This window comes from Pseudomonas sp. R4-39-08 (assembly GCF_003852275.1).
Lineage (GTDB): Bacteria > Pseudomonadota > Gammaproteobacteria > Pseudomonadales > Pseudomonadaceae > Aquipseudomonas.
The window spans coordinates 1,373,569-1,821,918 of sequence record NZ_CP027733.1; the positions used below are offsets into that span (position 1 = coordinate 1,373,569).

Annotated in this window: 436 protein-coding genes, 2 tRNA genes, 1 other RNA gene and 8 pseudogenes (2 of these 447 cut by a window edge); 274 read left to right on the plus strand and 173 right to left on the minus strand. The window is 59.7% G+C overall.

Going from position 1 to position 448,350, the window contains the following annotated elements; all coding sequences use genetic code 11:
• The 21 genes from pyrH to ispD all read left to right on the plus strand — a co-directional run.
• Window positions 1-195, plus strand: partial view of a UMP kinase gene (gene pyrH / locus C4J88_RS06090; protein ID WP_003172271.1) — the final stretch only. It extends 549 nt beyond the left edge of the window; only the last 195 of its 744 coding nucleotides appear in the window; its start codon lies beyond the left edge, outside the window; its stop codon occupies window positions 193-195.
• Window positions 192-749: a ribosome recycling factor gene (gene frr, locus C4J88_RS06095; protein ID WP_065886088.1), complete on the plus strand. Its 558-nt coding sequence runs from the start codon at window positions 192-194 to the stop codon at window positions 747-749. The genes pyrH and frr overlap by 4 nt, the downstream gene beginning before the upstream one ends.
• Window positions 750-766: 17 nt before the next feature.
• Window positions 767-1,522: a polyprenyl diphosphate synthase gene (gene uppS, locus C4J88_RS06100; protein WP_057723202.1), complete on the plus strand. Its 756-nt coding sequence runs from the start codon at window positions 767-769 to the stop codon at window positions 1,520-1,522.
• Entirely contained in the window at window positions 1,523-2,329 is an 807-nt protein-coding gene (locus tag C4J88_RS06105) for a phosphatidate cytidylyltransferase (RefSeq protein ID WP_124406461.1), read from the plus strand.
• Complete coding sequence (gene ispC / locus C4J88_RS06110; protein WP_124366115.1) at window positions 2,326-3,531, plus strand: 1-deoxy-D-xylulose-5-phosphate reductoisomerase; 1,206 nt, start codon at window positions 2,326-2,328, stop codon at window positions 3,529-3,531. Before C4J88_RS06105 ends, ispC begins: the two co-directional genes overlap by 4 nt.
• A gap of 38 nt (window positions 3,532-3,569) precedes the next feature.
• A complete protein-coding gene (rseP, locus tag C4J88_RS06115) occupies window positions 3,570-4,922 on the plus strand; it encodes a sigma E protease regulator RseP (protein WP_124406462.1) in 1,353 nt (450 codons plus the stop codon).
• Window positions 4,923-4,996: 74 nt separating this feature from the next.
• Window positions 4,997-7,384, plus strand: coding sequence for an outer membrane protein assembly factor BamA (bamA, locus tag C4J88_RS06120; protein WP_124406463.1), 2,388 nt, complete (start codon window positions 4,997-4,999; stop codon window positions 7,382-7,384).
• Window positions 7,385-7,429: 45 nt separating this feature from the next.
• On the plus strand, window positions 7,430-7,933 hold the full coding sequence (locus tag C4J88_RS06125) for an OmpH family outer membrane protein (protein WP_003172279.1): 504 nt from the start codon (window positions 7,430-7,432) through the stop codon (window positions 7,931-7,933).
• A 3-nt stretch (window positions 7,934-7,936) separates the two neighbouring features.
• The gene (lpxD, locus tag C4J88_RS06130) at window positions 7,937-8,992 is read left to right on the plus strand and encodes a UDP-3-O-(3-hydroxymyristoyl)glucosamine N-acyltransferase (protein WP_124406464.1); all 1,056 of its coding nucleotides are present in this window, start codon (window positions 7,937-7,939) and stop codon (window positions 8,990-8,992) included.
• 111 nt (window positions 8,993-9,103) lie between these two features.
• The gene (fabZ, locus tag C4J88_RS06135; RefSeq protein ID WP_003172281.1) at window positions 9,104-9,544 is read left to right on the plus strand and encodes a 3-hydroxyacyl-ACP dehydratase FabZ; all 441 of its coding nucleotides are present in this window, start codon (window positions 9,104-9,106) and stop codon (window positions 9,542-9,544) included.
• Complete coding sequence (gene lpxA, locus C4J88_RS06140) at window positions 9,541-10,317, plus strand: acyl-ACP--UDP-N-acetylglucosamine O-acyltransferase (protein WP_124361615.1); 777 nt, start codon at window positions 9,541-9,543, stop codon at window positions 10,315-10,317. The genes fabZ and lpxA overlap by 4 nt, the downstream gene beginning before the upstream one ends.
• Window positions 10,318-10,319: 2 nt before the next feature.
• Complete coding sequence (lpxB, locus tag C4J88_RS06145) at window positions 10,320-11,459, plus strand: lipid-A-disaccharide synthase (RefSeq protein WP_124366118.1); 1,140 nt, start codon at window positions 10,320-10,322, stop codon at window positions 11,457-11,459.
• A complete protein-coding gene (gene rnhB / locus C4J88_RS06150; RefSeq protein ID WP_124366119.1) occupies window positions 11,456-12,088 on the plus strand; it encodes a ribonuclease HII in 633 nt (210 codons plus the stop codon). The genes lpxB and rnhB overlap by 4 nt, the downstream gene beginning before the upstream one ends.
• Before the next feature lie 77 nt (window positions 12,089-12,165).
• Window positions 12,166-15,687, plus strand: a complete 3,522-nt coding sequence (gene dnaE / locus C4J88_RS06155) for a DNA polymerase III subunit alpha (RefSeq protein ID WP_124403311.1) — start codon at window positions 12,166-12,168, stop codon at window positions 15,685-15,687.
• 152 nt (window positions 15,688-15,839) lie between these two features.
• Window positions 15,840-16,787: an acetyl-CoA carboxylase carboxyltransferase subunit alpha gene (locus C4J88_RS06160; RefSeq protein ID WP_016976871.1), complete on the plus strand. Its 948-nt coding sequence runs from the start codon at window positions 15,840-15,842 to the stop codon at window positions 16,785-16,787.
• A 162-nt stretch (window positions 16,788-16,949) separates the two neighbouring features.
• Window positions 16,950-18,260: a tRNA lysidine(34) synthetase TilS gene (gene tilS, locus C4J88_RS06165; protein ID WP_124406465.1), complete on the plus strand. Its 1,311-nt coding sequence runs from the start codon at window positions 16,950-16,952 to the stop codon at window positions 18,258-18,260.
• Window positions 18,261-18,533: 273 nt separating this feature from the next.
• Window positions 18,534-20,165 carry a CTP synthase gene (locus C4J88_RS06170; RefSeq protein WP_124361620.1) on the plus strand — a complete coding sequence of 544 codons (1,632 nt, stop codon included), beginning with the start codon at window positions 18,534-18,536 and terminating at the stop codon, window positions 20,163-20,165.
• Between the two features lie 5 nt (window positions 20,166-20,170).
• On the plus strand, window positions 20,171-21,016 hold the full coding sequence (gene kdsA / locus C4J88_RS06175) for a 3-deoxy-8-phosphooctulonate synthase (RefSeq protein WP_124366122.1): 846 nt from the start codon (window positions 20,171-20,173) through the stop codon (window positions 21,014-21,016).
• Window positions 21,017-21,172: 156 nt separating this feature from the next.
• Entirely contained in the window at window positions 21,173-22,462 is a 1,290-nt protein-coding gene (gene eno, locus C4J88_RS06180; RefSeq protein WP_124366123.1) for a phosphopyruvate hydratase, read from the plus strand.
• 171 nt (window positions 22,463-22,633) lie between these two features.
• The gene (gene ftsB, locus C4J88_RS06185) at window positions 22,634-22,912 is read left to right on the plus strand and encodes a cell division protein FtsB (protein WP_057723188.1); all 279 of its coding nucleotides are present in this window, start codon (window positions 22,634-22,636) and stop codon (window positions 22,910-22,912) included.
• On the plus strand, window positions 22,909-23,619 hold the full coding sequence (gene ispD, locus C4J88_RS06190) for a 2-C-methyl-D-erythritol 4-phosphate cytidylyltransferase (protein WP_124406466.1): 711 nt from the start codon (window positions 22,909-22,911) through the stop codon (window positions 23,617-23,619). The genes ftsB and ispD overlap by 4 nt, the downstream gene beginning before the upstream one ends.
• 104 nt (window positions 23,620-23,723) lie before the next feature.
• On the opposite strand, the gene C4J88_RS06195 is transcribed toward ispD, so the two are convergent.
• A complete protein-coding gene (locus C4J88_RS06195) occupies window positions 23,724-24,626 on the minus strand; it encodes a LysR substrate-binding domain-containing protein (protein ID WP_124406467.1) in 903 nt (300 codons plus the stop codon).
• A 108-nt stretch (window positions 24,627-24,734) separates the two neighbouring features.
• Here C4J88_RS06195 and C4J88_RS06200 point away from each other — a divergent pair, with 108 nt between their 5' ends.
• From C4J88_RS06200 to rpoS, 8 genes are all read left to right on the plus strand, one after another.
• Window positions 24,735-25,847, plus strand: coding sequence for an S-(hydroxymethyl)glutathione dehydrogenase/class III alcohol dehydrogenase (locus C4J88_RS06200; RefSeq protein WP_065880066.1), 1,113 nt, complete (start codon window positions 24,735-24,737; stop codon window positions 25,845-25,847).
• Between the two features lie 8 nt (window positions 25,848-25,855).
• On the plus strand, window positions 25,856-26,701 hold the full coding sequence (fghA, locus tag C4J88_RS06205; RefSeq protein ID WP_124406468.1) for an S-formylglutathione hydrolase: 846 nt from the start codon (window positions 25,856-25,858) through the stop codon (window positions 26,699-26,701).
• A gap of 54 nt (window positions 26,702-26,755) precedes the next feature.
• Window positions 26,756-27,229, plus strand: a complete 474-nt coding sequence (gene ispF, locus C4J88_RS06210; RefSeq protein WP_012722614.1) for a 2-C-methyl-D-erythritol 2,4-cyclodiphosphate synthase — start codon at window positions 26,756-26,758, stop codon at window positions 27,227-27,229.
• The gene (gene truD / locus C4J88_RS06215; RefSeq protein WP_124406469.1) at window positions 27,226-28,284 is read left to right on the plus strand and encodes a tRNA pseudouridine(13) synthase TruD; all 1,059 of its coding nucleotides are present in this window, start codon (window positions 27,226-27,228) and stop codon (window positions 28,282-28,284) included. Before ispF ends, truD begins: the two co-directional genes overlap by 4 nt.
• Window positions 28,272-29,021: a 5'/3'-nucleotidase SurE gene (surE, locus tag C4J88_RS06220; RefSeq protein WP_124369892.1), complete on the plus strand. Its 750-nt coding sequence runs from the start codon at window positions 28,272-28,274 to the stop codon at window positions 29,019-29,021. The genes truD and surE overlap by 13 nt, the downstream gene beginning before the upstream one ends.
• A gap of 41 nt (window positions 29,022-29,062) precedes the next feature.
• On the plus strand, window positions 29,063-29,698 hold the full coding sequence (locus tag C4J88_RS06225; RefSeq protein ID WP_170827533.1) for a protein-L-isoaspartate(D-aspartate) O-methyltransferase: 636 nt from the start codon (window positions 29,063-29,065) through the stop codon (window positions 29,696-29,698).
• Between the two features lie 209 nt (window positions 29,699-29,907).
• Window positions 29,908-30,744 carry a peptidoglycan DD-metalloendopeptidase family protein gene (locus C4J88_RS06230; RefSeq protein ID WP_124406470.1) on the plus strand — a complete coding sequence of 279 codons (837 nt, stop codon included), beginning with the start codon at window positions 29,908-29,910 and terminating at the stop codon, window positions 30,742-30,744.
• A gap of 105 nt (window positions 30,745-30,849) precedes the next feature.
• The gene (gene rpoS, locus C4J88_RS06235) at window positions 30,850-31,857 is read left to right on the plus strand and encodes an RNA polymerase sigma factor RpoS (protein WP_124361628.1); all 1,008 of its coding nucleotides are present in this window, start codon (window positions 30,850-30,852) and stop codon (window positions 31,855-31,857) included.
• 238 nt (window positions 31,858-32,095) lie between these two features.
• Here rpoS and C4J88_RS06240 read toward each other — a convergent pair whose 3' ends face one another.
• Window positions 32,096-32,305, minus strand: coding sequence for a cold-shock protein (locus tag C4J88_RS06240; protein ID WP_002554837.1), 210 nt, complete (start codon window positions 32,303-32,305; stop codon window positions 32,096-32,098).
• A 387-nt stretch (window positions 32,306-32,692) separates the two neighbouring features.
• Here C4J88_RS06240 and dcd point away from each other — a divergent pair, with 387 nt between their 5' ends.
• Both dcd and C4J88_RS06250 read left to right on the plus strand, forming a co-directional pair.
• The gene (gene dcd / locus C4J88_RS06245; protein WP_048719838.1) at window positions 32,693-33,259 is read left to right on the plus strand and encodes a dCTP deaminase; all 567 of its coding nucleotides are present in this window, start codon (window positions 32,693-32,695) and stop codon (window positions 33,257-33,259) included.
• A 108-nt stretch (window positions 33,260-33,367) separates the two neighbouring features.
• Window positions 33,368-33,565 carry a hypothetical protein gene (locus C4J88_RS06250; RefSeq protein WP_065886112.1) on the plus strand — a complete coding sequence of 66 codons (198 nt, stop codon included), beginning with the start codon at window positions 33,368-33,370 and terminating at the stop codon, window positions 33,563-33,565.
• Between the two features lie 21 nt (window positions 33,566-33,586).
• Here the strand turns inward: C4J88_RS06250 and pdeM are convergent, their stop codons facing one another.
• The 14 genes from pdeM to C4J88_RS06320 form a co-directional block, all read right to left on the minus strand.
• Window positions 33,587-34,237, minus strand: coding sequence for a ligase-associated DNA damage response endonuclease PdeM (gene pdeM / locus C4J88_RS06255; RefSeq protein WP_124406471.1), 651 nt, complete (start codon window positions 34,235-34,237; stop codon window positions 33,587-33,589).
• Entirely contained in the window at window positions 34,237-36,717 is a 2,481-nt protein-coding gene (locus C4J88_RS06260) for a ligase-associated DNA damage response DEXH box helicase (RefSeq protein WP_124406472.1), read from the minus strand. Before C4J88_RS06260 ends, pdeM begins: the two co-directional genes overlap by 1 nt.
• Before the next feature lie 57 nt (window positions 36,718-36,774).
• Window positions 36,775-37,539, minus strand: coding sequence for an ABC transporter ATP-binding protein (locus tag C4J88_RS06265; RefSeq protein ID WP_065951958.1), 765 nt, complete (start codon window positions 37,537-37,539; stop codon window positions 36,775-36,777).
• A 13-nt stretch (window positions 37,540-37,552) separates the two neighbouring features.
• Window positions 37,553-38,671, minus strand: coding sequence for a succinylglutamate desuccinylase/aspartoacylase family protein (locus C4J88_RS06270; RefSeq protein WP_124406473.1), 1,119 nt, complete (start codon window positions 38,669-38,671; stop codon window positions 37,553-37,555).
• 9 nt (window positions 38,672-38,680) lie between these two features.
• On the minus strand, window positions 38,681-39,391 hold the full coding sequence (locus C4J88_RS06275; RefSeq protein WP_124361632.1) for an ABC transporter permease: 711 nt from the start codon (window positions 39,389-39,391) through the stop codon (window positions 38,681-38,683).
• Window positions 39,388-40,116, minus strand: coding sequence for an ABC transporter permease (locus C4J88_RS06280; RefSeq protein WP_124361633.1), 729 nt, complete (start codon window positions 40,114-40,116; stop codon window positions 39,388-39,390). The genes C4J88_RS06275 and C4J88_RS06280 overlap by 4 nt, the downstream gene beginning before the upstream one ends.
• 57 nt (window positions 40,117-40,173) lie before the next feature.
• Entirely contained in the window at window positions 40,174-40,953 is a 780-nt protein-coding gene (locus C4J88_RS06285) for a transporter substrate-binding domain-containing protein (RefSeq protein WP_122683522.1), read from the minus strand.
• Window positions 40,954-41,263: 310 nt separating this feature from the next.
• Window positions 41,264-42,898, minus strand: coding sequence for an ATP-dependent DNA ligase (locus C4J88_RS06290; protein ID WP_124406474.1), 1,635 nt, complete (start codon window positions 42,896-42,898; stop codon window positions 41,264-41,266).
• Complete coding sequence (locus tag C4J88_RS06295; protein ID WP_124366136.1) at window positions 42,895-43,899, minus strand: ligase-associated DNA damage response exonuclease; 1,005 nt, start codon at window positions 43,897-43,899, stop codon at window positions 42,895-42,897. The genes C4J88_RS06290 and C4J88_RS06295 overlap by 4 nt, the downstream gene beginning before the upstream one ends.
• Before the next feature lie 299 nt (window positions 43,900-44,198).
• Window positions 44,199-46,640 (minus strand): penicillin acylase family protein, encoded by a 2,442-nt coding sequence (locus C4J88_RS06300; RefSeq protein ID WP_124406475.1) that lies wholly within the window; start codon window positions 46,638-46,640, stop codon window positions 44,199-44,201.
• Between the two features lie 208 nt (window positions 46,641-46,848).
• The gene (locus C4J88_RS06305) at window positions 46,849-47,067 is read right to left on the minus strand and encodes an SEC-C metal-binding domain-containing protein (RefSeq protein ID WP_124369900.1); all 219 of its coding nucleotides are present in this window, start codon (window positions 47,065-47,067) and stop codon (window positions 46,849-46,851) included.
• Window positions 47,064-47,546 carry an LEA type 2 family protein gene (locus C4J88_RS06310; protein WP_124406476.1) on the minus strand — a complete coding sequence of 161 codons (483 nt, stop codon included), beginning with the start codon at window positions 47,544-47,546 and terminating at the stop codon, window positions 47,064-47,066. The genes C4J88_RS06305 and C4J88_RS06310 overlap by 4 nt, the downstream gene beginning before the upstream one ends.
• A gap of 22 nt (window positions 47,547-47,568) precedes the next feature.
• Window positions 47,569-48,039 (minus strand): YchJ family protein, encoded by a 471-nt coding sequence (locus C4J88_RS06315; RefSeq protein ID WP_124406477.1) that lies wholly within the window; start codon window positions 48,037-48,039, stop codon window positions 47,569-47,571.
• Between the two features lie 4 nt (window positions 48,040-48,043).
• A complete protein-coding gene (locus C4J88_RS06320; RefSeq protein WP_124406478.1) occupies window positions 48,044-48,541 on the minus strand; it encodes a DUF6231 family protein in 498 nt (165 codons plus the stop codon).
• A gap of 187 nt (window positions 48,542-48,728) precedes the next feature.
• Between C4J88_RS06320 and C4J88_RS06325 the strand changes: the two genes are divergently transcribed.
• Window positions 48,729-49,487, plus strand: a complete 759-nt coding sequence (locus C4J88_RS06325; RefSeq protein WP_124406479.1) for a collagen-like protein — start codon at window positions 48,729-48,731, stop codon at window positions 49,485-49,487.
• Window positions 49,488-49,603: 116 nt separating this feature from the next.
• Here C4J88_RS06325 and C4J88_RS06330 read toward each other — a convergent pair whose 3' ends face one another.
• Complete coding sequence (locus tag C4J88_RS06330; protein WP_124406480.1) at window positions 49,604-50,068, minus strand: CopD family protein; 465 nt, start codon at window positions 50,066-50,068, stop codon at window positions 49,604-49,606.
• A gap of 99 nt (window positions 50,069-50,167) precedes the next feature.
• Between C4J88_RS06330 and dinG the strand changes: the two genes are divergently transcribed.
• The 6 genes from dinG to C4J88_RS06360 all read left to right on the plus strand — a co-directional run bounded on the left by dinG (window position 50,168) and on the right by C4J88_RS06360 (window position 58,633).
• Complete coding sequence (dinG, locus tag C4J88_RS06335) at window positions 50,168-52,312, plus strand: ATP-dependent DNA helicase DinG (protein ID WP_124366142.1); 2,145 nt, start codon at window positions 50,168-50,170, stop codon at window positions 52,310-52,312.
• Window positions 52,313-52,401: 89 nt separating this feature from the next.
• Window positions 52,402-54,711 carry a beta-galactosidase gene (locus C4J88_RS06340; protein WP_124406481.1) on the plus strand — a complete coding sequence of 770 codons (2,310 nt, stop codon included), beginning with the start codon at window positions 52,402-52,404 and terminating at the stop codon, window positions 54,709-54,711.
• Between the two features lie 82 nt (window positions 54,712-54,793).
• Complete coding sequence (locus C4J88_RS06345; RefSeq protein WP_124408597.1) at window positions 54,794-55,939, plus strand: serine hydrolase domain-containing protein; 1,146 nt, start codon at window positions 54,794-54,796, stop codon at window positions 55,937-55,939.
• 143 nt (window positions 55,940-56,082) lie between these two features.
• On the plus strand, window positions 56,083-57,237 hold the full coding sequence (locus tag C4J88_RS06350; RefSeq protein ID WP_124406482.1) for an OmpA family protein: 1,155 nt from the start codon (window positions 56,083-56,085) through the stop codon (window positions 57,235-57,237).
• Between the two features lie 27 nt (window positions 57,238-57,264).
• Window positions 57,265-57,912, plus strand: a complete 648-nt coding sequence (gene pdxH / locus C4J88_RS06355) for a pyridoxamine 5'-phosphate oxidase (RefSeq protein ID WP_124361646.1) — start codon at window positions 57,265-57,267, stop codon at window positions 57,910-57,912.
• Between the two features lie 256 nt (window positions 57,913-58,168).
• Window positions 58,169-58,633, plus strand: a complete 465-nt coding sequence (locus C4J88_RS06360) for a glycine zipper 2TM domain-containing protein (protein ID WP_065886131.1) — start codon at window positions 58,169-58,171, stop codon at window positions 58,631-58,633.
• 481 nt (window positions 58,634-59,114) lie between these two features.
• On the opposite strand, the gene nhaA is transcribed toward C4J88_RS06360, so the two are convergent.
• Complete coding sequence (gene nhaA / locus C4J88_RS06365; protein WP_124406483.1) at window positions 59,115-60,299, minus strand: Na+/H+ antiporter NhaA; 1,185 nt, start codon at window positions 60,297-60,299, stop codon at window positions 59,115-59,117.
• A 217-nt stretch (window positions 60,300-60,516) separates the two neighbouring features.
• Between nhaA and C4J88_RS06370 the strand changes: the two genes are divergently transcribed.
• Window positions 60,517-61,611 carry a PLP-dependent cysteine synthase family protein gene (locus C4J88_RS06370; protein WP_124366146.1) on the plus strand — a complete coding sequence of 365 codons (1,095 nt, stop codon included), beginning with the start codon at window positions 60,517-60,519 and terminating at the stop codon, window positions 61,609-61,611.
• 109 nt (window positions 61,612-61,720) lie between these two features.
• Here the strand turns inward: C4J88_RS06370 and C4J88_RS06375 are convergent, their stop codons facing one another.
• The 3 genes from C4J88_RS06375 to C4J88_RS06385 form a co-directional block, all read right to left on the minus strand.
• Entirely contained in the window at window positions 61,721-63,334 is a 1,614-nt protein-coding gene (locus C4J88_RS06375; RefSeq protein WP_124366147.1) for an NAD(P)/FAD-dependent oxidoreductase, read from the minus strand.
• 108 nt (window positions 63,335-63,442) lie between these two features.
• Window positions 63,443-64,114: a COG3650 family protein gene (locus C4J88_RS06380; protein ID WP_124361650.1), complete on the minus strand. Its 672-nt coding sequence runs from the start codon at window positions 64,112-64,114 to the stop codon at window positions 63,443-63,445.
• Between the two features lie 95 nt (window positions 64,115-64,209).
• Complete coding sequence (locus C4J88_RS06385; RefSeq protein WP_124406484.1) at window positions 64,210-64,809, minus strand: short chain dehydrogenase; 600 nt, start codon at window positions 64,807-64,809, stop codon at window positions 64,210-64,212.
• A gap of 104 nt (window positions 64,810-64,913) precedes the next feature.
• Between C4J88_RS06385 and C4J88_RS06390 the strand changes: the two genes are divergently transcribed.
• Window positions 64,914-65,831 carry a LysR family transcriptional regulator gene (locus C4J88_RS06390; protein ID WP_124406485.1) on the plus strand — a complete coding sequence of 306 codons (918 nt, stop codon included), beginning with the start codon at window positions 64,914-64,916 and terminating at the stop codon, window positions 65,829-65,831.
• On the opposite strand, the gene C4J88_RS06395 is transcribed toward C4J88_RS06390, so the two are convergent.
• From C4J88_RS06395 to C4J88_RS06435, 9 genes are all read right to left on the minus strand, one after another.
• Window positions 65,819-66,304, minus strand: a complete 486-nt coding sequence (locus C4J88_RS06395; RefSeq protein WP_124406486.1) for a DoxX family protein — start codon at window positions 66,302-66,304, stop codon at window positions 65,819-65,821. The genes C4J88_RS06390 and C4J88_RS06395 overlap by 13 nt on opposite strands.
• Complete coding sequence (locus C4J88_RS06400; RefSeq protein WP_124366150.1) at window positions 66,301-67,077, minus strand: DUF2063 domain-containing protein; 777 nt, start codon at window positions 67,075-67,077, stop codon at window positions 66,301-66,303. Before C4J88_RS06400 ends, C4J88_RS06395 begins: the two co-directional genes overlap by 4 nt.
• The gene (locus C4J88_RS06405; protein ID WP_124406487.1) at window positions 67,074-67,952 is read right to left on the minus strand and encodes a DUF692 domain-containing protein; all 879 of its coding nucleotides are present in this window, start codon (window positions 67,950-67,952) and stop codon (window positions 67,074-67,076) included. The genes C4J88_RS06400 and C4J88_RS06405 overlap by 4 nt, the downstream gene beginning before the upstream one ends.
• Before the next feature lie 23 nt (window positions 67,953-67,975).
• On the minus strand, window positions 67,976-68,272 hold the full coding sequence (locus tag C4J88_RS06410; protein WP_124366152.1) for a DUF2282 domain-containing protein: 297 nt from the start codon (window positions 68,270-68,272) through the stop codon (window positions 67,976-67,978).
• A 173-nt stretch (window positions 68,273-68,445) separates the two neighbouring features.
• The gene (locus C4J88_RS06415; protein ID WP_065932826.1) at window positions 68,446-69,147 is read right to left on the minus strand and encodes an ABC transporter ATP-binding protein; all 702 of its coding nucleotides are present in this window, start codon (window positions 69,145-69,147) and stop codon (window positions 68,446-68,448) included.
• 1 nt (window position 69,148) lies between these two features.
• Window positions 69,149-69,916, minus strand: coding sequence for a high-affinity branched-chain amino acid ABC transporter ATP-binding protein LivG (gene livG / locus C4J88_RS06420; RefSeq protein WP_012722652.1), 768 nt, complete (start codon window positions 69,914-69,916; stop codon window positions 69,149-69,151).
• Window positions 69,913-71,166, minus strand: coding sequence for a high-affinity branched-chain amino acid ABC transporter permease LivM (locus tag C4J88_RS06425; protein WP_124361657.1), 1,254 nt, complete (start codon window positions 71,164-71,166; stop codon window positions 69,913-69,915). The genes livG and C4J88_RS06425 overlap by 4 nt, the downstream gene beginning before the upstream one ends.
• Window positions 71,163-72,086 carry a high-affinity branched-chain amino acid ABC transporter permease LivH gene (gene livH / locus C4J88_RS06430; protein WP_003231100.1) on the minus strand — a complete coding sequence of 308 codons (924 nt, stop codon included), beginning with the start codon at window positions 72,084-72,086 and terminating at the stop codon, window positions 71,163-71,165. Before livH ends, C4J88_RS06425 begins: the two co-directional genes overlap by 4 nt.
• 229 nt (window positions 72,087-72,315) lie before the next feature.
• The gene (locus tag C4J88_RS06435; protein WP_027604422.1) at window positions 72,316-73,443 is read right to left on the minus strand and encodes a branched-chain amino acid ABC transporter substrate-binding protein; all 1,128 of its coding nucleotides are present in this window, start codon (window positions 73,441-73,443) and stop codon (window positions 72,316-72,318) included.
• Between the two features lie 339 nt (window positions 73,444-73,782).
• Between C4J88_RS06435 and C4J88_RS06445 the strand changes: the two genes are divergently transcribed.
• Complete coding sequence (locus tag C4J88_RS06445; protein WP_124366153.1) at window positions 73,783-74,085, plus strand: DUF2288 domain-containing protein; 303 nt, start codon at window positions 73,783-73,785, stop codon at window positions 74,083-74,085.
• Window positions 74,086-74,289: 204 nt separating this feature from the next.
• Here C4J88_RS06445 and C4J88_RS06450 read toward each other — a convergent pair whose 3' ends face one another.
• Together C4J88_RS06450 and C4J88_RS06455 are read right to left on the minus strand one after the other, a co-directional pair.
• Window positions 74,290-76,554: a bifunctional diguanylate cyclase/phosphodiesterase gene (locus tag C4J88_RS06450; protein ID WP_124406488.1), complete on the minus strand. Its 2,265-nt coding sequence runs from the start codon at window positions 76,552-76,554 to the stop codon at window positions 74,290-74,292.
• A gap of 137 nt (window positions 76,555-76,691) precedes the next feature.
• On the minus strand, window positions 76,692-77,060 hold the full coding sequence (locus tag C4J88_RS06455) for a YkgJ family cysteine cluster protein (protein WP_124406489.1): 369 nt from the start codon (window positions 77,058-77,060) through the stop codon (window positions 76,692-76,694).
• A 252-nt stretch (window positions 77,061-77,312) separates the two neighbouring features.
• Here C4J88_RS06455 and C4J88_RS06460 point away from each other — a divergent pair, with 252 nt between their 5' ends.
• The gene (locus tag C4J88_RS06460) at window positions 77,313-78,659 is read left to right on the plus strand and encodes an MFS transporter (protein WP_124406490.1); all 1,347 of its coding nucleotides are present in this window, start codon (window positions 77,313-77,315) and stop codon (window positions 78,657-78,659) included.
• A gap of 179 nt (window positions 78,660-78,838) precedes the next feature.
• Here the strand turns inward: C4J88_RS06460 and rapA are convergent, their stop codons facing one another.
• Window positions 78,839-81,685 carry an RNA polymerase-associated protein RapA gene (gene rapA / locus C4J88_RS06465; RefSeq protein WP_124366157.1) on the minus strand — a complete coding sequence of 949 codons (2,847 nt, stop codon included), beginning with the start codon at window positions 81,683-81,685 and terminating at the stop codon, window positions 78,839-78,841.
• Window positions 81,686-81,934: 249 nt separating this feature from the next.
• On the opposite strand from rapA, the gene C4J88_RS06470 reads away from it, so the two are divergent.
• The 3 genes from C4J88_RS06470 (at window position 81,935) to ccoM (ending at window position 82,771) form a co-directional block, all read left to right on the plus strand.
• Window positions 81,935-82,276 carry an aspartate-semialdehyde dehydrogenase gene (locus tag C4J88_RS06470; protein WP_124361664.1) on the plus strand — a complete coding sequence of 114 codons (342 nt, stop codon included), beginning with the start codon at window positions 81,935-81,937 and terminating at the stop codon, window positions 82,274-82,276.
• Between the two features lie 73 nt (window positions 82,277-82,349).
• Entirely contained in the window at window positions 82,350-82,511 is a 162-nt protein-coding gene (locus tag C4J88_RS27365; protein WP_090408332.1) for a hypothetical protein, read from the plus strand.
• Window positions 82,512-82,654: 143 nt separating this feature from the next.
• Window positions 82,655-82,771: a cytochrome c oxidase subunit CcoM gene (ccoM, locus tag C4J88_RS27930; RefSeq protein WP_034096309.1), complete on the plus strand. Its 117-nt coding sequence runs from the start codon at window positions 82,655-82,657 to the stop codon at window positions 82,769-82,771.
• A 249-nt stretch (window positions 82,772-83,020) separates the two neighbouring features.
• On the opposite strand, the gene C4J88_RS06475 is transcribed toward ccoM, so the two are convergent.
• Together C4J88_RS06475 and C4J88_RS06480 are read right to left on the minus strand one after the other, a co-directional pair.
• Complete coding sequence (locus C4J88_RS06475) at window positions 83,021-84,496, minus strand: inorganic phosphate transporter (protein ID WP_124361665.1); 1,476 nt, start codon at window positions 84,494-84,496, stop codon at window positions 83,021-83,023.
• Between the two features lie 333 nt (window positions 84,497-84,829).
• Window positions 84,830-85,030, minus strand: coding sequence for a hypothetical protein (locus C4J88_RS06480; RefSeq protein WP_003189295.1), 201 nt, complete (start codon window positions 85,028-85,030; stop codon window positions 84,830-84,832).
• 513 nt (window positions 85,031-85,543) lie between these two features.
• Here C4J88_RS06480 and pcaR point away from each other — a divergent pair.
• The 11 genes from pcaR (at window position 85,544) to pcaC (ending at window position 96,327) form a co-directional block, all read left to right on the plus strand.
• On the plus strand, window positions 85,544-86,386 hold the full coding sequence (gene pcaR, locus C4J88_RS06485) for a pca regulon transcriptional regulator PcaR (protein ID WP_124361666.1): 843 nt from the start codon (window positions 85,544-85,546) through the stop codon (window positions 86,384-86,386).
• Between the two features lie 141 nt (window positions 86,387-86,527).
• Window positions 86,528-87,868, plus strand: coding sequence for an MFS transporter (locus C4J88_RS06490; protein ID WP_124406491.1), 1,341 nt, complete (start codon window positions 86,528-86,530; stop codon window positions 87,866-87,868).
• A 267-nt stretch (window positions 87,869-88,135) separates the two neighbouring features.
• Window positions 88,136-88,993: a CoA transferase subunit A gene (locus C4J88_RS06495; protein ID WP_124406492.1), complete on the plus strand. Its 858-nt coding sequence runs from the start codon at window positions 88,136-88,138 to the stop codon at window positions 88,991-88,993.
• Entirely contained in the window at window positions 88,990-89,772 is a 783-nt protein-coding gene (locus tag C4J88_RS06500) for a CoA-transferase subunit beta (RefSeq protein WP_177412742.1), read from the plus strand. The genes C4J88_RS06495 and C4J88_RS06500 overlap by 4 nt, the downstream gene beginning before the upstream one ends.
• Window positions 89,769-90,971 carry a 3-oxoadipyl-CoA thiolase gene (gene pcaF, locus C4J88_RS06505; protein WP_177412940.1) on the plus strand — a complete coding sequence of 401 codons (1,203 nt, stop codon included), beginning with the start codon at window positions 89,769-89,771 and terminating at the stop codon, window positions 90,969-90,971. Before C4J88_RS06500 ends, pcaF begins: the two co-directional genes overlap by 4 nt.
• Before the next feature lie 17 nt (window positions 90,972-90,988).
• The gene (pcaH, locus tag C4J88_RS06510) at window positions 90,989-91,693 is read left to right on the plus strand and encodes a protocatechuate 3,4-dioxygenase subunit beta (RefSeq protein ID WP_124361671.1); all 705 of its coding nucleotides are present in this window, start codon (window positions 90,989-90,991) and stop codon (window positions 91,691-91,693) included.
• Window position 91,694: 1 nt separating this feature from the next.
• A complete protein-coding gene (gene pcaG / locus C4J88_RS06515) occupies window positions 91,695-92,261 on the plus strand; it encodes a protocatechuate 3,4-dioxygenase subunit alpha (RefSeq protein ID WP_124406494.1) in 567 nt (188 codons plus the stop codon).
• A 187-nt stretch (window positions 92,262-92,448) separates the two neighbouring features.
• Window positions 92,449-93,744 carry an MFS family transporter gene (locus C4J88_RS06520; RefSeq protein WP_124406495.1) on the plus strand — a complete coding sequence of 432 codons (1,296 nt, stop codon included), beginning with the start codon at window positions 92,449-92,451 and terminating at the stop codon, window positions 93,742-93,744.
• A gap of 10 nt (window positions 93,745-93,754) precedes the next feature.
• The gene (locus C4J88_RS06525; protein ID WP_124406496.1) at window positions 93,755-95,119 is read left to right on the plus strand and encodes a 3-carboxy-cis,cis-muconate cycloisomerase; all 1,365 of its coding nucleotides are present in this window, start codon (window positions 93,755-93,757) and stop codon (window positions 95,117-95,119) included.
• A gap of 10 nt (window positions 95,120-95,129) precedes the next feature.
• On the plus strand, window positions 95,130-95,921 hold the full coding sequence (gene pcaD, locus C4J88_RS06530; RefSeq protein WP_124406497.1) for a 3-oxoadipate enol-lactonase: 792 nt from the start codon (window positions 95,130-95,132) through the stop codon (window positions 95,919-95,921).
• A gap of 10 nt (window positions 95,922-95,931) precedes the next feature.
• Window positions 95,932-96,327 carry a 4-carboxymuconolactone decarboxylase gene (pcaC, locus tag C4J88_RS06535; RefSeq protein WP_124366168.1) on the plus strand — a complete coding sequence of 132 codons (396 nt, stop codon included), beginning with the start codon at window positions 95,932-95,934 and terminating at the stop codon, window positions 96,325-96,327.
• 139 nt (window positions 96,328-96,466) lie between these two features.
• Here pcaC and C4J88_RS06540 read toward each other — a convergent pair whose 3' ends face one another.
• The 5 genes from C4J88_RS06540 to C4J88_RS06560 all read right to left on the minus strand — a co-directional run bounded on the left by C4J88_RS06540 (window position 96,467) and on the right by C4J88_RS06560 (window position 104,649).
• Complete coding sequence (locus C4J88_RS06540) at window positions 96,467-97,366, minus strand: polysaccharide deacetylase family protein (protein WP_124366169.1); 900 nt, start codon at window positions 97,364-97,366, stop codon at window positions 96,467-96,469.
• An 84-nt stretch (window positions 97,367-97,450) separates the two neighbouring features.
• The gene (locus tag C4J88_RS06545; RefSeq protein ID WP_124406498.1) at window positions 97,451-98,701 is read right to left on the minus strand and encodes an OprD family porin; all 1,251 of its coding nucleotides are present in this window, start codon (window positions 98,699-98,701) and stop codon (window positions 97,451-97,453) included.
• Between the two features lie 180 nt (window positions 98,702-98,881).
• The gene (adeC, locus tag C4J88_RS06550; protein ID WP_124406499.1) at window positions 98,882-100,339 is read right to left on the minus strand and encodes an AdeC/AdeK/OprM family multidrug efflux complex outer membrane factor; all 1,458 of its coding nucleotides are present in this window, start codon (window positions 100,337-100,339) and stop codon (window positions 98,882-98,884) included.
• A complete protein-coding gene (locus tag C4J88_RS06555; RefSeq protein WP_124406500.1) occupies window positions 100,336-103,497 on the minus strand; it encodes an efflux RND transporter permease subunit in 3,162 nt (1,053 codons plus the stop codon). The genes adeC and C4J88_RS06555 overlap by 4 nt, the downstream gene beginning before the upstream one ends.
• Window positions 103,498-103,500: 3 nt before the next feature.
• Entirely contained in the window at window positions 103,501-104,649 is a 1,149-nt protein-coding gene (locus C4J88_RS06560) for an efflux RND transporter periplasmic adaptor subunit (protein ID WP_124361682.1), read from the minus strand.
• Window positions 104,650-104,935: 286 nt separating this feature from the next.
• Here C4J88_RS06560 and C4J88_RS06565 point away from each other — a divergent pair, with 286 nt between their 5' ends.
• Window positions 104,936-105,568, plus strand: coding sequence for a TetR family transcriptional regulator (locus C4J88_RS06565; RefSeq protein ID WP_124406501.1), 633 nt, complete (start codon window positions 104,936-104,938; stop codon window positions 105,566-105,568).
• Between the two features lie 302 nt (window positions 105,569-105,870).
• On the opposite strand, the gene C4J88_RS06570 is transcribed toward C4J88_RS06565, so the two are convergent.
• Both C4J88_RS06570 and C4J88_RS06575 read right to left on the minus strand, forming a co-directional pair.
• Window positions 105,871-106,917 (minus strand): alkene reductase, encoded by a 1,047-nt coding sequence (locus tag C4J88_RS06570; RefSeq protein ID WP_124406502.1) that lies wholly within the window; start codon window positions 106,915-106,917, stop codon window positions 105,871-105,873.
• Window positions 106,918-106,943: 26 nt separating this feature from the next.
• A complete protein-coding gene (locus tag C4J88_RS06575) occupies window positions 106,944-107,285 on the minus strand; it encodes a helix-turn-helix transcriptional regulator (protein ID WP_124361685.1) in 342 nt (113 codons plus the stop codon).
• Window positions 107,286-107,439: 154 nt separating this feature from the next.
• On the opposite strand from C4J88_RS06575, the gene C4J88_RS06580 reads away from it, so the two are divergent.
• Window positions 107,440-108,024, plus strand: a complete 585-nt coding sequence (locus C4J88_RS06580) for an ACP phosphodiesterase (RefSeq protein WP_124406503.1) — start codon at window positions 107,440-107,442, stop codon at window positions 108,022-108,024.
• Between the two features lie 44 nt (window positions 108,025-108,068).
• Here C4J88_RS06580 and C4J88_RS06585 read toward each other — a convergent pair whose 3' ends face one another.
• Both C4J88_RS06585 and olsB read right to left on the minus strand, forming a co-directional pair.
• Complete coding sequence (locus C4J88_RS06585; RefSeq protein ID WP_124406504.1) at window positions 108,069-108,860, minus strand: 1-acyl-sn-glycerol-3-phosphate acyltransferase; 792 nt, start codon at window positions 108,858-108,860, stop codon at window positions 108,069-108,071.
• Window positions 108,860-109,615 (minus strand): L-ornithine N(alpha)-acyltransferase, encoded by a 756-nt coding sequence (olsB, locus tag C4J88_RS06590; RefSeq protein ID WP_124406505.1) that lies wholly within the window; start codon window positions 109,613-109,615, stop codon window positions 108,860-108,862. The genes C4J88_RS06585 and olsB overlap by 1 nt, the downstream gene beginning before the upstream one ends.
• Before the next feature lie 185 nt (window positions 109,616-109,800).
• On the opposite strand from olsB, the gene C4J88_RS06595 reads away from it, so the two are divergent.
• From C4J88_RS06595 to C4J88_RS06610, 4 genes are all read left to right on the plus strand, one after another.
• On the plus strand, window positions 109,801-110,874 hold the full coding sequence (locus C4J88_RS06595; RefSeq protein ID WP_124406506.1) for a serine hydrolase: 1,074 nt from the start codon (window positions 109,801-109,803) through the stop codon (window positions 110,872-110,874).
• Window positions 110,871-111,185 (plus strand): amidase, encoded by a 315-nt coding sequence (locus C4J88_RS06600; protein ID WP_124406507.1) that lies wholly within the window; start codon window positions 110,871-110,873, stop codon window positions 111,183-111,185. Before C4J88_RS06595 ends, C4J88_RS06600 begins: the two co-directional genes overlap by 4 nt.
• A 171-nt stretch (window positions 111,186-111,356) precedes the next feature.
• Window positions 111,357-111,938: a YceI family protein gene (locus C4J88_RS06605; RefSeq protein ID WP_124369929.1), complete on the plus strand. Its 582-nt coding sequence runs from the start codon at window positions 111,357-111,359 to the stop codon at window positions 111,936-111,938.
• 1 nt (window position 111,939) lies between these two features.
• The gene (locus C4J88_RS06610; RefSeq protein WP_124406508.1) at window positions 111,940-113,097 is read left to right on the plus strand and encodes a phosphatidylserine/phosphatidylglycerophosphate/cardiolipin synthase family protein; all 1,158 of its coding nucleotides are present in this window, start codon (window positions 111,940-111,942) and stop codon (window positions 113,095-113,097) included.
• Between the two features lie 127 nt (window positions 113,098-113,224).
• Here the strand turns inward: C4J88_RS06610 and bglX are convergent, their stop codons facing one another.
• A complete protein-coding gene (bglX, locus tag C4J88_RS06615) occupies window positions 113,225-115,516 on the minus strand; it encodes a beta-glucosidase BglX (protein ID WP_124406509.1) in 2,292 nt (763 codons plus the stop codon).
• Window positions 115,517-115,753: 237 nt separating this feature from the next.
• On the opposite strand from bglX, the gene C4J88_RS06620 reads away from it, so the two are divergent.
• The 4 genes from C4J88_RS06620 (at window position 115,754) to C4J88_RS06635 (ending at window position 119,154) form a co-directional block, all read left to right on the plus strand.
• A complete protein-coding gene (locus C4J88_RS06620) occupies window positions 115,754-116,365 on the plus strand; it encodes a LemA family protein (RefSeq protein WP_124361693.1) in 612 nt (203 codons plus the stop codon).
• Window positions 116,366-116,383: 18 nt separating this feature from the next.
• The gene (locus C4J88_RS27935; RefSeq protein WP_124406510.1) at window positions 116,384-117,112 is read left to right on the plus strand and encodes a YgcG family protein; all 729 of its coding nucleotides are present in this window, start codon (window positions 116,384-116,386) and stop codon (window positions 117,110-117,112) included.
• A gap of 31 nt (window positions 117,113-117,143) precedes the next feature.
• A complete protein-coding gene (locus C4J88_RS06630; protein WP_124366185.1) occupies window positions 117,144-117,761 on the plus strand; it encodes a TPM domain-containing protein in 618 nt (205 codons plus the stop codon).
• Window positions 117,762-117,936: 175 nt separating this feature from the next.
• Window positions 117,937-119,154, plus strand: coding sequence for an SAM-dependent methyltransferase (locus tag C4J88_RS06635; RefSeq protein WP_124406511.1), 1,218 nt, complete (start codon window positions 117,937-117,939; stop codon window positions 119,152-119,154).
• Window positions 119,155-119,278: 124 nt separating this feature from the next.
• Here the strand turns inward: C4J88_RS06635 and C4J88_RS06640 are convergent, their stop codons facing one another.
• Complete coding sequence (locus C4J88_RS06640) at window positions 119,279-120,295, minus strand: DUF4917 family protein (RefSeq protein ID WP_124406512.1); 1,017 nt, start codon at window positions 120,293-120,295, stop codon at window positions 119,279-119,281.
• Window positions 120,296-120,418: 123 nt separating this feature from the next.
• Here C4J88_RS06640 and yiaY point away from each other — a divergent pair, with 123 nt between their 5' ends.
• The gene (gene yiaY / locus C4J88_RS06645) at window positions 120,419-121,567 is read left to right on the plus strand and encodes an L-threonine dehydrogenase (RefSeq protein WP_124406513.1); all 1,149 of its coding nucleotides are present in this window, start codon (window positions 120,419-120,421) and stop codon (window positions 121,565-121,567) included.
• Here yiaY and C4J88_RS06650 read toward each other — a convergent pair.
• A complete protein-coding gene (locus tag C4J88_RS06650) occupies window positions 121,534-122,721 on the minus strand; it encodes an MFS transporter (protein ID WP_124406514.1) in 1,188 nt (395 codons plus the stop codon). The two genes, yiaY and C4J88_RS06650, sit on opposite strands and share 34 nt — an antisense overlap.
• Window positions 122,722-122,825: 104 nt before the next feature.
• Window positions 122,826-123,632, minus strand: coding sequence for an aminotransferase class I/II-fold pyridoxal phosphate-dependent enzyme (locus C4J88_RS06655; protein ID WP_124366191.1), 807 nt, complete (start codon window positions 123,630-123,632; stop codon window positions 122,826-122,828).
• A 352-nt stretch (window positions 123,633-123,984) separates the two neighbouring features.
• Between C4J88_RS06655 and C4J88_RS06660 the strand changes: the two genes are divergently transcribed.
• Entirely contained in the window at window positions 123,985-124,659 is a 675-nt protein-coding gene (locus C4J88_RS06660; RefSeq protein WP_124406515.1) for an NAD-dependent epimerase/dehydratase family protein, read from the plus strand.
• Window positions 124,660-124,751: 92 nt separating this feature from the next.
• Window positions 124,752-125,945, plus strand: a complete 1,194-nt coding sequence (locus tag C4J88_RS06665) for a CaiB/BaiF CoA-transferase family protein (protein WP_124406516.1) — start codon at window positions 124,752-124,754, stop codon at window positions 125,943-125,945.
• An 86-nt stretch (window positions 125,946-126,031) separates the two neighbouring features.
• Here the strand turns inward: C4J88_RS06665 and C4J88_RS06670 are convergent, their stop codons facing one another.
• Window positions 126,032-126,520: a DMT family transporter gene (locus tag C4J88_RS06670; RefSeq protein WP_124369938.1), complete on the minus strand. Its 489-nt coding sequence runs from the start codon at window positions 126,518-126,520 to the stop codon at window positions 126,032-126,034.
• Between the two features lie 77 nt (window positions 126,521-126,597).
• On the opposite strand from C4J88_RS06670, the gene C4J88_RS06675 reads away from it, so the two are divergent.
• The gene (locus C4J88_RS06675; RefSeq protein ID WP_177412903.1) at window positions 126,598-127,506 is read left to right on the plus strand and encodes a LysR family transcriptional regulator; all 909 of its coding nucleotides are present in this window, start codon (window positions 126,598-126,600) and stop codon (window positions 127,504-127,506) included.
• 7 nt (window positions 127,507-127,513) lie between these two features.
• Here the strand turns inward: C4J88_RS06675 and C4J88_RS06680 are convergent, their stop codons facing one another.
• Window positions 127,514-127,798 carry a type II toxin-antitoxin system RelE/ParE family toxin gene (locus C4J88_RS06680; protein ID WP_124361707.1) on the minus strand — a complete coding sequence of 95 codons (285 nt, stop codon included), beginning with the start codon at window positions 127,796-127,798 and terminating at the stop codon, window positions 127,514-127,516.
• A complete protein-coding gene (locus tag C4J88_RS06685; protein WP_124361708.1) occupies window positions 127,788-128,027 on the minus strand; it encodes a CopG family ribbon-helix-helix protein in 240 nt (79 codons plus the stop codon). The genes C4J88_RS06680 and C4J88_RS06685 overlap by 11 nt, the downstream gene beginning before the upstream one ends.
• Before the next feature lie 100 nt (window positions 128,028-128,127).
• On the opposite strand from C4J88_RS06685, the gene fos reads away from it, so the two are divergent.
• Entirely contained in the window at window positions 128,128-128,538 is a 411-nt protein-coding gene (gene fos / locus C4J88_RS06690) for a fosfomycin resistance glutathione transferase (protein WP_124406518.1), read from the plus strand.
• Window positions 128,539-128,707: 169 nt separating this feature from the next.
• A complete protein-coding gene (locus tag C4J88_RS06695; protein WP_057723086.1) occupies window positions 128,708-129,235 on the plus strand; it encodes a DUF4142 domain-containing protein in 528 nt (175 codons plus the stop codon).
• Window positions 129,236-129,287: 52 nt separating this feature from the next.
• Here the strand turns inward: C4J88_RS06695 and C4J88_RS06700 are convergent, their stop codons facing one another.
• Window positions 129,288-129,710, minus strand: coding sequence for a low affinity iron permease family protein (locus tag C4J88_RS06700; RefSeq protein ID WP_124406519.1), 423 nt, complete (start codon window positions 129,708-129,710; stop codon window positions 129,288-129,290).
• A gap of 218 nt (window positions 129,711-129,928) precedes the next feature.
• On the opposite strand from C4J88_RS06700, the gene C4J88_RS06705 reads away from it, so the two are divergent.
• Window positions 129,929-130,669, plus strand: coding sequence for a GNAT family N-acetyltransferase (locus tag C4J88_RS06705; RefSeq protein WP_305955152.1), 741 nt, complete (start codon window positions 129,929-129,931; stop codon window positions 130,667-130,669).
• On the opposite strand, the gene C4J88_RS06710 is transcribed toward C4J88_RS06705, so the two are convergent.
• From C4J88_RS06710 to C4J88_RS06735, 6 genes are all read right to left on the minus strand, one after another.
• Window positions 130,670-131,170 carry a methylated-DNA--[protein]-cysteine S-methyltransferase gene (locus C4J88_RS06710; RefSeq protein ID WP_124361714.1) on the minus strand — a complete coding sequence of 167 codons (501 nt, stop codon included), beginning with the start codon at window positions 131,168-131,170 and terminating at the stop codon, window positions 130,670-130,672.
• Between the two features lie 99 nt (window positions 131,171-131,269).
• A complete protein-coding gene (locus C4J88_RS06715) occupies window positions 131,270-131,602 on the minus strand; it encodes a hypothetical protein (protein WP_124406521.1) in 333 nt (110 codons plus the stop codon).
• A gap of 196 nt (window positions 131,603-131,798) precedes the next feature.
• Window positions 131,799-131,872 (minus strand) — tRNA-Gly (locus C4J88_RS06720).
• A 134-nt stretch (window positions 131,873-132,006) separates the two neighbouring features.
• Window positions 132,007-132,891 (minus strand): alpha/beta fold hydrolase, encoded by an 885-nt coding sequence (locus C4J88_RS06725; protein ID WP_124406522.1) that lies wholly within the window; start codon window positions 132,889-132,891, stop codon window positions 132,007-132,009.
• Between the two features lie 304 nt (window positions 132,892-133,195).
• The gene (locus tag C4J88_RS06730; RefSeq protein WP_124406523.1) at window positions 133,196-133,888 is read right to left on the minus strand and encodes a pseudouridine synthase; all 693 of its coding nucleotides are present in this window, start codon (window positions 133,886-133,888) and stop codon (window positions 133,196-133,198) included.
• Window positions 133,878-134,090, minus strand: coding sequence for a cysteine-rich CWC family protein (locus C4J88_RS06735; RefSeq protein WP_124406524.1), 213 nt, complete (start codon window positions 134,088-134,090; stop codon window positions 133,878-133,880). Before C4J88_RS06735 ends, C4J88_RS06730 begins: the two co-directional genes overlap by 11 nt.
• Window positions 134,091-134,381: 291 nt before the next feature.
• On the opposite strand from C4J88_RS06735, the gene C4J88_RS27635 reads away from it, so the two are divergent.
• Both C4J88_RS27635 and C4J88_RS06745 read left to right on the plus strand, forming a co-directional pair.
• Window positions 134,382-134,735: a hypothetical protein gene (locus C4J88_RS27635; protein ID WP_124406525.1), complete on the plus strand. Its 354-nt coding sequence runs from the start codon at window positions 134,382-134,384 to the stop codon at window positions 134,733-134,735.
• Window positions 134,736-134,880: 145 nt separating this feature from the next.
• Window positions 134,881-135,315: a DUF3757 domain-containing protein gene (locus C4J88_RS06745; protein ID WP_124406526.1), complete on the plus strand. Its 435-nt coding sequence runs from the start codon at window positions 134,881-134,883 to the stop codon at window positions 135,313-135,315.
• A 4-nt stretch (window positions 135,316-135,319) separates the two neighbouring features.
• Here the strand turns inward: C4J88_RS06745 and C4J88_RS06750 are convergent, their stop codons facing one another.
• Entirely contained in the window at window positions 135,320-136,432 is a 1,113-nt protein-coding gene (locus C4J88_RS06750) for an enoyl-CoA hydratase/isomerase family protein (protein ID WP_124406527.1), read from the minus strand.
• A gap of 136 nt (window positions 136,433-136,568) precedes the next feature.
• Here C4J88_RS06750 and ung point away from each other — a divergent pair, with 136 nt between their 5' ends.
• Window positions 136,569-137,261: a uracil-DNA glycosylase gene (gene ung, locus C4J88_RS06755; RefSeq protein WP_124369947.1), complete on the plus strand. Its 693-nt coding sequence runs from the start codon at window positions 136,569-136,571 to the stop codon at window positions 137,259-137,261.
• 14 nt (window positions 137,262-137,275) lie between these two features.
• Here ung and C4J88_RS06760 read toward each other — a convergent pair whose 3' ends face one another.
• From C4J88_RS06760 to C4J88_RS06775, 4 genes are read right to left on the minus strand one after another with little or no spacing between them, the layout of a single operon-like run.
• Complete coding sequence (locus C4J88_RS06760) at window positions 137,276-138,313, minus strand: AbrB family transcriptional regulator (RefSeq protein ID WP_124406528.1); 1,038 nt, start codon at window positions 138,311-138,313, stop codon at window positions 137,276-137,278.
• Complete coding sequence (locus C4J88_RS06765) at window positions 138,306-139,820, minus strand: tripartite tricarboxylate transporter permease (RefSeq protein ID WP_124366208.1); 1,515 nt, start codon at window positions 139,818-139,820, stop codon at window positions 138,306-138,308. The genes C4J88_RS06760 and C4J88_RS06765 overlap by 8 nt, the downstream gene beginning before the upstream one ends.
• A gap of 1 nt (window position 139,821) precedes the next feature.
• Window positions 139,822-140,280 (minus strand): tripartite tricarboxylate transporter TctB family protein, encoded by a 459-nt coding sequence (locus C4J88_RS06770; protein ID WP_124361725.1) that lies wholly within the window; start codon window positions 140,278-140,280, stop codon window positions 139,822-139,824.
• A gap of 60 nt (window positions 140,281-140,340) precedes the next feature.
• Window positions 140,341-141,330: a tripartite tricarboxylate transporter substrate binding protein gene (locus C4J88_RS06775; protein WP_164484579.1), complete on the minus strand. Its 990-nt coding sequence runs from the start codon at window positions 141,328-141,330 to the stop codon at window positions 140,341-140,343.
• 393 nt (window positions 141,331-141,723) lie between these two features.
• Here C4J88_RS06775 and C4J88_RS06780 point away from each other — a divergent pair, with 393 nt between their 5' ends.
• The gene (locus tag C4J88_RS06780; protein WP_124366210.1) at window positions 141,724-142,395 is read left to right on the plus strand and encodes a response regulator; all 672 of its coding nucleotides are present in this window, start codon (window positions 141,724-141,726) and stop codon (window positions 142,393-142,395) included.
• Complete coding sequence (locus C4J88_RS06785; protein WP_124406529.1) at window positions 142,388-143,779, plus strand: sensor histidine kinase; 1,392 nt, start codon at window positions 142,388-142,390, stop codon at window positions 143,777-143,779. The genes C4J88_RS06780 and C4J88_RS06785 overlap by 8 nt, the downstream gene beginning before the upstream one ends.
• Here C4J88_RS06785 and C4J88_RS06790 read toward each other — a convergent pair.
• Together C4J88_RS06790 and C4J88_RS06795 are read right to left on the minus strand one after the other, a co-directional pair.
• Entirely contained in the window at window positions 143,773-144,594 is an 822-nt protein-coding gene (locus tag C4J88_RS06790; RefSeq protein ID WP_124366212.1) for an HDOD domain-containing protein, read from the minus strand. The two genes, C4J88_RS06785 and C4J88_RS06790, sit on opposite strands and share 7 nt — an antisense overlap.
• Window positions 144,595-144,631: 37 nt before the next feature.
• A complete protein-coding gene (locus tag C4J88_RS06795; protein ID WP_124406530.1) occupies window positions 144,632-145,573 on the minus strand; it encodes a folate-binding protein YgfZ in 942 nt (313 codons plus the stop codon).
• A 140-nt stretch (window positions 145,574-145,713) separates the two neighbouring features.
• Between C4J88_RS06795 and C4J88_RS06800 the strand changes: the two genes are divergently transcribed.
• The gene (locus tag C4J88_RS06800) at window positions 145,714-145,968 is read left to right on the plus strand and encodes a succinate dehydrogenase assembly factor 2 (RefSeq protein WP_124406531.1); all 255 of its coding nucleotides are present in this window, start codon (window positions 145,714-145,716) and stop codon (window positions 145,966-145,968) included.
• On the plus strand, window positions 145,952-146,398 hold the full coding sequence (locus tag C4J88_RS06805) for a protein YgfX (protein ID WP_124406532.1): 447 nt from the start codon (window positions 145,952-145,954) through the stop codon (window positions 146,396-146,398). The genes C4J88_RS06800 and C4J88_RS06805 overlap by 17 nt, the downstream gene beginning before the upstream one ends.
• Here C4J88_RS06805 and nadB read toward each other — a convergent pair.
• Complete coding sequence (gene nadB, locus C4J88_RS06810) at window positions 146,367-147,983, minus strand: L-aspartate oxidase (RefSeq protein WP_124361732.1); 1,617 nt, start codon at window positions 147,981-147,983, stop codon at window positions 146,367-146,369. The genes C4J88_RS06805 and nadB overlap by 32 nt on opposite strands.
• Before the next feature lie 464 nt (window positions 147,984-148,447).
• Here nadB and rpoE point away from each other — a divergent pair, with 464 nt between their 5' ends.
• The 4 genes from rpoE (at window position 148,448) to C4J88_RS06830 (ending at window position 152,300) form a co-directional block, all read left to right on the plus strand.
• Window positions 148,448-149,029, plus strand: a complete 582-nt coding sequence (gene rpoE / locus C4J88_RS06815; protein WP_003172477.1) for an RNA polymerase sigma factor RpoE — start codon at window positions 148,448-148,450, stop codon at window positions 149,027-149,029.
• A gap of 32 nt (window positions 149,030-149,061) precedes the next feature.
• Window positions 149,062-149,649, plus strand: a complete 588-nt coding sequence (locus tag C4J88_RS06820) for a sigma-E factor negative regulatory protein (RefSeq protein WP_057723059.1) — start codon at window positions 149,062-149,064, stop codon at window positions 149,647-149,649.
• Window positions 149,650-149,665: 16 nt separating this feature from the next.
• Complete coding sequence (locus C4J88_RS06825; RefSeq protein WP_124366215.1) at window positions 149,666-150,625, plus strand: MucB/RseB C-terminal domain-containing protein; 960 nt, start codon at window positions 149,666-149,668, stop codon at window positions 150,623-150,625.
• Window positions 150,626-150,860: 235 nt separating this feature from the next.
• The gene (locus tag C4J88_RS06830) at window positions 150,861-152,300 is read left to right on the plus strand and encodes a DegQ family serine endoprotease (RefSeq protein ID WP_124366216.1); all 1,440 of its coding nucleotides are present in this window, start codon (window positions 150,861-150,863) and stop codon (window positions 152,298-152,300) included.
• Between the two features lie 67 nt (window positions 152,301-152,367).
• On the opposite strand, the gene C4J88_RS06835 is transcribed toward C4J88_RS06830, so the two are convergent.
• Complete coding sequence (locus tag C4J88_RS06835; RefSeq protein WP_124369958.1) at window positions 152,368-153,801, minus strand: M48 family metalloprotease; 1,434 nt, start codon at window positions 153,799-153,801, stop codon at window positions 152,368-152,370.
• A gap of 95 nt (window positions 153,802-153,896) precedes the next feature.
• Here C4J88_RS06835 and C4J88_RS06840 point away from each other — a divergent pair, with 95 nt between their 5' ends.
• The gene (locus tag C4J88_RS06840) at window positions 153,897-154,136 is read left to right on the plus strand and encodes a sulfurtransferase TusA family protein (RefSeq protein ID WP_124406533.1); all 240 of its coding nucleotides are present in this window, start codon (window positions 153,897-153,899) and stop codon (window positions 154,134-154,136) included.
• Between the two features lie 19 nt (window positions 154,137-154,155).
• Here the strand turns inward: C4J88_RS06840 and C4J88_RS06845 are convergent, their stop codons facing one another.
• Together C4J88_RS06845 and C4J88_RS06850 are read right to left on the minus strand one after the other, a co-directional pair.
• Window positions 154,156-154,629, minus strand: a complete 474-nt coding sequence (locus C4J88_RS06845) for a peroxiredoxin (RefSeq protein ID WP_124366219.1) — start codon at window positions 154,627-154,629, stop codon at window positions 154,156-154,158.
• Between the two features lie 10 nt (window positions 154,630-154,639).
• Window positions 154,640-155,200, minus strand: a complete 561-nt coding sequence (locus C4J88_RS06850) for a glycine cleavage system protein R (RefSeq protein WP_003189463.1) — start codon at window positions 155,198-155,200, stop codon at window positions 154,640-154,642.
• A gap of 262 nt (window positions 155,201-155,462) precedes the next feature.
• Here C4J88_RS06850 and dapA point away from each other — a divergent pair, with 262 nt between their 5' ends.
• The 5 genes from dapA to C4J88_RS06875 all read left to right on the plus strand — a co-directional run bounded on the left by dapA (window position 155,463) and on the right by C4J88_RS06875 (window position 159,151).
• Window positions 155,463-156,341, plus strand: a complete 879-nt coding sequence (gene dapA / locus C4J88_RS06855; RefSeq protein WP_124406534.1) for a 4-hydroxy-tetrahydrodipicolinate synthase — start codon at window positions 155,463-155,465, stop codon at window positions 156,339-156,341.
• Window positions 156,342-156,358: 17 nt separating this feature from the next.
• Complete coding sequence (bamC, locus tag C4J88_RS06860) at window positions 156,359-157,474, plus strand: outer membrane protein assembly factor BamC (protein ID WP_124361739.1); 1,116 nt, start codon at window positions 156,359-156,361, stop codon at window positions 157,472-157,474.
• 4 nt (window positions 157,475-157,478) lie between these two features.
• Complete coding sequence (locus C4J88_RS06865; RefSeq protein ID WP_124369961.1) at window positions 157,479-158,237, plus strand: MBL fold metallo-hydrolase; 759 nt, start codon at window positions 157,479-157,481, stop codon at window positions 158,235-158,237.
• A 27-nt stretch (window positions 158,238-158,264) separates the two neighbouring features.
• Entirely contained in the window at window positions 158,265-158,978 is a 714-nt protein-coding gene (gene purC / locus C4J88_RS06870) for a phosphoribosylaminoimidazolesuccinocarboxamide synthase (RefSeq protein WP_048726015.1), read from the plus strand.
• Between the two features lie 83 nt (window positions 158,979-159,061).
• A tRNA-Ser gene (locus C4J88_RS06875) sits at window positions 159,062-159,151 on the plus strand.
• A gap of 95 nt (window positions 159,152-159,246) precedes the next feature.
• Here C4J88_RS06875 and C4J88_RS06880 read toward each other — a convergent pair.
• The 5 genes from C4J88_RS06880 to C4J88_RS06905 form a co-directional block, all read right to left on the minus strand.
• Complete coding sequence (locus C4J88_RS06880; protein ID WP_124366221.1) at window positions 159,247-159,540, minus strand: type II toxin-antitoxin system RelE/ParE family toxin; 294 nt, start codon at window positions 159,538-159,540, stop codon at window positions 159,247-159,249.
• A complete protein-coding gene (locus C4J88_RS06885) occupies window positions 159,530-159,769 on the minus strand; it encodes a type II toxin-antitoxin system RelB/DinJ family antitoxin (protein WP_124366222.1) in 240 nt (79 codons plus the stop codon). The genes C4J88_RS06880 and C4J88_RS06885 overlap by 11 nt, the downstream gene beginning before the upstream one ends.
• Window positions 159,770-160,235: 466 nt before the next feature.
• Complete coding sequence (locus C4J88_RS06895; RefSeq protein WP_124406535.1) at window positions 160,236-161,462, minus strand: MFS transporter; 1,227 nt, start codon at window positions 161,460-161,462, stop codon at window positions 160,236-160,238.
• 219 nt (window positions 161,463-161,681) lie between these two features.
• Window positions 161,682-161,999: a type II toxin-antitoxin system RelE/ParE family toxin gene (locus C4J88_RS06900; RefSeq protein ID WP_124406536.1), complete on the minus strand. Its 318-nt coding sequence runs from the start codon at window positions 161,997-161,999 to the stop codon at window positions 161,682-161,684.
• Window positions 161,996-162,277: a type II toxin-antitoxin system ParD family antitoxin gene (locus tag C4J88_RS06905; RefSeq protein WP_177412808.1), complete on the minus strand. Its 282-nt coding sequence runs from the start codon at window positions 162,275-162,277 to the stop codon at window positions 161,996-161,998. The genes C4J88_RS06900 and C4J88_RS06905 overlap by 4 nt, the downstream gene beginning before the upstream one ends.
• 332 nt (window positions 162,278-162,609) lie before the next feature.
• On the opposite strand from C4J88_RS06905, the gene C4J88_RS06910 reads away from it, so the two are divergent.
• Window positions 162,610-163,512, plus strand: a complete 903-nt coding sequence (locus C4J88_RS06910; protein ID WP_065886461.1) for a LysR family transcriptional regulator — start codon at window positions 162,610-162,612, stop codon at window positions 163,510-163,512.
• Here C4J88_RS06910 and C4J88_RS06915 read toward each other — a convergent pair.
• Both C4J88_RS06915 and C4J88_RS06920 read right to left on the minus strand, forming a co-directional pair.
• Complete coding sequence (locus C4J88_RS06915) at window positions 163,504-164,262, minus strand: substrate-binding domain-containing protein (RefSeq protein WP_124406537.1); 759 nt, start codon at window positions 164,260-164,262, stop codon at window positions 163,504-163,506. The genes C4J88_RS06910 and C4J88_RS06915 overlap by 9 nt on opposite strands.
• Entirely contained in the window at window positions 164,259-165,566 is a 1,308-nt protein-coding gene (locus C4J88_RS06920; RefSeq protein ID WP_124366228.1) for an MFS transporter, read from the minus strand. Before C4J88_RS06920 ends, C4J88_RS06915 begins: the two co-directional genes overlap by 4 nt.
• Window positions 165,567-166,643: 1,077 nt before the next feature.
• On the opposite strand from C4J88_RS06920, the gene C4J88_RS06925 reads away from it, so the two are divergent.
• Window positions 166,644-167,567 (plus strand): LysR substrate-binding domain-containing protein, encoded by a 924-nt coding sequence (locus C4J88_RS06925; RefSeq protein WP_124361748.1) that lies wholly within the window; start codon window positions 166,644-166,646, stop codon window positions 167,565-167,567.
• An 82-nt stretch (window positions 167,568-167,649) separates the two neighbouring features.
• Here the strand turns inward: C4J88_RS06925 and C4J88_RS06930 are convergent, their stop codons facing one another.
• From C4J88_RS06930 to C4J88_RS06945, 4 genes are all read right to left on the minus strand, one after another.
• Window positions 167,650-168,591 (minus strand): LysR family transcriptional regulator, encoded by a 942-nt coding sequence (locus tag C4J88_RS06930; RefSeq protein ID WP_124406538.1) that lies wholly within the window; start codon window positions 168,589-168,591, stop codon window positions 167,650-167,652.
• Window positions 168,592-168,729: 138 nt separating this feature from the next.
• Window positions 168,730-169,917, minus strand: a complete 1,188-nt coding sequence (locus tag C4J88_RS06935) for a cyanate transporter (protein WP_124406539.1) — start codon at window positions 169,915-169,917, stop codon at window positions 168,730-168,732.
• Window positions 169,918-170,160: 243 nt separating this feature from the next.
• Entirely contained in the window at window positions 170,161-170,775 is a 615-nt protein-coding gene (locus tag C4J88_RS06940) for an NAD(P)-dependent oxidoreductase (RefSeq protein WP_124370003.1), read from the minus strand.
• 34 nt (window positions 170,776-170,809) lie between these two features.
• Window positions 170,810-171,676 carry an MBL fold metallo-hydrolase gene (locus tag C4J88_RS06945; protein ID WP_124406540.1) on the minus strand — a complete coding sequence of 289 codons (867 nt, stop codon included), beginning with the start codon at window positions 171,674-171,676 and terminating at the stop codon, window positions 170,810-170,812.
• A 106-nt stretch (window positions 171,677-171,782) separates the two neighbouring features.
• Here C4J88_RS06945 and C4J88_RS06950 point away from each other — a divergent pair, with 106 nt between their 5' ends.
• Both C4J88_RS06950 and C4J88_RS27370 read left to right on the plus strand, forming a co-directional pair.
• Window positions 171,783-172,688: a LysR family transcriptional regulator gene (locus tag C4J88_RS06950; RefSeq protein ID WP_124406541.1), complete on the plus strand. Its 906-nt coding sequence runs from the start codon at window positions 171,783-171,785 to the stop codon at window positions 172,686-172,688.
• 98 nt (window positions 172,689-172,786) lie between these two features.
• On the plus strand, window positions 172,787-172,963 hold the full coding sequence (locus C4J88_RS27370; RefSeq protein WP_164484515.1) for a hypothetical protein: 177 nt from the start codon (window positions 172,787-172,789) through the stop codon (window positions 172,961-172,963).
• Between the two features lie 28 nt (window positions 172,964-172,991).
• Here C4J88_RS27370 and C4J88_RS06955 read toward each other — a convergent pair whose 3' ends face one another.
• Window positions 172,992-173,870 (minus strand): helix-turn-helix domain-containing protein, encoded by an 879-nt coding sequence (locus C4J88_RS06955; protein ID WP_124366234.1) that lies wholly within the window; start codon window positions 173,868-173,870, stop codon window positions 172,992-172,994.
• 187 nt (window positions 173,871-174,057) lie between these two features.
• Between C4J88_RS06955 and pobA the strand changes: the two genes are divergently transcribed.
• A complete protein-coding gene (gene pobA / locus C4J88_RS06960) occupies window positions 174,058-175,242 on the plus strand; it encodes a 4-hydroxybenzoate 3-monooxygenase (protein ID WP_177412941.1) in 1,185 nt (394 codons plus the stop codon).
• 66 nt (window positions 175,243-175,308) lie between these two features.
• Window positions 175,309-176,823 carry an MDR family MFS transporter gene (locus C4J88_RS06965; protein WP_256659094.1) on the plus strand — a complete coding sequence of 505 codons (1,515 nt, stop codon included), beginning with the start codon at window positions 175,309-175,311 and terminating at the stop codon, window positions 176,821-176,823.
• 133 nt (window positions 176,824-176,956) lie between these two features.
• Here the strand turns inward: C4J88_RS06965 and C4J88_RS06970 are convergent.
• Both C4J88_RS06970 and C4J88_RS06980 read right to left on the minus strand, forming a co-directional pair.
• Window positions 176,957-178,320 (minus strand): IS3 family transposase gene (locus C4J88_RS06970; protein WP_124406544.1). Its coding sequence is split into 2 segments (ribosomal slippage): window positions 176,957-177,855 and window positions 177,855-178,320, totalling 1,365 coding nucleotides; the frame shifts between segments, so codons are not numbered across the junction.
• Window positions 178,321-178,956: 636 nt separating this feature from the next.
• Complete coding sequence (locus tag C4J88_RS06980) at window positions 178,957-179,613, minus strand: helix-turn-helix transcriptional regulator (RefSeq protein ID WP_104911950.1); 657 nt, start codon at window positions 179,611-179,613, stop codon at window positions 178,957-178,959.
• Between the two features lie 241 nt (window positions 179,614-179,854).
• On the opposite strand from C4J88_RS06980, the gene C4J88_RS06985 reads away from it, so the two are divergent.
• The 25 genes from C4J88_RS06985 to C4J88_RS07105 all read left to right on the plus strand — a co-directional run bounded on the left by C4J88_RS06985 (window position 179,855) and on the right by C4J88_RS07105 (window position 194,372).
• On the plus strand, window positions 179,855-180,193 hold the full coding sequence (locus tag C4J88_RS06985) for a helix-turn-helix domain-containing protein (protein ID WP_104911949.1): 339 nt from the start codon (window positions 179,855-179,857) through the stop codon (window positions 180,191-180,193).
• A 2-nt stretch (window positions 180,194-180,195) separates the two neighbouring features.
• Window positions 180,196-180,636 (plus strand): hypothetical protein, encoded by a 441-nt coding sequence (locus C4J88_RS06990; RefSeq protein WP_096144719.1) that lies wholly within the window; start codon window positions 180,196-180,198, stop codon window positions 180,634-180,636.
• Window positions 180,629-182,662: a DNA-binding protein gene (locus C4J88_RS06995; RefSeq protein WP_124406545.1), complete on the plus strand. Its 2,034-nt coding sequence runs from the start codon at window positions 180,629-180,631 to the stop codon at window positions 182,660-182,662. The genes C4J88_RS06990 and C4J88_RS06995 overlap by 8 nt, the downstream gene beginning before the upstream one ends.
• Window positions 182,663-182,686: 24 nt before the next feature.
• Window positions 182,687-183,406, plus strand: a complete 720-nt coding sequence (locus C4J88_RS07000; protein WP_124406546.1) for an AAA family ATPase — start codon at window positions 182,687-182,689, stop codon at window positions 183,404-183,406.
• A gap of 3 nt (window positions 183,407-183,409) precedes the next feature.
• Window positions 183,410-184,021 (plus strand): hypothetical protein, encoded by a 612-nt coding sequence (locus C4J88_RS07005; RefSeq protein WP_256659095.1) that lies wholly within the window; start codon window positions 183,410-183,412, stop codon window positions 184,019-184,021.
• Complete coding sequence (locus tag C4J88_RS07010) at window positions 184,018-184,398, plus strand: hypothetical protein (RefSeq protein ID WP_069557251.1); 381 nt, start codon at window positions 184,018-184,020, stop codon at window positions 184,396-184,398. The genes C4J88_RS07005 and C4J88_RS07010 overlap by 4 nt, the downstream gene beginning before the upstream one ends.
• Entirely contained in the window at window positions 184,382-184,705 is a 324-nt protein-coding gene (locus C4J88_RS07015) for a hypothetical protein (protein WP_124406547.1), read from the plus strand. Before C4J88_RS07010 ends, C4J88_RS07015 begins: the two co-directional genes overlap by 17 nt.
• A gap of 11 nt (window positions 184,706-184,716) precedes the next feature.
• On the plus strand, window positions 184,717-185,337 hold the full coding sequence (locus C4J88_RS07020) for a DUF3164 family protein (RefSeq protein ID WP_124406548.1): 621 nt from the start codon (window positions 184,717-184,719) through the stop codon (window positions 185,335-185,337).
• A gap of 1 nt (window position 185,338) precedes the next feature.
• Window positions 185,339-185,617 carry a host nuclease inhibitor protein gene (locus tag C4J88_RS07025; protein ID WP_096144725.1) on the plus strand — a complete coding sequence of 93 codons (279 nt, stop codon included), beginning with the start codon at window positions 185,339-185,341 and terminating at the stop codon, window positions 185,615-185,617.
• A gap of 2 nt (window positions 185,618-185,619) precedes the next feature.
• On the plus strand, window positions 185,620-186,018 hold the full coding sequence (locus C4J88_RS07030) for a hypothetical protein (RefSeq protein WP_124406549.1): 399 nt from the start codon (window positions 185,620-185,622) through the stop codon (window positions 186,016-186,018).
• Between the two features lie 8 nt (window positions 186,019-186,026).
• Complete coding sequence (locus C4J88_RS07035; protein ID WP_124406550.1) at window positions 186,027-186,248, plus strand: hypothetical protein; 222 nt, start codon at window positions 186,027-186,029, stop codon at window positions 186,246-186,248.
• Window positions 186,247-186,317: hammerhead ribozyme type II (locus C4J88_RS07040), an RNA gene on the plus strand. Before C4J88_RS07035 ends, C4J88_RS07040 begins: the two co-directional genes overlap by 2 nt.
• Window positions 186,318-186,596: a hypothetical protein gene (locus tag C4J88_RS07045; RefSeq protein WP_124406551.1), complete on the plus strand. Its 279-nt coding sequence runs from the start codon at window positions 186,318-186,320 to the stop codon at window positions 186,594-186,596.
• Window positions 186,593-187,009, plus strand: coding sequence for a gp16 family protein (locus C4J88_RS07050; protein ID WP_124406552.1), 417 nt, complete (start codon window positions 186,593-186,595; stop codon window positions 187,007-187,009). Before C4J88_RS07045 ends, C4J88_RS07050 begins: the two co-directional genes overlap by 4 nt.
• On the plus strand, window positions 187,006-187,443 hold the full coding sequence (locus C4J88_RS07055; protein ID WP_096144731.1) for a Mor transcription activator family protein: 438 nt from the start codon (window positions 187,006-187,008) through the stop codon (window positions 187,441-187,443). Before C4J88_RS07050 ends, C4J88_RS07055 begins: the two co-directional genes overlap by 4 nt.
• Window positions 187,443-187,913 (plus strand): hypothetical protein, encoded by a 471-nt coding sequence (locus C4J88_RS07060; protein WP_124406553.1) that lies wholly within the window; start codon window positions 187,443-187,445, stop codon window positions 187,911-187,913. The genes C4J88_RS07055 and C4J88_RS07060 overlap by 1 nt, the downstream gene beginning before the upstream one ends.
• Window positions 187,914-188,374: 461 nt before the next feature.
• Window positions 188,375-188,668, plus strand: a complete 294-nt coding sequence (locus tag C4J88_RS07065; RefSeq protein WP_256659096.1) for a putative holin — start codon at window positions 188,375-188,377, stop codon at window positions 188,666-188,668.
• Between the two features lies 1 nt (window position 188,669).
• Window positions 188,670-189,308, plus strand: a complete 639-nt coding sequence (locus C4J88_RS07070; RefSeq protein ID WP_164487709.1) for a transglycosylase SLT domain-containing protein — start codon at window positions 188,670-188,672, stop codon at window positions 189,306-189,308.
• Window positions 189,305-189,925 (plus strand): DNA-packaging protein, encoded by a 621-nt coding sequence (locus tag C4J88_RS07075; RefSeq protein WP_124406555.1) that lies wholly within the window; start codon window positions 189,305-189,307, stop codon window positions 189,923-189,925. The genes C4J88_RS07070 and C4J88_RS07075 overlap by 4 nt, the downstream gene beginning before the upstream one ends.
• Entirely contained in the window at window positions 189,912-190,130 is a 219-nt protein-coding gene (locus C4J88_RS07080) for a TraR/DksA C4-type zinc finger protein (RefSeq protein ID WP_124406556.1), read from the plus strand. Before C4J88_RS07075 ends, C4J88_RS07080 begins: the two co-directional genes overlap by 14 nt.
• Complete coding sequence (locus tag C4J88_RS07085; RefSeq protein ID WP_124406557.1) at window positions 190,130-190,441, plus strand: hypothetical protein; 312 nt, start codon at window positions 190,130-190,132, stop codon at window positions 190,439-190,441. The genes C4J88_RS07080 and C4J88_RS07085 overlap by 1 nt, the downstream gene beginning before the upstream one ends.
• Window positions 190,438-190,749: a hypothetical protein gene (locus C4J88_RS07090; protein ID WP_124406558.1), complete on the plus strand. Its 312-nt coding sequence runs from the start codon at window positions 190,438-190,440 to the stop codon at window positions 190,747-190,749. The genes C4J88_RS07085 and C4J88_RS07090 overlap by 4 nt, the downstream gene beginning before the upstream one ends.
• 4 nt (window positions 190,750-190,753) lie before the next feature.
• Window positions 190,754-191,266, plus strand: a complete 513-nt coding sequence (locus tag C4J88_RS07095; RefSeq protein ID WP_124406559.1) for a DUF3486 family protein — start codon at window positions 190,754-190,756, stop codon at window positions 191,264-191,266.
• A complete protein-coding gene (locus tag C4J88_RS07100) occupies window positions 191,263-192,816 on the plus strand; it encodes a hypothetical protein (protein WP_124406560.1) in 1,554 nt (517 codons plus the stop codon). The genes C4J88_RS07095 and C4J88_RS07100 overlap by 4 nt, the downstream gene beginning before the upstream one ends.
• Window positions 192,816-194,372, plus strand: coding sequence for a DUF935 domain-containing protein (locus tag C4J88_RS07105; protein WP_124406561.1), 1,557 nt, complete (start codon window positions 192,816-192,818; stop codon window positions 194,370-194,372). The genes C4J88_RS07100 and C4J88_RS07105 overlap by 1 nt, the downstream gene beginning before the upstream one ends.
• 3 nt (window positions 194,373-194,375) lie before the next feature.
• Here the strand turns inward: C4J88_RS07105 and C4J88_RS07110 are convergent, their stop codons facing one another.
• Window positions 194,376-194,579, minus strand: coding sequence for a hypothetical protein (locus C4J88_RS07110; RefSeq protein ID WP_124406562.1), 204 nt, complete (start codon window positions 194,577-194,579; stop codon window positions 194,376-194,378).
• Window positions 194,580-194,672: 93 nt separating this feature from the next.
• On the opposite strand from C4J88_RS07110, the gene C4J88_RS07115 reads away from it, so the two are divergent.
• From C4J88_RS07115 to C4J88_RS07215, 21 genes are all read left to right on the plus strand, one after another.
• Window positions 194,673-195,950, plus strand: a complete 1,278-nt coding sequence (locus C4J88_RS07115; protein WP_124406563.1) for a PBECR2 nuclease fold domain-containing protein — start codon at window positions 194,673-194,675, stop codon at window positions 195,948-195,950.
• Window positions 195,951-195,959: 9 nt separating this feature from the next.
• Entirely contained in the window at window positions 195,960-196,442 is a 483-nt protein-coding gene (locus C4J88_RS07120; protein ID WP_124406564.1) for a phage virion morphogenesis protein, read from the plus strand.
• A gap of 153 nt (window positions 196,443-196,595) precedes the next feature.
• A complete protein-coding gene (locus C4J88_RS07125) occupies window positions 196,596-197,630 on the plus strand; it encodes a DUF4062 domain-containing protein (protein ID WP_124406565.1) in 1,035 nt (344 codons plus the stop codon).
• 143 nt (window positions 197,631-197,773) lie between these two features.
• Complete coding sequence (locus C4J88_RS07130) at window positions 197,774-198,676, plus strand: phage protease (protein WP_256659097.1); 903 nt, start codon at window positions 197,774-197,776, stop codon at window positions 198,674-198,676.
• Between the two features lie 26 nt (window positions 198,677-198,702).
• Entirely contained in the window at window positions 198,703-199,596 is an 894-nt protein-coding gene (locus C4J88_RS07135; RefSeq protein ID WP_124406566.1) for a Mu-like prophage major head subunit gpT family protein, read from the plus strand.
• A gap of 9 nt (window positions 199,597-199,605) precedes the next feature.
• The gene (locus C4J88_RS07140) at window positions 199,606-200,091 is read left to right on the plus strand and encodes an HI1506-related protein (RefSeq protein WP_124406567.1); all 486 of its coding nucleotides are present in this window, start codon (window positions 199,606-199,608) and stop codon (window positions 200,089-200,091) included.
• The gene (locus tag C4J88_RS07145; protein ID WP_124406568.1) at window positions 200,088-200,579 is read left to right on the plus strand and encodes a phage protein Gp36 family protein; all 492 of its coding nucleotides are present in this window, start codon (window positions 200,088-200,090) and stop codon (window positions 200,577-200,579) included. Before C4J88_RS07140 ends, C4J88_RS07145 begins: the two co-directional genes overlap by 4 nt.
• Window positions 200,579-201,145, plus strand: coding sequence for a phage protein Gp37 (locus tag C4J88_RS07150; protein WP_124406569.1), 567 nt, complete (start codon window positions 200,579-200,581; stop codon window positions 201,143-201,145). Before C4J88_RS07145 ends, C4J88_RS07150 begins: the two co-directional genes overlap by 1 nt.
• Window positions 201,145-201,336 (plus strand): DUF2635 domain-containing protein, encoded by a 192-nt coding sequence (locus tag C4J88_RS07155; protein ID WP_124406570.1) that lies wholly within the window; start codon window positions 201,145-201,147, stop codon window positions 201,334-201,336. The genes C4J88_RS07150 and C4J88_RS07155 overlap by 1 nt, the downstream gene beginning before the upstream one ends.
• On the plus strand, window positions 201,333-202,433 hold the full coding sequence (locus C4J88_RS07160) for a phage tail sheath C-terminal domain-containing protein (protein WP_124406571.1): 1,101 nt from the start codon (window positions 201,333-201,335) through the stop codon (window positions 202,431-202,433). Before C4J88_RS07155 ends, C4J88_RS07160 begins: the two co-directional genes overlap by 4 nt.
• Window positions 202,434-202,446: 13 nt before the next feature.
• On the plus strand, window positions 202,447-202,818 hold the full coding sequence (locus C4J88_RS07165) for a phage tail protein (protein ID WP_124406572.1): 372 nt from the start codon (window positions 202,447-202,449) through the stop codon (window positions 202,816-202,818).
• A 4-nt stretch (window positions 202,819-202,822) separates the two neighbouring features.
• Complete coding sequence (locus C4J88_RS07170; RefSeq protein WP_124406573.1) at window positions 202,823-203,209, plus strand: hypothetical protein; 387 nt, start codon at window positions 202,823-202,825, stop codon at window positions 203,207-203,209.
• A gap of 176 nt (window positions 203,210-203,385) precedes the next feature.
• The gene (locus C4J88_RS07175; protein WP_124406574.1) at window positions 203,386-205,800 is read left to right on the plus strand and encodes a phage tail tape measure protein; all 2,415 of its coding nucleotides are present in this window, start codon (window positions 203,386-203,388) and stop codon (window positions 205,798-205,800) included.
• Window positions 205,797-207,167 (plus strand): DNA circularization protein, encoded by a 1,371-nt coding sequence (locus C4J88_RS07180; RefSeq protein WP_124406575.1) that lies wholly within the window; start codon window positions 205,797-205,799, stop codon window positions 207,165-207,167. Before C4J88_RS07175 ends, C4J88_RS07180 begins: the two co-directional genes overlap by 4 nt.
• On the plus strand, window positions 207,151-208,290 hold the full coding sequence (locus C4J88_RS07185; RefSeq protein ID WP_256659098.1) for a phage baseplate assembly protein: 1,140 nt from the start codon (window positions 207,151-207,153) through the stop codon (window positions 208,288-208,290). Before C4J88_RS07180 ends, C4J88_RS07185 begins: the two co-directional genes overlap by 17 nt.
• Entirely contained in the window at window positions 208,291-208,833 is a 543-nt protein-coding gene (locus C4J88_RS07190; protein WP_124406576.1) for a phage baseplate assembly protein, read from the plus strand.
• Between the two features lie 81 nt (window positions 208,834-208,914).
• On the plus strand, window positions 208,915-209,265 hold the full coding sequence (locus C4J88_RS07195; RefSeq protein ID WP_124406577.1) for a phage GP46 family protein: 351 nt from the start codon (window positions 208,915-208,917) through the stop codon (window positions 209,263-209,265).
• 1 nt (window position 209,266) lies between these two features.
• Complete coding sequence (locus C4J88_RS07200) at window positions 209,267-210,337, plus strand: baseplate J/gp47 family protein (protein WP_124406578.1); 1,071 nt, start codon at window positions 209,267-209,269, stop codon at window positions 210,335-210,337.
• Window positions 210,334-210,909 carry a YmfQ family protein gene (locus C4J88_RS07205; protein ID WP_124406579.1) on the plus strand — a complete coding sequence of 192 codons (576 nt, stop codon included), beginning with the start codon at window positions 210,334-210,336 and terminating at the stop codon, window positions 210,907-210,909. The genes C4J88_RS07200 and C4J88_RS07205 overlap by 4 nt, the downstream gene beginning before the upstream one ends.
• Window positions 210,909-212,051 (plus strand): hypothetical protein, encoded by a 1,143-nt coding sequence (locus C4J88_RS07210; RefSeq protein WP_124406580.1) that lies wholly within the window; start codon window positions 210,909-210,911, stop codon window positions 212,049-212,051. Before C4J88_RS07205 ends, C4J88_RS07210 begins: the two co-directional genes overlap by 1 nt.
• A 19-nt stretch (window positions 212,052-212,070) precedes the next feature.
• On the plus strand, window positions 212,071-212,490 hold the full coding sequence (locus tag C4J88_RS07215; RefSeq protein WP_124406581.1) for a tail fiber assembly protein: 420 nt from the start codon (window positions 212,071-212,073) through the stop codon (window positions 212,488-212,490).
• Window positions 212,491-212,905: 415 nt separating this feature from the next.
• Here the strand turns inward: C4J88_RS07215 and C4J88_RS07220 are convergent, their stop codons facing one another.
• Both C4J88_RS07220 and C4J88_RS07225 read right to left on the minus strand, forming a co-directional pair.
• Complete coding sequence (locus C4J88_RS07220) at window positions 212,906-213,745, minus strand: cache domain-containing protein (protein ID WP_124406582.1); 840 nt, start codon at window positions 213,743-213,745, stop codon at window positions 212,906-212,908.
• Between the two features lie 72 nt (window positions 213,746-213,817).
• On the minus strand, window positions 213,818-214,591 hold the full coding sequence (locus C4J88_RS07225; protein ID WP_124406583.1) for a transporter substrate-binding domain-containing protein: 774 nt from the start codon (window positions 214,589-214,591) through the stop codon (window positions 213,818-213,820).
• A gap of 207 nt (window positions 214,592-214,798) precedes the next feature.
• Between C4J88_RS07225 and C4J88_RS07230 the strand changes: the two genes are divergently transcribed.
• The 4 genes from C4J88_RS07230 (at window position 214,799) to C4J88_RS07245 (ending at window position 217,985) form a co-directional block, all read left to right on the plus strand.
• The gene (locus C4J88_RS07230) at window positions 214,799-215,398 is read left to right on the plus strand and encodes a class I SAM-dependent methyltransferase (protein WP_124406584.1); all 600 of its coding nucleotides are present in this window, start codon (window positions 214,799-214,801) and stop codon (window positions 215,396-215,398) included.
• A 122-nt stretch (window positions 215,399-215,520) separates the two neighbouring features.
• Complete coding sequence (rnd, locus tag C4J88_RS07235; RefSeq protein WP_124406585.1) at window positions 215,521-216,654, plus strand: ribonuclease D; 1,134 nt, start codon at window positions 215,521-215,523, stop codon at window positions 216,652-216,654.
• A complete protein-coding gene (locus tag C4J88_RS07240; RefSeq protein ID WP_124361763.1) occupies window positions 216,651-216,944 on the plus strand; it encodes a YcgL domain-containing protein in 294 nt (97 codons plus the stop codon). The genes rnd and C4J88_RS07240 overlap by 4 nt, the downstream gene beginning before the upstream one ends.
• Before the next feature lie 108 nt (window positions 216,945-217,052).
• Window positions 217,053-217,985 (plus strand): D-2-hydroxyacid dehydrogenase, encoded by a 933-nt coding sequence (locus C4J88_RS07245; RefSeq protein ID WP_124366242.1) that lies wholly within the window; start codon window positions 217,053-217,055, stop codon window positions 217,983-217,985.
• 180 nt (window positions 217,986-218,165) lie between these two features.
• Here C4J88_RS07245 and C4J88_RS07250 read toward each other — a convergent pair whose 3' ends face one another.
• A complete protein-coding gene (locus tag C4J88_RS07250; protein ID WP_124406586.1) occupies window positions 218,166-218,750 on the minus strand; it encodes a nitroreductase family protein in 585 nt (194 codons plus the stop codon).
• Between the two features lie 153 nt (window positions 218,751-218,903).
• Between C4J88_RS07250 and C4J88_RS07255 the strand changes: the two genes are divergently transcribed.
• Entirely contained in the window at window positions 218,904-219,353 is a 450-nt protein-coding gene (locus C4J88_RS07255; protein ID WP_049709459.1) for a YcgN family cysteine cluster protein, read from the plus strand.
• 13 nt (window positions 219,354-219,366) lie between these two features.
• Complete coding sequence (locus tag C4J88_RS07260; RefSeq protein WP_124406587.1) at window positions 219,367-220,587, plus strand: hypothetical protein; 1,221 nt, start codon at window positions 219,367-219,369, stop codon at window positions 220,585-220,587.
• Window positions 220,588-220,731: 144 nt separating this feature from the next.
• Here the strand turns inward: C4J88_RS07260 and C4J88_RS07265 are convergent, their stop codons facing one another.
• The 4 genes from C4J88_RS07265 to C4J88_RS07280 form a co-directional block, all read right to left on the minus strand.
• Entirely contained in the window at window positions 220,732-221,082 is a 351-nt protein-coding gene (locus C4J88_RS07265) for a DUF2892 domain-containing protein (RefSeq protein WP_124366245.1), read from the minus strand.
• Window positions 221,083-221,149: 67 nt separating this feature from the next.
• Window positions 221,150-221,617, minus strand: a complete 468-nt coding sequence (locus tag C4J88_RS07270; protein ID WP_053136646.1) for an RNA methyltransferase — start codon at window positions 221,615-221,617, stop codon at window positions 221,150-221,152.
• 167 nt (window positions 221,618-221,784) lie between these two features.
• Window positions 221,785-222,159: a YajD family HNH nuclease gene (locus tag C4J88_RS07275; RefSeq protein ID WP_003210675.1), complete on the minus strand. Its 375-nt coding sequence runs from the start codon at window positions 222,157-222,159 to the stop codon at window positions 221,785-221,787.
• Window positions 222,160-222,218: 59 nt separating this feature from the next.
• The gene (locus C4J88_RS07280) at window positions 222,219-222,905 is read right to left on the minus strand and encodes a spermidine synthase (protein ID WP_058419598.1); all 687 of its coding nucleotides are present in this window, start codon (window positions 222,903-222,905) and stop codon (window positions 222,219-222,221) included.
• Between the two features lie 78 nt (window positions 222,906-222,983).
• Between C4J88_RS07280 and C4J88_RS07285 the strand changes: the two genes are divergently transcribed.
• The gene (locus C4J88_RS07285; RefSeq protein WP_124366248.1) at window positions 222,984-223,262 is read left to right on the plus strand and encodes a hypothetical protein; all 279 of its coding nucleotides are present in this window, start codon (window positions 222,984-222,986) and stop codon (window positions 223,260-223,262) included.
• Here the strand turns inward: C4J88_RS07285 and C4J88_RS07290 are convergent.
• On the minus strand, window positions 223,259-223,732 hold the full coding sequence (locus C4J88_RS07290; protein WP_124361771.1) for a cyclic nucleotide-binding domain-containing protein: 474 nt from the start codon (window positions 223,730-223,732) through the stop codon (window positions 223,259-223,261). The two genes, C4J88_RS07285 and C4J88_RS07290, sit on opposite strands and share 4 nt — an antisense overlap.
• Before the next feature lie 68 nt (window positions 223,733-223,800).
• Window positions 223,801-225,843: a S9 family peptidase gene (locus C4J88_RS07295; protein ID WP_124406588.1), complete on the minus strand. Its 2,043-nt coding sequence runs from the start codon at window positions 225,841-225,843 to the stop codon at window positions 223,801-223,803.
• A gap of 24 nt (window positions 225,844-225,867) precedes the next feature.
• On the opposite strand from C4J88_RS07295, the gene C4J88_RS07300 reads away from it, so the two are divergent.
• The 3 genes from C4J88_RS07300 to C4J88_RS07310 are packed head-to-tail and all read left to right on the plus strand — an operon-like array spanning window position 225,868 to window position 227,755.
• Complete coding sequence (locus C4J88_RS07300; protein ID WP_124366250.1) at window positions 225,868-226,395, plus strand: MFS transporter; 528 nt, start codon at window positions 225,868-225,870, stop codon at window positions 226,393-226,395.
• A gap of 30 nt (window positions 226,396-226,425) precedes the next feature.
• Window positions 226,426-227,202: a class II glutamine amidotransferase gene (locus C4J88_RS07305; RefSeq protein WP_124361774.1), complete on the plus strand. Its 777-nt coding sequence runs from the start codon at window positions 226,426-226,428 to the stop codon at window positions 227,200-227,202.
• 10 nt (window positions 227,203-227,212) lie between these two features.
• A complete protein-coding gene (locus C4J88_RS07310) occupies window positions 227,213-227,755 on the plus strand; it encodes a DUF2937 family protein (protein WP_005786113.1) in 543 nt (180 codons plus the stop codon).
• A gap of 107 nt (window positions 227,756-227,862) precedes the next feature.
• Here C4J88_RS07310 and C4J88_RS07315 read toward each other — a convergent pair.
• Window positions 227,863-228,776: pseudogene (locus tag C4J88_RS07315) on the minus strand (LysR family transcriptional regulator).
• 177 nt (window positions 228,777-228,953) lie between these two features.
• Here C4J88_RS07315 and C4J88_RS07320 point away from each other — a divergent pair.
• Genes C4J88_RS07320 through C4J88_RS07330 form a run of 3 tightly spaced genes read left to right on the plus strand, consistent with a single transcriptional unit; the run spans window position 228,954 to window position 231,300 of the window.
• The gene (locus C4J88_RS07320; RefSeq protein ID WP_124406589.1) at window positions 228,954-229,694 is read left to right on the plus strand and encodes a 5-oxoprolinase subunit PxpA; all 741 of its coding nucleotides are present in this window, start codon (window positions 228,954-228,956) and stop codon (window positions 229,692-229,694) included.
• Window positions 229,691-230,395, plus strand: coding sequence for a 5-oxoprolinase subunit PxpB (gene pxpB, locus C4J88_RS07325; RefSeq protein ID WP_124406590.1), 705 nt, complete (start codon window positions 229,691-229,693; stop codon window positions 230,393-230,395). The genes C4J88_RS07320 and pxpB overlap by 4 nt, the downstream gene beginning before the upstream one ends.
• On the plus strand, window positions 230,392-231,300 hold the full coding sequence (locus C4J88_RS07330; RefSeq protein WP_124406591.1) for a biotin-dependent carboxyltransferase family protein: 909 nt from the start codon (window positions 230,392-230,394) through the stop codon (window positions 231,298-231,300). The genes pxpB and C4J88_RS07330 overlap by 4 nt, the downstream gene beginning before the upstream one ends.
• 125 nt (window positions 231,301-231,425) lie before the next feature.
• On the opposite strand, the gene C4J88_RS07335 is transcribed toward C4J88_RS07330, so the two are convergent.
• The 3 genes from C4J88_RS07335 to C4J88_RS07345 all read right to left on the minus strand — a co-directional run bounded on the left by C4J88_RS07335 (window position 231,426) and on the right by C4J88_RS07345 (window position 234,624).
• Window positions 231,426-232,604, minus strand: a complete 1,179-nt coding sequence (locus C4J88_RS07335; RefSeq protein ID WP_032892863.1) for a VWA domain-containing protein — start codon at window positions 232,602-232,604, stop codon at window positions 231,426-231,428.
• Window positions 232,604-233,449 (minus strand): MoxR family ATPase, encoded by an 846-nt coding sequence (locus tag C4J88_RS07340; protein ID WP_003189627.1) that lies wholly within the window; start codon window positions 233,447-233,449, stop codon window positions 232,604-232,606. Before C4J88_RS07340 ends, C4J88_RS07335 begins: the two co-directional genes overlap by 1 nt.
• A gap of 98 nt (window positions 233,450-233,547) precedes the next feature.
• Window positions 233,548-234,624 (minus strand): DUF748 domain-containing protein, encoded by a 1,077-nt coding sequence (locus C4J88_RS07345; RefSeq protein ID WP_124366254.1) that lies wholly within the window; start codon window positions 234,622-234,624, stop codon window positions 233,548-233,550.
• Window positions 234,625-234,750: 126 nt separating this feature from the next.
• Here C4J88_RS07345 and cysK point away from each other — a divergent pair, with 126 nt between their 5' ends.
• On the plus strand, window positions 234,751-235,725 hold the full coding sequence (gene cysK / locus C4J88_RS07350; protein ID WP_124406592.1) for a cysteine synthase A: 975 nt from the start codon (window positions 234,751-234,753) through the stop codon (window positions 235,723-235,725).
• 139 nt (window positions 235,726-235,864) lie between these two features.
• A complete protein-coding gene (locus C4J88_RS07355; RefSeq protein WP_124370023.1) occupies window positions 235,865-236,800 on the plus strand; it encodes an aspartyl/asparaginyl beta-hydroxylase domain-containing protein in 936 nt (311 codons plus the stop codon).
• A gap of 125 nt (window positions 236,801-236,925) precedes the next feature.
• Here C4J88_RS07355 and acnA read toward each other — a convergent pair whose 3' ends face one another.
• Window positions 236,926-239,667 (minus strand): aconitate hydratase AcnA, encoded by a 2,742-nt coding sequence (gene acnA, locus C4J88_RS07360; protein WP_124406593.1) that lies wholly within the window; start codon window positions 239,665-239,667, stop codon window positions 236,926-236,928.
• A gap of 191 nt (window positions 239,668-239,858) precedes the next feature.
• Here acnA and rlmM point away from each other — a divergent pair, with 191 nt between their 5' ends.
• Both rlmM and tusA read left to right on the plus strand, forming a co-directional pair.
• Window positions 239,859-240,935, plus strand: a complete 1,077-nt coding sequence (rlmM, locus tag C4J88_RS07365; protein WP_124406594.1) for a 23S rRNA (cytidine(2498)-2'-O)-methyltransferase RlmM — start codon at window positions 239,859-239,861, stop codon at window positions 240,933-240,935.
• Between the two features lie 21 nt (window positions 240,936-240,956).
• Window positions 240,957-241,202, plus strand: coding sequence for a sulfurtransferase TusA (tusA, locus tag C4J88_RS07370; RefSeq protein ID WP_124406595.1), 246 nt, complete (start codon window positions 240,957-240,959; stop codon window positions 241,200-241,202).
• A gap of 107 nt (window positions 241,203-241,309) precedes the next feature.
• Here the strand turns inward: tusA and C4J88_RS07375 are convergent, their stop codons facing one another.
• On the minus strand, window positions 241,310-242,713 hold the full coding sequence (locus C4J88_RS07375) for an MATE family efflux transporter (protein ID WP_124406596.1): 1,404 nt from the start codon (window positions 242,711-242,713) through the stop codon (window positions 241,310-241,312).
• 259 nt (window positions 242,714-242,972) lie between these two features.
• Between C4J88_RS07375 and pdxB the strand changes: the two genes are divergently transcribed.
• Complete coding sequence (gene pdxB, locus C4J88_RS07380) at window positions 242,973-244,115, plus strand: 4-phosphoerythronate dehydrogenase PdxB (protein WP_124406597.1); 1,143 nt, start codon at window positions 242,973-242,975, stop codon at window positions 244,113-244,115.
• A 54-nt stretch (window positions 244,116-244,169) separates the two neighbouring features.
• On the opposite strand, the gene C4J88_RS27375 is transcribed toward pdxB, so the two are convergent.
• Entirely contained in the window at window positions 244,170-244,343 is a 174-nt protein-coding gene (locus C4J88_RS27375; protein ID WP_164485237.1) for a PA1571 family protein, read from the minus strand.
• A gap of 245 nt (window positions 244,344-244,588) precedes the next feature.
• On the opposite strand from C4J88_RS27375, the gene C4J88_RS07385 reads away from it, so the two are divergent.
• Window positions 244,589-246,355 (plus strand): ABC transporter transmembrane domain-containing protein, encoded by a 1,767-nt coding sequence (locus tag C4J88_RS07385; RefSeq protein WP_124406598.1) that lies wholly within the window; start codon window positions 244,589-244,591, stop codon window positions 246,353-246,355.
• A gap of 63 nt (window positions 246,356-246,418) precedes the next feature.
• Window positions 246,419-247,174: pseudogene (locus C4J88_RS07390) on the plus strand (Fic family protein); the annotation flags it as partial.
• A gap of 81 nt (window positions 247,175-247,255) precedes the next feature.
• Here the strand turns inward: C4J88_RS07390 and C4J88_RS07395 are convergent.
• Window positions 247,256-249,184: a transglycosylase SLT domain-containing protein gene (locus C4J88_RS07395; protein ID WP_124406599.1), complete on the minus strand. Its 1,929-nt coding sequence runs from the start codon at window positions 249,182-249,184 to the stop codon at window positions 247,256-247,258.
• A gap of 213 nt (window positions 249,185-249,397) precedes the next feature.
• Between C4J88_RS07395 and C4J88_RS07400 the strand changes: the two genes are divergently transcribed.
• Window positions 249,398-251,317: an ATP-binding cassette domain-containing protein gene (locus C4J88_RS07400; protein ID WP_124406600.1), complete on the plus strand. Its 1,920-nt coding sequence runs from the start codon at window positions 249,398-249,400 to the stop codon at window positions 251,315-251,317.
• Window positions 251,318-251,500: 183 nt separating this feature from the next.
• Here the strand turns inward: C4J88_RS07400 and C4J88_RS07405 are convergent, their stop codons facing one another.
• Window positions 251,501-251,941 carry a universal stress protein gene (locus tag C4J88_RS07405; RefSeq protein ID WP_057704695.1) on the minus strand — a complete coding sequence of 147 codons (441 nt, stop codon included), beginning with the start codon at window positions 251,939-251,941 and terminating at the stop codon, window positions 251,501-251,503.
• 105 nt (window positions 251,942-252,046) lie between these two features.
• Between C4J88_RS07405 and C4J88_RS07410 the strand changes: the two genes are divergently transcribed.
• The 7 genes from C4J88_RS07410 to C4J88_RS07440 all read left to right on the plus strand — a co-directional run bounded on the left by C4J88_RS07410 (window position 252,047) and on the right by C4J88_RS07440 (window position 260,432).
• Window positions 252,047-252,484 carry a hypothetical protein gene (locus C4J88_RS07410; protein WP_124370031.1) on the plus strand — a complete coding sequence of 146 codons (438 nt, stop codon included), beginning with the start codon at window positions 252,047-252,049 and terminating at the stop codon, window positions 252,482-252,484.
• Window positions 252,485-252,957: 473 nt separating this feature from the next.
• Window positions 252,958-255,105 (plus strand): fatty acid oxidation complex subunit alpha FadB, encoded by a 2,148-nt coding sequence (gene fadB / locus C4J88_RS07415; protein ID WP_124370032.1) that lies wholly within the window; start codon window positions 252,958-252,960, stop codon window positions 255,103-255,105.
• A gap of 29 nt (window positions 255,106-255,134) precedes the next feature.
• A complete protein-coding gene (fadA, locus tag C4J88_RS07420; RefSeq protein ID WP_124361793.1) occupies window positions 255,135-256,310 on the plus strand; it encodes an acetyl-CoA C-acyltransferase FadA in 1,176 nt (391 codons plus the stop codon).
• A gap of 95 nt (window positions 256,311-256,405) precedes the next feature.
• Window positions 256,406-256,642: a DUF1653 domain-containing protein gene (locus C4J88_RS07425; RefSeq protein ID WP_124366268.1), complete on the plus strand. Its 237-nt coding sequence runs from the start codon at window positions 256,406-256,408 to the stop codon at window positions 256,640-256,642.
• 114 nt (window positions 256,643-256,756) lie between these two features.
• Entirely contained in the window at window positions 256,757-259,378 is a 2,622-nt protein-coding gene (gene topA, locus C4J88_RS07430) for a type I DNA topoisomerase (RefSeq protein WP_124366269.1), read from the plus strand.
• 235 nt (window positions 259,379-259,613) lie between these two features.
• The gene (locus C4J88_RS07435) at window positions 259,614-260,135 is read left to right on the plus strand and encodes a DUF6586 family protein (RefSeq protein ID WP_124361796.1); all 522 of its coding nucleotides are present in this window, start codon (window positions 259,614-259,616) and stop codon (window positions 260,133-260,135) included.
• A gap of 63 nt (window positions 260,136-260,198) precedes the next feature.
• On the plus strand, window positions 260,199-260,432 hold the full coding sequence (locus C4J88_RS07440; protein WP_124361797.1) for a hypothetical protein: 234 nt from the start codon (window positions 260,199-260,201) through the stop codon (window positions 260,430-260,432).
• Window positions 260,433-260,455: 23 nt separating this feature from the next.
• Here C4J88_RS07440 and sulA read toward each other — a convergent pair whose 3' ends face one another.
• Both sulA and lexA read right to left on the minus strand, forming a co-directional pair.
• Entirely contained in the window at window positions 260,456-260,929 is a 474-nt protein-coding gene (sulA, locus tag C4J88_RS07445) for an SOS-induced cell division inhibitor SulA (protein ID WP_124366271.1), read from the minus strand.
• 10 nt (window positions 260,930-260,939) lie between these two features.
• A complete protein-coding gene (lexA, locus tag C4J88_RS07450; RefSeq protein ID WP_003172575.1) occupies window positions 260,940-261,548 on the minus strand; it encodes a transcriptional repressor LexA in 609 nt (202 codons plus the stop codon).
• Window positions 261,549-261,811: 263 nt separating this feature from the next.
• On the opposite strand from lexA, the gene C4J88_RS07455 reads away from it, so the two are divergent.
• The 3 genes from C4J88_RS07455 to C4J88_RS07465 all read left to right on the plus strand — a co-directional run bounded on the left by C4J88_RS07455 (window position 261,812) and on the right by C4J88_RS07465 (window position 267,080).
• Complete coding sequence (locus C4J88_RS07455; protein WP_124370034.1) at window positions 261,812-262,519, plus strand: TetR/AcrR family transcriptional regulator; 708 nt, start codon at window positions 261,812-261,814, stop codon at window positions 262,517-262,519.
• 135 nt (window positions 262,520-262,654) lie between these two features.
• The gene (gene nagZ / locus C4J88_RS07460) at window positions 262,655-263,665 is read left to right on the plus strand and encodes a beta-N-acetylhexosaminidase (RefSeq protein WP_124406601.1); all 1,011 of its coding nucleotides are present in this window, start codon (window positions 262,655-262,657) and stop codon (window positions 263,663-263,665) included.
• A 109-nt stretch (window positions 263,666-263,774) separates the two neighbouring features.
• Window positions 263,775-267,080 (plus strand): DEAD/DEAH box helicase, encoded by a 3,306-nt coding sequence (locus C4J88_RS07465; protein WP_124406602.1) that lies wholly within the window; start codon window positions 263,775-263,777, stop codon window positions 267,078-267,080.
• 211 nt (window positions 267,081-267,291) lie between these two features.
• On the opposite strand, the gene C4J88_RS07470 is transcribed toward C4J88_RS07465, so the two are convergent.
• The 3 genes from C4J88_RS07470 to mfd are packed head-to-tail and all read right to left on the minus strand — an operon-like array spanning window position 267,292 to window position 274,019.
• A complete protein-coding gene (locus tag C4J88_RS07470; RefSeq protein ID WP_124406603.1) occupies window positions 267,292-269,982 on the minus strand; it encodes a DEAD/DEAH box helicase in 2,691 nt (896 codons plus the stop codon).
• Window positions 269,983-269,991: 9 nt separating this feature from the next.
• On the minus strand, window positions 269,992-270,558 hold the full coding sequence (locus C4J88_RS07475; RefSeq protein ID WP_124366276.1) for a CsiV family protein: 567 nt from the start codon (window positions 270,556-270,558) through the stop codon (window positions 269,992-269,994).
• Between the two features lie 11 nt (window positions 270,559-270,569).
• On the minus strand, window positions 270,570-274,019 hold the full coding sequence (gene mfd / locus C4J88_RS07480; protein WP_124406604.1) for a transcription-repair coupling factor: 3,450 nt from the start codon (window positions 274,017-274,019) through the stop codon (window positions 270,570-270,572).
• Between the two features lie 340 nt (window positions 274,020-274,359).
• Here mfd and C4J88_RS07485 point away from each other — a divergent pair, with 340 nt between their 5' ends.
• Both C4J88_RS07485 and sthA read left to right on the plus strand, forming a co-directional pair.
• Complete coding sequence (locus C4J88_RS07485; RefSeq protein ID WP_124361805.1) at window positions 274,360-275,823, plus strand: glyceraldehyde-3-phosphate dehydrogenase; 1,464 nt, start codon at window positions 274,360-274,362, stop codon at window positions 275,821-275,823.
• Between the two features lie 538 nt (window positions 275,824-276,361).
• A complete protein-coding gene (gene sthA, locus C4J88_RS07490; RefSeq protein WP_003189670.1) occupies window positions 276,362-277,756 on the plus strand; it encodes a Si-specific NAD(P)(+) transhydrogenase in 1,395 nt (464 codons plus the stop codon).
• A gap of 42 nt (window positions 277,757-277,798) precedes the next feature.
• Here sthA and C4J88_RS07495 read toward each other — a convergent pair whose 3' ends face one another.
• Together C4J88_RS07495 and C4J88_RS07500 are read right to left on the minus strand one after the other, a co-directional pair.
• Window positions 277,799-278,521 (minus strand): glycerophosphodiester phosphodiesterase family protein, encoded by a 723-nt coding sequence (locus tag C4J88_RS07495; RefSeq protein ID WP_124361806.1) that lies wholly within the window; start codon window positions 278,519-278,521, stop codon window positions 277,799-277,801.
• Between the two features lie 44 nt (window positions 278,522-278,565).
• Window positions 278,566-279,144: a PilZ domain-containing protein gene (locus C4J88_RS07500; RefSeq protein WP_124361807.1), complete on the minus strand. Its 579-nt coding sequence runs from the start codon at window positions 279,142-279,144 to the stop codon at window positions 278,566-278,568.
• A gap of 94 nt (window positions 279,145-279,238) precedes the next feature.
• On the opposite strand from C4J88_RS07500, the gene C4J88_RS07505 reads away from it, so the two are divergent.
• From C4J88_RS07505 to C4J88_RS07515, 3 genes are read left to right on the plus strand one after another with little or no spacing between them, the layout of a single operon-like run.
• Window positions 279,239-280,489, plus strand: a complete 1,251-nt coding sequence (locus C4J88_RS07505) for a lipoprotein-releasing ABC transporter permease subunit (RefSeq protein WP_124366280.1) — start codon at window positions 279,239-279,241, stop codon at window positions 280,487-280,489.
• Between the two features lie 7 nt (window positions 280,490-280,496).
• Window positions 280,497-281,180, plus strand: a complete 684-nt coding sequence (gene lolD, locus C4J88_RS07510) for a lipoprotein-releasing ABC transporter ATP-binding protein LolD (protein ID WP_164484517.1) — start codon at window positions 280,497-280,499, stop codon at window positions 281,178-281,180.
• A gap of 60 nt (window positions 281,181-281,240) precedes the next feature.
• On the plus strand, window positions 281,241-282,485 hold the full coding sequence (locus C4J88_RS07515; RefSeq protein WP_124406605.1) for a lipoprotein-releasing ABC transporter permease subunit: 1,245 nt from the start codon (window positions 281,241-281,243) through the stop codon (window positions 282,483-282,485).
• Between the two features lie 115 nt (window positions 282,486-282,600).
• Here C4J88_RS07515 and C4J88_RS07520 read toward each other — a convergent pair whose 3' ends face one another.
• On the minus strand, window positions 282,601-283,947 hold the full coding sequence (locus tag C4J88_RS07520; RefSeq protein WP_124406606.1) for a heavy metal sensor histidine kinase: 1,347 nt from the start codon (window positions 283,945-283,947) through the stop codon (window positions 282,601-282,603).
• The gene (locus tag C4J88_RS07525) at window positions 283,944-284,624 is read right to left on the minus strand and encodes a heavy metal response regulator transcription factor (protein WP_124366284.1); all 681 of its coding nucleotides are present in this window, start codon (window positions 284,622-284,624) and stop codon (window positions 283,944-283,946) included. Before C4J88_RS07525 ends, C4J88_RS07520 begins: the two co-directional genes overlap by 4 nt.
• A 269-nt stretch (window positions 284,625-284,893) precedes the next feature.
• Here C4J88_RS07525 and C4J88_RS07530 point away from each other — a divergent pair, with 269 nt between their 5' ends.
• On the plus strand, window positions 284,894-285,406 hold the full coding sequence (locus C4J88_RS07530) for a plastocyanin/azurin family copper-binding protein (protein WP_124406607.1): 513 nt from the start codon (window positions 284,894-284,896) through the stop codon (window positions 285,404-285,406).
• A gap of 66 nt (window positions 285,407-285,472) precedes the next feature.
• Window positions 285,473-286,303: an NADPH-dependent 7-cyano-7-deazaguanine reductase QueF gene (gene queF, locus C4J88_RS07535; RefSeq protein ID WP_124406608.1), complete on the plus strand. Its 831-nt coding sequence runs from the start codon at window positions 285,473-285,475 to the stop codon at window positions 286,301-286,303.
• Window positions 286,304-286,439: 136 nt separating this feature from the next.
• Here queF and C4J88_RS07540 read toward each other — a convergent pair whose 3' ends face one another.
• Window positions 286,440-286,706 (minus strand): DUF4404 family protein, encoded by a 267-nt coding sequence (locus C4J88_RS07540; RefSeq protein WP_124406609.1) that lies wholly within the window; start codon window positions 286,704-286,706, stop codon window positions 286,440-286,442.
• 111 nt (window positions 286,707-286,817) lie between these two features.
• Window positions 286,818-287,426 (minus strand): HAD family phosphatase, encoded by a 609-nt coding sequence (locus C4J88_RS07545; RefSeq protein ID WP_124366287.1) that lies wholly within the window; start codon window positions 287,424-287,426, stop codon window positions 286,818-286,820.
• A gap of 196 nt (window positions 287,427-287,622) precedes the next feature.
• On the opposite strand from C4J88_RS07545, the gene C4J88_RS07550 reads away from it, so the two are divergent.
• Window positions 287,623-288,312, plus strand: coding sequence for a VacJ family lipoprotein (locus C4J88_RS07550; protein ID WP_057722960.1), 690 nt, complete (start codon window positions 287,623-287,625; stop codon window positions 288,310-288,312).
• A 62-nt stretch (window positions 288,313-288,374) separates the two neighbouring features.
• On the opposite strand, the gene C4J88_RS07555 is transcribed toward C4J88_RS07550, so the two are convergent.
• Window positions 288,375-288,671: a PilZ domain-containing protein gene (locus C4J88_RS07555; RefSeq protein WP_124403432.1), complete on the minus strand. Its 297-nt coding sequence runs from the start codon at window positions 288,669-288,671 to the stop codon at window positions 288,375-288,377.
• A gap of 276 nt (window positions 288,672-288,947) precedes the next feature.
• Between C4J88_RS07555 and rssB the strand changes: the two genes are divergently transcribed.
• Together rssB and rssC are read left to right on the plus strand one after the other, a co-directional pair.
• The gene (gene rssB / locus C4J88_RS07565; RefSeq protein ID WP_124361818.1) at window positions 288,948-290,129 is read left to right on the plus strand and encodes a two-component system response regulator RssB; all 1,182 of its coding nucleotides are present in this window, start codon (window positions 288,948-288,950) and stop codon (window positions 290,127-290,129) included.
• On the plus strand, window positions 290,129-290,611 hold the full coding sequence (rssC, locus tag C4J88_RS07570; RefSeq protein WP_003172602.1) for an anti-sigma factor antagonist RssC: 483 nt from the start codon (window positions 290,129-290,131) through the stop codon (window positions 290,609-290,611). The genes rssB and rssC overlap by 1 nt, the downstream gene beginning before the upstream one ends.
• Window positions 290,612-290,807: 196 nt before the next feature.
• Here the strand turns inward: rssC and tal are convergent, their stop codons facing one another.
• Complete coding sequence (gene tal / locus C4J88_RS07575; protein ID WP_124406610.1) at window positions 290,808-291,734, minus strand: transaldolase; 927 nt, start codon at window positions 291,732-291,734, stop codon at window positions 290,808-290,810.
• 331 nt (window positions 291,735-292,065) lie between these two features.
• The gene (gene dusA / locus C4J88_RS07580; RefSeq protein WP_124406611.1) at window positions 292,066-293,052 is read right to left on the minus strand and encodes a tRNA dihydrouridine(20/20a) synthase DusA; all 987 of its coding nucleotides are present in this window, start codon (window positions 293,050-293,052) and stop codon (window positions 292,066-292,068) included.
• Between the two features lie 279 nt (window positions 293,053-293,331).
• Between dusA and C4J88_RS27995 the strand changes: the two are divergent.
• The 3 genes and pseudogenes from C4J88_RS27995 to C4J88_RS27640 form a co-directional block, all read left to right on the plus strand.
• Window positions 293,332-293,469: pseudogene (locus C4J88_RS27995) on the plus strand (BrnT family toxin); the annotation flags it as partial.
• A 1-nt stretch (window position 293,470) separates the two neighbouring features.
• Window positions 293,471-293,698 carry a BrnA antitoxin family protein gene (locus tag C4J88_RS07590; protein WP_256659124.1) on the plus strand — a complete coding sequence of 76 codons (228 nt, stop codon included), beginning with the start codon at window positions 293,471-293,473 and terminating at the stop codon, window positions 293,696-293,698.
• Window positions 293,689-293,772: pseudogene (locus C4J88_RS27640) on the plus strand (hypothetical protein); the annotation flags it as partial. The gene C4J88_RS07590 and the pseudogene C4J88_RS27640, both read left to right, overlap by 10 nt.
• Window positions 293,773-293,897: 125 nt before the next feature.
• Here C4J88_RS27640 and C4J88_RS07595 read toward each other — a convergent pair.
• From C4J88_RS07595 to C4J88_RS07605, 3 genes and pseudogenes are all read right to left on the minus strand, one after another.
• On the minus strand, window positions 293,898-296,294 hold the full coding sequence (locus C4J88_RS07595; RefSeq protein WP_164487710.1) for a nuclease-related domain-containing DEAD/DEAH box helicase: 2,397 nt from the start codon (window positions 296,292-296,294) through the stop codon (window positions 293,898-293,900).
• Window positions 296,295-296,847: 553 nt separating this feature from the next.
• Window positions 296,848-296,941 (minus strand): annotated as a pseudogene (locus tag C4J88_RS27940) (type II toxin-antitoxin system RelE/ParE family toxin); the annotation flags it as partial.
• A 25-nt stretch (window positions 296,942-296,966) separates the two neighbouring features.
• A complete protein-coding gene (locus C4J88_RS07605; protein ID WP_124406613.1) occupies window positions 296,967-297,209 on the minus strand; it encodes a CopG family ribbon-helix-helix protein in 243 nt (80 codons plus the stop codon).
• Window positions 297,210-297,400: 191 nt separating this feature from the next.
• Here C4J88_RS07605 and C4J88_RS07610 point away from each other — a divergent pair, with 191 nt between their 5' ends.
• The 3 genes from C4J88_RS07610 to C4J88_RS07620 all read left to right on the plus strand — a co-directional run bounded on the left by C4J88_RS07610 (window position 297,401) and on the right by C4J88_RS07620 (window position 299,225).
• Window positions 297,401-298,318: a hypothetical protein gene (locus tag C4J88_RS07610; RefSeq protein ID WP_124406614.1), complete on the plus strand. Its 918-nt coding sequence runs from the start codon at window positions 297,401-297,403 to the stop codon at window positions 298,316-298,318.
• 176 nt (window positions 298,319-298,494) lie between these two features.
• Window positions 298,495-298,860, plus strand: a complete 366-nt coding sequence (locus C4J88_RS07615; RefSeq protein WP_124406615.1) for a DUF6124 family protein — start codon at window positions 298,495-298,497, stop codon at window positions 298,858-298,860.
• Between the two features lie 146 nt (window positions 298,861-299,006).
• The gene (locus C4J88_RS07620; protein ID WP_124406616.1) at window positions 299,007-299,225 is read left to right on the plus strand and encodes a hypothetical protein; all 219 of its coding nucleotides are present in this window, start codon (window positions 299,007-299,009) and stop codon (window positions 299,223-299,225) included.
• 100 nt (window positions 299,226-299,325) lie between these two features.
• Here C4J88_RS07620 and C4J88_RS07625 read toward each other — a convergent pair whose 3' ends face one another.
• On the minus strand, window positions 299,326-300,513 hold the full coding sequence (locus C4J88_RS07625) for an MFS transporter (protein WP_124406617.1): 1,188 nt from the start codon (window positions 300,511-300,513) through the stop codon (window positions 299,326-299,328).
• Window positions 300,514-300,995: 482 nt separating this feature from the next.
• Here C4J88_RS07625 and mqo point away from each other — a divergent pair, with 482 nt between their 5' ends.
• Entirely contained in the window at window positions 300,996-302,642 is a 1,647-nt protein-coding gene (mqo, locus tag C4J88_RS07630; protein ID WP_124366300.1) for a malate dehydrogenase (quinone), read from the plus strand.
• A gap of 63 nt (window positions 302,643-302,705) precedes the next feature.
• Here mqo and C4J88_RS07635 read toward each other — a convergent pair whose 3' ends face one another.
• Window positions 302,706-303,542, minus strand: a complete 837-nt coding sequence (locus tag C4J88_RS07635; RefSeq protein WP_124361827.1) for a LysR family transcriptional regulator — start codon at window positions 303,540-303,542, stop codon at window positions 302,706-302,708.
• A 97-nt stretch (window positions 303,543-303,639) separates the two neighbouring features.
• On the opposite strand from C4J88_RS07635, the gene C4J88_RS07640 reads away from it, so the two are divergent.
• On the plus strand, window positions 303,640-304,539 hold the full coding sequence (locus C4J88_RS07640; protein ID WP_124406618.1) for a DMT family transporter: 900 nt from the start codon (window positions 303,640-303,642) through the stop codon (window positions 304,537-304,539).
• Window positions 304,540-304,671: 132 nt separating this feature from the next.
• A complete protein-coding gene (locus tag C4J88_RS07645; protein ID WP_124366303.1) occupies window positions 304,672-305,001 on the plus strand; it encodes a YXWGXW repeat-containing protein in 330 nt (109 codons plus the stop codon).
• Between the two features lie 27 nt (window positions 305,002-305,028).
• Here the strand turns inward: C4J88_RS07645 and C4J88_RS07650 are convergent, their stop codons facing one another.
• From C4J88_RS07650 to C4J88_RS07665, 4 genes are all read right to left on the minus strand, one after another.
• Window positions 305,029-305,424 (minus strand): PIN domain-containing protein, encoded by a 396-nt coding sequence (locus tag C4J88_RS07650; protein ID WP_124361830.1) that lies wholly within the window; start codon window positions 305,422-305,424, stop codon window positions 305,029-305,031.
• Window positions 305,421-305,678 (minus strand): AbrB/MazE/SpoVT family DNA-binding domain-containing protein, encoded by a 258-nt coding sequence (locus tag C4J88_RS07655; protein ID WP_124361831.1) that lies wholly within the window; start codon window positions 305,676-305,678, stop codon window positions 305,421-305,423. Before C4J88_RS07655 ends, C4J88_RS07650 begins: the two co-directional genes overlap by 4 nt.
• Before the next feature lie 170 nt (window positions 305,679-305,848).
• Window positions 305,849-307,222, minus strand: a complete 1,374-nt coding sequence (ppnN, locus tag C4J88_RS07660) for a nucleotide 5'-monophosphate nucleosidase PpnN (RefSeq protein ID WP_124361832.1) — start codon at window positions 307,220-307,222, stop codon at window positions 305,849-305,851.
• A gap of 149 nt (window positions 307,223-307,371) precedes the next feature.
• Complete coding sequence (locus tag C4J88_RS07665; RefSeq protein ID WP_124406619.1) at window positions 307,372-308,196, minus strand: aspartyl/asparaginyl beta-hydroxylase domain-containing protein; 825 nt, start codon at window positions 308,194-308,196, stop codon at window positions 307,372-307,374.
• A gap of 274 nt (window positions 308,197-308,470) precedes the next feature.
• Here C4J88_RS07665 and fabV point away from each other — a divergent pair, with 274 nt between their 5' ends.
• Complete coding sequence (fabV, locus tag C4J88_RS07670) at window positions 308,471-309,664, plus strand: enoyl-ACP reductase FabV (RefSeq protein WP_124361834.1); 1,194 nt, start codon at window positions 308,471-308,473, stop codon at window positions 309,662-309,664.
• Between the two features lie 60 nt (window positions 309,665-309,724).
• On the opposite strand, the gene C4J88_RS07675 is transcribed toward fabV, so the two are convergent.
• A complete protein-coding gene (locus C4J88_RS07675; RefSeq protein WP_124406620.1) occupies window positions 309,725-310,927 on the minus strand; it encodes an anthrax toxin-like adenylyl cyclase domain-containing protein in 1,203 nt (400 codons plus the stop codon).
• 209 nt (window positions 310,928-311,136) lie between these two features.
• On the opposite strand from C4J88_RS07675, the gene C4J88_RS07680 reads away from it, so the two are divergent.
• Complete coding sequence (locus tag C4J88_RS07680; RefSeq protein ID WP_124406621.1) at window positions 311,137-311,760, plus strand: HAD family phosphatase; 624 nt, start codon at window positions 311,137-311,139, stop codon at window positions 311,758-311,760.
• Here C4J88_RS07680 and C4J88_RS07685 read toward each other — a convergent pair.
• The gene (locus C4J88_RS07685) at window positions 311,757-312,662 is read right to left on the minus strand and encodes a LysR family transcriptional regulator (protein WP_124408601.1); all 906 of its coding nucleotides are present in this window, start codon (window positions 312,660-312,662) and stop codon (window positions 311,757-311,759) included. The genes C4J88_RS07680 and C4J88_RS07685 overlap by 4 nt on opposite strands.
• 103 nt (window positions 312,663-312,765) lie before the next feature.
• Between C4J88_RS07685 and C4J88_RS07690 the strand changes: the two genes are divergently transcribed.
• On the plus strand, window positions 312,766-313,935 hold the full coding sequence (locus tag C4J88_RS07690) for an aspartate aminotransferase family protein (RefSeq protein WP_124406622.1): 1,170 nt from the start codon (window positions 312,766-312,768) through the stop codon (window positions 313,933-313,935).
• A gap of 819 nt (window positions 313,936-314,754) precedes the next feature.
• On the opposite strand, the gene punR is transcribed toward C4J88_RS07690, so the two are convergent.
• A complete protein-coding gene (gene punR, locus C4J88_RS07700) occupies window positions 314,755-315,669 on the minus strand; it encodes a DNA-binding transcriptional activator PunR (protein ID WP_124366310.1) in 915 nt (304 codons plus the stop codon).
• A 122-nt stretch (window positions 315,670-315,791) separates the two neighbouring features.
• Between punR and punC the strand changes: the two genes are divergently transcribed.
• A complete protein-coding gene (gene punC / locus C4J88_RS07705) occupies window positions 315,792-316,970 on the plus strand; it encodes a purine nucleoside transporter PunC (RefSeq protein WP_124406624.1) in 1,179 nt (392 codons plus the stop codon).
• A gap of 128 nt (window positions 316,971-317,098) precedes the next feature.
• Here punC and C4J88_RS07710 read toward each other — a convergent pair whose 3' ends face one another.
• Window positions 317,099-317,932 (minus strand): nucleoside-binding protein, encoded by an 834-nt coding sequence (locus tag C4J88_RS07710; protein ID WP_124406625.1) that lies wholly within the window; start codon window positions 317,930-317,932, stop codon window positions 317,099-317,101.
• A 157-nt stretch (window positions 317,933-318,089) separates the two neighbouring features.
• Here C4J88_RS07710 and C4J88_RS07715 point away from each other — a divergent pair, with 157 nt between their 5' ends.
• Window positions 318,090-319,592 carry a nucleobase:cation symporter-2 family protein gene (locus C4J88_RS07715; protein ID WP_124406626.1) on the plus strand — a complete coding sequence of 501 codons (1,503 nt, stop codon included), beginning with the start codon at window positions 318,090-318,092 and terminating at the stop codon, window positions 319,590-319,592.
• Between the two features lie 167 nt (window positions 319,593-319,759).
• Here C4J88_RS07715 and C4J88_RS07720 read toward each other — a convergent pair whose 3' ends face one another.
• Together C4J88_RS07720 and C4J88_RS07725 are read right to left on the minus strand one after the other, a co-directional pair.
• Entirely contained in the window at window positions 319,760-320,692 is a 933-nt protein-coding gene (locus C4J88_RS07720) for a proline iminopeptidase-family hydrolase (RefSeq protein ID WP_124366314.1), read from the minus strand.
• A 92-nt stretch (window positions 320,693-320,784) separates the two neighbouring features.
• A complete protein-coding gene (locus C4J88_RS07725) occupies window positions 320,785-321,549 on the minus strand; it encodes a LuxR family transcriptional regulator (RefSeq protein WP_124370070.1) in 765 nt (254 codons plus the stop codon).
• 183 nt (window positions 321,550-321,732) lie between these two features.
• Between C4J88_RS07725 and C4J88_RS07730 the strand changes: the two genes are divergently transcribed.
• The 6 genes from C4J88_RS07730 to C4J88_RS07755 are packed head-to-tail and all read left to right on the plus strand — an operon-like array spanning window position 321,733 to window position 327,884.
• A complete protein-coding gene (locus tag C4J88_RS07730) occupies window positions 321,733-322,620 on the plus strand; it encodes a proline iminopeptidase-family hydrolase (RefSeq protein WP_124406627.1) in 888 nt (295 codons plus the stop codon).
• 3 nt (window positions 322,621-322,623) lie between these two features.
• Window positions 322,624-323,571, plus strand: coding sequence for an ABC transporter permease (locus C4J88_RS07735; protein WP_124406628.1), 948 nt, complete (start codon window positions 322,624-322,626; stop codon window positions 323,569-323,571).
• A complete protein-coding gene (locus C4J88_RS07740; protein WP_124406629.1) occupies window positions 323,568-324,419 on the plus strand; it encodes an ABC transporter permease in 852 nt (283 codons plus the stop codon). Before C4J88_RS07735 ends, C4J88_RS07740 begins: the two co-directional genes overlap by 4 nt.
• A complete protein-coding gene (locus tag C4J88_RS07745) occupies window positions 324,416-325,372 on the plus strand; it encodes an ABC transporter ATP-binding protein (protein ID WP_124406630.1) in 957 nt (318 codons plus the stop codon). The genes C4J88_RS07740 and C4J88_RS07745 overlap by 4 nt, the downstream gene beginning before the upstream one ends.
• Window positions 325,369-326,388: an ABC transporter ATP-binding protein gene (locus tag C4J88_RS07750; RefSeq protein ID WP_124406631.1), complete on the plus strand. Its 1,020-nt coding sequence runs from the start codon at window positions 325,369-325,371 to the stop codon at window positions 326,386-326,388. The genes C4J88_RS07745 and C4J88_RS07750 overlap by 4 nt, the downstream gene beginning before the upstream one ends.
• Entirely contained in the window at window positions 326,370-327,884 is a 1,515-nt protein-coding gene (locus C4J88_RS07755; protein WP_124406632.1) for an ABC transporter substrate-binding protein, read from the plus strand. Before C4J88_RS07750 ends, C4J88_RS07755 begins: the two co-directional genes overlap by 19 nt.
• A gap of 132 nt (window positions 327,885-328,016) precedes the next feature.
• On the opposite strand, the gene C4J88_RS07760 is transcribed toward C4J88_RS07755, so the two are convergent.
• From C4J88_RS07760 to C4J88_RS07775, 4 genes are all read right to left on the minus strand, one after another.
• Complete coding sequence (locus tag C4J88_RS07760) at window positions 328,017-328,757, minus strand: YciK family oxidoreductase (RefSeq protein WP_124406633.1); 741 nt, start codon at window positions 328,755-328,757, stop codon at window positions 328,017-328,019.
• A 198-nt stretch (window positions 328,758-328,955) separates the two neighbouring features.
• Entirely contained in the window at window positions 328,956-329,627 is a 672-nt protein-coding gene (gene mupP / locus C4J88_RS07765) for an N-acetylmuramic acid 6-phosphate phosphatase MupP (RefSeq protein WP_124406634.1), read from the minus strand.
• Window positions 329,628-329,631: 4 nt separating this feature from the next.
• Window positions 329,632-330,330 (minus strand): bifunctional 2-polyprenyl-6-hydroxyphenol methylase/3-demethylubiquinol 3-O-methyltransferase UbiG, encoded by a 699-nt coding sequence (gene ubiG / locus C4J88_RS07770; RefSeq protein WP_124361853.1) that lies wholly within the window; start codon window positions 330,328-330,330, stop codon window positions 329,632-329,634.
• A 29-nt stretch (window positions 330,331-330,359) separates the two neighbouring features.
• Window positions 330,360-331,691, minus strand: coding sequence for a TRZ/ATZ family hydrolase (locus tag C4J88_RS07775; RefSeq protein WP_124406635.1), 1,332 nt, complete (start codon window positions 331,689-331,691; stop codon window positions 330,360-330,362).
• 109 nt (window positions 331,692-331,800) lie between these two features.
• Here C4J88_RS07775 and mtnA point away from each other — a divergent pair, with 109 nt between their 5' ends.
• The 31 genes and pseudogenes from mtnA (at window position 331,801) to C4J88_RS07935 (ending at window position 369,997) form a co-directional block, all read left to right on the plus strand.
• The gene (mtnA, locus tag C4J88_RS07780) at window positions 331,801-332,871 is read left to right on the plus strand and encodes an S-methyl-5-thioribose-1-phosphate isomerase (RefSeq protein WP_124406636.1); all 1,071 of its coding nucleotides are present in this window, start codon (window positions 331,801-331,803) and stop codon (window positions 332,869-332,871) included.
• Window positions 332,872-333,295: 424 nt separating this feature from the next.
• Complete coding sequence (gene gyrA / locus C4J88_RS07785; RefSeq protein ID WP_124406637.1) at window positions 333,296-335,950, plus strand: DNA gyrase subunit A; 2,655 nt, start codon at window positions 333,296-333,298, stop codon at window positions 335,948-335,950.
• A gap of 211 nt (window positions 335,951-336,161) precedes the next feature.
• Window positions 336,162-337,247, plus strand: a complete 1,086-nt coding sequence (gene serC / locus C4J88_RS07790) for a 3-phosphoserine/phosphohydroxythreonine transaminase (RefSeq protein WP_124406638.1) — start codon at window positions 336,162-336,164, stop codon at window positions 337,245-337,247.
• Window positions 337,247-338,341, plus strand: a complete 1,095-nt coding sequence (pheA, locus tag C4J88_RS07795; protein ID WP_094952927.1) for a prephenate dehydratase — start codon at window positions 337,247-337,249, stop codon at window positions 338,339-338,341. The genes serC and pheA overlap by 1 nt, the downstream gene beginning before the upstream one ends.
• A 9-nt stretch (window positions 338,342-338,350) precedes the next feature.
• Window positions 338,351-339,463, plus strand: a complete 1,113-nt coding sequence (gene hisC, locus C4J88_RS07800) for a histidinol-phosphate transaminase (protein WP_124406639.1) — start codon at window positions 338,351-338,353, stop codon at window positions 339,461-339,463.
• A 28-nt stretch (window positions 339,464-339,491) separates the two neighbouring features.
• Window positions 339,492-341,702 carry a bifunctional prephenate dehydrogenase/3-phosphoshikimate 1-carboxyvinyltransferase gene (locus C4J88_RS07805; protein WP_256659126.1) on the plus strand — a complete coding sequence of 737 codons (2,211 nt, stop codon included), beginning with the start codon at window positions 339,492-339,494 and terminating at the stop codon, window positions 341,700-341,702.
• Window positions 341,699-342,388, plus strand: coding sequence for a (d)CMP kinase (cmk, locus tag C4J88_RS07810; RefSeq protein ID WP_124403470.1), 690 nt, complete (start codon window positions 341,699-341,701; stop codon window positions 342,386-342,388). The genes C4J88_RS07805 and cmk overlap by 4 nt, the downstream gene beginning before the upstream one ends.
• Window positions 342,389-342,507: 119 nt before the next feature.
• Entirely contained in the window at window positions 342,508-344,193 is a 1,686-nt protein-coding gene (gene rpsA, locus C4J88_RS07815; protein WP_124361860.1) for a 30S ribosomal protein S1, read from the plus strand.
• 158 nt (window positions 344,194-344,351) lie between these two features.
• Window positions 344,352-344,636: a hypothetical protein gene (locus C4J88_RS07820; protein WP_124361861.1), complete on the plus strand. Its 285-nt coding sequence runs from the start codon at window positions 344,352-344,354 to the stop codon at window positions 344,634-344,636.
• Window positions 344,637-344,768: 132 nt separating this feature from the next.
• Window positions 344,769-345,065 (plus strand): integration host factor subunit beta, encoded by a 297-nt coding sequence (gene ihfB, locus C4J88_RS07825; protein WP_003189779.1) that lies wholly within the window; start codon window positions 344,769-344,771, stop codon window positions 345,063-345,065.
• Window positions 345,066-345,089: 24 nt separating this feature from the next.
• A complete protein-coding gene (locus C4J88_RS07830) occupies window positions 345,090-345,332 on the plus strand; it encodes a lipopolysaccharide assembly protein LapA domain-containing protein (protein ID WP_124406641.1) in 243 nt (80 codons plus the stop codon).
• A 420-nt stretch (window positions 345,333-345,752) separates the two neighbouring features.
• Window positions 345,753-347,098, plus strand: a pseudogene (locus C4J88_RS07835) (Wzz/FepE/Etk N-terminal domain-containing protein).
• A 570-nt stretch (window positions 347,099-347,668) separates the two neighbouring features.
• Window positions 347,669-348,946, plus strand: coding sequence for a Vi polysaccharide biosynthesis UDP-N-acetylglucosamine C-6 dehydrogenase TviB (tviB, locus tag C4J88_RS07840; protein WP_124406643.1), 1,278 nt, complete (start codon window positions 347,669-347,671; stop codon window positions 348,944-348,946).
• 53 nt (window positions 348,947-348,999) lie between these two features.
• Complete coding sequence (locus C4J88_RS07845; RefSeq protein WP_124406644.1) at window positions 349,000-350,025, plus strand: NAD-dependent epimerase/dehydratase family protein; 1,026 nt, start codon at window positions 349,000-349,002, stop codon at window positions 350,023-350,025.
• A gap of 173 nt (window positions 350,026-350,198) precedes the next feature.
• Complete coding sequence (gene asnB, locus C4J88_RS07850; RefSeq protein ID WP_124406645.1) at window positions 350,199-352,160, plus strand: asparagine synthase (glutamine-hydrolyzing); 1,962 nt, start codon at window positions 350,199-350,201, stop codon at window positions 352,158-352,160.
• Window positions 352,157-353,287, plus strand: coding sequence for a glycosyltransferase family 4 protein (locus tag C4J88_RS07855; protein WP_124406646.1), 1,131 nt, complete (start codon window positions 352,157-352,159; stop codon window positions 353,285-353,287). Before asnB ends, C4J88_RS07855 begins: the two co-directional genes overlap by 4 nt.
• Window positions 353,284-354,258: an SDR family oxidoreductase gene (locus tag C4J88_RS07860; protein ID WP_124406647.1), complete on the plus strand. Its 975-nt coding sequence runs from the start codon at window positions 353,284-353,286 to the stop codon at window positions 354,256-354,258. Before C4J88_RS07855 ends, C4J88_RS07860 begins: the two co-directional genes overlap by 4 nt.
• Before the next feature lie 31 nt (window positions 354,259-354,289).
• Window positions 354,290-355,312, plus strand: coding sequence for a glycosyltransferase family 4 protein (locus C4J88_RS07865; protein WP_124406648.1), 1,023 nt, complete (start codon window positions 354,290-354,292; stop codon window positions 355,310-355,312).
• An 89-nt stretch (window positions 355,313-355,401) separates the two neighbouring features.
• Window positions 355,402-357,396, plus strand: a complete 1,995-nt coding sequence (locus C4J88_RS07870; RefSeq protein ID WP_124408602.1) for a nucleoside-diphosphate sugar epimerase/dehydratase — start codon at window positions 355,402-355,404, stop codon at window positions 357,394-357,396.
• 485 nt (window positions 357,397-357,881) lie between these two features.
• Window positions 357,882-359,216 (plus strand): annotated as a pseudogene (locus tag C4J88_RS07880) (group II intron reverse transcriptase/maturase).
• A 357-nt stretch (window positions 359,217-359,573) separates the two neighbouring features.
• Entirely contained in the window at window positions 359,574-361,151 is a 1,578-nt protein-coding gene (locus tag C4J88_RS07885; protein ID WP_124406650.1) for a hypothetical protein, read from the plus strand.
• Between the two features lie 576 nt (window positions 361,152-361,727).
• Window positions 361,728-362,129, plus strand: coding sequence for an FdtA/QdtA family cupin domain-containing protein (locus tag C4J88_RS07890; protein WP_124406651.1), 402 nt, complete (start codon window positions 361,728-361,730; stop codon window positions 362,127-362,129).
• Between the two features lie 4 nt (window positions 362,130-362,133).
• Complete coding sequence (locus tag C4J88_RS07895; protein WP_124406652.1) at window positions 362,134-362,598, plus strand: GNAT family N-acetyltransferase; 465 nt, start codon at window positions 362,134-362,136, stop codon at window positions 362,596-362,598.
• On the plus strand, window positions 362,591-363,523 hold the full coding sequence (locus C4J88_RS07900; protein ID WP_124406653.1) for a GNAT family N-acetyltransferase: 933 nt from the start codon (window positions 362,591-362,593) through the stop codon (window positions 363,521-363,523). Before C4J88_RS07895 ends, C4J88_RS07900 begins: the two co-directional genes overlap by 8 nt.
• On the plus strand, window positions 363,524-364,651 hold the full coding sequence (locus C4J88_RS07905; protein ID WP_124406654.1) for a DegT/DnrJ/EryC1/StrS aminotransferase family protein: 1,128 nt from the start codon (window positions 363,524-363,526) through the stop codon (window positions 364,649-364,651).
• A 1-nt stretch (window position 364,652) separates the two neighbouring features.
• A complete protein-coding gene (locus C4J88_RS07910) occupies window positions 364,653-365,915 on the plus strand; it encodes an O-antigen translocase (RefSeq protein ID WP_124406655.1) in 1,263 nt (420 codons plus the stop codon).
• The gene (locus tag C4J88_RS07915) at window positions 365,905-366,798 is read left to right on the plus strand and encodes a glycosyltransferase family 2 protein (RefSeq protein ID WP_124406656.1); all 894 of its coding nucleotides are present in this window, start codon (window positions 365,905-365,907) and stop codon (window positions 366,796-366,798) included. Before C4J88_RS07910 ends, C4J88_RS07915 begins: the two co-directional genes overlap by 11 nt.
• Window positions 366,799-366,839: 41 nt before the next feature.
• Complete coding sequence (locus tag C4J88_RS07920) at window positions 366,840-367,871, plus strand: EpsG family protein (RefSeq protein WP_124406657.1); 1,032 nt, start codon at window positions 366,840-366,842, stop codon at window positions 367,869-367,871.
• A gap of 147 nt (window positions 367,872-368,018) precedes the next feature.
• Window positions 368,019-368,351, plus strand: coding sequence for a ComEA family DNA-binding protein (locus C4J88_RS07925; RefSeq protein ID WP_124406658.1), 333 nt, complete (start codon window positions 368,019-368,021; stop codon window positions 368,349-368,351).
• 138 nt (window positions 368,352-368,489) lie between these two features.
• Complete coding sequence (locus tag C4J88_RS07930; protein ID WP_124406659.1) at window positions 368,490-369,134, plus strand: GntR family transcriptional regulator; 645 nt, start codon at window positions 368,490-368,492, stop codon at window positions 369,132-369,134.
• Window positions 369,135-369,148: 14 nt separating this feature from the next.
• On the plus strand, window positions 369,149-369,997 hold the full coding sequence (locus tag C4J88_RS07935; protein WP_124406660.1) for a DUF1989 domain-containing protein: 849 nt from the start codon (window positions 369,149-369,151) through the stop codon (window positions 369,995-369,997).
• Between the two features lie 36 nt (window positions 369,998-370,033).
• Here the strand turns inward: C4J88_RS07935 and C4J88_RS07940 are convergent, their stop codons facing one another.
• Entirely contained in the window at window positions 370,034-370,201 is a 168-nt protein-coding gene (locus C4J88_RS07940) for a DUF2897 family protein (protein ID WP_124406661.1), read from the minus strand.
• A gap of 111 nt (window positions 370,202-370,312) precedes the next feature.
• A complete protein-coding gene (gene eat / locus C4J88_RS07945; protein WP_124366347.1) occupies window positions 370,313-371,677 on the minus strand; it encodes an ethanolamine permease in 1,365 nt (454 codons plus the stop codon).
• A 410-nt stretch (window positions 371,678-372,087) separates the two neighbouring features.
• Here eat and kdpF point away from each other — a divergent pair, with 410 nt between their 5' ends.
• From kdpF to C4J88_RS07975, 6 genes are all read left to right on the plus strand, one after another.
• A complete protein-coding gene (kdpF, locus tag C4J88_RS07950) occupies window positions 372,088-372,177 on the plus strand; it encodes a K(+)-transporting ATPase subunit F (RefSeq protein ID WP_003218754.1) in 90 nt (29 codons plus the stop codon).
• A gap of 9 nt (window positions 372,178-372,186) precedes the next feature.
• Complete coding sequence (gene kdpA / locus C4J88_RS07955; RefSeq protein ID WP_124406662.1) at window positions 372,187-373,881, plus strand: potassium-transporting ATPase subunit KdpA; 1,695 nt, start codon at window positions 372,187-372,189, stop codon at window positions 373,879-373,881.
• Between the two features lie 21 nt (window positions 373,882-373,902).
• Window positions 373,903-375,954 carry a potassium-transporting ATPase subunit KdpB gene (gene kdpB / locus C4J88_RS07960; RefSeq protein WP_372238011.1) on the plus strand — a complete coding sequence of 684 codons (2,052 nt, stop codon included), beginning with the start codon at window positions 373,903-373,905 and terminating at the stop codon, window positions 375,952-375,954.
• Between the two features lie 43 nt (window positions 375,955-375,997).
• Window positions 375,998-376,543: a potassium-transporting ATPase subunit KdpC gene (gene kdpC, locus C4J88_RS07965; protein WP_124406664.1), complete on the plus strand. Its 546-nt coding sequence runs from the start codon at window positions 375,998-376,000 to the stop codon at window positions 376,541-376,543.
• A gap of 84 nt (window positions 376,544-376,627) precedes the next feature.
• Complete coding sequence (locus C4J88_RS07970; protein ID WP_124406665.1) at window positions 376,628-379,279, plus strand: sensor histidine kinase KdpD; 2,652 nt, start codon at window positions 376,628-376,630, stop codon at window positions 379,277-379,279.
• Between the two features lie 192 nt (window positions 379,280-379,471).
• Window positions 379,472-380,161 (plus strand): response regulator, encoded by a 690-nt coding sequence (locus tag C4J88_RS07975; RefSeq protein WP_124406666.1) that lies wholly within the window; start codon window positions 379,472-379,474, stop codon window positions 380,159-380,161.
• A 140-nt stretch (window positions 380,162-380,301) separates the two neighbouring features.
• Here C4J88_RS07975 and C4J88_RS07980 read toward each other — a convergent pair whose 3' ends face one another.
• The gene (locus C4J88_RS07980; protein ID WP_124361881.1) at window positions 380,302-381,339 is read right to left on the minus strand and encodes a patatin-like phospholipase family protein; all 1,038 of its coding nucleotides are present in this window, start codon (window positions 381,337-381,339) and stop codon (window positions 380,302-380,304) included.
• Window positions 381,340-381,556: 217 nt separating this feature from the next.
• Between C4J88_RS07980 and C4J88_RS07985 the strand changes: the two genes are divergently transcribed.
• From C4J88_RS07985 to C4J88_RS07995, 3 genes are all read left to right on the plus strand, one after another.
• Complete coding sequence (locus C4J88_RS07985) at window positions 381,557-381,835, plus strand: hypothetical protein (protein WP_003238638.1); 279 nt, start codon at window positions 381,557-381,559, stop codon at window positions 381,833-381,835.
• Between the two features lie 45 nt (window positions 381,836-381,880).
• The gene (locus tag C4J88_RS07990) at window positions 381,881-382,642 is read left to right on the plus strand and encodes a CHAD domain-containing protein (protein ID WP_124406667.1); all 762 of its coding nucleotides are present in this window, start codon (window positions 381,881-381,883) and stop codon (window positions 382,640-382,642) included.
• Window positions 382,643-382,732: 90 nt separating this feature from the next.
• Window positions 382,733-383,530 carry an acyl-CoA thioesterase II gene (locus tag C4J88_RS07995; RefSeq protein WP_124406668.1) on the plus strand — a complete coding sequence of 266 codons (798 nt, stop codon included), beginning with the start codon at window positions 382,733-382,735 and terminating at the stop codon, window positions 383,528-383,530.
• Window positions 383,531-383,533: 3 nt separating this feature from the next.
• Here the strand turns inward: C4J88_RS07995 and C4J88_RS08000 are convergent, their stop codons facing one another.
• The 5 genes from C4J88_RS08000 to C4J88_RS08020 all read right to left on the minus strand — a co-directional run bounded on the left by C4J88_RS08000 (window position 383,534) and on the right by C4J88_RS08020 (window position 391,782).
• On the minus strand, window positions 383,534-383,896 hold the full coding sequence (locus C4J88_RS08000; protein ID WP_124361884.1) for an Mpo1-like protein: 363 nt from the start codon (window positions 383,894-383,896) through the stop codon (window positions 383,534-383,536).
• 183 nt (window positions 383,897-384,079) lie between these two features.
• Window positions 384,080-384,487: an Imm50 family immunity protein gene (locus C4J88_RS08005; protein ID WP_124406669.1), complete on the minus strand. Its 408-nt coding sequence runs from the start codon at window positions 384,485-384,487 to the stop codon at window positions 384,080-384,082.
• Between the two features lie 2 nt (window positions 384,488-384,489).
• Window positions 384,490-389,199, minus strand: coding sequence for an RHS repeat-associated core domain-containing protein (locus tag C4J88_RS08010; protein ID WP_124406670.1), 4,710 nt, complete (start codon window positions 389,197-389,199; stop codon window positions 384,490-384,492).
• A 198-nt stretch (window positions 389,200-389,397) separates the two neighbouring features.
• Entirely contained in the window at window positions 389,398-390,879 is a 1,482-nt protein-coding gene (locus C4J88_RS08015) for a methyl-accepting chemotaxis protein (protein WP_124406671.1), read from the minus strand.
• Window positions 390,880-390,975: 96 nt separating this feature from the next.
• Window positions 390,976-391,782 (minus strand): TatD family hydrolase, encoded by an 807-nt coding sequence (locus C4J88_RS08020; RefSeq protein ID WP_124406672.1) that lies wholly within the window; start codon window positions 391,780-391,782, stop codon window positions 390,976-390,978.
• Between the two features lie 236 nt (window positions 391,783-392,018).
• Here C4J88_RS08020 and C4J88_RS08025 point away from each other — a divergent pair, with 236 nt between their 5' ends.
• The 3 genes from C4J88_RS08025 to C4J88_RS08035 all read left to right on the plus strand — a co-directional run bounded on the left by C4J88_RS08025 (window position 392,019) and on the right by C4J88_RS08035 (window position 394,544).
• The gene (locus C4J88_RS08025) at window positions 392,019-393,440 is read left to right on the plus strand and encodes a transglycosylase SLT domain-containing protein (RefSeq protein ID WP_124406673.1); all 1,422 of its coding nucleotides are present in this window, start codon (window positions 392,019-392,021) and stop codon (window positions 393,438-393,440) included.
• Window positions 393,441-393,543: 103 nt separating this feature from the next.
• Window positions 393,544-393,978: a DoxX family protein gene (locus C4J88_RS08030; RefSeq protein WP_124357637.1), complete on the plus strand. Its 435-nt coding sequence runs from the start codon at window positions 393,544-393,546 to the stop codon at window positions 393,976-393,978.
• A gap of 257 nt (window positions 393,979-394,235) precedes the next feature.
• Entirely contained in the window at window positions 394,236-394,544 is a 309-nt protein-coding gene (locus C4J88_RS08035; protein WP_124366363.1) for a class I SAM-dependent methyltransferase, read from the plus strand.
• 17 nt (window positions 394,545-394,561) lie between these two features.
• Here the strand turns inward: C4J88_RS08035 and C4J88_RS08040 are convergent, their stop codons facing one another.
• The 3 genes from C4J88_RS08040 to C4J88_RS08050 are packed head-to-tail and all read right to left on the minus strand — an operon-like array spanning window position 394,562 to window position 397,965.
• Window positions 394,562-396,301, minus strand: a complete 1,740-nt coding sequence (locus C4J88_RS08040; protein WP_124406674.1) for a Gldg family protein — start codon at window positions 396,299-396,301, stop codon at window positions 394,562-394,564.
• A 15-nt stretch (window positions 396,302-396,316) separates the two neighbouring features.
• On the minus strand, window positions 396,317-397,042 hold the full coding sequence (locus C4J88_RS08045; RefSeq protein WP_124406675.1) for an ABC transporter permease: 726 nt from the start codon (window positions 397,040-397,042) through the stop codon (window positions 396,317-396,319).
• Window positions 397,039-397,965: an ABC transporter ATP-binding protein gene (locus tag C4J88_RS08050; protein ID WP_124406676.1), complete on the minus strand. Its 927-nt coding sequence runs from the start codon at window positions 397,963-397,965 to the stop codon at window positions 397,039-397,041. Before C4J88_RS08050 ends, C4J88_RS08045 begins: the two co-directional genes overlap by 4 nt.
• Window positions 397,966-398,204: 239 nt before the next feature.
• On the opposite strand from C4J88_RS08050, the gene C4J88_RS08055 reads away from it, so the two are divergent.
• The gene (locus C4J88_RS08055; protein ID WP_124406677.1) at window positions 398,205-399,218 is read left to right on the plus strand and encodes a hypothetical protein; all 1,014 of its coding nucleotides are present in this window, start codon (window positions 398,205-398,207) and stop codon (window positions 399,216-399,218) included.
• A 125-nt stretch (window positions 399,219-399,343) separates the two neighbouring features.
• Window positions 399,344-399,817 carry a transcription elongation factor GreB gene (greB, locus tag C4J88_RS08060; RefSeq protein ID WP_124406678.1) on the plus strand — a complete coding sequence of 158 codons (474 nt, stop codon included), beginning with the start codon at window positions 399,344-399,346 and terminating at the stop codon, window positions 399,815-399,817.
• Between the two features lie 45 nt (window positions 399,818-399,862).
• Here greB and C4J88_RS08065 read toward each other — a convergent pair whose 3' ends face one another.
• Together C4J88_RS08065 and C4J88_RS08070 are read right to left on the minus strand one after the other, a co-directional pair.
• A complete protein-coding gene (locus C4J88_RS08065; RefSeq protein ID WP_124406679.1) occupies window positions 399,863-402,373 on the minus strand; it encodes an ABC transporter permease in 2,511 nt (836 codons plus the stop codon).
• Window positions 402,373-403,056 (minus strand): ABC transporter ATP-binding protein, encoded by a 684-nt coding sequence (locus C4J88_RS08070; protein ID WP_124406680.1) that lies wholly within the window; start codon window positions 403,054-403,056, stop codon window positions 402,373-402,375. Before C4J88_RS08070 ends, C4J88_RS08065 begins: the two co-directional genes overlap by 1 nt.
• 10 nt (window positions 403,057-403,066) lie before the next feature.
• On the opposite strand from C4J88_RS08070, the gene C4J88_RS08075 reads away from it, so the two are divergent.
• From C4J88_RS08075 to C4J88_RS08085, 3 genes are all read left to right on the plus strand, one after another.
• Complete coding sequence (locus C4J88_RS08075; RefSeq protein ID WP_124406681.1) at window positions 403,067-403,672, plus strand: arylesterase; 606 nt, start codon at window positions 403,067-403,069, stop codon at window positions 403,670-403,672.
• 58 nt (window positions 403,673-403,730) lie between these two features.
• On the plus strand, window positions 403,731-404,024 hold the full coding sequence (locus tag C4J88_RS08080; RefSeq protein ID WP_057722836.1) for a hypothetical protein: 294 nt from the start codon (window positions 403,731-403,733) through the stop codon (window positions 404,022-404,024).
• 80 nt (window positions 404,025-404,104) lie between these two features.
• Complete coding sequence (locus C4J88_RS08085) at window positions 404,105-405,070, plus strand: L,D-transpeptidase family protein (protein WP_124406682.1); 966 nt, start codon at window positions 404,105-404,107, stop codon at window positions 405,068-405,070.
• 262 nt (window positions 405,071-405,332) lie between these two features.
• Here C4J88_RS08085 and oprI read toward each other — a convergent pair whose 3' ends face one another.
• On the minus strand, window positions 405,333-405,584 hold the full coding sequence (oprI, locus tag C4J88_RS08090; protein ID WP_003172710.1) for an outer membrane lipoprotei OprI: 252 nt from the start codon (window positions 405,582-405,584) through the stop codon (window positions 405,333-405,335).
• 612 nt (window positions 405,585-406,196) lie between these two features.
• Here oprI and C4J88_RS08095 point away from each other — a divergent pair.
• Window positions 406,197-406,478 (plus strand): GNAT family N-acetyltransferase, encoded by a 282-nt coding sequence (locus C4J88_RS08095; protein ID WP_124406683.1) that lies wholly within the window; start codon window positions 406,197-406,199, stop codon window positions 406,476-406,478.
• Window positions 406,479-406,541: 63 nt separating this feature from the next.
• On the opposite strand, the gene C4J88_RS08100 is transcribed toward C4J88_RS08095, so the two are convergent.
• Window positions 406,542-407,618 (minus strand): 3-deoxy-7-phosphoheptulonate synthase, encoded by a 1,077-nt coding sequence (locus tag C4J88_RS08100; RefSeq protein ID WP_124361897.1) that lies wholly within the window; start codon window positions 407,616-407,618, stop codon window positions 406,542-406,544.
• Between the two features lie 131 nt (window positions 407,619-407,749).
• Window positions 407,750-408,184, minus strand: a complete 435-nt coding sequence (locus tag C4J88_RS08105) for a PilZ domain-containing protein (RefSeq protein WP_124370119.1) — start codon at window positions 408,182-408,184, stop codon at window positions 407,750-407,752.
• On the opposite strand from C4J88_RS08105, the gene C4J88_RS08110 reads away from it, so the two are divergent.
• The 5 genes from C4J88_RS08110 (at window position 408,183) to cysB (ending at window position 412,106) form a co-directional block, all read left to right on the plus strand.
• The gene (locus C4J88_RS08110) at window positions 408,183-408,569 is read left to right on the plus strand and encodes a thioredoxin (protein ID WP_124406684.1); all 387 of its coding nucleotides are present in this window, start codon (window positions 408,183-408,185) and stop codon (window positions 408,567-408,569) included. The two genes, C4J88_RS08105 and C4J88_RS08110, sit on opposite strands and share 2 nt — an antisense overlap.
• Window positions 408,566-409,528: a putative 2-dehydropantoate 2-reductase gene (locus C4J88_RS08115; RefSeq protein ID WP_124406685.1), complete on the plus strand. Its 963-nt coding sequence runs from the start codon at window positions 408,566-408,568 to the stop codon at window positions 409,526-409,528. The genes C4J88_RS08110 and C4J88_RS08115 overlap by 4 nt, the downstream gene beginning before the upstream one ends.
• A 15-nt stretch (window positions 409,529-409,543) precedes the next feature.
• Window positions 409,544-410,461, plus strand: a complete 918-nt coding sequence (locus tag C4J88_RS08120) for a 5'-nucleotidase (RefSeq protein ID WP_124406686.1) — start codon at window positions 409,544-409,546, stop codon at window positions 410,459-410,461.
• 65 nt (window positions 410,462-410,526) lie between these two features.
• Entirely contained in the window at window positions 410,527-411,033 is a 507-nt protein-coding gene (locus C4J88_RS08125) for a universal stress protein (protein WP_124403512.1), read from the plus strand.
• Between the two features lie 98 nt (window positions 411,034-411,131).
• Window positions 411,132-412,106, plus strand: coding sequence for an HTH-type transcriptional regulator CysB (gene cysB, locus C4J88_RS08130; RefSeq protein ID WP_124370121.1), 975 nt, complete (start codon window positions 411,132-411,134; stop codon window positions 412,104-412,106).
• Between the two features lie 39 nt (window positions 412,107-412,145).
• Here cysB and C4J88_RS08135 read toward each other — a convergent pair whose 3' ends face one another.
• Window positions 412,146-412,628, minus strand: a complete 483-nt coding sequence (locus C4J88_RS08135) for a GreA/GreB family elongation factor (protein WP_124406687.1) — start codon at window positions 412,626-412,628, stop codon at window positions 412,146-412,148.
• Window positions 412,629-412,633: 5 nt separating this feature from the next.
• Window positions 412,634-413,002, minus strand: a complete 369-nt coding sequence (locus C4J88_RS08140; RefSeq protein ID WP_124366375.1) for a hypothetical protein — start codon at window positions 413,000-413,002, stop codon at window positions 412,634-412,636.
• Window positions 413,003-413,134: 132 nt separating this feature from the next.
• Here C4J88_RS08140 and earP point away from each other — a divergent pair, with 132 nt between their 5' ends.
• Window positions 413,135-414,268 (plus strand): elongation factor P maturation arginine rhamnosyltransferase EarP, encoded by a 1,134-nt coding sequence (gene earP / locus C4J88_RS08145; RefSeq protein ID WP_124406688.1) that lies wholly within the window; start codon window positions 413,135-413,137, stop codon window positions 414,266-414,268.
• A gap of 49 nt (window positions 414,269-414,317) precedes the next feature.
• Window positions 414,318-414,890 (plus strand): elongation factor P, encoded by a 573-nt coding sequence (locus tag C4J88_RS08150; protein WP_003172723.1) that lies wholly within the window; start codon window positions 414,318-414,320, stop codon window positions 414,888-414,890.
• Window positions 414,891-414,955: 65 nt separating this feature from the next.
• On the opposite strand, the gene C4J88_RS08155 is transcribed toward C4J88_RS08150, so the two are convergent.
• The 4 genes from C4J88_RS08155 to C4J88_RS08170 all read right to left on the minus strand — a co-directional run bounded on the left by C4J88_RS08155 (window position 414,956) and on the right by C4J88_RS08170 (window position 418,132).
• Complete coding sequence (locus C4J88_RS08155; RefSeq protein WP_124406689.1) at window positions 414,956-415,972, minus strand: alpha/beta hydrolase; 1,017 nt, start codon at window positions 415,970-415,972, stop codon at window positions 414,956-414,958.
• A gap of 25 nt (window positions 415,973-415,997) precedes the next feature.
• The gene (locus C4J88_RS08160; RefSeq protein WP_124406690.1) at window positions 415,998-416,417 is read right to left on the minus strand and encodes an organic hydroperoxide resistance protein; all 420 of its coding nucleotides are present in this window, start codon (window positions 416,415-416,417) and stop codon (window positions 415,998-416,000) included.
• A gap of 230 nt (window positions 416,418-416,647) precedes the next feature.
• Window positions 416,648-417,100 (minus strand): MarR family winged helix-turn-helix transcriptional regulator, encoded by a 453-nt coding sequence (locus C4J88_RS08165; RefSeq protein WP_124406691.1) that lies wholly within the window; start codon window positions 417,098-417,100, stop codon window positions 416,648-416,650.
• 81 nt (window positions 417,101-417,181) lie between these two features.
• Complete coding sequence (locus tag C4J88_RS08170) at window positions 417,182-418,132, minus strand: LysR family transcriptional regulator (protein ID WP_124406692.1); 951 nt, start codon at window positions 418,130-418,132, stop codon at window positions 417,182-417,184.
• 108 nt (window positions 418,133-418,240) lie between these two features.
• On the opposite strand from C4J88_RS08170, the gene C4J88_RS08175 reads away from it, so the two are divergent.
• Window positions 418,241-418,990, plus strand: coding sequence for a sulfite exporter TauE/SafE family protein (locus C4J88_RS08175; protein WP_124403519.1), 750 nt, complete (start codon window positions 418,241-418,243; stop codon window positions 418,988-418,990).
• On the opposite strand, the gene C4J88_RS08180 is transcribed toward C4J88_RS08175, so the two are convergent.
• Entirely contained in the window at window positions 418,980-419,861 is an 882-nt protein-coding gene (locus C4J88_RS08180; RefSeq protein WP_124366381.1) for a LysR family transcriptional regulator, read from the minus strand. The two genes, C4J88_RS08175 and C4J88_RS08180, sit on opposite strands and share 11 nt — an antisense overlap.
• A gap of 70 nt (window positions 419,862-419,931) precedes the next feature.
• On the opposite strand from C4J88_RS08180, the gene C4J88_RS08185 reads away from it, so the two are divergent.
• Together C4J88_RS08185 and C4J88_RS08190 are read left to right on the plus strand one after the other, a co-directional pair.
• Complete coding sequence (locus C4J88_RS08185) at window positions 419,932-420,138, plus strand: DUF1127 domain-containing protein (RefSeq protein ID WP_256657887.1); 207 nt, start codon at window positions 419,932-419,934, stop codon at window positions 420,136-420,138.
• A 45-nt stretch (window positions 420,139-420,183) separates the two neighbouring features.
• Window positions 420,184-421,413, plus strand: a complete 1,230-nt coding sequence (locus C4J88_RS08190) for a winged helix-turn-helix domain-containing protein (protein WP_124406694.1) — start codon at window positions 420,184-420,186, stop codon at window positions 421,411-421,413.
• Window positions 421,414-421,512: 99 nt separating this feature from the next.
• Here the strand turns inward: C4J88_RS08190 and C4J88_RS08195 are convergent, their stop codons facing one another.
• Complete coding sequence (locus C4J88_RS08195) at window positions 421,513-422,859, minus strand: class II 3-deoxy-7-phosphoheptulonate synthase (RefSeq protein WP_124406695.1); 1,347 nt, start codon at window positions 422,857-422,859, stop codon at window positions 421,513-421,515.
• A 125-nt stretch (window positions 422,860-422,984) separates the two neighbouring features.
• Between C4J88_RS08195 and C4J88_RS08200 the strand changes: the two genes are divergently transcribed.
• Window positions 422,985-423,740, plus strand: a complete 756-nt coding sequence (locus tag C4J88_RS08200; RefSeq protein WP_124366385.1) for a spermidine synthase — start codon at window positions 422,985-422,987, stop codon at window positions 423,738-423,740.
• 278 nt (window positions 423,741-424,018) lie between these two features.
• Here the strand turns inward: C4J88_RS08200 and C4J88_RS08205 are convergent, their stop codons facing one another.
• Complete coding sequence (locus C4J88_RS08205; RefSeq protein ID WP_124406696.1) at window positions 424,019-424,810, minus strand: crotonase/enoyl-CoA hydratase family protein; 792 nt, start codon at window positions 424,808-424,810, stop codon at window positions 424,019-424,021.
• 423 nt (window positions 424,811-425,233) lie between these two features.
• Between C4J88_RS08205 and C4J88_RS08215 the strand changes: the two genes are divergently transcribed.
• Window positions 425,234-426,907 (plus strand): DEAD/DEAH box helicase, encoded by a 1,674-nt coding sequence (locus C4J88_RS08215; protein ID WP_124366387.1) that lies wholly within the window; start codon window positions 425,234-425,236, stop codon window positions 426,905-426,907.
• Between the two features lie 89 nt (window positions 426,908-426,996).
• Here C4J88_RS08215 and C4J88_RS08220 read toward each other — a convergent pair whose 3' ends face one another.
• Entirely contained in the window at window positions 426,997-427,764 is a 768-nt protein-coding gene (locus C4J88_RS08220) for a class III extradiol ring-cleavage dioxygenase (protein ID WP_124406697.1), read from the minus strand.
• 103 nt (window positions 427,765-427,867) lie between these two features.
• Between C4J88_RS08220 and C4J88_RS08225 the strand changes: the two genes are divergently transcribed.
• A complete protein-coding gene (locus C4J88_RS08225; protein ID WP_124406698.1) occupies window positions 427,868-428,524 on the plus strand; it encodes a thiopurine S-methyltransferase in 657 nt (218 codons plus the stop codon).
• A gap of 56 nt (window positions 428,525-428,580) precedes the next feature.
• On the opposite strand, the gene htpX is transcribed toward C4J88_RS08225, so the two are convergent.
• A complete protein-coding gene (htpX, locus tag C4J88_RS08230; protein WP_124361920.1) occupies window positions 428,581-429,468 on the minus strand; it encodes a protease HtpX in 888 nt (295 codons plus the stop codon).
• Window positions 429,469-429,772: 304 nt separating this feature from the next.
• Window positions 429,773-430,984: a pyridoxal phosphate-dependent aminotransferase gene (locus C4J88_RS08235; RefSeq protein ID WP_065885153.1), complete on the minus strand. Its 1,212-nt coding sequence runs from the start codon at window positions 430,982-430,984 to the stop codon at window positions 429,773-429,775.
• A 202-nt stretch (window positions 430,985-431,186) separates the two neighbouring features.
• On the opposite strand from C4J88_RS08235, the gene msrB reads away from it, so the two are divergent.
• Together msrB and C4J88_RS08245 are read left to right on the plus strand one after the other, a co-directional pair.
• Complete coding sequence (gene msrB, locus C4J88_RS08240; protein WP_124366390.1) at window positions 431,187-431,579, plus strand: peptide-methionine (R)-S-oxide reductase MsrB; 393 nt, start codon at window positions 431,187-431,189, stop codon at window positions 431,577-431,579.
• Window positions 431,580-431,730: 151 nt separating this feature from the next.
• The gene (locus C4J88_RS08245; protein ID WP_124406699.1) at window positions 431,731-432,216 is read left to right on the plus strand and encodes a glutathione peroxidase; all 486 of its coding nucleotides are present in this window, start codon (window positions 431,731-431,733) and stop codon (window positions 432,214-432,216) included.
• Here the strand turns inward: C4J88_RS08245 and C4J88_RS08250 are convergent.
• On the minus strand, window positions 432,209-434,521 hold the full coding sequence (locus C4J88_RS08250; RefSeq protein WP_124366392.1) for a response regulator: 2,313 nt from the start codon (window positions 434,519-434,521) through the stop codon (window positions 432,209-432,211). The genes C4J88_RS08245 and C4J88_RS08250 overlap by 8 nt on opposite strands.
• A 167-nt stretch (window positions 434,522-434,688) precedes the next feature.
• Here C4J88_RS08250 and C4J88_RS08255 point away from each other — a divergent pair, with 167 nt between their 5' ends.
• Both C4J88_RS08255 and C4J88_RS08260 read left to right on the plus strand, forming a co-directional pair.
• Entirely contained in the window at window positions 434,689-435,579 is an 891-nt protein-coding gene (locus C4J88_RS08255) for an ATP-binding protein (protein WP_124366393.1), read from the plus strand.
• A complete protein-coding gene (locus C4J88_RS08260; RefSeq protein ID WP_124406700.1) occupies window positions 435,576-436,058 on the plus strand; it encodes a GAF domain-containing protein in 483 nt (160 codons plus the stop codon). The genes C4J88_RS08255 and C4J88_RS08260 overlap by 4 nt, the downstream gene beginning before the upstream one ends.
• A 208-nt stretch (window positions 436,059-436,266) precedes the next feature.
• Here the strand turns inward: C4J88_RS08260 and C4J88_RS08265 are convergent, their stop codons facing one another.
• From C4J88_RS08265 to C4J88_RS08295, 7 genes are all read right to left on the minus strand, one after another.
• A complete protein-coding gene (locus C4J88_RS08265) occupies window positions 436,267-439,902 on the minus strand; it encodes a transporter substrate-binding domain-containing protein (RefSeq protein WP_124406701.1) in 3,636 nt (1,211 codons plus the stop codon).
• 8 nt (window positions 439,903-439,910) lie between these two features.
• Window positions 439,911-440,537, minus strand: a complete 627-nt coding sequence (locus C4J88_RS08270) for a response regulator transcription factor (protein ID WP_124366395.1) — start codon at window positions 440,535-440,537, stop codon at window positions 439,911-439,913.
• Window positions 440,538-440,792: 255 nt separating this feature from the next.
• Window positions 440,793-441,188, minus strand: coding sequence for a response regulator (locus tag C4J88_RS08275; protein ID WP_124406702.1), 396 nt, complete (start codon window positions 441,186-441,188; stop codon window positions 440,793-440,795).
• A 167-nt stretch (window positions 441,189-441,355) separates the two neighbouring features.
• Window positions 441,356-442,687 carry a deoxyguanosinetriphosphate triphosphohydrolase gene (locus tag C4J88_RS08280; protein ID WP_124361928.1) on the minus strand — a complete coding sequence of 444 codons (1,332 nt, stop codon included), beginning with the start codon at window positions 442,685-442,687 and terminating at the stop codon, window positions 441,356-441,358.
• Window positions 442,688-442,848: 161 nt separating this feature from the next.
• A complete protein-coding gene (locus C4J88_RS08285) occupies window positions 442,849-443,190 on the minus strand; it encodes a hypothetical protein (RefSeq protein ID WP_124361929.1) in 342 nt (113 codons plus the stop codon).
• Window positions 443,187-443,576 carry a phage holin family protein gene (locus tag C4J88_RS08290; RefSeq protein ID WP_124366397.1) on the minus strand — a complete coding sequence of 130 codons (390 nt, stop codon included), beginning with the start codon at window positions 443,574-443,576 and terminating at the stop codon, window positions 443,187-443,189. The genes C4J88_RS08285 and C4J88_RS08290 overlap by 4 nt, the downstream gene beginning before the upstream one ends.
• Before the next feature lie 4 nt (window positions 443,577-443,580).
• Window positions 443,581-443,895: a YqjD family protein gene (locus C4J88_RS08295; RefSeq protein WP_124361931.1), complete on the minus strand. Its 315-nt coding sequence runs from the start codon at window positions 443,893-443,895 to the stop codon at window positions 443,581-443,583.
• Window positions 443,896-444,240: 345 nt separating this feature from the next.
• Here C4J88_RS08295 and C4J88_RS08300 point away from each other — a divergent pair.
• The 4 genes and pseudogenes from C4J88_RS08300 to C4J88_RS08315 all read left to right on the plus strand — a co-directional run bounded on the left by C4J88_RS08300 (window position 444,241) and on the right by C4J88_RS08315 (window position 447,127).
• Window positions 444,241-445,448 (plus strand): annotated as a pseudogene (locus C4J88_RS08300) (ammonium transporter).
• A 67-nt stretch (window positions 445,449-445,515) separates the two neighbouring features.
• A complete protein-coding gene (locus C4J88_RS08305; protein ID WP_124366398.1) occupies window positions 445,516-445,752 on the plus strand; it encodes a glutaredoxin family protein in 237 nt (78 codons plus the stop codon).
• 75 nt (window positions 445,753-445,827) lie between these two features.
• Complete coding sequence (locus C4J88_RS08310) at window positions 445,828-446,163, plus strand: transcriptional regulator (RefSeq protein WP_124370143.1); 336 nt, start codon at window positions 445,828-445,830, stop codon at window positions 446,161-446,163.
• 73 nt (window positions 446,164-446,236) lie between these two features.
• Window positions 446,237-447,127: a pseudouridine synthase gene (locus C4J88_RS08315; RefSeq protein WP_124370144.1), complete on the plus strand. Its 891-nt coding sequence runs from the start codon at window positions 446,237-446,239 to the stop codon at window positions 447,125-447,127.
• A 53-nt stretch (window positions 447,128-447,180) separates the two neighbouring features.
• On the opposite strand, the gene C4J88_RS08320 is transcribed toward C4J88_RS08315, so the two are convergent.
• Together C4J88_RS08320 and mobA are read right to left on the minus strand one after the other, a co-directional pair.
• Window positions 447,181-447,402, minus strand: coding sequence for a YgdI/YgdR family lipoprotein (locus tag C4J88_RS08320; protein ID WP_003189935.1), 222 nt, complete (start codon window positions 447,400-447,402; stop codon window positions 447,181-447,183).
• 79 nt (window positions 447,403-447,481) lie between these two features.
• The gene (gene mobA / locus C4J88_RS08325; protein ID WP_124366401.1) at window positions 447,482-448,084 is read right to left on the minus strand and encodes a molybdenum cofactor guanylyltransferase MobA; all 603 of its coding nucleotides are present in this window, start codon (window positions 448,082-448,084) and stop codon (window positions 447,482-447,484) included.
• Window positions 448,085-448,160: 76 nt separating this feature from the next.
• Between mobA and moaB the strand changes: the two genes are divergently transcribed.
• On the plus strand, window positions 448,161-448,350 hold the beginning of the coding sequence (gene moaB, locus C4J88_RS08330; protein ID WP_048729884.1) for a molybdenum cofactor biosynthesis protein B. It continues 350 nt past the right edge of the window; the window shows 190 of its 540 coding nt (coding positions 1-190); its start codon is at window positions 448,161-448,163; the stop codon falls past the right edge of the window.

Sequence of the window (448,350 nt, forward strand, 5' to 3'; positions counted from 1 at the left end):
GCCGAGAAGTTCGATCATCTGACCTACGATGAAGTGCTGGATCGCAAGCTGGGTGTGATGGACCTGACGGCTATCTGTCTGTGCCGCGACCACAAGATGCCGCTGCGCGTATTTAACATGAACAAACCCGGCGCCCTGCTGAACATCGTACACGGCGGCGCAGAAGGGACTCTGATCGAGGAAGGCCAACAATGATCAACGAAATCAAGAAAGACGCTCAAGAGCGTATGCACAAATCCCTGGAATCGCTGAACCATGCATTTGGTCAGATTCGCACGGGCAAGGCTCACCCAAGCATCCTGGGCAGCGTGATGGTGCCCTACTACGGTACGGACACCTCCATTACCCAGGTGGCCAACATCACCGTAAAAGACTCGCGCACCCTGCAGGTCGTGGCCTTCGAGCGCAACATGCTCGGGGCGGTCGACAAAGCTATCCAGAGTGCCGGCTTGAACCTCAACCCGACCAACCTGGGCGAGTTGTTGTTGATTTCCATGCCTGCCCTGACCGAAGAGACCCGCAAGGGCTTCACCAAGCAGGCGCGCAGCGCGGCAGAAGATGCACGGGTTGCCGTGCGCAACATCCGTCGCGATGCCTTGGGTGACCTGAAGAAGCTGGTCAAGGACAAGGAAATCAGCGAAGACGAAGAGCGCCGTGCCGTTGCCGATATCGATAAGTTGACCAAGGATGCGGAGGCCCAGATCACCAAGGCCACCGAAGAAAAAGAAAAGGACCTGATGGCCGTATAAGGGGTCAGGACGCCTTCATGGAAAAGACCAAGCAGACTGTGCCCTCTGTGGTGCCGCGCCATGTCGCGATCATCATGGATGGGAATAATCGCTGGGCGAAAAAACGCTTTATGCCCGGTGTTGCCGGGCATAAAGCGGGTGTCGATGCGGTGCGCGCTGTCATCGAAGTGTGCGCCGAGGCCAAGGTCGAAGTGCTGACGCTGTTTGCCTTTTCCAGCGAGAACTGGCAGCGGCCCGCCGAAGAAGTGAGTGCCTTGATGGACCTGTTCTTCAAGGCGCTGCGGCGCGAGGCCAAGCGCCTCAATGACAACGGCATCAGCCTGCGCATCATCGGTGACCGTTCCCGGTTCCACCCGGAGCTACAGGCAGCCATGCGTGAAGCCGAGGCTATCACGGCCGGCAGCAACCGTTTCGTGCTGCAAATCGCGGCCAACTACGGCGGCCAATGGGATATCGCCCAGGCTGCGCAGCGACTGGCCCGCGAAGTGCAGGCCGGTCATTTGCGGCCCGACGACATCACGCCCGAACTGCTGCAAACCTGCCTGGTGACCGGCGACCTGCCGTTGCCGGACTTGTGCATCCGTACCGGTGGTGAGCACCGCATCAGCAATTTCCTGCTGTGGCAGCTAGCCTATACCGAGTTGTATTTCTCCGACCTGTTCTGGCCGGACTTCAAACACGATGCCATGCGCAATGCGCTGGCCGATTTCGCTTCCCGTCAGCGTCGCTTCGGTAAAACGAGCGAGCAGATCGAAGCTGGAGCCCGGGTTTAAATGCTTAAACAACGAATCATCACAGCACTGATCCTGCTGCCGATTGCCTTGTGTGGTTTTTTCCTGCTCGAGGGTTCCGGCTTTGCACTGTTCATCGGCCTGGTGGTAACCCTCGGCGCATGGGAATGGGCGCGTCTGGCGGGCTTCAGCGCCCAATTGCCACGCGTGGTGTACGCCGCGGTCGTCGCGCTGTTGCTGTTCCTGATGTACATCCTGCCCGATATCGCGCCCTGGGTGCTGGGGGCGTCGGTATTGTGGTGGGCATTGGCAACGTTCCTGGTGCTGACCTATCCGCGCACCAGCGGTCAGTGGTCCAGTGTGGCCTGCAAGTTGGTGATTGGCTTGCTGATCCTGCTGCCGGCCTGGCAAGGCTTGGTGGAAATCAAGCGTTTCCCGAATGGCAACGAATTGATCCTGGCGGTCATGGTGCTGGTATGGGGCGCTGACATTGGTGCCTACTTTTCAGGCCGTGCCTTCGGCAAGCGTAAGCTGGCGCCGGCCGTCAGCCCAGGCAAGAGCTGGGAAGGCGTATACGGCGGGCTGGCCTTGACGCTGCTGATTGCGCTGGCGGTCGGTGTGTGGCGCGACTGGTCGGTAAAAGAGATTTTCCTGGCCCTCTTGGGGACTGCCGTCGTGGTATTCATTTCGGTGGTGGGCGACCTCACCGAGAGCATGTTCAAGCGCCAGGCCGGGATCAAGGACAGCAGCAACCTGCTGCCAGGTCACGGTGGTGTGCTGGACCGTATCGACAGCCTCACCGCCGCGTTGCCGATCTTTGCCGTGTTGCTGTGGATGATCGCTTCGTGAGCCGTCTGCAGCAGGTCACCGTGCTCGGAGCAACGGGCTCGGTCGGGCTGAGCAGCCTGGATGTCATCGCCCGTCATCCCGATCGTTACCAGGTTTTCGCCCTGACCGGCTTTACGCGCATGAATGAACTGCTGGCGTTATGCGTGCGTCATTCGCCGCGCTTTGCCGTGGTGCCGCAGGCCGCTGCTGCGCGAAGCTTGCAGGATGATCTGCGGGCCGCCGGCCTTGCCACCCAGGTGCTGGTGGGCGAGGAGGGGCTGTGCCAGGTGTCCGCGGACGCCGAAGTGGATACGGTCGTGGCAGCTATTGTCGGTGCGGCAGGTTTGCGCCCGACACTGGCTGCCGTCGATGCGGGCAAGAAAATCCTGCTGGCCAATAAAGAAGCGCTGGTCATGTCCGGCGCGCTCTTTATGCAGGCCGTGCGCAGGAGCGGGGCGGTCCTGTTGCCCCTGGACAGCGAGCACAACGCGATCTTCCAGTGCATGCCCGCTGATTTTGCTCGCGGCCTGGGCCAGGTCGGCGTGCGCCGGATTTTGCTGACGGCGTCCGGTGGTCCCTTCCGGCAGACTCCGGTGGATGAGCTGGAGCATGTGTCGCCCGACCAGGCGTGCGCGCACCCGAACTGGTCCATGGGGCGCAAAATCTCCGTGGATTCGGCGAGCATGATGAACAAAGGGCTGGAGCTGATCGAAGCGTGCTGGTTGTTCGATGCGCGGCCTGATCAGGTGGAGGTGGTGATTCACCCGCAAAGTGTGATTCATTCCCTGGTGGATTACGTGGACGGCTCGGTACTGGCGCAATTGGGCAACCCGGATATGCGCACGCCGATCGCCAATGCCTTGGCTTGGCCGGAGCGGATTGATTCCGGTGTGGCGCCATTGGACCTGTTTGCCATCGCGCGCCTGGATTTCCAGGCGCCGGACGAACAGCGCTTCCCGTGCCTGCGTCTGGCCCGGCAAGCAGCTGAGGCGGGCAACAGTGCGCCAGCCATGCTCAATGCAGCCAATGAAGTGGCCGTGGCGGCGTTTCTCGAACGGCGCATCCGCTTTCCGCAGATCGCGAGTATCATCGAGGACGTTCTGGATTCTGAGCCGGTTGTGGCTGTGGATGACCTGGGGGCCGTGTTCGAGGCCGATACAAAGGCTCGGGCCCTGGCCGAGCAATGGCTGGACCGCAACGCGCGTCAGGCTGTAGGCGGGTAAGCGCCTTCAGGCATTGGATTGAAATGCGGAGAAATTAGATGAGTGCGCTCTACATGATTGTCGGCACCCTGGTTGCTCTGGGTGTGCTGGTTACCTTCCACGAATTCGGCCACTTCTGGGTGGCGCGTCGTTGCGGCGTCAAGGTATTGCGTTTTTCCGTCGGTTTCGGCATGCCGCTGGTTCGCTGGCATGACCGTCATGGCACCGAGTTCGTGATTGCAGCCATCCCGCTGGGTGGCTATGTGAAAATGCTCGATGAGCGCGAAGGCGAAGTGCCTGCGGACCAGTTGGATCAATCCTTCAACCGCAAGACCGTTCGTCAGCGCATCGCCATCGTCGCTGCCGGCCCGATTGCCAATTTCCTGTTGGCAATGGTGTTCTTCTGGGTCCTTGCCATGCTGGGCAGCCAGCAAGTGCGTCCGGTCATCGGTGCGGTCGAGACGGGCAGTATGGCGGCCAAGGCCGGGCTGGTGGCAGGGCAGGAAATTGTTTCGATTGATGGCGAGCCCACCACGGGTTGGGGCGCGGTCAATTTGCAGTTGGTGCGGCGCCTGGGTGAGAGCGGCACTGTCAATGTGGTGGTGCGTGAGCCGGATTCCAGTGCCGAAAGCCCGCGTGAGCTGGCCTTGGACCATTGGCTTCAAGGCGCTGACGAGCCGGATCCGATCAAGTCCCTGGGCATCCGTCCGTGGCGTCCGGCGTTGCCGCCGGTACTCGCCGAGCTGGACCCTAAAGGCCCGGCCCAGGCCGCAGGCCTGAAAACCGGCGACCGGCTGTTGGCCCTTGACGGCCAGGCGCTGGGCGATTGGCAGCAAGTGGTTGACCTGGTACGTGTACGCCCTGATACGAAAATTGTGCTGAAAGTTGAGCGCGAAGGTGCTCAAATCGACGTCCCTGTAACTTTGTCGGTGCGTGGTGAGGCCAAGGCTGCCGGGGGTTACCTGGGTGCCGGGGTCAAAGGTGTCGAGTGGCCGCCATCGATGGTGCGAGAGATCAGCTTCGGGCCGTTGGCAGCGATTGGCGAGGGTGCTAAACGCACTTGGACCATGAGCGTGCTGACCCTCGAATCCCTGAAGAAAATGTTGTTCGGCGAGCTCTCGGTAAAAAACTTGAGTGGACCGATAACCATTGCTAAAGTGGCGGGCGCTTCTGCCCAGTCGGGTGTCGCGGATTTCTTGAATTTCCTGGCTTATCTGAGTATCAGCCTTGGAGTTCTGAATTTGCTGCCCATTCCAGTGTTGGATGGGGGGCATCTGCTGTTTTATCTGGTCGAGTGGGTGCGTGGTCGCCCCTTGTCGGATCGGGTGCAGGGTTGGGGGATACAGATCGGTATCAGTTTGGTGGTCGGAGTGATGTTGTTAGCTCTGGTCAACGATCTGGGACGACTGTAACGCTTCGCTGAATTGCGAATCTGCCGCATTTTGCGGCAGTTTGTTTATTGCCAGTTGGAATAAGAAAGGACTTCATGAAACGTCTGCTGCTAACTGCGGTTCTCACCGTATTGATGATCGCCGAAGTTCACGCCGAGTCCTTCACCATCTCCGATATTCGCGTCAACGGCCTCCAGCGGGTTTCCGCGGGTAGCGTCTTTGGCGCCTTGCCGTTGAACGTCGGGGAACAGGCTGATGATCGTCGCCTGGTGGAATCCACTCGTGCGCTGTTCAAAACCGGGTTCTTTCAAGATATCCAACTGGGTCGCGAAGGCAACGTCCTGGTCATCACCGTCGTCGAGCGGCCTTCCGTCGCGAGCATCACGATCGAAGGTAACAAGGCCATCTCCACTGAAGACCTGATGAAAGGGTTGAAGCAGTCGGGCCTGGCCGAGGGCGAAATCTTCCAGCGCGCCACCCTCGAAGGTGTGCGTAACGAGCTGCAACGCCAGTACGTAGCCCAGGGCCGCTACTCGGCAAGCGTGGAGACGGAAGTCATCCCGCAGCCGCGTAACCGGGTAGGCCTGAAGGTCAATATCAACGAAGGCACCGTGGCGGCCATCCAGCACATCAACGTGGTGGGCAACACCAAGTTCGCGGACGAAGACCTGATCGACCTGTTCGAACTCAAGACCACCAACTGGTTGTCGTTCTTCAAGAACGATGACAAGTACGCCCGTGAAAAACTGTCCGGTGACCTGGAACGCCTGCGCTCCTACTATCTGGACCGTGGCTACATCAACATGGACATCGCTTCGACCCAGGTGTCCATCACCCCGGACAAGAAGCACGTCTACATTACCGTCAACGTCAACGAAGGCGAGAAGTACAAGGTTCGTGACGTCAAGCTCAGCGGTGACTTGAAAGTGCCTGAAGACCAGGTCAAGTCCCTGTTGCTGGTCCAGAAAGACCAGGTGTTCTCGCGCAAGCTGATGACCACCACCTCCGAGCTGATCACCCGTCGCCTGGGTAACGAAGGCTATACCTTCGCCAACGTCAACGGCGTGCCGACCCCGAACGATGAAGACCACACTGTGGACATCACCTTCGTTGTCGACCCGGGCAAGCGTGCCTACGTCAACCGCATCAACTTCCGTGGCAACACCAAGTCCTCGGACGAAGTGCTGCGTCGTGAAATGCGCCAGATGGAAGGCGGTTGGGCGTCGACTTACCTGATCGACCAATCCAAGACCCGTCTTGAGCGCCTGGGCTTCTTCAAGGAAGTCAACGTCGAAACCCCGGCCGTACCGGGTGTGGATGACCAGGTCGACGTGAACTACGCCGTTGAAGAGCAAGCGTCGGGCTCGATCACCGCCAGCGTCGGTTTCGCACAGAGCGCGGGTTTGATCCTCGGTGGTTCCATCACCCAGAACAACTTCCTCGGTACCGGTAACCGTGTGTCCATCGGCCTGACCCGAAGCGAATACCAGAGCCGATACAACTTCGGTTACACCGACCCCTACTGGACTGCAGATGGTGTGAGCCTGGGCTACAACGCCTTCTACCGCACCACCGACTACAAAGACCTCGACGTCGACGTTGCAAGCTATGCGATCGACAGCCTCGGTGCTGGCGTCAACGTGGGTTATCCGATCAGTGAGACCTCGCGCCTGACTTTCGGCCTGACCGCGCAGCAGGATGAGATCAAGACCGGTGTCTACACCGTGGATGAGATTTTCGACTTCACCCGTCGTGAAGGCGACAAGTTCCTGAACTTCAAGGCGTCTGCCGGCTGGTCCGAGTCGACCCTGAACAAAGGCGTTCTGGCGACCCGTGGTCATTCCCAGAGCCTGACTGCCGAAGTCACCACGCCGGGCAGCGACCTGTCGTTCTTCAAGCTCGACTACCGTGGCCAGTTGTTCCAGCCGTTGAGCGATAACTACACCATGCGCCTGCACACCGAGCTGGGCTATGGCGACGGTTATGGTTCGACCAATGGCTTGCCGTTCTATGAGAACTACTACGCGGGTGGTTTCAACTCGGTACGTGGTTTCAAGGACAGCACCTTGGGTCCTCGTGGTACGCCGAGCCGTGGTGTTGATAAAACGGGCAACCAGGGCACGGAACCTGACTCGGACAACGACCCGCTTCCATTCGGTGGTAACGTGCTGATCCAGGGTGGTGCGGAGATTCTGTTCCCGCTGCCGTTCGTCAAGGACCAGCGTTCCCTGCGCACCTCGGTCTTCTGGGACGTGGGTAACGTGTTCGACTCCAAGTGCGAGCAGATCAAGAACCCAAGTGGCTTGAAGTCCAACACCCAGTGCAACGATGTGAGCCTGAGCAATATGGCCAGCTCCGTCGGTGTGGGTGTGACCTGGGTGACTGCGTTGGGCCCGTTGAGCTTTGCTCTGGCCATGCCGATCAAGAAACCGGATAACGCTGAAACCCAGATTTTCCAATTCTCCCTTGGCCAGACGTTCTAAGCGTCTGACCTAAGATAACGACAACGGATTCTGTAGGAGTACATCGTGCGTAAGTTGACTCAATTGGTCCTGCTGGCCACTGTGCTGGTAACCACCCCGGCCTTCGCCGAAATGAAAATCGCCGTGCTGAACTATCAGATGGCCCTGCTGGAATCTGACGCGGCCAAGAAGTACGCCGTGGATGCAGAGAAGAAATTCGGTCCGCAATTGACCAAGCTTAAAACCCTGGAAAGCAGCGCCAAAGGCATCCAGGACCGTCTGGTTGCCGGTGGTGACAAGATGCAGCAAGGCGAGCGCGAGCGTTTGGAGCTTGAATTCAAGCAAAAGGCCCGTGACTACCAGTTCCAATCCAAGGAACTGAACGAAGCCAAGGCTGTTGCCGACCGCGAAATGCTCAAGCAGCTCAAGCCGAAACTCGACAGCGCCGTGGAAGAAGTCATCAAGAAGGGTGCCTTTGACCTGGTGTTCGAGCGTGGCGCAGTGATTGACGTCAAGCCTCAATACGACATCACCCGCCAGGTGATCGAGCGCATGAACCAGCTGAAGTAAACCATGACCGCGACCATCAAGCTCGGCGAGTTGGCCGAGTTCCTGGGAGCCACCTTGCGTGGTTCCCCGGAGAAAGACATCACTGGGCTAGCCACCTTGCAGGAGGCTGGCCCAGCTCAGTTGAGCTTCCTCGCAAATCCTCAATACCGTAAATACCTGGTCGATTGCCAAGCCGCAGCCGTGTTGCTGAAGGCTGCTGACGCCGAGGGGTTCATCGGGGATGCGCTGGTAGTGGACGACCCCTACCTGTGCTACGCGAAAGCATCGCACCTGTTCGATCCCAAGCCTGAGGCGGCTGGCGGTATTCACCCGTCAGCAGTGATCGCCGAGGATGCCCAGGTCGACCCGGCGGCCAGCATTGGCGCCTTTGCCGTGATCGAGAGTGGCGCCCATATTGGTGCTGGCGTCACCGTCGGCGCGCATTGCTTTATTGGCGCGCGTTGCGTAATCGGTGCCGATGGCTGGCTGGCGCCTCGCGTTACCCTGTACCACGATGTGCGTATTGGGCAGCGGGTGGTCATTCAGTCGGGCGCGGTAATTGGCGGTGAAGGCTTCGGCTTTGCCAACGCCAAGGGTGTCTGGCACAAGATCGCCCAGGTGGGCGGGGTATTGATCGGCGACGACGTAGAGATCGGTGTCAACACTGCTGTCGATCGCGGGGCCCTGGCCGATACCGTGATTGGCAACGGCGTGAAGCTCGACAACCAGATTCAGATCGCCCACAACGTGCAGATTGGCGATCACACCGCCATGGCTGCCTGCGTGGGGATTTCCGGCAGCACCAAAATCGGCAAGCATTGCATGCTCGCCGGTGGCGTGGGGCTGGTGGGGCATATCGATATTTGCGACAACGTCTTCATCACCGGCATGACCATGGTCACTCACTCGATTACCGAGCCAGGGGCTTATTCATCCGGTACCGCCATGCAGCCAGCGGCTGAATGGCGCAAGAGCGCAGCACGTCTGAGGCAGCTCGACGACATGGCGCGGCGTCTCAAACAGCTGGAAAAGCGTGTTGCAGACGTGACCCCTGGCGGTAATGCTTCATCAGAAGGCTGATACCATTTCCATATCAAGTGTGCACAGCCGCTAGACTGCCTCCTTGATTTGCTAGCGGGGCGTGCTTTTAGTCCGCCCGCCCCCAATCTTTATTACAGGCTTCCCCCCGAAATGATGGACATCAACGAGATTCGCGAATACCTGCCTCACCGTTACCCGTTCCTGCTGGTGGACCGAGTAGTGGACCTCAATGTTGAGGAAAAGCGCATTCGTGCCTACAAGAATGTCAGCATCAACGAACCGTTTTTCAATGGTCACTTTCCTGCGCATCCCATCATGCCGGGCGTGTTGATCATCGAAGCAATGGCCCAGGCTGCCGGTATCCTTGGTTTCAAAATGCTCGACCTCAAGCCTGCCGACGGCACGCTTTACTATTTCGTGGGCTCCGACAAGTTGCGTTTTCGCAATCCGGTCACCCCGGGTGACCAGTTGATCCTGGAAGCCAAGTTCATCAGCTGCAAGCGCCAGATCTGGAAGTTCGAATGCCAGGCCTCGGTGGATGGCAAGCCGGTGTGCTCTGCCGAGATCATCTGCGCGGAACGCAAACTATGAGTTTGATTGACCCTCGCGCAATCATCGATCCGTCGGCCGTACTGGCCGCCGACGTTGAGGTCGGCCCTTGGTCGATCGTCGGCGCAGGTGTGGAAATCGGCGAGGGGACTGTCATCGGGCCGCACGTGATCCTCAAGGGTCCGACCCGCATTGGCAAACACAATCGCATCTACCAGTTTTCCTCGGTAGGCGAAGACACCCCGGACATGAAGTACAAGGGTGAAGAAACGCGCCTGGTAATCGGTGACCACAACATCATCCGTGAAGGCGTGACCATTCACCGTGGCACCGTGCAGGATCGGGCAGAGACCACGCTGGGGGATCACAACCTGGTGATGGCCTATGCGCATATCGGCCACGACAGCGTGATCGGCAACCACTGCATCCTGGTCAACAACACCGCCTTGGCCGGGCATGTGCATGTGGACGACTGGGCGATCCTGTCCGGTTTCACCCTGGTGCACCAATATTGCCATATCGGCGCCCACAGCTTTTCCGGCATGGGCACCGCCATCGGCAAGGATGTCCCTGCATTCGTCACGGTGTTCGGCAACCCCGCTGAAGCCCGCAGCATGAATTTTGAAGGGATGCGCCGTCGCGGCTTCAGCGACGACGCGATCCAAGCCCTGCGCCGCGCCTACAAGACGGTTTACCGTCAAGGGCTGACGGTTGAGCAGGCCCTGACCGAACTGGCCGAGCCGGCAGCGTCGTTCCCGGAAGTCGCGGTGTTTCGCGACTCGATCCAGGCGTCGACTCGCGGCATCACCCGCTGACCATGGCCAAGTTGCGTATCGCACTGGTCGCCGGCGAAGCTTCCGGCGATATTCTCGGTGCCGGCCTGATGCGGGCCCTCAAGGTCCAGCACCCGACCATCGAATTTATTGGCGTCGGTGGCCCGCTGATGCAGGCCGAAGGCCTCACCTCCTACTTTCCGATGGAGCGCCTGTCGGTCATGGGTTTGGTAGAAGTACTGGGGCGCCTGCGTGAGTTGCTCGCGCGTCGCAAGCTACTGATCAAGACGTTGATCGAAGAAAAGCCCGACGTCTTTATCGGTATCGATGCCCCGGACTTCACTCTCAACATTGAACTCAAGTTGCGCCAGGCCGGGATCAAGACGGTTCACTATGTCAGCCCGTCCGTGTGGGCGTGGCGGCAAAAGCGCGTGCTGAAGATTCGTGAAGGCTGCGACTTGATGCTGACCCTGCTGCCGTTCGAAGCGCGGTTCTACGAAGAGAAGGGCGTGCCGGTGCGGTTTGTCGGGCATACCCTGGCCGATGCCATTCCTTTGCAGGCCGACCGTGCCGCAGCGCGTACCGAACTGGGGTTGCCCGATGGCCCGCTGGTCGCACTGATGCCGGGTAGCCGGGGCGGTGAAGTTGGACGCCTGGGCGGCCTGTTTTTTGATGCCGCTGAACGTCTGCAAGCGCTCAAGCCGGGGATTCGTTTTGTACTGCCGTGCGCCAGCCCGCAGCGTCGCGCACAAATCGAAACACTGCTTGAAGGGCGCAACCTGCCGTTGACCCTGCTCGACGGTCAGTCGCACCTGGCCCTGGCCGCCTGCGATGCCGTACTGATCGCCTCAGGCACCGCCACCCTGGAAGCCTTGTTGTACAAGCGCCCCATGGTTGTGGCCTATCGCCTGGCGCCGCTGACCTTCTGGATTCTCAAGCGGATGGTCAAGAGCCCGTATATTTCCTTGCCCAATCTGCTGGCCCAACGGTTGTTGGTGCCGGAGTTGTTGCAGGACGATGCTACGCCCCAGGCACTTGCACAAACGCTGCTACCCTTGATTGACGGCGGCGAAGAGCAGACCCGTGGTTTCGATGCGATTCACCGCACCCTGCGGCGTGATGCCTCGAACCAGGCGGCTGACGCTGTGTTGAACTTGATCGGCCATAGACAGGAAGCCTTATGAGTACGCAGATGGGCCTGGATTTCAGCCTGGTTGCACAGGCCCACGAACTGGTCGCCGGTGTCGACGAAGTCGGGCGCGGCCCGCTGTGCGGTGCGGTCGTAACGGCGGCGGTGATTCTCGACCCGAACCGTCCGATCCTTGGCCTCAATGACTCGAAAAAGCTCACCGAAGCCCGCCGTGAAAAGCTCTATGACGAGATCTGCGAAAAAGCCCTGAGTTGGCATATCGCTCGAGCGGAAGTGGAAGAAATCGATGAACTGAACATCCTGCACGCCACCATGCTTGCCATGCAGCGTGCGGTTGAAGGGCTGCATATCACGCCCAGGCTGGCGATGATCGACGGCAATCGTTGCCCCCAGCTGGCGATGCGCGCTGAAGCCGTGGTCCAGGGTGACAGCAAGGTGCCGGCCATTGCGGCGGCGTCGATTTTGGCCAAGGTCAGCCGCGACCGCGAAATGGCGGCGTTCGACTTGATTTACCCCGGCTACGGCATGGGCGGCCACAAGGGCTACCCGACGCCCGTTCATCTGGAAGCCTTGGCGCGACTCGGCCCTACGCCGATCCATCGCCGCTCGTTCGCCCCGGTGCGCCAGGCTTACGAGCTGCGCGAGAGCCTCAGCGAGGTGTAGTCGCAAGGCTGATGTTTTGCTCAAGGCCCGGTACAATCCCGGGCCTTGTTGTTTCCACGTTACTGCACAGGATCACTATGCCGGCTTCATTCGTTCATCTACGCCTGCACACTGAATACTCCCTGGTCGACGGCCTCGTACGGATCAAACCGCTGGTCAAGACCCTGGTGGGCATGAACATGCCAGCGGTAGCGGTTACCGACCAGAACAACATGTGTTCCCTGGTCAAATTCTACAAAAACGCCATGGGCGCAGGTATCAAGCCGATCTGCGGCGCCGACCTGTGGCTGTCCAACAAGGATCCGGATAACCCCCTGAGCCGCATCAGCCTGCTGGCGATGAACGGCGTGGGTTATCGCAACCTGACCGAACTGATTTCCCGTGGCTTCATCGATGGTCAGCGCAACGGCTCGATCATCATCGAGCGCGAGTGGGTCGCACAAGCCAGCGAAGGCTTGATCATGCTCTCGGCCGCCAAAGAGGGCGAGATCGGTATCGCGCTGCTCGGCGGCAACCCGCAGGAAGCCGAAGTGCTCGCCCGCGAGTGGATGCAGGTGTTCCCTGACCGCTTCTACCTGGAAGTGCAGCGCACCAATCGCCCCAACGATGAAGAGCACCTGCACGCCGCCGTGGCCCTGGCCGACAAGCTGGGCGCGCCGCTGGTGGCAACCAACGATGTGCGTTTTATCAAGAAGGAAGATTTCGAGGCCCACGAGACCCGCGTGTGCATCGGCGAGGGCCGGGCCCTGGATGACCCGCGTCGCTCCAAGAACTACAGCGAAGAGCAGTACCTCAAAAGCGCCGAGGAAATGGCCGAGCTGTTCAGCGACTTGCCCGAGGCCTTGGAAAACTCCGTCGAGATTGCCAAGCGCTGCAATATCGAAGTGAAGCTGGGCAAGCACTTCCTGCCCAACTTCCCGATTCCCGATGGCATGACCATTGACGAATACTTCCGCAAGGTCTCGTTCGACGGCCTGGAAGAGCGGCTCAGCGTGCTGCTGCCCAGGGACACCACCGAAGACTACGAAGCCAAGCGCCAGGTCTACGTCGACCGGCTGAATTTCGAGCTGGATATCATCATCCAGATGGGGTTCCCCGGTTACTTCCTGATCGTGATGGACTTTATCCAGTGGGCCAAGAGCAACGGCGTACCGGTCGGTCCGGGCCGGGGGTCAGGTGCTGGCTCGCTGGTGGCCTACGTGCAGAAGATCACCGACCTCGACCCGTTGGAATATGACCTGCTGTTCGAACGTTTCCTCAACCCGGAACGGGTTTCCATGCCCGACTTCGACGTCGACTTCTGCATGGACGGTCGCGACCGCGTGATCGAGTACGTGGCCGAGAAATACGGTCGCAATGCGGTCAGCCAGATCATCACCTTCGGTTCCATGGCGGCCAAGGCGGTTATCCGCGACGTGGCACGGGTGCAGGGCAAATCCTACGGCCTGGCCGACCGCCTGTCGAAGATGATCCCGTTCGAAGTGGGCATGACCCTGGAAAAAGCCTACGAACAGGAAGAGATTCTGCGCGACTTTATCAAGGTCGATGAAGAAGCCGCCGAAATCTGGGACATGGCGCGCAAGCTCGAAGGTGTGGTGCGTAACGTCGGTAAACACGCCGGTGGCGTGGTGATCGCGCCCACCAAGCTGACCGACTTCTCGCCGATCTACTGCGATGAAGAGGGCGGCGGCCTGGTGACCCAGTTCGACAAGGATGACGTGGAGGCGGCCGGCCTGGTGAAGTTCGACTTCCTCGGCCTGCGCACCCTGACGATCATCGACTGGGCGCTCAAGACCATCAACCGCGACCGCGCCAAGGTCGGCGAGGCACCGCTGGATATCGCCTTTATCCCGCTGGACGACAAACCGACCTACAGCCTGCTGCAAAAAGCCGAAACCACTGCGGTGTTCCAGCTTGAGTCGCGCGGCATGAAGGAGCTGATCAAAAAGCTCAAGCCCGACTGCCTGGAAGACTTGATCGCATTGGTGGCCCTGTTCCGTCCGGGGCCGCTGCAATCGGGCATGGTTGATGACTTTATCAACCGTAAGCACGGCCGCGCCGAACTGGCGTACCCGCACTCCGACTATCAGTACGAAGGCCTCAAGCCGGTACTGGCGCCAACCTACGGCATCATCCTGTATCAGGAACAGGTGATGCAGATCGCCCAGGTGATGGCGGGTTACACCCTCGGCGGTGCGGACATGCTGCGTCGCGCCATGGGTAAAAAGAAACCCGAAGAAATGGCCAAGCAACGCGGCGGTTTCATCGAGGGCTGCGCCACCAACAATATTGACGCGGACCTGGCCGGTAACATCTTCGACCTGGTAGAGAAATTCGCCGGTTACGGCTTCAACAAATCCCACTCCGCTGCGTACGGCCTGGTGTCGTACCAGACCGCCTGGTTGAAAGCCCACTATCCGGCGCCGTTCATGGCCGCGGTACTCTCGGCGGATATGCACAACACCGACAAGGTCGTGACCTTGATCGAGGAAGTGCGCACCATGAAGCTGCGCCTCGACGCGCCGGACGTGAACGCCTCGGAGTTCAAGTTCACGGTAAACGACGAGGGCCGCATCATTTATGGCCTCGGCGCGATCAAAGGCGTGGGTGAGGGGCCGGTGGAAGCCATTACCGAGGCGCGTCAGGACGGGCCTTTCAAGGATCTGTTCGACTTCTGCGCGCGGGTTGACCTCAAGCGTATCAACAAACGCACCCTCGATGGCCTGATCCGTAGCGGTGCGCTGGACCGTCTCGGCCCGTATTTCCATGATGAGCCGAAGGCTTACCAGGCCAATATCGACCGCAACCGCGCGGTGCTGCTCACCGCCATGGAAGAAGCGATCAAGGCCGCCGAACAGACTGCCCGTACCCATGACAGTGGCCACGCCGACCTGTTTGGCGGGTTGTTCGTCGAAGAAGATGCGGATGTGTATGCCAACCACCGCAAGGCCAAGGAGCTGACCCTCAAGGAGCGTCTCAAGGGTGAGAAAGACACCTTGGGCCTCTACCTCACGGGTCACCCGATTGACGAGTACGAAGGCGAGATTCGCCGGTTCGCCCGTCAGCGCATCATCGACCTGAAGCCGGCCCGGGATACCCAGACGGTTGCCGGTATGATCATCGCCCTGCGGGTGATGAAGAATAAGAAGGGCGACAAGATGGGTTTCATCACCCTCGACGACCGCTCGGGCCGGATCGAAGCGTCACTGTTTGCCGACGCGTTCCACTCCGCCCAGTCGCTGCTGCAGACCGACGCCATGGTGGTGGTGGAAGGGGAGGTCAGCAACGACGACTTCTCCGGCGGCCTGCGCCTGCGAATCAAGCGCGTGATGAGCATGGAAGATGCGCGTACCAACCTGGCCGAAAGCCTGCGCCTGAAGGTCAAGACCGAGGCGCTCAAGGGCGATCAGCTACGCTGGTTGGGTGACCTGCTCAAGCGTCACCGTGGTGCGTGCCCGGTGACCATGGAGTACACCGGCAACGACGCCAAGGCCATGTTGCAGTTTGGCGAGACCTGGCGAATCGATCCCGCTGACGGCTTGATTCAAGCATTGCGTGACCAGTTCGGCCGTGACAACGTCTTTCTCCAATACCGCTGATGGCCAGGCGCTTGCTTTTCCCTGAAGAGTATTCGCCTGATCTCGGCCAAACATTTAATCTCGACCTAAACGCGCCTCTCCCTTAAGGTAGGGCGCGAATAGACAACCGGCTGGCCAGGCACCCCTTGGCCGTCGACCCAAGACGGACGCTTATGAACCCGAATTTTCTTGATTTCGAACAGCCGATCGCTGACCTGCAAGCCAAGATCGAAGAGCTGCGCCTGGTCGGCAATGACAATTCGCTGAATATCGGCGATGAGATCGCCCGCCTGCAAGACAAGAGCAGTACGCTCACCGAAGACATTTTCGGCAAGCTGACCAGCTGGCAGATCGCGCGCCTGGCTCGCCACCCGCGCCGTCCGTACACCCTGGACTACATTCAGCACATCTTCACCGAGTTCGACGAGCTGCATGGCGACCGCCATTTCTCCGACGACGCGGCCATCGTGGGCGGTATCGCTCGACTGGACGACCAGCCAGTGATGGTGATCGGCCATCAGAAAGGCCGTGAAGTGCGCGAAAAAGTGCGTCGCAACTTCGGCATGCCGCGTCCGGAAGGCTACCGCAAGGCTTGCCGCCTGATGGAAATGGCCGAACGCTTCAAGATGCCGATCCTGACCTTCATCGACACCCCGGGTGCCTACCCAGGTATCGATGCCGAAGAGCGCAACCAGAGCGAAGCGATTGCCTGGAACCTGCGCGTCATGGCGCGCCTCAAGACGCCAATCATCGCCACCGTGATCGGTGAGGGTGGTTCCGGCGGAGCACTGGCCATTGGCGTCTGCGATCAACTGAACATGTTGCAATATTCGACCTACGCGGTGATTTCGCCGGAAGGTTGCGCCTCGATTCTGTGGAAAACCGCCGAAAAGGCGCCGGACGCTGCTGAGGCCATGGGCATCACCGCTGATCGCCTCAAGGGCCTGGGGATCGTTGATAAAGTCATCGCCGAGCCACTGGGCGGCGCGCATCGTGATCCGGCTGCGGCTGCCGCGACTATCCGTGCCGAACTGGGCTCGCAACTGGCGATGCTCAAGAAGCTGGATAACGAAGCGCTGCTGGCCCGTCGTTACGAGCGTCTGATGAGCTACGGTCTCTAAGCCGACGCGGTAACTCCATGTGGGAGGGTTCTACACCCCGATAGCGGTGGACCCGTCACGAGATTCGGTGACTGACACTCAGCAATCGGGGGCAAGCCCCCTCCCACATTTGCTTTGTGTATGCTTGGCCAACGTATTCCAGGGTTGCGGCGGTACTATCTGATGAAGCCACTTTTATCCGCCACACTCCTGAAAACCCTGGCCCCCTGGCGCAACGCCCCGGCCTGGCATGTCGCTTTTTCGGGTGGCCTCGATTCCACCGTCCTGTTGCATCTGCTGGCTTCTCTGGCAAACATTCCTCCTCTGCGTGCTGTGCATGTTCACCATGGCCTGCAAACTGCCGCTGACGCCTGGCCCGGCCATTGTCAGCGAGTGTGTGAAGGCTTAAACGTGCCCTTGCGGGTGGTGCGCGTGCAGGTACAGCCCGGCGCCAGCCTTGAGCGCGCGGCCCGTGACGCGCGTTATCTGGCCTTTGCCGAGGTGACCGGGGCAGGGGAGGTGCTGCTCACCGGCCAGCATCGCGACGATCAGGCTGAAACCCTGTTGTTCCGCCTGCTGCGCGGAGCCGGGGTGCGTGGGCTTGCGGCAATGCCCGCGCATCGCGCTTTGGCGCAAGGTCATCTGGTGCGCCCGCTGCTGGACGTCACGCGTGTCGAGCTGGAAGCCTACGCCCAGGCCCATCATTTACAGTGGATCGAAGACCCTTCGAACGCTGACCCACGTTTCTCCCGTAATTATCTGCGGCACCGCGTCTTCCCGGTGCTGGCGCAGCGCTGGCCTCAAGTGGTGTCAAGCCTGGCCCGCACGGCTGAACATCTGGAGCAAGCCCAAGGCTTGCTCGATGAGCTGGCCGCCATGGACCTGCAGCGCGCCGATCACCCCTCGCTGTTTCCCTGGTTGCCTTTGCGCTCCCTGGCCCTTGCGCCCTTGCGCGAGCTTTCCGATGCACGCCAGCGCAATGCACTGCGCCATTGGCTGGCTTCACTCACCCGCCTGCCCGACAGCGACCACTGGGCCGGCTGGCATTCCATGCGCGATGCCAAGAATGATGCGCAGCCCCTATGGCGTCTGGCTGACGGCGAATTGCACCGCAGCGGCGAGCGCATCTGGTGGCTGCCCTCTACATGGTCGGAATTTTCCGACGCATCGGTGAGCTGGTCCGATCCGCAAAAACCATTGGAGTTACCCGGCAATGGTCAGTTGAAACTGATTGGCGAGGCGCCTGAAGGTCCGCTGGAAATCCGCTACCGCCAGGGCGGTGAAGTCATCGAAGTGCCAGGCCGTGGCCGGCGCGACCTCAAACGCCTGCTCAATGAGTGCGGCATGCCCGGGTTTGTCCGTGGCAGATTGCCGCTGCTGTATCGGGGCGAGCGATTGCTGGCTGTCCCAACCCTTGCGGGGCTATGGACCGGCACGCCGAACGACTGGCAATTGCATTGGTTGCCACAGACCTGCGATCAAGGTTTGAGCTGATAGAGCCTTTCCGGTAGACTACGCTCCCTTCTTGATACAACTTCTGTGGATTCGCCTGAATCGCAGCAGTTGCCGATTACCAAGCAGTCTTTGCTGGGCGATTTCAAAAAATGTGTAGCGATCAACGTACCGGTGTTCCATTGCTGGTCTGTCACAACGCGGCGGTTTTTTTGAAAGGTGCACTGTGATTAATGCAGGTGATCGGGGGCTTCGGCCTCTCTTCGCTTTCCCCGGCGGCTCGTACCGCTTTAACGCAGACTTCTAGGGTTTTTCATGACGCGCTACATATTCGTCACGGGCGGTGTTGTTTCTTCATTGGGGAAAGGCATTGCCTCCGCTTCATTGGCGGCCATCCTGGAGGCGCGGGGGCTTAAAGTCACCATGCTCAAGCTGGACCCCTACATCAACGTCGACCCGGGCACCATGAGCCCGTTCCAGCACGGTGAAGTGTTCGTCACCCATGACGGCGCCGAGACCGACCTGGACCTGGGCCACTACGAGCGGTTTATCCGCACGACCATGACCCAGAACAACAACTTCACCACCGGCCGTGTCTACGAGCACGTGCTGCGCAAGGAGCGCCGTGGTGACTACCTGGGTGCAACCATTCAGGTGATCCCGCACATCACCGACGAAATCAAGCGCCGCATCATCAAAGGCGCAGGCGATGCCGACGTGGCGATGGTCGAGATCGGTGGCACCGTGGGTGACATTGAATCCCAACCGTTCCTCGAAGCCATTCGCCAGTTGCGTTTCGAAGTCGGCGCCAAGCGCGCGATGCTGATGCACCTCACCCTGGTGCCGTACATCGCCACCGCCGGCGAAACCAAAACCAAGCCAACCCAGCACTCGGTCAAGGAACTGCGTTCCATCGGCCTGCAGCCGGACGTGCTGGTCTGCCGCTCCGATCACCCGATCGATATTTCCTCGCGTCGCAAGATCGCGCAGTTCACCAACGTTGAAGAACGTGCGGTGATTGCCCTGGAAGACGCCGACACCATCTACAAGATCCCGGGCATCCTGCATTCCCAGGGCCTGGATGATTTTGTGGTCGAGCGTTTCGGCCTGCAGTGCAACGGCGCGGACCTGTCCGAATGGGAAGCCGTGGTCGACGCCAAGCTCAACCCTGAGCATGAAGTCACCATCGCCATGGTCGGCAAGTACATGGAGCTGCTCGACGCGTACAAGTCCCTGATCGAAGCGATGAGTCACGCCGGCATCAGCAACCGTACCAAGGTCAACCTGCGCTACATCGATTCCGAAGACATCGAGAACCAGGGCACCGCGCTGCTTGAAGGCGTGGACGCGATCCTCGTTCCTGGCGGTTTCGGCCTGCGTGGCGTGGAAGGCAAGATCACCGCCGTGCAATACGCTCGCGAGAACAAGGTGCCGTACCTGGGTATCTGCCTGGGCATGCAAGTGGCCGTCATCGAGTTCGCCCGTAACGTGCTGGGCTGGAAAGACGCCAACTCCACCGAGTTCGATCACACCAGCGGCCATCCGGTCGTCGGCCTGATCACCGAGTGGGAAGACGCCACCGGTGCCGTAGAGACCCGTACCGAAGCTTCCGACCTGGGCGGCACCATGCGCCTGGGCGCACAGGACTGCCTGCTGGAAGCCGGTTCGCTGGTACACGACTGCTACGGCAAGGACGTGATCGTCGAGCGTCACCGTCACCGCTACGAAGTGAACAACAACCTGCTGCCGCAGATCAAGGAAGCGGGCCTGAAGATTTCCGGCCGCTCCGGCGACGGCAAGCTGGTTGAAGTGGTCGAGGCACCGGATCATCCGTGGTTCGTGGCCTGTCAGTTCCACCCTGAGTTCACCTCGACGCCGCGCGACGGTCACCCGCTGTTCAGCGGTTTCGTCAAAGCGGCACTGACGCAACATCAGAAGAAGGCATAACCCTGATGGCCCAGAAGATCATTCGCGTAGGCGACATCGAAATTGCCAACGACAAGCCCATGGTGCTGTTCGGCGGCATGAACGTACTGGAAAGCCGCGACATGGCGATGCAGGTCTGTGAAGAGTACGTGCGGGTTACCCAGAAGTTGGGTATCCCCTATGTATTCAAGGCCAGCTTCGACAAGGCCAACCGTTCGTCCGTGACCTCCTATCGCGGCCCGGGCCTTGAAGAAGGCATGCGGATCTTCCAGGACATCAAGCAAGCCTTCGGCGTGCCGATCATCACTGACGTCCACGAGCCCGAGCAGGCTGCCGTGGTCGCCGAGGTGTGCGACATCATCCAGTTGCCGGCCTTCCTGTCGCGCCAGACCGACCTGGTGGTCGCCATGGCCAAGACTGGCGCGGTGATCAATATCAAGAAAGCCCAGTTCCTCGCGCCCCAGGAAATGAAACATATCCTGAGCAAATGCGTGGAAGCGGGTAACGACCAGTTGATCCTGTGCGAGCGTGGTTCGAGCTTCGGCTATAACAACCTCGTGGTGGACATGCTCGGTTTCGGCATCATGAAACAGTTCGAATACCCGGTGTTCTTCGACGTGACCCACGCGCTGCAAATGCCCGGTGGTCGCGCCGATTCCGCCGGCGGTCGCCGTGCCCAGGTGCTGGACCTGGCCAAGGCGGGCATCAGCCAGTCCCTGGCCGGCCTGTTCCTGGAAGCCCACCCGGACCCGGACAACGCCAAGTGCGACGGCCCCTGTGCCCTGCGCCTGGACAAGCTGGAGCCGTTCCTGGCCCAGCTCAAGCAGTTGGACGAACTGGTCAAGAGTTTTCCGACGGTAGAGACCGCGTAAGCGGCGTTTCTCCGGTAGAATTTCCCACGCTTTATGCTCAGGCCCCAGGCCTGAGCCTTGTCGTCTGCAAGCCTGCCCTGTTGTTCCACCCTTGCGGTCGGTCAAAAGATTTCCTTCAGCTGCGTCGTTTTCGTCAACTTTGGAGTGTTTACAACAATGGCAAAAATCGTCGACATCAAAGGTCGTGAAGTTCTCGACTCCCGTGGCAACCCCACCGTCGAAGCCGACGTGCTTCTCGATAACGGCATCATCGGCAGCGCCTGCGCGCCGTCCGGTGCTTCCACAGGTTCGCGCGAAGCGCTGGAACTGCGTGATGGCGACAAGAGCCGTTACCTGGGCAAGGGTGTACTCAAGGCGGTAGCCAACATCAACGGCCCGATCCGTGACCTGTTGCTGGGCAAGGACCCGCTGGACCAGAAAGCCCTGGACCACGCGATGATCAAGCTCGACGGCACCGAAAACAAAGGCAGCCTGGGCGCCAACGCGATCCTCGCCGTGTCCCTGGCCGCCGCCAAGGCCGCCGCCCAGGACCAGGACCTGCCGCTGTACGCGCACATCGCCAACCTGAACGGTACGCCGGGCGTGTACTCGATGCCGGTGCCGATGATGAACATCATCAACGGTGGCGAGCACGCCGATAACAACGTCGACATCCAGGAATTCATGGTGCAGCCGGTTGGCGCCAAGACCTTCTCCGAAGGCCTGCGCATGGGCACCGAGATTTTCCATCACCTCAAGGCTGTGCTGAAGGCCCGTGGCCTGAGCACTGCAGTGGGTGACGAAGGTGGTTTTGCGCCGAACCTGGCGTCCAACGAAGATGCACTGAAAGTGATCTCCGAAGCTGTGGCCAACGCCGGCTACACACTGGGCACCGACGTGACCCTGGCCCTGGACTGCGCTGCCAGCGAATTCTTTGAGGACGGCAAGTACAACCTGTCCGGCGAAGGCCAGGTGTTCAACTCCGAAGGCTTTGCCGAATACCTGAAGGGCCTGACCCAGCGCTACCCGATCATTTCGATCGAAGACGGCCTGGATGAGTCCGACTGGGACGGCTGGAAAATTCTCACCGACAAGATCGGTGAAAAAATCCAGTTGGTGGGCGACGACCTGTTCGTGACCAACACCAAGATCCTGAAAGAAGGCATCGACAAGAAGATCGCCAACTCGATCCTGATCAAGTTCAACCAGATCGGCACCCTGACCGAAACCCTGGAAGCCATCCAGATGGCCAAGGCTGCGGGCTACACCGCCGTGATCTCGCACCGCTCCGGCGAAACCGAGGATTCGACCATTGCCGACCTGGCCGTGGGTACCTCGGCGGGCCAGATCAAGACCGGTTCCCTGTGCCGTTCCGACCGCGTGTCCAAGTACAACCAATTGCTGCGCATCGAAGAGCAATTGGCGGGTAAAGCCAAGTACAACGGTCGCAGCGAGTTTCGCGGCTGAGCAGTAAATGGTAAAAAGTCGGCCGATTGCGTCGGAAATCTCACGACAGTGGGCATTTCGGCGCTAATCTGCTGACTGACAAGCACAAGCCTGGTTTATCCAGGCTTCGTGCTATCAGTTGCTGCAAAAGGTTTGCATGACTGTCTTTTTTCACTGGATACCCGGATTTCGATGCGCAGTCCCAATTGGTTGTTCCTCGTCTTGCTCTTGTTGCTGGCTGGCCTGCAGTACCGCCTATGGGTCGGTAACGGCAGCTTTGCGCAGGTGGAAGAGCTGACCCAGCAAATTGCCGACCAGCACGCCGAAAACGAACGTCTGCTGGAGCGCAACCGCGTGCTTGATGCCGAAGTGCTTGAGCTGAAAAAAGGCACGGAGACCGTCGAAGAGCGGGCGCGTCATGAACTGGGCATGGTCAAGGAGGGCGAAACCCTCTACCAGTTGGCCCAATGAACACCGAGTTACCGGCCTTCTGGGCCGTGATTCCGGCCGCGGGTGTTGGTGCCCGTATGGCCGCCGACCGTCCCAAGCAGTATCTGCAACTGGGCGGGCGCACCATTCTCGAACACAGCCTTGGCTGTTTCCTTGACCACCCTGCGTTGCAAGGGCTGGTGGTCAGTCTTGCGGCTGATGACCCCTACTGGCCCACCCTGGCGTGTGCCGCCGACCCGCGTATTCAGCGTGCGGATGGCGGATCGGAGCGCTCAGGTTCCGTGCTCAATGCGCTGCTGCAGCTCAATGCTCTGGGCGCCCGTGATGAAGATTGGGTGCTGGTGCACGATGCAGCGCGGCCCAATCTGAGCCGTGATGATCTCGACAAGCTATTGGGTGAACTGGCTGACGATCCCGTGGGTGGCCTGCTGGCCGTGCCGGCCCGTGACACCCTCAAGCGCGTCGACAAACACGGCCGTGTCGTCGAGACCGTTGATCGTAGCCTGATCTGGCAGGCCTTTACGCCCCAGATGTTCCGCCTGGGCGCCTTGCACCGCGCCTTGGCGGACAGCCTGGTGGCCGATGCGGTGATCACCGATGAAGCCTCGGCCATGGAATGGTCCGGCCAGGCACCACGCCTGATCGAAGGGCGTTCGGACAACATCAAGGTGACGCGGCCGGAAGATCTTGAGTGGCTGCGGTTGCGCTGGGCTAACCGCTCTCTGTAGGAGCGAGCTTGCTCGCGAAAATCGCCAACGATAACGCGGGTTTCCTGGCTAGACGCGGCGCTCTCAGGTTTTTCGCGAGCAAGGGCTAGCCGCCCGCCTCGCTCCTACAACGTCTGGCCATACTCCGGCCTCCCAGCCAACCCCTCCTTCAAGAAATCCACCAACTTCCTGACCTTCGGCGATAAATGCCGCTGCTGCGGATACAACGCCCACACCGCCGTATTCGGCGGCTGATGCGCCTCCAGCAGCGAGACCAGTGCGCCACTGTGCAAGTGCTCCAGCACGTAATAGTCCGGCAACTGGCACAGCCCCATGCCTTGCAGCGCAGCGTCCAGCACCGCCTGCCCACTGTTGCAGCGCCAGTTGCCCTGCACCCGCTGGGAAAATTCGCGGCCGTCCTGGGCCAGTTGCCAGATATCCGAACTGCCGATCAGGCAGTTGTGCCGACTCAATTCCGACAAACTGTGTGGTCGACCATACCGGGCCAGGTAGGAAGGTGACGCACCCAAATACATGCGTCGCGCTGCCAGGCGGCTGGCAACCATGCGCGAGTCTTGCAGGCGCCCGAGGCGAATCGCCAGGTCGAGCCCCTCGTGCACCAGGTCCAGCGGGCGGTTGCTCAGCTCGATATCGACGCGCAACTGTGGATAGAGCGCCATGAACGCTGTCACCAGCGGCACGATAAAGCGTTCGCCATAGGCCACGGCGCAGGTCATGCGCAACATGCCTTTGGGTTCGCTGGTCAGGTCGCCCACGGCGCGCAGGGCCTCTTCGCGACCGTCCTGCAAGCGCTGGCAATGTTGCAGGAACGTCTGGCCCGCTTCGGTCAGCGTCACCTTGCGTGTACTGCGATACAACAGGCGGGTTTGCAGGCGTTCTTCCAGGCGCGCCACCTGGCGGCTGATATGGGACGACGATACCCCCAGGCGCTCGGCCGCAGCCGTGAATTGGCTGCACTCGGCCACGGCGACAAACTCATCGATGCCTTCCCAACGATTCTCCAGCATGAACATTGTCCCCATACAGCAATAATGTTTTGCTTTTGCCTGGATTATTAATCAATCAGCCATGTTTTACACTGGTCCAATCAACTTTTACTCCATGGAGAACCCCGGATGATCAAGTCCCGCGCCGCCGTAGCCTTCGAAGCCAAGAAACCCCTTGAGATTGTGGAAGTCGATGTCGCCATGCCCAAGGCGGGCGAAGTGCTGTTGCGCGTGGTCGCGTCCGGCGTATGCCATACCGATGCCTACACGCTTTCAGGCGCAGACCCGGAAGGGATCTTCCCGTCGATCCTTGGCCATGAAGGCGGTGCCGTGGTCGAGGCCATTGGCGAAGGCGTAACCTCGGTGGCCGTCGGCGACCATGTGATCCCGCTGTACACCCCGGAATGCGGTCAATGCAAATTCTGCCTGTCCGGCAAGACCAACCTGTGCCAGGCCATCCGTTCCACCCAGGGCAAGGGCTTGATGCCTGACGGCACTACGCGTTTCTCCTACAAGGGCCAGCCGATTTTCCACTACATGGGTACCTCGACCTTCTCCGAGTACACCGTGCTGCCGGAAATCTCCGTCGCCAAGATTCCTAAAGAAGCGCCGCTGGAAAAGGTCTGCCTGCTGGGCTGTGGCGTTACCACCGGTATCGGCGCGGTGATCAACACCGCCAAGGTCAAGCCGGGTGACACCGTGGCCATCTTCGGTCTGGGCGGTATCGGTCTGTCGGCGGTGATTGGCGCAGTGAAAGCCAAGGCCGGCCGCATCATTGCCATCGACATCAACCCGGCCAAGTTCGAAATCGCCAAGCAACTGGGCGCTACCGACTGCATCAACCCGAAAGACTATGACCGCCCGATCCAGGACGTGATTGTCGATTTGACTGATGGCGGCGTGGACTTTTCCTTCGAGTGCATCGGCAATGTCCAACTGATGCGTGCGGCCCTGGAGTGCTGCCATAAAGGCTGGGGCGAGTCGGTGATCATTGGCGTGGCCGGTGCCGGCCAGGAAATCGCCACCCGTCCGTTCCAACTGGTGACCGGTCGCGTCTGGCGCGGGTCGGCCTTCGGCGGCGTACGCGGGCGTACCGAATTGCCAAGCTACGTGGAAATGGCCCAGACCGGCGAGATCCCGCTGGATACCTTCATCACCCACACCATGGGCCTGGAAGACATCAACAAAGCGTTTGACCTGATGCATGAAGGCAAAAGCATTCGTACCGTCATCCATTTCTGAGGTCGGCCATGAGTCTGGAAAACCTGTCCTGCCAGAAAAGCTTCGGCGGCTGGCATAAACGCTATAAGCATCACTCCGCTGTGCTTGATTGCGACATGACCTTCGCCGTCTACCTGCCGCCGCAGGCGGAGCAGGGCGGCAAGCTACCGGTGTTGTATTGGCTGTCCGGGCTGACCTGCACCGACGAGAACTTCATGCAAAAGGCCGGTGCCCATCGCATGGCCGCCGAGCTGGGCTTGATCATCGTGGCGCCGGATACCAGCCCGCGCGGCCCCGGTGTGCCGGATGACCCGGATAGCGCCTGGGACTTTGGCCTGGGCGCCGGGTTCTATCTGAACGCCACCCAGGAACCCTGGGCCAGGCATTATCGGATGCATGACTATGTGGTGCAGGAATTGCCGGAGTTGGTGGAGGCGCATTTCCCGGCGTCAGACAAGCGGGGCATCAGCGGCCACTCGATGGGCGGCCACGGTGCGTTGGTCTGCGCGCTGCGCAACCCTGGGCGTTACCAGAGCGTGTCGGCGTTTTCGCCGATCAACAATCCGATGGACTGCCCCTGGGGCCAGAAAGCCTTCTCCCGTTACCTGGGAGAAGAGCGCTCGAAGTGGCGCGAATGGGATGCCTGCGTGCTGATAAGCGAAGCGTCGGAACAGTTGCCGCTGTTGGTGGACCAGGGCGATCGCGACGATTTCCTCACCGTGCAGCTCAAGCCCGAGGCCTTGCAGCAAGCCGCCAAGGCGGCCGGTCATCCGCTGGAACTGCGGCTGCAACCTGGCTACGACCACAGCTACTTCTTTATCGCCAGCTTCATCGATGACCATTTGCGCCATCATGGTCGTGCTTTGCTCGGTTAATGTGAGGCAAAAGTAGGTAGAATCACGCCCTGAATTAAATCGGGGCGTTTTTTTATGCGTATTGGCCACGGCTACGATGTGCACCGTTTCGCTGAAGGCGATTTCATCACTTTGGGCGGCGTGCGTATCGCGCACCACCATGGGCTGCTGGCTCATTCTGACGGCGACGTTGTGTTGCACGCCTTGAGCGATGCGTTGCTCGGCGCAGCGGCGTTGGGTGATATCGGCAAGCACTTTCCGGACACCGATCCAACCTTCAAGGGCGCCGACAGCCGTGTGTTGCTGCGCCATGTCGTCGGCTTGATCCACGCCAAAGGCTGGAAGGTCGGCAACGTCGATAACACCATCGTGGCCCAGGCGCCGAAAATGGCCCCGCATATCGAATCGATGCGCGCCCTGATTGCCGCCGACCTGCAAATAGAATTGGACCAAGTCAACGTGAAAGCCACCACCACCGAAAAGCTCGGGTTTACCGGTCGTGAAGAGGGCATCGCCGTGCACTCCGTCGCCTTGTTGCTGCGCGCATGAACGAACTTGAGTTGCTGGGCCCGCGTGCCTATGGCGAAGCGTTGGGCAGCGCGGTCCTGAAGGCCACGGCCGAAGATTTCCAGGTGGACGAAGTGCTCGATATCCCGCTGACTGGCGAAGGCGAGCACCTGTGGTTGTGGGTGGAGAAGCGCGGCCTGAATACCGAGGAAGCGGCGCGGCGTATCGCCAAGGCGGCTGGCGTGCCCTTGCGCACCGTCAGCTATGCCGGGCTCAAGGATCGCCAGGCATTGACCCGCCAGTGGTTCAGCGTGCAGTTGCCCGGCAAGGCCGACCCGGACATGCGTGCCGCCGAGAACGACACCCTCAGGATCCTGAAAACTGCGCGGCACAAACGCAAGCTGCAGCGCGGCGCCCATGCGGCCAACGGCTTTACCTTGCGCCTGACCCAGTTGAACGGTGATACCGCCGCCATCGACGCGCGTCTGCAACAGATTGCCCGGCACGGTATACCCAACTATTTCGGTGCTCAGCGCTTTGGCCATAATGGCGGCAATGTCGTCGATGCCCGTGACTGGGCGGCTCGCAAGGCCTTGCCGGAACAGCGCAATGCGCGTTCGCGGTTGCTGTCCACCGCCCGTAGCTTGCTGTTCAACAAAGTGTTGGCGGCGCGTGTCGCCGACGGCTCCTGGCAGCGCGCCCAAGTCGGCGACTTGCTGGCCTTCACCGACAGCCGCAGCTTTTTCCCGGCCGGTGAGGCTGAATGCAGCGACCCGCGCCTGGCGATCCTCGACCTGCATCCCACCGGCCCGCAGTGGGGGGAGGGCGAGTCTCCGGCGAAAGGTTGTACCTATGAATTGGAACAATCTGTCGCCGCCGCAGAAGCTGACCTGCGTGATTGGCTGGTGAATGCGGGAATGAGCCAAGAACGTCGCATTCTGCGGCTGCCCATTGGCGGGTTGACGTGGCATTATCCCGGGCCTGACATTCTGCAATTGGAATTCGTCCTGCCGGCTGGATGCTTCGCCACTGTATTGGTGCGCGAACTCGTTGATCTAGTGCCGGTGGGGCCGACGGACAACCCATGCGTATTCTGATATCAAACGATGACGGTGCCACCGCACCCGGCCTCGCCGCGCTTCATGCTGCGCTGGCGGATTACGCCGAATGCGTGGTGGTGGCCCCCGACCAGGACAAGAGCGGCGCCAGCAGTTCGCTGACGCTCGACCGTCCGTTGCACCCCAAGGTGCTGGCCAATGGCTTTATCAGCGTGAACGGCACCCCCACCGACTGCGTGCACCTGGCGATCAACAGCTTGTTGGAGCACGCGCCGGACCTGGTGGTGTCGGGCATCAACCTGGGCGCGAACCTGGGCGATGACGTGCTGTATTCCGGCACCGTGGCGGCCGCCCTTGAAGGGCGCTTTCTCGGCGGTATCGGGTTCGCCTTTTCCTTCGCCTCACGGCAACTGGATAACCTGGCGACGGCGGCGTACTACGCGCGCAAGTTGGTGCAAGCGCACGCGTCCCTGGACCTGCCGCCGCGCACCGTGCTCAACGTCAATATCCCCAACCTGCCGCTCGACCATATTCGCGGTATCCAGCTGACGCGGCTGGGGCACCGTGCCCGTGCGGCGGCGCCCTTGAAGGTGGTCGACCCGCGTGGCAAGGAAGGCTATTGGATCGCTGCGGCCGGCGATGCCGAGGATGGTGGTGAGGGCACGGACTTTCATGCGGTGATGCAAGGCTATGTATCGATTACCCCGTTGCAATTCGATCGCACCTTCAGTGATGCCTTCAGTGGACTTGATGGCTGGCTGGAGGGACTGCGCTGATGGCTCGTGAACAAGACGACTTGCTGCGCCGTGGCATCGGGATGACTTCCCAGCGCACGCGCGAGCGTTTGATCCAGCGTCTGTACGAAGAAGGCTTGTCCAATGCGCAGGTGCTGGAAGTGATCCGGCGCACGCCTCGGCACCTGTTTGTCGACGAAGCCCTGGCGCACCGCGCCTACGAAGACACGGCGTTGCCGATCGGCCACAACCAGACCATCTCCCAGCCCTATATGGTCGCCCGCATGAGCGAGCTGTTGCTGGCCGCCGGGCCGTTGGACAAGGTGCTGGAAATCGGCACCGGCTCCGGCTATCAGACCGCCGTGTTGTCTCAGTTGGTCGAACGGGTGTTCTCGGTCGAGCGCATCAAGGTGCTGCAGGACCGCGCCAAAGAGCGCCTGGTGGAGCTGAACCTGCGTAACGTAGTGTTTCGTTGGGGCGATGGCTGGGAAGGCTGGCCGGCATTGGCGCCCTATAACGGAATCATTGTCACTGCGGTGGCCACCGATGTGCCGCAAGCGCTGCTCGATCAACTGGCGCCCGGCGGCCGGCTGGTCATCCCGGTGGGCTCCGGCGAAGTGCAACAATTGATGCTCATTATTCGCGAGGACGATGGCTTTTCCCGGCATGTGCTCGGGGCTGTGCGCTTCGTGCCGCTGCTCAACGGCCCGCTGGCCTGATCATTTATTTCCAGGCAGTGAATTCCACAGGCGCAGATGTGTCTTACAGCGGGGTCTATAGATTCAACGAGGGAAGGCGCCGGAGTTAAACATGATGAAGTTTTCGTTTCACTCGTGTGCCGGTAAAAAGCCAATGCCCAGTTATACTTGCGTCATCTTTCAAGCCTGATACAGGCGTTAACGTTCAGCCACCACAAAGGGAGCGGCGGGTGAGTCTCACAGGTCCTGCGCAGCGAATGAGTAAAACAAGCTTTCAGCGACTGGTGCTTGGCCTTGTCTTGAGTTCCTTACTGGCAGCCTGCTCGAGCACGCCATCCGGCGGTGCGCGGGTAGTTGACCGCACCAATGCGGCACCGCAGAAGCCGACGGTGACCACCGGCCAATACGTCGTGCGCAAGGGCGATACGCTGTTCTCGATCGCCTTCCGTTATGGTTGGGATTACAAGGCGCTCGCAGCTCGTAACAACATTCCCGTGCCTTATACGATTCATCCGGGGCAGACGATTCGCTTCGATGGCCGCGCCGGTTCGGCGCCCACGGCAGTTGTGACAAAGTCGGGATCTTCGGCTTCTTCTTCGAGCAAAACCACGGTTATCACCAGGCCTGCAGGTACCGCCGCACCTTCGGTGGCGAGCAAGCCGGCACCCGCGCCGTTGCCACCTGCAGGGCCCGCGCCGACCGGTTGGGGATGGCCTTCAAACGGCGTATTAATTGGAAAATTCTCTTCAAACGGCAGTTTGAATAAAGGCATTGATATCGCCGGGGATTTGGGACAGCCTGTTTTGGCTGCGTCTGATGGGACAGTGGTGTACGCCGGGAGTGGTCTACGGGGCTACGGCGAGCTGGTCATCATCAAACACAGCGATACCTACGTCAGTGCCTACGGTCATAACCGCAGGTTGTTGGTTCGGGAGGGGCAGCAGGTCAGGGTCGGACAGACAATTGCCGAAATGGGTTCAACGGGTACAGACCGGGTGAAACTGCACTTTGAGATTCGCCGCCAGGGGAAACCTGTAGACCCACTGCAATTCCTACCCCGTCGTTGATGTGTTGCCAGCCTGTTCCCTCACGTAGAAGGAACAGGCTCCAGCGTTGCCAAGGATAAAGGCGTCGCTTGAGCTTGAGGTCGAACTCACCAAAGGACTATAACAATGGCTCTCAGTAAAGAAGCGCCGGAGTTTGACATCGACGATGAGGTTCTCCTTATGGAGACCGGTATCGCTACGGAACCGATGTCAGATAATGAGGGGGCATCACCACCCTCAGTTCGCACCAAATCCAAAAACTCCTCCGCGTTAAAGCAACACAAGTACATTGATTACACGCGGGCGCTCGACGCGACCCAGTTGTACCTCAATGAAATCGGCTTTTCCCCTCTGCTCACCCCCGAAGAAGAAGTCCATTTTGCGCGTCTGTCGCAGAAGGGCGATCCGGCTGGGCGCAAACGCATGATTGAAAGCAACCTGCGCCTGGTGGTTAAAATCGCCCGACGCTACGTCAATCGCGGATTGTCGCTGCTGGACTTGATCGAGGAAGGCAACCTGGGCTTGATCCGGGCGGTGGAGAAGTTCGACCCTGAGCGGGGCTTTCGCTTCTCGACTTATGCCACCTGGTGGATTCGCCAGACCATCGAACGGGCGATCATGAATCAGACCCGTACGATCCGGTTGCCGATCCATGTGGTCAAGGAGCTCAACGTGTACCTGCGGGCAGCGCGTGAGCTGACACAAAAACTCGATCATGAACCTTCGCCCGAAGAAATCGCCAACCTGCTGGAAAAACCGGTAGGGGAGGTCAAGCGCATGCTCGGCCTGAATGAGCGGGTGTCTTCGGTCGATGTCTCGCTGGGTCCGGATTCGGATAAAACCCTGCTGGACACCCTGACAGATGATCGCCCGACAGATCCGTGCGAGCTGTTGCAGGATGATGATCTGTCCCAAAGCATCGACCAGTGGTTGTCGGAACTCACCGATAAGCAGCGCGAGGTGGTGATCCGCCGCTTCGGCCTGCGCGGCCATGAGAGCAGCACCCTGGAGGACGTAGGCCTGGAGATCGGCCTGACCCGTGAGCGGGTTCGGCAGATTCAAGTAGAGGGGCTCAAGCGCTTGCGCGAGATCCTCGAGAAGAACGGCTTGTCGAGTGAGTCGTTGTTTCAATAAACAACGCTGCTTGAATGCCGAATGTGGGACGGGGTATAAGCCCCCTCCCACATTTTTTATGCCCATCGTTTGCTGATCATTCCCACGCTCCGCGTGGGAATGCAGCACCAGGACGCTCTGCGTCCCATGGCGTAACGCAGAGCGTCACAAGAGTCATTTCCACGCAGAGCGTGGGAACGATCGGCATAAAAAAACCCCGCTTTTAAGGGCGGGGTCTTTTCGACTAAGTCAGTACAAGTTAGATAACTTGAACTTCTTCAGCTTGCATGCCTTTCTGACCGCGGGTAGCGATGAAAGAAACCTGTTGGCCTTCTTTCAGGCTTTTGAAGCCGTCGGATTGGATAGCTTTGAAGTGAACGAACAGGTCGTCACCGGATTGTGGAGTGATGAAGCCGAAGCCTTTTTCATCGTTGAACCACTTAACGGTACCAGTTTGGCGATTAGACATGGTGTAACTCCTTGAACAAAGTTAACTGCGACTCAGGAAAAGCCCTGGCCGAGACTGAGTGCAAAGAGCAGGAAAAATTCTTGGAGATGGTTGGATCGAAATTCAACATATCGTGTAGAGATTCTCAGTGACACAAGCAACACAGTGACGCCACCTTAACCCTTTTTCCGGAACGTGCCAATGGTATTTCCGAAGGTTTCTCTATTTTCGTGACTGGCGGTGGTATTTATTGTCCCCGAAAGTCGCGCCAAGAGCCCCGGCCCCGTTGGCTGCGGGTAATGGAGGCCGGTGCATTCGTCATTAAAAGTCCTGCGCCCTTTGAACCCCACAGCCGGCCCCGGTAAGATGCCCCACAGAATTTTTTCACCTCGCATTCAGGACACCGCCATGAGCATCAAATCGGACAAGTGGATTCGCCGCATGGCGCAGGAACACGGCATGATCGAACCGTTCGTCGAGCGCCAGATCCGTGGTGAAGGCGACGCGCGCGTGATTTCGTACGGAGTCTCCAGCTATGGCTACGATGTGCGCTGCGCCGATGAATTCAAGGTGTTCACCAATATCAACTCGGCGATCGTCGATCCGAAGAACTTCGACGAAAAAAGCTTCGTCGACGTCAAGAGCGATGTTTGCATCATCCCGCCAAACTCCTTCGCCCTGGCCCGCACCGTGGAGTTCTTCCGTATCCCGCGTGACGTATTGACCATCTGCCTGGGTAAAAGCACCTACGCCCGTTGCGGCATCATCGTCAACGTGACCCCGCTGGAACCCGAGTGGGAAGGCCATGTGACCCTGGAGTTCTCCAACACCACCACCTTGCCAGCGAAAATCTACGCCAACGAAGGCGTGGCGCAAATGCTGTTCCTGCAGTCCGACGAGGCGTGCGAAGTGTCCTATAAGGACCGTGCCGGCAAGTATCAGGGCCAGCGTGGCGTCACGCTCCCACGCGCTTGATCGAAAGCTCCTACGAGTAAAGGGAATTAGTCTGCGGAAATTGACTCTATCTAGGTGTACTGCCTCGGCGCGTGTAAAACGCGTCGGGCCACGCTTGAGGAGTGCCCTATGAAGATCAACCCGCGAATCAGCGCAGAACTTGCCCGGCTTGAACCCAACCAGATTGGTGTTCTGGCCTGGTCCTTGATGGCCGACCCTGCTTATGCGGGCGGCATTCCCGGCCAACCTGAACCGGACTATCCGCAGCCTACCGAGCCGGGTGAGCCCACCTTGCCGGATGAGCCGCCTCCCGCACCTGTCGCCTGACCCTGCACGCACGCCTTTGCGTCACTGAACCGGCCAGACCTCATGATCGCCGATCACAAAGATTCGGCGCTCGTCGTCCAGCTCCACTGCGTAACCGCCTGTAAAGGCGCCAAACGCCGGCAGCAGGCTGACGCGTTTGCCAATCTGGAAGCACGGCAGGCGCAGGCTTTGCCGGCCCTTGCCGCGCAAGCGGTACACCGGATGGACATGTCCCGCCAGCACGTGATGGCTGGCGTGGGCGTGCGGTTCGTGTTGTAGAGCGAATGGCCCTATCAAAAGCGGTTCGGGTACCACTTCAATGTTCAGGTCGGCAGGCGGGTCGCCTGCGCGTTGATCGTGATTGCCGCGAATCAGCGTAATCGGCAACTCAGCGTGGCGCGCTCGCCAGGCCCGGAGCGCGCCCAGGGTGCCGCTGGCGTGGGAGCCTGGGCCGTGGAGGAAATCTCCGAGGAAGATCACCCGAGCGCAGGCATAGGCCGCCAGCAACCGATCCAGGCGCTGCAGGTTTTCGCTGGTAGTGCCCTGGGGCACCGGTTGCCCGAGGCTGCGGTAGGCCGAGGCCTTGCCGAAGTGAGCGTCGGCGATCAGCAGGTATTGGCACGCCGGCCAGTACACCGCCTTGTCCGCCAGCAGCCACAATTGCTCACCCTCAAGCGTTACCGAACACACCATCAAGCGTTCCCTCTGTCCGCGACTTTTTCCAGGTCCTTGACCATCCGCGCAATGCGCTCCGAGAGTTTTTCCGAACTCAGGCTTTCGCGCATCCGCTCCACCAGCAGCGGAAAGGCCAGGGGGGTTGGCCGCTGGATCATATGCAGGTCCAGCTGCAGCGCCGACAAGCGAAGCAAGGTCTCTTCCAGGCGCTGAATGTCCAGTTCGTTGCGCAGGACTTCTTCCCCTGCCTGGGTCAGCAGCAGGTTGTGCGGATCATATTGTTTGAACACTTCGAAGAACAGGCCGCTGGAGGCCTGCACCTGCCGGGTGCTTTTCGGCGCGCCGGGGTAACCGGCGAACACCAGCCCGGCGATGCGTGCGATTTCGCGAAAGCGCCGCAACGCCAGTTCACCGGCGTTGAGGCTGGCTGCCACGTCCGTGAGCAAATCCTCTGGGCTGAGCAGCGCCTCGGTCAACAACTGGGGCCAGTGCACCTCGGTGGCGCTCAGCAATTCCAACCCATAATCATTGACCGCAATGGAAAAGGTCACGGGTTGCTGCCGGCTGACGCGCCACGCCAGCAGACTCGCCAGCCCCAGATGCACCTGACGCCCGGCGAAGGGGTAGAGAAACAGGTGCCAGCCTTCGCGCGACTTGAGAAACTCCGCCAGCAAGTGATCACGGGTCGGCAGGCCGGACCAACGCAGTTGTGTCAGCAGCAATGGCTGCACCGCCTGCATCTCCGGGCCGTCGAAGCGCCCCTGTGCCGCCGCGTCGAAGCGCTCGATCACTGCCTGCGCCAGCTCGTTGGAAAGCGGCATGCGCCCGCCATTCCAGCGCGGCACGGCGGCTTTTTTCGCGGTGCTGCGGCGCACGTACGCGGTCATGTTTTCCACGCGCACCAACTCCAGCAGGCGTCCGGCGAACAGAAAGCCGTCGCCCGGCTTGAGTCGCGCAATAAAACCTTCCTCGACACTGCCGAGGTTTTTGCCGCCACCGCCCTTGCTCCAGTACTTCAGGTGCATACTCGCATCGCTGACAATAGTGCCCACGCTCATGCGATGGCGGCGCGCCAGTCGCGCATCGGGAACGCGCCAGATGCCCTGTTCGTCGGGCTCTACGCGGCGGTAATCCGGATAAGCGGTGAGCGACAGCCCGCCATGGCGCACAAAGGCCAGGGCCCAGGTCCAATCGGCGTCGGTAAGATCGCGGTAGGCCCAGGCACCGCGGACCTCCGCCAGCAGCGCATCGGGAACAAACCCGCCGCCCAGGGCCATGCTGACCAGATGTTGCACCAGCACATCCAAGGGTTTGTGGGGCGATTCGCGGGCTTCGATGCCGCGCTGGGCAATCGCATCCTTTGCGGCGGCGGCTTCCACCAGCTCCAGGCTGTGGGTCGGTACCAGGGTCACCCGTGATGGCCGCCCCGGTGCATGCCCCGAGCGGCCGGCGCGTTGCATCAGGCGCGCCACACCTTTGGCCGAGCCAATCTGCAGCACCCGCTCCACCGGTAGAAAATCCACGCCCAGGTCCAGGCTGGAGGTGCACACCACCGCCTTGAGTTGGCCGTCTTTGAGCGCACGTTCCACCCAGTCCCGGGTCTCGCGCGACAGCGAACCGTGATGCAACGCAATCAGGCCGGCCCACTCCGGCCTGGCCTCCAGCAGCGCCTGGTACCAGATTTCCGACTGCGCCCGGGTATTGGTGAACACCAGGCAACTGCTGCTGGCGTCCACTTCGGCCACCACTTGCGGGAGCATTTTCAAACCGATATGGCCGGCCCAGGGAAAGCGTTCGGCGATGGGCGGCAGCAGTGTGTCAACCAGCAACTGTTTGGGCGATTGCCCCTGCACATTGACTCCGCCACCCTGTGGGACCAATACCTCCAGCGCGTGAGCCTGATTACCCAAGGTCGCGGAAATGCCCCAGACCAGCAAGTCGGGATGCCAGCGTCGCAGCCGTGCCAACGCCAGTTGCAGTTGCACACCGCGCTTATTGCCGATCAGTTCATGCCATTCGTCTACCACCACCATGCGCAGATGCGCCAGGCTGACCTCACTGTCGGCGCGCGCAAGCATTAGCGTCAGGCTTTCCGGGGTGGTGATCAGCGCAGTGGGCTGGCGGCGGGTCTGGCGGGCGCGTTCGCCGCTGCTAGTGTCGCCCGTGCGCAGGCCAACGCTCCAGGGGATCTGCAAGGCCGCCAGCGGCGCCTCAAGCGCGCGTGCGGTGTCGGCGGCCAAGGCGCGCATCGGTGTGATCCACAATACGGTCAGTGGTTCGGCCGGCGCCTTGCGCTTGCCGGTAGCGGGCGGGCGCGTGATGGCGAAACGATTGAGGGCAGCGAACCACAGCGCGTAGGTTTTACCCGCGCCGGTACTCGCATGCAGCAAGCCGGATTGACCGTCCTTGACGGCCTTCCACACTTCTTTCTGGAATGCGAACGCACGCCAGCCACGGGTGGCAAACCATTGTTTTGCAAAGTCGACGGGTTTTGCCATGCGGCAGCTGACGCTCTGGAGGCTCTATTGCACAGACCCTCCAGGCGTCACAAAGGTTTACTTCAAGTTGCCGCTCAAAAACTGCTGCAGGCGCTCGCTTTTCGGATTGCCCAGCACGTCCGCCGGCGCACCTTGCTCTTCCACCCGACCTTGGTGCAGGAACAGCACCTGGCTGGAAACCTTGCGCGCAAAGCTCATTTCGTGGGTCACCATGATCATGGTGCGGCCTTCTTCGGCCAGACCCTGGATGACCTTCAATACTTCACCGACCAACTCCGGGTCCAATGCCGAGGTGGGTTCGTCGAACAGCATCACCTCGGGCTCCATCGCCAACGCGCGGGCAATCGCTACCCGTTGCTGCTGGCCGCCGGACAGGAATGCCGGGTATTGATCGGCCACCCGCGCGGGCAGGCCGACTTTGTCCAGGTAGCGCCGGGCGCGGTCTTCGGCGTCTTTCTTGCTGCACCCCAGCACCCGGCGCGGGGCCATGGTGATGTTTTCCAGCACGCTCATGTGGCTCCACAGGTTGAAGTGCTGAAAGACCATCGCCAGTCGCGTGCGCAAGCGCTGCAACTCGGCATCGTCGGCCACGCGCATGCCGTGGCGGTCGCTGACCATGCGGATGGTTTGTCCGTCCAGGGTCATGGCGCCGTCGTTGGGCGTTTCCAGGAAGTTGATGCAGCGCAGGAAGGTGCTCTTGCCCGAGCCGCTGGCGCCGATCAGGCTGATCACGTCACCGGTCCTGGCCTTGAGCGAGACACCTTTGAGCACCTCATTGTCGCCATAGCTTTTATGCAGGCCTTCAACGGTCAATTTGTACATGGGGCGTGCATCCTCAAGGCGAAAGTAAGTAGCCGCTGCGGTAGGCCTCAGTGCCGGCGACATGGCTGATCACCATCCCGGCAGTGGCCATGCGGCGTAGCGAACGGGCGTAAAGCAGGCCGGCATGCTGGCAGTGCACGGGCGTTACGCGGTCAGTGATGGGGTCGATGATTTCGGCGACCCGTTGCCCGGCTTCCAGGTATTCGCCTGGCAAGGCGCTGAACACCAGCAAGCCGCCCACGGGTGTGGTCACCGGCTCCACACCCGCCAATGGCGTGGCCGGGTAGGGCAGCGCGGGCAGGGGCGTCGTGTCGCCTTCAATCGCACCGAAGTGAATCAGGTAATCGATGATCGCCTGGCAGTCCAAGGTCGCGAGGCCGTGGTTGACGTCGCCTTGGCCGCGCAACTCGACGGTCACGGAAAAACTGCCCAGGGGGATGGGGAAGCGCGCGCCGAAGCGTTGCCGCAACTGCCACCACACCAGTGTGAAACACTCATCAAAGGACTGCCCGCCGGAGTCGGTGGCCAGCAGGTTGGCCTCCGATCCCAGGTAACGCGCCAACGGCTCCACCTGCGGCCAGGCCTCGGGCGTGGTGTAAAGGTGCGCCACCGCTTCGAAATCGCAATGCAGGTCCAGCACCATGTCGGCATCGCACGCCAGGCGTTGCAGCACCAGGCGCTGGGATTGCAATTGCGTCGACGCGGTTTGCGCGGCGAGGGCGTCGGATAACGCGGTGCGGATCAATCGGGCGTTGTGCTGGGGATCATCGCTCAGCGAGTTTTCAACCTGATCGCCGACCGCGTCGCTGAGGTCGACGAACAGGCGATTGAAGTTCTGCCCGCTTTCCAGCTCGTAGCGGCCCAGGGGGATGTCCATCAGCACCTGTTCCAGCCCCACCGGATTGGCGACCGGCACCACGACGATTTCGCTGCGCATGCGCCCGGCAGCCTCCAACTGCGCCAGCTGCGCCTTCAGGTGCCAGGCCACCAGCATGCCCGGCAGTTCATCGGCATGCAGGGACGATTGGATGTAAATCTTGCGGTCGGCCTGTTCCGGGCCGAAATGGAAACTGTGAATCTGCCGCGCCGTGCCAGGCACCGGCGCAATCAGGTCATGTTGCTGATGACGCATGAAAGCTCCTTAATGGCTCGGCCCGAGGAAGGCCAGCCAGCGGCGTTCGGCCAATCGGAACAGGCCGACCAGGGCGAAGGTCACGGCCAGGTAGATCAGGGCGGCGATGCCGAACGATTGAAAGGTCATGAAGGTGGCCGAGTTGGCGTCCCTGGCGACTTTGAGGATGTCCGGGATGGTGGCGGTGAACGCCACGGTGGTCGAATGCAGCATCAGGATCACCTCGTTGCTGTAGTAAGGCAACGAACGGCGCAGCGCCGACGGCATGATCACATAGGCATACAATTTCCAACCGCTCAGCCCGTAGGCCTTGGCCGCTTCGACTTCGCCGTGGGCCATGCTGCGGATCGCCCCGGCGAAAATTTCCGTGGTGTAGGCGCAGGTGTTGAGGGCGAAGGCCAGGATCGTGCAGTTCATCGCATCGCGAAAGAACGCATCGAGCACCGGTTGCGCACGCACGGCGGCGATGCTGTAGATGCCGGTGTAGCAAATCAGCAACTGGATATAGAGCGGCGTGCCGCGAAACAGGTAGGTGTAGAACTGCACCGGCCAGCGCACCAGGCGCCGGCGCGATACACGGGCGATGGACAGTGGAATCGACACCACAAATCCGATCACCAGTGCCGCGCTGAGCAGCCACATAGTCATGGCCAGGCCGGTGATGTGCTGGCCGTCGCTATAAAGGAAGGGGCGCCAGTATTCCTGCAAAAGCTCGATCATCGCACGGCCTCCCGTGAGCCTGCGGAGTAGCGCCGTTCAAGACGACGCAGGACGAAGTTGGACGCGCTGGTGATCAACAGGTAGATCAGCGCGGCGAGCACCAGGAAGTAGAACAGTTGGTAGGTGCTCTTGCCGGCATCCTGGGCGGCTTTCACCAGGTCGGCCAGGCCGATGATCGACACCAGGGCGGTGGCCTTGAGCATCACCATCCAGTTATTGCCGATGCCCGGCAGGGCAAAGCGCATCATCTGCGGGAAGGTCACGTAGCGAAACCGTTGCCCGCGCTTGAGCCCGTAGGCGGTGGCGGCTTCCAGCTGGCCACGGGGCACGGCGAGAATCGCGCCCCGAAAAGTCTCGGTGAAATAGGCACCGTAGATAAAGCCCAGGGTGATGACCCCGGCGCTGAATGGGTCTATCTCGATGTACTCCCATTCCATAACGTCGGTCAGGCCGGTCAGCCAGGTTTGCAGGCTGTAGAAAATCAGCAGCATCAACACCAGGTCGGGTACGCCGCGAATCAAGGTGGTGTAGAGCTGGGCGGGGATACGCAGGAAGGGCAGGCTGGACAGTTTCGCGCTGGCGCCGAGCAGGCCCAGCAACACGCTGACGGCCAGGGACAGCACCGACAATTTAAGGGTCATCCAGGTGCCTTGCAGCAACAGCGGGCCGAAACCCTTCAAGCTGAACGCGCTCAGCCCGAGGGTTTGCAACAGATCTTCGAACATAAATCAGGACCTATGGCGATAAAAAAGCGCCCCTTCAAAAAAGGGGCGCCCCAGGCATTATTTGCCGCTGTACAGGTTCAGATCGCCAAAGTGTTTCTTCTGAATAGTGGCGTAGGTGCCATCATCGTGTAACGCTTTGATACCTTTATCCAAAAGAGCCTTGAGCTCAGTGTTACCTTTTTTGATACCGATCGCGGTTTTCGACGGCAGCAGCGGATCATCGATTGCTGCGCTGACTTCGTATCCAGCACCGGCTGGGGACTTCAGAAAACCCAGTTCAGCCTGCAGCATATCCTGCACGGAGGCATCGAGACGGCCGGACGTCAGGTCCGCATACACCTGATCCTGGTTGGCGTAGGCCTTGGTGGTCACGCCGGCCTTGTCCAGCACAGCCTTGGCGTAGGCTTCCTGGATGGTGCCCTGCTCGTAGCCCACGGTTTTGCCCTTGAGCGACTCCGGCGTCGAGTACCCGGCGCCTTTCTTGAACACCAGCGAGGTTGGCCCCGAGAACAGCTCGTTGGAGAAGTCGATCGCCTTCTCACGTACCGGGGTCACGGTCATGGACGAAATCACACCGTCGAACTTGTTGGCTTTCAGGCCCGGAATCATCCCGTCGAAATCGCTTTCAACCCATTTGCACTTGACCTTCAGCTCTGCACAAATAGCATTGCCCAGGTCGATGTCGAAGCCCACCAGGCTGCCGTCGGCGGCTTTGGATTCGAACGGCGCGTAGGAGGGATCGACACCGAAACGCAATTCCTTGTATTCCTTGGCGGTTGCAACACCTGCAGCCATGCACAGAGCCAGTGCAGAAAGGGTCAGCAATGCTTTTTTCATTATGTATTCCCTGGAAACCAAGATAAGCGCTTGTGGCGCATTTAGGACTGTTACTGAACGGTGTCAGACGGATCCCAAGTAGCAATTTCTGCACCATAGTTCCGAATGATCGTTTTAAAAGGTGGGATGAGGGATTTCTGAGCGTAGGAAATGCCCATTAGTGGGCACTGATAGAGTAGTGCACCATTTAGGATCGAACGGAAATCCAAATGTGGGAGGGGGCTTGCTCCCGATGGCGGTGGATCAGACACAAATGCTGTGACTGACACACCGCCATCGGGAGCAAGCCCCCTCCCACAGTTGATTTGTGTCAGGTCAGTAGATCCTGCAGCGTGGCGAGATTGTCGGCTTCCTCCACCGGTTTGTCCTGGCGCCAACGCAACATCCGTGGGAACCGCACCGCAATCCCGCTTTTATGCCGCTTGGACAGGGCGATGCCTTCGAAACCCAACTCAAACACCATGCTCGGCGTAACGCTGCTGACCGGGCCGAATTTTTCCACCGTGGTTTTGCGCACGATCGCGTCGACCTTGCGCATTTCTTCGTCAGTCAGCCCGGAATACGCCTTGGCGAACGGCACCAGGGTGCGCTCGCTGCCCGGCGGGCCGTCCCACACCGCGAAGGTGTAATCGCTGTACAGGCTGGCGCGCCGGCCATGGCCGCGCTGAGCGTAGATCAACACCGCGTCGACGCTGAACGGGTCGACCTTCCACTTCCACCACAGGCCCATATCCTTGGTGCGGCCCACGCCGTAGAGGCCTTTGCGGTCCTTGAGCATCATGCCTTCCACACCCAGGCTGCGGGAGGCTTCGCGCTGCTCGGCCAACGCTTGCCAGGTTGGCCCCTCAAGCAGCGGGGAGGGCAATAACACCGGTTGGTCACACGCTGCGATCACGCTTTCGAGCTGCGCACGCCGTTGAGCCAGGGTGTGGTTGCGCCAGTCGTCGCCCTGATGCTCCAGCAGGTCGTAGGCCAGCACCGCCACCGGCGCATCTTCCAGCACTTTTTTACTCAGGGTTTTGCGGCCGATCCGCTGCTGCAGCAGGGCGAAGGGTTGTACCGCGTCCTTCCAGACCACGATCTCACCGTCGATCACCGTGCCATCCGGCAAGCCACTGACCAGGCTGTGCAGCTCCGGGAAACGCTCGGTCACCAGCTCTTCGCCGCGCGACCACACCCACAGGCGCCCCTCACGCTTGACCAGTTGCGCGCGTATGCCATCAAACTTCCATTCCACCTGCCAGTCGGCGGGGGAGCCGAGCAGGGCATCGAACTGCTCCACTGGTTGCGCCAAGCCATGGGCGAGAAAAAACGGATAGGGCTGACCGCCACGTTGCGCATGTTCGTCGGACGATTCGGCAGCGATCAACTTGAGGTAGCCCGCAGCCGTAGGGCGATTGGACAGGTCGGTGTAGCCCACCAGCCGTTGCGCCACGCGCTTGCTGTCGAGCCCGGCCATGGCGGCAAGCGCGCGGGTCACCAGCAGCTTGGACACGCCCACGCGAAAGCTGCCGGTGATCAACTTGATGCACACCATCAGGCTCGGTTGATCCAGCTGCGCCCACAGCGCAGGCAGGCGTTCGGCCAGTTCAGCGGGCGCAAGGCCGCGCAGCGGCAGCAGTTTTTCTTCCAGCCACACCGCCAGGCCGTCTTCGGAGGTGTAGGTCGATTCGGGTAGCAGCAGGGAAATCGTCTCGGCCAGGTCGCCGACGGATTGGTAACTCTCTTCGAACAACCACGGCTCGATGCTCGCCGCTTGTGTCGCCATATCCCTCAGCAGACGGGTCGGTACCAGTTGCCGCGGCCGCCCGCCGGAGAGGAAGTACACCGCCCATGCCGCATCCTCCGGCGGTGCCTGCTGAAAATAGTCTTGCAGCGCCGCGAGCTTGGCGTTGCTGGACGTCGTCGCGTCGAGGTTGGCGTACAGCTCGGCGAAGGCTTTCATGCGCTGGCCTCCTCTTCGTCATCGCCATATTCGGTGCTGAAACCCTGGGCATCCAGGCCTTTTTCGCGCAGATGGCGCACCAGTACGCCGACCGAGCCGTGGGTGACCATCACCCGTTCGGCGCCGGTCTGTTCGATGGCCCACAACAGTCCGGGCCAATCGGCGTGGTCCGACAGCACAAAGCCACGGTCGACCCCGCGCCGCCGCCGAGTCCCGCGTAGGCGCATCCAGCCGCTGGCGAACGCGTCGCTGTAATCGCCAAAGCGGCGTATCCAGGTGCTGCCGCTGGTGGAGGGCGGGGCGATGATCAAGGCCTGGCGCAGCAGCGGGTCGTTTTTTTTGAAGTCGCCGGCGTATAGCGTTTCCGGAATGTAGACCCCGGCTTCGCGGTACACCCGGTTCAACGGCTCGACGGCGCCATGGCTGAGGATCGGGCCGATGCTGGCATCGATGCCATGCAGAATGCGCTGGGCCTTGCCGAAGGAATAGCAGAACAGCACGCTGGCTTTGCCGGCAGCGATATTGGCCTGCCACCAGTCATTAATGCCGGCAAAAATCTGCGCCTGCGGCTGCCAGCGGTAGATCGGCAGGCCAAAGGTAGATTCGGTAATAAAAGTGTGGCAGCGCACCGGTTCGAACGGCGCGCACGTGCCATCGGGCTCGACCTTGTAGTCGCCGGACGCGACCCAGACTTCGCCCTGGTATTCCAGGCGCACCTGGGCCGAGCCCAACACATGCCCGGCCGGATGAAAACTCAAGGTCACACCGTGGTGCACCAACTGTTCGCCGTAGGCCAGGGTTTGCAGGTTGATGTCCTGGCCCAGGCGCGAACGCAGGATGCCTTCGCCGGGGGCGGCGGCCAGGTAATGTTGATTGCCGGTGCGGGCATGGTCGCCGTGGGCATGGGTGATGACGGAGCGTTCCACCGGGCGCCAGGGGTCGATGTAGAAATCCCCGGCGGGACAATAGAGGCCTTCGGGTCGGGCAATGACAAGGTCCATGGGATGACCGAGGAGATGGGCTTATCATTTAGGAGGATATGACGGTGAGAGAAGTTCTATCTGAATGCATGGGTCCAAATGTGGGAGGGGGCTTGCTCCCGATAGCGGTGTGACAGGCGACACATTCATTGACTGAACTACTGCTATCAAGGATCGTTCCCACGCTCCCGCGTGGGAATGCAACCCGTGACGCTCTGCGTCACCTGTGCACGGTAGCTGAAACTCGGCTCGGTTCGCGCGACGCGGAGCGTCGCAAAAGGCATTCCCACGCAGAGCGTGGGAACGATCAGAGCGCCGGGTTACTTGCCGGGTGTCAGGGTCAACCGGGTCTTGCCATACACCTTGTCAAAATTCTGCGGCTGCATCGGGACGCTCAGGTATTGCGCCTTGAGCGACGGGTCGATGCCGTTGGCATAGTTGGGGCTGGCCGGGTTGCCGGACTGGCCGGTGCCGCCCTGGCCCATCATCGGTTCCGGCTGGCCGAAGTCGACAATCATGCGCAACGCCGACGTCTGGGCCGCATTGAAGTCCTGCCCCCAGCGGTACGGTGCCGGGTTCAGGGTGTTGTGGTCGCCACCACTGGCCAACGGGCCACGGATCACCTGGCCGCTGGTGTTTTTCCAGGTGGTGGTGTGCAGCTTGCCCCATTGCCAGGCCTTGTGATCAGCGCCCAGCAGGCTGTCGCCGGTGCTGATCGTGGCGGCCAGGGTGCGTGCGAGGATCGCCGGCTTGTCTTCTTTGTGCGGCGTGCGCGTGTCATCCCACAGCGGGCTGTCTTCACGGCCCAGCAAATGGTCTGCGGTGGCTGAGTAGGACAGGCTGGCGTTGCTGACAAAGGCTTTCCAGCTGGCGCTCTGTTCCGGACCGAGTTTGTCGAAGAAGATCTGTCTGGCGCTCTCTTGCAGGAACAGCTCGTAGAGCGCCGCGTCGGCGGACGTTGGCGCAAGGCGACCATCGAAGGCCATCAGGCGGCCCAGTGCTTCGCGCGCCTTGGCCTGTTCGGCCGCAGGCAGCGCATCGATTGCCTGTTTCAGCGGCTGAGCCATGCCCGGCGCCTGGAACATGCCTTTGAGTTTGGCGGCAAAGAGGGTGGTCTGGTCGTATTGCATGGCGATCAGACTGCGGCTGTCATGCTTGCCAGCATTGGCCAGTTGCGCCAGGCGCTCGCTGCGCTCCGGCGCATCCCAGGAATTGGACAGCTGCATGCCATAGCCACGCGGGGCGGTGCGCTGGTTGGCGGTGCCGATCCAGCCTTGCGCCGGGTCCTGGTCATAGGGATGCAGCATGGCGTCGGCGTAACCGTCCCAGTCAAAGCGCGTATCCCAGCCCGGCGAGGGCAGCAGGCCTTCGCCTTCGCGGCGGTTGGGGAAGCGGCCGGTGACTTGCCAGCCGATGTTGCTGGCGTCGGCGAAGATCATGTTCAACGCAATGGCGCGAATTTCGCGGGTGGCGTCCGAGGCCTTACCGGCGTTTTGCGCGCGGGACAGGTCGAAGAACGCATCCAGGCTCTTGTCGTCCTTCAAATCGGCGGTTTGCAGGGCCAGGCCATAACCACTGGTGAGGGCCTGGCTGCTGTTGAGCAAGGCGCCGTGGCGGGTTTCGTACACCACGTCGTGAACCGAGCGTTGACCTTTGATGAAGAAGGTCTCGTTACGCACATCGGCCGGTAGCCATTTTCCGTTGTTCTCGTAGTACAACGCGCTGCCCTGGCGTTTGACCTTCTCCAGGAACAGGTCCTGGATATCGCCCTTCACCGCGCTCATGCTCCACGCGACCTTGCCGTTGAAGCCCGACAGCAGGGTCGGCAGGCCGGCAATCGACGCGCCGGCCGCCTGATATTTCGGGGCACGGATCTGCACATAGCTCCAAGGTGACGGCGCTTGCGGCTGGGCGGCGAGATCGTTGGCCAGCAGGCTTTTGCCGCTGCGGCTGCGTTGCGGTCCGATGGCCCAGTTGCTGGACGTGGTCACGCCCAGGGCATTGAGGCTGTTGAGTTGCTGGCTGACCGTGTCCAACCCGGCGAGGCCGGTGATCTGGCTCAGGTTCACGCCCTTGAACTTATCGGCTTCGGCCAGCGGGATCGCCTCGTCCGGCGCGCTTGGGATAAGCCAGGCGAGCTTGTCGACACCGACTTTCTGCGCCAGCACCAGCGACGAAATTTCTTCCTGCAGGTTGCTCGACTCGCTGAAATTCAGCAGGCAGAACAGCAGCGCCGAATCTTCCGGTTTCCAGTACTCAGGCTTGTAGCCGGTCTGGGCCAGGTCTGTCGGCAGCTTGTCGCGGTAGCGGAACAGGTAGGCGTTAACGCCTCGTGCGTAGACTTCAAAGAACCGCTTGAGCCGTGGCGATGAGGCGTTGTACAGCTCGCCGGCGCTCTTTTTAAGGTTGACCGCGCGCATGAAACGGTCGACATCGAGTACCTCAGGGCCGGACATTTCCGCCAGACGGCCCTGGGCCAGCAGCCGCAGGGTGACCATTTGGGTGATCCGGTCGCTGGCGTGTACATAGCCGAGGCTGAACAGCGCGTCGTGGAAAGTGTTGCTCTCAATCAGCGGCATGCCCTGGGCGTTGCGGCGTATCGACACGTTTTGCGCCAGGCCCTTGATCGGCTGTACGCCGGCCATGGGGGGCAGGGTGTCCTGGGTGCTCTGGAGCTGGCAACCGGCCAGGCTTAACGCACTGGCCACTGCCGCGGCAACGCCGAACCGGGGAAGAAAATGTGTAAGGGCTGGCGAGGCCATGGCAAAGCTCCTGCGGGGGGTAGCGTCATTAAAGGCGCTACGTTAGTGAGCGCGACGAAACGACGCAAGCGGGAGTTTTGTAATTGCTTATGCGCAAACCAATGTGGGAGGGGGCTTGCTCCCGATAGCGGTGTATCAGTCGACATAGGCATCGACTGGATGACCGCTATCGGGAGCAAGCCCCCTCCCACATTGGATATTGGGTAGCTTAAGCGCCGTGGCACTTCTTGAATTTTTTCTCGCTGCCGCATGGGCAAGGGTCGTTGCGACCAACGTCTTTCAAGGCGTTGCGCACCGGCTCCTGGTGAGCGTGGCCGCAGTTCGGGCCGTGGACATGGCCGTGGTCGTGATCATGGTGATCGTGACCATGATCGTGAGCATGGTCGTGGTTGCAGTCAGGACCATGGACATGGGGTTGCTGAGTCATTGATGTCGCTCCGGAATAAAATCGCCGGGGATTATCTCGCCATTGTGGGCCACCTGCACGTCATTACCGATGAATAATCCGGTTTTGAGCTCGCCTTCCAGGCGATAGGGCACGGGGCGGTCGGGATTCTTCAGCATCTGCACTACATCGCGTATGCGTGGCCACAGGTTGGTGCGCACCGACACCCGGAAGAATTTATGACTGCGCGGCGGCACGGTCAGCCATTCGTTGGACTCACCTTCGGTCAGCACCAGATCGCCAAGGGTGACCTTGTAGATCAGGCCACGCACGGTCAGGTCAGCGTCGTCGCGGTTGTCCACGCGAAAGTAGAGCTTGAACTTCTGCTCCAGCAGTTTGGCCCGCACCACTTCGACATTCACCAGGGAGACGTGGGGCGGCGGCGAATCGTCTTCGAACCACGAGGCGCAGCCGGTAAGGCCCAGGGTTAACGCCAGCATCAAGCTGAAGGTGCGGTGCATTGGCGTTATCCCTGTCAGGTCGTTAAAAGTAGCTGGAACAGCACTTCTTGAATTTCTGTCCGCTGCCACACAAACATACATCATTACGCGCGGCCTTCACCTCCACCGTCGGATCGATGAAGTACCAGTGCCCCTCGTTCTGTACGAAAGAAGAGCGTTCACGGTGGCTGTGTTCACCAGCACTGTCGTGCCAGCGCGCCGTGAAGGTGACAAAGGCGTGCTCCGGCTGGCCGCCGAACACTTCTGAGCTTTCCACCTCAAGGCCGAGCCAGGTGCTTTGAGCGCTCCAGGCGGCAATCGCGTTGCGATCGAGGCCCGCTTGCTGCGCCGGCAGGGTGGTGCTCACCAGATAGTCCACCAGTCCCAACACGTAGGCGCTGTAACGCGAACGCATCAGCGCCTCGGCAGAGGGTGCCGGGTGGCCGGCGTGGTAATGGCCGCAGCAGGCGTCCAGCAGATTGCCACTGCCGCAGGGGCAAATGGATGTACTCATCGTGTTACCACCAATACTTTCCAAAATTTTCCGGATTGGCCCAGAAGCGGGCGTTGAGCCAGTCCGGCACTTGTTTATAGTCAAGCAGATCGTAGGTAAACAGCGTCAGCACTTGCTCATCACGCTGGAAACGCTCACCGGCTTGCAACGCCAGGGAGAAAAAGTCGGTGTCCTTCCAGGCGCAGGCATCCATGTCCACCAGCACCGCGATGCGACTGGCATTGAGGTTACGGATACCACCCAATAACCTCAGACCCTGGGGTTTGGGCAGGTGTTCAAGGCAATCGACCACCAGCGCCAGGTCAAAACGCTGCGCCGCCAGGTCGGCAGGCAGCGGCCCGGGTTGCGCGACGCTGACATGCACATCGGGGTGCGCCGTTTTAAACGCATCCAGTGCCGGGAAGTGGCTGGCGCCCAACAGCAGCAGGCGTTTGGGAGCGTGCAGGTCCAGCAGCGCAGCCAACGCTTGCTGGGGCGTACGGGCAGAAATTCCAGCGATCATCGCAGATCCTCACATCAGGACCGTAGAGACTAGCGCGCCTGGGCGTGCGGGCCTAGAGCATCAGGGTAATACCGCCGGCACTTGAGTCGTTGCGTGCGAAGTTTTTTGATCCTTCACTGGCAAAGCGCCTGCAGAAGTCGTTACTGTGCGTCCAAAGAAAAATTTGAAAACACTCGGGAGCCCCATGATGCGTAAGGTTTTTCTGCTGGCCCTGTTGGTCAGCCCCGTTGCCCTGGCCCAGAGTGTCAGTGTCGAAACCAACTCGTTGATGCGCCTGCCCAGCAGCACCAGCGTGTTGCAACTGGAGCGCCTGGACGTGGCGGACTACGGCACTCTACTGATTCCGGCCACCATCAGTCAGATCGCGGTGGAAGAACTGCATCTGGGGCGTGACGCGCGCATCGCGATTGTCCCCGGCAATACCGCGCTGCAGTTGCAGGTGCGCCAGGCGCAACTGGAGCACGGCAGCCAGATCACTTCCCGAGGCGCACCCGGCACTCATGAAAAACCGGCCAAAGCCGGGCGTGACCTGACCTTGCGCATTGATTCGCTGACGGCTGAAGAACTGTCGGTGGATGCCCGTGGTGGCGCCGGTGCCCAAGGGTATGCGGGGCTGGATGGCGCCAATGGCGTCGATCCAGGCTGCACCTGGGGTTCGGCCGGGCGCGGGTTCAATGGCGATAACGGCGGCGATGGGTTGCCGGGCGCGTCGGGTGCGGCGGTGCGTATTGAGCTGCCTCAGGATTTCCCAGGCGACAAGATCAAGGTCTTGGTGGACGGCGGCGCCGGTGGTTTGGCCGGTGTAGCGGGCAAACCTGGCAAGGGCGGGCAGTCCAAGGGCTGCCTGGTGTACCGCGCCGATGGCGGCGACAAAGGCCGGCCTGGGTTGGAAGGGCAGCCGGGGCCGGCTGGGCCTGCGGGGTCAGTGACCATCCAGCGCCTCTGAGTCGCTTGTTCTGACGCTATCGAGGACAAGTCGAATCGTCGCACCGCCCCTCCCACAGTTGGAATGCATTCCAATGTGGGAGGGGGCTTGCCCCCGATAGCGGACTACAGGTCTATTCAGAGCATCGGCCGAGCCGAAGCAATCGCCACCACCACCAACCCCACAATCAAGTTAACGCCCACCAGTTTGCGAATCTGCCCCAATGCAGCCGCGCCCGCCGGCCAGTCCTCGGCTGCCACCGCCGCCTTCAACGCCGGAAACTTCAACGCCTGGATGCGAATAAACAGCGCCGTCATCACCAGGTACAAGCCCATCATCACCTGTACATAACGCGGTGCGGTTTCAAAGCCGTTGAAGCGCAGGTGCAGCAGGCCGACGCCGCTGATCGGCAAAATCAGCACCGCCACCCACACCCATACAAAAAAACGTTGAAACACATTTGCCCACAGCTTCAGCCGGGCAGGGCCCTCAAGGGCCGCCATGGCGGCGGGGCGCAGGATCATCCAGGCGAAAAACATACCGCCGACCCAGATCAGGGCGGCCAATACATGCAGGGTGTAAGCGAGGCTAAACGCGGTCATTGTGGTACTCCGTTCTGCGCGGGATTAATTAGCGGGGTATGATAGCGGCCGATCCGAACCACTGAAAATTTATCCAGCGTTTTTTGCGCCCGACTATCCATGATCAGCACTGAACTCAAAACCACGATCCAGGGCGCCTATACGCGTTTTCTCGAAGCCAAGAGCTTGAAACCGCGCTACGGCCAACGCCTGATGATCGCCGAAGTGGCGAAAGTCCTCGGGGATATCGACACTGACGACGAGGGCCGCCGCGCGGGCGAACCGGCGATCGTGGCCGTCGAGGCCGGCACCGGCACCGGCAAGACCGTGGCCTACAGCCTGGCTGCGATCCCCACCGCCAAGGCCGCGGGCAAGCGCCTGGTGATCGCCACGGCGACCGTCGCACTGCAAGAGCAGATTGTCTACAAAGACCTGCCTGACCTGATGCGCAATAGCGGCTTGAGCTTTACCTTTGCCCTGGCCAAGGGGCGTGGCCGCTACATGTGCCTGTCCAAGCTCGACGTATTGCTGCAGGAAGGCCACGCGCAGACCGCCACGGCTTCGTTGTTCGAAGAAGAAGGCTTCAAGATCGAGGTCGATGAGGCCAGCCAGAAGCTGTTCACCAGCATGATCGAGAAACTCGCCGGCAATAAATGGGACGGCGATCGCGACAGCTGGCCCACCGCCCTGGAAGATTCCGACTGGGCGCGCCTGACCACCGACCACAGTCAGTGCACCAACCGCCATTGCCCCAACTTCGGCCAGTGCGCCTTCTACAAGGCCCGCGAAGGCATGGGCAAGGTCGACGTGATCGTCACCAACCACGACATGGTGCTGGCCGACCTGGCCCTGGGCGGCGGCGCCGTATTGCCGGACCCGCGCGACACCCTGTACGTGTTCGACGAAGGCCATCACCTGCCGGACAAGGCCATCGGCCACTTTGCCCATTACACGCGCCTGCGCTCTACCGCCGACTGGCTGGAAACCACCGCCAAGAACCTCACCAAGCTGCTCGCCCAGCATCCGCTGCCCGGTGACCTGGGCAAGCTGATCGAACAGGTGCCCGAGCTGGCGCGGGAGATCAAGACCCAGCAGCAGTTCATGTTCAGCGCCTGCGAGCAGGTGGCCGACTTCAAGCCCGGCGAAGATGTGGAAGGCCGTGAGCGGCCGCGTCACCGGTTTGTTGGCGGGATGATTCCCGAGCATATGCGCGAAATGGGCATTGAACTGAAGAAAGGCTTTTCACGCCTGACCGACCTGTTCACCCGTCTGACGGACTTGCTCAAGGAAGGCATGGATGGCGAGGTCAATATCGGCATCGCCAGCAACCAGGCCGAAGAGTGGTACCCGCTGTTCGGTAGCCTGCTGTCCCGCGCCCAGGGCAACTGGGAGTTGTGGACCGCCTTTACCGTCGAAGACCCGGAAGACAACCCGCCCATGGCGCGTTGGCTGACCTTGTCGGAAAGCGGTGCGCTGTTCGATATCGAGGTCAATGCCAGCCCGATCCTTGCCGCCGAAATGCTGCGCCGCAACCTGTGGAACGTAGCCTACGGCTGCCTGGTGACGTCGGCCACGCTGACCGCCCTGGGCACCTTCGACCGCTTCCGCATGCGCGCCGGCCTGCCGAAAAAGGCTGTCACTGCGGTGGTGCCGAGCCCGTTCCACCACGCCGACGCCGGCGTGCTGCGGGTGCCCGACCTCAAGGCCGACCCACGGGACGCGCCGGCGCATACGGCGGCGATCATCCGCGACCTGCCCGGATTGGTGGAAGGCTCGCGGGGCACCCTGGTGCTGTTTTCGTCGCGCAAGCAGATGCAGGACGTGTTTGACGGCCTTGATCGCGACTGGCGTAAACAGGTGTTTATCCAGGGTAACTTGTCCAAGCAGGAAACCTTGAACAAGCACAAGGCGCGGGTCGATGGCGGTGACTCCAGCGTGTTGTTCGGCCTGGCGAGCTTTGCCGAAGGCGTAGACCTGCCCGGCGCCTACTGCGAACACGTGGTCATCGCCAAGATCCCGTTCTCGGTGCCGGACGATCCGGTTGAAGCCGCGTTGGCCGAATGGATCGAAGCCCGAGGCGGCAACCCGTTCATGGAAATCTCGGTGCCCGATGCTTCCCTGAAACTGGTGCAGGCCTGCGGGCGCTTGCTGCGCACCGAGCAGGACCGGGGCACCATCACCTTGCTCGATCGCCGCCTGGTCACCCAGCGCTATGGCAAGGCCATCTTGAATGCCTTGCCGCCGTTCAGGCGCGAAATTTCTTAAGCCACCGTGGGCGAATTCGTCCACTGCGTGGTCTATCTCACTGTATGTCATCAGGCCAGCCATCGGCCGTTTGGGAGAACCTTGTTCGTATGATTCGCACGCTGCCCGCTCTTTTTGCCCTGCTGTTCGCCGCGCCGCTGTTGGCCGCGCCGGCCGGGCAACAAACCCTGTTCAATTTCGTCCGGCCCGCCGATGTGGTCAAGGTGGCGACCCAGGACGCCAGCCTGCCGCAATACAACGCCGAACAAACCCCCGAAGGCGAGGTGCTGCGCCGCATCACCTTCAACCCGGCCGCCGAACCGAGCCTGGTACTCAGCCCGCAAACGGGCGTGTGGGACTGGTCGCAATCGGGCGCCATGAGCCTGCGTATCCAGAGCGCCATGAACTGGGCGTTGACCCTCTACGTAAAAGTACAAAGTGCCGACGGCAAGACCCTGGTCAGTCGCATCGACCTGCCGGCCGGCCCCGCCCAGACCTTGCTGGTGCCGCTGCAAGCCCACTCGCCGCTGAGCCAGGGCATGAAGGCCGGCCCGCCGATGCCCATGACCGTGGACGGCCAGCGTGTGTTGCTGGCCGCCAGTGCCGGGGAAATCGACCGCAGCCAGGTGGTGTCGGTGACGCTGTCGATGATCAAGCCGAATGCCGCCCAAAGCATCCTGCTGGAGCGCTTTGGCGTGCAGGACAGCGAGCCGGTGATGAAAGCTGCCTACAGCGAACTGGTGGACGCTTACGGTCAGTCCACCCGCGCACGTTGGCCGGAAAAAGTCAGCAACGACGAGCAGCTCAAGGCTGCGGCGGCCAAGGAGCAACAACAACTGAAGGTGTGGCTTGCCGAGCGTGACAAGTCGTCCCTGGATCAATACGGCGGCTGGAACAAGGGCCCGGTGTTCGACGCCAGCGGTTTCTTCCGCACCGAAAAGCGCGACGGTCGCTGGTATCTGGTCACACCCCAAGGCCATCCGTTCTACTCGCTGGGTGTCAACACCGTGGCCCCGGACAACAGCCAGACCTACGTGGCCGGGCGTGAGTGGATGTTTGCGGCACTGCCCAAGGCCGGCGAGCCCTTCGACAAGTACTACGGCAGCGGCGATAACCGCACCGGCAACGGCGCGGGCGAGGGGCGCGGTTTTGGCGCAGGGCGTTGGTATGATTTTTATGGCGCCAACCTGCAGCGCACCTATGGCACTGAAACCGGCACCGACGGTTTCGACCAGAAGCGCTGGGTGAGCCACACCCTCGATCGCCTGCAAGCCTGGGGCTTCAACACCGTGGGCAACTGGAGCGATCCGGACCTGGCCACGGCCGACCGCGTGCCCTACACCTTGCCGCTGTCGATTGTGGGTGACTACGCCAGCATCAGCACCGGCACCGACTGGTGGGGCGGCATGCCCGACCCGTTCGACCCACGTTTTGCCATGGCCACTGAACGCGCCGTGGCCATTGCCGCTCGCGATCATCGCGACGACCCGTGGCTGATAGGCTTCTTTGCCGACAACGAACTGGCCTGGGCCGGCCCTGGCAACGATGCAAAATCCCGTTATGCCCTGGCCTACGGCACCCTGCGCATGACCACCGACGTACCGGCCAAGCGTGCCTTCCTCAAGCAACTGCGCGACAAATACCGCAATGAAGAAGGTCTGTCGAAAGCCTGGGGCATCCACCTGGCCGGCTGGGAACTGATGGAAGACCCTGGCTTCGAGCCGCCGATGCCTGACCCGGAGCATCCCGAAATCGAGGCTGACTTCAAGTATTTCCAGAAGACCTTCGCCGACGCCTACTTCAAGACCATCTCCGATTCGCTGAAATGGCACGCGCCCAACCAGTTGCTGCTGGGTGGGCGTTATGCGGTGAGCACCCCCGAAGCCGTGGCAGCGTGTGCCCAGTACTGCGATGTGCTGAGCTTCAACATGTACACCCTCAAGCCCCAGGACGGTTATGACTTCGCCGCCCTGCGTGCACTCGACAAGCCGGTACTGATCACCGAATTCAATTTTGGCTCGACCGACCGTGGCCCGTTCTGGGGCGGCGTCACCCAATTGACCGCCGAAGAAGAGCGTGGCGCAGCGTACGCGGCCTTCCTCAAGCAAGCCATGGCAGAGCCGTCGATTGTCGGCGTGCACTGGTTCCAGTACCTGGACCAGCCGGTGACCGGGCGTTTGCTGGACGGTGAAAACGGCCACTTCGGCCTCGTTGGCATTACCGACGTGCCCTTTCAGGGCTTTGTCGACAGCGTGCGCAAAAGCAATCTCGCGGCGGTCGAGCAGTTGGGTAAGGCGGCCGAAAAGGCCAAGGCGGTCGGCGCGGCACGCGAGAGCGAGGGCGGCCGGGCAGGCCAGGCCGGCAAAGACGCAGGCCAGGGCGCCGGGCACGCCGGCGGGCACTCCGCAAATGGGCATTGATTCGTCGTTGATGGGTTCACAAAACCCCTAATGGCTGGAACAATGTCGGCCACTTTTCATGATGTTTTTCGAGGTCGCTCAGGTGCAGATTCAGGGTCATTACGAGCTCCAGTTCGAAGCGGTACGTGAAGCGTTCGCCGCATTGTTCGATGACCCTCAGGAGCGCGGCGCCGGACTTTGCATCCAAGTCGGCGGCGAGACGGTCGTCGACCTGTGGGCTGGCACCGCCGACAAGGACGGCGCCGAAGCCTGGCACAGCGACACGATCGTCAACCTGTTCTCTTGCACCAAGACCTTCACTGCGGTCGCTGCGCTGCAACTGGTGGCCGAAGGCAAGCTGAAGCTGGACGCGCCCGTGGCCGAGTACTGGCCGGAATTCGCGGCGGCGGGCAAGGAGTCCGTCACCCTGCGCCAGTTGCTCTGCCACCAGGCCGGGTTGCCGGCGATCCGCGAGATGCTGCCCGCCGAAGCCCTGTACGACTGGCAACTGATGGTCGATACCCTGGCGGCCGAAGCGCCGTGGTGGACACCCGGCCAAGGCCATGGCTACGAGGCGATCACCTATGGCTGGCTGGTCGGCGAGCTGCTGCGCCGTGCCGACGGGCGCGGGCCTGGAGAGTCCATCGTGGCCCGGGTGGCGCGGCCATTGGGGCTGGATTTTCACGTCGGCCTGGCGGACGAAGAATTCTATCGTGTCGCCCATATAGCTCGCAGCAAAGGCAATATGGGCGATGCAGCGGCACAACGGTTACTTCAAGTAATGATGCGTGAACCCACGGCCATGACTACCCGTGCATTTGCCAACCCGCCGTCTATTCTGACCAGCACTAATAAACCCGAGTGGCGGCGTATGCAGCAACCGGCGGCAAATGGTCACGGGAATGCACGGAGCCTGGCCGGGTTTTATAGCGGTTTATTGGACGGTAGTTTGCTGGAAAGCGACATGCTCGAACAATTGACCCGTGAACACAGTATTGGCCCGGATAAAACCTTATTGACCCAAACCCGTTTCGGCCTGGGTTGCATGTTGGATCAACCGCAGTTGCCCAATGCGACATTCGGCCTTGGCCCGCGCGCCTTTGGGCATCCCGGGGCAGGGGGCTCGGTAGGGTTTGCCGACCCAGAGCACGATGTAGCGTTCGGTTTCGTGACTAATACCCTGGGGCCCTATGTACTTATGGACCCACGTGCGCAGAAGTTGGTCGGAATATTGGCCGGTTGTCTATAAACCCCTTGCTGTTTCACAATTTTTTGTTACAAAGACACGTATAAGAAGACGCTGAACGCAATGATGTAACTTCAATGTTCTTTAAGCGTCGGTTTAACGGGGCACCTGGCCCCCCTGGTTTTTTCTCATTTTGTGGATATCTCATGTTATCGAACAAGTCCTTGGCACTGGCGCTGTGCCTCACTATTACCGGCTGTGCACAAACACCACAGAATGATGCCGAAGGTGGGCACTGGTGGTCATTTGGGTCCGATAAGGCGGCTACCAAGGACGCAGTGACCCAAACCGACGCCAAGCCGGACGCCAAGCCCGCTGCCGGCGCCAAGGATTCCGCGCCTGTTGCCGCTGCCGCAGCACCTGCTCCGGCAGCCAAGGCTGACACAGGCTCCAGCTGGTGGCCCTTCTCCACCAAGAGCGCCGACGAAAAGGCCGCCGAGGCCAAGGCCGACCTGAAAGCTGACCTCAAGGCCGCAACCCCGGCTCCGGACGGTGCTCCGGTCGTGGCCAAGACCGATACCGAAGCCCACTGGTGGTGGCCGTTCGACACCAAGCCAAAGCCGCTGGCCAAGGTCGATGTGACCAACGTGCCGATGCCTGATCCGAAAATCACCCAGGCCTGGTTGGACGATTACGAGCCGCGCCTGCGTGCCGCCATCAAGGACAGCAACCTGCAATTGGAACGTCGTGACAACGTGCTGGTAGTGATTGCCCCGGTGGACGGCTCCTACAACCCGAAACGTCCAGCGATGCTGCTGCCGGTGACCCTGGGCCCGTTCACTCGCGTCGCCAAGGCCGTCGAAGCGGATCCAAAGACCGCCGTACTGGTGCTGGGCCACGTGGATGCCACCGGTAGCGCGCCGGCCAGCCAGGCGCTGAGCAAAGAACGTGCGCAGTCGATTGCCTCGATTTTCAGCCTCAGCGGTTTGAAGCAGGATCGCCTGATGCTGCGTGGCATGGGCGACCTGATGCCGCGTGCCGCCAACGACAGTTCCCAGGGCCGTGCGCTGAATCGTCGCATGGAAATCATGTTCACTCAGCGTACAACTATGTTGGCGCTGCTGAACAAGTACAACTCGGGCAAGACCCCGCCTGTGGCGGAAATGGTTGCCGTGCAGGATGTTCCCGCACCGGCCCCGGCGGTAAAAGCCCCTGCGAAGAAAGCGCCAGCCAAGAAGGCCGCCGCCAAGCCAGCTGCTAAAGCCGCAAAAAAAGCCCCGGCCAAACCGGCTGCGAAGAAACCCGCTCCGGCCAAGGCCAAGGCTGCTGCACCGGCGAGTAACGACCAGGCGAAAAACTGATCCGTTGAACCAGAAGGATAACGCCGCATGACCCAGGCACTGGCCGATATGCGCCGTGACTACACACGGGACGGTTTGAGCGAGGCCCAGGCCCCGGACGAGCCGTTTGCCTTGTTCCACCAATGGTTCGCCGATGCGGTGAAAACCGAGCAGGCACCGGTGGAGGCCAATGCCATGACCCTGGCCACGGTCGACCAGGAGGGTCGACCGCACTGTCGCATCCTGTTGCTCAAGGGCCTGGATGCGCAGGGTTTTACCTTCTTTACCAACTATCAGAGCGCCAAAGGTGAACAACTGGCGGCGCGGCCATTCGCGGCAATGACCTTTTTCTGGCCGACCCTCGAGCGCCAGGTGCGCATTGAAGGTCGCGTGGTCAAGGTCACGCCTGAAGAATCGGATGCGTATTATCAGGTACGACCTCTGGGCAGCCGCCTCGGGGCGTGGGCATCGCCGCAGAGCAAGGTCATTGGTGATCGCGAAGAACTGCAGGCGCTGCTGAAGGCGACCGAACAGCGTTTCAGCGACACCCAGCCCGACTGCCCCGAGCATTGGGGGGGTTATCGCTTGTTGCCCGAGCGCATCGAGTTCTGGCAAGGCCGCGCCAGCCGCCTGCATGACCGTCTCAACTATCGGCTGCAAGCGGGCCAATGGACGCGCGAGCGTCTGGCGCCCTGAGCGTCCCCTTTCGTCATCTAATTTGAATCATGCCCTTTGCGCCGAAGTCTTTATGCAGGAGACTTCGGCGTTTTCGGCTGTATGGCTACACTGACTGACCACGCTATGGCATGTTTTGGTTAAGCTACCGTTCGTCGAGCTGTGTGGTGCCGACAGCCTGTACTCAGGCTGAATGAAAGCACTTTTCTGCCTGGCTCGCCGTGACAGGCGCCAGGCTGCAGCGTTTAATGAATACCTGTCCTTTGGAGTTGATGCTATGCGTAAGTCCGTTTTACTAGTTGCCTGCTTTACCACCCTGTCATTGCTGTTGGGTGGCTGCGCCTCGAGTCTGACCGGCGACTCGTACTCCCGTGACGAGGCGCGTCGTGTACAGACCGTCCGCATGGGTACCATCGAATCCCTGCGTCCGGTCAAGATCGAAGGCACCAAGACCCCAATCGGCGGTGCTGCGGGTGCGGTCATCGGCGGCGTTGGCGGCAGCGCCATCGGCGGCGGCCGTGGCAGCATCGTTACCGCTGTGATCGGCGCGGTAGCCGGTGGCCTGCTGGGCTCGGCCACCGAAGAAGGCCTGACCCGTACCCAGGGCGTGGAAATCACCGTTCGTGAAGACGACGGCAGCATGCGTTCCTACGTACAAGCCGTGCAGGAAAATGAAATTTTCCGAATTGGCGACCGTGTGCGCATCATGACGGTCGACGGCACCAGCCGCGTTACTCGCTAAAAGCGTAAGCAACAAGTAAAGAAAAACCCCAACCGGGTGACTGGTTGGGGTTTTTTGCCTGTGGGCCTGATCTTTTTAAAAACGCATAAGTTGCAGGCAATAAAAAACCGCCTTAGTAGGGCGGTTTTTTATCGCAAGGCCATTATGAAGCTTGGCTTGCATGCTCACAGAACGCAATGACATGTCGGAATACTACTGTCGGTTGATGCTTCACGCAAGATGCAGCTCTAAGGGGAACTATCGCTTCTGATACTTTTTTTGTCAGAAAAAAATGGCAATAAATATTACGAGTCATTCTGTGCTTGGTCACACCTTCGACGGGCCGCTCAGCTAGTATCGACGCCGTTCTTAGTGAATGCCCTGCGTTTTTATCACGTATGGGTATTCCTGCGGGACAGCTTCGACGACCTGTAAGGTCTGAGAAGTGGAGCCGCCTCGATTCAGGTCGAGGCGGCTTTTTGGTGTTTGGATGTCACCTCAACTATGAAATAACGGCTTTCTTGCGACTCGCCATCGCCGTCACCGCATAACCAATACACGCCGCAATTATCGACCCGGTCAGAATCCCCATGCGATCCTCGCCGGCGAACTCGCTGACCCCCGGTACAAATGCCAGTGAGCCGACAAACAGGCTCATGGTAAAGCCTATGCCGCACAGGATCGCCACGCCCAGCACCTGGCCCCAGTTCGCACCGCTGGGCAGTGAGGCGATGCCGGTCTTGATGGCCAGCCAGGTAAGGCCGAACACACCGATGGTCTTGCCGATCAACAGGCCGGCGGCGATGCCCATGGGCACGTGGTGGGTGAAACTCTCAAGGCTGACGCCGGTGAGGGACACCCCCGCGTTGGCGAACGCGAACAGCGGCAGGATGGCGTAGGCCACCCACGGGTGCAGCGCATGCTCCAGGGTCAGCAAGGGCGAGGTTTCGGCATTTTTGGTGCGCAGTGGAATGCAGAACGCCAGGGTTACCCCGGCCAGGGTGGCGTGGACGCCGCTCTTGAGCACGCACACCCACAGGATCAGGCCGATGATCATGTACGGCCCGAGCTTGACCACCCCCAGGCGGTTCATCGCGATCAGGGCGATCAGGCAGGCCCCTGCGCCCGCCAGGGACGCGCCGGACAGGTCGGCGGAATAGAACAGCGCAATGACGATAATGGCACCCAGGTCGTCAATGATTGCCAGGGTCATCAGGAACAGTTTCAGCGACACCGGCACGCGCTTGCCCAGCAGCGCCAGGACGCCGAGCGCAAAGGCGATATCCGTGGCCATCGGGATCGCCCAGCCGGCGAGTGCTGCAGGGTTGTCCTTGTTCAACGCCCAGTAGATGAGCGCGGGGACGACCATGCCGCCGATAGCCGCTGCGCCGGGTAGTACGACCTGGGACGGTTTGGACAGGTGCCCATCGAGCAGCTCGCGTTTGACTTCGAGGCCGATCAGCAGGAAGAACAGGGCCATCAGGCCGTCGTTGATCCATAGCAAGGCGGGCTTGGCGATTTGCAGCGCGCCAACCTGTGCCACCACCGGGGTGTCGAGAAAGGCGCCATACAGGTGCGACAAAGGTGAGTTGTTGATAATCAGCGCCAACGCGGCAGCAGCAATCAACAACAGACCGCTGGCGGCTTCCAGCTGGAAAAAACGGGTGAAAGTGCTTCGCAGAGGCAAGGGATGCTCTCCAATCCAGGTTCAATAGGTGGGTACCCTAACCCGTACCGTTAGTTGTTAAAACAAAAGTTATATTCTTATTTGTTATAAGCGTTGGTCAGAGCGGGCGCTGTTTCAAAGCCTAGCAATTGTGTGTCCAATTGAGTCCTCACTGTATCTGTGTGCAGTGTAGGAAACCCCCTAATATCGGGGCTGAAATTCTTAGAGAACCCTCCTCATGAGCGATCACCGTCCCTGGGCCCGCGAAGCCATTCGTATCATTGAAGCGGATTTCCAGCGCAGCGCAGACACCCATCTGATCCCTTTGCCATTGCCGGGTTTGCCGGGTATCGAGTTGTATTTCAAGGACGAATCCAGCCACCCGACCGGCAGCCTGAAACATCGGCTGGCGCGCTCGCTGTTCCTGTACGCGTTGTGCAATGGCTGGCTGAAGCCGCACGCCCCCGTGATCGAGGCCTCCAGCGGTTCGACGGCGATCTCCGAAGCCTATTTTGCGCGCCTGCTCGGCCTGCCGTTTATCGCCGTGATGCCCGCCACCACTTCCCAGGAGAAGATCGCCCAAATCGCCTTTTATGGTGGCAAGAGCCATCTGGTGCAGGATCCCACGCAGATCTACGCCGAATCCGAACGTTTGGCCCAGGAAAGCGGCGGCCACTTCATGGACCAGTTCACCTACGCCGAGCGCGCCACCGACTGGCGCGCGAACAACAACATCGCCGAGTCGATCTTCCAGCAATTGCGTTTCGAGCAGCACCCGGAGCCGAGCTGGCTGATTTCCAGCCCCGGAACTGGCGGCACTACCGCGACCCTGGGGCGCTATGTGCGTTATCGCCAGCATTGCACGCGAGTGCTATGTGCCGATGCCGAACGTTCGGTGTTTTTCGATTATTACCTGAGCGGCGACGCCAGCCTGCGTCTGGACTGCGGCTCACGGATCGAAGGGATTGGCCGGCCACGGGTCGAAGCCTCGTTTTTGCCCGCTGTGATCGATGCGATGGTCAAGGTGCCGGATGCGCTGTCTCTGGCGGCCATGCATTACCTGGCCGAGCGGTTGGGGCGGCGCGTGGGCGGTTCCAGCGGGACCAACCTGATCGGTGCTCTGGTAGCTGCGCAGCAGATGAAAGCGGCGGGGGAGTCGGGGTCGATCGTGGCGATCTTGTGTGATGGCGGCGAGCGCTATGCCACGACTTACTATGATCAGGCGTGGCTGGCGGCGCAGGGCTATGAGTTGCAAGGGTTGATCGCGGCCGTTGCGGCGAGTGTCGAGCAGGGTGAGCCACTGCCGGCCAGCATCCTGCGTGCCAATATCTGACACGCCGCAAACCAAATGTGGGAGGGGCTTGCTCCCGATTGCGGTGCGTCAGTCAAAAACCTTCAGACTGACCCACCGCTATCGGGAGCAAGCCCCCTCCCACATTTTTTCAGGCCTCGATGCCCAGCATATCCCGCGCCAATGCCTCGGCAATCCGGATCCCGTCAACGCCTGCCGACAGGATCCCGCCGGCATAGCCCGCGCCTTCGCCGGCCGGGAACAAGCCTTTCACGTTGAGGCTCTGCATCGACTCGTTGCGGGTAATGCGCAGCGGCGATGAGGTGCGCGTCTCGATACCGGTCAAGACCGCATCGTGTAGCGAGTAGCCTTTGATCTGCTTCTCGAACGCCGGCAAGGCTTCACGGATAGCTTCGATGGCGAAGTCCGGCAGGGCCAGGGCCAGGTCACCCAGGGCTACCCCAGGCTTGTAGGACGGTTCTACGCTGCCGATGGCCGTGGACGGCCGGCCTGCGATGAAATCGCCGACCAACTGTGCCGGGGCCTCGTAATTACTGCCGCCGAGCACGTAGGCATGGGACTCCAGGCGCTCCTGCAGTTCGATACCGGCGAGCGGGCCGCCGGGGTAGTCCACCTCAGGCGTGATGCCGACCACGATGCCTGAGTTGGCGTTGCGCTCATTGCGCGAATACTGGCTCATGCCGTTGGTCACGACGCGATTGGGCTCCGACGTCGCGGCCACCACGGTGCCGCCAGGGCACATGCAGAAGCTGTAGACCGAGCGACCGTTCTTGGCGTGGTGCACCAACTTGTAATCAGCCGCACCGAGTTTCGGGTGCCCGGCGTATTTGCCCAGGCGCGCGGCGTCGATCAGCGACTGTGGGTGCTCGATCCTGAAGCCCACCGAGAACGGCTTGGCCTCCATGTACACGCCACGGCCGTGAAGCATGCGGAAGGTGTCGCGGGCGCTGTGGCCCAGGGCGAGAATCACGTGCCTGGAGAGGATCTGCTCGCCACCGTCGATGACCACGCCCTTCAACTGGCCCTCTTCGATCAGGACGTCGGTGACCCGTTGTTCGAAGCGCACTTCACCGCCCAAGGCAATGATTTGCTGGCGCATGTTTTCCACCACGCCGGTCAGACGGAACGTGCCGATATGCGGCTTGCTGACGTAGAGAATCTCTTCCGGGGCGCCGGCCTTGACGAACTCATGCAGCACCTTGCGCCCGTGGAATTTCGGGTCCTTGATCTGGCTGTACAGCTTGCCGTCGGAGAAGGTCCCGGCGCCGCCTTCGCCGAACTGCACGTTGGACTCGGGGTTGAGTACGCTTTTGCGCCACAGGCCCCAGGTGTCCTTGGTGCGCTGGCGTACTTCCTTGCCACGCTCGAGGATGATCGGCTTGAAGCCCATCTGTGCCAGCAGCAGCCCGGCGAAGATGCCGCATGGGCCGAAACCGACCACCACCGGCCGTTCGACCAAGCCTTCCGGCGCCTGCCCTACCACGTGGTAACTGACATCCGGCGCCGGATTGACGTTGCGATCATCGGCGAACTTGAGCAGCAGGGCGGCTTCGCCCTTTACATTCAAGTCGACGGTGTAGATGAAGCACAGCTCCGAGGACTTCTTGCGGGCATCGTAGCTGCGCTTGAACAGGGTGAAATCGAGCAGGTCATCACTGGCGATGCCCAGGCGCTGCACGATGGCGGGCCGCAGGTCTTCTTCGGGATGGTCGATGGGCAGCTTGAGTTCGGTGATTCGTAACATGACAGGATCCGGTAGGCGGCGGGCAAGAAGGCCGGCTGTTTTGCAAACCGGCGATTATAAGCCCCAATGGCGTCTTTCCGTCAGGTTAAAAAACGGCGCAGGGCGCAATCAGTCGTCCCGCGAGCCACCAAAGGCTGCGCAACCACGCTGGACCTGGCCGTTGACACGCAATTGGGCGGTCATGTGCTGCAGGCTGCCGCTCACGCTGTCGACGCATCGCTGCGGGGCGACCCACAATTCGATGTGCTGGTTATTGGCGTCGGTCATCAGGTTGAAGCGCCCGTCACCCAGTTGCTCTTCGACATAAGGCACTGCCAGGGGCGGTTGGCCTTCGCGCTCCAGCACCATGCCCTTGGCCGTGACGCTCATCGCCCAGGCCGGCTTATGGCCGTTTGCCCGCAGGATCATGCGCTTGAAGTCCGGGTCGCCACAGGCTGAGGTCGAGCGCTCGACGCGATACAGCTGTTGCAGGTCCACCGAACCCTGGGTGCCGCTGGCAACGCCGGAAAACTTGCCACGCAAATCTGCAAACAACGCGCCCTGCTGACCGGCCAGCGAGGCGGCTTCCTGCAGGATGCTGGTGCCACCGGTGTCGTTGACCACGTAGTTGCGCTGGTCGTTGCAGGGCTGGAACAACAGCTTGCCGTCCACCGCCGTCAATTCACCCTGCATGCGGGTCAGCCCCGCGGTAGACAGCTTGGCGGGCTCGCTGTCGAACATCTGGCAAGCGGCGAAGAAGGGGAACAGGGCTAGCAACGTTAGGGTCGAGGCGGCACGCATTTTCGGTCTCCAGACAAGTGCCGCCACGTTACGCAGGCTCGCGCCGCATCACAAGCCCGTGGCCCAGCTTCAGGCGATTCTTACAGACCTGAAACTCAGCCCACGACAAAGGTCTGACCGGTCTGTAAGCCCTCGACACTTTTTGCATAGGCCAAGGCCACTTCAGCGCCAGCAACCGGTTTGAATCCACGGAAATAAGGCGCATAGCTGCCCATGGCTTCCAACAGCACCGTCGGGCTCACGCAATTAATGCGCAAGCCGCGTGGCAGTTCAATTGCCGCTGCTTTGACGAAGGCATCCAGCGCGCCGTTGACCAGGGCCGCCGAGGCGCCGGTGCGAATCGGATCGCGGTTCAAAATGCCGCTGGTAAAGGTAAACGACGCGCCGTCATTGGCGAACTCCCGTCCGATCAGCAGCAGGTTGACCTGGCCCATCAGCTTGTCCCGCAGGCCCAGTTCAAAGTCGGCTTCGCTCATGTCGCCCAGCGCCACGAAGTTCACGCTGCCTGCCGCGCACACCAGCGCGTCGAACTTGCCGGTCTGCTCGAACAGCGTGCGAATCGAGGCGCTGTCGCTGATATCGACGTGGAAGTCGCCGCTGCGGCGGCCGATGGCGATCACCTCGTGACGCTGCGCCAGCTCTGCCTTGACCGCTGAACCGATCGTGCCGTTGGCACCAATCAAAAGAATTTTCATCGTGTTGTTCCTTCAGAGGCTGGGTGAAGGTTGAGTCTAGGGTGGCTTTTTCACAGGATAAACCTGCTAATAGGCAACCTTTGGTTTTCAATTGGAAACAATCCATGAGCGAAATGGATGACCTGGCGGCGTTTGCCGTGTTGATCGAAGCCGGCAGTTTCACCGTGGCGTCGGAGCAACTGGGGTGCAGCAAGGGCCAGTTGTCCAAGCGAATCAGCCAGCTCGAAGCGCAGTACGCCGTGGTGCTGTTGCATCGCACCACGCGCAAGCTGAGCCTGACCGCCGCAGGCGCGGCCTTGCTGCCCCAGGCACAGGCGCTGGTGGTACAGGTGGAGCGTGCGCGTCAGGCCTTGGCCCGACTCAAGGATGATTTGGCCGGGCCAGTACGTATGACGGTTCCGGTGTCATTGGGAGAAACCTTCTTCGATGGCTTATTGCTGGAATTTTCCAAGCACTACCCACAGGTGCAGATCGAGCTGGAGCTCAACAATAGCTATCGGGATCTGGCGCGAGACGGCTTCGATCTGGGCGTACGCTCGGGGGCCATCGAGAATGAGCGCCTGGTGATCAAGCCGCTGCTGGCCTGGCACGAGATGACCTGCGCCAGTCCGGTCTATCTGGAACAGCATGGTGAACCGCTGCATCCGGCGGAGCTGGCGGGCCATACCTGTTTGCTCAACAGTCACTACAGCGGCCGCGAGGAGTGGCTGTACCACCAGCAGCATGAGCTGTTGCGGGTGCGGGTCAGTGGCACTTTCGCGTCCAATCACTACAACCTCTTGAAGAAAGCCGCATTGGTGGGCGCCGGTATCGCGCGCCTGCCGTCCTACCTGCTACCAACGGAATTGGCGGAGGGTCGATTGCGCTGGCTGCTGCGCGATTATCAAACGCGCAGCCAGCCGATGTACCTGGTGCATCCCTATCAAGGTGGCCTGCCGCGGCGCACCCAGGTACTGGCCGACTATTTGGTGGACTGGTTCAAGCGCAGCGGCGCGGCCCTGGACCGTCTTCAGCGGGAGTGACGGGCGATCCAGTGGTCGATGGACAGCCGGCCCGGGCCCTTGGCCATCAGCAGCAGTAACAGCGCGATCCAGGTGCCATGGGTCGGGTAGGCGTCCGGATAGACAAACAACTGAATGGTCAGGGTCATGCCGATCAAGGCAAGGGCCGAGAATCGCGTGGCGAATCCCAGCAGGATCAGCAGCGGGAAAAAGTGCTCGGCAAACGCTGCCAGGTGCGCGGCGACTTCGGGTGACAACAGCGGCACGTGGTATTCGCTGCGAAATAACGGCAAGGTCGAGGCGGCCAGTTTGGGGGCGCCGAGTTGGAAGGTGCCGCTGATCAGATCAATGGCAAACCCTTCGACTTTGGTTTGTCCGGATTTCCAGAATACCGCCGCGATAGAGAAGCGCGCGATAAAGGCGATCAGGCTGTAGGGAATTTTCTCAAAAAGTGCGATGGCCCGTTTCAGCAGGCTGGCGGCGGAATTGTTCATGGCGATACCTTGGGTTCCAGGTGTAAATGAGTAATGGCGTCGTGGCTGATCAACAGCGTCAGGCACCGATGCAGATCGAATTCGGAGGAGGCCTGCAAGGCATGCTCCACCGCCATCTCCAGTCCCGCGCCCTGGTTCAGGCAGTTGATAAAGGCCACCGAGCCGCTGTCGATGGCGAAGACCTTGACCGCCAACCCGTGGCGCAACACCAACGCGTTCTCGGTAGGCCACGGGGTCAAGCCAGCGAGGTCGCCGTCAGCCTGGTGCGCGGCCCATACCGTCACGACCGGGTAAGGAGAGCTCAAGGTGGCGAGCGATGGATGCAGCGTCAGGCTCAACCGCTCTACGCCTGCTTGACCTTGCAGATGCTGGAGAACAGCGTGCTGGCACAGCGCCGGAATGTCGGGCGCGTGATAAGCACGAACCCGCAGGCGTTCCAGCCGCGCGACATCCGCCAGGTAGGGCACGCTGGCGGCTGGTGCGAATGCCTGGATAAACTCGGCCAATGTGCTGCCGTACGCGTTGATCAGCGGGCTGGTGGGCGGGTTGGCCTGGACGAAAACGCCAGCCATGGCGCGGAAAAACTCATCGCCCACCAGCTGTAGCGTCACGGGGTAACTGGCCGCCAGGGCATTGATCAACGAGCTGTGGACGTTATTGCGATACACCGCAAAGCGGCTGGCGGGGTCGGCGCCGTTACTGCTGAACACCCCCTCCGGGCAGGAACCGTGCGCCGCGAGCAGGGCGTTGGTGAACGCGTCCTGAAAGCTCATGACATCACCTGCGACAGATACCATTCGGCGTGCCTGGCCTCGGCGTGCAGCGTGCTGAAGCTCGGCACCTGGTTATCCCGTTCGATCAGCGTGGCGACCGGCCCCGTGCGCTTGAGCAGTTGCGCGTATAGCTGCCACACCGCGTCATCGACCGGCGCACCGTGATCATCGATAAGCAGCCTGTCGCCCAGGCTGTCGCTGTCTTCGGCAAACCCGGCCAGATGGATCTCGCCGACTGCGTGCAAAGGTAAGGCATCGATGTAGGCCAGCGGATCGCGCTGATGATTGATGCACGACACGTAGACGTTATTCACGTCCAGCAGCAACCCGCAGCCGGTGCGCCGAATGACGTCGCTGATGAACTCCGCTTCGTCCAGGGTGGAGCGTTGGAACTGCACATAAGTGGATGGGTTTTCCAGCAGCATCGGCCGCTTGAGCGTGCTTTGCACCTGATCTACGTGCGCGCAGACACGCGCCAGGGTTTGTGCATCGTAGGCCAGGGGCAGCAGGTCATTGAGAAACACCGCGCCGTGGCTGGACCAGGCCAGGTGTTCGGAAAATGAGTGGGGTTGATAGCGTTCGATCAGCCCGGCCAACCGTGCCAGGTGCTCAGGGTCGAGCGGGCCTTCGCCGCCGATGGAGAGACCCACACCGTGCAACGACAGTGGGTAGCGTTCGCGGATCAACCCCAGGTAATGGTGAAAAGGGCCGCCGGCGACCATGTAGTTTTCGGCATGCACTTCAAAGAAACCAATGTCTGGTGAAGAGCCGAGCACTTCAGTGAAGTGCTCGGTCTTCAGTCCCAATCCGGCCCGACGCGGCAGGCCGGATGCCTGAGCCTGGGAGACGGCTTGCAGGGATGAAAGGGTCATCATCAGTACTCAGGTCGCGCTGGGCTTCAGGACTTTGCGGTGAAAGCGGCTTCCTGGCCGAAACCGGTCGGCGAGGTAGTGCTTGGGGTTTTCAGGCAGGTACCGGCTGGGACCAGTTTCCAGGCGTTGGCCTGGTCCTTGGTTTTGGACGTACCGGCGCACGAGGTGCCAGCGCCGGCGGCGCAGTCGTTCTTGCCGGCCTCGGCGATGCCGAAGCATTTCTGCATGTCGTCGGCAGCATGGGCGGTGGTGGTCAGGGCGGTCAGGCTCAGGGTCGAACCGAGGGCCAGGAGGAGGGCGGCAGCGGACAGTTTGGTGGTCATGGAGTATCTCCAGCAGTGGTCGAGTGGCAGGCTTGATTGCCTGCTTGCACCACTAGAGAGAGGGGGACGAACTTCGTTACAAGCCAGCCGGAAAAAATTTAAATATCACGCAAAGCAAATGTGGGAGGGGTTGCCCCTCCCACATTTTAAAGCCGGTTCATCCAGCAACCGTTTTAACCGCCCAGGTAGGCCTCACGCACCTTAGGATCGGTCAGCAACTGCTCGCCAGTGCCTTGCATCACCACCCGGCCGTTTTCCAGCACGTAGGCCCGGTCGGCGATTTTCAGCGCCTGGTTGGCGTTCTGCTCCACCAAAAACACCGTCACCCCGTCCTTGCGCAGTTGCTCGATGATGTCGAAGATCTGCTGGATGATGATCGGTGCCAAGCCCAGGGAAGGCTCGTCCAACAGCAACAGCTTGGGTTTGCTCATCAATGCCCGCCCGATGGCGAGCATTTGCTGCTCGCCGCCGGACATGGTGCCGCCGCGCTGGCTGAAGCGCTCCTTGAGCCGAGGGAACAGGTGCAGCACCTTGTCCATCTGTTCCTGGTAATCGCCCTTGTCGGTAAAGAACCCGCCCATGGCCAGGTTCTCTTCCACGGTCAGGCGCGAAAACACGCGACGGCCTTCCGGTACCACCGCAATGCTCTTGCGCATGATTTCGGCGGAGTGCTTGCCCACCAGCTCTTCACCCATGTAGCGGATGCTGCCGCTGTGGGCCTGGGGCGAGCCGCACAGGGTCATCAGCAACGTGGACTTGCCAGCGCCGTTGGCGCCGATCAGGGTCACGATCTCACCCTGACGCACTTCCACGTTGACGCTGTGCAGAGCCTGGATCTTGCCGTAGAAAGTGGAAACGTTTTCGAATTGCAGCATTTTACGCTTCCCCCAGATAGGCTTTGATCACTTCGGGATTGTCGCGGATCTGCTCCGGCGTCCCGTCGGCGAGCGGCGTGCCCTGGTTGATCACCACGATATGGTCGGAAATGCTCATGACCAGTTTCATATCGTGTTCGATCAACAGCACGGTGGCGTTGTTTTCCTCACGCAACACGCCGATCAGCGCCTTGAGGTCTTCGGTTTCCTTGGGGTTCAAGCCCGCCGCCGGTTCGTCGAGCATAAGGATCCGCGGGCGGGTCATCATGCAGCGGGCGATTTCCAGGCGACGTTGCTGACCATAGGCCAGGGTGCCGGCCGGGCGGTTGGCGAACTCGGTGAGATTGACCTTGTCCAGCCAATACTCCGCGTATTCCATGGCTTCGCGCTCGCTCTTGCGGAACGCCGGGGTCTTGAACAGGCCTGCGAAGAAGTTGGTGTTCAGGTGACGGTGCTGGGCGATAAGCAGGTTCTCGACCGCTGTCATGTCCTTGAACAAGCGCACGTTCTGGAACGTGCGCACCACGCCCTTGCGGGCGATCTCGTGACCGGCCAGGCCCTGTATCGGCTGGCCGTCCAGCAGGATACTGCCGCCGCTCGGCTTGTAGAAACCGGTGAGGCAGTTGAACACCGTGGTTTTGCCGGCGCCATTGGGGCCGATCAGCGCGACGACCTGCTTCTCTTTGACGGTCAGGGCGACGCCGTTGACCGCGAGCAAGCCGCCAAAGCGCATGCTCAGATTTTCGACTTTCAGGATCTCGCGGCTCATTTGCGCAGCTCCATGTGTGGACGTTGCATGGGCAGCAGGCCTTGAGGGCGCCAGATCATCATCAGCACCATCATGGCGCCGAACATCAACATGCGGTACTCGCTGAACTCTCGCATCATTTCCGGCAGTAGGATCATCACGATCGCGGCCAGAATCACACCCAGCTGCGAGCCCATGCCACCCAGTACCACGATGGCGAGGATGATCGCCGACTCGATGAACGTGAACGACTCCGGGGTCACCAGGCCTTGGCGTGCGGCGAAGAAGCTGCCAGCGAAACCGGCGAAGGTTGCCCCAAGGGTGAAGGCCGAAAGTTTGATGACTGTCGGGTTCATGCCCAGTGCACGGCAGGCGATTTCATCTTCGCGCAGCGCTTCCCACGCGCGGCCAATCGGCATGCGCAGCAGGCGGTTGATCACGAACAGTGCCGCCAGTGCCAGCAATAGCGCCACCAGGTACAGGAACACCACTTTGCTCACCGGGTTGTAGGCAATTCCGAAGTACTCGTGGAAAGTCTGCATGCCCTCTGCGGCGGTGCGGTCGAACGACAGCCCGAAGAACGTCGGCTTGGGGATGCTGCTGATGCCGTTGGGGCCGCCGGTGATATCGGTGAGGTTACGCAGGAACAGACGGATGATTTCACCGAAGCCCAGGGTCACGATCGCCAGGTAGTCACCGCGCAAACGCAACACCGGGAAGCCCAGCAGGAAGCCGAACGTGGCCGCCATCAGGCCGGCGAGGGGCAGGCAGACCCAGAAGCTCCAACCCAGGTAGTGCGACAGCAGCGCGTAGGTGTAGGCACCCACCGCATAGAAGCCCACATAACCCAGGTCGAGCAGGCCGGCCAGGCCCACCACGATGTTCAGGCCCAGGCCCAGCAACACGTAGATCAGGATCAGGGTGGCGATGTCGACTGCACCGCGCGAGCCGAAGAACGGCCAGATCAACGCGGCCACGATCAGGCCGATGATGATGTAGCGCTGGGTGCGCGGCAGGGTCAGGAATTGGCTGACCTTGGGCGACACCAACGGCGCACGATTGCCCTTGAACAGGGCGCCGACCTGCTGGGTGAACAGCACGCGCAGGAACATCAGCACCGAGCACAGGGCGATGATGGTCAGGGTCACGGGCCCTGTGCCATGCACTTCCAGGTTGATGCCGACAATGCTCAGCTTGAGGCCGAGTACCGGGAAGGCCACGGCCCACACCAGCAAGGCGCTGAAAAACGCCGATTTAAGATATCTGCTCATACTTTCTCAACCTCCGGACGGCCCAGGATGCCGGTCGGACGGAACAACAACACCAGGACCAACAAGCCGAACGCCACGACGTCCTTGTACTGGTCACCGAAGATATCGGCGCCAAAGGCTTCGGCCACACCCAGCACCAGCCCACCGAGCATGGCGCCCGGAATACTGCCGATACCGCCCAGCACCGCCGCGGTAAAGGCCTTGAGGCCCACCAGGAAACCGGCGTTGGGGTTGATCACGCCGTACTGCATGCTCAGCAATACGGCCGCGACCGCCGCCAGCGCGGCACCGATCACGAAGGTCAGGGCGATGATGTTATTGGTGTTGATGCCCAACAGGTTGGCCATCTTGATGTCTTCGGCGCAGGCCCGGCAGGCGCGCCCCAGACGAGAGCGGGAAATGAACAGTGTGAGGCCGAGCATCGCCACCAGGGTGACGACAAAGACCAGGATCTGCATGTAGGAAATCAGTACTTCTTGCGCACCACCGGGGCCGAAGGAGAAGCTCCCCGGGATCAGGTTGGGAATGGACTTGTCCTTGGAGTCCTGGGACAGCAATACGGTGTTCTGCAGGAATATCGACATGCCGATGGCGGAAATCAGCGGGATCAACCGGTTGCTGCCGCGCAAGGGGCGGTAGGCAACGCGCTCGATACTGTAGCCATAGGCACTGGTCACGACGATCGATGCCAGGAACGCAGCGGTCATCAACAGCGGCAGGGAGTGGATACCCATCATGGCCAGCCCGGCAAGGGCGATGAAGGCCACGTAGGAACCAATCATGTACACCTCGCCATGGGCGAAGTTGATCATTCCAATGATGCCGTAAACCATTGTGTAGCCAATGGCTATCAAGGCATAGGTGCTGCCAATGGTCAGGCCATTAACCAGCTGTTGGAAAAAATGATAGATCTCAGGCATTACAGCGCTCCTAAAAACCCGATACGCATTTCACTGGTGGAGTCATGTTCCGGCCCTGCGCTGTGTTCTGTGAGCACATTTGCACAAAGCGTTTGCCAGCGAACCGCTGGTGACGGTTTTAAGATTTTCAGGTGAGCCAGCGCCCGGATCGCGGGTGACATGGCCCATAAACCTCGTAAAACAAAACCCACTGCTTTCACAGTGGGCTTGTTGACCAGTAATGCCTGGCTTACTGAGGGGAAACTTCGGTTTTTGGTTTGCCGAAGTGCCATTCGTAGACCACGAACTTGAAGTCCTTCAGGTCGCCCTTGGCGTCGAAGCTCAGCTCGCCGGTCGGGGTCTTGAAGGTACCCGCGTGAATGGCCTCGGCCACCTTGGCGGTGTCTTCGCTCTTCGCGGCTTTGATACCGCCGGCGATCACTTCGATGGCCGAGTAGGCCGGGAACACGAACGGACCGGTTGGGTCCTGCTTGTTCTTGGCGAACTCTTCAACGATGGCCTTGTTGGCCGGGTCGGTGTCGAAGGATTTAGGCAGGGTCACCAGCAGGCCTTCGGAAGCGCCCTGGGCGATTTGCGAGATGGAGTCGTTGCCGACGCCCTCTGGGCCCATGAACTTGGCATTCAGGCCTTTTTCCTTGGCTTGGCGCAGGATCAGGCCCAGCTCAGGGTGGTAGCCGCCGTAGTAGACGAAGTCGACGTTGGCTTGCTTGAGTTTCTGGATGATCGAGGAGAAGTCCTTGTCGCCGGCGTTCAGGCCTTCGAAGACGGCAACCTTGGTGCCTTTCTTCTCGAGGGTCTGCTTGACGGCGGTGGCGATGCCTTCACCGTATTGCTGCTTGTCGTGAAGTACGGCAACGATTTTCGGCTTCACGTGGTCGGCGATGTAGTTGCCGGCCGCCGGGCCTTGGGCGCTGTCCAGGCCGATGGTGCGGAAGATCAGCTTGTAGCCACGGGCGGTGATCTCGGGGCTGGTGGCAGCCGGGGTAATCATGATGACGCCTTCGTCTTCATAGATATCGGAGGCTGGCTGAGTGGAGCTGGAGCAAAGGTGACCGACCACGAACTTGACGCCGTCGTTGACCACTTTGTTGGCGACGGCAACGGCTTGCTTCGGATCGCACGCGTCGTCGTATTCCTTGGCTTCAAGCATTTTGCCATCTACGCCGCCCTTGGCGTTGATGTCGGCGATGGCCTGCTTGGCACCCATGAATTGCATGTCGCCGTATTGCGTTACGGGCCCGGTCTTGGGGCCGGCGATGCCGATCTTGATGGTGTCGGCTGCGAACGAATGGCCGGCAACCCCAGCCAGGACCATAGCGGCAAACAGTTTGGAAATCTGCTTAGTAGCCTTATTCATAGTGCTCCACTCTTACTGTTGTATTTTTTATAGTTCTAGCGGCCTTGTGAGCTGCAGAACCGGATCAGATATCTCGGATATCCCCCGGCGATGCCTGGCAACTGTACCGGTACAGTGTAGAGCGCCGGTTGATCGCTTGGAAAGCTGGCTGCTGGGGGCAAAACCGGGTTGTGTCGCTTAAATGAAAGAAAAAGACAGAATTGCGGCGGGGTAATGCCAGCCTTCCGAGCATTCCTTGGCTTTTCCAACACTTTCAATCGCCAGCTTATTTGCTACTGGGTTTTTCCAACTGAGACACGACGTTATGATTGCGCCGATTTTTTACTCAGGTGAACTCCCATGACGCAAGAACCTAGCACCCTCTATGCCAAGCTGCTCGGTGAAACCGCCGAAATTTCCTGGAAGGAGCTCGAACCGTTCTTTGCCAAGGGTGCCCTATTGTGGGTCGACGCCGGCGTGGATTTGATCGAAGCGGCCGAAGCGATGGCCGAAGACAATCGCGACAAAGTCGCTGCCTGGCTGGCTGCGGGGAGTCTTGGCGAAGTGTCTGCGACGCGGGCGGTGGACTTGGTCACGCGTGACCCCGGCCTGTGGGCGGTGGTGGTCTCGCCGTGGATTTTGATCCAGGAAAGGGCAGCGTAAGAAACCACTGAGCCAAATGGGTGCACGGCTCGCGCCTGCGCAAGTGTGTAGCGGAGTAACCGCTTCCCCCGTGATGGCACGTTGCCGTAGAGAAAGGTCACAGGTGACGGTGACGTTAACGTCACGGGAACAGTTGGAGCGCTGGCGTAACGGCTGGGAAATTGTTTCAAGGTATTGGCGCCCGACTACTGGCAGCCTGCCACGTCAGCGGATGGGCCTGACGACTGAAGGCGTGCTGATGCACGTCGGGGCAGGTTCCTTTGGCGGCGGGGCGTCTTTATTACCGTCTGCGCTGAATGTGTGGAGCGGGTTGCGTATCTGCATGCCTTGCATGACGCCAATGATGTCGCTGAAGGCCACCGCCGGGCTCAGCAGATAACCCTGAATGAAATCGCAGCCATGCTGCTGCAACAGCTCGAATTGCGCCTGGGTTTCCACCCCTTCGGTCACCACCTCCAAGTGCAGCGTATGAGCCATGGCAATGATGGCCTGGACGATTTCGCTGTCGGCGGTGGACCTGGGTATGTCCTGGATAAACGACCGGTCGATCTTCAAGGTGTTGAGCGGCAGGCGCTTGAGGTAGGCCAGGGATGAATAGCCGGTGCCGAAGTCATCGATCGCCAGGGATACGCCCAAGGCGCGGATTTGCCGCAACAGGGCCAGGGTGCTGCTGATATTGCCCATCAATGCGTTTTCGGTGACTTCCAGCTCCAGGCGATTGGCGGCAATGCCGGCAAAGCGCAGGGCCGCTTCGATTTCATCCGCCAGTTCATCACGGGCCAGGTTCAGGGCCGAGCAATTCACGGCCATGGTCAACTCGCTATAGCCGCGATCAGACAACAGGCTCAAGTCATGACAAGCCTGGCGCAATACCCAGTGGTCCAGTTCGGCAATCAAGCCGTTATTCTCGGCAATCCCGATAAACCGGTCCGGCGCCAGCAACCCATATTGTGGGTGCTGCCAGCGCACCAGTGCCTCCAGGCGCGTGACCTTGCCGAGCTTCATGTCGAAGATCGGCTGATAAAACAGCACCAACTCATTGCGCCCGCGCAGGGCCGCGCGCAGTTGCTCTTCAAGTTGCAACTCAAGGAAAGCGCGGGTTTTCAGGTTGGAACTGAAGAAGTGCAAGCTATTGCGCCCAGCATCCTTGGACTGGTAAAGCGCCAGGTCGGCGGTTTTCAGCAGTTCTTCACAGGTTTGGCCATCGTCGGGAAACAGGCTGATACCGATGCTGGTAGTCATGACCATGCGCCGGCCTGCCAACTCGATGGGTTCCTTCATTTTTTGCATGATGCGCTGGGCCAGGTGCCGCGCTTCGTCGCGATGATGGATATTGATCAGAATGCAGAATTCATCCCCGCCAAAACGCGCGACCACGTCGGCATGGCTGCGTACCGAGCCTTTGATATGGCTGGCCAGCACGGAGAGCAATTGGTCACCGGCATCATGCCCAAGGCTGTCGTTGATGCGCTTGAAATGATCGATGTCGAGGAAGATCACCGCCATCATGCCGCGGGTCGCGGTTTTTTCCGCGACCTTTTCCGCGAAGATCTGATTGAAGCCACGCCGGTTGAGCAAGCTGGTCAGCGCGTCGTAATGGGCCGCCTGTTGCAGCGAGGCACGGGCCTGGTCCAGCTCGCTGAGCAGTGCGTTGACCCGGCGCAAATCGCGTTCCTTATGCTGCAGCTTTTTGTCGGCCAACGCTGCGCTGATGCTGCTGCCGACAACCAGCAAGGTGATCGTCGCCACCGACAGGCTCAGTTGCAGCGGATTGTTATTGACGGGCAACGACAGATCCGCGCCGTCCGGTATCAGCATTTGCATGGCCTCCATGCCGGTGAAATGCATGCACAGGATGCCGGCGCCCAGCACCAGGCTGGCGGCGTATTTGAGCAATTGATGAAACACGCCGGTACCGTCGCGCAGGTAGCTCGACAACAACAACGCTGCCAGGCTTGCGCCGATGGCAATCGCGACCGAGGCCATGAGCAGCCCGGAGTCGAAGTAGGCCTGGGCCTGGGAGCGCATGGCTGACATGCCGACGTAGTGCATCAGCGCGATACCCAGCCCCATCCACACCGAGGCCAGCAGGTACTGATGGAGCCGCAGGTGCGCATGACCGAGGGTTTGCATGGCGAACAGCGAAGCGATCAGGGCAATCACCAACGAGGCGAAGGTCATGAGCAATTCGTAATGAATGGCGACGGGGGCTTGGAAGGCCAGCATGCTGATGAAGTGGGTCGACCAGATACCGCCCGCCAGGCAACCGGCGCCCAACCAACACCAGCGACGGCGGGCGGTGGGGTCTTCGACATGACCGACGCGCTCGGCCATGTCCAGCGTGCCAAAGCCGGCCGCGCAGGCGACCAGGTACGCCAGCAGCACCAGAAAGGGGTTATGACTGCAATTGAGTAATAAGTGCCCGTTGTCTGGAAGGTCGGTGAAAAAGTGCAGTCCCAGCCATTCCATAGCGTGTCCCGTCATAGTGTCGCGTCATTGCCTCAGGCGATGACCTATGAGGTCGAGTATAGAAGCCTCGCGGGATTTGCCAGGAATAATGGCACTTTGATTCAACTCTTTTTGCATGCCAGCCATAGCGTTTGATGCTAAGCGCTGATGGGCAAATCCAGCGCAAAAAGCGGCTCTTCGAGCGGCGCCAGGCCGAAGGCAGCACGGGCAGCATCGCAATCGGCGTTGTGCACGCCCTGGCTCCAGGAGGCGTCGAACTCGCGGCAGGGGCTTGAGCGCTGTTCATAAATCGAACAGCGCGTGCCTTTGCCCACTTCACCCTCGAGGCTGCAGCAGCGTGCGGGCTTCTGGTCGGTGCCGATCATCGCCACGCGGGTGGGGTTGATCTGCACCACCAGGTCATCGGGCACGGTGCCGCCCGATGAGGCGCACTCGCCCCAGAAGAAAGACACACGAAAGTATGAACAGCAGGCACCGCAATTCAGACACGGACTGGCTTCGGACATGGGCGTCATCGATTAAGAATAGGTAAGGGGGACTGCGGGAAGGCTCGCCATTCTATCCGGGCGCTGGCCGTTGGGAAGGGGGGCGCACACATATATTTTTTGTAGGGAAAGCCCCGTAATGTCGGGTGAAATCACGTCCTATCAGCTTTACGAATCATTACAGACAAGCGCCGCCAGTCTGACTATGTTGCAGATACCTGAGCAGGATGCAGTGGGCATCGCAGCTCTCATAACAATAAAAGAGACGGACCCATGCAGAACTCGACCCAAGCGGCGAATGCCTGGCGCATTCTGTTCCTGCTGTTCCTCGCCAACCTGTTCAACTTCTTCGACCGGACCATTCCCGCGATCATCATCGAGCCGATCCGCATGGAATGGCACCTGAGCGACTTTCAGCTCGGCATCATCGGTACCTCTTTCACCATCGTCTATGCCATCGCCGGGCTGCCGCTGGGGCGCCTGGCCGACACCGGCTCGCGCAGCAAATTGATGGGCTGGGGCTTGTTTGCCTGGAGCGGGCTGACTGCGCTCAATGGCCTGGCCGGCAGTTTCTGGAGTTTCCTAGTGGTGCGCATGGGCATTGGCATCGGGGAGGCCAGCTATGCCCCCGCCGCCAATTCATTGATTGGCGATCTGTTTCCCGCCCACCGCCGCGCGCGCGCCATGGGCATTTTCATGCTGGGCCTGCCGTTGGGCTTGCTGCTGGCGTTCTTCACCATCGGCTGGATGGTCAAGGCGTTCGACAGCTGGCGTGCGCCGTTCTTTATTGCCGCCGTACCGGGGCTGATCCTCGCGGTATTCATGTTCTACATCAAGGAGCCCAAACGCGGCGCAGCGGAAACGGTGCAAGTGCCCCAGGAACGCGTCGACCGCCCGATCCGCCGCGTACTCGCGGTGCCGACCTTCCTGTGGCTGGTGCTGGCCGGGCTGTGCTTCAACTTCGCCACCTATGCGTGCAACTCGTTCCTGGTGCCGATGCTGCAGCGTTACTTCCTGATGCCGTTGCAGGACGCAGCGGTGGCCACCGGTGTCATCGTCGGTGTGACCGGCCTGGTGGGCCTGACCCTGGGCGGCTGGATTGCCGACAAGATCCACCAGCGGGTCGCCAATGGCCGGCTGCTGTTTGCCGCGTGCAGTCTGATCATCTCCACGCTCACCACCGCCTGGGCATTGCATGCCGGACGGATCGAGATCGGCGTGTTCGTCGCGCTGTTCAGTGTGGGCTGGTTGTTTGCCTATAACTTTTATACCTGCGTGTACACAGCAATCCAGGACGTGGTTGAACCGCGCCTGCGGGCCACGGCGATGGCGTTGTTCTTTGCCGGCTTGTATCTGCTGGGCGGGGGCATGGGGCCGATTGTGGTGGGCGGGCTGTCTGACCACTTTGCGCATGCGGCGATGTATGCGGCGGGAGCCGAGCAGATGACCGAGGCCTACAAGGCTGTAGGTTTGCACGACGCCATGTACCTGATTCCGGTGGCGTTGTTCCTGACCATGCTGTTTCTGTTCCAGGCGTCGCGCAGTTTTGTGCGCGATGCCAAGCGGATGAAAGAGGGGTTGGTGGCTGTTGAGGTGCCGGCTGCGGCAGCGACGGCTTGAAACCGCGCTGACTCCATCGGGGGCAAGCCCCCTCCCACATTGATCAGTGGTCGACATGACAACTCGGTCAACTGTGGGAGGGGGCTTGCCCCCGATGAGGCCCTCACAGCCACAGCCATTTGCCAGTGAAAAAAAGGCCCGCATTGCGCGGGCCTCTATTCACCAGGGCAGGGCGGTACTCAACCCGCGACCAACACCCGAATCGCTTCCAGTCGCAACGCCGCCTTGTCGAGCATGGCCAGGCCTTGCTCGCGCTGGTTGCGCAGGGCGACCAGCTCGCTGTCGCGTACGGTCGGGTTGACCGCTTGCAGCGCGGTCAAGCGCGCCAGTTCTTCGTCGGTGTCTGCCGCCAGGCGACGCTTGGCCTCGGCCACACGTTCGGCGTGACGCGGGGCGATTTTCTCTTCGCCGGCATTGATGCGCGGCGTCAATTGGTCGCGCTGGGCCTGCACGAATTTGTTGGCGCTGGCCCGGGGCACGCTTTCCAACTGCTCGTTCAAGGTCACGAACGACACGCGGCCGGACAGGTCATTGCCGTTGGCATCCAGCAGGCAGCGCAGCGCTGCCGGTGGCAGGTAGCGACCCAGTTGCAGCGAGCGCGGGGCAACCACTTCGCTGACATACAGCAGTTCGAGCAATACGGTGCCCGGCTTGAGCGCCTTGTTCTTGATCAGCGCCACGGCGGTGTTGCCCATGGAACCGGACAGCACCAAGTCCATGCCGCCTTGCACCATCGGGTGTTCCCAGGTGATGAACTGCATGTCTTCACGGGACAGCGCCTGGTTACGGTCGTAGGTGATGGTCACGCCTTCGTCGTCGCCCAGGGGGAAGCTGGCGTCGAGCATTTTTTCGCTGGGCTTGAGGATCAGTGCGTTTTCCGAATGGTCTTCGCTGTCGATGCCGAAGGCGTCGAACAGGGTTTCCATATAGATCGGCAGGGCGAACTGGTCGTCTTGCTCGAGGATGTCTTCGACCAGCGCATCGCCTTCACCGGCACCGCCGGAGTTGAGCTCCAGCAAGCGGTCACGACCGGTGTGCAGTTCCTGCTCCAGACGCTCGCGCTCGGTACGGGCTTCGTCGATCAGGGCCTGCCATTCGCCGTCGTCGGCGTTTTCCAGCAGTGGCAGCAGGCGCGGGCCGAACTGATGCTGCAAGGCGTTGCCGGTCGGGCAGGTGTTGAGGAATGCGTTCAGCGCTTCGTGGTACCACTGGAACAGGCGCTCTTGCGGGCTGGTTTCCAGGTACGGCACGTGCAGTTCGATCACGTGTTTCTGGCCGATCCGGTCCAGACGGCCGATGCGCTGTTCCAGCAGGTCGGGGTGCGACGGCAGGTCGAACAGCACCAAGTGGTGGGAGAACTGGAAGTTACGGCCTTCACTGCCGATTTCCGAACAGATCAGCACCTGGGCGCCGAACTCTTCATCCGCGAAGTAGGCCGCGGCGCGGTCGCGCTCAAGGATATTCATGCCTTCGTGGAACACCGTGGCCGGAATGCCGGAACGTACGCGCAGCGCGTCTTCCAGGTCCATGGCGGTTTCGGCGTGGGCGCAGATCACCAGGACCTTGGTGCGCTTGAGCATTTTCAGCTGGTCGATCAGCCACTCCACGCGCGGGTCGAAGCGCCACCAGCGGTTGTCTTCCTCGATGTCCGGCTGCGACTGGAAGCTGACCTCCGGATACAGCTCGGCATGTTCGCCCAGGGGCAACTCCATGTATTCGTCTGGGTTCGGCAGCGGGTAAGCGTGCAGTTTCCGCTCGGGGAACCCCTGTACGGCGGCGCGGGTGTTGCGAAACAGCACGCGGCCGGTGCCGTGGCGGTCGAGCAGTTCACGCACCAGGCGCGCGCTGGCCTCGCTGTCGCCATCATTGACGGCGGTAAGCAAGGCTTCGCCTTCATTGCCGAGGAAGCCCTGGATGGTTTTGTGCGCGGCGGGCGACAAGCGGCCCTTGTCCAGCAGCTCCTGCACGGCTTCGGCCACCGGGCGGTAGTTCTCGCTTTCGGCGCGGAAGGCGTGCAGGTCGTGGAAACGGTTCGGGTCCAGCAGGCGCAGGCGCGCGAAGTGGCTGTCCTGGCCCAGTTGTTCCGGCGTAGCGGTGAGCAGCAGCACGCCGGGAATCACTTCGGCGAGTTGCTCGACCAGCGAGTACTCGGCGCTGGCTTTTTCTTCGTGCCACACCAGGTGGTGGGCTTCGTCGACCACCAGCAGGTCCCAACCCGCGGCAAACAGCGCGTCCTGGGCTTTCTCGTCATCCACCAGCCATTCAAGGGCGACCAGCGCCAGCTGAGTGTCTTCGAACGGGTTGGTGGCATCGCTTTCGATAAAGCGCTCTTCGTCGAACAGCGCAACCTGCAGGTTGAAGCGCCGGCGCATTTCCACCAGCCACTGGTGCTGCAGGTTTTCCGGGACCAGGATCAGCACGCGGCTGGCGCGGCCCGACAGCAGCTGGCGATGGATCACCAGGCCGGCTTCGATGGTCTTGCCCAGGCCCACTTCGTCGGCCAGCAATACCCGTGGCGCGATACGGTCAGCGACTTCACGGGCGATGTGCAGTTGGTGGGCAATCGGTTGCGCACGCACGCCGCCCAGGCCCCACAGTGCGGACTGCAATTGGCGACTGGTGTGTTCCAGTGTGTGGTAGCGCAGCGAGAACCAGGCCAGCGGGTCGATCTGCCCGGCGAACAGGCGGTCGCTGGCGAGGCGGAACTGGATGAAGTTGGACAGTTGGGTTTCCGGCAGGGTGACCTGTTCGTTCTGCCCGTTGAGGCCGTGGTAAACCAGCAGGCCGTCGACGTCGTCGACTTCCTGCACGGTCATCTTCCAGCCTTCGAAATGGGTGATGCTGTCGCCCGGCGAAAACCTCACGCGGGTGAGGGGCGCATTCCGTAGCGCATACTGGCGGGTGTCGCCAGTGGCCGGATAGAGCACGGTCAACAAGCGGCCGTCCTGTGCCAGAACGGTGCCTAACCCCAGCTCTGCTTCGCTGTCACTAATCCAGCGTTGCCCCGGTTGATACTGCTGCGCCATGCTGCCTGACTCCCGCCGTGAAAAAGCCGACTATCTTAACGGAACAAGGCCTCACGCCCAAGGACTCCGACAAAAAGGACTCTGACAAAAAGTACTCTGACAAAAACTACTGCGTTGGCGCCCAGGCCCGCAGGCCGAATCGACGGGCGGCGGGCACTCATAAGTGTCGACTCGGTCACAGCTTGGCCAGCGAATGTTCAAGTCGCCCTTGGGCGCGCCGACAGCCTGTTGACCAGGAGAATCAAGATTATGTTGCCACCCATGCTGCCCGTCAGCGTTGTGCCGGTCACGTCACAACTCGATCCGGTACGCCAGAAGCCGGATATCCCGCCCGTGGTGCCGGTTCAACAAGGCTCCAACGAGAGCACCATCGACCTGAAAAAAGGCGATGCCGAGCAATCGACCTTTTTGCTGCGCGAAGAACAGCGCCGTCAGCAAGAGCAGCAAAAGCGTCAGCGTGAAGCCAGCGAGGACCCCGAGCAGCACCTGCCGATCCCCGGCGATCTGCTCAACGCCGACAACACTGTCCCCGTGGCGCCGCTGATTGAAGACGCGCCGCGCCAGGGCCTGTGGGTGGATATCGAGGTTTGATCGCCGGCTGATTTGCGGTCGAGCGGAGGAGGCCGCATTATTGCGACATTCCCGCCATAACGTAAGCCAAGCCATGAGTGATGATGACAAGCTGATCGACCTGAATGCCGAGCGCGCCAAGCGTGTGCATGATCTCAATGACAAACGCCTGAATGAAGTGCGCCAGGCGTTTGAACAGGCCATGCCCCTGGGTAAGGCCAAGAAGAAATCGAAGAACAAGCCGAAAAAACGTTGAATCAACTGGCCTCCATTGATGCAGGTCAGTTATTGCCTTTCTTTACGCCCCGTCGAGGGCGACATTGATCCCCGTCAATTTTCCAATCCGCCTTCTCGATTAACTTAGCCCTATCGCAACAGGGCAAGTGCAGGAGGCCGGTCATGTTTATCGATAATGTGGTATTTGCCGGAGTGCTGACCGTAAGCCTCATGGTGCTGTTTTTTGTAGGGTTTGGCATTTTTATCTGGAAAGACGCACACAAGCGTAAAAAACCATAAGTCTTTCCGGGTTACAGGGCACGCAAGGCATTTTGGGCGACTTCGGTCGCCTTTTTTTTTGGCCGATCGTTCCCACGCTCTGCGTGGGAATGCCGCCTCGGACGCTCCGCGTCCCGCTGTTGAGGCCTGCGCATGGGTGACGCGGAGCGTCACGGGGCGCATTCCCACGCAGAGCGTGGGAACGATCATCAGGGCCATAAAAAAAGGTGCGATTCTCGCGAATCGCACCTTGTTCATTGCAGGCCGCTATCAGCTGCCCAGCGCCTTGGACGCCAGCCAGAACAACCCGGCCGAGAGGCCTACGGTTGCCGGCAGGGTCAGCACCCACGCCATCAGGATGGTCTTGACCGTGCCGCCTTGCAGGCCGCTTTTGTTGGCGACCATGGTACCGGCCACGCCAGAAGACAACACGTGGGTGGTGGACACCGGCAGGGCGAAGATATTGGCAAAGCCGATCATGGTGGCGGTGGTGATCTGCGCCGACATGCCCTGGGCATAGGTCATGCCTTGCTTGCCGATCTTCTCACCGATGGTCAGTACCACGCGTTTCCAGCCCACCATGGTGCCCAGGCCCAGGGCCAGTGCGACCGCGAGGATCACCCAGAACGGCGCGTATTCGGTCGTGGCGGTCAGGTCTTTGCGCAGCTTGTCGAGGTCGGACTTCTCACGCGCATCCAGGCCAGGCAGCTTGCCGACTTTCTTCGCGGTATCGTCCAGGCAGAGCAGGTAGCGACGCACTTCAATGCGCTGGTCGGCATTCAACGAGTGGTAGTCGGACACACCTTTGAGCGTGTCAACGAGCGCGTTGATGGTCGGCTCGGTCTGCTGCGGGTTGCACTGGAACTTGCCCGGCAGGTCGTCCTTCACGCTTTTGCCCAGTGCCAGGAACTCGCCGAGGGTGGCGTTGTTGCGCTGGTAGAACTGGCTCAGATGCACAGTGGCATCGCGGGTCCGTTCGATCTGGTAGGTGGTGCTGCCCAGGTCGAGCACGAACTGCGCCGGCACGATACCGATCAGTACCAGCATGATCAGGCCGATACCTTTCTGCCCATCGTTGGAGCCGTGCACGAAGCTCACGGCCATGGCGGAAATCACCAGGACCAGGCGGTTCCAGAACGGCGGGTGCTTCTTGTCATCAAGCTTGCGGCGTTGGTCCGGGGTCTTGTGCATCTTCGACAGCGGGCGCCACCACTTCAGGCCGATCAGCACCAGGGCTGCGACCAGGAAACCGGCCATCGGCGAGAACACCAGGGACGCACCGATATCGATCGCTTTCTGCCAGTTCACACCGTCAGCCAGGGGAATATCGTTGATCAGGGCGTTGGCCAGGCCCACGCCGAGGATCGAGCCGATCAGGGTGTGGGAGCTGGAGGCCGGGATCCCGAAGTACCAGGTGCCCAGGTTCCAGGTGATTGCCGCCGCCAACAACGAGAAGACCATCGCCAGACCATGGCCGGTGTTCACATTGATCAGCAACTCCACCGGCAGCAAATGCACGATGGCGTAGGCGACACCCACACCACCGAGCAGCACGCCGAGGAAATTGAACACCCCGGAGAAGAACACCGCCAGGTGTGGCGGCATCGCTTTGGTATAGATGACTGTGGCCACCGCGTTAGCGGTGTCATGAAAGCCATTGATGAACTCGAAGGCGAGGACAAAGGCCAGGGCGAGCAACAGGCTCACTAGAACCCAAGCATCCAGTCCGCTGAATAAATCGATCATGAAGGTTTTCTGACCCGGTCGTAAGGGGGCGCGATTATGCCAGAAAACCTCAGTAATCGATGCATTAGCTGCTCATCGGTAACAATCTACTTGGAAAAAAACCGCTGGAAACGGGCGTATCCCAGGGTTTTCGGGGCTTTGGCAAGTCTTTGATTTTTAACGCCAGGGCGCGAAAAGACGCGGTTTCGTCACGAAAACGTCATGTGTGAAACATTTGTATGAAAATTCGTTGGCGGCAGTAGGGCGCCGACCAGCGGCGGCTAATGCGTGCTGCCCTCGTCCGGTGGCGGGCCGGCCGAGGCAGCAAAACCCTGGGACCAACCCAAAGAGCACTCAGGGCTCTTCGGTCTTGAGTTCCTGCTCGATTTTCTGGATTTCCTGAGCGAATGCCTGGTCCAGCAGGCTGGCGCGCTTGCGCCATGGCTTACGTTCCGGCTCAGGCTGGGCGGCGTAGGTGGTGACTTCCCCGCCGTAAACATCCTTGTAACGTTGCTCCTGGCGCTCAAGTTCCGCGCGCAGTTCATCTTTCGTCACAGTTATACCTAATTGAATTGAGTTTAATAAAAGTGCAACGTCATGCCAAAAGGCCGCCTTGGGGTGTACGAACTTGAACAGACGGACTGTTCAAGTTTGAAGTGGGGACCCGAGGTCGCTTTTTCAATCCGATACTTTAATCGACCCTGCGCTCGAGTATGCGGCGCCGGGCGAGCTCTGATCCCAACAGGTAAATTGGGCTGACCTCTGCACAGGCTGCATTATAGCGATGCATGTGAATAACGCTATCGGCATAAAGTTAAAAGCATCAACTTCATATGCGGGTTTTGTTACATCACAACGTAAGTGTTGGCTGAACATATCTGTCCATGGTCATCTGGTTTTTCTTCCACAAGGCTTTGAAACAGGCTTGGCCACTGAAAATTGCGATAATCGAATGATCGTCCGATAATCGCCCAATGTTGCCGGCCCCGTCTTGTACATCTCTACTGGCGCGGCTAGAAATGACAGCCAGCCCTTCTGTGGTTGAAAACAAGAAAAAGGATCCCTGCAATGAACGATCAATTGCGCAATTCTTTCGCGTCCGTGGCGCCGCCGATCGTGGCCTCACCCGCCAAGCGCATCCAGGCCTTCACGGGTGATCCGGACTTCATGACCTCCCTGGCCCGTGGCCTGGCCGTGGTGCAGGCGTTTCAGGAGCGCAAGCGTCACCTGACCATCGCCCAGATCAGCCACCGCACCGAAATCCCCCGCGCCGCCGTGCGCCGTTGCCTGCACACCTTGATCAAGCTCGGTTACGCCACCACCGATGGCCGTACCTACTCGTTGCTGCCCAAGGTGCTGACGCTTGGCCATGCGTATCTGTCATCGACGCCTTTGGCCGTGTCGGCCCAGCCTTATCTGGACCGCATGAGCGAACAGCTTCACGAAGCCTGCAACATGGCGACCCTCGAAGGCGACGACATTCTGTACATCGCCCGTTCCGCCACCACTCAGCGCCTGATTTCCGTGGACCTTTCCGTGGGCGGCCGCTTGCCGGCGTACTGCACCTCCATGGGCCGTATCCTGCTGGCCGCCCTGGACGATGCCTCGCTGCAGGATTATCTCGACCACGCCGACCTGCAAACCAAGACCAGTCGCACCTTGACCACGCCCGAGGCTTTGTTCGAATGCCTGCAACAGGTTCGTCAGCAGGGTTGGTGCATCGTCGATCAGGAACTGGAGCAGGGCCTGCGCTCCATCGCCGTACCGGTGTACGACGCGTCCGGCCAGGTGTTGGCCGCGCTCAATGTGAGTACCCATGCCGGGCGGGTCAGCCGCAGCGAGCTGGAGCAGCGCTTCCTGCCGAGCATGCTCAGCGCCAGTCGCGAGCTGAGTACGCAACTGTTTGCCTAAGTGTTCGGTGACCGCACAGATCCCGGCTTGATCGATTGACGCTGTTTCCCCTGGCTCATTAATGTGCGGCAGCGCTCCCAAGCGCTCCAATAATAACGGCGACCCCGGTCGCTGACCCGCCATCGGTGTGGAATAAAAATAATGAATCAGCCCTCTGTCGGTACCACCTTGGACGTGCAGTCCTTCATCAACGCCCAGCCGTTGTCGCGTTATCAATGGCGTGTGGTGATCCTGTGTTTCCTGATTGTCTTTCTCGACGGCCTCGACACCGCCGCCATGGGCTTTATCGCGCCCGCGCTGTCCCAGGACTGGGGCATCGACCGCGCCAGCCTCGGCCCGGTGATGAGCGCCGCGTTGATCGGCATGGTGTTCGGCGCGCTGGGTTCCGGCCCGCTGGCCGACCGCTTCGGGCGCAAAGGCGTGCTGGTGGGCGCAGTGCTGGTGTTTGGCGCCTTCAGCCTGGCATCGGCCTACAGCAGCAATGTCGACCAACTGCTGGTGTTGCGTTTCCTGACGGGCCTGGGCCTGGGCGCCGGCATGCCCAACGCCACCACGCTGCTTTCTGAATACACGCCCGAGCGGCACAAGTCGCTGCTGGTGACCAGCATGTTCTGCGGCTTCAACCTGGGCATGGCCGGTGGCGGGTTTATCTCGGCCAAGTTGATCCCGGCGTTCGGCTGGCACAGCCTGTTGCTGATCGGCGGCATCCTGCCGTTGATCCTGGCCGCCGTGCTGTTGGTGTGGTTGCCGGAATCGGCGCGTTACCTGGTGGTGCGCAACCGTGGCACCGACAAGGTGCGCAAGGCCCTGTCTCCCATTGAGCCCGCTATCGTTGCCCAGGCTAGCGCCTTCAGCGTGCCGGAGCAGAAGACCGTCAAGACACGCAACGTGCTCGCGGTGATTTTCTCTGGCACCTACAGCGCCGGCACGTTGTTGCTGTGGCTTACCTACTTCATGGGCCTGGTGATCGTTTATCTGCTCACCAGTTGGCTGCCAACTCTGATGCGCGACAGTGGCGCCAGCATGGAACAGGCCGCGTTCATCGGCGCGTTGTTCCAGTTTGGCGGCGTATTGAGCGCAGTGGGCGTGGGCTGGGCGATGGACCGGTTCAACCCGCACAAGGTGATCGGCACCTTCTATCTGCTGGCCGGGGTGTTTGCCTACGCGGTAGGGCAGAGCCTGGGCAATATCACCTTACTGGCCACCCTGGTGCTGATTGCCGGGATGTGCGTCAACGGTGCGCAATCGGCGATGCCCTCCCTGGCGGCGCGTTTCTACCCCACTCAGGGCCGCGCCACCGGCGTGTCGTGGATGCTCGGTATTGGCCGTTTCGGTGCGATTCTGGGGGCGTGGATGGGCGCTACCTTGCTGGGCCTGGGCTGGAACTTTGAACAAGTGCTGACAGCACTGGTGATTCCGGCAGCGCTGGCCACCGCTGCCGTGGTGATCAAAGGCATGGTCAGCCATGCCGACGCGACCTGACGTCTGGCACGGTTAACTGTGGGAGGGGGCTTGCTCCCGATAGCGGTGGGTCAGTTGACTAATTCCTGACTGATATATCGCTATCGGGGGCAAGCCCCCTCCCACATTGAATCGTGTTCGTTGAGGAGATTAGGTAGGCAACAATTCGTTCGATAACCGAACACTGAGTCGATTATCGGATTGTTCCACCCATTTCCCCGGCTTAATCTTCAAGCACTTCGGCGCCACCTCAGCGCCTTTTTCGATCAACACCGGGAGCCCAACCCCATGGCTGAAATTCTTACCCTGCGTGATGCAGTCAAGCGCTTCGTGAGCGACGGCGATACCGTCGCGCTCGAAGGCTTTACTCACCTGATCCCTACGGCCGCAGGTCATGAAATCATTCGTCAGGGCAAGAAAGACCTGACGCTGGTGCGTATGACGCCTGACCTGATCTACGACCAGTTGATCGGTGCCGGCTGTGCGCGCAAGTTGATTTTCTCCTGGGGCGGCAACCCTGGTGTGGGTTCCCTGCATCGCCTGCGCGACGCCGTGGAAAAACACTGGCCGCAGCCATTGGAGATCGAAGAACACAGCCATGCCGACCTGGCCAATGCCTACGTCGCCGGCGCCTCCGGCCTGCCGTTTGCGGTGTTGCGTGCCTACGCCGGTTCCGACTTGCCCAAGGTCAACCCGCTGATCAAGACCGTCACCTGCCCATTCACCGGCGAGGTGCTGGCGGCGGTGCCGTCGGTACGCCCGGATGTCACGGTGATCCATGCGCAGAAGGCCGACCGCAAGGGCAACGTGCTGCTCTGGGGCATTCTCGGCGTGCAGAAGGAAGCGGCCCTGGCGGCCAAGCGCTGCATCGTCACCGTCGAGGAAATCGTCGATGACCTGAACGCGCCGATGAATAGCTGCGTATTGCCGACCTGGGCCCTGACCGCTGTGTGCCACGTGCCCGGTGGCGCGCATCCGTCCTACGCCCACGGCTACAACGAGCGGGACAACCGTTTCTACCAGGCGTGGGACCCGATTGCCCGCGACCGTGGGACCTTTACCGCCTGGATCGACGAATACATACACGGCACCGCCGACTTCCGTGAATTCCAGGCCAAGCTGGCTGCTGCGCAGGAGGCCAAGTGATGGCTTACTCCACCAATGAAATGATGACCGTCGCCGCCGCGCGTCGCCTCAAGAACGGCTCGGTGTGCTTTGTCGGCATCGGCCTGCCGTCCAAGGCGGCCAACCTCGCGCGCCTGACCTCGTCGCCCGACGTGGTGCTGATCTACGAGTCCGGCCCGATTGGCGCCAAGCCATCGGTGCTGCCGCTGTCCATCGGCGACGGTGAACTGGCGGAAACCGCCGATACGGTGGTGCCTACCGGTGAGATCTTCCGCTACTGGCTGCAAGGCGGGCGCATCGACGTGGGCTTTCTTGGCGCGGCTCAGGTTGACCGTTTCGGCAATATCAACACCACCGTGGTCGGCGATTATCACCAGCCCAAGGTGCGTTTGCCGGGGGCCGGCGGCGCGCCGGAGATCGCCGGTTCCGCCAAGAGCGTGTTGATCATCCTTAAACAGTCGTCCCGCTCGTTTGTCGACAAGCTGGATTTCATTACCTCGGTCGGCCACGGCGAAGGTGGCGATTCGCGTAAACGCCTGGGCCTGCCGGGCGCCGGTCCCGTCGGCATCATTACCGACCTGTGCATCATGGAGCCGGAGGAGGGCACCCATGAGTTCGTGGTCACCGCGTTGCACCCGGGCGTGACCCGTGAGCAGGTGACAGCGGCGACCGGCTGGGCCATTCGGTTTGCCGAGCAGGTCGAGACCACCGCCGAGCCGACCGAGGTTGAACTGAGCGCGTTGCGTGACCTTGAAGCCCGCACCGCAGCCGCCCATGGCCAAGCGCCAGGAGAAGCCTGATGCGTGATGTCTTTATCTGTGACGCTATCCGAACCCCCATCGGCCGCTTCGGCGGTGGCCTGTCCACGGTGCGTGCCGATGACCTGGCGGCCTTGCCGATCAAGGCACTGATGGAGCGCAACCCGACGGTGGACTGGAATGCCGTTGATGAAGTGTTCCTCGGCTGCGCCAACCAGGCCGGCGAAGACAACCGTAACGTGGCACGCATGGCGCTGCTGTTGGCGGGTCTGCCGGAAAGCACCCCAGGCGTGACCCTCAACCGCCTGTGCGCCTCGGGCATGGACGCCATCGGCACGGCCTTTCGCGCGATTGCCAGCGGCGAGATGGAGTTGGCGATTGCCGGTGGCGTCGAGTCGATGTCCCGCGCGCCGTTCGTGATGGGCAAGGCCGATGCGGCGTTTTCGCGCAGCATGAAACTGGAAGACACCACCATTGGCTGGCGCTTTATCAACCCGTTGATGAAGGCCCAGTACGGCGTGGATGCGATGCCGCAGACCGCCGATAACGTCGCCGACGACTACCACATTTCCCGCGCCGACCAGGACGCGTTCGCCCTGCGCAGCCAGCAGCGTACCGCCGCCGCGCAAGCTGCCGGCTTCTTCGCCGAAGAAATCGTACCGGTGCGGGTCGCCCATAAAAAAGGCGAAACCCTGGTGGAGCACGACGAGCATCCCAGGGACACCACCCTGGAGGCGCTGGCCAAACTCAAACCGGTGAATGGCCCGGACAAAACCGTGACCGCCGGCAATGCCTCGGGGGTCAACGATGGCGCTGCCGCGCTGATCCTGGCCTCTGGCGAGGCGGTGAAAAAACACGGTCTCACCGCCCGCGCCCGAGTGCTGGGCATGGCCAGTGCCGGCGTCGCCCCGCGTGTGATGGGCATCGGCCCGGTGCCGGCGGTGCGCAAGCTGGTGGAGCGCCTGGGGCTGGCGATCACCGATTTTGACGTGATCGAGCTCAACGAAGCGTTCGCCAGCCAAGGCCTGGCGGTGCTGCGCGAGCTGGGCCTCGCCGACGATGCGCCGCAGGTCAACCCCAACGGCGGCGCCATCGCCCTGGGCCATCCCCTGGGCATGAGCGGTGCGCGGTTGGTACTGACCGCCCTGCATCAGCTGGAAAAAACCGGCGGCCGCAAAGGCCTGGCGACTATGTGTGTTGGAGTCGGCCAAGGCCTGGCCCTGGCGATTGAACGCATCTAACAAGAGAGGATTGCTCCATGAGTGACAAGCCCGGTTACCGGCGCCCGCAAGCGGGCACTCAACCTGATTACCTGCACCCGGCCTACCAGTCGACGAACCTGCGTTCGCCGTCCCAGCCGTTGGTGTTCCTGCCCCATTCGTTGTCGGAAATCACCGGCCCGACCATCGGTGCCGAGCGCATCGATGCCAAGGACAACGACCTCACCGCCCAGCATGAAGGCGAGCCCCAGGGCGAGCGCATCATCATTCACGGGCGTGTGCTGGACGAGAACGGCCTGCCGGTGCCGGGCATCCTCGTGGAGATCTGGCAAGCCAACGCTGCCGGTCGCTACAACCACAAGCGCGACCTGCACGATGCGCCGCTGGACCCGAATTTCACCGGCACCGGGCGCACCGTCACCGACGCCGACGGCTGGTACCAGTTCCAGACCATCAAGCCCGGCGCCTACCCGTGGGGCAACCACCACAACGCCTGGCGTCCGGCGCACATCCACTTTTCGCTGTTCGGCCCGAGTGTGCTGACACGCCTGGTCACGCAAATGTATTTCCCCGGTGACCCGCTGCTGGAATACGACCCGATCTACAACTGCGTGCCGGACACCCGCGCCAAGCAACGCTTGATCGCCAGTTTCGACCTGGAAAAAACCATTCCTTCCTATGCCCTCGGCTACCGCTGGGACATCGTCCTGCGCGGCCGCGACGCCACGCCGATGGAGAAATGAGATGAGCCTTTACGCAACCACGTCCCACACCGTCGGGCCGTATTACCACATCGGCCTGACCTGGCTTAACCGCGAAGACCTGACCGTGGCCGCCACCCTCGGCGAGCGCGTGGCGATCAGCGGGCAAGTGCTGGACGGCAACGGTGATGTGGTCGACGACGCCATGCTCGAGGTGTGGCAAGCGAACGCCGCCGGCAAGTACGCCCACCCTGAAGACGAGCAGGATAAAGCGCTGGACCCCCACTTTGAAGGCTTCGGCCGCGTGCCGGTGGATGCCGAAGGGCGCTTTCGCTTTACCACGATCAAGCCGGGCAGCGTGCCGGGGCTCAAGGGCACGAGCCAGGCGCCGCATCTTGTCGTGCTGGTGTTTGCCCGAGGGTTGGTGAAGCACCTGCTGACGCGGATTTATTTTGACGGTGAAGCATTGAATGGTGATGACCCGCTGCTGGCGTGTGTGCCGGCCGAGCGGCGCGGCACCTTGATTGCCAAGCCGGATGCGGCGGGTGTGCATCAATGGAATGTGATTTTGCAAGGGACAGATAAGGAAACGGTGTTCTTCGATTACTGAGTTGGCTGGAGGGCCTCATCGGGGGCAAGCCCCCTCCCACATTTTGACCGCGCCGCCTATCAAGTGTGGGAGGGGGCTTGCCCCCGATAGGGGCCCTCCCAGGCAACACTGTCCGAAAAGTCTGCTTGCGGAACATGGTTGTTGCAAAGTATGTCTAGGCTTTAACCGTTCCCATTGAGTAAAAACCATGACAACAAAAACCAGTCACTACACCGGAGAAGAACGCAGCAAACGGATTTTTGCGATTGTCGGTGCTTCCTCCGGCAACCTGGTCGAATGGTTCGACTTCTACGTCTATGCCTTCTGCGCCATCTACTTTGCCCCGGCGTTTTTTCCGTCGGATGACCCCACCGTCCAACTGCTCAACACCGCTGGCGTATTCGCCGCCGGGTTCCTGATGCGCCCCATCGGAGGCTGGCTGTTTGGCCGGGTGGCCGACAAGCATGGCCGCAAGAACTCAATGATGATCTCGGTGCTGATGATGTGCGCCGGCTCCCTGGTCATTGCCTTCCTGCCCACTTACAAGGATATCGGCGCCTGGGCCCCGGCGCTGCTGTTGATGGCGCGGCTGTTCCAGGGGTTGTCGGTGGGTGGCGAATACGGCACCACGGCCACCTACATGAGCGAAGTGGCGCTCAAGGGCCAGCGCGGTTTCTTCGCCTCGTTCCAGTACGTGACCCTGATCGGCGGGCAACTGCTGGCGGTGCTGGTGGTGGTGATCCTGCAACAGATCCTCACCGAAGAAGAATTACGCGCCTGGGGCTGGCGGATTCCGTTCGTGATCGGCGCCATTGCGGCGGTGATCTCCCTGCTGCTGCGTCGTACCCTCAAGGAAACCACCAGCAAGGAAATGCGTGAAGACAAGGACGCCGGCAGTATCGTCGCGCTGTTCCGTGACCACGGCAAAGCGTTCATCACGGTGCTGGGCTACACCGCCGGCGGCTCGCTGATTTTCTATACCTTTACCACCTACATGCAGAAGTACCTGGTGAACACCGTCGGTATGCACGCCAAGACGTCCAGCTACATCATGACCGGTGCGCTGTTTCTCTACATGTGCATGCAACCGCTGTTCGGCATGCTGGCCGACAAGATCGGCCGGCGCAATTCCATGCTCTGGTTTGCCGGCCTCGGCACGCTGTTCACGGTACCGATCCTGCTGACCCTGAAAACCGTCACCAGTCCGTTCCTGGCCTTTGTCCTGATTACCCTGGCCCTGGCGATCGTCAGCTTCTACACCTCGATCAGCGGCCTGGTCAAAGCGGAGATGTTCCCGCCCCAGGTACGTGCCCTGGGCGTGGGCCTGGCGTACGCCGTGGCCAACGCGGTGTTCGGCGGTTCGGCGGAAGTGGTCGCGTTGAGCCTGAAGTCCATCGGTATGGAAAACACCTTCTACTGGTACGTTACCGCGATGATGGCGGTGGCGTTCCTGTTCAGCTTGCGTCTGCCCAAGCAGGCGGCTTATTTGCACCATGATTTGTAAGGGATGAGTTATGACACTGCGCACGAGCAACCAACTGTTCGACGCTTACTTCACCGCTGACAGCATGGCCGAGGTGTTCTGCGACCAGGGCCGCCTGCAGGGCATGCTGGATTTCGAGGCCGCGCTGGCCCGGGCCGAGGCCCAGGTGGGGCTGATCCCGCAGGCCGCCGTGGCACCGATTGCCCAGGCCTGCCTGGCCTCGTTGTATGACGTGGACGCGCTCAGCGTGGCGATTGCCACGGCGGGTAATTCGGCGATTCCATTGGTCAAGGCGCTGGGCAAGCTGATTGCCGAAGCAGATGCCGGGGCCGAGCGCTATGTGCACTTGGGCGCCACCAGCCAGGATGTGATGGACACCGGCCTGGTGCTGCAACTGCGCCGCGCGCTGGGGTTGATCGAAGCGGACCTGGCGCGCCTGGGCGATGTGCTGGCCGCCCAGGCGCAGCGGTATGCGTCAACACCCTTGGCCGGACGCACTTGGCTGCAACACGCCACGCCGGTCACCCTGGGCATGAAAATCGCCGGCTGGTTGGGCGCGGTAACGCGCAGTCGCCAGCGGCTGGTGGAATTGAAACCGCGTTTGCTGGTGCTGCAATTTGGCGGGGCGTCGGGCACCCTGGCGGCGCTCGGCGAGCAGGCCATGCCGGTGGCGCAAGCCTTGGCCGCAGAGCTGCAACTGAGCTTGCCCGAGCAGCCCTGGCATACGCAGCGTGATCGCCTGGTGGAGTTCGCCAGCGTGCTGGGCCTGATCGCCGGCAGCCTTGGCAAGCTGGGCCGCGATATCAGCCTGTTGATGCAAACCGAAGCGGCGGAAGTGTTCGAGCCCTCGGCGCCGGGCAAGGGCGGTTCGTCAACCATGCCGCACAAGCGCAACCCCGTCGGCGCTGCCGTGCTGATCAGCGCCGCGACCCGCGTGCCCGGTCTGGTCGCGACGATGTTCAATGCCATGCCCCAGGAGCACGAACGCAGCCTGGGACTGTGGCATGCCGAATGGGAAACCTTGCCCGATATCTGCCGATTGGTATCGGGTGCGCTGCAACAGGCGCTGCTGCTCAGCGAAGGCCTGGAGGTGGATGTCGCGCGCATGGCCCGCAACCTCGACCTGACCCAGGGCCTGGTGCTGGCCGAAGCCGTCAGCAGCGTGCTGGCCCAACGCCTGGGCCGTGAAACCGCGCATCACCTGCTGGAGCAGTGCTGCAAACGCGCCGTCGCCGAGCAGCGCCATTTACGTGCGGTGCTGGCGGACGAGGCGCAGATCACCGCCGAGTTGTCGTCGGCCGAACTGGACCGTTTGCTCGACCCGGCCCACTACTTGGGCCAGGCTCAGACCTGGGTCAGCCGCGCCGTGACCGAACACTTTGGATTGACTGCGTAAGGAGACCGCTGTGGCTTTCGTACAACTCGCCGAGGGCGAACTGCATTACCAACTCGATGGGCCCGTCGATGCGCCGGTATTGGTGCTGTCCAATTCCCTGGGCACCAACCTGCATATGTGGGACATCCAGATTCCGGCGTTCACCGAGCATTTTCGTGTGCTGCGCTTCGACACCCGTGGTCATGGCAAGTCCCTGGTCACCGCAGGGCCCTACAGCATCGAACAACTGGGCCAGGATGTGCTCGCGTTGCTGGATGCGCTGGATATTCAGCGCGCGCATTTATGCGGGCTGTCCATGGGCGGGCTGATCGGCCAGTGGCTGGGCATCAACGCAGGGAAGCGGCTTAACCGCCTGGTGGTGTGCAATACCGCCGCCAAGATCGGCACGCCAGAGGTGTGGAACTCACGTATCGAAATGGTCTTGCGCGATGGCGCGGCGGCGATGGTCGCGCTGCGCGATGCCTCGATTGCACGCTGGTTCACCGCCGATTTTGCCGCCGCCCATCCCCACCAGGCCAAGCAGATCACCGACATGCTCGCGGCCACCTCGCCCGAGGGGTATGCCGCCAACTGCGCGGCGGTGCGTGATGCGGATTTGCGTGAGCAGTTGGCGTCGATCAAGGTACCGACCCTGGTGATTGCCGGCACGGAAGACGCGGTAACACCGCCGGCCGGCAGCCACTTTATCCAGAACCATGTACAGGGCGCCGAATACGCCGAGTTCTATGCGGCGCACCTGTCCAATGTCCAGGCCGGCGCTGCCTTCAGCGACCGTGTCATTGAATTTCTGCTGGGCCGCTGAGGAGCTTTTCGTGGACGAGAAACAACGCTATGCCGAGGGTCTGCAAGTGCGCCGCGACGTGCTGGGCGACGCCCATGTCGAACGCAGCCTCAACGCGCTGACCGAATTCAACAGCGAGTTCCAGGAAATGATCACCCGCCATGCCTGGGGCGACATCTGGACCCGTCCTGGCTTGCCCCGGCACACCCGCAGCCTGATCACCATTGCCATGCTGATCGGCATGAACCGCACAGAAGAGTTGAAGCTGCATCTACGTGCCGCCGCGAGCAACGGCGTGACCCGCGCCGAAATCAAGGAAGTGCTGATGCAGAGCGCGATCTACTGCGGCATACCGGCGGCGAATGCGACGTTTCATCTGGCGGAGTCGGTGTGGGATGAGTTGGGTGTCGAGTCCCGCGAGACCTGACTCTGGAACACAGGCAAATGTGGGAGGGGGCTTGCTCCCGATAGCGGTATATCAGTGATAGACACATTTACTGAACCACCGCTATCGGGAGCAAGCCCCCTCCCACATTAGATCTCTGTAGGCCATGAAATTTCAGGCATCAGCGCATATCGGCATCCCACACCCAATTCCACACCCCAGGCAGATGCACCGGCTCGTTCACATCCTTGACCGTGCGTGCCAGCGCCGCGCGTTGCAGCGCAGCGGTGTCGGTGTAGAACGGCTCGGCGGCGGTAGTCATCCCGTTGATGCGTGCACTGTCCATCAGGATCTGCAGGTACTCCTGCATATGCCGCGCGGTGTAGCGGTTGATGTCGTGGAAGGTCACCACCACCGGTATTACGCCGTCCACCGACGGCAACTCGCCCAAGGCTATGCGTTCACGCACCACCGACAGCTGCCGGTACAGGTTGGCGCGGCGGCGCGGGCTGGCGTTGAAGCCCCAGATTTTGCCGTCATTGGCACTCAGGTCGGTCAGTAATACCTGCATGCCGTGGCGCTGGTAGGCGGCGAAGGTGCGGCGGTCGTAGTTCCAGAACGGTGGTCGCACCAGCAGGGGCGGCTTGCCGGTGATGGCGCCAATGTGCGCGGCGCCTTCGGTGAGTGTGCGTTCCAGCTCGGCATCGTTCAGCCAGCGGTGGTTGGTGTGAAACGCCGTGGCCGTATGGAAGGCCAGGACATGGCCGGCGGCGTACTCGCGCTCCATGGTCTTGCGCCCCCGGGCGCTGCCGCCGGAGCGTGCCGCTTCGGTCTGCAGGAAGAACACCGCCTTGATCCCTGGCAGCACCGGGTTGTGCGCCAGGTCGGCCATCACCGAACGGGTCGGGTTGTTGTACCCCGATGCGCTGGGGCCATCATCGAAGGTCAGCAGGAAGCGGATCGGCGCCTGCGCTTGCAGGCGCTGTTCGGTCTGCGGCGTCAGGGCGATGGGCGCACCGATACAGCCGGCCAGGCCCAGGGCCAGGGCAAACACTGCGAGTGCTGTAGCGAAGGTTTTCATGCTGTGCGCGGGCCCGAATAAAAGGCCGCTGCTGGGTCGATCAGCAGCGGCAGGCGCGCACCATACAGTAACTGCGGCGCCGGTTTACAGCAGACTTATCGGGTAGCTGACGATCAACCGGTTTTCATCGAACTCATTGTTGTTGTAGTCGCGACGCATGCTGGAGTTGCGCCAGCGCAGGGTCAGGTTTTTCAGGCTGCCGCTTTGCACGGTGTAGCCCAATTCGCTTTCGCGTCCCCATTCCTTGCCGTCGGTCACCGTGCCGGTGTGCACGTTGCTGCCGCTGATATAACGGTTCATCAAGGTCAGGCCGGGTATGCCAAGGGCGGCGAAGTTGTAGTCGTGGCGCACTTGCCAGGATTTTTCCTCGGCGTTGTCGTAGCTCGCGTTATAGCTGTCGTTGGCCAGGGTGCCGCCGCTGGTGCCGTTGACCCGCATCCAGGCGCTGTCGCCAGTGAGCTTTTGCAGGCCGACGTAAAAGGTGTTGCCACCGTGGCGGGCCGATAACAAGCCGGACCAGGTCTTGTTGTCCAGGCTGCCGGCGCGGGCGCTGCCGTCGTCCTTGCCGTAGAAAAACCCCAGGTTGGCGCCCAGGGTCCAGTCGCCCACGGGCTGGCTGTGGATCAGATTGACGAATTGCTGGCTGTAAATGTCCTTGAGCTGGGCATTCCATACCCCGACTTGCGTGCGTTTGTCGTTGAAGGCGTATTCGGCGCCCTGGAAGTTGAAGCGGTCGGAGGTGAACGCAGGTTTGCCGGTCATCGACATGTCGCCCATGCTGCTGTCGTCGCGCGGGCTGTTGGCACGGAACTGACCGCCATACAGGGTCAGGCCCTCGATTTCCTTGGATGTGATCTGCCCGCCACGCAGGGTTTGCGGCAGTGAGCGGCCATCGTCCGCGCGCAGGATCGGCAGCACCGGCATCCATTCGCCGACTTTCACTTCAGTTCTGGAAAAACGCGCCTTGAATGCCACGCCCAGGCGCCCGAACTCATCGGCCGGTCGGCCGTCGTGGTCCAGCGGCAATAACTGAGTGCCGCCGGTGCCGCGCCCGCCATCGAGCTTGAGCGAGTACAGGCCCAGCACGTCCACCCCGAAGCCGACCGTGCCCTGAGTGAACCCGGACTTGGCGTCGAAGATAAAACTTTGCGTCCACTCCTGCGCGCCGCCCTGGGTTTTGGTCGGGTTGGTGTAGTTGCGATTGAAGAAGAAATTGCGCAGGTTGAGGTTGGCGCTGGCATCTTCAAGAAAGCCGTGTTCTTCGGCGACCACCGGGAGGGCAAGACTGGCGACCGCAGTTGCCAGCAACAGCCGGCGCGGGTGGAAAGTGCTCATGGTTTCGGACCTGTTGTTATTGGGTTTATGCAGGTGGCGGCCATGGTGCGCGGCGGTGCGGGGGCGATGAAAGTGGGGGAGGGCGGGTTGTGGGCGATGATCGAACGCAAGTTGGTGATAAAAAACCGGCGTAAAAAAACCGCCTCCGGTGAGGGAGGCGGTTTGTTTACATCGGCGCTATTAGAACAACTTCAGCGGCGGTGCATCTTCTTTCACAGGCTCGTTCTTCGCGGTCTGCTCGTTCCAGCCACCGCCGAGGGCCTTGTACAGGTTGACCTCGCTGGTCAACTGCGCCAGGCGGTCGGTGATCAGCGATTGCTGGGCACTGAACAGTTGGCGCTGGGCATCGAGGAAGGTCAGGTTGCTGTCCACACCGATGCGGTAGCGACGCTCGGCCAGGCGGTAGTAGTCCTGGTTGGCGGCGACGAAGCCACGTTGTGCATCCAGTTGCTGCTTGTAGGTCGCACGCGCGGCGAGGCCGTCGGAGACTTCCTGGAAGCCGGTCTGGATGGCCTTCTCGTAGTTGGCCACGTTGATCTCTTTCTGGATCTTCGAGTAGTCCAGGCTTGCGCGCAGGCTACCGGCGTTGAAGATCGGGATGTTGATCTGCGGCGCGAAGGACCAGGTGCCCGAGCCGCCCTTGAACAGGCCGCCCAGGTTCGGGCTGGCGGTACCGGCGCTGGCGGTCAGGCTGATGCTCGGGAAGAACGCCGCGCGGGCCGCACCGATGTTGGCGTTGGCGGCCTTGAGGTTGTACTCGGCCTGAACGATGTCGGGACGTCGTTGCAGCAGGTCCGACGGCAAGCCGGCCGGGACTTCGCTGAGCAGGTCATCCGACAGTGGCTTGCTGGCGATATTCGCCGGCAGGCCGGTGCCCAGCAGCAGGGTCAGGCTGTTTTCGTCCTGGGCCACCTGGCGCGTATAGCGGGCCAGCTGCACGCGGGCGTTTTCCACCGAGGTGCGCGCCTGGCTGAGGTCGAGGGCCGAGGCCACGCCGACTTCGTTGCTGCGCGAGGTGAGCTTGAAGCTCTGCTCGAACGCGCCGAGAGTGTCCTGGGTCAGCTTGAGCAGTTCCTTGTCGGCCTGCCAGGTCAGGTAGGCATTCGCCACACTGGCCACCAGGCTGATCTGGGTGCTGCGCCGCGCTTCTTCGGTGGCGAAGTATCGCTGCAGCGCTTCTTCACTCAGGCTGCGCACTCGACCGAACAGGTCCAGCTCATAAGAGCTGATCCCCAGGCCGGCCGAATACTGGCTGGCGATGGTCGATTCGCCGGTCTGCGACAGGCGCGCCGGAGTACGCGAACGGCTGCCGCTGCCAGTGGCCGAGACGGCCGGGAACAGGTCGGCACGCTGGATCTGGTACTGCGCCGCATACGCGTCGATGTTCAGGGCCGCGACGCGCAGGTCACGGTTGTTCACCAGCGCAGTCTGGATCAGCTGTTGCAGGGCAGGGTCATGGAAAAACTGCTTCCAGCCTTGCTCGGCGGCGGCCTGGCCCGGCGCCTGGGCCGACGAATACGCCGGCCCCTGCGGGAACTGCGCTGCTACCGGCGCTTCGGGGCGCTGGTAGTCAGGGATCAGCGAGCAGCCACTGAGCACGAATGCGGTGACGGCTAAGGAAAGTAGCGACTTGCTCATTGGCCAGCCTCTTTAGGAGTTTGCTTGGTTTCAGTCTTTTTACGCTCGCCAGCGGAGGACACGGTTGCGTAGAACAATGGCACCCAGAAGATCGCCAGCACAGTGGCCGTGATCATACCGCCGATAACGCCGGTACCGATCGCGTGCTGGCTGCCTGAGCCGGCGCCGGTGGAAATCGCCAGCGGCAATACGCCGAGCACGAACGCCATGGACGTCATGATGATCGGGCGCAGACGCATGCGGGACGCCTCGATGGCCGCCTCGACGATGCCCTTGCCCTGTTCGTGGAGCTCTTTGGCGAACTCCACGATCAGGATGGCGTTTTTCGCCGCCAGGCCCACCGTCACCAGCAAGCCCACCTGGAAGAACACGTCGTTGGACAAACCGCGCATGCTGGTGGCGATCAGCGCACCGATCACACCCAGTGGCACTACCAGGATCACCGCGATCGGAATCGACCAGCTTTCGTACAAGGCCGCGAGGCACAGGAACACCACGAGCAGCGACAGGGCGTACAGCGCAGGCGCCTGGGAGCCGGACAGACGTTCTTCGTACGACAGGCCTGTCCACGCATAGCCGATGCCGGCCGGCAGTTCCTTGGCAATGCGCTCGACTTCCGCCATCGCGTCACCGGTACTGTAGCCAGGCGCCGGCGTGCCGAGGATTTCCATCGCCGCTACACCGTTATAACGCGAGAGCTTCGGCGAGCCGTAGATCCACTTGCCCGACGAAATGGCCGACAGTGGCACCATTTTCCCGGAGTCGGCGCGCACGTACCATTTGTCCAGGTCTTCCGGCGACATACGGCTGGCCGCGTCACCCTGCACATACACCTTCTTCACACGACCACGGTCGATGAAGTCGTTGATGTAGCTACCGCCCAAAGCGATGGCCAGGGTCTGCTGGATGTCCGCGAGGCTGATGCCCTGGGCGCTGGCTTTCTCGTCATCGACGGTCAGTTCGTACTGCGGCTCATCGTTCACGCCGTTGGGCCGCACGCCCGCCAGTATCTTGCTTTGGGCTGCCGCACCGAGGAACTGGTTACGGGCTGCCATCAGCTTGTCATGGCCGACACCACCCTGGTCTTGCAGGAACACGTCGAAGCCGGTGGCGTTACCCAATTCCAGAACCGACGGCGGCACGATGGCAAAAACCATGGCGTCCTTGAAGGTCTGCATGAAGTAGCCCTGGGCGCGCTTGGCAATCTCGAATACCGACGTGGACGCATCACGCTCGTCCCACGGCTTGAGCATCACGAAGGCCAGACCCGAGCTTTGACCACGACCGGCAAAGTTGAAGCCGTTCACGGTGAACACCGATTTCACGCCCTTGCCTTCGCCTGGCTCGCCTTCCTTGTCATGCAGCAGGAAGGCACGCATGTCGTCGATGACTTTTTGCGTGCGTTCCGCCGAGGAGCCTACCGGTGTCTGCACCTGGGCAAAGATCACGCCCTGGTCTTCTTCAGGCAGGAACGCGCTCGGAATACGGGTGAACATCCAGATCATGCCGGCCAGGATCAGCACGTACACCAGGAAGGCCGGGATCTTGTGCTTGATCATCGCGCCCACGCCGCGCTCGTACTTGAGTACGCCGCTGTCGAAGGTGCGGTTGAACCAGCCAAAGAAGCCGCGCTTGGGTTGGCCGTGTTTTTCCGGGTCGATCGCCTTGAGCATGGTGGCGCACAGGGCTGGGGTGAAGATCAGGGCAACCAGTACCGACAACGCCATCGCCGACACGATCGTGATGGAGAACTGGCGGTAGATCACACCGGTGGAACCGCCGAAGAAGGCCATCGGCAGCAGTACCGCCGACAGTACCAGGGCAATACCCACCAGGGCGCCCTGGATCTGGCCCATGGACTTGATCGTCGCTTCCTTGGGCGACAGGTGTTCCTCGGCCATCACCCGTTCGACGTTTTCCACCACGACGATGGCATCGTCCACCAGCAAGCCGATGGCCAGGATCATGCCGAACATGGTCAGGGTGTTGATGGTGAAGCCGAACGCCGCCAGGATCCCGAAGGTACCCAGCAATACCACCGGTACGGTCATGGTGGTGATGATGGTGGCGCGGAAGTTCTGCAGGAACAGGAACATCACCAGGAACACCAGCACGATCGCTTCGACCAGGGTGTGCACCACACCGGAGATCGATTCGGTCACCACCGGGGTCGTGTCGTACGGCACCACGGCTTTCATGCCAGGCGGGAAGAACGGTTCCAGGGACGCCACGGTAGCGCGGATCGCTTTACCGGTATCCAGGGCGTTCGCACCGGCTGCCAGCTTGATCGCCATACCGGAGGCCGGCTTGCCGTTGAACTGTGCACTGATGCTGTAGTTCTGGCCGCCCAGTTCGATACGCGCAACGTCGCCCAAGCGCACTTGGGAACCGTCGGCATTCACCTTCATCAGGATCTTGGCGAACTCTTCAGCGCTTTGCAGACGGGTCTTGCCGATGATGGTGGCGTTCAGCTGGGTGCCGGGCAGGGCAGGCAGGCCGCCCAGTTGGCCGGTGGCCACCTGCACGTTCTGGGCCTTGATGGCGTTGCTGACATCTACCGGGGTCAGCTGGAAGTTGTTCAGCTTGGCCGGGTCGAGCCAGATACGCATGGCGTACTGCGAACCGAACACCTGGAAGTCACCCACACCCGAAGTACGGGAGATCGGGTCCTGGATGTTGGACACGATGTAGTTGGAGAGGTCGTCCTTGGTCATGCTGCCGTCTTCCGACACCAGACCGATCACCATCAGGAAGTTCTTCACCGACTTGGTCACGCGGATACCCTGCTGCTGCACTTCTTGCGGCAGCAGTGGGGTCGCCAGGTTCAGCTTGTTCTGCACCTGCACCTGGGCGATGTCCGGGTTGGTACCCTGGTTGAACGTCGCGGTGATGGTCATGCTGCCGTCGGAGTTACTGTCCGAGGCCACATAGCGCAGGTTGTCGATACCGTTGAGCTGTTGCTCGATGACCTGCACCACGGTGTCCTGCACGGTTTGTGCGGACGCGCCTGGGTAGGTCACCTGGATATCAATAGCGGTTGGCGCAATGGCCGGGTATTGGTTGATGGGCAACTTCAGGATCGACAGGGCCCCGACCAGCATGATCACCAGGGCAATTACCCAGGCAAAAATGGGACGGTCGATAAAAAATTTCGACATGGATTACTCCCCTTGACCAGCAGCGGCAGCAGGCGCTGCAGCAGTACCGGCGGGTTTGGCGTTGTCGGCGTCCTTGACCTTGACTTCAATGCCCGGCTTGATGAATTGCAGGCCTTCGGTGATCACGCGGTCGCCGGCGTCCAGGCCTTTTTCCACCAGCCAGTAGGCGCCGGAAGTCCGATTGGCAACCAGTACGCGTTGCTCGACCTTGTTGTCCTTGTTCACGATCAGTGCGGTCGGAATGCCCTTCAGGTCACGGGTCACGCCTTGTTGCGGCGCGAGAATGGCCTTGCTGTTCACACCGGCTTGCAGCTGGGCGTGCACGAACATGCCGGGCAGCAGCACATGGTCAGGGTTAGGGAACACGGCGCGCAGGGTCACGGAACCGGTGGTCTGGTCGACCGACACCTCAGAGAACTCCAGCTTGCCTGGGTGGCCGTAGTCGCTGCCGTCTTCCAGGGTCAGCTTGACCATGGCGGCGTTGTCGCCGGCTTTCTGCAGTTGGCCGCTTTCCAGGTCGCGGCGCAGTTTCAGCATTTCTGCCGAAGACTGGGTGACGTCGACGTAGATCGGGTCCAGTTGCTGGATCACGGCCATGGCGTCGGCCTGGCCGTTGCTGACCAGCGCGCCTTCGGTCACCGAAGAACGGCCAATGCGCCCGGAAATCGGCGCGAATACCTTGGTGTAGCGCACATTGATCTGCGCGCTCTGCAGGTCGGCCTCGGCAGTCATGCGGTCGGCGACGGCAGTGTCATATTCCTGGCGGCTGACGGCTTGCTCATCGACCAGTTGCTTGTAGCGATCGGTGATCGACTTGGTCTGGGTCAGCTTGGCCTGGGCGCTCTTGAGCGTGGCCTCATACACCGACGGATCGATCTGGTAGAGCTGCTGCCCTTCCTTCACGTCGGCGCCTTCCTTGAACAGGCGCTTGAGAATGATGCCGTTCACCTGCGGGCGCACTTCGGCAATGCGGTAGGCCGTGGTGCGGCCTGGCAGCTCGGTGGTCAGGGTAAAGGCTTGCGGTTGAATGGTGACCACGCCGACCTGAGGGGTTTGAGCGGGCGGTGCCGCTTCTTCCTTTTTACATCCGCTGAGCAGCGATGCCAGGGCGACGGCAGTGACCAGAGCGGTAACAGCTGGCTTAAGTTGCATGAAGATCCTCGGGTCAGGCGCGCAGGGTGCGCACAAGAAGTGTGGAAGGGTGAAAAACAAGCTGTGAGTAGATAAGTAGCTTGCTACGCAATATACTTACGTTCATGGTTGTTTGTAAACTCTTGACAGGCAGGGCGGAATGTAGACAAAGCACCGCCCAAAGCCTCGATTTTAGTACGTTCGGCGCCCATGACGGTGTCGTCCCACAATTATTCTGATGATCGTTCGCGTCTATTAACCTTGCGTTAACGATAGTCCCAAGTGTTCTGATTGAGGTTTTACTGCCATGGTTCGTCGCACCAAAGAGGAAGCTCAGGAAACGCGCAGCCAGATCCTCCAAGCCGCCGAGCAAGCCTTTTATGAACGGGGCGTTGCGCGGACCACGCTGGCGGACATCGCCGCTCTGGCGGGCGTGACGCGCGGTGCCATCTACTGGCATTTCAGCAACAAATCCGACTTGCTGCAGGCGCTGCTCGACACGCTGCACGAACCCTTGGACGAATTGGCCCGGGCGAGTGAAAGCGAGGATGAAATCGACCCGTTGGGATGCATGCGCAAGCTGCTGATTCATCTTTATCATCAAGTGGCTCTGGACCCGAAAACCCGGCGCATCAACGAGATCTTGTTCCATAAGTGCGAATTCACCGATGAAATGTGTGACATGCGCCGCCAGCGCCAGGCCCATACCCTGGAGTGCAACCTGCGCATCGGCCTGACGTTGCGTAATGCGGTGCATCGTGGGCAATTACCGGAAAATCTCGATACCACCCGTGCAGCGGTGTGCATTCATGCCTTCATCCAAGGCCTGATCGGCCAGTGGCTGTTGGTGCCCGACAGCTTTCAACTGCATCAGGACGCCGAACGCTGGGTGGATGCCGGGCTGGACATGCTGCGCCTGAGCCCCAGCCTGCGCAATTGAGACAAAATGCGTAATTACGTCCAGTTGTGTCAACAGTAAAGCCTAAGGATGGTCAATCGTCCTTCTGCCTGATTGAAGGGATGACTTTATATACGCGCTGGCGGGCGGTTGATAGGTAGCGGCCTAAGTATTTTGTAGCGATTTTGTTGCGGTTCTGTGAAGCGATGTTTCCAAGGGGCTACACACAGGCAAAATGTGGGAGGGGGCTTGCTCCCGATAGCGGTGTGTCAGTCACTGATGTGTTGACTGAAGCACCGCCATCGGGGGCAAGCCCCCTCCCACATTTTGTGTCCGACTATCTATTAGATCGGCAGCGTTGGATAGTCGATATAACCCACCGGCCCTTTGCCGTAGAAGGTTTCCGGGTGCGGCTCGTTCAGTGGCGCATCGGCCTTCAAGCGTGCCGGCAGGTCCGGGTTGGCAATGAACGGTATGCCGAAGGCCACCGCATCGGCCTTGCCGGCGGCCAGCCAGGCGTTGGCGCTGTCTTTGGTGAAGCGTTCGTTGGCGATGTAGACGCCGCCGAAGGCTTTTTTCAGTTGTGGGCCGAGGCTGTCCGCGCCTTCTTTTTCACGGGCGCAGATAAAGGCGATGCCACGCTTGCCCAGTTCACTGGCCACGTAGGTGAAGGTTTCCGCCAGGTTGGCGTCACCCATATCGTGAGCGTCAGCACGCGGTGCCAGGTGCACGCCCACGCGGCCGGCGCCCCAGACTTCGATGGCGGCATCGGTCACTTCCAGCAGCAGGCGCGCACGGTTTTCCAGGGAACCGCCGTACTGGTCGGTGCGCTGGTTGGTGCTGCTTTGCAGGAACTGGTCGAGCAGGTAGCCGTTGGCACCGTGGATTTCCACGCCGTCGAAACCGGCGGCCTTGGCGTTTTCGGCGCCGGTGCGGTAAGCGTCGACGATGTCGGCGGTTTCCAGGGCGCGTGGGGTCGGGTAGTCGGCCAGTGGGCGCACCAGGCTGACGTGGCCTTTGGGTTGGATCGCGCTCGGCGCCACCGGGGTTTCGCCGTTCAGGTACGACTCATGGGAGATGCGCCCGACGTGCCACAGTTGCAGGAAGATCTTGCCGCCCGCGCCGTGGATCGCCTTGGTCACATTGGACCAGCCGCGAACCTGGTCGTTGGACCAGATGCCCGGCGTGTCCGGGTAGCCCACGCCCATGGGCGTTACGGAGGTGGCTTCGCTGAGGATCAGCCCGGCGGATGCACGCTGCACGTAGTACTCGGCCATCAGCGCATTGGGCACGCGGCCGGCGTCGGCACGGCAGCGGGTCAGCGGCGCCATGATGATGCGGTTTTTCAGTTCCAGGTCGCCCAGTTTGATGGGATCGAAAATAGTCGGCATGGGAAAGCACCTTTGTCTCAAGTTGATCAGTGGGTCGTGGGGGCCAGCTCGGCATCGCCGGGGGCGCTGAGTTCGGTGAAGAGCGCAGTGAGGAAAGCTTGGATCACGTCCTCATTGCGTTTGAAAAAATGCCACTGCCCGGCCTTCTGGCTGGTGATCAAGCCCGCCCGTTGCAACGTCGCCAGGTGGGCCGACACGGTCGACTGGGACAAGCCGCAGCGCTGGTCGATCTGCCCGGCGCAGATGCCGTATTCGTGATTGTGCAGTTGCTCGGGAAATTGCACTTTCGGGTCTTTCAGCCAGGTGAGGATGTCTCGTCGTACTGGGTGCGCCAGGGCTTTTATTATGTCGTCGAGGTCGAAGGGCATGGCAGAGGCTCGGTGTCGTAAAACGTTATATCGCGATGAGGCGAACCTTAAATCGTTATATCCCGATATACCAATATGATTTTGCTCTGAGGTCAGTCGAATTGGGTATATCGGGTTATAACGATACGTTGGCGGCGGTGGTAGACTGCGCGCCATGAATTATCTCGCACACTTGCACCTGGGCGGCCAACTGCCTGCGCAACTGCTGGGCAGCCTGTATGGCGATTTCGTCAAAGGCCGCTTGCAGGGCCAGTTCAGTCCCTCGATCGAAGCGGCGATCCAATTGCACCGTTCCATCGACCGCTTTACCGACAGCCACCCGTTGGTAGGGGAGGCGTTGTCGCGTTTCAGCCTGACCCGCAGGCGCTATGCCGGGATCGTGCTTGATGTGTTTTTCGATCATTGCCTGGCGCGGGACTGGGCGCGGTATGCCGACCAACCGCTGGAGCACTTCACCGCGCAGGTGTACCGCGTGCTGGCGGCCGAACCGCAGTTGCCGGGACGGCTGGCGCAGATTGCGCCATATATGGCGGCGGATGACTGGTTGGGCTCGTATCGTGAGTTCGCGGTGATGGAGCAGGTGTTGCGCGGGATCTCGCGGCGGTTGACCCTGCCTGAGGAGTTGGGGTATGCGATGCAGGAGTTGCGTGTGTTGTATGAACCGCTGAGCAAAGACTTCAGTGAGTTCTACCCAGAGCTACAGGCATTCGCACAAATCCAACTGGCTACACAAAACTGAATGTGGGAGGGAGCAAGCCCCCTCCCACATTTGACCGTGCCCGCTTAGGCCGCATAGGCGGGCCGAGTGTCTTCCAATTCGGCTTCCGGCAACGGCCCAAACAACGCCCTTTGCACCGCCTGCTGCGCCTGATACGCCAGCGCCGCGCGTTCCTGTCCGGCGCAGGCAATCGGCTTGAGCAGGTGAATCTCCACATCGCCCTGGTCATGGGCAAACAGCCGCATCAGGTGCGACAGCAGATCATCATCGCCAATGAACGGTGCCAGTGGGTCCACCTCGCCATTGCGCCGATAACGAATCGCCACCGGCTGCAGCGACACGTCCGCATCGATCGCACTGGCCAACAATCTCCCGTGAAACGTGCGCAGGCTGCGACCGTCGGTGGTGGTGCCTTCGGGGAACATCAACAGCGGGTGCTGTTGCTCCAGGTGACGGGTCATCTGTTTGCGAATCAACTGGCTGTCACCCGAGCCACGGCGAATGAACAAACTGCCGGCTTTCGCCGCCAACCAGCCGGCTACCGGCCAGGTGCGCACTTCGGCTTTGGACAGGAACGACAGCGGCGTCACCATGCCCAGCAGCGGAATATCCGTCCAGGACACATGATTGCTGACCCACAGCATCGGCGTTTGCGGCAACTGGCCGTGCACCGTCACGCGAAAGGGCAGGGCGTGGGTCAACCGCGCCATGAAGAACCGCGACCAACGCTGGCGCCGCACCATCGAATTGGCCACGCCCAAACGCTCGAACAGGCCAAACACACTGGCCATGGTCAAGCCCAGCGCCACCACCAGCAGCACCCGGGCGATGCGCCCGTACACGCGCAGGCGGCCCATCACATGGCTGCCTTGAAGTGGCGCGCATAGCGCGGGCACAGCTCATCGCGCTTGAGCAGGATGAACACGTCGGCCACCTGGAAATCTTCATCCCAGCACGGCTCGCCGCAAATCTTCGCCCCCAGGCGCATATAAGCCTTGAGCAGCGGTGGCATTTCGGCGATGACGTTGGACGGCAGGTCCATCGCCGGCAGGGGCTTTTTCGGCTCGGCGCGCAGGTGTTCATTGCACAGGTAGCGCTCGCGCAGACGCTGCATGATCGCGTGGGCCTGGATGCCGCCGTCGTGCATCGGGATGCTCGCGCACCCCATCAGGTAGCTGTAGCCGCCCTCGTTGAGCACCTCGGCCAACTCGCCCCAGAGCACCGCGATGGTGCCGCCATTGCGGTAGGCCGGGTCGACGCAGGTACGGCCGATTTCCAGGATCGGGCCCTGCAAGTGCAGCAGCCCGTGCAGGCTGAATTCCTCTTCGCTGTAGAACCGGCCCAAGGTGCTGGCGGCCTGGTGATCGAGCAAACGGGTGGTGGCCACCAGCCGACCGCTGTTTAAGTCACGCACGCCGATGTGGCTGCAGTGAACATCATAGTCATCCATGTCCAGACCCAGTTCCGCGCCTTTCAGCTTGGCGTTGAACTCGCAGCTGAACACGTTGAACCGCAGGGCCTGGGCTTCCTGCAAGGCCGCGGCGCCAACCAGGCGTTCGGCTTGCAGGCGGCGTTCATTGCCGGTGTCGCTGATGCGGGCGAGCTGAGTCATAGCGAGTCTCCGAGTGCCGGCCAGGTTGTGCGGCCAGTCGACTTTGTTGTCCAAACTCAGGCTATGTAGGCTCGGTGTCATCTCCATGAAGTTACGGTGACGGTTGGATGACAGGCCCCTTGTCGTCAATCTGTCATCGGCCTGGATTAGGCTCGCGGGCTTGAATGCCCCTTGAGTTTGCGTCCATGGTCAGAGGCCTGCTGTGCGTTGTCTTGTTATTCATCACCGTGAGTGCGCGCGCTGAAACCTGGCCAGACCATGACTGGGTGACGGGCAGGTTGATCGAAGGTCCTGCTGTCGACGCGCTGAATGCCTACGCATTCCCGCCCCGTGACGACAACACTCGCCAAGGTATTCGTACCGACGCGCTGTTGGTGATCCGCGACGGCCAGATCATCTATGAACGCTACGCAGCGCCCACTAGCGCCAGCACGCCGCACCTGACCTGGTCGGTCAGCAAAAGCCTGATGGCGACCGTACTGGGGGTGGCCTACGGCGAAAACCGCTTCAAACTGAACGACCCCGCCGCGCGCTTTTACCCACCAATGAAACAGCACCCCAAGGTGACGATGGCCGACCTGCTGCACTGGGCCTCGGGCCTGGACTGGCAGGAAGACTATGAATACGCGCCGCTCAAATCCTCGGTAGTGGCGATGCTCTACACCCGTGGCCGCGCCGATATGGCGCAATTCGCGGCCGAGACCGAGGCCGCCGATGCACCCGGCCAGGCTTTCCGTTACTCCAGCGGCGACAGCAATATTCTGTCGGCAGCGCTCAAAGGCATGCTCGGGCACAAGGCTTATATGAGCTACCCGTGGGAGGCGCTGTTCAAGCCATTGGGCATTCGCACTGCAACCTGGGAAACCGATGCCGACGAGACGTTTGTCGCCTCATCCTATGCCTACCTCACCGCCCGCGATCTGGCGCGGGTCGGGCTGCTGATGGCGCGGGACGGGCGTTGGGGCGAACGACAACTGCTGCCCAAAGAGTGGGTCGCGTTCAATCGTCAACCCTTCGCCAATTACAAAGCGGGCCAGGATGAAGCCGTGCCAGGCGGGCAATGGTGGCTCAACCAGGGCACCCCCGCACCCTGGCCCGACGCACCGGCCGACACCTTCGCCGCACTGGGGCACTGGGGCCAGGCGCTGTTCGTGCTGCCCGATGAACACTTGGTCATCGTGCGCTACGGCGATGACCGCGACGGCAGCTACCGACATAACGAACTGCTCAAACGCGTGCTGGCGGCGGTGCGGTCATGATTCGGCGCCATCCGCTTATCAGCGTTTTGCTGCTGCTGTTGCTCGTGTTGTTGGGCTGGGTGTGGCATGAGCGCATCAACCTGCAAGCCTTTCCCGACATCATCGCGGCGTACACGGCCAAGGAGTATTGCTCGTGCAGGTACGTGGAAAACAACCCGGCGCAGTATTGCCGGGGTTACGTGAAGCAGTACGTGCCGACCAGCGCGCTGATCGACAAGCCGGAACGCAGTGAAGTGACGGCGAGTGGGCTGGGGCGTACGCACACGGCACGGTGGCTGGGCGATCGTCAGGGCTGTCGCCTGTACCCCTGAATATACACATCACCCCTGTGGGAGGGGGCTTGCCCCCGATGGCAGCGTGTCAGTCACAGGATGAGTTGCTGACCCACCGCTATCGGGGGCAAGCCCCCTCCCACATTGGATTTGCGCCGTTCGTGAGATTGCGCTTAAGGTTCATCCAGATTTTTTGCCCCATGAGCCTTTATGTTCAATCTCAAACCTTTGGTCTTTGCACTGCTGACCTGTGCCGCTGTGCCTGCCCATGCCGACTGGTACCTGGATAACGAGTCTTCGCGCCTGTCGTTCGTCACCACCAAAAACACCGAAATCGCCGAAGTGCAGCGCTTCCTCGTGCTGCACGGCAAGGTCGACAGCCAGGGCGCGGCCCAGGTCCAGGTGGAGCTGGAGTCGATCAACAGTGGCGTCCCGCTGCGTGACGAGCGCATGCGCAAAGAGTTGTTCGAGATCAAGCAGTTTCCCGAAGCGTTGATCAGCACCCAGATCAACCTGCAACCGATCAATGACCTGGCCTCTGGCGCGCAACTGGAGTTGCGCCTGCCGCTGAGCATCACCTTGCATGGCAAGACCCAGACCTACACGGCCGAGCTATTGGCCACGCGCCTGGATGACCGGCGCTTCCAGGTGGTGACCCTGGAGCCGGTGGTGCTGCATGCCGAGGATTTTGACCTCGCGCCAGGCGTGGCCGCGCTGCGCAAGGTCGCAGGTCTTAAATCGATCAGTTTGTCGGTGCCGGTGGGTGCGGTGCTGATCTTTACGGCGCGCTGACGTGGGCGGCGCGGTATTCCCGTGGCGCAGCGCCAACCGTTTCGAGTTGCTGATCGACGGGCCGAGTTTCTTCCCGCAGATGTTGGCCGGGATTGCGCGGGCTGAGCAGCAGGTCGATCTGGAGTTGTACCTGGTGGAAGCCGGCGCCTGTGCCGAGGCGATGGTGCAGGCATTGGTATTCGCAGCCGAGCGGGGGGTGCGGGTGCGTTGCCTGTTCGATGATTACGGCAGCCTGGCGTTTACCCTCGGGCTGCGCAAGCGCCTGACCGACGCGGGTGTGGAGCTGCGGTTCTACAACCGCCTGAGCTGGCGGCGCTGGATGCGCAACCTGTACCGTGACCACCGCAAGGTGTTGTTGGTCGACCAGGGTATCGCGGTGGTTGGCGGAACCGGTGTGACGGATGAGTTCTGGACGCCGGGGCAGGACAGTGCCGACTGGCATGAAGTGATGGTGCACATCAGCGGCCCCCTGGTGCTCGACTGGCAGGCCTTGTTCGACCGCCAATGGCACGCCAACGCGGCCCGCCGGGAGTGGAAACCCGCGACGCATTTCGGCCTGCCGCGGTTGCCCAAGGTGCCGGCGACCGGGCCTGGCCTGGGCCGGGTGGCCTATGCCGACGCCCGTCAGCATCGCGATATCCTGCAGTCGCTGATCCGCGCCTTGAACAGCAGCCAGCAGCGTATCTGGCTGGCCACGCCGTACTTCCTGCCCACCTGGAGCGTGCGCCGTGCCTTGCGCCGCGCGGCCGGGCGCGGGGTGGATGTGCGCCTGCTGCTCACCGGCCCGCGCACCGATCACCCGTCGGTGCGCTACGCCGGGCACCGTTATTACCCGCGTTTGCTGCGTTCGGGGGTGCAGATCTTCGAGTACCAGCCGTGCTTCCTGCATTTGAAGATGGTGCTGGTGGACGACTGGGTCAGTATTGGCTCGTGCAACTTCGACCACTGGAATCTGCGCTTCAACCTGGAGGCCAACCTGGAGGCGTTGGACCCGGCATTGACGGCGGCGGTGGCGGGCAGTTTCGAGCGTGATTTTGCCCAGAGCCTGGCGGTCAGCCTGGAAGCGTGGAAGGCCCGGCCGTTGTGGCGGCGGGTGAAGCAGCGGGTGTGGGGATGGATTGATCGGTTGGTGGTGAACCTGTTGGATCGACGCGGCTAACAAGATCAATGAGGTCAATGTGGGAGGGGGCTTGCTCCCGATAACGGTGGATCAGTCAGCATATTTGTTACTGATCTACCGCTATCGGGAGCAAGCTCCCTCCCACATTTTTGACCGAGTTCAGGCTTTAAAGCAGTTCAAAGCTCTGCTGCTGCACAGCCTGGGAGTCCAGCCCGATCTGTACATTGAACTCACCCGGTTCTGCGGCGAATTTGAGCTGGCTGTTGTAAAACTTCAAATCTTCCTCGGTAATGCTGAAGTGCAGCGTGCGCTCCTCTCCCGCCTTGAGCATGACTTTCTGGAAGTTCTTCAGCTCTTTCACCGGGCGGATCATCGAGCCGGCTACGTCCTGGATGTACAGCTGCACCACGGTTTCGCCATCGACCTTGCCGGTGTTTTTCAGCGTGACGCTGGCGTCGAGCTTGCCGGTCTTGTTCAGGGTGGTGGACGACAGCGCCATGTCCGACAGGCTGAACGTGGTGTAGCTCAGGCCATAACCGAACGGGAACAGGGGACCTGTGGTGTCATCGAAGTACTGCGAGGTGTAGTTGCCCGGTTTGCCCGGCGTGAACGGCCGGCCGATGCTCAGGTGGTTGTAGTAAGTGGGAATCTGCCCCACCGAACGCGGGAAGGTGATCGGCAGTTTGCCCGACGGGTTGTAGTCGCCGAACAGCACGTCGGCAATGGCGTTGCCGCCTTCGGTGCCGGCGAACCAGGTTTCCAGGATGGCGTCGGCCTGTTGGTTTTCCTCCAGAATCGACAGCGGCCGGCCATTCATCAGCACCAGTACCAGCGGTTTGCCGGTGGCTTTTAGGGCCTTGATCAGGTCGCGTTGGCTTTGCGGGATGTTCAGGTCGGTGCGGCTGGAGGACTCGTGGGACATGCCACGGGACTCGCCCACGGCGGCCACGACGACGTCCGCATTCTGGGCCGCCTTGACCGCCTCATCGATCAACACTTGCGGCGCACGCTTGTCATCCACCACTTCCGGGGCGTCGAAGTTGAGGAAGTTGAGGTAGTCGACCACGGCCTTGTCGTTGGTGATGTTAGCGCCGCGGGCGTAGATGATTTTGCCTTTATCGCCGATCACGGCGTTCATGCCGTCCAGCAACGTCACCGACTGCTCCGGTTTGCCGGCGGCGGCCCAGCTGCCCATCATGTCGATCGGCGCCTTGGCCAGCGGGCCGACCAGCGCGATGGTCGCGGATTTTTTCAGCGGCAGCGTCTGGTTCTGGTTTTTCAGCAACACCAGGCTGCGGCGCGCGATGTCACGCGCGTCGGCACGGTGCAGGCGGCTGTCGGCATAGGTGTCGGCCGGGTCATCCTCGGCCTTGCCGATGCGCAGGTACGGGTCCTTGAACAGGCCCATGTCGTATTTGGCGCCGAGCACTTCGCGCACGGCGTTGTCGATGTCGCTCTGTTCGATCTCGCCGGACTTGAGCAGCCCCGGCAGTTCCTTGCCGTACAGCGTGTCGTTCATGCTCATGTCGATGCCGGCCTTGATCGCCAGCTTGGCGGCCTCACGCCCGTCCTTGGCCACGCCGTGCTTGATCAGTTCGAAGATCGCACCGTGGTCGCTCACGGCCAGGCCCTTGAAGCCCCAGTCCCTGCGCAGCAGGTCGTTCATCAGCCAGGTGTTGGCGGTGGCGGGCACGCCGTTGATCGAGTTGAGCGCCACCATCACGCCGCCGGAACCGGCCTTGATCGCCGCGTGGTAGGGCGGCAGGTAGTCCTGGTACATCTTGACCTGGCTCATGTCGACCACGTTGTAATCGCGCCCGCCCTCTACCGCGCCGTACAGGGCGAAGTGCTTGACGCTGGCCATGATGCTGTCGGCGTTCGCGGCGCTGGCGCCCTGGAACGCCTTGACCATGACTTCGGCAATGCGCGACACCAGGTACGTGTCTTCGCCGAAGCCTTCGGAGGTGCGGCCCCAGCGCGGGTCACGGGAGATGTCGACCATCGGCGCGAAGGTGATGTCGAGGCTGTCGGCGGCGGCTTCCTGGGCGGCGATGCGCCCGGAGCGACCGATGGCGTCCATGTCCCAACTGGAGGCCAGGGCCAGGCTGATCGGGAAAATCGTGCGGTGGCCGTGGATCACGTCGTAGGCGAAGAACATCGGGATCTTCAAGCGGCTGCGCATGGCCGCGTCCTGCATGGGACGGTTTTCCGGGCGAGTGATGGAGTTGAACGTGCCACCGATGCGGCCGGCGGCGATTTCCTTGCGGATCAGCTCGCGGGGCATCTCGGGGCCGATGCTGATCAGGCGCAATTGGCCGATCTTTTCATCGAGGGTCATCTGCTTGAGCAGGTCGCTGACGAAGGCGTCCTTGTCGTCAAGCGCAGCAGGCTTTGTTTCTGCCCATGCGGGGTGGCTGGCCAGAGTGGCAACAAGGCCGAGCAAACACAGCTTCTTCATGAATATCCTTTTTCGGCTCACTGCACAGCGGTCAGGCTGATCGGCCAAAATGTGGGGAGCGTCTATTGTTGTTCGGGTGTTGTTCAGATAAATGCAGCACACTCTGAACTCTTTTTCGCGCTGGGCATCTTTGTAGCTGATTGGCTCGAAGCATTCCAGTGGTGGCGGATTATGCCCCAAGCGCGTGGTTTATAGGGTTAGTCATCACATTCCATCCAGATTGGCAGGAGATACACCATGCAAGCAGCACAAGGTTACCGCTGGGGCTTGAAAGCCGCGGCGCTGTTATTGATCAGCAGCGTATTGAGCGGTTGCGGCATCAACAACATTCCGACCCTCGACGAACAGGCCAAGGCGGCCTGGGGCCAGGTGCAGAACCAGTACCAACGCCGTGCCGACCTGATCCCCAACCTGGTGGAAACGGTGAAGGCCTATGCCGCCCATGAGCAGGACACCCTGACCGCCGTGATTGAAGCGCGGGCCAAGGCCACCTCGATCCAGGTGGATGCCAGCACCCTCGACAACCCGGAAAAACTCAAGCAGTTCCAGCAAGCCCAGGACGGCCTCAGCGGCGCACTCAGCCGTTTGATGGTGGTGTCCGAACGCTATCCGGACCTGAAGGCCAACCAGAACTTCCTGGCCCTGCAATCGCAGCTCGAAGGGACTGAAAACCGTATCGCCGTGGCCCGTCGCGATTTCATCCAGACCGTGCAGGCCTACAACACCGAAATCCGCACCTTCCCAGGCCGCCTGTGGCACAGCGTGATGTACAGCGACTTGCCGATCCGCGCCACGTTTGAAGCCACCAGTGCCGATGCCGATAAGGCGCCGCAGGTGAAGTTCAAATAACGCTGCCTTGAGGTGTCGATGCGTTTATTACGGATAGGCCTGGCGCTGTGGCTGCTGGCCTGCGTGGGCGTGGCCCAAGCGGCCCTGACCTTCCCGGCGTTGACCGGGCGGGTGGTGGACAACGCCCAGATGATCGACCCGGCGGTGCGCCAGCAACTGACGCAGCAATTGCAGGCGCTGGAGCAGACCTCCGGTGACCAGATCGTGGTGGTCACCGTGCCCGACCTGCAGGGTGTGCCGATTGAAGACTACGGTTATCAATTGGGCCGCCAGTGGGGGATCGGCCAGAAGGGCAAGGACAACGGCGCGCTGTTGATCGTCGCCCGTGACGAGCGCAAATTGCGCATCGAAGTCGGCTACGGCCTGGAAGGCGTGCTGACGGATGCGCAGTCCTGGGTGATCATCAACCAGGTGATCGCGCCCAAGTTCAAGGCCGGCAATTTCAGCCAGGGCATCAGCGACGGTGTCGCAGCGATGATCCAGGTGGTGGGCGGTGAACCTTTGGCCGTGCCCGCCCATGTGGCGGATGCGAATTTCGCCAAGGACAATCCCGGGTTTTCCATCGGCTTGTTCATCCTGCTGATCGGCGTGCTGTGGCTGTGCAATCGCATGGGCCTGCCGGTGGGCGCGATCCTGCTGGCGATTCTCAGCAGCAGCGGGCGTGGCGGCGGTGGGGGCGGCGGTGGCGGAGGTTTCCGCGGCGGCGGCGGTGGTTTCGGTGGTGGCGGGGCGTCGGGCGGCTGGTAATGACAATAACGAGAAAAGAGCATCTACAACCATGGCATTACTGACTGAACACGAGCAGCGCCAAGTGGCCGAAGCGATCGCTCGGGTCGAGCAACAGACCGACGCCGAGCTGGTCACGGTGCTGGCGGCGCGCGCCGATGACTACGCCTACATTCCGTTGCTGTGGGCCAGCCTGATCGCATTGGTGGTACCCGGGGTGGTGCATTACCTGTCGGGCTACCTGACCATGTACACCTTGTTGTTGGCGCAGTGGGCGACCTTCATTGTGTTGTGCCTGCTGTTTCGTCTGCCCAAGGTCACCACCCGCTTGATCCCTCGCTCGGTCCGCCACTGGCGCGCCTCGAACCTGGCACGCCGCCAGTTCCTCGAGCAGAACCTGCACCACACGCTGGGCAGCACCGGTGTGCTGATTTTTGTCAGCGAGGCCGAGCGCTATGTGGAAATCCTGGTGGATGAAGGCATCTCCAAACAGCTGGATGACAGCAATTGGGATGGCATCGTCAAGGCATTCACCCAGCAGGTGAAGCAGGGGCAGACGTTGGCCGGGTTCATTGCCTGCATCGAGGCGTGTGGGGAATTGCTCAAGGTGCATGTGCCGGTGACGCAGACGCGTAATGAACTGCCGAACCGTCTGGTCGTACTCGAATAGCCCAGCCAACACCGTTCTAAAATGTGGGAGGGGCGGTGCGACGATTCGACTTGCCCCCTCCCACATTTGGATCTACTTTGGCTGTTGGAACGTACCATTGGTCAAATAACTCCGTGCCCTGGCCAGTTATCCCCCCTAAAATGCCCCGCATTCTTTGCCCGAGGCGTTTTTGTTCATGTCCGTCACCGCTCAACCTGCCAGCCCTGCGCCGGATCATCACGCCCAGTTCATCGAACTGCTGAGCGCAAGCCTGGCGCAGAACGCCTTCATCAAGCTGGTGTTGGCCAAATACGTGGGCACGGAAGCCGAACTGCAGCGGCTGATCATCAAGCCCGTGACGGTCAAGGAGCAGCCCTGCCTGTCCTTCGTCTACCGCTACAAGACCCGCGACATCACCAAGAACTTCCCGCTGGCCGACGCCGTGGCGGCGATTGCCGAGCTGCTGCCAGCCTCGTTCAAGAACGCACACTTGTTGTCGCTGATGGACGAAGCGCAGCTGGAATACAGCAAGAAGAACAAAAGCTCGCTGTTCAAAAGCAAGCCGCAACAATTGCGTGAGGCGCCATCTGCCGAGCATAACCGCGAGAAAAATCGCTTCCTCGACCTGAGCCGGCCGTTCCTTGCCGACCTGGGCGTGACCGACGCCAGCCAAGCGCTGATCCCGTCGATGTCGCGCAAGTGGAAGCAGATCAACAAGTTCATCGAAGTGTTCAGCCATGCGCTGACATCCTCGCCGTTGCAGCTGGACCAACCCGTGCGCGTCGCCGATTTCGGCTCGGGCAAGGGCTACCTCACGTTCGCGATCCACGACTACCTGCGCAACACCCTCAAGGCCGAAGGCGAAGTGACCGGTGTCGAGCTGCGTCAAGACCTGGTAACCCTGTGCAACGCCGCCGCCGCACGCCTGGAACACCCCGGGCTGGTATTCAAGTGCGGCGACGTGCGCAGCGTCGCGCCGAGCGAGCTGGACGTGATGATCGCCCTGCATGCCTGCGATATCGCCACCGACTACGCGATTCACACCGGCATCCGTTCCGGCGCGTCGATCATCATGTGCTCGCCGTGCTGCCACAAACAGATTCGCCTGCAGATCCAGAGCCCGGTGCTGCTCAAGCCAATGCTGCAATACGGCCTGCACCTGGGCCAACAGGCAGAAATGGTCACCGACAGCTTGCGCGCCTTGTATCTCGAAGCCTGTGGTTATGAGACCAAGGTGTTTGAGTTCATCTCGCTGGAGCATACCAACAAGAACAAGATGATCCTGGCGGTCAAACGCGCCGAGCCGGTGGACACTGCGCCGTTGCTGGAGAAGATTCAGGCATTGAAGGCGTTCTACCACATCACCGAACACTGCCTGGAAACCCTGCTGCGCGCCGATAGTTTCTTGAACTAAGCGCGGGGCCCATGTGGGAGGGGGCTTGCTCCCGATGGCGGTGTGTCAGCCGACACATTCATTGGCTGATCCACCGTTATCGGGAGCAAGCCCCTCCCACATTTGGTCTTCTTCGTTCACTGGATCAGTGTTCGACTGGCACCGACAGCGCCGGATTACCCAGTGGATGAGTACGCGCGGCAAAGAATTTCAGTTCCATGCCGGTGCCTTGGAATAACTGCGAATACCGCTGCTTCTGCTGACGAATAAACCCGTCGCTGCGCCCCGATACCGAAATCGCCAGGGTGGTGATGTTGGCCTGGCGGATCGCATCCACCAAGTGTTTATCCCGCGGCCCCAGGCCATGGCCGAAGATGCACAGCGCGCCTTCGTGGGTGAGCAACTGTTCATAACAGAACGACAGATAATCCGAACTGCGGATGGTCTTGAGCTTCTCGTGCACCGGGCCTTCACTGACGAACAGCGGCACGTCGTCCAGGGTCTTGATCGTGTTGTTGATCGCGAAACTGCTGAGCAACGTGCTGTCGGTGGACGGCAGTTTGCGTGCGGTGCCGTCGAGGTTGCGCACCAGGTGCAGGCCGCCGTGCAGGTACAGGATACGCGTGGCATCGGTGCGGGTATCGCGCAGGTCGAAGCTTGAGTCGGCGCTGCGGAACAGGTCGTCGATACCCGGCGTGTGCAGGATCGCCCAGTAGTTGAGCAGGTCGTAGTTACTGGTGAAGACCGTAGCGTAGCGGGCCATTTCGGTGTTCAGGGCCGTCAGGGTCGAGGGCTGCACCAGGCGCCAGGGGATGTGCACGGCGTGGATCGTATTGATCAGCGCTTCCTTGATCGCATAGTAGCGATTGCGTGGCGCCGCCGAGCTGACCGCCAGGGCCTTGTTGACGCGGCTGGTGGTTTTCAGCGCGCCCAGGGCCTGCTCGAAACTGCGGGTTTGCAGCGCGTCGAATACGCTGAGTTCGGATTGGCCTAGGGGCTTTTCTTCCACTGTGCGGGCGTTTTCAAACAGCGAGTCGTAGGCAAAGTCTTCCCAAATCGTGCGGCTTGCGCCGTTGCCGATCAGAATCCCGTTGAAGTCGATGGCGCCGCGCAGTGCGCTCCAGTCTTCAAGGTGGGCGTCAATATCCTGGAAATCCTTCATTGCGGCGGGTCTACTCGAAATCGGCTGGACGGTGACTTTATCACGAGCCGGCGTTGATCCTGGTCAAGATGCGGCATGTGGTACCGGTGGATTCTGTGGCTATAAAGCCCCTGAGGATCGACCATGAGCAGCACGTTCTTTATTCCCGCCGTCAATATCATGGGCATCGGCTGCCTCGACGAAGCCATGATTGCTATACGCAACTACGGCTTTCGCAAGGCGTTGATCGTCACTGACCAGGGCCTGTGCAAAGCCGGCGTGGCCAGCATGGTCGCCGAAAAGCTGGCGCTGCAGGACATCGATTCGGTGGTCTACGATGGCGCCAGGCCCAACCCCACGGTAGAAAACGTCGAAAAAGGCCTGGCGCTGCTGCAACAGAGCGCCTGCGATTTTGTGGTGTCCCTGGGCGGCGGCTCGCCCCATGACTGCGCCAAGGGGATCGCCCTGTGCGCCACCAACGGCGGGCGTATCGGCGACTATGAGGGTGTCGATCAATCGAGCAAGCCGCAATTGCCGCTGGTGGCGATCAACACCACCGCCGGCACGGCCAGTGAGATGACCCGTTTCTGCATCATCACCGACGAAACCCGCCACGTGAAAATGGCCATCGTCGACCGCAATGTCACGCCGCTGCTGTCGGTCAACGACCCGGCATTGATGGTCGCAATGCCCAAGGGCCTCACCGCTGCCACCGGCATGGATGCCTTGACGCATGCCATCGAAGCCTACGTGTCCACCGCCGCCACACCGATCACCGACGCTTGCGCAATCAAGGCGATCGAACTGATCAGCGCCAACCTGCGCCTGGCCGTGCGCGATGGCAGCGACATAGCCGCGCGGGAAAACATGGCGTATGCGCAGTTCCTCGCGGGCATGGCGTTCAACAACGCGTCGCTGGGATTCGTGCACGCCATGGCGCATCAGCTCGGCGGCCTCTACGACCTGCCCCATGGCGTGTGCAATGCGGTGCTGCTGCCCCACGTGCAGAGTTTCAATGCCAGTGTCAGCGCCAAGCGTTTGAGTGACGTGGCGCGCGCGTTGGGGGCCGATATCAAGGGCGTTACCCCGGAAGAGGGCGCGCAGGCCGCTATCGTCGCGATTCGCGCCCTGTCCCAGGACGTGGAAATTCCCGCCGGCCTGCGCGAACTTGGCGCCAAATTGCAGGATATTCCGCTGCTGGCGAGTAATGCGCTAAAGGATGCATGCGGCCTGACCAACCCACGACGGGCGGATCAGCGTCAGATCGAGGAGATTTTTCGCAGCGCGTTTTGATCTGCACGGCAGCGGGCGACGCACACCCCCGCACCGCCCGCCAATGCCACACACAAGAGCGACAATGGCCATGCCTGCTGACTCACCAGCAGGCTCGCCACACCGCCAATCAATGCGGCCATCCACTGATGCATGAAACCGCTCAGCGCCATGGCATAGGAGCCACTTATCGGTGATTCATCGCTGGCCAGTGACAAACTGATCGGGTAACTCATCGACTGCCCCACTATGGCCAGGCAATACGGTAGCCACAGCAGTACGGCGAGCTCGCTGGCAAACACACTGCCCAGCAACATCACTGTCGTTCCCGCCAACACCAACGTCACGCCCCACCCCATCATCATCAACCGTCCCGCGCGAGCGACGAAGCGATTGACCATCAACGCGCCCACCAGATACGCCGCGCTGATCGGCCAGCCCAGCCAGCCGTACTGCGCCGCGCTCCATTCAAAACGCCCCTGCAATATCAACGGTGCACAGGTGTTGAATGCAATGATTATCCCGTAGCCCAATCCGCCAGCCAGTGCCGCATGCAGAAAGGGTGGATACCGCACGATCAGGACATAAGTGCGCCAGGCGCAAACCGACAAATCGACTTTCGCCCGCATTGGGAATTCCACCCGCTGCAGCACCACCATCAACACGACAGCGCCAATCGCTAACCCATAAAAAATCGCCTCCCAACCGAACGTCACCAGCAACAACGAACCCGCGAACTGGCCCACACCTATGGCGATCACAAACGTCATGCCCAGCCACGATAAGCCTTTGGCCAATAACGCACCGCTGAAACTGTCACGCACCAACACCCGCGCCATCACCGAAACACCACCCGCGCCCAAGCCTTGAATCAACCGTAGCGATAGAAAGGCTTCAACGTTGAATGCCGATGGAATCGCCGCGCTGGCTGATGCATAGACCACGAGCGCTGCCAGCAGCACCGGCTTTCTGCCAAAGCGTTCGCCCAGGCTGCCCCATAGCAACATCGGCAATGCCATGCCGACCAGGTAAATCGCCAGGGCCAGTGCTACGTGGTCTTCGGCGCCAGGGAGGGCGTGGGCGATGGCTGGGACTGCGGGCAGGTAGCTGCTGATGCCGACTTGAGCGAGGAAGGCGGAGCAGCAGGCTAGCGTGAGGGTGGTGCTATTTTTCAATGAGGGCCGTCCGTTGCTCAAGGATATGAGAACTTCATCTAAAGTTAGTGTGTTCAAGACGTTTTAGCGTGCTTGAACACATGAGTGTATTGAGAGCGTGTTAGCTAGTTTGTGATTTTGTTTTCTTCTATAAGGGCTAATAGTTTTGAGCAGAATGAACGTATTGTTTCGTGTGTCATATCCGCTCGAAGCGTTATTCTAATTGCCGCCTTTCCGCTAGGCACTACGGGGAAAAATACGGCGGAGGTGAAAAAGCCACTGTCTGCAAGTTGTATGGCGAGTGCGTTTGCTTTTTCAGCTTTGCCACAGGTTACCAAGCGAATAGCGGAGAGTGAGCTTTGTTGGTCGGTGTAAATGAGGCTATCAAATAGTCGGATGTTGGTGCGGAGCTTGTCTTGAAGCATGAGTAGCTCATTAGAGTGGTGTATTTTTATTGACGCCAAACCTGCGCCAATAGCTGCAGAATTTAAGCTTTGGGACCAATTGCTGGGACCGCCATATCGATACATTAAACTTTTTTGTTCGCTACTGCCGAACATAATCAGTCCGCCGGATGCGCCGAATGATTTTCCAAGTGACGCTACGATTAAAGTTTGATCGTCTAGTTCTGGCAGGCGTGGTCGGATAAAACCGCGCCCCTTATCGCCAAATGCGGATAGCGCATGAGAATCATCAAAATAAAGAAATAGTCCGCCTTCCAATATTTTCTCGTTGTAATCAAGACCAAGGTATGAGGTGGTACAGAAGTGATGAAACTTGCGCCCATACTGATCTGCAAGGTAGTTGCGGTCTATAACTGTGGCGTTAATCTCGCAGATTTTACCCGTCTTGGCCGAGCGCCAATCGTTTTCGGAAAGTTCTATTACTTTTTTGTAGTTTGAAAAATTATTTGATGGCTCTGTGCTTACCATTTCTACTCGTCCTTGGCGATGGACGAAAACAGTAGCGGGAAAATTTTTATAGGTTAAGTCAGACGTTTCCCATACCCGCTATCCTAAACGGAAGTTTTGGCGTAAGTCGGTTCCTACATTTTTGAAGGTAAATATGCATCAGTTCGATGATTGTTTGAGCCGTTCGGCGGATAGGTCAAAGACGTATTTAGTGGTGACGTGCTGGGGCCGACATCGAGGCGGGAATGCGATTTGTTGAAGCCGTTCTGTACTGGATTGAGTAAGGTGTGGGGGCGGTGGCCTCAATGTGACGATCGGCTTCAAAGATCTGTCTCTCGGGGTGTCAAAACCAGCTGCATGAATGGAGTAGTTGATGAGAATTCTATTATTCGGCGCCACCGGCATGATCGGTCAGGGCGTACTGCGCGAGTGCCTGCTGGCGCCCGACGTGCAGGAAGTCGTTGCCGTCGGCCGCACGTCGTTGACCCAGGAGCACGGCAAACTGCATCAGGTGTTGCACAGCGACATGCTGGATTTCCAACCCCTGGAAAACCTGCTGCAAGGCTTTGATGCGTGTTTCTTTTGCCTGGGTGTTTCCTCGGCGGGCATGAATGAAATCAACTACACCCACCTCACTTATGACCTGACTTTAGTCGCCGCCAGCACCCTGGCGCGGCTCAACCCGCAGATGACGTTTATCTATGTCTCCGGCGCCGGCACTGACAGTTCCGAGACGGGCAAGTCGATGTGGGCGCGGGTCAAGGGCAAGACCGAGAACGCCTTGCTGCGCTTGCCGTTCAAGGCGGTCTATGTGTTCCGGCCGGGGATTGTCCAGCCGTTGCACGGTGTGCGTTCGAAGACGCCGTTGTACCAAGCGTTTTATAGCGTGCTCGGGCCGTTGCTCTCGTTTGTACGTCGGATAAAGCCGAGCTGTGTCGTCAGCACCGAGACCGTCGGCCGTGCGATGTTGCAGGCGGTGAGCCATGGCGCGCCGCAGCCTGTGGTGGAGCAGGCCGAGATCAACCGCTTGGCCGCCGAGCGTCGCTGATGCTGCACAAAAGCCTGGTGTGCTGCGGTTGGATTTTTCCTTCCCGAGTGCTTTAGCCTCGGTGCACACTCCAAGAATAAGAGGTACATCCCATGACGGCTCCCCTGAACGGTATCAAGGTTATCGAGATCGGCACCCTGATTGCCGCGCCCTTCGCGGCGCGGATGATGGCCGATTTTGGTGCCGAGGTGATCAAGATCGAAGCCATGGGGCAGGGCGATCCGCTTCGCAAATGGCGAAAGCTGCACGAAGGCACGTCGCTGTGGTGGTACCTGCAGTCGCGCAACAAGCAGTCCCTGGCCCTGGACCTCAAGTCGGTAGAAGGCTTGAGCCTGATCAAGCAACTGCTCGGCGACGCCGACGTGCTGATCGAAAACCTGCGCCCCGGTGGCTTGGAAAAACTCGGCCTGGGTTGGGACGTATTGCATGCCCTCAACCCCAAGCTGACCCTGGTGCGCATCTCCGGCTATGGCCAGACCGGGCCCTATCGCGACCGCCCGGGTTTCGGTGCGATCGGCGAGGCCATGGGCGGCATTCGCTACACCACCGGCAACCCGGATTCGCCACCGGCGCGGGTCGGCGTGAGCCTGGGAGATTCGCTTGCGTCGTTGCACGGTGTGATCGGCGCGCTGATGTCGCTGCTGCGGGTCAAGACCGGCCAGGGTGACGGGCAGATCGTCGACGTGTCCCTGGCGGAAAGCGTGTTCAACCTGATGGAAAGCCTGGTGCCCGAATACGACATGCTCGGCCATGTACGTGAGCGCAGCGGCGGTGCCTTGCCCGGTATCGCGCCGTCCAATACCTACCTGACCGCCGACGGCGCCTACGTGGTGATCGCCGGCAACAGCGACCCGATCTACAAGCGCCTGATGACCGCCATCGGCCGCGCCGACCTGGCCGCTGCGCCTGAGTTCGCCCATAACGATGGCCGTGCGGCACAGAGTGGTTTGCTCGACGCGGCAATCACCCACTGGACCAGCAGCCTGCCCATCGAGCAGGTGCTCAGCGCCCTGGAGGCCGCTGAAGTGCCGGCCGGGCGCATCTACTCCGTGGCGGACATTGTCAGCGACCCGCACTACCAGGCACGGGATATGTTGCTCGATGCCGATTTGCCCGGTGGTGTGTCGGTAAAAATGCCCGGCATCGTGCCCAAACTGTCGGAAACGCCCGGCGCGGTGAACTGGCAAGGTCCTGCGCTGGGCCAGCATACCGATGACATCCTCGCAGGCCTGGGCCTGACAGACGCTGACATTCAACGTCTGAAGGCTTCGGGAGTGGTGCAATGATCACCGACTATTCCGACTCGCTGATTGTGTAGGAGGTCTGCCCGCGCCGGGTTTTCGTGTATCAGCATGGCGGTTTGCTGTGGTCGTCAGCCAGCCGTTGCCAATGCACGGGCCGGCGTCGCGCTGAACTGAATCAGTGCGACGCCGCCGATCAACAGCAACGCCCCCACCACGCGGGGCGTTGTGAGTTGGCGCTCCACCAGGCCGAACAGGCCGAAATGGTCGAGCAGCAACGACGCGAGAATCTGCCCGGCCATCGCCAGGGCAACGAAGCCTGATGCGCCCAGCGTGGGCATCAGCACCAATGCCAGCGAGATAAAGCACACGCCGAATGCGCCACCAGCCCACATCCACAGCGGCGCCTGGGTGATAAAGGCCAGGTTCGGCAAGGGCAGCCGTAGGGCGATGATCACCGGCAGCAACACAATGATGCTCACCAACAGCGAAGCCAGCGTCGCCCACAACGGGTGACCGAGCCCGCGACCCAGGTTGGCGTTGATCGCACTTTGAAACGGCACCACGGCACCAGCGATCACCGCCAGCAGCAACACACCCAGCCAATGCAACGTCGTCATGGCGAATCTCCCAAAGGTTTTGCTGGACTCTAGGTTATTCGTCGCGCAAATTTAAATTCCAAGTTCTTATACCGAGCATGCAGCTGATGAATGATCTAAGGCGCATCGACCTCAACCTGTTGGTGATTCTTGACGTGTTGCTCAGCGAGCAACACGTCACCCGCGCCGCCGAACGCCTGCACCTGAGCCAACCGGCGGTCAGCCACGCGCTGGCGCGCTTGCGTGACCTGCTGGGCGACCCGTTGCTGGTGCGTCAGGGCGGCTCATTGATACCAACGGCGCGTGCGCTGGAGTTGGCTACGCCGTTGGCGGAGGCGCTGGCCCAGGTGCAAGCGCTGCTGGCGCCGAACCGCTTTGACCCGGCGTCGGCCAAACGCCGCTTTCGCGTGGCAATGTCGGACTACAGTGCGGCGATTTTCCTACCGGGATTGGTGCGCTTGTTGCGCCGTGAAGCGCCGGGCATCGACCTGCAAATCATCCAGGCCAGCCGCGAAGGCATGGTCGACGGCGTGCTCAATGGCGATCTCGACCTGGCCGCCGGGGTTTTCCCTGACATGCCTGCCGAACTGCGGACTACGCCTTTATTCGAAGAGCATTACACCTGCCTGGTCGACCGCGACAGCCTGCCGACGACGGGTGTGCTGGACCTGCCTACCTACCTGTCACGCCTCCATGTCTTGCTGGAAATGCGCGGCAGCGGCACGCCGGAAATCGAGCGTGCGCTGACCGCGATTCGTCAGCGCCGGCATGTGGCCGTCAGCCTGCCGCACTGGGGCGTGGCACCGCAGTTGATTCAGGGCACGGACCTGATCCTGACCGTCTCCTCCCGGGGCTTGTTGAATATCGATCATGCCCAACTGATCGCCGTGCCACCGCCGTTTCATATTCCTTCGTTTGCATTTGAGCTGGCATGGCATGCGCGACGGGGCGGGGATGCGGGGTTGCAGTGGTTGAGTGGGCGGGTGCAGGGTGTGCTAAAGGGCTGATCAGCCGCTACCAGGAGGTAGGTGGTTGGCGGCGGGTATGAAAAATTCGCATCACCTGTAGTCGCCCTTCACGAATACGGTAAGGGACAATGTAGGGCCACCGGGGCACCACCCATTCACGCGTCCCTGGGACGCGCCCGGTTTTTCCCAACGCGGGAAATTGCGCAATGTGTTCAAGCCCGGCCAAAATCGCCTGGACGAACTCGTAGGCGGCTTTGGGGTTTTCTTCAGCAATAAAGGCCGCTTCATCATCCAGGTTTCTGAGGGCTGTCCTCAGCCACTCAACCTGCATTGTTGCGCCATTTGTCAGCGACGGCTTTTACCTCGGCAGCCGTCGCGAAATCCCCCGCATCAGCTTCTTTCAGCGCCTTTTGAATCTCTTCGATTTGCCATGCTTCACGCGTCAAGTATTCACGTAGCGCGTCAACAGCGAGGAACGATTTGCTGCGACCGGTCGCTTTGGCCAGACTGGCAAGCGTATCGGCGACATCGTCCGGTATCCGCAGGGACATAACAGACATACGAACCTCAATGTAGTGATAGGTAATGCAACATACTACAGTGTCGTCCCATCCATCGATTGTCCCGTTCGTCAGGGGTTTCCTGGAAAAGGAAAAACTTATGCTATCCGGTCTGAATCACCTGACCCTGGCCGTCACCGATCTGCAACGCGGCATCCGTTTCTACCATGAGCTCCTGCAGCTTCGGCTTGACGCCACCTGGGATAACGGCGCCTACCTTTCGCTGCCTGGGCTGTGGTTATGTTTGTCGCTGGACCCGTTACGTAACCCGATCCCGGCCGCCGATTACACGCATTACGCATTGACCGTCGAAGCGCACGATTTCATTTCGCTGGTCGCACGCTTGCGAGCCGCTGGCGTGGGGGAGTGGCGCGACAATCGCAGTGAAGGCGCCTCGTTCTATTTTCTCGACCCCGATGGCCATAAGCTCGAAGCCCATGTAGGCGATCTGGCCTCGCGGCTGCAAGCCTGTCGCGCCAAGCCTTATGCCGGAATGAAGTTTTACCCTTAGCCTGGGAACGTGCAGAAGTCCGGGCCTGTTTGCCGACAAACCCGCCTGACTCAACAACGACCGTTCGTCGCACTGGAAAGTTTTTTCTAAACCTTTGCCTCAAGCAAAATTCGAATCCAGGGCGAGGCGCTGTTTCCTCGCACCTATTTTTGCCCTGGAGGAACCCATCATGAGCCGCATGGCTATCCGGTTACGCACCGCCAGTTTCGCGATGCTGCTGGGCCTCGGCGCCAGCAATGCTTTCGCCCAGTCACCTGCCGAATTCATCGAGCAGGCTTCGGCCAAAGGCATGGCCGATATCGAAACCAGTCGCATGGCCCACGCCAGAACCTCGTCCCAAGAGATCAAGGATTACACCATCGAGGTGATCAATGAGCGCACCCTGGCCAACCAGCATCTGGCGGCTATCGCTAAAAAGCTCGACTTGCCGGTAGCCCCGCGCGAGAAGATCGTCGACAAGGCCGAAACCCTGATGCCCGAACTCAAGGACGGCGACTCCTTCGACGCCGCCTACACCGCGCAGCAGGTCAAGGAAAACGAAGACGCCATCGCCCTGTTCAAGCAGGAAGGCGCGGCGTCGCAGGTGCCAGAGATAAAAGCGTTGGTGGATGAGACGCTGCCCAAGCTGCAGGAGCGTCTGGAAAAAGCCCGCGCCCTGGCCTCGACCTACGGCAAGGGGCACCAAGGCGACGGTTGAAGCTCCCTTTGAAATGAAAACGGCGGTTGGATCATTTCCAACCGCCGTTTTTTCATGCCTGGTTCAAATCGGTTTTGCGCTGCGCAGCGTCGGCGGCAGGGCCGCAACTGCTATTGAGGTTCACATTGCCGGCTTTGCCGATATCACGATATTCCTGACGTAGCTTTTCAAGCTCCTTACGGTCCAGGCCGTCCAGGCTCAATACGGCGTTCTGCGCATCCTTGGACACACGCAACAGCTCGTCGATCTTGATATGCAGGATGTCATTGTCGCGGTTCTGTGTGTTCTGGATCAGGAACACCATCAGGAACGTGATGATGGTGGTCGAGGTGTTGATGATCAACTGCCAGGTATCGTTGTAATGAAAGTACGGCCCGCTCAGGCTCCACGCCAGGATCAGCGCCACCGCCGTGTAGAACGTCCGGGGGCTGCCGGCCCAGCGCGACAGGGTTTGGGAGACTGCAGAGAATTTCATGACCGTTTTCCTCAAGAAGGGTGATGAAACTACTGACAGCAGTCGCTCGCTGAAATTTCTTTTTACAACTTAACAGTCGGACAAAAGTAGAGGTTTTTCTGTCGGGCTTTTAGGAGCGGGCCTACGGCGCTGTGAAACCTTGAGCACAAGACTGGGTTTTTGCCTGGTTATTGCTTATGCACGCTAAAAACGCCCATGCCCTATTTGCACGCTATGACTTGACCGAAGCGCATTTTTTTGCGGCGACCTGCGCGATGTATTGTCGGCATAGCGCCGGTATCAGCACCTATTTTGCTGAGGAACATTGCGCGCCGTGGAATATGTTGTTTATTCGTCTGGGCAGCGCCCCGCTGCGCGAAGCGACGGAGTTACCCCTGGACCTGATCCGTCGTACCTTGATCCCCATTCGCATCGTGATTCCTCAGGAACAGGTCGATGGCTTGCGCGACGTGCTCGCGCAGCTCGGCTTTCAGCCGGCTGAAGAGACCACGGCGATGGTCCTGTCATTGGCGCGCCTTGCGCCATTGATAAACGAGGAAGGTGTGCAGATCAGCCTGACTCGGAACCTGAACGAATGGGCGACTCCGCTCGACAGTGCATTCCTGATAGCGCCCAAAGCGGTCGCGCATTACCAGGCTCGGCACCAGCGAGCCCTGGACGCCGGTGAAGCCCTTTATCACTTCACATTGTCTGTCGAGGGGCAGGTGAGCTGTTCGTTGACCTTGTCGTTATGTGAGGGGGAGGCCCGACTGAGTGATGTCGGCACGCGGGTCGGCTTTCGTGGAAGAGGCTACGCCACTCGATTGATTCAAGCGGCCCTGCTTCACGCCTCGGGCCTGGGGGCTCGCCGGTGTTTTCTCGAGGCCTCGACGCTCGCCGTTGCGCTGTATGGAAAGTTCGGTTTCCAACGCTTGTTCGATTGCGCATCCTTTATTCGCGGGGCTGCCCCACAGCCATGATCAGAACGCCAGTTTCGCCTGGCCGCGATTCTCCAGCGTCAACAGATATTGCTTGGCCTCAAGCCCTCCCGCAAACCCGGTCAGCCCGCCCGAAGCACCCACCACTCGGTGACAGGGCGCAATGATCGAAATCGGATTACGCCCATTCGCCGCCCCGACTGCACGCACGGCTTTCGGGTTGCCGATCTGCTGGGCTATCTGGCTGTAGCTGCGCGTTTCGCCAAACGGAATGGTCAGCAGGGCCTGCCAGACTTGTTTCTGAAAGTCGGTGCCGGCGAAGTCCAACTCCAGCTCGAACTGGCTGCGTGTTCCCGCGAAGTATTCGTTTAGCTGGCGCTGGGCTTCCAATAACACCAGGCTGTCGTTGGCCTCGATTAATTCGCCCAGGCGCACGCGGTTGGCGCGCTCTGTTTGCCACAGGATGGCGCCAAGTTTGCCATGGCGCGCCACCAAGGTGAGTTCGCCGACAGGGGAGGGCATGAGGGTGTATTCACAGGGCATGGGCGGGCTCCTCGAAGGGATGCTGAAGCGTACGGCGCCAGTGTAGGTCCATCAGGGTATTGGCAAACTACGTTTCTTGCGCTCGAATTTTTCGTGGGCTTAGAAGTTCCAGTAAACCCAATGGCTGACGTAGGAATATACGTAGAGTCGAACGATAAAGTAGAGCGCCATCAGCACGGACGCTGTGCTTAACATTACCAACGACACGGCATTGAGCAGGGTAGCGACCAGGGCGAACACAGTCACGCGTCGGCTGGCGTGACGACGGGCGAACACCACCCCATAGACCGACGCGGCGATTGCTCCGAGCGCCAGCCCCAAGCCCAGGGGAAAGGGTGGCCTCGCCAGTGAGACCAGCAGCGGCAGAACCACCACCCAACCGATCACTTGGCGCAGGATGGGCGGTGGCGTGCATTGGTCAGGCTCAAGCATTGCGATACTCCTGATTTCGCGGGAGGCGACGAGCTGACATCATCACAATACCGGTTCGTTGTCGCAGTAAGACTTTACTGAGCCACCGCCACAAGCGTATCGGCACCTGAACGGCAGGCATAAAAAAACCGGCTCCCAGAGCCGGTTTTTTATGCATTTCCTGTCAGGCATGGCATGACAGGAAAGCCAATTTGAGTGGAGCGGGTAGAGGGAATCGAACCCTCAACTAAAGCTTGGGAAGCTTTCGTTTTGCCACTAAACTATACCCGCTCAAAGCGGCTGACTTTGTACCAGATGTTCAGCTGGATTTGAAGTTTTTCTTCGAAAAAATCGCACGTTGCGCGCGCACCGCCCGCAAATGAGCGGCGCCACTGCAGGAACCCGCTCCTACAGTGGGCCTCACTTCAGACCGCCCATGCATGTTGCGTCTGACCCTGCTGGTAGCGTAACCGACTCCCCGGCCGCTGCCCTTTCAAAAAGCCTACCACCGCCTCCCGGCTGTCCCGGCATGCCGCTTTATGCTCCATATCCAGGAAATGCCCTGTGGCCTGGATAGTGCTGAAGCTGCTGTGGGTTATATGTTGCCCAAACAGCCTGGCATCCTCGGCGCTGGTGTACTCGTCCCATTCGCCGTTCAGGAATAGCACCGGAATGTCGATCTGCCTGGCTGCATTGAGGTAACACAAGCGATCGCTGTGAAGCACCTGGCTGATGTGGAAGTGCATCTGCCCGTATTCATGCTCGGCCAGGCTGCTGACGTGCTTGTAGTTGAAGCGCTTGAACAGCGACGGCAGGTGCTTGCCGATGGTGCTGTTGACCAGATGGCCGACGCGGTCGCGGTCGAGGTTGCCGAGGTAGTCGACGCCGCGCTCAAGGTAGTCGCGCATGGGCGCGTTGATCACCGGGGAGAACGAGCTGATCACCGCCTTTTCAATGCGTCGCGGGCGTTGGGCGAGGGCGAACAGGGCGGCAGTACCGCCCCACGAGAACGCGAGCACGTGTTCGGCGGCGAAGCGCTCGATCAGCTCCAGCAGGATCTGGCCTTCGACTTCCTTCGTCAGCATCTGCTCGTGGCGGTTGTGGATTTTGGAACGGCCGGCGTAGGGCTGGTCGTACAGCACCACATTGAATTGGGGGTAAAGGCTTTTCACGGTTTGGGCGAAAGAGGCCGTGGTGGCCATCGAGCCGTTGACCAGAATGATGGTCTTTTCAGCGGCATCCGCGCGATAGAACTCCGTGTAAACCCGGTACTGACCCTGTATATCCAACACAGCGATTTCTGGCCTCATGTCGTAAGACTCCTGGCAAGCGGGTAGGGCGCGCAAATGACTTTGCACGAGCTTTATGACAGGTAGGCATACGCCTGGAAGATGAGCGCCCCTGTCGGCCCGATTGCGGTTGGCCGACAGCGGTTGTCAGGGCGGGATGTTTGCCGGGACGGCCCGTCAATCCAGCACGGGCGGGGCAAGGTGTTTCTTGGAGGTTATAGGTGACTCGCCAGTCATATTTCAACGGGTGAACTTGATTCAAGCACAGACTCGGCAGGTCGCAAGCCGCCTGGCTGGTTTTTTGCCATCAGCGGCTGAACGGTCGTCAGACTTGTCGGATTTCATCGTCAGTCAGGGCTCGGTATTCCCCCGGCGCAAGGGACGGATCCAACTGCAGCGGGCCCATGCGCTCACGGTGCAGCGCGATTACCTTGTTATTGAAGTGCCCGAACATGCGTTTTACCTGGTGATAACGGCCTTCGATGATGCTCAAGCGCGCCGTGGTCGGTCCGAGTAATTCCAGCTCGGCGGGTTGGGTGGTGAGGTCTTCGAACGCGAAGTACAGGCCCGCCTTGAATGTCACCGCGTATTCGGGACCGATTTCCTGCGCTGTTTCCACGCGGTACACCTTGGGCAACTTGGTCGTCGGTTGTGTCAGGCGCCGCGACCACTGGCCGTCGTTGGTGATCAACATCAGGCCGGTCGTGTTGTAGTCCAGGCGCCCGGCAATATGCAGCGTGCCATTGTCCGGCTCATTCAGCAGATCGAGCACGGTAGGGTGTTGCGGATCCGCCGTGGCACTTACGCACCCTTGGGGTTTGTGCAGCATGAAATAGCGCGCCGGTTTGCCCGCCTGCAGCACCTCACCATCAACGCACACCTGGCTGAACTCGCGTACCTCATGGTGAGGATCACTGACCGTTACGCCATCAACGCTGACTCGGCGTTCCACCAACAGCAACCGTACTTGCCTGCGATTGAAGCGCGGCAGGTTGCTGAGGAACCGATCAATGCGCATCAGGGGTGCGCAACTGTACATCCACTTGGGCGCAACGCGGGCACAGGCAGGCTTTATTGCGCAGTTCGTCAGGCAGCGCGAGGAGTACCGCCGGGTCAATGGTGACATTGAAGCACCAGCACGCCTGGTCAACCGTGCGTGGGTCTGCCAGGGCGCAGTCGTTGACGGCTCCGCAGGCGGGGCAAAGCGTGGGTGTGGTCATGGCAGGGTCAGGCTGTATAGGCAGGTGTGCTCGGCCTTGCACAATACAGCTCGGACCCGCAGCAGGACAATGCCGTCATCGAGAGCGACAAGGCATCTGCCTGAATGACTGAAACGATATAGCTTGGGCTCCCGTCGATTGTCCCTAGAGGACTTGCGTGTTGATGTATCAAGTTGTTACTGGAACGCACCAGATGTTGTTTTTGATGTCAGATATTCTGTCATTCGGCGCAAGCTGGATGCCGCTCTCCAGCGTCGCTGGAGGTGCTCTTCCGCGGTCCAGGAGGCCGCCATGTATCGACGACTGCTGCTCACTGTATTACTCGGCCTGACCTTGTCAGCTTGTGTGCCCTACTACGATGGAGGCGCCACTTACTATCGCTCCGAGGTGTATACCGCACCGGCGCCTGCCTATTACTACGGTGGCCCTCGCTATGACAGGGGCAGCTACTACGCGCCGGCTCCACGTTACTATCCGGCCCCGCGCTATTACTCGGCGCCGCGTTATTACCAACCCGCGCCACGTTATTATCCGAGGTCTGCCTACCGGGCGTATCCGAACCAGGGCTGGGGAGGAAATCGTTGGGGAAACGGCGGTCACGGACGGGGTGGTGAGCATGGCGGTGGACGCGGTGGTCACCGCTGAAGAAAGGCTTTGAACGAAGCGGCGCATGATGCGCCGCTTTTTTTTGCCTGCCATTCGTCGGCACTGTCAGATTTAACAGCTATCTTTGAGGCTCAAGATCTAATTCACTGCGGGAAACGTTGTGTGCTTGTGAAGGAAAGCCTCTATGTTCAAACAACTGATGTGCGTGCTTTTACTCGTCGGCTGCGTCATGGGCCCGGCGGGGGCAAAGCAGTTTTGTCCGGATAAATCGATGATCCGAAACGTCAAAGGCTACTTTCAATACCAGCAGGATGGCGTGCTCTGGCAAGGTCCCAAGGTTGAGCCTAACGAATATATACATAGCTTTCTTGGCGCTTTATTCACGCCTGAAAAGGGCACTGACCGAAAAAACGGCTACGTGGAAAAGTGCGTTTATGAAAACCAGCGTGAAGAACTGGTCGTTATGCGTCCTTGCATTTCAGGCGCTGCCAACACCATGTCGCTGACCGACAGCTTGCATTGGGAGCTTGGCAAGATTCCGTTCGATCAACAGGTTTACGTCTGCCGTGACAATCAACCCGATAATTGCGCATTCACGATAAATAACTCGCAACGATAGGCTGTCAATAATCGGATAAATCTGCCAGAGGATTCCTACCCTCCCAGGCTTTTTCAAAATGCGCCTGCACCACCGCCTCTGGAATTGTGTTGATATCCGGCCAGTGCCAGTGCGGCGCCTGGTCCTTATCGATCAACCGCGCCCGCACCCCTTCGGCGAATTCCGGATGACGGCAGCAGTTGAGGCTCACCGTGTACTCCATCTGGAGCACTTGAGCCAACGACAAATGTCGAGCCCGGCGGATTTGCTCCCACACCAGATGGGCGGTCAGCGGGCAGCCTTCGCTCAGCGTCTTGCCGGCGCGAGCCAGCAGCGGATCAGCATGATCACGCAACTGGCTCAACGCGCGCCAGCCGCAGCGTATGTCACCCACATCCAGCCATTCGTCGATCTGCCCACGGCGCGGCAACCACTGCGCTTCGGGTTGCTGGTCGACGGCTTCCTGGGCGAGGGCCTTGAGCAGGCTGTTGAGCTGCATCGCGCTCTGTTCCTGCCAGTTCAGTTGCAGCAGGCCTTCGAGCAGTTCGTCTTGCTGGTCATCGCGCAGGAAACGGTCGGCCAGGCCCAGGTCCAAGGCATCACGACCATTGATGTGGGCGCCGGTAAGGCCCAGGAACAACCCAAGTTTGCCGGGCAGGCGCGACAAGAACCTGCTGGCGCCGACATCCGGGTACAGGCCGATACTGATTTCCGGCATGGCCAGCCGGCTGGTGGGCGTCACGACACGCACGGACGCGCTTTGCAGCAGCCCCATGCCGCCGCCCAGCACATAGCCGTGGCCCCAACAGATCAGCGGTTTGGGATAGGTGTGCAGGCGATAATCGAGGCGGTACTCCGCGGCGAAAAACTGCGCGGCCAGGGCGGGTACTTCGCCGGGTTGTTCGCGACAGGCCTGCGCCAGGCTGCGCACTTCGCCACCGGCGCAAAAGGCCTTGGGGCCATTGCCGCGCAGCAATACGCAGACGATGTTCGGGTCCTTGGCCCAGGCATCCAGGCGATCACCCAAGGCCAAAATCATCGGCAGGGACAGGGCGTTGAGGGTCTTTTCCGCGTCCAGGCTGGCGATGCCGATGCGGGCGCCGTCGCTGCCGGTCAGTTCTTCGAAGTGCAGGTTCATCGTGACCTCAATCGAGAAGGTGAAGGATGAGTATGATCCCTTCGTGGGAAAGCGCCGGTGGTGTGTCAGATCAATTGACAAGCGGGGTCGGCTTTCCTAGGGTTCGCCTCATTCTTTTTTACAAGACAATTCAACTATGACCGATGGCGACCGTATCAAACTCGAACCCAGCTGGAAACACGCCCTGCGCGATGAGTTCGAGAAGCCCTACATGGCCCAGTTGCGCGAGTTCCTGCGCCAGGAACATGCGGCCGGCAAGGAGATCTACCCGCCCGGCCCGCTGATTTTCAATGCCCTCAACTCGACGCCGCTGGACAAGGTCAAGGTAGTGATCCTCGGCCAGGACCCGTACCACGGCCCCGGCCAGGCCCACGGCCTGTGCTTCTCGGTGCAACCGGGCGTGCCGGCGCCGCCGTCCCTGGTCAATATCTATAAAGAACTCAAGCGTGACCTGAACATCGACATCCCCAACCACGGCTACCTGCAAAGCTGGGCCGACCAGGGCGTGCTGATGCTCAACACCACCATGACCGTGGAACGCGCCAATGCCAATGCCCATGCGGGCAAGGGCTGGCAGTTCTTTACCGACCGGATCATCGAGGTGGTCAGCGAGCATCAGCCGCATCTGGTGTTTTTGTTGTGGGGCGCCCACGCCCAGAGCAAACAGAAGCTGATCGATGCCACCAAGCACCTGGTGCTGACCTCGGTGCATCCATCACCGTTGTCGGCGTATCGCGGGTTCCTGGGCTGCGGGCATTTCAGTCGCGCCAACAAGTTTCTGGAGCAGAATGGCGAGGCGCCGATCGAGTGGCGGTTGCCGCCGCTCTGAACTGCGATGAGGATTCAGATGGTTTCCGGCCGGCGGTTCCAATGCCTGAACAACGGCTCCGCCAGAAACAGCACGAACAACAGCCGCATCACCTGCATCGCCGTCACCAACGGCACCGACAATTGCAAGGTTTCAGCCGTGAGGCTCATTTCGGCAATGCCGCCAGGCATCATGCCCAGGGTCAAGGAGCGCAGGTCCAACTGGGTCAGGGCGCTCAGGCCCACCGCCGCCAATGTTGCCAGTGCCATGGTCAAGGCGGTGCCAATCAAGGTGCGGCCCATGAACGCGGGGGCGCGCCGAAAGAACTGGCGGTTGAAGTGACACCCCAAGCCGCTGCCGATCAGCCATTGGCCGATCTGGCTGCCGCCATCGGGCAGGCCGATATGCAGGTCCCAGACCACACTGGCAGTCGCGCTCACCAGCAACGGGCCGAACAGCCAAGGGTTCGGCTGGTGCAAACGCTGCCAGCCCCAGGCCACCAGGGGCCCCATCGGAAACAGCAACGCCAGCCACCGCCAATCCACGGGGGCCGGATGAAACTGCGGCGCGCCACCGCCCAGCAAATACTTGAAGATCGCCGGCACACACAGCACCACTACCAGCACGCGCAAACTCTGCCCCGCCGCAACCCGGCTGAGCACCGCACCATTGCGCGCGCCGAGGTTGACCATCTCCCCGGAGCCGCCCGGCATGCTGGAGAAAAACGCGGTGGCGCGGTCTTCACCGCTGCGGCGCATCAACCACACCCCGACCACGCTCGACAAACTCGTCACCAAGGCGCCGAAGAAGATCAGCCCGAAGTGGCTCATCACCTGTTCGATCACTACCGGCGTGAAGTGCAGGCCGATGCCGATGCCCACCACCCATTGGCCGCATTTGCGCCCGCCGGGAATTTCCGCCAATTGCCAGGGCGTGAGGCAGCGCACCAGGATGATCGCCAGCAACGAGCCGACCATATAGGGCAAAGGCCAGCCGACGAGGCTGGCCAGGTAACCGCCGGCCAGGCCGACCAGCGGTGTTCCCCACCATTGCTTGAAAGTGACCTCAGACATCGGCCACGGCACGACGCTGCAAGGCACGTTTGCGGTAGATGCGCACCAGCGGGAACATCAGCATCAGCGCGGTCAGTACCCAGACGCCGAAGGTGATCGGGCTCGACCACAAGATGTCCAGCGCACCGTTGGAGATCGACAGCGCGCGGCGCAGGTTCTGTTCCATCAGGCCGCCGAGGATAAAGCCCAGCAATACCGGCGACAGCGGAAAGTCGAGCTTGCGCAGGATGTAGCCGAAGATGCCGATACCGACCATCAGGAACAGGTCGAACGTGGTGGCATGCACCGCGTACACGCCGATCGCGGTGATGATGGCGATCACCGGTACCAGCGCCCAGTTCGGCACGGCGAGGATCCGGGTGAAGATGCGGATCATCGGGATGTTGAGGATCACCAGCATGATGTTGGCGATAAACAACGACGCGATCAGGCCCCAGACAATGTCCGGCTGCTGTTGGAACAGCAGCGGGCCGGGCGTGATGTTGTACAGCGACAGGGCGCCGATCATCACGGCCGTGGTGCCCGAACCGGGCACGCCCAGGGTCAGCATCGGCACCAGGGCACCGCAGGCGGAGGCGCCGATTGCGGTTTCCGGGGCGGCCAGGCCACGCATGTCGCCCTGGCCGAATTTACCGCTGGCACCGGCCAGGCGTTTCTCGGTCATGTAGGCAACGGCCGAGGCCAGCGTAGCACCCGCGCCCGGCAGCACACCCATGATGAAGCCGAGCAGGCCGCAACGGATGTTGACTACGAAAACCGAAGACGCTTCCTTCAGGTTGAACATCATCCGTCCGGTGGCTTTGACCGCTTCCTGGCCTCGGTGGGTTTTCTCCAGCAGCAGCAGGATCTCGCTGATGGAAAACAGGCCCAGCACCAACACCACGAACTGAATGCCATCGGTGAGGTGGATGTTGTCGCCGGTAAAGCGATACACGCCGCTGTTGGCATCGATGCCCACCGCCGAGAGGAACAGACCGATCAGCGCCGCCACAAAGGTTTTCAGCGGCTTGTCACCGGCCATGCCGCCCAGGCACACAATGGCAAATACCATCAGTACGAAATATTCCGCCGGGCCGAAGGCAATCGCCCATTTGGCCAGCAGCGGGGCAAACAGCACCATGCCGCAGGTGGCGATAAAGGCACCGATGAACGAACTCCACGCCGACAACGACAGCGCCACGCCGGCCAGGCCTTTGCGGGCCATCGGGTAGCCGTCGAGGGTGGTCATCACAGTGGAGGCTTCGCCCGGAATATTGAGCAGGATCGAGCTGATACGGCCGCCGTATTCGCAGCCCAGGTACACCGCTGCGAGCAGGATCAACGCCGACTCGGGTGGCAGGCCCAGGGCGAATGCGATGGGGATCAACAACGCCACGCCATTGATCGGCCCCAGGCCCGGCAAGAGGCCGACCACGGTGCCGATCAGCGTGCCGCACAAGGCGGTCACCAGGTTGTACGGGCTCAGCGCGACGCCGAACCCCTGGCCCAAATAGCCGAAAGTATCCATATCAGTTCTCCAGTACGTCGAGCAGGCCGAGGGGCAGCGGCACATCCATGGCTTTGTCGAACAGCAGGTACAAGCCGATGGCCATCAGGCCGACGATCACTACGCTGGGTATCCAGCGCCCGCCATACAGGCGTGCCATCGGGATGCCGATCAACAGGCTGCTGAGGATGAAACCCAACGATTCGAAGGTGGCGGCGAACACGATCAACAGCGCTACGCAAATGCCGATCTTGACCAGTGTGTCGCGATCCAGCGCCGGGTCTTCTTCGGTGTGTTGGGTGGGTTGCGGGCGAAACAGCATGTAGATCAGCGCCAGGCTCATCAGCCCGAGCATCAGCAGTGGAAAGGCGCGAGGCCCGACCGGCTCGTAGGAAAACGCCGCCTGATACGGCCAGGCCATCAGGGCGAGGCCAGCGCAGGCCAGCAACAGTACGGCGGCGAAAATGCGTTGTAAGAGCATGGTGAACTCCTGGGCCACACCGCGTGTTTAAACGGGTGTGGCCGCGCGAAAGCGGGGCATTTACTGGATCAGGCCGAACTCTTTGGCCAGCACTTTGTAGTCAGCCACCTGTTTTTTCACGTAGGTGTCCAGTTCCGGGCCTGTCATGGCGAACGGGAACAGCTCGCGCTGATCACGCAGCTTGGCGAACTCGTCGGAAGCCAGCAGTTTGTCGAACGCATCCTTCCACCAGGCATAGTCGGCATCGCTCACTTTTGGCCCGAGGTAGAAGCCACGCACCACTGGCCAGACGATGTCATAGCCTTGCTCCTTGGCAGTCGGGATGTTCTTCATTTCCGGCTCGTCCAGGCGCTGCTCGGAGAACACCGCCAACAGGCGCATGTCACCGCTGAGGATGTGTGGCATGGAGTCGGAAATATCGGTGCTGCCCACCTGAATGTGGCCACCGAGCAACGCGGTAGCGATTTCGCCACCGCCTTCCAGCGCGACGTAACGCAGCTCGCGCGGGTTGATCCCGGCGGCCTTGGCGATCAGGGCGGTTTGCATCCAGTCCTGGCTGCCCACTGTGCCGCCGGAACCTATCACTACGCTGCCTGGATCTTTCTTCAAGGCTTTTACGAGATCGTCGAGGGTCTTGTAGGGCGAATCACTTTTCACTGCGATGGCACCGTAACTGGTGCCTACCGCTGCGAGCCAGCGCACGGCGCTTTCATCGAAGCGACCGAACTTGCCCTGGGCCAGGTTCAGCAATGAACCGCTGGACCATGCCACCAGGGTACCCCCATCCGCAGGGCGCTGAGCGACCACCGCGTTGTAGGCCACTGCGCCCACGCCGCCTGGCATGTAGGTCACGCGCATCGGCTTGCTTAGCAGTTTCTGGTTGACCAGCGCGCTTTGTGCCAGCTTGCAGGTCAGGTCAAAACCACCGCCGGGGGAAGCCGGGGCGATGCATTCAGGGCGCTTGGGTTCGTCGGCGGCCAGCAGTTGGCCGGCAAACAGCATGCAGCCGGCGGTAATGGCAACTTTACGCAGTGAAAGGGTCATGGTGATCTCCGTCTTTTTGTTATGAGTGGCTTAGCCGCGTGCGCTGCTGTGCCTGGCGTTGCGCGAGCGCACGGCCACCGTCTTCGAAGACGGCAAGGGCAGAGTGGTGTGAGTAAGGCGGGAATTTCTTGCAGGCGGGCGAGCCTGGGGCTGTGTCGACAGCATCGTGGTGCACTCCGTTATTGTTCTTATTTTGGCGAAAACGCTTCGAGGCGTTTTTCGGGCGCTACGGGTGAGGTAGCTCGGCGGGCGTAACCACCGTGACTGGATGCTAAAGGGCGAAGCTTTCACTAACCTTTCAGTTGCCTTTCAATGTTTTCGGGCTTCACAGGGCAGGTTGCGCCTGTAAACTGCCCGCCAAAGCGTGGCGTCGCCCACGCCTGCACGAGGTAGAAATTCATGCGTGTCCTTCTGGTTGAAGACCATTTGCAACTCGCCGAAAGTGTCGCCCAAGCGCTCAAGAGCATAGGGTTGACCGTCGACGTGTTGCACGATGGCGTGGCTGCGGACCTGGCGTTGAGCAGCGAGGAATACGCGGCGGCGATCCTTGATGTGGGGCTGCCGCGCATGGATGGTTTCGAAGTGTTGGCACGCTTGCGCGCCCGTGGAAAAAATTTGCCGGTGTTGATGCTCACGGCACGCAGCGATGTAAAAGACCGCGTGCATGGCTTGAACCTGGGCGCCGACGATTACCTCGCCAAACCGTTTGAACTGACGGAACTGGAAGCGCGGGTCAAGGCGCTGCTACGGCGCAGCGTATTGGGCGGCGAGCGCCAGCAGGCGTGCGGCGTGCTGGTGTACGACCTCGATACTCGGCGCTTCACGGCCGGTGGCGAACTGCTGACGCTGACCTCGCGCGAGCAAGCGGTGCTCGAGGCGCTCATCGCCCGGCCTGGCCGCGTGATGAGCAAGGAGCAACTGGCCTCCCAGGTGTTCGGTCTCGACGAAGAAGCCAGCCCGGACGCTATCGAAATTTATGTGCACCGCCTGCGCAAGAAACTCGACGGCCAGCCTATCGCCATTGTCACCTTCCGTGGCCTTGGCTACCTGCTGGAAGCCCGCGATGCATAAGCCCAGCAGCCTGCGCTGGCGCCTGCTGTGGAACCTCGCGCTGTTGCTGGTGCTGCTGATGCTCGCCAGTGGCATGAGTGCCTACTGGAACGGGCGCGAAGCGGCCGACACCGCCTATGACCGCACGCTGCTGGCCTCGGCGCGCACCATTGCCGCCGGCTTGACCCAGGTGGACGGCACGCTCAGTGCCAACGTGCCCTACGTGGCCCTGGACACCTTTGCCTACGACAGCGCCGGGCGTATCTATTACCAGGTCAACGACATCAACCAGAAGCTGATATCGGGTTATGAAAACCTTCCTGGCCCGCCGCCCGGCACCCCGCGTACGGATGATTACCCAGCCTTGGCGCGGTTCTACGACGCCGTGTATCAGGGCCAGCCGGTGCGCGTGGTGAGCCTGCTCAAGGCCGTCTCCGAGCCGAACATGAATGGCATGGCGGAGATCCGTGTCGCAGAAACTGACGAAGCCCGGGTCGCCATGGCCCGAAGCCTGATGGCCGACACCTTGTTGCGCCTGGGCATGCTTGCCATTGGCGCGCTGTTGCTGGTGTGGTTTGCCGTCAGCGCGGCGCTGCGCCCGTTGGAGCGCCTGCGCACGGCGGTGGAAGAACGCCAGCCCGACGACTTGCGGCCCTTGCCGCTGGTAGAGGTGCAGGATGAGTTCGGCCCGCTGGTGCGTTCCCTCAACCATTTCACCGAACGCTTGCGCGGCCAGTTCGAACGCCAGGCGCAGTTCATTGCCGACGCCGCCCACGAGTTGCGTACGCCGCTGGCCGCGCTCAAGGCCCGCCTGGAACTGGGCCTGCGCGCCGAAGACCCGGCCACGTGGCGCACCACCCTGGAAACCGCCGCCCAGGGCACCGACCGCCTCACGCACCTGGCTAATCAGTTGCTGTCCCTGGCACGCATCGAAAATGGTGCCAGGGCCATCGCCGAAGGCGGCGCGCAGTTGCTCGACCTCAGCCAATTGGCCCGAGAGCTGGGCATGGCCATGGCGCCATTGGCCCACGCGCGAGGCGTTGCCTTGGCGCTGGAAGCAGACGAGCCGGTGTGGCTGCGCGGCGAACCGACGCTGCTCAATGAGTTGCTGAGCAACCTGGTGGACAATGCGCTGGCGCACACACCACCGGGCGGCAACGTGATTTTGCGGGTGACGTCGCCAGCGGTGCTCGAAGTCGAAGACGACGGCCCCGGTATCCCGCTGGATGAGCGGGACCGGGTATTCGAGCGATTTTATCGGCGCAGCCAGCAGGGGATGGGGTCGGGCCTGGGGCTGGCGATTGTCGGGGAGATCTGCCGTGCGCACCTGGCGCAGATCAGCCTGCACGATGGCGACTCGGCGGGGTTGAAAGTGCGCGTGAGTTTTATCGCCGGGGATCAGTAGAACATCGAACGTGCTTCATCCAGCTCGGTGCGCAAAGTCTCGCTATAGGGGTCAATCCGCAGCTTCTTCACCGCCGGTACACCCGCCATATCGACGTTCGCCAGTGGGTGTCCGGTGTGGCGGTGACAGTAGAGCACGGCGACCTGCACCACATCGATGTAATCGAGCTGGGCGCCGTCGCGTTCCAGGTTCAGGTACTGGCCGGGTAGTTTTGCCAGCATTTCGGGGAAGTCCCAGCCGCTGAGCAGCTTGTCGCCCAATACCGGATGGATGCTGTCGATCACGTGGTTGAGGCTGACCGGGTCGGACAGCAGCTCGTAATGGTCTTCGGCATAGGTGAGGATCGGCAGCACCCCGATCTGGTGCACCAGGCCGCCCAGGGCCGCCTGGTCCGGCTTGAGTTGGCTATGCCGACGACACAAGGCATAGCTGACGCCCGCGACCTCCAGGCTGCGGCGCCACACTTCGCGCATTTTCTGTTCGACCACCTCGGAGCGGGCGTGAAAGATCTGCTCCATGACCAGGCCGATGGCCAGGTTGCTGCTGTAATTGGTGCCGAGCCGCGTGATGGCGGTGTGCAGGTCGGTAACTTCCTGAGTTGCTCTGAGCAACGGGCTATTGACCACTTTGATCAGGCGCGCCGACAGGGCGGTATCGCGACTGATCACTTTACTCAAGTGGCTGATGCTGATCTCCGGGTCTTCGGCGGCCTGACGAATTTTCAGGGCCACCTCCGGTAATGTCGGCAGAACCAGGTCATCGTTGTCGATGGCCTTCATCAAAGCCTGTTGGACTTTTTCCGCCAGCTCGTTCATTCATACTCTCTAGGGTGTTGCAAAAAAAGTACGGCGGTTAACGCTGGATCTCACGATCGCGGTCCAGCGCGTAGGGCAGGTCAAGCAGCCGCAGGCCCGGGCCTTCCAGGCTGCCTAAGCGTACGTCGCCATTATCGGCAGCTTCGGCTTGCAGCACGGCGAGAAGTTCAATGGACTGACCCGCTTTTGCCGCGATGACCACTTCGCCGATCGAACTGTTATGGCTCGGGGAAAACAGTGCGGTGCCTGGCTCGGGTAATTCGGTCGCAGCCAGACTCAGGCGGTACAGGCGGCGTTTGAGTTTGCCCAGGTACTGCATGCGCGCGACGATTTCCTGGCCGGTGTAGCAGCCTTTCTTGAAGCTGACGCCGCCCACAGCCTGCAGGTTGAGCATCTGCGGGATGAACAGTTCGCGGGTCTGCGGCATCACCTGGCCGATGCCGGCGCGGACCTGGCCCAGCAGCCATTCATTCAGCTCGGCTTGCGGCAGGCTTGCCGCCAACTGGCTGCGCAGGCCTTCGGCGTGTTCGGCGGGTGCCCAGAGTTCAGCGCGGTCGGGCGACACGCGGATGGCGATCAACGTCTCGGTGCGCGCCACGCTGTCGGTCTCGACCGGCAACGCCAGGCCCAGCGCGGCCAGCGCCTGGTCGGCATGCGCCAGGCCGAAACGCACCCAGGCGGCGCTTTCATCGGTGAGTTTGGATTTGGAGAACACTGCGTATTTCTTCAGGTCCGCCAATTGCGGCTCGAGCAGTTCGCTGGCCATGGCCAGGAGCACGCCGTCACCTTGTAGCAGGATGCGAAAACTTGACTGCATCCGGCCTTTTTGCGTGCAGCGCGCGCCCAGGCTGGCCTGGGTGTCACTCAGGTAATTGAGGTTGCAGGTCAGTTGGCCCTGCAGGAATTTGGCAGCGTCCGCGCCGCGGACGGCGAGAACGCCTTCGTGGGACAGCGAGCAGAAGAAAGCAGAGTCGGCCATGGGTCATCGCAGGTCAAAAAGTCATGGGTGCATCATAGAGGGGCGCCCGGCAAATGCATAGTTTCCATGGGGCGCGACCAAAGCCGGCTGTCTCGGTGCCGTCGGGCCTGTATACTTGCGCTCTATTTGAGGAGCGTTCCATGGTCGAAGATGTAGAAATCAATCGCCTCTACTGGCACAGCCGTCGCGGCATGCTGGAACTGGACGTGTTGCTGGTGCCTTTCACCAAAGAAGTCTACGCGACGCTCAACAAGGTAGATCGCGACCTTTACGTACGGCTGCTGGAATGCGAAGACCAGGACATGTTCGGCTGGTTCATGGAGCGCGCCGAATCGGAAGACGCGGAACTGCAACGCATGGTTCGGATGATCCTGGACCGTGTCCAGCCCAAGTAATCGTTTTGAATGCCGCTGGCAGGCCTCACGGCTGTTGCTGGCGGCGTATCTGATTGCGCAACTGTTTGCACTGGGTGCCTGCCTGGTAGTCGATCTGCCGTTCGCATCCCTTGGCATGCTGGCGTGCCTGATCCACGCCGCCTGGGTGTTGCCGCGGCATGTGTTGCTGACTCACCGCTCGTCGATTCGGGGCTTGCGCCGCGATGAGGATGGCTGGCAGTTGTTCGGCGCCGAGCGCGGCTGGCACAGCGTGCAGTTGCGGCCTGACAGCCTGGCGCTGCCGCTGGTCGTGGTGCTGCGCTATCGTGTGCAAGGTGAACGATGGGTGCGCTCGACGTGCGTGCCTCACGACGCGCAGACCGCCGATATGCACCGGCGCCTGCGCGTACGCTTGAAGTTCAGTCGCCGTAGGTGGCTGGCACCAGAATAGTGTCGCGGGCCTCAGGCAGCATCTGCGGGTAGTCGAGGGTGTAATGCAGCCCTCGGCTTTCCTTGCGCGCCATGGCCGAGCGGATCATCAACTCGGCGACTTGGGCCAGGTTGCGTAATTCGATCAGGTCGCGGCTGACTTTATAGTTGCTGTAGAACTCGTCGATCTCATCCAGCAGCAAACGCACCCGGTGCTGTGCCCGTTGCAGGCGCTTGTTGGTGCGCACGATCCCCACGTAGTCCCACATGAAGCGCCGCAGCTCGTCCCAGTTGTGCGCGATGATCACGTCTTCGTCCGAATCCGTCACCTGGCTGGCATCCCAGCGCGGCAGGGCGGCCGGCACCGCGATGCGCGGCAGTTGTTCGAGGATGTCCGCCGCCGCCGAGCGCGCATATACAAAGCATTCGAGCAGCGAGTTGCTGGCCATGCGGTTGGCGCCGTGCAGGCCGGTGAAACTGGTTTCGCCAATGGCGTACAGGCCGGGCACGTCGGTGCGGCCATGCTGGTCGACCATCACGCCGCCGCAGGTGTAATGCGCGGCAGGTACGACCGGGATCGGGCCTTTGGTGATGTCGATGTTGAAGGTCAGGCAGCGTTCATAGACGGTGGGGAAGTGCGTCTTGATGAAGGCTTCGGGTTTGTGGCTGATGTCCAGGTAGACGCAGTCGATGCCCAGGCGCTTCATCTCATGGTCGATGGCGCGGGCGACGATGTCGCGCGGTGCCAGCTCGGCGCGCGGGTCGAAGCGTTGCATGAAGCGTTCGCCATTGGGCAGCTTCAAGTGCGCACCTTCCCCGCGCAACGCCTCGGTGATCAGGAAACTCTTGGCCTGGGGGTGGTACAGGCAAGTGGGGTGGAACTGGTTGAATTCCAGGTTCGCCACCCGGCAGCCCGAGCGCCAGGCCATGGCGATGCCGTCGCCGCAGGCCCCGTCGGGGTTGCTGGTATAGAGGTAGACCTTGGCCGCGCCACCTGAGGCAAGGATGGTGAAGCGCGCGCCGTAGGTGTCGACTTCGCCGCTGGTGCGGTTGAGCACATAGGCGCCGAGGCAGCGCTCGCCGGGAAGGCCCAGGCGTTTTTCGGTGATCAGGTCGACGGCGACTCGCTGCTCCAGCAATTCGATGTTGGGGCGTTGGCGCGCCTGGTCGAGCAAGGTCCTGAAAATGGCGGCGCCGGTGGCGTCGGCGGCATGGATGATGCGGCGGTGGCTGTGGCCGCCCTCACGGGTCAGATGGAACTCGAAGCCGCCGTCATCGCTGCCCGCATGCTCATCACGGGTAAAGGGCACGCCCTGGTCGATCAGCCATTGGATTGCCTCGCGACTATGCTCGACGGTGAAGCGCACCGCGTCTTCATTGCACAGGCCGCCGCCGGCATTGAGGGTGTCTTCGACATGGGACTGTACGGTGTCGGTGTCGTCCAGTACGGCGGCGACGCCGCCCTGTGCCCAGAATGTCGAACCGTTGGCCAGGTCGCCTTTGCTCAGTACGGCTATACGCAGATGGCTGGGGAGGGTCAGTGCCAGGCTCAGGCCGGCGGCGCCGCTGCCGATCACCAGGACATCGTGTTGAAACTGTTGGCTCATTGAATGGATTCCGCAAAAAGCGATCCGAAGAGGAGGCGCAAGCAGGACGCCTGGATCGGCGAATCAAAGGGGCACACGGACCACTAGTATATAGAGGGGTGGAGCGGCACAATAGCCAGGCATTCGTGGCATTGTGAGATTACGGTGCACAGCACCCGGTTAAACAGCCAGTCAGCGAGCGGGAACTTTTTGCATAAGCCCCGACTCAATAGCAGGTTGCCCGAAAGCTGGGAAAAAACGTTGTGTTTATTGGCCCGTCGGGAGCATTGGACGCGTCAGAAGACCGACGAAAAGATTATTCGCGCAGCCGGCGTTGCCTGAGCTGCGTTTTTCGTGTGTGCCAAATCAGTGCGTGCCGGAAACTTGCTTGAAGGGGGAGAACTTTTGCGAAAAGCCCGAGTCTATGTTTGCAAGCCTGATCGATTAGTTATGCAAGCCTCCTTCGAGTACAACGAGGAGTGTTCATGCTAACCCAGGAAGAGGATCAGCAGCTGGTCGAGCGCGTACAACGCGGCGACAAGCGCGCATTTGATCTGCTAGTGCTGAAATATCAGCACAAAATTCTCGGGTTGATCGTGCGGTTTGTGCACGACACCCATGAAGCGCAGGACGTTGCACAGGAAGCCTTTATCAAGGCGTACCGTGCACTGGGCAATTTCCGCGGTGATAGTGCGTTTTATACGTGGCTATATCGCATCGCCATTAACACGGCGAAGAACTATCTGGTGTCTCGCGGCCGCCGCCCACCAGACAGTGATGTCAGTTCAGAAGATGCTGAATTCTATGATGGTGATCACGGCCTCAAAGATCTCGAGTCGCCGGAGCGTGCGTTGCTGCGCGACGAAATCGAGGGAACCGTTCATCGAACAATTCAGCAACTGCCAGAAGATTTACGTACGGCGTTAACTTTACGTGAATTCGATGGTCTGAGTTACGAAGACATTGCGAGCGTCATGCAATGTCCGGTGGGGACTGTAAGGTCACGGATTTTCCGGGCCCGGGAAGCCATCGACAAAGCCTTGCAACCGTTGTTGCAGGAAAACTAAAGACAGCGGCGACAGCCAAGAGAGGAACCGCCATGAGTCGTGATGCCCTGCAGGAATCGCTGTCCGCAGTGATGGATAACGAAGCGGATGAACTGGAACTTCGTCGAGTGCTCAATGCATTTGATGATGCCCAAACCCGTGACACCTGGTCTCGTTACCAAGTCGCTCGGGCGGTGATGCACAAGGATCTTCTAATCCCTCGTCTGGATATTGCTGCGGCCGTTTCTGCCGCGTTGGCCGATGAAGCCGTTCCGGCAAAAGCTGCTCGTGGTCCATGGCGTAGCCTGGGTCGTCTGGCAGTCGCTGCCTCGGTGACCGTCGCCGTACTGGCCGGTGTTCGTCTGTACAACCAGGACGAAATAGCCGGTGCCGAGCTGGCCCAGCAGACTCAGCAACCGGTCATGGCCGGTCCGCAAGTCAAAGGCCCGGCTGTACTGGCTGGCTACAAGGAAAGCTCTGATACCGCCGGCCCTATGGCTAACGGTGTGCTTCAGGGGCAATCCGGCTGGCAGGACCAGCGTCTCCCAGGCTACCTGCGTCAACATGCACAGGAAGCGGCTGGCAAGAACGCTGAAAGTGCTCTGCCATACGCTCGCGCAGCAAGCCTGGAAAACCGCTGAACCGCTAAGGAGCCCTATGCGCGCCATACCGCTCCTTACGCTTTTGTTCAGTAGTTGGTTTGCACTACCCGCCCATGCCGATGAAGCCCAAGACTGGCTGACTCGACTTGGGCGTGCGGAGCGGCAGCAAAGCTTTCAAGGTACGTTCATTTACGAGCGTAACGGCAGTTTTTCTACCTACGATATCTGGCACCTTGTTCAGAACGGTCAGGTCCGGGAGCGGCTTCTGCAGCTCGATGGCTCTGCCCAGGAAGTCGTGCGGGTAGAAGGTCATACTCAGTGCGTCAGCGGCACCCTTGTCGCCGGCCTGGGTAATTCCCGTGACAGTGCGTCACGTTCGCTGAACCCGCAAAAACTCAATCAATTCTACGAGCTGGCCGTTATCGGCAAATCTCGCGTGGCCGGTCGTAATGCAATTATTGTTTCGATCACCCCGCGCGACCCTTACCGCTATGGTTTCGAGCTGCACCTGGATCGTGAAACCGCGTTACCCCTCAAGTCGTTGCTACTCAGCGAGAAGGGGCAACTGCTGGAGCGTTTTCAGTTTGTTCGATTGAATACGTCAGCCGCTCCCGTTGATCGAGACTTGCAGCCCAGCAGCGAATGCACGCCTGTTGCGATTGGCCGCAGCGAGACATCGCAAACGTCCGCATCCAACGCGTGGCACCTGGACTGGTTGCCGCCTGGGTTTGAGCTGAGCAGCACTGCATCGCGCAAAGACCCCCAGACAAAATCCACCCTAGACAGCTTGATGTACGATGATGGGCTTGCACGTTTCTCGGTATTTCTTGAACCCACCGACGGCGCAAGTGTGTCGGAAACCCGCACTCAGCTTGGGCCTACGGTTGCGGTGTCGCGGCATGTGAATACGGTGGACGGGCAGATGATGGTGACGGTTGTCGGGGAAATCCCAATCGGCACCGCCGAGCGCATCGCGTTGTCGGTTCGCGGTGAAAAGGCCGCAGCCAATCCGTGAGTCGTTAATCCAGTGTTCATCCTGATCTTTCACCCTGCTGCCATGCTAGGGTGCCTGTCGAGAGCATGAAATGTCTGGATCAGCATTTTCACTTGCAAAAAATCCTTATGTTTTTTATAGGTCAGGGCTTCTCGGCCCTTGCCTTGTTTTGTTCGCGGAACAAAAAATGCCGGGAGCGGTTTCCGGCTTTTTTTGAACCCTGTCGCTCAACCCTGCTCGTCGTAACGGGAGCTGTATGTCGATACCACGTTTGAAGTCTTACCTATCCATAGTCGCCACGGTGCTGGTGCTGGGTCAGGCCGTGCCCGCGCAAGCGGTCGAGCTGCCTGATTTCACCCAACTGGTGGAGCAGGCCTCGCCTGCGGTGGTGAACATCAGTACTACGCAGAAATTGCCGGATCGCAAAGTTTCGAACCAGCAGATGCCCGACCTGGAAGGCTTGCCGCCGATGCTGCGCGAGTTTTTCGAGCGAGGCATGCCGCAACCACGCAGCCCGCGCGGTGGTGGCGGTGGCCAGCGCGAAGCGCAGTCCCTGGGCTCCGGTTTCATCATTTCGCCCGACGGCTATATCCTCACCAATAACCACGTGATTGCCGATGCTGACGAGATCCTCGTGCGCCTGGCCGATCGCAGTGAGTTGAAAGCCAAGCTGGTCGGCACCGACCCGCGTTCCGACGTGGCCTTGCTGAAAATCGAAGGCAAAGACTTGCCGGTGCTTAAACTGGGTAAATCCCAGGACCTGAAAGCGGGCCAGTGGGTGGTAGCGATCGGGTCGCCGTTCGGTTTTGACCACACTGTCACCCAGGGCATTGTCAGCGCCATCGGCCGCAGCCTGCCCAATGAAAACTATGTGCCGTTCATCCAGACCGACGTGCCGATCAACCCGGGCAACTCCGGTGGTCCGCTGTTCAACCTGGCCGGCGAAGTAGTCGGTATCAATTCGCAGATCTACACCCGTTCCGGTGGTTTCATGGGCGTGTCTTTCGCGATTCCGATCGACGTGGCCATGGACGTCTCCAATCAGTTGAAGGCCGGTGGCAAAGTGAGTCGCGGTTGGCTGGGCGTGGTGATCCAGGAAGTGAACAAGGACCTCGCTGAGTCTTTCGGTCTCGATAAACCGGCGGGTGCACTGGTCGCGCAGATCCAGGACGACGGCCCGGCTGCCAAGGGCGGCCTGCGGGTTGGCGACGTGATCCTGAGCATGAACGGCCAGCCAATCATCATGTCGGCCGACTTGCCGCATCTGGTCGGCGCACTCAAGGCGGGCAGCAAAGCCAAGCTGGAAGTGATTCGTGACGGCAAGCGCCAGAATGTCGAGCTCACCGTGGGGGCAATCCCGGAAGAGGGCGCGACCCTGGATGCCCTGGGTAACGCCAAGCCAGGCGCCGAGCGCAGCAGCAACCGCTTGGGCATTGCCGTGGTTGAGCTGACTGCCGAGCAGAAGAAAACCTTCGATCTCAAGAGCGGTGTCGTGATCAAGGAAGTACAGGACGGTCCAGCCGCCTTGATCGGCCTGCAACCGGGCGATGTGATCACCCACCTGAACAATCAGGCGATCGATACCACCAAGGAATTCGCCGACATCGCCAAGGCATTGCCGAAGAATCGTTCGGTGTCGATGCGCGTGCTGCGTCAGGGGCGCGCCAGCTTCATCACCTTCAAGCTGGCCGAGTAACCTTTCAGCCCAATAAAAAGCCCCGCCATCGGTGAATGATGGCGGGGCTTTTTTGTGGGCGATGGGTTTAGCTCATCATCCCTTTCACCAGGCGTTCCTGTTCGATCAACTCACGCTGGCGTGCATCGATGCGCGAGGACAGTGGAAAATTATTGCCTGCGCGGCGCTTGGCAAAGTCCAGTTGCTGGATGGCTTGCTGGAAGTCGCCCACCAACGCGAAATATTCGGCGCGAGCCTGGTGCAGGCCGATGATATTGCCCGACAAACCACGGGTCTCGGCGACCTGATACCACACGTCCGGATCATCCGGGCGGGACTTGAGCAAGCCATCCAGGGCTTTCTCTGCATCAGCGGTGCGATTCTGCTTGAGCAGCAGATCTACGCGTACCTGGTTCAGCGGGTAGTTGCTGGGGTACTGGGCAAGCATGCGGTCAGTGCGTTGTTGTGCGTCTGGCATGCGATTGCTGGTGATGTCCAGCTCGATCTGCGCCAGGTTGTAGGTGATGTCGTTGGGCGCTTTGGCCAGCAGCGGTGCCAGGCTCTCCCGTGCTTCCTTGAGCTGGGTGCCCTTGATCTGGGCGATGGCCAAGCCATAACGCGCCACATCGTTCTTCGGATTCTCGTCCAACTGGGCCTGGAAGCGCTTGGCGGCGAGGCCTGGCGTGTCTTCGTACTTCAATTGCACCCGAGCGCGGATTAACTGATAGCGCAGGCTGTCTTCCTTTCCGCCGGGTTTGGCCTGCTCGGCGCGGTTGCGGGTGTCGGCGATCCGCGATTCCGTCACCGGGTGCGTCAACAGGAATTCCGGCGGCTTCGCGTCGAAGCGGTACTGGCGCATCAGGCGCTCGAACATGGTAGGCATGGAGCGCGGGTCGTAGCCGGCTTTCTCCAGGTTGAGGATGCCGATACGGTCGGCCTCCTGTTCATTCTGCCTGGAGAATCGACGCTGCTCCTGGATCGCGGCGGCCTGGGAGCCGGCAATCGCGGCAATGCCTGCATCGCCAGCGCCGGCTGCGGCAGCAATGATGCCGCCGAGCAGGGCAGCCATCATCGGGATCTGCATGCGCGACTGCGCTTCCACGCCTCGAGCAAAGTGGCGCTGGGACAAATGCGCCAATTCGTGGGCCAGCACCGATGCGTATTCACCTTCGGTCTGGGCATTGAGGAACAAGCCGCCATTGACCCCGACGATCCCGCCGGGTGCGGCGAAGGCGTTGAGTTGTGGGCTGTTGATCAGGATGAATTCCAGGCGCCGGTCATTGACCTGGCTGGTCTCCACCAGCTTGTACACGCTGGTTTCGACGTAGTCCTTGAGCTGCGGGTCGTTGAGTTGCGAGACCTGCCCGCGCAGGTAGGCCAGCCAGGCGCGGCCCAGTTGATATTCCTGTTGCGGCGAGACAATGGCAGAACTGGCGTCGCCAAGTGAGGGCAGCTCGTCAGCGAAGGCCGGGGAGGCCAGCAGGCAGGCCAGCGTCAGCAGGGTAGGGCGCAGGAAAGTCATGCACAAAGCCTTTCGACAAAGAGCTTACTGTAGCCGGACACTGAGCTTCGGACCAGATATTCTAAGCAGCTCAAATGTTTGCCTGGAGTAACACCATGACCGACGCTGTAGCCTTTGACGCCGAACTCGACGCCAGCGGCCTCAACTGTCCGCTGCCCTTGCTCAAGGCCAAGATGGAACTCAATCGACTGGCCAGCGGGGCTGTACTCAAAGTGACCGCCACGGACGCAGGCTCCCAGCGCGACTTCCGCACCTTTGCCAAGCTGGCGGGCCACACGCTGGTCCAGGAAGAAGAAGCGGCAGGTGTGTACCGTTATTGGTTGCGCAAAGCCTGATGGCTTTATTGGCTGAAGATCAGCTCTTGTTCAGCGCCTGCGCCGCCGCCAAGACCGCGTCCACATGCCCTGGCACTTTCACGCCGCGCCATTCCTGACGGAGCACACCTTCGCTGTCGATCAGAAAGGTGCTGCGATCCACGCCCAGGTATTCCTTGCCGTACAGCTTCTTCAGCTTGATCACATCAAACAGCTGGCACACCGCTTCGTCCTTGTCACTGATCAGCTCGAACGGAAACGCCTGCTTACTCTTGAAGTTCTCATGGGACTTCACGCTGTCGCGCGACACGCCAAACACTTCGGTATTGGCGGCCTGGAACGCGGCGTATTGGTCGCGGAAACCCTGGCCTTCGGTGGTGCAGCCTGGGGTGCTGTCTTTCGGATAGAAATAGAGCACCACTTGCTTGCCCTTGAGGGCCGCAAGGCTGAAGGTTTGGCCGCTTGTGGCCTGGGCTTCGAAGTCGGCGACGGGTGTGTCGATGGCTACCGGCATGGGCAAGTCCTTACATGGGGTTCTGTGGGCGCCAAGGCTCGATCAGGGCGTCAAGGTTCAGGGCGTCGGCGAAATCCAGGAACTGGTCGCGTAGCCAACTGATCTGCACGCCGGCCGGCAAGGTCACGGTGAAGGTGGCGTTGAGCATGGTGCCGCCGGTTTGTGGCGCCTGGTAGGTGTCGCAGGTCAGGTTCTCCAACTCGACGTTATGGTCGATAAAGAACTGGCACAGCTCGTTGACGATGTCCGAGCGGTAGGCCGAGCTGACATACGCCACGTAAGGCAGGGCCTGCGGGCGATTTTCCAGGGCTGCGCTGCGCACCACGTTAACGGTGAAGTCGTGCTTCTTGGCCAGGCCAGGCAGGCCGGTCTCCAGGCGCGCCAAGGCGTCCCAACTGCCGGAAATCTGCAGCACCAGCGCACTGCATTCGCCATGGCGGGTCAGGCGCGAGGTCACGACGGCGCAGCGGTTTTCATGGCTGGCGCGGCACAGGACGTTGGTCAGCTCCATGGGGTTGGCGCCGAGGGCACTGATAACAAGGAATTGTTCGCGAACTGTGGGGGTGGACATGCAGCCTTCCTAAAGCGATGAGCGGTCGATACCGTCAGAGCTGTATCGATCAAAGGATGAAGGGTAGCGAAAACCATCGCCAAGGGCTAGGAGGTGGCGTTTTCATTACCTGAACGGCGTGCTTCACGCGGTGCTTTGGCCCAATGATGGCATTGCCCGTCGTTTAGTTACGCCAGAACGCATCCTCGCACGGTACTTCGCTTGTACAAGCATCTTGGCGCCAGTACCATTACGGCTCTCTTTTTCCGGCAGGAGCGGTTGCATGATTGCGGGCAGTATGGTGGCACTGGTCACACCCATGGATGCACAAGGTCATCTCGACTGGGACAGCCTGGGCAAACTGGTGGACTTCCACCTGCAAGAAGGCACCAATGCCATCGTAGCGGTCGGCACCACAGGTGAATCGGCCACCCTCGATGTGGAAGAACACATCCAGGTGATCGAGTTCGTGGTCAAGCGCGTTGCGGGCCGAATCGCCGTGATCGCCGGTACCGGCGCCAACTCGACGCGTGAAGCAATCGAGCTGACAAAAAACGCCAAGAAGGCCGGCGCCGATGCGTGCCTGCTGGTGACTCCGTATTACAACAAGCCGACTCAGGAAGGCCTGTACCAGCACTTTCGCACCATTGCCGAAGCTGTCGACATCCCGCAGATCCTCTACAACGTACCCGGCCGCACTGCGTGCGATATGAAAGCCGAGACGGTGATCCGCCTGTCCACCGTGCCGAACATCATCGGTATCAAGGAAGCCACCGGCGACCTGCAGCGCGCCAAGGACATCCTGGCCGGCGTGAGCAGCGATTTCCTGGTGTATTCCGGTGACGACGCCACCGCTGTCGAGCTAATCCTGCTGGGCGGCAAGGGCAACATTTCCGTGACCGCCAACGTCGCCCCGCGCGCCATGAGCGAAATGTGCGCCGCCGCCATTGCCGGTGACGCCACGACCGCACGTGCGATCCACGAGAAGCTGATGCCGCTCAACAAAACACTGTTTATCGAATCCAACCCTATTCCCGTGAAGTGGGCGCTGTTTGAGATGGGCCTGATGCCGGACGGTATCCGTCTGCCGCTCACCCGGCTCAGCGAAGCCTGTCACGAACCGCTGCGACAGGCCCTGCGCCAGTCCGGCGTCCTGGTTTAATTGAGGAAGCACTACGCATGAAGCGATTGGCCGGACTTTCCGCACTTGCCTTGATTATCTCCAGCACCAGTGGCTGCGGTTGGGTATGGGGCCCGGAAGGCTACTTCCGTGACCGCGGCAGCGATTACCTGGAAGCGCAAGCAACCAAACCGATGCAACTGCCGCCTGACGTGAGCGTCGCCAAGCGCCTCGACCCGCTGCTGCCGATTCCACGCAATGTCGCCGACGACACCGTCAAGGGCGAATACGTGGTGCCACGCCCGCAACCGATCACGGCGGTGGCCGATGCCAGCGACTACAGCCTGCAGAAGAGCGGCGACAACCGCTGGATCGTGGCTCAGCGCCCACCCGCCGAAGTCTGGCCGGTGGCCGTGCAGTTCTTTCAGGACAACGGTTTTCGTCTCGACCAACAGCGTCCGCAGACCGGTGAGTTCACCACGGCCTGGCAGCGCGGCAGCGAGCTCTCCGCCAACATGGCCCAGCGTCTGCAGGCCAGTGGTGTAGCCGCCGATAACGAAGCCCGTGTGCGTGTGCGCATCGAGCCTGGCGTGCAACGCAATACCAGTGAAGTCTATGTGGTCAGCGCCGAGCGTCCTGCCGGCAGCACCGCCAACGTCGATTTCACCAACCGCTCGGTCAATACCGGTGTCGACGCCGCGCTGGTCGACGAGATGCTGGCCAGCATGAGTCGTATCTCCGAGAAGGGCGGCTCGGTTTCCCTGCTCGCCGCACGCGATTACGACACACCGAGCCGCGTCAGCCTTACCGAAGATGGTAGCGGCAACGTGGTGCTGAACCTGGGTGAAGACCTGGATCGTGCCTGGGCCAGCGTCGGTCGCGCGTTGGAGCAGGGTCCTTGGCGCGTTGAAGACATCAACCGCAGCCTGGGCCTGTACTACATCAACGTGGCTGAAAAGGCCGAGAAAAAGGACGACGAGCCAGGTTTCTTCGGCAAATTGTTCGGCAGCCAGCCGACCAAGGAAGAAGTCGAGACCCGCGCCGAGCGTTACCAGGTTCGTTTGAGCAAGGTTGGCGAGAGCGTACAAGTCACGGTCGAGAAGAACATCAACACTGTCGCGCCAGCTGAAACAGCGCGCAAAGTGTTGGGCGTGATTCAGGACAACCTGGGCTGATCCGATGCGTTTTGCTGTTCTCGGTAGCGGTAGCCAAGGGAACGGCACGCTGGTCGCCCACGACGACACGTACGTACTGGTGGATTGTGGTTTCTCGTTAAGAGAAACCGAGCGGCGCCTGCTGCGCCTGGGGGTTCACCCCGCGCAGCTGAGCGCGATTCTAGTGACCCACGAACATGCCGATCACGTGCATGGCGTGGGTTTGCTGTCTCGGCGCTACAATCTTCCGGTGTACTTGAGTCGCGGCACGTTGCGCGGGATGCGCAAACCCGTTGAACCCGCAGGTTTCCTGGCGGGAGGCGAGCAACTGCAGATCGGTGCCCTGAGCATCAGTGTTGTCGCGGTCGCTCACGATGCCCAGGAACCCACGCAATATGTATTCAGTGACGGCGAGCGGCGCTTCGGTGTGCTCACCGACCTGGGTTCCTACTGCGCCAAGGTGCTGGACGGTTACCGCGACCTCGATGCCTTGATGATCGAGTCCAATCACTGCCGAGACCTGCTGGCTCGCGGTCATTACCCCTACTTTCTCAAGCAGCGGGTGGGCGGCGAACTGGGACATTTGAACAACCATCAGGCGGCGTACCTGGTGTATGAGTTGGGCTGGCAAGACCTGCAACACCTGGTCCTGGCCCACCTGAGCAGCAAGAACAACCTGCCGACGCTTGCCCGGCAATGTTTTGTCGACACCCTCGGGTGCGACCCGGACTGGCTGCAACTGGCCGATCAAGATTCAGGGCTCGACTGGCGACATATCGCCTAGCCCACCTCACTCAAAGCGGAGCCCATCATGGAAAAACGTGAAGAACTCTACCGCGGCAAAGCCAAGTCGGTATACAAGACCGACGACGCCAACCGCCTGATCCTGCTGTTTCGCAACGACACCTCGGCGTTCGACGGTAAGCGCATCGAGCAGCTTGATCGCAAGGGGATGGTGAACAACAAGTTCAACGCTTTCATCATGCAGAAACTCGAAGAGGCCGGCATTCCGACCCAATTCGACAAATTGCTGGGCGACAACGAGTGCCTGGTCAAGAAGCTCGACATGATCCCGGTCGAATGCGTCGTGCGTAACTACGCTGCCGGCAGCCTGGTCAAACGCCTGGGCGTGGAAGAGGGCCTCAAGCTCAATCCCTACACCTTCGAACTGTTCCTGAAGGACGACGCCAAGGGCGACCCGTTCATCAACGAATCCCACGTCGTGGCCTTCGGCTGGGGCACTGCTGAACAATTGGCGCGCATGAAAGAGTTGTCCCTCAAGGTCAACGACGTGCTGAGCAAACTGTTCGACGACGCCGGCCTCTTGCTGGTGGACTTCAAACTCGAATTCGGCGTGTTCCACGACGGCTCCATCGTCCTGGGCGACGAATTCAGCCCTGACGGCTGCCGCCTGTGGGACAAGGACACCAAGAAGAAGATGGACAAAGACCGCTTCCGCCAGGGCCTCGGTGATGTTATCGAAGCCTACGAAGAAGTCGCCAAGCGTCTCGGCGTACCGCTGTAATCGACGCAAGCATCTGATAGCACGGAAAAAAAACGCTTCGGCGCTTTGCTTCCACGAAACAGGCTGTTATGATGCGCGCCGTTGGAGAGATGCCAGAGTGGCCGAATGGGACGGATTCGAAATCCGTTGTACCTTCACCGGTACCTAGGGTTCGAATCCCTATCTCTCCGCCATTACATAAGAAAAGCCCCGCAGCTGAATAAGCTACGGGGCTTTTTCGTTTCCTATGGCTGTTCATGGCTGCTTCAGGGATTCGCTGCAATCGCACCTAGCGCCGGTCCAAGCGCTCAAACGCTTTCCGATAAGCCTGATCATGCTCACGTTTATCAACGGCGACCACAAACACAGTAATTTCCTGATCGATCACTTGATAGACCAGCCTGTACCCGCTGCTACGCAGTTTGATCTTGTAGCAGTCAGGCAGGCCATGCAGGCGGTTCGCGTCAATGTGTGGGTTGTTCAGGATTTTGACCAGCTTCTTCTTGAATTGCTGACGAAGGGTGTCGCCGAGTTTTTGCCATTCCTTCAATGCACGCGCATCAAAATCAAGGCTATAGATCATCTAAAGAAACCTTCACTCGTTGAGGCGACGCAAGGCGCTCACGCACGGTCGCTATCAAGGCTTCATCTTCTTCAGTCATCAGCACGGGCTTGAATGGCAGTTGGCCGCGCTCGGCTACATATTGCAGCGCCTGGCGTATCAGTTCGGAAGGCGTGACACCGAGTTTTTCCAGTTCAAGGTAGGCGCGAGCCTTAAGGTCGTCATCGATACGAATGTTGATAGAGGCCAAGGGATAACTCCTTATGTAATGACGTTCGTCATTACGATGGAGCAAGCGTGCTTCACTGGCAAGCCTCTCTGGACATACGGCAATCTCTCTCATTCATTGACCCTACTTCTTAGCCTTCGGCTTTGCCGGGGGCTTTTTATCCGTTTCCTTTACCGTTTCCCTTGGCCGTTTTTTTGCCTCTTGCTCTGTCACGTATTCACCTGTGACCGCATCGCGGTATCTCGTTGGCATATAAGCATCCTGTCAGTATGTCGCCACGGCGGCGACCTTTTGAGGCTAGCTCAGAGGCTTATGCACACAAGCCTCCCTGTGGGAATTCTCATTACCAAGCTTTTCCGAAACAGGTGCTTACGTTGTGCAGAGCCGGCAGTTTTCGAGCAGCGTTGCGTTGATTAATACTTGCCGCTGGAGCGAAAAAAGCCTGCTGAACTCACGCTCAGCAGGCTTTTTCGCGGTCTCAACCCGGTCAGGCAGGCTGCGCCACCAGGCTATTACTCACCTTGCGCCCCAGCACCAATACCGTCGCAAAACCACATCCCACCAACACCGTCGCCAGGCTCAACAACACCGAGCTACCCATCTGATCGACAATCCGCCCACCAAAGAACGAGCCCAGGGCAATGATCACCTGAAACAGCGCGACAAACAGTGGCATGCCGCGCTCCACGTCCTTGGGTGCCACGACGAACATCCAGATGCTGGCGCAGGCCGGGAACGCACCGAAGGCGAAGCCCCAGAGGGCGATCAGCATCGCGGCGCCGGTCATGCCGGTGGCGAAGTAGGGGAACAGCGCGGTGCTGGTGCCGATCATCAGCGCGACCAGCAGCAGGGTGTTGCGTACGCTGCGGTTGGCGGCGAAGCCGGCGAAGACGTTACCCATCACGCCCGCTACGCCATACAGCAGCAACAGTGAACCAATCGTCGGGCCGTCAAAGCCTGAACTGTTTTTGAAAAACGGCGCGACATAGGTGTACGCGGCAAAGTGTGCCAGGCCGATCAGCAGTACGGCGATCAACCCGACCCGAGCTTGTGGGTTGATAAACAAGGCCGGCAGGTCGCGGATCTGAATGGCTTTTTCCGGGGTGAGTCGGGGCAGCAGGAAAACCTGCGCCAGCAGCACCGGAATGCCCACCAGTGCGGTGACCAGGAAAGTCATGCGCCAGCCCATCAGGCCGCTGAGCCAGGTGCCGACCGGCACGCCCAATACGGTGGCCAGGGTCACGCCCATCATGATGATCGAGGTGGCTTTCGCAACGCCCACGCCCTTGGGCGCCAGCCTTCCGCTGAGCGCAATGGCCGTGGCCCAGAAGCCGCCAATGCTGATGCCGAGCAGTACACGCCCGAACAGCAACAGGCTGAAGTCACTGGCGAAGGCCACCACCGAGTTGGCGATGATCATCACCAACGTCAGGCCGATCAGCAGATAGCGACGGTCCATGGTGCCGATGCTGACCGACAGAAACGGCGCGGCTAGCGCGGCCATGATGCCGGGCAGAGTCACCATCAGCCCAGCGTGACCGGCGCTGATGCCCAGATCGCTGGCGACATCATTGAGCACGCCCACCGGCAGAAATTCGCTGGTCACCAAGGCGAATGCGCCCACGGCGACCGAAAGAATCGCCAGCCACTGCTGTTTGACACTTTGTTGGTTATGTTCGGGAAGCCCGCTAGGGGCCTGGCTCGCGCTTGGCATGGGATTGGGTTCCAACAGGAATGTCGCCTGAAGCCAGGCGGGGGAGGGAATTCGGAAGGGATTATAGGAAGCAGTGTGGGCAATCGGGCAGGCGCTCGTTTCGATAGTAATCATCAGTGCCATCGATGTGACGAGGCGTGCACTTATTCAATCAGCGAGAAGAAATACCAAGAGCCAGCTGACCCGTTTTCAGCAGGCTGTTTTATCCAGTGTTGGACGTTAACTCTCATCTCCCTGCAACAACGCCGTGTAGTCTTGCCCGCCGTAAAATATCCCCACTATCGATACCGTTTCGCAGCCAGCCCTCACCCTGAAAGCAATGAGGGTGGTGCGACGATAATGGGTGATGCGCAAGCCTGTCAGCAGGTCGTCACGACGCAAGCCACGCAAGGGAAACAGGGCAAGGCTTTCACAGTAGCTGACGAGATTGTCGATAAAACGCGCAGCCACAGGCGGGGAGCCGACATCGCTGATGTAGTCTTCGAGGGCATCGAGTTGCGCCAGGGCTTCAGGCGAAAAGACTACCGAGTAGCTCACGCTTTCCCTGTGCCTTTGCGCTGACGTTTGACTGCCATGTGTTCGCGGACCTGTTCAGCGGATAGCCCGAGCTCAGGCTCAGCCTCGAGGGCGGTCGCTGCCGGAATGACTTCATCCCTCAGCCAGTCGTCCATGGCGCGGTCACGTGCCAGCAGCACGCGCAGTCCGTCGCGAATCACTTCACTTTCGCTGGCATATTCGCCGGCAGCCACCTTGGCCTTGACCAGGGCAGCCATTTCAAGGGGCAACGTGATGCTCATTTGCTGGGTTGAGCGCATTTGGATGTCCGCCAGAGGTGAGTAGGATTCAATCCTACTTGACCATTGGCGCGATGCAAGAAGCAGCTGATCGATGCCGATATCCGGCGTCTCGTCGTCCATCCAGAAGTGATAGGTTTCCATGCGGTGTTGCCTCTCCCGTTGTGTAGGTAAGGCTGCAAGTATTGACCCGTTTTGGCGATTGCGTGGTCTGGGGACGCTGATAAGCTGCTGATATGTATGACTTCATATGTGTAACAGAGTTATCCCGGCCAGCCCGCCCGGCACGCATGGCATCCCACCGGCTCCCATACGATAATGCCCGCCACCCCGACCACTTTGGCCTGCCTCCCGTGATCATCAACTTCGACCTCAACGACCTCCAAGCCTTCCGCGCCGTGGTAGACAAGGGCAGTTTTCGCGGCGCTGCCGAAGCCATCCGGATCTCCCAGCCGGCCCTCAGCCGGCGTATCGAAAAGCTGGAATCCGCGCTCGACGTCAAACTGTTCGAGCGCACCACGCGGCGGGTCAGCCTGACCATGGTCGGGCGGGCGTTCCTGCCCCAGGTCGAACGCATGCTCGACGACCTCGACATCGCCTTGATGGGCATCAGTAACGTCGCGTCCACGCGCATGGGCAACGTCACCATCGCCTGTGTGCCGTCCACCGCGTATTACTTCATGCCTCACGTCATCTCCGAATTCCACAAGCTGTATCCGAAAATTCGCCTGCGGGTGCTGGACGCCAGTGCCGGTGAAGTGTGCAATGCGGTAGAAAGTGGCGAGGCGGATTTTGGCGTGAGTTTCAGCGGCAGCCTGGCTGATGAAGTGGAGTTCGAGTTGTTGCTGCAGGAGCGCTATGTGCTGGCCTGTCGTCGTGACCATCCGTTGGCCGCGCGTGAGAGCGTGACGTGGACCGAAGCCTATGAGCATGACTACATCACGGTGGACAAAACCTCGGGCAACCGCTTCCTGCTGGACCAGGCCCTGCGTGGCGTGCGTGTGAAAAAGCCGAGTATCTGCGAGACCCACCACGTGACTACCATGATCGGGTTGGTGGAGGCGGGGTTGGGCGTGGCGATGGTGCCGTCGATTGCGATGCCGGCGTGCGAACACCCGATCCTGGTGAGTGTGCCGCTGGTGGAGCCGCAGGTGATGCGCAATGTGGGCTTGATCAAGCGCCGCGGGCGGACATTGCCGCCGGCGGCGCTGGAGTTGGAGCGGTTGGTGCGGGAGATGCCGTTTCGGTCAGCGTGACACCGAGTCCAGGCCGGTGGACTGCACCACCGGTTGGGCTTCGGGCGACGCCATGAACTGCAGCAGCGCCTTGGCCTCTTGCGGATGTTCGGCGTTTACCGGAATGCCCGCTGCAAAACGCGTAGCGGACTGCACGTCCTCCGGGATCTTGCCTACAAACGTCACGCCCTTGACCGGCAACAATTCCGCCACCTGCTGCAAGCCTACTTCGTAGTCACCCTTGGCCACCTGTTCGCCCACCGGCACGCGTTCGATCATGGTGCCCTTGGCGGGCATGCCGAGCTTTTTGAACAGCTCTTTCTCGACATACACACCGCTGGCGCTGTCCGAATACGCCACTGACTTGGCCTTGCTCAGCACGGCCTTGAGTTCGGCATCGGTGCCGATCGATGGTTTGACCGCGCCTTCCTTGACCACCAAGCCAATCCGCGAATCCGCCAGTTCCACGCGGGAGGCGGGGTCGACCTTGCCTTGTTTGATCAGCTCATCCAGGGCGTAGCCGACCATGATCACCACATCGGCGTGTTCGCCACGGGCCAGGCGGTTGGGAATCGCTTCCGGCGCCTTGCCCATGGACGGGCCGAGGATAGTGTCGAGGGTGTCACCGCTGTGCTTGGCATATTGCGGGCCGAGCAATTTATACGCGGCAGTGAAGCCACCGGAGGTCATCACCTTGAGTTCCTCAGCCTGGGCTGACAGCGCCAGGGCGCCGAGGACCAAGGCCGTGAGGGTTTTGAACAGCGGCTTCATTGTGCAGCCCCCTGCATGACCTGGCCACGGGCATTGGCGCGGCGATACAGCGCCAGGGTAGAACACAAGGCACACAGCGCAGCGAATATCATCCAGTAAGCCGGCGACGCTTTATCTCCGGTGATGTGAATGAACCAGGTGGAGATCGCGGGCGTGAAGCCACCGAACACCGCAGTTGCCAGGCTGTAGGCCAGGGAGAAGCCTGCGACGCGCACTTCTACCGGCATGATTTCAGTCAGCGCCGGGATCATTGCGCCGTTGTACATGCCGTAGAGGAAGGAGAACCACAACAGGGTCTCCAACATATGCGCAAAGCTTGGCGCGTTGACTACGTAGGACAACGCCGGATAAGCCGTAAGAACGGTCAGCACCGTCATGGCGACCAGCACCGGCTTGCGGCCGAAGCGATCGCTCAGGGTGCCGCCGATCGGCAGCCAGACAAAGTTCGACACCGCTACCAGCAACGTCACCAGCAGCGCGTCGGAGGTGCTCAGTTGCAGTACGGTCTTGCCGAAGGTCGGTGCATACACGGTGATCAGGTAGAACGCGGTGGTGGTCATGGCCACCATCAGCATGCCGCCAATCACCACGGTCCAGTTTTTCACCAGGGTGGCCATCACTTCACGCATGGTCGGGCGGTGCTTGCGGTTGGCGAACTCTTCGGTTTCCTGCAGGTTGCGCCGCAGCACGAAGATAAACGGAATGATCACGCAACCAACGGCGAACGGAATGCGCCAGCCCCAGTCGGCGACGACGGCCGGCTCCATCCATACGTTCAAGCCATAGCCCAGTGCGGCGGCGACCACAATCGAGATCTGCTGGCTGCCCGACTGCCAGCTGGTATAGAAGCCCTTGCGGCCCGGGGTGGCCATCTCGGACAGGTACACCGACACACCGCCCAATTCCGCGCCGGCCGAGAAGCCCTGCAGCAAACGACCCAGCAGCACCAGCAACGGTGCCCACAGGCCAATGGTCTGATAACCGGGCACCAGCACGATCAACAGCGTGCCGCTGGCCATGATCGACAGGGTCACGATCAAGCCTTTGCGCCGACCCACGTCATCGATATAGGCACCCAGGATGATCGCCCCCAACGGCCGCATCAGGAAGCCTGCACCGAACACGGCGAAGGTCATCATTAATGAGGCAAATTCATTGGCGGCGGGGAAGAAGGCAGCGGCGATGTAGGTGGCGTAGAAGCCGAACAGAAAGAAATCGAACTGTTCGAGAAAGTTGCCCGAAGTAACGCGCAGTACGGCGCCTGCTTTCGAGGAAGCAGCCGCAGGCCGGGAAGGGCTAGTCATGGTTTTGTGTCTCCAGCGTTCTTTTTAAAGTGCTTGTTTCGCTTAAGACTTGGGATAGTGGCTGACACATTTAGAAATGATAAGTGACAAATTTGGATAGATTGATGCGTCTTGGCTATCAATCGAAAGAGCCGTCGGAATTGTCGGTCCTGTTCTACGCTTGAAGCTGGGTTCAATGCTTACGAATGGGAGGTGGCTATGGGTGAGGAACACAAACAGCACAATGAGCCGGAGCGTGAACAGCCTCGGCAACGACCTGAGGAAGAAAAACCGCAAACCTGGAAGCATCCCGACGATGGGACTGAGCTTTCAGAGCGGGATCAGGAATTCCCTTTGAAACCTTGATGTCGGGGACGACGCGAGCCAAATGTGGGAGTGGGCTTGCCCGCGATTACCATAGGTATCTACACAACTTCGTAGCAGCCAACGGTAACCACGATGCGAAGCGAGTCGCTCTTGATCTTGCTCTTAGGCGCCCCGTTAAACCACGCTGGCCGGAATTCGACAGTGATTTGGGGGGTAAACCGGCAGGGATGCCGGTTTAGCCGCCCCGCGCCATGGATGGCGCGGGGCGGCGGCCCCCCAAATCACTGTCGGATTACGGGCACACCGAGCCTAGGCGAGGTGCCGAGTGGTGGGGCAAGAGCGTTTTGCTTACTTTTGCGCTTTTCAAAAGTGAGACGCCGTAAGGGCGGAACCCTAAGCTGCCGTTACCGCAGCAACGGATATGTACTCGCCTTGATCCAACATCCTGGTCGGCTGTCAGGCCGCCATCGGGGGCAAGTCGAATCGTCGCACCGCCCCTCCCACATTTGGATCGCGCGGCATCAGTCAGATAGCTATAGGCCGCCAGGTCGCCACGGGAGCAAGCTCCCTCGCCACAGGTTCAGGGCTACGCCAAAGTTGTGTAGATACCTATGCCGCGATTGCGGTGTGCCAGTCAATCCATGCCTCTACTGACCCACCGCAATCGCGGGCAAGTCCACTTCCACATGAAACCCGATGCGTCGACCGACATAGACGCCGCCCCATTGCCTTTCTAAACTGCGGCTTGTCTTGGGGAAGGGGCAGGCGCCGATGAATCGCAATGAATTACGCAAGGCCGATATCAACCTGATGGTGGTCTTCGAAGCGCTGATGCTCGAGCGCAACGTGACCCGGGTGGCGGAGAAGCTGTTTCTCGGCCAGCCGACCATCAGCTCGGCCCTCAATCGTCTGCGCACTTTGTTCAATGACCCGTTGTTCATTCGCGTCGGCCACCGCATGGAGCCCACCGCACGCGCCGAAGAAATCATCCAGCACTTGTCGCCGGCCCTGGATTCGCTGTCGTCGGCCCTGAGCCTGACCCATGATTTCGACCCGTCCATCAGCACCATGACCTTTCGTATCGGCCTGTCCGATGACGTTGAGTTCGGCCTGCTGCCGCCGTTGCTGCGGGCTCTGCGTCAGGAGGCGCCGCAGGTGGTGTTCGTGGTACAGCATGTGGATTACTGGCGCATTCCCGACCTGCTGGCCTCCGGCGATATCACCGTCGGCATCACCCAGACCCGCGGCCTGCCGGCGAATGCCAAGCGTAAACTGCTGCGGCATATCCGGCCTTGCCTGTTGCGCGCCGATGCGTCCGACACACCGCTGACCCTCGACGAATATTGCGCACGGCCCCATGTGCTGGTGTCCCACACCGCCAACGTGGCCGGGTTTGCCGATGAATGGCTGGCGGAGATCGGCCGCAAGCGGCACGTGGTGCTGTCGGTGCCGCAATACAGCTCGCTACCGGCGCTGCTCGCCGGCACCGATATGATCGCCAGCCTGCCGGACTACACGGCCCAGGCCATGGCCGCCGGCGGGAACCTGTTCTGCGAGGCGTTTCCATTTGAAACGCCGACCCTGGACTTGTCGATGGTCTGGCTCAGCCACGTCGACACCGACCCGGCAGAACGCTGGATGCGCTCGCGGCTGGAGGCGTTCATGAGTGATCGAGGGCTCGGCGTCCAAGTCTGATTCAGCGTTTCGCAAAGAAGCCGCAGGGAGTGACAAGCTGCAAGCGCCAAGCTAACAGCCACTCCGGCACCTCTTGCCGCTTTTAACTTGCCGCTTGCAGCTGCTCCTCACACACCTTCACCACTTGCTCGCGAAACCAGGTATTGGCGTTGTCCTGTTCGCTGGTTTCATTCCACTGCATATCCAGGGTGAAGCCCGGCAGACCATTCGGCGCTTCGCAAAACCCGTACGCCGCAGTCGACGCCAGCAGCTTTTGCACGCGGCGGGGCAGGGTCACGATGAAGTCGGTGCCGCTGATCATCTTCAACGCCGCGCTGTAGCTGTTGGCCCGCGCGATCACCTGGCGTTTGTGGGCCTGGCGCGCCAGCCAGCCGTCGATCATGTTGGTGTCGGACGTCCAGGGCGTGGGGAACACGTGGCGCCGCTCGACGAAGGCCTGCAGGCCGAATGCCGGTTCCCGGGGCGCCGCGCGTTTATCGAAGACGCATACCAGGTCATCTTCAAGCAGCATTTGGGTCTTGAAGTCTTTATGGGCACGGTGAAAATTGGGGCCGAAGCAGATCACCAGGTCGAGGCGGCCTTCTCGCAAGTCGTCGGCGGGAATCTCGGCTTCCAGCTTGCGCACGTTGACGATCACCGGCAGGTCGGCGCGGTCGAAGTTTTTCAGCAGGCGCGGCAGGATCAACTGTTCGAAGTATTCCGGGGCGCATACATTGAAGGTCACGGCCTTGCGGGTCGGGTCGAAGGCCTGGCCACCGGCATGGCACAGGTTGATGCTTTCGAGGATTTTCTGCACATGGCCGTACATCGTGGTGGCCTTGTACGTCGGACGCATGCCCGCACGGGTGTTGATAAACAGCTCGTCTTCGAAACTGGTGCGCAGTTTCTTCAGGCTGTAGCTCACGGTGGATTGGCTGACGAACAGCGTTTCGGACACGTCGGTAACGCTGCTCTGGTCGTAGACAGCGATAAACACCATCAAGTCCTGCATATCGAGCTTTCTGAGCAAGTTACTGTTTAGCATCGGTTCCGTCCGTAAAACCCTTTGTACCGAACTCAGTACAAGACTGCGCAAAATGTTAACGGAACGCTCGTACCAATAGAAAGCTCTGTAGGACTCTTCTATGTTTTGAGTGGGACAAAAAGTGTTTACAACACGACCTCAGCGGATATGCCGCGCGTAATGGGCGGGATTGAAGCGCGTGACCATCAGCAGCATCACCACCACCACGGCCGCCAATGACCACCAGGCCCATTCGAAGCTGCCCAATTGGTCGCGGATCATCCCAGCGATCAGCGGCGAGAGGCCGGCGATCAGGTAGCCGACGCCCTGCACGAACGCGGTCAGGCCACCGGCTCGGCGCGGGTTGTCGAGGTGGTCGAGGGACAGGATCAGGCTCATCGGAAACAGGCCGCCGATTCCCAGGCCGAGCAGGCACGGCCACACCAGGCTCAGGTGCTGCGGGCTGAGGATCAGGCCGCAGAAGCCGATGATGATCAGCACCAGCAAGACCGCGACCACGCCGCGTTTATCCCTGCGCCGATTGGCGATGGCGGGGGTCGCCAGGCCGGAGACGACCTCCATGGCGGTCAGCAAACCCAGCAGCAAACCGGCCTGCTGTTCGCTCCAGCCCTGCTCGACGTAATACGGCGCCAGCCACGCCAGCACACAGGTGTAGCATGCCGTGCCAAGGCCGAAAAACAGCGCCAGCAGCCAGGCCCGGCGATTGCCGAAAAACGACGCCTGCGGACCGCTGTCGACCTGCGGCAAGGGCGGCAACGCCGAGCGCTGGGCGTACCAGAACACCAGCCCCAACAGCGCCAGCCCCGCCCATATCGCAAGACCCATGCGCCAACTGCCGGTGTGCACTTGCACAAAGGGCGCAAACGAGGCGGCCAGTGCCGCGCCGCCCATGATCGCGGTGACATACAGGCCCATGAACAACGAAACGTCAGCGTTGAAGCGCGACTTGATCAGCGCCGGCATCAACGCCTGGATCAGCGCGATCCCGATGCCTGCAGCAATGGCGCTGACAATCAGCTCCAGCGCTGAATCCAGCCACAGCCGCGACACTGTCGCCACGCCGATCACCAGCAGCGACACCACGATGCTGCGGTGTTCGCCAAAGCGCCTGGCCAGGCCCATGCCAAAGAACATCGCCAGGCCCATGCCCATCACCGGCAACATGGTCAGCAAGGCCGCGCTGCTGAAATTCAGCGGCACCTCAGCGCGAATCGACGACAACAAAGGCCCCACGGCCGCCATCGACGGGCGCAGGTTGAGGGCGACCAGCACCACACTGATCATCAGCCACACGGCGGTGGTGGGTTTTGCCTGAACGTTTTCCATGGGCCTGCCTTGAATGAACCAGGGCGAATCAGGCCACGGGTGGGCGAGGGCAGGCAAATGAGAAAGTCGTTGGGGCTATTGAAAAAATGCTTTATGCCCCAGCGAATTGCGCAAATTGCCACAGCACTGAGGATTCAATGTGGGAGGGGGCTTGCTCCCGATAGCGGTGGTTCAGTGGGAACATCTTTAACTGATACACCGCCATCGGGAGCAGCCCCCTCCCACAAGTTTGACCCTGTTGTGTCAGTAGCCAACGGTGAAGCGTTTGCGCGAGTGTTTGGGGGTTTCCACTTCATCGAGCATGGCAATGGCGTAGTCGGCAAAACTGATCGAGCTTGTTCCGTCAGTGTTGACCAGCAGATCATCCTGGCCCAGGCGGAATTTACCGGTGCGCTCGGTTCCATCGAACAGGGCCGACGGCGACAGGAAGGTCCAATCCAGCTCCTTTTCCTGGCGCAGCGTTTCCAGGAACTCGGCCCCCGCACTGGCTTCAGTTTTGTATTCAGCCGGGAAGCCCGGGCTGTCGATCACCCGGCTGCCGTCCGGCAGCAGCAGCGAACCGGCGCCACCTACCACCAACAGGCGTTTGACCCCGGCCTTCTTGACCGGGCCGATCACGGCGCTGGCAGGCAAGGTGGCGAAGTGCGCCGCACTGATCACCACATCGCTGCCGCTCACGGCCTGTTGCAGGGCATCGGCGTCCAGGGCATCGACGCGTTTGGCCGTGACGCCTGGGCGTGCGGCCAGTTTGTCGGTATTGCGCGCGATGGCGGTGACGGTATGCCCACGGCGCAGCGCTTCTTCCAGCAGTTGGCTACCGGCACGGCCGGTGGCACCAATGATTGCGATCTTGCTCATGACGTTCTCCAGTCAGGTCAGGGTTTAAAACCATTCACCACTTCATTTCGCCCTTGGCGACTTTGGCGCTCAATTCCAGCGAGCTTTCGTCGGCGAGGGTCGGGTAACGCTTTTTCATCGCCGCGATCAGGGCGGCGGAATCCTTGGCCTTGGCGGTTTCGCTGTCGAAGGCCTTGATGTAGTCGGCGGTGAACGTGACCGAGGCCGGTGATGGCGTGCCCAGGTAATGGCCCGGAATCACGGTGGTCGGCTTCAAGTCTGCAATACGTTGCAAGGTGGCCAGCCAATCCTTGTGGGACTGCGGGGTCTGGGTGTCAGCCATCCACAGGTGAATGTTTTGCGCGACCACCACGCCGCCGACCACGGCCTTGATCGACGGAATCCACACAAAACTGCGATCCGGCTGCGGGCCGTCCAGTCCGATGACTTCCAACTCCTGTCCCTCCAGCGTCAGGCTGTGGCCTTCGAGCACCTGTGGCACGACGGTCTTGGCCGGTTTGTCGGCGCCCATTTTCGGGCCCCAGAACGCCAGCTTGGCGGCGACGGTGGCGTTGATATGGTCGACCACCGGTTGGGGCGCCAGCACTTTCGCCTCAGGGAATGCGGCGGTGAGCGTGTCGAGGCCGAAGTAGTAGTCCGGGTCGCCGTGGCTGATGTAGATGGTGGTCAGGTGTTTGCCGCTGGCGCGGATGTTCTGCACCAGTTGCTCGGCCTGGCCCTTGCCGAATTGTGCGTCCACCAGGATCGCGTCCTTGGCACCGCTGACCAGCACCGAGCTGACCGGGAAAATCGCGGCTTCGCCGGGGTTGTACACCTCGAGTTTCAACTCTGCCGCCAGTGCGTGGGCGCTGAAGGCCAGGGCGGCTGTCGCCAGGGTCAAGCGTTTGAAGGTCGAGAACATCGGGCAGCTCCTGCCATCGGTAAGGGGGTGCACAGAGCTTAGTTGCATAAAACATCACAAAAAATGCGATGCTGGGACATAGTTTGTTTCTGAAATCGGGCAAATCATGGATCGTCTTCAAGCAATGCGCGTGTTTGTCAGCGTGGTGGACCTGGGCAGTCAATCTGCCGCCGCCGATCATCTGGACCTGTCGCGCCCAGTTGTCTCGCGCTATCTGGCCGAACTGGAAGATTGGGTCGGCGCGCGCCTGCTGCACCGCACCACGCGCAAGCTCAGCCTCACGGCCGCCGGCAGTGAAACCCTGCCGCGTTGTCGGCAATTGCTGGAGCTATGCGCTGATATGCAGGCCGCCGTCAGCGAGCCAGATGAGACCCCGCGGGGCCTGCTGCGCCTGAGTGTCAGCACCTCGTTCGGCCAGGCGCAGTTGGGCGCGGCCATTGCCGAATACGTCAAACGCTACCCGTTGGTGACGGTCGACCTGCAGATGCTGGATCGCACGGTGAACCTGGTGGATGAGCGCATCGACCTGGCGATCCGCACCAGCAACGACCTGGACCCGAACCTGATCGCCCGGCGCCTGACCGTATGCCGCTCGGTGGTATGCGCCACGCCGGCTTACCTGCTGGAGCATCCGGCGCCGCAGAAAGTCGAAGACCTGGCCCGGCACAACTGCCTGACCCACTCCTACTTCGGCAAGAACCTGTGGCATTTCGAGGAAAACGGCGAGCATGTGTCGGTGCCCGTACACGGCAATATCACCGCCAACGAGGCCAGTACGTTATTGCGCGTAACGCTGGCTGGGGCAGGGGTGGCGATGCTCCCCAGCTATCAGGCCGGCGACCTGATCCGCAGCGGTGAACTGGTGCGCTTGCTGCCGGAAGCCGAGCCACGGCAGATGAATATCTATGCGGTGTACGCCTCGCGCAAGCACATGCCCTCGGCGTTGCGCAGTCTGCTGGATTTTCTGGTGCTGCGGTTTCCCGAGGAGCCCGCTTGGGATGCCGGTCTCTGAGGCGACATAAACGGGCTGAATGGCCTGCAATCATGGCAACTTGCCCGGACTGACCTATGCTTTAAACAGCACCGTATAGATCTGTTCAGAGGTGTGTCATGAGTATTAAAACCAGAAAGTACCTGATGATTTTCAGCCTGTGCGCATTGGCTACCGCGCTGTACGGGACGGCCGCTTATCGCGTGGAACAGACGCGCATGCAGCCCACCTTTGCGATCAGTTGCCATCAGGATATGTGTGTGCCCCGCAGCGGCAGTTTCAGTGCCTTGCGTTGATGCCGGACACGCTGCAAGCCGCCGATGTTTATTGCTGCGGGCTATCGGCCTTCAGCTGCTCGCGAAACGCTTTGGGTGAGAATCCGACCCTGCGGCGGAACAAGCGTGAGAAGTTGGTCGGGTCGGAAAACCCCAGCACTTCCGACATTTCATTGATCGTCATGCTGGTGTACGTGAGCAGGCGCTTGGCCTCCAGCAATTGGCGGTCATGCATGATCTGCAAGGCTGGCTGCCCGCCCAATTCCCGACACGTCCCATTCAAGTGTGAGACCGAGATGCCCAACTTGTGGGCCAGGTCTTCAATCTTGGGGTGTTCGCGGTAATGCTGTTCGACCAACTGGGTGAAGCGTCGGAAATATTCACGGCTGCGTGGCACCCTGGGGTGGCGGCGCTGGATCGCCTGGCGGCTGACCCACACCAGCAGCACGCTGACCAGGGCGTGCATCATCATGTCCCGTGCCGGTTGATCGTCGGCGTACTCGTCCTGCAAACGGGTGAACAGGTTGTTGAGGTAATCACTGTCCTTGCCCGCCGGGTAGTTACCCAGGGCGTGCAGGCCATCGACCGTGCTGCCCAGTTGCGCCTGCAAGTGGCTGACCAGGGGCGCCGACAGGGTCACCACGTAACCTTCGACATCTTCGGAAAAACGAAAACCGTGCACACACAGCGGCGGCAGTACCTGCAGGCTCGCTTCGTTGAGCGTGGTGCGCTGGCCTTCGATTTCCAGGTGTGCCTGGCCCTTGTGCACGTACAGCAGCTGGCAGAGATCCGCGTGCCGGTGGGGTTGGATTTCCCACTGGTATTCCCGACTGCGCCGGGAAATGGTTTCGCAGTGCAACAAATCGGGGGTCGGCCACTGTTGGCTTTCCCCGTAAAGCTTGAAGACCGGAATCGCGGTGTTGGTCATGGTTTCAATCCGATACTCAGGAAGTGGTCGGTAATCGCCCCGATTGGCAAAAAGCGCAGGCTTTGAAACAGTTTTCACCTTCTTATGCTGCTCGCTCAAGTGAAAAATGTCAGCCACACGTCCACTGACAACTCTTTCACTCGTTCGGTTCGAGTGAAGCCTGCAGGCCATAAGAATAATGAAAACGCTGAAAACCCAAGTCGCCATTATTGGCGCCGGTCCGTCCGGACTGCTGCTCGGCCAGTTGCTGCACAATGCTGGCATCCAGACCCTGATCCTAGAGCGCCAAACCGCCGATTACGTGCAAGGCCGCATCCGCGCCGGGGTGCTGGAGCAAGGCATGGTCGACCTGCTGCGCGAGGCCGGTGTCAGCCGACGTATGGACGCCGAGGGCCTGGTGCATGACGGTTTCGCCGTGGCGCGCGATGGCCGACTAACGCACATCGACCTCAAGACCCTGACCGGCGGCCAGTCGGTGATGATCTACGGCCAGACCGAAGTCACCCGCGACCTCATGGCCGCCCGTGCAGCAGCCGGCGCCACGACATTGTATGAAGCCTCGAACGTACAACCCCATGACCTGAAAACTGAACGTCCATGGCTGACCTTCGAGCATCAGGGCCAGGCTTTTCGCCTGGAGTGCGATTACATCGCCGGTTGTGATGGCTTTCACGGCGTGGCCCGTCAGTCGATTCCGCCCGAAGCGCTGCAGGTGTTCGAGCGCGTCTATCCGTTCGGCTGGCTGGGCATGCTTGTCGATACGCCGCCGGTGCATCCGGAGCTGGTGTACGCCAAGCATCCCCGTGGCTTTGCGCTGTGCAGCATGCGTTCGCCGACCCGCAGCCGTTACTACTTGCAAGTGCCCGCGCAGGAGCCTTTGGCCGACTGGTCGGACGAGCGCTTCTGGGATGAGCTGAAAACCCGCCTGCCCGCCGACCTGGCTGAACGGCTGGTCACCGGGCCGTCACTTGAAAAAAGCATCGCGCCGCTGCGCAGCTTCGTGGTGGAGCCGATGCAGTACGGGCGCCTGTTCCTGCTCGGCGATGCCGCGCACATCGTGCCGCCCACCGGCGCCAAGGGCTTGAACCTGGCGGCCAGTGATGTGAACACCTTGTTTCGGATCTTGCTCAAGGTCTATCGCGATGGGCGCGTGGAGTTGCTCGAGCGGTACTCCGCCATCTGCCTGCGGCGGGTGTGGAAGGCCGAACGGTTTTCCTGGTGGATGACCTCGATGCTGCATCAATTTCCCGAGGCGGACGGCTTCAGCCAGCGCATTGCCGAGAGCGAGCTGGATTACTTCATTAACTCCGAGGCGGGGCGCAAGACCATCGCGGAAAATTACGTCGGGCTTCCTTACGAAGCTATCGAATAGCCTGCTATCGTATTCGGCATTCCCGCAGGCTGCCGTTGCCTGCGGGCCCTGCTCGAAGGTTCTGCCGTGACTGCTCTCAATCCGCCCACTCCAACCGTTCCCGCCGTGCGCAGCATCCTCGCCGCGCTGATGCTGGCGATCTTTCTCGGCGCGCTGGACCAGACCATCGTCGCCGTGTCGATGCCGGCCATTTCTGCGCAATTTCATGACGTCAACCTGCTGGCCTGGGTGATCTCCGGCTATATGGTGGCGATGACGGTGGCGGTGCCGATCTACGGCAAGCTCGGCGACCTGTATGGGCGGCGGCCGATGATGTTGATCGGCATGGGGCTGTTCACCGTCGCCTCGCTGTTCTGTGGCGTGGCGCAAAGCATGGAGCAACTGGTGCTGGCGCGGGTTCTCCAGGGCATCGGTGCCGGCGGGATGGTCTCGGTGAGCCAGGCGATCATTGGCGACATCATCCCACCTCGTGAACGCGGGCGTTATCAGGGGTATTTCAGCAGCATGTACGCGGTGGCCAGCGTCGCCGGGCCGGTGTTGGGCGGTTATATGACCCAATACCTGTCCTGGCGCTGGGTGTTCCTGATCAACCTGCCGTTGGGCGCAGTTGCCTGGTACGTGGCCCATCGCACCCTCGTAGGGTTGCCGGTGCCGCAACGCAAGCCGATCATTGATTACCTCGGCACCGTGCTGATGATCATCGGCTTGACCGCTTTGTTGCTCGGTATCACGCAAATCGGCCAGGGCCATGCCTGGCGTGACGATCAAGTGCTCGGGCTGCTGGCCTGTGCGCTGTTGGCGTTGAGCGTGTTCGTATGGCATGAACGCCGCGCGCCGGAGCCGTTGTTGCCCATGCACCTGTTCGTCAACCGCAGCGCGGTGTTGTGCTGGTGCACGATTTTCATCACCAGCTTCCAGGCGATTTCCCTGACCGTGCTGATGCCGCTGCGTTACCAGACCGTGACCGGCGCCGGTGCCGACAGCGCGGCCCTGCACCTGCTGCCCCTGGCGATGGGGTTGCCGATGGGCGCCTATTTCGCCGGGCGCAGGACGTCGGTGACGGGCCGCTATAAACCGATGATCCTCAGTGGCGCGGTGTTGAGTCCCCTGGCGATTTTCGGCATGGCCTACAGTGCGCCTGAGGCAGTCGGGCTGACGTCATTGTTCATGCTGCTGTGCGGGATTGCTGCGGGGATGCAGTTTCCGACTTCGTTGGTGGGGACGCAGAATTCGGTGGAACAGCGTGATATTGGCGTGGCGACCAGTACGACCAACCTGTTTCGCTCCCTGGGTGGGGCGGTGGGGGTGGCGTGTATGTCGGCGTTGCTGTTGGCGTTGTTGCAGGATGGGAGTTTTGTTCATTTGGCCAGTGGTGCGTTGGTGGGCGAGGGGGGCTCTGGCAATGTGCTGCTTGATGGGCTTAACGCTGCGCCTGGGGCGGCGCGGGATGCGTTGCGAGGGGAGTTGGCGGTGACGTTTCGGCATTTGTTGATGGTGAGTGCGGGGGTGTCGTTGTTGGGGTTGGTGGCGGCGGTGGTGATGCCGGATCGGGTGTTGCGGGGGCTTGGGGATAAGCGCTGAGGCTTGGGGGCGTGGCGGCCTCTGGGCCGACCAGGTCGTTGGGGTTGACTGTGTACATATCCGTTTCTGCGGTAACGCCGGCTGGCGGTTCCGCTCTTACATGAACTGCCCCCCAAAAGTTGGACAGGGGACGCTATTGGTTTAGTGCCTGGGTCCGAAATTCTACCGGACTCAAGCCATTCAGTCTGAGGCTTATGCGGTCTTGGTTGTAGTAGGCGATGTAATCCTCTATGCCTGATGCCAACTGCTCCACACTCTCAAATGATTCCAGATAGAAAAACTCGCTCTTGAGCGTGCCGAAAAAGCTTTCCATGGCGGCATTGTCCAAGCAATTACCCTTGCGAGACATGCTCTGCTCGATGCCCTTTTCGGCCAGCATGTGTCGGTAGGTAGGCTGTCTGTACTGCCAACCCTGGTCAGAGTGCAGTATTGGTTTTTCATCTCGACTCAGTCGCCCGAAGGCTTTTTCCAGCATCATCGAAACCATACTGAATTCGGGACGTCGGTTGATCTGGTAAGCCAGGATCTCGCCGTTGTACAAATCCATGAGAGGCGAGAGAAACAGCTTTTGCCCGTTCACCTTGAACTCCGTCACGTCGGTTGTCCATTTCTGGTTAGGGGCTTCTGCCTTGAATTCTCGCTTTAGCAGATCGGGCGCAACAAGCCCTTCAGCACCCCGGTAAGAACGATATTTCTTCACTTTGACCAGCGACTTGAGGCCCATCATCTGCATCAGCCGGTGCACCTTCTTGTGATTGATCAACTCACCACTGTTTCCAAGGGTCGCGGTGATGCGGCGGTAGCCGTAACGCCCCTTATGCCCGTGATAGACGCTGCGGATGCGATCTTTAAGGTCGGCATGCTTGTCGGTTAGCAGTGTTTTGCTTTGGTAATAGAAGGTGCTGCGTGCAAGTCCCGCAGCACGTAGCAACAGAGCAAGTGGATGCTCATGCCTCAATCCTTGGACGGTCTGCGTTTTTTTGGCTGCGCAGTACGGGGATCCGCTTGGATTAAGGCATCGAGCTTTTTTAGATAGGCATTCTCCGCGCGCAGATAGGCCAGTTCTGCGAGCATTTGTTCAGGGGTCAGTCCTGCGTCCGCAGGAAGAGCAGGACTTGCTTTGGGTTGCCTGGAAGGTTTGCGGGGCATGCTGGGCTCTTTAAGACGATGCGGTTGTAGTGCTTTTACACCGCCTTCATCGTACAGCTTTCGCCACTGCCTGATACTACTTGGACCACGGATATCAAACCGTATACAGGCCTGTTGGTCCGACAGTCCGTCTTGTTCGATGCACTGCAAAACCTTCAATTTAAACTGGGCATCGTAATGGCTGTACTTGGCAATCAAGCCAGAGGCGCCGTGCTTTTCAAAACCCTTGACCCAGCGCCGCAGCAGCGATGGACTCAAGTCATGCTTGAGGGCCACCTCATGAACGCTACTGGCAGACAGGCACTCTTCAATCAGTGATTGCTTGAGTGCTAGGTTGTATTTCGTCATGGAACACCCTCCCGAGGGGTCAGGTGTCCAACTTTTGGGGGCAGTTCAACAGCGGGTCACTTTTGGAAGGACCCAAAAGTAACCAAAAGGTCCTCGCCCCACCACTCGGTGCCTCGCCTAGGCTCGGCATGCCCTCACTCCGGCTTGAATCCGTGGGCCGCCGCCATGCGCCATCCATGGCGCAGGGCGGCTAACCCGGCGTCCTGCCGGGTTACCCACGGATTCAAGCCTGCGTTCGGCCAGCGTGGTTTAACGGGGCGACTGAGATCAAGATCCAAAGCAAGAGCAAGAGCAAGAGCAAGATCAAAAGATTGCTGACTTCGTCAGCGTCTGAGGAAGTAGAAGCCACACCGCGCACGCTTCAATGATTAGGTCGGCTCGAAGGCTGTGGGGAGGTTCTAGATATGGCACCGGTAGGAAGTCAGTGGGATGAACCGGGATATGGCGGGAGATAGTGCGACAGGCCAGGCGGGGCAAGGGGTTGAGGAATGCGCTGTTACTCAAACCAATGCCAAAGCGTCGCCAAGCAATAGACAGATCAAATTGAGTTCAGGCGTTGGCCTGGTGCCAGTTTAGCGAAACCTTTGGCACCGGGCGTCAACGCCGCCTCTGTAGGTTGATATTATACCTTGCGAGTCAAATCCAGCCGCCAGCCCACACCACGCGCCCAATTATCTCCAGATCGTTCAACTGCTCCCTGGGGACGACCATATCGCGGTAGGCCTTGTTCTCACTGATGATGTGAATAGACCCGTCAAACTGCCGCTGGAGCCTCTTCGCATAGAGATGGTCATCCAGCCGGATGACATAGACAGCCTCTCCCTCAAGCGTACTGCGGCTGTGGTCAATCATCACAGTATCGCCATCGCTTAGCAGGCCCTCCATCGAATCCCCGTCCACTCGGATTGCGGACAGTCGCGCTGCGTCCAGGCCTTGCTTGCGAAGCGAGTACGCCGTGAACGCAAGCTGGGTTAGGACAGTGGCCCCTTCGCTCCAAGCACCGTGCCCCGCACTACAGTGCGCATCGTACAGCGGCACGTAGGCGTACTTGTCCTCCGCAACAGACTGGGACGCGGCTCCTTTCAACTTCTCCCCCTCACCAGAAGCCAGCCAGCCAATGTCGACGCCGACCGCCTTAGCGATGTCTACACACCGCGCCACCTTGGGCTCACTCTGCCCGGTGAGGTAATACTCAAGAGTGCGTCGGGGGATAGCGGTAAGTCGCGCCAGCTCGTCGCCACTTCCCGCTATCTCGGCGCATTGCCGAATACGCTCCGCAAGCCCTTCACTCATTTCGCTTTCTCCCTTGAGCTATCCGAAACGGCATCCCTGCACAAAGCGAAATTTCGCTTTCTCGATAAAGCCTTACAGATCAAAGAGATAGACAAAATCAACCACCATCTAGCCAAAGATGGAAAGCGAAAAGCCATTTTTCGCTTTACCACGTAGTTATATTTGGCTATGTTTATGCCCTAGGTAACGTTAGACATCCCAAAAAAACACCCTTGCCGGTGTTTATGAATGGACGCTAGGCATGAACAAAACCGAAATCCCGCTTGACCCAGCCCAGCGATGGGAATGGATCAAATACCAACTTCGTACCAGAGGTACGTCACTCGCCACATTGGCGCGTGAGCTTGACGTTACAGACGCTGCCGTCAAAAACGCCAAGCGCACCGCATATCCGCGAATGGAGCGAGCCATTGCGCGTGCGCTCGGCCTCAAGCCAATCGACCTGTGGCCCGAACGTTGGAACGCAAACGGCACTCCACACCGTATTCGGGTACAGCGTGCTGAACACAACGCAACTTCTAGCCAAGAGCATAACCCAGGTTATGCCCTTCGACACCGTAAAACCGGTACGGAGGGATAAACATGCGCCGTGTAAAGGACGATCGTACGTTAGACATCTTCTCTGTTCCCCAGCCAGTTCTGGCTATACCAGGCAATGGCAACAATGCGGCGCAGGTCAGTGAACTGATCAGCGAGATTCTGAAAGGTTCCGATCTGGATCGTTATGAAATTGGCGCACGCATGTCCCGCCTTTCCGGCGATGACGTTAGCAAGCACATGCTTGATGCGTGGTCGAGCCCAGCCCGAACAGACCATAACCTGCCGTTCTATAGAGCACCGTTGCTTGAAGAAGTATGTAGCAGTCACGTTTTAACGGACTGGCTCGTTGAGCAGCGTGGTGGCCGCGTGGCTTACGGTCGTGATGCTCTCAATGCTGAGCTGGGCCGTCTAGCGCGTGTCGCCGCTGACGCGACCAGGCAAGCACGCGAGCTTAAAAAGATGCTGGGTGACGGCCATGCATAATTGGTACTCCGCCCGCGAGCTGGCTGGTCTGCCTGGGATGCCTGGAACAGAGCGGGCAATTCAGATACGTGCTAAACGCGAACGATGGGAAGGCCAGGGCCGTCTTGGCAGTAAGGCTGTCGAGTATCGCTTTGCAGCTCTGCCGCCAGAAACTCAGGCCGCGCTAATCGCCGCCTCCGTGTCCGAGGCTGAACCTGAATGCGCACCGCTTACAGATTCAATATCTGTTCAGCGTGACGCCGTTTCTGCGTCACGCTTGAGCGAAGATCAACGCTCTGTGATGACCGCTCGCCTGGCCTTCGTGCGCGAAATCGAACGCATGAGCCAGACCATCAGCCAGCAACGCGCCATCGACACCTTGGTTTCCCTGGCAAAAGCAGAACAGCTCACCCCCTATTTGAATGGATTGGTGCAGCGCGCCAATGACCGCAAGACCGGCGACCGCTCTTTGAGCGAGCGTACGCTCAAACGCTGGCTGGCCGACTACCGCAAAGAAGGTGAAACCGGCCTCGCACCTGCTCGTCGTCAAAAGGACATGAGTTTGCCTGCATGGTCAGCGTCGTTTCTTGCCTGCTACCAGCGCCCGACCAAGCCAAGCGTCGAATCGGCCTATGCCGAGTTTGCGCTCAAGAACCCGGCTGAACGGCCCAGCATCCATGTCGTGCGCCGCTTCCTTAATAAGCTCAGCGCCGAAGCCCGCGAGCGTGGCCGTCGTACACCGCAGGAACTCAAAGCCCTGCAACCGTTCAAGCGCCGCTCCACCAAGAGCATGTACCCCTGCGACGTATTCACCGCAGACGGTCACAAGTTCGACGCCGAGGTGCTGAACCCTCGTACCGGCAAGCCATACCGCCCGGAAGCAACCACCGTTCTTGATGTCGCGACACGGAAGGCCATTGGCATTTCCATTGGTGAGGCAGAGTCCACCATCGGTGTGATGGACGCGCTACGTGACGCCATGCAGCACGGCATGTTCGCAATGTTCTACGTCGACAATGGCTCAGGTTTTGCCAACGACACCGTCCGCGAAGTTGTTGACCGGCTTGGCGGCACCATGACCCATGCGCTGCCTTACAACAGCCAGGCACGAGGTCTTATCGAACGTTCCCACCAGACCATTTGGGTCAACGCAGCCAAGAAGTTGACCAGCTATATCGGCGCCGACATGGACAAACATGCGGGCACGAAAGTGCATCGAATTGGTCGCAAAGAGCTGCGCGAAACTGGCCGTACCCGCTTGATTCCGACCTTCGCCGAGTTCATGGCCGGTGTCGAATACGAGATTGAAACCTACAACAACAGTCCGCACAGGGGGCTCGCCAAATTCCGCGACCCGCTGACCGGCAAGCTGCGCCACATGAGCCCGAACGAAGCGTGGGAAACCGCACGCGCCGAAGGCTGGGAGCCAATTATCGCCCCGGCCGAACTGCTCAACGACCTGTCGCGCCCACAAGTCGTCCGGCCGACACGTCGTGGCGAAGTCACCTGGGCAGGCGAAACCTACTTCCTTGATGCATTGCGCAGCTTTCATGGCGATGACATCCGCCTGGCTTACGACGTCCGTGACGCTTCCCGTGTGTGGGTTCGAACCCTGGAAGGTGAACTGATCGGTGAGGCGTTGGTGGATGGCAATGCCAGCGACTACATGCCGAAGGCGATGATCGAAAAGGCTTATGACAAGCGCGAAAGCGGCCAGATGAAGCGTGCCGTAGACAAGCTTGAAACCTTGACCGGCAAGCGCGTGGAAATGATCGCGCCGTCCACCGCGCCATCGGCGCAGCTCAGTCTTAAGCAGATGGCCGAAGCTCGCCAGTTCGCCGAACTGTCGGCGCCGAAACCAAAAGCTTTCGACTTACCCACCGACCCAACCGCCCGCTATCGACTCTGGAACCAGCTCGACGCCCGTCTCACCAGCGGCGAGTCGCTGTCACCAGAAGAAACCCAATGGCATTCCCGCTACCCGCAGCACCCGGACTTCACCTCGATACAGCAAATGTTCGCGTTCGCCGAGCAGGCCCGCGCTTAACCCCAGACCTTTAGGAGTCGAATTATGAGTGTTCCCAAGATTGTCCCCCTGACCAACGTCGGCCTCTTGTCTGCCGCTATCGCACGAACTAACAACCGTCCACAGGGGTTGCCTGGCGTGGTGGTGATGTACGGAGCAAGTGGACTGGGTAAAAGCGTCGGTGCTGCCTTCGCCGCAAATCAGCACCGTGCCTACTACGTGGAGTGTCGCGACACTTGGAGCAAAAAAGCTTTCCTGCACGCCATCCTCCGCGAGATGAGCATCCAACCAGCCTCGACCATGTCGGTAATGGTCGACCAAGTCGCCGAACAGCTTTCCAAGAGCGGTCGCCCGCTGTTGATTGACGACGTGCAATACCTACTCGAAAAGGCCGTAGCCAACGTCCTGACCGATATTTACAACGCCAGCGAAGGGACCATCGTTCTGATCGGCGAAGAACGTGTACCCAGTAGCCTGGCAAAGCTTGAGCGCCTGCATAACCGAGTGCTTGAGTGGGTGCCTGCGCAACGCGCCACGCTCGACGATCTGCGGGCATTGGCCGAATCCAGCTACCCAGAATTGCACTTCGCCGATGACTTGCTGGAGGACTTGCGCAAGAAGGTGGATGGCTGCCTGCGTCGTGTAGCGGTCAACTTGTACAAGGTCTACGGCGAGGCCCGCGCCCGCTGCCTTGACAGTATCAACCTTGCTGACTGGGGCTCTGATAGCTGGTTCACCGGCGAAGCGCCGTCGCGGAGGACTTGAGGGATGCCAAGAATCAGAGCCGATTTGGTGATGGTGGGCGGCAAGTCCCCACGTCAATACATTTGGGAAGCTATCCGCGCTGTCAACGCCGGGCCTAAAGCACTGACAACCTACGCTGTTGCACGCAAATCGAACCAGGACGATCAAGCGGTACGTGCCTATTTCCGAGATATGGAAAAGGCCGGGATTGTGAGCAAAGTCCGCAACATCGACCGCCGCGATTCCGAATGGAAGTTACTCAAGGACGAGGGTGTCGAAGCCCCACGGGTTAACCATCACGGTAAGCGAACGACCCATGCAGGCGGTGTGGAAAATATCTGGCGGGCATTGCGCATCCTCGGTGAATTCACCGCCGCCGAGGCCGCAGCCACCGCCAGCGTTAACGGCGTGTCCATAAGTGAGGTCGGCGCTCAGGTTTACTTGTCGGGCCTGGCAAAGGCTGGCTACGTGAGCCGCAGAGGCGGAACAGCAGGCTTTAAAACCCGCTTTCGGCTGGTGCCGTCGCGTTATACCGGGCCTAAACACCCCATCTACCAGCGTGACTTCGACCAGGTCTACGACCCGAACTTGGATCAGGTGGTGTGGCGCAAGGCTGACCAGGAGGTGACCCAATGAACCAGGTCAACCTTTCCGCCTGGGGCAATGAGGTGCCGTTGTTCGTGCGCCTGCTCGCTGCCGAAGTTGCCGCCAGCAATAAAACCAAGGCCAGCCAGCGCATTGGCATGAGCCGCACGGCCGTCAGCCTGATCCTTTCCAACCGCTATGCATCGCCCAGTACAGCTGGTGTCGAGCGGCGGGTGATGGAAACCCTAGGCCGTATTGAATGTGTCGCCCTGGACGAGACCGTCACTAGCGATCAGTGCCAAAGCTACCGCGAAAAACCGGCGCCTACTCATAACCCGCAGGCGATGCAGCACTGGCGCGCCTGCCAACACTGCCCAATCAATCCCGACTGCTGCAACCAGGAGAACGCCCATGCTCGCCTCCACTAACCGCACCTCGTTGAAAGTCCTGACCCCGACCCTGGCCGACCGTCTGCGCGTGTTCAACGCCGCTGCGCGCAAGTTGCAGGCGCATGGCATCCGCATATTGGGGTTTTGCCCGGCCCACAACCTCTTAGTAATTGGTCCAGAAGACGGCAACCGCCTTCTCGGCCAAGCCGACCGCGAAGGCTACATGCGCCACGTTTCGGCAGGTAGCACCCGTTTCAACGTGCAGTTCCAGGGCGTAACCCTGGAATGGCGCGAACCCATCAGCGCTACCCGTCCTGCCGACTGGTCGCGTCCGACTCTCCACTGAGGACATTTGCAATGACACAACAACAAATCATTCCCGAAGGTTACCGGGTCGACGCGCAGAAACGCCTGATTCCAGAGGTTCTGATCAAGCCTATAGATCTGGCACGCGATGCCCTGGTGCTTGACCTGGTCAAGCAGGCACGCGAGGCAAGCACCGTGCTGGCGAAGTTCAAGGCCGCTGCATTTGGCGACATCGAAGCATTCGTAGAACTCAGCGCCGAGCAATACGGCGCTCAGATCGGCGGCAAGAAAGGCAACGTCAGCCTGATTAGCTTTGATGGTCGTTACAAGATCATGCGTGCCGTCCAGGAAAGCATCGCCTTCGACGAACGCCTCCAGGCTGCACGGGCATTGATTGACGAGTGCCTACGCGACTGGACCACTGGGGCGCGTCCCGAAGTGGTCACGTTGGTCAATGACGCCTTTCGCACTGACCAGAAAGGAGACATCCGCACGGCCCGTGTCTTGGCATTGCGTCGGATGGAGATTACCGATGAGCGCTGGCAGCGCGCCATGCAAGCCATCGGCGACGCCTGCCAGGTGGTTGGCTCCAAGTCCTACATCCGCGTCTACCAACGTGTCGGGGATACCGACCAATACGAGCCCATCAGCCTTGATATTGCTGGAGTGTGAAATGAAAAAAACTATCACAGCCTATTGCTTCGCCTCCGGCCATATCGACTTTGGCGCAACCCTTCCTGAGGGAGCCATCGCACTCGCTACAGGTGAGGAAACAATAGTTCGCGACATCATCAGTGTGAGTGCGCGTCTGTCTCGATATGACAACGAAACGCTGTTTGTTCCTGGTGTTCCAGAGGCTGCGAACCAGCGTGAAGGCATCGTCGCTGTAGCGCGCTTCATCCAGTGGATTGCCAAAAGCAATCAGCCCGGCTTTCGAGCTTTGGGGGCCTGACTATGCAGCGCTATCACGATACCCGCAGCGATCCCCTGCCAATGCATTCACCACAACACGACATCGAGCGCGCCAATCTCGACCGGTTGACTGAGGAATTCCTCAAGCGCGGCGGCGCAGTCCAGCAAGTCGGTCACCAGATGAGCAACGCCCCGGCGACGTTCACCATTAACCCGGAGCGCTCGCCGGTTTATGCCCATCTGTTTGCGCCCGTGGCCCCTATTGACGCTCCCGAAGCAAACGTCTGTCCGTCGGATGTCGGCAAGCACGCGGCGTTGATCATGGCAGACGCCGCCATGGGGAACTCCCCTAAATGGATCGCTCGTAAACATCACATGACTGAAAAGTACGTTCGGCAGGTCGCCCGTGACTACCACATCACCTTCCACAAGCAACGCTAGGAGCCCACATGGCCAAGATCACTCTCACCCTTGAAGACCGCCGCGAAGACAACGGCAGGCCCTCTGTAGCCATTGATATGACGGGCGTCCCGACCAACCCGCTGGGCGCGCCCAAACAGTCGGAAGCCGTACGCATTTTCAACAAGGTGTTCGACCTAGTCGCCAGCGAAAAGATGCTAGGCACTGTCCCTGCGTGCCGTTGGCAACCCACCACTACAACCCTTCATTGAGCGAAACCACCCCGGCCTACCGGGGCGGTCTGCCAGGCGTGGTTACCTGGTACTGATGAGCAGCCACCCATGACAGACGAAACACCCCGGCAACGTAAAACCCGCCTGGCACGCGAGCGTAAACGCGCCCAGCGCAAGCGTGAGAGTAACAAGCGCCTGGCTATGGGGGCCAGCAAGCTCAAGATGGAAATCTACAGCGGCACCCAAAACGAGCTGGAACAGATCCGCACTGCGGGGCAGTTCGACGAAGCAGAACATGCGCTCACCATGACAATTCATGGTGTCGCGGCACTGTCCCGCAGCGACCCGGCAGCGTTCCAGGTATTGATCAAAGGAGGGAGACAATGAGCACACGAAACCTGCAATTGAGCAAAATCCATATCGCCAAGAAAGACCTCGGTCTCGATGACGAAACCTACCGCGCCTTGCTAGTTCGCGTGGCAGGTGTGCGTTCGGCCAAAGACCTCAACCCACGCCAGACCGGCGCTGTTTTGGCCGAGTTCGCCCGGTTGGGCTGGGAGCCTACACAGGTTAAAAAGCAGGGCCGAAAAGCACCGACAGCGGCGCCAGACCGGGCAAAGCTAGTGGGCAAGATTGAGGCATTTCTCGCAGAGGCCAAACGCTCCTGGGCGTATGCCGATGGCATGGCTTTGCGCATGTTCAAGGTCGAGCGCGTGGAATGGCTCGACCCCGCGCAACTGCAAAAAATGGTTGCGGCATTGACCTATGATGCCCGCCGACATGGGAGACCGGAGCGATGAACGAAGAACTGTTCCCGGATGACATCGATCAACTGGACGCCAAGAAGGTGTTGGCAAACATGCAAGACCCTACGGTTATATCCCGCTGGGAGGGCTCATTACGAGAAATGGTAGAAATCGCCGAGGCCAAGCTCCTGGTCGAAATCAAGCCGGGTGTGGAAGCCGCCGAACTGGCCCGGCATGTTGTCTTTGCGATTTGTTCTGTGATGGGTGGTCGAGTGGTGTACTTGCCACGCGGGGATGCACTCAAAAGAGCGCTACGCGATGCCATGATTTATCGGGACTGGAAGGATAACGTCATTAAGATCCCGGACCTGGTCAGCAAGTACGACCTTGCGAACCAGACCATTTATGACATCATTCGTCGACAACGGGCGCTGCATCGCAAGAGCGAGCCTGATCTTTTTGGGTTTGACGAAGGGACTTTGCACTGATGAAAAGGAACGTAGTGGCATTAGCCGTCCTGCTGGCACTTGGTTCAAATGCGTTCGCACAGACATATACCACTTCCTCTATCGCTACCATCTTTGCGGAAAAGGACCAGGAGCGCGGAGTAACAGCAACCGTAGAAAGAAAAGAGCAGTTGCTTGAAATGACTCAGCGCGCAGCTCAGCAATGCCGCAACAACCTTGCCAAAGGTCAGGAAGCAGAAAACATCGGTAACATGATTATCGTGACTCGCCAAAAGCTGGACGCTGCACAGATCCCGATCACCCATTATGAGTTACTTGACGTTGTTTATAGTGCGCTTGGAGATGGTAAGTCTGACTGGAATTGCGGGAGTGTGCTTGCAATGTATATGACGTTGAGAGTTCCAACCAAAAGCGAAAGTGGACTTACCCATATCGGTGCGTACAAGACCATTCAGGCCGGTCGTGACAACGGCTTATTGGGCCCGACTTAAACCCTGTTCAGCAAACATCTAGCCCCGCCACCGAGCGGGGCTTTTTCTTAAACCCCGCTGATACTCAACCACTCCCCCCTATACGCGAAGCTGGCACCGTTCCCCTAACGGCAGGTTCGCATCATGCATTCCGCTCCCGCTTCCCCAAAAGTCTCTCGGCCCCAGCGGCCGCGCCAGTTCGCCCAGCTCATTCAAGCTGCCGGGGATGATGCTGCGCGTGCGGTGCTATGGGCCAAGGTTCCGGCCGACTGGCGTGAGTTGGTGCAGTCGCATATCTCGCAAGCCGAAGCCCGCACAGAACAGCACGTTCGTGAACAGGAGAAGTTACGCCCCGCTGTAAGAACCATCACACCAACCTTCGCCGAGTACCGGGCACCCGTCCATGTCCCCGGTGACGCCGTGGTGGCCGCAAATCACCTGGCCGCACTGCGCGCCACTCTTCACTCACCGCGAGTATCCCCATGACTTCTACCGCACCGAAGCGGCGTCCCCGCACGCCTCGTATGACCTTTTGGGCGTTGATCACATTGGCCTTGCTGTTCAGCCTGGCTATCGTCGCCCCAACCAAACTGCCTGTTGTTCTCTATAAATGTGGCCTGGTGACGCTGGGCTGTGTGCTGGGGTACTGGCTGGATCGAGCGCTGTTCCCTTATGCCCGGCCGGACATGGTGCCCAGTTGCGAGCGTTCCATGGCAGGCATTCGCCGCGCCTTGGTCGTGCTGGGCTGCGTCCTCGGCCTGACGCTGGGGCTCTGACATGCGGCGTTCTCGTTCCCTTCTATATATAGCTGCGGCCGGAATTGGCCTGTTGGTAGGTCTGGCCGTCAGCCCACCAGCTAAGGCCGAAATTCCGGACCAAGCCGACCGCTATCGCCGCGACCTGACCCGCATCGCTCAGGCTGAATGGGGCCTTGATGCTCCGGTGTCCACCTTCGCCGCACAGATCCACCAGGAAAGCCGCTGGAAGTTCGACGCGAAGTCGCCCGTCGGTGCGCAAGGCTTGGGCCAGGTGATGCCCTCGACCGCCACTTGGCTTGCCGAGCTGTTCCCCAAGGCCCTCGGCAAGGTTGAACCGTATAACCCGGTTTGGTCCATGCAAGCGCTTGTCAGCTATGACCGCTGGCTGGCGAGCCGCATCCGGGCGCGTAGTTCCTGCGAACAGGCGGCGCTGATCCTTTCTGCCTACAACGGCGGCCTGGGCTGGGTGATCAAAGACCGCAAGTTGGCATCGGCCAAAGGGGCCGATCCGCTGACCTGGTTCGAATCCGTCGAGTGGTTCAACAGCGGACGCTCGGCCGCTGCCTTCAAGGAAAACCGGCAATACCCGCGCTTGATCCTGCTGCGCTGGGAAGCTCTGTACGTCGCTGATGGCTGGGGCCAGGGAGTCTGCCAATGAAGGGCCTTTTTGACCTGGTCAAACCGCTGCTCTGGTACGTGGCCGTTATCGGCGCCGTGGTGTACGGCATCCACTTGAACCGTGAGGACGGCAAAGACGAAGGCTACAGACTGGGCAAGTCTGAGGGAGAAACCGCCGTTGCCGTCCTGCGCCAAGAGTACGCCCTGGAAAAGCAGCGCACCTCTGACACGGCACTGGCGCAGTTGCGAACCGAGCAAGACAAGGGCAACGAACTGGCGACCCAGCTTGCCGACGCCAAGGAAACCCTACGCCATACCACCGACCGACTCTCCGGAGAAATCGCCCGTGTTACCACTCTCTATCGCCGCGCCCTGGATGCGAAGCCAGAGCCGTTGCCTGTTGCTGTGTTCACTAATGGCTTTGTCCGCGTGTGGAACACCGCCAACGGTATCGCCCCCAATCCCGCAATGCCAACCACGAACGGCTCCGGCCGAACTCCTTCGCCTGCCAGCGGAGCCGGAACCGCTGACGACCTCGACTCAGGCGTCACCCAGGAACAACTCCTGACCAACCAGGTACGCAATGGCGAGCTGTATGGAATCTGCCGGGCACAGCTCAGAAACCTGATCAATTGGACCCGCAATGAAAGCAAGTGATTACGCCAGCGTGCTGGAAGCCCTGCACAACGAAAGTGCTTTAGCGACTCATTTGGCACAAGTGGAACTGTTGATCGGCCCTTCGGCTGAGTTCTGTCAGGTGCCTGACTGTGACCTGCCTATCCCGGAAGATCGGCGCCACGCCATTCCTGGAGTGCAACGTTGCGCGCAGTGCCAAAACCATCGCGAAAGGAGAACGCATTGATGGCGACATTCGAAATGCCGGTGTGGCAGATGATCAGTATTGCCGTAACCATCCTGGGAGCTTTCGTCGGTGTAATGAAAATGCTCCTGGTGCAAATGGAACGGCGCCTGGACCAACGCTTTGCCATCGTGGACAAGGACAGTGAGCGCTTGCGCCAGGTCGAGATCGGCATGGAGCGCTTACGTGGCGATATGCCTTTGCACTATGTCCGCCGCGAGGACTGGGTACGCAACCAATCCATTATCGAATCCAAGCTAGATGGCTTGGCGCTCAGGTTAGAAAACGCTCAACTCAAAGGACTACGCCCATGAACATTGATCCAGCCAAGGTGCGCCGCGAATCGCTGCGTTGGTACATCATCCTAACTCTCAACACAGCGCGCCCGGTTGATCCCCACGAAGCCCTGGTGCTGTCGGCCATCCAGGGAATCATTCCAGACGTCACCACCCTGGAACTACGACGCGAACTGGATTACCTGGCTGACCGTAGCTTGGCGACCTTGAAGAAACAGTCTAGCGGCGTATGGATCTGCGGCTTGACCCACTACGGCGTCGACGTGGCCGAGTACACCATCGACTGTAATCCCGGTATTGCCCGCCCAGAAAAATACTGGAGCTGACCCTATGCCCCCGCGTAGCAAAGTCGCCAGTCTGCCTAAGTCGGTTAAAACCTGGTTCGATAAGGCCCTGGTCGAAAACAACTTTAGTGACTATGAAGCCCTGGCCGAAGAACTGGCGAGCCGTGGTTTTTCGATCAGCAAGTCAGCTTTGCATCGCTATGGTCAGGACTTTGAGTCCAAGCTCTCAGCGTTGAAAATGGCGAGCGAGCAAGCGCGTGCCGTAGTGGCGGCTGCACCGGATGAAGAAGGCGCGGTCAACGAAGCGTTGATGCGCCTGGTGCAGGAACACCTATTTAAGCTGCTGATGACCGACGGTGACCAGATGGACTTGCCCAAGGTAGCAAAGGCCGTGGCGGAGCTTGGCAAGGCATCGGTGGTGCAGAAAAAGTGGCAGGCCGAATGGCGCGAAAAGGTCGAGACCGCAGCGGCCCGCGTTGAGAAAATCGCTAAGAAAGGTGGTATGTCCCAGTCGACAGCCGATGAAATTCGGCGCGAGATACTGGGGATGGCATCGTGAGCCTTCCTCTCATCCTGGACAGCACCGCCACTCTGGTTGCTCCAGCGGTATTGCTCGACTATCAGAAAGAGTGGATCGGTATCCGTGCCCCACTCAAGGTCGGCGAGAAGTCCCGGCGTATTGGTCTTACCTGGGCCGAAGCGGCAGACAACGTCCTCGTGGCTGCCAGCGAAAAATCAGCGGGCGGTCAAACGGTCTACTACCTGGGCTACAACCAGGACATGACCGTGGAATACATCCAGGCTTGCGCCATGTGGGCGCGGGCGTACAACTACGCCGCCGAGCAAATCGAAGAAGGCATCTGGCCCGACAGTGACCCCGACAAACATATCAAGACCTACACCATTGCTTTCCCCAGCGGCCACCGCATTGTCGCGCTGACCAGCCGACCGTCCAACCTGCGGGGCCGTCAGGGTGTTGTCGTCATCGACGAAGCTGCATTCCATGCCGACCTGGCCGAGCTGCTAAAAGCAGCCATGGCGCTGTTGATTTGGGGCGGTGAGGTCCATGTGATCAGCACCCACGACGGCACGGAAAACCCATTCAACGACCTGGTCAATGAGATCCGGGCGGGCAAGCGCAATGGCGAAGTGTTCCGCTGCACCTTTGGCGAAGCCGTGGCCGATGGTCTGTACAAGCGTGTCTGCTTGCGTAAAGGGATTGAGTACAAGCTTGAGGAAGAACTCGCCTGGGTACAGGACGTGTATGGCTTCTACGGTGACGCCGCCGATGAAGAGCTTGATTGTGTTCCGTCCCAGGGCGGCGGCGCCTTTCTCAGCATGGCCCTGGTCGAGAAGCGCAGTAACCGCGATGTGCCGGTGCTGCGCTTGGCATACCCGCAGGGCTACGAAACCATCGCTGAACACCTGCGCCTGGCTGAGTCCCTGGAGTGGTGCGAAGAACATTTGCTCCCGCTGCTGTCGGCCATCCCATTGGACGTTCAGAGCTTCTATGGCATGGACTTCGCCCGCTCCGGCGACCTCTCGGTCATCTGGCCGTTGCTCAAGGAGCAGAACCTGCGCAAACGCACACCCTTTGTGGTCGAGCTGCGTAACGTTCCGTTCAAGCAACAACTCCAGATTAAGTTTTACATCATTCGTCGCTTACCCAACTTCCTCAAAGGCGCCGACGACGCCAGGGGCAACGGCTCGCAATTGTCGGAAGACACCGCCATCGAGTTCGGTTTCAACCGCATTGAGCGGGTGATGCTCACCGAGGGCTGGTATCGCGACAACATGCCTCCGTTCAAGGCGTCCCTAGAAGACGACACGTTCTACGACATCCCGGCCGACAAGGACGTCGTTAGCGACGTGCGTGCCTTTCGGATGGTCAAGGGCGTGGCCCGTATCCCGGAAAAGCGCACCAACGAGAAAGGCGAAAAGTCCGGCCCCAAGCGCCACGGCGACGCCGGTATCGCCGCCGTACTGGCCGATTACGCGTCCCGCCAGGAAGTGGAAATCATCGAGTATCACCGAGTCCAGCCCGCGTCTCAGCATGATCGCGAGATCCAGATCGGCGCCGGTTGGCGCTCCACAAAAGGCATTTGGTAATGGCTGAATCCAAAATCGTCGACCAGTACGGTCGACCGATCCAGTACGACAAACTCACCGAAGAGTTGGCCGCAGCACGCACCACCGGCATACGCCAGGTTTGGCACCAGTCGGTCGCGAGCGGCCTGACGCCTGGTCGACTTGCCGCCATCCTGCAGGCGGCTGCCGAGGGCAACGCCCATGACTACCTGACCCTTGCCGAGGAAATGGAAGAACGGGATCTGCATTACGCCTCGGTGTTAGGTACTCGCAAGCTGGCAGTGTCCGGCTTAGCCATTCGTATCGAAGCTGCCAGCGACGATGCCGAAGACGTGCGCCGAGCCGACCAACTCAAGGAAATAGTCGACTCACCCGAGTTCGGCGAGTTACAAGCCGACCTGACCGACGCCATGGGCAAAGGCTATGCCGTCTCCGAAATCATGTGGGACCGCAGTGGCAAGACCTGGAACCCATCGCGCTTTGAGCCACGGGACCAGCGTTTCTTCCAGTTCGACCGCGACACCAGCCGGGAGCTGCGGCTCCTGGATGAAGCCGACATGGTCGATGGCGTTCCTTTGGCACCGTACAAGTTCATCGTTCATTTGCCGCGCATTCGTTCAGGTCTGCCTATTCGTGGTGGCCTGGCGCGTCTAGCTGCCGTGGGTTACATGTGCAAAGCATGGACTTGGAAGGACTGGATGGGTTTCGCCGACATCTTCGGTATGCCCATGCGTGTAGGTCGCTACGGACCTGGTGCCAGTAAGGACGATATTGCTACGCTCATGTCAGCGGTTGCCAACCTGGGCAGCGATGCAGCGGCGGTGATCCCGGACAGTATGCGCATCGACTTCACCCAGGCGGCCAACGTGACCGGCGCCGGGGACTTCTTCAAGGGTTTGGCGGAGTGGTGGGATAAGCAGGTCAGCAAGGCCGTGGTCGGTCAAACCATGTCTACCGACGACGGCTCCAGCCAGGCCCAAGCGACGATCCATAACGAGGTGCGCCTGGATCTGCTGCAAGCCGATGCCAAGGCCGAATCCAATACGCTGAACCGTTATTTTGTGCGCCCCTGGTGCGATCTGAACTTTGCACCTGGTCGCCCATATCCGCGGCTGATCCTCGACGTACCCAAGCCGGAAAACGCCAAGATTCTGATCGAAGCCTTGGAAAAGCTGGTGCCGCTTGGGTTGGAGGTTGAACAGTCGGTTATCCGCGACAAACTCAATATTCCAGCTCCGGCCGCTGGCGCCAAGCTGCTGGGCATTGCTGCGCCCGTTGTTACTCCGGTGTTGGCACAAGCGGCCAACAGAGAGCAGGCGCCCGCGAAACCTGTTGTGGTGCCGGACATCGTGGATAACCAGGTGCGGACGATGGAGCGAACTGTGGGGGTATACATGGACGACATGATCGAGCAGATCAAGGAACTGCTCGACACTGTTCATAGCCTTGAGGAGTTTCGGGACCGTTTGATTGAAACCTACCCCGATATAACAACCAGCCAACTAGCCGACGCCATGACAGATGGTATGACAGCGGCGAGCATGGCTGGGAGGTACGATATTTTGCGAGGTGTTTGAGTGTCAGCCTTCCATCCATGCAGTGAACTCTGCCCAGCTGACTTTTACGCCGTTTTCTTTTTTAGTCTTGCCTTTGCACCAGATAAGTCCTGATTTGACTACGAACATATCGCCCATGAAATTTTCTTGATTGTCGTATACCTCGAATTCGACCCCATTGTTTTTCACTTCCATTTTAACGTCCAGCTTTTTGATACCGACTCGCATGTGCAGCTCCCTAGTGATGAAAGTGTTTGGTTGTACCCCGAACAGTTTGTCTTGTATGAAGGCAATATGCCACTTAAAAACAGGTAAAACGCAATGGCTGTCTCTCATGGTTCACTTTCTTTCAAGGAACAGCTTGATTACTTTCGCGGCAAGGTCAGTGTCCCTACGCCGTCTTGGGCAGATATTTACGCCATCGAACATGACCATGCGTTTGTCGTAGCAGGCGCAGTCAAGCATGGCCTACTCACTGCCCTACGGGGCGCCGTCGAGAAGTCCATTACCAACGGGACAACCCTGGAACAGTTCCGCAAAGACTTCGACCAGGTCGTGGTCAAACATGGCTGGCAGTACCAGGGCGAACGCGGTTGGCGTACCAATGTCATCTGGGAAACCAATTTGCGCCAGTCCTATAACGCCGGTCGCGAAGCGCAAATGGCAGACCCGGAACTACGCAAGCGCCGTCCCTATGGTATCTACCGCCACGGCGACAGCGCACACCCGCGCCCAATGCACTTGGCCTGGAACGGCACCACTCTGCCTTTGGATGATCCATGGTGGTCGACCCACACCCCGCAAAACGGCTGGGGCTGCAAGTGCAAGAAGTTCATGGCTTCGGCCAGGGACATAGAGCGCCAGGGCCTGGCAATTGGTCCCGCACCCGCTATTGAGTGGGAAGACCGGGTCATCGGCAAGAACAGTCCCAATGGCCCGCGCACAGTGCGGGTGCCCAAGGGCATTGACCCCGGCTTTGAATACGCACCAGGTCAGTCGCGCCTGGCTCCAGCCGTTCCACCGTTGCGGGCCTACGACCCATTGCCCCAGCCCGTACCAGGTGCCAAATACAGCGCCACGACAGTGGGCCTCCCAAACCGCCGACTACCAGAAGCCATGCCGACGCCCCGCACAGTCCCGGCAAACCGCGTGCTACCCGCAGGGCTAACTGATCAACAGTACCTAGATGAATTCCTCGGCGAGTTCGGCGCGACAGAGTCAGCCCCCACAGTGTTCAAGGACGTGGTTGGTGATGCCGTTGTGATCGGCCGGGGGATGTTCAGCAACACGCCCACGGGGCCGTTGCTTATCAAGCGTTCCGGCATTGCGCGTGAGTTGCCTCTCCTGGCCGACACGTTAAAAGCCCCCGATGAAGTGTGGGTGCGCCTGGAGTGGCTGAAAGGCCAGAGCAAGGCCGTAGTGCGTCGTCGCTACCTTCGCCGCTTCAAGGTCGAGGGTCAGCCGATACCAGCCCTGGCGGTGTTTGAAGTCGGCGACGACGGCTGGGCCGGAGTCAGTTCCTTTGTGCCAGAGGCAGACAGCGCAGAGTACCTGGAGCAACTTCGCCTTGGCGTGCTGCTATATAGCCGCCCTGAATAGGAGAACCCCATGGCCGGTGCAATGCTTGATGTCGTCATCGACAGCAGCCAGGTTGGCAAAGCCCTGGAAGAGTTGGGCCGCCGCCTGGACGACTTCACCACACCGCTTAATGACATCGGTGAATATCTTCACCAGTCCACCGACGAGCGCTTCCGCCGTAAGGTCGCGCCTGACGGCTCGCCTTGGGCGCCGCTCTCGCCTGTAACCCTAGCCAGAAAGAAAGGTGCAGGTATCCTGCGGGAGAAAGGTACGCTCCAAGACACCCTACGCAAGCAAGTCACCAGTAGAGAACTGGCGTTCGGTACAGATCGGCCCTATGGCGCTGTCCACCAGTTTGGGCAGAAGAAAGGCGCGTCCGGCAAAACGGGCAAGGGTAGTTCTATTCCGTGGGGTGATATCCCAGCGAGGGAGTACCTGGGGCTCTCTGCCGAGGATGAAACAGAGGTGCTGTTCATCATCCACGACTATCTTAACGAGCCACTGATAGGTTGATGGCTGCAAGCGCGCTGTAGGAGCCGATTTGCTTGGGCGGTACATCGGCGCAAATATTGTTACGAAGATGCGTTAGACCTGCGTTAGATTGGCTCCAGTCGCTCGCATTATCACGACTTGTCGAGCGAGCAGAAAAATAAGGAGCCTCAAGAAATGGAAAAACGTTATCAGGTATTTGTCAGCTCTACGTTCTGGGACCTGGAGGATGCAAGGCAAGAGGTAATGCAGGCGCTGCTCGAGCAAGATTGCATGCCGTCAGGTATGGAGCTGTTCCCTGCAACGAATGACGATCAATGGAGCCTTATCAAAAAGGTGATTGATGACAGCGACTATTACATTGTAGTGCTGGCAGGCAGGTATGGTTCCGTAGGACCTTCAGGCCAGAGCTACACGGAGATGGAATATCGTTATGCTTTAGAGACAGGCAAACCCATTTTAGGCTTTATTCATCGTAACATTGGTGATCTGCCTGCCAAGTTCAGCGAAACCAGCACTGAGAATCAAGAAAAACTCGCAAACTTCTATGAGTTAGTAAAACAGAAGCTGTGTAAGCTCTGGGAGACCCCAGCAGAACTTGGCGGACATGTAAGTCGAAGCCTGATCAAACTTACAAAAAGCCATCCAGCTATTGGCTGGGTTCGCGGAAATTTAGTGCCCGACGAGAGTGCCACGGAAGAGATTTTAAGCTTGCGTCGTCGTGTAGATGAGTTGGAGCTTGAAAATCAAACGATTAAAAGCTCTGAGCCAGAAGGCGCTAATGACTTAGCCCAAGGAAGTGATAAATACCGAATCAGATATACTTATTATTCCGTGGCTCGTAATGGGACGTCGAAAAATGAGTATGGCGAAGTTGAGTTTCGTTGGAGTTATATATTTGCAGTTTTGTCTCCACTCATGATTGATGAGGCGTCGGATACGTCTCTAAAATTTACGCTAAGCGAAGCTATTGAGAGCAATATGATAACAAGCATGGAGCCGAATGAGCGCCCGCAAAGGATTATGAACTTCGAGGTGTCAGATGCGGACTATCAGACTATTAAAATACAGCTGCGTGCGCTCGGGTATATTGCCAAGAGCACCAAGAGTCGGAGCGTCAAAGACACTGCAACTTATTGGACGCTAACTCCTTACGGCGATACGGTGATGACCAAGCTACGTGCTATTCGAAAATACGACGACCTAGTCTAAAACGGGTTCACTACTATTTGCTAAACCTTAAACCCCGCTGATACTCACTGATTCCGCCAGTCCTCCCACACTGGCGGCATGAAAACTCAACTCGCACTCAACACCGACCTTTCCGCCACCGTCTCTGACGGCAAGGCCCCGGAGTGGGTCGAACTAATCCCCCTGGTCCCAACGTCACCGGCCGCGATGGTCGGCAATGGCTGTTCGATGAGCAAGCCGGGACGCTGGTCCAGTCCAGCTTCCTCGGCCGTGCCATCGACCTGCCCATTGATTGGGAACATGCCACACAGCACCGAGCCAGCAAGGGCGAATCCGCCCCGGCTGCGGGCTGGATCAAGCAATTGGAACTACGCAACGGCGCGCTGTGGGGCCTGGTTGACTGGACCCCTCGGGCCTCCGAGCAGGTCATCAACCGCGAATACCGTTTCCTTTCCCCTGTCTTCGACTTCGACCCAGATACCACCCGTATTGCTCGCCTGGTCAGCGCGGGCCTGACGAACAAACCCAACTTCCTGCTGACCGCCCTCAATCAAGAAAACACGGAGGTCACGCCTGTGACGCTTTCACCTGCGCTTCTGACTGCACTCGGTTTGCCTGCAACGGCAACCGAAGAACAGGCCCTTGCGGCCACCGCTCAACTCAAAGCAACCGCGCAAGCGGTGAACACCGAGAAGCCCAACCTTGAGCAGTTCATGCCACGGGCGGACTACGACAGCGTTTTGCAACGCGCAACCAATGCCGAGCAAGCCCTGGCTGAGCAGAAGAAAACCGAACACAACAAGCAAGTGGATGCACTGATCACCTCGGCTACCCAAGCCGGGAAGATCACCCCGGCAACGGTCGACTACCACCGCGCCGCTTGCCAAGACGAAACCGGTCTGGCGCGCTTCAAGGCATTCGTCGATGCGGCGCCGGTCGTTGCTCCGCCCTCCAACCTGGACGAGCGAAAGGCCGACAAAACCGTCACCGCGCTCAACGCCGAAGAGCAACACGTCGCCAAGCTGCTGGACATGAGCGAAGCGGACTTCATCAAGGGCAAGGCGTAACTCCCTCTATATATAGGAAGCGATTCATGATCATTACTTCTGGCACCTTGACCGCGTTGTTCACCGCGTACCGGGCCGAGTTCCAAAATGCCCAGGCAGCTACGCCGACCGATTGGGCGCGCATTGCCACGACCGTACCGTCCACGTCTGCCAGCAACACCTATGGTTGGTTGGGGCAGTTCCCGAACTTCCGCGAGTGGATCGGCGACCGTGTTCTCAAGAACATGGCGGCGCACAGCTACTCAATCACCAACAAGAAGTACGAGTCGTCCGTGGGTGTGCCGCGTGACGCCATCGAAGATGACCAGATCGGCGTCTATAAGCCGTTGTTTGCCGAGATGGGCCGGGCGTCCACTGCACACCCGGACGAGTTGGTGTTCAGTCTGCTGAAAGCTGGCTTGACCACGCTGTGCTATGACGGCCAGAACTTCTTCGACACCGACCACCCGGTCTACCCGAACACCGACGGCACTGGCACGGCAATCTCCGTCAGCAACTACCAGGACGGTGAAGGCCCAGCCTGGTATCTGCTCGATGTAAGCCGGGCGATCAAACCGATCATCTTCCAACTGCGCCGCAAGTACGACCTCAAAGCGATGACCAGCATGGACGACGAAAACGTCTTCATGCGCGATGAATACCGCTATGGCGTCGATGCCCGTGCGAACGTCGGTTTCGGTTTCTGGCAGTTTGCGTTCTGCTCGAAAGCCCCCCTTAACGCCGAAAACTATGCCGCAGCGCGTGCAGCCATGAAGGGTTTCCACGCTGATGGCGGTCGCCCACTCGGCGTCAACCCTGGCCTGTTGGTGGTGCCATCCCCGCTGGAAGGTGCTGCGCGCAAGCTACTGGTCAAGGATGCCAACAGCGGCAACGAATGGGCAGGCACCGCCGAAATCTTGGCGCCGAGCTGGCTGGGATAAGGGGGCGTTATGACCATCGTTATCACCTCAAAGCGCGACGGCTTCCGTCGTTGCGGGATTGCCCACCCAGGCAAGCCGACTTTTTACCCGGACGACTTCTTCACGGACGAACAACTTGAGGCGCTTGGGAAAGAGCCTCAATTGATCCTCGCTTATGCGGGGGAAGCATTCGACCAGGTAAAGGACGTGCTCGATGACACCCCCTCGCAAACCGCGCCATCGGAAACGCCCGATGCCATTCCAGGCGCCCAGCCGCAAACGCTTGAAACAGTCATTACGCCAGTGGCTGCTCCTGTGGTCGACGTCGGTCCCACCGACCAAAACAACATCGAGCCTGGACCTGAATTCGTGGGACCAACCCTGGATCTTTCCGAGAGCGGTATCGGCGCCGTGAACGACCAGGACAACACCGTGCCGCCTGCAACGCCGACTCCCGATCCCGTAGAAAAGCCGGCGAAAACCCGCACCAGCAAGGCAAAGGACGCCGGTAAATGAACCTCTCACTGCCGTCCGCCAGCCAGCTCCTGATCCGATTCGGCGCCCGCGACATCACCGAAGTGGCCGTCCCGGACACCGAGCGCGTTATCGATCCTGCACTTGTCTTGGCGGCTGCCGATGGTTCGCCTTTGGAAGAATGGCCGCCCGAGGACATCGCCATTGCCGTTGCGACGCTTGTCAGGATCACCGATGCCGTCAAGCGGGCGCGTAGTGAGGTCTCGTTTTACCTGCGGTTTCGGGCGGCAGGCGAGGATGCGCCTGCATGGGTTACGGATGACCTGGCCGAGATCGCCCGTTATCACCTGTACGACGACGCGGGCAAGGAAGAGTCGACCGTGCGGGTGCTTTACAAGGACGTGATCAAGCGCCTGGAGACGCTCGCCAAGGAAGATAAGGAGCGTGGTGCATCGGACGGCGGGCAGTCTGGTTTTCAGATCAGCCACCAGCCTCGTCTGATGAGCCGCAGCACCTTGAGGGACTTGTAATGGTGGGCGAGCTGGAGGACCTGATCGAGGCGCGGCTCAGCGAGTTGCAAACCCGACTGCCGCGTCTGGTGGTGGAAAGCTACGGCGGCGAATTGAGCGACCCGGACCTGTTACCGGGCTTGCTCAAGCGCTGCCCGGCAATTTTGGTGATGGTGCCAAAGGCCGTATTCAACCGTAGATCTAACAGCCGTTACGTGGTGTCGATCACCTTCCGCCTGATCATCGCAGCCCGTCATCCACGGGGGGAAAAGGCTACTCGGCGCGGGACTTCGGATAAGGACATTGGCAGTTACGCGCTGTGGGAAGCCTGTATGCACCAGCTTGTCGATTGGCAACCCTGGGCGGAGCGTGCGCCGATCAAGCCAACGGAGCTTTCCAACCTGGTCAACGGCAAGTTCTCCAGTGACCACCTTTCTGTCTTGGGGCAGTCATTCAACATCGAACTGGATTGGGAAAAACCTATAGAGGCATTGCCCGACTTCCTGGGCATCACCATGGATTACCACACCCCATCGGATAACCCCGACCCGGTGGCAACCGACAACATCGAATTGAGGGACGTGTAATGCACGTTAAAGCTGCACCTGGTCATCGGGTGCCCACGGAAGACGATCCGTACACGTACATCGAAGGGGGCGAGGCAGTCGACGTGCCGAACACCTCTTACTACCGGCGCCGTGTGGCGGCGCAGGAGCTGCTGACCGTGAAGAAACCGCGCGCCAGTGCCAAACAACCCGCACAGGAATCCACTGAATGAGCATCGAATTCGACACGATCCCGGCGTCTATCCGTAAGCCTGGCGTTTACATGGAGTTCAACACCAGCCTGGCACAACGGAACCTGCCGACCAACAAGCAAAGCGTGTGCTTCATCGTTCCCCTGGGCGAAGGGGCAACCGTGGAGGCTAACGTGCCGACACCGTTCTACAGCGCGCCGGAGGCTAAAGCCTTCTTCGGCGGCACCATCGCTGGAGAAATGGCCGACGCCTTTATCACGGCTTATCGCTACGCCGCCGTCTCGGCAGTGGGCGTGGTCGTTGAGGGTGATGCAGAGCCGGACATCAAGGCCGCACTGGACGCGACTGCGCTGGGCGGTTTTACCATCCTGGTCCCGGCCTGGAACAGCACAACGGCACTGACCGCGTTGCGCGAACACATCAAGGTCTACACCAATTCGATGGAACAGCAAGGCATTATCGGCGTTGCTGCTTTGACCAGTACGTTGTCCGCTGCCACCACTTTGGCTACGTCGCTGAACTCCGGCGCGATCAGTCTGGCGGTTTTGCCAGGCACAGCATCGAAAGCGCACCAGGTGGCCGCTGCCTATGCCGCGATGATCGCCTCAGAAGAAGATCCGGCGCGGCCGCTGAATACCTTGGTACTGGCCGGGATTAAAGTGCCGCCCATCACTCAACGTCTCGGACGCACCGAGCAGGAAACCGCCCTGGCGAACGGCGTCACCCCGCTGGAAGTCGCGGCAGGCGATGTCATTCAGATTGTCCGTGCCGTGACCACGTATACCAAGTCTGCTGCGGGCGCCACAGACGTCTCGCTGCTGGACCTGACCACCATCCGCACCCTGTATTACATCCGTATGGCGTGCCGCGACCGGATTCGCCTGCGCTTCCCGCGCTCCAAGCTTTCAAAGAAAACCCCGGAAGCGGTACGCGGTGAGCTGCTGGACGTACTGCTCAAGGCGCAGGAGCTGGAGATCGTCGAAGAGGTCGAGGCCAACGCGGCCGGGCTTGTGGTCGAGCGTTCGGCCCAGGACGTAAACCGTCTCAATGCAACCATTCCTGTCGATGTCGTCAACGGCCTGCACGTGTTCGCCGGTCGCATTGACCTGCTCTTGTAAGAGGTGATTTTAGATGGCTGATAACTACGTAGGGCAGATCGTTCTGGAGATCAACGGCACCGACTATGAGGTGACGAGCGTTGAGCCGAGCCTCAAGACCGGGCGCAAGGTAGTCAAGACGATGAACCGCAGCGGCCGACCTACCGGCACGGCAAAGGGCATTGAAGAACATGAGCTGAAAATCTCGGTGGTCATTCCCAAAAATGGCGAGCCGGAATGGCGCGCTTTGATGGATGCCAAGTTGACGATCTATGCCCAGGACGGCGGTGGTAAGCGCGAAACCTGGACAGGTTGCTCCCTGATCGAACTGGGCAGCAAGTACCAACTTGAAGGCGAAGCCACGCGAGACCTGACCATCGCTGCTCTCAACTACTACACGGAATAACGTAATGACTGAACAATCAAGCAAACGCTGGGAAGGATTGAGCATTACCCGCGAACTCAAAATGGGCGTCTATTACTCCGGTTTGCGCCACAAGACCTTCACCTTGCGCGTTCCTGTTGCTGGCGACCTGGTCGCGGCTCAGGAACTGCATCCTGGCGCACCATTCCAGCTTGTCACCTTGGAGGTCTATCGCCGCCAGTTGTTGTCATTGGGCGAAATTCCCAATGAAGCGCTGACAACTGAGCTGCTCTTGAACGAACTGACTGAAAGCGATTTGGCGATCATTGCCGACGCCGACGCAGAGCTTGAAAAAAAGCTCGCGCCGCCGAGCGCGGCAACACCGACTGGCGACGAATCGAACATGCCTTCGTCCAGCGAGGCTACCGGCTAGATGAGCTGCGGCAGATGACCAGGGCTGAAATAGACGCTCGTATAGACCTGGTCATCGGCAAAGTGAAAGGCACCCGCTACGTCAGTCAGCGCCAACGCAAAGCGCTGCCCAAACCTAGGTAACAGGCTCGATACCGGGCCTATCCTGTTCGTGTAAGCCCCTCTCCGGGAGTACCCATGAGTTCCGATCTGCGCGTTGCGCTCCGTTTCCAAGCCCATGCGGGCAACAGTCGTCGGGAGATCGAGCAGATCAACCGCGACCTACGCAAGGCCGGTAAGGAAGGCGCCAAGTCACTGGCCGATGAAAGTTGGAAGGCATCCTCGGCCATCACTAAGGTCGGCCAGGTCGGCGCCAACAGCTATAAAACCATCCGTAGCGCCATGCGTGAAACCGCGAAGGCAGGCTCCGGCACGCGCATTGAAGTCACTAAGACCTCTGCCGAACTCAAAGAGATGGCCACCGCCGCTCGCAAGGCTGCGCGTGATGCCAAAACCGAGCTGATCAGTGCCGATAGACAAGGTGTGCAGCCACTGCGTCAGAGCGTTGATAGGACCGAAACGTCTTTTCGGCGCATGGCGCAAAACAGCGGTCGCAGCCTGCGCACGTTGAAAACCATCGCCATGGGTGTGCGTCAGGAGTTTGATCGCATCAAGGGACTGGGCGGCAGTATGCAGGGCCAATTGGCGGGGCTTGGAGTCGGTATCGGTGTTGTTTCGGGTGTGACTGGCAGTGCGCGGCTGGATCGGCAACTAATCCGAACTCAACAAACAGCAGGCATGAGCGGTGAGCAGCGCGAAGAATGGCGTGATGATCAATGGCGCCTTGCCAAAACCTATGGCATCGAACGCGAACAAGTTCAGAGCGGTTTTGACACCTTGGTCGCAAGTGGCCTTTCCTATGACAAAGCGAAGATCAGTACCGAGGCTATTGCTCAGTCAACAGCCGTCACAGGTGCCGACTCCGGGATATTGGCAAAAGCCCTGGTTACCGGTGCCAGCGCGTTTGACATCGACCTGGCAAAACCAGAAGCGGCGTTAGACCTGCTGCAAAAAATGGTTGTTGCCGGGCGCCTCGGTAATGCTGAACTGGAAAACCTTTCAAGCATCTTCCCTAAAGTTGGGGCAGACTCAAAGAAAGCTGGGATGAGCTTGGCCCAATCACTTTCGTTTGTTGAAACGCTTTCCTTAATTGAGTTGGAACCCGACCGATTGGGGACACTTGCTCAGTCTACTTTACGAGCATTCACCAACAACACTTACCGGGAAAACGTCACCAAAACAACGGGCGTAGACTTCTTCGGAAAGCAAGGGGAAACCCGTAATACGCAAGATGTCTTCTTGGATCTTAAAAGGAAATACGGCGCCCTTAAAACGGACCGGGATCGTGCAAAGTTTATGGGGGTGGTTTTCGGAAAGATGGATCAGGACACCCAAAAAGGTGTTAACGCTTTCATGACAGGCAATCGGCTGGAGCAATTCGCATCAAGTACCGGCGATATCAACAACGCAAAAGGTGTTATTGAAAAAGACCTGGCTGACAACCTCAGTAGCTCAACTGCCGTTGGCTCTCGAATGAAAGCGACTCTCGGCCAAGCCATTGATCGAATGGCACGACCTCTCAACAAGGGCTTTGCGGACCTTGGTAGCTATCTGCTGGATGACCTGAACTTATCCGGCGAGCAAATGCTTGCTGGCGGTGCTGCCCTGGGTGTTGGCGGCTATTATGCCGGGCGTGGTGCCAAAGCTGGCGCGGGGGCCTTGCTTAACAGGTTCATGGGCGGACCTGAAACCCTCAAAGGCATTGCCGTAGGCAAGGTCCTGGAGGAAGCCACAGGCGTTACATCAGTGTTTGTCACCAACTGGCCTGCGGGTGCTGCTCTCGGCGCTGCTGGTGGGCCAGACCTGCCGAATGGCTCAAGCTCCAGCAAGGGCAAGCCCGGTGGGTTTATCACCCCATGGCTGGCCCCAATGGCCTTGGGTGTAACTGCCACCCAAATCGGCGGGGCAAGTGCGACAGCCACGGACGAAGGTCGCTTGGATGCAGCCCAGCGCAGCAAGTTGCTAAACGATGACCAGCGCTCTTATCAAACATCGTTCTACCGCAACCGTATGGCCCTGGCTGACAAAAATCCCGACCAGTCATCGGACTGGCTGTCCTCCGAAGCCCAGCGCCTGGCGCACCATGAAACCGGCCTGACCGCTGCGGGCCTGCCCGTCAACGATGCGAACACCTGGGCGCAGGGTATCGCCAATCGCGCCCTGGCTGCGGGTGCCGACACTTTCACCGCACAGCAACGCCTGCGGGACATGATGTCTCAATCTGGCACCAGCCAGCCGTCGACCTGGTTAGCTTCCCAGGCGCAGCGCCTGGCTAATCCACTATCGGCGGCAACCACGCCAGGCTTTCCTGGAATTGCCGGCAACGTCCCCGCACCTGGTGCGGCCGGTGCCAATCCTGCCGCGCAAGCCGCCGAGGATCGCCTCCGTTCGTTGCTCGCCCAACCCCTGGTTATCGAAGTGCGTACTGATTCGCGAATGATCCAGGCCGAGGTTGAGCGGCGAACTGACATTCAAATGAGGCGCGGCGGATGAGCTGGGCAGAGAACTTACTGGACGCCTCTTTCCGTGGTGTCCCGCTCCTGGTCGAAAGCGAAAGCCTGCAATGGCAGCGCGCCTTGTCTGAACATGGAACGCCATTCAAGGATGGTGACCGGGTCAAAGACCTGGGCCGTGGTGCCCGGCGCATTCCGATGCAAGTGGTGGTGTTCGGCGTCAACTATGAAATAGAACTCCAGAACATCCTGCGTACCCTGAACACGCCAGGTACAGGCGAACTGATCCACCCGATCTACGGCAGCATGAACGTCGTCAGCAGTACCGGCGAGGTCAAGCACAACGCCGAGCGGCCGGACTATGCCGAAATCAGCATTGTGTTCGTTGAGGACACGCCCGACGCGCCTTTCTTTGAGCGCCAGTTTGAATTCGTCGATATCGGCGTATTGGGGCTGGAGGATGAATACACCTGGCAGGACGGCATCTTTGACCTGTTTGGCCGCATTGACTCTCTGGTCGGCGAGATTCAATCGTGGATCGGCGGAGGCTGGGTCGGCCTGATCGAAAAGGCACTGGGTTTACCTGGCATTGGCCTGCGGCTGCAACAACTGCGCTCGCAAATCCTGGGTGTGGTGTCCGGTGTTGGGTCAATGGCTAAACGGCCGTCAGGGGCGTTTGATCCTCTGGTCGACCTGATGCGCACACCCTCTGAAATCCGAAGTGCCATCCAGGGCAGCACGCCCAGTTCGTCCACGGCGCTGCTCGCTCGTACTGGTGTGCCCGCCACTTTGCCAGGCAACGCCAGCCTGACGGCGGATGCGGCACGTGCAGGCGCGGGCTTTCTGATCGGTGCGCGCCAAGGCGTGGCACCTACTGTCGGCCCACTGATCGAGGGCGGGCCGACTATTCCAGGGAACGTCCTGGTGCTACTGCCCGATGGAATGCCAGACGATCCGGTGATCGCTAACGGCTTCGCTTTGGTTGTCCTGGTCATCACCGAACTGGCGCTGGCCCACGCCCAGGCGGTGGCTACCGTCATCGAGGACGAAGCCGACACGCCAACCTTGAGCCCGCTGGAATTGGAGGGCCTGGTTAACCTGGTGCGATCCCTGGTGCAGTCGTCCATCCTTCTGCAACGTCACCTCTACGACGTGGAAACCGCCCGACCAATCATTGAGGCATTGCGCAATGTCGCCGCATTGATTCAGGCCCGTGCGCGTCAGGTCATTTTGCAGAGCCCGCCAATGCTGGAGCGCGTGGTTGAAACCCCGGCCAGCCTTCGTCTATTAGCTCACCGCTGGTATGGCGACCATACCCGCGCTGTCGAGCTGATCCGCCTGAATCCCGACCTGAAAACACCGCATAACATTCAAGCCGGTGAGGTGCTGCGTGCCTACGCCAAGTAACGTCCTGGACGAGTCAATACGCCTGTCCATTGGTGGCCTGGCGCATGAGGAATGGGACGGCTGGTCGGTTGAGTCAGACCTGCTGACCGCCGCTGACGGTTTCGAACTGGAGCTGTACACCAAGGACGCCACCCGGTTGCCCAGCGTGTTGGCCGAGGGCGCGCCTTGCTCGCTAACCTTGGGCAAGGACCGCGTATTAACCGGCCAGATCGACGAGTTCGAACATGACATCTCCCGTCAGGGTATCTCTATGCGCATCACTGGCCGGGACCGTGCGGCGCCCCTGGTCGACTGTTCCGCGCCTTTCGTTTCGATGCGCGAAGCCACGTTGGCGCAGATCCTGGACCAGGTCGTGAAGCCGCTGGGCATAACTCAGATAGAGATCCGCGCCGCCCAAGCCAAGACCAGACGCCGCGTGCAAATCGAACCTGGTCAAAGCGCCTGGGAGGCATTGCTCCAGGTCGCCGAGGCCAATGGCTTGTGGCCGTGGGTCGAGCCTGACGGCCGACTGATCATTGGCGGGCCTGACTACAACGCCGCGCCAGTTGGTACGTTGATTATGCGGGAGGACGGCGTCGGCAATAACGTGCAGCGCCTCAGTGTGCGGCGCTCTATCGCCAATCGTTACAGTCAAATCACCGTCCTGGGTCAGCACGGGCAATACGACAATGACGGCCTGGACAGCAAGCGCGCCCACCTACGTTCAGTCATCCAGGACGAAACCCTGGCCCGTCGCGGGATCTTCCGGCCGAAGGTGATTATCGACAGTTCCAGCGAGAACCAGGACATGGCTACCACCCGTGCCCGCAAGCTGCTGGCCGATAGTCGCCTGGAGGGTTTCGAGATCCGCGCCGTAGTCATGGGGCACCGCGCCGATAACGGCCAGGTATGGAGCCCCGGTCAGCGCGTCATCGTGCGTAGCGAGCCCCATGGACTGGATGCGACTTACTTCCTGATGTCCCGCACCTTACGCCTGACTCGCGGTGAAGGGGCTATTACAGAGCTGCGGTTGCGTGAAGACAAAATGTGGGTGCTGGACAGTAACCCCGCCAAAAAGCGCAAGGGCAAGGGCAAAAAAGCCAACCCCGACGCGGCGTTTATCGAAATGATCAAGGGGCTCTAAATGAGCAATATGGCGCGCCTGGTGCGCGATCAGGTCAGTCGGGTGATGAGCAACGTTCGCCAGGCTTTTCGCGGTACGGCGGCACGTAATACCCATGGCACCTTGATCGGCATTGAAATGGAAGGGCTTGCAGGCGAGTCGGTTTCCGGTGAGCTGATGCAGCACTACGGGTTTAGTTCGGGGCCGTTGCCTGGCGCTGAATTTCTCGCGATCCCTGTGGGCGGTAACAGCAAGCATACGGTCGTCGTAGCCAGCGAGGATGGGCGTTATCGGGTTGTGGTCAAAGATGGTGAGGTGGCGTTGTATACCGATGAAGGCGACTACATCCACATGAAGCGCGGCCGATTGATCGAAATCGAAACCGACACGCTGGTAGTCAAGGCAAAGACCAAAGTGCGCTTTGAGACTCCGTTGATTGAACAGACTGGCGACATAAAGGCAGACGGAGAAATCACCGACCATACGCGGAGTATGCAGGACGACAGGGAGCTGTATAACGCACACGGCCACCCAAATGGACCGCCACCAGATCCGCCCCAGTAAACATTAAGCCAATCTGATATGGACAGTCTTAAACCCCGCTGATACTCAGCCGGGCGAGCCTGCGCGTCAGTATGCCAACCTATGGACGCAGGCATAAACCCAACCACTGGCGACTTGACGGGCCAGCGTATCAATACGCTGGGCAACGCCGTTTACATACGCCTCATGACACCCCTCGGCACCTGGTGGAAAGACACCACCGTGGGCTCCCGCCTGCATGAGCTGAAACGCTCCAAAGACCTGCCACGGGTCGGCAAACTCGCCAAGCAATACGCCGAGCAGGCGCTCCAGCCGCTGCTCGATGACGGCCGCGCCCAAGACATCACCATCACCGTCGAGCAGCCCCACAACGGCTGGCTCAACCTGCAAATTGACATCACCGACGCCACCGGCAATCCGCAGGTGTTTCGCCACCCTGTAAGAGTGAATTGACATGGCCTATACCGGTCGATCCCTGGACGCCATTCTGCGGGACATCCTGCGTGATATTCGCAATCTCCAAGCCGAGGCCGATATCGGCCCGGACAGCGACAACAACGTCCGGTCTGCCGCTGTGGCGTCGGCTATCGAGGGCCTGTATCAGAAACTGGCCTGGCTCTATCGACAGATATTCGCGGACACGGCCGACGAAGAGGAATTGCTGCACACTGCCGGGCTTCGTGGCGTTGTGCTCAAAGCCCCTGTAGCAGCCACCGGGACAGCGGCCTTGAAAGGCACGCCGGGTGTTCAATTGCTTCTCGGTGCGACCTTAAAGCATGTCATTACAGGTGAGTTGTTCACCGCCAAGGCCAGCGCGAAGCTTGGCATCGATGGCGCCACCACCGTTCTGGTCGAGGCTCAGACTGTCGGTGCAGCGCTCAACGACCTTACCGGTGCCTTAATCATCACCAGTCCCCCTCTGGGCATGGACGCAAACGCCATGTTCGTTGGCAAGACCACGGGCGGTGAAGACCAGGAGAAAATCGAATCCCTACGGGCCCGCTATCTGGACCTAATCCGAACCCCTCCGGCAGGAGGTGCCGCGCCCGACTACCGCCGCTGGGCGTTGGAGGTCGAAGGCGTTGCCTATGCCAAGGTTATCCCTAAGCGCCGTGGTGGTGGAACTGTCGATGTCGTCATTACCGCCAGCAACGGTACGCCTTCTGCCGAGGTGATTGCTGCCTGTTTGGCGCACATTCAAAGCGTTTGCTCAGTCATCGCTGATGTTTGGGTGTACGCGCCAACGATTCGCGTCGTCCACTCCTACGCCAAGATTGAACTGGCCCCCGATTTCACTTTGGCCGAAGTGCAGGCTGCTGCGCAAAAGGCTTACAACATCCTTTTGAGCGCATTGAAGCCTGGAGATACCCTCAAACGAACCCAGATTGAAGCAATGGTCAGCAACTTGGCGGGAGTCCTAGATCGGGCTGTTACGGCTCCAACCGGTAACGTCAGCGCATCCGATGACCCAAAAATTATTGGCTGGATTCGCCCAGGGTTAATCACTTTGGGGTTGATGGAATGACCACGCTCGCCGATCAAATTCGCTTACTACTGCCCCCGGTTTCCTATAACGGTTCAGCGCCCTACCTTTCGGCCGCCATTGAAGCCGAAGCCAACGCGCTGAACCTGGCAGATGCTAAGGCAAGCATGGTTTACAGCACGATCTTCCCGGACACGGGTGAAGGTTTAGCCGATTGGGAGCGGCTTCTTGGGCTTCCAGACTCGTGTTTGATCGGTCATGCCCAGACCATCGGTCAGCGCGTGCAAGCCGTGGTCAGCAAGGTCCAAGGCCAAATGGGTCAGAGCAAACCTTTTTTCATAGCCCTGGCTAAGGCTATGGGCTACGACATCACCATCACCACATTCAGGCCAGCCCGTGCAGGGATTGCGCGTGCTGGTGACCCTCTCAATGGTGGCGAGTGGAACTACACCTGGCGCGTGAATGCTCCAGCCGTGACAACCAGTCATGCCCGAGCTGGGATTACTGGAGCTGGCGATCCGCTATCTGCATGGGGGAATAGAGCCCTTGAGTGCCGGTTACGTCAGTTGATGCCAGCCGACTCCATTTTGCTATTTGGTTACGGAGACAATTAATGCAAAAAATCAGTGATAGCACCAGTACGGCAAACGCCGATGGCGAATACACCGAGGGCAATCCAGAGGCGGGCGTCGATGCCACACTTATAAAGGCGCGATGGCTGAATACAATTCAGCGTGAGCTAATCAACCTTATCACAGGGGCGGGTATACCTTTAGATGGGGCGGACGACAGCCAGGCTCTGAAGGCTGTCGCACGCCTTGCAGCTTCTGCTGCGGAGTTTCAAAACATCACAAAGAAGCCCGACACGCTCGCGGGATACGGCATCATCGATGCATACACGAAGACTGAGGCGGGGCAATCGTTTGCCAGTCGAGCTACCACTCTAGCGGGATACAACATTACCGATGCGTATACCGTTACCCAGGTGGATGGACTTCTAACAGGCAAAGCGGGCCGTGCTACGACGCTGGCGGGATACGGCATTACTGACGCCTATACGAAGACTGAGGCAGGGCAATCGTTCGCGAGTCGAGCCACCACGCTAGCGGGTTACAACATTACCGATGCGTATACCGTTACCCAGGTGGACGGACTTCTAACAGGCAAAGCGGGCCGTGCTACGACGCTGGCGGGATACGGCATTACTGACGCCTATACGAAGACTGAGGCAGGGCAATCGTTCGCCAGTCGAGCTACCACGCTCTCGGGTTACAACATTTCAGATGCGTACACCGCTACCCAAGTAGACGGCCTACTGACTGGGAAGGCAAATAAGGCCGCGGCGACAGAAACAGTCGCTGGCATCATTGCCCTAGCAACCCAGAACCAGACCAATGCAGGTATTGATGACGCGACAGGCGTCACGCCTAAGAAGATGCGCGCAGGCTTCCTTTCAAGCTTTACGGCGAACGGTTTTATCGCATTTCCGACGTGGTTGGGCGGCCTGGTAATCCAGTGGGGGCGAACTGCAACCATTTTTGACGGGGCATCGACAACCGTTTCCCTCCCTCTGAGTTTCCCTGCCACGGCATTGCAGGTATGGACTTCCATTTACGGGGACGTATCTGGCGACGGTGCAGCCTGCCGGGTGTCGTCCGGTCAATTCTTAAGTCGTTCGGAAATTAAGGTTTCATACAACGAGACGAATGCAGCAATCGGAGGGTCGGCTATCTCTTGGTTGTGCGTCGGTTTTTAATCATTAAAAGGTGCTACCAATGAAGTATTTTTATAGCTCATCCACCAACGGTGCCTACATTGATTCGTTGAATGAGAGAATGCCCAGCGATGCTGTTGAGATTCCAGAAGCTCTGTATCGGAAGCTTTTTACCGCAACCATAGACGGAGTAGTGGGGCCTGGAGAGGGTGGGTTGCCCATACTTATCCGCAATACCGGACCTACCCAAGAAGAGACAGCGCTCAGACGGCGAGACAGCTTGCTGAGCGACGCAACGATCAAAATGGGCCCGTTACAGGATGCGGTGGATCTGGGAGAGGCTACAGCCGATGAAGAGGCTCGGTTAGCGGCTTGGAAGCGCTATCGCATGTTATTGAACCGAATTCAGCAGCAAGCCGAATTTCCAGAAGTCATTGAGTGGCCTGCGGTGCCAAACGTCCTGCAAGTTTTGCCTAGTTGAACTGCTCGCAGGCATGCCAATTAACCCGCTACACGGTGCCAAATCCGTCGTGCGCTTACAAAGGCCGCCTCGCTTTGCTTTTGCTTTTGCTTTTGATCTAAGCGCCCCGTTAAACCACGCTGGCCGGAATTCGATAGGGATTTGGGGGGTAAACCGGCAGGGATGCCGGTTTAGCCGCCCCGCGCCATGGATGGCGCGTGGCGGCGGCCCCCCAAATCACTGTCGGATTACGGGCACACCGAGCGTGAGCGAGGTGCCGAGTGGTGGGGCAAGAGCCCTTTGGTTACTTTGGGGCTTTTCCAAAGTGACCCGCTGTAAGAGCGGAACCCTAAGCCGACGTTACCTAAATAACGGATATGTACTCAATAAAACTCACTACTTGGTCGGCCCAGAGGCCGCCACGAAAAACCCCTAATCAGGGACTGTAATACCCCACCGCCACCATAAACCGCCCCGCCTTACGCAAATAAGCATGCTTATTCTCAACCTTCCCCGTCACCGGATTCTTCCACCGATATTTGTACTCCCCCTGATCCTGCTCAGTCATCAGTTGAAGAATCGGCTCACCCACAGGCTTCCCATCCGGGTCTTTGACCTTGGCAAAATCCGTATTGATCAAGCGCAGGTTGGTGCCATGGGCCACATAGCGCCGCGTATCCAGGTCCACCACGAACACGTAGAGATCGTCCTGCAGAAAACCACCCTGCAATGAGTTGATCGCCTTGAGCGTCCCCGCTTCATCCTTCACCAGCGCGTTCACCGCCTTGTTGCGCAGCGCCCGTGCCTGTTCCGGCGTAGCCCGTGGCAGGTAATAGCCGACCGCCAGGATGCGCTCGCCCACGCGCTGGTAAAACACATGCTTGTGCTCGACCTTGCCGTCATTCCAGTTCTGCCAGCGGTAATCGGCCTGCTGGATACCCTGGCCTTCGGGTGCGCTGATAGCTTGCTTGAACGAAGCCTGCAGATCAGGCCCAAGTACCTCGGACACGTCTCGACCGATCAAGGCCGAAGAGGGGCCGCCACTGGCCAGCAGCACGCCTTTGGTATCGACCACGAATACGTAGCGGTCCTGGTCGATGAACTCACCTTGGCGGCTGAAAGCGGCCAATGCCTTGTCACCGTTGCTCTGGTAGTACGCCAGGGCTTTTTCCAGCAGCGCCTTGGCCGCCTGGGCCTCCGCATCCTCGGCCGTGGCGGCGTGCACCTGGCTACAGCACAACAGCAACAGCCAGGTGAATCGCAGCAGTGTGTTCATTTATCCGTCCCTCGATTTTGTTGGAATGACAAGAGCGTAGACGGTCGGCGAGGGAATCGTGGCGCAAGCTGATCAAGGCGCCGCCAGCCACTGACTGACGATGCCGTCATACACCCCGGTCGCCACGCTCAGGTGCAACCATTGGTCGACGTAGCTTTTCCAGGCCACATCATCGCGCGGCAGCAGGAAGGCTTTCTGGCTGTACTGCATCTGCCGCTCGGGGTTGACCGCGCACAGTCCCGGTTTTTGCTTTTGCTGGTACCGCGCTTCGCTGGCGTCGGTGATCATCACGTCGGCCTTGCCCGCCAGCAGTTCGTCAAAAATCGTCACGTTGTCGTGCAGGCGTATCTGCGCCTGGGCCAGGTGGGTGCGGGCAAACACTTCGTTGGTGCCACCCGCCGGCTCGATCACCCGCACCTGGGGCTGGTTGATCTGTTCGACGCTCTGGTAGCGCTGTACGTCGGCGCAGCGCACCAGCGGGATCTTGCCGTCGACGCCCAGCGGCTGGCTGAAGAAGGCTTTTTTCTGGCGCTCCAACGACACCGAAATACCGCCCACGGCAATGTCGCAGCGTTGCGCCAGAAAATCCGGCATCAGGGTTTTCCAGGTGGTGGGCACCCAGGTGATCGTCGCGTTGAGGCTCTTGGCCAGGGATTCGGCCATGGCGATATCAATGCCTTGATAGTGACCATCGGCACGCAGCGAGGTGTAGGGCATGTAGTCGCCGGTGGTGCACACCGTCAGCGTGCCACGCTCGATGACGTCGTCGAGGCGCGACGGGCGGGTATCGGCCACGGCGGTGGTTGCCATGCTCGCCAGTACACACAGGGCTAGAGGTGCTTTCATGCGGTCGAATCCTTGGGGCAGGTCGGGGTGGTCATTATTGACAGCGCGGGGCAGGGGGACAAGGTGCGCCGCCGGTTTAGCCCTACTGCAATAGCCTCCCGAATCATCAACGGAAGACCCGAAGGGCTTTCGACCTTTTTTCACGTTGCAGTGGTTAAGCTGCGGACCAAGGTCGTTCTACTTCCGTTATAGCCACATGAGCCCGCGATGTCGTCACAACCTCCATCCTCCATCGAGACCGAATTCACCGAGCGCCATGACCGTGAGCATGCCAGGGTCTGCGGTGATACACGTCCGCCTGGGCTGTTGCAGCGCCTGGCCGCATGGCGCGATGCGCGGTTGGTGCGCCATGCGTTGAAGGTCGCCGGGGAGCCGGGGTTGATCCTGGACCTGGCCTGCGGCTCCGGGCGGTTCTGGCCGGTGCTGGGCGAGCACGTCAATCGGGTCATCCTGGCGTCGGACAATTCCGAAGAAATGCTCGACCATGCCCGCACCCATCATCCGGCGGCGTTGCTCAAACGTGTCAAGACATTCCCCGGCTCGGCGTTTTCCATCGGGCTTTCGGCCAACGCGGTGGATTGCATTTTCTGCCTGGAGTTGTTTCGCCATGTGCCCAGCACCGAGGTGCGCCTGGTGTTGCTGCGCGAATTTCACCGGGTCAGTCGCGATACCGTGATTGTGTCCGTGGCCGCGCGTACGCCGGTTGAGGATGAGTTTCGCCAGGCGGGCTTCAAGGTTTTGAATCACCGGGAGTTCCTGCCGGGCTCCAAGCTCTGGTGCGTCTACGTCCTGCGTAAGAGGGGATAACTCCCGCCTGTCGGATTATTCGTCATCTCCTGTCTGAGTTTTCATGGTTGCCTGTGCACTGCGGATGCTCGCAAGCCCCTTTCGCGATATATACTGCGCGCCATTCTTCAAGGGAGAGCCGTGTGGCCATCGATATTCACTGGATCTGCGACAACGATAGCCTCGGCCAGCATTGCGCCGAATGGCAGCAGTTGCCATTCGTCGCCCTCGACACCGAATTCATGCGGGTCGACACCTTCTATCCCATTGCCGGGCTGATCCAGATCGGTGATGGCGTGCGCGCTTACCTGATCGATCCGCTGACCATCGACAACTGGCAACCCTTGGCTGCCTTGCTGGAAGACCCAGGCGTGATCAAGGTGGTACACGCCTGCAGCGAAGACCTGGAAGTGCTGTTGCGCCTGACCGGCAGCCTGCCGGCGCCGTTGTTCGACACCCAATTGGCTGCGGCTTACCTGAACCTGGGTTTCTCCATGGGTTACTCGCGCCTGGTGCAAGCGGTGCTCGATATCGACCTGCCCAAGGGCGAGACGCGCTCGGACTGGCTGCAGCGGCCATTGTCCGACACCCAGGTGAGCTACGCCGCCGAAGACGCCGTGCACCTGGCCGAGGTGTATATCCGCCTGCGCCCGCGTCTGTCGGATGACAAGTACGCCTGGGTGCTGGAAGACGGTGCCGAACTGGTGGCCAACCTGCGTCGCGAAGTCGACCCGTACGAGGTGTACCGCGACGCCAAGCTGGCGTGGAAGCTGTCGCGCGCCCAACTCGCCGTACTGCGTGAACTGTGCGCCTGGCGCGAACAGCAAGCCCGTGCCCGTGACCTGCCGCGCAACCGCATCATCCGTGAACACTCGTTATGGCCCCTGGCCAAATCCCAGCCGGATAACCTCGCCGCCCTGGGCAAGATCGAAGACATGCACCCGCGCACCGTGCGTCAGGACGGCCAGTTCCTGCTCGACCTGATCAAGCGTGCGGGCAGCGTGCCCATGGACCAATGGCCGCCTGCCGTGCCTGAACCGCTGCCGGTCGACGCCGCCGCGCTGATCAAGCAACTGCGCGCCCTGGGCCAGGCTGAAGCCGAACGCCTGGACATGGCCCCGGAACTGATGCTGCGCAAGAAAACCCTCGAAGCCCTGGTTAAAAGTGGCTACCCCGATGGGCCTTACCAATTGCCAGACTCGCTGCGTGGCTGGCGTCGCGAGTTGATGGGCCAGGCGCTGCTCGACAGCCTGGCCACTGCCGGAGAACAGCCTTGAAACGTATCTGCTCCATTTATCGCAGCTTGAAAAAAGACGGCATGTACCTCTACGTCCTCAAAAGTGACGCCCTGGAGCGGGTGCCGGAGCCGTTGATGGTGGCCTTCGGCAAGCCGCATCACGCGTTCGACATGGTGTTGACACCGCAGCGCAAGCTGTCGCGCGAAGACATCGTCGTGGTCCTGGAAAACCTCGACAAGCAGGGCTACCACCTGCAAATGCCGCCGGCCGAGGACGAGTACATCGAACACTTGCCCGAAGAGTTGCTGCGACGCAACGACCCGATGTGATCGGTGGGTGCCCGGTGCCGGGCACATTCTTCAACGCAATCGTATTGAGTTGGCGCTGGCCGTAAGGATGCGGGCGGCCGTCTGCACTGTTTTTGAAAGGTTTGAACCATGCGTGTTCTGATTGCTGAACAGGATCACCCGCTCTACGCCCAATTGCTTCGCGAAGCCGCGCCAGACCTCGAGGTGCTGACCAGCGGCGACTCGGCCGAACTCTCGCGCCTGGCCGCCGATTGTCCGGTGTGGCTGGGCCAGCCGGACCTGCTGGCAACGCTGTTGCGCCAGGGGCATCACCCGCAATGGCTGCAATCGACCTGGGCCGGCATCACGCCGCTGCTGGCTGAAGGCCTGCCGCGTGATTATCGCCTGACCCGTGCGGTCGGTATCTTTGGCCAGGTCATGGCCGAATTCGTCCTGACCTACATGCTCGGTCACGAACGTGAAGTGCTGGCGCGGCTGGTCAGCCAGGTCGAGCGCAAGTGGGACAACCGCTTGGGCCAGAGCCTGGCGGGGCGCAAGGTGCTGGTCGTCGGAACCGGTGATATTGGCCAGAGCGTGGCGCAGTTCCTGCTGCCGTTCGGCGTCAAGCTGTATGGCATCGCCAGCCAGGCCCGCGAGCAGGCGCCATTTATTGAAGTCGCCGGGCTCGAACAATTGGGCCGGCTGGTGGGCGAGGTGGATTATGTGATCAACCTGCTGCCCAACACCCCCGAAACCCATGACCTGTACGACGCGGCCCTGTTCAAGCAATTCAAGCCGACCGGGCTGTTCATCAACGTCGGGCGCGGCGTGGCGGTGGTCGATGCCGATCTGGTCGAAGCCCTGAAAGAAGGGCACCTGGCTGGAGCGGTGATCGACGTGTGCCGCCAGGAACCGCTGCCGCAGCGCCACCCGTTCTGGACGGCGTGGGGCCTATTGTTGACCGGGCACAGCTCGGCGCCCACTTCGCCGTCGATGATGGTGGAGCTGTTTGTGCAGAACGTGCGTGCGTACCAGGCCAAACAGGCACTGCGCGGGGAAGTGGATTTCGAGCGCGGCTACTGACACGACGCGGTAAAAAATGTGGGAGGGGGCTTGCCCTGATGATGCTCCTGTAGGAGCGAGCTTGCTCGCGAAAAACGTTCAGGCAACGCGTTCATTCTGGATAAACGCGGGCGCCTTGGGTTCTTCGCGAGCAAGCTCGCTCCTACAAAAAGCCCTAACTGGCTCGCATTAGTGCACGCTTCAGAGACTGAAGTCGCCTTCCGAGACCAGCTCGCTCAGCGGCTTGCGCGGGCTCGGCGCTTCGCGGCCTTGCAAATACTCCGGCAGGCTCGACTTATCCCCCAGCTTGCCGATGGCCACGGCGGCATGCAGTGCATACCCTTCTGGAATCTTCAGCACCTTGCGGGTCAGCTCCTGATCGAAGCCGGCCATGCCGTGGGTGTGCCAGCCGCTCAGGCTGGCTTGCAGGGCCAGGTGAGCCCAGGCGGCGCCGGTGTCGAAGGTGTGCCACAAGGCCGGGGTTTCTTCCTTGGCACCGGGGGCGATGAAGTCGGTTTTCGAGGCGATGATCACCAGCGCCGACGCATGCTGCGCCCAGCCCTGGTTGAACTCATTGAGCAGGCCCAGGAAACGCTGCCAATCCGGCGTGTCACGACGGGCATAGAGAAAACGCCATGGCTGCGAGTTGTACGCCGAAGGGGCCCAACGCGCCGCCTCGAAGAAGCTCAGCAGGGTTTCCTGGGGAATGCTCTCGCCGGTAAAGGCGCGCGGCGACCAGCGGTCGATAAACTGGGGGTGGATCGGGTAGTCGGCAACACGGGTCATAAGCAGTTCCTGATCGTCGATTCGGCGCTCAAAACTACTGCGCGGCTACTAGACTGACAAGTGTTGTCACACCGCCAGTCGACAGCGCTTGGCCCCAGGGGGCTTGGGCACTAGACTGGCGGCCTTTTCACCTACCGATACTGATGCAGAGCCATGGCCGCCAAAGTCGAACCTTTCTGGATACGCAAAACCCTCGAACACCTCGACCAGGAGGAATGGGAGTCGTTGTGCGACGGCTGTGGCCTGTGCTGCCTGCAAAAGCTTGAGGATGAAGACGACAACAGCGTCTATTACACCCGCATCGCCTGCAAACTGCTCGACCTGAAAACCTGCCAGTGCACCGACTATCCCAACCGTCGCGCGTCGGTGCCCGACTGCATCCAGCTCACACCCGGCCAGGCCGACCAGTTCAAGTGGCTGCCGCCCACCTGCGGCTATCGGCTGGTCAGCGAGCGCAAGGATTTGCCACTGTGGCACCACCTGGTCTGTGGCGACCGCGACGCCGTGCACCAGGAACGCATTTCCCAGTCCGGGCGCATGCTCAGCGAAGGCAGCGTGCCAGAGGACGACTGGGAGGATTACCTGATCTTCCGGGCAGGTTGAACAAGGAGTGTGTATGAGGGTGGGATTCAAGCTGGCGACCTCTGCGCTGTTGCTGGCGCTGAGCATGCCGGCGTGGTGCGCCAAGAAAGTCGACCTGGATTACCACGTCAAACTCCTGCCCCAGAGCGATCAGGCCGAAGTGCGCGTGAGCCTGTCCCAGGGTTCCGCCGTGCGCAGCCTGGATTTTGACCTGGGCCAGGACGGTGACTACAGCGACTTCAAGGCCGATGGGCAATGGAAAGTCACTGGTCATCGCGGTCATTGGCAACCCGGCGCCGACAAGGCCAGCCTGACCTATCGCGTACGCCTCACCCACGCGCGCAAGCCGGGCAGCTATGAAACGCGTATGACGCCAGGCTGGGCGCTGTTTCGTGGCGATGACCTGGTGCCCGCCGCACGGCTGGACCAGCAGGACGGGGTGGAGCTGGTCGCGCGGCTGATGTTTGAGCTGCCGCCAGGCTGGAAAAGCGTCGAGACCGCCTGGCCGCGTATCGGCAAAAATCGGTTCCGCGTCGACAACGTATCCCGCCTGTTCGACCGCCCCACCGGCTGGATGCTTGCCGGTAACCTGGGCAGCCGCCGCATGCGCCTGGGGGAAACCGAGGTCACCGTGACCTCGCCCAAGGGCCAGGGCATGCGGCGTATGGATGTGCTGACGCTGCTGACCTTCGTGTGGCCGCAGGTGGAAGCCGCGTTCCCGCGCCACCCGGCCAAATTGCTGGTGGTGGGCGCCAGCGATCCGATGCGCCGTGGCGCAGTTTCGGCGCGTGACTCGATCTACCTCAACAGCCGCACGCCGCTGGTCAGCGAAGACGGCAGCAGCCCGTTGATCCGCGAAGTGGTGCAGGCCATCGCCCGTTTCAATGACCACGACAGCAGTGACTGGATCAGCGAAGGCCTGGCCGGCTATTACGCCATCGAGCTGGTACGCCGCGCCGGGGGGATCACCGATGAACGGTATCAGGCGATACAGGCGCGCCTGGCGAAGGAGGGCAAGGACGTGACGCGCCTGCGGGGCGAACATGTCAGCGGCGCGACGGTGTCACGGGCCGTGGTGGTGTTGCAGGAGCTGGACCGAGAGATCCGCGTGAAAACCCATAACAAGCGCTCGCTGGATGATCTGGCACAGGCGGTGATGCGGGCCGGTAGCGTTACCACAAAAGAGTTTGTGCAACTGGCTGAGCGCATCATCGATGGTTCATCCGCCGTGCTCGACAGCAAGCTGCTGCGCTGATCTTCAAGCCATGCACAAAGCAAAATGTGGGAGGGGGCTTGCTCCCGATTGCTGTGGTTCAGTCACTGTATGCGGTGACTGACACCCTGCTATCGGGAGCAAGCCCCCTCCCACATTTGAATCTCTATAGGCCGAAGACCTGGGTCACCCCACGGTTTTCGTGGCTTTCTCAGCCGCCACTTCAGCCTTGGTCTTCAAGTTCTGCAGCTCCGCGCCAGCGCGCTCGATCTTCGTGCGTACGCTGTTCATTTCCTGGCGGCCTTGCTCCAGCTTGTCCTTGAGCGAACTGTGCCCGGTGAAACCCCGAGCCAGCGCCACGCCACCAATCGCCACCTGGATCAGCCCGAAGAGCCCGCCACGGCGCAGGCCTTTGCCTACCATCATCACGCCACCGGCCACCGAGCCGATGCGCTCCCAGCCGTGCACGTTCTGTGTACGCGGGGCTTCAGGCTGCTGATGTTCGATGAAAGGTCGCAGGGTTTTGCTGTCGCTCATGGTCTGTCTCCTACAAAGGCAAGTGTAAGTAGCTGACTGTTCTCGAGGGCCGGATGTTCCCGATATTTCAGTACTTGGGGCCCGAGCGGGTGTTGTTGCCCTTGGCCAGGCGGTCGTAGAGCACCACGTTGACGGTGGCGGCAAGGTTCATGCAGCCAGTGGTCGGAATATAGACGACGTCTTCGCACCAGTCGCGAATGTCTTTATCCAGCGAGCCATCTTCCGGGCCGAAGATATACAGCGCGCGGTCGGGGTGGGTGTATTCGGGCAGCGGGCGGGCGCCTTCCACCAGTTCCACGGCGACGGGGATGCAGCCCAGGGGCAGGATCTTCTTCAGGTCATCGATGCCGATCAGCGGAATGTCGTGGTGAACCTTCTTGGTGTCGGTGATGAAGTCCCGCGCGCGCTCGTAACGCACGCCGGTATAGAACACCGAAGCCACACCGTAGCAGCCGGCGGCGCGCATCACCGAGCCGACGTTTTCAGGGGATTTGGGGTTGTACAGACCGATGCAGCTGTAGCGTTTATTGCCCACGGGGAAGGGTGCCTTGGAGAAAAAACGCGATTATACGGCTTTGGGGCATCGTGGTGCTGGGGCGATCGCTATCGGGAGCAAGCCCCCTCCCACATTTTGATTTGTGAATACAGTCAAATGTGGGAGGGGGCTTGCTCCCGATGAGGCCGGAACAGGCGACAAAATCCTCAGTCGTCCTTCTTCATCAACCCCGCCAACGCCGCAAACGGGTTGTGCGTGGCCTTGGCAATCGTCGGGCTGCTGGTGGAGCCTTCGCCGAAGTACTGCTGGTCGGTATAGCGCGAATGCTCGTTGTCATGGCAGTACAGGCAGAGCAATTCCCAGTTGGAGCCGTCCTGGGGGTTGTCGTCATGATTGTGGTTGCGGTGGTGCACGGTCAGTTCGCTCAGGCGCTTGCCGGCGAATTCACGGGCGCAGCGGCCGCACACGTGGGGGTACATTTTCAGGGCTTTGTCGCGGTAGCCCATTTCCCGGTCGCGCTGGGCATCGGCGAGGATGCGGTCCAGCTTGGCGGTGTGGGAGGGCGGATTGGTCGAGCTCATCATGGCTCCTGGCTATTGGGTGGTCACGGACAGGTTGATTCTAGCTAATCACAGCGCAATTAGCCCTTGAGCTTTTCCGCAATCCAGATGGTATGCCGCGTGCCCTTGTTGCCGTGGGCAAACACCTGCACTTCCTCGGCCTTGAAACCGGCCTTGCGCAGTTTGTCGCTGAACAGTTTGTCGGCGCTGGCTGACCACACCGCCAGCACGCCCTTGGGGCGCAGCGCCTTGGCGCAGGCGGCCAGGCCGCCGGCAGAATACAGCCAACTGTTGGCCTTCTGCGTGAGGCCTTCAGGGCCGTTATCGACATCGAGCATGATCGCATCAAAGCCCTGGGGCTCGGCCTGCAGCACTTTGGCCACGTCTTCCAGGCGGATCACCGTGCGTGGGTCGAGCAAGGGGCGGCCGGACTTTTCGCCCAGCGGCCCACGGTTCCACTCCACCACGCCCGGGACCAATTCCGCCACCACCACTTCGGCGCTCTTGCCCAGGTGCTTGAGCGCCGAGGCCAGGGTGAATCCCATGCCCAGGCCGCCGATCAGCACCCGTGAGCCCGGGCGCCCCGCGACCTTGCGGCAGGGGATCTCCGCCAGGGCGTCTTCGGAGCCGTGCATGCGCGTGTTCATCAACTGGCCACCGTCACCGCCCTGAATCTTGATCACGAAATCCTCGCCGTATTCGAACAGGCACAAGGCACCGCCGTTGTCGGGGATCGGAGTGGTGTCCAGCAGAACGAAACGTTTCATGGAAATCTCATTGGGAAGGGCATTCTTGCGCGGTTGGGAGTAGCCTTACGACATTCCGGTCAGGCCATGGAGCCATCGATGAAGTGCAGTATTCTAACGGTCATTGTGCTTGGCGCGCTCGCATTGGGTGCGGCGCAGGCGCAGGAGTCGCAAACCGTACCGGTCGCCCCCGCACCCACCCCCGGCGCGCCGGGCACGCCAACGCCTACGTTGTACCCGCAGGTCACGCCGCCCGTCGTGCCCAAGACCAACGGCTCGCCGCCCCTGGCACCCATCGTGCTGCCGGCGCCGCCCAAGGACCAGACCGTGCCGGGCCTGCAGCAGAACGACAGCAAGCCGAAGACGCCTGGCGGTTAAAACTGTTGCGCCAGTAATTGCCCGTCAGCCATGCGCAAACGCTTGGACAGGGCGATGGCAATCGCGCGGATGATCTTTGCCGCTACCCTGGGCGCTTCGTTGAGCATTTTCTCCAGGGCGTCCTTGCCCAGGTTCAGCAGCACACAGTCGGTGGCCGCCATGCAGCTGGCCGAGCGCCGTTCGCCGTCGAGTACCGCCATTTCGCCAAAGGCCCGGCCGCTGCGCAGGGTGGCAATGGTCAGGCGTTGGCCCGCGTGGTTGGTTTTCTGCACCGCCACCTGGCCGCTGTGGAGGATGCACATGAAGGTGCCAGCATCGCCCTCGAGGAAAATCACCTCATCCTGGGCAATGCTGCTGATATTGAAGTAGCCCGCGGCGATATGAAAATCTTCCGGTAGCAGCGGGTCGAACAGGCCGCAGTCCATCAGCATGTCGCGGATTTCTTGGTTGAGCAGGGTGGGTTCTGACATAACTGCGATCTTGGTCCATCAATTCGGTAGGCGGTCCTGTGTTCAGACAGGACCGCCTGGCTAAGTTCCTAAATCAGTTCCAGCGCCTTGAAGACAAAGGCGTATTCGAGCGCTACGTCACGTAATCCCTGGTAACGGCCACTCATGCCACCGTGACCGGCACCCAGCTCGGTCTTGAGCAGCAGCAGGTTGTCGTCGGTCTTGGTGTCGCGCAATTTGGCCACCCACTTGGCCGCTTCCCAGTACTGCACGCGGCTGTCGTTGTAACCGGCGATCACCAGCAGGTGCGGGTAGGCCTGGGCCCGCACGTTTTCGTAAGGCGCATACGCCTTGATGCGCGCATACACCTCGGGCTCCTGCGGGTTGCCCCATTCGTCGTACTCCGTGACGGTCAGCGGCAGGTCCGGGTCGAGCATGGTGTTGAGCACATCGACAAACGGTACTTCGGCGATCGCCGCCTGGAACAGCTCCGGGCGCTGGTTGAGCACGGCCCCGATCAACAGGCCGCCGGCGCTGCCGCCGCTGATCGCCAGCTGCCTGGCGGTAGTCAGGCCCTGGGCGATGAGGTGTTCGGCGCAGGCGATGAAATCGCTGAACGTGTTCTGCTTGTGTTCCTGCTTGCCGTTGCGATACCAGGCTTCACCCAGTTCGCCGCCGCCGCGCACATGCGCGATGGCAAACGCCACGCCACGGTCGAGCAGGCTCAGGCGTGCGTGGGAGAACCACGGGTCGAGGCTTTGGCCGTACGCGCCGTAGCCATACAGGTACAACGGCGTCGGCTTGCCGAGCTGGTCACGCTTGACCACCAGGCTGATCGGCACCTGGGTGCCGTCGGCGGACGTGGCCCACAGGCGCTGGCTGACGTAGTCGTCGGCATTGAATGCGCCGAGTACCGGGGTTTGCTTGAGCACCTGTTGAGCGCCGCTGGCCAGTTCCAACTGGCGCACCTGGGCCGGGCGGTTCAGGGCTTCATAGCGCAGGCGGACCTTGTCGCTGATAAATTCCAGGCTGTCCTGTACGTAGAGGCTGTAAGCCGCGTCAGGCAATTCCACGCGATAGGCCGGCACGCCCTCGGGGTGCACTTCGATCACCGGCAGGCCACCGATGCGCAGGCTCAAGGTCATGGCGCTGGCATTCAGGCTGATGCCGTCCAGCATCACCTCGTCGCTGTGGGGGATCAGGTTCTGCCAGTCGGCTTCGGTGGGCACCGTGCCGGTGTCGGCGGCAACGAACAGCGCGTAATTGATGCCGTCGCGGTTGCTGCGGATAAACCAGGTCCACTGGCCGTTCAACTGGCCGTGGTCGACATCGTATTCATGGTCTTCTACCCGTGGCGCCAGGCAGGTGAAACCCTGGTGCGGCTGGTCGGCGTCCAGTGCCCAGATTTCGCTGGTGGTCTTGCTGCCCAGGGCCAGCAGCAACTGGCGCTCGGAGCTGGAACGGTAGCAATGCAGGAAGAAACGTCCGTCGGGTTCGTGGAACACTTCCTGCGCCGCCGTGCCGTCCAGGCGGTAGCGGTAGAGTTTGTGCGGGCGATGGGTGTCGTCCAGTTCGCCAAAGAACAGCGTGAGGCTGTCGTTGGCCCAGGTCATGCTGCCGTCGCAGTTGTCGAACGCCAGTTCGCTGACCTTGTCGGTAGCCAATTCCTTCACGAACAGGGTGTAGATCTCTTCACCACTGGTGTCGAGGCTGTAGGCCAGGCGCTGATGGTCGGGGCTGATGCTGAACGCGCCGAGGGAGAAAAACCCGCCATTGGCCAGCTCGTTCGGGTCCAGCAGCAGTTCTTCGCTCTGCTCATCCACCTGGTTGCTGTCATCGGCCGGGCGGCGGCAGCGGTAGTGGCGCGCGTATTCGTCACCGGCGGTGGTGCGGGTGTAGTACAGATACGGGCCCCAGGGGGAAGGCAGGGACAAGTCGGTTTCCAGGATACGGCCCTTGATCTCTTCGAACAGGCTCTCGCGCAACGCCTGCTGGTCGGCGAGCTGCGCCTCTTGCCAGGCGTTTTCGGCCTTGAGGTAATCGAGGACGTCGCGGCTGTCACGCTCCTGCAGCCAGGCGTACGGGTCTGGGCCTGGGGCCTTGCGGGCAATCGGTGCGGTCGAAATAGGCATGGATAATTCTCTATCGGGCGGACGGTGGCCGGCATTGCAGCCGCGACACGCAAAAGCCGTTATCATAGCCGCCTCTTTGCCAGCCTTGCCATGGACACCATGACCGAGAACGACTATCTGACCGCTTGGGGCCTTTACGCCTTCGCCGCTTTGGGCTGCCTGTTAGTGTGGTGGCGCATGACCCGCTGGATGTGGCGCTGGCTGCGTGAGCCGTTGCAGTTACTGATGGCGGTGCTGTTGCTCAGCCCCACCATCGTCGACCCGATCAAGACCCAGTTCGCGCCGGCCGTGGCGATCACCGCCCTGGACCTGGTGCTCAAGGTCGGCAATAACGCCTGGCGCGCCATCTCCGACCTGTTCATGTACACCATGATCGTGTTCGGGCTGTACATCGTGTTCGTGTTGATCCGCTGGCCCCTCGAGCGCGCCGCCAACGCCCGCCGCGAGCGCAAGGCCGCCACGGATGCCGCGTTGGCCGCCGAGCCGGAAGAAGACGAACCGTTCCATCGCCCGGCACCTGTCGGTGGCATGCGGGTCGAACCGCGCCTTTAACGTTGTCCGCCCTGCAGCGAGAGCCCTGGCATGTGTGAATTATTGGGCATGAGTGCCAACGTCCCCACCGATATCGTGTTCAGCTTTACCGGGCTGATGCAGCGGGGCGGACGTACCGGCCCGCACCGCGACGGTTGGGGCATCGCCTTCTACGAAGGCCGTGGCCTGCGCCTGTTCCAGGACCCGGCCGCGAGCAGCGAGTCGGAAGTCGCGTTGCTGGTGCAGCGTTATCCGATCAAGAGCGAAGTGGTGATCGGCCATATCCGCCAGGCCAATGTGGGCAAGGTGAGCCTGGCCAATACCCACCCGTTCGTGCGCGAACTGTGGGGCCGCAACTGGTGTTTTGCGCACAATGGTCAACTGGCCGACTTCACCCCCCGCGCCACCTTCTACCGACCGGTCGGCGACACCGACAGCGAAGCGGCGTTCTGCGACCTGCTCAACCGCGTGCGCGAAGCCTTCCCGGAGCCGGTGGATATCGAGCACATGCTGCCGGACCTGATCGCCGCCTGTGCCGAATACCGTAGCAAAGGCGTGTTCAACTGCCTGCTCAGTGATGGCGACTGGCTGTTTTGCTACTGTTCGACCAAGCTGGCGCAGATCACCCGGCGCGCCCCGTTTGGCCCGGCTCGCTTGAAAGATGTCGACGTGATTGTCGATTTCCAGGCCGAAACCACCCCCAATGACGTGGTAACGGTGATCGCCACCGAACCTCTGACCGACAACGAAAACTGGACCCGCTACGAACCGGGCCAATGGAGCCTGTGGCGACGCGGTGAATGCGTCAGCCAAGGCGTTACCGAATAAGGAATCGACCATGTTGCTCAGTTATCTGCGGTTGGTGCTGTTTGCCATTGGCTTGTTGGTCGGTGTGCAAGTGCCGGGCTTCATCAACGATTACGCCAAGCGCGTCGAAGCCCACCTGATCGAGGCCCAGACAGGCCTGCGCGGGTTCGAGTCCACTGCGCAGCAGTTCTTCAACGGTGACATGCAAGCTTTGGTGGCGCATTACCGTGCCAGTGACGATCCGGTGTTCCAGAGCGACGCGAGCAGCCTGGGCGCGATGCTCGACCGGCAGCTCGAGTTGGACAAGCAATTCCAGGCCATGCAAGGCCCCTGGTACATCCGCGCCCTGCAAGTAGCGGTGGCCGCCGATCCGGATATTCGCCTGGAAACCTGGAATGGCTACAGCTACCAGATATTGCTCACGCCCGAAGCCATGGGCTGGGGCCTGGGTGGGGCGATGCTGTTGTCGTTCGGTATCGAATGCCTGTATCGACTGATCGATTGGGTGGTGCTGGGCGGCCGACGCCTGCGCCAGAGCCGGCCGATCGAAGAGCGGGACCTCAAAGGCCTCTAAAATGTGGGAGGGGGCTTGCTCCCGATAGCGGTGGGTCAGCTGGAAATAGGCTGACTGACACCCTGCTATCGGGAGCAAGCCCCCTCCCACATTTGGGCCCGGTCCATTCAGTGGCTCAGCACCATCCGCTCTTCGCCGACCTCTTCGGCGTAGCGAGCAACGACCTTCTGGCACAACCCCACAATCTCCTCCACCAATTCCACCCCGACCCGCCACGACACCACCACCTGCAGGTTTGGCAACTTCTGCGCCATCGGCAGCATCACCAATTCCCCCGTGCCAGCTCTTCGCTGACCAGCACCGGCGGCAGTGCGCCAATGCCAAAGCCATCGCGCAGTAAACGGGTGATGGCCGACACCGAATTCACGCAATTCATCCGTGGCGCGGCCACGCCGTTGGCCTGCATCAAGCTCAACACATCCTGATGGGGGCAGGAGTTTTTCGAGTAGGTGATGATACGTTCCTGGGCCAATTCGGCGAGGGAAGCGTAGTCGCGGTTATAGATCGACTGGCTGGCGACGATCCACGCCATGGGGTGGCTGCCCAGTTCCAGGCTGCGCACGCTTTCCAGGCGCAGCAGGTCAGTTTGCAGGATCAGGTCGAGGAAGCCTTTTTGCAGCTGATCGCTTAAATTCAAAGCGGTATCGGCGACCAATTCGATTTCTACCCGCGGGAACAGGCTCATCAACTCAGCGACCAACGGGCTGAGCCAGGTGTGAATCACGGTGTCCATTGCGCCGATCCGAATCCGTCCGACCTTGCTGCTGGTGGTTTCCAGGGACTGCTTCAAGCCCTGCATGGTTACCATCATCTGCTCGGCATAATCGAGCACCTTCAAACCTTCCGGGGTCAGGCTCACGCCACGCGAATCGCGCAGGAACAGCTTTACCCCCAACTCGCTTTCGAGCACGGCAATGCGGCTGGAAATCGACGCCTGGGTGGTGAACAGCTTTTCGGCGGTCAGGCGGAAACTCTTGAGCTTGGCCACCCAGACGAAGGTTTCGAGGAACTCCAAATTCATGGGATCAACTTTTTCTTATGCTTGGATCGGTTTTTATTAGTTGGACGCCGCACCGGGCCAGCGCCAAAAATCGAGTCGTTCCACGATAAGCGTCGTTGGGGTTCAGGACAACATCGTTGCGAGATGTTGGTAAAAGATCCCACACTACAAAAAAACAAAGCCTACAGGAGCGACCCCGTGAGCCGCCTGCTATTGAATTGCGACATCGGCGAAAGCTTTGGCAACTGGACGATGGGTCTGGACGCTGAAGTCATGCCGTTCATCGACTGCGCCAACGTGGCCTGCGGCTTCCATGCCGGCGACCCGAGCATCATGCGCAAGACCGTCAGCCTGGCGCTCAAGCACGCCGTGCAAGTGGGCGCACACCCGGCCTATCAGGACCTGCAAGGCTTCGGCCGGCGCTCCATGAACTACACGCCCCAGGAAATCCAGGACCTGCTGCATTACCAGATCGGTGCGCTGGATGGCATCTGCCGGGCACAAGGGGCGCGCGTCAGTTACGTGAAACCCCATGGCGCGATGTACAACGACATGATGGCCAATCCCGCCCAGCTGCGCGCGGTGATCCAGGCCGTGGCCGCTTACGGCGACCTGCCGCTGATGTTGCTGGCCACGCGCGACAACAGCGCGGCCCAGGCCGTGGGCGATGAATACGGTGTGACCCTGTGGTTCGAAGCCTTTGCCGACCGCGCCTATGACAGCCAGGGCCATCTGGTTTCTCGCCAACTGCCGGGTGCGGTGCACCACGATACCGAGACCATCGTCAATCAGGCGGTGACTATTTCCCGAGGTGAGGCCCTGAGCGCCAGCGACGGCAGCGCCTTGGTCTTGCAGGCCCACACGTTGTGCGTACACGGTGATAACGCCAGCTCGATGGCCGCGGTGCAGCGTATCCGCCAGGCGTTGAAACCAGCATGAAGCCACGGATTGAAGTGGTGGCAATCGACTGCCTGATGGTGCGGCTGTTCGATGAGATTGCCGAAACCAACATGCCGTGGATGCTCGCCGCCACCCAGCGGTTGCGCAGCGGGTTCGGCGGTGCCTTGGTCGACCTGGTGCCGTCCTACACCACTTTGATGGTGCATTACGACCTCGCCACCCTGGCACCGGCCGAGGCGCGGGCGTTGATCGACCAGGCGCTGACCGACTTGCAGCCCCAGGCCCAGGGCGGCGGCCGCTGCCATGTGCTGCCGGTGTGGTACGACCTGAGCGTCGGCCCGGAACTGGCCTTGCTGGCACAGCGCAGTGGGCTTGCGGTGGCTGAAGTGATCCGTCGCCACAGCACTCACCTTTATCAAGTGTTCGCCCTCGGTTTCGCCCCCGGTTTTGCCTTTATGGGGCTGGTGGATGAAGTCCTCGCCACACCGCGCCTCAGCACCCCGCGCAAACGCGTGACGGCCGGCAGTGTGGGTATCGCCGAGCGGCAAACCGCCGCCTATCCGGTGGTGTCTCCCGGTGGCTGGAACCTGATCGGGCGCACCCCGGCCAAGCTGTTCGACCGCGAGCGCGATGGCTACAGCCTGATGCAGCCGGGCGACACGGTGCGCTTCGAGGCGGTCAGCCACGCGGAGTTCGTCAACCTGGGCGGCGATGATATGCCCTTGGAGGCACAGGCATGAGCCGCTTGCTGATCGAGGCCAGCACGCCGCTGTGCCTGTTGCAGGATGCCGGGCGTTTCGGCGTGCGCCACCTGGGCGTGACCCAGGGCGGCGCGCTGGATTGGGTGTCGATGTCGTGGGCCAATTGGCTGCTGGGCAATGCGCTGGATGCGCCCGTGGTGGAAATCACCCTGGGCGGCTTTACCGTGCAGGCCGAGGACTACTGCCTACTGGCCCTGGCCGGTGCCGACCTTGGCGCCTTTATCGACGAGCGCGCCATCAGCCCAGGGCGCAGTTTTATCCTGCAAAAAGGCCAGCGCTTGCGCTTTACCCAGCCGTTCAAGGGCGCGCGGGCTTACCTGGCGGCGCCGGGCGGGTTCGATGCACCGCAGGTGCTGGGCAGCTGTGCAACGGTGGTGCGTGAGGAGTTGGGCGGCGTCGACGGTTTGGGCAACGCATTGGTCGAAGGCGGGCGCTTGGCTTATTCCGGCACGGGCGGGGCGATGAGGGTGCTGGCCAACCCGGATTTGCAATCCGGTGCCTCACTGGACGTAATCGTCGGCGCCCAAATAGGCCGTTTCAGCGGGCAGAGTTTATTCGACGCTTTCAACACCGAATGGGCGCTGGACAGCCGCGCCGACCGCATGGGCATGCGCTTGCTCGGCACGCCGCTGCACTATCAGGGACCGTCGTTGATTTCTGAAGGCATTCCCCTGGGCGCGATCCAGGTACCGCCGGATGGGCAGCCGATTGTGTTGCTCAATGATCGGCAGACCATCGGCGGTTATCCACGGTTGGGTGCGCTGACGCCTTTATCCTTGGCACGCCTGGCGCAGTGTTTGCCGGGGGAGAAGGTGCGATTGGCACCCGTGGTGCAGGAAACCGCGCATCGGCAGCACATCGACTATTTGCGCCGATTCCAGTAACACTGCAGTCCAAAATGTGGGAGGGGGCTTGCTCCCGATAGCGGTGGTCCAGTCACTGATGTATTGACTGACATACTGCTATCGGGGGCAAGCCCCTCCCACATTGGATGTGTATTGGATTTGGGTTACTTGGAGAGAAAACGCATACCTTCTTCCAACCCGCGCAACGTCAGCGGGTACATCTGGTCCTCCACCAACTCGCGCACGATCCCCGTCGACGCCGTATACCCCCAGGTATCCTTGGGATACGGGTTTATCCAGATCAGCTTCTTGTACTTGGCCATGAACCGCTGCATCCATACATACCCAGGCTCCTCGTTCCAGTGTTCGACGCTGCCGCCGGCCTGGGTGATTTCATAGGGCGCCATGGACGCATCGCCGATAAAGATCACTTTGTAGTCCGCGCCGTACTTGTGCAGAAGGTCCTGAGTGGAGGTGCGCTCCGAGGTGCGGCGCTGGTTGTTCTTCCACACAGACTCGTACACGAAGTTATGAAAGTAGAAGTACTCCAAGTGCTTGAACTCGGTCTTGCAGGCAGAGAACAGCTCTTCGCAGATCTTCACATGGGCGTCCATCGAGCCGCCGATATCGAACAGCAGCAACAGCTTGATAGTGTTGCGTCGTTCGGGGCGCATCTGGATATTCAACAGCCCGGCGTCGCGCGCGGTGTGGTCGATGGTGCCATCGATGTCCAGCTCTTCCGCCGCACCCTGGCGGGCGAATTTGCGCAGGCGGCGCAGGGCGATCTTGATGTTGCGCGTGCCCAGTTCCACCTGATCGTCGAGGTTCTTGTACTCGCGCTGGTCCCACACCTTCACCGCCTTGCCCTGGCGCTTGCCCGCATCGCCCACACGAATGCCTTCCGGGTTGTAGCCGCCGGAACCGAAGGGGCTGGTGCCGCCGGTGCCGATCCATTTGTTGCCGCCGGCGTGGCGTTCTTTCTGTTCTTCCAGGCGTTTCTTGAATTCCTCGATCAGCTTGTCGAGGCCGCCGAGGGACTGGATCTGCGCGCGCTCTTCATCGCTCAGCGAGCGCTCGAACTCCTTGCGCAGCCACTCTTCGGGGATCAGCGCCTGCAGGTGATCGTCGAGCTTTTCCAGGCCATTGAAGTAGGCGCCAAAAGCCCGGTCGAACTTGTCGAAATGCCGTTCATCCTTGACCAGGATCGCCCGCGCCAGGTAGTAGAACTCGTCCATGTCGGCGAAGGTCACGCGTTGTTTCAGCGCGTTGATCAGGTCGAGCAGTTCACGCACCGACACCGGCACCTTGGCGGCCCGCATTTCATTGAACAGGTTGAGCAACATCAGCGATTACCGCGACGGCTCATGAACGCCAGACGCTCCAGCAATTGTACGTCCTGCTCGTTCTTCACCAAGGCGCCTGCCAGCGGCGGGATGGCCTTGGTCGGGTCGCGCTCGCGCAGCACGGCTTCGCCGATATTGTCGGCCATCAGCAGCTTGAGCCAGTCCACCAGCTCGGAGGTGGAAGGTTTTTTCTTCAAACCGGGCACCTTGCGCACGTCGAAGAACACATCCAGCGCTTCGCTGACCAGGTCTTTCTTGATGTCCGGGTAGTGCACGTCGACGATTTTTTGCAGGGTGGTGCGGTCGGGGAAGGCGATGTAATGGAAGAAGCAGCGGCGCAGGAACGCGTCCGGCAGCTCTTTTTCGTTGTTGGAGGTAATGATGATGATCGGGCGTTTCTTGGCCTTGATGGTCTCGTCGATTTCGTAGACGTAGAACTCCATCTTGTCGAGTTCCTGCAACAGGTCGTTGGGGAACTCGATGTCGGCCTTGTCGATTTCGTCGATCAGCAGGATCACCCGCTCCTCGGATTCGAAGGCTTCCCAGAGCTTGCCCTTTTTCAGGTAGTTGCGCACGTCGTGCACCTTGTCCACACCCAGTTGCGAGTCGCGCAGGCGGCTGACCGCGTCGTACTCGTAGAGGCCCTGGTGGGCCTTGGTGGTGGACTTGATGTGCCAGGTGATCAATCTGGCACCAAAGGACTCGGCCAATTGCTCGGCGAGCATGGTCTTGCCGGTGCCCGGTTCGCCCTTGACCAGCAGCGGCCGCTCCAGGGTGATGGCGGCGTTGACGGCCAGTTTCAGGTCATCGGTAGCCACATAGGCCTGGGTGCCTTCGAACTTCATCGGTCATTCCTCGAATTCATCAATGCCCGACTATACCGCGCAGCCCCGGCGACTGTGAACGCAGACGGGCTATTCAGTCTCTGAATGGCCGGTCAGGCTCACTCCGCCGTTGGCTTGGGTTGTTCATAGCGCGCGTTGAACGCCTGGATGAACCCGTTGCGCAGAATCGCGATCACCGCGGAAAACGCACTGACGTTTTGTTGATGCACGCTGCCGCTCAGCTCAACGCGGGTGGCGAACTGGTTTTTGCGCTGGTTCTTCAACACCGTCTCGCTGGCGCCAACCACAGCCTCCCAGATCGAGCGGAAGATGTTCTTGTCTTTGTTTTCCACGTCCTGCTGCCAGTCGAACACCTCGACATCGCGCAGCAGCGGCTTGATATAGCCGCTCAGTTGGCCTTTTTCGGCCTGGGCTTCGATCACCACGTCGCCGGTGCCGGCCTTGAAGTCGAACTTGCCATAGGCCGAGGCAAAGTCATTCATGCGCTTGAGTTGCAGGTCGCGGGCGCGCAAGCGGAATTCGAACTCTTCGAAATCGCTCAGTGGGTCAAAGGTGGCGTTGGCTTCCAGAGGCGCCTGGCCTTGCAACAGCGCCTTGCCCTCGAAGCGCGCATCGCGCTTGCCTTTGACGTCCACCACGTTGGTCAGGTTGTAGAAACTGGCGTTGACCCCGGTGGCATTGAGGTTGACCTTGGGCGTGGAGCTGAAGTTATGAAACGAGATCTTGCCGTCTTCGATGCGCACTTCATTGAGGGTGATCGGCAGCAGCTTGCGCAGTTGTTCCTGCCAGTCGGTGCCTTTACCAGTCTGGGAGGCCTGCTTGTTGGCGCCACCGTCGACGAAATTGACCTCCGGCCGTACGAAATGCCCTTCGGCTACCACCGCATGGTCGTACCACAGCGAATGCCAGCTCACTGCGAACTCGATGAGCGGCGCCTTGATGAACGGCACCGGTACCTTGCCGTCGACCTTGACGATCTGCAGACCATTGATCCGGTAGGCGCCGCGCCATAAAGCCAGGTCCACATCGGCAATTTCGCCACGGTAGTCGCCCATATTGGCGAGCCTTTCATTCAGGTAGTTGCGCACCAGGTAAGGCAGCGCGATGTGCACGGCAACCAGTACCAGCACCAGCCCGGCGAGGGTCCAGAGCGGCCAGCTGTAACGACGTTTCATGGGGCAGTCCTCCTTGCTCGTAGGTGATGGACTGTTGCAAGGGGCGCAACGTTCCTCCGACTGGACGCCTAGTGGCACGAGGCATACCCTTGGGACCTTTCTGGACATTGCCAAATAGGATCCGTCATGAGCCGCATCTTTGCAGACAACGCGCACTCCATCGGTAATACGCCCCTGGTGCAGATCAACCGCATCGCACCGCGCGGGGTCACCATCCTGGCCAAGATCGAAGGGCGCAACCCAGGCTACTCGGTGAAGTGCCGCATTGGCGCCAACATGATCTGGGACGCGGAAAGCAGCGGCAAACTCAAGCCGGGCATGACCATTGTCGAGCCCACCTCCGGCAATACCGGGATCGGCCTGGCGTTCGTGGCGGCGGCACGCGGCTACAAACTGTTGCTGACCATGCCCGCGTCCATGAGCATCGAGCGTCGTAAAGTGCTCAAGGCCCTCGGCGCCGAGCTGGTGCTGACCGAACCGGCCAAGGGCATGAAAGGCGCGATTGAAAAAGCCGCAGAAATTGTCGCCGCCGACCCTGGAGCCTACTTTATGCCGGGCCAGTTCGAAAACCCGGCAAACCCTGCCATCCACGAGAAAACCACCGGCCCGGAAATCTGGAACGACACCGACGGCGCTGTGGATGTGCTAGTGGCGGGCGTGGGCACGGGCGGCACCCTCACCGGTGTGTCGCGCTATATCAAGCACACGGCGGGCAAGCCGATTCTGTCAGTGGCAGTGGAGCCGCTCGTGTCGCCGGTGATTACCCAGGCGCTGGCCGGCGAAGAGATCAAGCCCAGCCCGCACAAGATCCAGGGCATTGGCGCCGGTTTTGTGCCGAAAAACCTCGACTTGTCGATGGTCGACCGCGTGGAGTTGGTCACCGACGAAGAATCCAAGGCCATGGCCCTGCGCTTGATGCAGGAAGAAGGCATTTTGTGCGGCATCTCCTGCGGCGCGGCCATGGCGGCGGCGGTGCGCCTGGCCGAGAAGCCGGAAATGCAGGGCAAGACCATCGTGGTGATCCTGCCGGACTCCGGTGAGCGCTACCTGTCGAGCATGTTGTTCAGTGATTTGTTTACCGAGCAGGAAAACCAGGCTTGAGCGCCTACACCAGAGGGCGACGGGGTGTTGATTCAGGTCAGCCGGTTGGCCAAGGCCTTCTGCATAATGGCCCAAATGTTTATCATGGCCGGCTGCTACGTCTGCTGTTGGCCAGGCGCTTATTTCCAGGAGTTGCTGCATGACCTTTTCTTTGGCCGCCAAACTGTCGGTGTTGCTGCTGTTTATCGGCAGCACGCTGTACGTGCACCTGCGCGGCAAGGCCCGCTTGCCGATGCTGCGCCAGTTCGTCAACCATTCGGCGCTGTTCGCCCCGTATAACGCATTGATGTACCTGTTTTCCGCGGTACCGTCCAAGCCCTACCTGGACCGCAGCAAGTTCCCGGAACTGGACGTGCTCAAGGACAACTGGGAAGTGATCCGCGAAGAGGCCATGCACCTGTTCGACGAGGGCTACATCCGCGCCGCCGAAAAGAACAACGATGCCGGTTTCGGCTCGTTCTTCAAGAAAGGCTGGAAGCGCTTCTACCTCAAGTGGTACGACAAACCCCTGCCATCGGCCGAGGCCTTGTGCCCGAAAACCGTGGCGCTGGTCAGCAGTATCCCCAACGTCAAGGGCGCAATGTTTGCGCTGTTGCCGGGCGGCAGCCATCTGAACCCGCACCGCGACCCGTTCGCCGGCTCCCTGCGCTATCACCTGGGGCTGTCCACGCCGAACTCCGACGACTGCCGCATCTTCGTCGACGGCCAGGTCTACGCCTGGCGCGACGGCGAAGATGTGATGTTCGACGAAACCTATGTGCACTGGGTCAAGAACGAAACCGATCAAACCCGTGTGATCCTGTTCTGCGACATCGAACGCCCGTTGAGCAACCGCCTGATGACCCGCGTCAACCGCTGGGTCAGCAAGCAGCTGGGGCGTGCCACCGCGCCGCAGAACCTCGACGACGAGCGCGTGGGTGGGATCAACCAGGCGTATGCCTGGAGCAAGACCTTCAGTGACAAGTTCAGCGGCCAGGTCAAGCAGTGGAAGCGCAAGCATCCCAAGGCCTACCGCATTGCGCGGCCGGTGTTGGCGGTGGTTGTGCTGGTATTGCTGTGGAAGTGGTTGTTCTGATCGGAGCGCGGTCAAAAATGTGGGAGGGGGCTTGCTCCCGATAGCGGTGGATCAGGTAAAGATGTTTAACCTGACACTCCGGCATCGGGAGCAAGCCCCCTCCCACATTGGTTTTGCAGTGTTGCTTAAGAGGCGATCAACTGGCGCAGCACGTAATGCAAGATACCGCCTGCCTTGAAGTATTCCACTTCGTTAAGCGTATCGATCCGGCACAGCACCTCGATCTTCTCGCTGCGGCCATCTTCCCGGGTAATCACTAACGTCAGGTTCATCCGAGGTTCGATCTCGGCATTCGTCAGCCCGAGAATATCGATCTTCTCCTTGCCGGTGAGCTGGAGCGACTTGCGGTTCTGGTCCAGCTTGAACTGCAACGGCAGCACGCCCATGCCCACCAGGTTGGAGCGGTGGATTCGTTCGAAGCTTTCAGCAATCACCGCCTTGACGCCCAGCAGGTTGGTGCCCTTTGCCGCCCAGTCGCGGCTCGAGCCGGTGCCGTACTCTTGGCCGGCGATTACCACCAGCGGTGTACCCGATGCCTGGTATTTCATCGCGGCATCGTAGATCGCCATTCTCTCGCCGGTCGGGATATACAGCGTATTGCCACCTTCCTCGCCGCCGAGCATTTCGTTGCGGATCCGGATATTGGCAAAGGTGCCGCGCATCATCACTTCATGGTTGCCCCGGCGTGAGCCGTAGGAGTTGAAGTCCCGTGGCTCCACGCCTTGCTCGCGCAAGTAGTGGCCGGCCGGGCTGTCGGTCTTGATGTTGCCGGCAGGGGAGATGTGGTCGGTGGTCACCGAGTCGCCGAGCAGGGCCAGCACGTTGGCGCCCTTGATGTCTGCGATCACCGGCAGCGGCCCGGCGATATCGTCGAAGAACGGCGGATGCTGGATATAGGTGGAATCCTTCTGCCACACATAAGTCGCCGCCTGCGGCACCTCAATCGCTTGCCACTGTGCGTCGCCGGCAAATACTTCGGCGTATTCCTTGTGGAACATGCCCGTGCTGACCTGGGCCACCGCGTCGGCGATCTCCTGGCTGCTGGGCCAGATGTCCTTGAGGTACACCGGGTTGCCCTGCTGGTCATTACCCAGGGGCTCGCTGCTGATGTCGATACGCACCGTACCCGCCAACGCGTAGGCCACCACCAGGGGCGGCGAGGCCAGCCAGTTGGTTTTCACCAGTGGGTGCACGCGGCCCTCGAAGTTGCGGTTGCCGGACAACACTGAGGCGACGGTGAGGTCGGCTTGCTGGATGGCTTTTTCAATCGGCTCGGGCAGCGGCCCGGAGTTGCCGATGCAGGTTGTGCAGCCGTAGCCCACCAGGTCGAAACCGAGTGTGTCCAGGTAGTGGGTGAGGCCGGCCGCCTTGTAATAGTCGGTAACCACTTTCGAACCCGGCGCCAGGGAGGTCTTGACCCATGGCTTGCGCGTCAGGCCTTTTTCCACGGCCTTCTTCGCCACCAGCCCGGCCGCCATCATCACGCTGGGGTTGGAGGTGTTGGTGCAGGAGGTGATGGCTGCGATGACCACGGCACCGTTTTTCAGGCGATAGGTGGTGCCTTCGTATTCGTAATCGGCTTCGCCCACCAGGTCGGCATTGCCCACGGCGACGCCGCCACCGCCTTCGCTTTCCAGGCGGCCTTCTTCCTTGCTGGTGGGTTTGAATTGCAGGTCGAGGAAATCACTGAACGCCTGGCCCACGTTTGGCAGGGCGACACGGTCCTGCGGGCGTTTCGGCCCGGCAAGGCTGGCTTCGACGCTGCCCATGTCCAGGGCCAGAGTGTCGGTGAAGATCGGCTCCTGGCCGGCGTTGCGCCACAGGCCCTGGGCCTTGGTGTAGGCCTCGACCAGCTTGACAGTTTCCGCCGGGCGACCGGACAGGCGCAGGTAGTCCAGCGTCACCTCGTCGACCGGGAAAAAGCCGCAGGTAGCGCCGTACTCAGGCGCCATGTTGGCAATGGTGGCGCGGTCGGCCAGGGGCAGATCGGCCAGGCCGTCGCCATAGAATTCGACGAACTTACCGACCACGCCTTTTTTGCGCAGCATCTGGGTCACCGTCAGCACCAGGTCGGTGGCGGTGATGCCTTCTTTCAATTTGCCGGTGAGCTTGAAGCCGATCACTTCCGGGATCAGCATAGACACCGGCTGGCCGAGCATCGCCGCTTCCGCTTCGATCCCGCCCACGCCCCAGCCGAGCACGCCGAGGCCGTTGATCATGGTGGTGTGGGAATCGGTACCCACCAGGGTATCGGGGAAGGCGTAGGTGCGGCCGTCTTCATCTTTGGTCCACACGGTGCGGCCGAGATATTCCAGGTTGACCTGGTGGCAGATGCCGGTGCCCGGCGGCACCACGCTGAAGTTGTCAAAGGCGCTCTGGCCCCAGCGCAGGAAGGCGTAACGTTCGCCGTTGCGCTGCATTTCGATGTCGACGTTTTGCTCAAAGGCGTCGGCGTTGCCGAATTTGTCGACCATTACCGAGTGGTCGATCACCAGGTCGACCGGCGACAGCGGGTTGATGCGCTGCGGGTCGCCCCCGGCCTTGGCCACGGCGGCGCGCATGGCGGCCAGGTCGACCACGGCGGGCACGCCGGTGAAGTCCTGCATCAGCACGCGGGCGGGGCGGTATTGGATCTCACGGTCGGACCGGCGTTCCTTGAGCCAGGCGGCGATGGCCTTGAGGTCGGTGCCGGTGACGGTCTTGGCGTCTTCCCAGCGCAGCAGGTTTTCCAGCAGCACTTTGAGCGACATCGGCAGCTTGTCCAGGTCACCCAGGCTCTTGGCGGCTTCGGGCAGGCTGAAGTAGTGGTAGGTCTTGCTGTCTATTTGCAGGGTTTTAAGGGTTCTCAGGCTATCAAGGGATGACATTACATGACTCCTTTTGATCCGCACGGCCACGGACCTGACGGGACGAACAGAGCGTTCAACTTAGCGCGATTTTCATTAGCAGGCTAATAACTGGACTCTATGCTCAAGTCCAAGGTTCCGAACTCGGCTATCATGCGCGCGTTTTCATGACAGGTATTGCGATAGAGCAATCCAGTTGCCAGGAGATTCAATTGAACACCCTTTTTATGCACTGCCGCCCGGGTTTTGAAGGCGAGGTCTGTTCCGAGATCGCGGAACATGCCGCGCGCCTGAACGTTTCCGGCTACGCCAAGGCCAAGACCGGCAGCGCTTGCGCCGAATTTGTCTGCACTGAAGAAGACGGCGCGCAACGCCTGATGCACGGCCAGCGCTTCGCCGAGCTGATCTTCCCCAGGCAATGGGCGCGCGGGGTGTTCATCGACCTGCCGGAAACCGACCGCATCAGCGTGATCCTCGCCCACCTGCGCGAATTCCCGGTGTGCGGCAGCCTGTGGCTGGAGATGGTCGATACCAACGACGGTAAGGAACTGTCGAACTTCTGCAAGAAATTCGAGGTTCACCTGCGCAAAGCCTTGCTCAACGCCGGCAGGCTGATGGACGACCCGAGCAAGCCGCGCCTGCTGCTGACGTTCAAGAGCGGCCGCGAAGTGTTCATGGGCCTGGCCGAATCGAACAATTCAGCGATGTGGCCCATGGGTATCCCGCGTTTGAAGTTCCCGCGTGAAGCCCCAAGCCGCTCGACCTTGAAGCTGGAAGAGGCGTGGCACCACTTTATTCCTCGCGAGCAGTGGGACGAGCGCCTGCATGGCGACATGACCGGTGTCGACCTCGGTGCGGCCCCCGGCGGCTGGACGTGGCAGCTGGTCAACCGGGGCATGCTGGTGACCGCCATTGACAACGGCCCCATGGCCGAAAGCCTGATGGACACCGGCCTGGTGCAGCATTTGATGGCCGACGGCTTTACCTTCGTGCCCAAGCAGCCGGTGGACTGGATGGTCTGCGATATTGTCGAGAAGCCGGCGCGCAACGCGGCATTGCTGGAAACCTGGATCGGCGAGGGGTATTGCCGCGAGGCGGTGGTCAACCTCAAGCTGCCGATGAAGCAGCGGTATGCCGAAGTGAAGCGTCTGCTGGAGCGGATCGAGGATGGCTTCAAGGCACGCGGCATTCGGGTGGAGATCGGCTGCAAGCAGCTGTACCACGACCGCGAAGAAGTCACCTGCCATCTACGCCGGCTGGTGGACGTCAAGAAATCGAGAAAGCACTGATCTCACTGTCAGGAGTGAACTATGAGCGTTGATTTACCCGTCGATGGCACCCTCGACGCCACCGGCCTCAATTGCCCGGAGCCGGTGATGATGCTGCACCAGCACATCCGCGACCTGCCTGCGGGCGGCCTGCTCAAGGTGATCGCGACCGACCCGTCGACCCGCCGCGATATTCCCAAATTCTGCGTGTTCCTTGAGCATGAACTTGTCAGTCAACAGGAAGACGCCGGCACGTACCTTTACTGGATCCGCAAGAAAGCCGATTGACCGCCGAACCCTTGTAGGAGCGAGCTTGCTCGCGAAAAACGCTAACGATCAAGCAGCGCTTCTGGTTTAACGCGGCGCTCTCAGGTTTTTCGCGAGCAAGCTCGCTCCTACAGGGCGCGCGTGAGCGCCTTGTCAGCGTGGATACGCCGGCGTGCACTGCGCGCCAGGCGTACCAGCAACATGCCTGCCGCGCAGCTCAGCCCGACGATCAGGCCTTGCCACAAGCCGCTTGGGCCGCTGGGTTCGCCCAGCCAGTCGGTCAGCCCCAGGGCATACCCCACCGGCAAGCCCACGCCCCAGTAGGCGAACAGGGTCAGCAGCATAGTGACCCGGGTGTCTTGATAGCCGCGCAGCGCGCCGGCGGCGGTCACCTGGATCGAGTCGGAAAACTGGAACAACGCCGAGAACACGATCAGCATCGATGCCAGGTGAATGACCACCGGGTCGGGGGTGTAGATCGCCGCAATCTGCTCGCGAAACACCAGCATCAGGCTGCAGGACAGGCAGGCATAGGCCAGCGCGGTGCCCATGCCAACCCCGGCGGCGAAGCGGGCTTCACGCGGCTCGCCACGGCCCAGGGCCTGGCCGACGCGCACGGTGACGGCCATGCTCAGGGAGTAGGGGATCATGAACACCAGGGAACTGACATTCAGCGCGATCTGATGGCCGGACACCACGGTAGCCCCCAGGCTGCCCAGCAGCAGGGCGATCACCGCGAAGATGCTCGACTCGGCAAAGATCGCCACGCCAATCGGCAGGCCAATCCCTAATACACGCTTGATCACCGCCCATTGTGGCCAGTCGAAGCGCTTGAACAATTCGCTGCTCTGGTAGGCCGGGCCCCAGCGGGTCCAGCCGGCCAAGCCGAGCATCATCACCCACATCGCAATCGCCGTGGCCCAGCCGCAGCCTACGCCGCCCATGGCCGGCAGGCCGAGATGGCCGTAGATGAAGATGTAGTTCAGCGGAATGTTCAGTGCCAACCCGCACAAGCCCATGACCATGCTCGGCCGCGTACGGCCCATGCCGTCGCTGAAGCAGCGAAACACGTAATACAGCGCAATGGCCGGCATGCCGGCGGCGATGCCATGCAGGTAGCCCATGGACGGCTCGATCAGGGCCGGCTCGACCTTCATCGCATGCAACACCGGCTCGGCGCACAGCAACAGCAGCGCACCCGCGATGCCGACCACCACGGCCAGCCACAGAGACTGGCGCACCAATGGCCCGATTTCGCTGTACTTGCCTGCGCCGTAGCGCTGCGCGACTTTCGGCGTGGTAGCCAGCAGAGTGCCAGTCATCAACAGGTAGACCGGGATCCAGATCGAGTTACCCAGGCCAACCGCCGCCAGGTCCTGGGGGCTGACACGTCCGGCCATCACCGCATCGACAAAGCTCATCGCGGTGGTTGCCAGTTGGCCGATGATAATCGGCAGGGCCAGCGTCAGCAGGTCGCGCACTTCCCGGCTGATGCGGGCGGGGCGGGTGAGGGTAGCGGTGGCAGTGTTCACGTACAGGTGTCCAATAAAAAAAAGGCAGTCGCAAGGACGGCGGATTCTACGCTTTGACGCAACGGTCAGGAAAAAACCTGTGTTGGGGATTTGTAAACGATCGACTAAACACACCAATCCCTGTGGGAGGGGGCTTGGCCCCGATAGCAATGGCTCAGTCACAGATGCATCAACTGACCCACCGCCATCGGGAGCAAGCCCCCTCGCACATGGGACCCCTGCAAGCCTGTACACTGCTGATCCGCCAAAGGAGCCTGCCATGCTGATTGTTGCCGACGAAAATATTCCGCTGCTCGATGCATTCTTCCAGGGGTTTGGCGAGATTCGCCGCGTGCCCGGCCGTTCCATTGACCGCGCCACGGTCGAGCAGGCCGATGTGCTGCTGGTACGCTCGGTGACCAACGTCAACCGGGCCTTGCTCGAGGGCACCAAGGTGGGGTTTGTCGGCACCTGCACCATCGGCACCGATCATCTGGACCTCGATTACTTCCGGCAGGCTGGTATCCAGTGGTCCAGCGCACCCGGCTGTAATGCCCGGGGCGTAGTGGATTATGTGCTGGGCAGCTTGCAGACCCTGGCCGAAATCGAAGGCGCCGACCTCAGCCGACGCACCTATGGCATCGTTGGCGCCGGCGAGGTCGGCGGGCGGCTGGTCCAGGTGCTCAAGGGCCTGGGCTGGAACGTGCTGGTGTGTGATCCGCCACGGCAGATCGCCGAAGACGCTGATTACGTGAGCCTGCAGCAGATCATCGAGCAATGCGATGTCATCAGCTTGCACACGCCGCTGACCAAGTCCGGCAATGGCTCCACCTGGCATCTGTTCGATCGCCAGCGCCTTGCGCAGCTCAAGCCCGGCACCTGGCTGATCAACGCCAGCCGAGGCGCGGTGGTGGACAACGCTGCGCTGCGCGACGTGTTGCTGGAGCGCGAAGACCTGCAAGCCGTGCTGGACGTGTGGGAAGGCGAGCCGCAGGTGGATGCCGACCTGGCTGACCTGTGCGTGCTGGCCACGCCGCATATCGCCGGCTACAGCCTCGACGGCAAGCAGCGCGGCACGGCGCAGATCTACCAGGCGTTCTGTGCGCACCTGGGCCAGGAACCGAGCATTCATTTGCGCGACCTGCTGCCGCAACCGTGGCTGGCCGAGGTGCACTTGAACGCGTCGACCGACCCGGCCTGGGCGCTGGCGACCTTGTGCCGCAGTGTGTACGACCCGCGCCGGGACGATGCGGATTTGCGTCGTAGCCTTGTAGGAACGGTAGAAGAGCAGCGCAAGGCATTCGACCTGTTGCGCAAGCATTACCCGGAGCGTCGTGAGATTGACGGCTTGAAGGTGCGCATCAACGGTGAGTCGGCCGTGTTATCGAACATCGTGACCGCACTGGGCGCGGTCTGCGTTTAAACACCCAATAAAAAACCCGGCCACCTGGGCCGGGTTTGCAAGAGCGTCGGCGCTTCAGCCTTGCTGTGCAGGCTTGACCAGGCGCTGTTCCAGTTCGCTGCAGGCTTGCTGGATCATTTCTTCGGTAATCTGCACTTCGCGGCCCTTGGCATCGATGTACGAGCAAGGCAGCTCCTGCGGTTGGCGGATCACTTCAATTTTGGCATCGCTGCTGTTTTGCAAGGTCATGGCCTGTCTCCTCATCAGGTTGTGTACCTATTTTAATTCCCCCGCGTGACCGAGCTATTACAACTCCTTACACGATCATCGGTTCGAACACTCAGTCCACCAGAAACCGGCACATATTTCCAGATCAGTCTTAGACCGATAGCCTCTAGGGGCTTGCATCGGCGGGCATAATTAACCTGACTCATTGCTATTTGCCCAAGTTCCCCCAATGTTGATCAATAGTCTCCTCATTGGTGAAGCCCTAAATGTTCTCAGTCCGACAACGCCGCGCGATTCGCCTGGCCAGCCGCTTCATTGCGCCCTACCGCTGGCAGGCGCTGGGTGCCCTGCTGGCGCTGATCGTTACCGCTGGCATCACCTTGTCCATGGGGCAGGGTATCCGCCTGCTGGTCGACCAGGGTTTCATGACCCAGTCACCGCACCTGCTCAACCAGTCCATCGCGCTGTTCATGGTGCTGGTAGTGGGCCTGGCGGTGGGCACGTTCACGCGCTTTTACCTGGTGTCGTGGATCGGCGAGCGGGTGGTGGCGGATATTCGCCGGCAGGTGTTCAACCACCTGATCTATCTGCATCCGGGCTTTTACGAGAACAACCGCAGCTCGGAAATCCAGTCACGCCTGACCACCGACACCACGCTGCTGCAATCGGTGATCGGCTCATCGCTGTCGCTGTTCCTGCGCAATGCCCTGATGGTCATCGGCGGTATCGTGTTGTTGTTCATCACCAACCCCAAGCTCACCAGCATTGTCGTGGTGGCGTTGCCCTTGGTGCTGGCGCCGATCCTGATCTTTGGCCGACGTGTGCGCAGCCTGTCGCGGCAGAGCCAGGACCGCATCGCCGATGTCGGCAGCTATGTGTCCGAGACCCTGGGCCAGATCAAGACCGTGCAGGCCTATAACCACCAGGTGCAGGACGAACAGCGTTTCGCCCTCACCGTGGAAGAAGCGTTCACCACTGCCCGCAAACGCATCCTGCAACGTTCCTGGCTGATTACCCTGGTGATCATGCTGGTGCTCGGTGCCGTGGGCGTGATGTTGTGGGTCGGCGGGATGGACGTGATCAGCGGGCGCATTTCCGGCGGTGAGCTGGCGGCGTTCGTGTTCTACAGCCTGATCGTCGGCAGCGCTGTCGGCACCTTGAGTGAAGTGCTTGGCGAGCTGCAGCGGGCCGCCGGTGCGGCGGAGCGGATTGGCGAACTGTTGCAGTCGAGCAACGACATCCAGGCGCCGGCCAGCGGTGGCCTACGGCTGCCGGAACGGGTCAGCGGGCGCATGGAGCTGCAGGACCTGCGCTTTTCCTACCCGTCACGGCCAGACAGCTACGCCATCGACGGCCTGAACCTGAGCGTCAACCCTGGCGAAACCCTGGCCTTGGTGGGGCCTTCCGGCGCAGGCAAATCGACGCTCTTCGACTTGCTGCTGCGCTTCTACGACCCCCAGCACGGCCGCATCCTGCTCGAAGGGCAGCCGCTGACCGCACTCGACCCGCTGGACCTGCGCCGCCACTTCGCGCTGGTATCCCAGAGCCCGGCGCTGTTTTTTGGCAGCATCGAAGACAACATCCGCTACGGTAACCCGACGGCCACCCGCGAGCAGGTCGAAGCCGCAGCCCGCATCGCCCATGCCCATGACTTCATCCTGCAAATGCCCGATGGCTACCAGACCCACCTCGGCGACGGTGGCCTGGGCCTCTCCGGGGGGCAGCGGCAACGCCTGGCCATCGCCCGCGCGTTGCTGGTAGACGCACCCATCCTGCTGCTGGACGAAGCCACCAGCGCCCTCGATGCCCAGAGCGAACACCTGATCCAACAAGCCCTGCCGCAATTGATGCAGGGCCGCACCACCCTGGTGATTGCGCACCGCCTGGCCACGGTGAAGAACGCCGACCGGATCGCGGTGATGGACCAGGGCAAGCTGGTAGCCGTGGGCACGCATCAGCAGTTGATTGCGAGCAATCCGCTGTATGCGCGGTTGGCGGCGTTGCAGTTCAGTGAGGGTATGGAAGTGCAATGAAGCTGCGGTATGGCTACGCCTTAGGGCATCATGTGGTTTTTCGATAATGATCTGGATGAGGATATGAGCCGTTATCAACCTCCGTTGACGCTGACGACAAAGATGCTGGCCCTGGTGGCCGATATCAGTGAGCAAATCGGCCAGCTCTCAGTCGGTGACGATAGCCGCCAGACGCCTCAGTTGAGGCGCGATAACAGGATTCGTACTATTCAGGCTTCGCTCGCCATCGAGAACAATACGCTCAGCATCGAGCAGGTCACCGCTGTCCTGGAGGGGAAGCGGGTATTGGGACTGCCACGGGAAATCCAGGAAGTGCGCAACGCGTTTGCAGCCTATGAGGCGATGCCGCAATGGACGCCGAGCGATCGTGCCGACCTGCTGAAAGCCCACGAACTGCTGATGTTCGGACTGATAGACGATGCCGGACGGCTTCGCCAATCAGGCGTCGGCATTTATCGTGGCGAACAACTGGTGCATATGGCGCCGCCTGCGAGCCGCGTGGCGCACCTCATTGATGACTTGCTGCAATGGCAGTCAGTTTCAGATTGGCACCCTTTGATCGCCAGTTGCGTATTCCATTATGAATTCGAGTTCATCCATCCATTTGCAGACGGTAATGGGCGCATGGGGCGGCTCTGGCAAACGTTGATACTCAGCCAGTGGCGCCCGGTGCTGGCTTACCTGCCAGTGGAAGCAGTCATCCGGGATCAGCAGGATGCCTACTATGCGGCGCTTTCGGCGGCGGATCAGCAGGCAGAAGCGACACCTTTTGTAGAGTTCATGTTGCAAGCCCTGAATCTGGCGTTGGCCGAGGCGGTGTAACAACTTCATAAAAAAAAATGCCCGCATAGCGCGGGCATTTTCTTGTCGCTTCAAACTTAGCGCTTGAAGCTCCCTCCCTTACTGATCATCAAAATACCGCTCATGCCAATCCACCAACGGCTGCGGTGAGTTGAGCTTCTGCCCGTAGATCACCGAATAAGACAGCACGTTCTGCACATACTGACGGGTCTCGTCGAACGGGATGCTTTCCACCCACACGTCGAAACTCAGGTGATCCGCACCGCGTAGCCATTGACGCACGCGGCCGGGGCCGGCGTTGTAGGCGGCGGAGGCGAGCACGCGATTGCCGTTGAATTGGCTGTGCACCTGGCTCAGGTAGGCGGCGCCGAGCTGGATGTTTTTGTCCGGGTCCAGTACCTGGGCCGGGGAGGCCAGGGGAATGCTGAACTTGCGCGCGGTTTCCTTGGCCGTACCGGGCATCAGCTGCATCAAGCCGCTGGCGCCGACGCCGGAGCGGGCGTCGTCCATGAAGGCGCTTTCCTGGCGGGTAATCGCGAACACCCAGCTTGAATGCAGGCCGCGCACCTTGGCTTCGCGCACCAGGGTGTCGCGGTGGGCCATCGGGAAGCGGATGTCCAGGTCGTCCCAATACTGCGCCTGGCTGATCGTGCGGATCGCCGGGAAGTACCACTTCATGTCGTAGGCCAGCTTCGCCTGCGCGACCATCTCGTCACGGTTGAAGTGACGGCTGACGTGGTACCACTCGCGACGGCCATCGACGATCTGGCCACGGGCATAGAACTCCAGGGCCCGGCGCACGCCTGGGGTATTGCGCACTTTATTGACCAGCGCCTGGCTCATCACCAGCGGCTTGTTGTTCAGTTGGTAAGGGGTCTTGGAACGGTCCGCGGCGAGGAAGCCGTAGAAATCGCGCTCCTTGGCCACGTTTTTATACAGCACCAACGCCTGCGGGTTTTTCGGTTCGGCCAATTCCAGGCTGCGTGCCTGCCAGTAGCGCCAGCGGTTGGTGGTGGCCAGATCCTGCGGCAGCTTGCGGGTCAACTGGTACGCATCTTCCCAGCGCGCCAGGCGCAACAGCAGGCGCAGGCGCCACTCGGAGACGGTGTTGTCGCGCAGCTCCGGATCGTACTTGGTCATCACGTCCAAGGCGCGAGGATCGTACCGGCGTGCCAGGGTCAGGCCGATTTCCCGGGCGATCGAGACTTTTTCGTCACGGGAGAAGTGCATGCTGCTGGCGTAGCCGTCCAGCAGGGCCATGGCCTTGTCCGGGTCCTGGCGTGCGAGGCGACGCAGGCCCAGGCCTACGGCGTCAGACATGGCCTCGGTGGCCGGCAGAAAGCGCGACGGGTCGCTGAGCATATCGGGCTTTTGCGCCACGTCGATCATCAGGCGGCCTTGTGCGCCGAGCGTTGGCAGGGTTTTCACCAGGCTGTTGGCCAGCGCGTAGTTGCGCGCTTCGGCGGCGAGCTTGGCGCGGTCCCAGATTTTTTGTTCGGTCAACTGTCCGTCTGCTGCCCACTGGCCAAAGGTCGCATCACAGGCCGCCGGTTGGGTTTTACCGGTCATCCACAACTTTTCGGTGGTCTTGTAGCCTTCGGCCTTGAGGTTGTGGGTCAGTTGGAACTGGCCGTGCAGGCAGTCCAGCTCGACGAAATTGAGCTTGGCATCGTAGTACTTTTCAAAGGTCTGCCAGTCACCCCGTTCGGCCAGCCAGCGTAACCAGCGCAGCTTCATCCAGTTGGCCTGGGGCAGGTCGCCATTTTTGGCGAGGAACTGTTCGATTTCCTGGTTGCTCGCGGTTTTAAGACGCGCGGTCAGTTCGTCATAGGCCAGGTACGGCGTCAGCGGGTAGTCGGCCAAGGCCTGGCTGTATTGCATGTACGGGCCGCTGTCACCCTTGGCCAGGGCGCGTTTGGCTTCATCGTAATATTGACGTTGGGTGGTGAGGTCCACGGCCTGGGCAGATTGAACGGCGGTGGCGGAGAGAAGCAGGCAGGATAAAAAGTTGAAAAGGCGACTGCGCATGAGACGTCCGTGCAGAGAAATCACGACTAGCACCGGCACCGCCGACACTGATTGCCCCTAGCTTAGCCTTTTGCCAGCGGCCGGCGAAAGCTTTGCCGGCCGGTTGGTTCAAGTTCGCGGCAAATGTCCTGCTGAACGTGTCGGCAGCGAAAATGCTGGCCGCATCCCACCCTCAACTCAGGTAGAATGCGCGCCCAGTTTTTGGAGAAGTGTATGACCCTGCTCAAATTCAGCGATGTGTCCCTTGCTTTCGGCGCTATGCCGTTGTTGGACAAGGTGTCCTGGCAGATCGCCCGTGGTGAGCGGGTGTGCATCATCGGCCGCAACGGCACCGGCAAGTCCAGCATGATGAAGCTGGTAAAAGGCGACCAGAAGCCCGATGAAGGCTCTGTCTGGCGTGCCCCAGGCCTCAAGATCGGCGAATTGCCGCAGGAATTGCCGGTAGCCGACGAGCGGACAGTGTTCGACGTGGTTGCCGAAGGCCTGGACGGCGTTGGCGAATTGCTTGCGCAATACCATCACCTGGCGCAGAACTGCGTCACCGAAGCCGACCTGGACAAGCTGATGCACGTCCAGCAAGACCTCGAAGCCCGTGACGGCTGGCGCCTGCAGCAACTGGTGGACAGCACCCTGAGCCGACTGCAATTGCCCGCCGACAAGACCCTCGCCCAATTGTCCGGCGGCTGGCGTCGGCGCGTGCTGCTGGCCCAGGCGTTGGTGTCCGAGCCGGATCTGCTGCTGCTCGACGAACCGACCAACCACCTGGACATCGGCGCTATCGCCTGGCTCGAAGAAGCCCTCAAGGATTTCCAGGGCGCCGTGCTGTTCATCACGCACGACCGGTCCTTCCTGCAGAACCTGGCTACGCGCATCCTGGAACTGGACCGCGGTGGCCTGATCGACTGGAACGGCGACTACGCCAGCTTCCTGGTGCACAAGGAAGCTGCACTCTCGGCTGAAGAGACCGCCAACGCCCTGTTCGACAAGAAGCTGGCCCAGGAAGAAGTCTGGATCCGCCAGGGTATCAAGGCGCGCCGCACCCGTAACGAAGGCCGCGTGCGTGCGTTGAAAGCGCTGCGGGTTGAGCGCAGCGAACGGCGTGAACGCACCGGCAAGGCCAATATCCAGCTCGATACCGCCGACAAGTCGGGCAAGCAGGTAATGGTGCTGGAGAACGTCAGCTTCCATCATCCGGACGGCCCGTTCCTGATCAAGGACTTCTCCATGGTCCTGGCGCGCGGTGACCGTATCGGCCTGCTGGGCGCCAACGGTACCGGCAAGACTACCTTGCTCAAGCTGATGCTCGGCGGTCTGCAGCCGACCAACGGCACGGTGGAAGAGGGCACTCGCATCGACGTGGCCTACTTCGATCAGCTGCGCCACCAGTTGGACCTGGAAAAAACCGTGATCGACAACGTTGCCGAAGGCCGCGACTTTATCGACATCGACGGCCAGAGCCGCCACGTACTCAGCTATCTGGGCGACTTCCTGTTCAGCCCGCAACGTGCGCGTACACCGGTGAAAGCCTTGTCCGGTGGCGAGCGTGCGCGCCTGCTGCTGGCCAAGCTGTTCAGCAAACCGGCGAACCTGCTGGTGCTCGATGAACCGACCAACGACCTCGACGTGGAAACCCTCGAACTGCTGGAAGAGGTCTTGCTGACCTTCAACGGCACCGTACTGATGGTCAGCCACGACCGGGCATTCCTCGACAACGTGGTCACCAGTACCCTGGTCTTCGAAGGCGAAGGCAAGGTGCGCGAGTACGTCGGTGGTTATCAGGACTGGCTGCGCCAGGGCGGCTCGCCGCGCCTGCTGGGCGTAACCGAGAGCAAGTCCGGCAAGGCCGACTTGACCTCCGCAGTCGTCGCGCCCGTGGCCGCTGCTGCCCCGGCACCGGAAGCTGCACCCTCTGCGAAGAAAAAACTCAGCTACAAGCTGCAGCGCGAGCTGGAAGCGTTGCCGGGCGATATCGACGCCAAGGAACAACAGATCGCCGCGGTGGAAGCACAAATGGCTGACGCGGGTTTCTACCAGCGTCCGGCGGCAGAGACTGCCGAGGTTATCGCTTCCCTGGAGAAACTGAATCAGGAGCTGGAAGTGCTGGTTGAGCGTTGGGCCGAGCTGGATGGCTGAGTGACCGTCGCGCAATGAAAAAAGCCCGGCGCTCTTTTATGAGCGCCGGGCTTTTTTATATGAAATGCGGTCAACATGTGGGAGGGGGCTTGCTCCCGATAGCGGTGTATCAGTCACCAGATGTATAAACTGACAGACTGCTATCGGGGGCAAGCCCCCTCCCACATTTGGTCCTCATAGGGCTTAAGAGGATTTGACCAGCTTCACCGCCAATACATCGCACGGCGCACCATGCAGTACATCATTGGCAGTAGAACCCAGCAACAACGCCAAACCGTGACGACCATGGCTACCCACCACGATCAAGTCGCAAGCCTTTTCCTTGGCCAAGTGGTGGATTTCCTGGCGCGGTTGGCCGTATGTCAGGTGGCAGTCTTCCTTTTTCAGGTGCGGGTATTTGAGAATCAAACGATCCAGGCGCTCCTTGGCCTGGTCAAATTGTTGTTGCTGCAACTGGGAAAGGTCCATCGGCACGTCACCGCCAAAGGCCATGGCCATGGGCTCGACGATATGCACCAACGACAGTATGGCGCCATTGGCCAATGCAGATTCCTGCGCGCGCTTGATCACTGGATCGCACTCTTCGGTCAGGTCGACGGCGACCAGAATATGTTCGTAGGGCATGGGGCGTTCCTCCAGGGGACTGCAATAAATTCAGTATGGCTGCTTTCAAGCGGATGCGGTTGCTTCAGGTCAAATCCGCTCATCTAGAAATTCGGGAGTACACATATGACGGTCTGGATAGTGGTGTCAATCCTTGTGGTGGTCCTGAGCCCTCTGGCATGGCTGCGCCCGTCGCGCCATCAGAGCGGGCGCATGGCCCTGCGCATGGAGGCGCGCCGCATCGGGCTGGCCATGCAGCTGGCGCCCCAGGAGTGGCCACACTGGCTCAAGCAAGAGCCGCCGAGCCCCTGCGCGCAGTATTGCCGGCCACGACGCGGCAGCACGCCGGCCCTCTGGAGTTACTGGCAGTTGGAGCCGGGGGTGTGGGTCAATCAATGGCGCGAGGTCTGCGTGGATGAAAGGTTGTTGCCGTATTTTTCGACGCTGCCGGCCAACGTGTACAAGATCGAGGCCGACAAGCAAATGATCGCCTTGTATTGGGGCGAGAAGGGCGAGGCGAGCGTGTTGAAGGATATTGATGCGCTGCTCAAGGCATTGGCCTGACGCCGCGCGCTCCTACAAAACAGGCAATAAAAAGCCCGACATATCATCGGGCTGGAGTTGGCCAGGCAGGCCGGTAAATTCATTTGAGGCATTTGGGTTGCAGCTAGCCTAGCCGCATATCCCATTGCGTACAGCCTTTTCCGACGACTTTTCTATTATTGATCCTGTGAATATTCCAATATTGACGGGTAGCGAGCGGGTGGCCGAGGTTCTGAAATGACTGGAAAGTCGCATTTTTCCTAGCCTTTGGAGCGATTGACAATTGCTCGGAATTGGATGAAGGTGGCGTACCCAAATCAAACGGGCGTATGAATTGAGCGTTTGTCCTACAGGCGACTCTGACATAACCCCGACTATCGCACTGGCGGGTGTGCCTGGCGGATTGGCGTGAGCATTGATGCAGTTGTCAATGTCCAACCAGAGGCCAGCGTCCGGTGTGTACTGTTCAGCTTCCATATCGTGGAGATCAGTTGATGATTTACGAAGGTAAAGCCATCACGGTTAAGGCTCTTGAAAGTGGCATCGTCGAATTGAAATTCGACCTCAAGGGTGAGTCCGTCAACAAGTTCAACCGTCTAACCCTGAACGAACTGCGTCAGGCCGTAGACACCATCAAAGCAGATGCTTCGGTCAAGGGCGTGATCGTCTCCAGCGGCAAGGACGTGTTCATCGTCGGCGCTGACATCACCGAATTCGTCGACAACTTCAAGCTGCCCGATGCCGAGCTGGTGGCTGGCAACCTCGAAGCCAACAAGATTTTCAGCGATTTCGAAGACCTCAACGTACCCACCGTTGCTGCGATCAACGGTATCGCCCTGGGCGGCGGCCTGGAAATGTGCCTGGCGGCAGACTTTCGTGTCATGTCCGCTACCGCCAAGATCGGTCTGCCTGAAGTCAAGCTGGGCATCTACCCGGGCTTTGGCGGCACCGTGCGCCTGCCGCGCCTGATCGGTGCCGACAACGCCATCGAATGGATTGCCGCCGGCAAGGAAAACCGTGCTGAAGACGCGCTGAAAGTCGGTGCCGTCGATGCGGTGGTTGCCCCGGACAAACTGGCCGAAGCCGCGCTGAACCTGATCAAGGGCGCCATCAGCGGCGAATTCGACTACAAGGCCAAGCGTCAACCCAAGCTCGAAAAGCTCAAGCTCAACGCCATCGAACAAATGATGTCGTTCGAAACCGCCAAAGGTTTCGTGGCAGGCCAAGCCGGCCCGAATTACCCGGCACCGGTCGAAGCGATCAAGACCATCCAGAAGGCCGCGAACTTCGGTCGCGACAAAGCCCTGGAAGTGGAAGCGGCAGGCTTCGTCAAATTGGCGAAAACCTCGGCTGCACAGAGCCTGATCGGCTTGTTCCTGAACGATCAGGAACTGAAGAAAAAGGCCAAGGCCTACGACGAAATCGCCAAGGACGTGAAACAGGCCGCCGTATTGGGCGCCGGTATCATGGGCGGCGGCATCGCTTACCAGTCGGCGTCCAAAGGCACGCCGATCCTGATGAAAGACATCAACGAGCACGGCATCGAGCAGGGCCTGGCGGAAGCCGCCAAACTGCTGGTGGGCCGCGTCGATAAAGGTCGTATGACCGCTGCGAAAATGGCTGAAGTGCTTAACGGCATTCGTCCTACGCTGTCCTACGGCGATTTCGGCCACGTCGACCTGGTCGTCGAAGCCGTTGTCGAGAACCCGAAGGTCAAGCAAGCGGTATTGGCTGAAGTCGAAGCCCAGGTCAAAGACGACACCATCCTGGCTTCCAACACCTCGACCATTTCCATCAGCTTGCTGGCCAAGGCCCTCAAGCGTCCGGAAAACTTCGTCGGCATGCACTTCTTCAACCCGGTGCACATGATGCCGCTGGTGGAAGTGATCCGTGGCGAGAAGTCCAGCGAGCTGGCCATTGCCACCACCGTTGCCTACGCCAAGAAAATGGGCAAGAACCCGATCGTGGTCAATGACTGCCCGGGCTTTTTGGTCAACCGCGTACTGTTCCCGTACTTCGGCGGTTTCGCCAAACTGGTCAGCGCCGGTGTGGACTTCGTGCGCATCGACAAAGTCATGGAAAAATTCGGCTGGCCAATGGGCCCTGCGTACCTGATGGACGTGGTCGGCATCGACACCGGCCACCATGGTCGCGACGTCATGGCTGAAGGCTTCCCGGACCGTATGAAAGACGACCGCCGCTCGGCGATCGACGCACTCTACGAAGCCAAGCGCCTGGGCCAGAAGAACGGCAAGGGCTTCTACGCCTACGAGGCCGACAAGAAGGGCAAGCAGAAGAAAGTGGCCGACCCGTCGGTGCACGAAGTACTCGCCCCCGTCATCTACGAGCAGCGTGAGGTGTCCGATGAGGACATCATCAACTGGATGATGATCGCCCTGTGCCTGGAAACCGTACGTTGCCTGGAAGACGGCATCGTCGAGACCGCCGCCGAAGCCGATATGGGCCTGGTGTACGGTATTGGTTTCCCTCCGTTCCGTGGTGGTGCGCTGCGTTACATCGACTCGATCGGTGTGGCCGAGTTCGTTGCCCTGGCTGACAAATACGCTGATCTGGGCCCGCTGTACCACCCGACCGCGAAGCTGCGTGAAATGGCCAAGAATGGCCAGAGCTTCTTCGGTTAAGCGCCCAATCGACTAGAGCGAGAATATTTATGAGCTTGAATCCAAGAGACGTCGTGATCGTCGACTTCGGTCGTACGCCGATGGGCCGCTCCAAGGGCGGCATGCACCGCAACACCCGTGCCGAAGACATGTCGGCGCACCTGATCAGCAAGCTGCTGGAACGCAACGTCAAGGTTGACCCGAACGAAGTCGAAGACGTGATCTGGGGCTGTGTGAACCAGACCCTGGAGCAGGGCTGGAACATCGCGCGCATGGCCTCCTTGATGACCCAGATCCCGCACACCGCGGCCGGCCAGACCGTGAGCCGCCTGTGCGGTTCGTCGATGAGCGCGCTGCATACTGCCGCCCAGGCGATCATGACCGGTAACGGTGATGTGTTCGTGGTCGGCGGCGTGGAGCACATGGGCCACGTCAGCATGATGCACGGCGTCGACCCTAACCCGCATATGTCGCTGTACGCGGCAAAAGCCTCGGGCATGATGGGCCTGACCGCAGAAATGCTCGGCAAGATGCACGGCATTACCCGCGAAGCCCAGGACGCGTTCGGCCTGCGCTCCCACCAACTCGCCCACAAGGCGACCGTGGAAGGCAAGTTCAAGGATGAAATCATCCCGATGAACGGCTACGATGAGAACGGTTTCCTGAAACTGTTCGACTACGACGAAACCATTCGTCCGGACACCACCCTGGAAAGCCTGGCGGCGCTCAAGCCGGCCTTCAATCCCAAGGGTGGCACCGTGACTGCCGGTACGTCGTCGCAAATCACCGACGGTGCTTCGTGCATGATCGTGATGTCGGCGCAGCGTGCCCAGGACCTGGGAATCCAGCCGCTGGCGGTGATCCGCTCGATGGCCGTGGCGGGTGTGGACCCGGCGATCATGGGCTATGGTCCAGTACCGGCCACACAAAAAGCCTTGAAGCGCGCGGGCCTGACCATCTCCGATATCGACTTCTTCGAGCTCAACGAAGCTTTCGCCGCACAGGCCCTGCCAGTGCTGAAAGATCTGAAAGTACTCGACAAGATGAATGAGAAGGTTAACCTGCACGGCGGCGCGATTGCCCTGGGCCACCCATTCGGTTGCTCCGGTGCCCGCATCTCCGGCACATTGCTGAACGTGATGAAGCAAAATGGCGGTAACCTTGGGGTTGCAACCATGTGCATTGGCCTCGGCCAAGGCATTACCACCGTCTTCGAACGCGTCTAAGCGTTGGGTTGACGGAAGCCGGGGCCCAGTGCCCCGGCTTTTGTTTTTTGGAATTTTTAATTTTTTTTCAATAAATTTTGTAAGAGGGCCAGAGCATGAAAGTCGAACCCGGGCTCTACCAGCATTACAAGGGGCCGCAGTACCGCGTTTTCAGCCTGGCGCAGCACTCCGAGACCGAAGAAGAAATGGTGTTCTACCAAGCACTGTATGGCGATTACGGCTTTTGGGTACGCCCGTTGAGCATGTTCCTGGAGACCGTCGAGGTTGACGGCGAGCAGGTCCCGCGCTTTGCTTTGGTCCAGGCCGAACCCAGTCTTTTTAAAGGGCAATAACGGCGGGTCGGGCAAAATGCTGCGCTTGACCTCACCTTGTTGCCACTATATATAGCGTTGCCGCGACAGGCGCCAACTGCCTTTCACTTCTCGAATTCAGGAATTTTCCGATCCATGGGCAAATCGCTGGTCATTGTGGAATCCCCGGCTAAGGCCAAGACCATCAACAAGTACTTGGGCAACGAGTACGTGGTGAAGTCGAGTATCGGCCATATCCGAGACCTGCCCACCAGCGGTTCGGCTAGCGCCAGCAAGGAGCCTGCCGCCAAGCGCGGCAAGGCGGCCGCGGGCGAAGGTCCGGTGCTCACGCCTAAAGAGAAAGCGCGCAAGCAGCTGGTCTCCCGCATGGGTGTGGACCCGGATCATGGCTGGAAGGCCAAGTACGAAATCCTTCCGGGCAAGGAAAAGGTCATCGAAGAGCTGCGCCGGCTCGCCAAAGATGCCGACACCATCTATCTCGCGACGGACTTGGACCGCGAAGGGGAAGCCATTGCCTGGCACCTGCGCGAAGCCATCGGCGGTGATGACAGCCGCTACAAGCGCGTGGTGTTCAACGAAATCACCAAGAAAGCCATCCAGGAAGCCTTCTCCAAGCCGGGCGAGCTGGACATCGACCGCGTCAACGCCCAGCAGGCGCGGCGCTTCCTCGACCGCGTCGTGGGCTACATGGTCTCGCCGCTGCTGTGGGCAAAAATCGCCCGTGGCCTGTCCGCCGGCCGTGTGCAGTCGGTGGCGGTGAAGCTGGTGGTGGAGCGTGAGCGCGAGATTCGTGCGTTCAATCCCGAAGAATATTGGGAAGTCCACGCTGACCTCGGCACTGCCAAGGGCAACAACGTGCGCTTTGAAGTGGCCCGCGAAAAAGGCGAGGCCTTCAAGCCGCTGAACGAAGCCCAGGCCATGGCCGCGCTGGAGAAGCTCAAGGCCTCCAGCTACAGCATCGTCAAGCGCGAAGACAAGCCGACCAGCAGCAAGCCGTCGGCGCCGTTCATCACCTCCACCCTGCAGCAGGCCGCGAGCAACCGCCTGGGCTTCGGTGTGAAGAAAACCATGATGATGGCCCAGCGTCTGTACGAAGCCGGCTACATCACTTACATGCGTACCGACTCCACCAACCTGTCGCAAGACGCGGTGGCGATGGCGCGTACTTATATTGAAAGCGAGTTCGGCAAGAAGTACCTGCCGGAAAAGCCAAACGTCTACAGCAGCAAAGAGGGCGCCCAGGAGGCTCACGAAGCGATTCGTCCTTCCGACGCCAACACCGAGCCGAGCAAGCTGAGCGGCATGGAACGCGACGCCGAGCGCCTCTACGAGCTGATCTGGCGCCAGTTCCTGGCCTGCCAGATGTTGCCTGCGCAATACCTGTCCACCACCGTCAGCGTGGGGGCGGGCGACTTTGAGCTGCGCGCCAAGGGCCGGATCCTCAAGTTCGACGGTTATACCCGTGTAATGCCGCAAATCGCCAAGCCTGGCGACGACGATGTGCTGCCGGACATGGCCCAGGGCGATACGTTGAAGCTGATCAAGCTCGACCCGTCCCAGCACTTCACCAAGCCGCCGGCGCGTTATTCGGAAGCCAGCCTGGTAAAAGAGATGGAGAAACGCGGCATCGGTCGTCCTTCGACCTATGCGGCGATCATCTCCACCATCCAGGACCGTGGCTACGTGGCGCTGCACAACCGCCGCTTCTATTCGGAAAAAATGGGTGACATCGTCACCGAGCGTCTGTCCGAAAGTTTCTCCAACCTGATGGACTACGGCTTCACCGCCGGCATGGAAGAGAACCTCGATGACGTGGCCCAGGGCGAACGCGACTGGAAGAGCGTGCTGGACGAGTTCTACGGCGACTTCAAGAAAAAACTCGAAGTGGCCGAGAGCCCTGAGAGCGGCATGCGTGCCAACCAGCCAGTCATGACCGACATTCCGTGCCTCACCTGCGGCCGGCCGATGCAGATTCGTACAGCGTCCACCGGCGTGTTCCTGGGGTGCTCGGGCTACAGCCTGCCGCCCAAAGAGCGCTGCAAGGCCACCGTCAACCTGGTGCCGGGCGATGAAATCGCGGCGGATGACGAGGGTGAATCCGAGTCGCTGGTGTTGCGTGGCAAGCACCGTTGCCCGATCTGCAGCACGGCGATGGACGCTTACCTGCTGGATGAAAAGCATAAGCTGCATATCTGCGGTAACAACCCGGATTGCAACGGTTACGAGATTGAAGAGGGCACCTACCGCATCAAGGGCTACGAAGGTCCGAGCCTGGAGTGCGACAAGTGCGGCAGCGAGATGCAGCTCAAGACCGGTCGTTTCGGCAAGTTCTTCGGTTGCACCAACCCGACCTGCAAGAACACCCGCAAACTGCTGAAGAGCGGTGACGCGGCGCCGCCGAAGATGGACCCGGTGAAGATGCCTGAGCTCAAGTGCGAGAAGGTCAACGACACCTACATCCTGCGCGACGGCGCTTCGGGCTTGTTCCTGGCAGCCAGCCAGTTCCCGAAAAACCGCGAGACCCGTGCCCCGCTGGTGCTGGAAATCGTACCGCACAAGGATGAGATCGATCCGAAGTACCACTTCCTGTGTGAAGCGCCGAAGAAGGACCCGGATGGTCGCCCAGCCGTGATCCGCTATAGCCGCAAAACCAAGGAGCAGTACGTGCAGACCGAAGTCGACGGCAAGCCTACCGGCTGGAAGGCGTTCTACGACGGCGGCAAGTGGAAGGTCGAGGACAAGCGTCAGGGCGCTTGATAGTCCAATGTGGGAGGGGGCTTGCTCCCGATAGCGATGTATCAGTCAACATACCTATGACTGATGCATCGCCATCGGGAGCAAGCCCCCTCCCACATTTGGATCTGCCTCATGGCACTTGCAGTTAACGATGACGCGAGAAATCTGATACACAGTGGTGCTCTCAAGTTTTTCGCGAGCAAGCTCGCTCCTACACAGCCAGCATCACGCCTCATTCGTTGTGGAGATTGCCGTCATGGCCAACGAACTCTATACCCGTACCAACCAGAAAATTTACTTCGCGGGGTTATCCCTGGAAGCCCTTGGTCGTGCCGAGGCGGGCAAGGAGATGAATGCCATCGCGCTGGTCCAGGCGGGGCGTGAAGCCGCTCTGTTTCACCTGTATGGCGCCTTGCTGGGGCTATGCCATGAAATCGCCGGGTTCTACCGCTTGCCCCAGGCCGGTTCGCCCCGCGCGGAAATGATCATGGCCCGAGACGTGTTGGAAACCATGGCTATCCCGGAATTGGCCGAACTGGTGGAAATGGCCCAGAGCCCGGACAGTTGGGTAGCCCGCCTGCTCAAGGCGCACGCCGACATGTTCCAGCCGCCCCGCGTTCCCCATGTACCCAAGGGTGATGTGACGCAGCCATTGATCGTGGCGGTTGCATTGGAGGCGGATGAGCCCAAGCCTTTGAGCCGTGAAGAGCTGGAAAGCTGGCGTCAGGAACTGAAAAAGCTGGCGTTGCGCTTTCGCGAAGGTTTGAGCGAGTGCTGAGCGGGCACGCCTGCACGCGACAACACTGATATAATCCCGCGCTTTCGTGGAGAACAGACTTTTATGCCAACGTCCTTTCTGGAAATTGTTGAACTGCCTGACGGCCGAATCGAGCTGCGTCGGGCCGAGGACGAAGGTTCTCTGGTCATTCTGGACTTTTCCGAAGACGCAAAAGCGTTCCTGCAAGGCCAGCATGTGGAAGTGGCTAAAGCGATGTTGAGCGTTGGCGTGCAAATGGCCGGTCGCCTGGCTGAAGGCGAGCCGGAGAAGGAAGATGGCCCAAAGGTTCTTCACTGAGCCCTGGGTAACCCGCTCACTTCTTACCCCAGTCGAATATTCAAGCTCTGCGCATCGCCCGTGTGCGCGGCGCTGATCAGCTGCTGCTTGGCCGTTGCATTCAACGGGTTCAGCCAGCTCACCACCGTATGGCTACGGCCCAGGCGCAAGGCTTCGCAGGTCAACTGCTGGGCACTTTGCGTGCCCCGTGGCTGCAGCAACAGAATACGCTCACGGTTGAGGCCGGCATCCCGCAGCCAAGCCTGGGTCAGGCTGGCGGGCGGGGCGATCAGCGTCAACCAGCGCGCGTCCTGCTCCTCACTGAGTTCGCGCAGGATCGGCGCCAGCAGGCTCAAGCAGCTCCCGGCAGCCCCACGCAACGACAATTCACTGAATACCTCAGGTTCGCAGCTCCACGGCGCTTCGACCGTTTCCTTGAGGATGGGCGCAAGGGGTTGAGCCATAAAGGCCTCGAACAGCGACAGTTGTGTGTGTTGTGGGGTGTGCACGAGCTGCATGATGTCTCCTTTAGCGGCGAATGACGCCGACACTCAAGCCTTCGATCACCAGGTCCTGGTCTTTGAGGTTCACTTCAATCGGCGCGAACTCCGGGTTCTCGGCCAGGAGCCAGACCTTGCTGCCTTCACGCTTGAAGCGCTTGACGGTGACCTCATCGCCGATCCGCGCCACGACGATCTGGCCATTGCGGGCTTCGCGGGTGGTGTGAACGGCCAGCAGGTCGCCGTCGAAAATACCCACGTCCTTCATGCTCATGCCGTGCACCCGCAACAGGTAATCGGCGCGCGGATGAAAGAAGGTCGGGTTGATGTTGCAAGATTCCTCGACGTGCTGTTGCGCCAGGATCGGCGCACCCGCGGCCACTCGACCGATGATCGGCAGTGTCGATTCGTCGGCCTTGGCTTCGAAGCCAGGGATGCGAATACCGCGCGAAGCCCCAGGGGTCATCTCGATCGCGCCTTTGCGCGCGAGGGCCTTGAGGTGTTCCTCGGCAGCGTTGGGAGACTTGAAACCCAGCTCCAGCGCAATTTCGGCGCGTGTCGGTGGGTAACCGTTGTCATCAAGGCAGCGCTTGATAAAAGCCAGAATCTCAGCTTGGCGTGGCGTCAGTTTTAGCATGTTGATCGCTCTGTCTTTTTATACAGTGACTGGGATTATATACAGTGAACGGCGCTTGGCAATGATCCTTTTGAACGGCTCCGCTGGACGGTCATCCATCATCCGTACTGCGGGGCAGAGGTAGCGCTGCCTACAGGCCATGAAAGATGTGATTAAATAGCGACGAATTAGATGACTGCCCGGCCGGAAAACGGACACGCAGGCTTGACAAGACATACCCTGAAACGTATGTTTCAAACAAGTGTTTGTCAGGCGGAGTAGCCATGGCCCAGTCGGAAACCGTTGAACGCATTCTCGATGCTGCCGAGCAATTGTTCGCGGAAAAAGGATTTGCTGAAACTTCATTGCGGCTGATCACCAGCAAGGCTGGGGTTAACCTCGCCGCCGTGAACTACCATTTCGGCTCAAAAAAAGCCCTGATCCAGGCGGTGTTCTCGCGCTTCCTGGGGCCGTTCTGTGCCAGTCTTGACCGCGAGCTGGAGCGTCGCCAGGCCAAGGCGGATAACAAGCCAAGCCTGGAAGAGCTTTTGGAAATCCTGGTCGAGCAAGCCCTGGTGGTTCAGCCGCGCAGCGGTAACGACCTGTCTATTTTCATGCGTCTATTGGGGCTGGCGTTCAGCCAGAGCCAGGGGCACCTGCGTCGTTACCTGGAAGACATGTACGGCAAGGTGTTTCGTCGCTATATGTTGTTGGTCAATGAAGCTGCCCCGCGTATTCCACCGATCGAGCTGTTCTGGCGTGTGCACTTCATGCTCGGCGCCGCGGCCTTCAGCATGTCCGGGATCAAGGCGCTGCGCGCGATTGCCGAGACCGATTTCGGCGTCAACACCTCCATCGAGCAGGTGATGCGCCTGATGGTGCCGTTCCTCGCCGCTGGCATGCGCGCCGAAACCGGTGTGACCGATCAGGCGATGGCGGTGGCTCAACTGCGCCCGCGCAGCAAGTCCACACCCAGCCTCGCCAAGGTTTGACCGCTGCGGGTGTGCGCGGCCGCTTGCATCCGCTAAGCTAGCCGCCATGCCGATTTCAGCTATTTACGCGCAACCCGTCGTGCTTACCGTAACCGGTAGGGATGACGGGTTGTGCGCGTTATTTAAGGAAGGTTTATGACTGCTGCCCTGCAAGGTTCTTTGATGGTCGACGTTGCCGGTACCTGGCTGACGGCCGAGGACCGCCATCTGTTGCGCCAACCTGAAGTGGGCGGCTTGATCATCTTTGCGCGCAATATCGAACACCCGCGCCAGGTCCGCGAATTGAGCGCGGCGATTCGTGCGGTGCGCCCGGACCTGCTGCTGGCGGTTGACCAGGAAGGCGGCCGGGTGCAGCGTCTGCGCCAGGGGTTCGTGCGCTTGCCGGCCATGCGCGCGCTGGCGGATAACCCCAACGCCGAGTACCTGGCCGAACAATGTGGCTGGATCATGGCCACCGAAGTACTCGCCGTGGGCCTGGACCTCAGCTTCGCTCCAGTGCTCGACCTGGATTACCAGCGCAGCGCCGTGGTCGGCACCCGCTCGTTCGAAGGCGACCCCGAGCGCGCCGCCGTACTCGCCGGTGCCTTTATCCGCGGCATGAACAGCGCGGGCATGGCCGCCACCGGCAAGCACTTTCCGGGTCACGGTTGGGCCGAGGCCGATTCCCACGTCGCGATTCCCAACGACGAGCGCAGCCTGGAACAGATTCGCGCCAATGACTTGGTGCCTTTCGCACGCCTGAGCAAGCAATTGGCCGCCGTGATGCCCGCGCATGTGATCTACCCGCAAGTGGACAGCCAGCCCGCCGGCTTCTCACGCCGCTGGTTGCAGGACATCCTGCGCGGTGAGCTGCAGTTCGACGGGGTGATTTTCAGTGATGACCTGTCCATGGCCGGTGCCCATGTGGTGGGTGATGCGGCCAGTCGGATCGAGGCGGCACTCACTGCTGGTTGTGACATGGGGCTGGTGTGCAATGACCGCGCGGCTGCCGAGCTTGCACTGACTGCAGCCCAGCGGATGAAGGTCACACCTTCGGCTCGCATTGCGCGTATGCGGGGGCATGCAAGTGCCTCGACTGACTACAAACAGGATCCGCGCTGGCTGGCAGCCCTTGGAGCGTTGCGAGACGCTCAGCTGATTGAATAAGAAGCTTGATGTAGGTAGCGTTTGAGTGCGGCTGAGACTGTTTCTTGCCGTAGTGTAGGAGTTGCGCTGCTTTAAGCTCCATTACTGGCTGCTGTAGAGTCTTTGTTTCATGAATGATCTGATTGCACGTATCGTCGAGTTGGATTGGCAAGGGTACTTTGAACCTCGCTCGCTGGAGCGTGGGTTTGAGTACGCTGGCGAAAATCGTCTTGAAATAAAAGAATTCGGGCATCACAGGCTGATCGCGCATTGCAGGGGGTCTGGGCGTAATGTCTACAGCCTGTCGATTACCCTGGAGGGTGCAACATCCCGTCGGCCGGGCATCATCTGTGTGTGTTCTTGCCCGGTGGCGATCAATTGCAAGCACGCGGCTGCGGTCTTGTTTACGTTGACTGCGCTGTACGAAGAGCTGAACGAGCCGAAGAAGCCGGTGGGTGACCGCCTGAGTCCGCAGCTCGAAAACTGGCTCGAAAGCATCCCCAAGCCCACCCCGCCGGGTGAGGTTCAGCCCAAGAACACCGGCACTTGTTTGCTGTACCAAATCACCCCTGATGTTTATTCCAGTGGCTGGTCATTGGAGGTGTATCGGGCGCGCGTGACGAAAAAAGGCGAGTACAGCGATATCAAGCCTCTGCACTCGATGGATGAGGTATTGCGGCGTGCCCCTGGCTATATGCATGAGCTGGATACCCGCATTGGTCGATTGCTGATGTTGGGCCGATCTTATGCCAGCTATGGCAGCAGTTTTCAGTTGGCCGGTGAGACGGGGGCCGAAATTCTCCAATTGGCGTTAAAAACCCAACGCCTGTTTCTTGAGCTGGGCCCAAGACTGGCGCTTAACCCTGGCCCGGCCCGCACCGCTCGTTTCGATTGGGCCGTGATGCCCGATGGCAATTATTTTCCCCGCTGGATCAGCGACGGGCGCGAGTTGGACGAAGTGCTGCCCCTCCAGCCGCTTCACTATCTTGACCTCGATAACATGACGATCGGGGTGGTCGAGCACGGGCTGGAGGAAAATCTGGCCATGCATCTTTGCGGCTTGCCGATGATTCCAGCTGAGCAAGTCGCGTTATTCAGTCATCGCATCAGTGCGGTGTCCAAGGTGATTCCGCCACCACGCGAGCTGACCGAGCGCGTCGTGGATACGTTGGAGCCCCAAGGGTGTCTTACATTGGGAAGCGACGAATCCTACGTGTACAGCCAGGTCGACTATCGGCGGATGCTCGCCCTGGAACACCGCGCCGCCCTGGCTTTTCGTTACGACACAAGCCTGGTCAGCGGCAAGGGCACTGAGGACATCCTGTTTCTCAATGGCACCGAAACCCAACGCATCCAACGCAAGCCCGCAGCTGAAAAAGCCTTGCGCAAGACGCTCACGAAAATCGGCTTTAAAACGGTCAATCGCAAAAGCGGTGCACTGCCTGTCGGTGCAGGAGAGATGTTCGATCTACCCAACGATGAAGCCTGGCTGGCTTTTGTTGAAAGCCAGCTGTCGGTTCTGCGTGAAGCAGGGTGGGAAGTCGTCATTCATCCGGGGTTTTATTACAATGTGGAGGCTGTTGACGGCTGGTACGCGGACATTGAAGAGTCACCCGGTCACGAGTGGTTCAACCTTGAGCTGGGCATTGAGGTCAATGGCGAGCGGCACAGCCTGTTGCCCATCATGCTCGACTTGATGCGGCGTCAACCCAAACTGCTTGACGCCACCTACATGGCCGAACGTGATGATGATGAGCGCGTGTTGGTCAGTCTGGATGCCCGCACTCATATCAAAGTTGCGCTGCCCTACGGTCGTATCAAACCTCTGATGGCGACCCTCGGCGAACTCTACCTGCGCGCGCCTGAAGGAGACGCACTGCGGCTGAGTGCGCCGGATGCGGCAAGGCTCAGTAACCTGGATGCACTACCTCTGGTCTGGCAGGGCGGCGAGCGATTGCGTGATTTCGCCCAGCGTCTCAAGGGCTCCACCCATGCCCAGGTCTCTGCCCCCGAAGGCCTGAGAGCCGAACTTCGTGGCTATCAACTCGAAGGCCTGAACTGGATGCAAACGCTGCGCGAGCTGGAAGTCGGCGGGATTCTTGGGGATGACATGGGCCTGGGCAAAACCCTACAAACTCTTGCGCACCTGCTCGTGGAAAAACAGGCAGGGCGATTGCAAATGCCCGCATTGGCCGTAATGCCCACCAGCCTGATCCCGAACTGGATCGACGAAGCCACACGGTTCACGCCACAGCTCAGAGTTCTGGCGCTGCACGGTGCACAGCGTCAGGCTGACTTCTTGCGCTTGACCGATTACGACCTGGTACTCACCACCTACGCGCTGTTGCCGCGAGACCTTGAGGTCCTGCAGCCGCAGCGCTGGAGCGTGCTGATCCTCGACGAAGCGCAAAATATCAAGAATCCCAACAGCAAGGCGGCCCAGGCCGCTCGCCAACTGGATGCCGGCCAGCGGCTGTGCCTGAGCGGGACGCCGTTGGAAAACCATTTGGGCGAACTCTGGTCGCTGTTTCACTTCCTGTTGCCGGGATGGCTGGGCGATAGTAAAACCTTCAATCGCGATTACCGCACGCCGATTGAAAAGCACGGCAATGCGCAACGCATGCAGCACCTGACGGCGAGGATCAAACCCTTCCTGTTGCGCCGCAAAAAAGAACAGGTGGCCACCGAGCTGCCGCCCAAGACCGAGATCGTGCACTGGGTGGACTTGAGCGACGCCCAGCGTGACGTGTATGAAACCGTGCGTGTGGCGATGGACAAGAAGGTTCGCGACGAGATCACCCGGCATGGTGTTGCCCGCAGCCAAATCATCATTCTCGAAGCGCTGCTCAAGTTGCGCCAGGTCTGCTGCGACTTGCGCCTGGTCAAGACTGCACCCGCCTCCAAACTGGCCCGGGCCGGTACTGGCAAACTCGGCAGTTTGATGGAGATGCTCGAAGAGTTGCTCAGCGAGGGGCGGCGCGTCCTGCTCTTTTCGCAGTTCACCTCGATGCTGGCATTAATCGAAGAGGAGCTGAAGCAGCGTCAGGTCGACTATTCAATCCTGACCGGTGAAACCCTGGACCGGCGCACACCGGTGAAGGATTTCCAGGACGGCAAGACGCCGTTGTTCCTGATCAGTCTGAAAGCGGGTGGAACCGGCTTGAACTTGACGGCCGCGGATACGGTGATTCATTACGACCCCTGGTGGAACCCGGCCGTGGAAAACCAGGCCACTGACCGGGCCTACCGGATCGGGCAGGATAAGCCGGTATTCGTCTACAAGATGATTGCCCGGGGCACGGTGGAAGAAAAGATTCAGGCGTTGCAATTGGAAAAGGCAGCGCTTGCCGACGGCGTGCTTGAAGGGGGCGCCAGTGCGGGTTGGAAGCTGGAGCAGCGGGATATTGAGGCGCTGTTTGCACCTTTGCCTGGCTAACGACCGCGGCTTGCCCTAATGCCAGTCAGTTAAGGACGAACACTGTACCTGTGGCGAGGGAGCTTGCTCCCGCTGGGCCGCGAAGCGGCCCCAAAAATGGGACTGCTGCGCAGTCCAGCGGGAGCAAGCTCCCTCGCCACAGGTTACTTTTTACCCTTTCTACTTCTTAACTGACGGGCATTAGGGCTTGCCCCCGATGTCGATCCGACAGTCAGCGCTTCTCTTGCTTATTCGGCAACGGTGCAAACAGCGCCTCGATATCCTCATTACCCAACTGCCAATCCCCGGTCGAACGCCCATCCAGCACACCCGCCGCCAGGTCGGATTTTTCCTTCTGCAAATGCTGGATTTTCTCTTCCACCGTGCCTCGGGCAATCATCTTGTAGACGAACACCGGCTTCTCTTGCCCGATGCGGTAGGCACGGTCGGTGGCCTGGTTTTCGGTTGCCGGGTTCCACCAGGGGTCGTAGTGGATCACGGTGTCGGCTTCGGTCAGGTTCAGGCCGACGCCGCCGGCTTTCAGGCTGATCAGAAAAATCTGCAGCTTGCCGCTCTGAAAGTCCTTCACCGGTGTGCGCCGATCGCGTGTCTGGCCGGTCAGCAAGGCGTAGGCGATTTTGCGCTGCTTGAGTTCAGCCTCGATCAGACTCAGCATTGAGGTGAACTGCGAGAACAGCAGGATCCGCCGGCCCTCGGCAAACAATTCCTCAAGCATCTGCATCAAGCTGTCGAGCTTGCCCGAGCTGCTGCCGCGGGCGGGCAGGGCGGCATCGTTGACCAGGCGCAAATCGCAGCACACTTGGCGCAGTTTGAGCAGTGCTTCAAGGATGATGATCTGGCTGCGCGCCACCCCCTTGCGGGTGATCTCGTCGCGGACCTTTTTATCCATGGCCAGGCGCATGGTTTCATACACGTCGCGCTGCGCCTCATTAAGGTCGACCCAGTGGATAATCTCGGTCTTGGGCGGCAGTTCCGTGGCCACCTGTTCCTTGGTGCGGCGCAGCAGGAACGGCTTGATCCGACCGTTGAGGTGCTGCAATCGCACCTCACTGGCGCGTTTTTCAATGGGGACGCGGTAATCGCGGTTGAAGCTTTTCACATCGCCGAGCCAGCCCGGCAACAGGAAGTGGAACAACGACCATAACTCGCCCAGGTGGTTTTCCAGCGGCGTGCCGCTCAGGCACAGGCGCTGCCGCGCATTCAGCTCGCGTGCCGCTTGCGCCGCCTTGCTGGTGGGGTTCTTGATGTACTGGGCTTCATCGAGGATCAGCACATGCAGGGGCAGGGCGGCGAGGGTGTCGATGTCCTTGGGCAGCAGCGCGTAGGTGGTCAACAGCAGGTCATAGTCCTGCAGATTGGCGAAATGTTTCTTACGCCCTGCGCCGTACAGCGCCTGCACCCGCAATTGCGGAGTGAAATGCGCGGCCTCATCGAGCCAATTGGGGATCAGGCTGGTAGGCATGACCACCATGCACGGTCGATTCAGCCGTCCTGCATTTTTTTCCGTAAGAATATGCGCCAGGGTCTGCAAGGTTTTACCCAGGCCCATGTCATCCGCAAGAATCCCGCCCACCTCCAATTGGCGCAGCGACTGCATCCAGCTCAGGCCTTCCACCTGGTAAGGGCGCAAGGTTGCATTCAAGCCTTCAGGCGCCACGCAGGTGAAATCCTTGATATCCCGCAGGCGCTGGGCGAAGTTGCGGATTTTCTCGCCGCCTTCCCATTGCAGCGGCAGATCTTCCAGCGGGTTCAAGCGGACCGCATCGGCCTTGGCCAGGCGCAATGTGGTGGTGCCGGGTTCCTGCAGGTAGAACTCGCCGAGGGTCGCCAGTACCGGCTTCAATCGCCCATAGGGCAGCGCCACTTGCAGCGGACCGTGGCCGTTGGGCAGGCCGGGAATGTTCACCAGGATCAATTCATCATCGCGGCGCCGTGCGAGTTTTTCCGGGTTGAGGATTTCGGTGTGGGAACGCATCAAATTCAGCAGGATGGGCAGCAGGCTCAGCCGTTCGCCGTTGACGATGATACCCAGCTCCAGATCGAACCAGTCCCGCTCGGGGGCTTCATCGACGCTGGCGTACCAGTCGTCCACCGGGCTGAGGTCAAAACCGAAGTCTTCATCGATTTGCAGCTCCCAACCTTCGGCCCGCAGGGCAGGGGACGCGTTGAGGGTGAAATTCAACCAGGCGCTGTCATTGACCATCTCGAACAGCTCGCCGGCGCTTTCCGGCAGGGCCTTGCTCTGGCGCGTGGCGATCTTGAACCCGAGCAGGCGCAGTTGCTCGCGATAGGGCTGTTCCAGCTCGGGATGGCGCTTGATGCGCAGGCTTTGGGTTTCCTGGCGCACGATGATATCGGCGTTCTTTTGCCCGCTGACATAGTTGCCCAGATAGTTGAACGACAGCGCCGCGCGATGCTGGATGTAACGCTGCATCTTGCCATTGCGCGGTTCGAACGCGCTGAACTCCACACTGGCTAGCCACAGGCGCGGCACAGGGCGCACATCCTCCATGACCACCTGCGGCAGTACCACACGGTTATCCAACACCGCCTGCAGTTTTCCCAGCAACTCGGCATCCTGGGCCGCCGCCGGGTAGGCCAGGGTTTCCTGCACCTTGAGCAGCACGGCGGCAATATGTTTGCAATTGGTGTGCACCGGGCAGGTACAGCGGCTGTCCACCAGAATCAGCATGCCCTTGGCCGATTCGCGTAACGAAATGGTCTGTCGGTAGACGTTGCCGCCCGAGCCTTCACAACTGGCGGTGATGGTGCTGTCGCCGGACTCGACGATGCGCACCCGATTCTCCAACGCGTAACGCCGCCCGCGCTCCAGGCTTTGCTCTTTGAAGCGATTGGCCCACGAAGGGGCCAGGGGTTTGGTCAGCGACGCTGTCAGGGGCATGGCGCGGGATCAGTCCTGCATGTCGGGCGGTGGTGCGCTGGGGGGCTTGGCGGTCAGCGAAGTGATCTTGATCAGCAGCGCCAGGTGGCCGCCATCCAGGTAATTGAGCTGGTTGTTCTTGGTGCGTACGTCTTTCTGACTCAGGTGTTCGCTGGCGATCACGCTGCCGTTGCTGTCGAACTGGTTGATCCAGAAGTCGGCGTCGATATCAGTGAAGCGCCCCAGTTGCAGGTTCAGCACGCCCTCGATAGGAAATTGGCCGAATTGCTCCTGGCCGTCGGTGATCGCGATCTTCACTGGCTGTTCGCCGAGGCTCTGTTCCCAGGCCTTGTGCGCAAGCACGGTGTAGTTGGAATCGGCGCGCAGTTTTTCGACGATATTGCCCAGGCGCGGCGGGCTCATTCGCTCGCCCAGGCGCTGCGCACCGCTATCCCAGTTTTCCGGGGCGGCGCGGCTGTTGATCACCGGCTCTGCATTCTGGCGTACCAGGATCATCTCCACCTGGTAGGGGCTGTCGGCAAAGGCCGAAGGCGCGAATACCAGCAACAGCAGGCTCAGAATGCGGAACACGCGCATGGAGGCGTCCTTCAAGCAGATTTCGGAATGAGGCGCTCAAACAGCGCCTCCAGGGTATTGAAGCGTTCTTCGGCGCGTTCCATCGGCACCATGAACTTGAACAGCGTAGCCCCTTCGAACTTGTAGCGGTTGGGCTGGCCCTGGATCAGCTTGATCAGCACCAACGGGTCTACCGGCGTTTGCGCTTCGAATTCGATACGCCCGCCTTGCGGCCCGGCGTCGACTTTCTTGATGCCCAGCTGTTCGGCCTGCAATTTGAGCAGGGTCAGGCGCACCAGGTTCTTGGTCGGTTCCGGCAACAGGCCGAAGCGGTCGATCATTTCCACCTGCAGGTCCTTCAGGCCTTCTTCGTCGGTGGCCGAAGCGATGCGCTTGTACAGGATCAGCCGCGCGTGCACGTCCGGCAGGTAGGCTTCGGGGATCAACGCCGGCAAGCGCAGGTTGATTTCCGGGCCACCGCCCAACGGTTGGTCGAGGTTCGGCTGTTCGCCCTTGCGAATGGCTTTCACCGCGCGCTCGAGCATTTCCATATAAAGGGTGAAGCCCACGGCCTGGATCTGCCCGCTCTGGCCGTCGCCGAGCAGTTCGCCGGCGCCACGGATTTCCAGGTCGTTGGTGGCCAGCACGAAGCCGGCGCCGAGGTCCTGGGTGTTGGCGATCGCTTCCAGGCGCTTTTCCGCGTCGGACGTGATCTGTTGGCGTGGTGGCGTCAACAGGTAGGCGTAGGCCTGGTGGTGACTGCGCCCGACCCGGCCGCGCAGTTGATGCAGTTGGGCCAGGCCGAACTTGTCGGCGCGTTCGATGATAATGGTGTTGGCGCTGGGGACGTCGATACCGGTCTCGATGATGGTCGAGGCGATGAGCACGTTGAAGCGCTTGTGGTAGAAGTCACTCATCACCTGTTCGAGTTCGCGCTCACGCATCTGCCCATGGCCGATGGCGATGCGGGCTTCCGGCACCAGTTCGGCGAGGTCGGCGGCGCACTTCTCGATGGTCTTCACGTCGTTGTGCAGGTAATACACCTGGCCACCGCGCAGCAATTCGCGCAGCAGCGCTTCCTTGACCGTGCTTTTGTTCTGCTCCATCACGAAGGTGCGTACCGACAGCCGGCGTGCCGGTGGCGTGGCGATGATCGACAGGTCGCGCATGCCCGACACCGCCATGTTCAACGTACGCGGAATCGGCGTGGCAGTGAGGGTGAGGATGTCGACTTCGCTGCGCAGGGCCTTGAGCTGTTCTTTCTGACGCACGCCGAAGCGGTGCTCTTCGTCGATGATGACCAGGCCCAGGTTCTTGATCTTCACATCGTCCGAGAGCAGTTTGTGCGTGCCGATCACGATGTCGATCTTGCCTTCGGCGAGGTCGGCGATGGCGGCATTCACTTCCTTGGCGGACTTGAAGCGGCTCATCACTTCCACGCTCACCGGCCAGTCGGCAAAGCGGTCGCGGAAGCTGTTGTAGTGTTGCTGGGCGAGCAGGGTAGTCGGCACGAGGATCGCCACCTGCTTGCCGCCATGCACCGCAATGAACGCCGCGCGCATCGCCACTTCGGTCTTGCCGAAGCCGACGTCGCCACACACCAGGCGGTCCATCGGCTTTGGCGCGAGCATGTCGGCGCGCACGGCGTCGATGGTGGTTTGCTGGTCGGGGGTTTCTTCAAAAGCGAAGCCGGCGCTGAAGGTAGCGTAATCGGCTTTCGGGTCGGCGAACGCATAGCCTTCGCGGGCCGCACGGCGTGCGTAGATGTCGAGCAGTTCGGCGGCGACGTCGCGCACCTGTTCGGCGGCCTTGCGCTTGGCTTTCTGCCAGGTCTCCGAGCCCAGGCGGTGCAACGGCGCCAGGGCGTCATCGCTGCCGGTGTAGCGCGCGATCAAGTGCAGGCTGGCCACCGGCACGTAGAGCTTGGCGCCCTCGGCGTATTCCATGGTGAGGAATTCGGCGGCCTGGTTGTCGATTTCCAGGGTCTGCAAGCCGAGGTAGCGGCCCACACCGTGGTCGATGTGCACCACCGGCGCGCCTTCACGCAACTCGGTGAGGTTCTTGATCACCGCGTCATTGTTGGCGTCGGCGCGTTTTTCACGGCGGCGGCGCTGCATCACGCGCTGGCCGAACAACGGGCTTTCGGCGATCAGCGCCAGGGCCGGGTCGTCCAGTAACAAGCCTTCGTCCAGTGGCGCAATAGTGATCGCCAGGCGCTCTTTGCTTTTTACAAAATCCGGCCAGCTGTCGACGGTCTTCGGGCGCAGCTTGAGGCGTTCAAGCAGCTCCAGCAGGACTTCGCGACGCCCGGCGGATTCGGCGGTGAACAGCACGCGGCCAGGGAAGTCGCCGAGGAAGTTGGACAGCGCTTCGAGCGGCTGCGTGGCTTTGGCCTGGATCGCCAGGTCCGGCAGCGTGCCCGCCGGGAAACGCTCGCGGCCGCTGCCGGCGTCCACATCCTGCTGGCTGGCGACCACACGAGGCCAGTTTTTCAGGCGGGCGAAGCAGTCTTCCACCGGCAGGAACAATTCGGCAGGTGGTAATAACGGCCGGGACGGGTCGACGCGGCGCTCTTCATAGCGGTTGCGTACATCGTTCCAGAAGTTTTCTGCGGCCTGTTCGATGCCTGGCAGCGAGAACACCTGGGTGTCCTGGGGCAGGTAGTCGAAGAGGGTGGAGGTTTCGTCGAAGAACAGCGGCAGGTAGTACTCGATACCGGCCGGTGTAATCCCGCTGCTCAGGTCCTGGAAGATCGGGCAGCGGCGGAAGTCCACGTCGAAGCGCTCGCGAAAGCGTGCCTTGAAGCGCGTGACCGCATCTTTTTGCAGCGGGAATTCCCGCGCCGGCAGCAGCTTGATCGACTCGACCTTGTCGATGGAGCGCTGGTTTTCCGGGTCGAAGGTGCGCAGGGTCTCGATTTCGTCATCGAACAGGTCGATGCGATACGGCAACTTGCTGCCCATCGGGAACAGGTCGATCAATGCGCCGCGTACGGTGAATTCGCCGTGCTCGTACACTGTGTCGACATAGCGGTAGCCCGTAGCCTCCAGGCGCGTGCGCATCTGCTCTACGTCGAGTTTCTGGCCGACATCCAGCACCAGGCTGCTGCCCAACAGGAATTTGGTCGGCGCCAGGCGATGCAGGGCAGTGGTGATCGGCACCACCAGCACGCCGTGAGCCAGTTCTGGCAAACGGTACAGGCTGGCGATGCGCTGGGAAATGATGTCCTGGTGCGGCGAGAAAAGGTCGTAGGGCAGGGTTTCCCAGTCGGGAAAGTGCAGCACCGGCAAATCGGGGGCGAAGAAGCTCAGCTCCTGCTCCAACCGCTCGGCGCTTTGGCTGTCGGCGGTGAGCAGCAGGGTAAAGCGCTTGGCTGCGCTGGCAGCCTCGGCAATGGCCAGGCTCAGGGCGGCACCGGGCAGGTTGCCCCAGTGCTGTTTACCTGCCGCGGCAGGGAGTAGCGGTAGACGCAGAACGGGCACGGAAGGTTGAGCTCCAAGCGTTGCGACAAAGTCGGTAATTGTAGCGGCCAGAGGTGCCGCCTGTCAGTTGCTGACTGTGCCTATTACGGTTTGTTGGAAATGTAGTGGCTAAGACAAACAATCGTCGGTTTTGACTCAATATGTAGTGCCAAAATACGCGAATGTTTAGGAGGGTTACGGACAAGTCGAGCTGCTCGGCAAACTAGTGGCCTTCTGGAACCCGCGTATTTCCTGGGCTGTAGCGGGGTGGTATTTTTTTGCAAGGGGTTTTTGTTGCCTGTCGCGCATTGCTCAACGGGCGGTCGGGCGACATAATGTAGCCCCTTTTTTCTGCCCCTACATGTGGAAGGTTCCCGTGACTCAGAAGCCCGACCAGTGTCTTGGTGAATGGATCGACCGTGAAGCACTCGCAGAAGCGATGATCCCGCTTATCGGCCAGCTGTACCGCAATAACAATGTGGTGAGCTCGATCTATGGCCGCAGCCTGATCAATCAGTCCGTCATCGCGATTCTCAAGGCTCACCGCTTTGCGCGTCACCGTTCCGCCGACGACAGCGAACTCTCCGTCCACGAAACATTCCCACTGCTCAAGGCCATGAGCGAGCTCAAGCTCGGCGCGGCGTCGGTGGACCTGGGCAAGTTGGCGTACAAATTCCGTAAAGAAGGCGCCGGCCGCAGTGCCGAGCAGTTCGTGCGTGAAGAAATGGCCGACGTGGTCGGCCAGCAAAACGCCGCTGCCCGCAAAGGCACCGACGTTGTGCTCTATGGCTTCGGTCGTATCGGCCGTCTGCTGGCGCGCATCCTGATCGAAAAAACCGGCGGCGGCGACGGCCTGCGCCTGCGTGCCATCGTGGTGCGCAAAGGCGCCGAAAACGACCTGACCAAGCGCGCCAGCCTGTTGCGTCGCGATTCGGTACACGGTCCGTTCAACGGCACCATCGTCATCGACGAAGAGAACAACACCATCACCGCCAACGGTAACCTGATCCAGGTGATCTACGCGAAGAACCCGTCCGAGGTGGATTACACCCAGTACGGCATCAAGGACGCCCTGCTGGTGGACAACACCGGCGTATGGCGTGATGCCGAGGGCCTGGGCCAGCACCTGGCCTGCCCGGGTGTTGACCGTGTCGTGCTGACCGCGCCTGGCAAAGGCAAGCTGAAGAACATCGTGCACGGCATCAACCACACTGAAATCACCGCTGACGACAAGATCGTGTCCGCCGCTTCCTGCACCACCAACGCCATCGTGCCGGTGCTCAAGGCAGTGAACGACAAGTTCGGTATCGTCAACGGCCACGTTGAAACCGTTCACTCGTACACCAACGACCAGAACCTGATCGACAACTTCCACAAGGGCGACCGCCGTGGCCGCAGCGCCGCGCTGAACATGGTGATCACCGAGACCGGTGCCGCCACCGCTGCCGCCAAGGCCCTGCCTGAACTGGCCGGCAAGCTGACCGGTAACGCGATCCGTGTGCCGACGCCAAACGTGTCGATGGCCATTCTCAACCTGAACCTTGAGAAAGCCGCCACCCGTGAAGAGATGAACGAGTACCTGCGCTACATGGCGTTGCACTCCGATCTGCATAAGCAAATCGACTTCGTCAATTCCCAGGAAGTGGTGTCCACCGACTTCGTCGGCTCGCGCCACGCCGGTGTGGTAGACGCCGAAGCGACCATCAGCCAGGACAACCGCGTTGTGCTGTACGTGTGGTACGACAACGAGTTCGGTTACAGCTGCCAGGTGGTTCGCGTGATGGAAGACATGGCTGGGGTTAACCCGCCGGCGTTTCCGCGCTAAGCATCAGCAATAAATGAAAAAGCCCCGACTGGTTTGGGGCTTTTTTATGCCTGTGGTTTTGTGGTGTGAGTGAGGGCCTCATCGGGGGCAAGCCCCCTCCCACAATTGATTTGCGAATACATCCAAATGTGGGAGGGGGCTTGCCCTAATGCCAGTCAGTTAAGAAGTAGAAAGGGTAAAAAGTAACCTGTGGCGAGGGAGCAAGCTCCCTCGCCACAGGTACAGTATTCGTCCTTAACTGACTGGCATTAGGGCTTGCCCCCGATAGCGGTAGTCCAGCCACAACTTCAACAACTGACACCATCAGCAAAATAGTTGCCGCATAATGCTCATCCCAGAATCGACGCTGATTGGCGGCCTGTTAGTATGGCAAGACTGGCCTATGACGCGACCAAGGGTTAATGTGCGCGGCGTTGAGCCTTATATAGACTGTGCCCCGGTTCACACACTTGAGCCAAATTGTCCTTCATGCCCGCTGGCCGCGGCATGATTTAGCCAGGCGTCCAACCGTACGCCTGGCCTGTTCTGAGGAGTACGCATGGCTGTCTACAACTACGACGTGGTGGTACTGGGTTCCGGCCCGGCTGGAGAAGGCGCGGCGATGAACGCTGCCAAAGCAGGGCGCAAGGTGGCGATGGTCGATAGCCGTCGCCAGGTCGGCGGTAACTGCACCCACCTGGGTACCATCCCGTCCAAGGCGTTGCGTCACTCCGTGCGCCAGATCATGCAATTCAACACCAACCCGATGTTCCGGGCCATCGGCGAGCCGCGCTGGTTCTCGTTTCCGGACGTGTTGAAGAGCGCTGAAAAGGTCATCTCCAAGCAAGTCGCTTCGCGTACCGGCTACTACGCCCGTAATCGCGTCGACCTGTTCTTCGGCACCGGCAGCTTCGCCGACGAGCAAACCGTCGAAGTGGTCTGCGCCAACGGCGTGGTCGAGAAACTGGTGGCCAAGCACATCATCATCGCCACCGGTTCGCGCCCGTATCGCCCGGCGGACATCGATTTTCACCACCCGCGTATCTACGATAGCGACACCATCCTCAGCCTGGGCCACACCCCACGCAAACTGATCATCTACGGCGCCGGGGTGATCGGCTGCGAATACGCCTCGATCTTCAGCGGCCTGGGTGTGCTGGTGGAGCTGGTGGACAACCGCGACCAGTTGCTGAGCTTCCTCGACTCGGAAATTTCCCAGGCGTTGAGCTACCACTTCAGCAACAACAACATCACCGTGCGCCACAACGAAGAGTACGAGCGTGTCGAAGGCCTGGATAACGGCGTAATCCTGCACCTCAAGTCCGGCAAGAAGATCAAGGCCGACGCCTTGCTCTGGTGCAACGGGCGTACCGGCAACACCGACAAGCTGGGCATGGAAAACATCGGGGTCAAGGTCAACAGCCGTGGCCAGATCGAGGTGGACGAGAACTACCGCACCTGCGTGCCGAACATCTACGGCGCCGGTGACGTGATCGGCTGGCCAAGCCTGGCCAGCGCCGCCCATGACCAGGGTCGTTCGGCTGCTGGCAGCATTGTCGACAACGGCAGCTGGCGCTACGTGAACGACGTGCCGACCGGGATCTACACCATTCCCGAGATCAGCTCGATCGGCAAGAACGAGCACGAACTGACCAAGGCCAAGGTGCCTTACGAAGTGGGCAAGGCGTTCTTCAAGAGCATGGCGCGTGCGCAGATCGCCGGTGAGCCGCAAGGCATGCTGAAGATTCTGTTCCACCGCGAGACGCTGGAAGTGCTCGGCGTGCATTGCTTCGGCTATCAGGCGTCGGAGATCGTGCACATCGGCCAGGCAATCATGAACCAGCCCGGCGAGCAAAATACCCTGAAGTATTTTGTGAACACCACGTTCAACTACCCGACCATGGCTGAAGCCTATCGGGTAGCGGCCTACGACGGCCTCAACCGGCTTTTTTGAGCGGCTCCGGCCGGTGGCCTGAGCCGGCCGGGGAGACCGATTTCAGTAATTCCCGAGGGTGGCAGTGGCCAAACCGGGAAAGTCTGTAATCAGGCTATCTACGCCGAAGTCGGCGAGCCTGCGCATCAGCGCAGGTTCGTTGACCGTCCAAACGGATACGTGCAGGCCCTGACGCTGGGCTTTTTCCAGCCGCTCGGGGGTGCACAACGTCCAGTTCAATGCCAGGAACTCACAACCGTAGTTCTGCGCGACCTTCAACGGGTCGAGCCAGGCGTATTCGGCCACCAGCCCGCGTGACAGGTCTGGGGTGAGGTCAACCGCCGCTTTCAAGACTTCCCGTGAACTTGAGGTCACCGTGACCTTGTCCATCAGGCCAAACCGCACGGCCATCTCGCGGATCGCCAACACGGTGGTCGCAGCGCGAGTGCGCGAAGCGCTTTTGACTTCCAGTTGCCAATGATCGAAGTCGCACTGTTCGAACAACTCTTCCAGGCGCGGGATCGGGCATGGGTTGACCCAGCCTGGGCCGCCTTTGCGTGCGTCCATCTTCACCAGGTCCGCCGCCGAATACTCGACGACTTTGCCGCGCCGGTCAGTGGTGCGCTTGAGGGTCGGGTCGTGGATGACCATCAGCTCGCCGTCCATGGACAGGTGCAGATCCAGTTCGCAGCGGCGCACGCCGTGTTTGAGGCATTCCTGAAAGCTGGTCAGGGTGTTTTCCGGTGCTTCGCCTTTGGCACCGCGATGGCCGTAAATCAGGGTCACAATTGCTCCTTTGCGCCAGGCTCGCTGGCGTCGTGAATACGCATTCAGAGTTCGTCGCTTTGTTCTCGCGCCAGGCGACGTTCCTGCGCCTGTTTCTGCAGGATGTAGCGCGCCAGCAGTTGGCGTTGGGCATCGGTCATGGATTCGAACTCCGTGCCCACGTCAAAGCGCTCGCCCTTGGGATCGCAATGGGTCACCCGCGCGCGCAGCAGCAGGCCGAGGGCCTGGGGCATCAGCACCAGCTTGACCGCCAGGTGAGTGTCCGGGGCCAGCGCCACAGGGTGCTGGAAGTCGATGCCGCCTTCGGAAAGGATCACCGGCTGCGGCGCGCCCACCTCGCCGAGCAGCCCGCGAGCCATGACCTGGCTGAGCAGGTCCAGGCGTTTGTTCTGCACTTTGAGGAACGCCGCCAGGCTGCGGTCTTTTTCGTTGATCTGGCGCAGCAGGTGCTGGGCCTCGAATTCGCTGAGGTGCAGTTCACTGAGCAGATTGAACAGCGGCGAATCATCCAGCAACACTTCCTTGCTCGCCGCGTCGGGGGCCGACAGGGGTTTGATTTGGAGTGCGATCATGTCGTCGATACGGTAGTATTCGCGGCGCTCTTCTTCATCTAATGTCGACATGGCGAACCCCAGGTAACGGTAATGGTCTGAGTGTAAAGCTGCTGACCAGACCCCGCCACCGGGACGTCTTCTTTTCCTCCGAACAAGCCCCGACATGTTCAGACCTCTCTTCGTATTTATTGGCACGCGTTACACCCGTGCAAAGCGTCGCAATCATTTTGTGTCGTTCATTTCCCTGACCTCGATGATCGGTCTCGCCCTGGGCGTGGTCGTGATGATTGTGGTGCTGTCGGTGATGAACGGCTTCGATCATGAGATGCGCACCCGCGTGCTGGGCATGGTGCCCCACGCGACCATCGAGGGCGACGCGCCCATCAGTGACTGGCAAAGCCTGGCCGCCAAGGTCAAGCAGAACCCCAAGGTGCTGGCCGTTGCGCCGTTTACTCAGATGCAAGGGCTGCTGACCAACGACGGCAAGGTGCAGAAAATCCTGCTCAATGCCGTCGACCCGGCCCAGGAGCGCAATGTCTCGATCATCGACAAGTTCATGTTGCAGGGCAAACTCGACGATCTGGCGCCGGGCAGCTTCGGCATCGTCATCGGCGACAAGGCCGCTGCCAAGCTCGGTGTGGGCGTCGGCGACAAGCTGACCTTCGTCGCGCCGGAGGTCACCGTGACCCCGGCCGGCATGTTCCCGCGCATGAAGCGCTTTACCGTGGTCGGCACCTTCCATGTCGGCGCCGGCGAGATCGACGGCTACCTCGGCTTGACCAACCTCACTGACCTGGCGCGCCTGCATCGCTGGCAGCCGGACCAGGTGCAGGGCCTGCGCCTGAAGTTCAACGACCTGTTCGAGGCACCGCGCGGCGCCTGGGAAATCGCCCAGCATCTGGGCGAATCGCAGTATTACGCCCGCGACTGGACCCGCACCCACGGCAACCTGTACCAGGCCATCCGCATGGAAAAAGCCATGATTGGCCTGTTGTTGCTGCTGATCGTCGCCGTGGCCGCCTTCAACATCATCTCCACGCTGGTGATGGTGGTGAATGACAAGAAGGGCGACATCGCCATCCTGCGCACCCTCGGCGCCACGCCGGGGCAGATCATGGCGATCTTCATGGTGCAAGGCACGGTGATCGGCGTGGTCGGCACCCTGATCGGCACCGCCTTGGGGATTCTGGCCGCACTGAATGTCAGCGCCGCCATCGCCTTGCTTGAAAAAGTGCTCGGCCACAAGTTCCTCAACGCCGACGTCTACTTCATCGACTACTTGCCGTCCCAGGTTCAGGCCCAGGACGTGTTGATGGTGGGCGGCGCCGCGTTGGTCCTGAGTTTCCTTGCCACCCTGTATCCAGCCTGGCGCGCGGCACGCACCCAGCCAGCACAGGCATTACGTTATGAGTGAATCGGGCATGAGTGAAAAAGCAATCCTGAGCTGCCGCAACCTGGGCAAATCCTACGAGGAAGGCCCGGAATCCGTGGTGGTGCTGGCCAACCTGCAGCTTGAACTGCATCCGGGCGAGCGCGTGGCGATCGTCGGCAGTTCCGGTTCCGGCAAAAGTACCTTGCTCAACCTGTTGGGCGGCCTCGATACGCCGTCCCAGGGCAGCGTGTGGCTGGCCGGTGAAGAGCTGTCTGCCTTGAATGAAAAGGCCCGCGGCCAACTGCGCAACCGTTCGCTGGGCTTCGTGTATCAATTCCACCACCTGTTGCCGGAATTCACCGCCCTGGAAAACGTGTGCATGCCGCTGTTGATCGGCAAGACCGCGATCCCGGAGGCGCGCCAGCGTGCCACGGCCTTGCTGGAACGCGTCGGCCTCGGCCATCGCCTGGAGCACAAACCGGCCGAGCTGTCCGGCGGCGAGCGCCAGCGCGTGGCAATTGCCCGTGCGCTGGTGAACAACCCAGGCCTGGTGATGCTCGATGAGCCTACCGGTAACCTCGACTCCCACACGGCCCAGGGCATCAAGGACTTGATGCTGGAGCTGAGCACCCAGATGCGCACCGCGTTCCTGGTGGTGACCCATGACATGAGCATGGCCCGCCAGATGGACCGAGTACTGCACTTGCAGGAAGGTCATCTGGTCGCTATCTGACCTGTTGCAAGCCCGTTTTTTTGAAACCGGGCTTTTTCATTTTTTCAACGGTGCCCGCGAATGTTCAGACCGTTATCGATTTTCATCGGCACGCGCTATACCCGCGCCAAGCGCCGCAACCGTTTTGTCTCGTTTATCTCGATGACCTCGATGATCGGCCTCGCCCTGGGCGTGTTGGCGATGATCGTGGTGCTCTCGGTGATGAACGGCTTCCAGCGCGAAATGAGCTCGCGCATCCTCGGCATGGTGCCCCACGCCACCATCGTGGGGGTGAACCCGATCGATGATTGGCAGCCGGTGGCCGCTGCTGCAATGAAGAACCCGCAGGTCACGGCAGCGGTACCGTTCACCCAGATGGACGGTATGTTCTCCTACAAAGGCGCGATGCAGCCGATTGAGATCAACGGCGTCGACCCGGCCCAGGAAGGCAAGGTGTCGATCGTGGCCCAGCATATCGTGCGCGGCAAACTGGAAGACTTGAAAACCGGTGAGTTTGGCGTGGTGATCGGCGACATCACCGCGCGTCGCTTTCGGCTGAACGTGGGCGACAAACTGACCTTGATCGTCCCGGAAATCAGCACCGCGCCGGGCGGGATCACCCCGCGCATGCAGCGTTTGAACGTGGTGGGTATCTTCAAGGTGGGCGCCGAGCTGGACGGCTCCATGGCCTTGATCAACAAGGCCGATGCGGCCGAAATCCAGCATTGGCAACCCAACCAGGTGCAGAGCGTACGCCTGGCAGTGACAGACCTGTACGCGGCGCCCAAGGTCTCGGCCGATATCGCCGCCAGCCTCGGCGCGGCGTATAAGGCGGACGACTGGACCCACACCCAGGGCAGCCTGTTCAGCGCGATGAAAATGGAAAAGACCATGATCGGCCTGCTGTTGCTGATGATCGTCGCGGTGGCCGCGTTCAACATCATCGCCACCTTGATCATGGTGGTGAACGACAAGGGCGCGGACATCGCGATCCTGCGCACCATCGGCGCCACGCCCCGCCAGATCATGGCGATCTTCATGGTGCAGGGCACGGTGATCGGCGTTGTCGGCACCCTGATCGGCGGCGTGCTGGGGGTGATTGCGGCGCTGAACGTGAGCGAACTGGTGGGCTGGCTGGAGCGGGTGAGCGGGCAGCATATCTTCAGTTCGGATGTGTACTTCGTCAGCAACCTGCCGTCCGAGCTGCAAGGTGGAGATGTGTTGCTGATTTGCTCGGCGGGGTTTGTGTTGAGCTTTCTGGCAACGATCTACCCGGCGTATCGGGCGGCGAAGATCGAGCCGGCGCATGCGCTGAGATATTCGTAATATTTGAGACCGCTATCGGGAGCAAGCCCCCTCCCACAGTGGTCCTCATTTGCAGGAAGAATGAGGTCAAAATGTGGGAGGGGGCTTGCTCCCGATAGGGCCGGCCCAGCCTGCATCAATCCCCCTGGGGCAACTCAATCACAAACCGCGTCCACCCCACCCCGGACTCACAAAAAATCCGCCCCCCATGCGCCCGCACTATCGACTGGGTAATCGCCAACCCCAGCCCCGCGTGTTCGCTGCTGCCTTCATGGCGCGCCGGGTCGGCCCGGTAGAACCGATCGAACAACCGCGGTAGCAACTGCGCTGGAATGCCTTCCCCGGTGTTCTCAATCGTGAGTGTCACGCCGTCCAACATGCGTACCCGCACTTCGCCGCCCGCTGGCGTAAATCGCAGCGCGTTATCGAGCAGGTTCGACAGCGCCCGACGCAACATACCGCGATCACCCATCGTATGGGCTGTACCTTCTCGCACCAGGCTGACGTGGGCGTCTTCGGCCAGCAACGCAAAAAACTCCAACAACGCCTCCACTTCATCGGCCAGCGCCAAAGGCTCGCGCTTGGGCACCAGCAAACCGTGATCGGCCTTGGCCAGGTACAGCATGTCGTTCACCAACTGCGCCATCCGCTGCAGTTCCTCCAGGTTGCTGTGCAGCGCTTCGCGGTAGTCCTCCAAGGGGCGCGGCTGGGTCAGGATGACCTGGGTCTGAGTCAGCAGGTTCGACAGCGGTGTGCGCAACTCGTGGGCGATATCGGCGGAGAAGGCCGAGAGGCGCTGGAACGCGTCGTCCAGGCGGCCCAGCATGGCATTGAAGGTTTGGGCCAGCTCCGCCAGTTCTGCTGGCATTTGCTGTTGCGGCAAGCGTTGCGTCAGGGAATGCGCGGACACGCCGGCGGCGACTTCAGCCATGCGCCGCAATGGCCGCAACCCGCTGCGCGCCGCCCAGGCGCCGAGCAGTGCGGTGGCCAGGGCCGAGAGGCCGACGGTCAGCCAGATCAAGCGCTGCATGCGTTGCAGGAAATGCTGGTGATGGGTGATGTCGAGTATCAGGGTCAATTGCGCCGAGCCGGGTTGGCCAGGGTTCAGCGGCGCGTTATACACGCGGTAGGCGGTGCCAGCGTTTTGCAGGCTATGCAGGCCGGGGGCCTCGGGCAACGCCACGCCCGGCGCATCGTCAAGCCAGCGCTGGCCGGCCGCCGTGATGCGCAAGGCGAGGTCGGGTTGGTGGCTGAGGTCGGCGCGCAGTTGGGGTTCGCGCTGGGCGAAGGCGTGCGGCGAGTCGACCCCCTGCAACGTGCTGCGCAGCGCCACGAGTTTGCTGTCCAATTGCTGCTGGTCCAGCTCGATGAAGTGCGCCTCGCTGGCATGGTTGAACAGCACGCCGGCCAGCAGCGAGACCACGGCGGTGCAGGCGGCAAACAGCAGCGCCAGGCGGCTGGCGAGGGACAAACGCTTGATCAAGTGAAGCGCTCCTCGAGTACATAGCCCATGCCGCGCACGGTGTGAATCAGCTTGTTGGGAAAGGCGTCGTCGACTTTCAGGCGCAGGCGGCGGATCGCCACTTCGATGATGTTGGTGTCGCTGTCGAAATTCATGTCCCACACCTGCGAGGCGATCAGGGATTTGGGCAGCACTTCGCCCTGGCGGCGCAGCAGCAGCTCCAGCAGGGCAAACTCCTTGGCGGTGAGGTCGATACGCTGGCCGCTGCGCTCAACGCGGCGACGGATAAGGTCCAGGCGCAGGTCGGTCAGTTGCAGGCAGGTTTCCTGCGGTGCACTGCTGCCGCGCCGTAACAGGCTGCGTACGCGGGCGAGCAGTTCGGAAAAGGCGAAGGGCTTGACCAGGTAATCGTCGGCGCCCAGCTCCAGGCCGTGCACGCGATCCGCCACCGCGTCGCGCGCGGTGAGGAACAACACCGGAATGTCCAGGCCGGCACTGCGCACCGCTTGCAGGATTTGCCAGCCGTCACGACCGGGCAGCATCACATCGAGGATCAATAAGTCATAGTCGCCAGTCAGCGCCAGGTGCTGCCCGCTGATACCGTCGGCCACCAGTTCGGTGGTGAACCCGGCTTCGGCCAGGCCCTGGCGCAGATAGTGGCCGGTTTTCGGTTGGTCTTCGACAATCAGCAGCTTCATTCAGGGCTCTTGGTAGTTGGGTACAGGGCTATGTAGGAGCGAGCTTGCTCGCGAAAAACGCCAACGATAACGTGGGCTGTCTGGCTTAACGTGTTGTGCTTAAGCCCTTCGCGAGCAAGCTCGCTCCTACAAAAAAACATCGGGCTTTATACCGTGGGTTTCAGGGTATGGGCGCAAGCTGACAAAGTTGTAATCTAGCAGTCAGTTGGCTGGCAGCGAGGCCCTCTTAAAGTGCTGGCCAAGCGAGTCACCCATTTGGAGAGTCAAAGATGGCGTTGCGTATACCTGTGTTCCTGGCGGGCTGCCTGTTGGCGCTGAGTTTCGATGCCGTGGCCGATGGGGCCCACACCTATGCTTTCGGCCAGCCGGCCGCAGCGGCCACAGCCGCGCGCACAGTTGAGGTGACCCTGCAGGATATTTCCTTTTCGCCCAAGTCCCTCGACGTCAAGGCCGGTGAGACGGTGCGCTTTGTGCTGGTCAATAAAGGCCGGTTGCTGCATGAGTTCAACCTCGGCGACGCGGCCATGCACGCCGAACACCAGAAGGAAATGTTACAGATGCAGGCCAGCGGCATGCTTACGGCCACCGGTATGGGAGAAATGGACCACAGTAAAATGGACCATGGCGCGATGAAGCACGATGATCCGAACAGTGTGCTGGTCGAGCCCGGCAAAACCGCCGAGCTGACCTGGAAGTTCTCCAAAGCCACTGACCTTGAGTTCGCCTGCAATCTTCCCGGGCATTACCAGGCGGGCATGGTCGGCAAACTGACCGTTGAGTAAGGCGTTCCTTAAGGGCGCGGGCAAAGGCTGGTAGACTTGTGCGGTTTATTTAGCCAGGTTTCCGCCATGCATCCCGCAGCCGAACATTCGCCGCTGGGCAAGTCCAGTGAATACATATCCACTTACACCCCTTCGTTGCTGTTCCCGATCCCTCGCGCCGCCAAATGGGCCGAGCTGGGCCTGAGCGCCGAGACCCTGCCTTACAAGGGCGTGGATTTCTGGAACTGCTTCGAACTGTCCTGGTTGCTGCCGTCCGGTAAACCGGTGGTGGCCATCGGTGAGTTCAGCATCCCGGCCGACTCGCCGAACATCATCGAGTCCAAGTCCTTCAAGCTGTACCTCAACTCGTTGAACCAGACCGCGTTTGCCGATACGCCGAGCCTGGAAGCCACCTTGCGCGCCGACCTCACTGCCGCCGCCGGCAAACCGGTGAGCGTGCGCATTCGCAGCCTGGCCGAGATCGAGGCTGAGGGTGTGATGGCGTTGCCGGGTGTGTGCATCGATGATCTGGATATCAATGTCAGCAGCTACGAGCACCCGCGTCCGGAATTGTTGCGCTGTGACGATTCGCGGGTAGTGGAAGAGAGCGTGCACAGCCACCTGCTCAAATCCAACTGCCCGGTCACCAGCCAGCCCGATTGGGGCAGCGTGGTGGTGGAGTACCGTGGCGCGGCGCTGGATCACGCCAGCCTGCTGGAATACCTGGTGAGCTTTCGCCAGCACTCGGACTTCCATGAGCAGTGCGTGGAACGCATCTTCCTGGACCTGCTGCGCTTGCTCAAGCCTGAGAAGTTGACCGTGTATGCGCGGTATGTGCGGCGGGGTGGGTTGGATATCAACCCGTATCGCAGCACCGAAGAGGTGGCGTTTCAGAACGTACGCCTGGCGCGCCAGTAGCCTGCACACAAAGCAAATGTGGGAGGGGGCTTGCTCCCGATTACAGAGTGTCAGACACAGGTGCTGTGACTGACACTCCGCTATCGGGAGCAAGCCCCCTCCCACATTTTGGATCGGTGCTTGGCTGGCGGGCAGCTTAGATGCCGATGTTGCCCAGCGTTATCACGATGTTGCGCAATGTCCCGGCAATGCCTGGATGGTCCAGTTCAAAACCTTCCACTGCCCGGTTTACATCGTCAGCGATGCTGGGGGTCTGGGTGGCCGGCTCCAGTTGTAGCTGCACGTCGAATTTGGCAATCAGCTCTTCGAGGGCTTCACGTTTTTCAGCGGGCAACTCTGGATGATCTTCCAGCTGTTTGCGCACGATATCGGCCTGCTGTTGTAACTTCTGGCGATCAGGCATGACGTTCTTTCCTTTTATCGATAGTCACTGGCATAGACCGCGGCACGCCGGGAAAGGTCTACGAACTGACCTGTAGATTAATCCACTGCGGCCAACCGTGCATGATCCTTGTCAGGGCTTCTCGCCTTTGAGCCGGCGCAGGCGGATGTCGGCCAGGCAGGTGCCGAGTTCACCGAGGTGATCGATCACTGAGTGCACGCCTAATCCATAGAGCGCCACGGTGGCCTTGCCGCGCTTGTGCTCGCGTTCCTTGTCGCTCAGTGCTTGCCACTGCTGCGGCGCGACGCCGCACAGGGAGCCGCAGGAGGCCAGGCCGATGGTCCACAAGCCGGCATTCAGGCCCGATTGCAGCAGTCGCGGCTCGCCGCTGACCAGCACGCAACCGTCCAGACGCGTGATATTCAGCTCCATCAAGGCCTGCCAGCAGGCGTGGGGCGCCGGCCAGCGGATGGCGGAGGGCGAGGCGGCCTTGAGCCAGGCGGGCAGGGTGGCGGCCAGTGGCGTAGTGATCGAGGGCGGCAATTCATCCAGCCAGGCGCAGGGCACGCCTTGTTCCTTCAGGCTGCGCAGAATTTTCAGGGCCCCGGGTGTGGTCTGGGAATCGGGGGAAGGGGAGTCGCTGCGCGCCTGGGAACCGAAATCCACCAGGCAGCCACTCAAACCAAACAACACGGCAGTCAACGCGGGGGCAGTGGTGACGGCTATCTCGGCATGCGGCATCTGAACGTCCCTGAAATAGTTACAACGCTATCGGGGTGGCATGACAGGTGGATGACACAGGTGGGTATTTGTAGGAATTTTGTCCAAATCATGAAAGTCGTTTCCTTGCGACTGCCTAAATCGACACTTCCGTCATATACTGACGGCCTTATTCAGGGCATAGCGCCCATGACAGACTATTCAAGGAGCAAAAGCTATGCGCTGGAGCCAGTACTTCGCTCAGCTATCGGTGTGTGCCACCGTCCTGTTGGCACCCTTCGCCGCCCAAGCAGCGACCGAAGACGACCCATGGGAAAGCGTCAACCGCCCGATCTTCACCTTCAACGACACCGTTGACACCTACGCGCTCAAGCCAATCGCCCAAGGCTATCAGTTCGTCACCCCGCAATTCGTGCAGGACGGCGTTCACAACTTCTTCCGCAACATCGGCGATGTCGGCAACCTGGCCAACAACGTCCTGCAGCTCAAACCTCATAATGCTGGCGTCGACACGGCTCGCCTGTTGGTCAACACCACATTCGGCGTACTGGGCTTCATTGATGTCGGCACCAAAATGGGGCTGCAGCGCAGCGATGAAGACTTCGGCCAGACCCTCGGCTACTGGGGCGTCGGCAGCGGCCCTTACGTGATGATCCCGTTGCTGGGCCCAAGCACCTTGCGCGATGCGCCGTCCAAATACGTGGACAGCTACACCCAACCGTACCGTTACATGAACGATATCGGCTGGCGCAACAGCACCTTCGGCCTGAACGTGGTCGACACCCGTGCCAGCCTGCTCGACAGCGAAAAGCTGATCAGCGGCGACAAGTACACCTTTATCCGAAACGCCTACCTGCAGAACCGTGAGTTCAAGGTCAAGGACGGCAAGGTCGTCGACGACTTTTAAGCTGAGACGTTTTGAAATGAAAAAGGCGACCTTTGAACGGTCGCCTTTTTTGTGGGCGCATATCAGCGCATTTTCAGGATTCTGAGGCCCAGGTGCTGCTCATCGCCGGCAGCCTTGGTCCACACCACCTCGGTATCGGCCTCAAGGCCCTTGAGTGCGGCGTGCTCTGAATCGATGCGCACCGTCAGCCGGTCGCCCACGCTGAACTGGCGAGGGGCCTGCACCTGCATGCCGGAGCTGGACAGGTCCAGGCACACCCCTTCAATCTCCTGGCCGGCGTGGATCAAGGACACATCGGCATCCACACGCATGCGGATGAAGTCACGTTTTTCGGCGTAGTCGCGCTCGTGTTCGCTCACAGCGTCCATCCTTACTTTGCGTTGTGGTGGTGAGCGTTCTTATAACTCCGGGTGATTTGCGATGTAAAGACGCCCGGCGACCATCGGCATGAGCTTGAAACCCCTCACGGATGGGAGTACCGTCTGCGCCTTAGAAGGGCACCTCTGCTTTACCGTTGTGCATGGGCGAAATCCCAATGCTTTGTAGGACAGAGAGGCTAGAAAGCGAATCCAGTACGTGAGCACGGCCATTGCCGCGCCGCCTACGCCAACCTAATTCTGGCGCCGTTTGCCCACATGCAAAAAACCAGTGCCACGCTGCTGATAATCGATGACGACGAAGTAGTGCGCGCGAGCCTCGCGGCCTATTTGGAAGACAGTGGCTTCAGCGTCCTGCAGGCCGGCAACGGCCAACAGGGTCTCCAGGTATTCGAGCGCGACAAGCCCGACCTCGTGATCTGCGACTTGCGCATGCCCCAAATGGGCGGCCTCGAGCTGATTCGCCAGGTGACTGAGCGTGCTCCGCAGACGCCGGTGATTGTCGTGTCCGGTGCCGGGGTCATGAATGACGCCGTTGAAGCCCTGCGCCTGGGCGCCGCCGATTACCTGATCAAGCCCCTGGAAGACCTGGCCGTGCTGGAGCACTCGGTGCGCCGCGCCCTGGACCGTGCCCGGCTGTTGCTGGAAAACCAGCGCTACCGCGAAAAACTCGAGACCGCCAACCGCGAGCTCGAAGCCAGCCTGAACCTGCTCCAGGAAGACCAGAACGCCGGTCGCCAGGTGCAGATGAACATGCTGCCGGTCAGTCCGTGGACCATTGACGAATTCAAGTTTGCCCACCAGATCATCCCGTCGTTGTACCTGTCGGGTGATTTCGTCGACTATTTCCGAGTGGATGAGCGGCGTGTGGCGTTCTACCTGGCCGACGTGTCCGGCCACGGTGCGTCCTCCGCGTTCGTCACCGTGTTGTTGAAGTTCATGACGACGCGGTTGCTGTTCGAGTCCAAGCGCAACGGCACCTTGCCGGAGTTCACCCCCTCCGAGGTGCTGGGCCACATCAATCGGGGCCTGATCAGCTGTAAGCTGGGCAAGCACGTGACGATGGTCGGCGGCGTGATCGATGAAGAAACCGGTCTTTTGACCTACAGCATTGGCGGTCACCTGCCGATGCCGGTTCTATACACTCCTGACAGTGTGCGTTACCTGGAAGGGCGTGGCCTGCCGGTGGGCTTGTTCAATGAAGCCACCTACGAAGACCACATCCTGGAACTGCCGCCGACTTTCAGCCTGACGCTGATGTCCGACGGTATCCTGGACCTTCTTCCAGAGCCTACACTCAAAGAGAAAGAAGCCGCCTTGCCCCAAAAGGTCAAGTCGGCGGGCGGCAGCCTGGATGGTCTGCGGCAGGTTTTTGGATTGGCCACGCTAGGGGAGATGCCGGATGATATCGCCCTATTGGTGTTGAGCAGGAATCTTTGATGAGTACCGGAAGAATCCAATTCGCCGAGCAAGACGGGACCTTCGTCCTGAAATTTGTCGGTGAAGTGCGCCTGACCTTGTGTTCGGCGCTGGATGCGACGATTGAGCGGATCTTCACAGCGCTGAACTTCTCGGCGATCGTGATCGATCTGACCGAAACCCGCAGCATCGATAGCACCACCCTGGGCCTGCTGGCCAAGTTGTCCATTCTGTCTCGGCAGAAGGTCGGCCTGTTGCCGACCGTCGTCACCACCCACGAAGACATCACCCGGCTCCTGCAGTCCATGGGCTTCGACCAGGTGTTCAACATCGTTGACCGCCCGATCCCCTGCCCGGAATGCCTGACCGACCTGCCTTCGCAGGATCAGTCCGAGGAAGTCGTACGGGTCAAGGTGCTGGAAGCGCACAAGATCCTGATGGGCTTGAACGAGTCCAACCGCGAAGCCTTCCACGACCTCGTCAACGCCCTCGAGCGCCACTGACGGCTTTCCTGTCGAAACACATTCCAATGTGGGAGGGGGCTTGCCCCCGATAGCGGTGTGTCAGTTATGAACAAGCTGACTGACACTCTGCCATCGGGAGCAAGCCCCCTCCCACAATGGATCTGTGCCTGGCTTGAAATTGGCACAAAAAAGGGCGGCACCCGCCAAGGTGCCGCCCTTTTTGCTGCCTACGCTTTTACAGCTTGGCCGACAACAATGCCTCCAGCTTCTCCTGATCCCGAGCAAACTGACGAATCCCCTCCGCCAGCTTCTCAGTCGCCATGGCATCTTCGTTGGATTCCCAACGGAACTGCGCTTCAGTCATATGCACCCGCGCTTCACCGGCTTGCCCTGGCGCCAACTTGCGTTCCAGCTTGCCTTCATCGGCCGCCAGCTTCTCCAGCAAATCCGGGCTGATGGTCAGGCGGTCACACCCGGCCAACTCTTCGATCTGGCTCAGGTTACGGAAGCTCGCACCCATCACTACAGTCTTGTAGCCATTGGCCTTGTAGTAGTTGTAGATGCGCGTCACCGACTGCACGCCCGGGTCATCGGAACCGGTGTAGTCGTTGCCGTTGGCCTTCTTGTACCAATCGTAGATACGGCCCACGAACGGCGAAATCAGGAACACACCTGCTTCAGCGCACGCCACGGCCTGGGCGAAGGAGAACAGCAGCGTCAGGTTGGTCTGGATGCCTTCTTTTTCCAGTTTTTCCGCTGCACGGATACCTTCCCAGGTGGACGCGATCTTGATCAGTACACGGTCACGGCTAACGCCGGCCTTGTCGTACAGATCGATCAGACGGTGCGCACGCTTGAGGATCGCTTCTTCGTCAAACGATAGACGGGCGTCCACCTCAGTGGAAATACGGCCCGGTACGACTTTAAGGATCTCCTGGCCAACAGCCACTGCGAAACGGTCACTGGCCAGGCCCACGTCGCCGTTGCAGTCCTGCACACATTCATCCAGCAGCTTGGCATAGCCAGAGATCGACGAAGCCTTGAGCAGCAGGGAAGGGTTAGTGGTCGCGTCTTGCGGCTTGAGCTTGGCGAGGGTAGAAAAATCGCCGGTATCGGCTACGACGGTGGTGAATTGCTTGAGTTGTTCCAGCTTGGAAGTCATGGGCGTGCTCTGTCCTGTGGGTCTGATGACATTACCCGAGCGCTGGCAGGCGCTCAAGGGCGCAAATGCGTTAGGTCGTTTGCGAGGGCAACAACCTGAAAACAGCCGTATGAATGGCGGTCGTACTGCTCAATAGGAGGGCAAAACCGCCGCCAGGTTCAACCCAACTGCCCGATAGCGCCTTCATAGCCACTGGGCCTGCCCCAAATAATGTAGGAGCGAGCTTGCTCGCGAAAAACGTCAACGATAACGCGTGCGTTCTGAATAAGCGCGGCGGCTATGGATTTCTCGCGAGCAAGCTCGCTCCTACAAAAGCCCATCAGCTACCCAGTCACCGCCCTTCCAACAACTCCCCAGCCTGATCCAGCAACGCCAACGGGTTCGCCGCCTTATGAATATCCACCGACAACAATTGCCTGAACCTGCGCGCCCCCGGAAAACCAGTGCCCAACCCCAACACATGCCGAGTAATGTGATGCATCGTCCCACCACTGGCCAAATGCTCAGCAATATAGGGCCGCAACTGCGCCAACGCCTCCGCCCGGCTAATCACCGGCGCCTCACTGCCAAACAACCGCTGATCCACCTGCGCCAACAGATACGGATTGTGATAAGCCTCCCGCCCCAGCATTACCCCATCAAACGTCTGCAAATGCTCCTGGCACTGCTCCAACGTCTTGATCCCGCCGTTGAGAATAATCTCAAGCTCCGGGAAATCCTGCTTCAACTGCGCCGCCACGTCATAGCGCAATGGCGGAATATCGCGATTCTCCTTCGGCGACAACCCCTCCAGAATCGCAATCCGCGCATGCACGGTAAAACTGGTGCAACCGGCATCCTTTACCGTGCCGACAAAATCACACAGCTCGGCATAACTGTCCCGGCCATTTATACCGATACGGTGCTTCACCGTCACCGGAATCGACACCGCATCGCGCATCGCCTTCACACAGTCCGCAACCAGGGCAGGGTGCGCCATGAGGATCGCGCCGATCATGTTGTTCTGCACACGATCGCTGGGGCAGCCGACGTTCAAGTTCACTTCATCGTAACCGGCCGCCTCGGCCATACGCGCGCAGGCGGCCAGATCGGCAGGGACACTGCCGCCTAGCTGGAGCGCTAGAGGGTGCTCGGCTTCGTTATGGCGCAGGAAGCGCTCGTGATCGCCATGGAGGATCGCGCCAGTGGTGACCATCTCGGTGTAGAGCAGGGCGTGCTTGGAGAGCAGGCGCAGGAAGTACCGGCAGTGGCGGTCCGTCCAGTCCATCATGGGGGCGACGGAGAAGCGACGGGAAAGTGGGGCGGTTTGTAGGGGCATTGGGGGTCTGAGCTAGCGGGCGGAAAGGCGAGCAGTTTATCAGGGATGCTCACCAGGTACTCGGCGGGTTCTTACGGCTAGTTACTTAATCTCCAGTGACACCTGGAGCGTGTGCCGGTTAGGGTTTCGACGTAAACCTTGAATTGGCGACTTATGATCCCGGCGAGAGACGCTCGCAATATTTTAGAGCGCGGTCTTCCATTTGCGCTGGTGCGAGACTTTGAATGGCCTACGGCCTTGATCCGGGAGCATGATCGATTCGACTAAAGCGAGTGTCGTTATCGGGCGATGGGGTACATAGGGGATCGGCTGCATGTCGTAGTGTTTACCCCGCGGGGTGACGCGGTCCACGTCATCAGCTTTCGTAAAGCCAACAAACGGGAGGTCAAAAATCATGACCAAGAAACCCAGTCCTGAAATGGTCGATACGGCGAACCCCGAATGGTCGGCCGAGGACTTTGCTAAGGCCAAGCCAGCCAGCGAGGTGCTTGTGGGATTGTTTGGCAAAGCTCAGGCGAAGGAAATGCTCAAACCCAAGCGCGGGCGGCCAAAGTCGGTAGCCAGTAAAGAACACGTTAATGTTCGTTTTGATGCTGAGGTGCTGGAGAATTCAGGGCTTCTGGGCCGGGCTGGCAAACGCGAATGAATGCCGCGTTGGCTGATTGGCTCAAGACGCACACACCGGATGAGCTGAGGCTTAGTGCCGAAGATTATGCCTAAGACAATTAGCCGCCGATAAGGCGGCTTTTTACTGCCTGGTGATTAGCTCTGTCTCGGCAATGGTATAAATAAATTCGTCCCCATTTTCACGTGCTCGCCATTCATAATAGGTGATCCTAATTTTACTAAATTTGTTTTAGTATAAACTTTTCAGTTTGTATAGTTCTGATTCCCTTCGCCCCTTTATTGACAATTCCATTATTTTCTAATTTTGCAAAAGCATCGTTGATAAAGCCTTGCCATTGAGGGCGCGTAAAGGTTTCAAGGTCTTTATTCCAGTCGTACGTTTTTTTTGAAACTTCACCAACTTTGAATTCTATGCAATTATTCCTATAGCCGATGGTGAGTTCTCTGATTACCAGTGCCATAGCTACTCTGCCTTCAAGGCTTAATTGAGTAAAAGCCGTTACTAGTTCGTTTTGAGTTGTCTCATACCTACTTTTGTGAAGAGCGCCAATTGCATATATTTGGGAAGGCAGGGATTTAATAACCTCTGCAGGATATTTTTCTCTCATAGTAAATATATTTATTGTTTCAGTTATTTGGTGTTCGAAATCTGCATCCCGTTCATCGTCAATATGTATGCAGGCGTTGCATGTGCTGGTGGTTAAAACTCCAATTGTATGGGGTGTTAATTCTGAACATGTTTCACAGTGTTTTAACTCTAGATGTTGTGGGTAAGCGCTTTTCTCTGCACCTATCAGTATAATTGTGTTTCTTGAGTCTGGCGCCCATGTGTAGATATTTGGCGTGTTTGAATGGATGAAAAAGGCTTCGAGCAATAACCTTGTGGGTTCGCACGTTTGAACGGGCAATATATAAGCGTGCCAGATTTCTGACCAAGCCATGAAGAAAATATCATTTTGTGGTGTGATTTCAGTAGTTGGTTGGCTTTCAATTAATGTCTGTATCAGTGATTTAGATGCTTCTGATTCGATTTGGTCCTTTTTTTCTAAGTAAAGTACTTTTCCTAGGTTTTCATATTTGCCTTTTTTTACATCATGTGCATCTAGAATTACGATGCAGCGTGATGTGGCACGTGAGTATGCGCAAAAGAATTCCGTGTTTGACATGTCAGTAGCTGCTAGTATGACGATAACTGGGCTCTCCAATCCTCTAAAACGCCCTATAGATTCTACTTTCACACCCTGAGGCACTATGCTTTGGTGAACGGCCATGTTAGATGGTGTCAGCACAATTATATGTTGAGGTAATAATCCCTGAGATAGAATTTGATCAATTATTTGACGTAATGTGGCTTTCTGGTTGCCAGTGATTATCTCCGTAAGAGTGTCTTCATCGCTTTGTCTTGAGTTTGTGATGGAGTGAGTTGGTTGTTGGAAGGTCTTTAAGCGCTCACAGACGCGCTTTGGCATCCGAAGACTTTCGGTAAGAAAAAATGCTTGTTGCTGAAGATAACCTTCTATCTCCATTAGGCTCACGGGTTTCTCATACGGGAACGCTTGAGCCGCGTCACACATTACAATGATCTTTTTAGTGGAGAAATGTGTAATCAATATTTCCCAAAACTCTTTGCGGATTACTTGGCCTTCGTCAATAATAAGAGTTGAGTACTCACTTATAAAGCCTCGTCCACAAGCTTTTTTTAGGCTTGTTGCTGCTTGTTTTTCAAACCACTCTGATGTGAAGTCTGCTTTTTCGCCGTTGTATGAAGAGGCCTTTGAACACAGGGAGTATATTGTTGTTGCTTGAGTGTTATTATGTTGTATCAACTCTTTTGACAGCTTTTGAGCAAGAAGTGAGTTGAACGTAATGCATAATACTGACTGTCCTGCAGTAGAAAGTCTGCGAGCGGTTTCTACTGCTATAACTGTTTTTCCCGTGCCTGGCCAACCACTAATTAAGAATCTATCATTTTTTAGCGTCCACTCTATGCACTCTTGCTGTTCGGGTGTCAGTCGAAGCCACAGTTTATTGTCGCTGTTTATTCTTGAGTGCCAGCAAGGAACGTAGCTAGCACTTGGAATTAACATTCCAATGATGGATTCAATAGCGGACTTGCTGATAGGGGTAGCTTGTAAGTTTTTTTTAAAGTAGCCCATAATTGAGCGTATTTTTTCGTTAACCCGATCTAAGTCATTGATGTCCAGTATCAATTTGATAGGGGGTAGATTGTAATTGTCCACCACACTAGGAGGTAGCTCTGAAGCATTCATTTCTGAGCCAGGAAAAAAATAAGCACGTCCTATTTTAATTCGCACACCGTTGTTTCTTAACCACTCTTGAATGGCAAATATACCACGGTTTAACTGAGCGACCGGGTCGATGCTTGTATTGCTGTAATAAAAGCCCGATGAGTTATGTCCGAGTACTCCACCTTTTACTTCAAGCGCAAGAACGCCAAGGTCAGGGTGCAATATGAGAAAGTCAATTTCTCCAACAGGGCTTTTATTGTCGTGTAACTCATGTATGAATGAAGATAACCAAGGAATGCTATGGATAATTTGGAAATCGTTGTCTAGCTGGTCTTTAAGTAACCGGTAAACAATCGGTTCTGCCACGTGGCTGTCATTGTATTTTGGTCCGTGAGGGGGATGCATTATTGCCATGTGATTGTCCGTATCAATAAAAATACAATGTTAAGTGTGTGTGCTTTTGACTATTGCATAGGTATTATAATTTCCCCTAAGCTCTAAGCCCTTGCGGTGTGTCAGGCGCTTTTTTTGAATCGTAATCGCTCGACTCTCATCATTGACCAATTCGCTTGAGGAGAGATTCTAGGGGGCTAAGTTTTTATCGTCCAGTCAGAAGCTTTTTTATTGGCAATTGTAAATCGTATAGCTACGCTGGATTTCTGAGCTTGCGCTTATGGTCATTCTCATCATTCCTTGGATGGGCGGCAAACGCCGCTTGGCCGGCCGCCTCATCCCGCTGTTTCGCCTCACGAATGCTACGGAGATATCGGGTCGGCCCCTGAGGAATTCCTAGGTTGAATCGGCAGGTCGTCGTGAGATGTGTCTGGGAGTGAATCGTTTGCTCCGGATATCGTGGTCTGACCCCGATACCCCTCGTGGGTATGTTTACCCGACCTTCGCGTCCCATGGAAGGGAACTAAGCCAGTCTGTCGACGCTGGCGAAAATGGCATCCGAGAAAGTCGCCAGCGGCTTTTGGAGTTTCGAGAGCGATATAGTTCGCTTCGTCTTCCAGATTTTTGAGTGCTTTTTCAAGTCACTCAACCCGCGTTCCGACTCCAGCGCCTAGCGCGCATGGCCGCCACTTGGTCATCGGTGGCGAATTTGCCTTCGTCGGCGTCTTTTACCGCCAGCTCGATCTGAGCGGTCAGCGTTTTTTCATGCTCGATGTAGTCGCGAAGAACGTCCATCGCTAGGTAGCCTGCTGTTTGGCCGTTGGTCTTGGCTAGGTCGGCGAGAGAGTTGGACAGGTCTTCCGGCAGGTTCAGGGATATCCCAGTCATGGCGGCCTCGATGGTGGACGGTTGTGGGGCATCTTACAACTTGGAGAGCTGAGTTGAATCGGCAGCCCGTCGAGAGATGTGTCTGGGAGTAAATCGTTTACTTTCCTCTGCCAACTCAAAGCTAGGTATCGTGGTTTGACCTCGATATTTGTGCTAAGAATGAATCTGACCAACGAACAAGAGGGGGCGCGATGACAGATCTTTGGGAGCCTGTGTCCGGAGTTTTTTGGCGCTCTGCACCGCTGGTGCCAGACATTGGCTGGACAGTCGATTATGGAGCATTGTTCACTTCTGTTGTTGGAGCGCTAGCAGGTGCTGGCATTGGTGCTTGGACAGCAGGCTACATTTCTGAGAGGAACAAAGTTCGAGAGCAACTGACCAAGGAAATTCGTGATACTAATGCCGCGATAGTACTTTCTCTAGGCGTTATGAACTGTGGTATAGCTTTAAAGAAACAGCATGTTAAGGAACTTCAAGAGGATTATGACATTCAGAGAAGTAAGTGCCGAGATATAATCGCCAAGATGGCTGCTGGCCACCCACAGACTGAGGTTCCACAAATAAATCTTCTAGAGCTGCAAGAGATAGCCCCGCCCGTTGTTCATCTGCAAGATATAGTTTTAAGTCGACTGTCTACCGTTGGTAGAGCGCTGTCTGCTGCGACTGCGCTCACTGATGCGGTAGTTAATTTAAATACTATGCTGACGCGTAGAAATGGGCTCATCACCCAGTTCAAAAATAATGACTTTCCTCCTGGGGCTAGCAAGGAGCATTTCTGTTTCGGTCTGCGGTACGGTAATGGGCAAACGAATGAAGAGTATGCGGATTCAGTTAAAGGCATTGGCTTGTATACCGACGACGTCATTTTTTTCGGTTGCGTGTTATGCGAGGACCTCATCGAGCATGCAAAATTGCTTGTAGAACGATTCGACAAAAAACGATTAGGAGGAAAGACGCCGGAAGTAAATGGCGTAGATTTATCGGGTGCCCGCGAAACTGGCTGGATGCCGGATTTTGAAGCTTATGAGCCTTGGACCTCCGGTTTTAAAAAGAGCCTAAATGAACGGCGTAAGAAATGGAGTCTTCACTGGCCTGTACAATGGAAGTAGAAATATTTTGGTGCAAAAACCACAACACTTCTTGGGAGTTTTCCTACGTTTTTCCGAACTTGCCCGTCGGACCTCCCACCGCTAACCTCATCAAGCCGCTGCAAACCCAGCGGCCGGAGGTGGAAGTCCGAATTGCTAAGGCGTTTTAACTCCCGTAAATATTTGGAGCTTCGCCCATGCACAACAACACATGCAGTTCTTCACTTGATCAAACCGCATCGTCCGTCGATCCCAAGCTTCAAGCCGCAGCCCAGCGGGCAATCCATCATCACTTGCCCCCATCCGACGACGCTGCACCCGTCGACCGCCCAAGCAACAACCTCTTCCTCGTCAACCCAACCCTCGACCCCGAAACCCTCCTAGCCAACGCCGCCGAAAACCTCGCATCCGCCAACGAAATGGCCGCCACCTTGGCTTTCGACCTGGACGCCTCCCAACGCGCCATCGCCCTTGGCATTCAGCAGTTAATCGAGTTGAGTTCGCTCCTCGTAGACCGAGCCCAAGAACAAATTGCGCCTGTAGCCAAACCAGTCAAAGCGTGACAACCAACCCTGCCGCCTTACCCCAAGGCGGCAACCTGAACTCATGCTGTCCCCCAGCAAAGTTTCATAATTCCCTGTGGCGTTGAGGTCTACGATTCCCTGCAAGAGAGGACCCGAGCGTCTCCAGCCCACAGGGAACTGAAACCATGATTTCGAACCTCATCAAAGTCGCAATGATCACCGGCACGTTGCTGTTGAGTGCTTGTTCATCTTCACCCGCCTTGAGCAGTGACCCGTGCTTTTCAGGGGGGTGTCAGGCATTTGGTGACCACAGCCCCAGCAAAGCCGCCAAGATGAATTTCGGTGGCAGTGGGCTGGGTAGCAGTTATGGGGAGTATGGGTCGGGGTTGTTGCATGATGATTGATGGGGTGGTGGGGCAGTTATTGGTGTATTGACTGGCCTATTGCTATCGGGGGCAAGCCCCCTCCCACATTGGATCTATGATCGGCGCGAGACTTGTGGTGTTAGTTGCCGCCCTTCATGCGCCGCGCAACCAGGTAGATGCCCAATCCGATCAGGGCCGTCACCGCGCCGATATAGCCTGTACTGGTCCAGCCAAACCCAGCGGTAATCGCCATCCCACCAAGCCACGGGCCTAACGCGTTGGCCAGGTTGAAGGCGGCGTGGTTGGACGCCGCCGCCAAACTCGGGGCTTCGTGGGCGATGTCCATCAGGCGGATTTGTAACGGTGCCGCCAGGGCGATCATGGTGCCGACGAGGCCGATGCCCAGCAATACGCTCCACAGCGAACTGGCGGCGAAGGTGAAGAAGATCAGTACGGCCATCGACCACACCAGAATCCAGCCCACCGCGCGAAATTGCATGCGATCGAACAGCTTGCCGCCCGCGATGTTGCCGATGATGCCGCCCATGCCAAACGCGGCGAGGCCGAAGGGGATCCATTGCGGCGAGACCTTGGTCACTTCCAGCATGGTCGGCGCCAGGTAGCTGAACACGCAGAACATGCCGGCAAACCCGATCGCGCCGATGGACAGTGCCATCCACACTTGGGGTTTGGTGAATGCGCGCAGTTCCTTGCGCGGGTCACTGCGTTCTTCATCGTGGCGGTGCGGGACGAATTGCCAGACCAGTGCGATTGTGCACAGGGCGATCACGCTGACCAGGGCGAACGCCGAGCGCCAGCCCAGGTGTTGGCCGAGGAAGGTGGCGATGGGGTTGCCGAGCAGCATGGCTAGGGTCAGGCCCATCATCACTCGGGCCACGGCGCCGGCGCGTTTGTCGCTGGGCACCATGCTGGAGGCGACCACGGCGGCGATGCCGAAGTAGGCGCCGTGGGGCAGGCCGCTGATAAAGCGGAAGGCCACCAGCGAGCCGAAGGTGGGGGTGAAGGCGGTGGCGAGGTTGCCCAGGGCGTAGAGGCCCATCAGCAGCAACAGCATGTGTTTGCGCAGCAGCTTGGCGCCGAGGATGGCCAGCAGCGGGGCGCCGACCATCACGCCCAGGGCGTAGGCGCTGATGGCGTGGCCGACCTGCGGCTCGCTCAAGCCCAGGTTCTGGGCGATGTCGGGCATCAGGCCCATGATGGCGAATTCGCCGGTGCCGATTGCGAAAGCGCCCACGGCCATGGCCGCTTCCATTTTGGCGGCACTGCGCGCGGGCAGGACGTGCCCGGGTGTTGGGTGGGTAGACATGAATTGCTCTGTTTGGATGAGGTGTACGAAAGACAATCGCCGATGCTACGCATGGGACGGTGAGGGTGTCTAGAACAGCCAGGCGCATGAGAGTTCCGGGCCTGTGACCCCAGGTCGCGGCTGGCAGCCTTGACACCTGCGCGATAAAACCTGCGATTTAAAGGTGTCAATTGGCCAAACGACGCATAAACGCGGTTTGGCGTGATATTCTGCGCGCCGTCTTGGTCTAGTCTTTCCCTGGTGCGTACACCCGTATACGTCCCAGCGGTTGGCTGTCGCCCAGGTAGCTGAAGCCAATAATGATAAGAAGTCAGCGCAGAAGGGACATAACAGTGAGGTCGATCCATCGGCCTTGTGTGCCCACCCTGCAGTCCTCATGTGAATGTGTAGGCCCCGCGGTACGTTGCCTGGCGTAGCGTGATCGAGGGTCACCCATGATCAGGGGCGGTAGGGCGGATGGCGTTTTATCATAGGTGCTACTGATGTTTAAGAAAGTAAACACTGCCCTGCTGGGGCTGGCTTTGTCGATGGGGATCACGTCCGTTCACGCGGAAGAGGCAAAGAAAGTCGATGTGCTGCTGATCGGCGGCGGCATCATGAGTGCAACCCTGGGTGTCTGGCTCAACGAGCTGGAACCGGGCTGGTCGATGGAAATGGTCGAGCGCCTCGATGGCGTGGCCGAAGAAAGCTCCAACGGCTGGAACAACGCCGGTACCGGTCACTCGGCCCTGGCTGAGCTGAACTACACCCCGGAAGACAAGAACGGCAACGTTGAGATCCCCAAAGCGGTCGAGATCAACGAAGCGTTCCAGATCTCCCGTCAGTTCTGGTCCTGGCAGGTCCAGCAGGGCGTGTTGAAGAACCCGCGTTCGTTCATCAACTCCACTCCGCACATGAGCTTTGTGTGGGGCGATGACAACATCAAGTTCCTGAAAAAACGCTACGAAGCGCTGAAGGCGAGCCCGCTGTTCGCCGGCATGCAGTACTCCGAAGACCCGGCCCAGATCGCCAAGTGGGTTCCACTGATGATGGAAGGGCGTGACCCGAACCAGAAAATCGCGGCCACCTGGACCCCAATCGGCACCGACGTGAACTTCGGCGAGATCACCCGCCAGTTCGTTGCCCACCTGCAAACCACCCCTAAGTTCGACCTGAAACTGTCGAGCGAAGTGCAGGACATCACCCGTAACGACGACGGTTCGTGGCGCGTGAGCTACAAAAACCTCAAGGACGGCACCAAGACTGAAACCGACGCCAAGTTCGTGTTCATCGGCGCCGGCGGCGGTGCCCTGCACTTGCTGCAAAAATCCGGTATTCCGGAAGCCAAGGAATACGCCGGCTTCCCGGTAGGTGGTTCGTTCCTGGTGACCGATAACCCGACCATCGCCGAGCAGCACTTGGCCAAGGCCTACGGCAAGGCATCGGTCGGTTCGCCGCCAATGTCGGTTCCGCACCTGGACACTCGCGTGCTGGATGGCAAGCGCGTGATTCTGTTTGGCCCATTCGCGACCTTCTCTACCAAGTTCCTGAAAGAAGGCTCGTACCTGGACCTGCTGACCAGCACCACCACCCACAACATCTGGCCAATGACCAAAGTCGGTATTCGTGAATACCCGCTGGTCGAGTACCTCGCCGGCCAACTGATGCTGTCGGATGACGACCGCTTCAAGGCGCTGCAAGAGTACTTCCCGAACGCCAAGCAGTCCGACTGGCGCCTGTGGCAAGCCGGCCAGCGTGTGCAGATCATCAAGCGTGACGAAGAGCAGGGCGGCGTCCTGAAACTCGGCACCGAAGTGGTCAGCTCCGCCGACAACTCCATTGCCGGCCTGTTGGGTGCATCGCCAGGCGCGTCTACCGCGGCTCCGATCATGCTGACCGTGCTGCAAAAGGTGTTCAAGGACAAGGTTGCGAGCCCGGCCTGGCAGGAAAAACTGCACCAGATCGTGCCAAGCTACGGCACCAAACTGAACGACAGCCCTGAAGCGGTTGCCAAGGAATGGGCCTACACCGCCGGTGTGCTGCAACTGACCCCACCGCCAGCGATTCCGCAACTGACGGCTCCACAGGCCACCGAGGCTGCCAAGCCTGCGGCTGAGCCAGGCAAGCCGGCGTCTGATCTGGCGCTGTAAGCAACGCTCAAGTAAAAGCCCGCTGAACCGGTGACGGTCAGCGGGCTTTTTTGTGCGCGGCGTTCAGACCCTGAAGTGCCTGACTTGCTCGTACAGATGCAGGGCCAGCGCGTTAGCGGTGTCGCACAGCAGATACAGATGCTGTGCGGGGAGGGCCGGCAGTTGCGTGATTTGCCTCAGCCCTTCGCCCATGCGGCTCTCCTCCATCAGGCCCACGGCCACGCCGCTGCGCACGCAAGCTTCTACCGCTGATGAGTTGGGGCTTTCCAGCAGTACGCGATGGTAAATCCCGTGATCTTTCAGCGCCTGTAACGCCGCCGCGCGATACGGGCAACCGGCGATAGGCACGGTGATCGGCAGCGGCGCGTTGGGTGGGTAACTGAACTGCTCGGCGGCGACCCACAGCGGTTGCACAGGCCCCAGGCGCTCACCCTGTGCCAGTGGGTGTGCGCTGACAGTGATGACCAGGTCCAACTGGTTTGCCGTGAACAGATTCAACAGTTCGCCACTGGTGCGCGCTTCGATTTCCAGTTCCAGCAGCGGGTTGTCGGCGATCAGTCCCGGCAGGAATGTGTGCATAAAGGCAGGTGCGTAGGTGTCGGGCACGCCCAGGCGGATCTTGCCCTGCATGCGCTGGGGCATCAGCGAGATCAGCAAGCGGTCGTGGCTTTTGAGGAATTCGGTGGTTTCGCCCAACAGTTTCCTGCCGTACAGCGTCAGATCCACGCCCTGGTTACTGCGGCTGAACAAGCGTTGGCCGACCTGGTCTTCCAGCTTCTGAATCTGCGTCGTGACGGTGGACGCGCTGCGGTGCACATGTTCGGCCGCTTCGTTGAAGCGGCCAAAGCGTGCGACGGCGTGAAAGGTGCGCAACAGATCGATATTCAGTTGTTTGGCCATGGTTCTACTAATACGGATTGGTAATGCGGGTTATTCAAATATACAGAAGAGTCCTCCTTCCTTAGCCTTGAAGTCAACTACACAGGCTGGAGGCTGCATGAAGCGATCAACCCTGGGATTGCTGCTCTTGCAAGGGGCGTTTGTTCTGTCATGGAGTTCGGGCTATATCGGCGCGAAGCTGGGCACACAAGGCAGCGGTGCGTTCAACCTGCTGTTCTGGCGATTTTTGTTGGTATCGCTGTGCCTGGGCCTGTTCTTGAACGTCAGGTTGCTGAAGGTGACCTGGGCGCAGATTCGCCATTACGCCATCATCGGCTGCCTGTCGCAGTTTCTGTACCTGAGCTGCCTCTATGTGGCGATCCAGAACGGCTTGCCGCCGGGCATTGCGGCGATCATCGCGGCGTTGCAGCCGTTGATGACCGCCGCATTGTCGACAGGCAGTGCAACTGAGCGCGCCGGCGGCTGGCAATGGGTGGGGCTCGTGATCAGCTTTGTCGGCGTAGCGATCGTGATCGCCGGGCAGTACAGCAATAGTGGCAAAGAAGTTGGCGTGGCCATGTATGGGCTGCCACTGGTCTCGGCGCTGGGGCTGACGCTGGCGACCTTGTACGAACGCCGTTCGCAGCAGAGCACGCAGGCCGGCTTGCTCATGCCGCTGTTTATCCAATCGCTGCTGACGTTGCTCGGCTTCACCGGCGCGGTGCTTTATACCGATACCTTGAGCATTCCCCATGACACCGACGTACTGGTTTCGATTGTGTGGCTGACGGTGTTTTCCACCTTTGCCGCCTACTTGAGCCTCTGGCGGCTGCTGCGCGTGATGACGGCTACTCGGGTTGCGGCGTTGGTCTATCTGGAGCCTCCGGTCACCCTGGTATGGGCGGCGCTGATGTTCGGCGACGAAATCCATGTTTCGACCTATGCCGGCATTGCCGTAGTGATTGCCGGGTTACTGTTGTTGCGCCTGAAGCGACCGACCGTCGCCTGCACGACCTGAGGCCTTGAGGGTTCAGCAATCTGACAGACATCTCCTGTTAAAAAATAACTCAAGCCCAAGCAGGAGCCCGGCTGGAACACAGGGGATTTCTTTCTGATGCAGGTACAGGGCGTTAACGCCCGAGGGTTTTGTATGTTGCTACGTTATGCGGCAATGGCGGCGGTAGTCGTCGCGGCATCCGGGTGTGTGCAAGAGCGCGTCGTGCATGAACGCCGGCCGGTACAACGTGAGTATGTGGAAGTCGTGGCGCCGCAACCGCCGCCGGTGCAGGTGATCGAAGTCGAGCCGGCGGTACGCGAAGGTTATATCTGGTCACGCGGTTACTGGCGCTGGGAAGGTGGGCGCTATGTAGCGGTGCACGGCCATTGGGAGCCGATACGCGTGGGCTATCGCTATGTGCATCCGCATTGGGTGCAGCGCAACGATGGTTATCATTGGCAGGGCGGTGGTTGGGTTCGCTGAACGAGCGGCCTCTTCCCAAAAGACGGCCTAGCCGATCCGTTTCATGCCCGCTGCCTTGACCGCATTCAGGTCGAAGGTGGCGGTGTACTCGCAGCCGGCCGCGTGGGCGCAGCGTTCGATCAGGCAGTCGGCGAAGTCTGCTTTGTTCGCAACGAACTTGCGCAGTGCCTGCCAGACGACATCGGCGTGCTCGACAGTGAGCTCGCGCGTATGCAACAGGGTTTCCAGCACCATCACCACATCGCTTTTGGCCGATTGGTAGCAGGCCTGCAGCACCCATACCAATTCCACAAGGGTCACCAGGCTGACAAAGCCCGGTGACGCGGCGCTCAATGATTCAATCAGTCGCGACGCCTTGGCGGATTGAACAGGCTCATCCTGGGTGACATAGCGCACCAGCACGTTGGTATCCAGGCCGATCATCGCGCATTTGCCCCCTGTGCCGCGATGGCCCGATTCATGTCCTCGATGGACACGGCAGTGGCAGGCTTGCGAATCAGCCCCTTGAGGTCGGTGACGGTTTTACTCGCGGCGATCATGGAAAACTTGCCGTCTTCCATTTCGACGAATTCCACCCGGTCACCTGTTTCCAGGCCGAGGGCCGTCCTGACCTGGACAGGGATGGTGATTTGCCCTTTTGAAGTAAGTGTGGCGGTTGCCATAGTGAAGACCTCCATCGTGATGCTCCTTACCTTAGGGTAAGGAGTGATCGAGGACAATATCCGTTGGTCCATAGGGTGCTCGCAGAAGTGGGTGAGTCGGTACTAAAAACCTAGTCCGAACTCTCGATCCCCACACCTGTGATCACGCGCCAAACCGATACAAACTATGACGGCTCGCCGCTGGCTCACTGCACCACGCGGTAACACGGCACATACGCTGCTCCGCCCGGCAATTTCATCCGGTGCTGGGCGACGAAGGCCTTTAGCAGTTCATCCAGCGGTTTCATGATCGCCGGGTCGCCGTGGATTTCGTACGGGCCCTTTTCTTCGATCAAACGAATGCCTTTGTCCTTCACGTTACCCGCCACGATCCCCGAGAACGCGCGACGCAGGTTGGCCGCCAGTTCATGGGGCGGCAGCGCGTGGGTCAGTTGCAGGCTGGCCATGTTTTCGTGGGTCGGGTCGAAGGGGCGCTGGAAGCCTTCGTCGATTTTCAACAGCCAGTTGAAGTGGAATGCGTCGTTGCGCTCGCGACGGAACTGTTTGACCGCCTTGAGCCCTGCGGTCATCTGGCGCGCGACTTCGGCCGGGTCGTCGATGATGATCTGGTAATGCTTCTGCGCCGCTTCGCCGAGGGTCGCGCCGACGAACGCATGCAGTTGTTCCAGGTAAGGCGCCGCATGTTTGGGCCCGGTCAGCACGACCGGGAACGGCAGGTCGCGGTTGTCCGGGTGCATCAGGATGCCCAGCAGGTAGAGAAATTCCTCGGCCGTACCGGCGCCGCCAGGAAAGATGATGATGCCGTGGCCGACACGCACGAAGGCTTCGAGGCGTTTCTCGATGTCCGGCAGGATGACCAGCTCATTGACGATCGGGTTGGGCGCTTCGGCGGCGATGATGCCTGGCTCGGTCAGGCCCAGGTAGCGGCCGCCGGTGATGCGCTGTTTGGCGTGGGAAATAGTCGCGCCTTTCATCGGACCTTTCATCACGCCGGGGCCGCAGCCGGTACACACGTCGAGGCTGCGCAGGCCCAGTTCGTGGCCGACCTTCTTGGTGTATTTGTATTCTTCGGTGTTGATGGAGTGGCCGCCCCAGCACACGACGATCTTCGGCTCGACACCCGCGCGCAGGGTACGGGCGTTACGCAGCAGGTGGAACACGTAGTCGGTGATGCCTTGGGAGTTGCTCAGGTCGATGCGCTGGCTGTCCAGCTCGTTCTCGGTGTAGACGATGTCACGCAGGGCGCTGAACAGCATTTCGCGGGTGCTGGCGATCATTTCGCCATCGACGAAGGCATCGGCCGGGGCGTTGAGCAGCTCCAGGCGCACACCGCGGTCCTGCTGGTGGATACGCACTTCGAAATCTTTGTAGGCGTCGAGGATGGTCTTGGCGTTGTCGATATGCGCGCCGGTGTTGAGGATCGCCAGGGCGCACTGGCGGAACAGGGCGTAGATGCTGCCGCTGCCGGCTTCACTCAGTTGCTGGACTTCACGTTGGGACAGGGTTTCGAGGCTGCCCTTGGGGCTGACGGAGGCATTGATCACTTGACGTTGGGGCATTCTGGTTCCTTGAAAGCACAGCCATCGCGTCTACAAAAGGCGCAATGGCTTGAGAATGATGCGCGCCGTATACGGTCGCACGAGACGGTTATTTACCTCACGCACAAGGCCGAGTGCAAATACCGTCCAGCACCATCATGCCGCAGAACTTACTGGATCAGCTTCCAGTTTTTGTAGAAAACCCGACGCAGGGTGAACACCAGGCCGGCAAACCCCGAGATCACGGCGTTCAACACGGAGGGCACCGGGGTCGGTCGCACAATATCGATGAACAGGCAGTAACGTTTCGCATCGTTCTTGTTAAAGGATGCATGCATCAGCGTGTCATCGAAGATGAACAGCGGGTCGTCGTGCCAATAGTGCTTGTGCTTGCCCACCTGGATATACACACCCTCGTGATGCGGCGCCGGCGCCATGTTGTAGAGCACGCGGAACATCATGCGCAACGGGCCGAAATGGAAGGACGTCGAGCGGTTCTCGTTGAACACCGACACGCCGATGGTCTTCACGAATGGCAGTTTCTTGCGCAGTTGCGGGATGTCCAGGGCGGTTTCGATCGGACGACCGTACCACTGGAAAAACAACATGCCGCGTTTCTTCTCGGCCATGCGTGCGTCCAGATAACTGATGATTTCTTCTTTGCGGGCCATGGCGTCGTTGATGACCTGTTGCAGGTCTTCGCGCCAGGCGAGCGGCAAGTCGCCCATCGTGTAGACATGACGGTTGCGGCGGCTCAGCAGGTCGAACAGGGTGTTGAACGGCGCCAGGATCCAGGTGTTACGGCCGTTGCCGATGAAATATTTCTTGAAGGTAGCGCGGTCATACAGGCCATTACGCAGGAAGTCATACACACCGCAAATCACCACGAGCAACAAAAATGCCAGGCTGGTGCGCGGAAAACAGGCGATAAACAGTAAAACGCCGAGCACCCAGGCAAGGGATATCAGCTTTTTACCCACGGCATTTTTGCTCATGAAACGCGGCTCCAGGCCTGAAACATAATGAAACAATTTCGTCATGATAGAGCTTTATGGCGCGCGCAGGCGTTTTAAATAGTTCGAAAATTGTGAAGTCGCTGCACAATTTGTAACTGGCCCCAGAGGCAAGCGGGTTTGGGTGGATTGAATTTTGAGAACGGAAGATTTGCGACTATCGTGACGCTTCGGTTTTTCGGACGTCATAGACCGGTACGATTGAAGTTGAATGGCCACCACTGGCCTTCGGCACCTTGGAAGAGGCAGAATTTTTATGATCATCAAACCGCGCGTTCGTGGCTTTATCTGTGTGACCGCTCACCCTGTTGGCTGTGAAGCGAACGTCAAAGAGCAGATCGACTACGTGATTCAGCACGGCGCCATCGAAGGCGGCCCAAAGAAGGTGCTGGTCCTCGGCGCTTCCACTGGTTACGGCCTGGCCGCGCGCATCAGTGCCGCGTTTGGCTGCGGTGCCGACACCCTGGGCGTGTTTTTTGAAAAAGAAGGCGAAGAAGGCAAGCTGAGCTCCGCTGGCTGGTACAACAGCGCGGCGTTCGAGAAGTTTGCCGTGGAAAAAGGCCTGTACGCCAAGAGCATCAACGGCGACGCGTTTTCCGATGAGATCAAGCGCCTGACCATCGACACCATCAAGAAAGACCTGGGCAAGATCGACCTGGTGGTCTACAGCCTGGCCGCGCCACGCCGTACCGACCCGCAAGGCGTGGTGCACACCTCCACCCTCAAGCCGATCGGCAAGGCCGTGACCCTGCGCGGTATCAACACCGATAAGGGCGTCGTGGTCGACACTACCCTGGAGCCTGCCACCCAGGAAGAAATCGACGGCACCGTCAAAGTGATGGGCGGTGAAGACTGGCAGCTGTGGATCGACGCCCTGCGTGACGCCGATGTACTCGCCGAAGGCGCCAAGACCACAGCGTTCACCTACCTCGGTGAGAAGCTGACCCAGGACATCTACTGGAACGGTTCCATCGGCGAAGCCAAGAAAGACCTCGACAAGAAAGTCCTGACCCTGCGCGACAACCTCGCTGCGCTCAAGGGCGATGCCCGCGTGTCGGTACTCAAGGCCGTGGTCACCCAGGCCAGCTCGGCGATCCCGATCATGCCGCTGTACCTGTCGCTGCTGTTCAAGGTGATGAAAGAGCAGGGCACCCACGAAGGCTGCATCGAGCAGGTCTACGGCCTGTTCAAGGACAGCCTGTACGGCAAAGAGCCCAAGCTTGATGCTGACGGCCGCCTGCGCGCCGACCTGGCCGAGCTGGAGCCGAAGGTCCAGGACGCCGTGGCCGCGCTGTGGAACCAGGTGACTGACGACAACGTTAACGAAATCAGCGATTTTGCCGGTTACAAGGCTGAGTTCCTGCGTTTGTTCGGTTTTGAAGTCGACGGCGTGGACTACGACGCGGACGTGAACCCGACCGTCAAGATCAACGGTCTGGTCCAGGCATAAGCGCTATCACTGTGGCGGCTTGATAATCGACTTATCAAGCCGCTTTTTGCTGCTCAGCTGTCAGGCTTGCCTGGAACCAGACAGGCGCTGTTTTGCCAGGGTGAAGTCTGACCGCCTCACATTCACCACCTCCTTCTCCCATAGCGGATTGAGCGGCACGTGATAACCGCTGTCCTTGGCGGTCTTTATCAGCTCAGCCATTTCCCTGCTGTCATGGATGATACTGATCTCATCGAATCTACCTAGCTTTGCCGGCAGGAAGAAAGTCGCCGGGTAGTTTGCTGCCACGTCCGTCGCAGGGCTGCCTGAGTCTGCATTGTGATGGACCACCCGCTCCGCGTCGCCGACCAGCTTTCGATTGATGATTCCGATCATTTCCTCTATTCGCGGCGTGATATTGCCGAGATCGGGGTTTTCCTTGCGGTAGAAATGAGCGGCATTTTCAAAGTCCGCCGATAATTCCCGTGGAACTTGCTGGTAGTGGCTAACCCGACCCCTGAAGACACTGTGGGCGATATCGGGTACCGGCAGCTTATCCTGGGCGCCAAAGTCACTTAGGTGAGGCGCGATCATGTGCAGGTCATAGTCGGCGGTCAAGGCCTTGCCCTCTAGCTGCTTGGCCAGCACGTGCAGCACCTTGCCGTTGTGCGTGATCAGATAGTTGTCGTCGCCAGGCGAGGCGGGATGGGCTTGGAATGCATAATGCTGCTGACTTGGCCCGCGAGCGCTCAATTGCAGCGTGCCATCACCTCTGCGAGCTGCCCGCCCAGTGATTTGGCCAAGTTTTACCAGCTCGTCAATGCGATGACGCGAGAGTTTCAAGGGGATCGGGACTGCATGGCCTTGCTCGATGCAGTCCAGGATCTGCGCGTTGGCGTTAGCCACCTTTTCCGGTGACTTGTGCGCGAACTGTTCGAGTTTGCTAAATGCCTGGTCCGTACAGATTAAGCCGGATTGTGGCCCCCAATTGGCACTTTTGCCTTTGATATGAAAGTCCTTGGTGGGGTGCCCAGCTTCTATCAGCCCTGTGGCCAGGGATTCGACCGGGCGTATGCCGATGATAGAGTTGGTGGCTGCCGCTATCCGCTGCAAGGGGGCGAGGTGGCTCGACACTATTCCGGTTTGCGCTTTTACCTGGTCGATCAGTGCATGCGGGGCATCGACCTCCGGCGTAGTGCTGGCCTGCACAAGCGCCTGGTTGCGATGCAGTACTTCCAGACTGAGCGCGGAAGGTGATGTTACGGCGGTAATCATGGCAATCATTGGAATACCTCTACGTCACGTGTTTTTGCGACCGCATTGATGATTCCTTTCAGTCATGGATTCCCTGAGAGCGAAGCTCACCTTAAACGATGCTTTCGGCGATGTGAGTGGGCGTTTCACTTTTCAGAACGGTCCTACCGTGGCTTACCTTTTGCTGTTTGCTCCGGCATGCAAGACTGCGTCATCCATGTGCGCAAACAGGAGGACCCATGACGATTCGTGCAGTCGTGTTTGATTTCGGCGGTGTGTTGTTTGACTGGAACCCGCAACATCTGTACCGCAAGCTCATTGCCGACGAGCAAAAGCGGCAATGGTTTCTCGACAATATTTGCACCCAGGCCTGGAACACCGAACAGGATGCTGGCCGCACCCTCGCCGAAGCCACCCGCCACCTGATTGAGCAACACCCCGAACATCAGCGCCTGATCCAGGCTTATTACGAGCGCTGGCACGAGATGTTGCGTGGCGAATTGCCCGAAGGTGTCGCAATACTCACTGCATTGCATCAAGCGAAAATGCCGTTGTTCGGGTTGACCAACTGGTCGGCGGAAACCTTCCCCTATGCCCGCGAGCACTATCCGTTCCTGCAGTTTTTCCGCGATATCGTCGTCTCGGGCCAGTTGAAACTGATCAAGCCTGACCCTGCGATCTACCATGCCAGCCTCGCTCAGGTGCGCGTTCATTTGCCGGATGTCCAGCCTGGCGAAGTGGTGTTTATCGATGACGTCGCGGGCAATGTCGAAGCGGCTGTGGCCCTTGGCTGGCAGGGTATTCACCATGTGTCGGCCAAGCGTACTGCCGCCCATTTGCGCAGGCTGGGGGTGGGCTTCTAGCGCGCCCACTTCTCCATGGCAAAGTCGACGAAGGCGCGCAGCTTGGGCAAGCGGTAACGGTCTTGGCGATACAGCAGATGCATGGAGCGGCTGGACAGTTGATAGCTGGTCAGCAAGGCTACCAACTTGCCGCTCTCCAGGTCCTGCTGCACCAGGGCATCGGCCAGCATGCTGATGCCCATCCCATTGACGGCCGCCTGGCGCAAGCCCTGCGAGCTGTTGATGGTCAATGAGCCGGAGACCGGAACCTCTACCTCGCCGTCCTCGTCGGTCATGCGCCACAGCTTGTCGGTGTCGCGCCAGTTGTCGTTCGCCGGATAGGCGAACGCCAGGCAGTTGTGGTGCCGCAAGTCATCGGGCGTCGACGGCGTGCCGCGTCGCGCCAGGTAATCAGGCGACGCGCAGAGGGTCAGGGTGTAATCCTGCAGTGGCCGGGCGATCAGGCTGGAGGTTCCCAAGTCGCCGAGACGGATTGCCACGTCGAAGCCGCTGTCGACCAAGTCCATCCGCTCATTGCTCAGCACCACGTACAGGTCGATCTGCGGGTAGCGCTGGGAAAATTCGCTCAAGGCCGGCACCAGGCGTTCGCTGCCGAATACCGGTGGCACGGTAATACGCAGGCAGCCTTTGGGCGTTTCGCTGTGGATCTGCTCCGCCAGCAGTTCGGAGTCGGCCACCAGCCCGAGCACCTCAAGGCAGCGCTGGTAGTACTCCCCGCCGAATTCCGTGAGGCTTTGTTTGCGCGTGGTGCGCTTGAGCAGGCTGACCCCCAGGCGCTGCTCCAGCGCGCGCAGGTGATTGCCGACCATGGTGGTCGACATTCCGCATTCCTGTGCGGCGGCAGTCATGCTGCCGGTCTCCACGACTTTCACGTACACCGACATTGCCTGGAACACATCCATTATCAAGCCCTGGTTCAAAGTCATTGCAGGAATGCGCAGTTTATCCAGCACGGGTGGCTAACGATACTGCACCTATCCCAACGATGCACTGGAGCTTGCCACCATGACCGCCGCCTGCCTGATGACCACGTATCAACCTTTGGCCCTGAGCTTCACCCGTGGCCTGGGTACGCGCCTGTGGGACCAGCAGGGCCGTGAATATCTCGACGCGGTGGCCGGTGTGGCGGTGACGAATGTGGGCCACTCCCACCCAAGACTGGTGTCGGCGATCCGTGAGCAAGCGGGCCTGCTGCTGCACACCTCCAACCTCTACAGCATCGATTGGCAGCAGCAGCTGGCCCGGCGCCTGGCTCAGCTATCCGGCCTGGACTGCGCGTTCTTCAACAACTCTGGCGCCGAAGCCAACGAGACGGCGCTGAAACTGGCACGCTTGTATGGCTGGAAAAAAGGCATTGAAGAGCCGTTGGTGGTGGTGATGGAGAACGCCTTCCACGGGCGTACCCTCGGCACCATGGCGGCCAGTGACGGGCCCTCGGTGCGCCTGGGTTTCCAGCGTTTGCCGGGGGAATTTCTCAAAGTCGGGTTTGGCGATCTGGCGGCCCTTGAGGCCATTACGGAACAATTCGGCACGCGCATAGCGGCCGTGCTGCTCGAACCGATCCAGGGCGAAAGTGGCGTGTTGCCCGCGCCCCCCGGCTACCTGAATGCCCTGCGCGATCACTGCACGCGCCACGGCTGGCTGATGATGCTGGATGAAATCCAGACCGGCATCGGCCGCACCGGCGCCTGGTTCGCCTTCCAGCACGAAGGCATTACCCCGGACGTGATGACCCTGGCCAAAGGCCTCGGCAATGGCGTACCCATCGGCGCTTGCCTGGCCCGGGCCGCCGTCGGCCAGTTGTTTACCCCCGGCAGTCACGGCAGCACCTTTGGCGGCAATCCCTTGGCCTGCCGGGTGGGCTGCACGGTGCTCGACATCATTGAAGAGCAAGGCTTGCTGCAGAACGCTGCGCAACAAGGTGCACGGCTGCTGGCGCGGTTGCGGGTGGAGTTAAGCGAGCATCCGCAGGTAGTGGCGATTCGGGGGCAGGGCCTGATGATCGGCATCGAACTGGCGCGCCCGTATCGCGAGCTGGCCCAGCGTGCGGCGCAGGAGCATGGGCTGTTGATCAACGTGACGCGCGGCAAGACCATCCGCCTGCTGCCACCGCTGACGCTGGATGCCAAGGAAGTCGAGATGATCGTAAGGGCGATCACCCGCCTACTTGAGTAAAACCCGATCAAAATGTGGGAGGGGGCTTGCCCCCGATGGCCATAGGTATCTACACAACTTTGTAGCAGCCTACGATAACCACGATGCGAAGCGAGTCGCTCTTGATCTTGCTTTTGATCTAGGCGCCCCGTTAAACCACGCTGGCCGGAATCCGATAGTGATTTGGGGGGGTAAACCGGCAGGGATGCCGGTTTAGCCGCCCCGCGCCATGGATGGCGCGTGGCGGCGGCCCCCCAAATCAATGTCGGATTACGGGCACACCGAGCCGGGGCGAGGTGCCGAGTGGTGGGGCAAGAGCGTTTTGCTTACTTTTGCGCTTTTCAAAAGTGAGACGCCGTAAGGGCGGAACCCATAGCAGCCGTTACCGCAGCAACGGATATGTACTCGCTCAGATCCAACATCCTGGTCGGCTGTCAGGCCGTCATCGGGAGCAAGTCGAATCGTCGCACCGCCCCTCCCACATTTAGGTCGCGGGGCATCAGTTAGAGAGGCTTCGGCTCCTGGGCCGCCACAGGTTCAGGGCCACGCCAAAGTTGTGTAGATACCTATGCCCCGATGGCGGTGGTTCAGTCAGTCCATCTGTCATTGATACACCGCTATCTGGGGCAAGCCCTAATGCCAGTCAGTTAAGGCTTTTTGTAGGAACGAGGCGGGCGGCTAGCCCTTGCTCGCGAAAAACTCACAGGCACCGCGTTCATTCAGAAAGCACGCGTTATCGTTGACGTTTTTCGCGAGCAAGCTCGCTCCTACAGACGGCGGTGTACGCTTAACTGACTGGCATTAGGGCAAGCCCCCTCCCACAGGGGATCTGCGTCACCTTTAAAGGTCATTGCCATTCAGCCATTCCTGATTCATGGTTTCGGTATCCCCCAGGTATTCCAACAACCACGCCATGGCCGGCGACAGTTTGTTCTGCGCCCACGCCACGCACGACGGGCTGGCGGGGAAGGGCCGGTGCAGTTGCAGCGCCACCAGCTCACCGCGCTCGATCCACGGTAGCACCTGATGCGCCGGGGCCATGCCGACGCACAAGCCATCGCGCAGGCAATCGAGCGCCGAGGACCAGTTGGGCACCACCAGGCGCCGCTGGTTATCCAGGGTCCAGGTGTCCCGCTTGGGCAGGTTGCGTGAGGTGTCGGTCATGCACAGGGAGGCGTATGGGCGCAGTTGATCGTCACTGAGCAGGCCTTCTATCGCCGCCAAGGGATGCCTCGCGCTGACCACGCACAGCCAGTTCAACAGGCCCATGTCGCGGAATGTGAAGTGGCTGGCCACCGGCACCGCGCTGGTAGCGCCGATCACGATGTCGGTGCGCTCATCCGCCAGGGCATCCCACACGCCGTTGTACACCTCGTACTCCAGCAGCAATTCCACTTCGGGAAACTGCCGATAGAAGTCCAGCACCAGTTGCCGACAGCGTTGCGGCTTGACGATGGAATCCACTGCCACCTTCAATTGCCCGCTCCAGCCATTGGCCACCTGCTGGCACAAGCGCCGTGTGCCGAGCATTTTTTTCATCACGCCCCGGGCTTCGTCTATAAACAGCCGGCCGGCGGGCGTCAGCTCCACGTCACGGTGGCGCCGTATGAACAGCGGCACCGCCAGCCATTCCTCAAGCTGACGCACCGTATAGCTGATGGCCGACGGTACGCGATGCAGTTCCTGAGCGGCGGCGCTGAAGCTGCCGTGGCGTGCGACGGCATCGACCACATCCAGGGAGTATTCGGACCACATGGCGGCTGCCTTCAAAATTATTGATAAGAGTGTCCAATTATTATCGCTTCACAGGAAAACTGTCAGCTTCATAATGGGCGCCAGTCAGCAAATAGTTTGATGGCAGGATCTACAAGGCTTCAATGAAAAACTCTTTTGGTTTCACTTGGTATCTGGCGGGGCTGAGCATGCTCGGTTATCTCGCCATGGACATGTATTTGCCGGCGTTTGGCGCCATGGGCGCGCAACTGCAGATTGGGGCCGGGGCCGTGGGCGCTAGCTTGAGTATTTTCCTCGCCGGGTTTGCGCTAGGGCAGTTGCTGTGGGGGCCGTTGTCCGACCGGCTCGGGCGCAAGCCGGTGCTGCTTACGGGACTGAGCCTGTTTGTACTCGGGTGCCTGGGCATGTTCTGGGTGCAGACCGCGCCGCAGCTGTGGGCGCTGCGTTTTATCCAGGCGATCGGTGTGTGTTCCGCCGCCGTGAGCTGGCAGGCGCTGGTGATTGATCGCTACCCGGCCGATAAGGCGCACCGCGTGTTCGCCAGCATCATGCCGCTGATGTCGCTATCGCCGGCTCTGGCGCCGCTGTTGGGCGCGATGGTGTTGAATCACTTTGGCTGGCAGGCGATTTTCGGCGTATTGCTGGGCGTGTCGCTGTTCTTGCTGCTGCCGACCGTGTTCCTGCGCAGCGCGCCGAAGCGCCAGACGGACGCACCGGTACGCCTGGGCTATGCACAGCTGCTCACTTCACGGGTATTTACCGGCAACGTCATGATATTTGCCGCCTGCTCCGCCAGTTTCTTTGCCTGGTTGACCGCTTCGCCATTTATCCTCGGCGGCATGGGTTACAGCCCGAATGACATCGGCCTCAGCTACGTGTTGCCGACCCTGGCGTTTCTGGTCGGCGGCTACAGTTGCCGCAGCGCCTTGCAACGTTTGCCGGGCAAGACCCTGCTGCCGTGGCTGCTCGCGTTCTATTGCCTGAGCATGGTGGCGCTGTATCTGGTTGCAACCCTGACCGTGCCGACCCTTACCACCTTGCTGATTCCGTTCTGCCTGATGGCCCTGTGCAACGGTGCCAGCTACCCGATCGTGGTAGCGAATGCACTGATGCCCTTTGCGGAAAATTCCGGCAAAGCGGCGGCGCTGCAAAATACCCTGCAGTTGGGCTTGTGCTTTCTCGCCAGCCTGTTGGTGTCCTCCATGATCGAGCAGCCGTTGTTGATTACGGTAATTGTGATGCTGGCGACCGCGCCGCTGGCTGTGCTGGGTTATTGGCTGGCGCGACCGAAGGGTAATGCTTCCGAACTGGCCAGCGCCTGAGCTGACAATGCGGTAAAAATGTGGGAGGGGGCTTGCCCCCGATAGCGGTGTATCAGTGCCAGCTAGGCTAGCTGACCCACTGCTATCGGGAGCAAGCCCCCTCCCACATTTGTATTGTGTTTCTTCAGTTAGAACGTCACTTCCAGATTCACCGTCGGCGTTGATGTGCGGCTACCCCGGCCACCGTCCACGCCGAACTTGTTATGCCAGTACTCGTAGCCCACGCCCAGGTACAGGTTCGGCTTGACGCTCTTGCCCGGCCGCACCGCCACCATCAGCGCGGTGCGCATCAGGGCTTCCGGCGCAGTATCGCGGCCATGATAATCCTCGCCTTTCTCCCCCACGTAATTGATAAAGCCCTGGAATTTCGCCGCGTGGTTGGCGATCTCGAACGGGCGCATCCATGTCAGGTTGAGCATGTAAGTGTCGTCAAAGGTGTGGTTCGATTCCTGCGCGCCAGGAATGCCTGTGTGGTTCTTTTCCTTGTAGTACATCAGGCTCAGGTCCAGCACACCGACGGTATTGAATTTCAAGGTGGGGCCGATGACCAGGGCGCGTTTTTTGGCGGAAGCGACGTTGTTGTTGCGGTTGGCATCAAAACCCAGCGTCAGCGCGTAGTCCTTGATCAGCCCGGTGCCCAGCGGCGTGTCGAATACCCGTGAGGCATACAGTTGGTGCCGGTACACCGCGTACACCTCGCTGCCACCGTGGTCGGTGCCCTTGCGCGGGTCTTTGCTGTCGGAAAGGAATACATCGAGATTCAGAAAATGGCTGCCGTACTGGTAGCCGCTGGCGTGGGTGAAGCTGTAGATGCGCTTGCTGAAGTCGTCGGGGTTGTTCGGGTTGGTGAAGTGCTGGCCGTAGCGAAACCCCAGGCTGTTGTTCATCCACTCCACTGCGACAGCCTCCCCGCCGCCGAGGAGAGTCAATGCGACGGTTGCGCCCTGCAATGCCTTTTTCATTCTGTTGGCTCCTTTGGCGTTCTGGCTCATGACGGCCGGATTGTTTTTGTAACGCCGCGGCAGGGTATCTTGTCTGAACGATTGTATACAACTCTATGGACATACAGTCTGAACATTGCATACAGTGAGCGCACAACAAAAACAGAGACCCCTCACTATGACTATCCCGAAGGCGTCACCGCAGCGGCCCGAAGATGAAAATCTAGGCGTCGCCGCCAACATGGCTTACGGCCTGCAGCATGTGCTCACCATGTACGGCGGCATTGTTGCTGTACCGTTGATCGTCGGCCAGGCGGCCGGGTTGTCACCTGCGGATATTGGCCTATTGATCGCCGCGTCACTGTTCGCCGGCGGCCTGGCCACGCTGTTGCAAACCCTTGGCCTGCCGTTCTTCGGTTGTCAGCTGCCGCTGGTGCAGGGCGTGTCGTTCGCGGGTGTGGCGACGATGGTGGCGATCGTCGGCAGCGACGGGGCAGGGGGCGTGCCGGCGATTCTCGGCGCGGTGATGGCCGCGTCGTTCATTGGTTTGTTGATCACTCCGGTGTTCTCACGCATCACCCAGTTTTTCCCGCCGCTGGTGACCGGTATCGTGATTACCACCATCGGCCTGACCCTGATGCCCGTGGCGGCGCGCTGGGCCATGGGCGGCAACAGCCGCGCGGCGGATTTCGGCAGCATGTCGAATATCGGCCTGGCTGCACTGACGTTGGTGCTGGTGTTGCTGTTGAGCAAAATCGGCAGCGCAGCCATCTCGCGCTTGTCGATTTTGCTCGCGATGGTGATCGGCACGCTGATCGCGGTGTTTTTGGGTATGGCCGACTTCTCCGCCGTCACCCAGGGGCCCATGTTCGGTTTCCCCACGCCCTTCCATTTCGGCATGCCGACCTTTCATGTGGCGGCGATTATTTCCATGTGCATCGTGGTGATGGTCACGCTGGTGGAAACCTCGGCGGACATCCTGGCGGTGGGCGAGATCATCGACACTAAAGTCGACTCCAAACGCCTCGGCAATGGCCTGCGCGCCGACATGCTGTCGAGCATGTTCGCGCCGATCTTCGGCTCCTTCACGCAAAGCGCATTCGCCCAGAACGTCGGCCTGGTGGCGGTCACCGGCGTGAAGAGTCGGTTCGTGGTGGCAACGGGCGGGGTGTTCCTGGTGGTGCTGGGCCTGCTGCCGTTCATGGGCCGGGTGATTGCCGCCGTGCCCACATCGGTGCTTGGCGGGGCCGGCATTGTGTTGTTCGGCACGGTGGCCGCCAGTGGTATTCGCACGCTGTCCAAGGTGGATTATCGCAACAACATGAACCTGATCATCGTGGCCACCAGTATCGGTTTCGGCATGATCCCCATCGCTGCCCCCAGTTTCTATGACCAGTTTCCCAGCTGGTTCGCGACCATTTTCCATTCGGGCATCAGTTCGTCGGCGATCATGGCGATCTTGCTGAACCTGACGTTCAACCATTTCACCGCCGGTAACTCGGACCAGCAATCGGTATTCGTGGCGGGGACTGAGCGCAGTTTGTGCTTTCGCGACGTGGCGGCGCTGCGCGATGGGGATTACTACCGAGGTGGGAAGTTGTTCGATGCCGAAGGTAAGGAGATTCCGCTGGTGGCGGATAGCTTGAAGAAAGCCGCAAAGCCCGAGACCAGTGAGGTTTGAATGTGGGAGGAAGTAAGGCCTGATGCCAGTCTGTAGGAGCGAGCTTGCTCGCGAAAAACGTCAACGGTGACGCGTGCTTTCTGAATGAACGCAGTGCCTGTGAGTTTTTCGCGAGCAAGCTCGCTCCTACAAAAAGCCTTAAGGCAAGCCCCCTCCCACATTGGAATTCAGCCAGCTTTGAGCGCCGTGTGCTGCATTGAGCACACCTCATCCAGAAACTTCACCACTGTCCCCATGCACGCCTGGCGTTCTTCCACATGGGGCATGTGGCTGGAGTCTTCGAACAGCGCCCAGCGCACGTCCGGGATTTCATCCAGGAACGGCTTGACCACCAACGGCGTGGCTTCGTCATGGCGGCCGGAGATCACCAGGGTCGGCACCTTGATGGCCGACAGCCGGCCAATCACATTCCAATCCTTCAAGCTGCCAATCACATGGAACTCAGTCGGGCCGCTCATGGCGTGGTACACCGTCGGGTCGGCATCGACCTGGGCGAAGGTGCGCGCCACCTCTTCCGGCCATGGGTTGACGCGGCACACGTGCTGGTCGTAGAAAATCCGCGAGGCCGCTTGGTATTCCGGGTCTTGGTAGTTACCGGCGGCCTCATGCTTGAGCAGGGTTTCATGCACACCTTCGGGCAACAATTTGCGCAGCCGATTGGCCTCGCTGACCCAGGTGCGCATGCACGTCGGTGAGTTGGCCGGGATAAAGGCGCGCAGGCCTTTGGGCTGCAAAATGGCATGTTCGCTGCCAAGCATGCCGCCCCAGGATTGCCCGAGGATCGCGTAGTTATCGCTGATTTGCAGGTGGTCGAGCAGGTTGTTCAACTCGTCGAGGAACAGGCCGATGGTCCAGAACGAAGAAGGCTTGTCAGGTAAATGCGTCGAGCGGCCATTGCCCAATTGGTCGTAGTGAATCACCGCATGGCCACTGGCGGCGACATCCTTGAATGCGTCGACGTAATCGTGGGTGCAGCCGGGGCCGCCATGGATGATCACCAGCGGTGTGCGGCCTGTCGCCAGTTCACCGGTGATGCGATACCACGTCTGATAGGCGCCGAAGGGTGCGTAGCCTTCGCGGACTTTCTCGATGAATTCCATTTCGTACCCTGCTCTGAAAAAAGGATCAGGGCTACGATAGTCTGCACGCAACGTTTAGGTAACTAGCAAAACAGCTAGGTTTTGCCTAAGGATCAATCGTCCAGCAACCGGTAGTGCGTGGCTCGCACCACCGCCTGCACGCGGTTCTTGGCGCCCAATTTGTGCATGGCCGATGCCAGGTGCAGGGTGACCACCGCCAGCGAACGGCTCAATTGCGCGGCGATCTCGGCTGCAGTCAAGCCATCGGCGGCCCATTTCAGGCACTCGCGCTCGCGTTTGGTCAGGTGGATATGCGGGTAGGTGCGCAACGCTTTGTTGAATAAAGGGTAAGCCGCCTCCTGTAACGCATGGCTGATCACGCTGAAGTCCGACAAGGTTTGCTGCGCATCCTTCAATACCGTGCTCGCCGTGCCGGTGCGCAGGCCGGTCAACGAGGCGAAGCCACCGCGGGGCAGGTGGATCGGTACGCTGACGCCGCAGGTCAACTGCTGTTCGTGCAGGTAGGACGAAACGGGTGCATGGCAGGGGTCGATGATCGTTTGCAGGGCAGTCTCGGCCTTGGCCTCATAAGACCAGACAAATGGCGACACACTGTTCAAGGCCAAATGTTGCACCGGGTCGATCTGGTAGAACCCTTCGCTGCACCACAAGGCGTGCCAGTCGGTCGGCGTGTTGCGCAGTTGCAGCACCGAGGGCGTGATCAGCGCACCGTTGAGGTCGATAGGCACTGGCGTGTAGTCGTACACCAGTGCATCGAAGCCCAGCTGTTGGGCGAGGATAAACGTATTGTCCATCTGCTCGTCCAGGCTCCTGCCCGGCATCAGACGACTATTGAAGGCAGTTAGCTTGGCCAGCATCCGTTCTGCTCCCGAATTCATTTGAATCTCGACTTGCTGCAAGTAGAATGCCACGCCCCGGCGAAGGACTGCCAGGCCAAACCTATAAGAAACGCTAGGTTATGGACGCGCGGCATCCTCGGTAGTGTTGACGTGATAAACGGCCACTACCTGCCAGGCCGATACAACACAAGGAATGTATGCATGTGGCGTGAAATAGCCCCCGACCAGCAGTACAACGTGCAAGTCGACGGCCATAACCTCGTGGTCTACAGCTTTGGCGAAGGCGATGAGGTGCTGCTGTGCCTCAACGGCGGCCCGGGCCTGCCGTGTGACTATTTGCGCGACGCCCATGGCTGGCTCAAAGAACATAACCTGCGAGTGGTTGCATTCGACCAGCTTGGCACCGGCGCATCAGCCAGACCGGACGACGTTTCCCTGTGGGAAATCGGCCGTTATGTCGAAGAAGTTGAAAGCGTCCGCCAGGCCCTGGACCTGGGCCGTGTGCACTTGCTCGGGCACTCCTGGGGCGGTTGGCTGGGCATCGAGTACGCCATTCATTATCCCGATGCGCTGAAAAGCCTGATCCTCGAAAACACCGTCGGCGATATTCCGCACCTGTCCCAGGAGCTTGAGCGCCTGCGCGGCGCCCTCGGCAGTGAAACCGTGGCCATGATGCAACGTCATGAAGCCATGGGCACCCTCGACCACCCGCAGTATCAAGCCGCGATCACCTTGCTCAACTACCGCCACGTCTGCCGTCTGGATGAATGGCCGGAGCCGGTCAAACGCTCCCTCGGCGACTGGAACATGGGGCCCTACGAAACCATGCAAGGCCCCAACGAATTCCTGTATGTCGGCAACCTCAAGGACTGGAACCGCATCGCCGAAATGGCCGACTTCAGCATGCCGATGCTGATTACCACCGGCCAGCACGACGAACTCACCCCGGCCTGTGCCATGCGCATGAAAATGGCGGCCCGGCATGCCGAATTGCACGTATTTCCCAACAGCAGCCATATGCCGTTCTACGAAGAACCCCAAGCATATTTCCCGGTGCTGCTGGACTTTCTCGCCCGCCACCGAGGCTGATGGATGAACCTGGCCCGCTACCGCTTCGTGTTGTCCCGGCCCCTGCAATTGTTGCCGGTGCTGTTGGGCATCAGTTTGATCACCTTTGTGCTGGTGCGCTCGATCCCGGGCGATCCGGCGCGTGCGCTGCTGGGCTCGCGCAGCACGCCGGACGCATTGCTGAAAATCCGCGCCCAGTACGGCCTCGATGAGCCGTTATGGCTGCAATACTTCTATTTCCTGAAGAACCTGCTCAAGGGCGACCTCGGCCAATCGTTATTGTACAAGGTCGACGCCCTCAAGCTGATCGTCACCCGCATCGAGCCGACCCTGGTGCTGGTGCTCGGCAGCGTGGTGCTGGCGCTGTTGATCGCGCTGCCGCTGGCGACACTGGCGGCGCGCAATAAAGGCGGCTGGCCCGACACCCTGATTCGCGTGTTCACCACGGTCGGCCTGGGCATGCCGGCGTTCTGGCTGGGCCTGATGCTGATCCTGTTGTTGAGTGTGCAATGGGGCCTGTTTCCGGTGTCCGGTTATGGCCGCACCTGGCTGGACAAGGCCCACCATATGCTGCTGCCGTGTCTGACCATTGCGCTCGCACTGTCGGCGGTGCTGGTGCGTAATCTGCGCGCGAGCATGCTGGTGGAGCTGCAGGCCGACCATGTCACCGCTGCACGGGCGCGGGGGCTGTCTGAAGCCGCCGTGTTCCGCCGCCATGTGGTGCCCAACTCGCTGGTGCCGGCGGTCAACCTGCTGGCAGTGAATATCGGCTGGCTGATCAGCGGCACGGTGGTCATCGAAAGCCTGTTCGCCATTCCCGGCATCGGCCAGTTGCTGGTGCGCGGTATTTTTACCCGCGATTACATGGTGGTGCAGGGCGTGGCGATGGTACTGGCCTGTGCGACGGTGGTGGTCAACTTCGTCGCCGACGTGGTGACGGTGGCCCTCGACCCACGGGTGAAGATGCAATGAACAGCCGCCCATTGGTCGCCCCCTGGCGCCTGCGCCTGGGTTTTGGCAACGGTCGCCTGACTGCCGCGTGGGGCCTGTTGATACTGTTTGCATGGTTGACCCTGGCGCTGTTCGCGCCGTGGATCGCCCCCTACGACCCCATCGCGCAGAACACCGAGATGAGTCTGCTCGCGCCCGGCATTGCGCACCCGTTCGGCACGGACAACTACGGTCGCGACATCCTTTCACGGGTGATCTGGGGCGCGCGCATCGACCTGCAACTGGCGATTGTCGGGGTGATCTTTCCGTTCATGATCGGCACCTTCGTCGGCGCGGTGTCCGGCTATATTGGCGGGCGCTTCGACAGTGTGTGCATGCGCGTGATCGATGTGGTGCTGGCGTTTCCGTTCCTGGTGCTGATGCTGGCGATCATGGCCATTCTCGGGCCTGGGCTGCAGAGCTTTTACATCGCCATGGCGCTGGTGGGCTGGGTGTCGTATGCGCGGTTGATCCGCTCGCAGATTCTGGTGCTCAAGGAAAGCGAGTTCGCCCTGGCCGCCAAGAGCCTGGGGTTTGGCCATGGGCGCATCCTGTTCCGGCATTTGCTGCCCAATGCGCTGTTCGGCTCGATTGTGTTTTCCATGTCCGACGCGGTGCTGGTGCTGCTCAACGGTGCGGCCGTGAGCTACCTGGGCCTGGGCGTGCAACCGCCCACCGCCGAATGGGGGACGATGGTCGCCGAAGGCCAGGCCTTCATCACCACCGCCTGGTGGATCTGCACCTTTCCAGGGGTGGCCATCGTGACCCTGGCCATGGGCTTCAGCCTGCTGGCCGATGGTGTGGCGCAAGTCTTGGGGGCTCGTTCATGAGCCTGCTGCAGGTGCGCGACCTCAGTGTGATCGCCAATAACGCCGGGCGCGAGCTGTGCCTGGTCGACCGCGTGTCCTTTGACCTGGCCGAAGGCGAAATCCTGGGGTTGGTCGGTGAAAGCGGTTCGGGCAAGACCCTGGCCTGTCGCGCGCTGATGCGCCTGTTGCCGTCGTCCAACCTGCGCGTACAAGGCGGCGCAGTACAGTTGGCCGGCCAGGACCTGTTGCGCCTGGATGAAGCCGGCATGCGTACCATCCGGGGCGGGCAGTTGGGCATGATTTTCCAGAACCCCAGCAGTCACCTGGACCCGTTGATGCGTATCGGCGAGCAGATCGCCGAGGGCATCCGCCTGCATCAGGGCACATCGAAAAAAGACGCGCGCCTGCAGGCCATCGACGTGCTGCGCCAAGTAGGTATTCCCGACCCGCAAGCGCGGGTCGACAACTACCCCCATGAATTTTCCGGCGGCATGCGCCAGCGCGCGATGATTGCGGTAGCCCTGGGGTGCAACCCGAAGGTGCTGATCGCGGACGAACCCACCACCGCCCTCGATGTGACGGTGCAGGCGCAAATCCTGCGGCTGTTGCTCGACCTTCGCGACAAGCGTGGCCTGTCGATCATCATGATCACCCATGACCTCGGCGTAGTGGCGCAAAGCTGCGACTCCATCGCGGTGATGTACGCCGGGCGCCTGTGCGAACACGGCAGCAAATACGATCTGCTCGCCCATCCCCGGCATCCGTACACCGCCGGGCTGATCGACTGCCAGCCTGCCCACAGCAGCGGTCATGCATTGCTGCGCACTATCCCTGGCCAGCCACCGCTGCTCGACGCATTGCCTGACGGCTGCCGTTTCAACCCCCGCTGCCCGCAGGTCGGCGCGCTGTGTACGGCGCTGTTGCCGGAAGGCGTACGGGTGGCGTGTCACTATCCCCTCGGAGAACGCCCATGAGTCTGCTGCAGATCAAGGACCTGGAGGTGCGCTTTGCCGCGTCCGGCACTGGCCTGTTCGGGTTGAACAAGCAGTGGGTGAGGGCGGTGAACGGGGTTTCACTGAACCTGGCGGCCGGTGAAACCCTCGGGCTGGTGGGCGAGTCCGGCAGCGGTAAAAGCACGTTGGGACGGGCGATCTTGCACCTGAACCCGATCAGCGCCGGGCAGGTGTTGTTTGACGGTGTCGACATGGCCCAGGGCAGCGCCATCGATATTGCGCGGTTGCGCCAGGAAACCGCGATGATTTTCCAAGACCCTTACGCCGCCCTGAACCCGCGCCTCACTCTCGGCGAAACCCTCGCCGAAGTGTTGCGGGTGCAGCGCAAGGTCGCCCCGGAAAACATCCGCGCCCGGGTCGATGAGCTGCTTGAGCTGGTCGGTCTGCGGCCTGAATTGGCGTCGCGCAAGCCAGGCTCCCTCAGCGGCGGCCAGTGCCAGCGCGTGGGGATCGCACGGGCGCTGGCGGTGGAGCCGCGCTTGATCATCGCCGACGAATGCGTGGCGGCGCTGGACGTGTCGATCCAGGGCCAGATCATCAACTTGCTGCTGCAATTGCAACAGCGCATGAACCTGGCGATCCTGTTCATCGCCCATGACCTGGCCATCGTGCGGCGCCTGTGCGACCGCGTGGCGGTGATGTACCTGGGCAAGATCGTCGAGGAAGGGCCGGTGGAAGCGGTGTTCACGGCACCGCGTCACCCGTATACGGCGGCGTTGATCGAGGCGATTCCGCAGATTGACCCGCATCGTTCGTTACCGGCGCAGCCGCTGCCCGGCGAACCCCCCAGCCCACTGAACCTGCCCACAGGTTGCGCGTTTCACCCGCGTTGCCGGTATGCCCGCGCCATGTGTTCCGTGGTGTTGCCGCCCACCCATTCGCTGCATGAGCATCGATACAGTTGCGTGCTTGAACAACCTTTGACCCTTCCTGCCCATCATGAACAAGGAGTTATGACATGCAATCGCGCCATTTGAAATTGCTCGCCGCCGCCACGCTGACCGCCTGGTCCCTCACTGCCGGCCTGGCTCAGGCCGCCGGCGTCTTGACCATCGGCTGCCGTGAAGACAGCACCACCTTTGACCCGATCAAAAGCGCGCAGAACCGCGATACCTGGGTGTTCGCCAACGTCTACGACACCCTGGTGCGCGTGGATAACCTGGGCACCAAAATGGAACCGGGCCTGGCGCAAAGCTGGGAGATTTCCAAGGACGGCCTGACCTACACTTTTAAACTGCGCGAGGCGAAGTTTTCCGACGGTTCGCCGATCACCGCCAGCGATGCGGCGTTCAGCCTGTTGCGCATCCGCGATAACAAGGCGTCGCTGTGGAGTGACCCGTTCAGCCTGATCGACACCGCCAAGGCCAGCGATCCGAAGACGCTGGTGGTCACCCTGAAAACCCCGGCGGTGGCGTTTCTCTCGCAATTGGCCTCGCCAACGGTGTCGATCCTGTCGGAAAAAGCCATGACGAGCATGGGCGAAGACGCCTACTCGGAAAACCCGGTGACCTCCGGCGCGTTCACCGTGGACGAATGGCGCAAGGGCGACCGCGTGATCCTGAAGAAGAACCCGAACTTCTGGCAGGCCAGTAAGGTCAGCCTGGACGGCGTGGAATGGGTGTCGGTCACCGACGACAACACACGCATGCGCATGGTGCAGAACAACGAGCTGGACACGGCGATCTTCGTACCTTTCTCCCGCGTTGAGGAGCTGAAGAAAGACCCGAACGTGGTGATCCACGCCGACCCGTCCACCCGCGAAGATCACCTGCTGATCAACCACGCGCACGGCCTGCTGGCCAAGCCGCAGGTGCGTGAAGCGCTGGACATGGCCATCGACAAACAATCGTTGGTAAAGACCGCCACTTACGGGCAAGGCACCGTGGCGTATTCCTACATCCCCAAAGGCTCGCTGTATCACTACGCCAATAACCTGCAGCGCCCGTATGACCCGACTGCGGCCAAAAAGCTGCTGGCAGAGGCGGGCGCCACGGACTTGAAGTTGAACTATGTGGTCAATGCCGGCAATGAAGCTGACGAGCAGATTGCGGTGATCATCAAGGACCAACTGGCCAAGGTCGGCGTCACCGCCAACCTGCAGAAGGTCGACCCGACCCAGAGCTGGCAGATGTTGGTGGACGGTGAGTACGATATTTCGGTGATGTACTGGACCAACGACATCCTCGACCCGGACCAGAAGACCACCTTCGTGCTGGGCCACGACACCAACCAGAACTACATGACCCGCTACCAGAACGACAAGGTCAAGGCGCTGGTGGCACAAGCGCGCATCGAGGCCGATCCGGCCAAGCGTGAGCAGATGTACGTGGAATTGCAGAAACTGGCGAAGCAGGATGTGAACTGGATCGATCTGTATTACAGCCCGTATATCAACATCTCACGCAAGAATGTGAGCAACTTCCTGCAGAACCCGTTGGGGCGCTTCACGCTCGAGGAAGTGGTGAAAAACTGACAAGCGCTGCAATACCAATGTGGGAGGGGGCTTGCTCCCGATAGCGGTGGATCAGCCAATTAATCTGTTGGCTGACACTCCGCTATCGGGAGCAAGCCCCCTCCCACATTTTGATTTAGGTTGTGTCAGGGGTTATTGCGCGTCAAACGCCTGCCCATTGATGCCCGCACTGTCCGGCCCCATCAAATACAGGTACACCGGCATGATCTCTTCCGGCGCTGGCCTTTCCATCGGGTTTTCCCCTGGGTACGCCTGGGCTCGCATACTGGTGCGCGTACCGCCCGGGTTGATGCTGTTGGCGCGCACGGCGGCCACATCCTCCAGCTCATCGGCCAGGGTTTGCATCAAGCCTTCAGTGGCAAACTTCGACACACCGTAGGCGCCCCAATACGCCCGGCCCTTGCGCCCGACGCTGCTGGAGGTGAACACCACCGACGCATCCTGGGACAGTTTGAGCAGCGGTAGCAAGGTGCTGGTCAGCATGAACATCGCGTTGACGTTCACGTGCATCACGCGCATGAAGTTCTCGCCGGACAACTGTTCGATCGGTGTGCGTGGGCCGATGATCGAGGCGTTGTGCAGCAGGCCGTCGAGGCGGCCGAATGCCTTTTCGATCATCGCCGCCAGCTCATCGTATTGATGGGGCAGGGCGGTCTCCAGGTTGAACGGGATCACCACCGGCTGCGGCTGGCCCGCCGCTTCGATCTCGTCATACACCTGGGCCAGGTTGGCTTCGGTCTTGCCCAGCAGCAGTACGGTGGCGCCGTGGGCCGCGTAGGTTTTCGCCGCAGCGGCGCCGATCCCACGGCCGGCACCGGTAACCAGGATGATGCGGCCTTTGAGCAGTTCTGGCGGTGCAGCGTAATCAAACATAAATAGCCTCGACAAAATTCAGTATGTGGCCAAAATCCAAACAGTAAACAAATCCAAATGTGGGAGGGGCGGTGCGACGATTCGACTTGCTCCCGATTGCGGTGGGTCAGTCACAAATACAGTGACTGACACCCTGCTATCGGGAGCAAGCCCCCTCCCACATTTTGGATCTTCATCGGTCAGCAGCATCGCGAACAATCAGCAACTGCACAGCGCGTTATCCAGCACCTTGCGCAGTTCCAGCGGGTGATCCACCACCACATCCGCCCCCCAGTGACGCGGGTTGTCATCCGGGTGAATGTAGCCATAGGTGACCGCCGCCGTGCGCGTACCGGCGTCGCGGCCGGATTCGATATCACGCAAATCATCGCCCACGAACAACACGCTGGCCGGATCCAGGTTCAGCAGCTTGCACGCCAGGAGCATCGGCTCCGGGTCCGGCTTGCTGTTTTTCACGTGATCCGGGCAGATCAGCACGGCCGAGCGTTCGGCCAGGCCCAGTCGCTGCATGATCGGCTCGGCAAAGCGCACCGGCTTGTTGGTGACCACGCCCCAGATCAGCTTGGCTTTCTCGATGTCTTCCAGCAGTTCGGCCATACCGTCGAACAGTTTGCTGTGCACCGCGCAGTCCTTGAGGTAGCGCTCGAGGAATTCCTGGCGCAGGTCTTCAAAGCCTGGCGACTCCGGGTCCATCGAGAAGGTCACGGCGACCATGGCCCGCGCGCCACCGGAGATTTCATCGCGGATGTGCTGCGGATTGACCGGTGCCAGGCCGCGCTCGGCACGCATGGCCTGGCAGATGGCGATAAAGTCCGGCGCGGTGTCCAGCAGGGTACCGTCCATGTCGAAGAGAACCGCTCGCAACTTCACAGGCTTACTCCTCGCGCAGGGTCTGGATCATGTAGTTGACGTCAACGTCGCTGGCCAGCTTGTAGTGCTTGGTCAGTGGGTTGTAGGTCAGGCCGATGATGTCTTTTACGCTGAGGCCGGCCTGACGGCTCCAGGCCCCCAGCTCGGATGGGCGGATGAATTTCTTGAAGTCATGGGTGCCGCGCGGCAGCAGCTTCATGATGTATTCGGCGCCGATGATCGCGAACAGATAAGCCTTGGGATTGCGGTTGATGGTGGAAAAAAACACCTGGCCGCCGGGCTTGACCATGCGGAAGCAGGCGCGGATCACCGAAGACGGGTCGGGCACGTGCTCGAGCATTTCAAGGCAGGTGACCACGTCAAACTGCTCAGGCATTTCCTCGGCCAGGGCTTCGGCGGTGATCTGGCGGTACTCCACGCTCACGCCAGATTCCAGCTGATGCAACTGGGCCACGGCCAGCGGCGCTTCGCCCATGTCGATGCCCATCACGGTAGCGCCGCGCTGGGCCATGGCTTCACTGAGGATGCCACCGCCACAACCCACATCCAGCACCTTCTTGCCGGCCAGGTTGACGCGTTCGTCAATCCAGTTGACCCGCAGCGGGTTGATGTCATGCAGGGGCTTGAACTCGCTTTCACGGTCCCACCAGCGGTGGGCCAGGGCTTCGAATTTGGCGATTTCGGCGTGGTCGACGTTGCTCATGGTGAATCCTCTGAATCTGATAAATCGGTTTATTCGCTGTGCCCGCTGATGCGCTGGCCCCAGGCAATGGCCGTGGCGGTCAACTGTGCTTCATCCATGCGGGTCAATCGTCGGTCGTCGAGCAACTGCTTGCCGGCGACCCAAAGGTGTTTCACGCAATCGCGACCGGTAGCGTAGATAAGCTGTGAAACCGGATCGTAGATCGGTTGTTGCGCCAGCCCCGAAAGGTCGAAGGCGACGATATCTGCGGCCTTGCCGACTTCCAGCGAGCCGATCTGGCCGTCCAGGCCCATCGCCCGCGCGCCATTGAGGGTCGCCATGCGCAGCGCGCGATGGGCGTCCAGCGCGGTCGCCGAACCAGCGACAGCCTTGGCCAGCATGGCGGCGGTGCGGGTTTCGCCCAACAGGTCGAGGTCGTTGTTGCTGGCGGCGCCGTCAGTGCCTATAGCCACATTGACGCCGGCCTGCCACAGGCGTTCAACCGGACAGAAGCCGCTGGCCAGTTTCAGATTCGATTCCGGGCAATGAATGACGCTGGTGTTGCTTTCTACCAGCAAAGCCAGGTCATCCTCGCTGATTTGGGTCATGTGAACGGCCTGGAAGCGCGGGCCCAGCAAGCCAAGGCGAGCCAGGCGCGCCAATGGCCGCTCACCGGTCTGTTCCACCGCCTGCTGCACTTCGAAGGCGGTTTCGTGCACATGCATATGAATCGCGGCGTCCAGTTCTTCGGCGATTACCCGGATCTTTTCCAGGTTGGTATCGTTGACGGTGTAAGGCGCGTGGGGGCCGAACGTGATCTTGATGCGGGGGTGGTGCTTGAGGTCGCCGAACAGCTCGATACCCTGGCGCATTGCCTCATCGGCGCTGCTGGCGCCGGGAATCGGGAAATCCAGGATCGGAATGGCGATCTGTGCGCGCATGCCGCTGTTGTGCACGCAGTCGCTGGCGACCTTGGGGTAGAAATACATATCCGAGAAGCAGGTGATGCCGCCTTTGAGCTGCTCGGCGATGGCCAGGTTGGTGCCATCGCGGACGAAGGCTTCATCGACCCACTTGGCCTCGGCGGGCCAGATGTGTTTTTCCAGCCAGGTCATCAACGGCAGGTCATCGGCCAGGCCGCGAAACAGGCTCATGGCCGCATGCCCGTGGGCGTTGATCAGGCCCGGGCTAAGCAGCATGCCGGGCAGCTCGCGCACCTCGCTGGCCTCAAGCTTGAGCGCCGCCGCCCGCGGCCCGATAAACACGATGCAGCCGTCCCGAATACCCAGGCCATGCTCCTTGAGCACCACGCCAGCGGGTTCGACGGGGACCAGCCAGGTCGGCAGGAGCAATAAGTCGAGCGGGGCGGCAGTGGGCGTCATCGCAGGCTTCTTCCTGGGCAGCTATAAAAGAAGGGCGAAGTATACCCGAGCGTCCTGGCTGGCGGATCGCTATAATCGGCGGCTTTTGTTCATGAGTACGGGGAAAGGGATGCGCGACCGACTGTTGGCTGCAGAGAAGGTGAAGGCCATCGATTGGCGTGATGGCGTGCTGCACCTGCTCGATCAGCGTGCGCTGCCGGCCCGGGAATGCTGGGTGGCCTGCTCGACCGTCGGCGAGGTGGCCGCCGCCATTCGCTCGATGGTGGTGCGCGGCGCGTCGGCCATCGGCATCAGCGCGGCCTACGGGCTGGTCATGGCTGCCCGTGAGCGCATGGCTGAAGGCGGCGACTGGCAAGCAGCGTGGGAAGAAGACTACGCACTGCTGGCCGATACCCGACCCACCGCATCGAATCTGTTCTGGGCACTGAAGTGCATGCGCGATCGCCTCGACCGCCTCAAGCAGCACGCCGACCCATTGGCCGTGCTGGAAGCTGAAGCCATCGCCATCCATGAAAGTGACCGCGAGGCCAATGTCGTCATGGCCCAATTGGGTATGGAGCGGATTCGCAAGCACCAGGGCAATGCCCAGGCGATCCTCACCCATGGCAACGCCGGCGCGTTGGCTTCGGGCGGTGTCGGCACGGCCCTCGGGGTGATTCATGCGGCGTTCCTGGAGGGGCTGGTCGAGCAGGTCTATGCCAACGAAACCCGTCCCTGGCTGCAAGGCTCGCGCCTGACGGCGTGGGAGTTGGCAGGCGCGGGTATCCCGGTGACGGTCAATGCCGACTCCGCCGGGGCGCATATCCTCAAAACCAAAGGCGTGACCTGGGTGGTGGTCGGCGCTGACTGCATCGCGGCCAATGGCGATGTGATCAGCAAGATCGGCACCTATCAGTTGGCCGTGTGCGCCATGCACCATGGCGTGCGCTTTATGGTGGTGGCGTCGAGCTCGACCCTCGACCTGATGATGGCCACTGGCGATGATGTGGCCCTGGAAGAGCGTGATGTGGCTGAGTTGCTGGAGGTGAATGGCCAGCGGCTGGAGGTTCAGGCCTTCAATCCGGTTTTCGACGTCACCCCGGCTGACCTGATTGATGTGATCGTCACCGAGAAAGGGGTGGTGGAGCGGCCGGATGCGGCGAAGCTGGCCAGGTTGATGTGCCGTAAGCGGCTGCATTGAGGGTGGTGGTGTTTGTTGAAGAGCAATCGGGAGCAAGCCCCCTCCCACATTTGATTTGTGAACACAGTCAAAATGTGGGAGGGGGCTTGCTCCCGATTGGCCCTGAAAGTCAATAAAACTTCCGGATCCACCCCCAAAAAACAGCACCACCCCATCTCTGAGCCTCTCTCGTCCTCCTCAAGCCTGTCATTCAACAAATTACTAGCCTCCATGCGCATCAGGGGGATAGGTGCGTGGCGGCGGTTGTGATAACATCCGGCGGTTTCCAGGGCCGCCCCGAGGGGTTGCCCATAACGTGCAGATCCGTGTCATAACTCGTTGATTTGTCGTAAGTCGTTGTCAGGCACCGTGCCGGCAGCGGCGAGCTTCGTTCGTCCCATCTGGATGTGACGAAGTTTCACCCGAAAAAGGAATCAGGCTTCTCATGGGCGAACTGGCCAAAGAAATCCTCCCGGTCAATATCGAAGACGAGCTGAAACAGTCCTACCTCGACTACGCGATGAGCGTAATTGTCGGTCGGGCACTGCCTGATGCGCGCGACGGCTTGAAGCCCGTGCACCGGCGTGTGCTGTTCGCGATGAGCGAGCTGGGTAACGACTGGAACAAGCCGTACAAGAAATCTGCCCGTGTTGTCGGTGACGTGATCGGTAAGTATCACCCTCACGGCGACACTGCGGTGTACGACACCATCGTTCGGATGGCCCAGCCGTTTTCCCTGCGCTACCTGCTGGTAGACGGCCAGGGCAACTTCGGTTCTGTCGACGGCGACAACGCCGCAGCCATGCGATACACCGAAGTGCGCATGACCAAGCTGGCGCACGAGCTGCTGGCCGACCTGCATAAAGAAACCGTGGACTGGGTGCCGAACTACGACGGCACCGAAATGATCCCGGCCGTGATGCCCACCCGTATTCCCAACCTGCTGGTCAACGGTTCCAGCGGTATCGCCGTGGGCATGGCGACCAACATCCCGCCGCACAACCTCGGTGAAGTGATCGACGGTTGCCTGGCCCTCATCGACAACCCCGAGCTGACCATCGATGAGCTGATGCAATACATCCCCGGCCCGGACTTCCCGACCGCCGCGATCATCAACGGTCGCGCCGGCATCATCGAAGCCTACCGCACCGGCCGTGGCCGCATTTACATGCGTGCCCGCTCGATGATCGAAGACATCGACAAGGTCGGTGGCCGCCAGCAGATCGTCATCACCGAACTTCCGTACCAGTTGAACAAGGCGCGCCTGATCGAAAAGATCGCCGAGCTGGTTAAAGAGAAGAAGCTCGAAGGCATCACTGAACTGCGCGACGAGTCCGACAAAGACGGTATGCGCGTGGTGATCGAGCTGCGTCGTGGCGAAGTGCCCGAGGTGATCCTCAACAACCTCTACGCCCAGACCCAGCTGCAAAGCGTGTTTGGTATCAACGTGGTTGCGCTGATCGATGGCCGCCCGCGCATCCTGAACCTCAAGGACCTGCTGGAAGCCTTCGTGCGTCACCGTCGCGAAGTCGTCACCCGCCGTACCGTGTTCGAACTGCGCAAGGCCCGCGAGCGCGGCCACATCCTGGAAGGCCAGGCGGTTGCGCTGTCGAACATCGACCCGGTGATCGCCCTGATCAAGGCCTCGCCAACCCCGTCGGAAGCCAAGGAAGCGCTGATCAGCACGCCGTGGGAATCCAGCGCCGTGGTCGCGATGGTTGAACGCGCCGGCGCCGACTCGTGCCGTCCGGAAACCCTGGACCCGCAATACGGCCTGCGCGAAGGCAAGTACTTCCTGTCGCCGGAACAGGCCCAGGCCATCCTGGAACTGCGCTTGCACCGCCTGACCGGCCTGGAGCACGAGAAGCTGCTGGCCGAGTACCAGGAAATCCTCAACCAGATCGGCGAGTTGATCCGCATCCTCAACAGCGCCGTGCGCCTGATGGAAGTGATCCGCGAAGAACTCGAAGTGATCCGCGCCGAATACGGCGACGTGCGCCGTACCGAAATCCTCGACGCACGCCTCGACCTGACCCTGGGTGACATGATCCCGGAAGAAGAGCGCGTGGTGACCATTTCCCACGGCGGCTACGCCAAGACCCAGCCATTGGCGGCCTACCAGGCCCAGCGTCGTGGCGGTAAAGGTAAATCGGCCACCGGCGTGAAGGATGAGGACTACATCGCCCACCTGCTGGTCGCCAACAGCCACACCACGCTGTTGCTGTTCTCCAGCAAGGGCAAGGTGTACTGGCTGAAAACCTACGAAATTCCTGAGGCCTCCCGCGCTGCCCGTGGTCGCCCGCTGGTCAACCTGCTGCCGCTGGACAGTGATGAATACATCACCACCATGTTGCCGGTCGATGAATACACCGAGGGTCACTTCATCTTCATGGCCACCGCCAAAGGCACCGTGAAGAAGACGCCGTTGGAATCCTTCAGCCGTCAACGCAGCGTGGGCCTGATCGCCCTGGAACTGGATGAAGGCGATGTGCTGATTTCGGCGGCCATCACCGACGGCGAGCGCGAAGTCATGCTGTTCTCCGACGGCGGCAAGGTCACGCGCTTCAAGGAATCCGACGTTCGCGCCATGGGCCGTACTGCCCGTGGTGTGCGCGGCATGCGCCTGCCGGAAGGGCAGAAGCTGATTTCCATGTTGATCCCGGAAGAAGGCAGCCAGATCCTCACCGCTTCCGAGCGTGGCTACGGCAAGCGCACCGCCATCAGCGAGTTCCCGGAGTACAAGCGTGGCGGCCAGGGCGTGATCGCCATGGTCAGCAACGACCGCAACGGCCGTCTGGTCGGCGCGGTGCAGGTGCTAGACGGCGAGGAAATCATGCTGATTTCCGACCAGGGCACCCTGGTACGTACCCGCGTGGCAGAAGTCTCGAGCCTGGGCCGTAACACCCAGGGCGTGACTTTGATCAAGCTGGCCAAGGACGAGAAGCTGGTCGGTCTTGAGCGTGTGCAAGAGCCTTCGGAAGTTGAAGGTGAAGAGCTGGAAGACGAGGAGTTCGACGGCGAGGTAATCGCAACCGGCGATGACAGCGTCGACGAGCCAACCCTCGATGCAGCCGCAGACGAAGAAGAACCGCAGGAATAAGCGGACACACAGGGGGCGGATGAAGATTCGCCCCCTTGTTGTTTGTCCCCTTTGAAATACAACGCCGCCCCCTGTAGGAGCGAGCTTGCTCGCGAAAGTCGCCAACGATAACGCGGGCTGCCAGAGACGCCCTTGCGCTCTCGGGTTTTTCGCGAGCAAGCTCGCTCCTACAGTGTTTGATTTCAGTCCCACCAGATCAGAGAGATTGGATGTGAGCAAGAGAGCCTATAACTTCTGTGCCGGTCCCGCGGCGCTTCCTGAAGCAGTCCTGCAGCGCGCGCAGGCTGAACTCCTCGACTGGCATGGAAAAGGCCTCTCCGTGATGGAAATGAGCCATCGCAGCGATGAGTTCGTGTCCATCGCCACCAAGGCCGAGCAGGACCTGCGCGACTTGCTGGACATCCCCTCCCACTACAAAGTGCTGTTCCTGCAAGGCGGCGCGAGCCAGCAGTTCGCCCAGATTCCGCTGAACCTGCTACCGGAAGACGGCACGGCGGACTATATCGACACCGGTATCTGGGGGCAAAAGGCCATTGAAGAGGCCTCTCGCTACGGTCATGTCAACGTGGCAGGCACCGCCAAGCCATATGACTACTTCGCCATTCCGGGTCAGAACGAATGGAAACTGTCGAAGGACGCGGCCTACGTGCACTACGTCGCCAACGAAACCATCGGTGGCCTGGAATTCGATTGGGTGCCGCAGGTGGGCGACGTGCCGCTGGTGTGCGACATGTCTTCGGACATCCTCTCGCGCCCGATCGATGTGTCCAAATACGGCATGATCTACGCCGGCGCGCAGAAAAACATCGGCCCGAGCGGCATCCTGGTCAACATCATCCGTGAAGACCTGCTGGGTCGCGCCCGCTCGCTGTGCCCGACCATGCTCAACTACAAGGTCGCGGCCGATAACGGCTCGATGTACAACACTCCGCCGGCGTTCGCCTGGTACCTGTCCGGCCTGGTGTTCGAATGGCTCAAGGAGCAGGGCGGCGTGGCGGCCATGGGCAAGCTCAACGAAGTGAAGAAGCGCACCCTGTACGACTTCATCGACGCCAGCGGCCTGTACAGCAACCCGATCAACCTCAGCGACCGCTCGTGGATGAACGTGCCGTTCCGCCTGGCTGACGACCGACTGGACAAGCCATTCCTGGCCGGCGCCGAAGCGCGTGGCCTGTTGAACCTCAAGGGCCACCGTTCGGTCGGCGGCATGCGCGCCTCCATCTATAACGCTGTCGACATCCACGCGATCAACGCGCTGGTTGCCTACATGGCAGAGTTTGAAAAGGAACACGGCTAATGTCTGAGCAAGAACTCAAGGCCCTGCGTGTACGCATCGACAGTCTGGACGAGAAAGTTCTCGAGCTGATCAGTGAGCGCGCACGCTGCGCCCAGGAAGTGGCGCGGGTGAAAATGGCGTCCCTGGCAGAAGGCGAAGTGCCGGTGTTCTACCGGCCCGAGCGAGAAGCCCAGGTGCTCAAACGCGTGATGGAACGCAACCAAGGCCCGTTGGGCAACGAAGAAATGGCGCGGTTGTTCCGTGAAATCATGTCTTCATGCCTGGCCCTGGAGCAGCCGCTGAAAGTGGCGTACCTCGGTCCGGAAGGCACCTTCACCCAGGCGGCGGCCATGAAGCATTTCGGCCATGCCGTGATCAGCAAGCCGATGGCGGCGATCGACGAAGTGTTTCGCGAAGTGGCGGCCGGTGCGGTGAATTTTGGCGTGGTGCCGGTGGAAAACTCCACCGAAGGCGCGGTCAACCACACGCTGGACAGCTTCCTGGAACACGACATGGTGATCTGTGGTGAGGTCGAGCTGCGTATCCACCATCACCTGTTGGTGGGCGAGAACACCAAGACCGACAGCATCAGCCGGATCTATTCTCACGCCCAGTCCCTGGCCCAGTGCCGCAAGTGGCTGGATGCGCATTACCCGAATGTCGAGCGCGTAGCGGTCTCCAGCAATGCCGAGGCGGCCAAGCGGGTCAAGGGCGAGTGGAACTCGGCGGCGATTGCCGGCGATATGGCGGCGGGCCTGTATGGCTTGACGCGCCTGGCCGAGAAAATCGAGGACCGCCCGGACAACTCCACGCGTTTCCTGATGATTGGTAGCCAGGAAGTGCCGCCCACCGGCGACGACAAGACGTCGATCATCGTTTCCATGAGCAACAAGCCCGGCGCGCTGCATGAGCTGCTGGTGCCGTTCCATGACAACGGCATCGACCTGACGCGCATCGAGACGCGTCCTTCGCGCAGCGGTAAATGGACCTACGTGTTCTTCATCGACTTCATCGGGCATCACCGCGACCCACTGGTCAAAGGCGTGCTGGAGAAAATCAGCCAGGAGGCCGTGGCACTCAAGGTGCTGGGCTCTTACCCGAAAGCGGTTTTGTGAGGCTTTAACATGAGTGGCAACTTCCTCGCCCTGGCGCAGCCGGGCGTGCAACAACTGTCGCCTTACGTTCCGGGCAAGCCTGTGGACGAGCTGGCGCGTGAGTTGAATCTGGACCCGTCCAGGATCGTCAAGCTGGCGAGTAACGAAAACCCGCTGGGCCCGAGCCCCAAGGTGCTGGCGGCGATTCGTGAAGAGCTGGCTGAGCTGACCCGTTACCCCGACGGCAACGGCTTTGCCCTCAAGTCGCTGCTGGCGCAAAAATGCCGGGTCGATCTGAACCAGGTGACCCTGGGCAACGGTTCCAACGACATCCTTGAGCTGGTCGGTCGCGCTTATCTGGCGCCGGGCCTGAATGCGGTGTTCAGTGAGCATGCCTTTGCGGTCTACCCGATCGTGACCCAGGCCGTAGGCGCGGATGCCCGCGTTATACCGGCAAAAGAGTGGGGCCATGACCTGCCGGCGATACTGGCGGCCATCGACGCCCAGACCCGCGTGGTGTTCATTGCCAACCCGAACAACCCTACCGGTACCTGGTTCGACGCACAGGCGCTGGACGACTTCCTGCAAGGCGTGCCCGAGCATGTGCTGGTGGTGCTGGACGAGGCTTACATCGAGTACGCCGAAGGCAGCGACCTGCCGGATGGCCTGGACTTCCTGGCGGCCTACCCGAACCTGCTGGTGTCGCGCACGTTCTCCAAGGCCTATGGCCTGGCCTCGCTGCGGGTCGGCTACGGCTTGTCCACGGCGGTGGTCGCCGATGTGCTGAACCGCGTGCGCCAGCCGTTCAACGTCAACAGTCTCGCCCTGGCGGCGGCCTGTGCGGCGATCAAGGATGTCGACTATCTGGCAGAAAGCCGTCGCCTCAACGAAAGCGGCATGCAGCAATTGCAGGCAGGTTTCCGCGAGCTGGGCCTGGGCTGGATTGCGTCCAAGGGCAACTTCATCTGTGTCGACCTCGGCCAGGTAGCTGCCCCGGTCTTCCAGGGGTTGCTGCGCGAAGGCGTGATCGTGCGCCCGGTGGCCAATTACGGCATGCCGAATCACCTGCGTGTCACCATCGGTTTGCCGGCTGAGAACAGCCGCTTCCTGGAGGCGTTGGCCAAGGTTCTGGCCCGTGGTTGATGTCACTGCATTGCAACCTGCTGTGCCTATGATCGGTCGCCTGGTGGTGGTCGGTCTTGGATTGATCGGTGGCTCCTTCGCCAAAGGCCTGCGTGAGAGTGGTTTGTGCGGCGAAGTGGTCGGCGTGGACCTGGACCCGCATTCGCGCCAGTTGGCGGTAGAACTGGGGGTGGTAGACCGTTGTGAGGCGGACCTGGCCATCGCGTGCCAGGGCGCCGACGTGATCCAGTTGGCGGTGCCGATCCTGGCCATGGAAAAGCTCCTGGCGATTTTGGCCGGCCTGGACTTGGGCAGCGCGATTCTCACGGATGTCGGCAGTGCCAAGGGCAATGTGGTGCGCGCGGCGCAACTGGCGTTTGGTGAAATGCCGCCGCGCTTCGTGCCGGGCCATCCGATTGCCGGTTCCGAGCAGAGTGGGGTGGAAGCGTCCAATGCGCAGCTGTTTCGTCGGCACAAAGTGATCCTTACCCCGCTTGCGCAGACCGACCCAGCGGCGTTGGCCGTGGTGGATCGGCTGTGGCGGGAGCTGGGGGCGGACGTGGAGCATATGCAGGTCGAACGCCACGACGAAGTGCTCGCTGCTACCAGTCATCTGCCCCATCTGCTGGCGTTTGGCCTGGTGGATTCGTTGGCCAAACGTAACGAAAATCTGGAGATTTTCCGCTATGCCGCCGGAGGTTTTCGCGACTTCACGCGGATTGCCGGCAGCGATCCGGTGATGTGGCACGACATCTTCCTCGCCAATCGCGAAGCGGTGTTGCGCACCCTGGACACCTTCCGCAGCGACCTAGATGCCTTGCGCGACGCGGTTGATGCGGGCGATGGTCACCAATTACTGGGCGTGTTCACCCGTGCGCGGGTTGCGCGTGAGCACTTCAGCAAGATCCTGGCGCGCCGGGCCTATATGGAAACTGCTGTGGACGCCGACGAGCTGACGTTCATCGCCAGCCCCGCTGGCCGCTTGAGCGGGCGCATCCGGGTGCCGGGTGACAAGTCGATCTCCCATCGGTCGATCATGCTGGGCTCATTGGCCGACGGCGTGACCGAAGTTGAAGGCTTCCTGGAGGGCGAGGATGCCTTGGCGACGTTGCAGGCATTTCGCGACATGGGCGTGGTGATCGAAGGGCCGCACCATGGGCGGGTGACGATTCATGGCGTGGGTTTGCACGGCCTGAAACCGGCGCCAGGGCCGATTTACCTGGGTAACTCCGGAACGTCCATGCGCCTGTTGTCCGGGTTGCTGGCGGCGCAGCGCTTCGACAGCGTGCTGACGGGCGACGCATCGCTGTCCAAGCGCCCGATGAGTCGGGTGGCTGAGCCGTTGCGGGAAATGGGCGCAGTGATCGAGACCGGGCCGCAAGGGCGTCCGCCGCTGACCATTCGCGGCGGTCAGGCGCTGAAAGGCTTGAATTATGTACTACCGATGGCCAGCGCCCAGGTGAAATCCTGCCTGTTGTTGGCCGGGCTGTATGCCGAAGGTAAAACCTGCGTGACCGAGCCTGCACCGACCCGCGACCACACCGAGCGCATGTTGCGCGGTTTTGGCTATCCGGTAGGTGTGGAGGGCGCGACGGCGTCGGTTGAATCCGGGCATGCGTTGACCGCTACCCATATAGAAGTGCCGGGAGACATTTCATCTTCGGCATTTTTCCTGGTCGCGGCCACGATTGCCGAGGGTTCCGAGTTGTTGCTGGAGCATGTCGGTATCAACCCGACCCGCACCGGGGCGATCGATATCCTGCGCCTGATGGGTGCGGACATCACCTTGGAAAACCCGCGTGAAGTGGGCGGGGAAACGGTCGCCGACCTGCGTGTACGCGCGGCTGTGCTCAAGGGTATCGAGATTCCCGAAGCGCTGGTGCCGCTGGCGATCGACGAGTTTCCCGTGCTGTTCGTCGCTGCCGCCTGTGCGCAGGGGCGCACCGTGCTGCGCGGTGCCGAGGAGTTGCGGGTGAAGGAGTCCGACCGTATCCAGGTCATGGCCGACGGTCTGTTGGCGCTGGGTGTGAAGTGTGAACCGACGCCTGATGGGATTATCATCGACGGCGGCCCGATAGACGGCGGCGACGTGCATGCCCATGGCGATCATCGGATTGCCATGGCGTTCAGCGTGGCATCCTTGCGAGCGGCGGCGCCGATTCGTATCCGTGATTGCGCCAACGTTGCTACATCTTTTCCGAATTTTCTTACACTGTGTGCCCACGTCGGCATGCGTGTTGCCCAAGAGGCTCAATTGTGAATATCAAAGCACCGGTGATTACCATCGACGGGCCAAGCGGCTCGGGCAAAGGCACGATCGCCGGCATCCTGGCCAAGCGCCTGGGCTGGTGCCTGCTGGATTCCGGCGCGCTGTATCGCCTGCTGGCGTTCGCTGCGCGTAACCATGGTGTGGATCTGACCAACGAAGAGTTGCTGACGAAAATCGCCGCCCATCTGGACGTGCAGTTCATCGCGGCGACCGACGGTCAATTGCAGCGCATCATCCTCGAAGGTGATGAAGTCAGTGACGTGATTCGCACCGAGAGTATCGGCGCCGGCGCGTCCCAGGTGGCGGCTCTGCCGGCGGTTCGCGAGGCTTTGCTGCAGCGCCAGCGCGCGTTTCAGGAGCCGCCGGGCCTGGTGGCCGACGGCCGCGACATGGGCACCGTGGTGTTTCCCGAGGCGCCTTTGAAGATTTTCCTGACCGCCAGCGCCGAGGAGCGTGCCCGCCGCCGCTACTTGCAGTTGAAGGGCAAAGTCGATGGTGTTAGTCTGTCTAGTCTGCTAGATGAGATCCGTGCACGCGATGAGCGTGATACCCAGCGTGCGGTAGCCCCGCTCAAGCCGGCGGCTGACGCCATACAGCTGGATTCCACGGAGTTGTCCATCGAGCAGGTGCTGGAACGCATCATGAGCGAGATCGCCATTCGCGATATCGTCGGGTGACCAAGAAGGTTGCAGGGGACCAGTCATAGTCCTGCGACGCTTCTTTTAATTGAAACTGACCCACACCGTCTGGGGTGTGGAGATGGGCGTATTCTTCGCCCTTATCAACAGGAATTAAAATGAGCGAAAGCTTTGCGGAACTCTTTGAAGAAAGCCTAAAAACCCTGAACCTTCAGGCAGGCTCCATCATCACCGGTGTTATCGTTGATATCGATTACCAAGCTCGCTGGGTAACCGTTCACGCTGGTCTGAAGTCTGAAGCTCTGATCCCGCTGGAACAGTTCTACAACGATGCTGGTGATCTGACAATCAATGTCGGTGACGAAGTTCACGTTGCTCTGGACTCGGTTGAAGACGGTTTCGGTGAAACCAAGCTGTCCCGTGAAAAAGCCAAGCGCGCTGAATGCTGGATTGTTCTCGAAGCAGCCTTCGCAGCTGAAGAAGTGGTCAAGGGCGTTATCAACGGTAAGGTTAAAGGCGGCTTCACTGTCGACGTTAACGGCATCCGTGCGTTCCTGCCAGGTTCTTTGGTCGACGTTCGTCCAGTGCGCGACACCACGCACCTGGAAGGCAAAGAACTCGAATTCAAGGTCATCAAACTCGACCAGAAGCGCAACAACGTTGTCGTTTCCCGTCGCAGCGTGCTGGAAGCAGAGAACTCCGCCGAGCGTGAAGCTCTGCTGGAATCCCTGCAGGAAGGCCAACAAGTCAAAGGTATCGTCAAGAACCTCACCGATTACGGCGCATTCGTCGATCTGGGTGGCGTCGATGGCCTGCTGCACATTACCGACATGGCTTGGAAGCGTATCAAGCATCCTTCCGAAATCGTCAACGTTGGCGATGAGATCGATGTCAAGGTTCTGAAATACGATCGCGAACGCAACCGTGTTTCCCTGGGCCTGAAGCAACTGGGTGAAGATCCATGGGTCGCTATCAAAGCCCGTTACCCAGAAGGCACCCGCGTGACCGCGCGTGTTACCAACCTGACTGACTACGGCTGCTTCGCTGAGCTGGAAGAAGGCGTTGAAGGCCTGGTACACGTTTCCGAAATGGACTGGACCAACAAGAACATCCACCCTTCGAAAGTCGTACAAGTCGGCGACGAAGTGGAAGTTATGGTTCTGGACATCGACGAAGAGCGTCGTCGTATCTCCCTGGGCATCAAGCAGTGCAAATCTAACCCATGGGAAGATTTCTCTGGCCAGTTCAACAAGGGCGATAAAATCTCCGGCACCATCAAGTCGATCACCGATTTCGGTATCTTCATTGGTCTGGACGGCGGCATCGACGGCCTGGTTCACCTGTCCGACATCTCCTGGAACGAAGTGGGCGAAGAAGCTGTTCGTCGTTTCAAGAAGGGCGACGAGCTGGACACCGTTATCCTGTCGGTTGACCCAGAGCGCGAGCGCATCTCCCTGGGTATCAAGCAACTGGAAAGCGATCCGTTCTCCGAGTACGTTCAAGAGAACGACAAAGGCGCCATCGTTAAAGGTACAGTGAAAGAAGTTGACGCCAAAGGCGCCATCATCACTCTGGCCGACGATATCGAAGCGACTCTGAAAGCCTCCGAAATCAGCCGTGACCGCGTTGAAGACGCGCGCAACGTTCTGAAAGAAGGCCAGGAAGTAGAAGCCAAGATCATCAGCGTTGACCGCAAGAGCCGCGTAATCCAGCTCTCCATCAAGTCCAAAGACGAAGTGGAAGAGAAAGAAGCTATCCAGAGCCTGAAAGAAGCTCCGGCAGCTGCAACTGGCGAGACCACCATGGCCTCCCTGCTGCGCGAAGCAATGGCTAAGCAGAACTAAGTTCTGTAAAGCTGTAGGAAAAGGGCGACTTCGGTCGCCCTTTTTTGTGCCTGAAATTTGATGAATCAACACCGCCGAACCAAGGCATTCAGCCTGCGGTCAGAACTGGCTATAGTCTTTTAAAGATATTCCGTGTTACTGATTCGATAAGGGTTTGAATGAACAGGATTCTCGTAGTGCTCGCGTTAGTCATACTGGCCGGCTGCTCCAGCACCAGCGCCAAGACCCATGCCAAGCGCGGCGTCAGCGGTATTGAGATCGACTGCTCTGGTCTGGGCAATAAATGGGAGAAGTGCGAAAAACGCGCTGCTCGTGAATGCAAAATGCAGGGCTACAAAGTCCTCACCCGTTCCAGTGATGCGGCGGATGAAGAGGGCGATTATCCGTTTGGCTGGAATCCCGCCGGCGCAGTAACGCGCACCATGTTGGTAATCTGCAATTGAGGTTTCCATGTGCTCATCGCGAGCGTTTATTTAAGCGGCAGATAAGTTGATATACGGGCTGTTCAAATTCATCAAGTCATGCTAAAACCTTCGAAGCGCTTTTCCTAGCTGCTTGAAAAAGAAGGGAAAAATATGACGAAGTCGGAGTTGATCGAACGAATTGTCACCCATCAAGGGCTGCTCTCATCCAAGGATGTGGAGCTGGCTATCAAGACCATGCTTGAACAAATGTCCCAATGCCTGGCCACCGGAGACCGCATCGAAATCCGCGGCTTCGGCAGCTTCTCCCTCCACTACCGCGCCCCGCGCGTAGGCCGCAACCCAAAGACCGGCCAATCCGTCAGCCTCGACGGAAAGTTCGTCCCCCACTTCAAGCCGGGCAAGGAATTGCGCGATCGGGTGAACGAAGAAGAGGAAGAGGGCGTCTGAGTGTTTTTGGGGGAGGAGAAGGTCATGCATGGGGCTAAGCGTATTGCTCTAGTGTTGATTGTGCTGTTAGCCATATTAGGAGTGGTGGCGTTCGTGCTGGAAAACCAACAGAAAGTTGCTTTGTCGTTCCTGGGGTGGTCCTCAATCGAGATGCCGGTAGCAGTGTTTGTCGTGCTGTCGTTGATCGGCGGTCTGGCCTTTGGGCCGCTGTTGGGGGGGCTGGTTCGTAGCCGGCGTTCTAAACGCCGCCCTACAACACGTCTATAGAAAAGGCGCTTGCCTCTTTATAAAAAGCCTAAAGATTCATTCGACCGTCTGTCAGATTTTTTTCTCTAATGGCTTTATGTTGCTGCGCCATTTTTCTGTTACGGCGCTTGTGAAGGCCGAAGACTGCTCAGTATCGTTGAGCATTCCCTTATGTTTTCCTCGCTAGCCATCTTCTCCTCCCAGCAGGCGAGTTTCTTTTACACTTATTTCTACCCTTTAAGAATCATCCTACAGTCATGTCAATGCTTGTAATGTATGGAGGAGGTGGCAAAATGCAATCTGTTCTCGATAACGGGCATTTTGTGCGCTAAAAATCTGGCAGAGACGCCGGGTTTTTGCGGTCATCCAAATAGAATAAAAAACACACAATCTAGTCTGCATAACGAGCCCGCAGTTTCTCCTTGAAGGCAGGTTTTTGTTGTGAGTAGTAGCTTCCGCGCCCCCCTGAATCCATCGTCAGATGAAATTGATCTTATTGCCCTGTGTCACACGTTGTGGCGGCAAAAAAGCTTATTGTGCTTGTCATTGCATTGGCTGGCCTGATCGCCGCAGCATACGCCTTTCTGACAACGCCTGAATATCAGGTCAGCAGTGTGCTGCGTCCTGCGGCAATTAATGAGTTGGACGCGCTCAACCGGTCTGATGTGTATAATCTCCCGCCTGGAGAGGCATTGTTGAGAGTGGGCGCATCTTTAGAGTCATATGACACGCGCCTGGGTTTTTTCCGCGCCAATCAAAAGCTGTTTGAGGCATTCGTGCGGCCTGGGCGTACCCTTGAGCAGAGCTTCGAAGAATTCAATCGAAAATCCATTGATCTGGTACTGCCAGACCCTAAAAAAGCCGACTCGCTCAGCGCTTACATCAAACTTCAGATGAATTACCCGAAAGGTGTGGATGGCGTATCGATCCTCAACGGTTTTATCGACTACGCGATTGGGATTGAGCGCCAGCAGATCGCTGCGGATCTGAGCGTTATAGTTAAGAATCGGTTGAACGAACTCAATGCCAAGATGTTCGCCGCTCGTGCGAGTTATGATACCGACAAGGAGGCCAAAATCGCCTCGTTGACGGAGTCCGATGTGATGCGCCGAGCACAATTGCGCGATGAGCTTAAGGCGCTGAGGGCTCAACTCAAGACCCAGCGGATGGACCGAATGGCGCAGTTGAATGAATCCATAGGCATAGCCAAATCGCTAGGTATCAGAAAGCCCTCTACGCCATCGTCTCTCGGCGACAATGATCGTAGCGGCGCTTCCAGTACCATCCGTACTGAAATCAACAACCAAGCTATTCCCCAATATTTCATGGGCTTCGAGGCCCTTGAGGCCGAGCGATCGGCTTTGCTGCAGCGCAAATCGGATGATTTCACTGAAGGGCGTATTGCACAGATTGCCAAAGAGCTGCAATTGCTTGAGTCCAATCGGCAGATTGAAGTACTTAACAGTCGTGAGAACGAAGACATATTCCTTAGCGGCGTAGAACCGATACGAACTGAAGAGGCTCGGCTGCGTAATCTGAATATCGATATGAGCCGTTTGAAATTGGTCGCTATCGACAAGCAGGCATTGGAGCCTTTGAGTCCTATCTTTCCGAAGAAACCCCTGATAATAGGCGCTGGATTGATCATCGGCCTGGTGCTGGGTGTCATATTGGTATTGTTTCGGGAGTCGCTCATAAATCGACGCGGTGTTTTTGCTGCTCGTAAACCCTCTCCCGTAGCGCCAGCGGCGGTGGAAGAGGAGTCGCGTACCGCCAAGGTTGCTTGATGCTACTGAATCGGTCCAAGTGCGTTTCAGCTATTGGTTGGGCGTCGTCATCTGTCGCCCTTGTAGGCAGCTGCTGCAACGTAACGCAATTCGGATTCTCCTTTGTGCACGTAGTATGATCGTATCCCTGACACTGAGCGTCAGCTGCTTCGTTTTCCCGCTAGTGTTTTCAATTCGCTCGCTTAAAATGCAGGCTATTTTTTATCGATGTATGCATATCGATTGATACTGTTCTGGGGGAGACTCTTCCGCTTGAAGCGCTCTCAATAGCATGCGGTGTCTGAGTGCCGGAGAGGGCGTTTGGGGAACAACGGTAGCAATGTGCGCAGGCTGTATAGAACGACCGGCCGGCACGGCGTCGCGAGAGCAGTTCGCAATTTGGTATTGTTGCCAGCCGGATATCGTGCGCGGCGAAGCACGTACAGAGCGAACAATTGGATGGAAGGTAAGGCTCGCCTCTGGGATAGGTCGGTGACCGAAAACCAACACCTGAGTGGCAGTCTGCCAAGGTAATGTAGCGGCTGCTGTCCCAGAAAACTCTGAATTCTTTGGATTATTTAGGCTTTGATTATGCAAAAAATGGAAGATATTAAACTCGCTATCATCGGCCTGGGTTACGTTGGCTTGCCCCTTGCCGTGGAGTTTGGCAAGCACCGGACGGTGGTCGGGTTTGACATCAGCCAGCCTCGTATCCAAGCGTTGAAAGAAGGGCACGACGCGACGTTGGAGGTTTCTGACGAAGAATTGAAACAAGCGAGCCTACTGAGCTTCAGCTGTGAATTGAGTGAGCTGGAAAATTGCAATACCTTCGTGGTAACGGTGCCGACTCCAATTGATGAATACAATCAGCCGGATTTGACTCCCCTGATTAAGGCTTCTGAGAGCATCGGTAAGGTGCTAAAAAAAGGTGATTTGGTCATCTACGAGTCCACCGTTTACCCAGGCGCAACCGAGGAGGATTGTGTTCCGGTTCTCGAGCGGGTCTCGGGCCTGAAGTTCAATGTCGATTTTTATGCAGGCTACAGTCCGGAACGTATTAACCCCGGGGATAAAGAGCATCGCGTTACGACGATAAAAAAAGTCACTTCGGGCTCCACGCCAGAAACTGCTGACTTGGTTGATGCGCTTTACAATCAGATAATTACCGCCGGCACCCACAAAGCAAGCAGCATCAAAGTGGCCGAAGCTGCCAAGGTGATTGAAAATACTCAACGTGACTTAAATATTGCGCTTATTAATGAATTGGCCATTATTTTTAACAAGATGGGCATTGATACTGAAGCAGTACTTCAGGCCGCCGGTACCAAATGGAACTTTCTGCCATTTCGTCCGGGCCTTGTAGGGGGGCACTGTATAGGGGTTGACCCGTATTATTTGACCCATAAAGCGCAGTCTATTGGCTACCACCCTGAAATCATCCTGGCCGGTCGTCGGCTGAATGACGGCATGGGCGCCTATGTGGTTTCCCAGTTGGTCAAGGCTATGCTCAAGCAACGCATACACGTGGATGGCGCCCGTGTACTGATCATGGGGCTGACGTTCAAGGAGAACTGCCCGGATCTTCGTAATACTCGTATTGTCGATATTGTGCGCGAACTTGCCGAATACAACATCGCGGTTGATGTTTACGACCCTTGGGTTAGTGTTGCTGAGGCTGAGCACGAATATGGTATTACGCCGATTAAAACGCCAGCGCAAGGCGTTTATGATGGTGTCGTATTGGCGGTGGCGCATAATGAGTTTCGTGAGCTTGGTGCCGGCAATATTCGAAAGTTTGGCAAGGCCGAGCATATCCTTTACGACCTAAAATATTTATTGAGTCGTGAAGAATCGGATATCCGACTTTAAAGTTTTGGCCCTGAATATTGCCCCTTAAACCGACTTCGAAAGAGCTAATACTGATGACCCGCTACGAAACACTATTGCAAACGCTTCCAGCTGTACCAAAAACCTGGTTGATCACGGGAGTGGCAGGTTTTATTGGTTCAAATTTGTTGGAGACCTTGCTAAATCTTGACCAAGTCGTTGTCGGGCTGGATAGTTTTGCAACCGGGCATCAGCGCAATCTTGATGAGGTGCGGACCACTGTTTCGGCTGCGCGTTGGGCACGTTTTAGCTTTATCAAAGGCGATATTCGTAACTTGGAAGACTGTCATCAAGCCTGCCGAGGCGTTGATTATGTACTGCACCAAGCTGCACTGGGCTCCGTACCACGCTCGCTGAATGACCCTATCTCCACCAACGCTACCAACATAGACGGTTTTCTAAATATGTTGGTGGCTTCTCGGGATGCGACTGTAAAGAGCTTTACATATGCTGCAAGTAGCTCAACTTACGGCGATCATCCTGGTTTGCCAAAAGTAGAGGATATTATTGGAAAACCCCTCTCCCCTTATGCCGTAACGAAGTACGTAAATGAGCTTTATTCGGAGGTCTTCGCGCGCTGCTATGGGTTTGAAACAATCGGTCTGCGCTACTTCAACGTATTTGGCAAACGACAGGACCCGGAAGGCGCGTATGCAGCCGTTATCCCAAAATGGACAGCTTCGATGGTAAACAATGAAGACGTCTTCATTAACGGTGATGGTGAGACGAGTCGGGACTTTTGCTTTATAGAAAATACCGTCCAAGCCAATTTGTTGGCCGCAACCGTGGTTGACCCTGCAGCGCGTAATCAGGTTTATAACGTTGCCGTCAGCGGTCGCACGGATTTGAATCTACTTTTCTCAACCCTGCGTAAGGCGTTATTGAACAACGGTATTATTTACGAGAAAGAGCCCGTCTATCGGGAATTTCGTGCGGGCGATGTTCGCCATTCGCAAGCCGATATCGGGAAGATACAGACCTTGCTGGGCTATGAACCGAAGTTTGATATCAAACAAGGTATCGAAATTGCTATGCCTTGGTATGCGAACTTTTTGAAGTGATCCAAAGGGGTAGAGGAACAAGCATAATATTTCCTCAGTGTATGTACTTTTTTACTGAAATTTCAGGATGGGCGTTGGTGAGGAAGATTGCGAGGGGCTTTACTATTGTCCGTGTCCGAGCGCGGGTTAAGAATATTCTTGAGCAGTTGGCCTCTTGTAAGGACTCTCATTAAATGTGCGGATTTAGCGGTATTTTCAATGTTAATACAGGCAACTTGTCGGATATTGTAGCGCGCATGAATGCGGCCATACTCCATCGTGGCCCTGACGATGGTGGAATTTGGGAGGATCAAGAAGTTGGACTGGCCCTTGGCCACCGCCGCCTTTCGATCGTCGACCTATCGGCTGCTGGCCATCAACCAATGCAGTCCAGCGTCGGACGTTTTATCATCGTATTCAACGGTGAAATCTACAATCACGCTGAGCTTCGCCAGCAACTTGAGACCGAAGGACTGGCTCCCCAACAGGGATGGCGTGGTCATTCTGACACCGAGGTACTGCTCGCTGGCTTAGCAGGTTGGGGCATAGAAAAAACTCTACAGGCCTGCGAGGGTATGTTCGCCTTCGCACTATGGGATAAGCATGAGCGGAAGTTGACGTTAGCTCGTGACCGCATGGGTGAGAAGCCGCTTTACTATGGCTGGCAAGATGACACTCTGCTTCTTGGCTCTGAACTCAAAGCGATTAAAGGCTTTGCAGGTTTCCGGGGAGAAGTTGATCGCAATGCATTGACGTTGTTGTTACGGCATAACTGCATTCCTGCCCCTTACAGTATCTATAAAGGGATTGGGAAGCTTGAGCCGGGCCACTATGTCACGCTTCCGTTATCGGATATCCCGCTCGCAAAAGTAACGCCCCCTCAAGCGTACTGGCGGCTCAATGACGCAGTGAAAAAGGGGCTTGCGGACCCGTTTTCGGGTACTCCAACCGAAGCTACGGATTTGCTGGAGGCACAGTTGCTCGCCAGCGTCGGTCAACAAATGTTGGCAGATGTTCCGTTGGGTGCTTTTCTCAGTGGTGGCGTCGACAGCAGTACGATCGTAGCGCTGATGCAAGCCCAAAGCATGCAACCCGTGCGAACCTTTACTATTGGTTTTGATGAAGGCGGATACGATGAAGGGGTACATGCCAAGGCCGTAGCGCAGCACTTAGGGACGCAGCATACGGAACTCTATGTGAGTCCTCAGGATGCCCTCGCGGTAATCCCGCAATTGCCCTCAATGTATTGCGAGCCTTTCAGTGACAGTTCCCAGATCCCTACTTTCCTCGTCAGTCAGTTGGCCAGGCAGCAACTCAAAGTCGTGCTGAGCGGGGACGGTGGTGATGAGCTCTTCGGTGGCTACAACCGCTATCTGAGCGCCAAAAATGTTTGGTCTAAAATGCAATCACTTCCACCTGTTGCCCGCAAGGCCGCTGCCGGGCTTTTGCGCTCCGTGTCTCCATCTACTTGGGATAGCTTGTTCCAAGTTTCCAAGCCATTGTTGCCCAAGCGTTTGCACCTAAGTACGCCAGGTGAAAAGGCGCACAAACTGGCGAATGTTCTGACACTTGCCGATGGGCATCAATTTTATCTGCAGCTTAATAGTCACTGGAGCGATCCCGCCAGTGTGGTGATTGGCGGTGAAGAGCCAAAAACCATATTCACCGATAGCGGCCGGTGGCCCGAAACGGACAGTTTTGAGCACTGGATGATGGCTATGGATGCACAGACCTACATGTCTGATGACATTATGGTCAAGCTGGACCGCGCAGCCATGGCTGCGAGTATTGAAGGGAGGGTGCCGATGCTGGACCATCGGGTTGTTGAACTGGCTTGGCGCATGCCCCTAGAACTGAAAATTCGCAACGGCCAAGGCAAGTGGTTGTTGCGCGAGGTGCTTTATCGTCATGTTCCCAAGGCATTGATTGAGCGACCAAAACAAGGCTTTGGTATTCCGTTGGGTGCATGGCTGCGTGGGCCTTTACGCGAATGGGCCGAATCGCTGCTTAATGAAGCGCGCCTTCATCAGGAAGGATATTTTCACCCTGCTTCGATCCGTAAAATGTGGCAAGAGCATTTGGAAGGGCGCGGCAACTGGCAGCCGCACTTATGGACGATATTGATGTTTCAAGCATGGTTGGAAGAACAAGCATGAGCCCTGTGCTGTTATTTATCGTTAATGATCCGGGCTTTTTTCTTTCCCACCGCCTGCCTGTTGCAAAAGGTGCGCAGGCCGCCGGTTACCGTGTCCACGTAGCGAGTATGCCAAGTCATGCCGTTGAAACTATAACTAAGGCAGGATTTGAGCATCACGAGCTGCCGTTATCTCGCAGCGGACGAAATCCAATGGCAGAGCTGCGTTTGATATTTGCCATTTGGAAGTTGCTGTGGCGCCTGAAACCAGACGTATTGCACTTGGTCACAATCAAGCCCGTTCTGTACGGAGGGATCGCCGCTCGACTTGCGCCGGTTAAAGGCGTCGTCGCGGCTATTTCGGGGCTAGGTTTCGTGTTTTTGTCAAAAGGCTTGAAGGCAGCATTGACCCGTCAGGTAGTCAGCACTTTTTATAAAGCGGCGTTAGGTAAACGCAACCTGCGGGCCATTTTCCAGAACCCTGATGATCGTGATTTGCTGTTGGGCATAGGCGGACTTGATGCGCCTAAGGTCGTCATGATCAGAGGGTCGGGCGTCGATTTGTCTCTGTACTCCAGTGTGCCGGAGCCAGAGGGTGTTCCCGTGGTATGTCTCGCCGCGCGTCTCTTGCTTGATAAAGGCGTAGTTGAGTTTGTAGAGGCGGCGAGGATACTCAGGGCGCATGGCATAGAGGCGCGTTTTCAGTTGATCGGTGATATTGACTCAGGTAACCCGGCAACGGTTTCGGCAGCGCAGCTTGAAGACTGGCGCAAGGAGGGCTTGGTCGAATTGCTAGGTTACCGCAAAGACATTGCTGCCCTCTTCGGCGCGGCGAATATTGTGGTGTTGCCATCGTACCGGGAAGGCCTGCCGAAAGTTTTAGTTGAGGCCGCCGCCTGCGCAAGAGCGGTGGTCACCACGGATGTGCCAGGCTGCCGTGACGCCATCGAACCTGGCGTGACCGGCTTATTGGTTCCAGTCCGGGACGCACAGGCATTGGCGAGTCAGTTGCAGGTGCTGATCGAAGACCCCGTGCTACGTCGTAAGTTTGGTCAGGCGGGGCGCGAATTGGCGATGCGGGCATTCGCAATCGAAGAGATCGTCGGCCAGCACTTGGATGTCTACAGGCAACTGGAGAAGAAGGTTTGACTCAGCAAAAGACATACGCGATTACTGGCGCAACTGGTTTCGTCGGCAGTGCAGTATTGGAACGTCTCGCAGCTCAGGCAGGCGTGGAGACCAGGGCGCTTGTACGGCGCGTGGGGGTGAAGCTTCCGGGCAACACAGTGGCAGTGCAGGTGGGAGAAGACTTTCTGCTTGAGGGCGACCAGCCTCTGGAGGGGGTCGACGTCCTGGTTCACTGCGCTGCGCGGGTACACATAATGTCCGATGCTTCCAGTGATCCGTTGTCCGAGTATCGAAGCGTAAACGTCGCCGGCACGTTGAAGCTGGCTGAGTCAGCCGCCCGGTCCGGCGTCAAGCGCTTTATATTTATCAGCTCCATCAAGGTGAATGGGGAGGGGACAGTCTCCGGCAAACCCTACACTGCGGATGACATGCCCGCGCCCGTGGATGCCTATGGCATATCTAAAATGGAAGCAGAGCAGCGGCTCATGTTGCTGGGCAACGCGACCGGGATGGAAATCGTCATCATCCGCCCTGTTCTGGTTTACGGACCTGGGGTCAAAGCCAATTTCCACAGCATGATGAGTTGGTTGAACAAGGGCGTGCCACTACCCTTGGGTGCGATTCCCAACCAGCGCAGTTTGGTCGCCTTGGATAACCTGGTTGATCTGGTTGTGACTTGCCTGGACCACGCTGCCGCCGCCAATCAGACGTTTCTAGTCAGCGACGATGACGACATGTCCACCACTGAGTTGCTCAAACGCATGGGCGAGGCGTTGGAAACCCCTGTGCGATTGATTCCAGTACCTACTTGGTTGCTGCTTAGGGGAGCCGCTCTACTAGGACGTAAAGATGTTGCGCGCCGCTTGTGCGGATCCTTACAGGTCGACATAAGCAAAACCCGGAGTTTGTTGGGGTGGACGCCTCCCTTGACCGTTGCGCAGGCCCTGAGCAAAACGGCCAGAAGTTTTCAGGAAAGCCTGAAGTCTAAGTAGTCCTTAGATGGGACGGAATTTGGAGCTGTTGATGAAAGATTTACTCTGGCTTGCACCGTGCGTTGCAATCCTGGCACTCGTTCTTACATGGTGTTTGCGCTACTACGCTTTGACCCGCAGTTTGATCGACATTCCGAATGCGCGTAGTTCTCATTCTGTGCCTACCCCGAGAGGGGGAGGGGTGGCCATCGTTGTTGGATTCCTGGTTGCTTTGCCGTTGTTGTGGGCAGGTAACCAAATCACGTTATCGGTGATGTGGGCGCTACTGGGCGCGGGGGCGGTAACTGCACTGCTTGGGTTTCTCGACGACCATGGGCATATTGCTGCTAGATGGCGTTTGCTGGGACATTTCAGCGCCGCCGCCTGGGCGCTTTTTTGGCTCAATGGCCTTGCGCCGGTCAGCTTCGTGGGAGGCAGTATCGACCTCGGGCCAATAGGACATGTCCTCGCGGTTTTTTATCTGGTGTGGATGCTCAATCTCTACAACTTCATGGACGGAATTGACGGACTCGCAAGCGTGGAGGCCGTTTGTGCATGCCTAGGAGCCTGCCTGGTCTACTGGTTGGCAGGCTATCAAGACCTTATCTGGTTGCCGCTGATCCTGAGCATGGCAGTTATCGGATTCTTGTACTGGAATTTTCCTCCGGCAAAGATATTCATGGGGGATGCTGGGAGTGGCTTTCTGGGTATTATCATTGGCCTGCTATCGCTGCACGCGGCCTGGCATTCTGCGGTTTTACTTTGGGTATGGCTGATTTTGCTCGGCGTCTTTATTGTCGACGCGACATTTACATTGGCCCGACGGCTTGCTCGTGGAGACAAGGTATACGAGGCCCATCGTAGCCACGCTTATCAATTTGCCTCGCGCCAAGTTGGGGCACACTTGCCGGTCACCCTGTCGGTATTGATGATTAACCTACTCTGGTTGGTGCCTATAGCGCTTTGCGTAGCACTGCTGGGGCTCAATGGTCCGTTAGGTTTGTTAATCGCCTATGCACCACTGATACTGCTGGCGCTAAAGTACCGCGCAGGCGCGTTGGAAAAAAACGCTTAGTTTTAAGGTCGGCATTCGCGCAAAATGTTTAAATGATTGTTACGGAGTGAATGTTGCGTCAGGCGCTCCAAGAGGTGTTTAAAGGGTTTATGGATACGATACGGACATATTTGCTGGGTCTTCCTCGCCGTAAGAAACGGATTCTGCAGGTGATGACCGACGTCGTCCTTGTGTGGCTGGCGCTATGGATGGCTTTCGTCGTTCGTTTGGGTGTAGACGAAATGATCAATCCCTTCAGCGAGCATCGATGGTTATTTCTCAGTGCACCTGTCGTAGCTATTCCGTTATTTATCCGCTTCGGGATGTACCGCGCTGTCATGCGCTACTTTGGTAATGATGCCTTGATAGCGATAATCAAGGCTGTAAGCCTCTCATCCCTGATCTTGGGGGTGGTCGTCTATTGGTACAGTAACCATCAGAATGTGGTCCCGCGCTCCATTGTCTTCAATTATTGGTGGCTCAGCCTCATCATGGTGGGTGGATTGCGTTTAGCTATGCGCCAGTATTTCCTTGGCGACTGGTTTGCCGCTGCTCAGCATGTGCCTTTCACCAGTCGTGAAGATGGCTTGCCGCGCGTAGCAATATATGGCGCTGGTGCTGCCGGTAATCAATTGGTTGCGGCTTTGCGCATGGGGCGATTGATGCGTCCTGTCGCGTTCATTGATGACGATTCAAGTATCTCTGATCGAGTCATCTCCGGCCTGCAGGTTTATAAGCCTAAGAATATCCAGCGCATGATCGATGCCACCGGCGCTCAAGAAATACTGCTAGCGATACCGTCGTCTAATCGCGGGCGTCGGCGTGAAATACTGGGGTTTTTGGAGGGTTTTCCGCTCCATGTACGCAGTGTTCCGGGCTTCATGGACCTGGCCAGCGGACGAGTCAAAGTCGATGATATTCAGGAAGTCGATATTGCCGACTTGCTGGGTCGCGATGCAGTACCCGCACAAGGTGAATTGCTCGAGCATTGCATAAAGGGACAGTGTGTTCTCGTGACGGGTGCCGGCGGATCGATCGGCTCTGAGCTGTGCCGGCAAATACTTTCACTATGTCCTACAACGTTGCTGTTATTCGAGCATAGCGAGTACAACCTCTACAGCATTCTTTCTGAGCTGGAGCAGCGGATAACGCGAGAGTCTTTGCCCGTAAAATTACTGCCCATACTTGGCTCGGTGCGCAGCCAGTCAAAATTACTGGATGTTATGAGAACATGGCGAGTCAACACGGTTTACCATGCAGCAGCGTATAAACATGTACCGATGGTCGAACACAACATCGCCGAAGGCGTACTAAATAATGTGATCGGTACTTTGAATACTGCGCAAGCGGCGCTTCAATCTGGCGTGGCAAACTTTGTGCTTATCTCGACTGACAAGGCTGTTCGCCCCACTAATGTCATGGGCAGCACCAAACGCCTAGCAGAACTCACGTTGCAGGCGCTCAGCCGTGAACCAGCGCCGATGCTGTTTGGTGATAAATCAAACGTATCCCACGTCAACAAAACACGCTTCACCATGGTGCGCTTCGGAAATGTACTGGGCTCTTCAGGATCGGTTATCCCGTTGTTCCACAAGCAGATCAAATCCGGGGGGCCATTGACCGTGACCCATCCAAAGATCACACGTTATTTCATGACCATTCCAGAGGCCGCACAGTTAGTGATCCAAGCGGGCTCTATGGGACTTGGGGGCGATGTGTTTGTGTTGGACATGGGTGAACCGGTGAGAATTGTTGAGCTAGCTGAGAAAATGATCCACCTCTCCGGGCTCAGTGTTCGTTCGGATAAGAACCCTCATGGAGATATATCTATTGAATTTTCCGGTTTGCGTCCTGGCGAAAAGCTGTATGAAGAGTTGCTGATAGGGGATAACGTTGTTGCCACCCCGCATCCGATGATTATGAGCGCCAATGAAGATCACCTGCCTTGGGATGTACTCAAGGCTAAGCTGACCGAGTTGCTGGCAGCGGTAGATCAAGATGATTACAGTCAAGTGCGTAAATTACTCCGCGACACAGTCAGTGGCTACGCGCCAGACGGTGAAATTGTCGACTGGATTTACCAACAGCGTCGACTAGAGCCTTGAGCTGAAATACGGAATCAAGCTTGAACGAAAAGACCAGTCTCTGATTGGTCTTTTTTTTGGTGCGCCAGGCATGGCGCGTTGCGCGCAAGCGCAACCAGCTTGGCCGTGGTGGCCGCGCTGGTGACTTGGAGGTGAAAGTCCTCTACACACCCGGCAAGGGGAAGTGTTAGCCAGAGGCAAGGGTGTCGCGGGTGACTGCGAATCTGAAGGAGGCCCGAGGCAAAATGCTGGCCTGACGAACAGGAAGCGGATGAGGCGGTGCAGCGGTGTAAGGTAGCCAAAATTGCCAAAGCCCAATACTTGCACGGAACGCTGTGACGTAGATCCGACAGGCATAAGCAGGAAGGTCGCGCGAACTACCCTGGGAGATCCGCACGTTTGCCACTGTGCTACCGAGCGTCGAGAGGCGACGGGATGAACGTGTAGAAGTCAGCCGAAGCCGTAGTAAGTGATGAATGACCACATCACCAAGGGCCGAACAGGTTGTGCTGCCGGTAGGCGTCAGAGTCTCGTTGAATACCGAAATGCAGAAATTTCTCCCAGAGAAGACTGTTACTCCGAGTCTCGGACAGAATCCGAGGATGACGGCTGACAGCGCACAGGTATCAACGGCGTCTATGGCGTGGACGAAAGCGGAGCCGGACACGCTGATGGAGCGGGTGCTTGCACCGGCCAATCTCAAGCGTGCGTATCAACGCGTAGTCAGCAATAAGGGCGCACCGGGTGCTGATGGCATGACGGTCGATCAGTTAGCGGGCTACGTGAAACAGTATTGGCCGATCCTCAAGACTCGGTTGCTGGCCGATGAGTACCACCGGCAAGGCGTACGCGCCGTCGAAATCCCAAAACCCAAAGGCGGAACCCGTCAGTTGGGTATCCCCAATGTGATGGATCGCCTGATCCAGCAAGCTCTGCTGCAACAGCTCGCGACCATGTGGCGGCGGGGCACCGCTGGTGCGTGGAACTTGATCTGGAGAAGTTCTTTGATCGGGTCAACCACGATGTGTTGATGGCCTGTATAAAGCGTCAGATCGAAGACAAGCGAGTGCTGAGGCTAATCCGCCGTTACCTCGAAGCCGGTGTGATGTCTGGCGGGATCGTCAGCCAACGGCAAGAGGGCCCGCCGCAAGGCGGGCCGCTCTCGCCGCTGCTGTCGAACATCCTGCTCAACGAACTCGACCGTGAACTGGAACGGCGGGGCCATCGTTTCGTGCGTTATGCCGACGACGTGAACATTTATGTGCGCAGTCAACGGGCTGGCGCACGGGTGATGGCCGGTGTTGAGCGCTTCCTCAATCAGCGCCTGAAACTGACGCTGAACCGGGAAAAGAGCCGAGTCGCCGGGTCTTGGATGTGTGATTACCTGGGCTACGAGATGAGCTGGCATCAGCAGCCGAGGCTGAGTGGCTTTGATGAGTCTGGGGCGCTTGCGCGACCGACTCAGAGGCCTGCTGCGCGGAGCGCGGGGCTGCAAGATGGCAACGATCATCGGACGGATAAACCCCGTACCGCGCGGCTGGGCGGGCTACATCAAGCTGAGCCAAAGCAAACGGCCACTTGAGGAACTGGACGGCTGGGTGCGTCACAAGCTCCGTTGTGTCATCTGGCGTCAATGGAAGCAGCCCTCGACGAGGGCGCGTAACCTGATGCGTCTGGGTCTCAACGAAGGGCGCGCCTGCACATCGGCGTTCAATGGTCGTGGCCCATGGTGGAGCTCGGGGGCGTCACATATGAATCAGGCGTTACCAAAGAAACTGTGGGATCGATTCGGGCTGGTCTCGATACTAGATACGATAAACCGACTTAATCGCATAACTTGAACCGCCGTATACGGACCCGTACGTACGGTGGTGTGAGAGGACGGCGGATGTCCATCCGCCTCCTACTCGATCGCGCGAGGGCGGCTTTAAACGTGCTGCTCAGGGACCTGGAGGCCGAGGGCTCGGGTGCCTGGACTAGCTCATTTCTTGAGATATGCATAAACGCATTGATTTTTAATGCGTTTATGCATATAATGTCTGCAAGCCATTCGGATCGCTGGAATGGTAAAGAGCGATGCTAAGCAGTTAAGGCAAAAATTATGCCGCTTGGTATTAAAAGGTCAGATTACGCGGTAACCGCGTCAACCTGGCTTGGAAATTGATAGCCCACTTGATTGGGCAATTTAGAGGGTAACTATGACTTCCAATAACGAAAATAGGGCTTCGCTGGATGATATCTCTGTCGAGGGGGTACGGGTGCAAGCAATGTTCAAGGCAGAGGCAGTGCGCCGCAATGCCGGTATCCAAGGTTGGATCAAGCCAGGGCCAGCTAACCTATCTGAAGTTGGTGTGACGTCTGATATTCGCACCACAGCGGCTGAGGTAACGATTAACTCTGAAGCGGCGGCTTCCGCACTCGCGTACAGCGGGACGGGCACTCAGTCAGACCCCTACATTATAAGAGATAAAGATATAGCCTTCGCTAGTGGTAAGCCAGGCTTTGTTCTCAATGATCCATCGGCGACCTACCATGTGCGTTTTTATAATGTATTTGCATCGGGATCTTCCAATGGCTCGTCAATTATTAATCTGGTTGGTTTCGGTACGCCGGTTGTGTTTGAGCGTTGCAAGTTCCAGGGCGCTGACGGCGCTGCTGATGAGCTGCTTGCCTACCTCACTTCCGGGTCGCTGGAGATGTATGGCTGCGAGATCGCAGGTGTATCGAATTATTGTTTCTTTGGAGCCGGTACTGCAGGTAAGAATGTCAAGCTGACGGACTGCATCGTGTCGGGTATTGCGAAGAACTCCTCAACCAATGGTGTTTTCTATGCTTACGGGTCGGGCGAGTTTAAGGTTGAAATTGATCGTTGTGCATTTACATCCAGCCATTTTCACTGGCATGTCGGTAACGGCTGGACGATCGAATACGTCGCTGTGCGGGATACCTTGATTTCCGGCTGTGCAGTTGGCATTGGTGATCTCAACTATATGAAGCCCGGTGGTAACATTTACAGCCAACTGCCTAATATGATCAAAAATAGCCACTTCAAAAATGTGCGCTTTACCTATACTCCGGGAGTAACGCAAACTGCTGTGTACGGTAACGGCGCGGATAAATGCATATTTGAACATTGCGCGTTCGAAGGTAACGTCGCGGACCGTCGCCTTTTTGAATGGCGCCGGACGACGGATGTGACGGTGTTGCAGTGCTTCTTTCAGAAAACCGAGGGTTCGGAAAGTGCAGGAAATGAAGTCTGCGAATTTTGGGAGACGTCTGGGCTGACAATCAAAGAGTGCTGGGTGGATGGCGCACCAGAAGACTGCTATGAGCTTGTCACGTCCTACGGTAACAACAAATTCATTGACAACGTTGGCGATAATGTAACGGGTCAACTAGTGGATATTTTTGGCGTCGGCAGCTATGACGTCGAAATTGACGGCGTTTACGGTGATTGTGGAGACTCGGCCGTACTGATCACGGATGTTGACTACGTTCGCGTTAAAAACGTATTCGTTGAACAGACGGGTGATTGGTCGCTGGGGTCTGTGGTACTCGAACGACGCAATGCTGCGCCGGGTGTTTCTCCAAAAGGCTGCGTCATTATGGGCTTTCTGTCTTTGTCTTCCGTATCGAGTCAAGGTCAACCTTTTGCTGTAGATACCACCCAGGCGGTTGAACCAGGAGGTATTGGTGAAAATTTTGCAGCGTGGTGGCAGGACGGTGAGCTGAAGTTGTACGGCTCTCAAGCACCGTCAGGGATGACATTGAAATAGAAATAGAACCCGCTACGGCGGGTTTTTTGTGTCTGTTCAATGCTTCTTCGCAGTCGTAGGGCGGACACCTGCAAGAGGAGCATTGCCCTGAGCAGCCCCCGCAGTAAAGCGAATCGTCGGCGTTCAGGATTGGGGCATAAGAAAGTGCTCCAGCCAGGGATGTCTTGCTGCCATCCAAGTGATAGAATCGCTGTCCAAAAAAGTAATCTCAGTTTTTTACCCGCTATCTGTATGTTCAGCAAGGAAGCTTGGTCTTTCCAGGCTAGAGCGAGGGCTCCAAGCAGGGGGCGGCGAGGGGGCTGCATTAGTGCTTTCAGGTTTTCTGCACGTTGGCCAGTGAATGAGGTCTGAGCCTCCCGGTAGCCTATGGTTCTTGCCGAGGCAGGACGGTCATGATCGAATAGATCTATGACCGACAGGGCGCGGATGATGACTTGTCTGGCAATAAGCATATTCGACTGCAGAGCTTGACCGGCAAGCAATAGGTCAATCAGTAGAAGCAACGTAAAGCTTAGCGCGGCGTTGGACCTGAAGTACGTGTACTGCGTTATCACTGATATGGCATGGAGGGGCAGCGTGAGTCTAGTTAAGTGGATTGAATTTCAAAAACTTGGTGACCACCGAGGTAGCTTGGTTTCTATTGAACAAGGGAAGTTGATCCCTTTCGAAATTAAGCGGGTCTACTATATTTACCATACCGGCGAAGGTGTCAGTCGTGGCTTCCACGCGCACCATAATCTTAAGCAAGTAGCAATTTGCATGGCTGGTCAGTGCAGGATGGTACTGGACGATGGCCGTAGCAGGGAAGAGGTTATCCTCGATTGCCCCACCAAGGGGATTTTAATTGAGGGTCTTACTTGGCGAGAAATGCACGATTTTAGCGAAAATTGCGTACTTCTGGTTCTCGCTAGTGAGCCTTATGAAGAAAGTGATTATATTAGAGATTATACAGAATTTTGTAAGTTGATAAGTGAATAAGGCCATGATCAAATTGGTCGCTTATAATGAAGAGTATCTCGCTTTAAGCGGGAAGTGGCTTCGTGATCCTGAAATCAAAGAGTTAACGGAAACACCCAGCTTCACGGATGAACAGCAAATTGGTTTTTTCAATTCACTGGTAGATAGGGATGACTATCGGATCTTCGGTTTAGAGTATTCCGGTCGAAAAGTGGGCGCTGCAGGTCTAAAAAACATTATCGATCAGCGTGCCGAGTACTGGGGTTATCTTGGCGAAAAAGAATTATGGGGGAAAGGTCTCGGTCAATCGATAATAACGGAGATCTTTGCCTTTGCGCTTTCCATCGGTGTGTCATCCGTATTTCTCAAGGTTAGCCCTAATAATATTCGCGCGATAAAGCTCTATCAGAAAGTAGGGTTTGAAATGGCCGGTCATTTGGATGGGCTATGTGTAATGGAAATCAATATAGGCAATAAGCCAGATGTATGAACTGAAGAGATACGATGCCTCTCTGAGTAAAGATTGGGATTACGTAGTTGAGCATTCAAAGAATGGTAACTTTATCCACTTGACTCAGTACTTTCGCTATCATGAAGCTCGTTTCAATGATGTGTCGGTGTTGATCTATAAGAAAAATCGTGTGGTTGCGATTTTTCCAGCAAATCTTATTAATACGACGATTTTCAGTCATTCTGGTCTGACCTACGCCGGTATTATTTTTCTGAAAGATCTTGGTTGCAAAGCAATGCTGGATGTATTTGATGCATTAAAGGCACACTATAGAGATCTCGGTGCCGTGGATCTGGTATACAAGTGCATCCCCTCTGTATTTACGCGCTATCCCGCAGAAGAGGATCTTTACGCGTTGTTCAGGAATAATGCGAAGTTGTTTCGTCGTGATGTTTCGTCAGTGATAGAGATTGCTCGCGCGCCTAAGCTCTCTGACTCTAGAAAGTGTGTCATAAAGAAAGCCGAGAAAAATGCTGTCACGTTCAGTTCTTCGGTAAGCACTGCCGATTTTCATGCGCTTCTGTCTAAAGTATTGGAACGCTTCGACTCTAAGCCTGTTCATTCGCTGTCCGAAATTGAACTTTTAATGTCACGCTTCCCAGAGAATATAAAGGTCTTCGGTGCTGTGCTGGAAGGTCAACTGTTGGCTGCTGCGATGGTTTTTGATTTTGGACACATCGTGCATACGCAATATTTGGCAGCCAGTGATGCGGGCAGGCAAGTAGGTGCTTTGGATTTTGTTTTGAATAATTTAATCAGCGATGTGTACGGTAACCGACAATATTTTAGCTTCGGTATTTCTACGGAAGATGGCGGCCAGGTGCTCAATGAAGGGCTTGTTTCGCAAAAAGAAGGTTTTGGTGCGCGAGCCGTTGTGCATGATTTCTACCGAATGGAGTTATAAATGATCAGTTTTCTCGATTTGAAGTCTGTGAATTCCGAAATGAGTGGGGAGCTACTCGCGGCTTGTAAGCGAGTTATCGATTCCGGCTGGTACATTGCCGGTAACGAGTTGCAAGACTTCGAGTCGGCCTTTGCGGAATACTGTGGTACTAAATATTGTGTAGGGGTAGCAAACGGTCTCGATGCACTGATCCTGACCCTGCGCGCGTGGAAAGAGCTGGGTAAGCTGAAAGAGGGTGACGAAGTCCTTGTCCCGGCTAATACCTATATTGCTAGTATTTTGGCTATTACAGAAAATCGTCTAGTTCCGGTATTGGTCGAACCGAACCCTCAGACATTTAACCTATGCCCCGAGCATATTTTGAAGTCTATTACTCCAAAAACCAAAGCGATTATTGCCGTTCATTTATATGGACAGCTGGCTGATATGCCGGCGATTCTTACCATTGCCCAAGAGCATGATTTATTGCTCCTTGAAGATTCTGCACAAGCTCATGGTGCGAGTATTCAAGGGCGCAAGGCTGGAAATTGGGGTAATGCATCGGGTTTCAGCTTCTATCCTGGGAAGAATCTGGGAGCGCTTGGTGATGGTGGTGCGATTACCAGCAATGATGCTGAACTGGTAGACACGCTACGAGCTTTACGCAATTACGGTTCTCATGAACGTTATAAAAATTTGTATCAGGGCGTTAACAGTCGGTTGGATGAAATACAGGCGGCGATGCTAGGCGTGAAACTCCGCTATCTTGATCAGCACACGCAACAACGTAAGGCCATTGCAAATACTTATTTGAAGAATATTAAGAACCCTCATATTGAATTGCCGTTATCGGCGTCTGTCGATGCTGAGGTTTTCGATTCGCATGTATGGCATTTATTCGTTATTCGGAGCAATAAGCGTGATGAGCTGCAGCAGCATTTGACCGCGTGTGGTGTGCAGACCTTAATTCACTATCCTATTCCGCCACACAAACAGAGCGCTTACCCTCAGTTGAATGAGAAAAGCTTTCCAGTCTCTGAGTTGATTCATCAGCAGGTCCTGAGCCTGCCTATCGGCCCGACAATGACAATGGCTGACGTCAACGCTGTTATCAAAGCGTGTAATAGTTTTTCCTTCAGCGATCGATGAAATGAACCTTATACGAACCAGTTTGCTGAATGGCGTTGCGGTACTTATCAAGATGATAGCGCTGCTGGGTATTAATAAAGTACTAGCAGTTTACGTCGGTCCTGCTGGGTATGCTGCGGTTGGGCAGTTTCAAAATGCTGTCCAAATGATAACGACATTCGCAAGTGGCGCTATTAACACAGGAGTTACTAAATACACTGCTGAATATGGATCGGATTCAGAAAAACAGAGAGTTGTTTGGCGTACCGCAGGCACGATCTCCGTCAGCGCTTCGATTTTTCTGAGTATTTTGATTCTGATCTTCTCGGAAGAGCTGGCACTTTGGTTTCTCAAAGATGCCAGCTTTGCCGGTGTATTTGTGTGGTTTTCATTAGCCTTGGTGTTTTTTTCGTTAAACTCCTTATTACTAGCTATATTGAACGGCAAACGGGAAATTGTCAGATACGTTTTAGCGAATATATCAGGTAGTCTATTCTCGCTCATTGTAACAACGCTGCTTGCGATGAAGCTTGGGTTGTATGGGGCGCTGGTTGGGTTGGCCATTTATCAATCGCTGAGCTTCTTGGCTACTCTAATATTTTGCTTCCGCTTGACATGGTTCAAATTTAAGTTTCTGTTCGGCAAAGTTGATTATGCTACCTCTGCGAATTTAGCTAAATACACGCTAATGGCGTTGACGTCTGCCTTATGCGTACCAATCAGCCATATTCTGGTGCGTAACTATTTGGGAGAAAATTTGAGTTGGGTGGAAGCGGGGTATTGGGAGGCGATGTGGCGATTGAGCGCTGCTTATCTTTTACTGATTACCACGACCTTGAGTGTTTATTTCCTGCCGCGACTTTCAGCTGAAAATAACAAGGCTATACTAAAGCGGGAAGTGCTTTCTGGCCTTAAGTTACTCGTTCCTCTAGTAATATTAGGTGGCCTAGTCGTTTTTGTATTGCGTGATCTTATCATCGCTCTGCTGTTTACCGAAAAATTTACTCCAATGCGTGATTTGTTTTTTTGGCAGTTGGTAGGGGACTTGTTTAAAACTTGCGGTTGGTTGCTGGCTTATATCATGTTGAGCAAGCCTCTGGTGAAGCTTTACGTAATTACAGAGATTGTCTTTTCGCTAAGTTTCTATCTGCTCACTATTATTTTTCTCAGTGTATTTGGTTTTGAAGGCGTTGCCATCGCGCACGCAGTGAATTATTTAATTTATTTGATTGTGATGTATTGCTTCGTATTTGAACGGTATTTGGGAGTTTCGCATGTTGCTTGAAAAGGAAAGCGCTGGACCGTTAGTTAGTATGTGTATTCCTGTTTATAATCATCAGAAATTTGTAGAAAGAAGCATTAGAAGTGTCATAAATCAGAGCTATGCAAATATTGAGCTGATCATCATCGATGATGGGTCTTCTGACTTATCAAGAAGCTTCATTCAAGATCTTTTGCCGCTTTGTGAGCAACGATTTGTAAGATTCACCTATATAGCTCAAGAAAATCAAGGGTTATCAACGACTCTAAATACGGCTCTTGAATGGTCCCAGGGTAAGTATTTTTCAGCATTGGCGTCGGATGACTGCATCCTGCCTGAAAAAAGTGAGTTTCTGATTCAATATTTAGAAAGTCAGCCAGACTGCGTAGCTGCGTTTGGTTCGATTTACCTGATAGACGATGAGAGTCGCCGCACTAGCACGCGTATCGGGTCTGGAAGGTATAGTTTTCGTGACGTTATCATGCTTAAAGCGCAGGTGCCGGCAGCCGCAGGCATGCTCAGGCTTGATACCTTGCGCAGCGTAGGCGGTTTCAATACCAATACGCGTGTTGAGGATTGGGATATGTGGTTGAAGTTGACGAGTGCTTCGAACGGGTATCTGCAAGCGCTTCCTGAGTTGGTTGCGGAATATCGGCAGCACGCCGAGAACACCCTCAAGCAGCTAGATTTGATGTATGAGCACCAAATGAAAATTCTGCAGGACTACCGTGAGTGCCCGGAATATACGGCAGCGATCATAGCACTTGAATGTACACGTTTTAGAAATATTGCTAGCGTTAGAAAGAAAGAAGCGCTGGGTAATTTTTTGAAGTTGTCGTGTACGCTTGGTGCCTATAAAGAAATACGCTTTTACCAAGGTATAATCCATCTTTTCCTTAAGTGGTAGTTATGTTAAGTGTGCGGAAAACCACGCTCGCCGCGTTTGTCATGTTGCTGCTCTCATTCACGCTCATGATGGGGTGTGCTTATTTGTTTTCAGTTATCGTAAATGATAATGAAACCATTACTGATGCCAGGGCTTATTATTTTTTCTACAATGAGTTGCTTTCAGAAGATGTGCTGGGTTTCGCCACCACCTTGACGGAGGAAACAGGTAAGTTGGAGTTAGGTATATACCTTTCGGTCTATACTATTTTCAACTCGATTATTGTTGATCTGCAGTCTTTTGCATTTGCTTCCATGTTTTTAGTATTTGCATTCTTGATGTTGTTTGTTTTTTGCGCGGCGCGCAAGATTGAAAAAAACGCCCTTCAAGCTGCGTTTTTCGTCCTTCTGTCGGTCTTAATATATTCGTTGTGGTACCCCTCCTACGCTTCTGTGCTATGGGTATGGAGGTCTCACATGGCATTTACATTGCTATTTCTGGGGATGTTGAGTTCTCGATTTATTGTTGCGGTATTATTCGTAGCCCTGTCAATTTTATTTCATTACTCCAGTGGCATTTTGGCGGTGGTAGTTTTTTCCATATTTATTTTTGTTGATCGCTTCCCTAGGCTTTCAATTCCTACAAAGTATGCAATTTCGTTGCTTGTCGGATTGATGGGGTCTTTGGTTGTCGGGTATTTAAAGCAAGTAGTTGTTTCAGGTGATGGTAATTGGGAGAGCGAGACCAATGCTGGATTGTTTGTTTATGCGTATGTGTTCTTGTTTGTATTGGCTCTGATAGTTTTATCGGCTTGGCGAAAATTTTTTAATCTATATTTTTCAAGTGTGGAGAATGCCATGCTGAATAGGATGTTTTGCATTGCCCTATTTTTCTTGGGACTATCGGTTACATCTATTAACTCTCACCAAGACCTTATGAGGATCATGCAGCCTGCGTTTATAATTATACCTTTTATTTATTTAATGTTTCTAAACGTCGCCAAGGGGATCTCACGTGCGCTGCTTGTCTTGCTTCTGGCCCCGGGTATAGTAATGGGCCTACGATCGGCCTATATGTATTGGGGAGGCGCTTGATGTCAAACGTTCAAAACGTTGCCCTGACACTACGTCGATCACACATTGTAACGCTCTCATTTTTGACAGTTTTCCAACATCACCTAGATTGATAAAGCAGCTTTGGAATAGCTGCTTTCACATCAACGATGTTAAGGAGCTTCATCAATGTACAACACGTATGTTTCTTCCCTGTTCTTCGCTTTCCTCACCAGCATTTCGGTTGCTGCCACTGCTGCTCCCTCCGCTAAACCAGAAGCACCATCCCCCATTTCTGTGCAAATGACACAAACCGAGCAATCCACCAAGGTCAACCTCAACGCCGCCGATGCCGAGACCCTGCGCCGCGACCTGTTCGGTATCGGTGCTTCCAAGGCGAAGGCAATCGTTGCGTATCGCGAAAGCAACGGTCCGTTCACGGCGGTGGATGAGTTACTGGAAGTAAAAGGCATCGGTAAAGCGCTGCTGGAGAAGAATCGCGACAGATTAGTTATTAATTGAAGATTCGAAGATAGCCCAGAAGGCCGGTCATTGACCGGCCTTCCTTTATCGGAGCTGCGTCTATTTACTCTCAGGCCGCGTTAGCATGAAACGTGATTACATCCAACTCAGCGATTGTTCAACAATCTTGAGGTGCACATGACGCCAAGCTTGTCGTTAGCCGACCAAATTGCCCTGGAACTACGCGCCGACATCATCGGCGGGCGGTTGCTGCCGGGTGTGTCGCTCGTCGAGGCCGAGTTGGTCAAGGGCTACAACGCATCCCGCCATACGATTCTCGAGGCGCTGCATCGTCTGGGCCAGAAGGGTCTGACTCGCTATGTCCGCAATAAGGGCGTCATGGTTCGGCGCTTGGCGCGAGCAGGGGTGCGCGACCTCTTCGTCGTCCGTCGTACCCTGGAGTTGCAGGCGATTGCACAGAGCGGGCCGCTGACGGACGTTCAATCGATGCGTATGCAAAGTGCGATTGACGCCACCCACCTGGCCCGGGAGCGCGAAGATTGGCGAGCGGTGGCTACCCACAGTCTTGTTTTCCACCAACAGATCGTCGCGTTGATGGACAGCCCTCTGTTCAATGAGTTTTTCGCCCAGGTGATCGCTCAATTGCGCCTGCTGTTCTGCGCCGCACCGGATGAGCAGCGTTTCCAGTCGCCCTGGCTGGAACGTGATCGTGAGATTTACACGCTGTTAGCCAGCGATAACAAACCAGCCGCCAGCGAGGCGATGAGCCTCTACCTGGACGATTCCGAACACCTTTCCCTGGCACTGTTTGATCACCCTTGATGGAGGAATGCCCCATGTACAAAGACTATCCAGCCGCTTACCAAGTCAGCAAAGGCTCGGCGTTACAGGTGGATACTGCCTTGTATGAACGTATCCGTGATCGCAAGGATCAGCGCACTCTGATCGAACAGTTCGAGGTGCCGATCCGCACGGGCAGGGCGTGGAAAGTGCCTGCCGGGCATGTGTTCCGGGTGACCACGCCTGTTGGCCCCGAGGTGGGGGACTTCAATGTGTGGAACGCCAATGATCCACGCGAACGCTTGTGGGCAGCCCGCACTCGGCAACTTCAAGGCGCCCACGTCAGCACTCACGACCGCTTGTGGTCGAACCTTCCATTTCTACGACCGTTAGTCACTATTACGGATGACAGTCTCGCAAGCTACGGCATCGATGAGCACGGCGGGCGCCTGCACGATTTGCTCGGCACACGCTGCGATCCCTATGTAAACCGTATGCTCACTGGCGAGGACTTTCATCACCACTGCCACTCAAACCTGACCCGTGCGGTATTGCCTCACGGTCTGACGGAATTCGATGTGCATGACGTGCTGAATATTTTCCAGTGCACCGGTCTTAATCACGACGACATGTATTTCATGAAAGCCTGCCCGGCGCAGAAGGGCGATTACCTGGAGTTTTTCGCGGAGATTGATTTGCTGTGTGCGCTATCGACGTGCCCAGGTGGGGATTTGTCGTTGCCGATGTGGGGGCCGGACGCGCAGGACCCACTGACGGTGTGTCGTCCGTTGGGGGTTGAAATCTACAGGCTGGAGGACGAATTGCTGAGTGGCTGGAGTCAGCCGGAGCGTGCCGCGTATAAGGGGCAGCACGGGTTGCATATTGCCAAGGCGGAATGGGAGTAGGGGGCTGCTTCGCAGCCCGGCGGGAGCTACCACCATCTAGCGATCCTGTGCATCCTTGGCATCGGCCTGGGCATTGCGCTCGGCCACGCGTTTGCGTTGATCGTCGGTGAGTTCCACTTTGTTGGCGCTGTCACGCAGCATCATCAACCCACCGACGATCGATCCGATCGCAATTACCATAATCAACCACGCGTACCACGGCATAAGGCTCTCCTTGAGGCAGACAGCCGGGGGAGAATTTTCCCACGGTAATAACTGCTTTGAGTTACGGGCTTTCTGAGTAGTTCATTGTAGGCCCGTTCTGCCTCGTAAACCCTATAGTCCGGTCAACATCGCATCTGCCGGCGCATCGGCGCGGTCTTGGGCGGTCAGTTGGAAGTAGATGAAGCCCACGGCCATGAAACCGAGGAAGATCAGCCCGATCAGTGTGTTGAACCAGGCCATCGCTACCAGGCACACCACTGCCAGAGCCAGCGCGATGCCCGGCACGACGGGGTAACCCGGTGCGCGGAAGGTGCGTTCAAGCAGCGGTTCGGTTTTGCGCAGTTTGAACAGGCTGAGCATGCTCATGATGTACATGACGATGGCGCCGAATACGGCCATGGTGATCATCGCGGCGGTCAGGGTCATGCCGCCCAGGTTGATCAGGCCATCACTGTAGATGGCCGCAATGCCGACCACGCCACCGGCGAGAATGGCTCGGTGGGGCGTCTGAAAACGTGACAGTTTGGCCAGGAAAGACGGCAGGTAACCGGCGCGGGCCAGGGCGAAGAATTGGCGCGAGTAGCCGAGGATGATGCCGTGGAAGCTTGCCACCAGGCCGAACAGGCCAATCCAGACCAGCATGTGCAACCAGCCGGAGCTTTCGCCTACGACGGTTTTCATCGCCTGGGGCAGTGGGTCGTTGATGTTCGACAGGGTGCGCCAGTCGCCCACGCCGCCCGCGAAGAACATCACGCCCATGGCCAGGATTACCAGGGTCAGGATGCCGCTGATGTAGGCCTTTGGAATGGTGCGCTTAGGATCTTTCGCTTCTTCGGCTGCCATGGCTGCGCCCTCGATGGCGAGGAAGAACCAGATGGCGAAGGGGATCGCTGCGAACATGCCGGCAATCGCCGGGGCACCGAAGGTGTCGGAACCAGCCCAGCCGTTCAGGGCGAAGTTGCTGAAGCTGAACGCCGGCGCAACGACGCCCATGAACACCAGCAGTTCGGCGACGGCGAGTACGCACACCACCAGTTCGAAGGTAGCGGCGAGTTTCACGCCGAGGATATTCAGGCCCATGAACACGAAGTAGGCGCCGACGGCGGCGTGTTTCGGGTCCAGCGCTGGAAACTGCACGTTGAGGTAGGCACCGATGGCCAAGGCGATGGCGGGTGGGGCGAAGACGAATTCGATCAGGGTCGCCAGGCCGGCAATCAAGCCGCCTTTTTCGCCGAAGGCGCGGCGGCTGTAGGCAAAGGGGCCGCCAGCGTGGGGAATCGCGGTGGTCAGCTCGGTGAAGCTGAAAATGAAGCAGGTGTACATCGCGGCGACCATCAGTGAGGTCACCAGGAAGCCCAGCGTGCCGGCCACGCCCCAGCCATAGCTCCAGCCGAAGTACTCGCCGGAAATCACCAGCCCGACGGCGATGCCCCAGAGATGGAGGGTGCCCAAGGTGGGTTTGAGGTGTGTGTTCATTGTGTGGTGCTCCCTGAACGGTTTGGAATGGTTCAAGGTGTTGCAGTGGACATGCCAGCCTGAGAATCATTGTCGTAAAGCTGCGCTACTGTCGTTTGGGGGATGGTTTGGCGTTTGAATAGTGGCGACGTCGCACCAGATAAGTGCGAGGGTGTCTTGACTGGCGCCATCGGGGGCAAGCCCCCTCCCACACTTGACCGAGTTGTCATGCCGAGCGCAGATCAACCTGTGGGAGGGGGCTTGCTCCCGACAGCACCGCCCAGGCGCCAAAATCCCCGTGTAAACCCCGCATAAAGCCACTCTTTACGCCATCTTTACGCCCCACGCCCCGCCTCGCTCTCGTTCCTTTACACCGCTCCTGCGGACAATTGCCCCACACGCGGCACTCGCCGTTAAACGGAGAAACTTCCATGAGCGTTCTGGACGGGGTGTCACTGCTATTGGCTGTGGCGCTGTTCATTTATCTGCTGGTTGCGCTGTTACGCGCGGATCGGAACTAGGAGCAGGCTATGCACAGTTATGACTATTGGCTGATCATCGCCTTCTTCGCCGTGGTACTGGTGCCGGCACCGTTTCTGGGGCGGTTCTATTACAAGGTGATGGAAGGCCAGCGCACCTGGCTGACGCCGGTGCTGGGGCCTGTGGAGAAAGCCTGTTATCGCCTTTCGGGAGTGGACGATCAACAGGAGCAAAGCTGGCAGAAATACATGCTGGCCTTGCTCGCATTCAACCTCGCGGGCTTTTTGCTGCTGTTCGCGATCCTGTTGTTCCAGAACTATCTCCCCCTCAACCCGCAGAAATTGCCGGGCCAGGAATGGACGCTGGCCTTCAACACCGCGGTCAGTTTCATGACCAACACCAACTGGCAGAACTACAGCGGTGAAGCGTCCCTGAGCTACCTCAGCCAGATGGTCGGCCTCACTGTGCAGAACTTCGTCAGTGCCGCCACCGGCCTGGCAGTCCTGGTCGCGCTTTGCCGTGGGATCGGTCGCAAATCCTCCAAGACCTTGGGTAACTTCTGGGTCGACATGACCCGCGCCACCCTCTACGGCTTGCTGCCGTTATGCCTGGTGCTGGCGTTGTTTCTGGTATGGCAGGGCGTACCGCAAACTTTTGCCCATTACGTTGATGCCGTGACGATGCAAGGCGTGGATCAGGTCATCCCCCTCGGCCCGGCGGCCAGCCAGATTGCGATCAAGCAATTGGGCACCAATGGCGGCGGTTTTTTTGGAGTGAACTCGGCGCATCCGTTCGAAGACCCGACAGCCTGGGCCAACCTCTTCGAAGTGGCCTCGATCATTCTGATCCCGGTGGCCTTGGTGTTTACCTTCGGCCATTACGTCAAAGACCTGCGTCAGAGCCGCGCCATTCTTGCCTGCATGCTGGCCTTGTTCCTGATCGGCGGCGCGACTTCACTGTGGGCCGAATACCAGCCCAACCCAACCTTGAACAACCCGGCCGTTGAGCAAACCGCGCCGCTGGAAGGCAAGGAAACACGTTTCGGCACCACCGGCACGGTGCTCTGGTCGGTGACCACCACCGCAGCGTCGAACGGCTCGGTCAATGGCATGCAGGACAGCCTCAGCCCCCTGAGCGGGATGGTGGCGCTGGTCAACATGATGGTCGGCGAAGTGATCTTCGGCGGGGTCGGCGCGGGTATGTACGGCATGTTGCTCAACGTGTTGATCGCGGTGTTCCTCGCCGGCCTGATGATCGGCCGCACCCCGGAATACCTGGGCAAGAAACTCCAGGCCAAGGAAGTGCAACTGCTGGTGGTGACCCTGCTGGTGATGCCGGTGGGTGTGCTCGTGCTGGGTGCCATTGCCGCCAGCCTGCCAGGCCCGGCCGGCGCCATCAGCAACCCTGGCCCCCACGGCTTCAGCCAGTTGCTCTACGCCTACACCTCGGCCAGTGCCAATAACGGTTCGGCGTTTGGTGGGTTCAGCGGCAACACCGCGTTCCACAACCTGATGCTTGGCCTGGGCATGTTGATCGGCCGTTTCGGCTACATCCTCCCGGTACTGGCCCTGGCCGGCAGCCTGGCGATGAAGAAGACCGCACCGATTGGTCAGAACAGTTTCCCGACCCACGGCCCGTTGTTCGTGACCTTGTTGACCGTGACCATTTTGCTGGTGGGCGGCCTGACTTTCCTGCCGACGCTGGCGCTGGGCCCTATTGCTGAACACTTGAGCATGGGCTTCTAACCAAGGGATATGAAAATGAATATGCCTGTAAAAAACGCGGCCCCGGTCAAATCCCAGGAACCTGCCAAAACCGCAATTTCCTCGCTGTGGCGCGCGGCGCTGGTCCAGGCGTTCGTCAAGCTGGACCCCCGCCAGCTGCAACGCTCGCCGGTCATGTTGGTGGTCGAGCTGACCGCCATCCTCACCACCGTGCTGTGCTTTGTGCCCGACGCCGCCGTGCCAACCTTCGTGGCTGTGCAAATCGCTGTGTGGCTGTGGTTCACCGTGTTGTTCGCCAATTTCGCAGAAGCCTTGGCCGAAGGCCGTGGCAAGGCCCGCGCCGACAGCCTCAAGGCCGGCAGTGAAGGCTTGAGCGCTCGTCGCAAGGAGTCCGACGGTAGCTTCAAGGTGGTACCGGCCACCAGCCTGCGCAAAGGTGACGTGGTGCGCGTCGCCGCAGGTGAAATGATTCCTGGCGACGGCGAGGTGATCGAAGGTATCGCTGCCGTCAACGAAGCGGCGATTACCGGCGAATCCGCTCCGGTGATCCGCGAGTCCGGCGGCGACCGTTCCGCCGTCACCGGCAACACCCGCCTGGTGTCGGACTGGCTGCTGATCCGCATCACCGCCAACCCCGGTGAGTCCACCCTGGACCGCATGATCGCCTTGGTGGAAGGCGCCAAACGCCAGAAAACCCCCAACGAAGTCGCGCTGGATATCCTGCTGATCGGCCTCACCCTGATCTTTCTGCTGGTGGTGGTGACCCTGCAGCCGTTCGCTCACTTCGCCAATGGCAGCCTGCCCTTGGTGTTCCTGGTCGCACTGCTGGTGACGCTGATTCCTACAACCATTGGCGGCTTGTTGTCGGCCATCGGTATCGCGGGCATGGACCGCCTTGTGCGGCTCAACGTGATCGCCAAGTCTGGCCGCGCGGTGGAAGCGGCAGGGGACGTGCATGTGTTGCTGCTGGACAAGACCGGCACCATCACTTTCGGTAACCGTCGTTGCTCGGCAGTGGTTGCGGCGCCCGGTGTCAGTGGTCGGGAAGTGGCGGAAGGTGCACTGTTCGCCTCCCTGGCGGATGACACCGCCGAAGGCAAGTCCATCGTCGAATACCTGCGCGCCTTGCACCCCCAGGCAGAGCCGACGCCGGACGAACTGACTGCGGTCCCCTTCAGCGCCGAAACCCGTTTGTCCGGTGTCGACTATCAGGGCCGCGTATTCCGCAAGGGCGCGGTGGATTCGCTGCTGGCGTTTATCGGCCAGCAGCGCAGCGACCTTTTACCTGCACTGTCGCGGGAAATCGACAAGATCGCCCAAAGCGGCGGCACGCCGTTGCTGGTGTGCGCCGATGGCAAATTGCTTGGTGCGATCCATCTGAAAGACGTGGTCAAGCCTGGCATCCGTGAGCGTTTCGCCGAGCTGCGCAAGCTGGGGATTCGTACCGTGATGGTCACCGGCGACAACCCGTTGACGGCCGCCGCGATTGCCGCTGAAGCCGGCGTGGATGACGTGCTGGCTGAAGCCACGCCTGAGAAAAAACTCGCCCGTATTCGCCATGAGCAGAACGACGGCCGTCTGGTCGCCATGTGCGGCGACGGTGCCAACGACGCGCCAGCGCTGGCCCAGGCCGACGTCGGCATGGCGATGAACGATGGCACCCAGGCCGCACGCGAAGCCGCGAACATGGTCGACCTCGACAGTGATCCGACCAAGCTGCTGGACGTGGTGCAGATCGGCAAGGAGTTGCTGGTGACCCGGGGCGCGCTGACCACCTTTTCCATCGCCAACGACGTGGCCAAGTACTTCGCGATCCTGCCGGCGCTGTTCGCCTCGATCTACCCGCAATTGGGCGTGCTCAACGTCATGCACCTGCAGAGCCCGCAGAGCGCAATTCTGTCGGCAATTGTGTTCAACGCGCTGATCATCGTGGTGCTGATCCCGCTGGCCCTGCGCGGTGTGCGCGTGCAGGCGGCGAGTGCGGCGGCCTTGTTGCGACGCAACCTGCTGATCTACGGCCTGGGTGGGCTGCTGGTGCCGTTTGTGGGCATCAAGGCGATCGACATGCTGCTGACGGCGCTGCACCTGGTGTAACCCTGCGGTCTTTTTTGTGGCCCGATTTATTGAGGATTTGACGATGACTAATACAATCCGCCCGGCCCTGAGCCTGCTGGTGCTCATGACCCTGATCACCGGCGTGGCTTATCCGCTGGTGGTGACTGGCGTCGCTCAGGTTGCCTTCCCGGATCAGGCCAATGGCAGCCTGGTGCGCGATGCCGGCGGCAAGGTGCGCGGCTCCAGCCTGATCGCCCAGGATTTCAGCGGTGACGGCTGGTTCCATCCACGCCCCTCGGCCGGGGCGTTCGCGACGGTCTCCAGCAGTGCCAGCAACCTTGGCCCGAGCAATCCCGCGCTGGTCACGCGCATCTTCGATGACGCGAATAAACAACAGGTGCCCGGCCAGGGGCCCGTACCGTTGGCCTCGCTGACGACCTCCGGCAGCGGACTTGATCCACACTTGCCACCCGCGGCAATTGCCTATCAACTGGCGCGAGTGGCGGCAGCACGGAATGTGCCGGTGTCGACCTTGCAGCGGATGTTGGATGAACACACCGAAAGCCCGTTGGTGGGGCCGCCGGTAGTCAACGTACTGGCACTGAACATGGCCCTGGAAAAACTCTGAACCCCTGTGGGAGAGGGCAAGCCCCCTCCCACATGTGATTGACATTGAACCTGACTGCTTTGATACCTGAAGGACACTACCCGCATGAGCGACTCCGGCCGCGCCGATGCCTTGTTAGCCGATCTACCCCGCAACGGCCTTGGCCGGCTCAAGGTTTTCCTCGGCGCCGCGCCCGGCGTGGGCAAGACCTACGCCATGCTCCAGGCGGCCCACACCCAACTGCGCCAGGGCGTACCGCTGATTGCCGGGGTGGTCGAGACTCACGGCCGTGCCGAGACGGAAGCCTTGCTCAGCGGCCTGCCGCAACAACCGCTGTTGCGCAGCGAATACCGTGGCGTGATGCTCGAAGAAATGGACCTCGACGGCCTGCTCGCGGCCAAGCCCAAGCTGGTGCTGGTCGACGAGCTGGCCCATAGCAACGCGCCCGGCAGCCGGCATGAAAAGCGCTGGCAGGACATTCAGGAATTGCTCGCTGCCGGCATCAACGTATTCACCACCGTCAACGTCCAGCACCTGGAAAGCCTCAATGACCAGGTGCGGGGCATTACCGGTGTGCAGGTGCGTGAAACCCTGCCGGACTGGGTGCTGCAAGAGGCCGACGAGTTGCTGTTGATCGACCTGCCGTCCCGCGAATTGCTGGAGCGCCTGCGCGACGGCAAGGTGTATGTGCCGGAACAGGCGCGAGCGGCCATCGATGCGTTTTTCACCCAGACCAACTTGATGGCCCTGCGCGAACTGGCCATGCAGACCGCGGCCGCCCACGTCGACGACGACCTGGCCCAGGGTTACCGCCAACTCGGGCAAGCTGCGCCGGCGGTACGGGGTCGTTTGCTGGTGGGGGTCGATGGCGACGCACAAGCCGAACGCCTGGTGCGCCATGCCAGTCGGGTCGCCCAGCGGCGGCATTTACCCTGGAGCCTGGTGCATATCGACAACGGCCACGCGCGAGATGAACAGTCACGGCTACGCCTGCAAAATGCCCAGCAACTGGCGGAGCGTTTGGGCGGCGAGGTGGTGTTGCTGCGGGCGGGCGAGGTGGCTAAAACGTTGATCCAGCATGCCGCCGAGCGCCGCGCCAGCCTGGTACTGGTCGGGCAGTCGCGCATGCGCTGGCGTCGACGGCTGTTCGGCGGAGGCCTCGCCGCACGCTTGTTGCGCAATGCGCGGGGCCTGGAGATCAACGTGCTCGACAGCGACGATATGCCTGCTCCGCCGCGCTTGCCGGATGCGCGTGGGTTGCGCTGGTTCGACTACGCCTTGGCCGTGGTGGCAACCGTTGTTGCAGCCGGCTTGGCCTGGGGCGTGTCCAGCGTATTGCCGTTGCCGAATATCTCACTGGTGTTTCTTGCGGCGGTGCTGCTGGTGGCGGTGCGCAGCAGTCTGGGGCCTTCGCTGGTGTGCGCGGCGTTGTCGTTCATGACCTATGACTTTCTGTTTATTCCGCCGAATTTCTCCTTTGCCATCCAGCGTGAAGAGGATGTGCTGACCTTGTTGTTCTTCCTGTTGATGGCAGCGCTCACCGGCAACCTGGCTGCGCGCCAGCGTCGCCAGTTGCAGGCGCTGCGCGATACCCAGGAAGAAACCAGCGAGCTGCTCGACCTGTCGCGCAAGCTCACAGCAGCCACGGATCGCCAGGCCGTTATCAGTGCGGCGGCTCACCACCTGCAAGGTTGGAATGACTTGGATGTATGCCTGGTCAATCGCGACGGCGAGGGCGGCTGGACAATCGAGACCGGTGGCCCGTTGACCCTTACCGAAGCCGAACGCGCTGCCGCCGATTGGGCCTGGCAGCACGACCAGCCGGCGGGTGTGGGCACCGGCACCTTGCCGTTTGGGCGTTGGTGGTGGTGGCCGTTGTCGGGCGAAGAGGGTCCCTTGGGTTTGCTCGGTGTCAGTGCCAAGCCGGGCTTGGAGTTGAGCGGGCAACGCCGCCGCCTGCTCACCGCCTTGAGCCAGCCGCTGGCCCAGGCGCTGGCGCGGGCGCAGTTGGGGCAGGAGTTGGAGTCGGCGCGTTTGCACGGCGAAACCGAACAACTGCGCAGCGCCTTGCTCGCCTCTGTATCCCACGATCTGCGCACGCCGTTGACCTCCATGCGCGGCAGTATTGACAGCCTGCTGGCGCTGGGCGAGGCGATCCCTTTGGAGGATCGCCGCGACTTGCTCGAAGGCACCCGCGATGAAGCCGAGCGCCTCGACCGCTACATCCAGAACCTGTTGGACATGACCCGCCTGGGCCACGGCGCGCTGAAGCTGGCGCGCGATTGGGTCTCGCCCGGCGATATCGTCGGCAGCGCCCTTGGGCGTTTGCGCGCGGTGCTGGCGCCGTTGCAAGTGAGTATCCATGTGCCGCCGGAGCTGCCGTTGCTCTACGTGCACGCTGCGTTGATCGAACAGGCGTTGGTCAATGTAATGGAGAACGCCGCACGTTTTTCACCGCCCCAGGGCCGTTTGCAGTTGAGCGCTGGTGTCGCGGACAACCAGTTGTTTTTCGCCGTGGCCGATGAAGGGCCGGGGATTCCCGAGGATGAACGTGCGAAGATCTTCGACATGTTCTACACCGCTGCCCGTGGTGATCGGGGCGGGCAGGGCACCGGCCTTGGCCTGGCGATCTGCCAGGGCATGGTTGGCGCACATGGGGGGCATATCAGCGTGGCGGATGGCATTGAAGGGCGGGGTACCTGCATCACCTTGTTTCTGCCGCTACAATCTCAGCCGGGCTTGGACACTGACCTTTGAAAACGTGTGCCTACTGTGGCGAGGGAGCTTGCTCCCGCTGGGCTGCGCAGCAGCCCCAAAACCATTCGGTCGCGACGCATCACCTGCCTGACTAGTTTGGGAGCGCTTCGCACTCCAGCGGGAGCAAGCTCCCTCGCCACAACAGGTTCGTTTCTACAATGGTTTGTTTTTAATGGATATTGATTAGACACCATGAGCCAGACCGCGACGATTCTAGTCATTGATGACGAACCGCAGATCCGCAAATTCCTGCGCATCAGCCTGGCCTCCCAGGGCTATAAGGTGATCGAGGCCGGCACCGGCAACGAAGGCCTGGCCCAAGCGGCCTTGAGCAAGCCGGACCTGCTGGTGCTGGACCTGGGCTTGCCCGACATGGACGGCCAGCAAGTGCTGCGCGAGTTTCGCGAGTGGTCGACGGTGCCGGTGCTGGTGCTGTCGGTACGGGCCAGTGAGGGCCAGAAGGTCGACGCCCTCGACGGTGGCGCCAATGACTACGTGACCAAGCCCTTCGGTATCCAGGAATTTCTCGCCCGTGTGCGTGCGTTGTTGCGCCAGGCACCGGCGGGCGAGTCTCAGGAAGCCGCCCTGAGTTTCGGCCCGCTGACGGTAGACCTGGCCTACCGCCGCGTCCTGCTGGACGGTGCCGAGGTAGCGTTGACCCGCAAGGAATACGCGGTGCTGGCGCAACTGGCGCGGCATCCAGGGCGGGTGATTACCCAGCAACAACTGCTCAAGGATATCTGGGGGCCGACCCACACCGAAGACAGCCACTACCTGCGCATTGTGGTGGGGCATTTGCGGCAGAAGCTGGCGGATGACCCGACGCAGCCGAGGTTTATCGTGACTGAGGCGGGGGTGGGGTATCGATTGCTGAATACTTAGGGTGGATAGAGTTTCGCTGCCTCAACTAGCGTCATCGCGGGCAAGCCCACTCCCACATTCGACCGCATGCTCATGTTGAACTCAGTCTAATTGTGGGAGTGGGCTTGCCCGCGATGGGGTCGTCAGCAGCGCCTACACTCTCAAGACTGCTCACTCTCATACCGATCCAACGTATCACTGGCAATTTCCCGCCCCAACGCGATCAACTCCGGCGCCTTGTAGAACTCGAAAAAACGGCACACCCGCTTGGGCACGTTGATCAGCACATCCGGCGGGTAGCCGGCGATTTTGTACTGTGCCAATGACGTTTGCATCACTTCGAAACTCTGGTTGATCAGGTCCAGCAGCGAGGCAGGCCCGACGTTATCAATAATGAACGAGCCTGTGGCCGACTTCGGCGTGCCGGGTTTTTCCGGCGCGGCGGCGGGTTGCTGGGATTCGGGCTCGGCCGACTCCAGCCATGGGTTGATCTCGGCGGCCTGGGCCTGCAACGCTTCCTGCTCGAGCTTCATCAACTGCTCGGCCTGTTTGCGTCGAAACGGCAGGTGCGAACCCAATGATTTTGCCAGGCTGTTAAAGCGGCTCTTGAATGCCGGCGGGCGCTGGATCACCGGCAAATGATAGTGCTTCTGGTTGGTGGCGTTGAGGTTGACCGCGATGATCAAGTCGCAATGGCTGGACACCACCGGCACGATGGGCAACGGGTTGAGCAAGCCGCCATCCACCAGCATGCGGTTGCCCTGCATCACCGGCGTGAACAGGCTGGGGATCGCGGCCGACGCGCGCATGGCCTGGTGCAGGCAGCCTTCCTGGAACCAGATTTCCTGCTGGTTGGTGAGGTCGGTAGCCACGGCGGTGTAGGGGATGCGCAGCTCTTCGATATTGATCTCGCCGACGATCTTGCGGATCTGCCCGAACACCTTTTCACCGCGAATTGCGCCCAGGCGAAAACTCACATCCACCAGGCGCAACACGTCGAGGTAATCGAGGCTTTCGATCCAGTTTCGGTACTCGTCCAACTTGCCGGCGGCATAGATCCCGCCGACCACGGCGCCCATCGAGCAGCCGGCAATACAAGCGATGTCATAGCCGCGTCGTTCGATCTCTTCGATCACCCCGATATGGGCGTAGCCCCTGGCTCCGCCGGAGCCCAGCACTAAGGCAACACGTTTCTTCATGACCAGATCCTTCGTGAAACAGGTGCCCACAATGCACCCATCAAGGGGGCCGCTACAATCCTCGGTAAGCCTTGGCAATATTTTTCCAGAATCACGACTAGGCTCGGGTATGCTCTGGCAATGGGTACTACTGATTTCAGGCTAAGGACAAGGCACTTTTCCCTGTAGGCAACGTCTACAGGCTACGACAGATTTTGTATATTTTGAGGTGTCATCGATGAAAGCCTGGATGTGTGTTCCCGTGATCCTGTTGGCCTTGGCGGGCTGTGCCGGGAAAACCGCGTATCGCGACAGCTGCGGGTCGCAGTTGGATGCGGCCTGGAAAGAACTGGACCTGGCCAAGGCCGAGGGCTTCGCGGGCACCGTCAGCTACTCCAAGGCTTTGTCGTTGTTGACCGGGGCCAAGACCCAACAGCAATTCGAAGCGTTCGAAGGGTGCTCCAACAAGGCCGAGAAAGCGCGCTTCTATATCCGTGAGTCACGCGCCGGGCGTTGATTCGCTAGCCGCGAGTAGGCTGTTTCATCACACAGGGAGGGCAGGATGTCAGCGCTGGTCAATCAGTTGGTCGCTCAGGTCATCGGCCTGGAAGTAGGGTTACTGAGCTGTCAGGCGCGTCTTGCCGCCGTCACCGATGATGAAGCCTTGCATGATCTGCGCACTACCGTGCGCCGCATGCGCAGCCTGTTGCGCCCCTTGCGCGGGTTACCGGGTGTCGAACAGCTTGAATCGGCCGCCCGCGCGGTCGGCCAGTTGACCACACCGTTGCGTGACCGTGAGGTGCTGGCTGCGTACTTGCAACAGCAGGGTCACCATGAGGCGGCTGAGCGGCGTCTGCGCCTGCAGCCTGAGGCTTATCGCCAGGTAGCGCAGAGCTCGCAGCTCGCACACCTGTTGCAGATCCTCGATGCGTTTCCACGGTTTATCCGCGCTTCCCAACGCCAGAAATTGCTCAAGGGTCTGCGCTCGCGCATCCAGAAACGCCTGACCAAGCAATGGAAGGTTCTCGATCATGCGCTGAATGACCCCGAGCATGATCGTCACCGTTTACGCTTGCTGATCAAGCGCGTGCGCTACGCCGCCGAGGCGTATCCCGAGCTGGATAAATTGCCCGCCAAGGCCCTGTCCGGTCTGAAAAAAGCCCAGGGCGCCCTGGGTGACTGGCACGACTGCTGGCAGTGGTTGATGCTGGCCGAGCATCAAGCCGATCTTGAGCCCTTCGTCGCCACCTGGCGTCAAACCATGGCCAAGGCCGAGCGGCAGGCGGACCGGGTTCTGGATAAGCTCAGCGCCGATTGTTTCTGAACCGGTCCGGTTTTTGGCCGGAATAGGTGCTGTATCTGGCGGGCTTGGTGGTTAAGATCCCCTCATCGATTTTCTTGATGTGAGGTCGCCATGCGCTTTAGTGATTTGCTCGACGCTGCCCGTCAAAACCCACAGGATGTCACCATTCCTGCCGAATGGGCCCAAGGTCGCGCCACCTTTGGTGGCCTGGTCGCCGCGTTGCAATACGAAGCCTTGCGCGCCCACGTGCCGGCAGACCGGCCGCTGCGCTCCCTGGCGATCACTTTCGTTGGCCCGGTCGCGCCGGATGTACCCGCTAGCTATCAGGTTGAAGTGCTGCGCGAAGGCAAGGCTGTCAGCCAATTGCTGGGCCGTGTGGTGCAGAACGGTGAAGTGGCGACCTTGGTCCAGGCCAGTTTCGGTGCGCCCCGCACCTCGGAAATTGACGTCGCGAGCGAGCCGCCACCCGTGTTCAAACATTGGGATGAATGCCAGGAGCTGCCCTATATCAAGGGCGTCACCCCTGAATTCATGCGGCATCTGGCAATGCGCTGGAGCGTCGGCGGCCTGCCGTTTACCGGCAATAAATCCCGCGACATGGGCGGTTGGGTACGGTTGCGTGGGGACGTGAAAGAAGAGCCCCTGACCGAGGCGCACATCCTCGCACTGGTCGACGCCTGGCCCCCGGCGTTACTTCCGCATTTGAAGAAACCGGCGCCGGGCAGCACCCTGACCTGGACCATCGAATTCATCCAGCCCCTGCAGCACTTGACCACCCTCGACTGGTGCCAATACCACGTCAACATCGAACACGCCCGCGACGGCTACGGCCATGCCGCCGCCGCGCTCTGGAGCCCGACCGGCGAGTTGATCGCCCTCAGTCGCCAGACCGTGGTGGTCTTCGCCTGACCCTCAATGCCGGTGACGCTGGCGCCACGCCCGCCACCAGCCCCCGCTGAGCACAAAGCGCGGAAACGTCACGAACTGCTCGACCACCAGGCGCTGCACCGCGTCGTTACGATCACTGAACGGCTCGCTCGCCTGGGCTTCCAGGCTGTGGCCATGACGCTGCAGCGCCAGGCCCGCCAAAATGCCGATCACGCCTACGGCAAAACTCACCAGGCTCAGGCTGAACACACCGGAAACGATCAACAGAAAGCCGATGATGAACAGCGGCACGGCAATCAGGTGCAAAGCCAGATTGGTCGGGTGTTGATGGTTTTGTGGGTAATTACGCCATTGCCAGGCGGGGAGATTGGGGTGACGTTTGCCCATGGTGGTGAATCCTCTGTCCGTTTAAACAACTTGGATAAAGTGTAGGTTGGGGGGGACGGGCCGGCGAATTGGGGATGGCTATGGAGTCCATAGAGCCACCTTTTATGTAAAAATGATTTCTCAGGTGACTCAACGGGGTGCCGCGATTTGAGATTGCTTTCAATTTGTGATGGTTATGTTGGGTTATTTAAAGTAGTAGTCGTCCGGTCCGTTGATGTAAACACTAGGGCCTTTAAGTGAAATAAATTTTGCGTTGAATGCTATGGAGGCGCTGTCGCTGACGGCTTCAAATGTAAAATGATCGCTGGCTCTTTTGATGCGTGCAGTAAATACCTCATGGGCAGGAATATTTAAGATTTTCAGGTTGTCAATGTCATTGCAAGTTAGGCCAACTCTGCACGTGTTATATCCTTTATTTCTCCATTTTTCTGGCAGGTCGTCTGGGAATTCAGGTATGTCAAAACCCATGCCTATTGATGGTTGATCATTTTCTATAGTTATAGAAAACAAAGCTATTTTTCCAATTTCAACTGGAGAGCTGAAAAGTTTACTAAAAAATATGCTTCCATCTAATTCGTTCCAATGCTTCATACTTATTTCCTGAATGGATAGTGTTTCTTTGCGCCTTCAAGATAGCCTTTTCGAGGCTTTTCGATCGGGCGTAAGTTGAAGTGTGACGAATGGTCCCCAACACCATCTACTCTGCCGAATTTATGTCCTGCTGAGTGATCTTGGATAAGAACCTTAGAGCCATTTGATCTTGTAAATTGATAAACCTTAGTTTCGATGGATCTCCCTGCATCATCCAGAACTGTTTTTCCGTTTTTGTCCGTCATTTTTTCAGTGACGTATTGTTTAGTTTTCCCTGTATCTAGGTCTACTACCATATCTGGGTTTTGAACCATCGGTATCCCGGCGTCTCTCTTCGCTTGTCTGAAGGCACCTTTGCGTGAAACATCGGGTGCGTCGGGTTCATTTGGTGTTTTACAGGCTGAATGATGCCTGCCTTTAGGCGGGCAGTTAGCGCTCAGCCCTAACGGGTCCACCCATCCAGTAGGGTTAGGCACGTACAGGTACGCGTTGATCCCACCCGCCAGCTTCACCGGATCTGGCGTCAGGTAACGACCAATATCCGGATTGTAGTAGCGATGGCGGTTGTAGTGCAGGCCGCTTTCCGGGTCGAAGTATTGGCCTTGGAAACGTAGCGGGTTGTCGATTTTGCCTACGTCGAGGCGGCTGATTTCGCCGTAGGCGCGGTAATGGGCGGACCAGGCGATTTCGCCGTCGGGCGTGGTGAGTTCCTGCGGCGTACCGAGGTGGTCGAGTTGGTAGTGGTAGGGCTTGGTTTCTTTTGGGCCGAAGCCTTCCAGCAGTACCAATGGGCGGAAGCTGTCGGGTTCGTAGAGGTAGCTGCGATGACGATCCGCGTGATGCTCAGCGATTACTTTGTCGCCTTGCCAGAAGAACTCCGTGGTGATGCCGTCGACGGTTTTGCTGATACGCCGCCCAAACGGATCGTAGCGATAACTGGCGCTTTGGCCATTGGGCTTTGTGATGCCGATCAGCCGGTGCTGACAGTCGTAGCGGTATTCGGTAACGAGTGAATGACCCTTGCCGCGCCGCTCGCGGATCAGGTTGCCGAAGGCGTCATAGTCGTAGTGGTGATCGCCTTGGATCACGAGCCGGTTACCCGCAACGATGTCCGGGCCAGGACGATCTTGCATCAGCAGGTTGCCGGCCGGGTTGTGGCCGAAGCGTTCCTGGACGTCTTGCGAATGATCGGCGCGGGTCAGGCGGTGGAGTGGGTCGTAGCGGTAGAGGTGTTCGCCTTTGCGGGTGTCGTGCAGGCGGGTGAGGTTGCCGGTTTTGTCGTAGTCGTAGTGGCGTTGGTAGAGGTGGTTTTCCTGTTGGATGACGGCGTGGGTATGTAGCCGGTTTTGCTCGTCGTAGTGGTAGTGGCTGAGGAGTTGGCCTTGTTGGCGTTGGTGTTCACGGCCGCTTTTGAACAGGTGTGAGGTCAGCAGCGCACCGTTCAGTTCGACGGTGGCAAGGTGGCCGCCTTTGTCGTGGTTGAAGGTGAGGCGGTTGTTGTCCGGTAGGCGTAAGTGCTGAAGTTGGCCGCAGGCGTCATAGCCGTAGCGCAGCGTGCCCCAGCCCTGGTGTTCGGCGGTGAGGCGGTTTTGGCGGTCGTACTCGTAGGCAAGGAACCAGTGGCCGTCGTCGACACTGAGGAGGTTGCCTTGGCGGTCGTAGGCATAATCGACAGCGCTGCCGTCGGGCAGGGTTTTTCTTACGAGGCGACCGGCATGGTCGCGATGGTATTGAGTGACGAGCTGACTGCCGTCGTCGCCGTATTCGGTTTTCTCCAGCAGGTTGCCGTTGAGGTCGTAGGCGTAGGCGGTGCGTTGGCCGTCGAAGCCGGTTTCCTGTTGGATCAGGCCGTTGGGGTGGTAGTCGAGCTGGTAGGTTTCGCCGACTTCGTTTTCGATGGCGGTGAGCAGTAAGCGGGCGTTGTCGTAGCGGTAGTTGACCTGGGTGCCGTCGGCATTGATGCGGCGGCTGATCAGGTGCAGGCCATCGGCGTATTCGTAGCGGGTGACGTGGCCGAGTTCATCGCGTTCGGCGATGATTTTTCCGTAGGGGTTGTAGCTGAATTCCCGGCTAGTTCCCCCGGGCTGGGTCAGTTTCAGCAGGCGTCCTACAGCGTCCCATTGATACTGGGTCAGCGCGCCGTGCTCATCCTCACGCGCGATCTGTCGGCCTAGATCGTCATAGCGATAACGCTTGATCCCACCATTGGGCAGCTGCTCTTCAACGAGCTGCCCACGCTCGTTCCACACCAACCGATGACAACTGTGATCCGGATACCATACCCCGGTCAGTTGCCCCTGTTTGTCGTAGCTGTAGTCGGTCGCGTTGCCATCCGGATCGATCTGGCGAATGACATCGCCTTGTTCATTGCGCTCGTATTTCCAGACCGCTTCACCACGCCGCACCACCCGTACGAAACCGTTGTCATGCTCGTAGGACGTCGGCTCATCATCCCCCGGAAACAGCGCGACCAAGCGTCCGGCGTCGTCGTATTGATAGGCCGTCACCGCGCCCAGCGGATCCTGCTCGACCGTCAGGCGGCCTTTATCGTCGTATGATTTGAAATGCTGGGCGCCGTCGGGATCGATGCGCTGTACCAGCCGCGCCCGCTGGTCATGTACGTAAACTTCCTGGCTGCCGTCGGCGTTATGCACGGTGACGCGACCGTCATCGCCCCAGACATACCGCGTGTCCATCTGCGAAAAACTGGCCCAATGCCGGACACAGCGCGCCGCCTTGCCAGCGCGTTCCCATTCCCAGAAGAAACTCGCCCCACCGGCCAGTTGCCGTTCAAGAATGACGTGCTGCTCGTCGTACCGATAACGCTCACATTCACCGACGGCATTGGTCGCTGACACCAGTCGTCCAGCGCCGTCATAGGCGTAGGAAACGACGTTCTGCTCGGTCACCCAGACGAAGGGTTCATGCCCTGTGGCGCGATGAACCTGGTAGTCCACCGCCACGATGCGATTCAGCTCATAGCGCAAGAGCAAAGAGCGGCCCACGCCGTTATCCAACCGCTCGATCCGCCCCAATCGATCCCGGACAACCAACAACCGGTTGTCATACGCATCGCTGATCGCCGTCAGCACTCCGTCGCGAAAATGGTAGAACCGCGACCCCTGGGCCAGCACCAACTCGTCAGGAACCGAGCCCAAATAGATCGCCACTTCGGCCAAGCTGTTGGTAATCGCCGGTCGAGAAACCGTCGGCAAGGGCAGGGTGGTCGAGCGATTCTCATGGTCCGTCCACACCACCGAATCGCCTGACACCACAAGCCGCTGCGCCAGCGCATGGCTCCAGCCAAACCCCAGCCCACAATCCACTTCCACCGCACTGCTGCGATACAAGCGCGTCCACTCGAACGGCAAGACCCCATCCAGCGCACCATCGGTAAGGGTCAGCAATTCCTCGCCAGTGACCATCGACACCGGGCAACCGTTCGTAACGGTTTTATCCGCCGGAGCCGCCGCATCGCCCTTCGGATTCGACGCAACAGCAGGCACATCATCCACATGCTCCTGCCGCACCAACGCCGTACGCTGCGTCTTGCTACGCACCGCCGGCATCGGGTTCGAAACCAGCGTGTCACCCGCCTTCAACGGCGCCACCGGCACCGCCTTGATAGCCGTCGCCGCACTGTTCAGCAGCAACGGCTTGGCCGCCTCCACATGGGTTTCCAGCCCAGGCCCCACAACCTGTTTGGCCAAAAGCTCCAACAACGCCCGCGCCCGCCCGGATTTGACCTGGCTGAGCACCTGAGCCCCCAACCGAAGCTGTACCCCAATTCCCCGCGTCGCCCATATCAGCAACAGATTGATCAACACTTCGCCGGTAACCTCACCCAGCAGTTCATACATCTCGGGCGGTGGCAGCATGCGCATCCAGGCCACCGCCGCGGAGAGATAAATGAACAACAGCGGCTCATCACTGAGCACCAGCAAACCCTGGGCGAGGGTGTCTTTACCCAGCTTGAGTAACTGATCCAGTTCGGCTTGGGAGATGTACTTCAACAACCGTTCGCTGTTGGACTTGAGGTTCGCCAGCAGGTCGTACAGCTCGGTAATGTTGTCCCACAGGTTGTAAAAGGCCTTGCCAATCCCGGTTGCAAAGGCCGCTCCCTGTTTCGCGCTGCGCGTGAAGGGCGGGGCGTTTGCAAAGTCGGCCCACTGAAGCTTGAAGCGCTCGTTCCATTGCTGGCGCAGTTCAGCTTCCAGCCCGGCGATCACCGACTGGTAGGACGCATACAGCGCCTTGACGTGATCCTTGGAAACGTTGGGGTAAAAGGTGACCTGGTACTGCTGGTCGCGAGTGCATTCTGGAACTTCAAGAATGCCGCTGGGACCGATGGTTCGATGCAGCGGCGCGCCAATGGGAGTGCCGTCCTTGGCGATGGCTTGCAGCGTGACCGGCGTGTTGCCGATCGGCACGAACCGGGTGCTTTCGAACAGATGCACCAGGGTCAGCCCACCCTGGGCTTTGCACATGGCGACGGTGCGACTGGGCATATCGGAAGAAATCGGCGCAACCAGTGCGACGTCTTCCCCGACCTTGAACACCTGCTCCACTTCCAGTGCCGAGCCACTTAAAAAGCTGTCGGCCCAGTCGTCGAACGTATTCAGGCAGTCGCGCAAATTCCGAAGAATGCTTTCAACATCCGGCGCTTCGGGGTCCATGGGGGCCAGCACAAAGCTGGCAATCACCGGAATCAAAAGACGGCCCCGGCGACCTGGGCCCTAACGAAAAAAACCATCTGCACTCCCTCGCACTGTTTGATCAGGCGAGGGACTTTGCAGAGGTTCGTCGGTAAAAGAAGTCGGCGTTATTCGCGGGAGTGGCGAGGAAGTTTCGTCTTAATCTCAGGTAGGCTGTGGCTTGGTCGTAGGAATCGGATTACGGTCTGAACGGTCCTACAGTTTCAACTGCCCGATCGCCTTGCTCAACTCTCCCGCCAACGCCGCCAGTGTATGGCTGGTGGTCGCCGAATCCACGGTCTGCCGTACGGTGTTCTCGGTTACATCACGAATACTCACCACTGCGCGGTTCATCTCTTCAGCGACATGGCTTTGCTGTTCGGCGGCCACCGCGATCTGGGTATTGCTCTCGCGCATCTGCGCCACGGCGCCGGTGATGTCGGCGAGTGCGGCACCGGCTTCCTGGGCCTGCTTTACGCAGTCGTCAGCCTTGAACGAGCTTTCCTGCATGAAATCCACCGCGTCGCGGGTGCCGGCTTGCAGCGCCGAGACCATGCGGGTGATTTCGTCGGTGGAGCTTTGTACGCGCTTGGCCAGGTTGCGCACTTCGTCGGCGACCACCGCAAAGCCACGGCCCATTTCTCCGGCGCGGGCAGCTTCGATGGCGGCATTGAGGGCGAGCAGGTTGGTCTGTTCGGCGATGCTGTGGATCACCCCGACCACGCTGTTGATTTTCTGGCTGTCTTCGGCGAGTTTCTGGATCATCTCAGCGGTCTGTTGCACGCCGCTGGACAGCCCGGCAATCGAACGTTGCACGCGGGTGACCACTTCCTGGCCGCTGCCGGCGAGGGTGTCGGCGGTTTGCGAGAGGTCGCGGGTGGCACCGGCGTGCTGGGCAATGTGGTAGACGGTGGCGGTCATTTCGTTGATCGCCGTGGCGGCCTGGTCGGTCTCGCTTTGCTGGCCGAGCATGCCGCGCTGCACCTCGTTCATGCTGCCGGCCAGCCGCGCGGCGCCCTCGTCCAATTGTTTGGCAGTATGGGCCACGGTGTTGACCACCCGCTGGTAGCCGGCCTGCATGGCGTTGAAGGCGCTGGCCATTTGCCCGACTTCATCCTTGCAGGCCAGGGGCACGCGGGCGGACAAATCGCCGGTCTTCTCCACATGCAGCATCACGTCCTTGAGAGTGTTGAGCTGGCTGAGCAGGAAGCGGATCAGCAGTTGTGAGGCGCAAAGCATCGCGAGCATCAGGATCGCCACCGCCAGCGCATAGTTGACGAAACGTTCGCCGAACACCTGGCGCAGGCTTGGCGCGTAGGCGAGTACGGCGACCTGCTGTCCGTCGGCACGGCGGATGACCTCGGCGCCCACCAGCGGATTGACGCCGAACAATGGCAGGTGACTGAGCTCGATCCAGCCGCTCGCGTCTTGCAAAGCTGACAGATCCTGACCTGCGCGTTGTGGGACTTGACCACGGGTGAAGGTCAGCCAGTTCTCGCCGGCGGGCAGTGGCTTGTCAGCCGGCCAGGCGTTGAGCAACTGCGCCTGGGCCTGGGCCGACACCTGGGACGCATGGCTGCGCGCCTGTTGTTCGAGCTGGACGGCATACAGCACCAGCAGCAGGGTAGTGATGAAGGCCACCGCGTTGACGGCCCAGAATTTGTATTTAAGCGAGATATTGCTAAGCCAGGCACCCATGGAAGGTTTTCTCTGATAGCGGAAACAGCATTGGCAAGGTGCCATTATTGTGCCGCTACTCAGGAAAGCGTTTTTGACATGGGTCAATGCGCCGCATCACTCCACGGCAGGCAGGCCGAAAAAGGCGCGGGCACAGGCGGTGCTGTGCATCGCCAGCTCTTCCAACGTTTCATTGCGATGCAGGGCAACTTCGCGCAGCACTTCAGTGAGGAAGGCCGGTTCATTGCGGCCGTTCTTCGGCTTCGGGCGCAGCGTGCGCGGCAGCAGGTAGGGCGCGTCACTTTCCAGCATCAGACGGCCACGGGGAATTTCCCTGACCAATGGGTGCAGATGCGTCCCACGGCGCTCGTCGCAGATCCAACCGGTGATGCCAATGTGCAGGTCGAGGTCGAGGTAGCTGAAGAGCGCCGCTTGTTCGCCAGTGAAACAATGCACCACGGCGGCGGGCAGATGGTCACGGTAGTCCTTGAGAATCTCCAGCAGGCGCTGGTTGGCGTCGCGCTCGTGAAGGAATACGGGAAGTTTCAGCTCGACGGCCAGGGCCAGGTGTTCCTCGAGGACTTTTTCCTGCTGTGGGCGCGGCGAAAAATCACGGTTGAAATCCAGTCCGCACTCGCCGACGGCGCGCACGCGTGTTTCGCCGAGCAAGTCGCGCAAACGTTGGGCGCTGTCGCGGTTCCAAGCGCTGGCGGAGTGGGGATGGATACCAGCGGTGCTGAACAGGCGTTGTGCGCTTTCATCGAGTTTTACGCACAGTTCCAGGGCCTGCTCGCTGCCTTCGACGCTGGTGCCGGTGAGCACCAATTGTTGCACGCCAGCGGCGTAGGCACGCTCGAGAACGGCCGAGTGCCTCTCGTCGAAACTGGGGTTGGTCAGGTTGACGCCGATATCAATGAGTTGCATGGTGCTATCTCCGCCTGCGGCCGGAAAGCATATCAGAGCTGTAGATTTATAAGAAAAACGAAGAACTACAACGCGTTATCGCTGTCTTTGAACGTCGCAAGCGACATTGTGCCGGGCCCGCTGCCTTTCACTGTGTCGCCGTTGCGCGCCTTGCCAGCGCTTAAAGCGCTCTGTTTCTGACGCCCAACACCTCGCTTTTCACGAAGGCGTTGGCCAGTATTCTTTCCGGAGAGCGGATGATCCGACCCTCGGCTTTGCTTTTAGTGTGCGTGACGTTGCTGCTGCCCATGGCGGCGGTCGCGCGTCTGGATGGGCCGCTGGAAGTGACAAAGCCCGGCAAGGTGCGTGACCTGGCAGACATTCGTTCCAGTCGCACCCTGCGTGTACTGGTCAACCAGAGCCGTAACAGCTCCGGTGAAGTGCAGGGCCAGGCCATCGGTGTCGAATACCATCGCCTGCGTGCGTTCGAGCAATACCTCAATGGCCATGCCCGTGATGGCCAGCAAATCAACCTCAAGATCATCCCCAAGGCCAAGGAGCAGTTGCTTGGCGCACTGGCCCGTGGCGAAGGCGACCTGGTTGCCCCTGGCGAATTGTTGGACGTGAAGGCCGCGCACAAGATCAGCACCAGTGCCCCGATCGCCAGCGATGTGCCGTTGTGGCTGGTCGGCGTCAAGGGTGAACGCCGGTTTACCAGGTTGGAGCAGTTGTCGGGCCGCACCCTGACGCTGACCACCGGCAGCGCGGCGGCGGATGCGATCAGCCAGGTCAACCAGAAGCTGGCCCTGCACAAGCAGCCGCCGATCAAGGTGGAATGGGTCGACCCGAGCCTGGCGGTGGAAGACGTGCTGGAGATGGTGCAGGCCGGGATCTTTCACCTGACCATCGTGGAAAAGCCGATTGCCGAACGCTGGTCGAAAATCCTGCCCAAGTTGCGCTTTGACAAGCAGGTGGCCATCAGTGAGCCGGGTGACGAGTACTGGTTCGTGCGCCAGGATGCGTCGATGCTGTGGGCGAGCATCGATCGCTTCCTCAAGACCTATCACACCCCCTCCGACCAGGATGTGGCGTTCCAGCGTATCTATCGACGTCTCTATCAAGTGCGCAACCCGTTGGCCCGCGCCGATCGTCAACGCCTGGAGAAACTGCGCCCGATCCTGCAAAAGCATGCACGCGAGCAAGGCATGGACTGGTTGAACCTGGCTGCGCTGGCCTTCAAGGAGTCTGCGCTGGACCCTGGCGCACGCAACAGCGGTGGGCCTACCGGTTTGATGCAGATCACGCCTTCGGCGGCGCAGCGGGTGGGCGTCAACAATATCGAGAATCTGGACAGTAATGTGCAGGCGGGTGCGCGCTACCTGGCGATGATCCGGCGTAAGTTTTTCGCCAGCCCCAAGCTCAATGAGCGCGAACGCATGGCCTTTGTGCTGGCTGCGTATAACATGGGGCCGGAGCGGGTGCAGGGCATGCGTACCGAAGCCAGGCGCCGGGGGCTCAACCCCAATCAGTGGTTTTTTCAGGTTGAACGCATTGCCATGGAGCAGGTGGGGATGGGCGGCGTCAGCTATGTTAATAGTGTCAACAAATACTACCTGGCGTTCGATCGGGAGCGGGAGTCCCTGGAGCCGCCAGCGGCGAAAGTTGCTTCTCGCAAATAATCGATTTTATCGATGTTGATAAGGCAATTTTTCGGCTTTTATCATTGTTTAAACTGATTAATATAGCGGCCAACCAACCCCTACCTGAAAAAGGATTTACCCCATGAGCCCACTGATCACCCGCGTCCTGTCCACCCGTGCCGGCTACGGCCTGACTGTTCTGCGCATCTTCGTCGGCATTATCTTCGCTGCCCACGGCTCGCAAAAACTTTTCGGCTGGTTTGGCGGCGGTGGTCTGGCGGGAACCGCCCAGTGGATGGAAAGCATCGGCCTGGCGCCGGGCACGCTGATGGCCGTGCTGTCGGGTGGCACCGAGTTCTTTGCCGGCCTGGCGCTGATCATCGGCCTGCTTGCACGCCCAGCAGCATTGGGCCTGACCTTCCTGACACTGGTGGCGATCTTTTCGGTGCACATTCATAACGGGCTGTTCATGGCCAACAATGGGTATGAATTCGCCCTGGCCCTGCTTGGCGGCTCGCTGGCGGTGCTGTTCGAAGGTGCCGGCAAACTGTCGGCCGACCGCGCCATCGCCAACTGAGCGTTTCGCACCTCATGAGAGGCCCGCCCTGTGCGGGCCTTTTTCGTTGCTCGGGATTCTTGACACTGCCCCGCCAGCTTCTCTAGGATGCTGCTCATGCGCCGATTTAAACAGCTAATTGCGGGGCGCCACTGGACTCGATGCAGTCCGACAGAACCATGCACTCGTCAGGAGGCACGGGTCGAAATACCGCTAAAGCGCTGGTTCGGTGTTGCCTCTCACCTGCCTGCAGACTTTTGAGGCAGAGACACGACACGATGAATGCACTACGCCCCCTGATACGCCTGGCCCCGATCACTGCGGACCTGACTCAACGCAACCCGAAAATCCTCCTGGGCGGCAAGCACCAGCCGACGCTGCTGCGTTACCTGGACGGCTGGCCACGTCGCACCGGTCGGCCTTCGGCGTTCTTGATCCAGTTCGTGGAAGATGGCGACTCCCTGGCCCGTTTTGCCAGTAACAGCTTTGACCTCGCGGTGATCCAGGCGCCGAGTGCAGACAACGCCGAAGAGGTGATCCGCCAACTGACGCGGATTGCCCGACAAGGGCTGATTGCCCGTCGCTGATTTCCAACCCCACATGTTCAGCTGAAGCCCGCGGGCGGCCATCGGCGTCGACACAGCCAGCGATAACGTACCCAGGCGATCAGGCATAACACCAGCGGTACCGTTACGATCAGCAGCAGCTTTAGGTTCCGCTCGAAGCGGTGCAGCGGCGCGTACGCCTGAGTCTTGAGGGCATGGAGTTCCATGGGCAGGCGCAGGCGCTCTTTGTTGAGCGCTTGCAATTGGGTATTGGTGTCCACGGCCTGGGTGCCCAAGCGTGTGGCCTGTGGATTCAACCGCTGCCACGCTTGCTCGGTACGCTCAAGGCGACGTTCCAGTTCTGCGGCCGTTTCCCGATAGGCCTGTGCGGCGGCTTCGCGCATGGGTTCCAGGGTGCTGAGTGAATGCGAGGTGAGGCGCGGACGAATATTCGCCAGTTCTGCGGGAGCCGCCAGGTTATCCAGGGTATTCAATACGAACTGCACGTTGCTGTTGGCCGTTGTCTGGCTGACGGCGTCCGCGAGTAAATCGGTATCGGCAACCACCACCACCTCGATTCGGGCAGCCTTTTGTAAGCCTGGCGGCTGTCCCCTGAGACCGTCAGGAAATGCCGAGTAGGCCGGCCCCTCCAGGCGAGCGGCGATCACATGGCGCTGACCCGAGGTGGAAGCTTCGTCGATGAGTGAATCGAACGCCGTCGCTGAAGCGAAACGCCCGGCGTCCAGCAGCGCAGACTGCCGGGAGCTTTGCAGCAGCGGGGTGAACGTCATCCGGCTTTTTCGTGTGCGCAAGAGTGCGCCACTGCTTGATACGCTCAGGCTGTCGAGTTTCCAGGTGCTGATGTCGTGCGCGGTCATTGCCAGGCGTGGCAGTTTCAACCTGGCTGGGTGCAATACGGTAGGCATGCCTGGCCCGAGCGAGGCCGAGGAGGCGTAAAGACTGTCAACCAACAACTTGTTCGCGGGCATCCGTATGCCCCATGTGGTCAACAGGCCATCCAGCTCGGAGTCTACCGCTACGGTTTCAGCCCCCATCTCGCTCACCGGGTCGATGAAGACCATCAGCTTGCCGCCGCTTAAGGCAAATTGCTCGATGGCGTAAAGCGTTTGTTTGGCTAGCGCCCGTGGCTGTACCACCATCAAGCTACCTACAGATGGAGGCACCTGGGTAATGTTCGATGCCAACTCCACCAGGTTGAAATGCTCGCGCATTTGCTCCAAAAGGTGTCCGGCGGACTCATTCAACGGCAACCCGGACAGGAGGCCGACGCTGGGAGGCTGGGAGTGCATCAATTTATGGATCAACTGGCTGATTTGATACTCGAGCAACGGCTCGTCGTCGGGGTTGAACGCTTCGATACGTTGTGTGCCCTGGCCGGCACGCGTGCCTATAAGGCCGAGGTATCCCTGTGTGTCATCCAGGCCGAATAAGCTGGCTTTGTAGGCGTCTTCTGAAAAAGGAGTGGGGTCAATAACATGCAAATTGATCATGCCCTCGGCGGCTGCTTCGAATTCCTGGAGCAAGTCTTCTACGCGTTGGCCGAAGCGTTTCATAATGCGGCTTTTCTTCGGTGCAGTAAGCGAGTTGAAATAATACAAGTCCAGCGGGCTATCAAGTGTTGCGAGCAGTTGCCGCGTGGATGGCGATAAGGTGTGAATTTTCTGTTGTGAAAAGTCCCAGCGAATATCGGGTAGTTTGTTTATCCAGACCAGATTGAATGCCAGGAACAGTAATGATATGACGATCAATGTCATACCCGTACGAAGAGCGGATCGCATCAGCGATTTTCCTTCTCAGCTGTTTTTATAGTTGAGTGTGACAATGGATGCAGAGAGAAAAGCAAGGATCATGCTGACAAAATATAAACAGTCATGAAGTGTTATTTTGCCGTTGTCCATTGAGCTGAAGCGGGAAATCGGGTCAAGCCTCATCACGCTATCAACTATCCAGATCGGTGCCTGATGTTCAAGTGCATCCAGGATTGAAGAAAGCCCGCTGATGGTCAGCAGCAAGCCCATCGTCAATAGGAAAATTACAAGGCGCTGGTGCGTGAGTACACAGATAAAACAACCGGCAGCTAGATAACTTCCTGCCAGCAGCCAGCTTGCCAGAAATTGTGATGCGATTACCCCGTTATCAGGCGTTCCAAGATAATGGGCGGCGATCACTATAGGAAAATTCAACAACAGCGCAGCACTGCATACCGCCCAGGCTGCCAGGAATTTTCCGATCACCCGTTCTGCTGAGGTGACGGGCAGGGTTTTGATCATGTTGGAAAATCCGGCGCTGTGTTCATCAGACCACATGTGCATGGATAAGGTGGGTATCAGTAGCAGATAGAGCCAGGGGTGCAGCTCGAAAAAAGCCTGCAAGTCGCTGCTGTCTCGCTCCATCCAGCGGTAGGTGTGCAATCCCAGCGCCGCACATAGCACCAGGAAAAACGCCACGCTCAGGTAAGTGATGGGGGTGCTGGCATAACTGGCGAGTTGGCGTTTGAAAATGAGGGGCAGCAGTTTCAAGGCGATACCTCGTGGCTCAGAGGGTGAACGGCATCGTTCAAGCGACCTGGCTCCAGATGCAGTGACGTTATGTTCCAGCCGCGATGGGTAATGAGTGAATTGATGGCGGGGAAGATGGCGTGCCCGGGCATGGCCAGAACCGTCACTTTGCCTGGGTTTAGACGGTCTTCTTCGATGCCTGCAACCCCTGGTAATACCGCAAGCGCGAGTAGATCCAGGGGCGGGTCCGCTGCGAGGGTCACCGCCTGGAAGTGCCGGGAACTGCGCTGCAAATCATCCAGCGAAGCGTCGATAATCAGTCGCCCGCTTGCGATGACCAGGGCGCGGGTGCAGATGTCGGACAGCCAGTCGTAATGGCGGGAGGCAATGATGACGCTCATTTCCTCGTTAAGGGACTGAACAAGCGCCCTGAATTTGAGCCGTTGCTCGGCGTTCATCCCTTCCATGGGCTCGTCCAGCAGGAGCACGCTGGGGGAATGCACAATGGCTTGCGCAATCGCGACTCTGCGCTTCAAGTCCTGGCTGAGCACATCGATGGGGCAGTTGAGTACAGGAAGTAGCTCCAGTCGTGTGGCGACCCGGTCCACGTGCCTGCGTTTTTCGGCGCCGCTGAACCCTCGAGCGGCGGCAACGAAGTTGAGGATGCTTTTGACCGACAGCGTGTGATGGGTGATTCCCCCTTGAAGCTGGTAGCCAACGGCTTGCCTGGCGAGAACTGAATCGGTCTGGGTACTGAAACCCTGAATACTGATATGCCCACTGGTGGGCTTGATCATGCCGGAAAGCAAATTCAGCAATGTTGTTTTACCGGCGCCATGCTCGCCCAGCAAACCCACGCATTCCTTGCGTTGGGCACAGAACGAAAAGTCGCTGATCACGCTTTTTTTGCCCAGGTACTTTGTCAGGTTGCTGACCTCGATCATAGGATTACCGAATCTATTGGGCGGTGCCTGAAGAAAGTTTCGTTAGTGTGTGGTGGTGCCTTAAAAAGACTACGTTCAATACCCGTGCTTGGGAACGCTGGGTGCACTTAATAAGTAAAGTCCTACGTTTGAGTTGATTACGTACTGAAACAATTGTTGTGTGTTGAGTACTTAATAATGGTCGGATATTTGTCTGATATTTATATAAGGTTTTCTTTTTATAATGAGGCCTGACTGCCATGATGCTTTTACGTACCCTTGTTCTTGAGCGCAGCGGCGAGAATGCCCCGGTCAACGGCGCACTGCTGTGTGGGTTCGCTGTCGAACAGACTGCTTCCAACTTCCTGGTGTATAGCTTTGATGAAGAAGCCGAGCCTGGTCATTCCAGGGTGTATATCGCGGCCTTGCGCAAAAAACTCGAGCGGTATTTCCTTGGCGGCGTCGAGTCCAAAGAGGATTTGCAAGTAGCGATGCAAGTCTTCAAGCAAATCCTGATGATGGCGGCGGCATCGGGCAATAAGGACAGTGCCCTCAATGAATCTCAGGTTCCGTTTCATTTCATTGACCTGAAAGGCTGCAGGTTGCCGCCTGCCAGGCCCGAGGACCATCACTCGGTGATCGTCAAGAAAGCCCTTGTGATGAAGGTGATTACATTGGGCATGTCTGCCCCTGCTGCGCCTGCGATCGAAAGCAGCGCAGTCATCGTGCCTTCCATTCGCTTTTCATCACAAATGGTTGCACCGCCCCGAGGCAAGAGCCAGCCCAAGTCCGCCCCGCCGCCTGTGGAAGAAGCCCTCGTTGAAGAGCCACCTCATTCACAGGTCACGGAATCCGAGGTGCCGGAGGTGCCGCAGGTGCCAGCCGAACCCCGAGCGCAATCCGTTCAGGCAGAACACCTCGAAACCCCGTCGTCCTCCCTCTCTCCTAGAGAACATACCTCCATGCTTGAGATAGACAGTACGCTGAGCAATCTCGCAAGGGTTGCCCAGGAATTGACGCAGAAAAAACAGGCCGTTACCGAACGCGAAGAGATGCTTGAACAGTGGCAGGCCCGACTGCAACAACAGCAGACCCAGCAGGATGAAAAAAGCCGGGCGTTGGACCAACGCCATTCGCGACTGCAGGAGCAAGAACTGGAGGTGAGTCAAAAGACCGAAAAGATGGTGCTGATGATGTCGCAGCTATCGCTGATGCGACAGCGCCTGCAAGGCACGCTCGTTGAACTGGACCAGGTACTCGATGGACAGGGCTGAGTCGATGAGCCTGTCGATCTGGAAACTTTGCGCCGTTGATTTATCATCGCTCCCCGCCAGCCGACGCCAGGGTATGATGCCGTGGCCTGTCGACACTAATGGACATTGCCTGGGGATGTGCGCGTTTGAGTACCAAGCTGATTACCAAAGAAGGCCATGAAGCGCTGAAAAAGGAGTTGGACTACCTTTGGCGTGAGAAGCGCCCGGACACGACGCGCAAGGTGACGTGGGCGGCTTCTCTGGGAGATCGCAGCGAAAACGCGGATTACCAGTACAACAAGAAGCTGTTGCGTGAGATCGATCGGCGGGTGCGCTACCTGCGCAAACGCCTCGAAGATATGCGCGTGGTGGAATACATGCCCGAGCAGGAGGGCAAGGTGTTTTTTGGGGCGTGGGTCGATGTCGAGAACGAGCAGGGCGAGACCAAGCGTTTTCGCATTGTGGGGTATGACGAGATCTACGACCGAATGGATTACATCTCTATCGACTCTCCCATGGCGCGTGCGCTGCTGCGCAAGGCGGTGGACGATGAAGCCATCGTGCAGACCCCCGGCGGTGAGGTGTGCTGGTGGATTACCCGGATTGAATATGTGAAATAGCAACGAATGGCGCTTGCTCCGAGTGGAGCAAGCGCCATTCGTGTTTCAGCCCTCGCGCAGCACCGTCAGCGGGCTGGCGTTCAACGCACGGCGTGTACCGAACACCCCGGCGCCACCGATCAGCACCGCACCGATCACAGGCAGCAGCAACAGCCAGGGGTGAGGGTGCCAGGCCAGATCGAAGGCATAGCGGTACAACACCCAGGTCACCAGTTCCGTGCCCAGTGCCGCCAGCAAACCACTGACCGCCCCCAGCAGGCCGAACTCGATGCGCCGGGCCTTGACCAGCAGCCTGCGCTCGGCCCCCAGTGCACGCAGCAGCGCACCCTGGCGGATTCGCTCGTCCAGGGTGGCCTGCAAACCGGAAAACAGCACGGCCATGCCCGCGGCGAGCACGAACAGCAGCACGTACTCCACCGCCAGGGTCACCTGGGCGAGGATGCTGCGCAGCTGTTCCAGCAGGGCCTCGACCTGCAGGATAGTGACGGCCGGGAAGGCTCGGGACAGGTCGACGATCTGCTGATCATGCCCTGGCGCCAGGTAGAAGCTGGTCAGGTAGGTGGTCGGCAAATCCTTCAAGGTGCCCGGTTGGAAGATCATGAAGAAGTTGGGCTGGAAGTTGTCCCAGTTGATGGTCCGCAGGCTGGTGACCCGGGCCTCGCGATTCTCCCCGCCGATGGTGAATACCAGATGGTCGTTGAGCTTGAGTTTCAGGCTTTCAGCCACCTTGGCTTCCACCGACACTCCGGGAATGTCATCGCCCGGTTGCGCGGTCCACCAGGTACCCGCCGTCAGTACGTTACCTGGGGGCAAGTCGGCGGCCCAAGTCAGGCTCAGGTCCCGTTGCACGGCGCGATCGCCGCTGGAATCCTTGCTGACAATCTCTTGTACGGGTTCGCCGTTGATGCTGATCAGCCGACCGGGCACGACGGGATAGAGCGGTGCCGATTGCGCCTGGACTTCCAGAAGGCGGGCGCCAAAGGCGTCTTTGTCGGCTGGCAGGATATTGAGCGCGAAGTAGTTGGGCGCATCCTTGGGCAATTGGTTCTGCCAAGTGTCGAGCAGTTCACCGCGTAGCAGGGCGATCAAACCCATGGACAACAGGATCAAGCCAAACGCCAGGGACTGGCCGGCGGCGGCCAATGGATGGCGCAGCAATTGGCCCAGGCCCAGTCGCCACGGCAAGGAGGCGCGCGCAAGTAACCGGCGCAGGCTTTGCAATAACAGCAGCAACAAGCCGCCGAGGATCAGTGCGGCTACCACGCCGCCGCCCAATAACGCGAAGGTCAACACCAGGTCGAGGCTCAGGCGCCACATGATCAGGCCCAGGGCGAAGAGCGCCGCCCCATAAACCATCCAGGTGCTCGAGGGGATAGGCAGCAGGTCACGACGCAGTACCCGCAGCGGCGGCACCCGGCCCAGTGCGGCCAGGGGCGGGAGGGCGAAGCCGGCGAGGGCAACCAGCCCGGTGCCGATCCCTGCAACGGCCGGTAGCAGCCCGCCGGGTGGCACGTCTGCGGGCAACAGGTCGTGCAGGAAGTAGAACAGACCAAATTGCGCGAGCCAGCCGAGGAGGGCGCCGGCCAGGCTCGCCAACAGGCCCAGTACGCTCAGTTGCAGGCTGAACAGCAGCATGGTCTCGCGTCGTGACAACCCCAGGCAGCGCAGCAGGGCGCTGGCGTCGAAGCGGCGGCTGGCAAAGCGGTTGGCCGACAGCGCCACGGCCACGCCGGCCAGTAACACCGCCACCAGGCTGGCCATATTCAGGTAACGCTCGGCCTTGCCCAGGGCACCGCCGATCTGCTGGTTACCATCGCGCGAGTCCTGCAGGCGCTGGTTGGCCGCGAGGCCCGGCTTGACCAGGTCGCGATAGGTTTGCAGTGCCGTGCTGCCGGGCGGTGCGCGCCACAGTTCGCGGTAGCTCACGCGGCTGCCAGGCTGGACTACGCCGGTGGCGTCCAGGTCCGCCAGGTTGATCATTACCCTGGGCGTGAGGCTGTAGAAATTGCCGGCGCGGTCGGGCTCGTACGTCAGTATGCGTGCCAGGCGCAGGGTCTTCATGCCCACGTCGATGCTGTCGCCGACCTTCAGGTCCAGCGCTGTCAGCAGCCGCGCTTCCACCCAGGCTTCACCGGGTTTGGGGCCGCCGCCTGGGGTTTCGGCGCCAAAGGGCTCACCCGTACTTTTGAGTTCGCCGCGCAACGGGTACTGCTCGTTGACCGCCTTGATACTGGAGAGCTGGATGCCGTTATCCGCGGCGATAACGCTGGAAAATTCGACGATGCGCGCATGATCCAGGCCCAGCTCGGTGCCGGACCTGACCTGCTCGGGGCGGGCCGGCGAGCTGCCTTCGAGTATCAGGTCCGCGCCCAGGAACTCGGTGGCGCGCAGCAGCATGGCGCCGTTGAGGCGCGCGCCGAAATACCCGATAGCGGTGCTGGCGGACACGGCCACCAGCAGCGCGAAGAACAATACACGCAGTTCACCGGCGCGGGCATCGCGCAGTAATTGGCGCATGGCAAGGCTGAACAGACGTAACAACGGCAGGCGTGCCATCAAGGCTCCAGGGGCGCGACCATCAGGCCGGCTTCAAGGCGGATCAGGCGTCGGCAACGATGGGCCAGGCGCTCGTCATGGGTGACCAGTACCAAGGTCGTGCCGCTCTCTTTATTGAGTTCGAACAGCAGGTCGCTGATGCGCTCGCCGGTGTGGCTGTCGAGGTTGCCGGTGGGCTCGTCGGCAAACAGTACGTCCGGCTCGGCGGCAAACGCGCGGGCAATCGCCACACGTTGCTGCTCGCCGCCGGACAGCTGGCGCGGCGAATGGGTCAGGCGCTTGCCAAGGCCGACGCGCTCCAGCAGGTGCGTGGCGCGCTCGCGGGCATCTTTGCGGCCGTCGAGTTCCAGTGGCAGCATGACGTTTTCCAGCGCATTGAGGCTGTCGAGCAACTGAAAGGACTGGAACACGAAGCCCACGTGTTCGGCACGGATCCGCGCGCGCTGGTCTTCGTCGAGGCTGCTCAACGCTTGACCGGCCAGGGTGACTTCACCGCCGCTGGGCAGGTCAAGGCCGGCCAGCAGGCCGAGGAGGGTGGATTTGCCGGAACCGGAGCTGCCGACGATAGCCAGGCTATCGCCCTTGTTCAGTTCCAGGCTCAGTTCGTGCAGGATAGTCAGTTCACCTTCCGCGCTGGGAACCACTTTGCTGAGGTTTCGCGCGGTGAGAATGCTTGCGCCCATGGAGAATCCGATGCGAATGTGGTTTTTGAGTGCTGGCCTGGCCTTGATGTGCATGGCCCAGAACGCAGCGGCGGGTACAGTCCTGATCGTTGGCGATAGTATCAGTGCCGGTTTCGGCCTGGATACCCGCAAAGGGTGGGTTGCCCTGCTGGAGCAACGGCTCAAGCAGGAGGGTTTTGACGATAAAGTGGTGAATGCTTCGATCAGTGGCGACACCAGTGCCGGAGGCCTCGCGCGGTTGCCTGCGGCGCTTGCAGCGCATAAACCGGGTGTGGTGGTGATCGAGTTGGGCGGCAACGATGGGCTGCGTGGTCAGCCGCCGGCGCAATTGAAACAAAATCTTGCTTCGATGATTCAGGCGTCCCAGGACAGCGGTGCCAAGGTGCTGCTGCTGGGCATGCAGATTCCACCCAACTATGGCAAGCGTTACGTCGAAGCGTTCGCCAAGGTATTCGGCGAAGTAGCAGAGGAAAAAAAGGTGCCGCTGGTGCCGTTTTTCCTGGAGGGGGTGGGTGGACATCCCGACCTGATGCAAGCGGACGGCCTGCACCCGGCAGTCCCGGCCCAGGGCAAGTTGCTGGAAAATGTCTGGCCAACGCTAAAACCGCTGTTATGACGCTTTTCTACCGGCAGGCTTTCGGCTAAGGTGGCGCCCCCCCGATTTGGAGCCCCTGATGTCGCGTCCTGCCTGGTCCCTGTTTAATTACCAACTGATCGAGCCGGACGAACAGCTGGATCTGTTCGCCTGCCAGGAAGTCCGGGTGCATCTGGTGGCGCGTCAACTGGAGTTGGGCGGCTCGATTGACCGCACGCTCTGCGGCACCTTACTGCCGGCGCAACCGCTCTGGTCTTCGGTGGATCGTTCGATCTTCCAGGACCAGCGGCTGTGCCCGTTGTGCAGGGCGATTCTCGAGTCGCAAAAGCGCGGTACACCGCCGATCTGGCCAGAGCTGCGCTTCGAGCTCTAGCGCGGCCGGCTTGATGCCAGGCGCTCGCTTCACGTATACAATCAGTTTTTTCCTACCGTCGTCTGCGAAGGATTTTCCGGATGTTGTCGCGCCTCTCCGTCGTTACCTGTTGCCTGTCTCTTGCTGCGCTCTGTGCGGCCGGCGCGGCGCAAGCCTTGCAGTTGCCGTTGCCGCCCCCTGGTGAGGACATCGTCGGCCAGGTCCAGGTGATCAAGGCCAAATACGAAGATACGTTTGCCGACCTGGGCACTACGTATGACCTGGGGTATTCGGAAATGGTCGCGGCCAACCCGGGCGTCGATGCCTGGCTGCCGGGCGCGGGGACGGACATCGTGCTGCCGACGCGTTTCATCCTGCCGCCGGGCCCGCGCGAAGGCATTGTGATCAACCTTGCGGAGTATCGGCTCTACTACTACCCCAAGGGCCAGAACGTGGTCTACACCTTTCCGTTGGGGATTGGTCGTGAAGGCTGGGGATCGCCCATTGCCCATACCAGCATCATCGCGAAGACGCCGAACCCTACCTGGACACCGCCCGCTTCGATCAAGGCCGAACACGCCGCCAACGGTGACCCGCTGCCCAACGTGGTGCCTGCCGGCCCCGACAACCCGTTGGGCCCGTTCAAGTTCACCCTGGGCACGCCGGGTTATCTGATTCATGGCTCAAACATGAAATTTGGTATCGGCACGCGTACCAGCCACGGTTGCTTCCGTATGTTCAACAACAACGTATTGGAAATGGCCAGCATGGTGCCGGTCGGCACCTCGGTACGCATCATCAACGACGCCTATAAGTTCGGCAGCGCCGGCGGCAAGGTCTACCTCGAAGCTCATACGCCGTTGAACGACGATGGCACGCCGTCGGTGGTCGACAAGCACACGGCGGTGATCAATGCCTTGCTCAAGCGTGAGGACCTGGCCAATAGCCTGCGGGTGAGTTGGGATCAGGTGCGTGATGTGGTGGCGGCGGAGGATGGTTTGCCGACGGAAATCGGTGTGCCTGGCGTCGCTCCGATCGCTTCCAGCGCGCCAGTTGATTTTCAATAGACGCCCCAAGCCCTAATGCCAGTCAGTTAAGGCTTTTGTAGGAGCGAGCTTGCTCGCGAAGAACTCAGGGCCACCGCGTTTATCCAGAATGAACGTGTTGCCTAGACGTTTTTCGCGAGCAAGCTCGCTCCTACAGTGACCCTCTTTCGCTTTACTGACCGGCATTACCCCAAGCCCGCTCCTGCTGCCTGGCGCAGCGGATTTCAGGTAAAAAAAAGCCGACCCATAAATGGATCGGCTTGATAACAACCCCGAGGGATTATTACTTGCGGCTTGCTTTTTCAAGCATGCGCAGAGCGCGCTCGTTAGCTTCGTCAGCAGTCTGTTGTGCTTTTTGAGCAGCAGCCAGCGCTTCATCAGCTTTACGGTAGGCTTCGTCTGCACGAGCCTGGGAGCGAGCTGCTGCGTCTTCCGTTGCAGTCAGACGAGCTTCGGTTTCTTTGGAGACGCTGCTGCAACCGGTAGCCAGAACTGCGGCCAGAGCCAGAGCAGAGAATTTCAGAACGTTGTTCATCGTGTTCCCCTTCAAGGACTTTCTATTAGATGGCTACTGTCTCAGAGTGAGCTAATAGCCGGCGTACATACTACCCATTACTTGTAGTAAGTAAACTGACGTAGCGCAAGAAGCAAAAAAAATTCTTGCACCGAATCTATTTTGGCTAATCTTTTGAAGGTTTGTATAAAAACCCGCCAGATTTTTTCATTCTGTCGAAGATTGGATCCAGGCTGAAAGGGCCGGCCCGCATGCGTCGAGCGGTGTAAATAGATGAAATTTTATATATCCAAGCCGGCACTTTCGTTGCGGCGGGTTGTCTCGCACCGGGCATCTTTCGCTTATCTAGAGGTGACTTTAACGGCGCCAGTTCGTCTCACGCTTCAACTGCCGGCAATGTTCAGGCGTTCGATCACCGGGTGATCGAGGCCCTTTCTAATATTCCACCTGTGGCAGGGGATGACGAGTGTGCCTTGAGCAATTGCTGGATTGGTGCCTACTATTCCCTACGTGCAGGTGTGAGCGCTCAGGGTTTTCTCGTTGTCGAAACCGGCACGGGGTGGCGTAGATGTTCCTTCGCCGGAAAAACATCGGTAAGGTAGGGTCAATATTCAAGACCCGCGAGGAGTAGTGATGAGCGAGGCGTTGTCCATCCACCATGACCAGGCTGGTCATCAGTTCGAGACCAATGTGGACGGTCATCGTGCCTATCTGACCTACATGGACCTCGGGAAACAGACCCTGGATATCTATCGTACGTTTGTGCCCAACGCGTTGCGTGGGCGTGGCATTGCGGCCGCGTTGACTGAAGAGGCGTTGAAGTTCGCCGAAGAGTCAGGCTACACGGTCATCCCGTCCTGCTCTTATGTGGAACGCTACATGGAGCGCAACCAGCGCCATGCCGCAAAGCTCTGAACGAGCAGCCATAAAAAAAACGCCGGGTTTAGCCCGGCGTTTTTGTGTGTGCCTGATTCAGCTTCAGGTGCGTTTGCGATTGGGCAATACGTCCTTGAGCTTGGCGTGCATGCTGCGCAGGGTGTTCTCGGTAGCGGCCCAGTCGATGCACGCATCGGTGATCGACACCCCGTACTGCAAGTCGGCCAGGTCTTTTGGAATGGCCTGGCAACCCCAGTTCAGGTGGCTCTCAACCATCAAGCCGATGATCGACTGATTGCCTTCGAGGATCTGGTTGGCGACGTTTTCCATCACCAGCGGCTGCAGGGCCGGGTCCTTGTTGGAGTTGGCGTGGCTGCAATCAACCATGATGTTGGGCTTGATCCCGGCCTTGTTCAGCGCCTGTTCGCACAGTGCGACGCTGACCGAGTCATAGTTGGGCTTGCCGTTGCCGCCGCGCAGTACCACGTGCCCGTAGGCATTGCCCTTGGTCGTGACGATGGACACGCCGCCTTCCTGGTTGATGCCCAGGAAGCGGTGAGGGCTGGAGACCGATTGCAGCGCGTTGATCGCCACCGTCAGGCCGCCGTCGGTGCCATTCTTGAAGCCCACGGCCGAGGACAGGCCGGAAGCCATTTCGCGGTGCGTCTGGGACTCGGTGGTGCGGGCGCCGATGGCCGACCAGCTGATCAGGTCCTGCAGGTACTGCGGGGAAATCGGGTCCAGCGCTTCGGTAGCGGTGGGCAGGCCCATTTCCGCCAGGTCCAGCAGCAGTTGACGACCGATGTGCAAGCCGTCCTGGATCTTGAACGAGTCGTCCAGGTACGGGTCGTTGATCAAGCCTTTCCAGCCAACCGTTGTACGCGGCTTCTCGAAATACACGCGCATCACCAGGTACAAGGTGTCGGACACTTCCGCTGCCAGCACCTTGAGGCGTTCGGCGTACTCGTGGGCCGCCTTGAGGTCGTGGATCGAGCAAGGCCCGATCACGACGAAGAGGCGGTGGTCGGTGCCGTCGAGAATGTCACGGATGACTTCGCGGCCCTTGGTGACGGTCTGCAGGGCAGCGTCGCTCAGGGGAATTTCGCGCTTGAGCTGATCGGGCGTGATCAGGGTCTCGTTGGATTCAACGTTAAGGTCATTGATCGGTAAATCAGCCATCGTGTTACTCGTCAGGGTCACGGGTGCCGGCCGCCAGCCATCCCCGTGCGGCGGAGCACAGCATGATTTGGATGCAGGGGGGAGGAACCTTAGCGCGTAACACGGGCCCGCGACAATGGGCAAAGCCCGCTTTAATCCAGCACTGGCTGCACAACCGTCTCATGGGAGAACTCATTGGCGTGGCGCGATACCCAGTCGCGAGCCAAGGCTTCGAGTTGCTGGGGCGTGGGCTCGGCGGCGTCGTGCAGGCGGCAGTAGCGTTCGATCTGGCACACTTGCTCACCCATTCGTGCGCCGAACAGTGCATGTTCGTCGGCAAAACAGATGCCGATGCGATAGCCGGCCTCCACCCTGCGGCACCACGCGACATAGCCTGGATAGCGGGCGCTGGCGCCCAGTGAGGGGATATGCAGGTCGACCGCCGTGCCAGGGCGCCAGGCACGCGGCCAGTTGCAGGCAATGCCACCACGGCCGATAGTGCGCAGGCGTTGGGAGGGCAGGGCAGGAGAGGGACGTTGGATCAACTCGACAGCGACATCATCAGGGTGAGGTAGAAAACGACCCATGTACACGGACTCCGAACACCGTCCAATGGACGGCAGTGGCAGCAGTATAGTGAAGCAACTGGAATTGACCGACCTGGATATCGACCAGCAATTGCTGGGGTTGCCAGGGTGTTCGCTGATCGTGTTTACCAGTGTCGGTTGTTCGAGTTGCCGCTGGGCGCGCCAGCAGTTGCCGGGCTGGCGCTTGCCGGTGGACCGGCTGTGCTGGGTGGATGCCGGGCACAACGGCGGCGCGGTCGAACGTTACCAGATCTTTCATTTGCCCGCGTTGTTCCTCGTGTGCGAGGGTCAATTTCTTGGGCAATTACAGACGCGTCTTACACCGCCTGACCTTGTCGACGCGATAAACCAGGCGCTCACCCGCACACCAGAGGATTTGCCATGACCGCACTTGCACACCCTTCGCCACGCATTGGCATCATTGGCACCGGTGCCATTGGCGGTTTCTACGGCCTGATGCTGGCGCGTGCCGGGTTCGATGTGCATTTCCTGCTGCGCAGCGAATACGCGGCGGTCCGCGAGCACGGCCTGCGCGTCAACAGTAGCGTGCATGGCAACCTGCACCTGCACCCGGTGCAAGCGTATGCCAGCCCTGCCGATATGCCGCCGTGCGATTGGTTGTTGGTGGGGACCAAATCCACTGGCAACCCCGAGCTGGCGCCGACCCTCGCCCAGGTTGCGGCGCCGGACGCCAAGGTGGTGCTGCTGCAAAACGGACTGGATGTGGAAGACAGCCTGCGCGCGCACCTGCCGTCGTCGCTGCATTTGCTGGGTGGCCTGTGCTACATCGGCGTGCATCGCGCTGCGCCGGGCGTCGTCGAGCATCAAGCGCTCGGGCGGGTCAATCTGGGCTATCACAGTGGCATGGCAGCCAACGATCAAGCGCGCCAGCAAGCGATTGTCGAAGAGGGGGCCGCTCTGTTTCATCAAGCGGGCATCGAATCCCAGGCCATGGCCAGCGTGCATCTGGCGCGCTGGCATAAGTTGGTGTGGAACGTGCCGTTCAACGGCCTCTCTGTCTTGCTGGGCACGGGGACCCGCGCGCTGATGGCGGATGAGTCCAGCCGCGCGCTGATTCAAGCGCTGATGGCCGAAGTGGTACAGGGCGCTGGCGCCTGCGGCCATGACATTGCGGCAAGTTACGCCGAGCAGATGTTCGCCATGACCGAAACCATGGATGACTACTTGCCCAGCATGTACCACGATCACGCGCACAAGCGCCCGCTGGAACTGGAGGCCATCTACGCCCGACCGCTGGCTGCCGCCAAAGCGGCCGGCTGCGAATTGCCGCGCATGCAGGCGCTTTACCAGGCCTTGAGTTTTATTGATCGGCACACTCGCTGATTCGGGGGCAAGCACATGGCGACAGGATTGAGCGACAAACTGGTGCTGGCGATTTCATCGCGGGCCTTGTTCGACTTGAGCGAGAGCCACAAGGTGTACCTCGCCGAAGGGGTTGAGCCCTATCGCCAATACCAGATCGAGCACGAGGAGGAAATCCTCGAACCCGGCGATGCCTTTCCGCTGGTCAAGAAATTGCTGAGCCTCAACGCCAGCCTCGGGCGTGCCCGTGTCGAGGTGGTCTTGGTGTCACGCAACAGCGCCGATACCGGCTTGCGAGTGTTCAACTCGATCCAGCATTACGGTCTGGATATTTCCCGCGCCGCTTTCGTCGGAGGGCGTAGTCCCTATCCGTATCTGGCCGCCTTTGGTTGCCATCTGTTTCTGTCTACCCATGCCGAGGATGTGCGCAGTGCCCTCGACGCCGGTTTTGCGGCGGCGACTATCTTGTCCGGTGGTGCGCGTCGGGCGTCGAGCGAGGAATTGCGCATCGCCTTCGATGGTGATGCGGTGCTGTTTTCCGACGAGTCCGAGCGCGTCTACCAGGCTGGCGGGTTGGAAGCATTCCAGGCCAGCGAGCGCGAGTCGGCGCGCCAGCCCTTGCACGGTGGCCCGTTCAAGGGTTTTCTCGCGGCACTCAACCTGTTGCAGCGTGAGTTCGCCGACGAGGCCTGCCCGATTCGCACCGCACTGGTCACCGCGCGCTCGGCGCCGTCCCACGAGCGGGTCATTCGTACGTTGCGCGAATGGGATATCCGCCTGGATGAATCGCTGTTCCTGGGTGGCCTGGATAAATCCGCGTTCCTGGAAGCATTCGCCGCCGATGTGTTCTTCGATGACCAGGCCGGCCATTGCGAAAGAGCCAGGCAGGTCGTGGCCACCGGGCATGTGCCGCACGGCATCAGTAATGAGTTGAAAATCCAGGGCGAGCGCTGAGTCGTACCCCCTGGGCGCTGCTAAGCTGATTTAATCTCCGCCATCCTGGCAGTCCAGGGGGTTCTATGATTCGTTCGATACTGTACGCCACGGATCTTGGCCTGTATGCGCCGTACGTCATGCAACATGCCCTGGCGTTGGCGCGAACGTTCAAGGCAGATTTGTATGTGATTCATGTGGTGGAGCCCATCGGGTTGTTCGCAGAGTCGGTGTTGCAGAGCTACCTTGATGAAAAGGCGCTCAGCGAATGGCAGAGCCAGGGGCTGAGCACGGTCATGGCAACGATCGAGCAGCGGGTGCTCGACAGCTTTCGCGAGGAGTTGGGGGACGGGGAGCAGGACCTGGAGTTGATTCGTTCGGTGCGGGTGATCCAGGGCGACCCTTGCGAGGTGATTCTCGACCAACTGCATAAACTTTCCGTGGACCTGTTGATCGTAGGGAGTCATAGCCAAGCCAGCGCGGCGGCGACACCGCTTGGGCGTACCGCCGCACGGTTGCTGCAGCTGGCGAGCGTGCCGGTTTACCTGGTGCCGTCGCTGCAACGTCGACGCAGCGATGATATGGATCGGTAAAAAAACGATAAAAAGTTCTAGATTTATATATCTTACCTTTAATATAGTTATATACCGTCGCTGATACCCGTGGCGTCTATCTGCTTTGAGGGATTCATATGAAGCTTCAACAACTGCGCTACATCTGGGAAGTGGCGCACCACGACCTCAACGTTTCCGCTACCGCTCAAAGCCTTTACACGTCGCAACCCGGTATCAGCAAGCAGATCCGCCTGCTCGAAGACGAGCTGGGCGTTGAAGTGTTCGCGCGCAGCGGCAAGCATCTGACCCGCGTCACCCCGGCCGGCGAGCGCATCATCACCACCGCCGGTGAGATCCTGCGCAAAGTCGAAAGCATCAAGCAGATCGCCCAGGAATTCTCCAACGAGAAGAAGGGCACCCTGTCGATTGCCACCACCCACACCCAGGCACGCTACGCCTTGCCGCCGGTGATCCGTGATTTCATCAAGCAATACCCGGACGTGGCGTTGCACATGCACCAGGGCTCGCCGATGCAGATCGCCGAGATGGCCGCTGATGGCACCGTCGATTTCGCGATCGCCACCGAAGCTCTGGAGCTGTTCGGTGATTTGGTGATGATGCCGTGCTACCGCTGGAACCGTTGCGTGGTCGTGCCCCAGGGGCACCCACTGGCCAAGTTGTCGAAGCTGACCCTGGAAGCCCTGGCGGAATACCCCATCGTCACCTACGTGTTTGGTTTCACCGGTCGTTCGAAGCTCGATGAGGCCTTCAGCCACCGTGGCCTTACGCCGAAGGTGGTGTTCACCGCAGCCGACGCCGACGTGATCAAGACTTACGTGCGCCTGGGCCTGGGCGTGGGCATCGTGGCCAAGATGGCGGTCGACACCCAGCTCGATAAAGACCTGGTGGTGCTCGATGCCAGCGAGCTGTTCGAGTCCAGCGTGACCAAGATCGGCTTCCGCCGTGGCACCTTCCTGCGCGGTTTCATGTGCGATTTCATCGAGAAATTCGCCCCGCACCTGACCCGCGAAGTGATGGCCAAGGCGATCCAGTGCCACAACAAGCAGGAACTCGAAGAACTGTTCGACGGCGTTGAATTGCCGGTTCACTGATCCGTGTGGCGAGGGCGCCAACGCCCTCGCCACCGCGCTTCATTTGGCCTCGGTAACCGTGAACTGTTGCCGGGCGCCCGCCACCAGAATCTCTACCTCATCCTCGACACGCTTGCCCAGCAGGCTTTTGCCCAAGGGCGAGCGCGGGGTGATGACGGTTACCGGCTGGCCGACCACTTCAACCTTCAAGCCCGCGGCATCCGGCGCCAGGAACAGCCATTGCTGGCGACCGTTCTCGTCTTCCAGGCCCAGCAGCGTACCCACTTCGATCCCGCGATGGTCATCGTACGCACGCACCTGCAGGTTCTGGCACAGCGCCAGTGACTGCTTGATCTCTTCGACCCGCTTGGCCTGGCCGGCCGCCAGATACGAAGCCTCCAGCCCCAAAGTGTCGTACTTGTTTTCTGCGATGTTCTCCTCGTGTGTCGCTGTCTCGTAGGCGGTTTGCGCGGCGCGCTGGGCGATGTCGAGGTCGGCGCAGAGTTTTTCCAGGATCAGCTGGAGGACGGCGTGTTTATTCATGATCTCTAATCGCAGAATTGCAGGACATTGGCTTTGGATTTTTCATTTGGAGCGTTCTGATCCTGTTGCAGCCAGAACTGGCATTTGGGGTTGGCCAGGTTGCGCGCATTGCTTCGGGCCTGGTCCAGGGCTTGTTGCTGCTCCTGTTTTTGCAGGTTCTGCTGGTACTGCTCGAACATACGGTTCGGCGGCTCCGGCGCGACCACGGTCGGCTTACCCAGTTGCTGCACCGCCTGGGCCACGGGTGCGAGGCTTTGCGGGAACAGGTAGCGCGATGCCAGCCAGCTGGTCAGCGCGATGGCGATAAACCCCAGCCACACGCCTGCGGCAATGGCGATACACAGCTTGAACAGCGACAGCGGACGGTCAGACATGGTGGCCTCCTGGCAGGCATTGACGGCGTGGCAGCGATTGTCGCACAGCCACTGCGCAGAATAATCGCGATCAAGCCTTCTGCATCGGCGCATTTATGCGGACAATCGAGCCTTTGAGCCGTGGAGCCCGGAATGAAAGCCCGCTGGGATATTTTTTGCAGCGTCGTCGATAACTACGGCGACATCGGCGTGACCTGGCGCCTGGCCCGCCAATTGGTCGCGGAGCACGCGTGCGATGTGCGCCTGTGGGTCGATGACCTGCGCGCCTTCGAGCGCATGTGCCCACAGATCGATGTAAACCTGGCGCAGCAATGGCAAGCGGGTGTGGATGTGCGCCACTGGCCGTTTGACTGGTCGACAACGCCTGCGGCCGATGTGGTGATTGCCGCGTTCGCTTGCCAGCTGCCGCCTGACTATATGGAAGCCATGGCCGCGCGTGAACGCACGCCGTTGTGGATGAACCTGGATTACCTCAGCGCCGAGGACTGGGTGGTGGGCTGTCACCGCCTGCCGTCGGTGAAGTTCAAGGGTGTGCAGAAGTACTTCTTTTTCCCGGGCTTTCGTCCGGGCACCGGCGGGCTGTTGCGTGAGGCGGGGCTGCTGCAACAGCGTCAGGCTTTTCAGCAGGATGCCGATGCGCAGCGACAATTCCTGCAAAGCCTGGGCGTATTTCCGCTAGCCGATGCGCGCCTGATCTCACTGTTCGCCTATGAAAACGCCGGGCTCGGCAGTTGGCTGGACGCATTGTCGACGGACGGGCGTGCCACTCATCTGTTGGTGCCGGAAGGGCGCATCCTGGGTGACGTGCAGCGCTGGCTGGGCGAGGAGGGGTTGGCGGCGGGGGCTGTGCATCAGCGCGGAGCCTTGACTGTGCAGGTGCTGCCGTTCGTGCGCCAGGCGCAGTACGACCTGTTGCTGTGGTGCTGTGACATCAATGCCGTGCGCGGCGAAGATTCGTTCGTGCGCGCCCAGTGGGCCGGGCGCCCGTTGCTGTGGCACATCTATCGTCAGGACGAAGACATCCACCTCGACAAGCTCGATGCGTTCCTCGAGCTGTACACCGCCGCGTTGTCGCCCGCGGCCAAGGCGGCGCTGGTTGCACTCTGGCAAGCCTGGAACACCGAGGCGGATATGGCCCAATCCTGGAAAATGCTGCTGGAACACTGGCCGGAGCTCAGCCGGCATGCGCAAGACTGGTGTCTGGAACAGGGCTTGCAGGCCGATCTTGCGACGGCGCTGGTACAGTTTTATGAAAGTTGGATATGATACGCCACCTTGATTTTTGTAAATCCCATCCAAATTTCGGATATATGCAATGAAAACTGGTAAAGAACTGAAACCCGGTACAGTGATCCGTCTCGAAAACGACCCTTGGCTGGTTCAGAAAGCTGAGTTCACCAAGTCTGGTCGTAACAGCGCCATCATGAAGACCAAGCTGAAGAACCTGCTGACCGGTTACAAGACCGAGATCGTCTACAGCGCCGATGACAAACTGGACGACGTGATCCTCGACCGCAAGGAAGCGACCCTGTCCTTCATCAGCGGCGACACCTACACGTTCATGGACACCACCGACTACACCATGTACGAGCTGAACGCTGAAGATATCGAAGCCGTTCTGCCGTTCATCGAAGAAGGCATGGAAGACGTCTGCGAAGCGATCTTCTTCGAAGAGCGCCTGGTTTCCGTAGAGCTGCCGACCACCATCGTGCGTAAAGTGGCCTACACCGAAGGTTCCGCTCGTGGCGACACTTCCGGCAAGGTGATGAAGCCTGCCAAACTGAGCAACGGTACCGAGCTGCAAGTAGCCGATTTCATCGAAATCGACGACCTGATCGAGATCGACACCCGCGAAGGTGGTTCGTACAAAGGTCGCGCCAAGAAGTAATTCTGGCCCTGCCTTACGAACGGAAAAGCCCGACCATGCGTCGGGCTTTTTTGTGCCTGCGGGGTTTACTTCAGGTGTTGCTTGAGTTCGTCCGACGCTTGCAGCAATGCCGAGCGCACCGCCGGTACCTGGCTGACCACGTTCAGCAAACCGTAGTCGTGGATCATGCCGTTGTAGCGTACGGCAGTCACCGGCACGCCGGCCTGATCCAGCTTGCGGGCGTAGGCTTCCCCCTCGTCACGCAGTACATCGGCGCCAGCGGTTTGCACCATCGCAGGTGGCAACCCCTTGAGTTGATCAGGGGTGGCTCGTAGTGGCGATGCGTAGATCTCGGCGCGCTGGTTGGCGTCGGTGGTGTAATTGTCCCAGAACCATTTCATCATGTTCCGGGTGAGGAAGTGCCCCTCGGCGTACTGGTTGTAGGAGCCCGTGTCGAAGTTGGCATCGGTCACCGGCCACAGCAGCAGCTGAAACTTGATCGCCGGCGTACCCTTGTCCTTGGCCATCAGGCTGACCACCGCTGCCATGTTGCCGCCGACGCTGTTGCCCGCGACTGCCAGGCGCTTGCCATCGACGTTGATCTCTTTACCGTGCTCGGCCACCCATTTTGTTGCGCCATACGCTTGGTTGATCGCCACCGGATAACGCGCTTCTGGTGACGGCGTGTAGTTGACGAACACCGCCACTGCCCCCGAACCCACCACCAGGTCCCGCACCAGGCGTTCATGGGTGGGGTAATCCCCCAGCACCCAGCCACCGCCGTGGAAGAACATGAACACCGGCAAAGTACCCTTGACCCCGGCTGGACGCACAATGGTCAGGTCCAGCGGCTGGCCGTCGACCTGAATGGTCTTCTGGCTCACGTCTGCCTTGGGCAGGCTCAACTTCACCCCGGCCTGGGCACCTGTCAGCACCGCACGGGCCTGTTGGGGCGTCAATTGCTCGATGGGCTTGCCGGTGCCGGCGTTCAGCGCATCCAGGAAACCCTGGGTACTGTGCTCCACATCACCGCTAGCGGCGAAGGCGGTGCTGATGGACAGGGCAAGCAGGCTGCCGGTGAGCGCTTTAGCAAAGGTGTTCATGGTTTTCTCCGATCTGGGCGCGTGGTTAAACGGTTACGTGCAGGCGCACATCAACGTTGCCGCGAGTGGCGTTGGAGTACGGGCAGACCTTGTGGGCGGCGTCGACCAGGCTTTGCGCATCGTCTTGCGCCAGGCCTGGCAGGCTGATGTGCAGGTCGATGTCCAGGCCGAAGCCACCGGGGATCTGGCCAATGCCGACATGGGCGGTGATCGAAGCGTCATCCGGGATCTTGCGTTTGGTCTGGCTGGCGACGAATTTCAGCGCGCCGATAAAGCAGGCCGAGTAGCCGGCAGCGAACAGCTGTTCAGGGTTGGTGGCCTGGCCGCCAGCGCCGCCCAATTCCTTGGGGGTGGAGAGTTTGACGTCGAGGATGTTGTCGCTGGAGACAGCGCGACCATCACGGCCGCCGGTGGCGGTGGCTACTGCGGTATAGAGCGTTTGCATGGTGTCGTCCTCTGTGTTGTTAGCGCTAAATGTTTGTGCGCTAAGTAGTTGGTGAGGTGAATGTATAGCGCTAATGTTTAGCGCGCAAGATAATTTTATAAATATTTTTGGGCGATGGGAAAACAATGTGGGAGGGGGCTTGCTCCCGATGGCGGTGGGCCAGCCACTCAATGCGTATATGGCCTACCGCTATCGGGAGCAAGCCCCCTCCCACATGTTCAGTTGCGTCTTTAGATTGCGTTCTGCAGGTTGCTGCGCAAAGCAACCAAATCGGCCTGCAGCTTGCGTAATTGTTCCAGTTCCAGCCCGCTGGCCCCCAGGATGCACTGGGGAATGCCCATCGCCCGGTCCTGCAGCGCCCGCCCGGCGTCAGTCAACTCCACTACCACCACGCGTTCGTCTTCGCGGCTGCGGGTGCGGCTCAACAGGCCTTCGGCTTCAAGGCGCTTGAGCAGCGGGGTCAGGGAGCCGGGGTCGGTGAGCAGGCGATTGCTGATTTCACCGACGGTCAAACCATCTTCTTCCCACAGCACCATCATGGCCAGGTACTGCGGATAGGTCAGGCCGAGCGCCTGGAGGAGAGGCTTGTAGACCTTGGTCATCAGCAGCGAGGTGGAATGCAACGCGAAACATAGCTGGTTATCCAGCATCAAGGATTCGCAGGGTGTGGGATTCTTGCTCATGGCGGTGCCTCGAAAAAAGCCTGTATGGGCTGGAATCTAGCGGGCAAATCTTTAATGCACCAGATAATTCTACCCGGACGGTCAGACCATGGTGCTTCGCAGGGCCAGATCCCAGGGTGGCACCGGGCTGAAACGGGACTTCAGGTATTCCAGCAGCAATCGGCTGCGCGCATTGGGTTGTTGTTCCAGGCGTAGCGCGTAAATGCCGGTGGTTTCCGGGCTGGGCAAGCCGTTTTCACAAAACAGGGGCAAGAGTTCACCGCGCACCAGGTATTCGCTGGCCAGCCATGTCGGCAGGTGTGCAATACCCAACCCCGCCAGGGCGCCGCTGAGCAGAGCTTCGGCATTGTTGGCACTCATACGGATACGGCGAGGGCGGTAGATGGCGCGGCGCCCGTCCAATTCGAAGCGCCAGGCGAACATCGGCGCCAGACCGTCCCAATCCAGGCCGTCAAGTTCGCTCAGCTCCCGCGGGTGCGTCGGCGTACCGCGGCTTTTCAGGTAGCCCGGACTGGCGCAGGCGATGCGCACAATACTGGCGAGCGGCGTGGCGATCAGTCGGGTGTCGGCAATATGCCCGGCGCGCAGTACCAGGTCGACCTTGCCCAAATGCGCACCCTGCATATCAACAAAGCTGTCGATCAAATGCAGGTGCACATCCAGTCCAGGGTACACCTTCAGGAAATCTGCAATCACCGGCGCCAAGTGCCGTCGCCCGAAAGCCGCCGGTGCATCCATGCGGATCAGGCCTTCCGGCGCATGGCTCAACGACACGGCTTCGGCGCGCGCCAGTTGCAATTCACTCACAATCCGTCGCGCCCGCTCGGCAAAGGCCAGGCCAGCCGGGGTGGGCACCACGGCATGGGTGCTGCGCTGGAACAGGCGGCTGCCGACTGAGTTTTCCAGGCTGTCGATACGCCGCGCCACGGCCGAGGGGGTCAGCGGATGGCGGCGTGCAGCGGCGGAAAAGCTGCCGGTTTCGAGTACATCGAGAAACAGGCCCAGTTGGTCGGTGAGGGTATTGGGATTCATCGGCTCATGCTTATGCGAAGTTGGCACAACCATTGTGCGTTGCTGTGCGTTTCCGTACCAGGGCCGACTGCGTAGCATGCAAGGCTTGGGATGACGGAGTAGCGAGCGGTGTTGGATTTAGCGATGTATCTGGTATTGGGTGCGGCCCTTGGCACAGTGGGCGGCTTGTTTGGCATTGGAGGCGGGCTGATTGCCATCCCCGTGCTGGGGGTGCTGTTCGGCCTGGACCAGCAGATCGCCCAAGGCACTGCGCTGGTCATGGTAGTCCCCAACGTGATGCTGGCCCTGTGGCGCTATCACCAGCGCAACCGCATCGAGCTGCGCCACGCCTTGCCGCTGGGTGTGATGGGCTTCAGCTTTGCCTGGCTAGGATCGATCTGGGCGGTAGGCCTGGATGCCGGGGCGATGCGGATTGGGTTTATCGTGTTTTTGGTGGTGCTGGCGGCCTATAACCTGTTGCGCATGTTCACCCGCAACGCACCGCCGACCGCGCACATGCGCTATTCCTGGCCCTGGTTGGGCGTACTCGGCGCAGCGTCGGGCGCCATGGGCGGGTTGTTTGGTGTGGGTGGCGCGGTGGTGGCCACGCCGGTGCTGACCAGTGTTTTCGGCACCACCCAGGTCGTCGCCCAAGGCTTATCCCTTGCGTTGGCGCTGCCCAGCACCGGAGTGACGCTGGTCACCTACGCCTGGCACCACCAAGTGGACTGGCTGATCGGCGTGCCGTTGGCGGTGGGCGGCCTGCTCAGTATCAGCTGGGGCGTGAAAGTCGCTCATGCGCTACCCGAGCGCGTATTGCGTGGCCTGTTCTGCGGCTTCCTGGTGGTGTGCGCGGTGATGCTGACCTTTAAAGTCTGAAGCCTTCGAGGATGTAGTCGGCCAGGCATTCGGTGATGGGCGACGTCATCTGCGGGTTGCGCAGCAAGCGCAGGTGCATCGACGGCAAGGGGGGGAAGCCTTCGTCGCTACCGAGTACGCGCAGGTCCTGGGGCACCAGGCTTTCCATGCTGATCATCGCCGCCAGGCCGGCACTGACGACTGCCAGGATCGCCGCGCCGTTGGAGCTGTGATAGGCCAGGCGATAATCCCTTCCGGCCGCATCCAGCGCCGCCCGGGCCCACTGCGTGTAAACACAGTCGTCGCCGGAAACCGCCAGCGGCAGGGCGTCATGCTCGTCCACGCAGAAACACGGCGAGGCGGCCCACACCATGCGCTCAGTGCGCAAGAATTCACCCAGATCATTGCCGGGCTCGCGGCTGATCACGGTCAATGCCAGGTCCCGGCGCTGCATCAGCACCATTGACGACTCGCAGTGCAGTTCGATCTGGATCAGCGGGTAAGCCTTGGAAAACTGCTTGAGGATGCCTGGCAGGAAGCGCATCACGTAATCGTCCGGCGTGCCGATGCGCACCAGGCCCACCATATGCGGCTCGCGCAGGGTGTTGAACACTTCGCTGTGCAATTTCAGGATGCGCCGCGCATAACCCAGCAACACTTGGCCCTCGGGGGTCAGCCGCACCTGACGGCCATCGCGTTCGAACAGCTTGCGCTGCAGCACGTCCTCTTCCAGGCGTTTCATCTGCATGCTCACCGCCGACTGGGTGCGGTTGACCAACTCGCCGGCCCGGGTAAAACCACCCTGATCGGCGATGGCGACGAAGGTGCGCAGCACTTCGGTGTCGATGCTGGGGTACGTGGACAATTGATCAATCTCCGAGATGTGTTTCATAAGAAACATTCGTTGGATTGATCATAAGCCCAGGCACACACTGGCGTCATCCCCACTGGAGGGCGAGAAGATGAAAGGTCAAACAGATGTTGAATTGATGGCAAAGTGGCCGCTTTCCGGGCTTCTTCATACGATTTCGCGTTGGCAGGCGCTGCATCGTGAACGCCAGATGCTGGCGGGCATGAGCGACGACGCGCTCAAGGATATCGGTCTTAACCGTATCGATGTCGAGCAGGAAATCCATCGGCATTTCTGGGAAGACCCGCTGCGAAAGTAACCGGGAATGCAGTAGGGTAGGACGCGCGTATTCGAGGAGCTACCCATGCCCGCCGTCCTGTCCTTTTCCCTCAAGCAAGCACGACGCATGGCGCTGGCAGCCCAGGGGTTTTCCGGGCGCCAGCCGCCGGCACAGATAAAAGCTGCGCACCTCAACCGTGTGATCGAGCGCCTCGGTGTGCTGCAGATCGATTCGGTCAATGCCGTGGTGCGCTCCCATTACCTGCCGCTGTTTTCTCGGCTGGGCCGTTATTCCCCCTTGATGCTCGAACAGGCTGCCTGGAGCCAGGGGCGGCAGCGCTCGCTGTTCGAATATTGGGGGCACGAAGCCTCGTTGCTGCCCATGGCGCTGTACCCAATGATGCGCTGGCGCATGGAGCGGGCCAAACGGGGGCAGGGGATCTACGCGCAAATGGCGCGATTCGGGCGTGAGCAGCAGAGCACTGTCCAGCGCGTACTGCGCGCCGTTGAAGAGCAGGGCGCCTTGGGCGCGGGCAGTTTGTCGACCCGCGAGGTGCGTGCCGGGCCCTGGTGGGATTGGAGCGACGAGAAGCACGCGTTGGAATGGCTGTTCGCGGCCGGCCTGGTCACCGTTGCCGGGCGGCGTGGCTTTGAACGCCTCTATGACTTGCCCGAACGGGTACTCCCCGCCGAAATCCTTCAAGCCAACCTGAACGAAGCCGAGGCCCAGCGGGGCTTGTTGTTGCACAGCGCAACCGCCCTGGGAGTGGCCACTGAAAAAGACCTGCGCGATTACTTTCGCCTCGAACCCGTCGACAGCCGCCAGCGCCTGGCCGAGCTGATCGAGGATGGACAGTTGCTGAACTGCCAGGTGCAAGGCTGGAAGCAGCCGGCGTATTGCTTGCCGGCACCCAAAGTGCCACGCAACGTGCCGGCCAGCGCCTTGCTGTCGCCCTTTGATTCGTTGATCTGGGAGCGTGCCCGTACCGAGCGCCTGTTCGATTTCCGTTACCGGCTGGAAATTTACACCCCGCAACACAAGCGGGTGTACGGCTACTACGTGCTGCCGTTTTTGCACAACGAGCGGATCGCTGCGCGCGTCGATGTGCGCGCCGAACGGGCCAACGGCTGCCTGGCGGTGCATGCGGTGCACGAGGAAGAGCCGGGCCTGGATGACCAGGGGATGTCGGCGTTGGCGCTGAACCTGCGGCAGATGGCCGATTGGTTGGGGCTGCAACAGGTCGTGCTCAATTGCCAGCGGCCGAGCGCCGCGCGGTTACGGGTGGCAATGCTCGGCCTGGAGGCTGGTCTTTAGGGCGCCATCGGGGGCAAACCCCCTCCCACATTTTGAAATGCATTCCAACCTGTGGGAGGGGGCTTGCCCCCGATGGCATCAGTCCAGGCGACAACGTCTTCAGCGTTTAACCTGTTTCAAGGTTTCGGCAATCAAAAACGCCAGTTCCAGCGACTGATCGGCATTCATCCGCGGGTCGCAGTGGGTGTGATAGCGGTCCGACAAGCCGTCCTCGGTGATCGGCCGTGCGCCGCCAATGCACTCGGTGACGTTCTGCCCGGTCATCTCGATATGAATGCCGCCGGCATAGCTGCCTTCAGCCTGGTGCACCTGGAAGAACTCCTTCACTTCGCCGAGGATCTGCGCAAAGTCGCGGGTCTTGTAGCCGCTGCTGGCCTTGATGGTGTTGCCATGCATCGGGTCGCAGCTCCACAGCACGTGCTTGCCTTCGCGCTGCACCGCGCGAATCAGGTCTGGCAGGTGGTCGCCGACCTTATTGGCGCCCATGCGTGCAATCAGGTTCAGGCGGCCAGGGTCGTTGTCCGGGTTGAGGATGTCGATCAGGCGGATCAGGTCGTCCGGGTTCATGCTCGGGCCGACCTTGACGCCGATCGGATTATTCACCCCGCGCAGGAACTCGACGTGGGCGCCATCCAGCTGACGGGTACGGTCGCCAATCCACAGCATGTGGGCCGAGCAGTCGTAGTAGTCGTTGGTCAGGCTGTCACGGCGCACGAAGGCTTCTTCATAGTTGAGCAGCAACGCTTCGTGAGCGGTGAAGAAGCTGGTCTCGCGCAGTTGCGGCGAATCGTCCATGCCGCAGGCGCGCATGAAGGCCAGGGTCTCGTCGATGCGGTCGGCCAGTTGGCTGTACTTTTCGGCCAGCGCGGAGTTGGCGATGAAGTCCAGGTTCCACTTGTGTACCTGGTGCAGGTCAGCGAAGCCACCCTGGGCAAACGCGCGCAGCAGGTTGAGGGTGGCGGTGGACTGGTGGTAGCTCTGCAACAGGCGGTCCGGGTCCGGGACGCGGCTGTTTTCGTCGAAGCCGATGCCATTGACGATATCGCCGCGGTAGGCGGGCAGGGTAACGCCGTCGATGGTTTCATCGTTGGACGAGCGCGGCTTGGCGAACTGGCCGGCCATGCGCCCGACTTTCACCACCGGGCAGCCGGCGGCGAAGGTCATGACGATCGCCATCTGCAGCAGCACCTTGAAGGTGTCGCGGATTTTTGCGGCGGAAAACTCGGCAAAGCTCTCGGCGCAGTCACCGCCTTGCAGCAGGAAGGCGCGACCCTGGGTGACTTCGGCAAACTGACGACGCAATTCGCGGGCTTCCCCGGCAAACACCAGCGGCGGGTAACTGGCCAGGCTCTGCTCCACTTGCAGCAGGTGCGCGGCATCCGGGTACCGGGGTTGTTGCTGGATCGGCAGGGCACGCCAGCTGTCGGGGCTCCAGGGTTGGCTCATCATGCACTCGTTGGGTAGGTTGACGTTCGGGCGTCAATGTTAGCAGCAATTAGTGCGTGACCTGCTGCCGTCGCTTGGCCGACAATCGCGCACTTTGCCCCGCAGCCAACCCGTTAGGAGTAGTGATGAGCGAGGAGCGTGTCGAGCGCCTGCTGGCCGAAGTCCATGATGATTTCGGCATGATCCGTGTGTTGGAAGTGGCCGATTACCGTTTTCTCGAATTTGGCGATGCCATCGAGCAAAGCTGCGTATTCACCGCCGACCCGAGCTGGCTGGAGTATGACTACACCCGCGCGATGTTGGTCGGTGCGTTGTGCCATGAGCAGCCGGAGAGCGCGCTGTTCCTTGGCCTTGGCGCCGGCACGCTGACCCAGGCCTGCCTCAAGTTCCTGGCGCTTGAGGATGTCGAAGCCATCGAGCTGCGCCCCGACGTACCGCGCCTGGCGATTGAATATCTGGGCCTGGACGATGATCCACGCCTGTATATCCGTATCGGCGATGCCCTGGAGTTGCTCGACAGCGCCGAATCGGCCGACCTGATCTTCGTCGACCTGTACACCGACGTGGGGCCTGGCGTCGGTCACCTGGCCTGGACGTTCCTGGAGAACTGTCAGAAAAAGCTCAATCCCGGCGGTTGGCTGGTGATCAACCAGTGGGCCACCGATGATGGCAAGCCGCTGGGCGCGGCGTTGTTGCGCGGGTTGTATCACCGGCATTACTGGGAACTGCCGGTGAAGGAGGGCAACGTGATCCTGCTGGTGCCTTCGGAGCTGGATCAGGAACTGGACCTGGACGCGTTGTCCGCTCGCGCCGAGGCCTTGGCGCCGCGACTGGGTTATTCGTTGCAGGCGTTGATCAAGGTGATTCGGCCGGCGACCTAGGCGTCTGTTCTGGCGCTATCGGGGGCAAGCCCTAATGCCAGTCAGTTAAGAAGTAGAAAGGGTAAAAAGTAACCTGTGGCGAGGGAGCTTGCTCCCGCTGGACTGCGCAGCAGTCCCATTTTTGGGGCCGCTTCGCGGCCCAGCGGGAGCAAGCTCCCTCGCCACAGGTACAGTGTTCGTCCTTAACTGACTGGCATTAGGGCAAGCCCCCTCCCACATTTGGAACGCATTTCAACTGTGGGAGGGGGCTTGCTCCCGATGAGGCCGGCACTGCCCACTCAAATACCCTTGAACACCCCAGGCCGCTTCTCGATCATCGCCCGCACGCCCTCCTTGGCGTCTTCGCTGTTCAGCAACTTGTCTACCATCGGCGGCAACGCGGCGGCCGCCACGGTCTCGCCTTCCTTGTGCGCCAATCGCGCCGACATCAACGTTGCCTGCACCCCAAGCGGCGCCTGGCGTGCGATGCGATTGGCCAGCTCGATGGCGCGGGGCAGCAGGTCTTCGCTGGCCATCACTTCCTGCACCAGGCCGAGGCGCAGGGCTTCATGGGCGTCGAACTCGTCGCCGGTCAGCAGCCAGCGCATCGCATTGCCCCAGCCGGCGATCTGATGAAAGCGTAATGTCGCACCGCCAAACGGAAAGATCCCACGCTGCACTTCCATCTGCGCAAAACGCGTGTTGCTCGCGCAAAGATTGATATCCGCCGCCAGCATCAACTCGATGCCGAGGGTCAGGCAGTAGCCATGGGCGGCCACGATTACCGGTTTATTGACCCTGGGACCGGCGAATACGCCCCAGGGGTCGCAGCCGCCCAGGGGCGGTTGCCAACCTCCCGCCATGACGCCGCTGACATTGGCCAGGTCGAGCCCGGCGGTGAAGTGGTCGCCATGGGCAAACACCACGGCAACCCGCGCGTCAGGGTTTCGATCAAAATCGCCATAGGCCATGCTCAGTTCGTTGAGCAGGTCGAGGTCGAAAGCATTGCGCTTTGCCACTCGGTCCAGCCCCAGCAACAGGACATGGCCCTGGAGTTCACGGGTAACGCGGCTGGTGCTGGCTTGATTCATCGGGGGACCCTCGGGGCGCGGATTAAGGTTTCAGACCAAGGGGCAGGCCTGGACAGGTGAACCGTTTAAGCGTGATGACCAACAGGGCCGGGCCTTTGCAAAATAGACCCTGGCGCAGTTATCTGCAAAGGCTGTGACGCAGCGCGGTTTATCGGTGCTTTGCGATAAAAAAAGCTCCCTTTTTCAGCTATTTCCGGTATAGTGCGCGCCGGCCTTTAACCGGGCCGCGTTTAGGTAGCGCAATTCCCCGAAGTCAGCTTCGGCTGCACGTCCGCACAGCGGACTCTTCCTTGACGAATCTTTTTCATTCATTCGTTTTCGCAAATCCCCGCCGACAAAGCAGCCAGGGCGACTCTTGAGTCTCAACACGGCATGCGCAGCTTTGGAGCATGGGTCTTTGCGGATGCACTTAGAGGCAGACCCATGACCCAGGAAACCGGCGGCTTCGCCGCTTTTAATCTTAATCCGAACATTCTCGCCGCCGTCATCGCGACTGGCTACGAAGAACCTTCGGCTATTCAGCAGCAATCGATCCCGATCATCATGGCCGGCCAGGACATGATTGGCCAGGCGCAGACCGGTACCGGTAAAACCGCCGCGTTCGCCCTGCCTATCCTGCACTGCATCGATCCTGCCAAGCGCGAACCGCAAGCCCTGATCCTGGCGCCAACCCGTGAGTTGGCGCTGCAAGTAGCAACCGCTTTCGAAACCTACGCCAAGCAAATGCCAGGTGTAACCGTTGTGGCCGTTTACGGCGGCGCGCCTATGGGCCCACAACTGAAAGCCATCCGTAACGGCGCACAGATCGTTGTCGCCACCCCGGGCCGTCTGTGCGACCACCTGCGTCGCGACGAGAAAGTCCTGTCGACCGTGAACCACCTGGTTCTCGACGAAGCCGACGAAATGTTGAAGCTGGGCTTCATGGATGACCTGGAAGTCATCTTCAAGGCACTGCCACCAACCCGTCAGACCGTACTGTTCTCGGCCACCCTGCCGCAGTCGATCCGTGCCATTGCCGAACGCCACCTGCGCGATCCGCAACACGTGAAGATCCAGACCAAGACCCAGACCGTTACCGCGATCGAACAGGCTCACCTGTTGGTTCACGCTGACCAGAAGACCTCGGCTGTATTGAGCCTGCTGGAAGTCGAAGACTTCGACGCCTTGATCATGTTCGTGCGCACCAAGCAAGCGACCCTGGACCTGGCCAGTGCCCTGGAAGCCAAAGGCTACAAGGCCGCTGCGCTGAACGGTGACATCGCCCAGAACCAGCGTGAGCGCGTGATCGACTCCCTCAAGGATGGCCGCCTGGACATCGTTGTGGCGACCGACGTTGCCGCCCGTGGCCTCGACGTTCCACGTATCACCCACGTGTTCAACGTTGATATGCCGTACGACCCAGAGTCCTATGTTCACCGTATCGGCCGTACCGGCCGTGCCGGTCGCGAAGGTCGTGCCCTGCTGCTGGTAACGCCGCGTGAGCGCCGCATGCTGCAGGTCATCGAGCGTGTCACCGGCCAGAAAGTGGCCGAGGTTCGCCTTCCGGATGCCCAGGCCGTTCTCGATGCCCGCATCAAGAAACTGACCAACAGCCTGGCGCCACTGGTGGCTGACGCTGAATCGACCCACGGCGAACTGCTGGACCGCCTGACCGCCGATATCGGTTGCACCCCGCGTGCCCTGGCTGCAGCGTTGTTGCGCAAAGCCACCAACGGTCAGGCCCTGACCCTGGCAGCGATCGAGAAAGAACGCCCACTGGTACCGAACAACGCGCCACGCGGTGATCGTCCAGAGCGTACCGGCGACCGTCCGGACCGTGGTGATCGTGAGCGTCGTGCTCCGGTTCCATTGGCTGAAGGCCGTGCTCGTTGCCGTACTGCGCTGGGTGCGCGTGACGGTATCGCTGCCAAGAACCTGCTGGGCGCTATCCTCAACGAGGGTGGCCTGGCACGTGAAGCCATCGGTCGCATTCAGGTCCGTGACAGCTTCTCCCTGGTGGAGCTGCCGGAAGACGGTCTGGAAAAACTGCTGGCCAAGCTCAAAGACACACGCGTTGCCGGCAAGCAGTTGAAGCTGCGTCGCTACCGCGAAGATTGATCCGCCCCTGGGCTGATTGATCGCACATAAAAAATCCCCGACTGGTTCGGGGATTTTTTTTGCCTGGGATTTCAGGCAGTGCACCTGTGTTAGCCAAAGCGATAGATGTCCATGCCCAAGGCGCCGAGGGTGAAGCCCTGATGCGCCACGCTGAAATCACCGCCGGCCCCTCGCGCAAAGTAAAGCGGCAACAAATGCTCGTCGCTGGGGTGGCTGCGCACTGCATGGGGCGCCAGGAGGCGATAGTCATGCAAGGCTGTTTCGTCACCGGCAGCGAGTTTTTCGACCACCCAGTCGCGAAAGGCTTGCGCCCATGGCGTGATGGTTTCTGGCCCGGCGCGCCAGTCCAGCTCACCGAGATTATGGGTGATGCTGCCGGAGCCGATCAGTAGCACACCTTGATCGCGCAGACTGCAGAGGGCATGTCCAACCCGGGTTTGAAAAGCCGGACCCATGCGGCTTGGCAGGGAGACTTGCACCACCGGAATATCCGCTGCCGGGTACATCAGCGACAGTGGCACCCAGGTGCCATGGTCGAAGGGCCGTTGGTTGTCGACCTGTGCAGTCAGGCCGTCAGCCTGCAATAACTCGACAATTTCCTTCGCTAGTCGTGGATCACCCGGCGCAGGGTATTGCACCGCAAACAGTTCGCGAGGGAAGCCGCCGAAGTCATGCCAGGTTTCGGGCGCGGCGCTGCCACTGACCAGCAGTCCGTGGCTTTCCCAATGCGCCGATACCACCACAATCGCCTTGGGCCGTGGCAGCGCGGCTGCCAGAGCCTGCAGCGCCGGGCCGCTGGCACCGGGTTGCAGAGCCAGCATCGGGGAGCCATGGGAGATAAACAGGCTGGGGAGCATAAGAAGAGTCCTGAAGATTAATTTCGGGCTATCTTCATTCAGATCATTAATCGAGATCTAATATAAGATTTAGTGTCTTTTGATCGATTTTTCGGGGTGATGCATGGACGCAAGAATTTGGCAGGAACGCTGGGCAACCAATCAGATCGGTTTTCATCAGACCGACGTTAATCCTTACTTGCAGCGGCATTGGTCAACGTTGGCCCTGGTCGATGGTGCCAGGGTTTTCGTGCCTTTGTGTGGCAAAAGCCTGGACATGAAGTGGTTGGCGGATCGCGGGCATCGCGTGATGGGTGTGGAGGTGTCGGATAAAGCCGTTGAGGCATTCTTCAGCGAACAGGGACTTACGCCGCAGATCGACCAGAGAGGCGTGTTCAAGGTGTATCAGGCGGGCCTGATCGAAGTGTGGTGCGGTGACTTCTTCGCCCTTGACGCAAGTGCTGTGGCTGATTGCGCGGCGTTGTATGACCGTGCGGCACTGATCGCCTTGCCGCAGCCAATGCGCTCGCGATACACCGAGCATCTCGATAACCTGCTGACCCCCGCCTGTGAGGGGCTGTTGATCACTGTCGACTACGACCAGGCGCAAAGGGCTGGCCCGCCCTTCGCTGTCCCGGATGAGGAAGTGCAGTCGCTGCTGGGCCCGCACTGGAATGTGGTCACGCTGCAAGAGCGGGACATTTTGAGTGAAAGCAGCAAATTCAAGGCGGATGGTGTTACTCGGCTTGATGAGCGTGTTTATCGGCTGACCAGGCGGTAAATCACGCCCACGAAAAAGGGGCGATTCAATCGCCCCTTTTTTGTATTGCCGGGTTATCAGCCGCGACGACGCAATGCGTCAATCCGCTCTTCCAGTGGTGGGTGGCTCATGAACAGGCGAGCCAGGCCCTGCTTGACGCCGCCGTTGATGCCGAAGGCGGTCAGGCTGTCCGGCATATGCACCGGCAGGCCTTGTTCGGAGCGCAGGCGTTGCAGTGCGCCAATCATCGCGCTGGTGCCCGCCAGGCGCGCGCCGGCTTCGTCTGCGCGGAACTCACGTTTACGCGAGAACCACATTACGATGGCGCTTGCCAGGAAGCCCAGGACCAGCTCGGCGAAGATGGTTGCCACGAAGTAGGCGATACCGCGGCCTTCTTCGTTCTTGAAGATCACCTTGTCGACGAAGTTACCGATGATTCGCGCAAAGAACATCACGAAGGTGTTCACCACGCCCTGGACCAGCGCCAGGGTGACCATGTCGCCATTGGCCACGTGGCCGATCTCGTGGGCCAGCACCGCCTTGACTTCGTCGGGCGAAAAACGCTCCAGGAGCCCCTGGCTGACAGCGACCAGCGCGTCGTTCTTGTTCCAGCCGGTGGCGAAGGCGTTGGCCTCATAAGCAGGGAAAATCCCCACCTCGGGCATTTTGATGCCTGCTTCTTGAGACAACTGCTCCACGGTTTGCATCAGCCATTGTTCATGGCGAGTGCGTGGTTGAGTGATGATCTGGGTGCTGGTGCTCATTTTCGCCATCCACTTGGAGATGAACAGCGAGAACAGCGAACCGGCAAAACCGAAGACCGCACAGAAAATCAGCAGCTGATTGAGGTTCAGATCAACCCCGTTGGCCGCCATGAACCCGTCGAAGCCAAAAAGGCTCAGGGTGACGCTGGCAATCAGTACGACCGCCAGGTTAGTGGCCAAGAACAGCAGGATGCGCATCATGGTTGTAGAATTCTCCTCATGCTTAATATGTCGCTTACTGCGGGGTATATAAGGTGCGGCATGGGGTGATTCAACCGGGCGACTATTTCAAACTGTGTCCTACAGCGAAAATGTAGCGCCTTGAAGGGATTTTCCCACAACAATTAGCCTTGCCGGTTCGCCGCCAAGCGTGTCGCACCCCCGTTAACGCTAGGGTAGGGCGCCTGGCGCGGTGCTATCACCCCGTTCGAGGTCGCCCGCGCCAGAGAAGTGTTGCCAGATAATCGCTGTACGACCAAATGCAGGTCGTACGGCATCATTTGGGTTACTGGCGATAGGACTTCAGGAAGTTGCCGATGCGACCGATCGCCATATCCAGTTCATCCACGCGCGGCAACGTCACCACGCGGAAGTGATCCGGCCACGGCCAGTTGAAGGCGGTGCCTTGCACCACCAGCAGCTTTTCCGACAGTAGCAGGTCGAGCACGAACTTTTCGTCGTTGAGGATCGGGCAGACTTTCGGATCGATCCGCGGGAACGCGTACAACGCACCCATGGGCTTTACGCAACTGACGCCCGGGATCGCATTGAGCAACTCCCAGGTGCGGTTACGTTGCTCCAGCAAACGACCTTGGGGCAGTACCAGGTCGTTGATGCTCTGGTAGCCGCCGAGGGCGGTCTGGATCGCGTGCTGGCTCGGCACGTTGGCGCACAGGCGCATGTTGGCCAGCATGTCGATGCCCTCGATATAGCTCTGGGCGTTGTGCTTTGGCCCGGAAATGGCGATCCAGCCGGAGCGGAACCCCGCCACGCGGTAGGACTTGGACAGGCCGTTGAAGGTCAGGCACAGCAGGTCTGGCGCCAGGGAGGCGGTGCACACATGGACGGCGTCATCGTAGAGGATCTTGTCGTAGATCTCGTCGGAGAACACCACAAGGTTGTGTTGGCGCGCCAGTTCGAGCATGCCCAGCAGCACTTCCCTGGAGTACACGGCACCGGTGGGGTTGTTCGGGTTGATGATCACCAGGGCCTTGGTGTTCGGGGTGATCTTGGCCTTGATATCGGCCAGGTCCGGGAACCAGTCGGCCCCTTCGTCGCACAGGTAGTGCACCGGGTGGCCACCGGCCAGGGTCACGGCGGCGGTCCACAACGGATAATCCGGCGCCGGCACCAGCACTTCGTCGCCGTTGTTGAGCAAGGCCTGCAGCGACATCACAATCAGCTCGGACACGCCATTGCCCAGGTAGATGTCTTCAATCCCGACACCTTCGACCTGTTTTTGCTGGTAATACTGCATCACCGCCTTGCGCGCGCTGAACAGGCCCTTGGAGTCGCTGTAGCCTTGGGCCGTGGGCAGGTTGCGGATCACGTCCTGGAGGATTTCGTCTGGCGCTTCGAAACCAAAGGGCGCCGGGTTGCCGATGTTCAGCTTGAGGATGCGATGGCCTTCCTCTTCCAGGCGTTTGGCGTGCTTGAGCACCGGGCCGCGAATGTCGTAGCAGACGTTGGCGAGCTTGTTCGATTTGCTGACCTGCATGGTGATGTGATCCTGAAAATGAACGATCCAGACGGCACCGGCACTACCGTACTGTGAATCCCGCGCACCGCGCACCCATAAATACGTTTGAATGGTGATGGCGCGGGTGCCAGACTGGCGTTTTGAAGAGGCGCAATCATACGTGCCGCCTGATCCACGGAAAAGACACAGATCAGGGTTTTTCAGTTGCCGAGGTGTACCGATGGAAAAGCTGCAGAAAACCATTGAAGAATGGAAAGCGATGCTCGACCCGGAGCAATACAACGTGTGTCGGCTCAAAGGCACCGAGCGGCCGTTCTCCGGCAAATACAACGCCACCAAGACCGACGGCGTGTACCACTGCATTTGCTGCAATGAACCGTTGTTCGATTCCACGGCCAAGTTTGACTCGGGCTGCGGCTGGCCCAGCTTCTACGAGCCGATTGCCGATAACGCGATGGTCGAGATCCGTGACATCAGCCACGGCATGATCCGCACCGAAGTCACCTGCGCCAAGTGCGACGCGCACCTGGGGCATGTATTCCCGGACGGGCCGCCACCGACCGGGCTGCGCTACTGCATCAACTCGGTGTGCCTGGACCTGGTGCCGCGCTAGGCAAGTACCCGCGTGGTCAAATGTGGGCGGGGGCTCGCTCCCCCCACGTGAGGCCCTGGGTTGATTGCACATCATCATTGCCGTCAATTGAGTTGACGCTATTGAATGGCGAGCTACCTTTCTGCTTCTTCCCTTAATCAAAGGCACTGCCATGAGCGACAACTTGCTGAGCATCCCTTGCACCACCATCACCGGTGAGCAAAAGACCTTGGCCGATTTCGCCGGCAAGGCCATTCTGGTGGTCAACACCGCCAGCAAGTGTGGTTTCACCCCGCAATACAAGGGCCTGGAGCAGCTCTGGCAGCAATACAAGGACCAGGGCCTGGTGCTGCTGGGCTTTCCGTGCAATCAGTTCGGCAAGCAGGAGCCCGGCAATGAAGGCGCGATAGCCGAGTTCTGCGAGTTGAACTTCGGCGTCAGTTTTCCCTTGTTCAAGAAAATCGACGTCAATGGCAGCGATGCCCACCCGCTGTTCGTGCAGCTCAAAAAGGCTGCGCCAGGCCTTCTGGGCTCGAAGAACATCAAGTGGAACTTCACCAAATTCCTCATCGGGCGTGACGGCAAAGAGGTCAAGCGTTTCGCCCCGACCACCAAGCCCCAGGACCTGAGTCAAGAGATCGAAGCGCTGCTCAAATGAGACTTGTCGTCTCAGGTACCCACAGGTCCAGCAGGGCCTTGAGTTCTTCGCGGCGAAACGGCTTGGCCAGGTAATCATTCATCCCCGCGGCACGGCAACGCTCACGTTCTTCGGACAGGGCGTTGGCGGTCAGGGCCACAATCGGCAGGTCCGGCCAGCGACCGCTCTGGCGAATCTGCCGGCTGGCCTCGTAGCCGTCCATCACGGGCATGTTGCAGTCCATCAACACTAGGTCGAAACGCTGGTCCTCGAGGAACTTGAGGGCTTCGCCACCATGGGCGGCCACGATGACCTCGCAGCCGAGCTTGCCGAGCATGCCCTTGGCCACCAGTTGGTTGACCGGGTTGTCCTCCACCAGCAGGATGCGCGCACGGTGGCTGAGGGGCGCGGCGTCGATTTGGACCGGGTCCAGAATCGGCTGCGTGTCGCTGCGCAAATTACGCTGCAGGATTTGGTACAGCGCGTTACGGCTCAGCGGGCGGGCTTGTTGCTGCAGCGGCGCCAGGGCCGCGACTTCTTCGCTGGGCATGAAGTTGCCATAGGCAGTCACCACCAGAATCGGCGCGCTGATGCCCGGCCTCAGGCGGAACAGGCACTCCGGGCAGTCGGTGATCAACAGGTCGGGGTACTGTCCGCTCAGGTCATCTTCCATGGAGTAGCAACGCGGCGCCAACCCCCAATGGGGCAGCAGGGTCGTGAGCAACTCCCCCAGGCCGCTGCTGTGGTGGGTGATGACGATCACATCCCCCGCCAATGGCACCCGAGCTGCCGCCGGCAGGTGGGTGGGCAACGGCAGGTCGGCGCAGAACTGGCTGCCGAAGCCGACTTCCGAACTGATGCTCAAGCGGCCCTGCATGGCTTCGCAGAGGTTATGGGTCAATGCGAGCCCCAAGCCGGTGCCGCCGAATTGGCGCGTAATACCAGCGCCGGCCTGGGTGAACGGCTGGAAAATCTTGACCTGCGCATCCTGGGCAATCCCGATACCGGTATCACAAACTTCAATGCGCACTCCGTCGCCGTGGTGGCTCAGGCGTACATCCACGCGGCCAAAGCGGGTGAACTTCAAAGCATTGGACAGCAGGTTACTGACGATTTGCCGTACCCGCGTCGGGTCACCAATGACTTGGGCAGCAAACAGCGGGTCGATCAGGCAGGTCAGTTCCACGCTGGGCGCGGCGTTTTGCGACAACAGGTTGGCGGTGTCTTCCACCAGCGAGCCCAGGTCGAACGGGATGCGCTCAAGCTCCAGTTGACCCGCGTCGAACTTGGACAGGTCGAGGATATCGTTGAGCAACTCCACCAGCACCTTGCCGGAGTCATGGGCAATAGACAGTTGCTGGCGCTGCTCGGCGTTGAGCGGGCTGTCCAGCGACAGGGCGATCATGCCCAGCAGGCCATTGAGCGGGGTGCGGATTTCATGGCTCATATTGGCCAGGAACGCCGCCCGCGCCTGGGCCATGCCTAGGGCGGTCATCCGCGCTGCTTCCAGCTCATCATTGATCTGGCTCAAGCGTTGGTTGCTGGTCTTGAGCTCAAGGGTGCGCGCAGAAACAATGTCTTCCAGTTGGCCCAGGTATTCGGTGAGACGATCTTCGGCATGGCGACGCTGCTGGATCTCGGTTTCCATGTTTTCGAATTGCTGGTTGGCAACGTTGACCAGCACGCCGATTTCGTCGTGCTCATGCCCTGGCGGGCAGTCCAGTCGCGCCTGTTTGCGCGTACTCAGCGCGCGAATAATGCGCACCAGCGGCTGGGTGAGCATGACGTAGAACAAGCCCAGCAAGATCCCGGTCAGCAGCAGGCTGCGCACAAAACCATTGAGCAACGTGACCTCGGCGCGGCGCAGGAAACGGCTGCCAAACGCGTAGGTATCGACATCAAGGCGCAGCACACCCAGGGATTCGTTGGGCATATGGCTGAGGTACAGGCGGTCTTCGAATTGACGGTTGGCACCGAACAGAAAATCGCTGACGGGTCGATAATGGCTTTCCTTGCGCGGCCGCTCGACGTCGGCCAGCACCATGCCGTTGTTGTCGACCAATTGTGCGTGGGCGATGGCAGGGGAGTGCAGCAGGCCCAGGGTCAGTTCCTGGGCAAGTTCGGCATCGATGTTGTAGGCGATACGCGAGGCAGGGTTATGGCTAATTTCGATCAGCGAGCGTATTTCACGGTTGATGGATGCGTCTTCACTGGCATAATCAATGCCGATTTGGATAAAACTGAGCAAGGTTCCCAAGACGAAACCGACCAGCACAGTCAATCTGGCTTGTTTATAAGACAAGCGGTGGGCGAACTTGATATCCATCGAGTGTTGAACCACTTCACGTTTCCCTTCGCCCGGCAAGCATAGCTGAACATCCCACCAGCGCTGACTTGCCCGGCATAAATCGGTTTTCTTGACGCAGCCTTGTGCGGTCTGCCACAGGGTTGCCAATACGCCATCTTTTACAAGAACTTGCCAGAGGAATAGATGTGGATTCTCGATTGAATGCCTTTCTTGAACGGGCTGACGCCGTGCTGGCGCGCCTGGAGCCCCTGTTACCCGCGCCGCGCCAAGTCATCGACTGGAACCAGTGCCTGGCCGCCCGCTGGCAGCGCGAAGGCCGTACAGGCTTCCTGTTGCCGCTGGAAGTCAGCCTGGACATGCGCCTGTCGGACCTGATCGGCGTCGACAAGCAGCGTGAACAGCTGGCGCGTAACACCCAACAGTTTCTCGACGGCTTACCTGCCAACCATGCGCTGCTATGGGGTTCGCGTGGCACCGGGAAATCATCCATGGTACGCGCCTTGCTCGCCCAGCACGCCGAGGCCGGCCTGCGCTTGATCGAAATCGAGCGTGACCACCTGGCCGACCTGCCGCGCGTGGTCGAGCAACTGCTCAAGCTGCCGCAGCGTTTCATCCTGTTCTGCGATGACCTGTCGTTCGATGCCGGGGAAGGTGACTATCGCGTGCTCAAGAGCGTGCTGGATGGCTCCCTGGAGCAGGCGCCGGAAAACGTGTTGCTGTATGCCACCTCCAATCGTCGTCACCTGGTGCCGGAGAACCAGAGCGACAACGACAATTGGAAGCGCGTGGATGGCGAACTGCACCCGAGCGAGGCGGTAGAAGACAAGATTGCCTTGTCCGACCGTTTTGGCTTGTGGCTGTCGTTCTACCCGTTTACCCAGGAGCACTTCCTGAATGTGGTGGAGCACTGGATCGGCGAATTGGCCGGCAAGACCGGCCTGCAGTGGCAGCGGGATGAACAACTCGACATTCTCGCCGTGCGCTGGGCGACCGGGCGCGGCAACCGCAATGGCCGCTGCGCCTATCAGTTCGCTCGTTACTGGGTGGGTCTCAAATTGCTGGAGCGTCAACCATGATCGATTTACAACAGGCCGGCACCGGCCTCGAGGGCTATGCGCTGCTGTGTGCGCAACTGGAGTCGCTGCTGGCGGATGAGCGGGATTTCATTGCCAACAGCGCGCAATTCTCCGCGTTCCTGTTCAATCAGTTGGACGACCTGAACTGGGCGGGTTTCTACCTCAATCACAATGATGAGCTGGTTCTTGGCCCCTTCCAGGGCCAGATCGCTTGCGTGCGCATCCCTTTTGGTCGTGGCGTGTGTGGTGCCGCCGCGGCGTCCCGGCAAACCCAGCGAGTGGAAGACGTGCATGCGTTTGCCGGGCACATTGCCTGTGACAGCGCCTCGAACAGTGAGTTGGTGGTGCCGCTGGTCAAGAACGGCCAATTGATTGGCGTCCTTGACCTCGACAGCCCGTCGCTGGCGCGTTTTACGCCTCAGGACCAGGCGGGTATCGAACAACTCGCGGCTATTTTCCTGCGCTTGACCGATTGCTGAGCGAGCGAGGCGGGGGGCAAGCCCTAATGCCAGTGAGTTAAGAAGTAGAAAGGGTAAAAAGTAACCTGTGGCGAGGGAGCTTGCTCCCGCTGGACTGCGCAGCAGTCCCATCTTTGGGGCCGCTTCGCGGCCCAGCGGGAGCAAGCTCCCTCGCCACAGGTACAGTGTTCGCCCTTAACTGACTGGCATTAGGGCAAGCCCCTGCCTCCTATTGGCCGTCCAGGCCATGCAGTTGAACCTGCAGTGCCCGTTCCAGCTCGAGCATGAGCTTTTCCAGGGATTTGACCCCCGTCTCGATCACTCGCCGATCATCGTTGCGCGAGCAGGCCTGCTCCAGTATTTCGCACTGCCCGGCCAAGGCATTGGCTTGGACGATGCGTGCGGCCCCCTTGATCTTGTGGGCCTGTTCGATGATGTCGGTGGATGAAGCCTTGCGATCCAGCAGCGCAATGAGTGCCTGACGATCATCAACGCTGCTGGTCAGCAGTTCTTCGAGCAGGCGTCGACTCAATTGCGAATCCCCTCCGGTCAGCGCGTCCAGGCATCCCAGGTCCAGCTGCGGGCTCGTGGGTTGGGGGATGATCTGTGCCAACTGCCGTTCCAGCACGGTGAGGCTGATAGGTTTGAACAGGCAGTCATCCATGCCCGCTTCCATGCAGCGTTGTCTTTCCTCCGGTTGTGCATTGGCGGTAAACCCCAGTACCACGCAGTGCGCCAACTGTTCGCGGTGCTCGTACTCACGGATGGAACGGCTCAACTCGTAGCCATTCATGATGGGCATGTTGCAGTCGGCGATCACCAGGTCGAACTGTTCCTGGCGCCAGGCCTGGAACCCGGCGGCACCATGCTCGGCGGCGGTGAATTGATGGCCCAGGTAGCCCAGTTGCTGGCACATCAGCAGGCGGTTCGCCGGATGGTCGTCTACTACCAGCACATTGAGCACCGGGGTAGAGACCGGCTTCGCAGGCGTGTGCTCACCCTGGGGGGTGATCGGATGCAGGCGCGGCATTTTCAGGTTGACGTGCACCTGGGTGCCGACCATGGGCACGCTGCTCAGGCTCAGCTGGCCGCCCATCATCGCGCAAAGGCTGCGGCAGATCACCAGGCCCAGGCCGGCACCGCTTCTGGCCAGGTGCCCGGAATTGTCGGCCTGGGCGAACGGCTCGAACAGGCGCAGTTGGTCGTCCCTGCTGATGCCGATACCGGTGTCTTCCACGACCAGCTTCACGTCGACCTGTTCCTGGGTCTGGCTCGGTTGCACCTCCACCTTGATTTTCACCTGGCCGTGTTCGGTGAACTTGATGGCGTTGCTCACAAGATTGGACAGCACTTGCTTGAAGCGCAGCGGGTCTATGAGGACTTCGATGTCGTTCAGGTCGGGCTTGAACTCCAGTAGCAGGCTGAGGGTTTTCTGGCGCGCAAGACCGTCAAACACGCGTACCACGGACTCGATCACCTCGCGCAGATTGACGCGTTCCGGCGCCAGGCTGAGACGGCCGGACTCAATGCGCGCGATGTCGAGAATGTCGCCTATCAGTTCCAGTAGATCCTTGGCCGAGTTGTAGGCCACTTCTATCGCCGGACGGTCGAGATGCCCTTGGTCGGCCCGCTTGAGCGTCAGTTCGAGCATGCCGATCACGGCGTTCATGGGGGTGCGGATCTCGTGGCTCATGGTGGCAAGGAACGTGCTTTTGGCGCGGTTGGCCTCGTCGGCGCGCTCTTTGGCGGCGCGCAGTTCATCGAACAACTGACGCCGTTCACTGATGTCGATCCAGCCGCCGATGATGCCCTGGACTTCGCCAGTGGAATCGCGGTAGGGCAGGATCCAGTGGTAGATCGTCAGCTTCCTCTCCTCGATATGCAGGGTGCGGTCCAGGATCAATGGATTGCCTTCAGCCACCACCCGCAGGTAGTCGGCATGGTACTGCGCTGCTTCGGGCGCGAGGGCCATGCTCATCTGGGTCACGCTTTTGCCGATCACATCCTCTCGCTTGACGTCGAAGGCCTGCAGATAACTGTCGTTGCAGGTTTGCAGCAAGCCATTACGGTCGCGTACATAGATGGGGTGCGGTGTTTCGTTGACCAGCGCGCGCATGAATTCGAACTGATCGTTGAGCGCGCGCTCGGCCATTTTTCGTTGCCTGATCTGGCGCCGCATGTAGGCATTCCAGGTCAGGGAAATCAGGAGCAGCAAACCGGTACCGATGACGATTTTGGCAATCAGTTGGTTGTAATTGCGCCAGTAGCTATCGGATTCGACTGTGTAGCCTCGCCAGCGACTGTTGATCACCCCCATTTCATCCGGGGCGATACTGAGCAGCGCTTTATCGAGGATCGAGCCCAACTCGGTGGCATGGCGAGAGGTGGCCAGGGCGAACGTCGCCGGCGTGGTGCCAATACTCGTGGTGATCTGCAGCTTGTCCCGGAAAACCTTCGAGGACAGGAAATAGTTAGCGATCAACAGTGTGTTCACAGCGCCATCCACTTGCCCTTGTGCAAGCAACTCGGAGGCCCTGAAGGTATCGCCGGTTTCCACCAGTTGAATCTGCGGAAAGTCTTTGCGCAGGATTTCGGCCAGCGGAGTGCCCAGGGTCACCGCCAGGCGCTTGCCCGCCATCTGCTCCAGGTTCAGCGGTGCTCCGGGTTCTTTGCGGGTCAATAGCACGTACGAGTTTTCCAGGTAGGGACGGCTGAAGTTCAGCTGCGCCTCCCGTTGGTTACTCGGCACGATCGCCCCGATCATATCGACTTTCTGCGTGGCGACCTGCTCGATCATATCGTCGACTTTACGTCCGCGCTGCACCGCAAAACGCAAGCCGGTGCGCAAGCGAATGAGTTCAAGAAGGTCGGCGGTGATGCCGCGAAAGTTGCCCTCCGCATCGAAGAAGGTGAGCGGGGCAAAGGTTTCATTCACGATGACCGTTACCACCGGGTGCGCCTTCAACCAGCGTTCTTCGCGCGGGGTCAGTTGCAGCTTCTCGTCGGTCAGCAAGATATCGCTACCGGCGCTCCAACGCTTGGCGATGCTATCCCGCTCATTGATGGGCACAGCCGCCAGCACCGTGTCGACAATGCTCAGGAGAACGAGGTTGTCGTGGCGCAGGGCAAAGCTGAAGCCATAGGCTTCATGCTTGCCGAAGTTGGCCATGCGAACGTTTTTGAGGTAGCCCTTGTTAATCATGAAGTGGGTGGAAATCGTATCGCCAAGAAATACATCCGCCTGGTCAAACGCCACTGCATTCAGGGCATTTTGATAAGAGGGATAGGTGCGGATATCCGCCTTGGGGTACAGCTTTTCCACTTCATCGAACGGCAGGTAATGATAGACGAGGCTCAAGCGCAGCCCTTCAAGGCCATCGCTGAGGCTGCGGGTTTCCCCCTCGCGAGTGACCAGTACTGGCTGGTCCACGGCGTAAGGTGCCGACAATGTGAGATTGGGGTTCGCGGCCTCAAAGCCGTTGGAGGAGCCCAGCAAATCGATGTCGCCGGCTTCGAGGGCTTGAATGGCGGCCACCCGGGTAGGGTAGCGCAGGACCTTCACCGGTATGGCCAGTGCCTTGGCCAGCAGGCCTGCATAATCTGCGGTAAGGCCTTCGTAATCGCGACCACTGGAGGTGAGGTCGAACGGCGGGTAGTCAGGCGCGGCAGTACCCAGCACCAGTTCGCGCTTGTATTGCAGCCACTGGCGCTGGGTCCTGTCCAGTTGAGTGTTCAGTTGAACGATTCCGGCGCGGCTCAATAAAGTGAAGTGTTGCGGGTCGGTGGAGTCGCCCGCAAGCACGGTAGTGCTGAAGTACAAACCGGCACTCAATATGATCAAATAGTCCTTGATACGGCTGGGCATCCGTTTTCTCACACTAGCGCGTTTCGTTTTGCCATCTCGATGAGCTCGACTAAAGACTGGGCTTTTAGTTTTTGCATTAGTCGCTTTTTATACGTGCTGACGGTTTTATTACTCAGGAACATGCCCTTGGCTATTTCTTTGTTGGTGCGGCCTTGTGCAAAAAGTTGCAAGACCATGAGTTCTCGGTCGTTAACAGCCCTGAACAAGTCCAGCTCCTGCGTGTCCATGCCTTCCGTTCCATTTGCATTCAATGCCTGGCTGGGGAAGTAGTTGTACCCGGATAGTACGGCGCGGATAGCACTCAGTAGTTCACTCAGGTCGCCTTCCTTGCAGACGTAACCGTCCGCGCCCGAACGCATGCAGCGCGTGGCAAACAGCGTCGGGCATTGGGCAGTAAGTACCAGGGTTTTCATCGAAGTGTTCATGGCGTTGAAGCGGCAGAGAACTTCGAGGCCGTCAAGTTTCGGAATGCTGATATCCAGGATTACCAAGTCCGGCAGGCATTCGCGGACCATTTGTATGGCGTCGCACCCGTTATCCGTTTCTCCAACGACTTTGTAACCTTCATGTTCCAGTAACATTCTGATGGCAAGCCGTATAACGGGGTGGTCGTCGATAATAAAAACGGTGTTCATAATCACATTCCATGCAGGTGCAAATAAAGCATTCACATTAGCTCAGAAGAAGAGCCAGCAGCATGAAGCGTGGGGGTGACAAGCGCAAAACAGGAAGTTTCCTACACAAAGAAAGGCATAGGCCTACGAGTTGCTAGGTAATTGTGACACTAAGTGTGTGTGTTTTCAGGGCGGTTGGCGTAGCTAACGGTCACGGGTATTTTGCGACAGCTCTCTCGTTGTTTTTCGCAATTACTAAGGTATAAATTCCTACACTTATAATGGGTGAGTTAAACTCATTAAGCGCTCAAGTTCATCTTTATTTAACGGTTTTGATAAACAACCCAGAAGTGGCAGATTACGCTGCGCAGCTTGTGCGGTCAGTTTGAGTAATTCCGTCGTTGGTAGCCCGCTCAATAGAATCGCTCGGGTAATAAACTGACCACGGCTGGCGATTTCTACCAACTCAAGTCCGGGCAGGTCGGGCAGGCATTGGTCGCATAACATCAAGTCGAAGGGGAATTCAGACTGGGTCATGGTGCGTATGGCCTGTTCGGCATTTTCGACGGGGGTGAGCTGGTGGAAGCCGAAGCTTCTAAGCAAGCATTGGGTGGCGAGGAGTTGAAAAGGGTGGTCCTCCACCAAAAGAATACGAAGGGGATAGTTGGGCATAGAGAGTACACAGTGAGTCAAGCGTCGATGGGAGCGTAGGAACTGCTCGTCTTGTCTGCGATGGCGTGCGTGATTATTCCTCGGGAATATGTACGAATTCGATCAGGCCGCTCTGTTCCCATCGTAGGGCGATTCGTTTCAGGCAACAGAGCGAGTCGATCGAGTCGTTATTGAGGGCTGGAGCGCCCGGTCATCTCTCGAGCCATCTCGGTGGCATAGCTGTCGGTCATGCCGGCGATGAAGTCGATCATGCGCAGGAACGAGGCGTGCAATGGCCAGGCAGGGTCCGGCGCGCTGTTGCCCAGCAAGTCGAGAATGCGCCGGTGCTTGAACGACGGCGTACGCCCGCCGTGTTGCTCCAACGCCGCACCGCAAAAAGCGTTCAGCAGAATTTCCAGGGTGGTGTAGGCGCCGATTTCATGCAGGGTCTTGCGTTTGTCCTGGAAGATTTTCTTGCGCGCCATGTCCTTGGCATCCAGTACGCAACGCTTCGCCGGACCGTGCATATGCTCAACCAGGTCGCCAGGCAGGGTGCCGGCAAGCAGGGCGTCCTGTTGTTCGACGAATGCGCGCGCCGCTGCGTTGGTCAGGTGCTCGATGGCCTTGCCGCGCAGGATCGCCAGCTTGCGCCGACGGGAATCCTGCGGGCCCAATTGCCGATACGTCTGCGGCAGGTCATCACCGACCAGGTCGAGCAGCAGTGACTCGACTTCGGCGTACTCCAGCAAGTCCATCTCCAGGCCATCTTCCAGGTCAATCAGCGCATAGCAGATGTCGTCGGCGGCCTCCATCAAGTACACCAAGGGGTGGCGGGCCCAGCGTTGCTCCTCCAGTTGAGGCAGGCCGAGTTTATGGGCGATCTGTTCCAGAATCGGCAACTCGCTCTGGTAGCAGCCGAACTTGTGTTTCTTGTAGCCCAGCGAGTCCGCGTGGCGGGCAGTCCAGGGGTACTTGAGGTAAGTGCCCAAGGTGGCATAGGTCAGCCGCGTGCCGCCGTCGAATTGATGATATTCAAGCTGGGTCAATACGCGGAAACCCTGGGCGTTGCCTTCAAAGTTGAGGAAGTCATTGCGCTCGGCGTTGCTCATGTCATCCAGCCAGCCGCGCCCGGCGGCCTGCTGGAACCAGTGGCGAATGGCGTCTTCGCCGGAGTGACCGAAGGGTGGATTACCGATGTCATGGGCCAGGCAGGCCGATTGCACCACCATGCCCAAATCGCTGGGATCGCACCAGTCGGGCAGGGCGCCGCGCAACGTTTCACCGACGCGCATGCCAAGGGAGCGGCCCACACAGCTGACTTCCAGCGAGTGAGTCAGGCGCGTGTGGATATGGTCGTTGCTCGAAACCGGATGCACTTGGGTCTTGCGGCCCAGGCGACGGAAAGCGCCGGAAAAAATAATGCGGTCATGGTCTTTGTGAAAAGGGCTGCGGCCTAGTTCTTCGGGGCTGTGCAGGGGCTTGCCAAGACGTTCGCGGGTCAGCAGGGTAGGCCAATCCAAGGCAGGTACTCTCCGTACGGTGAATGACACCTGCAGCTTCCCGTTTCCACGCGGGCGGGGCAAGCGGAAATCTTCAGGTGGACAGCGGCAGACAACAGGCACTGACCGCCGTGGCGCAGTTGCCAGGCGGTCAGTTGTAGCGTGGAGTCAGCGAGCGGGGCTTATTTTCTGCGCGATGCGCCTTGCATGGCCAGTTTGATCAGCGGGATCAACCCGGCCCCCAGCCGTACCAGGCGCGTCACGCTGCTGATGCTGCCGCCCTTGGCGCCCTTGCCGGTGAAGAACCCCATCAATGTCACCGCCGCCACGCCCCACAGCGGCGCGTGCTTGATGCCCAGGCTGTCTTGCCAGTTGTGACGCAGGTCGCGCACTTTGTGCAGCGGCGCCATCAGTTGCTGGGACTCGTGACGGATTTCCTGACGGTGCATTTCCATGCGCAGGCGGATCAACGCCTTGCGCATCTCCCGACGGGACGAGTTTTGCGGGATTTCAGGCAGGCTCATGGCAACAGGCGCTCCCGGTCATTGGCCAATTCTTCGAGGGTGGCGTGGAAGGGCGTGGACTCATCGAACACGGCCGCTTTCAAGCGTACCCCGCAGAATGCTGCGGCCAGGCTGTAAAACACACACAGACAAATGATCCCGGTCAGGCGGTAGCCGGTATCCCATACCAGAATCATCACCAATGTCGATAAGCCCACCAACAACAGCAGGGCAAACACTAGGGCCAAGCCGGCAAACAGCAGCAGGCTGACCGTGCGCGCCTTCTGTTCCTGTAACTCGATGCCAAACAGTTCGACATGGCTGTGCAGTAAGCCGAGCACGGCAGCGCCCAGGCGGCGGGAGGTGGTACCTGCGCCCTTAGACGAGCTGGATTCGTCGATAGCCATGATATTAGCGCCTGGTAGCCAACAGACCGATCAAAAAGCCCACGCCCGCCGCAATGCCGACAGACTGCCATGGGTTGGCCTGCACGTAATCTTCGGTTGCCGTAATGGCCGCCTGCCCACGCTCGCGCAGGGAGTCTTCGGTCAATTGCAGGGTTTCGCGGGCCTTGAGCAGGCTTTCGTGAATCTTGGTGCGCAGCTCATCGGCCTGGTCACCGGCCAGGATGGCAGTGTCGTCCAGCAACCTTTCGGTATCGCTGACCAGGGTCTGGAAATCCGCCATCAGTATTTCTTGAGCAGTCTTTGCTGTTTTGCCGGCCATGGTTATCTCCGTGTGTGGCTGTTCTGTACGTGTGGTTTCGAGTCGCCGGGTTCGCCGAAGGTTCACTGCGATTGTGTGGTACAGCTTTTGCTTTGCCTTGGTGCGCATGCCCTGGGGCCTGCGCTGAATCCGGGCGGTCGAGGTGAAAACCTTGAAAAACCTTACCCTAATTAACTGAAACTCGCGCAAATACCCCGTCGGGGAGCGCCGGTTGTGTTGATCGCTGCGCTAAAGCAGTTCACGTCCTCTGAAGAAGGACGGCGGCTTTGGTGCCAATTTGGTGCGAGCAACCCCGGCTTGAACCGCTTTGGTGCTGTTTGCCTTACCGCAGGCCTGCCAACCTCCATGGAAAATCTGCAAAGTGCGGTGGACACCCTTGTCCACAGCTCCAATACCCTGTTCATCCTGATCGGCGCGGTCATGGTCCTGGCCATGCACGCCGGTTTCGCCTTTCTGGAAGTCGGTACGGTGCGCCAGAAGAATCAGGTCAACGCGTTGTCGAAAATCCTCAGCGACTTCGCGATCTCCACCCTGGCTTATTTCTTTATAGGCTATTGGATCTCCTATGGGGTCAGCTTCATGCAGCCGGCGGCGGTGATCAGCGCGGATCATGGCTACGGCCTGGTGAAGTTTTTCTTCCTGCTGACCTTTGCCGCCGCGATCCCGGCGATCATTTCCGGGGGGATTGCCGAGCGCGCGAAGTTCGCGCCGCAGTTGTGCGCGACGGCATTGATCGTGGCGTTCATCTACCCGTTCTTCCAAGGCATGGCGTGGAACGGCAACTTCGGCCTGCAAGCCTGGCTGCTCGCGACCTTTGGCGCCAGCTTCCATGACTTCGCCGGGTCCGTGGTGGTCCATGCCATGGGCGGCTGGCTGGCGTTGGCAGCGGTGCTGTTGCTCGGCCCGCGCAACGGACGTTACCGCGACGGGCGCCTGGTGGCGTTTGCTCCTTCGAGCATTCCGTTCCTGGCGCTGGGCTCGTGGATCCTGATCGTGGGCTGGTTCGGTTTTAACGTGATGAGCGCGCAAACCCTCAATGGCGTCAGCGGCCTGGTGGCGGTCAACTCGTTGATGGCAATGGTCGGCGGCACCGTCGCCGCGCTGGTGATCGGCCGCAATGACCCCGGCTTTCTGCACAACGGCCCGCTGGCCGGGTTGGTGGCGATCTGTGCCGGTTCCGACCTGATGCATCCGGTGGGCGCGTTGGTCACCGGTGTGGTCGCGGGGGCTTGTTCGTCTGGTGCTTCATGGCGGCCCAGGACCGTTGGAAAATCGATGACGTGCTGGGCGTATGGCCACTGCATGGCCTGTGTGGGGTATGGGGCGGCATTGCCTGCGGCATCTTAGGGCAGACGGCGCTGGGTGGGCTGGGCGGTGTGAGCCTGGTCAGTCAGTTGATCGGCACCGTCCTCGGCGTCGCCGTGGCGCTGGGCGGCGGCCTGCTGGTGTACGGTGTGATCAAGCGCGTGTGCGGGCTGCGCCTGAGCCAGGAAGAGGAGTATTACGGGGCGGACTTGTCGATCCACAAGATCGGCGCTGTCAGCCAGGATTGATCGGCGCGCCGGTTGCCCAATGTTGGGTTTAGAATGGTGGCGTGTTTTCCATTCGAGTTGATTTGCCATGCTTCCTGAATGCCAGCTGTTCGGCACCCTGGGTTGCCATCTGTGTGAAATTGCCGAAGCCGAAATCATGCCGCTCGTCGAACACGGGTTGCTCGTGGAGCTGGTGGATATCACTCATCCCGACGACTTGACCGAGGTCTACGGCCTGCGGATTCCGGTGCTTAGACGGGTGGACACCGGGGCTGAACTGGATTGGCCGTTCGACACTGACCAAGTGGTTGCTTTCCTGCGCTGACGTTTTAGACCATGGCGGGTTTCCTAATATTACGTTACTGTATGTTTGTACAGCGATTGAATAGAGGGAACGCCCGTGGTGAATGTCGAACAACTGAAAAGCAGCGTCAATCGCATGTCCGCCGACGTCGTGCGCGATGCGGTGAGCGAGCTGCGCCTCGATGGCCTGGTCACGGAAGGCAAGACGCCCTTCAACAAAGTGCATTTCAATACCTGCTTTGCAGAAATCGAGGCGCTGTTCCAGCGTGCCGGTTATCACAAGCAGTTGGACGTGGTGGGTTACCAGGGCTTGCTCTACGCCCTGTACGATCCGGGCCGTTGGGAGGCCGTAGACGTGCTGCGCTGGCTCAAGGAGTTTACCGACGCGGCGAGCGCTTCGAAGGTTTTGCGCACGCAATTGGTCAAGGCCTGAGATCTCTCCTAGGCTCAATCCCGCGCCATGCGGGATAATGCCCGCCTGTTTATTCCAGGCTTTGAGCATCTGCATGTCCACTTCCGGTTTTTCCCCGTCACAGCACCAAGCCAGCACCTTATACCTGCCGCCTGGCCCGTGGGCGACGGTGCTCGATTGCCTGTGCGATCATTTCCCGGCAATCGCCCGTGAACACTGGCTGGACCGCATTGCCCGTGGCCGGGTGCTGGATATCAACGGTCGCCCCATTCGCCTGGACCTGGCGTACAAGGAAGGCCTGTGCATTTATTACTTTCGCGAAGTGCCCAACGAGAAAGTAATCCCGGTACAGGAAACCATCCTGTACGCCGATGAACACTTGGTGGTGGCCGACAAACCGCATTTTCTGCCGGTGACCCCCGCCGGCGAATACGTCGAACAAACGCTGCTGCGCCGTTTGATCCGGCGTCTGGACAATCCCGCCCTGGTGCCCCTGCACCGCATCGACCGGCATACCGCAGGGCTGGTGCTGTTCTCGGCCAATCCCGATAGCCGCGCGGCCTATCAGCAGCTGTTTCCCACGCGGCGCATCGATAAATTCTACGAAGCCATTGCCCCCGCCTTACCTGATCTGGCCTTTCCCCTGGTGCACAAAAGCCGGTTGGTGGACGGCGAACCGTTCTTCCGCATGCAGGAAGGCCCCGGTGCCAGCAATACCGAAACGGCGGTGGAAGTGCGCGAGAAACACGGCGATTTATGGCGCTATGGCCTGTTCCCGGTCACCGGCAAGAAGCACCAGTTGCGCGTCCACATGACTGCACTCGGGGCGAGCATCTGCAATGACCCGTTCTATCCCAACGTGATCAAGGACGCGGTGGACGACTACGCCAACCCGCTCAAGTTGCTGGCCCAGGGCGTACGTTTCATCGACCCGGTCAGCGGCCAGCAACGCACCTTTCGCAGCGAAATCACCCTGGACTGGTAAACGCCAGAAACAACAAGGCCCGCGCGAGGCGGGCCTTGTGTGCAAGCGCTGGCTTACAGGTCTTTAACGGTACGAACCTGATCTTTGTTGATACGGGTGTGTTTGCCGTCCAACTGTTCGAATTCGTAGAAGCCCGAATCTTCATCGTATTTCGGGGTGTCGACGGCCTGGATTTCGCGACCGTCATTCAGGGTGATCACTGTTGGCGAAGCGCAACCGGCGAGGGTGGCGAGGCCCAGTGCAAGCATGAGAGCGGCGATGGTCCGTTGAGTCATGAGTGTGTCTCCGAGAGAATACTTTTGAAATGCTGACCTTGTGACGTGTGCAACGCCGGCAAAGTTCCTGATGCAAGGCTCATTCTGACACGCCAGCCTGTGGGTGCAACAGCTCGGGGGTATTAAGATTGGCCAGGCGCGGGTCATCGGTGGCGCATTCGAGCGCCACGCCACCCAGTTGCAGGAAAATTTTCCGCGGGCTGCGTTCGCCCGCTTGCCAGGCTCGTTCCACTTGTTCTTTCAGGGCGGTGGGGAGGATGCAGAGCAAGGGTTCCCAGAACTCGCCGTGGCGAATCATCACCGGAACCTGCGGGTTGCAGCGCGCTGTGGCACGCAAGTCGGCCAGCAGTCGTGCATCGATGCGCGGCACATCGCAGGGCAGGATCAGCAGATGCCCATGGCGTGCAGCGAACAATCCCGCGCGGATGCCGGCAAGTGGCCCGGGAAAGTCCGAGCTGTCGTCGCTCACCAGTTGGTCGGCATAGGGCGCATACCGCGCGTGGTTGCGATTGCACGAGATGATCAGGTCGTCCGTCAGCGGCCGCGCCAGGCGTTGCAGGTGCGCAATCAAGGGCTCGCCGCGCCATTCCAGCAGCCCCTTGTCCTGGCCGCCCATGCGTTGGCCACGCCCACCGGCCAACAATAAAATCGAGCAAGGCAGGGGTGAAGATTCAACAGACATGGCGGTTCCGCTGCGGCATGGAAATAGGGGCCTGTGATATAACATCGGGCTGTTCCTTCGACAACCGGACCGTGCCATGAACGCCAAGGCCGATGCGCCCTTCGTACCCCTGAATATCGCTGTATTGACCGTCAGCGACACCCGTACCCTGGACACCGACACGTCGGGCCAGGTCTTCGTCGACCGCCTGACCGCCGCCGGCCACACCCTGGCCGAACGGGTGCTGCTCAAGGACGACCTCTACAAAATCCGCGCCCAGGTTGCCC

What these genes read in the sequence shown, in the direction of transcription:
- frr (WP_065886088.1), top strand. Translation starts at nt 192, where the DNA reads ATGATCAACGAAATCAAGAAAGACGCTCAAGAGCGTATGCACAAATCC.
- uppS (WP_057723202.1), top strand. Translation starts at nt 767, where the DNA reads ATGGAAAAGACCAAGCAGACTGTGCCCTCTGTGGTGCCGCGCCATGTC.
- C4J88_RS06105 (WP_124406461.1), top strand. Translation starts at nt 1,523, where the DNA reads ATGCTTAAACAACGAATCATCACAGCACTGATCCTGCTGCCGATTGCC.
- rseP (WP_124406462.1), top strand. Translation starts at nt 3,570, where the DNA reads ATGAGTGCGCTCTACATGATTGTCGGCACCCTGGTTGCTCTGGGTGTG.
- bamA (WP_124406463.1), top strand. Translation starts at nt 4,997, where the DNA reads ATGAAACGTCTGCTGCTAACTGCGGTTCTCACCGTATTGATGATCGCC.
- lpxD (WP_124406464.1), top strand. Translation starts at nt 7,937, where the DNA reads ATGACCGCGACCATCAAGCTCGGCGAGTTGGCCGAGTTCCTGGGAGCC.
- fabZ (WP_003172281.1), top strand. Translation starts at nt 9,104, where the DNA reads ATGATGGACATCAACGAGATTCGCGAATACCTGCCTCACCGTTACCCG.
- lpxA (WP_124361615.1), top strand. Translation starts at nt 9,541, where the DNA reads ATGAGTTTGATTGACCCTCGCGCAATCATCGATCCGTCGGCCGTACTG.
- lpxB (WP_124366118.1), top strand. Translation starts at nt 10,320, where the DNA reads ATGGCCAAGTTGCGTATCGCACTGGTCGCCGGCGAAGCTTCCGGCGAT.
- rnhB (WP_124366119.1), top strand. Translation starts at nt 11,456, where the DNA reads ATGAGTACGCAGATGGGCCTGGATTTCAGCCTGGTTGCACAGGCCCAC.
- dnaE (WP_124403311.1), top strand. Translation starts at nt 12,166, where the DNA reads ATGCCGGCTTCATTCGTTCATCTACGCCTGCACACTGAATACTCCCTG.
- C4J88_RS06160 (WP_016976871.1), top strand. Translation starts at nt 15,840, where the DNA reads ATGAACCCGAATTTTCTTGATTTCGAACAGCCGATCGCTGACCTGCAA.
- tilS (WP_124406465.1), top strand. Translation starts at nt 16,950, where the DNA reads ATGAAGCCACTTTTATCCGCCACACTCCTGAAAACCCTGGCCCCCTGG.
- C4J88_RS06170 (WP_124361620.1), top strand. Translation starts at nt 18,534, where the DNA reads ATGACGCGCTACATATTCGTCACGGGCGGTGTTGTTTCTTCATTGGGG.
- kdsA (WP_124366122.1), top strand. Translation starts at nt 20,171, where the DNA reads ATGGCCCAGAAGATCATTCGCGTAGGCGACATCGAAATTGCCAACGAC.
- eno (WP_124366123.1), top strand. Translation starts at nt 21,173, where the DNA reads ATGGCAAAAATCGTCGACATCAAAGGTCGTGAAGTTCTCGACTCCCGT.
- ftsB (WP_057723188.1), top strand. Translation starts at nt 22,634, where the DNA reads ATGCGCAGTCCCAATTGGTTGTTCCTCGTCTTGCTCTTGTTGCTGGCT.
- ispD (WP_124406466.1), top strand. Translation starts at nt 22,909, where the DNA reads ATGAACACCGAGTTACCGGCCTTCTGGGCCGTGATTCCGGCCGCGGGT.
- C4J88_RS06195 (WP_124406467.1), bottom strand. Translation starts at nt 24,626, where the DNA reads ATGCTGGAGAATCGTTGGGAAGGCATCGATGAGTTTGTCGCCGTGGCC.
- C4J88_RS06200 (WP_065880066.1), top strand. Translation starts at nt 24,735, where the DNA reads ATGATCAAGTCCCGCGCCGCCGTAGCCTTCGAAGCCAAGAAACCCCTT.
- fghA (WP_124406468.1), top strand. Translation starts at nt 25,856, where the DNA reads ATGAGTCTGGAAAACCTGTCCTGCCAGAAAAGCTTCGGCGGCTGGCAT.
- ispF (WP_012722614.1), top strand. Translation starts at nt 26,756, where the DNA reads ATGCGTATTGGCCACGGCTACGATGTGCACCGTTTCGCTGAAGGCGAT.
- truD (WP_124406469.1), top strand. Translation starts at nt 27,226, where the DNA reads ATGAACGAACTTGAGTTGCTGGGCCCGCGTGCCTATGGCGAAGCGTTG.
- surE (WP_124369892.1), top strand. Translation starts at nt 28,272, where the DNA reads ATGCGTATTCTGATATCAAACGATGACGGTGCCACCGCACCCGGCCTC.
- C4J88_RS06225 (WP_170827533.1), top strand. Translation starts at nt 29,063, where the DNA reads ATGACTTCCCAGCGCACGCGCGAGCGTTTGATCCAGCGTCTGTACGAA.
- rpoS (WP_124361628.1), top strand. Translation starts at nt 30,850, where the DNA reads ATGGCTCTCAGTAAAGAAGCGCCGGAGTTTGACATCGACGATGAGGTT.
- C4J88_RS06240 (WP_002554837.1), bottom strand. Translation starts at nt 32,305, where the DNA reads ATGTCTAATCGCCAAACTGGTACCGTTAAGTGGTTCAACGATGAAAAA.
- dcd (WP_048719838.1), top strand. Translation starts at nt 32,693, where the DNA reads ATGAGCATCAAATCGGACAAGTGGATTCGCCGCATGGCGCAGGAACAC.
- C4J88_RS06250 (WP_065886112.1), top strand. Translation starts at nt 33,368, where the DNA reads ATGAAGATCAACCCGCGAATCAGCGCAGAACTTGCCCGGCTTGAACCC.
- pdeM (WP_124406471.1), bottom strand. Translation starts at nt 34,237, where the DNA reads ATGGTGTGTTCGGTAACGCTTGAGGGTGAGCAATTGTGGCTGCTGGCG.
- C4J88_RS06260 (WP_124406472.1), bottom strand. Translation starts at nt 36,717, where the DNA reads ATGGCAAAACCCGTCGACTTTGCAAAACAATGGTTTGCCACCCGTGGC.
- C4J88_RS06265 (WP_065951958.1), bottom strand. Translation starts at nt 37,539, where the DNA reads ATGTACAAATTGACCGTTGAAGGCCTGCATAAAAGCTATGGCGACAAT.
- C4J88_RS06270 (WP_124406473.1), bottom strand. Translation starts at nt 38,671, where the DNA reads ATGCGTCATCAGCAACATGACCTGATTGCGCCGGTGCCTGGCACGGCG.
- C4J88_RS06275 (WP_124361632.1), bottom strand. Translation starts at nt 39,391, where the DNA reads ATGATCGAGCTTTTGCAGGAATACTGGCGCCCCTTCCTTTATAGCGAC.
- C4J88_RS06280 (WP_124361633.1), bottom strand. Translation starts at nt 40,116, where the DNA reads ATGTTCGAAGATCTGTTGCAAACCCTCGGGCTGAGCGCGTTCAGCTTG.
- C4J88_RS06285 (WP_122683522.1), bottom strand. Translation starts at nt 40,953, where the DNA reads ATGAAAAAAGCATTGCTGACCCTTTCTGCACTGGCTCTGTGCATGGCT.
- C4J88_RS06290 (WP_124406474.1), bottom strand. Translation starts at nt 42,898, where the DNA reads ATGAAAGCCTTCGCCGAGCTGTACGCCAACCTCGACGCGACGACGTCC.
- C4J88_RS06295 (WP_124366136.1), bottom strand. Translation starts at nt 43,899, where the DNA reads ATGGACCTTGTCATTGCCCGACCCGAAGGCCTCTATTGTCCCGCCGGG.
- C4J88_RS06300 (WP_124406475.1), bottom strand. Translation starts at nt 46,640, where the DNA reads ATGGCCTCGCCAGCCCTTACACATTTTCTTCCCCGGTTCGGCGTTGCC.
- C4J88_RS06305 (WP_124369900.1), bottom strand. Translation starts at nt 47,067, where the DNA reads ATGACTCAGCAACCCCATGTCCATGGTCCTGACTGCAACCACGACCAT.
- C4J88_RS06310 (WP_124406476.1), bottom strand. Translation starts at nt 47,546, where the DNA reads ATGCACCGCACCTTCAGCTTGATGCTGGCGTTAACCCTGGGCCTTACC.
- C4J88_RS06315 (WP_124406477.1), bottom strand. Translation starts at nt 48,039, where the DNA reads ATGAGTACATCCATTTGCCCCTGCGGCAGTGGCAATCTGCTGGACGCC.
- C4J88_RS06320 (WP_124406478.1), bottom strand. Translation starts at nt 48,541, where the DNA reads ATGATCGCTGGAATTTCTGCCCGTACGCCCCAGCAAGCGTTGGCTGCG.
- C4J88_RS06325 (WP_124406479.1), top strand. Translation starts at nt 48,729, where the DNA reads ATGCGTAAGGTTTTTCTGCTGGCCCTGTTGGTCAGCCCCGTTGCCCTG.
- C4J88_RS06330 (WP_124406480.1), bottom strand. Translation starts at nt 50,068, where the DNA reads ATGACCGCGTTTAGCCTCGCTTACACCCTGCATGTATTGGCCGCCCTG.
- dinG (WP_124366142.1), top strand. Translation starts at nt 50,168, where the DNA reads ATGATCAGCACTGAACTCAAAACCACGATCCAGGGCGCCTATACGCGT.
- C4J88_RS06340 (WP_124406481.1), top strand. Translation starts at nt 52,402, where the DNA reads ATGATTCGCACGCTGCCCGCTCTTTTTGCCCTGCTGTTCGCCGCGCCG.
- C4J88_RS06350 (WP_124406482.1), top strand. Translation starts at nt 56,083, where the DNA reads ATGTTATCGAACAAGTCCTTGGCACTGGCGCTGTGCCTCACTATTACC.
- pdxH (WP_124361646.1), top strand. Translation starts at nt 57,265, where the DNA reads ATGACCCAGGCACTGGCCGATATGCGCCGTGACTACACACGGGACGGT.
- C4J88_RS06360 (WP_065886131.1), top strand. Translation starts at nt 58,169, where the DNA reads ATGCGTAAGTCCGTTTTACTAGTTGCCTGCTTTACCACCCTGTCATTG.
- C4J88_RS06370 (WP_124366146.1), top strand. Translation starts at nt 60,517, where the DNA reads ATGAGCGATCACCGTCCCTGGGCCCGCGAAGCCATTCGTATCATTGAA.
- C4J88_RS06375 (WP_124366147.1), bottom strand. Translation starts at nt 63,334, where the DNA reads ATGTTACGAATCACCGAACTCAAGCTGCCCATCGACCATCCCGAAGAA.
- C4J88_RS06380 (WP_124361650.1), bottom strand. Translation starts at nt 64,114, where the DNA reads ATGCGTGCCGCCTCGACCCTAACGTTGCTAGCCCTGTTCCCCTTCTTC.
- C4J88_RS06385 (WP_124406484.1), bottom strand. Translation starts at nt 64,809, where the DNA reads ATGAAAATTCTTTTGATTGGTGCCAACGGCACGATCGGTTCAGCGGTC.
- C4J88_RS06390 (WP_124406485.1), top strand. Translation starts at nt 64,914, where the DNA reads ATGAGCGAAATGGATGACCTGGCGGCGTTTGCCGTGTTGATCGAAGCC.
- C4J88_RS06395 (WP_124406486.1), bottom strand. Translation starts at nt 66,304, where the DNA reads ATGAACAATTCCGCCGCCAGCCTGCTGAAACGGGCCATCGCACTTTTT.
- C4J88_RS06400 (WP_124366150.1), bottom strand. Translation starts at nt 67,077, where the DNA reads ATGAGCTTTCAGGACGCGTTCACCAACGCCCTGCTCGCGGCGCACGGT.
- C4J88_RS06405 (WP_124406487.1), bottom strand. Translation starts at nt 67,952, where the DNA reads ATGATGACCCTTTCATCCCTGCAAGCCGTCTCCCAGGCTCAGGCATCC.
- C4J88_RS06410 (WP_124366152.1), bottom strand. Translation starts at nt 68,272, where the DNA reads ATGACCACCAAACTGTCCGCTGCCGCCCTCCTCCTGGCCCTCGGTTCG.
- C4J88_RS06415 (WP_065932826.1), bottom strand. Translation starts at nt 69,147, where the DNA reads ATGCTGCAATTCGAAAACGTTTCCACTTTCTACGGCAAGATCCAGGCT.
- livG (WP_012722652.1), bottom strand. Translation starts at nt 69,916, where the DNA reads ATGAGCCGCGAGATCCTGAAAGTCGAAAATCTGAGCATGCGCTTTGGC.
- C4J88_RS06425 (WP_124361657.1), bottom strand. Translation starts at nt 71,166, where the DNA reads ATGAGCAGATATCTTAAATCGGCGTTTTTCAGCGCCTTGCTGGTGTGG.
- livH (WP_003231100.1), bottom strand. Translation starts at nt 72,086, where the DNA reads ATGCCTGAGATCTATCATTTTTTCCAACAGCTGGTTAATGGCCTGACC.
- C4J88_RS06435 (WP_027604422.1), bottom strand. Translation starts at nt 73,443, where the DNA reads ATGAATAAGGCTACTAAGCAGATTTCCAAACTGTTTGCCGCTATGGTC.
- C4J88_RS06445 (WP_124366153.1), top strand. Translation starts at nt 73,783, where the DNA reads ATGACGCAAGAACCTAGCACCCTCTATGCCAAGCTGCTCGGTGAAACC.
- C4J88_RS06450 (WP_124406488.1), bottom strand. Translation starts at nt 76,554, where the DNA reads ATGGAATGGCTGGGACTGCACTTTTTCACCGACCTTCCAGACAACGGG.
- C4J88_RS06455 (WP_124406489.1), bottom strand. Translation starts at nt 77,060, where the DNA reads ATGTCCGAAGCCAGTCCGTGTCTGAATTGCGGTGCCTGCTGTTCATAC.
- C4J88_RS06460 (WP_124406490.1), top strand. Translation starts at nt 77,313, where the DNA reads ATGCAGAACTCGACCCAAGCGGCGAATGCCTGGCGCATTCTGTTCCTG.
- rapA (WP_124366157.1), bottom strand. Translation starts at nt 81,685, where the DNA reads ATGGCGCAGCAGTATCAACCGGGGCAACGCTGGATTAGTGACAGCGAA.
- C4J88_RS06470 (WP_124361664.1), top strand. Translation starts at nt 81,935, where the DNA reads ATGTTGCCACCCATGCTGCCCGTCAGCGTTGTGCCGGTCACGTCACAA.
- C4J88_RS27365 (WP_090408332.1), top strand. Translation starts at nt 82,350, where the DNA reads ATGAGTGATGATGACAAGCTGATCGACCTGAATGCCGAGCGCGCCAAG.
- ccoM (WP_034096309.1), top strand. Translation starts at nt 82,655, where the DNA reads ATGTTTATCGATAATGTGGTATTTGCCGGAGTGCTGACCGTAAGCCTC.
- C4J88_RS06475 (WP_124361665.1), bottom strand. Translation starts at nt 84,496, where the DNA reads ATGATCGATTTATTCAGCGGACTGGATGCTTGGGTTCTAGTGAGCCTG.
- pcaR (WP_124361666.1), top strand. Translation starts at nt 85,544, where the DNA reads ATGAACGATCAATTGCGCAATTCTTTCGCGTCCGTGGCGCCGCCGATC.
- C4J88_RS06490 (WP_124406491.1), top strand. Translation starts at nt 86,528, where the DNA reads ATGAATCAGCCCTCTGTCGGTACCACCTTGGACGTGCAGTCCTTCATC.
- C4J88_RS06495 (WP_124406492.1), top strand. Translation starts at nt 88,136, where the DNA reads ATGGCTGAAATTCTTACCCTGCGTGATGCAGTCAAGCGCTTCGTGAGC.
- pcaH (WP_124361671.1), top strand. Translation starts at nt 90,989, where the DNA reads ATGAGTGACAAGCCCGGTTACCGGCGCCCGCAAGCGGGCACTCAACCT.
- pcaG (WP_124406494.1), top strand. Translation starts at nt 91,695, where the DNA reads ATGAGCCTTTACGCAACCACGTCCCACACCGTCGGGCCGTATTACCAC.
- C4J88_RS06520 (WP_124406495.1), top strand. Translation starts at nt 92,449, where the DNA reads ATGACAACAAAAACCAGTCACTACACCGGAGAAGAACGCAGCAAACGG.
- C4J88_RS06525 (WP_124406496.1), top strand. Translation starts at nt 93,755, where the DNA reads ATGACACTGCGCACGAGCAACCAACTGTTCGACGCTTACTTCACCGCT.
- C4J88_RS06540 (WP_124366169.1), bottom strand. Translation starts at nt 97,366, where the DNA reads ATGAAAACCTTCGCTACAGCACTCGCAGTGTTTGCCCTGGCCCTGGGC.
- C4J88_RS06545 (WP_124406498.1), bottom strand. Translation starts at nt 98,701, where the DNA reads ATGAGCACTTTCCACCCGCGCCGGCTGTTGCTGGCAACTGCGGTCGCC.
- adeC (WP_124406499.1), bottom strand. Translation starts at nt 100,339, where the DNA reads ATGAGCAAGTCGCTACTTTCCTTAGCCGTCACCGCATTCGTGCTCAGT.
- C4J88_RS06555 (WP_124406500.1), bottom strand. Translation starts at nt 103,497, where the DNA reads ATGTCGAAATTTTTTATCGACCGTCCCATTTTTGCCTGGGTAATTGCC.
- C4J88_RS06560 (WP_124361682.1), bottom strand. Translation starts at nt 104,649, where the DNA reads ATGCAACTTAAGCCAGCTGTTACCGCTCTGGTCACTGCCGTCGCCCTG.
- C4J88_RS06565 (WP_124406501.1), top strand. Translation starts at nt 104,936, where the DNA reads ATGGTTCGTCGCACCAAAGAGGAAGCTCAGGAAACGCGCAGCCAGATC.
- C4J88_RS06570 (WP_124406502.1), bottom strand. Translation starts at nt 106,917, where the DNA reads ATGCCGACTATTTTCGATCCCATCAAACTGGGCGACCTGGAACTGAAA.
- C4J88_RS06575 (WP_124361685.1), bottom strand. Translation starts at nt 107,285, where the DNA reads ATGCCCTTCGACCTCGACGACATAATAAAAGCCCTGGCGCACCCAGTA.
- C4J88_RS06580 (WP_124406503.1), top strand. Translation starts at nt 107,440, where the DNA reads ATGAATTATCTCGCACACTTGCACCTGGGCGGCCAACTGCCTGCGCAA.
- C4J88_RS06585 (WP_124406504.1), bottom strand. Translation starts at nt 108,860, where the DNA reads ATGGGCCGCCTGCGCGTGTACGGGCGCATCGCCCGGGTGCTGCTGGTG.
- olsB (WP_124406505.1), bottom strand. Translation starts at nt 109,615, where the DNA reads ATGACTCAGCTCGCCCGCATCAGCGACACCGGCAATGAACGCCGCCTG.
- C4J88_RS06595 (WP_124406506.1), top strand. Translation starts at nt 109,801, where the DNA reads ATGGTCAGAGGCCTGCTGTGCGTTGTCTTGTTATTCATCACCGTGAGT.
- C4J88_RS06600 (WP_124406507.1), top strand. Translation starts at nt 110,871, where the DNA reads ATGATTCGGCGCCATCCGCTTATCAGCGTTTTGCTGCTGCTGTTGCTC.
- C4J88_RS06605 (WP_124369929.1), top strand. Translation starts at nt 111,357, where the DNA reads ATGTTCAATCTCAAACCTTTGGTCTTTGCACTGCTGACCTGTGCCGCT.
- bglX (WP_124406509.1), bottom strand. Translation starts at nt 115,516, where the DNA reads ATGAAGAAGCTGTGTTTGCTCGGCCTTGTTGCCACTCTGGCCAGCCAC.
- C4J88_RS06620 (WP_124361693.1), top strand. Translation starts at nt 115,754, where the DNA reads ATGCAAGCAGCACAAGGTTACCGCTGGGGCTTGAAAGCCGCGGCGCTG.
- C4J88_RS27935 (WP_124406510.1), top strand. Translation starts at nt 116,384, where the DNA reads ATGCGTTTATTACGGATAGGCCTGGCGCTGTGGCTGCTGGCCTGCGTG.
- C4J88_RS06630 (WP_124366185.1), top strand. Translation starts at nt 117,144, where the DNA reads ATGGCATTACTGACTGAACACGAGCAGCGCCAAGTGGCCGAAGCGATC.
- C4J88_RS06635 (WP_124406511.1), top strand. Translation starts at nt 117,937, where the DNA reads ATGTCCGTCACCGCTCAACCTGCCAGCCCTGCGCCGGATCATCACGCC.
- C4J88_RS06640 (WP_124406512.1), bottom strand. Translation starts at nt 120,295, where the DNA reads ATGAAGGATTTCCAGGATATTGACGCCCACCTTGAAGACTGGAGCGCA.
- yiaY (WP_124406513.1), top strand. Translation starts at nt 120,419, where the DNA reads ATGAGCAGCACGTTCTTTATTCCCGCCGTCAATATCATGGGCATCGGC.
- C4J88_RS06655 (WP_124366191.1), bottom strand. Translation starts at nt 123,632, where the DNA reads ATGGTAAGCACAGAGCCATCAAATAATTTTTCAAACTACAAAAAAGTA.
- C4J88_RS06660 (WP_124406515.1), top strand. Translation starts at nt 123,985, where the DNA reads ATGAGAATTCTATTATTCGGCGCCACCGGCATGATCGGTCAGGGCGTA.
- C4J88_RS06665 (WP_124406516.1), top strand. Translation starts at nt 124,752, where the DNA reads ATGACGGCTCCCCTGAACGGTATCAAGGTTATCGAGATCGGCACCCTG.
- C4J88_RS06670 (WP_124369938.1), bottom strand. Translation starts at nt 126,520, where the DNA reads ATGACGACGTTGCATTGGCTGGGTGTGTTGCTGCTGGCGGTGATCGCT.
- C4J88_RS06675 (WP_177412903.1), top strand. Translation starts at nt 126,598, where the DNA reads ATGCAGCTGATGAATGATCTAAGGCGCATCGACCTCAACCTGTTGGTG.
- C4J88_RS06680 (WP_124361707.1), bottom strand. Translation starts at nt 127,798, where the DNA reads ATGCAGGTTGAGTGGCTGAGGACAGCCCTCAGAAACCTGGATGATGAA.
- C4J88_RS06685 (WP_124361708.1), bottom strand. Translation starts at nt 128,027, where the DNA reads ATGTCTGTTATGTCCCTGCGGATACCGGACGATGTCGCCGATACGCTT.
- fos (WP_124406518.1), top strand. Translation starts at nt 128,128, where the DNA reads ATGCTATCCGGTCTGAATCACCTGACCCTGGCCGTCACCGATCTGCAA.
- C4J88_RS06695 (WP_057723086.1), top strand. Translation starts at nt 128,708, where the DNA reads ATGAGCCGCATGGCTATCCGGTTACGCACCGCCAGTTTCGCGATGCTG.
- C4J88_RS06700 (WP_124406519.1), bottom strand. Translation starts at nt 129,710, where the DNA reads ATGAAATTCTCTGCAGTCTCCCAAACCCTGTCGCGCTGGGCCGGCAGC.
- C4J88_RS06710 (WP_124361714.1), bottom strand. Translation starts at nt 131,170, where the DNA reads ATGCCCTGTGAATACACCCTCATGCCCTCCCCTGTCGGCGAACTCACC.
- C4J88_RS06715 (WP_124406521.1), bottom strand. Translation starts at nt 131,602, where the DNA reads ATGCTTGAGCCTGACCAATGCACGCCACCGCCCATCCTGCGCCAAGTG.
- C4J88_RS06725 (WP_124406522.1), bottom strand. Translation starts at nt 132,891, where the DNA reads ATGAGGCCAGAAATCGCTGTGTTGGATATACAGGGTCAGTACCGGGTT.
- C4J88_RS06730 (WP_124406523.1), bottom strand. Translation starts at nt 133,888, where the DNA reads ATGCGCATTGATCGGTTCCTCAGCAACCTGCCGCGCTTCAATCGCAGG.
- C4J88_RS06735 (WP_124406524.1), bottom strand. Translation starts at nt 134,090, where the DNA reads ATGACCACACCCACGCTTTGCCCCGCCTGCGGAGCCGTCAACGACTGC.
- C4J88_RS27635 (WP_124406525.1), top strand. Translation starts at nt 134,382, where the DNA reads ATGTATCGACGACTGCTGCTCACTGTATTACTCGGCCTGACCTTGTCA.
- C4J88_RS06745 (WP_124406526.1), top strand. Translation starts at nt 134,881, where the DNA reads ATGTTCAAACAACTGATGTGCGTGCTTTTACTCGTCGGCTGCGTCATG.
- C4J88_RS06750 (WP_124406527.1), bottom strand. Translation starts at nt 136,432, where the DNA reads ATGAACCTGCACTTCGAAGAACTGACCGGCAGCGACGGCGCCCGCATC.
- ung (WP_124369947.1), top strand. Translation starts at nt 136,569, where the DNA reads ATGACCGATGGCGACCGTATCAAACTCGAACCCAGCTGGAAACACGCC.
- C4J88_RS06760 (WP_124406528.1), bottom strand. Translation starts at nt 138,313, where the DNA reads ATGTCTGAGGTCACTTTCAAGCAATGGTGGGGAACACCGCTGGTCGGC.
- C4J88_RS06765 (WP_124366208.1), bottom strand. Translation starts at nt 139,820, where the DNA reads ATGGATACTTTCGGCTATTTGGGCCAGGGGTTCGGCGTCGCGCTGAGC.
- C4J88_RS06770 (WP_124361725.1), bottom strand. Translation starts at nt 140,280, where the DNA reads ATGCTCTTACAACGCATTTTCGCCGCCGTACTGTTGCTGGCCTGCGCT.
- C4J88_RS06780 (WP_124366210.1), top strand. Translation starts at nt 141,724, where the DNA reads ATGCGTGTCCTTCTGGTTGAAGACCATTTGCAACTCGCCGAAAGTGTC.
- C4J88_RS06785 (WP_124406529.1), top strand. Translation starts at nt 142,388, where the DNA reads ATGCATAAGCCCAGCAGCCTGCGCTGGCGCCTGCTGTGGAACCTCGCG.
- C4J88_RS06790 (WP_124366212.1), bottom strand. Translation starts at nt 144,594, where the DNA reads ATGAACGAGCTGGCGGAAAAAGTCCAACAGGCTTTGATGAAGGCCATC.
- C4J88_RS06795 (WP_124406530.1), bottom strand. Translation starts at nt 145,573, where the DNA reads ATGGCCGACTCTGCTTTCTTCTGCTCGCTGTCCCACGAAGGCGTTCTC.
- C4J88_RS06800 (WP_124406531.1), top strand. Translation starts at nt 145,714, where the DNA reads ATGGTCGAAGATGTAGAAATCAATCGCCTCTACTGGCACAGCCGTCGC.
- nadB (WP_124361732.1), bottom strand. Translation starts at nt 147,983, where the DNA reads ATGAGCCAACAGTTTCAACACGATGTCCTGGTGATCGGCAGCGGCGCC.
- rpoE (WP_003172477.1), top strand. Translation starts at nt 148,448, where the DNA reads ATGCTAACCCAGGAAGAGGATCAGCAGCTGGTCGAGCGCGTACAACGC.
- C4J88_RS06820 (WP_057723059.1), top strand. Translation starts at nt 149,062, where the DNA reads ATGAGTCGTGATGCCCTGCAGGAATCGCTGTCCGCAGTGATGGATAAC.
- C4J88_RS06825 (WP_124366215.1), top strand. Translation starts at nt 149,666, where the DNA reads ATGCGCGCCATACCGCTCCTTACGCTTTTGTTCAGTAGTTGGTTTGCA.
- C4J88_RS06830 (WP_124366216.1), top strand. Translation starts at nt 150,861, where the DNA reads ATGTCGATACCACGTTTGAAGTCTTACCTATCCATAGTCGCCACGGTG.
- C4J88_RS06835 (WP_124369958.1), bottom strand. Translation starts at nt 153,801, where the DNA reads ATGACTTTCCTGCGCCCTACCCTGCTGACGCTGGCCTGCCTGCTGGCC.
- C4J88_RS06840 (WP_124406533.1), top strand. Translation starts at nt 153,897, where the DNA reads ATGACCGACGCTGTAGCCTTTGACGCCGAACTCGACGCCAGCGGCCTC.
- C4J88_RS06845 (WP_124366219.1), bottom strand. Translation starts at nt 154,629, where the DNA reads ATGCCGGTAGCCATCGACACACCCGTCGCCGACTTCGAAGCCCAGGCC.
- C4J88_RS06850 (WP_003189463.1), bottom strand. Translation starts at nt 155,200, where the DNA reads ATGTCCACCCCCACAGTTCGCGAACAATTCCTTGTTATCAGTGCCCTC.
- dapA (WP_124406534.1), top strand. Translation starts at nt 155,463, where the DNA reads ATGATTGCGGGCAGTATGGTGGCACTGGTCACACCCATGGATGCACAA.
- bamC (WP_124361739.1), top strand. Translation starts at nt 156,359, where the DNA reads ATGAAGCGATTGGCCGGACTTTCCGCACTTGCCTTGATTATCTCCAGC.
- C4J88_RS06865 (WP_124369961.1), top strand. Translation starts at nt 157,479, where the DNA reads ATGCGTTTTGCTGTTCTCGGTAGCGGTAGCCAAGGGAACGGCACGCTG.
- purC (WP_048726015.1), top strand. Translation starts at nt 158,265, where the DNA reads ATGGAAAAACGTGAAGAACTCTACCGCGGCAAAGCCAAGTCGGTATAC.
- C4J88_RS06880 (WP_124366221.1), bottom strand. Translation starts at nt 159,540, where the DNA reads ATGATCTATAGCCTTGATTTTGATGCGCGTGCATTGAAGGAATGGCAA.
- C4J88_RS06895 (WP_124406535.1), bottom strand. Translation starts at nt 161,462, where the DNA reads ATGCCAAGCGCGAGCCAGGCCCCTAGCGGGCTTCCCGAACATAACCAA.
- C4J88_RS06905 (WP_177412808.1), bottom strand. Translation starts at nt 162,277, where the DNA reads ATGCGCTCAACCCAGCAAATGAGCATCACGTTGCCCCTTGAAATGGCT.
- C4J88_RS06915 (WP_124406537.1), bottom strand. Translation starts at nt 164,262, where the DNA reads ATGAAGCCGCTGTTCAAAACCCTCACGGCCTTGGTCCTCGGCGCCCTG.
- C4J88_RS06920 (WP_124366228.1), bottom strand. Translation starts at nt 165,566, where the DNA reads ATGACTAGCCCTTCCCGGCCTGCGGCTGCTTCCTCGAAAGCAGGCGCC.
- C4J88_RS06925 (WP_124361748.1), top strand. Translation starts at nt 166,644, where the DNA reads ATGAATCGCAATGAATTACGCAAGGCCGATATCAACCTGATGGTGGTC.
- C4J88_RS06930 (WP_124406538.1), bottom strand. Translation starts at nt 168,591, where the DNA reads ATGCTAAACAGTAACTTGCTCAGAAAGCTCGATATGCAGGACTTGATG.
- C4J88_RS06935 (WP_124406539.1), bottom strand. Translation starts at nt 169,917, where the DNA reads ATGGAAAACGTTCAGGCAAAACCCACCACCGCCGTGTGGCTGATGATC.
- C4J88_RS06940 (WP_124370003.1), bottom strand. Translation starts at nt 170,775, where the DNA reads ATGAGCAAGATCGCAATCATTGGTGCCACCGGCCGTGCCGGTAGCCAA.
- C4J88_RS06945 (WP_124406540.1), bottom strand. Translation starts at nt 171,676, where the DNA reads ATGTTCTCGACCTTCAAACGCTTGACCCTGGCGACAGCCGCCCTGGCC.
- C4J88_RS06950 (WP_124406541.1), top strand. Translation starts at nt 171,783, where the DNA reads ATGGATCGTCTTCAAGCAATGCGCGTGTTTGTCAGCGTGGTGGACCTG.
- C4J88_RS27370 (WP_164484515.1), top strand. Translation starts at nt 172,787, where the DNA reads ATGAGTATTAAAACCAGAAAGTACCTGATGATTTTCAGCCTGTGCGCA.
- C4J88_RS06955 (WP_124366234.1), bottom strand. Translation starts at nt 173,870, where the DNA reads ATGACCAACACCGCGATTCCGGTCTTCAAGCTTTACGGGGAAAGCCAA.
- C4J88_RS06980 (WP_104911950.1), bottom strand. Translation starts at nt 179,613, where the DNA reads ATGAGTGAAGGGCTTGCGGAGCGTATTCGGCAATGCGCCGAGATAGCG.
- C4J88_RS06985 (WP_104911949.1), top strand. Translation starts at nt 179,855, where the DNA reads ATGAACAAAACCGAAATCCCGCTTGACCCAGCCCAGCGATGGGAATGG.
- C4J88_RS06990 (WP_096144719.1), top strand. Translation starts at nt 180,196, where the DNA reads ATGCGCCGTGTAAAGGACGATCGTACGTTAGACATCTTCTCTGTTCCC.
- C4J88_RS06995 (WP_124406545.1), top strand. Translation starts at nt 180,629, where the DNA reads ATGCATAATTGGTACTCCGCCCGCGAGCTGGCTGGTCTGCCTGGGATG.
- C4J88_RS07000 (WP_124406546.1), top strand. Translation starts at nt 182,687, where the DNA reads ATGAGTGTTCCCAAGATTGTCCCCCTGACCAACGTCGGCCTCTTGTCT.
- C4J88_RS07005 (WP_256659095.1), top strand. Translation starts at nt 183,410, where the DNA reads ATGCCAAGAATCAGAGCCGATTTGGTGATGGTGGGCGGCAAGTCCCCA.
- C4J88_RS07010 (WP_069557251.1), top strand. Translation starts at nt 184,018, where the DNA reads ATGAACCAGGTCAACCTTTCCGCCTGGGGCAATGAGGTGCCGTTGTTC.
- C4J88_RS07015 (WP_124406547.1), top strand. Translation starts at nt 184,382, where the DNA reads ATGCTCGCCTCCACTAACCGCACCTCGTTGAAAGTCCTGACCCCGACC.
- C4J88_RS07020 (WP_124406548.1), top strand. Translation starts at nt 184,717, where the DNA reads ATGACACAACAACAAATCATTCCCGAAGGTTACCGGGTCGACGCGCAG.
- C4J88_RS07025 (WP_096144725.1), top strand. Translation starts at nt 185,339, where the DNA reads ATGAAAAAAACTATCACAGCCTATTGCTTCGCCTCCGGCCATATCGAC.
- C4J88_RS07030 (WP_124406549.1), top strand. Translation starts at nt 185,620, where the DNA reads ATGCAGCGCTATCACGATACCCGCAGCGATCCCCTGCCAATGCATTCA.
- C4J88_RS07035 (WP_124406550.1), top strand. Translation starts at nt 186,027, where the DNA reads ATGGCCAAGATCACTCTCACCCTTGAAGACCGCCGCGAAGACAACGGC.
- C4J88_RS07045 (WP_124406551.1), top strand. Translation starts at nt 186,318, where the DNA reads ATGACAGACGAAACACCCCGGCAACGTAAAACCCGCCTGGCACGCGAG.
- C4J88_RS07050 (WP_124406552.1), top strand. Translation starts at nt 186,593, where the DNA reads ATGAGCACACGAAACCTGCAATTGAGCAAAATCCATATCGCCAAGAAA.
- C4J88_RS07055 (WP_096144731.1), top strand. Translation starts at nt 187,006, where the DNA reads ATGAACGAAGAACTGTTCCCGGATGACATCGATCAACTGGACGCCAAG.
- C4J88_RS07060 (WP_124406553.1), top strand. Translation starts at nt 187,443, where the DNA reads ATGAAAAGGAACGTAGTGGCATTAGCCGTCCTGCTGGCACTTGGTTCA.
- C4J88_RS07065 (WP_256659096.1), top strand. Translation starts at nt 188,375, where the DNA reads ATGACTTCTACCGCACCGAAGCGGCGTCCCCGCACGCCTCGTATGACC.
- C4J88_RS07070 (WP_164487709.1), top strand. Translation starts at nt 188,670, where the DNA reads ATGCGGCGTTCTCGTTCCCTTCTATATATAGCTGCGGCCGGAATTGGC.
- C4J88_RS07075 (WP_124406555.1), top strand. Translation starts at nt 189,305, where the DNA reads ATGAAGGGCCTTTTTGACCTGGTCAAACCGCTGCTCTGGTACGTGGCC.
- C4J88_RS07080 (WP_124406556.1), top strand. Translation starts at nt 189,912, where the DNA reads ATGAAAGCAAGTGATTACGCCAGCGTGCTGGAAGCCCTGCACAACGAA.
- C4J88_RS07085 (WP_124406557.1), top strand. Translation starts at nt 190,130, where the DNA reads ATGGCGACATTCGAAATGCCGGTGTGGCAGATGATCAGTATTGCCGTA.
- C4J88_RS07090 (WP_124406558.1), top strand. Translation starts at nt 190,438, where the DNA reads ATGAACATTGATCCAGCCAAGGTGCGCCGCGAATCGCTGCGTTGGTAC.
- C4J88_RS07095 (WP_124406559.1), top strand. Translation starts at nt 190,754, where the DNA reads ATGCCCCCGCGTAGCAAAGTCGCCAGTCTGCCTAAGTCGGTTAAAACC.
- C4J88_RS07105 (WP_124406561.1), top strand. Translation starts at nt 192,816, where the DNA reads ATGGCTGAATCCAAAATCGTCGACCAGTACGGTCGACCGATCCAGTAC.
- C4J88_RS07110 (WP_124406562.1), bottom strand. Translation starts at nt 194,579, where the DNA reads ATGCGAGTCGGTATCAAAAAGCTGGACGTTAAAATGGAAGTGAAAAAC.
- C4J88_RS07115 (WP_124406563.1), top strand. Translation starts at nt 194,673, where the DNA reads ATGGCTGTCTCTCATGGTTCACTTTCTTTCAAGGAACAGCTTGATTAC.
- C4J88_RS07120 (WP_124406564.1), top strand. Translation starts at nt 195,960, where the DNA reads ATGGCCGGTGCAATGCTTGATGTCGTCATCGACAGCAGCCAGGTTGGC.
- C4J88_RS07125 (WP_124406565.1), top strand. Translation starts at nt 196,596, where the DNA reads ATGGAAAAACGTTATCAGGTATTTGTCAGCTCTACGTTCTGGGACCTG.
- C4J88_RS07135 (WP_124406566.1), top strand. Translation starts at nt 198,703, where the DNA reads ATGATCATTACTTCTGGCACCTTGACCGCGTTGTTCACCGCGTACCGG.
- C4J88_RS07140 (WP_124406567.1), top strand. Translation starts at nt 199,606, where the DNA reads ATGACCATCGTTATCACCTCAAAGCGCGACGGCTTCCGTCGTTGCGGG.
- C4J88_RS07145 (WP_124406568.1), top strand. Translation starts at nt 200,088, where the DNA reads ATGAACCTCTCACTGCCGTCCGCCAGCCAGCTCCTGATCCGATTCGGC.
- C4J88_RS07150 (WP_124406569.1), top strand. Translation starts at nt 200,579, where the DNA reads ATGGTGGGCGAGCTGGAGGACCTGATCGAGGCGCGGCTCAGCGAGTTG.
- C4J88_RS07155 (WP_124406570.1), top strand. Translation starts at nt 201,145, where the DNA reads ATGCACGTTAAAGCTGCACCTGGTCATCGGGTGCCCACGGAAGACGAT.
- C4J88_RS07160 (WP_124406571.1), top strand. Translation starts at nt 201,333, where the DNA reads ATGAGCATCGAATTCGACACGATCCCGGCGTCTATCCGTAAGCCTGGC.
- C4J88_RS07165 (WP_124406572.1), top strand. Translation starts at nt 202,447, where the DNA reads ATGGCTGATAACTACGTAGGGCAGATCGTTCTGGAGATCAACGGCACC.
- C4J88_RS07170 (WP_124406573.1), top strand. Translation starts at nt 202,823, where the DNA reads ATGACTGAACAATCAAGCAAACGCTGGGAAGGATTGAGCATTACCCGC.
- C4J88_RS07175 (WP_124406574.1), top strand. Translation starts at nt 203,386, where the DNA reads ATGAGTTCCGATCTGCGCGTTGCGCTCCGTTTCCAAGCCCATGCGGGC.
- C4J88_RS07180 (WP_124406575.1), top strand. Translation starts at nt 205,797, where the DNA reads ATGAGCTGGGCAGAGAACTTACTGGACGCCTCTTTCCGTGGTGTCCCG.
- C4J88_RS07190 (WP_124406576.1), top strand. Translation starts at nt 208,291, where the DNA reads ATGAGCAATATGGCGCGCCTGGTGCGCGATCAGGTCAGTCGGGTGATG.
- C4J88_RS07195 (WP_124406577.1), top strand. Translation starts at nt 208,915, where the DNA reads ATGGACGCAGGCATAAACCCAACCACTGGCGACTTGACGGGCCAGCGT.
- C4J88_RS07200 (WP_124406578.1), top strand. Translation starts at nt 209,267, where the DNA reads ATGGCCTATACCGGTCGATCCCTGGACGCCATTCTGCGGGACATCCTG.
- C4J88_RS07205 (WP_124406579.1), top strand. Translation starts at nt 210,334, where the DNA reads ATGACCACGCTCGCCGATCAAATTCGCTTACTACTGCCCCCGGTTTCC.
- C4J88_RS07210 (WP_124406580.1), top strand. Translation starts at nt 210,909, where the DNA reads ATGCAAAAAATCAGTGATAGCACCAGTACGGCAAACGCCGATGGCGAA.
- C4J88_RS07215 (WP_124406581.1), top strand. Translation starts at nt 212,071, where the DNA reads ATGAAGTATTTTTATAGCTCATCCACCAACGGTGCCTACATTGATTCG.
- C4J88_RS07220 (WP_124406582.1), bottom strand. Translation starts at nt 213,745, where the DNA reads ATGAACACACTGCTGCGATTCACCTGGCTGTTGCTGTTGTGCTGTAGC.
- C4J88_RS07225 (WP_124406583.1), bottom strand. Translation starts at nt 214,591, where the DNA reads ATGAAAGCACCTCTAGCCCTGTGTGTACTGGCGAGCATGGCAACCACC.
- C4J88_RS07230 (WP_124406584.1), top strand. Translation starts at nt 214,799, where the DNA reads ATGTCGTCACAACCTCCATCCTCCATCGAGACCGAATTCACCGAGCGC.
- C4J88_RS07245 (WP_124366242.1), top strand. Translation starts at nt 217,053, where the DNA reads ATGCGTGTTCTGATTGCTGAACAGGATCACCCGCTCTACGCCCAATTG.
- C4J88_RS07250 (WP_124406586.1), bottom strand. Translation starts at nt 218,750, where the DNA reads ATGACCCGTGTTGCCGACTACCCGATCCACCCCCAGTTTATCGACCGC.
- C4J88_RS07255 (WP_049709459.1), top strand. Translation starts at nt 218,904, where the DNA reads ATGGCCGCCAAAGTCGAACCTTTCTGGATACGCAAAACCCTCGAACAC.
- C4J88_RS07260 (WP_124406587.1), top strand. Translation starts at nt 219,367, where the DNA reads ATGAGGGTGGGATTCAAGCTGGCGACCTCTGCGCTGTTGCTGGCGCTG.
- C4J88_RS07265 (WP_124366245.1), bottom strand. Translation starts at nt 221,082, where the DNA reads ATGAGCGACAGCAAAACCCTGCGACCTTTCATCGAACATCAGCAGCCT.
- C4J88_RS07275 (WP_003210675.1), bottom strand. Translation starts at nt 222,159, where the DNA reads ATGAGCTCGACCAATCCGCCCTCCCACACCGCCAAGCTGGACCGCATC.
- C4J88_RS07280 (WP_058419598.1), bottom strand. Translation starts at nt 222,905, where the DNA reads ATGAAACGTTTCGTTCTGCTGGACACCACTCCGATCCCCGACAACGGC.
- C4J88_RS07285 (WP_124366248.1), top strand. Translation starts at nt 222,984, where the DNA reads ATGAAGTGCAGTATTCTAACGGTCATTGTGCTTGGCGCGCTCGCATTG.
- C4J88_RS07290 (WP_124361771.1), bottom strand. Translation starts at nt 223,732, where the DNA reads ATGTCAGAACCCACCCTGCTCAACCAAGAAATCCGCGACATGCTGATG.
- C4J88_RS07295 (WP_124406588.1), bottom strand. Translation starts at nt 225,843, where the DNA reads ATGCCTATTTCGACCGCACCGATTGCCCGCAAGGCCCCAGGCCCAGAC.
- C4J88_RS07305 (WP_124361774.1), top strand. Translation starts at nt 226,426, where the DNA reads ATGTGTGAATTATTGGGCATGAGTGCCAACGTCCCCACCGATATCGTG.
- C4J88_RS07310 (WP_005786113.1), top strand. Translation starts at nt 227,213, where the DNA reads ATGTTGCTCAGTTATCTGCGGTTGGTGCTGTTTGCCATTGGCTTGTTG.
- pxpB (WP_124406590.1), top strand. Translation starts at nt 229,691, where the DNA reads ATGAAGCCACGGATTGAAGTGGTGGCAATCGACTGCCTGATGGTGCGG.
- C4J88_RS07330 (WP_124406591.1), top strand. Translation starts at nt 230,392, where the DNA reads ATGAGCCGCTTGCTGATCGAGGCCAGCACGCCGCTGTGCCTGTTGCAG.
- C4J88_RS07335 (WP_032892863.1), bottom strand. Translation starts at nt 232,604, where the DNA reads ATGTTGCTCAACCTGTTCAATGAAATGCGGGCCGCCAAGGTGCCGGTG.
- C4J88_RS07340 (WP_003189627.1), bottom strand. Translation starts at nt 233,449, where the DNA reads ATGAAGTTCGAAGGCACCCAGGCCTATGTGGCTACCGATGACCTGAAA.
- C4J88_RS07345 (WP_124366254.1), bottom strand. Translation starts at nt 234,624, where the DNA reads ATGAAACGTCGTTACAGCTGGCCGCTCTGGACCCTCGCCGGGCTGGTG.
- cysK (WP_124406592.1), top strand. Translation starts at nt 234,751, where the DNA reads ATGAGCCGCATCTTTGCAGACAACGCGCACTCCATCGGTAATACGCCC.
- C4J88_RS07355 (WP_124370023.1), top strand. Translation starts at nt 235,865, where the DNA reads ATGACCTTTTCTTTGGCCGCCAAACTGTCGGTGTTGCTGCTGTTTATC.
- acnA (WP_124406593.1), bottom strand. Translation starts at nt 239,667, where the DNA reads ATGTCATCCCTTGATAGCCTGAGAACCCTTAAAACCCTGCAAATAGAC.
- tusA (WP_124406595.1), top strand. Translation starts at nt 240,957, where the DNA reads ATGAGCGTTGATTTACCCGTCGATGGCACCCTCGACGCCACCGGCCTC.
- pdxB (WP_124406597.1), top strand. Translation starts at nt 242,973, where the DNA reads ATGCTGATTGTTGCCGACGAAAATATTCCGCTGCTCGATGCATTCTTC.
- C4J88_RS27375 (WP_164485237.1), bottom strand. Translation starts at nt 244,343, where the DNA reads ATGACCTTGCAAAACAGCAGCGATGCCAAAATTGAAGTGATCCGCCAA.
- C4J88_RS07385 (WP_124406598.1), top strand. Translation starts at nt 244,589, where the DNA reads ATGTTCTCAGTCCGACAACGCCGCGCGATTCGCCTGGCCAGCCGCTTC.
- C4J88_RS07395 (WP_124406599.1), bottom strand. Translation starts at nt 249,184, where the DNA reads ATGCGCAGTCGCCTTTTCAACTTTTTATCCTGCCTGCTTCTCTCCGCC.
- C4J88_RS07400 (WP_124406600.1), top strand. Translation starts at nt 249,398, where the DNA reads ATGACCCTGCTCAAATTCAGCGATGTGTCCCTTGCTTTCGGCGCTATG.
- C4J88_RS07405 (WP_057704695.1), bottom strand. Translation starts at nt 251,941, where the DNA reads ATGCCCTACGAACATATTCTGGTCGCCGTCGACCTGACCGAAGAGTGC.
- C4J88_RS07410 (WP_124370031.1), top strand. Translation starts at nt 252,047, where the DNA reads ATGACGGTCTGGATAGTGGTGTCAATCCTTGTGGTGGTCCTGAGCCCT.
- fadB (WP_124370032.1), top strand. Translation starts at nt 252,958, where the DNA reads ATGATTTACGAAGGTAAAGCCATCACGGTTAAGGCTCTTGAAAGTGGC.
- fadA (WP_124361793.1), top strand. Translation starts at nt 255,135, where the DNA reads ATGAGCTTGAATCCAAGAGACGTCGTGATCGTCGACTTCGGTCGTACG.
- C4J88_RS07425 (WP_124366268.1), top strand. Translation starts at nt 256,406, where the DNA reads ATGAAAGTCGAACCCGGGCTCTACCAGCATTACAAGGGGCCGCAGTAC.
- topA (WP_124366269.1), top strand. Translation starts at nt 256,757, where the DNA reads ATGGGCAAATCGCTGGTCATTGTGGAATCCCCGGCTAAGGCCAAGACC.
- C4J88_RS07435 (WP_124361796.1), top strand. Translation starts at nt 259,614, where the DNA reads ATGGCCAACGAACTCTATACCCGTACCAACCAGAAAATTTACTTCGCG.
- C4J88_RS07440 (WP_124361797.1), top strand. Translation starts at nt 260,199, where the DNA reads ATGCCAACGTCCTTTCTGGAAATTGTTGAACTGCCTGACGGCCGAATC.
- sulA (WP_124366271.1), bottom strand. Translation starts at nt 260,929, where the DNA reads ATGCAGCTCGTGCACACCCCACAACACACACAACTGTCGCTGTTCGAG.
- lexA (WP_003172575.1), bottom strand. Translation starts at nt 261,548, where the DNA reads ATGCTAAAACTGACGCCACGCCAAGCTGAGATTCTGGCTTTTATCAAG.
- C4J88_RS07455 (WP_124370034.1), top strand. Translation starts at nt 261,812, where the DNA reads ATGGCCCAGTCGGAAACCGTTGAACGCATTCTCGATGCTGCCGAGCAA.
- nagZ (WP_124406601.1), top strand. Translation starts at nt 262,655, where the DNA reads ATGACTGCTGCCCTGCAAGGTTCTTTGATGGTCGACGTTGCCGGTACC.
- C4J88_RS07465 (WP_124406602.1), top strand. Translation starts at nt 263,775, where the DNA reads ATGAATGATCTGATTGCACGTATCGTCGAGTTGGATTGGCAAGGGTAC.
- C4J88_RS07470 (WP_124406603.1), bottom strand. Translation starts at nt 269,982, where the DNA reads ATGCCCCTGACAGCGTCGCTGACCAAACCCCTGGCCCCTTCGTGGGCC.
- C4J88_RS07475 (WP_124366276.1), bottom strand. Translation starts at nt 270,558, where the DNA reads ATGCGCGTGTTCCGCATTCTGAGCCTGCTGTTGCTGGTATTCGCGCCT.
- C4J88_RS07485 (WP_124361805.1), top strand. Translation starts at nt 274,360, where the DNA reads ATGTGGAAGGTTCCCGTGACTCAGAAGCCCGACCAGTGTCTTGGTGAA.
- sthA (WP_003189670.1), top strand. Translation starts at nt 276,362, where the DNA reads ATGGCTGTCTACAACTACGACGTGGTGGTACTGGGTTCCGGCCCGGCT.
- C4J88_RS07500 (WP_124361807.1), bottom strand. Translation starts at nt 279,144, where the DNA reads ATGTCGACATTAGATGAAGAAGAGCGCCGCGAATACTACCGTATCGAC.
- C4J88_RS07505 (WP_124366280.1), top strand. Translation starts at nt 279,239, where the DNA reads ATGTTCAGACCTCTCTTCGTATTTATTGGCACGCGTTACACCCGTGCA.
- lolD (WP_164484517.1), top strand. Translation starts at nt 280,497, where the DNA reads ATGAGTGAAAAAGCAATCCTGAGCTGCCGCAACCTGGGCAAATCCTAC.
- C4J88_RS07515 (WP_124406605.1), top strand. Translation starts at nt 281,241, where the DNA reads ATGTTCAGACCGTTATCGATTTTCATCGGCACGCGCTATACCCGCGCC.
- C4J88_RS07525 (WP_124366284.1), bottom strand. Translation starts at nt 284,624, where the DNA reads ATGAAGCTGCTGATTGTCGAAGACCAACCGAAAACCGGCCACTATCTG.
- C4J88_RS07530 (WP_124406607.1), top strand. Translation starts at nt 284,894, where the DNA reads ATGGCGTTGCGTATACCTGTGTTCCTGGCGGGCTGCCTGTTGGCGCTG.
- queF (WP_124406608.1), top strand. Translation starts at nt 285,473, where the DNA reads ATGCATCCCGCAGCCGAACATTCGCCGCTGGGCAAGTCCAGTGAATAC.
- C4J88_RS07540 (WP_124406609.1), bottom strand. Translation starts at nt 286,706, where the DNA reads ATGCCTGATCGCCAGAAGTTACAACAGCAGGCCGATATCGTGCGCAAA.
- C4J88_RS07545 (WP_124366287.1), bottom strand. Translation starts at nt 287,426, where the DNA reads ATGCCGCATGCCGAGATAGCCGTCACCACTGCCCCCGCGTTGACTGCC.
- C4J88_RS07550 (WP_057722960.1), top strand. Translation starts at nt 287,623, where the DNA reads ATGCGCTGGAGCCAGTACTTCGCTCAGCTATCGGTGTGTGCCACCGTC.
- rssB (WP_124361818.1), top strand. Translation starts at nt 288,948, where the DNA reads ATGCAAAAAACCAGTGCCACGCTGCTGATAATCGATGACGACGAAGTA.
- rssC (WP_003172602.1), top strand. Translation starts at nt 290,129, where the DNA reads ATGAGTACCGGAAGAATCCAATTCGCCGAGCAAGACGGGACCTTCGTC.
- tal (WP_124406610.1), bottom strand. Translation starts at nt 291,734, where the DNA reads ATGACTTCCAAGCTGGAACAACTCAAGCAATTCACCACCGTCGTAGCC.
- dusA (WP_124406611.1), bottom strand. Translation starts at nt 293,052, where the DNA reads ATGCCCCTACAAACCGCCCCACTTTCCCGTCGCTTCTCCGTCGCCCCC.
- C4J88_RS07590 (WP_256659124.1), top strand. Translation starts at nt 293,471, where the DNA reads ATGGTCGATACGGCGAACCCCGAATGGTCGGCCGAGGACTTTGCTAAG.
- C4J88_RS07605 (WP_124406613.1), bottom strand. Translation starts at nt 297,209, where the DNA reads ATGACTGGGATATCCCTGAACCTGCCGGAAGACCTGTCCAACTCTCTC.
- C4J88_RS07610 (WP_124406614.1), top strand. Translation starts at nt 297,401, where the DNA reads ATGACAGATCTTTGGGAGCCTGTGTCCGGAGTTTTTTGGCGCTCTGCA.
- C4J88_RS07615 (WP_124406615.1), top strand. Translation starts at nt 298,495, where the DNA reads ATGCACAACAACACATGCAGTTCTTCACTTGATCAAACCGCATCGTCC.
- C4J88_RS07620 (WP_124406616.1), top strand. Translation starts at nt 299,007, where the DNA reads ATGATTTCGAACCTCATCAAAGTCGCAATGATCACCGGCACGTTGCTG.
- C4J88_RS07625 (WP_124406617.1), bottom strand. Translation starts at nt 300,513, where the DNA reads ATGTCTACCCACCCAACACCCGGGCACGTCCTGCCCGCGCGCAGTGCC.
- mqo (WP_124366300.1), top strand. Translation starts at nt 300,996, where the DNA reads ATGTTTAAGAAAGTAAACACTGCCCTGCTGGGGCTGGCTTTGTCGATG.
- C4J88_RS07635 (WP_124361827.1), bottom strand. Translation starts at nt 303,542, where the DNA reads ATGGCCAAACAACTGAATATCGATCTGTTGCGCACCTTTCACGCCGTC.
- C4J88_RS07640 (WP_124406618.1), top strand. Translation starts at nt 303,640, where the DNA reads ATGAAGCGATCAACCCTGGGATTGCTGCTCTTGCAAGGGGCGTTTGTT.
- C4J88_RS07645 (WP_124366303.1), top strand. Translation starts at nt 304,672, where the DNA reads ATGTTGCTACGTTATGCGGCAATGGCGGCGGTAGTCGTCGCGGCATCC.
- C4J88_RS07650 (WP_124361830.1), bottom strand. Translation starts at nt 305,424, where the DNA reads ATGATCGGCCTGGATACCAACGTGCTGGTGCGCTATGTCACCCAGGAT.
- C4J88_RS07655 (WP_124361831.1), bottom strand. Translation starts at nt 305,678, where the DNA reads ATGGAGGTCTTCACTATGGCAACCGCCACACTTACTTCAAAAGGGCAA.
- ppnN (WP_124361832.1), bottom strand. Translation starts at nt 307,222, where the DNA reads ATGCCCCAACGTCAAGTGATCAATGCCTCCGTCAGCCCCAAGGGCAGC.
- C4J88_RS07665 (WP_124406619.1), bottom strand. Translation starts at nt 308,196, where the DNA reads ATGAGCAAAAATGCCGTGGGTAAAAAGCTGATATCCCTTGCCTGGGTG.
- fabV (WP_124361834.1), top strand. Translation starts at nt 308,471, where the DNA reads ATGATCATCAAACCGCGCGTTCGTGGCTTTATCTGTGTGACCGCTCAC.
- C4J88_RS07675 (WP_124406620.1), bottom strand. Translation starts at nt 310,927, where the DNA reads ATGATTGCCATGATTACCGCCGTAACATCACCTTCCGCGCTCAGTCTG.
- C4J88_RS07680 (WP_124406621.1), top strand. Translation starts at nt 311,137, where the DNA reads ATGACGATTCGTGCAGTCGTGTTTGATTTCGGCGGTGTGTTGTTTGAC.
- C4J88_RS07685 (WP_124408601.1), bottom strand. Translation starts at nt 312,662, where the DNA reads ATGGATGTGTTCCAGGCAATGTCGGTGTACGTGAAAGTCGTGGAGACC.
- C4J88_RS07690 (WP_124406622.1), top strand. Translation starts at nt 312,766, where the DNA reads ATGACCGCCGCCTGCCTGATGACCACGTATCAACCTTTGGCCCTGAGC.
- punR (WP_124366310.1), bottom strand. Translation starts at nt 315,669, where the DNA reads ATGTGGTCCGAATACTCCCTGGATGTGGTCGATGCCGTCGCACGCCAC.
- punC (WP_124406624.1), top strand. Translation starts at nt 315,792, where the DNA reads ATGAAAAACTCTTTTGGTTTCACTTGGTATCTGGCGGGGCTGAGCATG.
- C4J88_RS07710 (WP_124406625.1), bottom strand. Translation starts at nt 317,932, where the DNA reads ATGAAAAAGGCATTGCAGGGCGCAACCGTCGCATTGACTCTCCTCGGC.
- C4J88_RS07715 (WP_124406626.1), top strand. Translation starts at nt 318,090, where the DNA reads ATGACTATCCCGAAGGCGTCACCGCAGCGGCCCGAAGATGAAAATCTA.
- C4J88_RS07720 (WP_124366314.1), bottom strand. Translation starts at nt 320,692, where the DNA reads ATGGAATTCATCGAGAAAGTCCGCGAAGGCTACGCACCCTTCGGCGCC.
- C4J88_RS07725 (WP_124370070.1), bottom strand. Translation starts at nt 321,549, where the DNA reads ATGCTGGCCAAGCTAACTGCCTTCAATAGTCGTCTGATGCCGGGCAGG.
- C4J88_RS07730 (WP_124406627.1), top strand. Translation starts at nt 321,733, where the DNA reads ATGTGGCGTGAAATAGCCCCCGACCAGCAGTACAACGTGCAAGTCGAC.
- C4J88_RS07735 (WP_124406628.1), top strand. Translation starts at nt 322,624, where the DNA reads ATGAACCTGGCCCGCTACCGCTTCGTGTTGTCCCGGCCCCTGCAATTG.
- C4J88_RS07740 (WP_124406629.1), top strand. Translation starts at nt 323,568, where the DNA reads ATGAACAGCCGCCCATTGGTCGCCCCCTGGCGCCTGCGCCTGGGTTTT.
- C4J88_RS07745 (WP_124406630.1), top strand. Translation starts at nt 324,416, where the DNA reads ATGAGCCTGCTGCAGGTGCGCGACCTCAGTGTGATCGCCAATAACGCC.
- C4J88_RS07750 (WP_124406631.1), top strand. Translation starts at nt 325,369, where the DNA reads ATGAGTCTGCTGCAGATCAAGGACCTGGAGGTGCGCTTTGCCGCGTCC.
- C4J88_RS07755 (WP_124406632.1), top strand. Translation starts at nt 326,370, where the DNA reads ATGCAATCGCGCCATTTGAAATTGCTCGCCGCCGCCACGCTGACCGCC.
- C4J88_RS07760 (WP_124406633.1), bottom strand. Translation starts at nt 328,757, where the DNA reads ATGTTTGATTACGCTGCACCGCCAGAACTGCTCAAAGGCCGCATCATC.
- ubiG (WP_124361853.1), bottom strand. Translation starts at nt 330,330, where the DNA reads ATGAGCAACGTCGACCACGCCGAAATCGCCAAATTCGAAGCCCTGGCC.
- C4J88_RS07775 (WP_124406635.1), bottom strand. Translation starts at nt 331,691, where the DNA reads ATGACGCCCACTGCCGCCCCGCTCGACTTATTGCTCCTGCCGACCTGG.
- mtnA (WP_124406636.1), top strand. Translation starts at nt 331,801, where the DNA reads ATGCGCGACCGACTGTTGGCTGCAGAGAAGGTGAAGGCCATCGATTGG.
- gyrA (WP_124406637.1), top strand. Translation starts at nt 333,296, where the DNA reads ATGGGCGAACTGGCCAAAGAAATCCTCCCGGTCAATATCGAAGACGAG.
- pheA (WP_094952927.1), top strand. Translation starts at nt 337,247, where the DNA reads ATGTCTGAGCAAGAACTCAAGGCCCTGCGTGTACGCATCGACAGTCTG.
- hisC (WP_124406639.1), top strand. Translation starts at nt 338,351, where the DNA reads ATGAGTGGCAACTTCCTCGCCCTGGCGCAGCCGGGCGTGCAACAACTG.
- C4J88_RS07805 (WP_256659126.1), top strand. Translation starts at nt 339,492, where the DNA reads ATGATCGGTCGCCTGGTGGTGGTCGGTCTTGGATTGATCGGTGGCTCC.
- rpsA (WP_124361860.1), top strand. Translation starts at nt 342,508, where the DNA reads ATGAGCGAAAGCTTTGCGGAACTCTTTGAAGAAAGCCTAAAAACCCTG.
- C4J88_RS07820 (WP_124361861.1), top strand. Translation starts at nt 344,352, where the DNA reads ATGAACAGGATTCTCGTAGTGCTCGCGTTAGTCATACTGGCCGGCTGC.
- ihfB (WP_003189779.1), top strand. Translation starts at nt 344,769, where the DNA reads ATGACGAAGTCGGAGTTGATCGAACGAATTGTCACCCATCAAGGGCTG.
- C4J88_RS07830 (WP_124406641.1), top strand. Translation starts at nt 345,090, where the DNA reads ATGCATGGGGCTAAGCGTATTGCTCTAGTGTTGATTGTGCTGTTAGCC.
- tviB (WP_124406643.1), top strand. Translation starts at nt 347,669, where the DNA reads ATGCAAAAAATGGAAGATATTAAACTCGCTATCATCGGCCTGGGTTAC.
- C4J88_RS07845 (WP_124406644.1), top strand. Translation starts at nt 349,000, where the DNA reads ATGACCCGCTACGAAACACTATTGCAAACGCTTCCAGCTGTACCAAAA.
- asnB (WP_124406645.1), top strand. Translation starts at nt 350,199, where the DNA reads ATGTGCGGATTTAGCGGTATTTTCAATGTTAATACAGGCAACTTGTCG.
- C4J88_RS07855 (WP_124406646.1), top strand. Translation starts at nt 352,157, where the DNA reads ATGAGCCCTGTGCTGTTATTTATCGTTAATGATCCGGGCTTTTTTCTT.
- C4J88_RS07865 (WP_124406648.1), top strand. Translation starts at nt 354,290, where the DNA reads ATGAAAGATTTACTCTGGCTTGCACCGTGCGTTGCAATCCTGGCACTC.
- C4J88_RS07870 (WP_124408602.1), top strand. Translation starts at nt 355,402, where the DNA reads ATGGATACGATACGGACATATTTGCTGGGTCTTCCTCGCCGTAAGAAA.
- C4J88_RS07885 (WP_124406650.1), top strand. Translation starts at nt 359,574, where the DNA reads ATGACTTCCAATAACGAAAATAGGGCTTCGCTGGATGATATCTCTGTC.
- C4J88_RS07895 (WP_124406652.1), top strand. Translation starts at nt 362,134, where the DNA reads ATGATCAAATTGGTCGCTTATAATGAAGAGTATCTCGCTTTAAGCGGG.
- C4J88_RS07900 (WP_124406653.1), top strand. Translation starts at nt 362,591, where the DNA reads ATGTATGAACTGAAGAGATACGATGCCTCTCTGAGTAAAGATTGGGAT.
- C4J88_RS07905 (WP_124406654.1), top strand. Translation starts at nt 363,524, where the DNA reads ATGATCAGTTTTCTCGATTTGAAGTCTGTGAATTCCGAAATGAGTGGG.
- C4J88_RS07910 (WP_124406655.1), top strand. Translation starts at nt 364,653, where the DNA reads ATGAACCTTATACGAACCAGTTTGCTGAATGGCGTTGCGGTACTTATC.
- C4J88_RS07915 (WP_124406656.1), top strand. Translation starts at nt 365,905, where the DNA reads ATGTTGCTTGAAAAGGAAAGCGCTGGACCGTTAGTTAGTATGTGTATT.
- C4J88_RS07920 (WP_124406657.1), top strand. Translation starts at nt 366,840, where the DNA reads ATGTTGCTGCTCTCATTCACGCTCATGATGGGGTGTGCTTATTTGTTT.
- C4J88_RS07925 (WP_124406658.1), top strand. Translation starts at nt 368,019, where the DNA reads ATGTACAACACGTATGTTTCTTCCCTGTTCTTCGCTTTCCTCACCAGC.
- C4J88_RS07930 (WP_124406659.1), top strand. Translation starts at nt 368,490, where the DNA reads ATGACGCCAAGCTTGTCGTTAGCCGACCAAATTGCCCTGGAACTACGC.
- C4J88_RS07935 (WP_124406660.1), top strand. Translation starts at nt 369,149, where the DNA reads ATGTACAAAGACTATCCAGCCGCTTACCAAGTCAGCAAAGGCTCGGCG.
- C4J88_RS07940 (WP_124406661.1), bottom strand. Translation starts at nt 370,201, where the DNA reads ATGCCGTGGTACGCGTGGTTGATTATGGTAATTGCGATCGGATCGATC.
- eat (WP_124366347.1), bottom strand. Translation starts at nt 371,677, where the DNA reads ATGAACACACACCTCAAACCCACCTTGGGCACCCTCCATCTCTGGGGC.
- kdpF (WP_003218754.1), top strand. Translation starts at nt 372,088, where the DNA reads ATGAGCGTTCTGGACGGGGTGTCACTGCTATTGGCTGTGGCGCTGTTC.
- kdpA (WP_124406662.1), top strand. Translation starts at nt 372,187, where the DNA reads ATGCACAGTTATGACTATTGGCTGATCATCGCCTTCTTCGCCGTGGTA.
- kdpB (WP_372238011.1), top strand. Translation starts at nt 373,903, where the DNA reads ATGCCTGTAAAAAACGCGGCCCCGGTCAAATCCCAGGAACCTGCCAAA.
- kdpC (WP_124406664.1), top strand. Translation starts at nt 375,998, where the DNA reads ATGACTAATACAATCCGCCCGGCCCTGAGCCTGCTGGTGCTCATGACC.
- C4J88_RS07970 (WP_124406665.1), top strand. Translation starts at nt 376,628, where the DNA reads ATGAGCGACTCCGGCCGCGCCGATGCCTTGTTAGCCGATCTACCCCGC.
- C4J88_RS07975 (WP_124406666.1), top strand. Translation starts at nt 379,472, where the DNA reads ATGAGCCAGACCGCGACGATTCTAGTCATTGATGACGAACCGCAGATC.
- C4J88_RS07980 (WP_124361881.1), bottom strand. Translation starts at nt 381,339, where the DNA reads ATGAAGAAACGTGTTGCCTTAGTGCTGGGCTCCGGCGGAGCCAGGGGC.
- C4J88_RS07985 (WP_003238638.1), top strand. Translation starts at nt 381,557, where the DNA reads ATGAAAGCCTGGATGTGTGTTCCCGTGATCCTGTTGGCCTTGGCGGGC.
- C4J88_RS07990 (WP_124406667.1), top strand. Translation starts at nt 381,881, where the DNA reads ATGTCAGCGCTGGTCAATCAGTTGGTCGCTCAGGTCATCGGCCTGGAA.
- C4J88_RS07995 (WP_124406668.1), top strand. Translation starts at nt 382,733, where the DNA reads ATGCGCTTTAGTGATTTGCTCGACGCTGCCCGTCAAAACCCACAGGAT.
- C4J88_RS08000 (WP_124361884.1), bottom strand. Translation starts at nt 383,896, where the DNA reads ATGGGCAAACGTCACCCCAATCTCCCCGCCTGGCAATGGCGTAATTAC.
- C4J88_RS08005 (WP_124406669.1), bottom strand. Translation starts at nt 384,487, where the DNA reads ATGAAGCATTGGAACGAATTAGATGGAAGCATATTTTTTAGTAAACTT.
- C4J88_RS08015 (WP_124406671.1), bottom strand. Translation starts at nt 390,879, where the DNA reads ATGGGTGCCTGGCTTAGCAATATCTCGCTTAAATACAAATTCTGGGCC.
- C4J88_RS08020 (WP_124406672.1), bottom strand. Translation starts at nt 391,782, where the DNA reads ATGCAACTCATTGATATCGGCGTCAACCTGACCAACCCCAGTTTCGAC.
- C4J88_RS08025 (WP_124406673.1), top strand. Translation starts at nt 392,019, where the DNA reads ATGATCCGACCCTCGGCTTTGCTTTTAGTGTGCGTGACGTTGCTGCTG.
- C4J88_RS08030 (WP_124357637.1), top strand. Translation starts at nt 393,544, where the DNA reads ATGAGCCCACTGATCACCCGCGTCCTGTCCACCCGTGCCGGCTACGGC.
- C4J88_RS08035 (WP_124366363.1), top strand. Translation starts at nt 394,236, where the DNA reads ATGAATGCACTACGCCCCCTGATACGCCTGGCCCCGATCACTGCGGAC.
- C4J88_RS08040 (WP_124406674.1), bottom strand. Translation starts at nt 396,301, where the DNA reads ATGCGATCCGCTCTTCGTACGGGTATGACATTGATCGTCATATCATTA.
- C4J88_RS08050 (WP_124406676.1), bottom strand. Translation starts at nt 397,965, where the DNA reads ATGATCGAGGTCAGCAACCTGACAAAGTACCTGGGCAAAAAAAGCGTG.
- C4J88_RS08055 (WP_124406677.1), top strand. Translation starts at nt 398,205, where the DNA reads ATGATGCTTTTACGTACCCTTGTTCTTGAGCGCAGCGGCGAGAATGCC.
- C4J88_RS08065 (WP_124406679.1), bottom strand. Translation starts at nt 402,373, where the DNA reads ATGGCACGCCTGCCGTTGTTACGTCTGTTCAGCCTTGCCATGCGCCAA.
- C4J88_RS08070 (WP_124406680.1), bottom strand. Translation starts at nt 403,056, where the DNA reads ATGGGCGCAAGCATTCTCACCGCGCGAAACCTCAGCAAAGTGGTTCCC.
- C4J88_RS08075 (WP_124406681.1), top strand. Translation starts at nt 403,067, where the DNA reads ATGCGAATGTGGTTTTTGAGTGCTGGCCTGGCCTTGATGTGCATGGCC.
- C4J88_RS08080 (WP_057722836.1), top strand. Translation starts at nt 403,731, where the DNA reads ATGTCGCGTCCTGCCTGGTCCCTGTTTAATTACCAACTGATCGAGCCG.
- C4J88_RS08085 (WP_124406682.1), top strand. Translation starts at nt 404,105, where the DNA reads ATGTTGTCGCGCCTCTCCGTCGTTACCTGTTGCCTGTCTCTTGCTGCG.
- oprI (WP_003172710.1), bottom strand. Translation starts at nt 405,584, where the DNA reads ATGAACAACGTTCTGAAATTCTCTGCTCTGGCTCTGGCCGCAGTTCTG.
- C4J88_RS08095 (WP_124406683.1), top strand. Translation starts at nt 406,197, where the DNA reads ATGAGCGAGGCGTTGTCCATCCACCATGACCAGGCTGGTCATCAGTTC.
- C4J88_RS08100 (WP_124361897.1), bottom strand. Translation starts at nt 407,618, where the DNA reads ATGGCTGATTTACCGATCAATGACCTTAACGTTGAATCCAACGAGACC.
- C4J88_RS08110 (WP_124406684.1), top strand. Translation starts at nt 408,183, where the DNA reads ATGTACACGGACTCCGAACACCGTCCAATGGACGGCAGTGGCAGCAGT.
- C4J88_RS08105 (WP_124370119.1), bottom strand. Translation starts at nt 408,184, where the DNA reads ATGGGTCGTTTTCTACCTCACCCTGATGATGTCGCTGTCGAGTTGATC.
- C4J88_RS08115 (WP_124406685.1), top strand. Translation starts at nt 408,566, where the DNA reads ATGACCGCACTTGCACACCCTTCGCCACGCATTGGCATCATTGGCACC.
- C4J88_RS08120 (WP_124406686.1), top strand. Translation starts at nt 409,544, where the DNA reads ATGGCGACAGGATTGAGCGACAAACTGGTGCTGGCGATTTCATCGCGG.
- C4J88_RS08125 (WP_124403512.1), top strand. Translation starts at nt 410,527, where the DNA reads ATGATTCGTTCGATACTGTACGCCACGGATCTTGGCCTGTATGCGCCG.
- cysB (WP_124370121.1), top strand. Translation starts at nt 411,132, where the DNA reads ATGAAGCTTCAACAACTGCGCTACATCTGGGAAGTGGCGCACCACGAC.
- C4J88_RS08135 (WP_124406687.1), bottom strand. Translation starts at nt 412,628, where the DNA reads ATGAATAAACACGCCGTCCTCCAGCTGATCCTGGAAAAACTCTGCGCC.
- C4J88_RS08140 (WP_124366375.1), bottom strand. Translation starts at nt 413,002, where the DNA reads ATGTCTGACCGTCCGCTGTCGCTGTTCAAGCTGTGTATCGCCATTGCC.
- earP (WP_124406688.1), top strand. Translation starts at nt 413,135, where the DNA reads ATGAAAGCCCGCTGGGATATTTTTTGCAGCGTCGTCGATAACTACGGC.
- C4J88_RS08150 (WP_003172723.1), top strand. Translation starts at nt 414,318, where the DNA reads ATGAAAACTGGTAAAGAACTGAAACCCGGTACAGTGATCCGTCTCGAA.
- C4J88_RS08155 (WP_124406689.1), bottom strand. Translation starts at nt 415,972, where the DNA reads ATGAACACCTTTGCTAAAGCGCTCACCGGCAGCCTGCTTGCCCTGTCC.
- C4J88_RS08160 (WP_124406690.1), bottom strand. Translation starts at nt 416,417, where the DNA reads ATGCAAACGCTCTATACCGCAGTAGCCACCGCCACCGGCGGCCGTGAT.
- C4J88_RS08165 (WP_124406691.1), bottom strand. Translation starts at nt 417,100, where the DNA reads ATGAGCAAGAATCCCACACCCTGCGAATCCTTGATGCTGGATAACCAG.
- C4J88_RS08170 (WP_124406692.1), bottom strand. Translation starts at nt 418,132, where the DNA reads ATGAATCCCAATACCCTCACCGACCAACTGGGCCTGTTTCTCGATGTA.
- C4J88_RS08180 (WP_124366381.1), bottom strand. Translation starts at nt 419,861, where the DNA reads ATGAAACACATCTCGGAGATTGATCAATTGTCCACGTACCCCAGCATC.
- C4J88_RS08185 (WP_256657887.1), top strand. Translation starts at nt 419,932, where the DNA reads ATGAAAGGTCAAACAGATGTTGAATTGATGGCAAAGTGGCCGCTTTCC.
- C4J88_RS08190 (WP_124406694.1), top strand. Translation starts at nt 420,184, where the DNA reads ATGCCCGCCGTCCTGTCCTTTTCCCTCAAGCAAGCACGACGCATGGCG.
- C4J88_RS08195 (WP_124406695.1), bottom strand. Translation starts at nt 422,859, where the DNA reads ATGAGCCAACCCTGGAGCCCCGACAGCTGGCGTGCCCTGCCGATCCAG.
- C4J88_RS08200 (WP_124366385.1), top strand. Translation starts at nt 422,985, where the DNA reads ATGAGCGAGGAGCGTGTCGAGCGCCTGCTGGCCGAAGTCCATGATGAT.
- C4J88_RS08205 (WP_124406696.1), bottom strand. Translation starts at nt 424,810, where the DNA reads ATGAATCAAGCCAGCACCAGCCGCGTTACCCGTGAACTCCAGGGCCAT.
- C4J88_RS08215 (WP_124366387.1), top strand. Translation starts at nt 425,234, where the DNA reads ATGACCCAGGAAACCGGCGGCTTCGCCGCTTTTAATCTTAATCCGAAC.
- C4J88_RS08220 (WP_124406697.1), bottom strand. Translation starts at nt 427,764, where the DNA reads ATGCTCCCCAGCCTGTTTATCTCCCATGGCTCCCCGATGCTGGCTCTG.
- C4J88_RS08225 (WP_124406698.1), top strand. Translation starts at nt 427,868, where the DNA reads ATGGACGCAAGAATTTGGCAGGAACGCTGGGCAACCAATCAGATCGGT.
- htpX (WP_124361920.1), bottom strand. Translation starts at nt 429,468, where the DNA reads ATGATGCGCATCCTGCTGTTCTTGGCCACTAACCTGGCGGTCGTACTG.
- C4J88_RS08235 (WP_065885153.1), bottom strand. Translation starts at nt 430,984, where the DNA reads ATGCAGGTCAGCAAATCGAACAAGCTCGCCAACGTCTGCTACGACATT.
- msrB (WP_124366390.1), top strand. Translation starts at nt 431,187, where the DNA reads ATGGAAAAGCTGCAGAAAACCATTGAAGAATGGAAAGCGATGCTCGAC.
- C4J88_RS08245 (WP_124406699.1), top strand. Translation starts at nt 431,731, where the DNA reads ATGAGCGACAACTTGCTGAGCATCCCTTGCACCACCATCACCGGTGAG.
- C4J88_RS08250 (WP_124366392.1), bottom strand. Translation starts at nt 434,521, where the DNA reads ATGGATATCAAGTTCGCCCACCGCTTGTCTTATAAACAAGCCAGATTG.
- C4J88_RS08260 (WP_124406700.1), top strand. Translation starts at nt 435,576, where the DNA reads ATGATCGATTTACAACAGGCCGGCACCGGCCTCGAGGGCTATGCGCTG.
- C4J88_RS08265 (WP_124406701.1), bottom strand. Translation starts at nt 439,902, where the DNA reads ATGCCCAGCCGTATCAAGGACTATTTGATCATATTGAGTGCCGGTTTG.
- C4J88_RS08270 (WP_124366395.1), bottom strand. Translation starts at nt 440,537, where the DNA reads ATGAACACCGTTTTTATTATCGACGACCACCCCGTTATACGGCTTGCC.
- C4J88_RS08275 (WP_124406702.1), bottom strand. Translation starts at nt 441,188, where the DNA reads ATGCCCAACTATCCCCTTCGTATTCTTTTGGTGGAGGACCACCCTTTT.
- C4J88_RS08285 (WP_124361929.1), bottom strand. Translation starts at nt 443,190, where the DNA reads ATGAGCCTGCCTGAAATCCCGCAAAACTCGTCCCGTCGGGAGATGCGC.
- C4J88_RS08290 (WP_124366397.1), bottom strand. Translation starts at nt 443,576, where the DNA reads ATGGCTATCGACGAATCCAGCTCGTCTAAGGGCGCAGGTACCACCTCC.
- C4J88_RS08295 (WP_124361931.1), bottom strand. Translation starts at nt 443,895, where the DNA reads ATGGCCGGCAAAACAGCAAAGACTGCTCAAGAAATACTGATGGCGGAT.
- C4J88_RS08305 (WP_124366398.1), top strand. Translation starts at nt 445,516, where the DNA reads ATGCTTCCTGAATGCCAGCTGTTCGGCACCCTGGGTTGCCATCTGTGT.
- C4J88_RS08315 (WP_124370144.1), top strand. Translation starts at nt 446,237, where the DNA reads ATGTCCACTTCCGGTTTTTCCCCGTCACAGCACCAAGCCAGCACCTTA.
- C4J88_RS08320 (WP_003189935.1), bottom strand. Translation starts at nt 447,402, where the DNA reads ATGACTCAACGGACCATCGCCGCTCTCATGCTTGCACTGGGCCTCGCC.
- mobA (WP_124366401.1), bottom strand. Translation starts at nt 448,084, where the DNA reads ATGTCTGTTGAATCTTCACCCCTGCCTTGCTCGATTTTATTGTTGGCC.